Source organism: Thiomonas sp. OC7 (assembly GCF_900634595.1).
Taxonomy (GTDB): domain Bacteria; phylum Pseudomonadota; class Gammaproteobacteria; order Burkholderiales; family Burkholderiaceae_C; genus Thiomonas; species Thiomonas arsenitoxydans.
In genome coordinates, this window is record NZ_LR131953.1 from 166097 (window position 1) to 622148 (window position 456052).

The following is a 456052-nucleotide window of genomic DNA, read 5'->3' on the forward strand; positions in this document are numbered from 1 at the left end:
CTGCGAGGCTGAAACCGTCCGCATCGCCGACTTTTTGCTCCACACCCTGCGCGGCTTCAACAAGCGCGGCGTGGTGCTGGGCCTGTCCGGCGGCGTCGACAGCTCGGTGTGCGCGGCTCTGGCGGTGCGCGCCCTCGGGCCGCAGCGGGTGTTCGGCCTGCTCATGCCCGAGCGCGATTCGTCGGACAGCAGCGCCAGTCTGGGCGGGCAGGTCGCACAGCAGCTCGGCATCGAATCCACGGTGGAAAACATCGCCCCCGCGCTGGAGGCCATCGGCTGCTATCGCTGGCGCGACGAGGCCGTGCGCGCGGTGCTGCCTGGCTACGACGCGCAATGGAAGATCAAGCTCGCCATCTCCGGCGGGCTGGCTGGTGGCATCAACCATTTCAAGATCATCGCCCAGGCGCCTGACGGGCAAATGCATGAGGCACGGCTGCCGCTGCGCGAATATCTGCAGATCGTCGCCGCCACCAACCACAAGCAGCGACTGCGCAAAACCCTCGAATATTTCCACGCCGACCGTCTGAACTATGCGGTCATCGGCACGCCCAACCGGCTCGAATACGACCAGGGCTTTTTTGTGAAAAACGGCGATGGCTCCGCCGATCTCAAACCTATCGCCCACCTCTACAAAACTCAGGTCTATGCCTTGGCGCGGCATCTCGGCCTGCCGGATGCCGTGTGCAACGCCGCCCCGACCACCGACACCTACAGCCTGCCGCAAGGCCAGGACGAGTTTTATTTCGCCCTGCCCTGGCATCAAATGGACCTGGCCCTCTGGGCCCGCAATCACGGCTACAGCGCCGCGGAGCTGGCCAAGACACTGGCCATTCCAGAGGCACGCGCGGCTGCCGTGCTCAGCGACATCGACGCCAAACGGCGCACCACCCGCTACCTGCACGCCCGGCCCGCGCTGATCGAGCCCGTTTTTCATCCTTCTCAGGAGAGTGTTTCTTGAATCTCGACGCCGCATCACCGCCCGCACACACCGCCCCCGATCTGCAAGCCCTTGGGCCGGATGCGCAGGCCGTGTTCGAACAGCGCCTGGCTCGGCTCACTCAGGCCCTCGACATCCTGCCCGACAAGCCGGAAGAGACGCCCGCCTCCGCCCTGCGTGCCCTCTGGCTGCTGGCCGCCGGACGCCCGATGTCTCTGCACGCTGCGGCAGAAACGCCCTTGGTCGCGCTAAGCGCCGCGCAGCTCGAAGCGCTCGACGGGCTGATCGAGCGCCGCGTGGCTGGAGAGCCCATTGCCTATCTCACCGGATGGCAGCGCTTCATGGGGCTCGAATTGCGGGCCTCGCCCGAAGCACTCATTCCGCGCGCCGAAAGCGAACTGCTCGGCCAGATCGCAGCACAAAAACTGGGGTCGATGGCCGAGGCTACGGCAACGCCCCCTATCGTGATCGATGTGTGTTGCGGCTCGGGCAATCTCGCCTTGGCGCTTGCGCACGCCGTACCCCAGGCGCAGGTGCATGGCGCCGATATTTCCCAAACCGCCATCGACCTGGCCCGCGCCAACACCCAAAATCTCGATCTGGGCCAGCGCGTCAGTCTGCATACCGGCGATCTGCTCGCGCCGTTCGGCGCCGAGTTTCAGGGCAAGGTGGACCTGGTGGTCTCGTTGCCGCCCTACATTTCCACCGCCAAGATGGACACCATGCCGCACGAAATCGTCGGACATGAACCCCATCTCGCCTTCGACGGCGGGCCGTTCGGCGTGCGCATTCTCATGCGGCTGATCCGCGAAGCCCCCCCTCTGCTGCGCCCCGGCGGCTGGCTGGGCATGGAAGTCGGCCTCGGCCAAGGCCCGGCGATGATGCAACTGCTGGAAAAGCATCCGGCTTACGACCGGGTCGAAACCGTTTGCGATGCGCAGGGCGCGGTGCGCGCCGTGCTGGCGCGAGCGGCGGGCTCAACGGTAGATTGATCCATCGGCTGAAACATTTTGCGGTGTCGCGGCCATGCTCGACGCGCCGCTGCGCGGGCGCCCAATAGGTGCGCTACAAACAATAAGGGCAGCAGGCCGCCGGCCAGCAAGTGAGCCACCGCGCTCCAAGCAGCAAGGTTTTCACCTCCGGCGTAATACAGACCCAGCCCGCTAAGGCTAAGCAAGCCAAAGGCCGCCAACAGAAGCTGACCGCTGCGCACATTCTCCCGCCTGACCCATCCGGCCCGAATATGGACGGCCCACACCGCGCCAACGAGGCCGAGTATCGAAAGAAAACTCAGCGCATGGCCCGCAGCCACCCAGGTGCGCAAACCGCTGGGCAAAGACCAGGGCATGTCCCAATCCAGGCGCATTTGCAGCGCGCCGGGCGTCAGCAACAAGCCCGTCGTCAACAGTGCGAACAAGGTCAGATACAAGACCGATAGGAAATGGCGCGGATAAGTTTTCAAGCGGCTGCATCCTGTGTTGAGGCGCTTTCAGGCTGAAGAATGCGGCCTCCCAAGCGCGCGACCAATGCTTGCCGCCGCGCCGGAGCCGAGAGCGCCGCCACTTTGGTCAGCGCGTCGGCCCGCCAGCAAGTCTCGGCTTGCACCGTCCAGACCTGGGGCGCCGCCGGGTCCCAGTTGCCATCACTGGGGTGCAAGACACAGCCGGAAAAGTTCTGCTGCGCTGATGGCGCATGCCCCACCATCGAACTGGCCACAGCCATGTTGCGCAGCGATCCTGATCGGTACACGGCGCCGTTGGCCAGGCGTATCCCCAAAGGCACGGCGTGGGGGCCAAAAGCCCGCAAATCACCGCCGGCGTTCACCACGGCCTGCTCGATGCCTGCGCGCTGCAAACTCTGGATGGCGAGATCCACCGCATAGCCTTTGGCGATGCCATCGAGCGTCAACAGTACGGGGCGACGCAGCCCTACGCGCCGTCCGGGCCACATCACCAGCGCATCGCTGCCGATGGCTGCTTCAAGCGTGGCAAAGCCATGATCGGGCAGTACGCCACGCTCGACCAGGCGCGCGCCCAAGGTAATGTCGAAGTGGCCTTCGCTGGCCAGCCACAAGGCACGCGCCTTGCGCAGCACATCCCAGGTCCAGGCATCGACGGGCTGGGGCGTATGGTGCGCATGCAGATTGATGCGGCTCAGCACGCTGCCCGGCGCATGAAAACTCATGCGTTGCTGCACCCGGGCGATATGCAAAAAAGCGCTTTTCACGGCCCGCTCCACTCGAGCCGGTCGCCCAGTGGCCTGAATCTCCACCCAGGTTCTCAGCAAGGGCCGAAGCCTGCGCACGGTGATGGATTCGTCTTTCATGTGCCCGCCTGCAACGCAACTTGTTGCAACACCAGAAGGCGTTTGACTCCGTTCATCACATTGCGGCAAGACAGCGTGGCACCGCTGATATTGGGCACGTCCTTGTCGAGCTTGAACGGGTCGGCCAGCGTTTTGCCTTCCAGCGTCTTTCGCCAACTGGACTGGCGGATCTGATCGCCGTGGGTCTCGCGGTAGATCATGACCTCGATCCCGCGCACACGCCCCTGTGGCAAGAGCGCGGCCGCGTAGTGAATGAATTCATGCTTGCCCACCACATCATCGACGATGAACCAGCCGAGCAACTTGCCCGCTCGCTCTGCTCGCCAGACCTCCTGCTTGTCCCAGCGCTGCTTCAAGCCGGAGCGCGCCTCGATCGCGGATTTTTGCTCCGCACTCAACTGCACCGGCGCCGCGATGAATCGATCGGCCTCGGGGAACAGCGATTTCTGTGCCTGCTCAACTGTCAGATATTCGGTAGCGCCGACCGGCGCAGCGACCAACGCGGCCAAAGGCATCAATAAATAGGGGTGCCATCCTTGCATGCCTGTTCCTTTCAAAAAATGATTCAGGCCTCAGAAGTTGTAGCCAACCTTGAGCCGGATTTCACGCCGCTCATGATCGGCAAGATGCACACCCGTGGTGTTGTTGTCCGACTCGTTGGAGCCGCCGATCTGCTGGGCCCAGGTCAGCGTGGCCCACCAGGCCTTGCCGCCGTAATGAATGGACGGGCCAGCGAAAAAATCCCAGTGATCGAATTCCCAGGACTGATTCGCGGGTTTGAGAATCTCGGCATCGACCCAGCCTTCGGCGCCGATGAACCAGTTCGGTGCAAAGCGATACGACAGGCCCGTTCGCAGCCGCGGGGCCACCGCATACTCCGTGCCGCCACCAGCGCTGGGCCGCCACGACTCGGCTTCCAGCTCCAGATTGGTGATCCACTGCAACTGGCCGTCGAGATAGGGCCGCTGCAGAATGAGCTTGGTCTCCACCTCATAGCCCTGCCCCTTTTCGCCGGTAATCGGGTCAACACTGTCGTAGGTCACTTCGCCATACAGCGCAACGCCCAAATCATCCTTATAGGGAGAGAGCAGCATTTTTTTCAGTTCCAGCGAGAACCCGCTGAACTGCGTCCGGTGGAGACTGCCGGTGATTTCTCCGTCCGCTACCGGCCCGGCGCAGCCTATCGTGCCGCAGTTGTAGCTGTGACGATAGCCGTTGAGGTAGATCGCACCACTCAGGCTGTTGGTGATGCCATATTCGTATTCGGCGCGCAGATACTGTGCTGAATAGCTACCGCGCCGTTTGCCGCTGTGATCCGTGATCCAGAAATAGGCCTCTGAAGTTCCTGCAGGCAGCGTTTCCGCCCCCGCGGTGTAGCCCAGAAGATTTTCGTCGGCCGAAGCGGCGCCAGACGTTGCTGCGAACATCAATCCGACGATCACAGACCGATAGATGGGTTTGACTGCTTTCAAGACGCGCTCCGTTATTGATAACGGTTCGCATTCTTGTTTTTATTTCTTTGTGTGTCAAGCGTGTCGGCATTTTTCAGCATGGCGCTGACACGCTGCTGGACTATGCCAGCGAGGACCTGCGCCGACGCCTGATGGGACTGACCGAAGGCAAAGGCGCCGACGTGGTGCTGGATCCTGTGGGTGGCGTTTACGCCGAAGCCGTGCAGCGCAACCCCAGGCAGCATGCCGCCAACGTGCGGCAATTGCTGCAGTGGTTTGTGGCTGGGAGTGTGCGCCCGGAAATCACGGAACAGCTGGGTTTGGAGCACGCCACACAAGCCCTTCTGCGGCTCAGCCAGCGCGAGGCCAAGGGCAAGATCGTGGTGCGCATCGTGGCCGAATCCGGGTTCTGAATCAACAGCCGTTCGGTATCTGAGGTTAGGTGTCATTCGCCCCTCAGAGCCGCACCCCTTTTTGAGAATAATGCAGCCATAGGGGCGCAGCTCTCCAGTCGCAACGATCGCAAAGGCTACACGCGATCGCACTTAAAAAGCATGACGATCAAAGCCTGCCATTTAAATCGGAGCTGTTGGCGCCGATCGGCAGCTCGTCCCGTCGCGCAGCAATTTGCCGCCCCGAATCGGAGCCAAGACGATGCCACTCAATTCAAATGGTTTGACCATCGGCGCCGTCGCCAAGGCGGTCGGCGTCAACGTCGAAACCATCCGGTTCTACCAGCGCAAGGGCTTGCTGGGTGAACCCGAGCGAACCCAGGGAAGCTTCCGTCATTACGGGCCCGGTGACGTTGCCCGCCTGCGTTTCATCAAATCGGCCCAAGGTCTGGGCTTCAGCCTCGACGAGATTGCCGGTCTGCTGCAGCTCGATGACGGCATGCACTGCGACCAGGCGCGTGAGCTCGGTGAGCGCAAGCTCCGCGACGTGCGCACCAAGCTCGACAACCTCAGGCGCATCGAGTCGGCGCTGGCCGAGATGATTCGCGCCTGCGCCTGCAGCGATGGCTCTATGTCCTGCCCCCTGATCGACGCCCTCCACGGCGAGGTTCACGCTCCCTGACCAGCCAGGTTCCAGCGGCCATGCGCCGGCTGAACGGCAAAGGCCATGCCGCCTTGTCAACCAAAGCGCGATGCGGCTTGACTCCGTACTTTGGTACGGCTCTACAGTGCCGACATCGTCCACTCCATGGAGTTTCGGCATGTCGCAATCCAGACCACCACACGCGCCCGCCGGGCGCGGCGCGCTGTTTGCCGGCGGGCTCGCGGCCATCCTGGCCTCGACCTGTTGCCTGGGCCCGCTGATCCTGCTGTCGCTGGGCATCAGCGGCGCGTGGATCGGCAACCTCACCCTGCTCGAACCGTATCGACCGATTTTCATCGGCGCGGCTCTCATCGCCCTGTTCTTCGCCTGGCGCCGCCTGTTCAGAGCGCCTGCAGCCTGCAGACCGGGCGAGGTCTGCGCCATTCCCCAGGTCAACGCCACCTACCGGCTGCTGTTCTGGATCGTCGCCGCGCTGATCGTCGTGGCGCTGTCGTTTCCCTATGTCGCTCCCCTGTTTTATTGAATCGAAAGGAATCCTCATGAACAAGCTCCTGACTGCTATTGCCGCCGCCTGCGTTTTCAGTGCCCCTGCCTGGGCTGCAGAGCAGACCGTGACCCTCGCCGTGCCGGGCATGACCTGCGGGGTCTGCCCGATCACCGTGCACAAGGCGCTGACCGCCGTTCCCGGCGTGGAAAAAGTCAGCGTGGATGAGATGAAAAAAGACGCCGTGATCACCTTCGACAATGCCAAGACCAACGTCAAGACCCTGATCAAAGCCACCACCGATGCGGGCTATCCCTCGACGGTCGTGCAATAAGCCGTCTGTGATGAGCCGATCGCGCTTTGCTGCGGCCGCAGCGCACGCGACCGGCCGATCTGAACCGGCCCCCTCCAACCCGAAGAGAAGCCCATGGAAATCCTGAGCATCAGCGGCATGACCTGCAACGCCTGCGCCACCCACGTCAAACACGCCCTGGAAACGCTGCCGGGCGTGAAATCCGCGCAGGTGTCGTACCCGCTGGGGACGGCCGAAGTCGTGACCGATGACAGCATCTCGTTCGAGGCGATGGCTGCGGCCGTGGCCAAGGCGGGCTACGCGGCAAAGCAGGCGGATCGTGCGCCGACACCATCGTACGGTTCGACCGACTCGGCCCGTTCTACCCATCCTGCCCGCGGTGACGCCAGCGATCTGCGCATCGCCGTCATCGGCAGCGGCGGCGCGGCCATGGCGGCGGCGATCAAGGCGGCCGACAGCGGCGCGCGCGTCACGCTGATCGAACGCGGGGTGATCGGCGGCACTTGCGTCAACGTCGGCTGTGTGCCGTCCAAGATCATGATCCGCGCCGCGCACATCGCCCAGTTGCGCCGCCGCAGCCCGTTCGACGCGGGCATCCCACCCACCTCCCCCGCCATCCTGCGTGACAAACTGCTCGCGCAGCAGCAGGCGCGCGTCGATGAGCTGCGCCACGCCAAATATGAAAGCATCCTCGAGGGTCAGCCCGCCATCGCCACCCTGCACGGCACCGCCCGGTTCCAGGACGCCCGAACGCTGGCCGTGACCCTGCACGACGGCAGCACACGCCAGGTGAGCTTCGACCGCTGCCTCATCGCCACCGGCGCCAGCCCGTCCATTCCTCCGATTGCGGGACTGAAGGGCACGCCGTACTGGACGTCGACCGAGGCGCTGGAGGCCGATACGATTCCGCCGCGCCTGGCGGTCATCGGCTCTTCTGTCGTCGCGCTGGAGCTGGCCCAGGCCTACTCCCGCCTGGGCAGCCAGGTCACCCTGGTCGCGCGCAACACCCTGCTGTCGCGCGACGACCCGGCCATCGGCGAGGCGTTGACCGCCGCACTGCGCGAAGAGGGCCTCACCGTGCTGACTCACGCCCAGGTCGGTGCGGTGGCCTACGCCGACGGCTGCTTCGCGCTGACCACGAACCAGGGCGAGATCCGCGCCGAGCGCCTGCTGGTGGCCACGGGCCGCGCGCCCAACACCGCGGCGCTCGATCTGCACGCTGCCGGCGTGCAATGCGATGCGCACGGCGCCATCGTGGTCGATGACCATTTGCGCACCAATGTGCCGCACATTTACGCCGCGGGCGACTGCACCGATCAGCCGCAATTCGTCTATGTGGCCGCAGCCGGGGGCACGCGTGCGGCCGTCAACATGACCGGTGGCGAGGCGACGCTCGACCTCTCGGCCATGCCGTCCGTGGTGTTCACCGACCCGCAAGTGGCCACGGTGGGACTGAGCGAGGCGCAGGCGCAGCGACAAGGCATCCAGACCGACAGCCGCACGCTGAGCCTGGACAACGTCCCCCGCGCCCTGGCCAACTTCGACACGCGCGGCTTCATCAAGCTGGTCGCCGAGGCGCAAAGCGGGCGCCTGCTCGGCGTCCAGGCGGTGGCCGCCGAGGCAGGCGAACTCATCCAGACGGCCGCGCTCGCCATTCGCAACCGCATGACGGTGCAGCAACTGGCCGACCAACTCTTCCCCTACCTGACCATGGTCGAAGGCCTGAAGCTGGCCGCCCAGACCTTCACCAAGGATGTGACACAACTGTCATGCTGCGCGGGGTGAGCCGATCGAAGCAGAGACCTTGCCCCTGTTCGACATAGTCCAAAGCCACCTGGTTACGCGGCTTGTTTTGACTGGCCCGCGTGCCAGTTTGCTTCGAACTTCATCGGGCTGACCCACAGGCTCTCGGTCGGCACATGATCCCAGCCGTTGCCCTTGCGACTCATCGACCAGCTTCGCGCGCTCTTTGGACTTGAGTTTGCCGCGGAGCGCCGAACGCCACCCATTTGGCGTGGTCTGCGGAAGATCGCCGGAATCCGGGCGGTGTTCCAGGCCGCCCTCAATTCCTTGCAGGGATCGCCGCCTGTACTGAGATGTGGTCGAATCGCTGAGATGAACTGATGCGACCTTGCGGGTGACTGTGGCGGCATCGAGGTCGGCAATGCCTGCAAGCATCAAATCGAACGTCCGACGAATCTCCACCCTCCCCTTTTCGGCTCGATTCTTGATGTGCCCTCTCAGATAGATATCGCAAACATCGCGTACCGTTGGGCTCTGGCATTTACCCGGTGCTGGCGCCATGAGCTTTCCCGGAAAGAGCATGAGAGCAGCGCGCGCCAAACTCCATAATCGGCACAGAGGTCAGCGTAAGTTTTTCTGGAAGGCGAAATTTTTGGCGTAACTTTTTTATCAACGCCCAAAAAGCTACGCCTGAATCATTAGTGCAGAGATGTGGCGCAGGGCGATGTTCCGATTTCTCAGGCTCTCGCCACGCGCTCGATATGCTGAAAACACCTCTTATTAACAATAACTTAAAAAATTTTATCAAGGAAATCAATTGAGTAGCATTTCCGCGCACACACCGCTGATGCAGCAATACCTGCGCATGAAGGCGGAACATCCCGGCACGCTGCTGTTGTGTCGCATGGGCGATTTCTACGAACTGTTTTACGACGACGCCGAGAAGGCCGCGCGGCTGCTCGACATCACGCTGACCCGGCGCGGTCAGTCGGCGGGCGAGCCGGTCATCATGGCTGGGGTGCCGGCGCAGGCGCTCGATGGCTATCTGGCCAAGCTCGTCAAGCTCGGTGAGTCTGCGGCGATCTGTGAGCAGATCGGCGATCCGGCGCAGGCCAAGGGGCTGGTCGAACGCCGTGTGGTGCGGGTGGTCACACCGGGCACGCTCACCGAACAGACGCTGCTCGACGACAAGCGCGACGCCATTCTGCTGGCCATTGCGCCGCCGAAATCGGCGCGTGGCGAATGGGGGCTGGCGTGGATGGCGCTGACCGGCGGCGGCCTCACCCTGGCGCAGTGCGAAGCGGCCGCCCTGCCCGACTGGCTGGCCCGCATCGCGCCTGCCGAGGTGTTGTGGCCGCAACACCAAACCCTGCCGAACGAACCTCGTTGGCCCCATACGACCGAGCGACCGGAATGGCATTTCGACGCCGCGCTCGGCATGCGCAAGCTCTGCGCGCAGCTGCAGGTGGCGCATCTCGACGGGTTCGGCGCGCAAGCCCTGGGCGCGGCACACGCCGCCGCTGCCGCCTTGTTGACCTACGCCGAGCAGACCCAGGGTGGCACGCTGCCCCTGCTGGCCGATCTGCGCGTTGAGCGAGCCGAACACAGTCTGCGGCTGGACGCCGTGGCCCGCCGGAATCTGGAGATTCTGCAACCCTTGCGCGGCGAAGACAGCCCCACGCTGCTTTCCCATCTCGACAGTTGTCAGACTGCGGCGGGCAGCCGCCTGCTGCGCGACTGGCTGCAGGCGCCACCGCGTGACGCCAACGTCGCCCGCGCGCGCCACGCCGCTTTGCAGGCACTGATCGACGGCGATTTGGCGGCATTGCGTGGCAGCCTGCGCGGCATTGCCGATCTGGAGCGCATTGCCGCGCGCATCGCGCTGAAGCAGGCCAAGCCGCGCGAACTGTCGGCGTTGCGCGACGGCCTGCAGCGCCTGCCTGCACTGCGTCGCCAGGCGGCCGCGTTCGAACGCTGCGCCTTGCTGCAAACCATTGATGCGCAGCTTGATTTGCCGCCCGAACCCGCCGCCTTGCTGCAACGCGCCATCGCGGCCGAACCGGCGTTGAATCTGCGCGATGGCGGTGTGATCGCGGCCGATTTCGATGCCGAACTCGACGAACTCCGCGCCATCGACACCGACTGCGGCAGCTTTCTTGTGGAACTGGAGCAGCGCGAGCGCGCGCGCACCGGCATCGCCAATCTGCGGGTGCAATACAACAAGGTTCACGGGTTTTTTATCGAAGTCACCCACGGCCAGACCGACAAAGTGCCCGACGACTACCGTCGTCGCCAGACGCTCAAAGGCGCCGAGCGCTACATCACCCCGGAACTCAAGGCTTTCGAGGACAAGGCGCTTTCCGCGCAGGATCGCGCACTGGCGCGTGAGAAAGTCTTGTTCGAGGGCGTCATCGAAGCGCTGCAACCCGCGCTGGCCGATATCCGCCGCGCCGCGCAGGCCGTCGCCCTGCTCGACACCCTGGCCGCCCTGGCCGAGCGCGCGAGCACCTTCGGCTGGGTCTGCCCCGAGTTCGTCGAGGTGCCGGGCATCGACATCGTGGGTGGCCGCCATCCGGTCATCGAGAGCCGGGTCGACCGCTTCATTCCCAACGATTGCCAGCTCGACGAACAGCGCCGCCTGCTCATTCTCACCGGGCCGAACATGGGCGGCAAATCCACCTATATGCGGCAGACCGCGCTGATCGCCCTGCTCGCCTATCTCGGCAGCTATGTCCCGGCCCGCAGCGCTCGCATCGGCCCGCTGGACGCGATTTTCACCCGCATCGGCGCCTCCGACGATCTGGCCAGCGGGCAATCGACCTTCATGGTCGAAATGGCCGAAACCGCAGCGATTCTGCGGCAAGCCACACCGCACAGCCTGGTGTTGATGGACGAGGTCGGGCGCGGCACCTCCACTTTCGACGGCCTCGCGCTGGCCGCGGCCATTGCGGCGCAGTTGCACGACCGCAACCGCAGCCTCACCCTGTTCGCCACACATTACTTCGAGTTGACGGACTTGGTGCTGCGCCACCCGCAGGCCGTCAATATCCATGTGGGCGCAGCGGAAACGCCGCAGGGCATTGTGTTTCTGCACGAGGTGCGCGAAGGGCCGGCCAGCCGCAGCTATGGCGTGCAGGTCGCCCAGTTGGCGGGGGTGCCGCCTGCCGTCATCCGCGACGCCCGCAAGCGGCTCGACGCGCTGGAACGCCAGCATCAGCAACAGGAAGCGCAGCTCGATTTGTTTGCCGCGCCTGCTGAAATCGATGAAGCAGAGCCAGCGCCAGCCCCCACGCACGAAGCGGTGACCCAGGCGCTCGATGACATCGATCCCGACACCCTCACGCCGCGTCAGGCGCTTGAAACCCTCTACCGTCTCAAGGCCTTGCGAGAGGTCGAATGACGCCGCTCAAACCCGCTCGATCAGGGCGTAGGCCGAGTGATTGTGGATGGACTCGAAGTTCTCCGCCTCGGCCACGTAATGCCCGATACGCGGATCGGCATTGAGCCGGGCGGCAACATCACGCACCAGATCCTCGACGAATTTGGGATTTTCGTAGGCGTGCTCGGTGACATATTTTTCGTCCGGGCGCTTGAGCAGGCCCCAGATCTCGCACGACGCCTCTTCCTCGGCAATGCGGATGAGTTCTTCCAGCGCCACCGGCTGAAGCAACTCGGCCGTGATGGTGATGTGCGAGCGCTGGTTGTGCGCGCCGTAATCCGAGATCTCCTTCGAACACGGGCACAGCGATTTCACCGGCACCATGACCTTGGCGGTCAGCTTGAGTTGATCGCCGCGCGCTTCCGCGATCCACCCCGCTTCGTAGTCGAGCAGGCTTTGCACGCCCGAGACCGGTGCGGTTTTGCGCAGAAACAGGGTGAAGGCGAATTCCAGACGCCCCGCCGTGGCATTCAGCTTGGGCAGCATCTGCCGGGTGAGCGCGGCAAACGCCTGCGCGTCCATCGCCTCGGGCATGGCTTCGAGCAGTTCGACGAAGCGCGACATATGCGTGCCCTTTTTCTCGGCGGGCAGCGCCACATCGGCCGTTACCTGGGCGATGCTCGGGTGAATGCTGCCGTCGCGCAAACGCACATTGAGGGGATAGCGCAAACCCTTGACCCCGACCCGCTGGATCGCGATATGGCGCTCGTCCACAGTGCTCTGGATATCCGGAATGGCTTCAAAGGGTTTGTTCATGGAATGACGGGTGGGGCTGCGCCGATGGGATTCGGTATCGCCCGCCCGGGGCATAGTTGAGAAAAGTTCTCAGATTATCCCGGACAGCGCACATCCTTGCGCGGTCTGCGGAAATGGCGGCGCCAGAGGGTGTGAATGAATCCGGCGTGGCCGAGCAGCGCGCCCAAAGGGTTCCAATCAAGGCGCAAAGCACAGCCGTGCCCGTCGGCACGGCGCGCATTTGCAACACCGAGTGGGACGATTTGGGTGCGATGAGCGGGCATGGCGGATTTGTTCACACCCTCTCAGCCGCGCTGCGGCAACACCCGCAGCAGCAAAAACAGCAGCGCCGCCGCGACCACCATGGCGGGGCCCGAGGGCAGGTCGGAATGCAGTGAGGCCAGCAGCCCCAGCAGGACGGCGACTGCACCGATTGCGGCCGCGCCCAGCGCCATCTGCACCGGCGTGCGCGCCAGTCGCCGCGCCGCCGCCGCCGGAATGATGAGCATGGCAACGGTGAGCAAAATACCCACGAGCTTCATCGCCAGCGCGACGAAAACCGCCAGCACCAGCATGAACGCCAGTTGCAGCAATTTCACCCGCCGCCCCTCAACGGCGGCGAGTTCTTCATGCACGGTGAGCGCCAGCAAGCCCTGCCACAGCCAGGCCAGCAAAGACAGGCCCACGACGTCGATCAGAAGAATCCAGCCCAAATCCGCCGCCCTGAGCGCCAGGATGTCGCCGAACAGGTAAGAGAACAAATCGACGCGCACGTCCTCCATGAAGGCCAGCACCACCAAGCCCAGCGCCAGACTGGTGTGCGCCAGCAGACCGAGCAGCGTGTCTTCGGCAATGCCTTCCGCCGGTTGTCGTCGCGCCAGAACGAGGGCGATGACCACGCTCACCGCGAGCACGCCGATGACCGGATCGAGGTGCAGCAGCAGCCCCAGCGCCACTCCCAGAAAGGCCGAGTGCGCCAGCGTTTCGCCGAAGTAGGCCATGCGGCGCCACACCACAAAGCAACCCAGCGGCCCTGCCAGCAGCGCCACGCCCACGCCGCCGATCAAGGCGCGCCAGACGAAATCAGGCAGCAGGAATTCAGTCATGGGGCGTCCGTCCTTCGGCTGCATCGGGCACGATATTGCCGTGCAGGTCGTGATGATGATCGTGGTGATGACGATAGACCGCCAGCCCGGCCAGATCGCGTCCGAAAAGTCGCAGGTACTCCGGATGTACGCTGATGTCTTCGGGCCGCCCCACGCAGCACACATGGCGCTCCAGGCAAACCACCTCGTCGGTGGCGGCCATGACCAGATGCAGATCGTGCGAAACCAGCAGCACGCCACAACCAGATGCGTCACGCAGGCGGGCGATCAAGGCATAGAACTCCTGCTGACCCTGCACATCGAGCCCTTGCGCCGGTTCGTCGAGCACCAGCAAATCGGGCTCGCGCAGCATCGCCCGGGCGAGCAGAACCCGCTGCATTTCTCCGCCGGAAAGCGCCCGCAGCGGCCGCCGCAGCAGATCGCCGGCGCCGTTCTCTGCCAGCCGCTGCTCGCGCTGCGGCTCGGTACTCGGGCCCGCCAGACGCAGAAAACCGTCCACGTCCATCGGCAGGCTGGGCGGCGGGGTGAAACGCTGCGGCACATAGCCCACGCGCAGCCCGTTACGCCGCCGCACGGCGCCCCGATCCGCGGTCATCAAGCCGAGCAGCACGCGCACCAGCGTGGTCTTTCCCGCACCATTCGGGCCGACCAGCGTCACGATCTGGCGCGGCAGCACGCGCAGGCTCACGTCGGTGAGCAGCGCGTTACCGTGACGTTGCACATGGATGCCCTCGAGGGCGATAAGGGGTTCTGTGGGAGACAAGGGCGATATATTTCTGTTGCAAGTGTTATATTGTAACTAATTACTTTCTCCACGTCATCGTTCAAAATGATCTTCCTACGACGTCTCTTATCCCTTTCGGCTTTGCTCGCTGCTACCCTGACCCCGCTGGGGGCGCAGGCTGAAACCCCAAGGGTCGCGGTGAGCATCAAACCCGTGGCCGATCTGGTGGCGGCCGTCATGGCCGGGGTGGGCAAACCCACGGTGCTGATTCCGCCGGGAAATTCGCCCCACACCTATGCGTTCAAGCCCTCTGAGCGAGCCAGCGCCGAACAGGCGCAGCTTCTGTTCTGGATCGGGTCGGACGTCGAGCCTGCGCTGACCAAGATCACCAAGGCGCTGCCCAAATCGACCCAGGTGGTCACGCTTTCCACCCAGCCCGGCATGGACTTGCTGCCCGCGCGCACGGGCGGCGACTGGGAACGCAAGCGCCCTGCCCCGAAGCTGGCGGTGTCGCACGACCACGGCGACGAGCATGAACACAGCGACGAACATGACCCGATGCACACCGGCAGCTTCGATGGCCATCTCTGGCTGTCGCCCACCAATGCCAAGGTCATCGTGCGCAGCGCAGCCCGCGCGCTGGCGGCGAAAGACCCGCAACATGCGGCGCAATACCAAGCCAATGCAGAGCAGACGGTGCAGCGCATCGATGCCATGACGGCGGAACTCACCGCGCAACTCGCCCCGGTCAAAAACAAGCCCTTCATCGTGTTTCACGACGCTTATCAATACTTCGAACATGCCTTCGGACTGCGTGCGGTCGGCTCGATTCTGGTCAGCCCCGACGCCATGGCCAATGCGCGACGCGTGAGTCAGATGCGCGACAAGATCAAGTCGCTGGGCGTGGTCTGCGTGTTTGCCGAGCCGCAGTTCGAACCGCGTCTGGTGCAGACCTTGATCGAGGGAACCCAGGCGCGAGTCGGCACACTCGACCCGCTCGGCGCCAAGGGCCCGCTGGGCCTGGAAGGCTATACCCAGTTGATGCGCAATCTAGCGAATAACCTCGGCCAGTGCCTCGGCACACCGTGAGGTTTTATTCGTTGGCCGCGCGCTGACGGCCTGCGGGATGAAGCAAGGCGCCAAAGCGTTTGCGTACGCTCGCGGCAATGCCCGCGGCGTCCAGGCCGATGTCAGTGGTGATTTGCGCGGGGTCGCCATGTTCGAGCCAGGCGTCGGGCAAACCGAGGTTGAGCACCGGAATCTCAACGCCCGCCGCCTGCAAAGCCTCCAGACAGGCCGAGCCCGCCCCGCCACTGACCACTCCTTCTTCCGCGGTGACCAGAGCATCGTGACTACTTGCAGCGGCCAGCAGCGCCGCCGTATCGAGCGGTTTCACAAAGCGCATATTGATCACGCTGGCGTCGAATTCCTCCGCCGCTTGGAGCGCGGCGTAGAGCACCGGACCGAAAGCGAGTAGGGCGATGCGCTGTCCCGGCTTGGCGGCACTGGCGCGCCGCGGCTGCGATTTCCCCCAGGGCAATTCGGTGAGCGAGGTCTGCACCGCCACCCCAGCACCGCTGCCGCGCGGGTAGCGCACGGCCGCAGGGCCATCGTGGCGGTAGGCCGTGGTGAGCAATTGCCGGCATTCGTTTTCGTCCGCCGGGGTAAGCACGCTGAGATTGGGCACGCAGCGCAGGAAGGGGATGTCGAAGGCGCCGGTATGCGTCGCCCCGTCCGCCCCCACCACACCGGCCCGGTCCACCGCGAACATCACCGGCAGATTCTGAATGGCCACATCGTGAATCACCTGGTCGTAGCCGCGCTGCAGGAAGGTGGAGTAGATCGCCACCACCGGCTTCATGCCTTCGCAAGCCAGACCGGCAGCAAAGGTGACTGCGTGCTGCTCGGCAATGCCGACATCGAAATAGCGCCGCGGAAAGCGCTCGGCAAACTCAACCAGGCCGGAGCCCTCGCGCATGGCCGGCGTGATGCCCACCAGACGCGCGTCGGCCTGCGCCATGTCGCACAGCCACTGACCGAACACCTGAGTGAAGGTGGGCGCCTTGCCCGGTTTGCCGGGCGCCAGCCCCACGGCCGGATCGAACCGTCCCGGCCCGTGATAGGCCACCGGATCGGCCTCGGCCAGCTTGTAGCCCTGCCCCTTCTTGGTCACCACATGCAGCAGGATGGGGCCGTGCATGTCGCGCAGATTGTGCAGGGTGGGAATGAGCGCATCGAGGTCGTGCCCGTCGATCGGGCCGAAATACTTCACCCCGAGCTCTTCGAACAAAGGCGAAGGCGCCACCAGCCCCTTGGCATATTCCTCCAGGCGGCGCGCCAGACCGAGCAAAGGCGGCGCGGCGCTGAGCACCTGTTTGGCGGTGCTGCGCGCGGCGGTGAACAGTCCGCCCGACAGCAGGCCGGTGAGGTGGCGATTGAGCGCGCCCACCGGCGGAGAGATCGACATGTCGTTGTCGTTGAGCACGATGAGCAGATCGGCCTCGGGATGCACGCCGGCGTTGTTGAGCGCCTCGAAAGCCATACCTCCCGTGAGCGCTCCATCGCCGATCACGGCGACCACGCGCCGCGATTCGCCTTTGCGCTGAGCGGCCAGCGCCATACCCAGCGCAGCCGAAATCGAGGTGGACGAATGGGCGGTGCCGAAGGCATCGAACGGCGATTCGTCACGGCGCGGAAAACCGGATATGCCGCCCTTCTGCCGCAAGCCGCGCATGCCTTCGCGGCGTCCGGTGAGAATTTTGTGGGCGTAGGTCTGATGCCCGACATCCCACACCAGTCGGTCATGCGGGGTGTTGAACACCGCGTGCAAAGCAATGGTCAATTCCACGGTGCCGAGGTTCGACGACAGATGCCCGCCAGTGCGCGACACCGATTGCAGAATGAATTCACGCAGCTCAACCGCCAGTTGCCGCAGGTGCGCGCGGTCGAGCGCACGCAGATCTTCAGGCGAGGCGATGCGGTTCAGCAGAGAAAACGTAGCAGTCATGATGGCGAAGCGTGGAACCACGCGTGGAGCGGCGCCTGAGTCAGCGTGTTGGGGGAGAAGCGCGACGCCACATCGCGGCGAGCAGCAGGGCAGACGCCAGAACGAATCCGGCCGCAGACCAGAACGGCAGCGCCAAACCGAACACCGAAGGGGTATCGGCGCAAAGCCCATCTGCGCGAAACATCCACGGCGCCCACTGCGTAACCGGCCAGTGGTTGATCACCGCAGCAAGCGGGTCGAGGCCGCAGAGCTGCCCCGGGTGCAAAACCAGCCAGATATGCCGGGCGGCAAAACCCAGCCCGACAAGGCCGCTGAGCACCCCGAAGCCCAACACGACACGCGCGGCAAGCCGAGCATTCGAGCGGATCAGGCTGATGGCGGAAAGCGAAAAAATCAACACGCCCAGATAAGCCATGCGCTGCAGAATGCACAGCGGACAGGGGGCAAACCCCTTGCGCTGCAGCCAGAGCGCCCCGCCCAGCGTGCCCAGCGCAGTGGCTGCAGCGAGAGCCGGGAGCGCGCAACCTTGGCGTTGATTCATAGCGACTGTCTCTTGAGTAGATGGGGAAATCGAGGTGTGGCCAGGTCAATGCTCGCGCAACACGATCAGATCGGCCAGTTCGCGCAAGCGCTGGCTGGCCGCGCGTTGTGGCGGCGGCAGGGTGTCGAGTGCGGCCTGCGCCTTGTCACGCAGACCATGCGCCAGTTTGCGCGCGGCATCGAGACCCAGCGCCGAGACGTAGGTGGACTTGTTTTGCTGCGCGTCCTTGCCCGCGGTTTTTCCGAGGGTGTGTGAATCGGCGGTGACATCCAGAATGTCATCCACCACCTGAAAGGCCAGGCCAACGGCGTCGCCATAGGTTTCCAGAGCCGTATACGTTTGCGCCGGATGCTTCGTATCGAACCCGCCGCAGGCTGCGCCCATCAGCACGCTGGCCTTGAGCAAGGCGCCGGTCTTGCGGCTGTGCATATGCATCAGATCGTCACCGCTGACCGCGCCTCCGGTCGCAAGAATGTCGAGCGTTTGGCCACCGGCCATGCCGTCTGCGCCGGAAGCCCGCGCCAGCAGCGCACATAGCCGCGCCTGCAACGCCGGGGCGATGTCTGCCTCGGGCGTCAGCACTTCGTAGGCCAGGGCTTGCAAGGCATCTCCGGCCAGCAGCGCCAGGGCTTCACCGAATCGCACATGGGTTGTGGGTTGGCCGCGCCGCAGCACGTCGTCGTCCATGCAGGGCAGATCGTCGTGCACCAGCGAATAGGCATGCACCAATTCCACCGCGCAGGCGGCACGGTCGAGCGCCTGATCATCGGCCTGCACACACTCGCCCGCAGCCCACACCAGCAGGGGGCGAACGCGCTTGCCCCCCATGGCCGCGGCATAGTGCATGGCCTCGTGCAACTGCGGCACCAGCGGATGCTCCGGCGGCACGAAGCGCTCGATCAACTGCTGGGCCCGGGACTGGTGCTGGTGCAGCCAGTGATCAAAGGAGTGGTTGAGCGGCAGCACGCCCGGTTGGGTGGAACCCGGTGGCACGCTCTCCAACTGCAGCACCTCAGACACGGTCATCCTCCTCATCGGGTTCCGTGCGCAAGGGTTTGAGCTGCTCGCCATCGAGCACCTGAACCTGCTGCTCCACCGCCTGCAGTTTGCTGCGGCAGAACTGCAGCAGCAGATTGCCACGCTTGTAGGAAGACAGCGTGTCGTCGAGGCTGAGCTGCCCTCCTTCCATGGCCTGCACGATCTGCTCCAACTCGGCCAGCGCCTGTTCGTAGCTGGCTGGGGCCTGATCGGCATGGCGGGCAGTTTTGGCGGCGGGCATCTTGTGGCGAAAGGAAGAGAAGTGCCCATTTTAGGCGCGGCATCGCGGCTCGGCGTGAAGCATGGACTCTACAATCGGCCGCTGCATTAGGTAGGGGTTCTTTTCAACGAAGTGTGGAGGTGCATCGCCATCATGTCCGATCTGAGCATTCGTCTGTCGCAAGATCATTTGCAATTGCCGGTTTCAACCTATTTCGATGACGACTTGTTCAAGCTGGAGCAGGAACAGATATTCCGCTCCGGCCCGCGCTATCTCGGACATGAACTCACGGTACCCAAGATCGGCGACTACGCCGCGCTCGCCCAGGAAGGTGAAGGCCGCGCGCTGATTCACGGGCCTGAAGGCATTGAACTGCTGTCCAACATCTGCCGCCACCGACAGGCCGTGATGCTGCGCGGCATGGGCAGCACGGGCAAGAATATCGTCTGCCCGCTGCATCGCTGGACCTACGGTCTCGACGGTCAACTCGTCGGCGCCCCGCACTTCGAGCAAGACCCCTGCCTGCATCTGCAAACCTACCCGCTGCAGCGCTGGAACGGCATGCTGTTCGAGGACAACGGCTATCCCGTGGCCCAGACCATGGCGCAACTGGCCGTGCTTAAGGAGTTCGACTTCACCGGCTTCGTGCACGACCACACCGAAATGCACGTGTGCAACTACAACTGGAAGACCTTCATCGAGGTCTATCTGGAGGACTACCACGTCGTGCCCTTCCACCCCGGGCTGGGCAAGTTCGTCGATTGCAACGTGCTGCAATGGCAGTTCGCGCCGCAGTGGAGTGTGCAGACCGTGGGCGTTCATGAAGGTCTGCAGCACCCGGGCAGCGCGGTGTACAGCAAATGGCATCAGGCGGTACTCAACTTCCGCTCCGACAAAAAGCTGCCCGAACACGGCGCCATCTGGCTCACCCTCTACCCCAACATCATGCTGGAGTGGTATCCGCATGTGCTTGTGGTGTCCACGCTCTACCCGCTGGGCCCGCAGAAGACCCTGAACATGGTGGAGTTTTTCTACCCGGAAGAAATCGCAGCGTTCGAGCGCGAGTTCATCATGGCCGAGCGCGCGGCCTATATGGAAACCTGCGCAGAAGACGACGAAATCGCCGAGCGCATGGACGCCGGTCGCAAAGCGCTGTTCGAGCGCGGCGACGATCAGCACGGCCCCTACCAGTCGCCGATGGAAGACGGCATGCGCCACTTCCACGCCTGGTACCGCGACAAACTGCAGGTTCCAGCCTGAGCGGGCTGCAGACCCTTTTCAACCCGCATCGGAAGCCACCATGCGGGTTTTTGCTTTATGGTTTCGCATTCCCTGCTTCGGAACAGACGCTACGCACCATGTCCTCACATTACACCACCCTGATTACCGCCGCCGAACTGGCCTCACTGCGTGACGCTTTCATCGTCGACTGCAGCCATGACCTCGCCCAGCCCGACGCAGGCCAGCAGGCCTATGACCAAGCTCATATTCCTGGCGCGATCCTTCTTCACCTCGACCGCGATCTGTCCGCCCCAAAAAGCGGGCACAACGGTCGGCACCCTTTGCCTGATGCCGACGCCTTCGCAGCCCGACTCGCCCAACTCGGCCTGCGCCAAAACCAGCAGGTCGTCGCTTACGACCGAACCGGAGGCAGCTTCGCCGTGCGCCTGTGGTGGATGCTGCGCTGGCTCGGCCACGACGCGGTGGCCGTGCTCGACGGCGGCTGGCAGGCCTGGATCGCCGCTGGCGGCGCGAGCGAGGGCACGGCGCCAGCGGCTAGGGCCCCGGGTGACTTCAGCCGCCGCCCCGCGCTGGTGGGCGCCGTGCCTGCGCGCGGTGTGCTCGACAACCTGCACAGCGGCAAGCATCTCGTTCTGGACGCGCGCGCGCCGGAGCGATATGCGGGCGAAGTCGAGCCGATCGATCCGGTCGGCGGGCATATTCCCGGGGCGAAAAACCGCTTCTTCCAGACCAATCTCCAGCCCGACGGCACCTTCAAATCGCGCGAGCAACTGCGCGAAGAATTCACCGCGCTGCTCGAAGACTGGGACCCGCGCGATGTGATCCATCATTGCGGCTCCGGCGTCACGGGCTGCCACAATCTGCTGGCGATGACCTACGCCGGCATGGACGGCAGCCTTCTCTACCCCGGCTCCTGGAGCGAGTGGTGCGCCGATCCGGCACGCCCCGTGGCAACCGGGCGCGCCCCCGGCAAGGTTTGATCTGCAACAAGCCCGCCAATACATTCGAGGAGCAGCATATGGATAGTGATTGAGGCTTATATCCACCGCAATCCCGATCAGTTCACCTACAGCTCACCTACTCTAAACGGAGATCGATATGTATAAAAAAATACTCGTCCCCACCGACGGTTCCGACACCGGGGCCAAAGTGATTCCCCATGCAGTAGCTTTGGCCAAAAGCTGTGGCGCTGCGGTGGTGGGCCTCAACGTCACCGACCCGTATCCCTACTCCGGCCTGGCCGAAACCGTGCCCATCACGGCGGATCAGTACCGCGTGCACGTCACGCAAGAGGCTGAAGACGCCCTCAAGCCCCTGCAGGACGCCTGCAAGGCCGCTGATCTGGCCTTCGAGCCCATCATTGCCGAAGACATCCACCCCTGGAAAGCCATGCTCGACGTGGCCAAGGAGCGCGGTTGCGATCTGGTGGTGATCGCCTCCCACGGACGCCGCGGCATGCAAGCCCTGCTACTGGGCAGCGAAACCCAGAAGCTGCTGACCCATTCCACCATTCCGGTACTGGTCCTGCGCTGACCAGCCATTCAAAAGGAGCACTCCCATGTTCAACCATCTACTCTTGTCCACCGACGGCTCAGAGCTCGCGGACAAAGCGCTGCCCTACACCATCGAGCTAGCGAAAAAATTCGGCTCCAAAATCACCGTCTGCTCGGTCATCGATCTGTACCCCTACATCGGAGCGATCGAAGTCATGCCCGTCGGCATGGACCAGTGGCAGGACGAAGTTCGCAAACAGGCCAATGTGGCGCTGCAGCACATGAGCGAGCGCATCAATGCGGCCGGGCTGAGTTGCGACACCGTGGTGGAAGAAGACGCCCAAGCCTGGCGCGGCCTGCTCGCCGCCGCCGAAAAGCAGGGCTGCGACGCCATCGTCATTGCCTCGCACGGCCGCAGCGGCATGACCTCGGCCATGCTGGGCAGCCAGACCTCGCGGGTGCTGTCGCATTCCAAACTGCCGGTGCTGGTCGTTCGCTGAGGGCGTAGGCACCCCAAAAACCACCTCAGCCGCTGAGCAGTTTGTCCACCGGGAAAGTCTGCGGAAACCCTCGTTCCGTCTGACACATGCCGTCCTGCGGCGGCTCGTCGGCGGCGGCTACCACCTGATGCTGACGCAGCCAGGCCAGCGCGCGGTTCCAGCCGTCCTGGGCGTCCTTGGCGTTGTAGCTGGGCCGGTAGTCCGCGTGAAAACCGTGACCGGCATCGGGATACACCACGATTTCGGACGCCTTGGCCGCAGCGCTGCCGTCGGCAAGCGCCTTGCGCATCTGCTCGACTGATTCCTGCGTAATGCCCTGGTCTTTGCCGCCGTAAAGACCGAGCACGGGCGCCTTGAGTTCATTGGCGATATCCACCGGGTTCTTGGGCGCCAAATCAGAAGGCGTGCCGACCAGGCGGCCATACCAGGCCACGCCCGCCTGTACCGGCGCATGCGCGCAGTAAAGCCACACCATGCGCCCGCCCCAGCAGAACCCGGTGATGCCGACATGGTCCGCCTTGCCGCCATTGGCCAGCGCCCAGTTTCGGCAGGCGTCTAGATCCTGCATCACCTGGGCATCGGGCACTTTGGAGATGACCTTGCTCATCACCTCGGCGATGCTGCCATAGGCCATCGGGTCGCCTTGCCGCACGAACAGATCGGGCGCCAGCGCCAGATAACCCTGATGCGCGAAGCGCCTGGCGACATCGGCGATGTACTCGTGCACCCCGAAAATCTCCGACACCACCAGCACCACGGGCAGATCGGTTTTGCCCTTGGGCTGCGCCCGGTAGACCGGAATCTTCTGGCCGCCGGATTCGATCCGCAGCTCTCCAGCGAGCAGGCCGTCCGCCGAGGTTTGCACCACAGTCTGCGCGATCACCGGTCCTGCCGCTGCGGCGAAACCCACTCCCAGCGCGGTACGCACGAAATCACGCCTGGACAACTCGCCGTCGGGACGGCCCGGTGCGAGACTCTGGAATTGCGCCTTCAGATCTTCGTTCCACATCGCTGTCTCCTCACGTCGAAATGTGAACAAATGCTACAGCGAGCCAATCCAGTGATGCAGGTGGGGATAAATTGACCTACCCCGCCCCGCTCCGACACTGCGCCAGCAAGGCCGCGATGCCCTGCTTGCCGAGACGGCGCATCGTCGCCCGGTTGGCCTGGTAGATGGCGGCCGCTTCGGGAAAAGCGGCCACCGCGCGGTCGATGCTGGATTCACGGATGAGATGCAGCATGGGAAACGGCGAGCGATTGGTCGCGTTGGTCACGTCGTTCGGGCGAGCGCCGGCAAACCGATACTGCGGGTGAAAACTGGCGATCTGCAGGATGCCTCGCAGGCCAAGTTGTTCCACCCGCGCATCGGCCTCGTCGAGAAAGGCGTTGTACTGCGCGAAATGCGCGAGCGTGTGCGGGTGAATGAGCAAGGTGGTTTCCACCTCGTCGGGCGCGGTGCGCATCAGCAATTGCAGCTCATCGCCGAGGCGGCTCAGCAAGTCCTCGGGCATCGTGGCCTCGCAGTGCACATAGCGGATACGGCCTTTCACCTGCGGCGCCTTGGCAAAGGGGCACAGATTCAGCCCTATCACCATGCGGTCAACCCAGGCGCGGGTCTGCGCCACCACGGGATCGCTGAGCGATTGCGGGCGGTTCATGCCGTGCGTCATGCGGCTTGTCGCCACTGCGCATCGAGCTGCGCGATCCACAGCGCCTTGTCGCCATTGGCGGCGAAGCTCGCTTCGAGGCTGTTGCGCAGCAGCGCGTAGGCCTGCGGCGCACCCAAGGCGGGTTGCGCGGCGAACAACTCGGTCAGGTTGTCGTTGATATACCCGCCGAAATACGCTGGATCGTCGGAATTGACCGTGACTTTCAGCCCAGCGGCAAGCAGCTGCGACAGGTTGTGCTGTGCCAAGTCGGGCACCACGCACAGCCGCACATTCGACAGCGGGCAGACGGTGAGCGGCATCTGCTCACGGGCCAGACGCTGCATCAAGGCCGGGTCTTCGCTGGCGCGCACACCGTGGTCGATGCGCTCGACTTTCAGCACGTCGAGCGCGCCCAGCACATAGGCCGGCGGGCCTTCTTCACCCGCATGCGCCACGGCGTGCAGCCCCATTTCGCGGGCGCGGGCGAACACGCGGGCGAACTTCTCGGGGGGATTACCGCGCTCGGACGAATCGAGCCCGATGCCGATGAGATGGTCGAGCCAGGGCTGCGCGGCGTCGAGCATCTGCAAGGCGTCTTCTTCGGGCAGATGGCGCAGCACGCTCACAATCCAGCCGACGCTCAGACCGAGTTCGTCCTGCGCCCGCTGCGCCGCCTGGATGAAGGCCGGCATGAACACCTCGAATCCGACGCCGCGCACGGTATGGCTCTGCGGATCGAAAAACGGCTCCACGCGCACCACATGATCGCGCGCGGCGCGCTGAAAATAAGCCCAGGCCAGATCGAAAAAATCCTGCTCGGTGCGCAGCACATCGCACCCGGCGTAATACAGATCGAGGAAGGACTGGAGGTCGCTGAAGGCATAGGCCTTGCGCAGCGCCTGGACATCGGCATACGGCAGCGAAACGCCGTTGCGCTGCGCCAGCGCAAAGATCAACTCCGGCTCCAGCGTGCCCTCGATATGCACATGCAATTCAGCCTTCGGGCTGACGCGCAGCAAATGGTCAACGCGCTCAGCAGGCAAGGCGGCGATGTCTGGACGGGACGGGATGAGGTTGTCTGAAATCATTCGCACAGTTTAGGAGCAAGGCCTTGGAAATGCAGTTGCCTTCTCCCGAATTGCTGCCCTGCAAACCCCCTGCCCTTGCACTATGTTGTGCCTTACAAATCCAACTTACAACAGGAGCACGGCATGATCGAACGCAGACCGTTTGAACAACTCGGCGGCGACCGCCTCTACTGGCTGGACACGCGGCACCACTTTTCATTTGCCGGGTATCACGACCCTCAGCGCATGAACTGGGGGGCGCTGCGCGTCTGGAACGATGACACCATCGCGCCATCGACCGGGTTTGCACCCCACCCCCACGCCGACATGGAAATCATCACTTATGTCCGCGAGGGCGCCATCACGCATGAAGACAGCCTCGGCAATCGCGGGCGCACCGAAGCGGGTGACGTGCAGGTGATGAGTGCCGGTACAGGAATCCGGCATTCCGAATTCAACCGGGAAGCAGTCCCGACAACCCTATTTCAGATTTGGATTCTGCCCAACCGTCGCGGCGTACCGCCAGCCTGGGGCGCCAAGCCTTTTCCGAAAACCGACCGATCCGGCCGGTTCATCGCCCTGGCCAGTGGCATGAAAGACGATGCCGAAGCGCTGCCGATCCGTGCCGATGCCCGCGTGCTGGGCGCAACGCTCAAGGTAGGCGACTCGGTCGAGTACGCGCTAGGCGCAGGCCGCAGGGCCTATCTCGTTCCTGCACGGGGAAAGGTGGAGGTCAATGGCGTGAGTCTGCAAGCTCGCGACGGTGCAGCCATCCGCGACGAAACCCTGCTGCGTCTGACTGCCCTCGAAGAGGCGGAGGTCGTGCTGGTCGACGCCGCGGCCTGAATGAAAACAGGCCGGATCATGCAGTCTCCGGCCCGTTTTCAGCCAGCAAAACTCGGGTGACTCACCGCCCGGGAACCTGGCCTTCCACACCCTTCACGTAGAACGTGATGCCGTGGAGGAATTTGTCGTCAGCCACCTGGCCCGCCGCCACCATCGTCTTGCCAGACTGGTCGACGATGGGGCCCTTCCAGATACTGAAGCTGCCGTTCTTCAGACCGGCCTCGCGCTCGAGCACGGTCTTTTTCAGCGCCTCCGGCACGGCGGGACTGATGTCCTGCAGTTGAATGGTGTCGTGCCTCATGCCCCACCAGTATTGCGCGGGTTTCCAGTCGCCCTTGAGCACTTCGGCGGTGAGCATTTCATACAACGGCGCCCAGTTGATCGTGGCCGAGGCCAGATGCGATTTGCCACCAAACTTGCTCATATTGCTGTCCCAGCCAAAACCGTATTTGCCCATTTTGGCCGCGGTTTGCAGCACGGCGGGCGAGTCGGTGTTCTGGAACAGCACGTCGGCGCCCTGGTTGATGAGCGAGGTGGCGGCCTCGGTTTCCTTGGGCGGATCGAACCATTTGTTCACCCATACCACCTTGGTCGTGATCTTGGGGTTGACCGACTGCGCGCCCAGGGTGAAGGAGTCGATGTTGCGAATCACTTCGGGAATGGGCACTGAACCCACCACGCCTAGCACGTTGGTTTTGGTCATGCCGCCAGCGAGCACCCCGGCGAGGTAAGCGCCCTCATAGGTGCGGGCGTCGTAGGTGCCGACATTCTTGGCGGTCTTGTAGCCGGTGGCGTGCTCGAACTTGATGTTCGGAAAGTCTTTGGCCACGCGCAGCACCGATTCCATATAGCCAAAGCTGGTGGCGAAAATCAGGCCGTCGCCCTGCTGCGCCAGATCGCGGAACACGCGGGCCGAATCCGGGCCTTCGGGCACGCTCTCCACGAACTGCGTCTTGATCTTGTCGCCAAATTTGGCCTGCAGCGCCAGGCGAGCCTGGTTGTGCGCAAAGCTCCAGCCGGCATCGCCCACCGGGCCGACGTAGACGAAGCCGACCTTCAGCGGATCGGTGGCATGCGCTGGCGCCGTGCTCATCGCCAGCACACTGGCCACAGCCGCAAGCGCGACCAGCGGTTTTTTCAACAGGGTTTTCAACATGGAGTCCTCCATAAAAGTGATATCAAACTGCATACAAAAATTGGGCCCGCGTGCGCGAAAAGCTCAGCCTCCAGGAGTGAACGGCTTGCCGATGGACGAAGGCATGTTGATGCGGATCCACAGCGGGTTGCGCGACATCAGCGCCAGCACCACGATGGTGGCAATGTAGGGCAACATCGACAGGAATTGCGACGGAATCTGCACCCCGCTGCCCTGAAAAAAGAACTGCAGCATGGTCACCCCCCCGAACAGATACGCGCCGAGCAGCACGCGGGCCGGGCGCCAGGTGGCGAAGGTGGTCAGCGCGAGCGCGATCCAGCCCCGCCCCGCCGTCATGCCCTGCACCCACAAGGGCGTGTAGATCACGGAAAGATAAGCCCCCGCCACGCCCACCAGCGCGCCGCCGCACATCAGCGCCAGCAAACGGATGCGCCGCACCGGGTAGCCCAGGGCATGCGCCGATTCGGGGGACTCGCCCACCGCGCGCAGCACCAGGCCGGCACGGGTGCGGTCGAAGAACCAGATCAGACCAAGGGCCAGCAGCACCGTGAGATAGACCATCAGATGATGGCGGAACAGCGCCGGGCCGATGAAGGGCAGATTGCTCAGCCCCGGAATGTCCCACGGCTGAAAGTTGGGCAGGGTCTTGCCCACATAGTCAATGCCGATAAAGGCCGACAGCCCGGCACCAAACAGCGTGAGCGCCAGCCCGGTGGCGTATTGATTGGTGTTGAGCCAGATCACCAGCAGCCCCAAGGCGCCGGCCATCAACGCGCCGGCCGCGGCCCCCGCGCCGAAGGCGGCCCACTGATTGCCGGTATGCAGCGCCACGGCAAAGCCGATGACCGCGGCCATCAGCATCATGCCCTCGGCGCCGAGGTTCACCACCCCCGACTTTTCGTTGATCAGCAGGCCGAGCGAAGCCAGCGCCAGCGGCGTGCCCGCGCTCAGGGTGGTGGCGATGAGGGAAGCGGCCATATCCATGCGTGATGTCCTTCAGCGCTTGAAACGGATGCGGTTGTAGATCAAGGTATCGCAGGCGAGCAGCGAAAACAGCAGCAGGCCCTGGAACACGCCCGTCATCGCATTGGGCAGACCCAGTCGCGACTGCGCCAGTTCGCCGCCGATGTAGAACATCGCCATCAGCGCGCCCGACAGCACGATGCCCACCGGATTGAGTCGGCCGACGAATGCCACGATGATGGCCGCGAAACCATAGCCCTGCGAGACCTGTGGCGTGAGTTGCTGCAGCGGGCCGATGGCGTCGAGCGCCCCGGCCAGACCGGCGAACCCGCCCGACATCAGCAGCACCGTCCACAGCGCCTTGCGCGAGGAATACCCGGCGTAGCGCGCCGCGCCCGGCGCCAGCCCGCCCACCTGCAGGCGAAACCCGGCCACGCTGCGAAACAAAAACAGCCACACCAAACCCACTGAGACCAGCGCGATGGGGAATCCCCAGTTCAGCCGCGTGCCTTCAATCAAATGGCCCAGCAGCGTGGGATCGGCAAACATTTTGGTCTGCGGAAAGTTGTAGCCCTCCGGGTCTTTCCATGGGCCATACACCAGATAGTCGAGCAGGTATTGCGCGACATACACCAGCATCAGGCTGACCAGGATTTCGTTGGCGTTGAACCAATCGCGCAGCGCAGCCACCAGCGCCGCCCACACCATGCCGCCCAGAATGCCGGCCAGCAAAATGGGCAGGACGATGACATGCGAGGTGTGGTCGCCCGCCAGCAGCGCCACGCCGCCGCCGAAAATCGCACCGAGGATGTACTGCCCTTCAGCGCCGATATTCCACACATTGCTGCGATAACAGGCCGCCAGCCCCAGGCCGATGAGAATGAGCGGCGTGGCCTTGAGCGCCAGTTCCGACAGGTTGTAGGCGCTCTTGACCGGCTCCCAGAAAAACATGCTCAGGCCGTGGACCGGGTTCTTGCCCATGGCCAGAAAAATGCCCACGCCGAAAGCCACGGTAATGCCCAGAGCCAGCAGCGGCGACAGCCACACCATCCAATTTGAAGGCGCGCCCCGGGGCTCAAGCCGCAACATGGGCCACCTCCGTTGCGGTTTGCGCGCTAGTGGCCGGGCCTTGCGGCCACAGCCCACTCATCCACATGCCGATCTGCTCGACCGTGGCGTCGGCACGGGCGATGGAGGGCGACAGCTTGCCGCGCGCCATCACCTGCAGCCGGTCGGCAATTTCAAACAGTTCGTCGAGTTCTTCCGAGATGACCAGCACGGCGCAGCCCCCGTCGCGCAACGCCAGCAGCTCGGCGCGGATCTGCGCCGCCGCGCCCACGTCCACGCCCCAGGTCGGCTGCGCAACGATCAGCACGCGGGGCCGACCGAGTATTTCGCGGCCCACGATGTATTTCTGCAGATTGCCACCCGACAGGCTGCGCGCCGCGGCCTGCGGTCCGCTGGCTTTGACGCCAAAGCGCTGAATGACCGCCTGCGCCTGCTCTCGCAGGGTCTGGCGGCGGATCAGGCCCCGCGTCGTCGCCTCGGCGGGGCGCGCGGTCAGCAGCATGTTCTGCTCCAGCGACAGCACCGGCACTGTGGCTCTTCCCAAGCGTTCCTCCGGGATGAAGTGCAGCCCGCGCTTGCGGCGCTGCCCCGGCCCGAGCGCTCCCACCGGCTCGCCCGCCAGCAGCACGGCCGCGGGACGGGCGCGCCGGTCTTCACCCGACAGCGCGGCGAGCAATTCCTGCTGACCATTGCCCGACACCCCGGCGATGCCCAGAATCTCTCCGGCCCGCACCTGCAGCGAAAGATGGTCGATGGCCACGCTGAACTCGCCATCGCCCGGCAGGGCCAGATCGTCCACCTTCAGCAGCACCTCGCCCGCCTGCGACGGGCGGTGCTGCAGCTCGGGCGGATCGGCGCCGATCATCAGCCGCGACAGGCTGGCTTCGGTTTCCTGGGCCGGATCGACACGGCCGCTCACCCTGCCCGCACGCAGCACGGTGCAGTTATGGCACAGGCTGCGGATTTCGTCGAGCTTGTGGCTGATGTAGAGAATGCTGCAGCCGTCTGCCGCAAGCTGGCGCAGCACCACGAACAGTTTTTCGACCGCCTGCGGCGTGAGCACCGAAGTCGGCTCGTCGAGGATGAGCAGCTTGGGATCGGCCAGCAGGCAGCGAATGATCTCAACCCGCTGGCGCTCACCAACCGACAGGGTGTGCACGGGGCGGCGCGGCGCGCAGTCCAGCCCGTAACGCGCCGAGATGTCCGCAATGCGGGTTTCGATTTCCGCCAGACTGACACCGCGCCCCAGTCCCAGCCAGATGTTCTCGGCGGCGGTGAGGGTGTCGAACAGCGAGAAGTGCTGATACACCATGGCGATGCCCAGCTCGCGGGCCATGCCGGGATTTTTCATGCGAACGGGCGTGCCGTTCCACACAATGCTCCCGGCATCGGGCTGCACCGCGCCGTAGATGATTTTCATCAGCGTGGACTTGCCCGCACCGTTCTCGCCCAGCACCGCATGGATTTCCCCGGGCTGCACCGCCAGGCTGATGTCGTCGTTGGCCTTGACGCCGGGATAGGACTTGCTGATGTGTTCGAGCGCGAGCCGCATGGAGGAAATCGAATGAAGCGGAAAGACGGAATGCCGGATTGTCCTATACCTGACCCTGCGCAGATGCGGCCCGCAGCCCCAAACGATGCTGGCCTGAAGTTGTCTCTACCCCGGCCGGTATCGCAACTGCCCCAGCACATAGGTGGCCGCGACATTGCGTTCGTCGGCCAGTAGCATCCACGCGAACAAACGCTCATGCAAGCTGCGTGCCACGTCTTGCCGCCGCTGCTGCACGGCACCCTCGGCCCAGCGCCACACCACCACGTCTGCCGCGGTGCCGGGGGCGAAGTGGCCGATCTCGTGCTCCAACTCGAGGGCGCGCGCCGCGCCCCGAGTGGCGGCGTAAAGCCCCTGCCAGGCCGTCATGCGCTGGCCCTGCAGCGCCAGCACCTTGTAGCCATCGGCCAGGGTGCGCAACTGGCACAGGCTGGTGCCGCCGCCCACATCGCTGGCCGGGGCGACGCTCACGCCCGCGGCCTCGGCTTTGGCCCAGTCGAACAGGCCGCTGCCCAGAAACAGGTTGGACGAAGGCGAGAAGGCAATGCTGCTGCCGGCTTGAGCCATGCGTTCGCGATCGGCGTCGTCGAGCCAGATGCCGTGCGCCAGCACGCTGCGGCGGGTGAGCAGAGCGTGGCGGTCGTACACGTCGAGGTAGCTGCGGCTGTCGGGAAACAGCTCGGCGATCCAGCGCACTTCGTCGCGGTTCTCGGCCACATGCGTCTGCATATACAGCCCGCCAGCGCGCTGGGCGTAGCGCTGCAGCAAGCCGCCGGCCATGGCCAGTTGCGCATCGCTGCTGGTGGCGGCGAAGCGCGGGGTCACGGCGTAGGCCAGGCGGTCGACACCATGCCAGCGCTCGATCAGCTCGGTGCAATCCTGCTCGGCCTGCACGACGTCATCGCGCAGATCGGCCGGGCAGTTGCGGTCCATCAGCACCTTGCCGGTGATGAGTCGCATGCCCAGCCGTTGACCGACTGCGAACAGCGCCTCGCTGCTGGTCTTGTGCACCGTGGCGAACACCAGCGCCGACGTGGTGCCGTGCGCCAGCAGCGCGTGCAAAAATCGCTCCGCCCCGAGGCGGCTCTGCTCGGGGTCAGCGTAGCGCGCTTCGGCCGGGAAGGTGTAGCGCTCCAGCCAGTCGAGCAGCGCCGCACCGAAGGAGGCGATGACATCGAGCTGCGGCGCGTGCACATGGGTATCGATGAAGCCCGGCAGCACCAGATGGCCGCGCCAGTCCTGCCGCGCCCAGCTCGCGTCGGGGGGCTCGTCGGCGGGCCGCACCGCATGCACGCGGCCCTGCTCGATCAGCAGCCAGCCGTCGGGCTCGAAGCGCACGGCGCCGGTGGCGTCTTCGCTCCAGCCGGGGTCGCGCAGGAAGTAGAGAATGTCGCCGCGCAACGCCATGCGAGCTTGGCCGGGGGCGACGGTAGAGGCCAAAGTGTCCACAGCAGTCATCGATCGTCAGTCAGTCGGAGGGAAAGAGCGCGTAGCGCAGCAAAAACAGCGCCGCCACCACCCACAGGGCCGGATGCACTTCTCGTGCCCGCCCGGTCAGCAGCTTGAGCGCGGCGTACATGATGAAGCCAAACGCCAGGCCGTTGGCGATGGAATAGGTGAACGGCATGATCAGCGCCGCCAGCGCCGAGGGTACCGATTCGGTAATATCGCTCCAGTCGATCTCCAGCAACTCGCGCATCATCAACCCGGCAACGTAGAGCAAGGCCGGGGCCGTGGCGTAGGCGGGCACGACGGCGGCCAGCGGCGCGATGAACAGCGCGGCGAGGAACAGTACGCCCACGGTCAGCGCCGTGAGCCCGGTTCGGCCGCCCGCCTGCACCCCGGAAGCGCTTTCGATATAAGCCGTGGTGCTGCTGGTGCCCAGCAGCGAGCCGGAGAAAATGGCCAGGCTGTCGGCAAACAGCGCGCGGCCCAAACCGCTCTGCCCGTCCTTGGCACCGTCTTTCAGCAGCCCGGCCTTGCGGGCGATGCCGGTGAGCGTGCCGGTGGCGTCAAAAATTTCCACCAGCACGAACACCAGAATGATGTGAAAAAACCCGGCATGCAGCGCGCCCAGAATGTCGAGCTTGAACAAGGTCGGTGCAATGCTCGGCGGCATCGACACGATGCCGTGATATTGGGTCAGCCCCAGCGCCATGCTCGCCAACGTCACCGCCACAATGCCGATGAGAATGGCGCCGCGCACCCGCCAGTAGTCGAGCAGCGCAATCAGCAGAAAGCCGCCGGCTGCCAGCACCACCGGCAGCGAGGCCAGATTGCCCAGCCCCACCTTGGTGGCCGGATTCGCCACCACGACCCCCGCGTTCGATAGCGCGATAATCGCCAGGAACATGCCGATGCCCGCGGCAATGGCGCTGCGCAGCGACTTCGGAATGCCCGCCACCAGCCACGACCGCACGCCGGTGATGGTCAGCAGAATGAAGATGCAGCCGGAGATGAAAACCGCCCCGAGCGCCTGCTCCCAGGTGAAGCCCATCCCCTTGACCACAGTGAAGGCGAAGAAGGCGTTCAGCCCCATGCCCGGCGCCAGCCCGATGGGCCAGTTGGCGACGAAGGCCATGATGAAAGTGCCCAGGGCGGCCGCCAGACAGGTGGCGACGAACACGGCGCTGGCGTTCATGCCCGTGGTCGACAGAATCGACGGGTTGACGAAGATGATGTACGACATGGTGAGAAAGGTCGTCACTCCCGCCAGAATCTCGGTGCGCACATCGGTGCCGTGCGCATCGAGCTTGAACAAAGTTTGCAGATTCATGAACAGTCTCCTGGGTTTTAACGCCTCGCTCAGGGTGGCGAGGTCGATAGGCCCGTGCCGCATCGGCGCGGGGTTGAGAAGGAGTTGAGGAGGAGGTCAGCCCGGTCGGGGGTCGGCGGCCTCACGAATATGCGCACGCAGCCAGCGGTGCGCGGCGTCCAGATGCACGCGGGCGTGCCACAGCAAGTAATAGGTCAGCGGCGGAAACGGCACCGGGCAGGGCAGGATGTGTACCGGCAAACCGGCATCCACATAGCGTTGGCAGAAGCGGCGCCCGGTGGTCAGCACCAGCAGGCTGCGCGCCACCAGCCCCGGAATCAGGTTGAAAAAGGCGCAATGCACCGTGACATTGCGCTGCAGCCCCAGATGGTGCAGATGCTGGTCGATCACGCCTTCGCCCACTGCGCGCAGCGGCGACGGCGCAACATGCTCGGCCTGCAGGTACTGCTCCAGATCCAGACCGCGCCGCAGCGCGGGGTGATCGGCGGCGACCAGACAGACGATTTCATCTTCGATCAGCGGCGCAAGGTGCAGATCCTGCGGCGGCTCCAGCCAGTTGCCCAGCACGGCATCGACATCGCCAGCGGCCAGTGCGTGGCGGTAATCCAGCGTGGCCGACAACGGCAGTACGTCCACCCCGCACAGTGGCGCTTCGCGTTTGAGCGTGGCGATGAGCTGCGGCAGAAAGGCCGGGTCCATATAGTCGGCCGCCACCAGTCGAAACTGCCGCGTGCTGTGCATCGCATCGAACGGACTGGCGCCGCCGAGCAAGCGCTGCGCTTCCCGCAGGATGCAGGCGCTCGGTTCGATCAGGCTGGCGCCGAAGGCCGTGGGCACCATCGCATTGCCGCTGCGCACCAGCAGTTCATCGCCGGTGATGCCGCGCAGGCGACGCAGCGCGGCGCTCACGGCGGGCTGGGTCGAGCCCAGCCGCATGGCGGCGCGGGAAACGTTGGATTCGGTCAGCACGGTATGCAGTACCCGGATGAGATGCAGGTCAATGGAGTCCAGCGCATTGTTCATGGTGCAGCCCCTTGCGGCATCAGCCGCTTCGCATGTTTTGTATACAGTTCAGCATATGTCAATCGCGCCGGATCGTGGCCCAATACTTGCAGCATCGTGCTTCACTCTGTTTTCACATTTCCACCGCCTGATGGCCCGCAACCTGCCATGAACACCCAACCTATCCGCTTCGTCCATCGCGGCCAGATCACCGAAGTCAGCGATCTGCCCATCACGACCACCGTGCTGCAGTGGCTGCGCGAGCATGCGCACCAGTGCGGCACCAAGGAAGGCTGCGCCGAAGGCGATTGCGGCGCCTGCACCGTGGTCGTGGCGGAGCTGTCAGACGGCATCAACCAAGATTGCGCCGCGGTGACCGTGGGGGCTTTGCAGCTACGCCCGATCAACGCCTGCATCCGCTACTTGCCCACGCTGCACGGCAAGGCGCTGTTGACTGTCGAAGACCTTCAGCAACTCGCCCCGGGTCGTGCGCTGCACCCGGTGCAGCAGGCCCTGGTCGACTGCCACGGCTCGCAGTGCGGCTTCTGCACCCCCGGCTTCGCCATGTCGCTTTACGCAAGCTACGAGCGCCACCAGGGCTCGGGCACGCGGCCCACGCGGCAGCAACTCGCCGACGATTTGTCGGGCAATCTGTGCCGCTGCACCGGCTACCGCCCCATTCTCGATGCGGGTCAGGCGATGTTCGAGGCGCCAGCGGCGCGGCTCGACCCCGAGCCCCTTGCCGCGCTGCTGCGCCAGATCGCCGAACGCACGACCGAGCCTTTTGTGCACGCCGCGCTCAACCCCGCCTATCCCGATGCGCGCGGTCAACCCCGCATCGACCATTTCATCGCGCCACGCACCCTTGAAGCTTTTGCCGCCGTCCGGGCCGAACGGCCAGAGGCCAGACTGCTGGCCGGCGCCACCGACATCGGCCTGTGGACCAATAAGCAGTTCCGCGACGTGGGCGATCTGCTCTATCTGGGCTATGTGCGCGAGTTGCATGCGGTGGAACACGACGGCCCCCAGCTTCGCATCGGCGCGGCCGTGCCGCTGGAAGATGCCTGGGCCGCGCTGGTGCAGCACTGGCCCGAGCTGCGCGAGATGGCGCTGCGCTTCGCCGGTCCGCCCGTGCGTCACGCCGGCACCCTGGGCGGTAATGTGGCCAACGGCTCACCCATCGGCGACAGCGCGCCGGTGCTGCTCGCGCTCGACGCCGTGCTGCTGCTGCAGCGCGGGCCGACCCTGCGACGGCTGCCGCTTGCAGACTTCTATCTCGACTATATGAAAAACGCCCTGCAGCCCGGTGAGTTTTTGCGGGCCATCGAGTTGCCTATGCCCACCCCGAGCGAAACCCCGCAGCAGGTGCTGCGGCTGCGCGCCTACAAACTCTCCAAGCGCTACGACTGCGACATCTCGGCGGTGAGCTGCGGCCTGGCCCTGCGGCTGGATGCGCAAGGCCACGTCAGCCGCGCGCGCCTGGCCTTTGGCGGCATGGCGGCGGTGGTCAAGCGCGCGGCGCAGGCCGAAGCCGCGCTGCTGGGCCAGCCGTGGAGTGAAGCCAGCGTGCGCGCGGCCATGCAGGCGCTCGACGCCGACTTCCAGCCCTTGACCGATCTGCGCGCCAGCAGCGCCCATCGGCAGCGCGTGGCGCGCAATCTGCTCTGGCGATTCTGGCTGGAAACCCGTCTCGAAGCGCCCCTGCCTGCCAGCCAGACCAGCGTCTGGTCTGGCCTGATGCCCGCGCTGCACACGGTTTGAGGAGCGCACCATGAACAAACCCCACGACCTCTTAGCCCGATCTCCCGCCATTCCGAACTTTTCCCGCCAGGACAACACGCCGTGGAGCGAAGCCGAATGGCCCGCCCTGCGCGAGGGCGCCCGAGTCGGCGCCACCCCGCCGCCGGGCCGCCCCAAGGCGGGGTGCGCCCCCTTGGGGGGCAGCGACCGCGAAGCGGGAGCGTGGGGGCCGTCCACTCCGCCGCACGAATCGGCGCATCTACACGTCAGCGGTCAGGCCACCTACACTGACGACGCGCCCGAACTGCACGGCACACTGCACGCGGCGCTGGGGCTTTCTTCCCTGGCGCACGGCAAGCTGCTCGGCATCGACCTCGCCCGCCTACGCGCCCAGCCCGGCGTGGTGGCCGTGTTCACCGCAGCCGACATTCCGGCGACGAATGACTGCGGCCCCGTGGTGCACGACGACCCGATTCTGGCCGACGGCACGCTGCGCTTCGTCGGTCAACCGGTCTTCCTGGTTGTGGCCACCACGCAGACCCTCGCGCGCCGCGCGGCGGCCCTGGCACGCGAGGTGATCCAGGCCGAGGCCCTGCCGGCGGTGCTCACCGCTCGCGAAGCCCATGCCCAGGGCCAGTATGTGCTGCCCCCCATGCACCTGACGCGCGAGACGGCGCCCAGCGAACTCGAACGGGCGATCGCCTGCGCCCCGCATCGCCTGCAAGGCAGCTTGAGCGTGGGCGGGCAGGAGCAGTTCTACCTCGAAGGCCAGGTGGCCTATGCCATGCCCACCGAAAACTCGGGGCTGCGCGTGCTGTGCTCCACCCAGCACCCCAGCGAGATGCAGCATGTCGTCGCCCACATGCTGGGGTGGATGCAGCATCAGGTGCAGGTGGAATGCCGACGCATGGGCGGCGGTTTCGGCGGCAAGGAATCGCAGTCGGCGCAGTTCGCCTGTTGCGCGGCGCTAGCCGCCCACTTGCTGCAAAGGCCGGTGAAGCTGCGGCTCGACCGCGACGACGACTTCCTCATCACCGGCCGGCGCCACGGTTTCGAGTACGACTACGCCGTGGGCTTCGATGACGACGGTCGCATCCTCGCCTACGAGGTGACCTTGATCGCCAATGCCGGGCATTCCGCCGATCTCTCCGGCGCGGTGCTCACCCGGGCCATCTGTCATGTGGACAACGCTTACTGGCTGCCCAATGTCGCCATCCACGGTTTCGTCGCCAAGACCAACACCCAGAGCAACACAGCCTTCCGCGGTTTCGGCGGTCCGCAAGGCGCCCTCGTCACCGAATTCGTGCTCGATTCCATCGCCCGCAAATTGGGGCATGACGCGCTGCAGGTCCGCCGCGCCAACTTCTACGGCATCGGCCGGAACAACCACACGCCCTACGGCCAGGGTGTGATTGACAACGTCATCTCCCTGCTGGTGGACCAGCTTGTGCAGAGCGCCGACTACGCCGCGCGCCGCACCGCCATTACTCGCTTCAACGCCCACAGCCCGGTGCTCAAGAAGGGGCTGGCGCTCACCCCGGTCAAGTTCGGCATCTCGTTCAATGTCGTGCACCTGAACCAGGCGGGCGCACTCGTCCACATCTACACCGATGGCAGCGTGCTAGTGAACCACGGCGGCACCGAGATGGGGCAAGGGCTGAACACCAAGGTGGCGCAAGTCGTCGCCGAGGAACTGGGGCTGGATTTCGCCGCCGTGCGCTGCACCGCCACCGACACCCACAAGGTGGCCAACACTTCGGCCACCGCCGCCTCTACCGGGGCCGACCTCAATGGCATGGCCGCACTCGACGCCGCGCGCACCCTGCGCCAGCGCCTAGCGGCGTTCGCCGCCGAACGGCACGGCGGCCGCACCGAGTCGGTGCGCTTCAGCGGCGGCATGGTGCACGCGGGCAACACCACCCTGCCCTTTGCCGCCCTGGTGCAGCAGGCCTATCTGGCCCGGGTGCAGTTGTGGAGCGACGGCTTCTACACCACGCCCGACCTGCATTGGGATGCCAAGACGCTTACCGGCCACCCGTTCTACTACTTCGCTTACGGCGCCGCGGTCAGCGAAGTGCTGGTCGATACGCTCACTGGCGAATGGCGCTTGCTGCGCGCCGACCTGCTGCACGACGCCGGCAAGTCGCTCAACCCGGCCATCGATATCGGGCAGGTCGAAGGCGCGTTCATTCAGGGCATGGGCTGGCTCACGATGGAAGAACTGGTGTGGCATCCGAAAACCGGGCGGCTGCTCACCCACGCCCCCAGCACCTACAAAATTCCCACCGCCAACGACTGCCCGCCCTCGTTTCGCACCGCGCTGTTCGACAACCCCAACGCCCAGCCAACCCTCCATCGCTCCAAGGCCGTCGGCGAGCCACCGCTGCTGTTGCCCTTCTCGGTGTTGCTGGCCATACGCGATGCCATTTCCGCCGTCGGCGACCATCGCATCGACCCGCCGCTGCGCGCGCCAGCCACACCTGAAGCCATCCTCGACGCCATCGAGGCGGTGCGCATCCAGCAGAGTTCGACAGCGCCATGAAACGCGAACCCGCACCGCTCAACCTGCTTGACGGCGAACCCGCGCAGGCGCCCTGGGTCTGCGTCACCCTCAGCCGGGTGCGCGGCTCCGCGCCGCGCGAACAAGGCGCCTGCATGCTGGTGGGCACCACACAAACCCGCGGCAGCATCGGCGGCGGACATCTGGAATACAAGGCCATCGCCACCGCGCGGCAACTGCGGGCACGATGGGCCGCCGGGGCGCCAGCCGAACCCCACCTCGAAAGCCACGCCCTCGGCCCCGCGCTTGGGCAATGCTGCGGCGGCCACGTCGAGCTTCGCTACGAGCTCGCGACCAGCAGCGCGCTTCCCGTTCCCGCCCCGCTGTTCCATCTTCAGCTATTTGGCGCGGGCCATGTCGGTCGGGCGCTGGTGCGCGCCCTGCGGCCGCTGCCTTGTCACATCGACTGGATCGATGAGCGCGAGCAGGAGTTTCCGCTAGACGCCTTCGCGCCCGAAGTCGGCGGCGAGTGGCCCTCCACGCTGCGCGTGCTGGCGGTGGACGCCCCGGAAGCCGAAATCGCCACCGCGCCGCCCGGCGCGTTCTATCTGGTGATGACCCACAGCCACGACCTCGACTTCCAACTGGGCGAAACCATTTTGCGACGCGCCGATATCGGCTGGTTCGGCCTTATCGGCTCCGCCACCAAACGCGCCCGCTTTCTGCGGCGCTGGCGCGAACGCGGTGTTTCCGAGTCGGCGCTGGAGCGGCTGGTCTGCCCAGTGGGCATCCCCGGCATTCCGGGCAAGGCGCCAGAGGTGATCGCCGCCTCGGTGGCGGCGCAGTTGCTTCAGCTTGCCGGACAGGTCGGCAAACAAGCAGGCTGACGGACAAGCTGGGCAGGCGCCAGCCCGCCCCGCGTCAATCGTCCAGCAAATTAGCGTCGCGCACCGCGCCCTTGTCGGCGCTGGTCACCAGCTTGGCGTAGGCCTTGAGCGCCTGGCTCACCTTGCGGGCGCGCGGCGCTGCGGGCTTCCAGCCCCTGGCATCCTGCTCGGCGCGGCGGCGCGCCAGTTCGTCGTCGCTCACATCCACCCGCACCACGCGGTTGGGAATGTCGATGACGATGCGGTCGCCCGTGCGCACCAGGCCGATGGCGCCGCCCTCGGCTGCTTCGGGCGACACATGGCCGATGGACAGCCCCGCCGTTCCGCCCGAGAAGCGGCCGTCGGTGATGAGGGCACAGACCTTGCCCAGGCCCTTCGATTTGAGATAACTCGTCGGGTAGAGCATTTCCTGCATGCCAGGGCCGCCGCGCGGGCCTTCGTAGCGGATGACGACCACGTCGCCCGGTTTCACCTGCCCGCCCAGAATCGCCTCGACCGCTGCGTCCTGGCTTTCCAGCACCACGGCAGGGCCGGAGAAGCTGAGGATGCTCTTGTCCACCCCGGCGGTCTTGACGATGCAGCCGCGCTCGGCCAGATTGCCGAACAGCACGGCTAGCCCGCCGTCGGTGCTGTAGGCGTGCGCGACATCGCGGATGCAGCCATTGGTGCGGTCGGTGTCCAGCGTGTCGTAACGGCAGCTCTGCGAAAACGCTTTCGTGCTGCGCACCCCGGCCGGGCCTGCGCGGTAGAAGGTCTGCACGTCTTCGCTGGGCTGGCGCGCCACGTCCCAGGTATCGAGCGCGGCGGCCAGCGAGGGCGCATGCACCGTCGGCACACGGGTGTCGAGCAGCTTGGCCCGGTCGAGCTCACCCAGAATGGCCATCACGCCGCCGGCGCGGTGCACATCTTCGAGGTGGTAGTGGCTCGACGGCGCCACCTTGCACAGCGTGGGCACCTTGCGCGACAAACGGTCGATGTCGCCCATGCCGAAATCGACGCCACCTTCCTGCGCGGCCGCCAGCAGGTGCAGCACCGTGTTGGTCGAACCGCCCATGGCGATGTCCAGCGACATCGCATTCTCGAACGCTGCCTTGCAGGCGATGCGGCGCGGCAGCACGCTGTCGTCGTTGCCTTCGTAATAACGGCGGGCCAGATCGACGATGGTGCGCCCGGCGCGGCGGAACAGTTGCTCGCGGTCGGTGTGCGTGGCCACCAGCGAGCCGTTACCCGGCAGCGAAAGACCCAGCGCCTCGGTCAGACAGTTCATCGAGTTGGCGGTGAACATGCCCGAGCACGACCCGCAGGTCGGGCAGGCCGAGCGTTCGATGGCCTGCACGTCGTCGTCAGACACCTTGTCGTCGGCCGCGGCCACCATGGCGTCGATCAGGTCGAGCGAAATCACCTTGCCGGCCAGCCGCGTCTTGCCGGCCTCCATCGGCCCGCCCGACACGAAAACCACCGGAATGTTCAGCCGCAGCGCGGCCATCAGCATGCCCGGGGTGATCTTGTCGCAGTTGGAAATGCACACCAGCGCGTCGGCCGTATGCGCGTTGCACATGTATTCCACGCTGTCCGCAATGATGTCGCGCGAAGGCAGGCTGTAGAGCATGCCGTCATGGCCCATGGCGATGCCGTCATCCACCGCGATGGTGTTGAACTCCTTGCCCACCCCGCCCGCGCGCTCGATTTCCTCGATCACCAACTGGCCGAGATCTTTCAGATGCACATGGCCGGGCACGAACTGGGTGAACGAATTGGCCACCGCGATGATGGGTTTGCCGAAATCGCCGTCCTGCATGCCGGTGGCGCGCCACAGTGCGCGGGCGCCCGCCATATTGCGGCCGGAAGTGCTGGTACGGGAACGGTAGGCGGGCATGGGACGATTCTCCTGCGGGGAAATAATGGACAAAGAGGACAGATTGTCCCGCCCCTCCGCTATATTGAACAATACATTTTTTATGGCAGCGCTATATGCCAAACGAATCATGGAACTGCGGCAGCTCCGGTACTTTGTCACCATTGCAGAACAAGGCAGCTTCTCGCGCGCGGCCGAGCGGCTGCACATCTCGCAGCCGCCGCTGTCCACCCAGATCAAGGCGCTTGAAGACGAAATCGGCGCCCGATTGCTTGAGCGCAGCAACCGCGGCGTGGCACTCACCGCTGCGGGTGCCGCCTTCTTTGATGACATCCGCGCCGTCCTCGCCCAGTTCGAACACGCGGTCGAGCGCGCGCGCCAGACCGAGCGCGGCGACGCGGGTACGCTCTCCATCGGCTTCGTCTCCATCGCCGACTTCGGCATCTTGCCCCCCACCCTCAAGAGCTTTCGTGCGCGGTATCCGCAGGTGGACGTGCAGCTGCACGAACTCACCACCGACGCCCAGATCCGCGAGCTTCGCGCCGCCGAACTCGATCTGAGCATCGGCCTCGCCCCCGTGGACGAGCCCGGACTGACCTTCACCCCCTTGCTGCAAGAGCCGCTGATGCTAGCCGCCCCGACCGCCCACCCCGTACTGCAAGAAGGCAGCGGCGCCGTCGATCTCCGCGCGCTAGCCAAAGAGCCCTTCATCGTGCCGCCTCGCAATATCGGCCCCGGCCTGTACGACCTCACCCTCAGCCTGTGTCAGGCCGCGGGGTTCGCCCCCCGCATCACCCAGCACGCGCGGCAGATGCAAACCGTCATCGGCCTGGTCTCCTGCGGCATGGGCGTGGCTCTCGTGCCGGCCTCGCTACGCCAGCTCAAACGCCCCGGCGTGCAGTACTGCCCCCTGCTCGGCCAACCCGCCAACATCGAACTCGGCATTCTTCAACTGTCCCAGACGTCCAACCCCCTGCGGGAGAATTTCATCCGGGCGCTACAAGGGGCCGCGCAAGGTCTGGCGCAGACGTAGGCCACTGCGGTCATTGACTGAGACTGAATTCAGACCTAAATTCAGACTGAATTCATCCCGGAGGCCCTATGCAATCCGTCAGCAACATCAAATCCATTTCCTACCTCAAAAGCCACGCCGCCCAGATATCCGAAGATCTGGAATTGAATGGCACTCCCTATGTCATCACCCAAAATGGCGAAGCCAGTATGGTGATTGAGCATGTCAAACAATTTCAGGAAAAGGAAACGCTTATTTCCGTCCTCAAAATCATCGCGCTTGGCGAAAACGACCGGCAACAAGGCAAAGGATTTTCAGTCGAGGAATCGCGCGCCCAATTAAAGGCCGCCCGCCAGAGCCGAAAATAATGGCCATCATCATCCTTCCCGACGCGCAGGAAGATCTGCTTTCGCTGCAAGACTACATGCTCGACAAATGGGGAGAATCCGCCTGGATAATTGCAGAAGATGAAATTTTTGAAAAATTACACCTGATAGAAACAGGCATTTTAGACGGTTCACCAATTCCAGAACTGGCTGCTGTTGGAATAATGAATTACAAAAACGTCCTCACATCCCATCACAAGCTGGTGTACCAACACCTAGACAGAAACATCTACGTCTATCTCGCCGTAGGCCACCGCCAGGATTATCCAACCGCCCTTCTGAAACGATTGCTTCGCAGGTGATGAAGGCGAGCAAAGGAAAGTTGGGGGGCAGGTCTCGCTTGATTTGCTCAATGCAACAAAGATAGATCTGGCCCCATTTACAGTGTGATTCCAATTATTGCTTGACCAACGACTGCGCAATAACAAGGGATACATTGCTTACCTTCGCACTCGCGCCTAGATATAACAAATTTGGATTTGTCGAACTGTTAAATGATGCAAGTCCATTCCAGGTGGCACCGTTCATTGAAGAGTACGTACTTGAGCACCCAGAATTTTGCGCAGAAAAATAATAAATATTGTGAGTGGCATCAGATGCAGAAATCATCCCATTGAGCGAGCATCCTGTCGTGGAATCTGTACCTGAGACCGCTCCCGTTTGGCTAATTGATATCACAGACCCAGTAGACGTCTGGTAATTTCCAGCCAGTTCCGAAATAGATGGCGATATTGCATTCAAACTACTCCACTGACTTGTATCGGTGGAAGCGGGAATCGTTGTCCCCGCGCTGGTAACGCCGGTTGAGGTGATGGTAAGCGACTGGCCGGTGCTGACGGTACCCGTGAAATTGACAGTTCCCGACGTTGAGCCGTCGGGAAAGGAACAATTAACACTCACTCCAGGGATGTTCGTATAAGTTACTACAGCGCCAATCCCACTGCCTGAAATCGCAGAACCATTGACATTAGCCTGCCCGAATCCGACAGAGGCACAACCATTAGTTTGATTTTTAGCCGCTGTGTAATATTGTCCATTCGGCGCAACTAGCACCATTGACTGAATCGTGTCACCGGCGTTCGCACCCGAAGCGACCGTAGTCGACGCTTGCCAGACTCCGGCTGCAGACTGTTGTGTTGCAGTCGACCCCCCTCCACCTCCGCCACCGCAACCAGATAGCGCAACAGCACTAGACGCTATAAGAATGAGCGGGAATCGTTTCATGACCTCTCCTTTGTTGTAAAAAATGGCTACGACTAGAAGAATCTATCGTCCTCCTCGACTACAAGTTCAATCATTTTTGAAAAACTTGTATCTCGGCGTAAAAAAGCCCCGAATAACGGGGCTTTTTTACTGCGCCGATGCTTGAGAACGTCAGGCCGCAGCGTCCTCAGCCTCTTTTTTCTTCGGGCGCGGTTCGGGCGGGGTGATGTCGAGTTTGATCTTGTCTTTCTCGGCTGCCGCTTCGTCAATATCCACCGACACCCGCCCGCCATCGACCAGGCGGCCAAACAGCAGTTCGTCGGCCAGGGCGCGGCGCAGGGTGTCTTGAATGAGCCGCTGCATCGGGCGGGCGCCCATGAGGGGGTCGAAACCGGCCTTGGCCAGATGCTTGCGCAGGGCGTCGGAGAAGGTGATGTCGACCTTCTTTTCGGCCAGTTGGGCTTCGAGTTGGAGCAGGAATTTATCCACCACGCGCAGGATGATGTTTTCGTCCAGCGGCTTGAAGCTGATGGTCGCGTCGAGCCGGTTGCGGAACTCGGGGGTGAACAGGCGCTTGATGTCGGCCATCTCGTCGCCCTGCTCGCGCTTGTTGGTGAACCCGATGACGGATTTCTGCATGGCTTCCGCGCCGGCATTCGTGGTCATGATGAGAATGATGTTGCGGAAGTCGGCCTTGCGCCCGTTGTTGTCGGTGAGGGTACCGTTGTCCATGACCTGCAACAGCACGTTGAACACATCCGGATGGGCTTTCTCGATTTCGTCGAGCAGCAGCACGGCGTGCGGCTTCTTGGTCACGGCCTCGGTGAGCAGACCGCCTTGATCGAAGCCCACATAGCCGGGCGGCGCGCCGATGAGGCGCGAGACCGTGTGGCGCTCCATGTATTCCGACATATCGAAGCGAATGAGATCGACGCCCAAGGTGAAAGCCAGTTGCTTGGCCACCTCGGTTTTGCCAACGCCCGTGGGGCCGCTGAACAGGAAGGCGCCAATGGGTTTGTCGGGCTTGCCCAAGCCGGAGCGCGCCATTTTGATGGCGGCGGCCAGCGCGTCGATGGCAGCCTCTTGCCCGAACACGACGTTTTTCAGGTCGCGGTCGAGGCTCTTGAGCTTGGATCGATCGTCGGTGGTGACGCTGTGCACCGGCACGCGGGCGATCTTGGAGATGATCTCCTCGATCTCGATCTTGCCGATGGTCTTCTTCTGCTTGCTCTTGGGCAGAATGCGCTGCGCTGCGCCAGCTTCGTCGATGACGTCGATGGCTTTGTCGGGCAGGTGGCGGTCGTTGATGTACTTGGCCGAAAGCTCGGCCGCGGCCGACAGCGCGCCGGGCGAATACTTCACGCCGTGATGCTCTTCAAACCGCGACTTGAGGCCGCGCAGAATTTCGACGGTCTGCTGCACGCTGGGCTCGACCACGTCGATCTTCTGGAAACGGCGCGACAGCGCGGCGTCTTTCTCGAAAATGCCGCGGTACTCGGTGAAGGTGGTGGCGCCGATGCAGCGCAACTGCCCCGACGACAGCGCGGGCTTGAGCAGATTGCTGGCGTCTAGCGTGCCGCCCGAGGCCGAACCAGCGCCGATGAGGGTATGAATTTCGTCGATGAACAGCACCGCGTGCGGCTTGTCCTTGAGCTGCTTGAGCACGGCCTTGAGGCGCTGCTCGAAATCGCCGCGATATTTGGTGCCCGCCAGCAGCGCGCCCATGTCGAGCGAATAAACCACGGCGTCTTGGAGAATGGCCGGCACCTGCCCTTCGGTAATGCGCCAGGCCAGACCCTCGGCAATGGCGGTTTTGCCCACGCCGGCTTCACCCACCAGCAGCGGGTTGTTCTTGCGACGGCGGCAAAGAATCTGAATGACGCGCTCGACTTCATGCTCGCGGCCGATGAGCGGATCGATCTTGCCCTGCTGCGCTAGCGCGTTGAGGTTGAGAGTGAACTGATCGAGCGGCGATTCCTTGCCCTCTTTCTCGTCCCCGCCGTCTTCGCTCGGCGCCGAAGCCGACTTGGCCGGTTCGACCGGCTCGGACTTGCGGATGCCATGCGAGAGGAAATTCACCACGTCGAGCCGGGTGACGCCCTGCTGGTGCAGGTAATAGACGGCGTGTGAATCTTTCTCGCTGAAGATCGCCACCAGCACATTGGCGCCCGTCACCTCTTTCTTGCCGTTGGAGGTGGACTGCACGTGCATGATGGCGCGCTGAATGACGCGCTGGAATCCCAGCGTGGGCTGGGTGTCCACATCGTCCGAACCCGGCACGATGGGGGTGTTTTCCTTTATGAACGCGGTCAGGCTTTTGCGCAGATCGTCCAGATTGGCCGAGCAAGCGCGCAGCACCTCGGCGGCAGAAGGGTTGTCGAGCAGGGCCAGCAGCAGATGCTCGACGGTAATGAATTCGTGGCGCTGTTGGCGCGCCTCGACAAAAGCCATATGCAGGCTGACTTCCAGTTCTTGCGCAATCATCACGAGCCTCCTAAATGGCTTCCATCACACACTGCAAAGGGTGACCGGCCTGACGGGCCGCGCCGATCACCTGCTCCACCTTGGTGGCCGCGATGTCGCGGGTGTAAACCCCGCAAACGCCACGGCCGTCACGGTGCACTTTTAACATGATTTGCGTCGCCGTTTCGCGGTCTTTGTTGAAATAGTGCTGAATCACGACAACCACGAATTCCATCGGCGTGAAGTTGTCGTTGAGCAGGATGACCTGATACATCGCCGGCGGCTTGAGCCGCAGCGTCTGACGCTCGACAACGACGGCGCCGCCGTCTGCTGGAGGGGGGGAATGGGAAGCTGACATGCTCAAAATTGTAGGGAGGTCTGCCGTGGTTTGTTGTCGCCAAGGGTAATTCCGCAAGGTCGGCCGAATAACAAAAAACCGCATCCGAGCCATCCATCTGCGGCGGGGCCGACAGAAAACAAGAGCGGATGATCCCTCACTCGCAACCCGCATAAAAAAAGACCGCCGGAGCGGTCTTATGAGAAAACGCAGGGCCGCCCCAAGTTTTCTTGTCCACCTCGGGGGGCCTGACGCGAACGCGGCAGGTCTGGGGGCGCTTTCAGGCGTCAGCAACGAGGGTCACATATGGTCGATCATCACCTGACCGAATCCGGAGCAGCTCACCTGGGTGGCGTCGGGCAGCAGACGGGCGAAGTCGTAGGTCACCTGTTTGGACAGGATGGACTTTTCCATACTGGCGATGATGCGGTCAGCGGCTTCGACCCAACCCATGTGGCGCAGCATCATCTCGGCGGACAGAATTTCTGAGCCGGGGTTCACATAGTCTTTACCGGCATACTTCGGCGCGGTGCCGTGGGTGGCCTCGAACATGGCCACGCTGTCGGAGAGATTGGCACCCGGCGCAATGCCGATGCCGCCCACTTGGGCCGCGAGCGCGTCGGAAACATAGTCGCCATTGAGGTTGAGCGTGGCGATCACGTCATATTCGTCCGGGCGCAGCAGGATTTGCTGCAAGAAGGCGTCAGCGATCATGTCTTTCACCACGATGTCGCGGCCGGTCTTGGGATTTTTGAAGCGCATCCACGGCCCGCCGTCGAGCAACTGCGCGCCGAATTCCTTGCCGGCCAGGCCGTAGCCCCAGTCACGGAAGGCACCTTCGGTGAACTTCATGATGTTGCCCTTGTGCACCAGGGTGACCGACTTGCGGTCATTGTCGATGGCGTACTGCAGGGCCTTGCGCACCAGGCGCTCGGTACCCTCGCGCGACACCGGCTTGATGCCGATGCCCGAGGTGTCGGGGAAGCGGATTTTTTTCACCCCCATCTCGTTGATGAGGAAATTGACGAGTTTCTTCGCCCCGTCCGACTCGGCGGCCCACTCGATGCCGGCGTAGATGTCTTCGGAGTTCTCGCGGAAGATGACCATATCGGTCTTCTCCGGGTGCTTGACCGGCGAGGGCACGCCCTGGAAATAGCGCACCGGACGCAGGCAGACGTAGAGGTCGAGCTCCTGCCGCAGCGCGACGTTGAGCGAGCGGATGCCGCCGCCGACCGGGGTGGTCAGCGGGCCCTTGATCGAAACCACGTAATCGCGCAGGATCTGAAGGGTGATCTCGGGCAGCCACACGTCGGGGCCGTACACCCGCGTGGCCTTTTCGCCGGCGAAAATTTCCATCCAGGCGATCTTGCGCTTGCCGCCGTAGGCCTTCTCAACCGCCGCGTCCACCACCTTGATCATCACTGGGGTGATGTCGAAGCCCGTGCCGTCGCCTTCGATATAGGGAATGATGGGATGGTCGGGAACATTGAGCGAAAAGTCCGGGTTGACCGTGATTTTTTCGCCTGCAGGCACGCGGATGTGTTGATCCATGGGGAGTCTCCTTCGGTAGTAACCCGAGCATTCTATGCCTCGGCAAGGGTGGAATGAAACAGTCTTGTATATGACATAAGAGTGGGTTTTGCGCGGCTCAAGCCAAATCGGCGTGTGCCGCTCGATATTGCGCCTGATGCTGCGTCCAGGCGTCGCGCAGCGCCTTGGCGGTATGCCCCGGCGCATCGGCTTCGAGGAAGTCGGCCGTCGGCCCCTGCATCACCAGCCGCCCGCCGCCCTTGCCGCCTTCAGGGCCGAGATCGATCAGCCAGTCGGCATTGGCCATCATGTCGAGGTCATGCTCGATGACCACCACGGTATGACCGCTGTCGGTCAGGCGGTGCAGTACGCGAATGAGTTTTTCGGTGTCGGTCTTGTGCAGACCGACGGTCGGCTCGTCGAGCACGTACACCGTCGGCCGGGTTCCGGCGGTGGCGAGTTCGGTGACCAGCTTGATGCGCTGCGCCTCGCCGCCCGAAAGGAAGGGGCTGGGCTGGCCGAGTTGCAGATAACCCAGCCCCACGTCCTGCAGCAATTGCAGCGCGTGATGGATTTTGCGGTGCGCCGCGAAAAACTCGACGGCTTCGTCCACCTCCATCTGCAGCACCTCGCCGGCGTTGCGGCCGCGCAGCCGCACGGCGAGCGTTTCAGGGTTGAAGCGCAGACCGTTGCAATCGGTGCAGGGCACGGTCACGTCGGGCAGGAAGTTCATCGCCACCTTCACCGCGCCCTGCCCCTCGCAGGTCGGACAGCGGCCAGGGCCAGCGTTGAAGGAGAATCGGCTGGCGGAATAGCCGCGGATGCGCGCTTCCTCGGTGTCGGCGAACAACTGGCGAATGCCGTCCCACAGGCCCAGATAGGTGGCGGCGCAAGAACGGGGGGTCTTGCCGATGGGGGACTGATCGACTTCGAGCACGCGCTCCAGGCCCTCCCAGCCCGTCAGATCGCCCGCGCCGTCGATCTCGCCCGAATGCCCCGCAAGCCGCTGACGCAGCGCAGGTACCAGCACCTCGCGGGCCAGCGTGGATTTACCCGAACCCGACACCCCAGTGACCACGGTGAGCCGCCCTCGCGGAAACTGCGCGCTCAAGCCCTGCAGATTGTGCAGATGCGCACTGTGCAGATGCAGCGCGGGTTGGTCGGCCCGGGTGAGCGGGCGCGGCTGCAGCGGCCAGGGCATGGGATCGCGCAGGCTGCGCGCGGTGGCCGTGTCGGCATGGGCCATGACTTCTGCCAGCGCGCCGCTGGCCACGACCTGCCCACCGCGCCGCCCCGCCCCCGGGCCGATGTCGATGAGATGGTCGGCCCGGCGCATGGTGTCTTCATCGTGTTCCACGACCACCAGGGTGTTGCCCTTGGCTTTGAGCAGGGCCAGCGCGTCGAGCAGGATGCGGTTGTCCCGCGGATGCAGGCCGATGGTCGGCTCGTCGAGCACGTAGCACACGCCGCGCAGATTGCTGCCGAGTTGCGCCGCCAGCCGGATGCGCTGCGCCTCGCCGCCGGAGAGCGTGGGCGCGCCGCGGTCCAGCCCCAGATAGCCTAGGCCCACCTGCTGCATGAAGGCCAGGCGCGAACGGATTTCGCTCAGGGCGTCGCGCACGATCTCGGCTTCCCGCGGTGTAAGGGCCAGTGCGCCGAACCAGGCGGCCGCGGCATCGATGTCGCGTGCGGCCAGCTGGGCGATGGACTGATCGCGCAGCCGAACGGCCAGACTGTCGCGGTTCAGCCGCGCGCCGTGGCAGCTCGGGCAGCTGGACGGAGCGCCTGGTGCGGCCACCGGCGCGGCCTTGCGGCCCCGGCCCGGTTTGTCTCGCGGCGTCGCTTTCTCGCCGTCCGCCTCGACCCAGGCGGCCTCCTCGCCGGTCTGCTCGGCATCGAAACCGGCAATCAGTTCCCCGGTGCCGAAGCAAGTGGGGCACCAGCCGGTGGGCGAGTTGTAGGAAAACTGGCGTGGATCGAGTTCGCGGAAGCTGCGCCCGCAGCCCGGACAGGCGCGCTTGGTGGACAGCAGCAGGCTGCGCATCGGCGGCTCGGGCTGCCCGGCTTCCATCGCCTCCTTCAAACCATCGAGCGGCGCCAGTACCAGCACCACGCCCTTGCCCAGCGCCAAGGCACGCCGCAGCAGATCGCGCAATGCCTCCTCGTTCTCCGCCCGCACCACCACGTCGCCGACGGGGAGTTCGATGCTGTGCTCCTTGAAGCGGTCGAGCCGCGGCCAGGGATCGGTCGGCACGAATGCGCCGTCCACCCGCAGATGGGTGTAGCCCATGCTGCGCGCCCACACCGCCAGATCGGTGTAGTAACCCTTGCGCTGCACCACCAGCGGCGCCAGCAGCCCGATGTGCTGGCCGCGCCAGTCGCGCAGCAATTGCGCGGCAATGGCCTCGGGGCTTTGCGGCTCGATGGGGATGTTGCAGTCCGGACAGTATTGCGTGCCGCACTTGGCATAGATCAGTCGCAGAAAGTGGTAAGCCTCGGTGAGCGTGCCCACGGTGCTCTTGCGCCCGCCGCGGCTGGTGCGTTGCTCGATGGCCACCGTGGGCGGAATGCCGACGATGGCCTCCACATCGGGCCGCGCCGCGGGCTGCACGAACTGCCGGGCGTAGGCATTGATCGACTCCAGATAGCGCCGCTGACCTTCGGTGAACAGTACGTCGAAGGCCAGGGTCGATTTGCCGGAACCGGAAACGCCGGTGATCACCGTCATCTCGCCACGCGGAATGTCCACATCGACCCCGCGCAGATTGTGCTCACGCGCCTGGCGGATGGCGATGAATCCGGCCTTGCCGGCCCGCAGCGCGCTGGCAAGGTGCGGGCCGACGGGTTCGTCGGCGGCGGAGTAGGTCGCAGCGGGTTCGGCGGCTTGCAACAGAGACGAGGCGTTCGCTGCCCCCTCCCGACCTCCCCCACAAGTGGAGGAGGTGAGAACGGCGCTTCGCGCGTCCTTCGGATGCCCCTCCCGGCCTCCCCCACGAGTGGAGGAGGAGAACACCCCCTCCCCACTGGGTGGGGAGGGTTGGGGTGAAGATGCGTTTTGACCCGCGCCACGCTGCGCCGCGTCCCGCGCCAGCGCCTGGCCGGTGAACGATGTCGCGCAGGCGGCCAGCTCGTCGGGCGGCCCAGAGAACACCAGCCGCCCCCCGGCGTCGCCCCCTTCGGGGCCGAGGTCGATGACCCAGTCTGACGAGGCGATGACATCGAGGTTGTGCTCGATCACCAGCACGGTGTGCCCGGCGTCGAGCAGCTTGCGCAGGGCCCGCAGCAGTTTGGCCACGTCGTCGAAATGCAGGCCGGTGGTCGGCTCATCGAACAAGAACAGCGTGCCCTTGCGCGCCAGTCCGGCGCGGGTCTTGGCGGCCTCGGCGAGAAAGCCCGCGAGCTTGAGGCGCTGGGCCTCGCCGCCTGAGAGCGTTGGCGTGGGCTGACCCAAGCGCAGATAGTCCAGCCCCACGTCCACCAGGGCCTGCAGCGTCCGGGTGATGTCGGATTGCCCGCGAAAGCGTTGCAGCGCCTCGGCCACGGTGAGGTCGAGCACCTGCGCCATGTTCAGCGGGGCGAACCCCGCCTGCGCCGGCAGTTGCACTTCGAGCACTTCGGCGCGGTAGCGCTTGCCGTCGCAGTCGGGGCAACGCAGATAGACGTCCGACAGGAACTGCATCTCCACATGCTCGAAACCCGAACCGCCGCAGGTGGGGCAACGGCCGTCGCCGCTGTTGAAGCTGAAGGTGCCTGCGGTGTAGCCGCGTTCGCGCGCGGTGGGCAAGGCGGCGAACAGGGCGCGAATGCCGTCGAAAGCGCCGACGAAACTCACCGGATTGGAACGGGCCGTCTTGCCAATGGGCGACTGATCGACCAGCACCACGTCGCCCACCTGATCGGCGCCGAGCAGGCGGTCGAAAGCGCCGGGAATGGGCGCGGTCTTGCCCAGCGAGCGGGCCAGCGCCGGATACAGCACGTCGCCGATGAGGGTGGATTTGCCGCAGCCCGACACGCCAGTGAGCGCCGTCATGAAGCCCAGCGGAATCTCGACCGTCAGCGACTTGAGGTTGTGCTCGCGCGCGCCTTCCAGAATGAGGCGCGGCGCCAGCAGACCGCCCTGCGCATCGCGGCGCGGGGTGCGTCGGCGCGGTAAAGCGTCGCTCACCTTCAGTTCACCGCTGAGGTAACGGCCGGTCAGCGTGTTTGAGCGCTGCGCCTGATCGAGTGTGCCCTGGAATACCAGATGCCCGCCGCGCTCGCCCGGGCCGGGGCCGATTTCCAGCATCCAGTCGGCGGTGCGCATGAGCTGGGGATCGTGCTCGACGAGTAGCAGCGAATTGCCCGCCTCCTTGAGCCGATGCAGCACACCGCCCAGACGGTCGAGATCGCGTGGATGCAGGCCGATGGACGGCTCGTCGAGCACGAACAGGGTTTGCGTCAGCGCCGTACCTAGCGCGGTGGTGAGGTTGATGCGCTGCACCTCTCCGCCCGACAAGGTGCGCGACTGGCGGTCGAGGGTGAGATAGCCCAGGCCGACATCCCGCAGGTAGCGCAGACGCGAGCGGATGTTGTCGAGCAGCATGCTGCTGGCGGCTTGCGCCATGTCCGGCAGCGCCAGATCGGCGAACAGACGCTGCAGGCGCTCGATCGGCAACGAGTTGACGTCGTGCAGATTCAACCCCGGCAGGCTGGCCAGCACGGCGTCGCTCCACGACGCCCCCACAGGGCGAAATCGCGCGTAGCTGCCCTCTCCGCCGATCGCGGCTTCGGCCTGCTCCAACGAGCCGATGCGCCACAACAGCGCTTCGGTCTTGAGCCGCGCGCCCTGGCAGGTGGGGCAGGCGGTGTAACTGCGGTACTTGGACAGCAGCACGCGCACATGCATCTTGTAAGCGCGGCTCTCCAGCCAGTCGAAATAGCGCCGCACGCCGTAGAACTGCTTCTGCCAGTTGCCGCGCCAGTCGGGGTCGCCCTCGATGACCCAGGTGCGCTCGCGTTCGCTGAGCTCGGCCCAGGGCACATCGAGCCTGATCTCGGCCTGCGCGGCGTAGCGCTCCAGATCGGTCTGGCATTCGGCAAAGCTCTGCGTCTGCCAGGGTTTCACCGCCCCGGCCCGCAGGGTTTTACGCACATCGGGAATCACCAGATCGAGATCGACGCCGATCACCCGGCCGAAGCCGCGACAGGTTTCGCAAGCGCCGACGGGCGAATTGAAGCTGAACAGGCCGGGGCTGGGGTCGCGGTAATGGATGTCGCAATCCGGGCAGTGCAGATCCGAGGAATAACGCCACACCATCCCTTTGCTCTCGGCGGCCTCAACATCGCGCGGCAGCTCGTGCACTTCCATGCGTCCCTGGCCCAGCCGCAGCGCCGCCTCGACGGCCTCGCTGAGCCGCGCGGGCTCGTCGGTCGGCAGACGCAGCCGGTCCTGCACCACGTCGAGCACCCGTCCTTTGGGCGTGTCGCGCTCGCCGAGAATGCGGGTGTAACCCTGCGCGGCGAGCTGCTGGGTGATGTGCTCCACGCTCATGCCCTGCGGCATTGCCACCGCGAACACCACGGCGGCGCGCAGCCCCTGCGGCAGCAGGCGCGCGCGGCGCTGCACGTCCTCGACGATGCTCTGCGCCGTATCCCGCCGCACCTCCGCGCCGCAGCCGCGGCAGTACAGTCTGGCCGCGCGGGCGAACAGCAGCTTGAGATGATCGGCCAGCTCGGTCATGGTGCCCACGGTGGAACGCGAGGTGCGCACCGGGTTGGTCTGATCGATGGCGATCGCCGGCGGAATGCCTTCGATGCGATCGACCTGCGGGCGATCCATGCGGTCGAGAAACTGCCGCGCGTAAGGAGAGAACGTCTCGACGTAGCGCCGCTGACCTTCGGCGTACACCGTGTCGAACACCAGCGAGCTCTTGCCCGACCCCGAAACGCCGGTGACGACGACAATGCGCCCCAGCGGAATGTCCAAGTCGAGGTTCTTGAGATTGTTCTGCCGCGCACCGATGATGCGGATGGCGCTCTCCTCATCTGAGGAAGAGGCCGAAGAGCTGGGGAAATGTGCAGTCATTCGAGCACTATACCGGCAGCGATTGCACCGCGTCTCCAGCAGGACTTTGCGTTGGCGGCCCATCAAAAACTGACTCACAGCCGTCCTTCAGCCGCGCCCGACTGTGTCGTTTCAAGCTGTAACCATTCACCCGCGTTTGCGGGGGCTCGCCCCCTGCGCTGGGTAGAATTTGTCAACGATCCGCCCGCAGACTCTTCACTCATGCGATTGCCCAAGCGCCCTGCCCTGATCTCCGCCCTGTTCGGCAAGCCCGCCAACCCGCGTGCGGCGGCGCACTCGCGGCATCTGGAAATTCTCATCACCCGGCCGGGTCATGCCGCGCACAGTTTCCGTATCGACCTCGATGCCCTGCGTCGTGCGGCTTTCTGGGTGCTGGCGGCCGTGGCCCTGTGGCTCATGTTCACGTTTTTCATGGCCTGGCGCCAAGTCGCCAGCGGCAATCTTCAGCAGCGCGCGGATCAACTGGCCGCGCAAGCCGCCACCGCCCAGAGCGCCAACGCCCGGCTACAGGCCGAAAACGGCGCCATGGCCAGCCATCTTCTCGCGCTCAAACAACGCGTGGACAGCCTCGCCACCACCATGCGCGGATTTGTGCAGAAGCGGGCCGAGCAGTTTCCGGTGGAGGAGAAAAACGTCAACCAGGGCGGCATCGCGCAACCGCTCAACGCGGCCAATGCCCCAGCGCTGCTGCGCGATGAAGTCGATCTGATCGGTGCGCGCCTGAGTCTGTTGCTGCCGCAAGCCCATCACCTCGCTTCGCTGGAGGCGGCGCGGCCCATGGGCGACCCTGTCACTGGCGATGCACCCATCACATCGGATTACGGCCTGCGCCCCAACCCCATGGGCGGCGGCGTGGAGTTTCACAACGGCATCGACTTCGGCGTGAAACCGGGCACGGCCGTGCACGCCACCGCGAACGGCGTGGTCGAGAGTGCGGGATGGAAGTCGGGCTATGGCAACTGCGTGGTCATCGCCCATCCCTTCGGCTATCGCAGCCTGTTTGGCCATCTCAGCACCATCCGGGTCAAGGCGGGCGATACGGTCACGCGTGGTCAGGTCATCGCCCTGTCGGGCAATACCGGCCGCTCCACCGGCCCGCATTTGCACTACACCTTGCTCTACGGGGACAAGACGCTCGACCCCGCCACCTACCTGCTTGCCCAACGATAGGACTGCCTCATGTTCAAACCGAAAACGCCGAAGACCACCGACGTCTGGTCGAAAGAATCCGCTGCCGCCTCCGCCGCGACGACCGCCGTCACGCCCTCGGCGCTGACGTACATCGGCGCGGGCAGCGAGGTGCATGGCGACCTGCGCGCGGCGGGCAATCTGCGCGTTGACGGCACGATCTTCGGCACGGTGCAGGTCGATGGCGATCTCGAAGTCTCCACCACTGGCGCGATCGAAGGCAAACAGGTCAGCGCTCGCAGCGTGCTGGTGCACGGGCGCATCAAGGCCAAAGTGCACGCGACGGAACAACTGCGCATTCACGGCCAGGGCCAGGTCGAAGGCGACGTGACGGCACAATCACTCGACATCGAAGCCGGGGCGCATTTCACCGGCTACAGCCGCACCGGCATGACGCAAGAGCCGGAGGTGCTGCAACTCGATCACGAGGCTCAGGTGCCCGAGCCCAATCAGGCGCAAGGCGATCCCGACATTCGATCCGCCGTTTGACATTCGTCCTGCATGCTGAAAGCTGACATGCTGTAATGCCTGCATGTCCGCCGAATACGCCTCATCCCGCTCCCTCCCCCAAACCGACAAACGCCCCCGCAGCCGCTCGATGCGTAGCTTGAGCGGCTTGCTGCCGTTTCTGCGCCCGTATCGTGGACGCATTGCGGTGGCGCTGCTCTTCTTGTTGCTCGCCGCGGGCAGCACCCTGGCCTTCCCGATGGCGCTACGCTGGCTGATCGACGCCGGCATGCTGCATGCGCAAGCCAGCCGGGCGGCTTTAGGCTGGCATTTCGCCGGACTGTTCGGGCTGGCCGTGGCGCTGGGGGTGTTTTCCGCCGCGCGCTTTTATATGGTGAGTTGGCTGGGCGAGCGCATCACCGCCGATGTGCGCAGCGCCGTCTATGCCCACGTGCTGCGGCAGAGCCCGCAGTTTTTCGAGCACACGCAAACCGGCGAAGTGCTGTCTCGTCTCACCACCGACACCACGCTGGTGCAGACCGTTGTCGGCACCAGTTTTTCCATGGGACTGCGTAACGTGGTGGTGCTGATCGGCGGCATGACCATGCTCATCATCACCAATCCTGGTCTGATGCTGGGCGTGCTGGTGGTGATTGCCGTGGTGGTGGCCCCCGCCGTGTTCATCGGCCGCCGTGTGCGGCGCCTGTCGCGCGCCAGCCAGGACCGCATCGCCGACGCCAGCGCGCTGGCCTCCGAAGTGCTCGCCGCCATGCCGGTGGTGCAAAGCTACGCCCGCGAAGACGACGAAGCCCGGCGATTTTCCGGTTCGGCCGAAACCGCATTCCGCACCGCGGTCAGCCGCAACAAGGTGCGCTCGCTGCTCACCGCGTTCATCATCGTCGCCATGTTCGGCGCCCTGCTCTATGGCCTGTATCTGGGCACGGTGTCGGTCATGGAAGGCCGCATGAGCGCCGGTGTTCTGGGCCAGACGGTGCTCTACATCGGCCTGGTGGCCGGTTCGGCCGCCGCGCTCGCTGAAGTGTTTGGCGACTTGCTGCGCGCGGCCGGCGCCACCGAGCGCCTGATGGAACTGCTGGCCGAGCAATCGCCCGTGCGCAATCCGGCGCATCCGGTCGCGCTACCCGCGGTGCAGCGCGGCTCGGCGGTGGTGCTCGACCATGTGCGGTTTTTCTACCCTTCGCGGCCGGACAAACCGGCGCTCGACGACTTTTCGCTGCGCATCGAACCCGGGGAAACCGTGGCCCTAGTCGGCCCCAGTGGCGCCGGCAAGACCACTGTGCTGCAACTGCTGCTGCGCTTTTACGACGCGCAGCAAGGCAGCATCCGTATCGACGGCGTGGACGTGCAGCAGGCCGACTTCAAGGCGCTGCGCCAGCGCATCGGCCTGGTGCCGCAGGACGCGGTGATTTTTTCCGCCAGCGCAGCCGACAACATTCGCTACGGCCGCCCAGAAGCCACCGACGCCGAGGTGCAGGCCGCAGCCCGCGCCGCGCAGGCCGAAGACTTTCTGCGCGAACTGCCGCAGGGCGACGCCACTTATCTCGGCGAGCGCGGCGTGCGCTTGAGCGGCGGCCAGCGCCAGCGCATCAGCATCGCCCGCGCCATTCTGAAAAACGCCCCGCTGCTACTGCTCGACGAAGCCACCAGCGCGCTAGACGCCGCCAGCGAGCGCGACGTACAGACCGCGCTCGAACACGCCATGCGCGACCGCACCACCCTGGTCATCGCCCACCGCCTCGCCACCGTGCAGCGCGCCGACCGCATCGTAGTGATGGATCAGGGCCGCATCATCGACATCGGCACCCACGCCGAACTCATGGCCCGCGGCGGTCTCTACGCCAGCCTGGCGTCGCTGCAGTTCATGCAGTGAGTTCTAGAGCACAGGTGCAGCAAGCAGGTAAAAATGCTGAGAGCAGCGACCTGACGCCAGGCAGTCTGGGCACAGCAAAGCCGGTCGCTGTGTTGCGTCCCAGCCGTAAACGCACAGGTCGTGGGTAAGATTGCCCCGCGCGAGGCTCTTGCACCTCTCCCATGTTCTTTGCGCCAGCCAACGGCCTGCGTCCAACAAAGTTTGTTTCATGACCGCCATCCCCACCCCTTACGAAGACCTGATGCGTCACGTCTTCACCCACGGCCAGGACAAGACCGACCGCACCGGCACGGGCACGCGCAGCGTGTTCGGTCACCAGATGCGATTCGATCTGTCGGCCGGTTTTCCGCTCATCACCACCAAGCGGGTGCATTTCAAGAGCATCGCCTACGAGCTGTTGTGGTTTCTGCGCGGCGAGTCGAACGTGCGCTGGCTCCAAGAACATGGCGTGACGATCTGGGACGAATGGGCGCGCGAAGACGGCGAACTCGGGCCGGTCTACGGTGTGCAATGGCGCTCTTGGCCCGCGCCGACGGCCGACGACCCGCACCGTTCCATCGACCAGATCAGCGAAGTGCTGCGGCAACTGCGCACTCAGCCGGATTCGCGCCGCATCATCGTCAGCGCCTGGAACGTCGGCCAGATCGCGGAAATGGCCCTGCCGCCCTGCCATGCGTTTTTCCAGTTCTACGTCGCCCCGCCGCGCCAACCCGGAGAACCGGGACGCCTGAGCTGCCAGCTCTATCAGCGCAGCGCCGATATTTTTCTGGGCGTGCCCTTCAACATCGCCAGCTATGCGCTGCTCACCTTGATGATCGCGCAACAGACCGATCTTCTGCCCGGCGATTTCGTCTGGACCGGGGGCGACTGCCACCTCTACAGCAACCACTTCGCCCAGGTGCAGGAGCAACTCAGCCGCGCGCCCTACCCCTACCCCACACTGGAGTTCGCGCGCAAACCCGAGAGCCTGTTCGACTACACCTTCGACGATTTCGTCCTGAGCCACTATCAGCACCATCCGGCGATCAAGGCGCCTGTGGCGGTATGACCGAACTCGTCCTCATCGCCGCCGTGACGCGCAACGGCATGATTGGCAAAGACGGCGGCATGCCCTGGCATCTCCCGGCCGATCTGCAGCACTTCAAGCGCCTCACCCTGGGCCACCCCATCCTGATGGGGCGCCGTACCTGGGATTCATTGGGACGACCGCTTCCGGGACGCCGCAATATCGTGATCAGCCGTCAGCCCGGATGGCAGGCGGCGGGGGCGGAACCTGCCGAGTCACTTCCGGCGGCACTGCAACGGATCAGCAACGATGCACTGGCCTTCGTCATCGGCGGCGCCCAGCTCTATGCCCAAGCGCTGCCCCTGGCTGACCGGCTGGAACTCACCGAGATCGACCACGACTTCGACGGCGACACGCGCTTTCCCAATTGGGACCGCAGCCTCTTCACCGAAACCGCCCGTGAGTCGCATCTTGCGCCTGAAGGCTGGGCGTATCACTTCGTCACCTACACCGCCACAAGACTGCATCGATAGTCTGAGAGGGTGTGAACCGTGGCGGTGTGCGCAATGTTGTTCCAAGGTGTCGCCGTCTGGGCGGGGCTGCCCGCCTTTTTGTTCGCCCTCATGCTGCTGCTGGGGTTCCGCCTCAATACCCGTTTTACCTGGATTTTGTTGCTGCTCGGTCTCGCCGGGCTGGCCGCGCAGGGGCTCTCCATCGCCTGCGCCGGCTGGGCAAACGCCAGCGCCTGGCTGCCCGATTGTTGCGGTTTGGGCTCTGCCGCGCGCATGCTCTCTGCTGAAGGGCTTTGGCGGCTCAATCTGGCCTGGCTGCTGCTAGCGCTGACCGTCATCGCAGCCTGCGCAGCGGCGATCTGGCGGCTGGCTTTGCCAAAACGCAGCAAGCAAAAAGCTCCGTAACGCGGTTTGCATTCTGAAACATGCCGGATTCCTGCCTTCCGGTAGATTACTCGCAAACAAACACGAGGAGACTCCATGACAGCCGCGTCCATCGCCCCGGTCAACAAGACATCGCATATCGCCATCGCCAGCTTCATCGGCACGGCCATCGAGTTCTACGACTTCTACGTTTACGCCATTGCCGCGGCGCTGGTCATCGGGCCGGTGTTCTTTCCCAGCGCCTCGCCCACGGCGCAGACGCTCAACGCCTTTGCCACTTTCGGCATCGCGTTTCTGGCGCGGCCGGTCGGCTCCTTTTTGTTCGGACATTTCGGCGATCGATTCGGCCGCAAGTCCACCTTGGTCGCCACGCTGCTCACCATGGGGGTGTGCACCACGCTCATCGGCCTGCTGCCCGGATATGACCACATCGGCGAGCTGGCTCCGTGGTTGCTGGTCATCCTGCGTATCGGCCAGGGGCTGGGGCTCGGCGGCGAATGGGGCGGCGCGGCGCTGCTCGCCACAGAAAACGCGCCCAAACATCGCCGCGGCCTGTTCGGCATGTTTCCCCAGCTTGGGCCTTCCATCGGCTTTCTCGTGGCCAACGGTCTGTTCCTGCTGCTGGGCCTGCTGCTGAGCCACGAACAGTTCATGGCCTGGGGCTGGCGCATTCCCTTTCTGGTTAGCGCCGTGCTGGTGTTCATCGGCCTGTATGCGCGACTCAAACTCACTGAAACCCCCTTGTTCCAGGCAGTCGCCAAGCAACCCCGACGCGTTCCGCTGACCGAACTGCTCAGCGGCCACCTCAAGCCGCTGATACTCGGCTCGTTGTCCATCGTGGTCTGCTACGCCTTGTTCTATATCAGCGCGGTGTTCGTGCTGAGCTATGGCATCGGCACCTTGCATCTGCCCAAGCCGACGCTGCAGGCCTGGCTGATGTTGGCCATCGTCTGCATGGCCGTGGCCACCGTGTTGTCGGCCTGGGCCAGTGACGCCCTGGGGCGACGCGCCGTCTTGGTCGCGTCGGCCGGGGCCGCGGTGCTCTGGGGTTTCGCTCTGGCGCCGCTGCTGGGCTCAGCCACCACCACGGGCGTGGGAATATTTCTGTGCGGCGCCCTCTTTCTCATGGGTATGACCTATGCGCCGCTAGGTGCGATGCTGCCCGAGATTTTTCCCACCACGGTGCGCTACACCGGCTCGGGCGCGGCCTACAACCTCGGTGGCATTCTGGGGGCTTCGCTTGCCCCCTATGTCGCTCAGGTGTTGGTGGCGCACGGTGGGCTGAGCTGGGTAGGCGGCTACATTTCCGTGGCGGCTGTCATCAGCCTGCTCGCCGTTCTGGGGCTGGGTGAAACCCGGCACCGCGATCTCGGTCAAACCGAGTCTGTTTCCATTTCCTGATGATTTGCGGGCCCTGTGCCCTGGAGGTTTTTTGATGCGCTACGCCACCCTGGGTTTGATGATGGTTTTCGCCGGATTGAGCGCAACCGCGTACGCCAAAGATGCGCCCATGGAGCCCGGGCTCTGGAGCATGGAGATTCACGGCACGACTCGCGTCGATCCGAACCTGAGCGTGCCGATGCAGCGCGATGTCAAGATCTGCGTCAAACCGGGGCAAAAACCGGAGAGCGTAGTGGTGCCAATGGACGGCAAGCAGTGCACACGCGAACAAGCCACCTCGGCCGATGGCGAGACGCAATGGACCTTCCACTGCGATTTGCCGCAAGCCAAGGTCACGCAGACCGGCACCTTCCGCACCGGCCCAGCAACATTCGAGTCGAAATGGAGTATCACCAGCGTCGCCCCCTCCGGCGCAACCACCCAATCAGACATGCAGGTGAACGGCAAGCGCCTGGGCAGCGATTGCGGCGACGTGAAGTAAGAATCCACGCCTCAACATCGGGAATAAAAAAGCCGCCTCAAGAAATTTTGAGGCGGCTGCGTCTCCTCGGCGGGCCGAGGCCAACCCGGCCTGGCCCACTCTTCTCCAGATACATCAGGCCACTTTGCGGTCGAAGAACTGCTCGTCTTCGGTCGATCCCTTGAGCGCGGCGGTGGAAGCCTCGTTCTCGATCGTCGTGGTGACGGCGTCGAAATAGCCGGTGCCGACCTCGCGTTGATGCTTGACCGCGGTGAAGCCCTTGGGCGCTGCGGCAAACTCGGCCTCTTGCAACTCGACAAAGGCGCTCATCTGGTTGCGGGCATAGCCGTAGGCCAAGTTGAACATCGAATAGTTCAGCGCATGGAAACCGGCCAGGGTGATGAACTGGAACTTGTAGCCCATGGCGCCCAATTCCTTCTGGAACTTGGCGATGGTGGCATCGTCGAGGTTCTTCTTCCAGTTGAAGGACGGCGAGCAGTTGTAGGCCAGCATCTTGCCGGGGAACTTGGCATGAATGGCTTCTGCGAAGGCCTTGGCGTAGGCGAGGTCGGGCTTGCCGGTTTCGCACCACACCAGATCGGCATAGGGCGCGTAGGCCAGACCGCGGGAGATGGCCTGCTCCAGGCCGGGCTTGGTGCGGTAGAAGCCTTCGACCGTGCGCTCGCCGGTGCAGAAGGGCTTGTCGGTATCGTCAACGTCGGAGGTGATCAGGTCGGCCGCTTCGGCGTCGGTGCGCGCCACCAGCACCGTCGGCACGCCCATGACGTCGGCCGCCAGGCGCGCTGCCACGAGCTTGGCAACAGCCTCGCGAGTCGGCACCAGCACCTTGCCGCCCATGTGGCCGCATTTCTTCACCGAGGCCAACTGGTCTTCGAAGTGCACGCCGGCGGCGCCGGCCTCGATCATGGACTTCATCAGCTCGAAGGCGTTGAGCACGCCGCCGAAACCGGCTTCGGCATCGGCCACGATGGGGGCGAAATAGTCGATGAAGCCTTCGTCACCGGGCTGCTTGCCTTCCATCCACTGAATCTGATCGGCTCGGGTGAGGGTGTTGTTGATGCGCTTGACCACGCTGGGCACCGAGTTGGCCGGATACAGCGACTGGTCGGGATACATCTCGCCAGCCAGGTTGGCATCACCCGCCACTTGCCAGCCCGACAGGTAGATGGCCTGCAGGCCGGCCTTGACTTGCTGCATGGCCTGGTTGCCAGTCAGGGCGCCCAGGGCGTTGACGAACGGCATGTCGTGCATCTGCTTCCACAGACGATCTGCACCGCGACGGGCCAGCGTATGCTCAACCATCACCGAACCGCGCAGGCGCACCACTTCCTCTGCGCCGTAACCGCGCTTGATGCCCTTCCAGCGCGAGTTCTGCGCCCAATCCTGTTCCAACGCTGCCACTTGCTGTTTGCGATCTGCCATCTTGCTTCTCCGGGTGAATGAAAATTCGATGCCTGAGCGTAGTTGACTTTTGCGGCGCAGCATAGTCTTATGTCTTATATAAGAGATAATTTTATGTCCTTATAGATCAATGCTTTAAATTCTATTTTTTGCAATACGGAACATTTTTTTGCTGAGTGAAACCCATCTGACCTGCGTTGCAGCAGGCTGTTTTCACATCACGATCTCCAAATTTCGCATTGTGAGAAATGCACCCGTCCCGAAAGCCTTCGCTACCCTCGACACTCCCCTCTCAAGGAAACGCAGGGTCGCCCCAAGTTTCCTTGCCCCCCCCCACGGGGGGGCTGGGCGCAGTCCAGCCCTGGGGGCGCTCAGGGGGCAGGAAACTTTTGGGGCTGCCCACGTTTTTTTGATGTATCTATTCACTTGCTCATTCCATGACTTCCCTACCCTCTGCGGACAAACCGGGTCCGAGTCGCCCGACCGCCTTTCCCCATGAGTCGCCGCGTCACAAGGCCGAATTGTTCTGGGTGTTCAACCACCTCACCCTGCTGGGGGTCGGCGGGGTATTACCGTTTGCTCAGCGCATTTTGGTGGAAGACAAACGCTGGTTGAGCAATGGAGAGTTCGTCGAGATGCTCAGCCTGAGCCAGGTGCTGCCAGGGCCCAACCTGATCAATCTTGCCCTGATGGTCGGACAGCGTTTCTTCGGCTGGCGTGGGGCGGCCGTGGCCCTGGCGGGCATGCTCGTCGCGCCGCTGGTGCTGATCTTCCTCGTTGCCATCGCCTACGCCCAATACGCCAGCACGCCCGCAGTGACTCATGCATTGCAGGGAATGTCGGCCGTGGTGGCCGGACTGGTGATTGCCATGGCCATCAAGCTCTTTCCCGCCATTCGCCATTACCTGCCCAACTGGGGCTGGGCGGGGCTGGCGTTTGCCGGGGTGGGCCTGCTGCGTATCAACCTGCTCTGGGTCTTGGTCGTACTCGGTCCGATTGCCGTAGCACTGGCCTGGTGGCGCATTCGGAGGGCCTGATGCACACCCTCTCAGTCGCCCTGGCTTTTTTCGGCCATTTTCTACTGTGGTCTCTGCTTTCAGTGGGCGGCGCCATCGGCCTGCTGCCCGACATGCACCGCTATCTGGTGGTGGAGCAACATTGGCTCAGCGATTCGGCGTTTACCTCGGCCCTGGCGCTGGGGCAGGCTTCGCCCGGCCCCAACATGATTCTGTTTTCCGCCCTGCTCGGCTGGCAGATTCTCGGACTGCCCGGTGCCCTGCTAGCGGCCATCGGGCTGATTCTGCCGTCATCGCTCATTACCGTGGCCTATTTCCGCTACAGCCGGATTCACAAGGATCGCCACTGGGTACGCGCCATGCACGATGGCATGGCGCCCATCACCGTCGGCCTGCTGCTTTCCTCCGGCTGCCTGCTGGCGCGGCAGGAAGCCACCAGTTGGCAGCGCATCGCGCTCATTGCGCTCACCGTCGTGCTGGTCGTCCGCACACGGCTCAACCCTTTGTGGCTGCTACTCGCCGGAGCATTGTTGGGTCTGCTCGGCTTCATTTGAGGGAGAAATTACGCACATGCTCAAACGCATCAGCCCCCTGCAATCCGAGCCGGTGTATCGCGTCGATGCGCTGCGCCAGATCGAATCCGAGGCCGCGCGCACATTACCCCCGCACAGCCTCATGCAGCGCGCGGGCAGTGCCGTGGCCCGGTTGGCGCAGGCTTGCTATCCGCACGCAAGACGCGTCGTCGTGCTCGCGGGCGCGGGAAACAACGGCGGCGACGGCCTTGTGGCGGCCACGCAGTTGCACCAGGCTGGACGCGACGTGCTCGTCCTCGCCTGCGGCGCCGAGACGCTGAACGAATGGCGCTCTCGCCTGCCCGCCGACGCTGCGTGGGCCTGGGCGCAAGCGCAGACGGCTGAGGTTCGGTGCGCCCTGGACGATCACAGCACCTTGCCCGAGGCCGATCTCTACATCGACGCGCTGCTGGGCCTTGGCCTGCGGGGCCCCATGCGAGCGCAGATGGCCGAGATCATTCAAAGGCTCAACGCGCAGCGCGGCGCCCCGGTGCTCAGCGTCGATCTGCCCTCGGGGCTGGATGCCGACACCGGCGCCGCAACCGACGTCTGCGTGCGCGCCACCTTGACTCTCAGCCTGCTCGGGCTCAAACCCGGTTTGCGCACTGGGCCTGCATCAAGCTTATGCGGCACGCTGTGGCAGGACGATTTCGGCGTCGATGCGGCAACGCATCATCCGCAGGTAGCGATTGATGCCACCTGGCTCGGCGCCGATCTGATTCGCCCTCTGCTGCCGGACCTGTCACAGTCCGCCCACAAGGGGCAGCGGGGCGACGTCGCGGTGATCGGAGGTGCCGCAGGCATGACAGGCGCTGCCCTGCTCGCCGCCCGCGCGGCAGCCCAGCTCGGCGCCGGCAGAGTGTTCGTCGGCCTGCTCGATGACCAAGCCCCCGCCGTAGATCTGCTGGCGCCAGAACTGATGCTGCGCTCCCCAGCCGCGCTACTCGACGCCCAAGGTGGCCGAACCTGTCTGCTCGTCGGCCCCGGCGCCGGTTGCGACGACGCCGCCCGCACCTACTTGGCGCAGGCTCTGGCCCAACCCGTCCCCCTGGTGCTCGACGCCGACGCGCTCAATCTCCTGGCCGCGACTGATTCGCTGCAAACCCTGCTACGGCAACGCAAGCCCATCACAACCCTATTGACGCCCCACCCCCTTGAGGCGGCCCGACTGATGGGCGTCTCGGTACAGGCGATTGAGTCGGACCGTCTCACCGCTGCGCGCACCCTGGCTCAGCGCTTCGCCTGCTGGATTGTGCTCAAGGGTCACGGCACCCTCATCGTCTCGCCGCAACAAACAGCGTGGATCAATGCCACCGGCAATGGCCTATTGGCCACGGCAGGCAGCGGCGATGTGCTGGCCGGCAGCGCGGCCGCCCTGCTCGCAGCAACAGGGAAGGCTTCATCAGTGCTCGCCGCCGTCTGGCTGCACGGCCAAGCGGCTATCCACTACGCCCGCAAACACGGCCCCGGCGGACTCACCGCCGCCACACTGCCGTTGTGGATGGCGGCAAGCTGGGCCGATTTACCCTATCGTCGTCCCCGCCCTGGCATTGACGAAAATGCAGACTTTTGCTAACTTGCTCTCATGTCTATGTCTCGCATTCCTTTCGTCTCAAAGTTATCGATCAACGCTGAAGTTGCGCGTGATGTTAGTGTTCGGTCTTTCGGAGGCGGCGAGGGCGCTTGCGACGCTTTGCTACTGGGCGGTCTACTACTGGCTTTGCCATCGAATGCCGCGCGCGACTGATTGACGTTTTCATCTCGTTTTTCTAAATCCCAAGCGCCCGCGGCTTAAGCCACCGGGCGCTTTTCTTTTATATGCGCTTGCCATGACGATTTTCTGCACCGATCTGAGACGACTACCCACCGGCGGTCGGGTCCTGCACCCGCGACAGCCCGACCGCCCCATCGTCGCACCCTCTATGCCCTGCGCAACCCCATTCGCTTTCTGGAGATGACCTCATGTTGAAGCAACCGAACACCAAATACCGCGCCTTTCCTCAGATCGATCTGAAAAACCGCACCTGGCCCGATCGGGTCATCACCCAGCCGCCGATCTGGATGAGCACTGATCTGCGCGACGGCAATCAGGCGCTGTTCGAACCCATGGATGCACAGCGCAAGATGCGCATGTTCAAAATGCTGTGCGCCGTTGGCGTCAAGCAGATCGAAGTGGCCTTTCCGTCTGCCTCGCAAACCGATTTCGATTTTGTGCGCGAACTCATCGAGGGCGGTCACATTCCCGACGATGTCACCATCGAAGTGCTGACCCAAGCGCGCGAAGATCTCATCCGCCGCACCTTCGACTCACTGCGGGGCGCCAAGCGGGCGATCGTGCATGTTTACAACGCCACGGCCCCAAATTTCCGACGCATCGTGTTCAACGTCGACGAAGCGGGCTGCACGCAGATCGCGGTGAATGCGGCCAAACTCATCAAGCAGATCGCTGCCGAGCACCCGGAAACCCAATGGACCTTCCAGTACAGCCCCGAGGTGTTCAGCGGCACCGAGCTTCCCTTTGCCGTCTCGGTGTGTAACGCCGTGACCGAAGTCTGGCAGCCCACGCCGGAAAACAAGATCATTTTCAACTTGCCGGCCACGGTCGAGATGAGCACCCCCAACATCTATGCCGACCAGATCGAATGGATGCACCGCCATCTCAATAAGCGTGACAGCATCATCCTGTCGCTGCATCCGCACAATGATCGGGGCTGCGCCGTCGCCGCTGCAGAGCTCGGCGTGATGGCTGGCGCCGACCGCGTGGAAGGCTGCCTGTTCGGCAATGGCGAACGCACCGGCAATGTCGATCTGGTCACCCTTGCGCTCAATCTCTATTCACAAGGCGTGAACCCGGGGCTGGATTTTTCGAACATCAACGCCGTGGCGCGCACCGTGGAGGAATGCACACAGTTGCCCGTGCATCCCCGCCACCCCTATGCAGGTGATCTGGTGTTTACCGCTTTCTCCGGCTCACATCAGGACGCCATCAAAAAAGGTCTGGCCGCACAACGTCACGATGCCCTGTGGGAAGTGCCCTATCTCCCCGTCGATCCGGCCGATCTCGGCCGCGCCTACGATTCGGTCATCCGCGTCAACAGCCAGTCCGGCAAGGGCGGCATCGCCTATCTGCTCGAAGCTACCTACGGTCTGGTCATGCCCCGCCGTTTGCAGGTCGAGTTCAGCGGCGTGGTGCAAAAACACACCGACGCCACTGGCGCTGAAGTCACCGCACAACAACTCTGGCAGATGTTCAATGAAGAGTATGTGCAGATTGGGCAGCCGCTGCATCTGCACAGCTACCACCTCAGCGACCACGGCGAGCGCCAGGGCGTTCGCCTCGAAATCGAAGTGGATGGCAAACGTCTGAGTCTCACAGGCGAAGGCAACGGCCCCATCGACGCGGCCATCCATGCCCTGCGCCTGCCACTGGCCGTGCACAGCTATGAAGAGCGCGCACTCGGCCTTGGCGCGGATGCCAAAGCCTCGGCCGTCGTCGAAATGGCCATCGCAGGAACGGCCACCAGCACCTACGGAGTGGGCATGGACGCCAACATCGTCACCGCCTCCGTGCGCGCGTTGATCTCCGGCGCCAACCGCCTGCTGCAGCGCCTGCCAGAAGCCGAGGCGCGGCAGCATCTGGAATCCCTGCAAGCCCCATTGCGTGCTGTAGCTTGAACCCTTACTAGGGAATGCGCACCAAAAGAAAAAGCCCGCTAAGGCGGGCTTTTTTATTGCTTTTCCGTCAATGATCAGATCTGACGACTGGTCATTTACTTAGTAATTTTGGTCGGGGCGAGAGGATTCGAACCTCCGACCCCCTGCACCCCATGCAGGTGCGCTACCAGGCTGCGCTACGCCCCGACGACCAAAGCAGGCAATCATACACTATTCCTCAGGGTTCGATCAAACTTCTGCGGATCGAGAGGAGTTCGGCGCGCAATTCGTTGATGTGCTGAATGGCAGGTAGCGGCACCGGAGGTGCCTGCTCTCCGGCATCCGGCGTGCCCGCTGCTTCTCGCATTGCGTGCTCGTCGCCAGGAATTCCGCCCAAACGCGCTCGGGCGCCGCTGATGGTGAAACCTTGCTCATACAGCAGTTCCCGAATACGGCGAATCAACAGAACCTCATGGTGCTGGTAATAGCGCCGGTTGCCCCTTCTTTTCATCGGACGCAATTGCGCGAATTCTTGCTCCCAATACCGCAGTACGTGCGATTTCACGCCGCACAACTCGCTGACTTCTCCAATGGTGAAGTAGCGCTTGGCAGGTATGGGCGGCAATGCAGGGACGGCACTCATGGTGGAGACGTGACAAATCCTAGAAACGTGAGCGGTTATGTCAAAACGGAATTCGCCCAAAGGGGCTGGTTAGTGGATTTTGCCGCATCTCAGGCGGATAACGGCAATGTCCAGCCGGATTCACCGTGGGTTCGCGGCATTCTTCACATACCTTACCAACAAATTTCGGCGTTCTTCGACGATTTGCAGACCCGGCGAAGGTCACTGCACCTCTTCGGCCAGATCAGCAAGGGCGGGGCTTTGGAGTTGATGCTTGAACTTGTGGCTGGCGTGGAAAATCACCACCCGGCGCGCGGCGATGGGAATGATTTCGCCGGTGCGGGGATTGCGGCCTGGCCGCTGCGCCTTCTCGCGCAACTGGAAATGGCCGAACCCGGAAAGTTTGACATCTTCGCCGCGGCCCAAGGCATCTCGAACGCGGTCGAAAAAGGCATCGACCATGTCTTTCGATTCACGTTTGTTGAGACCGATACGCTCATAGAGCTGTTCGGCGAGTTCTGCCTTGGTCAGCGTCGGTGTCTGCACCGATTCAATCTGAATGCGTGCCATCTGTCCTCCTGTGTGCTGCTTTTGTTGTTGTTTCGACCGACTTCAACCCCTGAGTTGTGCCCCGTTTGCAGACGCCAACTCGGCAACCAACGCCTGACAGGCGGCATCCACCCGCTCGTCAGTCAAGGTTTGCTGGTCTTGCAACTGCAGACGGAAGGCCATGCTTTTCGAGGTCGTGTCTCCGGGCGGGGTAAACAGGTCGAAGAGTCGCACCTCCCGGATGATGCCGCAAACCGGAATGTTCTGGATGGCGGTTTGTACTGCCTGCTGCATCTGCGCGTAGCTGACGCCCGAGGGAACCTGAAACGCCAGGTCGCGCTGCACGGCGGGTACGCGGTTGATGGGGGCAAACACGGGCAGTTTCTGGGCCTGCAGCAGCCCAGCATCCAGCTCGAAGATCACGGGTGCAAACTGCAGGTGATAGCGCTGCACCCATTGCGGATGCAATTCTCCCACCACACCCAGGCGCTCACCGCCCAGCCGAACTTCCGCGCTGCGCCCCGGATGCAACGCGGGATGTTGAACCGGCATCCATTGCAACTCGCCCGTGCCCTCGCCTGAGCCCTCAAACAAGGCCTCGACATCTGCCTTCACATCGTAGAAATCGACCCGCCGTTCCGGCTCGGCCCACTGCACGGGAACCACCGAGCCGTAGGCCAGACCCGCCAGGCGCATCGGCTGGCGAATACCCGCAACCTGCATCGGCCCGTTCTCGGCCTGCGCATCGCGCGCAAACACGCGACCGAGTTCAAACAGACGCACCCGTTTAGCACGATGGTTGAGGTTGTCTGCCAGCACCTTGACCAGTGAGCCGATGAGCGTGGAGCGCATCACCGACATCTGTGACGCGATGGGATTGAGCAGGCGGATGGGGTCAGCCTGACCTGCGAAATCCTGCTCCGATTGCGCATCCACAAAAGAGAAATTGAGGGTCTCTTGATAGCCCAGGGCCGCGGTTTTGAGACGTAGGCTGTGCAAAGTGCGCTGGCCCTCGGGCACCGGCAGCGGATGCAGGCGCGCCACCGGCGCCTGGGTTGGAATGTGCTGATAGCCGTGAATGCGTGCGACTTCTTCGATCAGATCTTCTTCAATCTCCAGATCGAAACGTTCAGCGCCTGGCGTCACGATCCAGGCGGGTTCAGTGCTGTTGCGGTCGAGTTCAGCCTGAAGCCCGAGCCGCGAAAAAATCTCGCCCATGCGGTCTGAGCCGATAGGAATGCCGATGACTTTCTCGCATCGCGCCACCCGCATCCGCACCGGCTTGCGTTGCGGCAGTTGGGTGATCTGATCGTCGGCCGGGCCTGCTTGTCCGCCGCAGATGTCCAGAATCAGCGCGGTGATGGCATCGAGGTGTTCGACGGTGGTCGCGTAGTCGACCCCGCGCTCGAAGCGGGCGGCCGCATCGGTAGAAAAGTTCAGACGGCGGGCGCGGCCACGAATGGCGTCCGGCCACCAGAATGCGGCCTCGAGGTAGATGTCCGTAGTGTCCATGGTGACGGCGGTGGACTCGCCCCCCATGATGCCGGCAAGAGATTCCACGCCGTTTTCGGCGGCAATCACTCCCATGTCGGCGCTCAGGGAGATGGTCTGCCCGTTGAGCAATTCGAGCTGCTCGCCTTCGCGCGCCCAGCGCACGGTCAATCCGCCGCGAATCTTGGCCAGATCAAACACATGGCTCGGGCGGCCCAGCTCCAGCATCACATAGTTGGAAATGTCGACCAGAGCCGAAATGCTTCGCTGTCCGCTGCGTTCCAGCCGCGTTTTCATCCATTGCGGTGTTTCGGCCCGAGCATTCACCCCGCGGATGATGCGGCCGGAAAACCGCCCGCAGAGATCGGGCGCTTCAATGCTCACCCGCAATCGGTCCGCCAGAGTGGGCGCCACGGGCCTAAACGTCGGTCTGTGGAACACCGCACCCGTGACTGCAGACACCTCACGGGCGACACCGATGATGCTCAGGCAATGCCCCAGATTCGGCGTGAGCTTGATGGTGAACACGGCTTCGTCGAGCGAGAGCCATTCACGCAGATCCGCCCCGGCCTGCGGCGCTCCTTGAAGCGCCAGCAAGCCGGCATGATCGGCCGACAGGCCCAGTTCGCGTGCGGAGCACAGCATGCCCTGCGATTCCACACCGCGCATCTTGGCCGGCCCGATCCGGAACGCGCCCTGCCCCTCTTGCTGCGGCGGCAACTCGGCCCCCACCAGCGCACAGGGCGCGGCCATGCCGACGGCCACATTGGGCGCACCGCAGACGATTTGCAGCCATTGAGCCGCGCCGACATCCACCTGGCAAACACGAAGTTTGTCGGCATTGGGATGAGGCTGCACATCACGCACCAGCCCCACCACAACCCCCGAAAAAGCGGGCGCCGCGGCTTGCACTTCCTCCACTTCCAGACCCGCCATGGTCAGGGTATCGGCCAGCGCTTCGGTCGAGAGGTCGGGATTGCAAAACTGGCGCAACCAGGATTCGGGAAACTGCATGATCAGCTCTTTGAAAAGTTCAGCTCAGCGGTCAGGCCGCAAAATAAAAGCGAGGGGTGGCGACTGGGTTAGGCGAACTGCTGGATAAAGCGCAGATCGTTTTCGTAGAACAGCCGCAGATCCGAGATGCCGTAGCGCAGCATGGTGATGCGATCCAGACCGCTGCCAAAGGCGAAGCCGATGAACCGCTCGGGGTCGAGCCCGAAATTACGCACAACCGTGGGGTGCACCTGCCCGGAACCTGCAAGCTCCAGCCAGCGGCCTTTGAGCGGCCCGCTCTCGAACATCATGTCGATCTCGGCGGACGGCTCCGTGAAGGGAAAGTACGAGGGGCGAAAGCGCACCAGAATATCGTCGCGCTCGAAGAAGGCCTTGAGAAAACTGGTGAAGGTGCCCTTGAGATCGGCCATTGAGACATTCTGGTCGATCCATAGTCCTTCAAACTGATGAAACATGGGGGAATGCGTCGCGTCGCTGTCCACACGATAAGTGCGTCCCGGCGCAATCACCTTGATCGGCGGCATTTCGGCGGCCCCTGCATACCGCTGCACGTGGGCTCGGGCATGGCGAACCTGCATCGGAGAGGTATGCGTTCGCAGCAGCAAAGGTTGGCCGTGCACATCCTTGGCGTCGACGTAGAAGGTGTCTTGCATCGAGCGCGCGGGGTGATTCTGCGGCGAATTCAGCGCGGTGAAATTGGTCCAGTCATCTTCGATTTCCGGGCCGTCGGCCACGTCGAAACCCATGGAGCGGAAAATCTGCTCCATCCGCATCCAGCTACGCGTCAGCGGGTGCAAGCCGCCTTGATTTCCAGCGCGCCCCGGCAAGGTCACGTCAATCGCTTGCGCCTGCAGTTGAGCCTGAAGCGCCGCCTGCTCGATCGCCTCGCGCCGCAGTTGCAAGGCCTGCTCAATCGCCTGCTTTGCCAGATTGATCTCAGCACCCCGCGACCGCTTTTCCTCAGCCGGGAGTGCCGCCAGGGCTTTCATCTCGATGGTGATCAAGCCGGTCTTTCCCAGATAGCGCGCCTTGGCGTTTTCCAGAGAGGCGGAATCCGTCGCTTGCGAAAACTCGGCACTGGCTTGATCGATCAGGGTTTGCAAAGGATTCATAGACTAGGTACACCGAAAAAGTGTGAACAGGCATCCCAAGAGACGGCAACCGACCCTCGTGCCCAAGCGCAACACCGCCTACAAAGAACAAAGGCCTGCGGAAACAGGCCTTTGCACAGCAAGACATCGCAACAGAGCAACAAAGCTCTGGGCCCTACGATCAGGCCATTGCTGCCTTGACCTGAGCGACGATTTTGGCGAACGCTGCTGCGTCGTGCACCGCCATGTCGGCGAGCACCTTGCGGTCAATTTCGATCTGCGCTTTTTTCATGCCATTCATGAACACGCTGTAGGTCATGCCGGACTGGCGCACCGCGGCGTTGATCCGGGTGATCCACAGCGAACGGAATTCACGCTTCTTGGCACGACGGTCACGGTAGGCATATTGCCCTGCCTTCATTACCGCTTCTTTGGCGATGCGATAGACGTTTTTGCGGCGGCCGCGGAAACCCTTGGCGAGGTCGAGAACTTTTTTGTGACGTGCACGTGCAGTCACACCACGTTTGACGCGAGGCATTTAAGACTCCTTATCCTGATTGATTGTTCGAACTGAGGCGACTGGCGCTTCAGGCGAAAGGCATCATGGCGGCGATCTGCTTCAGATCGCTGTCATGCACCGCCGTGGCTCCACGCAAGTGACGCTTGTTCTTGGTGGTTTTTTTGGTCAGGATATGGCGCTTGAACGCTTGACCACGTTTGACAGTGCCGCCCGGACGCACGCGGAATCGCTTTGCGGCACTCTTTTTGGTTTTCATCTTGGGCATGATTGCTCCGTTAAATATGACATATCCGCAGGCGGTCTGACGATGAACCAGACACTTTCAAGCCCACGCACACGAGTTTTGCGGCATTCGCCCCTCTGAGCCAAACACACGCGACTGCAGCTTGCGCTACAGGTTTGTTCACCGCCAAAAAGCAGGAACGCACTTCTCGCCTTCGCTGCACCAGATCCATTTGAACCAGCGCAGCAAAGGCTGTTTATTTTTTCTTCTTCGGCGAGATGACCATGATCATCTGGCGCCCTTCCAGCTTGGGCATCTGCTCAACCTGGCCGACATCTTCGACATCGGCCTTAACGCGCTCCAGCACCCGCATCCCGATGTCCTGGTGGGTAATTTCACGCCCACGGAAACGCAGACTGACCTTGCCTTTATCACCTTCTTCCAGGAAACGGCGGAGGTTACGCAGCTTGATCTGGTAGTCGCCGTCGTCTGTTGCCGGACGGAATTTGACTTCCTTGATCTGGATTTGCTTTTGCTTGGACCGGGCTTCGTGGTTCTTTTTTTGTTCTTCGTATTTGAACTTGCCGTAATCCATCAAACGACAGACCGGAGGTGATGCGGTCGGCGCAATTTCCACCAGGTCCACATCATGCTGCTCGGCGAGTCTGAGCGCCTCAGTAAGAGAAACCACCCCGAGCGCCTCGCCGTCAGGTCCGACTAGGCGGAGTTCGGGAAGCGTGATTTCGCGATTCAGACGATGCGCGCGTTTTTCCGGTGTATTACGGCTCTGGAACGTAGCGATGGCTCAAACCTTTCAATTCATTTAGACAAATATGCTGCCCCAGCTGAGTTCTTACTGCTGGGCTGATCCGCGCGACTGCACTTCCTGGGAGAGTTTTTGCGTCAGCGCCTCCAGGGACAGCACCCCGAGGTTGACATTGCCGCGTGCCCGTACCGCGATGGTTCCCGCGTCTCGCTCTTGGTCACCGACCACAAGCAAGTAAGGCACCTTGCTCAATGCATTTTCACGTATTTTATAGTTGATTTTTTCGTTGCGCAAATCCAACTCGACCCTAAAGCCTTGTTTTGTCAGCGCTTGTGCAACAGATCGTGCGTAATCGGCCTGCGCGTCGGTGATGTTCATCACGACGGTCTGAACCGGCGCAAGCCACAGCGGCATCGCGCCGGCGTAGTGTTCGATCAGTACACCGATGAAACGCTCCATCGAGCCGACTATCGCCCGGTGCAGCATGACCGGCCGCACCCGCTGCGAATGCTCATCGACATACTCGGCATCCAGCCGCTCGGGCATCATGAAGTCGACCTGCATGGTGCCCACCTGCCAGGCACGACCGATCGAGTCTTTCATGTGGTATTCGATTTTCGGGCCGTAGAACGCGCCCTCTCCCGGCAACTCCTGCCACGCCACACCGCAGGCCTGCAGCGCCGCGCGCAATGCGGCCTCGGCTTTGTCCCAAACGGCTTCTTCGCCGATGCGTTTTTCTGGGCGCAAGGCAATCTTCAGGGCAATATCGGTAAAGCCAAAGTCTGTGTAGACCTGCATGGCCTGCTGGTGAAAGGCTGTTACCTCGGCCTCGATCTGATCTTCGGTGCAAAAAATATGACCGTCATCCTGCGTGAAACCGCGCACGCGCAGCAGACCGTGCAGCGCACCGGAGGGCTCGTTGCGATGGCACGCGCCAAACTCGCCGTAGCGAATGGGCAAATCGCGATAGCTGCGCAGACCTGAATTGAAAATCTGGATATGACCGGGGCAGTTCATCGGCTTGACCGCGAACTGGCGCTTTTCAGACTCGGTGAAGAACATGTTCTCCGAATAGTTGTCCCAGTGACCCGAGCGCTTCCACAAGCTCACATCGAGAATCTGCGGCCCCTTGACTTCTTGGTAGCCGCTATCGCGATAGACCTGCCGCATGTACTGTTCGACAGCCTGCCACAGCGACCAACCTTTGGGATGCCAGAAGGCCAGACCCGGCGCCTCTTCCTGGAAATGGAACAGGTCGAGTTCCTTGCCCAGCTTGCGGTGATCGCGCTTTTCCGCCTCGGCCAAGGCGTGCAGGTAGGCGTCCAGATCTTCTTTCTTGGCCCAGGCGGTGCCGTAAATCCGCTGCAATTGCGCGTTGCGATGGTCGCCGCGCCAATAGGCGCCGGCCACCTTCATCAGCTTGAACACCTTTAGCCGCCCGGTCGATGGCACGTGCGGGCCGCGGCAAAGATCGGTGAAAGCCCCTTCGGAATACAGCGACACATCCTCACCCGCAGGAATGCTGGCGATGATTTCGGCTTTGTAATGCTCACCAAGCGACTTGAAATAGTCGACCGCTTCATCACGCGGCAGCACCTTGCGGCGCACTGGCTCATCCTTGCGGGCAAGTTCGGCCATGCGCGCCTCGATCTTTTCGAGATCTTCAGGCGTGAAGGGCCGCTTGTAGGCGAAGTCGTAGTAAAAGCCATTTTCGATCACCGGGCCGATGGTCACTTGTGCGTCGGGATACAGGTCTTTGACGGCGTAGGCCAGAAGGTGAGCGGTCGAATGCCGAATCACTTCCACCCCCTCGGCATCCTTGTCCGTGATGATTGCCACCTCGGCATCTTGCGAAAGGCGGTAGCTGGTATCGACCAGCTTGCCGTCAACTTTTCCGGCCAAAGCCGCCTTGAACAGCCCGGCGCCTATCGACTGCGCCAGTTCGGCGACCGTCAGCGGGGCTTCGAAAGCACGTTTGGAACCGTCTGGCAGGGTGATTTGAAACATGATGCGTCTCGCTCAAATAAAAAAGGTGCGGATGGACCGCACCTTGTCATCGCTATGCACGGGCGTGCGGACCTCTAAAACTCAGGGGGTCTGCAAGCTAGTTCGAAAAGGATGCATGGCGTTGTATGAGGAGCTTGGAAAGAATTTGGTAGGCGGTATTGGAATCGAACCAACGACCTCTTGCATGTCAAGCAAGCGCTCTAACCATCTGAGCTAACCGCCTACGAAGCCCGCAATCATAGCACGGCTCTTGTGCACCCAATAACCGAGTTATTTTCTCGAAGCTTTCAGCACACCGGGCACGTCGGCAATCAGCTTGAGGGCGCGCTTGAGTTTGGCGCTATTAGCCAACTGCACGGTGAACCGCATCTGCGCCAGGTCGCCGACCGAGCGGGTACTCACTGCGATGACGTTGATGCGCTCTTGCGTCAGCACGTCGGAAATATCGCGCAGCAAGCCTTGGCGGTCGTTCGCGCTGACCTCCAGGTCGATCGGATAGAGCGCGCTGGCATCATCTTGGCCCGCCCAGGTCACGGCAATCACGCGCTCGGGATGCTGGCGCGCGATATTGCGAAAATTCTGGCAATTGGCGCGGTGAACCGTCACACCTTTCTCGCGAGTGACAAAGCCGCCGATGGCGTCGGGCGGAGCCGGTTTGCAGCATGCCGCAAGCTGCGTGAGCAGCGAGCCCATGCCCACGACCAGCACCTGCCCGCCCTGCTTTTTAGGGGCAACGCCACCGCTGGGGAAAACCAGCGACTCGTCCGCAGCCGAAGTCGCGGGATCGGCGCGCAGGTAGGCCTCGATCTGCCGCTGCGAAAACTCATCTTTGCCGACGCGCTCGAATAGCTCATCGGCAGTGCGAAACCCCAATCCGTCAGCCAGACTCTGCAAATTGAAACTGGTCTTGCCCTCGCGTTGCAGCAGGCGCTCGACCTGCGCTCGGCCCTTGGCAATCGTCTGCTGCTGGGCGAGTTGATTGAACCAGGCGCGCACCTTGGCACGCGCCCGAGGGCTGCGCAAATAGCCCAGATCGGCATTGAGCCAGTCTCGCGATGGACCGCCCTCTTTCGCTGCGACGATCTCCACCGTCTGCCCGCTGCGCAGCGGCGTGGTCAGCGGGATGAGTGCGCCATCGACGCGCGCGCCTCGGCAGCGGTGCCCCAGATCGGTATGCAGCGCATAAGCGAAATCCACTGGCGTGGCGCCTCTTGCCAGCTCGACAATGCGGGCCTGCGGAGTCAGCACGAAGACGCGGTCTTCCGCGTCGGCCTCCACGGCGGGGTCGGCGGAGGCGCCCGTCGATGCTGGCGCACTTGCAGCTGACGAACTTGCACCGGCGAGTTCCTGCTGCAGTGCCAGCAGCTGGCGCGCCAGGGCGATGCGCGATTGGTAGTCGCCCGCCTGCGTTTGCCCTAGATAACCCTTGGCGCCCGCCTCTTTGTAGGCCCAGTGCGCCGCGCTGCCCTGCTCGGCGTGCGCATGCATGGCGGCGGTACGAATCTGGATTTCAAAAATCTGACCCGAGTCGGTTCGCACCACGGTGTGCAGCGACTGATAGCCGTTGGGCTTGGGCTTGGCGATGTAGTCATCGAACTCGCCCGGCAGCGAAGCCCACATGGCGTGCACCACGCTCAAGGCGGCATAGCAGGCGCTGACGTCGCCGACGATGATGCGCAAGGCTCGCAAGTCCATCACTTGCTCGAACTGCAGATGCTTGCCTTGCATCTTGCGCCAGATGCTGTAGATGTGTTTGGGTCGGCCAACCACCTCGGCGGCGATGTGTTGCCGCTGCAATTCCTTCTGCAGCAGGGAGATGGCCGTGCTGATGCCCTGTTCGCGCTCGACGCGCCGCTCGTCCAGTTTGCGGGCGATGTCTTTGTAAACCTCGGGCTGCATCAAGCGGAAAGACAGGTCTTCCATCTCCCACTTGACCTGCCAGATGCCCAGACGATTCGCCAGCGGGGCATAGACCTCCATGCTTTCAGCCAGAAATGCCGCGGGCGCGGCTTGCTTGGTGCGGGTGAAATATCGCAGGGACTGCAGCCTTGACGCCAGGCGCAGCAGGGCGACACGCAGATCGCGTGAAAATCCAAGCAGCAGGCGCCGCACCAATTCGGTGTGCCGACGCCGCAGTTCCGCCTCGTCCGGCCCGCCCCGCGCCATGCGGGAAACTTCGACCAGCTTGCGTGTTTCCACCGACAAGGCCGCCAGCGCTTCGCCAAAGTGTTTGCTCAGCTGATCTTGCGGATGCGCCAGTTGGGGCACCACCAGATTGAGGTAGGCCGCGGCCTGGGCGTCGGCATCGGCACCGATTTCGCGCAGGATGGCGCTCACGCCGTCCGCATGCTCCACGGCGGGCTCGCCGGTTTCGAGCACCACGGTATCGATCAGCGCCAGGGCGTAGGCCCGCGCCTGGTCGATCCGTTGGTCTGCGGGCGCCGCCTGGGCGGCGCTACGCACCGCGACGGACTGATTCGGGCTCACGACAGCAAAAAGTCGCGCACGATGCCCACCTGGTCGGGCTGCACCAGCGTCGGCGCGTGCCCCACGCCAGCAAGCTCGACCAGACGCGCCCTGGGGCCGCGCTGCGTCATCGCCAGCGCTGTCTGCACATTGAGAATGTCGGAATCCGCCCCTCTCACGACCAGAGTCGGCACTGCGATCTGATCGTAGGCCTGCCAAAGGGCGATTTCACCTGCCGCTATGGCCTGCGCCGTCGCCGCGCTGAACGGCTGAGAAAGCGCGGGGTCGTAGTGCAAGCGCCAGCCGACACCGTCCGGGCGCAACATGGGGCGGGTCAGCGCCATCCATTGCTCCGGGGTGTGGGGACCAAAGCCCAGCGAAATTTCGCGCAGCGAATCGGCCGCCTGTTCGGCAGTGTCGAAGCGCATTTGCCGTCCGACATAGCTGGCGATGCGCATCAACCCTCGCGGATCGAGCGATGGGCCGACATCGTTGAGCACCAGCCGATCTATCGGGCTGTGCTCCATGCCGGCCAGAGCAATACCGATGAGCCCGCCCAGCGAGGTGCCCACCCAAGACACCCGACGAGCTTTCAGACGCGCCAGCAAGGTGACAAGATCGGCAAGGTATTGCGGCACCTGATACAGCGCAGGATTGATCAACCAATCCGACTCGCCCCGGCCGGGCAGGTCGGGGCACACCACGCGGCGGCCCGGTTGCAGCGCCTGCGCCAGCACGTCGAAATCGCGGCCCTGCCGGGTCAGACCATGAACGCAGACGACGACATCATCTTGGTCCGCAGCGCCCCATTCCCAATAGGCCAGGCGATGCAAACCTCCGGGATGCAGGCATTGCACAGAGCAGAGACGAGGCTGATTTTCCACGGCGATCAACTGAGTTTCAGAAGGATCGGCTCATCATACCGATCACCGACCGACTCGGAGAGATCAGTGATGCGATTTGTGCGTGGCGGAGGGCGCTCGCGCATTCATGCCCTGCGTCACGCCTTGAATCTGCTGCCGCAGAATTTCCCGGTCATGCAAGGTCAACACATGCGGCTTGACGGGCGTGGAGGCAGCTGGGCTGAGAAACTGCGAAGTAGCCAGACGGCCATCCGCCACCTTGCCGCCCGCTCCTTCGGCCAGGTTGGCCTCCACCGGCCCGGCAATCTGACGCAGCCGCTGCGGCATCAACGCCGCAGACGCCCCCGCCTGGGCCACCGTGCCGACAAGGCAGGCGCCGATCAGGGAAATCAGGCGTAATCGAAGCCAGGATGGACGCAAGATCACAGGCAAGGGCGTATCCAAAGTTTGCAAATGAAATTATCGAATCGAATCGACCCGAATCACCTTGCTCTCGCAGTAAACTCTGTAACAAGCCTTAAGCTGACACATCGCTGCAAGGAAGGTCGGCAGCCTAGTTTGCCTTGTTTTTGCCTTGTTTTCATTCAGGAATGACGCCTCTATGGACCACGAAAAACCGAAGAAGCTGATGGTCGTCGATGACGACGCGCGCATCCGCGACCTGCTGCGTCGCTATCTTTCCCAAGAAGGTTATGAGGTGTTCGTAGCCGAAGATTCCAAGGCGATGTCGCGCATCATGGTGAAGGAGCGCTTCGACCTGATCGTGCTCGACCTGATGCTCCCCGGTGAAGACGGCCTGTCCATCTGCAAGCGTCTGCGCGCCTCCAAAGACCAGACCCCGATCATCATGCTGACGGCCAAGGGCGAAGACGTGGATCGCATCATCGGCCTGGAAGTTGGCGCTGACGATTACCTGCCCAAGCCCTTCAACCCCCGCGAACTCCTCGCCCGCATCAGCGCAGTGCTGCGCCGCCAGCCTTCGCCGGAACTGCCCGGCGCGCCCTCGCGCGAAGACGAAACCGTGGTGTTCGGCCCCTTCAGCCTCGATCTGGCCCGGCGCGAACTCAGCAAAAACGGCGAAGTCATCAGCCTGACCACCGGCGAATTCGCCATGCTCAAGGCGCTGGTGCGCCATCCCCGCCAGCCGCTATCGCGCGACCGGCTGGCCGAGTTGGCCCGCGGCCGCGACTACGAAGCCTTCGACCGCAGCCTTGACGTCGCCATTTCACGCCTGCGCAAGATCATCGAAACCGACGCAGCGCACCCGCGCTACATCCAGACCGTATGGGGCGTGGGCTATGTCTTCGTCCCCGACAACGCCGAAGGCTGATCCGGACAAAGGCCCTGCCCGCCCGCCCAGACAGCTGGGCATGGCGCGGGCTCAGTCGGCGCCTCTGTGGCTTCCTCTTTCAGTCCATTTTCCCGTATGACGCGCTGGATCAGCGCGCTGTTCGGCCGCCTGTACTGGCGCACCTTTCTGCTCATCGTCTTGCTGGTCAGCGCCAGCCTGGCGACGTGGTTCCAGAGCTTTCGGCTGCTCGAACTCGGCCCCCAGGTCGAGCAGACCTCGCGGCAAATCACCAGCCTGATCGATCTCACGCGCCTGGCGCTGATTCACTCCGACCCGCAATACCGGGTTTCGCTGCTCGACGATCTGGCGAAAAAAGAAGGCATCTACATCTACCCGCGCAGTCCGGGCGATCAGTGGACGCCCATGAATCATTCCGAATTCACCCGGCGGCTTGAAGTCGCGGTGGACACACGGCTGAACGAACAGCTCGATTTTGCCGACGTCGTGAATGATCGCCCCGGCTTGTGGATCGGCTTCGAGATCGAAGGCGACCCCTACTGGCTGCTGCTCGACCGCTCCCGAATCGATCCCTCGCTGAGTGAAACCTGGGCAAGTTGGGGCGTCATCGCCACCCTTTTGGCGCTCATTGGTGCGGCGGTCATCGCCAGCTTTGTCAACAAGCCGCTGCGCGATCTGCGCCTGGCCACGGCCCGCGTAGGCGCCGGCAATTACTCGCAGATGCTCGACGAGCTGTCGGGCATGCGCGAAATTCGCGAAGTCAACCGGGGTTTCAACCGCATGGCGCGCAGCCTTCAGGAAGTCGAAGAGGAGCGCGCGCTGATGCTCGCCGGCATTTCGCACGACATCCGCACGCCGCTGGCCCGGTTACGGCTGGAAGCCGAGATGAGCGTGCCCGACGAGCAGGCGCGCGAATACATCATCGAAGACATCGAGCAGGCCGACCGCATCATCAGCAAATTTCTTGAATATGCGCGCAGCACCACGCCGAAGATCGAGACGGTGGATCTCAATGCCTTGATCGACTTTGTGCGCGATCGTTATCAGAAAGACGAGACCGTGGTGCTGCACCTGCAGACACCGCCGGTTCCGCCTGTCCGCGCCAACACCCTGGAGCTGCAACGCGTTGTGGTCAATCTGGTGGAAAACGCAAAGCGCTACGCCTTGACACCGGGTGAAGTGCACACCGATCTCGACATCAGCCTGCAGCCAGGCATCGACCATGTGCAACTCACCGTGCGCGACCACGGCCCGGGCGTCCCGGCCGATCACCTCGCCCAGCTCACCCGCCCGTTCTTTCGCGGCGACGCGGCGAGAACCTCGGCCAAGGGCACGGGCCTGGGTCTTTCCATCGTGGAAAAAACCATCACCGCCATGGGCGGGCGGCTTGAGCTCAGCAATGCTCAGCCTGGCGGTTTGCAGGTTCAGATCTGGTTGCCGCAAGCCAGCGCCCATACCAGCTGAGACATCACGATAGACACCACGGGGTATCCCGGGTTGTGCGGCGGTTTGTCGCAGCTTAGCCTCTGAGTTGGATGGGCTGCCCTAGATAGCGTCGTCACGAGTTGTGGCATGATGGCGCTGTTCATACCAACCGCGCTATTGAGATGCCCGAGACGCTTCATCGACACGATCTATCAGATCGGCACTGGGAATTGCTCGAACCCCACTTGCCTGGACGAGCGGGAGTTTGGGGCGGGGTTGCGCGGGACAACCGCCAATTCATCAACGCCGTGTTCTGGATTCTTCGCACCGGTGCGCCGTGGCGAGACCTGCCCGTCTCGTACGGTGGGTGGAAAAACACCCATCGGCGTTTTTGTCGCTGGCGCGACAAGGGCATTTGGGAGTCGCTCCTGGAGCAGTGCATTGATGAGCCCGATTTCGAGTGGATCATGATCGATGCCAGTCACTGCAAGGTTCATCCGCACGCAGCGGGTGCGCGGGGTGGCAATCAGGCGATGAGCCGCACAAAAGGGGGCTCAACACCAAGATACATCTGGCCGTGGATGCGCATGGTCTGCCGCTCCGAGCGGTTATTACAGAAGGTACCCGAGCGGATTGTGCAGAGGCTGAGCGGTTGATGGACGGGTTCAAGATGGACTACCTGCTTGCCGACAAAGGCTACGACAGTGACGCCATCGTGGCGCATGCCCAAGCGCAAGGCGCGCAAGCCGTGATTCCGCCACGCAAGAACCGCAAGCAACCCCGCACGTATGACAAAGCACTCTACAAACTACGTCACCTGGTCGAGAACGCCTTCCTGCATCTCAAGCGGTGGCGGGGCATCGCCACGCGCTACGCGAAAAACGTCGCCTCATTCGTTGCCGCCGTGCAAATTCGCTGCCTTGCCCTCTGGCTGCAAATCTTGTGACGACACTATCTAAGTCGGCTGCCCCCAACATGGAGGAGAACAGGGATATGACGCCAGAAGAAGCGCAGCATCACCCGCTAGCCGCGGAAACCCGCACCCGTGTGAGCGTGTGCAGTCTGCAATGGAATACGCCTTTTCGCTGGCTGGCCGCCGGTTGGCGCGACTTTGCCCGCTGCCCGGTTGTCGGTCTGAGCTACGGGCTCATTTTCACCGCGCTGGGCTGGCTGCTGGCCTGGACGCTGGCCTGGACGCTGGCGAGTTCGCCCGAATACACCCTGATGCTGGCTGCTGGCCTGCTGCTGATCGGCCCCGCCCTGGCCATGGGTTTGATGGAAGCCAGCCGCCGCTGCGAGATCAATCTGAAGGCGCGGCTGAACTTCTGCATCCGCTGTTGGTGGCCTCACCGCGGCAGCGTGGCCATTTTCGCCGGGCTGCTGCTGGTCATCGAGTTGCTTTGGGGGCGCACCGCGCTGGTGGTGTTCGCCCTGTTTTTCGATGCGGGCATGCCCGAAACCGGCGGCGTGTTGCGGCTCTTGCTCGACCCTGCCAACGTCACATTCGTCCTGGTTTATCTGGGAGTCGCCCTGCTGTTTGGCGGGCTGGTGTTCGCCATCAGCGTGGTGTCTATCCCCATGATGCTCGATCGGCCCGTGGACGCCATCACCGCGGCGCTGACGAGCCTGCGCGTCTGCCTGGAGCATCCGGTGGCGATGTTCTGCTGGGCAGCGTTGATCGGCAGCATCAGCCTGCTGGCCATGCTGCCCTTTGGCCTGGGTTGGATTATTGTGCTGCCCGTCATTGGCCATGCCAGCTGGCACGCCTACCGGGGCGTCGTCTGCCCCAGTCTGCAACAACCCGCAGCGACCTGACCGTCAAGTCTGCAGCGAGGTCTTGAACACCTGGCCGGCATGCTCACGCAGGGTATGGAACTGGATTTTGGGCGCCAGCTCCTGCATCACCCGCAATTCGCTGGCGTGCGTGAGCAAGACCGCCGGCGCATCGACCACGTCGTAGGCGATGCGGTGGGCATTGGTTTCGATGAACCGCTTGAGCGCCTGCGGATCGTCGCAAGTGAACCAGCGCGCCATACGGTACTTGCTGCTTTCCATGCGCGCCTCCACGCCATACTCCGACTTGAGCCGGTGCTGCACCACTTCGAACTGCAGTGTTCCCACGGCCCCCAGCAGTAGGCTGCCGCCGGTGGACGGGCGAAAGACCTGAATCGCGCCCTCCTCGCCCAGTTGCTGCAGCCCGGTGCGCAGTTGTTTGCTGCGCATCGGGTCGGCAATTTCGACCGCACGAAACATCTCGGGCGCGAAGAACGGCAGCCCGGTGAACTGCAGTTCTTCGCCCTCGCTCAGACTATCACCCAGATGCAGCGTGCCGTGATTGGGAATGCCGACGATATCGCCGGCAAACGCTTCGTCCAGCAACTCGCGCCGCTGCGACATGAAGGTGACGACGCTGCCCGGCCGAATGTCTTTGCCCGTGCGCCCCACCCGAATTTTCATGCCGCGTTCGAAATGACCCGAGACAATGCGAACGAACGCAATGCGGTCACGGTGAGCCGGGTCCATATTGGCTTGGATCTTGAACACCACGCCGGTAAACGCGCTTTCGTCCGGCTGCACCACCCGCGTGGTCGCCGCGCGCGGCAATGGAGACGGCGCGAGTTCCACCAGCGCATCGAGCACCTCCTGCACGCCGAAGTTGTTGATCGCCGAGCCGAAAAACAGCGGCGACTGACGCCCTGCGAGAAACTCCGCCGCATCAAAAGCAGGCGCTGCTTCGCGCAGCAAACCGATTTCGCCCTGCGCCTGTTCGTAGGGCTGGCCAAAGCGGCGCGCCGACTCGGGATTGTCGAGCCCGGTCAGCATCTGGTCGTCGTCGCGCACTCGCTCCTCGCCGGGCCGGAATACCCGCATGCGGTCCAGGCGCAGGTCATAAACGCCGTGAAATTCGCGCCCCATCCCCACGGGCCAGGTAAACGGCACCACGGCCATGCCCAGATTGCGCTCGATCTCGTCCATCAAGTCGAGCGGCTGGCGCACCTCGCGGTCCATCTTGTTCACAAAGGTGAGAATCGGCGTGTTGCGCGCCCGGCAGACTTCGAGCAGACGCAGCGTCTGCTCTTCGACGCCGTTGGCCGCATCGATCACCATCAAGGCCGCGTCCACTGCGGTCAGCACGCGGTAGGTATCTTCAGAAAAGTCTTGGTGACCCGGCGTATCCAGCAGATTGATCACGCAATCGCGCCACTCCATCTGCATGACCGACGAGGCCACCGAAATGCCCCGCTGCTTCTCGATCTCCATCCAGTCCGAAGTGGCGTGGCGACTGGCCTTGCGCGCCTTCACGCTGCCCGCAATCTGAATCGCGCCGGAGAACAACAGCAGCTTTTCGGTCAGCGTGGTCTTGCCCGCGTCGGGGTGAGAGATGATGGCGAAAGTGCGTCGCCTGCGGATCTGCTCGTGGTTCAGTTCGGATTCGTTCGTGCTCATGGTCTGGCCGGGTCGCACCTCGCGACGGCTTGCATCTGGGGTAGGCTTTGGGCTGCGTAGCGGGAAAAGAATTCGAATTTCATAGACCTGAGGCCTTGCAGCCCGCCGCTACGCGCAAAGTGGCCGCCAAATAAAAAGCGGCGCAGCAAACCCGCTATTTTGCCTGAGACCCACCCCGCATGACACGCCAAATCGTCCTCGACACCGAGACCACCGGCCTCAATCCCGCCAGCGGCGACCGCATCATCGAAGTTGCCGGAGTCGAACTGTTCAACCGCAGGCTTACGGGAAAGCACTACCACGCCTACCTCAACCCGGACCGCGCCAGCCACCCCGACGCCCTCAAAGTCCACGGACTCACCGAAGAATTTCTCTCCGACAAACCGCGCTTCGAGCAGATCGCCGACGACCTGCTCGAGTTTGTGCGCGATGCCGAAATCATCATTCACAACGCCCCCTTCGATTGCGCCTTCCTCGACGCCGAACTCGAGCGACTCAACCGTCCCGCCTTCAAGCAACACGTCCCGCTGGTCACCGATACGCTGGCGATGGCCAAGCTGCAGTTCCCCGGAAAGTTCAACAACCTCGACGCGCTGTGCAAGCGTTTCGGCATCGACAACGCACACCGCACCCTGCACGGCGCGCTGCTAGACGCCGAATTGCTCGCCGAGGTCTATCTCAGTCTCACACGAGGCCAAGAAAGCCTGGTGATCGATCTGGAGACGCCTCAACAACAGATGAGCGTGGCTTCGCACCGACTCGATCATTTTTCCCTGCCCGTTCGCGCCCCCAGCAGCGACGAGCAAGCCGCGCATGAAGCGTTTCTGCAATTGCTCGACAAAAAAAGCCAAGGCAAGAGCATCTGGCGTCCGGGCGCGGCGGCGAGCTAAAACAGTTGAACCAAAAAAAGTGTGCAATAATTGCGGACTTTGCTGATCGTCCTTCCTGGAACGGAAGGGTGATTTGGGCGGTTAACTCAGCGGTAGAGTGCCACCTTCACACGGTGGAAGCCACTGGTTCGATCCCAGTACCGCCCACCAGTTTATTATTCGGCATAGTTCAAAGAGAGCCGTAAAGCATACAGAAATCAATGCTTTACGGCTTTTTTTATTCCGTAGCTGTTCGGTGTCGTTCTTTGACATCCGCGAGTTGATAGGGGTACAAAGCAGGGGTACATCAGAAAGGCATGGGGTACATGCCTAGATGGAGGGAACCCATGCCGCTGACTGATACCGTCGCCCGCAACGCAAAGGCCACCGACCGCGCCCAAAAGCTCACGGATGAAAAGGGGCTCTATCTGCTGGTTCACCCGAATGGGTCGAAATACTGGCGCTTCAAGTATCACTACTTGAAGCTTGAGAAAACTCTGGCTTTGGGCGTTTACCCTGAGGTGAGCCTCAAGGCCGCCCGCGAAAAACGCGACGATGCACGGCGCATGCTGGCCGATGGCATCGACCCCAGCGAGGCCCGCAAGGCCGCCAAGGCCCGCGCGCTGCAGATGGCTGAAGACTCATTCGAGGCCATCGCAATGGAATGGGCCAAGCGCCACCTGGCCGCGCGGTCGGAAAGCCACCGAACCCGCGTGATCCGCAGGCTTGAACGTGAGGTCTTCCCCTTCCTGGGCAAGAAACCGATTGCGTCCATTACCGCGCCCGACATCCTGGCCGTGCTGCGCAAGATCGAGACACGCGGCGTGCTCGACACTGCCCACCGCACCCAGCAGACCATCGGCACCGTGATTCGCTACGCCGTGGCCACCGGCCGCGCCGAGACAGACCCGACCGCTGCCCTACGGGGCGCGCTGCCCGCCTACAAATCGGTGCACATGGCCGCCCACGCCCGCAAGATCTTCATTACGCCAGGCGCCGGGCTCGCACCGTTCCAGCCGATGTTTCGGTAGCCTGAAAGGCAAGCCGAACTCGACAGCGCCGTGCTGTAATTTGGATGAAGGACCGTCGCGCAGGACATCACTGCCCGCTTGCATCCAATGCCCGGGATGGTCGTGCGGTGCCTCAGTCGCGAAGAGCCCCGACCGCAGGCTCCACTGATCGGTGGCCGCAAGCCCCGAGTTGCGCCCCCATAGAATCGCGAAACGCCTTACTTACGGCCTTACTTACGCCTACGCCGATGCAAAACCGACAGTCCAGCACCCAGCTTGCGCCACGCTCCAAGGAGGGGTGGCGGGCGTACTGGTACCGGGTGATGTATTACCACGACGAGCGCGACGAAAAGCTATTCGATCTGGTGCTGATCGGCTTCATTCTGCTCAGCGTGCTGATCACCGTGCTCGATTCGGTGCAGGCCGTGCATGTTCGTGCGCATGGGGTGTTTTATGTTTTAGAGTGGACTTTCACCATCGCCTTCACGCTGGAGTATGTGCTTCGGCTGTCCGTGGTGCAGAACCCGTGGCGGTATGCGCGCAGCTTTTTCGGCATCATCGATCTACTGTCTTTCCTGCCGGCGTATCTGGAGTTGTTGTTTCTCGGGTCGGGCCATCTGACGGTTATCCGGACTCTCCGGGTGCTGCGTATTTTCCGAATTCTCAAGCTGATGGAATACACCAGCGCGTCGAATCAGATGCTCGATGCGCTGTCTCGCAGCAAGAACAAGATTTTTGTGTTCGTGCTCAGCGTGCTGACGCTGACCACTATTTTCGGCTCCATCATGTATCTGGTCGAGGGGCCGCAAAACGGCTTCACCAGCATTCCGCGTGGCATCTACTGGGCCATCGTCACCATGGCCACGGTGGGTTTTGGCGACATCACGCCGAAGACGGCGCTGGGGCAGATCATCACCTCGGGCATCATCATCGTGGGCTACGGCATCATCGCCGTGCCGACGGGCATCTATTCGGCGGAGCTGATCAACTCGTATCGCAACCAGCGCCGCGTCGAAGAACAGCGCCAGGCGCAAGAGGAGGACGCCACGGCGTGCTCGCGTTGCGGGCTGGTCGGGCACGCTGCAGATGCCCGCTATTGCCGCCGCTGCGGCGAAGCGCTGCCGGGTATCAGCCGGGCCACATCTTTCCCGGATTCATCAGATTCTGCGGATCGAGCGCCTGCTTGAGGGCACGCATCTGGGCCAGCGCAACCGGGTTGCCGTAACGCGCCAGATCGTCCCGCTTGAGCTGGCCGACTCCGTGTTCTGCCGAAAAAGTTCCGCCGCAAGCCACCGCGGCATCGTGCACGATGCGGTTGCAAACGGTTTGATGCTCGGCCAGAAAACGTGCCGCATCCGCGCCCACCGGGGCCTGCACGTTGTAATGCAAATTGCCGTCGCCCAGATGGCCGAAAACCACCAGGCGTGCACCGGGCAGCGCCTGCGTGACCAACTCGGCGGTGGACTCGACAAAGGCGACCATGCGCGAGAGCGGCACGCCGATATCGTGCTTGATGTTCAGTCCCTCCTGTGCCTGCGCCAGCGGAATCGATTCACGCAAATGCCAGAGCGCCTGGCTTTGCGACAGGCTCTGCGCCACGGCTGCATTGACGATCAAGCCATCGTTCAGCGCCATCTCCAGCAAAGACTCCAGACGCGCCCTGCCCTGCGGCTCGCCCTCGGTTTCGCTCGACTCGAGCAGCACGCACCAGGCGCTGGGCAACTCAAAAGGCAAAGCGAGTTGCGGAAAATGTTGCTGCACCAGTTGCAGACTGTGCGCGCTCATCAGCTCGAAGCCGGTCAGGCTGCACCCCAGCCGGACTTGCGCCAGACCGAGCAGGTCAATGGCGGCGGCCACATCCTGCACCGCGACCAGCGCGGTGATTTGCGCCGCCGGTTGCGCAAAGAGCTTGAGCGCCGCCGCGGTGATGATGCCCAGCGTACCCTCGGCGCCGACGTATAGATCGCGCAGGCTGTAGCCGGTATTGTTCTTACGCAGCAGGTTGAGTGCGTCGAGCACCTCGCCCTGCGCGGTGACGACTTCCAGTCCGAGACACAACTCGCGGGCATTGCCGTAGCGCAAGACCGCCGTGCCGCCAGCGTTGGTCGAAAGATTGCCGCCTATGGTGCAACTGCCCTCGGCAGCCAGAGACAGCGGGAACAGCAGACCGTGCGCGGCCGCGGCTTGCTGCACGGTGGCCAGCACACACCCGGCTTCCGCGACGAGCGCGCCGCCCGCGGGGTCGATGGAGCGAATGCGGTTGAGTCGCCGGGTACTCAGCACGATCTGCTCGCCGCTGGCGTCTGGCGTGGCCCCGCCGACCAGGCCGGTATTGCCGCCCTGCGGCACCACCCCCACGCCATGCAGCGCGCAAAGCTGCACCACCCCGGCCACCTGCGCGGCGTCGCCCGGCAGCACCACGGCCAGCGCGCGTCCCTGATAGCGTTTGCGCCAATCGGTCAGATAGGGTGCACAGTCTTCCGCCAGGTGCAGCACATGCGACGTGCCCAGCAAGGCGCGCAAGGCGTCCAGAAAGCGATGCTGTTCAGCGGGCAGCATGGCGCTGCGCTCCGGTGCGCAAAAAACCGGCCACGCTGAGGAACAACAGCAGCGAGAGCAGCAGTTCAATCCACCCCAGCCCGCGCGAGGCGGCGCTGGGGTCGGTCAGCGCGCGGGTGATGCCTTCAGCCGCGTAAAACCACAACAGCAGACTCAGCCAGCGAAACGTCTGCGCCTTGCCCCTCAGCACGCCGAGCACGGCGGGCAAAAGGGGCAGCACCTTGAGCACCAGCAGTGATCCTCCGGGATGCAGCGGTGCCGCCCAAAGCTCCCAGAGCACACACAGCAGGATGAGCGCCAGCAGGCTGGCCACCGCGCCCCGGTGCCAGACATGCTGCCAGGAGGCGGTCGATAACGGTTGAGAAGAATCCGACATCATGCGCTCGGTTCAATCTGCCGCGAGCTTGAGCGCCACTCGCGCCAGCCGTTGCCCCAGCGCGAAGGCGAGGCGCTTTTCCTCTTCGCTCACCGGCAGGCTGGCATCGGGCGCGGCGTGATGGCTGGCGCCGTAGGGCGTGCCGCCGCCGCGGGTGGTCATCAGCCCCGTCTCGGTGTAGGGTAGGCCGACGATCAGCATGCCGTGGTGCAGCAGCGGCAGCATCATCGACAGCAGCGTGCTTTCCTGGCCGCCATGCAGCATGCCGGTAGAGGTGAACACCGCCGCCGGCTTGCCCGCCAGAGCGCCCGAAAGCCATAGCGCCGAGGTCTGGTCGAGAAAGTATTTGAGCGGTGCGGCCATATTGCCAAACCGAGTGGGCGAGCCCAGCGCCAGAGCGGCGCACTCCTGCAGATCGCTCAGTTCCACATAAGGCGGCCCGTCGTCGGGAATGGACGGTGCGGTCTGTTCCGCCACGGTGCTGACCCGCGGCACGGTACGCACCCGCGGCAGCGCCCCCGGCACCTGCGCCACGCCTTGCGCCATACTTTCGGCCAGCGTGCGGGTGCCGCCGTGTACGCTGTAATACAGAATCAGGATGTCTTTCATGCCGCTATCGTATTGCCATGCCCCGCCTTCGCCCCTCCGACACCCTGCTCGCAAGCCTGCGCACCCTGGCCCGACGCTTTGCTCAGGACAATCTGGCGCAAACCGCGGGTAGTCTCACCTTCACCACCCTCATCTCCCTGGTGCCCCTGCTCACCGTGGTGCTGGCGGTGTTCACCGCGTTTCCGGCGTTCGACAGAATGCAGGGGCAGATCCAGGCGCATCTGGCGCAAACCATGCTGCCCGATGGCATCTCGGACAAGGTGTATCACTACCTCAGCGATTTCGCCGCCAAGGCCAAGAGCCTCGGAGTGGTCAGCGTGGTTTTTCTCATCGTCACCGCCACTTCGATGATGCTGACCGTCGACCGTGCGCTCAACGCCATCTGGCGCACCCCGCGGCCCCGTTCGCTGGCGCAGCGCGTGCTGCTCTACTGGGCCGGTTTCACCCTCGGCCCACTGGTGCTGGGCGCGAGCATCGGTCTGATGAGCTTTGTCGCTGGCGCACACCGCGGCTTGCTGCATCACCTGCCCGGCGGGGCCAGCGCTTTGCTGAGCTTTGCTTCGTGGGCCGTCATGGCTGTGGCGCTGGCGGCGCTGTTCCGCTTCATTCCCAACACCGAAGTGCGTTGGCGCGACGCGCTCATTGGCGGATTCGTCGCCGCGCTGGCCTTCAGTCTGGGCGGGCGGGCGCTGGCCTGGTATTTCTCCACCGTCACCACCTACACCGCGGTCTACGGCACCTTCGCGGCCCTGCCCTTGCTGCTGTTATGGATCTACTTCAGCTGGATCGCCGTGCTGGTCGGCGCCATGATTGCGGCTTATCTGCCTTCGCTGCGTGTGCGCGCGATCCGGCTGGACGGCTATGCGGGCGCCGAGTTTCTCAACGCGGTGCAAGTGCTCAAGCTGCTCCACGGCGCGCGCCTCGCACCCGATTGCGGCCTGCCCGCCGATCAACTCTCCAAGCGCCTGCGCATCGATCCCCTGCAATTGCAAGACCTGCTCACCGTGCTGGAACGTCTGGGCTGGATCGGCAAGATTGCCGCCAAGCCCCGCAGCCCCTCGCGCTGGGCGCTGCTCTGCAACCCCGAGTCCACACCCCTTGGGCCATTGATCGACGTGCTGTTGCTCGATAAAAAGCGCGCCACTCACACCTCGGCCCTGCTTGGTCACATGCTCAGCGATGAAGAGCGCGACTGGAGTCTGGCCCAACTGCTATCAGAACCGCCCCTCACAGCCGATGCGTCAGCATCTGCCACCACATCACCCAGTCGCCCATCAAGCTGAACAGCGGGCGCTTGAACGTCGCCGGACGGTTGTGTTCGACAAAAAAGTGGGCCGCCCAGGCAAAAGCGTAGCCGCAGATGACGGCCGCGAGCAGCCACCATGGGTTGGCGGTGAAAATGAGAAAAAACAGGCAGATCAGCGCCAGGGTCGAGCCGACGAAATGCAGTCTGCGGGTGAGCGGCAGCCGGTGCTCGGCCAGATACAGCGGATAAAACTCGGCAAACGTGCGCGCTCCGGCGAGTTGCGCGGCGTTGGGGGGTGACGGCGCCTCAGGCTGAGCCTGCGGGCGATGATGATGTGCACGCATGGGGTGTCTCCAGATTCGTGCTTCGGACTACGCCACTATAGGCGAGCTGTCGGAGCTTCAGCGCACGCAGAGCCTCTTTTTCGCGGCTTCGTATTCCCGCTGCAGTTGCGCCACCAAGTCTGCGGCGGGCTGCACCCGGCCCACGGCCCCTATGCCTTGGCCGCAGCCCCAGATGTCTTTCCAGGCTTTGGCCCCGCCAATGGCGGCGGCGAAATCCATCTTGCTCGGATCGCCCTCGGGCAGATGGTCGGGATCGAGCCCGGCGGCGGCAATCGAGCCGCGCAGGTAGTTGCCGTGCACGCCGGTGAACAGGCTGGAGTACACGATGTCTTGCGCGCTGCTGTCCACGATCATCTGCTTGTAGCCCTCGCCGGCGCGCGCCTCGTCGGTGGCGATGAAGGCGCTGCCGATATAGGCCAGATCGGCCCCCATGGCCTGCGCGGCAAGCACCGAGTCGCCACGGGCAATGGCGCCAGAAAGCACAACCGGCCCGTCGAACCAGCGCCGGGTTTCCTGCACCAGCGCAAAAGGCGATTGCGTGCCCGCGTGTCCGCCGGCGCCTGCCGCCACCAGAATGAGACCGTCTGCGCCCTTCTCCACCGCTTTGTGCGCAAAGGTTTGGTTGATCACATCGTGCAGCACCATGCCGCCCCAGCCATGCACGCCCTGATTCACTTCGGGGCGTGCGCCCAGCGAGGTGATGACGATGGGCACTCGGTACTTGGCGCAAAGCATCATGTCCTGCTCCAAGCGCTCGTTGCTGCGGTGAACGATCTGGTTGACCGCGAACGGCGCAGCGGGCTGGTCGGGATGGGCCGCGTTCCACGCGGCAAGTGCCTCCGTGATTTCGGCCAGCCATTCGTCGAGCTGCGACGCCGGGCGGGCATTCAGCGCGGGAAAACTGCCGACGATGCCCGCGGTGCATTGCGCAATCACCAACTTGGGATTGGAGATGATGAACAACGGCGAGCCGATGACAGGCAGCCGCAGCTTGGAAAGAATGGCGGGCAGACTCATCTCAGAACGCCTCCACCGGCAGGGCCATCACGCTGTCGGCGCCACTCAAGACTGCGTCGCGCAAACCGCCGCAGCGCGGCAGGATGTGGGCGCAGTAAAACGCAGCGGTGGCCCGTTTGGCTTGGGCGAAGGCGGCTTCATCCGCCGGAAGGTCGCGCGTGGCCAGCCAGCTTTGCGCCATCTGCCAACCGGCCATCAGGTTGCCCGCCAGCATCAGATACGGCACGCTGCCTGCGAACACCGCATTGGGGTCGGACTTGCCGTGCGCCGCGACAAACGCCACCACCTGCGCATACGCCTCGCGGGCTTGCCGCAGCTGGCCGGCCATGGCCACGGCCTGCGCATCGCCCGTGGCCGTGAGCGCCTCTTCGACCTTGCTCACCCGCGCGGCGAAGTGCAGCGCCAGGGCGCCGCCATCGCGCACTGTCTTGCGCCCCACCAGATCATTGGCCTGGATGGCCGTGGTGCCTTCGTAGATGGTGAGTATGCGGGCGTCGCGGTAATACTGGGCCGCCCCCGTTTCTTCGATAAAGCCCATGCCGCCGTGCACCTGCACGCCCAGGCTCGCCACCTCGATGCTCATCTCTGTCGAGTAGCCCTTGACCAGCGGCACCAGAAACTCGTAGGCCGCCTCGTGCGCAGCGCGCTGTCCGGCATCGGGATGGGCGCGGCCCACGTCGTGCAGACTGGCAGCCACCAGCGCGAGTGCGCGGCAACCTTCGGTGAGCGCGCGCATGGTCATGAGCATGCGGCGCACATCGGGGTGATGCACGATGCTCACCGACTGCGCCGCGCTGCCGTCCACCGGGCGCGACTGCACCCGATCCTTGGCATAGGCCGCCGCCTTTTGGTAAGCCCGCTCGGCTACGGCAATGCCCTGCAGGCCCACGGCGTAGCGGGCCGCGTTCATCATGATGAACATGTATTCCAGCCCGCGATTGGCCTCGCCCACCAGCTCGCCAATCGCGCCGGTTCCCACCTCGCCCTTGCCGTCGCCGTAAATCAGCACCGCCGTCGGGCTGGCCTTGATACCCAGCTTGTGTTCGATAGAGGCGCACCAAACGTCGTTGCGCCGCCCGTCTTCCAGCACCTTGGGCACGATGAACAGCGAAATGCCCTTGACCCCCGCCGGCGCATCCGGCAGGCGGGCCAGCACCAGATGGACGATGTTGTCCGCCATGTCGTGCTCGCCATAGGTGATGTAAATCTTCTGGCCGAACAGCCGGTAAGTTCCGTCGCCCTGCGGCTCGGCGCGGCTGCGCACCAGCGCCAGATCAGAGCCCGCCTGCGGCTCGGTGAGGTTCATGGTGCCCGTCCACTCGCCAGAGATCAGCTTGGGGATGTAGCGCTGCTTCTGCGCATCGGTACCCGCGGTGAGCAAGGCTTCGATGGCGCCGTCTGACAGGAGCGGGCACAGCGCGAAACTGAGGTTGGCGCTGTTGAGCATTTCGGTGCAGGCCGCCGAGATGCTTTTGGGCAAACCCTGTCCGCCAAATTCAGCCGAATGTTGCAGCCCTTGCCAGCCGCCATCGACGAATTGCCGGAACGCCTGCTTGAACCCCGGGGTGGTGGTCACCTTGCCGTCTGCCCAGGCACTGGGATGGAGGTCGCCCTCGCGGTTCAGCGGGGCGATCACATCGCGGTTGAATTTGCCGCATTCCTCCAGCACTGCGGCCGCCGTGTCGGGGGTGGCGTCCTCGAAGCCTGGCAGTTTGGAAATGGACTCCAGGCCTGCGAGATGTTCGAGGTCGAACATCATGTCGCGGATGGGGGCGGTATAGGTCATGCGAGTCTCCGTCTGGGGATGTTTGTGGAGCAGCCGTCTGCGCGGCTGTCGGCGGGTGTCAACACGTTGTGAACGAGCGGGGTTTAAGCCTCAAATCTGCTTGACCATTTCCGGCACGGCGGTGAACAGGTCGGCCACCAAACCGTAATCGGCCACACCGAAGATCGGCGCTTCTTCGTCTTTGTTGATGGCGACGATGACCTTGCTGTCTTTCATGCCGGCCAGATGCTGGATGGCGCCGGATATGCCCACGGCCACATAGAGTTGCGGCGCGACGATCTTGCCGGTTTGCCCCACCTGCCAGTCGTTGGGGGCATAGCCCGCATCGACCGCCGCGCGGCTGGCGCCCATGGCAGCGCCGAGTTTGTCGGCCAGCGGGGTCATCACGGCCTCGAAGTTTTCCTTGCTGCCCAGGCCGCGCCCGCCGGAGACGATGATCTTCGCCGCGGTGAGTTCCGGCCGCTCGCTCTTGGTGGTTTCGCGCCCGGCCAGGCTGGACAGCCCGGCATCGGCCACGGCTTCAACGCCGCTCACCTCGGCCGTGCCGCCGGTCGCGGCCACCGGGTCGAAGCCCGTGGTGCGCACGGTGATGACCTTGATCTTGTCGCTGCTTTGCACCGTGGCAATGGCGTTGCCAGCGTAGATGGGGCGATCGAAAGTATCGGGGCTGTGCACATGAATGATGTCGGAAACCTGCGCCACATCGAGCAGGGCCGCCACGCGCGGGGCGATGTTTTTGCCGAAGGCCGTGGCCGGCGCCAGGATGTGGCTGTAGGACGGCGCCAAAGCCAGCACTTGCGCAGCGCTGGCTTCCGCCAGACCCGCGGCGAGTTGCGGCGCGTCGGCGCACAACACCTTGCCCACGCCGACAGCCTGCGCGGCAGCCTGGGCAACCGCTGCGCAGTTTTGTCCGGCAACGAGCACATGCACTTGGGGATCGCACAGCAGCGCGGCGGCAATGGTGTTGAGGGTGGAGGGTTTGAGAACCTGGTTGTCGTGTTCGGCAATGACGAGTGCGGTCATGGAAAAATCCTCGAATGGGTTGCTTGCGAAAAGCCGCTCAGGGAAGGCAGGTCAGATGACCTTGGCCTCGGTCTTCAGACGGTCGACCAGCGTGCCGACATCGGGCACCTTCACACCCGCGCCGCGCTTGGGCGGTTCGGCAACCTTCAGCGTTTTGAGTCGCGGGCTCACATCCACGCCCAGCTCTTCCGGCTTGAGGGTATCAATCGGCTTTTTCTTCGCCTTCATGATGTTGGGCAGAGTGACGTAGCGCGGCTCGTTGAGCCGCAGGTCCGTGGTGATGACGGCGGGCAGCTTGACCGCGATCGTCTCCAGACCGCCATCCACCTCGCGGGTGACTTTCGCCTGCGCGCCGTCGAGTTCGACTTTCGAGGCAAAGGTAGCCTGCGACCAGCCCAGCAGAGCAGCCAGCATTTGCCCGGTCTGGTTGGAATCGTCATCGATGGCCTGCTTGCCCAGAATGACCAACTGCGCACCCTCTTTCTCGACCACAGCCTTGAGCAGCTTGGCCACGGCCAGGGGCTGCAACTCGGCCTCGCTCTCCACCAGCACACCGCGGTCGGCGCCGATCGCCATGGCGGTGCGCAGGGTCTCGCCGCAGGCGGCTACACCACAACTTACCGCGACGATCTCGGTTGCCGCGCCCTTTTCCTTGAGCCGCACCGCTTCTTCCACGGCGATTTCGTCAAACGGGTTCATACTCATCTTCACACCGGCGGTATCGATGCCGCTGCCATCCGACTTGACCCGCACCTTGACGTTGTAATCCACCACGCGCTTGACCGCGACCAGCACTTTCATGCAATTGCTCCAGTAGGGTTTGTTGTGTGGGGTCAGTATAGGCAGCGCCCTGACCTGAACGGACTGACCGACCCATAATAGAACGACCGTTCGTTTTTGTCAGTGTAACGACGGACGCGGCCGCAAATCAAGCCCCGCGCAAAGGGCCCATTACCTTTGGCGGAATCAGGAAGGGCCGCTTTCAAAGCGGATTCCTACAGATCAATCGCCTCGCGGGAATGCGCCTGCGCGCGCAAGGCGTATTTCTGAATCTTGCCGGTGGACGTTTTGGGCACCTCGCCAAACACCACTTTGCGCGGCGTTTTGAAGCCTGCGAGGTGAGCTTTGCAGAACGCGATGATTTCTTCTTCGGTCACCGTTCGGCCTTGCTTGAGTTCGACAAACGCGCAGGGACTCTCGCCCCATTTCGGATCGGGCATGGCCACCACGGCGGCCACCAGCACAGCGGGATGACGGTAAAGCACGTCTTCGACTTCGATGCTGGAGATGTTTTCCCCGCCCGAAATAATGACGTCCTTGCTGCGATCCTTGATCTTGATGTAGCCGTCGGGATCGACCACCGCGAGGTCGCCGCTGTGAAACCAGCCGCCATGAAAAGCCTGCTCGGTCGCCTCGGGGTTGCCCAGATAGCCCTTCATCATGATGTTGCCGCGAAACATGATTTCGCCCAGGGTTTGCCCATCGTGCGGCACTTCTTCCAGGGTGTCTGAGTTCCGCACGGTCGCGGCATTCTGCAGGTGATAGCGCACGCCCTGACGCGCATTCAAACGCGCGCGCTCGGGCAGCGGCAGTTCAGTCCAAGACTCCTGTTTGGCGCAAACCGTCGCCGGGCCATACACCTCGGTGAGGCCGTAAGTGTGAGTCAGATCGAAACCCATGGCTTCGAGCCCCTCAATCAGCGCCGCGGGTGGCGCGGCTCCGGCCACCATGGCCCGCACCGCGTGGTGAATGCCGGCTTTCATCTCGGCGGGCGCATTGACCAGCAGATTGTGGACGATCGGGGCGCCGCAGTAATGCGTTACACCCGCGCTTCGGATGCGGTCGAAAATGGCCTGCGCCTCGACCTTGCGCAGACAGACGTTGACCCCGGCCCGCGCGGCCACCGTCCACGGAAAGCACCAGCCGTTGCAATGAAACATGGGCAGAGTCCACAGATAGACCGGGTGCTTGGGCATGTCCCATTCGAGAATATTGGACACCGCATTCACATACGCGCCGCGATGGGAGTACACCACGCCCTTGGGTTTGCCGGTCGTGCCGGAGGTGTAATTCAAGGAGATCGAATCCCACTCGTCGGCCACATCGGGCAACGCCTCGCTCGCCAGACCTTCTGCGAGCAGCGCCTCATAATTCAGCGCGCCGATGCCTTGGCCGCCGGGCACGAACTCCGGATCGGGCACGTCGATCACCAGCGGCGGCGCCAGACCCTGCTCCACCGCGAGCGCCACGGCCCGCTGCATCACGACCGCCAGTTCAGGATCGACCAGCACGGCCTTGGCGCCGCCGTGCAGCAGCATGTACGCCAGCGCTTCGGCGTCGAGCCGCGTGTTGAGGGTGTTGAGCACCAGCCCGGCCATGGGCACGCCGAAATGCGCTTCCACCATGGTCGGCACATTAGGCAGCATGACCGCCACCACATCCCCGCGTTGCAGACCCCGTCGCACCAGGGCCGATGCCAGCCGTCGACAGCGCTCGCGCGTCTGCGCCCAGTTGCGCTGCAGGCTGCCGTGAAGGACGGCCAAGCGCTGCGGATAAAGGTCGGCGGCATGATCCAGAAAGATCAGCGGCGTGAGCGGCGCGTGGTTGGCGCGATTGGGGGTGAGGTCAGCGTCTTGCATATCGGTCTCCTTGTCTCGACAACATGCTGCAGCAGACGCCTTTCGCAGACCTTGCGTGGGAGCCTGCGCTCGCTATTGGCGCTCTGCAGCCTGCGCGGCTGGCTCCTTGCCTGGCGCCCACTGCAAAACCCGCTGCGGAAACGGAATCTCGATCCCGTTTTGTTTGAGCGCATGCCAGATGGCGAGATTGACCTGGCCGCGCACGCCCAGTGTGCCGTGTTCCGGGTCGGCAATCCAGTAACCCACGGTGATGTTGATGGCGCTTTCGCCAAACGCATCGAGCACCGCGCTCGGGCCGGGGCTTTGCAAGACGCGAGGCACGGACTGCGCCGCCTCTTTGATCAGCACCAGCGCCTTTTCAACGTCGGTGTCGTACGACACGCCGACCGTGGTCGAGAGCCAGACGTTGGGGTCGTTATACGAGAGGTTTTCGATGCGGTTGGCGATCAGCATTTCGTTGGGCACGATGGAGTCCGTACCCCCGGCGCTGCGCACCAGGGTGTAACGGGTCTTGATGTCGATGATCTGACCCTGAAAAGTCTCCACCCGCACGTTGTCGCCCACACGCAGACTGCGCTCGAGCAGAATGACAAAGCCCGAGACGTAGTTGGCTGCGATTTTCTGCAAACCCAGACCGAGGCCGACGCCCAAAGCGCCGCCGAACACGCTGAGCACGGTGAGATCGATGCCCACCATCTGCAAGGCGGTGAGGATGGCCACCAACAGCACGACCGACCGCAGCAGCCGGGTGAACACCAGACGCAGGCTGGCGTCCAGCGGCGAGCGCATCAGCCGCGCTTCCAGCAGCGACGAGACCCACAGCGCCAGCAGTAGCGTGACGGCGATGGACGCCGCGCCCTTGAGCAAGGTCCAGCCGGAAAGTCTCTGACTGCCCAGGGAGATCGACAGCGCATCGAGCGCTTCGTGAATTTCAGGCAGCACACCTGCCAGATGCAGGGCCAGCGTCACCCACAGGCCGATACTGACCACCCGCACCAGATAGTGCACGCCGCCATCCTTGGAAAACCGTTGCCTTGCGACGGAGCCGGCCAGACGTACCAGCAGCAGCACCACCAGCACCGGCAGCGCCAGTTTGAGCAGCGGCAGTTTGAGCAGCAGATGCGAGCCATGCCGCACCAGAACCAGCGCCAGCAAGGCCACCGCAGGAAATCCCAGGCCGTAGCGCCAGGTCGCGCGAAACGCCGTCTTCCAGTTGGGCAGCTTGCGCACCTGCTTTTCAAGCGCCGTACCCAGCAGCACACCCAGCGCCACAACGCCCAGCAGAATGCCGATCTGCAGCCGCAGTTGCTCTGGGGATTGATGGGTAAACGCCGCGATAAGAGGAGATTCAATCAACATGCGCAAAAGCCCGAATGGCCCGAACGAACAGGCGGGCATGGTAGCCCGCCGCACCCGCGTGCTCTTCTATGGTGCGCTGGGGGGCGGCACCGGCAACGGCGCTGCCGACGGCTTGGCGGCATTCTGTCGCGCCTGCTCGGCCTGCTTCTCGGCGTAGGCCTTTTGCTTGGCGGCGAAGTCGGCCTCCGCCTGCTTGATCTCTGCAGCGCGCTGCGCCGGGCTCATCTGGCTTTGCGGCGCAGGGGCCGGAAACAGGCGCCCCGCAGGCGTGGGCACGGGCGCAGCGGCGGTGGCAGGCGTCTTCGGCGGCGCTGCAGCGGCTTGTTCGGCGCGTTGGGCGGCCTGCTGCTGTCGCTGTGCAAGGTCGGCTTCGCGCGCCGCGCTCTGCTGCTCGGCTTGTGCGCGGTCGGGCTGTCCGCGCTGTGAGGTGGCCCTATTCGCCTGCACCCGGCGGAGTTCGTCTTCGGCAGCGCGCAGGCGGCCGCGCAGAGCGATGGCCTGCAGATCGGTGTCGATGGGGGCCAGTGCGGCGCGCTCCTTCTCGCGTGCCGCGTCGAGGCAGTCGTTGACAAAAAAGCGCTGCAGACAGGCGCCGCGCTGCGCCGCGTACTCCGCCTGCACCTGCGCGCGCTGCTGCTGCAAGACCACTTGTTGCGCAGCGTCTTGAGCCGAGGTGGGCTGCGCCGCCGCCAGAGCTGCGCTCGAACCCAGGCAAGCCATCAGCACCCACCCGACTGGGAAAACCTTTTGGAAGACGTTCATACCAGCGTGGCCTCGCCCTGGCGCCGCCCCTCGCGCAAATATTCGGCGCTCTGCATTTCGTTCAGGCGGGAAACGGTGCGGGTGAATTCATAGTCGAGCGGCCCGCGCACATAAAGCTGCTCGGGCGGCACGGCGGCAGACAGAATCAGTTTGATGCGGCGGTCGTACAGCACGTCCACCAGCAGGGTGAAGCGGCGCGCGGCGCTGGCCATATCTTCGGTCATCAGCGGCACGTCGGACAGCAGCACGGTGTGAAAGCGGCTGGCGAGTTCGAGGTAGTCGTTTTGCGAACGCGCGGTTTCGCATAGCTCGTGAAAGCTGAACCACACCACGCCGCCTGCGCGTTGCATCGCCTGCACTTCGCGGCCTTCGATGGTCAGCACCGGGTCTTCTTCAGTGCTCGAAGCCATGCGCTCGAAGGCCTGTTCCATGCGGGCTTGCGCCTCGTCTCCCAGCGGGGTGATGTAGAGGTTGAGTTCGCGCAGGGCTTTGTGGCGATAGTCCACGCCGGCATCGATTTTGACCACGTCCATTTTCTGTTTGATGAGTTCGATGGCGGGCAGAATGCGGTCGCGGTGCAGACCGTCAGGGTAAAGATCGTCAGGATGAAAGTTGGAGGTGGCAACCATTTGCACGCCGTGATCGAACAACCCGTCGAGCAGGCGGTGCAGGATCATGGCGTCGGTCACATCGCTGATGTGAAACTCGTCGAAGCAGATCAGCCTGAAGCGCCGCGCAATGCGTTTGGAAAGCTCGGTCAGCGGATCGACAGTGCCCTGCAAGGCGGCCATTTCGCGCTGCACCTCGTGCATGAACTCATGGAAGTGCAGCCGCGTTTTGCGCAGCAGCGGCACGGTGACAAAAAACGCATCCATCAGCATCGACTTGCCCCGCCCCACGCCGCCGTAGAGGTAAACCCCGCGCGGCAGTTCGGGATGCACCAGGGCTCGGCGAATGGCGCTCGACCGGCGCGACTTGTACTCGACCCATTCGTCGTAACACTGCTGCAGACGGGCCACGCCCGCGAGCTGCTCAGCGTCTGCGGTAAAGCCCCTCTCGCTCAGGGATTGCTCAAAATACTCGGTGACGTTCATGCGCCGCCGATCAGAAGTTCAGCGTGCGGCCGGCAACGCCCAGCGCCGCTTCCTTCAGGCTCTCCGACAGCGTGGGGTGCGCGTGGCAGATTCGGGCGATGTCTTCACTGGCGGCCTTGAATTCCATCGCCACGGCAGCCTCGGCGATCAGCTCCGAGGCCATCGGGCCGATGATGTGCACGCCGAGAATTTCATCGGTCTGCACATCGGCCAGCATTTTGACGAATCCGGTGGTGTCACCCAGGGCACGGGCACGGCCATTGGCCATGAAGGGAAAACTTCCCGCCTTGTAAGCGCGGCCTGCGGCCTTGAGCTGCTGCTCGGTTTGTCCGACCCAGGCGATTTCGGGCGCGGTGTAAATCACCCAGGGCACGGTGTTGAAATCGACGTGCGGTTTCTGCCCGGCGATGCGCTCGGCCACGGCTACGCCCTCTTCCTCGGCCTTGTGCGCCAGCATGGGGCCACGCACCACATCACCCACCGCCCAGATGCCCGGCAGGTTGGTGCGGCAGTCGGCATCCACCTGAATGAAGCCGCGCTCGTCGAGTTGCAGGCCGATAGTTTGTGCACCGAGCGAGTCGGTATTCGGCTTGCGGCCGACGGAGACGATGAGCCGCTCGACCTTGAGCGTCTGCGCTTCGCCTTTGGCGTTGGTCCAATCGACGGTCACCCCGTTTTTCAGCACCTTGGTCGCCGTGATCTTCGCGCCCAGATGAATCGCCAGCCCCTGTTTGGTGAACTGCTTGAGCGCCTCTTTGGCGACCTGCGCATCGGCGGCGGCGAGAAAGTCGGGCATGGCTTCGAGCAGGGTGACTTGCGCACCGAGGCGGCGCCACACGCTGCCCATCTCCAGCCCGATCACCCCCGCGCCGATCACGCCCAGCGTCTTGGGCACGGCGTCGATGGCCAACGCGCCGTCGTTGGACAGCACGCGCTGCTCATCGAAGTCCAGACCGGGCAGGCTGCGCGGCACCGAGCCGGTCGCCACGATGATCTGCTTGGCCGACAGCACCTGCTCGGCGTCCTTGCCCGTCACGGCGACCTGCCATCCGGTGTCGGCGTTGCCGCCTTTGAGCGCGGCTGTGCCGTGGAAAAACGTGACCTTGTTCTTCTTGAACAGATAGAGAATGCCCTCGTTGTTCTGCTTGACCACTTGGGCCTTGCGCTGCTGCATGACGGGTACATCGATGGACAGGCCGCTCACGCCAATGCCATGCGCGGCGAAATCGTGCCCCGCCTGCTCGAAATGCTCGCTCGACTGCAACAGCGCCTTGGAGGGAATGCAGCCGACATTGGTGCAGGTGCCGCCAGGCGCCGGGCCGCCCTGGGCATTGCGCCAGGCGTCGATGCAGGCCACGTTCAGGCCCAGTTGAGCGGCGCGGATGGCAGCGATATAGCCGCCAGGGCCAGCGCCGATGACGATGAGATCAAATTCCGAAGACATGATGGTTTCCTGGTTGCGCGCACGCGGCGCGTCGACGCGAAAAAGCGGATGAAGCCTTGGCTTGGCGCCCGGCTCAAAGATCGAGCAGCAGACGCGCCGGGTCTTCGAGCGCCTCTTTCATCGCCACCAGGCCGAGCACCGCTTCGCGGCCGTCGATCAGGCGATGGTCGTAGCTCATTGCCAGGTAGTTCATCGGGCGAATCACGATCTGACCATCTTCGACCACGGGCCGGTCTTTGGTGGCGTGGATGCCCAGAATGGCCGACTGCGGCGGGTTGATGATGGGCGTGGACAGCATCGAGCCGAACACCCCGCCGTTGCTGATGGAGAAGGTGCCGCCGGTGAGCTCCTCGATGGTCAGCTTGCCATCGCGCGCCTTGGCGCCAAAATCGGCGATGGCTTTTTCGATGTCGGCAAAACTCATCTGATCGGCATTGCGCAGAATGGGCACCACCAGCCCGCGCGGACTGCCCACGGCGATGCCGATGTCGAAGTAGCCGTGATAGACGATGTCATTGCCGTCGATCGAGGCGTTGAGCAGCGGGAACTTGCGCAGCGCATGCACCGCGGCGCGCACAAAAAAGCTCATGAAACCCAGCTTCACGCCGTGCTGCTTCTCGAACTTGTCTTTGTACAGATTGCGCATGTCGATCACCGGCTTCATGTTCACTTCGTTGAAGGTGGTGAGGATGGCGTTGGTGGCCTGCGACTGCAGCAGCCGTTCGGCGATGCGCGCGCGCAGGCGGCTCATCGGCACGCGCTGTTCGGGCCGGTCGGTGTAGGCGGCGAGATCGAGATCGGCCTCCACCGGCTGCAACGCGGGGATGGTGAGCGAGGGCATTGCGGCCGCAGCGGTCGCCGGTTTCGGCGCGGGCGTTGCGGCTGGAACGGTCGGCGGTTTGGGCGCAGCCGCAGCCTGCAAGGCATCACCCTTGGTAATGCGGCCGCCGCGCCCGGTGCCCGCCACGTCTGATGGATTCACGCCCTGCTCGGCCATGATCTTCGCCGCAGCCGGCATAGCCACCGCCGCGCCTGCGGAGGGCGCCGCAGGCGCAACTGCAGACGCAACCGCAGCCGGCGCCGAAGCAGCCGGTTCAGCCGCCTTGACCGGCGCCACGGGCAACGGGCTGGTCTGCGGCTTGGCTTCAGTGTCGATCTTGGCGATGACTTCGTCGCTGGTCACCGATTCGCCGTCGTTCTTGACGATCCGCGCCATCACCCCGGCTTCGGGAGCGGGCACTTCGAGCACCACTTTGTCGGTCTCGATTTCAATCAGGATTTCATCCTGCGCCACGGGTTCGCCGGGCTTTTTCTTCCAGGTCAGCAGAGTGGCTTCAGCCACGGATTCGGAGAGTTGGGGAACTTTGATGTCGATCAGCGCCATGATGGAGTCCGGTATTTTTAAGGTGGCCGCGAGAGAGGAAGGAAACTGCGGGAACTGCGCGGCCAGTGAACGGTGTCAGAAGATTTTTTGTGGGTTTCGGGGCGGCCGGTACGCGCGCCGCCCGTCATCAATCAGCGCGTCAGCACATAGCCTTTGAGCTTGCCGAAGGCCGCGCTCAGAAGCTCTTTTTGCTGCTCGGCATGTTTGGCGTAATAGCCCACCGCGGTCGATGCGGAGGCAGGCCGCCCGGCGTAACCGAGCTTCTGCCCTTCGAGCATGTTTTCGTGGATGTGATGCTGTACGAAGAACCATGCGCCCTGATTCTGCGGCTCGTCCTGGCACCACACGATGTCGCGCGCATTGGGGTAGCGTTTGACTTCAGCCGCAAAGGCCTTGTGCGGGAAGGGATAGAGCTGCTCAAGACGAATGATGGCCACATCGTCGATCTTGCGCTCGGCGCGCGCCGCCAGCAGGTCGTAATACACCCGCCCGGAGCAGGCCACGATGCGCTTGACTTTATCGGCCTGCAGTTCTTCCACCTCAGGCAAGACCACCTCGAAACGGCTGTTCGCCAGATCGGATAGCGGCGACTTGGCATGCGGGTGCCGCAGCAGCGACTTGGGCGTCATGATGATCAGCGGCTTGCGGAAAGGCCGCAGCATCTGCCGCCGCAGTAGATGAAAAATCTGCGACGGGTTGGTCGGCTGGCAGACCTGCATATTGGTTTCGGCGCAAAGCTGCAGATAGCGCTCCAGACGCGCCGATGAGTGCTCCGGCCCCTGCCCTTCGTAGCCGTGCGGCAGCAACAGCGTCAGGCCGCAGGCGCGGCCCCACTTCACTTCGCCAGCCGAGATGAACTGGTCGATCAGCACTTGCGCGCCATTGGCGAAATCGCCGAACTGAGCCTCCCAGATCACCAGGGTGCGGGGGTCGGCGGTGGAGTAGCCGTACTCGAAGCCGAGCACAGCCTCTTCCGACAGAATGGAGTCGATCACGGTGAACGGCGCCTGTCCTTCGGCGACGTTCTGCAGCGGGATGTAGGTGCCGACGTCCCACTTTTCGCGGCTTTGGTCGTGCAGCACCGAGTGGCGATGGCTGAAAGTGCCGCGACCGCTGTCTTCGCCCGACAGTCGCACAGGAAACCCGTTGGCCACCAGCGAGGCGAAGGCCATGTGCTCGCCCATGCCCCAGTCCAGCGGCATTTCGCCGCGGCCCATCTTGGCGCGATCGGCAATCACCTTTTCCACCAGCGGATGCAGCTTGAAATTCTCCGGCACGGTGGTAATGCGCTCGGCCAGCCGCTTGAGCTCGGTCATCGGCAGGGCCGTGTCGGCGCTGTCGGTCCAGCGGCGGTTGAGGTAGGGCGACCAGTCGACCGCGTACTTGCTCTTGTAGTTGGTGAGCACCGGCTCCAGGCTGATGCCCGACTCCATTTCGGCGCGGAATTCGTGCACCAACTGATCGGCATCGGCCGCGGCAATCACCCCTTGGCTCACCAAACGGTCTGCATAGACCTTACGCGCGCCCGGATGCGCCGCGATTTTCTTGTACATCAGCGGCTGGGTGACGGCGGGGGTGTCCTGCTCGTTGTGGCCCAGTTTGCGGAAACAAACAATGTCCACCACCACGTCGTGATGGAACTGCTTGCGATAGTCGAGCGCCAGACTGGTCGCAAAGGCCACGCTCTCAGGATCGTCGCCATTCACATGCAGGATGGGCGCCTCGATCATTTTCGCCACGTCGGTGCAATACAGCGTGGAACGCGCATCGCGCGGATCGGAGGTAGTGAAGCCGATCTGATTGTTGATGACAATGTGCACCGTGCCGCCCGTGGTGTAGCCGCGAGTCTGCGCCAGCGCCAGGGTTTCCATCACCACGCCCTGCCCGGCAAACGAGGCGTCGCCATGCACCAGCACCGGCAACACCGTTTCACCGAGCGCGTCGCCGCGCCGATCCAGCCGCGCCCGGGTGGAGCCTTCGATCACCGGATTGACGATTTCCAGATGCGACGGGTTGAACGCCAGGCTCAGATGCACCGGGCCGCCGGGCGTGGACACATCGCTGGAAAAGCCCTGGTGATACTTCACGTCACCGGACGGCAGGTCATCTGCATGTTTGCCCTCGAACTCGTCGAACAAGTCCTGCGGCCGTTTGCCCAGGGTGTTGACCAGCACGTTGAGGCGGCCGCGGTGCGCCATGCCGATGACCACTTCCTGAATGCCCAGCGCGCCCGCGCGCTGAACCAGGGTATCCATGGCGACGATAAAACTCTCGCCGCCTTCGAGCGAAAAGCGCTTCTGGCCGACATATTTGGTCGCCAGATAGCGCTCCAGACCTTCGGCAGCGGTCAGTCGTTCGAGCAGATGTTTTTTCGCCTCGGCATCGACATCCGGGCGCGTGCGGGTGGATTCCAGCCGCTGTTGCCACCAGCGTTTCTGGTCCTGATCGCTGAGGTACATGAACTCGGCGCCCAGTGAGCCGCAGTAGGTTTCGTGCAGGTTGTTGAGCAGTTCGCGCAGTGACAGATTTTCGCGATCGAAAAAGGTGTTGCTGACGTTGAACACAGTTTCCAGATCGGCATCGGTAAAGCCATAGAACGACGGCTCCAGATCCGGAATATTCGGTCGCTCTGTGCGTTTGAGCGGGTCGAGATCGGCCCAACGCACTCCCACATTGCGGTAGGCGGCGATCAGTTGCTGCGCGGCAACCCGTTTACGCGCCAGTTCACCATCGGCCACTGCCTGCAAGGTGCGGATCGGGCCGGATTTGGCGCGCTCGGCAAAGGCCGACACCACCGGGGCATGCGGGACGTCGCGCGCATTGCTGCCGTCGAGCGCGGGCACATGTTGCAGCGCATCGAAGTATTCGCGCCAATGGTCGGGAACCGAACCGGGATTAGAGAGATAGCTCTCGTACATCTCTTCGACATACGGGGCATTGCCGCCGAAGAGATAGGAATTGGCTTTGAATTTCTGCATCAACATATGCGCTCACAGTCTGCCGGGCACCCCGGCGCTCAGTGGGAAAACATCCTTCCGCGGCTCGGGCTGCCCGATTGGCGGATTGCGGCTTTAGAAGGGCCTGGACTCAAACGAGTCTGGCAACACTCTAGCACGCAGTTTTGATGCAACGCAAAGCAGGGATGTAAGTGAGCGTTTCTGCAGAGCGTCGCTGCTTGGCGTGGCTGGCGGCATCCCGGGTGAATTTCCCCGGAATCGCTCGGGCTTGCAAATCCATTCAGTTGGGTCTTTGGAAACCGCCCTCAGTCGTCAGCGATATCCTGCCCGGGAAACAACTCGTCGGTAAAGCCGAACCGGCTGAAATCGCGGATGCGCATGGGGTAGAGCTTGCCGATCAGATGATCGCACTCATGCTGCACGACGCGAGCATGGAAGCCTTCGGCCTCGCGGTCGATGGGGTTGCCATAGGCATCCATGCCGCGGTAGCGAATCCGGCGAAAGCGCGGCACCCAGCCGCGCAGGCCGGGCACCGATAAACAGCCTTCCCAGCCCTCTTCCTCGGCATCGTCGAGCACTGAAATTTCCGGGTTGATGAGGACGGTCTGCGGCACAGCAGGCGCCTCCGGGTAACGGGCGCTTTGGCTGAAACCGAAGATCACCACCGCCAGGTCAACCCCGATCTGCGGCGCGGCAAGGCCAACACCACCGGCCGCCTGCATGGTCTCGAACAGATCGGCGATCAGGGTGTGAAGTTCGGGCGTATCCGCCTTGACCACCGGTTTGGCGACGCGCAACAGCCGGGGGTCGCCCATGCGCAAAATGGTGTGTAGCGTCATCGGCTAGCTCTCCAGTTGGCAGTCAGCGCAGGCCCGCGCGTTGTGACAGCAATTGCAGGGCCTCGTGCATCTGCAGATAGGCGATGATGAATTCAAACATCATGCGCCACATGAGTTCCATGCAGAAAAAACACAGTAGAAACAACAAAACGGAGATCAGACGCCAACTCTTGGGAACGACCCGGCGAACCGCAGACGCTGACACGCCGCGCATCGACCGCCAAAGCGCGAAACGATCGAGCCACAGCCAGAACGCCCATGCCAGCATCGGCATGCCGATGGCGCCCAGCGCGTAAACCACGCGCAGCACATCCAGGCTGACAAAGGTGCGGAAGGCGAAAAAATCGACGATCGTCTGCATCACAGAATGACCGGCTCGGGCTCGAGGCGAAGGCCGAATTTCTGCTCGACGCTGTCTTGCACCGCGCGCGCCAGTTCCAGCACGTTGGCGCCGGTAGCCCCGCCGCGATTGACCAGAACGAGGGGCTGCTGCTCATGCACCCCCGCGTTGCCCAGCGTTTTTCCTTTCCAGCCGCAGGCGGCGATCATCCACGCTGCGGCGAGTTTGTAGGTGCCGTCGTCCAGCGGGTAGCTGACGATGTCGGGATGTTCTTCCAGGATTTCATTGCGGATGGTGCGGTTGACCACCGGATTTTTGAAAAAGCTTCCGGCGTTGCCCAACTGGGCCGGATCGGGCAATTTGCTGGTTCGAATCGCGCACACGGCCTTGAACACGTCGTGGGGCGATGGGTCGGAGATGCGCTCGCGCTGCAACCACCGCGCCACATCCGCATACCCCGCCACAGGCGTCCAGGGCTTGGGCAGACGCAGACGAACGGCGGTGATGACCGACTTGCCCGCGAGTTCGCGTTTGAAAATGCTGTCGCGGTAACCCAGCCGACAATGTGCCGCAGGCAAGGTGGCGCTGCGGCCGGTGACCAAGTCGACCACATCGACCGACTCCAGCCGGTCGGATAGCTCCAGACCGTACGCGCCGATGTTCTGCACCGGTGCCGCCCCCGCCGTGCCGGGAATGAGGGCGAGATTCTCCAGCCCGGCAAAGCCCTGCTCCAGCGCCCAGATCACCACGTCATGCCAGGGCTCGCCTGCGCCCGCTTCGATCAGGGTGGAACGGGCGTCGTCTTCAAGCACGCGCAGGCCGCGAATTTCCGTCTTCACCACCACCGCATCGTCGATGTCGCGAGTGAACAGCACGTTGCTTCCGCCGCCCAGAATGAATTTGGGCGAACGCCCCCATTCGGGATGATCGACCACCAGACGAACATCACGCGCACTGCGCACCCGCACCAGACGCCGCGCCGTGGCTTCGATGCCAAAGGTGTTGAATGCGCGCAGGGGCACATCGGTTTCGAGTTCCAGGCTCATAGAATCCCACAGATCAAACGTCCATTATCTTCAAGGTTCACTTATGCCCTCTTTCGATGCCGTTCTCGAACCCGATCTTGTCGAAGTGCGCAACGCCTGCGATCAAGCGACGAAGGAAATCGCCACCCGCTTTGATTTCAAGGGCAGTTCCGCCCAGGTCGAGCAGAACGACAAGGCGCTCACACTGACCGCTGACAGCGACTTTCAGCTCGGGCAGGTGCGCGATGTGCTCATGGCCAAGGCCGCAAAGCGCAAAATCGATCCGCGCTTTTTCGATCTCGGGAAAATCGAAAAAATTTCCGGAGACAAGGTCAAACAGGTCATCACCGTGAAGGCCGGCATTCCGCAGGAGCTGGCGAAAAAGATCACTGCAGCGATCAAGGGCTCCAAGCTCAAACTGACCTCCGCGATTCAGGGCGACATCGTGCGCATCACTGGGGCCAAGCGCGATGACCTGCAGGCGGCCATGGCGGTGCTGCGCAAAGACATCGAGGAAGCGCCGCTGTCATTCAACAATTTTCGGGACTGAGCTGGCGTGAGCAAATCCGCCAGGCTGCTGCGCCCTTGGTCTGCTGCGCGCGCTGCCCGCTGGGTCTTAGCCTGCACGGTCTTTGCGCTGGGCGGCAACCCGGCCTTTGCTGCGGCGGCAAGCGTGGGTCTGGCCGGAAAATTTGGCGATCAGGCGCTGCTGGTGATCGACGGTGGCGCGCCGCGCACACTGCGCATCGGTCAAACGGTGCAAGGCGTGAAACTGTTGGCCCTCTCGGGCCAACAGGCCACGGTCGAAGTCAGCGGGCAGAAAATGCAACTGGGCCTGGGCGCCGCGCCGCTGAGCGTGGGGGCGACGGCCGCGCAGCGCACCGTTCTGTTTGCAAGGTCGAACGGACAGTTCGTGACAGAGTGCCGCATCAACGGCGAACTGTTGCGCATGATGGTGGACACGGGAGCCACCCGCATCACCCTCAGCCGAGAACAAGCCCAGCGGCTGGGCCTCAATCTGCAGAATGGAAGAGCCTCGGCCGTCAACACCGCCAATGGCACCATCCCTGCAACCTTGATTGATCTCGACAAAGTGCGCGTGGGCCATATCGAGCTGCACAACGTACCCGCCGTGGTGATCAACACCCCAATGCCCTATGCCCTGCTCGGCATGAGCTTTCTGCAACGGGTCAATATGCAACACGACGGCGACCGCATGACCCTGAGCCCTCGATATTGAGGGGCGCGCGGTTTTTATTTCTTCCGCCCGATGCGGCTTTCTTCGCCGCGCATCAGCTTGCCGATATTGCTTTTGTGTCGCCAGATCAGCAGCGCGCTGATGATCATCAGGGCAAGCAGCAGCGCGGGGTCGACGTTCCAGGCCAGCCCGCCGCCAAACCAGTAGTAAAACGGCGCGAATACCGCAGCCACCAACGCCGCTAAAGAGGAGTAGCGAAAAAATCCGGCCACGATCAGCCAGGTCGCCAGCGTAGCCAGCCCCAGCCAGGGCTGGACGGCCAGCAACACGCCCGCAGCAGTCGCCACGCCTTTGCCGCCCTTGAAATGGAAAAACACAGGGTAGAGATGCCCCAGAAACACGGCCACAGCCACCAGGGCCACACCCGGCGCGCTAAGCCCGAAGCCAGGACCGATCACCAGGCCCAGCCAGACCGCCAGCCAGCCTTTGAAGGCGTCGAGCAGCAAGGTCAGGATGGCGGCGAGCTTGTTGCCGCTGCGCAGCACATTGGTGGCGCCCGGGTTGCCCGAACCGTAGGTGCGCGGATCGGCCATGCCCATGACGCGGCTGACCAAGACGGCGAACGACAGCGATCCCAACAGATAGGCCAGCCCGGCGAAGATCAGGGCCACAACGTTCGATGTATTCATGCTTTGTGATTCTATTGAACGCAGTTCACCCAGCGCACCTGCAAAACCGCGTCGAGCACGTCGGGGGAGAGCCCCAGCAAATAGCCGCGCCGCCCGCCATTGATGTAAATGCGCTCCAGCGTCCGCACCGATTGCTCGCCATAAATCGGCATGGCCTTGCGCAGACCGAAGGGCGACGTTCCGCCAACCAGATACCCGCTATGCCGCTGCGCCACCTCTGGCTTGCAGGGCTCAACCTGCCGCGCACCGATTGCCCGAGCCAACTGCTTGGTCGAGACCTCCCGGTCGCCATGCATGAGCACGACCAGCGGTTGCGATGCATCGTCTTGCATCACCAGGGTTTTGATCACCGCGTGCACGGGCAGCCCCAAGGTCTGCGCGCCCCAGGCGGCTCCGCCATGATCGACGTAGTCATACACATGCTCGGTGTAGGCCACGCCTTGCGCGCGCAGCCATTGCGTGGCCGGGGTCAGGCTGATATGTCGAGAAGATTTGCCCATCCGGCGCAGTTTAGACGTCCTCCCTACAATGCGGCATCATGTCTGCTTCTTTTGCGCGTAACCCCGATCTGCACTGTCATTCCACGGTTTCAGACGGCACATTGACGCCTGCCGCCCTGGCGCAGCGGGCCCATGCGAATGGGGTTGATCTCTGGGCGCTCACCGATCACGATGAACTCGGCGGCTTGACAGAAGCGCGGCAAAGCGCCGAGTCGCTGGGTCTGCGTTTTGTAACTGGGGTGGAAATTTCGGTATCTTTTGCCGCGCAGACCGTGCACATCGTGGCGCTGAATTTCGACGATTCTCATCCGGTCTTGCAAGGCGGCCTGCAACAGATTCGCTCCGGTCGCGACCAACGCGCAAGAGATATGGCGGCCGATCTTGAAAAGCATCTGGGTCTGTCCGACGTATACGCCGGCGCGCTGCGCTATGCGGGCAATCCGGCGCTGATGTCGCGCACGCACTTTGCCCGCTTGCTGGTGGAACTCGGCGTGTGCCGCCAGACCCACGAGGTGTTCAGCCGCTATCTCACACCGGGCAAGCCTGGCTATGTCGAACACGAATGGGCCCGCCTCGACGAGGCCCTGAGCTGGGTTCGCGCCGCCGGGGGAATCACCGTGATTGCACATCCGGGGCGTTACCGCTTCACCGAAACCGAAGAGTGGGCCCTGCTGGAACGCTTCAAGTCGCTGGGCGGTCAGGGCATCGAGGTGGTGACCGGCAGCCATACCGCAGCGCAGGCCCGCAAATACGCCAAGCTCGCGCTGGAATTCGGCTTCTACGCCTCGCGCGGCTCCGATTTTCACAGCCCAGGAGAAAGCATTTGCGACCTCGGGCGTCTCGCCCCCCTGCCTGCCGACCTCGCTCCCGTCTGGGATCTGCTGCATTGAACCCCTCCACCATGGCGCAATACTTCAACCTGCACCCCGACAACCCGCAGCTTCGGCTGATCAAGCAAGCCGCCGCCGTGCTGCACAGTGGTGGCGTGGCGGCGATTCCGACCGACTCGTCTTATGCCCTGGTCTGCCATCTCGACGACAAAGCCGCCGTGCAACGCCTGCGGCAAATCCGCCAGGTGGATGAGCGGCATCACCTCACCCTGCTGTGCAGCGACCTGTCTGAGCTAGGAAACTATGCCCGCGTGGACAACCGGCAATACCGTCTCATCCGCGCCTGCACGCCCGGGCCCTACACCTTCATTCTCGAAGCCACCAAGGAAGTGCCACGCCGGGTGTCGCACCCCTCGCGCAAGACGATCGGCGTGCGGGTGCCGCAAAACGCCGTGGCCCACACCCTGCTGGTGGAAATGGCCCAACCCCTGCTCGCCACCACCTTGATTCTGCCCGGAGACGGACACGCGCTGAACGACGCCGCCGACATTCGCGACCAGCTCGAGCATCATGTCGATCTGGTGCTCGACGCCGGGCCCTGCCCCAGCGAGCCCACCACCGTGGTCGATCTGTGCGGCGCCGAGCCCGTGGTCATTCGCATCGGCCGCGGCCCGCTCGATGCGCTCGGCCTCCCGGCCCTGCAGTAAACCCCCGCAATCAAGCTCTTCATCCTTGGTGCAGGGCGGGTCAAGCCGCCCCTGGCCCGCCCTGACACAACGCCCTTCCTACAATTCCCGCATGGATCAACTCATACAGGCTGTCACCGTCTACGCCCTGCCGGTGCTCTTTGCCATCACCCTGCACGAAGCGGCGCACGGCTATGCGGCGCGCTACTTCGGCGACAACACCGCCTACATGTTGGGCCGCGTATCGCTCAATCCGGTGCGGCACATCGATCCGATCGGCACCATCCTCGTGCCTCTCATTCTCTATTTCGCCACCTCCGGGGCATTTCTCTTTGGCTATGCCAAGCCGGTCCCAGTGAATTTCGGGCGACTGCGCAACCCCAAGAGCGACATGATCTGGGTCGCGCTCGCCGGCCCGGCTTCCAACTTTTTTCAGGCCTTTCTCTGGGGCCTGCTGCTTGTCGGCCTGCACGCCTTCGCCGTCAACGAGGTCTATTTTTACGATGTCGCCCAGGCCGGTATTCTGGTGAATCTGGTGATGTTCGTGTTCAACCTGTTTCCGCTGCCGCCACTCGATGGCGGCCGCATTCTGGTGGGGCTGCTGCCCGTGCGACAAGCCATCGCCGTCTCAAGGGTCGAACCCTACGGCTTTTTCATCGTGATGGCGCTGGTGCTCACCGGCATCGTCACCAACTTCTGGCTCAGCCCGCTCATGGCGCTGTCCATGCAAGTTCTCAAGGTTCTGCTCAGCCCCTTTCAGATGCTCCTCTGAGCCCCCTTTTTTTCCTCCGACTCTTTCCCTATGACTCTCCCTGCACAGGCCGATGGCGCAACGAGCGCCGATGATCGCGTTTTGTCCGGCATGCGCCCCACGGGTGCGCTGCACCTGGGGCATTACCACGGCGCCTTGAAAAACTGGGCACAGCTGCAAAACGCGCACGACTGCTACTTTTTCGTCGCCGACTGGCACGCGCTGACCACCCATTACGAAACACCGGAAACCATCCACGCGCACACCACCGAGATGGTGATCGACTGGCTGGCCGCTGGCGTCGATCCGAACAAGGCCACCTTATTCGTGCAAAGCCGGGTGCTGGAGCACGCCGAGCTGTTTCTGCTGCTGGGTATGGGCACCCCTTTGTCCTGGCTGGAGCGTGTGCCCACATACAAAGATCAGATCGCCAATCTGAAGGACAAAGACCTGACCACCTACGGCTTTCTCGGCTACCCGCTGCTGCAGGCCGCAGACATCCTCATTTATCTCGCGCGTTATGTGCCCGTCGGGGCCGATCAGGTGCCGCACATCGAGATGAGCCGTGAAATCGCGCGCCGTTTCAACAATCTCTATGGCAAAGACCCTGCGGTTGAGGCGCAGGCGCGAGCCGCGGCGGCCAAATTGCCCGAGGACGTTCGCGCACAACTCGCTGCCCTGCGTCGTGCCGCCGATCAGGAGGGGCTGACCGAAAAACGCGAACAGGCTCGCGAACTGATCGCCGCCAGCAAACTGTCGCGTGCAGAAAAAGACGCCCTGCGAGCGCAACTAAGCGGTGGTCGCAGGCAAATCCTTCGCGAACCCGAAGCGCTGCTGACCCCTGAGTCCAAGCTGCCAGGGTTGGATGGCCGCAAGATGTCCAAGAGCTACGGCAATTCCATCGCCATCCGGGAGGAGCGCGCGAGCGTCGAGCACAAAATCAAACGCATGCCCACCGATCCCGCTCGCGTCAAGCGCACCGATCCCGGCACGCCCGAACGCTGCCCCGTCTGGCAATTCCACCTGGCCTACACCGACGACGCCACCCGCGACTGGGTGCAACGCGGCTGTACCACGGCAGGCATCGGCTGCCTGGAGTGCAAGCAGCCCGTCATCGATGCCATCCTGCGTGAACAGCAACCCATGTTCGAGCGGGCGCAGCCCTACCTCGACAACCCCGCGCTGGTGCACGACATCCTGGCGCACGGCAGCGACAAGGCGCGCGCCACGGCACAACAAACTATGCACGCCGTCCGAGACGCGATGGGCCTAAAGATTTGAAGATGCGCGTTGTCGGCGTTTCCACAGACGCCAGACGATCAACACGACGACGATGGCGATAGCCAGCAGGATTTCTTCGGCCCATTGCAAACGAGACGTCAACTGCGCCACACCTGCGCCGAAAAACCATCCCAGCCCCGTGACCAGCGGCGCCCACAAGGCGGCGCCTATGGTGTTGTAAAGCACAAACCGCCAGGGTGCTACGCCCGCCATGCCGATCAGCACGGGCCCGGCGATGCGCAAGCCATAGAGAAAGCGCACGCTGACAATCGCCCAGGGCGCCCCGCGATGCAGCAAGCGCTGAACGCGGGGCAGGTTTTTTTCCAAACCGGAGAAACGCTGGACCAACTGCGGCCCAAACCAACGCCCCAGAAAGAAAAAAAACTGATCCCCCAGAGTAGCTGCCAGTGCAGCCACCAAAACAACCCAAGGCCACTCCAGCCAGCCACGGTGGGCCCCATACCCCGCAAGCAGCAGTACGGTCTCTCCCTCGGCAAGGGCGCCTAAAGCTACTGCGGCATAGCCGTAATGTCGAACGAAATCCTCGACCATGAGTTACGAGTCTATCGAGATAGTTGGCGCACAAAAAAACCGGCCAGTGGCCGGTTGATTTTGCAACGCCCTGACTTTTGATCAGGAAGCAGCCGCCCTACCTAAATTAGATGGGGCGAATGGCAGAAGCCTGGGGACCTTTCGGGCCAGCCTTCACCGTGAATTCGACGCGCTGGTTTTCCTGCAGAGTGCGGAAACCTTTGGCCTGAATTTCAGAAAAATGCGCGAACAGATCTTCGCCGCCTTCATCAGGCTTGATGAAGCCGAAGCCCTTGGACTCGTTAAACCATTTCACAGTACCGGTAGCCATGAATCAACCTTTAAAGAAAATATAGATAAGTGCAAATCTTCAACAAGCCCGGCAAATCACTACTGTGAAACCGACACAAGCCAACTCTCAAGCAAATGAGAACCTTGGCTCTTGTTTCGACTGCGCACTAACTATACACGCAAAAAACCAGCGCGCGCGACAATTCAGCGCAGGGCAAACCCTCTGTGCACGACAGCAAACGGCGCGGTGTTGGATAAGGCGGACAATAAACGTTTTTCATACGGGCAGGATCGTAGCGATTCGCCGATGTGCGCATCAGATTGGAGCGCACCCTTAAAATTTTTTGATTGCTGCAGCAGCTCAAAAAATCTCTCAAAATAACACTCTAACAAATTGTTTTTATGCATGTTTTTAGAGGAATTCATCACAAATCGTTGGCCTCGCAAACGGCACTGACCATCGGCAATTTCGATGGGGTGCACCGGGGGCATCTCGCCATGTTGCACCAGTTGGTGCAAGTCGCCCGGTCGCGTGGGCTGGTGCCGACGGTGCTGACTTTCGAGCCGCACCCGCGTGATTTTTTTGCAACACTCCAGGGGCACCCTGACTCCGCACCCAGCCATATTTCGACCTTGCGAGACAAGTTGTGCGCCTTGCGTGAAGCCGGAGTGCAGCATGTTGTCGTGCTGCGCTTCGATCCCCGCATCGCCGCGTTGTCTCCAGAGGAGTTTGTGGCGCAGATCGTGTGGCAGGGCCTCAAGGCGCAATTCGTCTTGGTCGGCGATGATTTCCGCTTTGGCGCCAGGCGCGCGGGAAATTTCGCCCAGCTCGATACCTTGATGCGCAACCTGGGCGGCGAAGCACGTCAGATGCCTGTGGTCACGGAAACCGCGTTGCGAATCTCGAGTTCGGCAGTGCGGCAGGCGCTGCAGGCGGGTGACATGGAAACCGCGCAGGTTTTGCTGGGTCGCCCCTATGCCATTTCGGGGCATGTGTTGCACGGGGCCAAACTTGGCCGCAAGCTGGGATTTCCTACGTTGAATCTGCGTTTTGATCGCGCACGCCCCGCGCTTGGCGGTGTTTTCGTCGCCCGGGTGCACGGGCTGGAGTTGGCGCCCCTGCCCGCCGTGGCAAGCCTGGGAACACGACCGGCCGTCGAGACCGACGGGCGGGTGTTGCTGGAAACGCATGTGTTAGATTGGCAGGCAGAGGCCTACGGTAAACTCATCCGGGTGGAACTCATGCACAAACTGCGCGACGAAGCGCATTACCCCGACCTGACTCAACTGATCGCGGCGATTCAGAACGATAGCGATCAGGCGCGCGCCTGGTTTGCTCAGCTCGCCCGACAAACCACCCGCGATCGAATTTGACGGCGCTCGCTCTCAGGCACCCGACTCGCCCAGCTTTGACGATCGGTCGCTTCGGGTGATATCGCCGTTCACTTTTCCTCGCTCACTCCTTCTCATTGGACCCTTTGCTCGGGCTCCAGCACAGCACTGCCATTCCATGGATCACGCCGACTCTTCCGCAGCCGAAAAACCCGATTACCGGGCCACGCTGAATCTGCCAGACACCCCCTTCCCCATGCGCGGTGACCTGCCCAAGCGCGAACCGCAATGGATCAAGGACTGGAACGAAAACGGTCTCTACCAGAGGCTGCGCCTGGCGCGCTCCGGGGCGCCGAAATTCGTGCTGCACGACGGCCCGCCGTATGCCAACGGCCAGATTCACATGGGGCATGCGGTCAACAAGATTCTGAAGGACATGATCGTCAAGGCACGTCAGCTGAGCGGCTTTGATGCGGCTTACATTCCCGGTTGGGACTGTCACGGTCTGCCGATCGAAAACGCCATCGAAAAGCAGTTTGGCCGCTGCCTGCCGCGCGACGAGATGCAGGCCAAGAGCCGCGCCTATGCCACGGCGCAGATCGACCAGCAAAGGACGGATTTCAAGCGACTGGGCGTGCTGGGCGACTGGGATCATCCCTATCGCACCATGGATTTCGTCAACGAGGCGGCGGAGATTCGCGCTTTCAAACGGGTGATCGAGCGCGGCTTTGTGTACCGTGGCCTCAAGCCGGTGTACTGGTGTTTTGACTGCGGTTCATCGCTGGCTGAATTCGAGATCGAATATGCCGACAAAAAATCGCAGACGCTCGATGTCGCCTTTGAGTCGAATGATCGCGTGGCACTCGCTGCGGCTTTTGGCCTGCCCGCGCTACCCGATGCCGCCAAGCCCGCCTTCGCCGTCATCTGGACGACGACCGCCTGGACGATTCCCGCCAATCAGGCGCTCAATCTCAACCCGGAAATCGAATACGCCCTGGTCGATACGCCGCGCGGCTACCTGGTGCTGGCCGCTAGCCTGGTCGACCCCTGCCTGAAGCGTTATGAGATTGAGGGCGCGATCGTGGCCACCGCGCCCGGCAAGGCGCTGGGCGGGCTGGAGTTCCGCCACCCGCTCTACGAGGTGGATGCGGGTTACCGCCGACTGTCGCCGGTCTATCTGGCCGACTACGCCACCGCCGACGACGGTACCGGCATCGTGCATTCCTCGCCGGCCTACGGCGTCGACGACTTCAACTCCTGCGTTGCGCATGGTATGGCCTATGAGGACATCCTCAACCCGGTGCAGGGCGACGGCAGCTACGCGCCCGACTTTCCGCTGTTCGGCGGGCAGAACATCTGGAAGGCGGTGCCTCACATCATCGATACCCTGCGTCAGGCTGATCGGCTGATGGCCACCTACAGCATCACCCACAGCTACCCGCACTGCTGGCGCCACAAGGTGCCGGTGATCTATCGCGCGGCGGCGCAGTGGTTCATCCGCATGGACGAAGGCGAAGGCGTGTTCACCAAGGACAAGGCGCCGAAAACGCTGCGGCAGATGGCGCTCGAGGCCATTGAGCACACCAGCTTTTACCCCGAGAACGGCAAGGCGCGCCTGCACGACATGATCGCCAACCGGCCGGATTGGTGCATCAGCCGCCAGCGGAGCTGGGGCGTGCCGATCCCGTTTTTTCTGCACAAGGACAGCGGCGAACTGCACCCACGCACCATGGACATCCTCGATGTCGCCGCCGAGATGGTGGAGCACGGCGGCATCGAGGCCTGGAGCAAGGCCAGCGCCGCCGACATCCTCGCCCGCGTGGGTTGCGCAGACGACGCGGCGCATTACAGCAAAAGCGCTGACATCCTCGAAGTCTGGTTCGACTCGGGCACCACGCACACCACCGTGCTCATGGGCAGTCATGCAGGCGCGGGCCATGCCGAAGGCCCGCAGGCCGATCTCTATCTGGAAGGCCATGACCAACACCGCGGCTGGTTTCATTCCTCGCTGCTCACCTCGTGCGCCATGTACGGCCGCGCTCCCTACAAAGGGCTGTTGACCCACGGCTTCACCGTGGACAGCCAGGGCCGCAAGATGAGCAAGTCGCTGGGCAATGGCATCGATCCGCTGCAGACCTGCAGCAAGCTGGGCGCGGAGATCATCCGCCTGTGGGTAGCCGCCTCCGACTATTCCGGCGACATTGCGGGCGACGACAAAATCCTCGCCCGCGTGGTCGATGGTTATCGCCGCGTCCGCAACACACTGCGGTTTCTGCTGGCCAATACCAGCGACTTCGATCCCGCCCGGCATGCCGTACCGCTGAGCCAGATGTTCGAACTCGACCGCTGGGCGCTGGCCCACGCGCAGAGTCTGCAATCGGTCATCCTGGCGCATTACGAGCAATACGAGTTCCACCCGGTAGTGGCCAAGCTGCAGGTCTACTGCTCCGAAGACCTGGGCGCGTTCTATCTCGACGCCCTGAAAGACCGCCTCTACACCACCGCGCCCGACAGCCTTGCCCGACGCAGCGCCCAGACCGCCCTGTGGCAAATCACCCAAGGCATGCTGCGCTGGATGGCGCCCTTCCTCAGCTTCACCGCTGAAGAGGCTTGGGCGCTGATCGGCAAGAGCGAGAGCATTTTTGTCGAGACCTATTGGCAGTGGCCCGAGCAGACCGACAGCGTCTTGCTACTCGATCAGTGGGCGCGTATTCGCGCCCTACGAGAGGCGACCAACAAGGAAATCGAGGCCTTGCGCGAGCAAGGCAAAATCGGCGCCTCGCTGCAGGCCGAAGTCGATATTTACGCCCCGCAGACCGAGCACGCCCTGCTCGAACGCTTAGGAGACGACCTGCGCTTTGTGCTCATCACCTCGCGCGCCAGCCTGCATCCGAGCGATGGAGAACTGCGCATCGTGGTCACGCCCACAAAGCAACCCAAATGCGAACGCTGCTGGCACTGGCGCGAAGATGTCGATGCCGATCCGGCGCATCCCGGTCTGTGCGGACGCTGCGTGAGCAACCTTTTCGGCGCGGGCGAACCGCGCCATCTCGCCTGAGACTCCCCCGCCCATGCCCTCTGCACTGTCTGACAGCTCCTTCACCGCCCGGCGCGGCCGGGTCTGGCCCTGGCTGCTGGTCTCGCTGGCGATCATTGCCGCCGACCAGTTCACCAAATGGTGGGTACGGCAAGACCTGCCGCTCGACAGCAGCCATCCGGTGACCGGTTTTTTCAATCTGGTCTACATCCACAACCCCGGAGCGGCGTTCTCGTTTCTCGCCAGTGCGCCGGGCTGGCAGCGCTGGTTTTTCACCGCGCTAAGCCTCGCCGCTTCGCTGTTCATCCTCTGGCTGATGTTCCGCAACCGGGGAAAGCCTTTGTTCAACCTGGCGCTGGCGTGCATTCTCGGCGGGGCCTTGGGCAATGTGATCGACCGCGTGCTGTGGGGCAAGGTGACCGACTTCCTCGACTTTTACATCACCCTCAACGGCCAGCAGTGGCACTGGCCCGCGTTCAATCTGGCCGACTCGGCGATTTTCATCGGCGCCATGCTGCTGATCGTGGACGAACTCCGACGCGCTCGCCAGCACCGGTCTTGACGTTTGTTATTGGTTTATTGAGTGCGGGTTCAATAGTGAAAGTGCCACACCCAATGGCTATTGAATTGAGGATAAAGCCTCATGGGTATTGGCTAGGCGTCCAAGTGCAGACTTACCGCTGCCGACAGCAAGGTCACCTTTTGCCTCAGCCCCCCGCAGGTGGGAGGGCATCCAAAGCATCTCAGTTATCGGTCGGCGACAACAAGCAGCCCACCGGGCTGTTTTTTATTTGCGGCCGCGCCCACTGCCCACCGACCGTAGCCGACCTCAGGCGTAGTCGATAGTTAGTGGAGCATGATCTGAAAACCGCTGCTCCGTGTAAATCCAGGCGCTATCCGATTTAGCCTGCGCCGCGATGCCGGGAGTGGCCAGGTGGTAGTCGATGCGCCATCCCACGTTTTTCGCTCGGGCCTGCCCGCGATTGCTCCACCATGTGTAGCGATCTGGCGCGGGGTCGAGTTGGCGAAACACGTCCACATAGCCCGCCTCGTCAATCAGTCGGGTCATCCAGGCGCGCTCTTCCGGCAGGAAGCCGCTGTTCTTGAGGTTGCCTTTCCAATTCTTCAAGTCGATCTCTTTGTGGGCGATGTTGACATCGCCACACAGCAGCACCTCGCCTGCGGCCTTCAGGGCCAGAAGGTGTTCGTGGAAATCGGCCAGGAACCGAAATTTCGCCTGCTGGCGCTCCTCGGAGCTGGAGCCCGAGGGGAAATAGGCGGACACGATGGATAGACGCCCGCCGCCCGGGCGCTTGTAAATGGCTTCGACATAGCGCCCTTCCGCGTCGAACTCGGCATGGCCAAAACCGATGCGCACTTCATCGGGTTCGTGCTTCCAATAGAGGCCGACGCCGCTGTAGCCGGGCTTCTCGGCGTGCTGAAATGCGGCCCCGGGCAATCCACCCAAGGTACGCAGGCCGGGCGTCATATCGGCTTCCAGCGCTTTGAGTTCCTGCACGCAGAGCACATCTGGGCGTGCCTGCGAGCGCAGCCAGTCATCGACCCCCTTGTTCGCGGCGGAACGTACGCCATTGAGATTGAGAGTGGTCACGCGCAAGGGGAAAGGCAACATATCCAGGCATCCGGTTGGGTCAGGCAATGAACAGGCAGGCACTCGGGCATCTGCTCTGCAACACAGGCCGCGCCTGCAACGCCGCAAAGCAAGGCACAATAAGACGGCTCGTCAACGCGACGGCCCACTTCGACATTGTTGCAGCAACACTCTCACCCGCAGTTCATGAAATTGACCGTGCGCCAACTTCGCCCCCTCCTCCTCGGCTTGCTGTTGTGCACCGCTCCGTGGGCGCACGCTGACATCTACCTCTGTCGCGACGCGAACGGCACGCTGGTTTCCAGTGATCGCTTGACGCAGGATTGCCTGACCTATGGCGGCAAAGTGATCGGCTCAGACGGCACCGTGCGCAGGCGCATTCTGACCATGAAGGAACAGGCCGAGCAGGCCCAGACAAAAGAGGCCGCGCAGAATCTGGCCAGACAGCAGCGCGATCAGCAACGTGAGGATCGTGCCCTGTTGCTGCGCTACCCAAACGAAGCCGCGCTGGAGGCCGCCCGCGTCAGCGATTTGAATCGGCCGCAGTCGATGATTGAGGACGCCGAAAAACAACTCGCTACTCTGCAGCGTCAGTTCAAGCGTCTGCAGATCGATGCGCAGTTTTATCCGCAAGGCCCACTGCCCCTCGAACTGCGAACCAAGCTCGATGAGAACAAAGTGCTGACCAAGCAGCAAACCGCACTCATCCAAGGCCAAAAAGCCGAAATCGTTCGCATCAACCACGAATACGATGCGCTGCGCACTCGGATGAAACCCCTGTGGGCCAGGGCATCGGCAAGGCAATAGTCGCCGCCCAGCTGTCAGCTAAAGGCGGCCTTGGGAAATGCGTCAGGGCGCCAGCCCGTTCGGATCGAAATCCATAGGCATCAATGCGGGCAAGTAGGCCACGCCTTCATTGCCCCACGATTGCCGCGCACTGCGCACCACCGCTTGCAGGCCATGCGCGACATGGGCGTTTTCAGCTGAGGCTTGAGGGAAGAAATGGCGCACCATGTCTTGCGCTTGCACGCGCTGCGGGCCGGCCCAGGTGATGGCGAATAGCGATCCATCGGCCCCGATGTATTCCTGCACCGGGATGCCCTGAGGCCCCGTTGCGGCGCGGATCTGCAGATTGTCAGGCAACGAGCGTGACACAATCTGTGCGGTCGCGGCCGGAACCATCCGCCGCTTCGACGCGTCGGGTTGTGATGAGTGTGTTTGGACCAGACTGGCCCAGGCAATAGGCGCGGACAAAGCAACGGCCGCGCCGAGAACGATCCAGCGATTTTTCATGATGTGAACAGGCTCTGGGTGCGAGTGCCCGGTCTGACCGATAAGCCAGCCGCGCCTGATGGCAGCATCCGGCCGGAAGAGCTTCGGGCCGGACGCAGCACTCTTGCCAGAATGCTGCAGCGCAAAACTGACGCCGTGCTGAATCAGTTCATGTTGATTCAGTCGTTTTGATGCTGCGCTGCAGCGTCGGTTGTATCAAGCATGGGCCTGCCACATCCCCTCAACAGATCGTCAAACCGGCAATACCACGCGCCCCCAAGCCTCGTTGATGACTTCGGCCCCTGCGAGATAAAACGCCAGTGCCGCCGTAATCAGTCCCAGATAGCCCCCGAATACGGTCAAGCCACTGTTGCCGGTCAATGCGCCCGCAGCCAGCAAATAGAAGGTGGGAACCAGCGCCGTGAAAACCAGCATCAGGGCGCGACCTTTTTTCCAGGTGGCAATCCACAGATAAGTGGTGAAAACACCCCAGAGCAGCAGATACCAGCCGACGAACGGGCCGCCAACGCCCTTGGCGAAAAAGTCGACGAACAGGGCGAAGCTCCACCAGAACGCGCCGTATCCGCAGAACGCCACAAAGCCAAAGCCGTTGCCAACGAATCCCTCCGCCACACCCGCAACAAACTGCGCCGTTCCACCGAATGCAAAGGCGGCGGCCAGCACCATCGGCACATCCGCGCCGGGGAACCAGCCGGCATTCACCATGCTCAGCAACCACGTGGTCAAGGCAAATCCGGATAGGCCTAATGGCGCCGGGTTGATCGCTTTTTTCTCAGCCATTTCAATCTCCTCGTTGTTTTCAGGGAACACAGCGATGATTTCGCCGTGGTGGCTGGCGCATTGCCAGTCCGCGCGAAGCTTCGACAATCTGCCTGACGGGTCGCCTACATGTCACAAACTTCGTGCAGGCTTTACACCTCGTCACCCGGGTCACTTCCGAAAGACGTAAATCATCGCCTCGCCACAAATCAGCACAAATCCTCACAGAACTCATAAGACTGTTCTTATATGCTGTCGCCATCATGCTCGCAGACCTGACCCTGACCCAACACATCCTGTCCGTCGTTTCTGGCGTGGCAGTCGGTTTTACGCTCGGCCTGATCGGCGGAGGCGGCTCCATCCTCGCGGTGCCGCTCTTGCTCTATCTGGTGGGTTATCCCAATCCCCACGTCGTGATTGGCACGACGGCGTTGGCGGTATCGATCAACGCCTATTTAAATCTGATTCCGCACGCACGCGCGGGCAATGTGCGTTGGAAAGAAGCGGTGATCTTTGCCATTGTCGGCGCCATTGCGGCGTATATCGGTTCTACTCTGGGCAAGGCGGTCGACGGCAAAAAGCTGCTATTCCTTTTCGCCATTCTGATGCTGGTCATCGCCGCCTTGATGATTCGCCCGAAGAAGGTCAAACCCGGCGAAATGGAAGGAAATCCCGGCCAGTTTTCGATGTGGAAATTGGTGGTATCCGCGGCCATCGTCGGCACGCTCTCGGGTTTCTTCGGTATTGGCGGCGGTTTTCTCATCGTGCCGGGCCTGGTGTTCGCAACCGGCATGCCCATGCTGGCAGCGGTGGGTTCCTCGCTGTTCTCGGTAGGCACATTCGGCCTGACCACGGCGGTGAACTATGCGAGTTCCGGCCTGCTCGACTGGACGGTCGCGGGGCTATATATCGCCGGGGGCATTGCGGGCGGTGTGTTCGGCGCACGACTGGCCACCCACTTGGGCAAGAGCAGCAAAGGCACGCTCAACCTTATTTTTGCGGCGCTGGTGGCCGTGGTGGCGGCTTACATGATCTACAAGAACATGTCGGCCTTCGGCATCCATCTCTAAATTCAGTTCGGATGGTCGGCATCAGGCCATCAGGTTTTGACCAGCCGCAATCGGGCAGGTCGAGGATCTCGATCGGGGTGGAACCTCCGGCCTTCGATCTGTTCTGATGTTGCATTCGTTTACAGGAGATCGAATGCAACGCCGTACCTTTCTATCCGCCGCGCTAGTCGCCGCCGTATTGGGCTCCAGCGCCTCGCCCGCGCTGGCCTTGGCTTCACCGCTAGGCGTGGGAGGCACCCTGCCCCAGACGCAATTCGAGAATCAGCACGGAAAGATGGAAGACTTTCCGGGTGCTGATACCCGGGTCGTGTTGTTCGCGGTGGAAAAGGCCCCCTCCGACGTGGTCAACGACTACCTGACGGCCTTGGGCGTCGAAGCGATGCACAAACAGGGCATCGTGTTCCTGGCGGATATCAGCGGCATGCCGGGGTTTGTCACCCAGACCTTCGCTCTGCCCAAAATGCGCAAACGCCCTTACTCCATCCTGCTGGCCAGCAAGGCAGAACAGGCTGCCTTCATGCCGCACGAAAAAGAGGCGGTGACGGTCATGCAGGTTCGCCAGGGCAAGATTACACACATCGGTTTTGCGCGCGATGTGGCCGCGCTCAAGGCCGCCATCGGCTCGCAGTAAAAAGGGGCAGTGCGCCACTCAACCCCGGAGTGGCTCAGACCAATTCACCCACCAGGTCGTGACCGTCGGTGCGCACGATGCGGGCGCGCACGAACTGGCCGCCGCTTTGTGCTAGGCGCATTTTGGTCGAGGGTTTATCGGGCGGCAGCAAATGCACTTTACCGTCGATTTCGGGCGCATCGGCGAAGGTTCTGCCCACTCCGCCCTCGCGGCTCGCCTGATCGACCAATACCCGCATCACCTGCCCCACCCGCTTGTGCAGTTTGCGGGTGGATACCTCTTCGGCCGCGGCCATGAAGCGGGCGCGGCGCTCTTCTCGCAGCGCTTCGGGCACCGGATCGGCTAGCGCGTTGGCGGCTGCCCCTTCCACCGGCGAATAGGCGAAGCAGCCCACGCGGTCGAGTTCGGCCTCGCGGATGAAATCGAGCAGAGTCTGGAATTCCGCTTCCGTCTCGCCCGGAAAACCCGCGATGAAGGTAGAGCGCACCACCAGTTCGGGACAGATCTCGCGCCAGCGGGCGATGCGTTCGAGGTTGCGTTCGCCACTGGCCGGGCGCTTCATGCGTCTGAGCACGTCAGGGTGGGCGTGCTGCAAAGGCACGTCCAGATAGGGCAGGATGCGCCCCTGCGCCATTAGCGGCAGCACTTCATCCACATGCGGATAGGGATAGACGTAGTGCAGACGCACCCAGGCGTCGTGCTCGGCAGCCAAGCTGCCCAGCGCATCGACCAGTTCGGTCATGCGAGTGCGAATCGGTCGACCGTCCCAGAAGCCCGTGCGGTACTTCACATCGACCCCATAGGCCGAAGTGTCCTGACTGACCACTAGCAGTTCTTTTACGCCCGACGCGAACAGCGCACGCGCCTCGCTCAAGACCTCTCCGATCGGGCGCGACACCAGATCCCCCCGCATCGCCGGAATGATGCAGAAGGTACAGCGATGATTGCAGCCCTCGCTGATTTTCAGATAGGCGTAATGCTTGGGCGTCAGTTTGATACCCGCTGGCGGCACAAGATCAACAAAGGGATCATGCGGCTTGGGCAAGACAGCGTGCACATGCTGCAGCACCTCGTCGGTCGCGTGCGGCCCCGTGACGGCGAGCACCTTGGGGTGCACTTCGCGCACCAGGTTGTTGCCCGTGGCTGCATCGTTGCGCGTACCCAGGCAGCCGGTCACGATCACTTTGCCGTTTTCGGCCAAGGCCTCGCCGATGGCATCGAGACTTTCTTGTACTGCGGCGTCGATGAAGCCGCAAGTGTTGACGATGACCAGATCCGCCCCCGCATAACTCTTGGAGGTGTCATAGCCTTGTGCGCGCAGTTCGGTCAGGATGCGCTCGGAATCCACCAGCGCCTTGGGGCAGCCGAGCGAGACAAAACCGATTTTTGGCGCCGCGGCTGCGGCAGGCGATGTTGGCGTGAGGGATGTTTCCATCCCGACATTGTCGCTGAAGCCAGCCGGATTTATTCACACCCTCTCAGCTCACCAGGGGCTTCATTTCTTGGGCGCAGGCGGCTGAAAGGCGCCCAGCATCTGCTTGGCCTGCTCCTGCATCTGTTCTTGCATCTGCATGTAGAGGTTCTTGCTCTGCTCGAGGTAATTGCCCATCATGTTTTGCAACATGGGGCTTTGCACGTTGAGAAACTGGGTCCACGCCTCGGGGTTGACGGCTGCGTTGTCATACACGCCGCGCGACTGCTCGGCGAGCTTGTTCTGGATGTCGATGAACGCCTGCACATTCTTTTCCAGATAGCTGCCCATCATGCCCTGCATGGCGTGGCCGTAGAAACGGATGATCTGCTCAAGCATGACCGAGCTGAACATGGGCACGCCGCCGCTCTCTTCTTCCAGAATGATCTGCAGCAAGATGCTGCGGGTCAGGTCTTCGCCAGTCTTGGCGTCCTGCACCACAAAGCGCACCCCGTCCATCACCAGTTGCTTGACATCGCTCAGGGTGATGTAGGCGCTCGCCTCGCTGTCGTAAAGACGGCGGTTGGGGTACTTTTTGATGATGCGCAGAGGAATATCGGACTTGGGCATGGCGGTGGAATGCAGTCGGCAAAAGCGGTCGGAAAAAGCGAAGGTGCACAGGCAAAAGATTTGCGGATTGAACCATACTCCCCGACGAGCGCCACCGAGGCTTTCCCGCACCGCAGCATCGCGCTTCAGCTCATGTGCAGCCCGCCGTTGCAGCTGAATTCGGCGCCCGTGGTGAACCCGGCGTCCTCACTGGCCAGCCAAACCACGATGGAGGCGATTTCTTCAGGCGTACCCAGACGCTTGACCGGAATGGAAGACACGATCTTGTCGAGCACGTCCTGCCGGATGGCCTTGACCATATCGGTCAGGATGTAGCCCGGCGACACCGTGTTGACCGTCACCCCTTTGGAGGCCACTTCCAGCGCCAGCGACATGGCGAAACCATGCATGCCCGCTTTGGCCGCGGCGTAATTGGTCTGGCCGAACTGGCCTTTTTCGCCATTCACCGACGCGATGTTGATGATGCGGCCCCAGCCCCGCTCGACCATGCCGTCGATCACCTGCTTGGTCACATTGAACATGGAGTAGAGATTGGTTCGCAGCACCAGATCCCAATCTTCATACGTCATTTTGCGCAGCACCGCATCGCGGGTGATGCCGGCGTTGTTCACAAGAATATCCACCTTTCCGTGCTCGGCGAATACTTTCTGAAAGGCCGCCTGAGTCGAGTCCCAGTCGGCCACATTGCCCTCGGAGGCGTAGACATCGAAGCCTTGCGAACGCATGGTTTCCAGCCAACTCTCCTTGCGGCTGGAATTGGGGCCGCAGCCCGCGATGACCTTGTGCCCTGCCTCGCACAGCCGTTTGCAGATGCCGGTGCCGATACCGCCCATACCACCCGTGACATAAGCTACTTTTTTGCTCATTTTGTTCTCCTCGTTTTGGTTTCAGTTTGATCAATCTGCGGTGGTTCAACGCTCCAGCGCCATGGCCACGCCCATGCCGCCGCCGATGCACAGCGAGGCCAGGCCCTTTTTCGCATCGCGCTTGTTCATCTCGTGCAGCAAAGTCACCAGAATGCGGCAACCACTGGCGCCGATGGGGTGGCCGATGGCAATGGCCCCGCCGTTGACGTTGACCTTGGCGGTATCCCAGCCCATCTGTTGGTTCACGGCGATGGCCTGCGCCGCAAACGCCTCGTTGATCTCCATGAGATCGAGTTCCTGCGGCGTCCACCCTGCGCGCGACAGACAGCGGGTGGAAGACGGCACCGGCCCCATGCCCATATAGGCCGGATCGAGACCGGCGTTGGCATAGGCCCGGATGGTCGCCAGCGGCTTGAGGCCGAGCTCAGCGGCGCGCCGGGCCGACATCACCACCACCGCCGCAGCACCGTCGTTGAGGCCCGAGGCATTGCCCGCGGTGACCGTGCCGCCCTTGTCGAACGCCGGACGCAGCGCGCCGAGACTCTCTGCCGTCACGCCATGCCGCACGAACTCGTCGGTGGCAAACGCGATGGGGTCGCCTTTTCTCTGCGGCAGCATCACCGGCACGATTTCATCGGTGAAGCGCCCGGCTTTCTGCGCCGCCTCGGCCTTGTTCTGGCTGGCTGCGGCGAAAGCATCCTGCATTTCGCGGGTGATGCCGTATTTCTTTGCCACGTTCTCGGCCGTGGTGCCCATGTGGTACTGATTGAACGCATCCCACAGGCCATCGACGATCATGGTGTCGATCATCTTCCAGTCGCCCATGCGCTGACCGTCGCGCGAGCCCGGCAGCACATGCGGCGAGGCGCTCATATTCTCTTGCCCGCCCGCCACCACAATGTCGGCATCGCCATCGCGAATCGCCTGGGCGGCCAGCATTACCGCCTTCAGGCCGGAGCCGCAGACTTTGTTGATGGTCATCGCGGGCACCATGTCCGGCAACCCTGCCTTGATACTGGACTGACGCGCTGGATTCTGTCCACAGCCCGCTTGCAGTACTTGCCCGAAGATGACCTCGGACACTTGCCCTGGCTCCAGCTTGGCGCGCACGACCGCCTCCTTGATGACCAGAGCGCCCAGATCGACCGCCGACACTTTCGCCAGCGCACCGCCGAACTTCCCCACCGCCGTGCGCACGGCGGACACGATGACGATATCAGTCATGATCGAATTTCCTTTTGAGTGAGATGACGAATACAAAAATAAAAGACCGCTGGCAGAGCATTAGGCCCGTACCTTGACGTAGCGCCCGGGCGCGGGCTCGATCGGCTTGTAGCGAGCGTTGCCGGGTTTTTTCGGCGCGGCGACTTCCGGCCCAGCCTGTTTTGCGAGCCACTGCGCCCAGTCGGTCCACCAGCTTCCCGGATGTTCTGTTGCGGCGTCGAACCAGGCTTGCGCTTGCGCAGGCAGTTTGCGCTGGCTGGCGGGCGAAGTCCAGTGGCTGCGCTTGTTGCGCTTGGCCGGGTTGATGACCCCGGCGATATGCCCCGAAGCGCCCAGCACGAAGCGCATCGGTCCGCCGAGGATGCGCGTGGTTTCATACGCGGTTTTCCACGGCACGATGTGATCTTCGCGCGAGGCGTACACATAGGTCGGCAGCTTCACCGCCTGCAGGTTCAGCGGCACCCCGGCCACGGTGAGCGCACCGGGCTGGCGCATCTTGTTTTCGAGATAGGTGTTGCGCAGATACCAGGCAAACAGCGGCCCCGGCAGATTGGTCGAATCGGAATTCCAGTACAGCAGATCGAACGGCGGCGGCGTTTCGCCCTTGAGGTAATTGCCGACGACGTAATTCCACACCAGATCGTTCGGTCGCAAGCTGGAAAAAGCCGAGGCCAGTTCACGCCCGGTCATCAGCCCGCCCTTGCCCAGCGTGGCTTCGCGCAGGGCCACCGAGGCTTCATCGACGTAAACGCTCAGAATGCCTGTATCGGTGAAATCGACCATCGTGGTCAGCAGGGTCGCGCTATGGGCGAACTGTTCGCCCCGCGCCTGCAGCACCGCCAGCGCGTTGGCCAGCAGGGTGCCGCCTACGCAGAACCCCAGGGTGTTGATGGTGCCATCGCTGCCCTGCGCCGCGATGTCGCGCACCACCTCCATGGCGCGAATCACGCCGCCCTGCACATAGTCGTCCCAGGTCAGATGGCCCATGCTGGCGTCCGGGTTGCGCCACGACACGACGAAAGTCCGGTGCCCCTGCTCGACCGCAAACCGCACCAGCGAGTTGTCGGGCTGCAGATCGAGGATGTAGTACTTGTTGATCGAAGGCGGCACGAACAGCAGCGGCCGCGCATGCACGCGCTCAGTCAGCGGGGTGTACTCGATGAGCTGGAACAAATCGTTTTCAAACACCACATGACCCGCCGTGGTCGCCACGTTGCGGCCCACCTCGAAAACCGATTCATCGGTCTGCGTCATTCGACCCTGTTTCAGATCCTTGAGCCAATTTTCGACCCCGGCGCGCAGGCTTTCCCCCTGCGTCTGCACCGCTTTCTCAAGGGCCTCGGGATTGAGCGCCAGAAAGTTGGACGGCGCCGCCGCATCGACCCACTGCTGCACCGCGAAGCGCAGCTTCTGCCGCGTCGTCTCGTCGGTCTGCACGTTTTCGGCCAAATCGAACAGGGCCCGCGCGCCCAGCAGATAGAGCGCCGCGGTGTAGCGGGAAATGCGGCTCTCTGCCCAGGAATTGTGGGAGAAACGCCGATCATTTTCCGGCGGGGCCGATGGACTGGCCGCGTCCGCCTCCAGCAGACCGCTCCACAACTGGCGAAACTCGTCAACGTAGCGTTGTTGCAGCGCCTGCAGCTGCGAGGGCTCAAACAGGACGGGTTGCCCCTTTGCCGCGCCTGAAAGCAGCGAAGTCCACACCGGCTGCATGTCGGCCCATGCAGCCCAAGGTTCGGTCTGTCCCGAAAAAAAAGGCGGCGCGGCGGAGCCGGTCGAAGTGTTTTGGGCCATGGGGTTGGGTGCGACGGGAAAGGGAGCGAGCCCATCCGCAAAGGCGGCAGGCCACGGCATTCTTGAACAGGCCGCAGGCCGTGTCAACGGCGCTTCCACGATGCGGAAACCACCCTACTCCACCCAGATGCAGACGGCCTGCCGCCCGGTAACCGGTTGGCGGCGGTAGGAGTAAAACCGCTGGGCAAGGCCAAAGGTGCAAAGACCACCGCCCGCAATATGCCCGGCCGACAGGCCCGCCGCCTGCAGGCGGATGCGCGCAAGCTGCCAGAGGTCGGCCCACCATTTTCCCGGCCGGCCCGGCAAAAACGCGGCGGCTGTCTGCGGATGACGACTGACAAAAGCCGCTCTCACCTCATCACCCACCTCGAACGCCTCGGGCCCGATCGCCGGGCCCAGCACGGCCTGCACTTCGGCCGCAGGGCAACCGGCGCGGTCGCAGACGGCCTGAAGGCTGGCTTCGAGCACGCCACCCGCCAGGCCGCGCCACCCGGCATGCGCGGCGGCCACCGCCCTGCCCTCAGGTGCGGCAAACAACACCGGCAGACAATCGGCGACCAGCACCGTGGCCGCAACGCCGCGCTGCGAAGTGCAGGCCGCGTCCGCCACGGGTTCCGGGTCATCGTGATGGAACTGATCGAGATCGGCCACCGCGATGCCGTGCACCTGCTGCAAATAACGCGGCTGTGCGCCGCCCAGCGCGTCGCTGAGCAGCCTGCGGTTCTTTGAGACGGCGGCCGGGTCGTCGCCGACATGGTTGCCCAAATTCATTCCACCGCCCAAGGTGCTTTGCGCGCAGCCATAGGCCGCGACACTCACGCCCCCGGCGCAGCTGGTGAACACCGCGCGCACCTGCGGGTTTCCTGGCCAAGCGACTTGCAGCCAAGGCGCTTGCGCCGTAGGTGCAGCGAGATTGTCGGGGCTGAAGTCCGTCAGAACAGGCGTGTGGAGCATGGCGTGTGAGGCAGGCGGCAAGCCGGGCCCGGAAAAAGGGTAAGGGATGTATCAATCTGCTGCGGTCGGCAGAGTCCGCAGCCTGTGGGCTGGGTGCGCAATTTATAGTGAAAGCGTACAACCCGTTTCAGTCCCGATCCTTCTACCCTGCGATGCGCCTTTCCGTCATCATTCCCGCCCATCGGTCGCACGCCTTCATCGGCGATGCGCTGGATTCGCTGGCGGCGCAGCAGCAGCCAGACGGGCTCGCCCTCGAAGTCATCGTGGTTGCGGATGACGGCACCGACTATGCCCACCACTTCACCGCTGCCCGCCGACAAACTCTGGAGTGCCTTTCCGCCACGACAGGACGCATCGCGGCCGGGCCGTCGGCAGCGCGCAATATCGGACTGAATCGCGCCAGCGGCGATTTCATCTCGTTTCTGGATGCGGACGATCTCTGGCTGCCCGGCCGCACCGCCGCCTTGCTCCCTCTGGCCGCAGCCCACGGCGCCGCAGTGTGCCGCATGGCGATCACCGCCCTCGACGCGGCAGGCGCGCCGAAGCTGACCCCGGTATTGCCCAAGCACGGACACCTCTCGCCGCAGGACAGCCTGCTGATCGACGGCGGATTCTGCCCGGTGTACCGCCGCGATTGCATCACCCACACCTGGGATGAAGAGCTCGATTTCGCCGAAGACCTGTTGTTCAACCACGTTGCCGTGGTCAACGCCGGTGGTCTGTTCGTGCATCCGCAACCCTTGATGCACTACCGCATCCGTCCGGATTCGGCCACGCATCACATGCCCTCTGCCAGCCACCGGGCCGAGCGGGCCTACGCGCAGATGTTGTCGCGCCTGTCACCGGCCTCGGGCGAAACCGCGACGTTGGCAGCGTGTCTGCATCGCAAACGGCGGCTCAACGCGGCCTATCTGCAGGCTTGGCAGCAAGAGCCGGGGCTGCATTTCGAGCAGTTCGTTCGGGCTTCATCCCCCTGACGCGTGCAAAGATAGGGCAGCGCTCACCAGCCCTGCGGATCGATCTCTTCCGGCTCACCGCCGCAGGCGTCCCAGAAACTCGCCATATCGTCCGGAATGGGGGCGATGAAATCCATCGGCCTGTCGTTCAGGGGATGGGCAAACGCCAGCCGCGCGGCATGCAGCGCCTGACGCTGCAGCGGCAGATCGGGCCGCAAGCGCCCGCCATAAACCGAATCGGCCACCATCTCCAGCTTGGCAAACTGCAGATGCACCCGAATCTGATGCGTGCGCCCGCTGTGCAGCTTGCAGCGCAGCGCCGTCAGCGGCCCCCAGCGGGTGTCGAGTTCGGCCAGCGGGGTGAAATCGGTACGGGCAGGTTTGCCGCCATGCACCACCGCCATGCGCAGACGGTCGCGCGGGTGACGGCCAATGGGCGCCTCCACATTGAACGCGCGGCTCACCGAGCCCCAGGCCAGCGCGAGATATTGGCGGTGGATGGTGCGCGCCTGTAACCGGCGCACCAGCTCGGTCTGCGCCTCCAGCGTGCGCGCCGTCACCATCAGCCCGCTGGTGTCTTTGTCGAGACGGTGAACGATGCCCGCTCGCGGCAGCCCTGCCGTCTCTGGGTAGCGGGCGAGCAAGCCGTTGAGCAGGGTGCCGCTCCAGTTGCCCGCGGCCGGATGCACCACCAGCCCCGCCGGTTTGTTGAGCACGGCCAGATCGGCATCTTCGAACACCACGTTGAGTGGCAAGTCTTCGGGCGCGAAAGCGGTGTCTTCAGGCAATGCGGGCACGGCGATGCGCAGGGTTTCGCCCGCTCGGGCCTTGTCGCGCACGCCAGCCACCTGAGCGCCCATGCGCACCAGCCCCGCTTCGCACCACTGCTGCAGGCGGCTGCGGGAATATTGCGAAAACTGCGCGGCAAGTACTTTGTCGAGCCGCTGCCCGGCGTCGGCCTCGGGGACGACGGCTTCGAGCACCGTCGAATCGTCAGCGGCGCTGTCTTCGTCGAGATCGGCGAAATCGCCGTCGGCCGCATGGGGGGAAATGTGTGGAGAGAGATCGGTCATGAGGGGGAAGCGAGGCTCCCTATAATCTGCGAGCTTTACACCACCCTGGGCGATTGATATGCGTGTTGCGTTGTACCGTCTCTGGACGTTGCGGTTGTTGGGCGCTGCGGCGGCAGTCGTGCTGCTGGGCCTTGCAGGCTGTGCCTCCACGCCGTCGAAAGACGAAACCCTGGGCTGGTCGTCGGCCAAATTGTATGCAGAGGCCAAGGACGAGATGAACAGCGGCAACACCGACAAGGGTGTGAAGCTGTACGAGAAGCTCGAGTCGCGCTATCCCTACGGGCTGCTGGCGCAGCAAGCGCTGATCGAGATCGCCTACGGCAACTACAAGCAGGGCGAGCGGGCGCAGGCTCTGGCCGCCGCCGACCGCTTTCTCAAGCTCTACCCCAACAACCCCTACACCGACTATGTGCTCTACCTCAAGGGCCTGATCAACTTCAACACCGATCAGGGCTGGTTCTCCTTCCTGTCCGACCAGAAGTTGTACGAGCGCGACCAAGCGGCGGCCAAGCAATCGTTCGAGAGCTTCAAGGAACTCGTCACCCGTTTTCCTGAGAGCAAGTACGCGCCTGACGCCCGCCAGCGCATGCGCTACATCGTGAACTCGCTGGCCGAGTACGAAACGCATGTCGCGCTGTTCTATTACCGACGTGGGGCCTATGTCGCTGCGGCCGACCGCGCGCAACGTGCCATCGAGCACTACCAGGACGCACCGGCCAATCAACTCGCCCTGGCGATACTGGTCGATGCCTACGGCAAACTGGGCATGACCCAACTGCGCGACGACGCCGAGCGCGTGCTCAAGCTGAACTACCCGCAGAGCACCTATCTCACCGAAGGTCTGCCCAAGCGCGACGATCCGTTCTGGAAGCTCTGGTAAGCCCGATTCACTTCGTTCCCTGCAAAAACGCCTGAGCCTCTGCCGTTTGGCTCACGCGCGTGAAGGGCGGCAGGCTCGCCAGAAGTTGTCGCCCCCAGCCGGTCGCCGTCAGGCGCCGGTCGCACACCACCAGCACTCCCCTATCGCTTTCGGTGCGGATCAAGCGGCCCGCCCCTTGCTGCAGCGAGAGCGCGGCCTGGGGCATGCTGTAGTCGGCAAAGCCGCTGCGCCCTTCGGCCTCGATCTGCTTGAGCCGTGCGGCGGTGAGCGGATCGTCGGGCGGGGCGAACGGTAATTTGTCGATGATCACCAGGGTCAGTCGGTCACCGGGCAGATCGACGCCCTCCCAAAAACTCTGACTGCCCACCAGCACCGCCTGCGGCGTGCTGGCGAAGCGGGCCAGCAAGGCGGCTTTCGATTCGTCGAACTGTTCCAGCACGGCCCTGCCCGGCAGCAGCGCACGCAGGGTTTGCGCGATGATCTTCGCCGCCCGCAGCGTGGTGGTGAGCACGAACGTGCCGCCGGTATTGCCCGTGGCGAGTTGGGCGGCGAGCGCCCCCACCGATTCCGAATGGCCCGGCTGGTTGGGCAGCGGCAAGTCTTGCGGCACCAGCAAGCGCCCTTGCTCGGCATAGTCGAACGGGCTGGCCACGCGCAATTCGCGGCAACGCGGCGCCACCCCGCCTTCCACCGGCGCACAGCCGCCCTGCTCCGGCGTCAGCCCCAGCGCGGCGCGGGCGTGGCGAAAGCTGCCGCCCACGCTCAAGGTCGCCGAGGTGAAAATCCAGGCCTGACTGCGCTGTGCCACCAGGGCGGCAAACGCCGGTGCGATGGACAAGGGCGCGGCTTGCAGCCGCAGATGCGCGCTGCCCACATCGGCCCAGCGCACCTGTGGCGGCGCGTCGGTCTGATCGGGGTCAGGCGCGGCCTGCCAACTTGAAAAGGCCTGGTGCAAGGCGGTGCAGCGATCCATCAGCCGCTCGAACTCAGCCGCCGACTCGACATGGGCCGACAGCACCTCCGCGGTATGCGCCAGTTGCGCCTGGAGGTCGTGCAAGGCCACATCCCACCCGGGCAGATCGAGCACCTGGGGCTGACTCAGACGCCCGGGGTTTTGCGGTGCGGCCAGGCGCAAATCGCGCGCTGCGCGCTCCAGCGCGCCGCTCAAGGTCTGCCAGTCGGCCAGGCCTTTGGCGTGTTGCAGGCCGCCGGCCAGCACGTCGCGGCTGAGATCGACCACCTGCGCCGTGCCGCAGCGCGCCCCGAGGAATTGCACCCCGATTTCGGCAAGCTGATGCGCTTCGTCGAGAATCAGCGTGTCTGCGGTCGGCAGCAATTCGGCCACGCCTTCGCCGCGCAACGCCAGATCGGCGAAAAACAGATGGTGATTGATGATCACCACGTCGGAAGCCAAGGCCTCGCGGCGCGCCTTCATCACAAAACAGGCTTTGTAGTCAGGGCAGTCGGCCCCGAGGCAGTTGTCGGTGGTGGAGGTGACGAGAAAGTTAAGCGCAGAGTTTTCTTCCAGCCCCGACAGCGCCGACAGATCGCCACGCGCATCGCTTTTGGCGAACTGCGTGATGCGGCGCAATTGCGCATGAGCATGGCGGCCGTGCACCCATTCCGCCGCGCGCTGCAGGCGGTAGAGGCAGACGTAATTCGAGCGGCCCTTGAGCACGCAGGTACTCACCGCCGCGCCCAGCGCACGGCGTGCGGCGGGCAGATCCTTGTTGTAGAGCTGATCCTGCAGATTGCGGGTCGCGGTGGAAATGATCACCCGCCCGCCATGCAGCAGCGCGGGCACGAGATAAGCCAGCGTTTTGCCCGTGCCCGTACCGGCTTCCGCCATGAGGATGGCCCGGTCGGCGATGGCCCCGGCCACCGCCATCGCCAGCTCTCGCTGCCCCTCGCGCACCGACCACTGTGGTAATTCCTCCTGCAGCGGACTGCCGGGAGAAAACAGCGCGTCGCAATGCTCGGCCAAAGCCGTGGAGGTTTCTGACGCCTGAGGCGTCGAAGACGGGGAATCAGCGCGCATGCCGATGGCGGGCACATTCCAGTGCCGCGCAGCATGGCGAAGGCGGACATGCGCGCCCCCTAGAATCAATGTGTTCCATCAGTTTGTTCATCCGCTCACTCATAGCCGCCTTCTGCACCGAATCGCCGCCGATTCTATGGATCCCACCGATCACTACCCGCCGTCCCGGTTGCCGCCCCTGCCCACGCCGGTGCAGCACCGCGCGGGTACCCGCTGGCGGCTGAGCGCGGCAAGTGGCCTGCACAAAGGCGACCGGCCGTATCAGCAAGATCAACTGCGGGTCATTGCCCACCCCCGCGTGCAGGGCTGCGTGCTGGCGGTGATTGCCGACGGCATGGGCGGAAAAAGCGGCGGACGCAAAGCGGCCGATCAGGTCATGCTCACCGCGCAGCAACTGTTCGAGCGCTACCACCCGGACAGCGACGACCCGCATGCGCTGCTGCAGCAGATCGTGCAGGAAAGCCACAGCATGATCCGGCTCACCGCCCTGTCCACCGAGCAGGAGCCGCATTCCACCATCGTCTGCGCCCTGTTTCACGCCGACGAAGGCCGCTGCTACTGGTCGCATGTGGGCGACAGCCGCCTCTATATCTTCCGCAACGGTCGGCTGCTGCTGCGCACCACCGATGACTCGTATGTGCAAACCCTGGTCGACAAGGGCGAGATCACCGAAGCCAAGGCCCGCAACCATCCGATGAGCAATGTGCTGACCTGCAGTCTGGGCATGTCGGAGCTGCCGCCCAAGCCGGTGGAAGAAAGCCCGCTGATGCCAGGTGATGTGCTCATGCTGTGCAGCGACGGCGTGTGGCACTACTTCACCGATCAGGATCTGGAAATCGCCACCTCCAAACTGCAGCCGCGCGAGTGCTGTCAGTACCTGATCGACAAGGCCCGCACCCGCGCCGGCGGCCGCGGCGACAACCTGTCCCTCATCGTCATCGAGCTGGCGCGGCTGCCCGCGCCGGGTGAGACATCAAGTACGTCATCAGGCGCCTGAGGCCACGCGCCAACTCGGTTCGCGTTTTTCGATGAAGGCCTGCACGCCTTCTAGCGCGCAGTCGTCGAGCATATTGCAGGTCATGGTTTGCGCCGCGAGTTGATAGGCCGCATCGATGCCGGTCTCGACTTGGCGATAGAACAGCGCCTTGCCCATGCGCACCGCGGCGGCGGGTTTGTTCAGAATGCTGGCGACGAGGCGCTCCACTTCCGCTTCCAGCGCATCGGCCGGGGCGACGCGATTGATGAGGGCGCGCTGTTGAGCCGTGGCGGCGTCGATGAACTCGCCGGTGAGCAGCATTTCCATCGCCTGCTTGCGCGGCAGATTGCGCGCCAGCGCCACGCCGGGCGTGGAACAGAACAGCCCGTAGTTCACGCCCGAGACGGCAAAGCGCGCGTCGGCGCTGGCCACCGCCAGATCGCAACTGGCGACCAACTGGCAGCCGGCCGCCGTGGCGATGCCATGCACCTGCGCGATGACGGGCTGGGGCAGCCGCATCAATCCGGTCATGACCTTGCCGCAACGAGCGAAAAGCGACTGGTAATAGGCCTGCGAGGGCTGGGCACGCATTTCCTTGAGATCGTGCCCGGCGCAAAAAGCTCGGCCTGCGCCGCGCAGGATGACCACGCGGGCGGCGTCGTCTTCCATCAAGGCGTCGATCTGCGCCTGCAGTGCATCGAGCAAAGCCTCCGACAAGGCGTTGAACGCCTGCGGGCGGTTGAGCGTGAGGGTAACCACGCCGCGCGCATCGCGTTCATGCAGCAGGACGTCGGTCGGGTTCGTGGGGTTGGGCATGGCGGTCTCCTTGGGTTTTTAGTAGATGATGCAAGCACATGCTGAACCTTATCTGACGCGGGTCATTTGGGCGGGCAGGTGGCGCCGGAACAGTGCAAAAAGCCGTCGAGCTGGGCGATTCGGCTGCGGATCATGCCCGACAGACAGTCATCCTGTCGCGTGCTCCAGGCGGCATTTTGCCAATCGGGCGGGCCGTTGCGAAACTCACATTCCGCATTCGCCCAGCGCCGCCACAGATTCTGCGCATGATCAAGCCGCCGCTCGGTGTAGGTGCCCATCACCTTCTGCAATTCCAGGCGATAGAGATGGGTCATGCGCTCATTGAGCGCGCGCCGGGTCTGCGCGGCGCAATCTGCGCTACGCGGTTGCGACAGGCAGATGGGCGGGGTCTTCACCTCAATCGCGGCCTGCGCCTGCCCGAAACACGTCAACACCAACAACCCGCCGCACAAAAAGCCGATTCCACGCATGTTCATCCTCTTTCAAAAGAAGGATGGAGCCGCGCCGCGAGCGGGCGTTCCCGCTGGTTTCAATCGGTCACAGCGCGGCCTGGTAATAGCGGTTTTGCGGATGACGGACCTGGGCGAAAAAATCCCAGCGCTCGGCCAGCATGCCCAGCAGATTGCTCGCCAGCGCCAGCGGCCAGCCGACCCAGCGCAGCGGCTGCGGCGTGAGAAGCAGCAGCAAAACCGGCAGCACGAAGCCAAACACCACGAAGCCCCAGCGCGTACCCGCCACCCACAGCGCGCTTCGTCCATGAAAGAACTCGCGGGTGTTGAATGCCCCGGCGGTGAAGCCCTTGGAGGTCTGGCGGATCACCGCACTGCCCACCCCGATGGCCGACTGCATCGACCCCGCAGGTGTCAGACCCCGCACACGCAGCAGCGCCGCCAGACGCCCCACTAGGGCAACGCCCAGCAATGCGGCGGCGCCGCGGGCATAGATCGCCGCCTGCGGCGTCAGCCGCCACAGCGCCAGCACGGAAGCCAGCAGACAGCCGCTGGCCAGACCCATCAGCACGAAGTTCAGCACGGTGAGCGGGGTGGCCCATTCGCGCAGAAACCGCACCCCCGCGTAGATCATGGCGGTGCAGACCCAGAGCGCGAGCGCGCCGACGATCAAGACCGCGGCCAGCAGACCAGGCCAGTCGTGCAGGGTTTGAATGCCCAGCAGGCTCAAGGCGGTCAATCCCAGGAAGGTCGGCAGGGCGATGACCTCGCGCGATAGCCAGGAGGTGCGCCACATGGCGGCGGCGCGCCAGGCGCGCTCCTGCCGCCCCAAATGGCCGAACGAGGCGGCCAGCCCGATAACGCCCAGCCCCAAGATGATCCACAGACTCAAGCTGCAAAACGCCAGCCAACAGGCGCTCTGCGCCGCGCCGAACAGCGCTGGCAGCGCCACCACAACCCCCAGCCCCTGCGCGCAACCGACCAGGGTGGTGAGCAATAAAACGGAAAATGCGGGACGCATGACTTTAGCGAGCCTCCAGTTGAGTAGCCTCGGCGGTCTTGTGGCCCGCGTGCGTTTGCGAGGGCTTGGAGAACGCGCCGAACAGCTTGGCGAACAACCCGCGCGCTTCGACTTCCAGCGCCGCTTCACTCGGCGCCGGGCGCACCGCAGCGGCTTGTGGGCGCGCCGTGGTCTGGTGCGGCGACGCGGCCTCCGCGTTCGTCGGTGCAGCGCCTTGCAGCAGTTGACGAGGCAGATAGTGATTGGCCGGACGGGTGCCGAGTTCGGGCATCAGGGCATAGCCGCCGCGTTCGCGGATGGCGCGAGACACCTCGGACTCGGGGTCGTGCACATCGCCGAACAGGCGCGCGTTGGTCGGGCAGGCGTTGACGCAGGCCGGGCGGCGCTGCGCCTGCGGAATGCTCTCGTCGTAGATGCGATCGACGCACAGGGTGCACTTGGTCATCACCCCGCGGTCTTCGTCGTATTCGCGTGCACCGTAGGGGCAGGCCCAGGAGCAGTATTTGCAGCCGATGCACTTGTCGCTATCGACCAGCACGATGCCGTCTTCCTGGCGTTTGTACGACGCGCCGGTCGGGCAAACGGGCACGCAGGGCGGCTCTTCGCAGTGCAGGCAGCTCTTGGGAAAGTGCACGGTCTGCGTCTGCGGAAACTGCCCCACCTCGTAGGTCTGCACCCGGTTGAAAAACACCCCCAGCGGATTCTCGCCGTAGGGTTCGTGGTCGCTCAGATGCCCGGCCGTCCCGGAGGTGTTCCACTGTTTGCAGGAAGTGACGCAGGCGTGGCAGCCCACGCAGACATTGAGGTCGATGACCAGGGCGAGTTGGGTCATGGCTGTTTTCCTTGGCGGGACGAACGCCCGGCGAAATAGCGCAGCACACTGAGGTGCGGTGCGTGCGGTGCAGGCTGGGGCAGCGCGGCGGGAGGTGCAAATTGCGGCCAGCTCTGCTCGGCGAAAGCAGGCAGTGGCTCGTCGGTTTCAGGCGGGGCTTCGGCGTGGTCGACGCGCACCCGCACGTCATACCAGCCGGCCTGGCCGGTGACTGGGTCGCTGTTGGAGATCAGTCCCTGCCCGGCGCCCAGCGCGTTGGCCGGCAGCTCTTCGCGGATGAGATGGTTGAGCAAAAAGCCGGTCTGCGCCTCTTCGGCATGCGGATGCAGTCCCCAGAAGCCACTGGCCTTGCCGATGGCATTCCAGGTCCACACCGTGCCGGGCTCGACCGCCTCGCTGTATTGGCAGCGGGCCCGCACCCGGCCCCAGGGCGAGGTGATCCACAGCCAGTCGCCATCGGCGATGCCTTGCTGAGCGGCTACTGCGGGATTGACGTAAAGCCGGTTGTGGCCGTGAATCTGCCGCAGCCAGGCGTTCTGCGAGTCCCAGGCGTGATACATCGCCATCGGGCGCTGGGTCACGGCGGCCAGTGGAAAGCGCGCCAGATCGGTGGCCGCATGTTCCAGCGGCGGCTCCCAGAAGGGCAGCGGATCGAAGTGATGCGCCACCCGCGCCCGCAGCGCTTCGGGCGGTTGCCGACCGGGGCGCTGGCCGCGCGCCGCCAGCCGGAACTGCTGCAGCACGTCGGAGTAGAGCGCGATGATGATGGGCGTGTTGCGCGCGCGCCAGCCCTGCTCCTGCGCAAAGTCGAGGTAGTCGCGGTTCCAGTTGCGCATATAGCGCAACGACTCGGGCAGGTGGTGAAAGTGCACGCAGTCGTTTTTCGCATACATGTCCCATTGCTTTGGGTTGGGCTCGCCCTTGAGCGACTGCGTGCCGTCCTTGCCGCGCCAGCCCGACAGAAAGCCAATGCCTGAGCCGGGCGCGGTTTCGTAGTTGACGATGAAGTCGGGGTAGTCCTTGTACTTGCGGCTGCCGTCGGCGTTCACGAAAGCCGGCAGGCCGAGGCGACCTGCCAGCTCCACCAGCACTTCCTGGAATGGCCGCGTTTGCGCCAGAGGCGGCAGCACGGGCACGCGTACCGAATCCACCGGGCCGTCGAACTCGGAGATGGGCCGGTCGAGCAAGGACATGGCGTCATGGCGCTCCAGATAGCTGGTGTCGGGCAGGAGCAGATCGGCGAAGGCGGTCATCTCGCTCTGAAAGGCATCGCACACCACGAGGAAGGGAATGCGGTAGCTGCCGTCTTCGCGCTTGTCGCGCAACATCTGCCGCACGTCCACGGTGTTCATGGCCGAATTCCACGCCATGTTGGACATGAAGATCAGCAGGGTGTCGATGGGATAGGGATCGCCGCGCCAGGCGTTGGTGATGACGTTGTGCATCAGGCCATGCACCGCCAGCGGATGCTCCCAGGAAAACGCCTTGTCGATGCGCAGCGGGCTGCCGTCGTCCATCAGTGCGAGATCGTCGGGCGAAGTCGGCCAGCCCAGCGGCGCGCCGTTCAGCGGCGTGTCGGGCCGCACGTCTTGCGGGCCGCGCGGGTTGCGCACCTCGGGCGGAACGTCCTTCGGGTACGGCGCCTTGTGGCGAAAGCCGCCAGGCGCATCGATCGTGCCCAGCAGACTCATCAGAATCGATAGCGCGCGGATGGTCTGAAAACCGTTGGAATGCGCCGCGAGACCCCGCATGGCGTGAAACGCCAGCGGTTTGCTGCGCACCGTGGCGTGCTCGCGACCGAGCCAGTCGGTCCAGGCGATGGGCAGGTCTTCGCCCTGATCGAGCGCGGCCTGCGCCATCTCTTGCGCCAGTTGGCGAATGCGCTCGGCGCCCACCCCGGTGATGCCCGCGGCCCATTCGGGCGTGCTGTCGGCCAGTTGTTCGCGCAGCAGTTGCAGCGCGGGCGCCACCGGCGTGCCATCGGACAGACGGTAGTGGCCGGAAAGCGCGGGCTGCGCGCCCTCGCTCCAGGCGGGCACGGGGCGCTGGGTCACGGCGTCCCACCACATCCGGCCTTGCGATTGCGCCGTGCCAGAGGCATCGGGGATGAACAAGCCGTCTTGCGCGTGGCCCGGTTGCACCCGCAGCAGTTGCGCGCCGTTGGTGTAGTGCGCGGTGAAGTCGGCATCGAAGCGGCCGGTGCGCAGCAGTTCGTGCACCAATGCCTGCAGCAAAGCGCCATCGGTGCCGGGGCGAATCGGGATCCACTCGTCGGCAATGGCAGAGTAGCCGGTGCGCACCGGGTTGATGGAGATGAAGCGCCCGCCCGCCCGCTTGAATTTGGACAGCGCGATTTTCATCGGGTTGCTGTGGTGATCTTCGGCGGTGCCGATCATCACGAACAGCTTGGCGCGCTCCAGATCGGGCCCGCCGAATTCCCAGAAACTGCCACCGAAGGTGTAGATCATGCCGGCGGCCATGTTCACCGAGCAGAAGCCGCCGTGCGCGGCATAGTTGGGCGTGCCGTACTGCCGGGCGAACAGCCCGGTGAGCGCCTGCATCTGGTCGCGCCCGGTGAACAGCGCGAATTGCTTGGGGTCGGTGGCGCGCAGGTGACGCAGCCGGTCTTCCAGCGTCTGCAGCGCTTCGTCCCACGAGATCGGCTCGAACTCACCCGCGCCGCGCTCGCTGCCGGGTTTGCGGCGCAAGGGCTGCGTCAGGCGCGCGGGCGACACCTGTTTCATGATGCCGGCCGACCCCTTGGCGCAAATCACGCCCTGGTTGAGCGGATGGTTGGGGTTGCCCTCGATGAAACGCACCTCGCCATCGCGCAGATGCACTTTGATGCCGCAGCGGCAGGCGCACATATAGCAGGTAGTCGTCTTCACCTCGGTATCGCCGGGCGGCGGGGTGAGCGGGTCGTGCAGCGGCTGTCCGTTGGAGAACAGGCGATCAAGCGGTTTGAACAGGGCGGACATGGCGGAGGCTGTCTCTTTTTAATGAGATGGATAGACCTTAGCCGCCGACCATTGATTCAACAAACGAATTGTTCTGATTTTTTATATCTGATTTTGTGATGATTTGAGCGGCTTGTTCACCTGTAGTGACCTGATCGCCGCTTACACTGGATTGCAACCACACGCCACGCCGAACAACACTCCATGACGCTCCTGCACACGCACTCCAGCTACCAACGCCCCGTTCACATGTTCGGCCTGAGCCTGCTCATGGGCGTGATTGGCGGGCTGGGCGCGGTGCTGTTTCTGCGCATGCTCGATCTGGCGCAGGTCTGGATGCTGGGCGCAATCGCCCATGTGGAGCCGACCACGGTGACGCAAGCCATGTCGCTGCACGCCATACCACAGGCGGGCGCGTTGAACTGGTGGATTCCGGTTTCGACCACGCTGGGCGGGCTGATCTCCGGCATGCTCGTCTATACCTTTGCGCCCGAAGCCGAAGGGCACGGCACCGACGGCGCGGTCAAGGCCTATCACCAACTGGGCGGTTACATCCGCGCGCGAGTCATCGTGGTCAAGAGCATCGCATCGGCCGTGACCATCGGCTCGGGCGGCGTCGCCGGGCGCGAAGGCCCCACGGCGCAGATCGCCGCCGGGGTGGGCTCGCTGATCGGGCGGCTGCTGAATTTAAGCGAAGACGAAAAGCGCCTGATGGTGCTCACCGGCATGGCCGCCGGGCTTTCGGCCATTTTCAAAAGCCCTCTGGGTACGGCCATTTTCGCCGTCGAGGTGCTCTATTCCAGCATGGCTTTCGACGGCCGCGCCCTGCCCTACACCCTTACCAGCGCGGCGCTTGGTTTTGCCACCGTCTGCCTGTTCACCGGCTAGGGCACCTTGTTCACCGTGCCTTCGAGCGTGAATTTCGACGCGCCGGTTGAGCTGCTCTGGTACGCCCTGTTGGGGGTTCTCAGCGGCGTAATGGCGGCGATTCTGCCCACGGTGTTCTACCGCCTGCGCGACGAGTTTCGCGCTCTGCCCACCGGAGTTCGACAGTTACGGTCGTAAGTACGCGATATCGTTAGGGTGAGCGTTGAAACGTGCCCCTACAGGAGTGCGAGTTGGTCGTCGATGGCGGGTTTCGGAAGCTTGAGTCCTTGGAGGATGGCGTGGTCGGCGTCGCTGAGCGAGGACGTGCCGTCGCGGCGCTCGCCGCCGAGGTGGACCTGGTGGTATTGGATGCGTCGCAGTTGCTCGAGTGCACGTTCGGGCGACAGCTTGGAGCCGGCGTCCTTGAGGCGCATGCGCATGACGCGGTACAGCACCAGAGCGATGAAGCAGATCAGCGCATGGGCACGGATGCGGTCGGGCAAGCGGTGGAACACCGGGGCGATCTCGATCTCGGATTTGAGAATCTTGAAGCCGCGCTCGATGTCGGCCAGGCTCTTGTAGCGTCGCAGAACCTCAAGCGCCGACAACTCTGGCACATTGGTCACCAACAACAGCTTGCCGTCGCCCAGTTCTGCACGCGCCAGCGCCTTGTCGTCGATGACGTAGGTGAACAGATCCGATTGCAGGTCGACCTTGATGATCGAGCCCAGATGCGCCTCGGAGACCGCGCGATACAGCCAGGCCTTAGCACCGGAGTCGCTCAGGCGCCGGCCTCTGAAGGCGGTGCCGCCTTCTTGCGCATCAAGCTTGCCAGCACGCTGCTGGGCTTCCTGCGTGAGTTCTCCGATATGCTGGCGGCGCGCTGCGGTTTGTTCCAGGGCGCGGCGCGGATCGTGGGCCCAGACCAGGCGCAGGTCCTGCCAGCGGGTCTCGCCGAGGACCTCGCGGGTGGCCGCCGCGCAGCGCAGCGCGTGAATCGGCTCCAGGATCTCGGCGAACTCGGCGTAGCGCCGCCCCGGCACGGCCAGGATGAACTCCACGGGCTGCTCGGTGCCGCCCACGCGTTGCCCGCGCAGCCACTCCAGATTGTCCAGGCTGAGCAGACCGCGATCGGCCACCAGCACCACGCGCTTGACCGGGTACAGCGCCAGAACCTCTTGAACCACGGTGCTGAGCGTCGGTGCCTCGGCCGTGTTCCCTTCCCAGACCCGATGCGTCAGCGGCAGTCCCTCGGCCGTCTGCACCACGCCGAGCATGAACTGGCGACGCATCCCCCCGTCCTTGGACAGGCCGAACTGGCGCAGGTCGCCGGCCAACTCGGTCTGGCCCTCCACGCCGATGGTGGTCATGTCGTAGAACACCACCGACAGATCCTGGTCGATCAGCGGGCGCAGCAGCCCGGCCAACGCCGCCTGGACGCAGTCCTGGTGTTCGACCAGCGCATCCATCGCCCGCAGCAGGTGCTGATGCGTCACCTCCTTGGGCGCAAAGCGCGGCAGCGCCACCGTCTGCAACCAGCGCAGCACGCCGAGCTTGGACGTCGGGTCGCACAGGCGGTTGAGCACCATCAGGCGCACCAGCGCCTCGACGTCGATGCGGCTGCGCGTGCGACCAAAAACCCGGCGCAGCTCGCCAAATCCCAATTCGTCCCACAGCTCGGTCAGCGCCCATACGTCGCCCAGGGCGCGGCTGGACTCGAACCGCACGTCGGCCACGGTCGCCACCGCGCCGGCCTCCGGCGGCATGTCGCCGCGAAGTCGCTGCAGGCCGCGGATCACGCTCTCAAGCTGGCTGCCAGCTTGGTCGGCGCGCCCCAGGGTGGCCACCGTGCGTTTCTTCACCCGCCCGCTCTCATCCCGGTAGGACTCCACGAGCTGGACGTAGCGGCGACCGCCGGAGGTGGTGATCTTGATGAACATGCCGCCACAATACACCAACCCATCTTCAAATGGCAACAGCCTCACAATGTGGAAAAACGTGCCACCACACGTACTTTTCCAAAAACGAGGCTAACCCTTTGTTCCGTCAAGGCCGGGTCGGCGTTTTCAGCCAATTTTTGACTCAAACTGTCGAACTCCGGTGCCCATTCCCAACCACGTCAAGCCGGCCATCGGCGGTCTGATCGTGGGCATCGTCGGCATGTTCGCTCCGCAGATTCTGGCCGGCGGGTATGGCGTGATGCAGTTGGCGGTGCAAGGGACGGTGGGAGCAGGAGTGTTGTTCCTGTTGGTGCTTTCGCTGCTCAAGGTGCTGACGCTGTCGATGACCATCGGCTCCGGCGGATCGGGCGGCGTGTTCGCTCCCAGTCTTTTTGTCGGCGCGCTGCTGGGTGCAGCCCTGGGCACGCTGATGCATCACTTGGGCATCACCGATGCGCCCATTGCGGGTTTGGCGCTGGTGGGCATGGCGGCCGTGTTCGGCGGCGCCGCGCGCGTGCCCATCGCCACCATGGTGATGGTGGCCGAGATGACCGGCGGCTACAAGCTCATGGCGCCCACCATGCTCGCGGTGGTCATCAGCTTTCTGCTTCAGGTCTGGCTGACGCGCAAAGCGCGCTATCCGTCGCTCTACGAGGCCCAGCTTCCCGGCCCCGAGCAAAGCCCGATCTACAAAAGCGCTCCAGGCGCGCGCTGAGCCGGGATGCTCGGTCTGTTTTTCAGCACTCGTGCAGGCCTTGCGAAAGCCCCCTACGATATTGATGCACTGCAACAGCAAAAGGAATGACATGACTGCACCTACCCTGTTCACCCCTCTGCAACTCGGCGCCCTGCAACTGCCCAACCGCATGGTGATGGCGCCGCTGACGCGCTCCCGCGCGCTACAGCCGGGCGACATTCCGGGCGAAATGAATGCACGCTATTACGCCCAGCGCGCCTCCGCCGGACTGATCGTGAGCGAGGCCACGCAAATCTCCCGGCAAGGCCAGGGTTACGCCTTCACCCCAGGCATTTATACCGACGCGCAAGTCGCCGGTTGGAAAATAGTCACCGATGCGGTGCACGCCGCCGGCGGCCATATGGCCATGCAGCTCTGGCATGTGGGGCGCATCTCCCATCACCTGCTTCAACAAGACGGTCAGGCCCCGGTCGCGCCCAGCGCCCTGCGCAGCGACACGGGCGAATCCTTCGTCGTGCTGCCTGATGAAGGCCCCAAGCGCGTGCCCTGCGATATGCCGCGCGCGCTCGAAACCGCCGAAATTCCGGGCATCATCGCCGACTACCGACGAGCAGCCGAGCGCGCGCTGCAAGCGGGCTTCGACCTGCTGGAGTTGCACAGCGCCAACGGCTATCTGCTGCAACAGTTTTTGGCGACCAACGCCAACCAACGCACCGATCAATACGGCGGCAGCTTGGAAAACCGCGCCCGCATCGTGCTCGAAGCCATCGATGCACTGATTGCGGTGGCCGGTGCCAACCGGGTGGGGGTGCGAATCTCGCCGCATTTCAATCGTCACGACATTCAGGACGCGCAGACCGAAGAGATTCACCTCTACCTGGCGCAGGAATTCAATCGCCGCGGCATTGCCTACATCCACATCGCCGAACCCGACTGGGCGGGCGGCCCGGCGCTGACCGACGAGTTCCGCAAAAAGCTGCGTGCCGCCTATGCGGGCCGCATCATCGTCTGCGGCAACTACACCCGAGAATCCGCCGAGGCCCGCCTGGCTTCAGGACTGGCCGACGCGGTAGCCTTTGGCCGCCCCTTCATCGCCAACCCGGATCTGGTGGCGCGTTTTCAGCAAGGCGCGGCACTGAACAAACCCAATCCTTCCACCTTCTACGGTGGCGGCGAGGCAGGCTATACCGACTACCCTTCACTCGACGCCACCCCGGCGACGGTCTGAACGGGTCAATTCAACGCCCGGATTGACGCCCTGTCTTGCTCTCTCAGCGACCTGCCTATCCGGCAGCTTGCTGAGAGAAAGATCAACGATCAAACCTTGACCTTTACGGCTTGGCAACGTACCAAGGCATGGCGATTTTCAAGCCGGCGCGCACGCTGAAATCGGGGCTGTAGCCCAACAGGCGTTTGGCCTTGCTGATGTCGGCAAGGGAATGACGTACATCACCCTTGCGAAAGTCGCGGTAGACCGGCGGGGTGAATTTCACGCTAGTGTCGAGCGCCATGATTTCCTCGCTCAACAACTGGTGAAGGGTGTTCAGGCTGGTCTGCTCGCCAAACGCCACGTTGTAGACCTGATTCGCCGATTCAGGATGGGTACTCAACCCCGCCAGCACATTGGCCTGCACCACGTTGTCGACATAGCAGAAGTCGCGTGTGGTTTCGCCGTCGCCATTGATGAAACAAGGCTGATTGCCGCGGATGGCTTTGGCCCAATTGGGAATGACCGCCGCATAAGGGCCATTGGGATCCTGGCGGGTGCCGAACACGTTGAAATAGCGCAGCCCGATGCTCTGCAAGCCATAGACCCGGCCGAATACGTCGGCATAAAGTTCGTTGAGATATTTGGTCACCGCATAGGGCGACAGCGGCTTGCCGATGAGGTCCTCGACCTTGGGCAAGCCCGGATGATCGCCATAGGTGGAGCTGGAAGCAGCATAAACGAAGCGGCTCACGCCCGCGTCGCGCGCGGCGACCAGCATGTTCAGAAAACCCGTGGCGTTGACCGCATGCGTTGCCAGCGGGTTTTCAATCGAGCGCGGCACAGATCCCAAAGCCGCCTCATGCAACACAATGTTGACGCCCTGACAAGCCCGCTGGCAGGTCTGCGGATCGACAATGTCACCCTCGATGAAGGTGTGCCGCTTCCAGGCCTCTTCGCCAACGAGGCGCCGCACTTCATCCAGATTGGATTGATGGCCGGTTGAAAAATTGTCCAGACTGACCACGTCCTGGCCATGGGTCAGAAGCGTTTGGATCAGGTGAGAGCCGATGAATCCGGCGCTCCCCGTCACCAGCCAGCGCTGGGGCTTCGAAGACAGCAGTTGTTCGATCGACATGGCGGCTCAAAGTCTCCAGACCTGGGCGCCGTGCGACCGAAGCGCGGCAGCGTCGTATTGGCACTTGATGTCCATGAAAATGCCAGACGGCAGCAGCTTTTCGAGAGTTTCGGCGACCGACATGTCCTTGTAGGCTTGGTGCGCCACGGCCGCCACGATGGCCTGAGCGCGAGGCAATTCGGCCCAAGGCGTGAGCGTGACGCCATATTCATGCACAGCCTCGGCCGCATCGGCAATGGGGTCGTGCACGATCACGTTGACCCCATATGACGCCAGTTCGCGAATCACGTCGATCACCTTGGAATTGCGCAGATCGGGGCAGTTTTCCTTGAAGGTCAGACCGAGAACGATCACGTCGCTCCCCTTGATCGGCAGGCCCGCCTGACTCATTTGCTTGATCGTCTGTTCAGCGATGTATTTGCCCATGCCGTCATTGATGCGACGCCCCGCCAGAATCACTTGCGGGTGATAGCCGAGCATGTCGGCCTTGTGCGTGAGGTAATAAGGATCGACACCGATGCAATGCCCACCCACCAGGCCCGGACGAAATGGCAGGAAATTCCACTTGGTACCCGCCGCCTTGAGCACGTCCAGCGTATCAATGCCAATGCGGTGGAAAATGAGCGACAACTCATTCATCAGCGCAATATTCAGGTCGCGCTGCGTGTTTTCAATCACTTTCGCCGCCTCGGCCACTTTGATGCTTTCGGCTCGGTGAACCCCGGCCGTAATCACTGAGGCATAAACATTTGCGACGGTTTCAAGCGTTTCCGGGGTATCTCCCGAAACCACCTTGACAATTCGGGTCAGGGTGTGCTCTTTGTCGCCTGGATTGATACGCTCGGGTGAATAGCCGACGAAGAAATCTTTTTTCCACTTCAGCCCCGACTGTTTTTCAAGAATCGGCACACAGATTTCTTCGGTAGCCCCAGGATAAACGGTCGATTCATAGACCACGATGGCGCCGGGTTTGAGATATTTACCAACGGAGGTACTCGCGCCCACGAGGGGGCTGAAATCCGGGTTGTGGGCATCGTCAACTGGCGTCGGCACGGCGACGATCACAAAGTCGGCCTCCTTCAGTTTCGAGGCATCGGTTGTCGGCTCGAGCAAGCTCGCCTGCTTGAGGCTCTCCTGACTGACTTCCCCAGTCGGATCGATATGCTTGCAATAAGCCGCTATTTTTTCGACCGAGAGGTCGAATCCGATCGTGCGATATTTTTTACCAAACTCGACGGCCAAAGGAAGACCGACATACCCCAATCCCACCACAGCAACTACTGTCATCGTTCTCTTTCTAAAAGTTAAAAATTATCTTGCGCCTTCACCGAAAATCACGACGCGCACCGTCTCGAACAAAATGAAAAAATCGAGAAAAACGCTGTTATTTTTTACGTAGTAAAGATCGAACTGCAGCTTTCTCTTCGCGTCTTCCACCGAGGCGCCATAGGCGTAGCGCACCTGCGCCCAACCTGTGACCCCCGGTTTGACGCTGTGACGAATCGCATAGAAGGGAATATCCTTTTCGAGCATGTCCACAAAAGTCGGGCGCTCCGGGCGCGGCCCGACCATACTCATTTCTCCGCGCAAGACATTGATCAGCTGAGGCAGTTCGTCAATACGTGTTTTGCGGATGAAAGCGCCGACACGGGTGATCCGGTTGTCATTGGTGCTGGCCCATCGTGCAACGCCATCTTTTTCTGCATCCGTGCGCATACTGCGGAATTTGAGGCAGTAAAAAGACTTTCCAAACAAGCCGACACGCTCTTGCTGAAAAAATACAGGCCCCCGATCTTCTAATTTGATGAACAGAGCAGCCAATAACATGATGGGCCAGAGGGCGAGCAGAAGAACGCTGGCGCTAATGATGTCGAATAAACGCTTGGCCCAGGCACGGATATGGCCTTGTGTAAAACCGCCCCCATAAATCAGCCAACTCGCCTTCATGCTTTCCAGCGGAACCTCGCCTTTCAAGCGCTCGTAGAAAGTCGGCAAATTGTGAACCGGGGTGCCGAGAATCCGGGCCTCGAGCAGTTGGCGGATCGGGAGTACGCCGCCCCGATGTTCGCGCACGGCAACAATGATTTCATCCACCCGCATATCGAGCACAACTTGTTCGAGAGGCGTATTTTCGTCAAACACCTTACCAGCAAGTTGAACCGGCGGCTGATCATTTTGCTGAGTGGGATAGAAGCCGACGATGCTGTAGGAAGTACCGTGATTTTCCATGATCTGGCGCGATAGCGCTTGCGCCTCGCGCCCATTTCCGACGATCAAAATGCGTTGCGTCATGCCAGACAACGCTGTTTGTCGCAGGAAAATATAACGGATCAGCACGAGAAGTGCCATTTGAAACAGATAGGCAAACGCCAGCACCCGAAACGAACTGCCGGCTTCGGTGAACATCAGGGTGAACCAGTAAACCGGAAAGAAGACGAAGGCGAATGCAACCGAGGTGCGCCCTAAAAAGCTGCGCAAGCTGTTTTCCGCATCAATACGGTAAACACCCAATGCGGTGTATAGCAAAATAGTCAACGCCGTATACAGAATCAGCGGATAGAACCCCTGCTGAATCCAATACGAAAAATCTTGCTTACCCACAGTCATCACATAAACAGACCAGGTTGCAAGCGCAAAAGACAGAATGGAAATCGCCAGATCAACCAGCAATTCCAGCGTCATTTTTGCGGGAATGTATAGATTAAAGATCTTGAACATTTTTCACTCTGGGTATTGGATTATTGCGTCAGGAGAACGAGGACAATCCGGCGCGGTTGCGACACCACCTCGTTGCCAGAATTTTGCGCTGCGAGGCGGTCAGATCGATGTGAAATTTTTGGCAGTTCTGAAGACAAATCTGGGTTTCTTGTTGGGTTCGTGGGATTGTTGTCAATCGGGAATGACAGGTCTATCCCCGGCACAGGCGGCACCCCCCCAATTCAAAGGGTGCGATTGCAAAACCAATCGCAAAACCAATCGCAAAACAACGAACAGCACGACTTGGGGTCAGTTATCGGCGAGTAGCCATGCGCTGGCGCGCTCGGCAATCATGAGTGTCGGAGCGTTGGTATTGCCCGTGGGGACCTCGGGCATGATGGCCGCATCCACGACATGCAGGCCCTCGATGCCCCGGACGCGAAGCTGCGGATCGACCACACTGGCTTCGTCAGCCCCCATGCGACAGGTTCCGACCGGGTGATAGACCGTTTCGGCTTTGCTGCGGATGAATTCGGTAAAGTCGCCGTCCGGCGAGGCGAGCGTTCCAGGAAAGATCTCGGCGCCTCGCCATTTGTCGAATGCGGGTTGCGCCAATATTTCGCGCGACACGCGCGCGGCTTCGCACATGCGCAGTAGGTCGAAGCCATCGGCGTCGCTCAGGTAGTTGGGCTGAATCAGTGGATGCGCGGCGGGATCGGCACTACGCAGCCGGATACGCCCACGGCTGCGCGGATGCAATACGCAGGCGTGCAGGGTGTAGCCGTAGCCTGGCAGACGTCCCCTGCCATGGTCGTCGAGCAGCGCGGGAACGAAGTGAAATTGCAGGTCGCAGCGCGCATCGGTGGCGTAACGCGAGCGCATGAAGCCGCCGCCCTCGGCGGCATTGGAGGTTCCAACGCCCTGACGGGTGAGCCAGAACTGCAAACCGGCCAGGACGACATTGACGTGGTCGTAGGTCACGGGCTGGGTGGCGGCGTTCAAGGTGCAGATGTCGAGGTGATCCTGCAGGTTCTCGCCCACGGCCGGTAGATCGCGCACGACCGGAATGCCGATGTCGCGAAGATGATCGGCTGGCCCGATGCCCGAGAGCAGCAGAAGTTGGGGCGAATTGATCGTCCCGCCGCTGAGCACCACGCGCCCGGCTTCGATGCGCGTCGGAGAAGCGCCGCGCGTGCGCACTTGCACGCCAACTGCCCGGTTACGTTCGATCAACACGCGCTCCGTCAGGGTCTGCGTCAGCACGGTGAGGTTGTTTCGCCCGCGTACCGGAGCAAGAAAGGCGGCAGCACTGGAATGCCGCAATCCGTTTTTCTGCGTGACCTGGTAGAGCCCAACGCCTTCCTGAGTGGGGCCGTTGAAATCGGCGTTGCGGTTCAACCCGAACGACTCTCCAGCGGCCATGAACGCATCGGTCAGCACATTGTGATGCCGCAGATCGCTGACCCCCAATTCGCCTTGATCACCATGCCAAGCGTCGGCGCCGCGCGTGTTGCATTCCATGGCGCGAAACAGCGGCAGCGCGGCGTCCCACGACCACGCCGGTTCTCCGGTCAGCTCGGCCCAGCGGTCATAGTCCTGCGGCACACCCCGCACATAGCACATGGCGTTGATCGCACTCGAACCCCCGAGCACCCTGCCCCGCGGCCACCACAAACGGCGATAGTGCAACTGCGGCTCGGGCTCCGTGGTGAAGCCCCAGTTGAAGCGCTTGTGGCCCGCCAACTTGGCGATGCCCGCAGGCATGCGGATGTAGGGATGCCAGTCCGAGCCACCGGCCTCTATCAACAGCACCCGATGCGCAGGGTCAGCACTGAGCCGATTGGCCAGCACGCAGCCCGCCGAACCCGCGCCGACAATCACCGTATCGAATTCCATCGCGTCTCCTGTTTTCTGTCTCTAAATCTACACGACAGTCCGGGAGCGATGGGGCCTCAGTTCTTGCTTTGGTTCAACGCCTGAATGATCTGGATCTGTGCCGGATAACTGGTGCTCAGCTTGGCCCACGGATCGTTGCCGCTGCCCTGATCGGTCAGATAAACATAACCGACGCCCTGCTGGTACAGACTGGAAAGCGTCTCCGCCTGAGTCTGCGTCAGATTGCTGATACCCAGCGCCAGATAGGCGAATTTCGCCGACGGGTAAGAAGCGAGGCTCGCCGGCACGGCGGGTAGATTCAGGTCTGCGCTTTCGTGCATCACCGTGATGTCGGCCGTTTGGGCGATGGACAGGTCGGGATAGGTGCCGGGATTGATGGCGACCAGCGCGGCCTGACCACTACCCGGCTGAATGTCCTGACGCACCGTGGCAGCGGCGGCCGCGTAATAACTCGCCAGGCTGCCCTTATTGGAAACCTCGTCAAAAAAAACGCCGTCCACGCCATAACACTGGGCGTAGGTCTGCACATCCTGCTGCACCAGCGAGAGCGCGCGCGAGCCGTAACTGGTGTGAACGTAGCCCAGTACTTTCACCCCGGCGGCGTGAAGCTGACCGATGCCCTGCGTGAAAGCGCTGAGCGTGGCCGAAGGCGGAGTGGTGCATGCGACCGGCCCGTTTTGCGGGTTGATGATGGCGACCGTGGGCACCGCGGCCGCATTAGCGGCCACCTCCGTCCAGGCGGGATTCTCGGCCGTCGTGTAAGTCGCGCCGCTGCCGCTGGACACCAGCGGATAGCCGTAGAGTGGCACGAGCACGCCCATCGGCGTGGTGCGCTTCAAGGCAACAGGTGTGGCGCCCGTGGTCACACTGTCGGTAGAGGCGCTGGTGCCGCCCCCGCCGCCGCAGCCTGACAACAACAAAGCCGTCAGGCCGATCCCCAGGCCTGCATGGCGCAAATTTTTAAGCATAAATTTGCTCTCCCCGTTTGATCTGCCGCCATCCCAGCAATTCGTTACCCACGAGTGCGAACATGATCAGTCCACCACCCATCAAAGTTCCGAAGCTGGGTTGTTCACCTGCGCCGATCCACGCCCAGAGAATGCCGAACACAATCTCCAGCAGACCGAGCAAACCGACCTCTGCCGGGGCCAGACGCTGAGCCGACCAGACAGCGAGCAAACCCGGCACAGCGAGCTGAAACACGCCCAAGAACGCCAGCCAGAGTAGATCGTGCAGGTCCACGCTCACCGGCCAGGCCGGAAACGCCACGGCAAGCACCGAGAACAGCGCACCCAACATCACGGTAGCCTGCATCGGCACAGCGGCCCCGGCCCGTCGCAGACTGACCCAGTTGGCCGCCGCGCTGAACGGCACGGCCAGCGCGACGAGCATACCGAGCAACTGTGTCGATCCGTTGAGGTGATGCAGGTTTTGCCAAACGATCCATCCCATGCCCGTCAGGGCAAGCGCGATGGCCAGCCAGGTCCGCGCGGGCAAGGCGTGGCGCAGCACCAGCCAACCCAGCAAGGCGGCGATGAGGGGACTGAGACTTTCGGCGATCAGGGTTTGCGCCACCGTGGTCAGGGTGAGCGCCACCATGAACGCGGTAAACATAACCCCCCAGAATCCGGCTGACAGCCACAACAGCGGCGAAGCATGCCGCACGTCGCGCGCCAGACCGCGTGGCCCTTGGCGCCAGAGCAGCCAGGCCAACACACCCAGCGCCGCGAAGCTGCTGCGCCAGAAGACCAGATCGAGCCCGTTCTGGTGATGCAGATGCCGGGTGATCACCCCCGCCACGCTCCACATCAGCGTGGCGCCCACCATGGCGAGCACGGCGCGGACGTGAGGTTTGGCCACCATCTGCCGCGCGGGGTGTAGAGCGGGATTCGGGGCGGGATTCAGAGCAGACTCAGGCCGAGCGACCGGCGCGCTTGCGCTCTTGTTCGGTCAGATAGCGTTTGCGCAGGCGCACGCTCTTGGGGGTGATTTCGACCAGTTCGTCGTCTTCGATGAACTCGACGCCATATTCCAGATTCAGGTCGATAGGCGGCGTGACCTTGATCGCATCTTCCTTGCCGGACACGCGGAAGTTGGTCAGCTGTTTGGTCCGGGTGGCGTTGACCACCAGATCGTTGTCGCGGCTGTGTATGCCCACGATCATGCCTTCGTAAACCGGATCACCTGCCTTGACGAACATGCGGCCGCGGTCATCGAGCTTGCCCAGCGCGTAGGTGAAGATTTCACCATCGTCCATGGAGATGAGCACGCCGTTCTTGCGTCCCGCGATCTCGCCCTTGTGCGGCTCGTAGCCGTCGAAAATATTGGAGATCAGGCCCGAGCCGCGGGTCAGGTTGAGGAATTCATTGGTGAAACCGATCAGGCCGCGCGCCGGAATGCGATATTCGAGGCGCACGCGGCCGCGGCCGTCCGGCTCCATATTGACCAGCTCACCCTTGCGCTCGCCCAGCGCCTGCATCACACCGCCCTGGTGCTGCTCTTCGATGTCAGCGGTCACCAACTCGATCGGCTCATGGCGCACGCCGTCCACGTCCTTGAACACCACACGCGGCTTGGACACCGCCAGTTCATAACCTTCGCGGCGCATGTTTTCCAGCAAAATCGTCAAGTGCAGTTCGCCGCGGCCCGAGACTTCGAAAATGCCGTCTTCGTCAGTCTCCTTCACCCGCAGCGCCACATTGCTCTGCAATTCTTTCTGCAGCCGATCCCAGATCTGGCGGCTGGTGACGTACTTGCCTTCTCGGCCGGCCAGAGGGCTGGTGTTGACGCAGAAGTTCATGGTCAGCGTCGGTTCGTCCACCTTGAGCATGGGTAGCGGCGCCGGGTTGAGCGGATCCGTGACGGTCACGCCAATGCCGATGTCGGCAATGCCGTTGATCAGCACGATGTCGCCCGGGCCCGCCTCGGTCACCTGCACGCGGTCGAGTCCCTGGAAGGTCAGCACCTGATTGACGCGGCCCTTGAACGAGTTGCCGTCCACCCCTTCCATTACCAGCACGTCCATGCCAGGTTTGATCGTGCCGGCATTGATGCGGCCCACGCCGATGCGGCCGACGAAGCTGTTGTAGTCCAGTGCCGAAATCTGCAGTTGAAGCGGCGCTGCCGCGTCGCCGCTATGCGGCGGCACATGCTTGAGAATGGTGTTGAACAGGGCGGACATGTCCGGGCCCCATTGCTGGCCCGGCTCGCCCTCTTCCAGCGAAGTCCAGCCGTTGATGCCCGAGGCATAGACCACGGGAAAGTCGAGCTGCTCGTCGGTGGCGCCCAGTTTGTCGAACAGGTCGAAGGCAGCGTTGACCACGGCGTCCGGCTTGGCACCCGGCTTGTCCACCTTGTTGACCACCACAATAGGCCTGAGCCCCAGGGCCAGCGCTTTTTTGGTGACGAAGCGCGTCTGCGGCATCGGGCCTTCCTGGGCGTCGATCAGCAGCACCACGCCATCGACCATGCTCAGCGCGCGCTCGACTTCACCGCCGAAGTCGGCGTGGCCCGGGGTGTCGACGATGTTGATGTGCGTACCTTCCCAGCTCACCGCGCAGTTCTTCGCCAGAATGGTGATGCCGCGCTCGCGTTCGATGGCGTTGTTGTCCATCACCGTATCCACGACTTTTTCGTGTTCGGCGAAGGTGCCCGACTGACGCAGCAGTTGGTCGACCATGGTGGTCTTGCCATGGTCGACGTGGGCGATGATGGCGATATTGCGGATGGATTTGCTCATGGTCTTGCTTCCTGATGGAGAGATTCGGGGAGAGATTCGGTTCGGGGTTGTGAAATGGGAGGCGGTATCGCAAAAGTTCTGGCAGGGGCGAGTTCGTCGGAGCAAAGCAGGCGGCGCGGCGATAACACAACCGACTCCGCGCCTTGCTCCCAGGCGCCGATGCCCAGCAGCACGGCGTCCTGGCCCGCCGCTAGCGGTCCGTAAACCCGTACGTCTTCGCCCGGCACTACAGGTTCATCCGGCGCCAAACCACTCAGACGAGCACCGTGCAAAAACCGCTGGGCCAAGGCAAGGTCGAGATTCTGACGCGGCGAAGATTGCAGCAGCACGTCGGTCGGCAGCAGCCTGCTGCGCAGATCGGCAGAGGCCAGCGCTTCGGCCTCGTCGAGCGTCAAAGCCTGTTCCAGCGAAAAACCGCCGCTTGCCGTGCGCGTCAGTGCCGCCAGATGCGCGCCACAGCCTAGCGCCTCACCGATGTCACGCGCCAGCGCGCGAATGTATGTGCCCTTGCCGCAATGCACGGCCAGCGCCAGTTGGTCGTTTTGCAGCGACAACACGTCCATCGAGTGAATTTGCACCGTGCGGGCCGCCACCTCGACGGTCTCGCCCGCCCGGGCATAGGCGTAAAGCGGCTTTCCGTCGCGCTTGAGCGCGCTATACACCGGCGGCGTCTGGCTGATGGCGCCGATGAACCGCGGTAGAACGGCATCGACCAGCGAGCGGCTCACCTGTACGGCACGGCGTTCGACGATTTCGCCTTCGGCGTCATCGGTCGTCGTGCGCTCGCCCAGTTGCAGTACAGCCACATAGCGTTTGTCGGCTTCGAGGTGACGCTGGGCGAACTTGGTCGCGGCGCCGAAGCAAAGCATCAACAGACCGTCGGCCAGAGGATCGAGCGTGCCGCCATGCCCGGCCTTCGCGGCGCGCAGCCTGCGGCGCACGCGAAACAAAGCCTGCTGCGAGGTCAACCCGCGGGGCTTGTTCAGTAGGAGCACGCCGTTGACCGCCTCCCAAGGCGTTTTCTGGACATTCATGGTGGTCAAAACCCGGGCGCGGCAAGCCGAGTCAATCGTCTTTGGCCTGTTGCGCCAAGGCCTGGCGGATCAGCCCGTCCATCTCCGCCGCCTTCTCGGTGGTCGGATCGAACAGAAAGTGCAGCGTAGGCACGGTGTGGATCTGCAGGCGCTTGAACAGCAGGCTATGCAGATACCCGGCCTTGTCGCTCAAGATCTGGCGCGCAGTGTCCGGCTCGGCGCCGATCACGCTGAAATACACCTTGGCATGGGCGTAGTCGGGCGTGAGCTGCACATCGGTGAGCGTCACCAGCCCGAGCTGCGGGTTGCGCAGCTCGCGCTGGATCAGTTCGGCCAGATCGCGCTGGATCTGGTCGGCGATACGCTGGGTGCGGTTGGGCGTTGCGCGCTTCATCTCAGTCTGGCTGCTAGCCCATTACAGGGTGCGCGCCACGTCCTTGATCTCGAAGACTTCGAGCTGATCACCCTCTTCGATGTCCTGGTAGTTCTTCAACGACAGGCCGCACTCGAAGCCTTCCTTGACTTCGCGCGCATCGTCCTTGAAGCGCTTGAGCGAATCGAGCTCGCCGGTGTGAATGACCACGTTGTTGCGCAACACGCGCACCTGCGCGGAGCGGCGCACCAGACCCGACAACACCATACAGCCGGCCACCGCGCCCACCTTCGGGATGCGGAACACCTGGCGAATTTCGACCAGACCCAGGGTCTCTTCCTTCTTGTCCGGCGTGAGCATGCCCGACATGGCCGCCTTGATCTCGTCGACCGCCTCGTAAATGATGTTGTAGTAGCGGATGTCGATGCCGTTGTTCTCGGCCAGTTTGCGCGCACCAGCATCGGCGCGGGTGTTGAAGCCGATGATCACCGCATTCGAGGCGATAGCCAGATTGACGTCGCTCTCGGAAATGCCGCCGACCGCCGCATGCACCACTTGCACCTTGATTTCGGAGGTGGAGAGCTTGGTGAGCGCATGGATGAGCGCTTCTTGCGAACCCTGCACGTCGGCCTTGATGATGAGCGGCAGGTTTTGCGCGCCTTCGTTCAATTGCTCGAACATGTTTTCGAGCTTGGCGGCCTGCTGGCGGGCCAGCTTGACATCGCGGTACTTGCCCTGGCGGAACAGCGCAATTTCGCGCGCCTTGCGCTCATCGAGCAGCACCATGATTTCTTCACCGGCGCTGGGCACTTCGGTCAAGCCTTGAATTTCCACCGGGATGGACGGCCCAGCCTCGGTCACCGGCTTGCCCAACTCGTCGAGCATGGCGCGCACGCGGCCGAATGCGGCCCCGGCGAGCACCACGTCACCGCGCTTGAGCGTGCCCGACTGCACCAGGATGGTGGCCACAGGACCACGGCCTTTGTCGAGGCGCGATTCGATCACCAGCCCTTTGGCTGGGGCGTCAATCGGGGCCTTGAGCTCCAGCACTTCGGCCTGCAGCAGAATCTGTTCAAGCAGGCTATCTATGCCTTCGCCGGTCTTGGCAGACACGGGCACGAAGGGCGAGTCGCCGCCGTATTCCTCGGGCACCACGCTCTCGGCAATCAGTTCCTGGCGGACGCGATCCGGGTTGGCCCCCGGCTTGTCGATTTTGTTGAGCGCCACCACCAAGGGCACGCCTGCCGCCTTGGCGTGGGCGATCGCTTCCTTGGTCTGCGGCATCACGCCGTCGTCTGCGGCCACCACAAGAATGACGATATCGGTCGCTTTCGCACCACGCGCCCGCATGGCCGTGAAGGCTTCGTGACCCGGGGTGTCGAGGAAGGTGATGATGCCGCGCGGCGTTTGGACGTGATAGGCGCCGATGTGCTGCGTAATGCCGCCAGCCTCGCCTGCCGCCACTTTGGCGCGGCGGATGTAGTCGAGCAGCGAAGTCTTGCCGTGGTCGACGTGACCCATGACCGTGACCACCGGCGCTCGCGGAAATTGTTCCGCGTCGGCCATCGCGCCTTCGCCGTCTTCCGTCAGGAAGTTTTCGGGATCGTCGAGCTTGGCGGCAACGGCGGTATGACCGAGTTCCTCGACCACGATCATCGCAGTTTCCTGATCGAGCACCTGGTTGATGGTCACCATCTGTCCCAGCTTCATCAGGCTCTTGATGACCTCGGCGGCCTTCACCGACATCTTGTGCGCCAATTCGGCCACGGTAATGGTCTCGGGCACATGCACCTCGCGCACGATCATCTCGGCAGGCGCTGCCTGCACATGCTGCTCACCGCCCCGATCATTACGTCCGCCGCGACGCCCACCCGTCGTTTTCGGGCCGCGCCAGCCACCCGGCGCTCCGGTGGGATTGCCGCGGGGTTTGATCGACGCACCGCGCTTTTTCGCCGCGTCGTCCGCCCAGGAGGACGACAGCTTTTCCGACTTGACCTGCTTGTCGTCTTTCTTCGCCGCAGTACCCGGCGCGGCCGTGGCACTGGCCCCGGCCGTCTTGGCTGCACCCGCCGCCGGTTTGTGGATCGTGCCCTTGATGGTGCCGCTGACGGGAGCTGCCTCGGCCGTCTTGACCGCAGGTTTCTCGGCGCGCATCACCGTGCGCGGGCGGGCCATCATGTCGCGAATGGCGGCGGCTTCCGCCTCGGCGGCCTTGCGGCGCTTTTCGATCTGCGCCAGTTTGGCGGTTTCTTCGGCGTCCTGCTTCTTCTGCGCCGCGGCGCGCTCGGCAGCAGCGGCCTGCGAACTCGCCAAAGCCGAGGCAGCCGCCTCGCTCGCTTGCGACGGTTCCTTGTCTTGCTTGTCTTGTATTTGCGCGGTCGGCTCGGCCGTCACGGTCGCGGGCTGTTGCGACTTGGCTGCAGCCTCGCGGGCCGCCTGAGCCTCGCGCTCGGCCTGCTCGCGGGCTTGCTGCTCCTGGCGCTCCTGGGCAGCCCGACGTTCCTGCTCGGCTGCGCGCTGCGCAGCCAGTTCTTCGGCCTGGCGCGCGAGCAAATCGGCCTGTCGCTGCGCCTCGGCCTCGCGGCGTTGGAGTTCGGCATCATCCACCACCGGCTCGTTCGACTCGGGTGCAGCCGACGCCTCGGCAACCGGTGCGGATTCGTCGCGCTTGACGAACACGCGCTTTTTGCGCACTTCCACGTGAATGGTGCGCGCCTTGCCCGTGGCGTCCGCCTGCTTGATCTCGCTAGTCTGTTTGCGGGTCAGGGTGATTTTTTTGCGCTCGCCGCCAGCAGCACCGCCATGCGCCGCGCGCAAGTGCTCGAGCAGGCGGGCCTTGTCGGCCTCACTGATGACGTCGTCTGCCGCGCGCGCTCCGACTCCCGCCTGTTGCAGTTGTTCCTGCAAGAGGTTCAAGGGTTTGCCGAGTTCTGCAGCGAGTTGTGAGACGGTATGACTGGCCATTGATGGTGTGTCCTAGTACGGCTTGAAACGTGTGAAGTGCGGGCGACAGGTTCGGAGGGGTTCAGGCGTCGAACCAGTGCGCACGCGCCTTCAGAATGAGGTCGGCGGCCCGGGCCTCGTCGGTGCGGAGAATGCCGGTGAGCTCGTCGGTCGCCAGATCGCCCAGATCGTCAAGGGTGAGCACACCGGCTTCGGCCAGCAGGGCCAGCTCGTCTGCGCTCAGGCCCTCGAGCGCCTTGAGCGCCGGATCGACTTCATCGAGCTTCTGCTCGCGCGCGATTTCCTGCGTGAGCAAGGCATTGCGGGCGCGTTCGCGCAGTTCATTGACCGTGTCTTCATCGAAGGCCTCGATCTCCAGCATTTCGTTGATCGGCACGTAGGCCAGTTCTTCGAGGCTGGTGAACCCCTCGGCAATGAGAATGTCAGCCACTTCCTGATCGACGTCGAGCTTTTCGACGAACAGGCTACGCATTTTCTGCGTTTCCTGGGTGTTGCGGGCGTCGGACTCTTCGGCGCTGAGAATATTGATCTTCCACCCCGTCAACTCGGAGGCCAGCCGCACGTTCTGCCCGGTGCGGCCGATGGCCAGCGCCAGATTTTCCTCGTCCACAGCCACATCCATGGCGTGCTTTTCTTCGTCCACCACGATGGACGAAACATTCGCCGGCGCCAGCGCGCCGATGACGAACTGAGCCGGATCTTCCGACCAGAGCACGATATCGACCCGTTCGCCGCCGAGTTCATTGGTCACCGCGGTGACGCGCGAGCCGCGAATGCCCACGCAGGTGCCGATGGGATCGACACGGCGGTCGTGCGACACCACCGCAATCTTGGCGCGCACACCCGGCTCACGGGCGCACGACTTGATTTCCATCAGGCCCTGCTCGATCTCGGGCACTTCCAGGCGGAACAACTCGATCATGAATTCCGGCGCGGTGCGCGAGATTTCGATCTGCGGGCCGCGGGCGGTGCGGTCGATCTTGGTAATCACCGCGCGCACCCGGTCACCCACCCGCAGGTTTTCCTTCGGGATCAGATCGCTTCGGCGCAGTCGCGCATCGACCTTGCCCGATTCGATGATGAGGTCGCCCTTGTCGAGACGCTTGACCGAGCCGTTGAAAATCTTGTCGTTGCGGGCCAGGAAATCATTGAGGATCTGCTCGCGCTCGGCGTCACGGATTTTCTGCAGAATGACCTGTTTGGCCGCCTGCGCGCCGATTCGGCCGAAGGCGATGCTCTCGATCGGTTCCTCGATGTAGTCGCCCACTTCGATATCGGGAATCTGTTCCCGCGCTTCGAACAGCAGAATTTCGCTGTCGGGCAACTGCAGCCCGGCTTCGTCCGGCACCACATGCCAGCGGCGGAAGCTTTCGTATTCGCCGGTATTGCGGTCGATCTGCACGCGCACATCCGCCTCGCCTTCGTACAGACGCTTGGTTGCGGAGGCTAGCGCGGCCTCGACGGCGCCGAAGACGACATCGCGATCGACATTCTTTTCACGCGCCAGGGCGTCCACCAACATCAAAATCTCGCGACTCATTTTCGACCACTCCCAAAATCGACAACAGGCACCAGGCGCACATCGCGCACCTCGGCCAGACTGAAATTCATGACGGACAACACGTCCTGCTCTTCTGCCTTGGAAGCGACAGGCGCTCCGACAGCTTTCGGCTTTTTGTTCGCGGCGCCGGGTTTGCCTTTGCCTTTGCCTTTGCCTTTGCTTTTGCTTTTGCCTTTTTCACCCACCTCAGGCGGCGACAAGGCGACGGAAAAACGCCCCGGCTCGTCGTCTTGCGAGCGCTCGAGCAAAACGCCGCGGTACTTCTTGCGACCCTGAAACGGCACGCGAAGAACGACGTCGATCTCCAACCCGGCAAATCGCACAAAATCTTCTGCCTTGCGCAGAGGACGGTCCAAGCCGGGAGACGACACCTCCAGACGACCGTAGTCCACGTTTTCCACTTCAAACACATACTGCAACTGACGGGTCACCCGCTCGCAGTCTTCCACCGTCACCGGGGCGCCGTCGGCATGATCGATGGTCACGCGCAGCAAGCCGCGCGGAAGGTGTTCCACCTCCACGAGTTCCAGTCCAAGACTGGTGACTGCCGTATCGATTGCCTGTGCTGCACTCATGCGTTTGCCAATATTCCGTTCATCACCTGACCGCAAATCTCGTCAATCGCCCGCCGCGCAAGCAAAAAAAAAGGGCGATGACGTCGCCCAGTTTTTGCTCACTGCTGTGGTCGGGCCCGCACACTGCGCTCTCCCGGTGTTCTGCCACTGCCAAGCGACTGCTCTTTGACTACTTTTTCTTTGAAAACTGCGCTCTGAACTGCGCCCTCTATGCCCCATCAGATAAAGTCTGGTAAAGCCTGAGTCTGAAATTCTCGGAAATTTTCTTGCGGTCAACAAAAAAGTGGATTATAGAGAGGAAGGAACTTTTTGGCAATAACGCGGCTCGGCTGCTCACACTTTGCGCCATCCATCAGCGCACTTCTTCCCCCAGATCGGATGCTGCGAGCAAGGCCTGGGTGTAGGGCTGGCGTGGCGCACGCAGCACGGCGTCTGTCGGCCCTTGTTCGACCACCTTTCCCTGGTGCAGCACTAGCACACGGTGCGACAGCGCGCCAATGACCGACAGATCGTGGCTGATGAGCACATAGGCCAGTCCGTGCCTTTGCTGCAATGCAGCGAGAAGATCAAGTACCTGCTGCTGCACAGAGACGTCGAGTGCGCTGGTCGGCTCGTCGAGGATGAGCACCTTGGGCTCCAGAATCAAGGCCCGCGCGATCGCGATGCGCTGGCGTTGCCCACCTGAAAATGCGTGCGGATAGCGTTGCATTTCGGCCGGAGAAAGCGGCAAGCCGACTTCTGCCAGAATCTGCTGGGCGCGCTCGCGACGTTGCACGGCATTCCACTCGGGGCGATGAATTTCCAGACCCTCTTCGACGATCTGCGCCACAGTGCGCCGTGGCGACAGACTGGAAAACGGGTCCTGGAACACGATTTGCGCCTGCGCGCGCAAGGGGCGCAGCGCGGCAGCGGACAACCGGGCCGGATCGCGTCCCAGCAGACTCACCTCCCCGCCCTGTCGGCGCAGCAGACCGAGCAGTGCGAGCGCGAGGGTCGATTTGCCGCTGCCCGATTCGCCCACCACGCCCAAGGTCTGCCCTGCGGGCAATTCCAGCGAAACGTCCTGCAGCACGGTGTGCCAGTGTTTGCGCCAGAAACCGCTGTTTTGGGCGAAGCGCACACTCAGCGCGCGCGCCTGAAGCACGGTGGGCGGCGGCGCCGCATTATTTTCGGGTTCCTGCACAAGGCGGCGCGGGCGGCTGCGCAGCAGCATTTGCGTATAGGGGTGCTGCGGCGCGGCGAATACTGCGGTAACCGTTCCGGCTTCCACCACCCTGCCCTGCTGCATCACGGCCACGCGGTGCGCGTAGCGCCGCACCAAATGAAGGTCGTGGGTGATGAACAGCAAGGCCAGGCCGTACTCGGCCTGCAAGCCGTCGAGCAGATCGAGAATCTGGCGGCGCACGGTTACGTCGAGCGCGGTGGTGGGCTCGTCGGCCAGCAGCAGGCGGGGGCGGCAAGCCAGCGCCATGGCAATCACTACCCGCTGCCTCTGGCCGCCGGAGAGCTGATGCGGATAGTCCGCCGCACGCCGCGCGGGCTGGTCGATGCCCATCTGCCCCAGCAACTCCACGGCCCGCGCCCAAGCCGCGCGACGCGACAGCGCCTCGTGCAGCTCCAGCACCTCGGCAATCTGCCGCCCGACCGGATGTAGCGGGTTGAGCGCGGTCATCGGCTCCTGAAAGATCATGGCGATGTCTTTGCCGCGCAGACCGCGCATCTGGCGCTCGCTCAGCGTGGAGAGTTCGCGCCCGTCGAACATCACACTGCCGGTTTGTTGCGCCCCGTCCAGCAGCCGCAGCAAGGCCAGCGCCGAAACGGTCTTGCCCGAGCCGGATTCGCCGACGAGCGCGACTTTTTCGCCCGCGGCGATGTCGAGATCGACGCCATGCACCACGGTTTGGGCGCCAAAACGCACCTGCAGATCGCGTACTTTGAGCAAAGGGGTGGAAGGCATGTCGCTCATCCCCGGCCCGCGCCGGTGTGCCGGGGGTCCAGGGCGTCGCGCAGCGCCTCACCGATGAAGGTCAGCAGCAAAAGAATGCTCACCAGCGCGCCGAAAGCTGCCGCTGAAATCCACCACGCATCCAGGTTGGCCTTGCCCTGCGCCAGCAGTTCGCCCAGACTGGGCGTGGGCGGCGGAACGCCCAGACCGAGAAAGTCCAGACTGGTGAGCGCCAGCAGAGCCCCACTCATGCGAAACGGCAGAAAGGTGACCACCGGCGTCAGGCTGTTGGGCAGGATGTGCCGCCACATGATGCGCGCGTGCGACAGCCCCAGCGCCTGCGCGGCGCGCACGTAGTCCATCTGCCGGTTGCGCAAAAACTCGGCGCGCACATAGTCGGCCAGCCCCATCCAGCCGAACAGAGAGAGCAGCACCAGCAGCAAGGCCAGGCCGGGCGCGAACACCGCCGAAAAAATGATCAGCAGATACAGCTCAGGCATCGATCCCCAGACCTCCATCAGCCGCTGTACCGACAGATCGATGCGCCCGCCGAAATAGCCCTGCACGGCGCCGATGAGCAGGCCCAGCAGCGTGCCCGTGACGGTGAGCGCCAGCGCGAACAGCACCGACAGCCGGAAGCCGTAGATCAGCCGCGCCAACACGTCACGCCCGCGATCGTCGGTGCCCAGCCAATGTCGCGCCGAGGGCGAAGAGGGAAAAGGCCGCTGCGCGAAGTAGTCGATGGTGGTGGCGCTGTAGGGAATGGGGGGATAGAGCGCGAAATTTCCGGGGACCGACAGCTTGGCGCGAATGTAGGGGTCGAGATAGTCGGTCGGCGTGTGAAAGTCGCCGCCAAACGTGGTTTCGGGATAGCTGTGCAGCAGCGGCAGATAAAACCGTCCGTCATAGCGCACCAGCAGCGGTTTGTCGTTGCTGATCACGGGCGCGAGCAGACTCAGGCCGAACAGCAGCAGAAACAGCCACAGGCTCCAGCGCCCCAGGCGATGCGCCTTGAACCGCGCCCATCCCTGCGTGAGAAAGGGATGGCGCGCGGGCTGCGCCTGCGCCAGCGCGGCGGCGCTCACCGCAGCGCTCCGAACTGGATGCGCGGATCGACCCAGACATAGCTCAGGTCGGCAATCAGTTTGGTGAACAGTCCGATCAGGGTAAAGAGATAGAGCGAGCCCATCACCACCGGATAGTCGCGCCGCATCACGGCTTCATAAGACAGCAGTCCCAGCCCCGGCAGCGAGAACAGGGTCTCGATAAGCAGCGAGCTGGCGAAGAACGCACCGATGAACGCCGCGGGGAAGCCCGTCACCAACGGCACCAGCGCATTGCGCAGCACATGCCGCCACAGCACGGTGCGCTCGCTCAGCCCTTTGGCGCGCGCGGTCAGCACATATTGCTTGCGGATTTCCTCCAGAAACGCGTTCTTGGTCAGCATGGTGATGATGGCAAAGCTGCCCGCGGTAGCGGCCAACACCGGCAAGGTGATGTGCCACAGATAGTCGGTGATCTTGTGCCACAGGCTGAATTGCGACCAGCCGTCGGACACCAGCCCGCGCAGCGGAAACCATTGCAGCCAGGTGCCGCCCGCAAACAGCACCAGCAGCAGCACACCCAGCACGAAGCCCGGAATGGCGTAGCCCACCAGCACCGCAATGCTGGAGGACACATCGAAGCGGCTGCCATGCCGCACCGCCTTGGCGATGCCCAGCGGAATGGAAATCAGATAGGTGAGCAAAAAATTCCACAAGCCCAGCGAGATGGAGACTGGCAGCCGCTCTTTGATCAGCGTCCACACCGCTTCGTGGTGGTAATAACTGCGGCCGAGGTCGAAATGCGCAAACTGCCACAGCATGTCGAGGTAGCGCTGCAGCGGCGGCTTGTCGAAACCGTAGAGCTGGCGCAGCTCGGCGAGTTGCTTGGGCGAGATGCCCTGCGCACCACGGTAAATACCTTGCGCCGTGGCGGCTTCACCTGCCGCACCGCCTTCCTTGCCGCGCAGTTGCGACACCATCTGCTCCACCGGCCCGCCGGGGACGAACTGCACCACGATGAAGGTGAGGGTGAGCACGCCCAGCAGAGTGGGAATCATCAGTAGTACGCGCTTGAAAATATAGGCCCAGAGATTCATGCCGACGCTCCGGAAGCGGGTTTGGCATCAGCCCACCAGCACTGCACCGCCCAGCCTTCTGGCTGGTAGTACAGCGGCAAGGTCTTCGGCCAGGAAAATTTGTGTGCGGCAATCGCCACCCGGAAAGTGTCGCTGTACCACTGCGGCACCGAATACCAGCCGCAGACCAGCACGCGGTCGAGCGCGCGGCAGGCCGTTTGCAGCGCCTGCATGGAGGTGGCCGCCACCACGCGCTCGATCAACGCATCGACGGCCGGATCGCGCAAGCCCCAGACATTGTCCGAGCCCTGCACCGAAGCAGCGCGCGAGCCGAAGCGGTCGAACAGCTCGTTGCCCGGGCTGGTACTGCCGCCGTAGCGGATGGTGGTCATGTCGAAGTCGAAAGTGTCCATGCGCTGCTGGTACAGCGCGAAATCCACCAGGCGATAGTTGAGCGTGATGCCCAGCCGTTGCAGCGCCTGCGAATAAACCGAGATGATGCGCGACATCGAACCCTGGCTGTCGAGGTAATCGATCACCAATGCCTGCCCCTTGGCGTTGCGCAGAGCACCATCGCGCCAGTGCCAACCGGCCTGCTCCAGCAGCGCGCGCGCCTTGAGCAGATTGCCGCGCAGGCTGTTCGGCGGGGCCGTCGATGGCATGCTCGGCAAGGCGCCGAAGGCCTGCGGCGGCAACTTGGCGCGCAGCGGCTCCAGCAAGGCCAGTTCATCCGGCCCCGGCGCGCCATGCGCGTCGAACGGCGAATTGGCGAAATAGCCTTCGATGCGCTTGTAGGCGCCATAGAACAGCATGCGGTTGAGCCACTGGAAGTCGAGCGCCAGCGCCAGCGCCTGACGCACCCGAACGTCCTGAAACTGCGGACGGCGCAGGTTGACCACGAAGCCCTGGAACCCGGCCGGATTGTGATTGGGCAGCTCCAGTTTTTTCAGCGCGCCGCTGTCGAACTTCGGGCCGCGATACTGCCGCGCCCAGTTGCGGGCGATGAACTCCTGCAGCAGGTCGTACTCCCCCGCCTTGAAGGCTTCGAGCCGCGCTGTGCCGTCGAGATAAAGCTTGTAGCTCACCTCGGAAAAATTGAACTGCCCGCGACGGGTGGGCAAGTGCCAGCCCCAGTAATTGGCGCGGCGGGCGTAGGTGATGTCGCGCTGCTGCGAGGTGCGGGCGATGCGGTAGGGGCCACTGGCGATGGGCGTGTCGATCACTTCGTTGAACGCGCGCTGGCCCGCCCACTTGGGCGAAAACACCGGCAGGCCCGCAAGCAAAATGGGCAGCTCGTGATTGCGCCGCTTGAAGGTAAAGCGCACCTGACGCTCATCCAGCGCGGCCACGCCGGCCACGTCGGCGTAGATACTGGCGAACTGCGGCGCGGCGGCGCTGCTGACAAGGGTGTTGTAGCTGTAGGCCACGTCGTGCGCGGTCACGGAGTCGCCGTTGGAAAACCGCGCCAGCGGGTTGAGGTGAAACAGCACGGAAAGTCCGTCTGCCGCCACGGAAATATCGTCGGCCAGCAGACCGTAGACAGTGTTGGGTTCGTCCCAACTGGCGGTCATCAGGGTCTCGAACACCAGGGTGTTCAAGCCCGGCGCGGCGTTGCCTTTGAGGGTGAAGGGGTTGAGCTTGTCGAAGCTGCCGCCCACGGTGGGCGGCGTGAGCACCAGGCTGCCGCCGGCCGGCGCTTGCGGATTGACGTAGTCGAAATAGGCGAATCCGGGCGGATACTTCGGCTGGTCGTACAGCGCGTAGGCCGGTTGTTCCGGCTGTTGTTCCCGCTGACTCGCCCACGCCGCCCCAAACGGAAACAAGCCCAGCGGCAGGCTTTGCAACAAGCGGCGGCGGGCGGGAGATAGCGGACGGGACAGGGCGTGTGCCATGCGAGAATTCTGCATGACTTGCCACGGCTGCGTGGCAAACCCCCGCAAGACTGCATCACAACTGAAAGCGCCCCATCATGGCATTCCTTCAAGGCAAACGCATTCTCATCACCGGTCTGCTGTCCAACCGCTCCATCGCCTACGGCATCGCCCAGGCCTGCCACCGCGAGGGCGCCGAGTTGGCGTTCACCTATGTGGGCGAACGCTTCAAGCAACGCATCACCGAATTCGCCGCCGAGTTCGGCAGCACCCTGGTGTTCGACTGCGACGTGGGCGACGACGCCCAGATCGAGGCCACCTTCAGCGGCTTGGCGGCGCATTGGCCGCAACTCGACGGCCTGGTGCATTCCATCGGTTTCGCGCCGCGCGAGGCGATTGCCGGCGACTTCATGGACGGCCTTTCTCGTGAAGGATTCCGCATCGCCCACGACATCTCGGCCTATTCCTTCCCCGCGCTGGCCAAGGCCGCGTTGCCGCTGCTGAGCAAATCGGTGGAGGCGGGCCAGATGCCCTCGCTCATCACCATGACCTACCTGGGCGCAGAGCGCGTGGTGCCCAACTACAACACCATGGGCGTGGCCAAGGCCGCACTCGAAGCCACGGTGCGCTTCATGGCCGAGTCGCTGGGCCCGCGCGGCATGCGGGTGAACGGCGTGAGCGCCGGGCCGATCAAAACCCTGGCCGCCTCGGGTATTGCCGACTTCGGCAAGATGCTCAAGTTCAACGAGGCCAACGCCCCGCTGCGCCGCAATGTGGACACCCAGCAGGTCGGCAACGCTTCGGCCTTTTTACTGTCCGATCTGGCGGCCGGCATCACCGCGGAGATTCTGCACGTCGATGCCGGCATGCACGCCGTGGTCGGCGGCATGGCCGCTCTGGGCGAGTAAGTCACACGCCCGGCGTGGAAGTCGGGTGAGCCATGCGGACACGAATCGTTCCCGTGATGTGCTTTGCCGCCATCTCTGCGGCACCCCTTCTCACCGCTTGCGGCAAACGGACTGAATCCCAGTCCATCGCCGGGGCAAGCGGCGTGCCTGACTATCTCGCGGGCGCAACCGCCTAATTCGGCTGGTCGAAGTGACGCGCTAAAGAGGTCAGTCGTCTCGCCGACGAAACAGCAGCCACGCCAGCAGGCCGGAGGCCGTCAGCACCACGGCCACCATGGTCCAGAACCCGGCCTTGTCTTCCGCGAAGGGAATGCCGCCCACGTTCATACCGAACAGGCCGGCGATCACATTCATCGGCAGCGCCACCACCGTCACCGCGGTGAGCACGAACAGGGTGCGCCCGGTGCGTTCTTCAATGCTGGCGGCGATTTCTTCCTGCAGCAGCTTGATACGCTCCTGCTGCGCCACGAGATCGCGCAGCACCACCGAGAACTCCTCGGTGGAATGCCGCAGTTCCTCCCAGTCCTGCGGCCCGAGGCTTTGCGGCGGACGACTGAGCAGGCGGAACATGGCCGCGGGTTCAGGCGCCAGCAGGCGTTGCAGCCGCAACAGATTGCGGCGCAGCGCACCGAGTTGCACCCGGCGTCGGCCCAGACGGCCGGCCAGCAGCTGATCTTCGATGGCATCAACCTTGCTGGCGGCGCCGCGCAGAATGGCGATGAGTTCGTCGGCCTGATCGCGCAATAGATGATCGACCAGCGACAGCGGCGAGGGAAACGTCTCGCCCGCCTTGACCGCGATTCGCAGGCGGTCGATGGCCCGCAGCGGCTGCATGCGCACGCTGATGACCCGGCGCCGCTCCACACTCATCCACAGGGTGGAGACCTGCAGCGATTCGCGCTGTGCGAAGTCGTACACCACATCGTTCACCACGGCCACCAGCGCCTGATCCACCACTTCCAGCCGGGTGGAACGCACCCCCTCGCGCAGGGTCTCGAAGCAATGCGCGGCATGCGGCAGGTTCGCCAGCAACCACTTTTCAGCGGTGACATTGGCCGCGTTGAAATGCAGCCAGACGAAAGACTCCCCCTCCGTCGGCGCCGCATCACCGAACCAACGCTCGGCTTGGTACAGATCCAGCGCTTGGCCGCGCCCCTGTGCATCGAACAGATAGCCGCAGATCAAGCCGGATTGGCCAGGTGCAAAAACAGAAACGGGTACGGTCATGGGCGGGATGGCGAGAGTGGCAAGCCCAATGATCGCAAACTCCAGTGAATACCCTGTCATGCACCTCTCAGCCCGGCAATGCAACAATTGGTAAACATCACAAAACAGGAGACTGCCATGCTGGGCTTGATGCAAAACCATCCGCTGATGATTTCTGGCCTGCTCGATTTCGCTGCGCGCTATCACGGCGACACCGAAATCGTCTCTCGCCGGGTAGAGGGCGATGTTCACCGCACCACTTATGCCCAAGTGCAGCAGCGCGCCGCGCAGTGCGCCAACGCGCTCGACGCGCTGGGGCTGGCGGCGCAAGACCGCGTGGGCACGCTCGCCTGGAACGGCTACCGCCACTTCGAGCTGTATTACGGGGTGTCGGGCAGCGAGCGCATTCTGCATACCCTCAACCCCCGGCTGCATCCCGAGCAGATTGCCTGGATCATCAACCACGCGGATGACCGCGTGGTGTGCTTCGATCTCACCTTCGCCCCCATTGCCAAGGCCGTCGCCGCGCATTGCCCCGGCGTGAAGCACTGGGTGGCGCTGTGCGAAGCTGGCGCCCTACCCGCCGATCTGGCCGAGGCCATTCCAGGGGTGCTGAGCTATGACGAATTGCTCGCAGCCCAACCCACCCGCTACGCCTGGCCCGTGTTCGACGAAAACACCGCCTCCTCGCTGTGCTACACCAGCGGCACCACCGGCAACCCGAAGGGCGTGCTCTACAGCCACCGCTCCACCGTGCTGCACGCCTACGCCGCCGCCCTGCCCGATGTGATGAACCTGTCGGCGCGCGATAGCGTGTTGCCCGTGGTGCCCATGTTCCACGTCAACGCCTGGGGCATTCCCTACGCGGCGGCGCTGACCGGCGCCAAGCTGGTGTTCCCCGGCCCGGCGCTCGACGGCAAATCGCTGTTCGAACTGATGCGCGACGAGGGCGTGACCCTGGCCGCCGGCGTGCCCACCGTCTGGCTCGGACTGCTCAATTTCATGCGCGACAACAAGGTCAGAATTCCCAGCTTGCAGCGCACGGTGATCGGCGGCGCCGCGGCCGCCCCGGCCATGATCCGCGCCTTCGAAGAGGAACTCGGCATCCACGTTCTGCACGCCTGGGGCATGACCGAAATGAGCCCGCTGGGCACCTTGTGCAGCCTGAAAAACAAACACCTGGCACTGGATAAAGCATCGCAATTTTCCATTCAGGTCAAGCAGGGGCGGCCGATTTTCGGAGTGGATGTGCGGGTGGTGGACGGCAACGGCGACGACCTGCCGTGGGACGGAAAATCCACCGGCAACTTGCTGGTGCGCGGGCCGTGGATTGCGAGCGACTACTACCGCAGCGAGACGCCCAGCCCATTGCAGGACGGCTGGTTTCCCACGGGCGACGTGGTCACCATCGACGCCGACGGCTACATCCAGATCACCGACCGCACCAAGGACGTGATCAAGTCCGGCGGCGAATGGATCAGCTCCATCGAACTGGAAAACATCGCCATGGCCCACCCTGCCGTGGCCATGGCCGCCTGCATCGCCCGCCCCGACCCGAAGTGGGACGAACGGCCGCTGCTGGTCGTGGTCAAGCGCGAAGGCTGCGCGCTGGAGCGCAACGAGCTGCTGGCGTTCTACGAAGGCAAGGTGGCCAAATGGATGATCCCGGACGATGTGGTCTTCGTCCCGGCCATTCCCTTGGGCGCCACCGGCAAGATTCTGAAAAACCGCCTGCGCGCTGAATTGACCGCGTCCCCGCAAGCCTGAGGTAAGACTCGGGCTTCAATGCCCCGCAGCTCCCTTGCTGTCAGGGTCGTTGTTGTTCAGCGCCCCCGCCATGCGGGCCAGGGTTTGGATGCCGTGCTGCACTTCCTTGTCGCGCAGCATGTGCATCAGGCCGCCGAAGCCGCCGAGGTGTTTTTCGTCGGAGGCTTGACTGGCCTGATCGATCACTGCGCTGATTCTGTCGGGCAGCTTGAGCATCTGCGTCATGGTGGCGTTGAGGTCGGTGTCGCGCAGCCCCTCTGCCGCGAGGATGGCGTTATCGCGCAATTGCCGCAAAGCGCCCACTTCGTAGAGGGTGACGAGGGTGGCGAGCAGCTCGCGCACGGCTGGCAGCAGCTTGGGGTCTTGCACCAGTTCAGTGAGCGTGAGCACCGCTTCGGTCATTTCGCCGCCGAGGTTTTTCACCGCAAAACTGCCCAGTTCTTCGGCCTGTGCATAGCGGTCGGCCATACGGCCTAGCGCGGCCCATTGCGTCGGGTTGAGTGCAGGGGCGGCCGCGGTCGCCTTCGAGGTATCGATCATGTCCATGGTGGTCTCCCGTTGCGCTGGCTCAAGCCGTCATTTTTTCGGCCATGATGCGGGCGGCGTCCAGGCCCCACGGCGGCATCTTGCCTTTGGAACGGAAGAACAGATTCTTGTACTGCATCTTCAGCAGATAGGGAATGTGACCGAGCTTGAGCACCTGGGTGTCGCCGCCGAACCAGGAGTTGGAGCGGATGTAGAAGGCCTGGTTGTTGCCAATGTCGCCAATGCAATACACCACAGGCTGGAGCTTGCCATCGGCCTGCTCGGCCGTGAGCCGCTTCATGTCCTTGGCAATTTGCTTGCCGACGATTTCAGCCTGCTGGTGGCCAATGGCGCCGAGCTTGGGCAGCGTGGCGGCGGCGCAATCTCCCGCAGCAAAGACCGTGGGATATTTTGGGTTGCGCATCAGCAAGTCGGTGATGATGAAGCCTTCGCTGTCGCTGATCGGCAAGCCTTTGAGAAAGGCGTGCGGCGTCCAGTCGGGGAAAATGATTTTCAACTCGGCCTCGACCGACTGACCGTTGGCGAATTCCACGCCCTCCTTGGTCAGCCGCTTGATGTCCTTCGTCTTGTTCATGTAGTGAAAACCCATGCCGCTGGCGATGTCGAGCAACTGGCCGACCACTTTCTCGCCAGCGTCTTCGGCGATCAACGCGGCCGGGGTGAACACGGTGATCTTGTCCGGCCCGCCCTTGCCGTTTTGTCCTAACCAGGTGGCGCAGGCCAGCATGGTTTCGACCGGCGGGCCTTCGCACGCGGCCTCGGCTGCAGGAATGCTGCCGCCGGGATACGGCTCCAGCCCCTTGGCGCCATCGCCCTGGTTGAAGCGCGCCGAGCCTATGGCGATCGGCCCGCCTTTGTAGTCGTGCATCAAATACTGGCGCAGCGCCTCGCCGTAGGTGTTGTCGGTGACGGTGTGGCCGAACTGCGCGAAGCCCTCGATCTTGTCGAACGCCAGCCGGTTGCCCAAGGCCACCACCAGATAGTCGTAGGTCGTGGAGGTGGGCGCTGCGCCGGGGCGCTCGCTGGGCACGTAGTCCACGCGTTTGGCATCCACATCGAGCGCGGTGACTTCGCCCTGAATGAAGCGCGCGCCAATGTCGTGCAGCGGCTCCAGGATGTCCATGGTCATGGTGAGCTGCGGGTTGCGGTTCTCGAACACCTCTGCCGGAATATTGGGGACGTACAACAGGTAGGGTTTGCGGTCGATGACCGTGATGTCCACACTGTCGCCCGCGTACTTGCGAATTTCCTGCGCACTGCCCAGGCCCGCGAAATTGCCGCCCAGAATCAAGACCCGTGGTTTTGCTGCACTCATGGCGTTCTCCTCAAGTGAGTTGTGGATCCGGGGAAAGAGAGCCCAACCCCGGTGGCCGAATTCACCACACCACGACACCTGTGCGACAACCGACCTGCACAAACCATAGTCCAGCGAGTATGTCAATTCAAACCAAACATCTCGTTTATTGCATCCATTTACGTCCGCGACGATATTTCACAGAACGGTGGTAACCAAACGCCGAATTTCAGCAAGACTTCATTTTTGCAGCGTCAACTGTTCAAACTTTGCGCTTCAAACCATCGCCTGCGCCACGGCTTCGTCAGCGCAGGCCGGCCAGATGTGCAGGGCCTCGCGCACGGCCAGGCGCGGGTTGACCGCCTGCGTCACCGCGCTGACCACCGCCGCGCCGGATACCCCGGTGGCCCGCACCGCCGACATTTGCCCCAGGCTGATGCCGCCGATCGCCACCACCGGGTAGCGCGGGGACAACCACTGCCGCCACTGAGTCAGGCGCTCCAGGCCCAGCGGGCGATAGGGCATGGCCTTGAGCGTGGTGGGAAAGACCGGGCCGAGCGCAATATAGGAAGGCCGAAGCGCATGCGCACGGGCGATCTCGGCCGGGGTATGAGTGCTCAGACCCAGACGCAGCCCGGCCGTGTGGATGGCGGGCAGGTCGGCGGTATGCACATCGTCCTGCCCGAGGTGCACGCCATAAGCGCCCGCCTCGATGGCTTCGCGCCAGTGGTCGTTGATGAACAACTGCGTGCCCGGCACCTCTCGCGCCGCCTGCACGGCTTCGCGAATCTGCATGCGCAAGGCCGCGCCCTCGATTTCCTTGATACGCAGCTGAATGGTGCACACGCCCCACTCCAGCAGACGCAACACCCAATCCGTATCGGGCACGACGGGATAAAACCCGATCTGCCCGGAGAGCCGCGCGAAATCGGGCGGCGCCTCTTCAGACTGCCCCGGCAACGGCAGCCAGGGCAGATCGTCGCTGTCAGCCCGCGCGTCGGTTCGGGTGTTCGGCCGCCCCGGTCCGGCCGCAATGGCCTGATCGATGCCGGCATGCGCTCGCAACTGCGCCTCGGCAGCGGCGTCGAGCACGCTCCAGCCCTCAGCCAGTCGCGCGGCGCACACGCTGGCATGAACGCTGCCTGAACCATGCGCACTGCGCGGCAGGCGGCGGCTGACGAGCGGCAGCACCGTGCTGCTGGTGATGTACCAATCTGTGCTGTGCGCCCCCCAGGCATTGCCGCCCTTCACCACCACGGCGCGATGCGGCGCGCCCGCTTCCAGCCAGCGGCTGCGAATCGCGTTAACCCATGTGGCCGGCGGAGGCCCCATCTCCCAGGCAGGCAGATCGAGCAAGGCGCTGGCCTCCGCGCGGTTAGCGGTGATGAGATCGGCCCGCTGCGCCAGACGTATGGCCAGACCGCCACCGTGCGCCTGGGCCCAGGGCTCAGAGCCGTCCGCCGAAGCCAGTTGCGGGTCCCACACCACCGGGCACTGCCGCGCTTGGGCAAACTGCGCCACCTCCTCGGCCACCGCGGCATGGCTGATCATGCCGATTTTCACTGCGGCGGGCTCGCCATCGGCCAGCAAGGTGCGCAGGCTGTTGCGCAGCAAGGCCACGTCCGCAGCCTGCACGCCTTGCACGCCGTAGGAGTTCTGCGCGGTCAGCGCCGTCGTGATGCTCGACCCGCGCCAGCCCAGCGCAGCCCAGGTGGCGAGATCGGCCGTCTGGCCCGAGCCCCCCGTGGGATCGTGGGCGTCAATGGTGAGAAGATAGGCAGTCGTCGTCATGTTGGAGTTTTCTCGGTTGGTTACCGCAGTGTAGGCAAGCTGCGCTACGGCTCAAGTCTTGTAAGCTGACCACCCCTATTTCAGTTCGATGGCAAGACCCACTTGTCAACTTTCCCTGATCGTCTCCGTTGGTATCCCATGAAACCAAATCTCGCATTCCCCGCCCTCCTCCTGAGCGCCTGCGTCTGGGCTTTGCCTGCGCACGCTGATGGCCCCCCGGTGAGCATTCAGTTCAGCATTGGCACGCCGCCTCCGCAACCGGTCTATGTGGCGCCGCAGCCGGTGTATGCGCCGCCGCCCGTAGTCGTCGCGGCGCCGCCCACCATGATTTGGCTCCCCGAATTCGGCGGCTATGTCGCGCTGGGGGTATCGCAGCCTTTGTTCTACCTTGGCGGCATCTACTACTACAACAGCGGTGGACGTTGGTACACCGGCCCGCACTACGGCGGGCCCTGGCATCGCGCCGCACGCATTCCGCCCGGCCTGCGCCAATTCCATGATCGCGACTGGCAGCGGGCCCAAGACCGCGCTTATCGCCACGACCGCGATCCGCAATGGAAGCGTTTCCGCGCCGAGTCGCCCCGCCCCGGTTATCGCCCCGAGGGCGGCCCCCCGGGACAACGCCCAGACCACGGACGCGGCCCGGATCGGCATGATCGGGAACAGCAAGGATACGGGCCTGACCATGGGCCAGGCAACGGTCACGGACGCGACAATCACTGAAAGCCGCGAGAGACAAGGCGACCATCGCGGCCCTCTGATCAGCGCCCCTGCGCTGTTTTCAGGCGGGCCAGTCCAGCATCATTCGGGTTCCGTGCTTCGGAATGCTCTCGACGCTGACCTCGCCGCCATGCAGGCGCACGATGTTGCGCACCAGGGCCAGGCCCAGGCCCAACCCGCCGCGGCTTCGGCTGCGTGCGGCATCGGCGCGGTAAAAGCGGTCGAACAGATACGGCAGATGCTCGGCGGCGATGCCGCATCCGGTGTCGGCCACTTCAATACGTATTGCGCCGCTGTGTGGATGCGCTGAGAGCGTCACCGCGCCGCCGCGCGGGGTGTGCGCCAAGGCGTTACCGATCAGATTGCCCATGGCCCGCTGGAGCAGCATGCGGTCGGCTTGAAAGGCCAATTGCGGTGTCACCCGCACATAAAGGCGCACCTCGGCCTCGGCTGCGGTTGCTTCGAAGAAGTCGGCCAGGGTGCGGAGTTCCTGCGCGACATCCAGCCGTTCCAGCCGCAGCGCGGCATCTGGATGCTCGGTCTGCGCCAAAAATAGCAGGGTCTGGATCATTTGCGACAGACGCTCGCACTCCTCCACCGCCGATTCGAGCGCCTCACGGTATTCGCCCGGTTCACGCGGCCTGCCCAGCGCCACCTCCAGCCCGCCCCAAAGATTGGTGATGGGTGTGCGCAATTCATGCGCCATGTCGGCGGAAAACTGGGAGATGCGGCCGAACGATTCCTCCAGCCGTTGCAGGGTGGCATTGAAGGCCAGGGCGAGCGTCTGCAGTTCTGCGGGCAGGCGTTGGGTATCGAGCCTTTTGTGCAGGTCTTGCGCACCGATACCGCGCGCGGAATCGGCCATATGCCGCAAGGGACGCAGACCGCGCCAGGCGATGCCATAACCCGCCGCGGCCGCAGCGAGAATGGCCGCGAGCAGCACCGCCGAAAGGCGGAGCCGGTAATCGGCCAAAATACGCGACTCCGCCGTACGGTTCAGCGCCACTTCCAGGCGCATGGGTGTGAGCGCTGCCCCGGCCGCAACCCGCGCCGTCAGCGGCAGCAGGGCGGTGAGGTAATGCTGATCGTGAGGCAGATGCACTTCATGCAATCGCGGCGCTCCCTCAACGCCCGGCGTGAGAAAAGCGGCCTCATTCAGCGCACGGCTGAAGCCCGGTGTTTGCAGCAGCACGGCCCCACGAGCGTCCAGCAGGCGCAGGTAGAGGTCGCGCGGCGCATCCGGCGGCAGCTTGAGATAAGCCTCCTGCCCCACCTCATCACTTTGCACGGGGTGGGTCTGCAGCAGCGCGGCAACGGTATCGAGTTTGCGCAGCACCGACTCGCGGTCTTCCTGCATCATGCGCGCGCTCAGGCCCCAGTACACCCAGCAGCTTGCCGCCAGCAGGATGAGCGCCAATGTCAGCGAAAACGCTCCCGCCATCCAGGCCGCCAGCGAGCGCGGCGGCAGCCCGTACTGGCGCAGACGGCGCAGCGCAAAGTCGGTCCAGCCCAGCAGGCCCATGCCTTGCCTCTTTCGGCCCTCGCCTGCCTGGGTTCGCGGGGAAGGCCGGGAAGCGACCACGGCCTCGGTCGAATCACTTTGCATCGCGCACTTCCAATACATAACCCACCCCGCGAACGGTGTGCAACAGCGGTGCGGGGAAGGGCTCGTCGAGCTTGCTGCGCAAGCGACGAATGTGTACGTCCACCACATTGGTGTCGCTGTCGAAGTTCATATCCCAGACCTGTTCGGCAATCAGGGTGCGCGACAGCACCTCGCCAGCGCGTCGTGACAACAGCGCCAGCAGCGCGAACTCCTTGGGGGTGAGCGCCAGCCGCTGCCCGCTGCGCTCAGCGCGCTGGCGATGCATGTCAACCCGCAGATCGGCCACTTCCATCACGTCGGGCAGGCGCGTGACACCGCGCCGCAGCACGCTGCGCACCCGCGCCAGCAGCTCAGAAAACGCGAAAGGCTTGACCAGATAGTCGTCGGCGCCCAGCTCCAGCCCGCGTACCCGATCGGCCACGCCGTCGCGCGCGGTGAGCATGAGCACCGGGGTGGTCTGCCGCGCCCGCAGTTCGCTCAGCACGCTCCAGCCGTCGCGGCCGGGCAGCATGGCATCGAGCACGATCAAGTCGTACGGCTGAGTCAGCGCCAGATGCAGACCATCCGTGCCATCGACGGCGACATCTGCGATGAAGCCGTTCTCCCCGAGCCCGCGCTTGAGATAGGCCGCCGTTTTGGCCTCGTCTTCGACAATGAGAATTCGCATCCCCGCATTGTCGGCCCGCCGCTGGCAGAGCGACGTATCGGTCTGCAACATGACGGAATCGTCATGCGGACTTCATGTCGGCGTCAAGCCCCGCAGTGCAGCATGCGGGGATGACAGCACGCTCATCAAACCGCTCTTACGCGGGTCGATTGCTACTTGCAGCTCTGCTCGCAGCGCTGCTGGGCGGTTGCGCGAGCGCACCGGCTTTGCCCCCCGAAGTCACTCCGCAAGCCAGCGCCCATGCACTGCAACACCGCAGCCTGCTCGATCCGCGATTGCAGCGTTTCATCGCCCTGCAGACGGGGACGCCGCACCCAATCGCCCAGCCCTGGACGCTGCAAGATCTGAGTCTGGCCGCCCTCTACTTTCACCCCAGCCTGAAGGTGAGCCGCGCCAACGCGCAACTGGCCCAGGCCGACTTGCAGATCGCCCGCCAGTATCCCAACCCCAGTCTGCAGCTCGGTCTGAAATACGGCGCCGCAGCCGGGCTGCTGGCGCCGAGCCCGTGGACTGTGGGCATGGCCATCGGCCTGCTGCTGCAATCGCAAGCTCAACGCACCGCACAGACCTCGCGTGCCGAGGCGGGCGTGCACGCTGCGCAGTTGCTGCTGAGCGGCGCGCGCTGGACGGTACGCGACCAAGTGCAACAGGCTTATGTCTCGCTTTGGGCGGCGCAGCAAAGGGCGCATCTTCAGCAACGAGTGCTGGAAACCGATCTAGCCTTGCAAGGCCGCACCGCCGCACGGGCGCAAGCGGGTGTGGACTCGCCACTGGCCGCCGCGTTGGCCCAGCAGGCCGCACAAAACGCCGCCCTGCAAAAGAGCCTCGACATCGGCGCGGAAGGCGCCGCCCGCGTCGCTCTGGCCGGTGCGATGGGTCTGCCGGTTGCCGCGCTGCAGGGAGTGAAAATCGACTTTTCTGCGCTTCGCAGCCTTCCAACCCTTCCAGATGCAACCCAGCTAACGCAGTTGCGGCGCAAGGCGCTGGAACAGCGCGACGATGTTCGCGCCGCCTGGCAAGAGGTGCTCTCGGCGCAGGCGGCTCTGCGACTGGCGCAGGCCCAGAGAGACGGCGGGCCGCCGTCGATCGCCCCCGGTGCCGAGCGCGATCAGGGTGTCAACCGTTTGCTGCTCGGCGCTCGCATCCCTCTGCCCCTGTTCAACCAGCATCAGGGCCAGATCGCTGCCGCCCGCGCGCGTTTGAGTTTGCGAGAGGCCCTGCTCAAGCAAACGCAGGCGCGAGTGCTCGTGCGCATCGAACGGGCGGAAACCGCCCTGCAAGCCGCACAAGACCGGGTGCGTCAGGCCGAGCAATTGATCGCCGCCAATCGGGCATTGCTCAACGCCGACCTTGCCGCCCAGCACCGCGGACTGCTTGGACCGGAACCTGCCCTGCGTGCGCAACTGCGACTTCTGTCCACCGAGCAGGCAGCACTGCAAGCGCGCACCGATCAATGGCAGGCGCTCGGCGCATTGCAGGGCGCGCTCGAGCAACCCATTCTTTCGGCAGTCCGGTCGCGGCCTGCCAACTCGGCGCCGCCCGCTGTCATGCCGTCCACTGTTGCGCCGCACCTGTCTCAAGTGATCTGGCGCAAGGAGTAAACCCTGATGCAGAGCAAAAAACCTTTTATCCTCCGCCTCAGCCTTGCGACCTGTTGCGCAGCCGCATGCTGGCTGGGGGCCACTTCGGCGCAGGCCGCCTTGCCGCACCCCGTGCTGTGGAGCTCTGCGCAGATGACGTCGGCCGACTTGCGGGTCGAGCACCTCACGCCCGCGAGCTACCGCACGCGGTTCACCGCCAGCGCCACCGTCCAGAGCCCCGCGAGTTTGCTGCGCAGCCTGAGTGCACTGGACGCGGCAAGGTCGCGGCTCAAGGTCGCGCAAAGCGGCCTGCAACTCGCCGCCATGCAGGCGCAGCGCGATCAGGGGCTATTCGAGGCCGGACAAAATGTCGCGCTGGCCGAGGTGCAGCAAGCGCAGGCGGCGGCCGAGCAAGCGCGGGCCGAGGTCGACAGCGCCCGTGCGGCAGTGGACGTGGCTCGAGCACAGCTCACCGCCCAGCTCGGCACGGCGCTGGCTTCGCAACTGAGCAGGCAAACCGCGCTGCGCCAGACCATTCTGAATGGAAGCGAACTCATCGTCGATCTCACCCTGCCGCCGGGCCGAGCCCTGCCCCAGACAGCGCAAGTCGAACTGCATATTCCAGGCAGCCAACGCACAGTGCACGCCCGCGTCATCGGCCCGGCGGCGGCGGCCTCCAGCCAGTTGCAGGGATGGCGCGAGGTGCTGATCGCCCCCGCCGCGCCCGGTCTGATGCCGGGGCTGGAATTGGTGGCCGAAGTGCAGTCCGCACGAGCGCAATCTGGCGTCAGGCTGCCGTCCAGCAGTGTGGTGTGGACTGACGCCGAGGCGGTCGTGTTTGTCGCCACCTCATCCGAAGGCAAGGCCCGCCATTTCACCGCGCGCAAGGTGTCCACCGCCTGGCCGCTGCACGGCGGGTATGTGCAACCGGGCTGGGGCGCGGTGGATGTGGTGACGCGCGGCGCCGGACTGGTGCTGACGCCGCCACCGAAACCACACGCCCTACCCGCGCTTGGCGGAGACGACGACTGATGGCTCGCTCCTCGGGTTTGCAAGCCGCGCTCATCGCCTTGAGCATTCGTCGCCGTGGCGTGGTGCTGGCGCTGGCGGTCTTGCTCGCCGCGCTGGCGGTGAACGTCGCGCGCACCGCGAGTACCGATGTGTTCCCCGAATTCGCCGCCAAGATGGTGAAGGTGCAGACCGAGGCCACCGGCCTGTCGCCCGAGCAGGTGGAACTGCTGGTCACCAACCCGCTGGAGGCGGCGTCCAGCGGGCTGCTGGGGGTGAAGCAGGTGGCGTCGAAAAGCCTGCCGGGTATCTCCATCCTGAAGCTGTATTTCGAGGCCGACACCCAGCTGCAGGAGGACCGCTGGCGCGTGGCGCAACACCTCGCCAGCGTGCATCTGCCTGCGGGCGTCGGGCCGCCGCGGCTGATTCCATTGACCTCCAGTACGGGCACGGTATTGATGGCCGGGCTGACTTCGCACCGCAAGAGCCTGATGGATCTGCAGTCCATCGCGCAATGGGATATTCGCCCGCAGCTCATGGCCGTGCCCGGCGTGGCCAATGTGCTGGTGTTCAGCCAGCAGGTGCGGGCGCTGCAGGTGCGGGTCGATCCGCAGGCGCTGCAGCGTTTTCATCTCGATCTGCAGCAAGTGCAGGCGGCCACCCAGCACGCCACGGGGCTGCTGGGCGCGGGCTTCATGTCTACGCCGCAGCAACGCGTGCTGCTGGTCAGCCACGGCGCGGCCGACACCCCACAGGCGCTGGCCGACACCGTGCTGCGCGCCACGCCGGACGGCGCCATCACTCTGGGCGATGTGGCGCAAGTGGGCTATGCCTCGCTGCCCGCCATCGGCGGCGCCAGTATCAGCGGCCAGCCCGCAGTCATCCTCAAAATCCAGGAGTCTTACGGCGCCAACACTCTGCAGGTGACGCGCGGGGTGCAGGCGGTGTTGCAGCGCCACCGGGCCGCGCTCGCGGCGCAGGGCATCGCGCTGCATGCCAAGCTGTTCCGCCCGGCGGACTTCATCACCATCGCCATGCGCAATGTGCGCGATTCGCTCGTGCTGGGCGCGCTGCTGGTGGTGCTGGTCATTGCGCTGACGCTGCTGGACTGGCGCGCGGCGCTGATCTCCTCGCTGGCCATTCCGCTGTCGCTGCTGGCCGCGGTCACCGTGCTGGTGTGGATGGGTGTGACGCTCAATGTGATGACCCTGGGCGGCTTGGCGATCGCTATCGGCGTGGTGGTGGACGATGCGGTGATCGACGTCGAGAACATCCTGCGTCGGCTGCGCGACAACGCTGCGGCCGCGCAACCGCAACCGCAACCGCAGCCGCCGTTGCGCGTTGTGCTTGCTGCCTGCCTGGAAGTGCGCGGCGCAGTGGTTTACGCCACGGCCGCGGTGCTGCTGGTCATCGTTCCGATCTTGTTGCTACCGGGGCTGTCGGGCCGCTTGTTCGCGCCGCTGGCGCAGGCTTATGCGCTGTCGGTGCTGGCCTCGCTTGCGGTTGCGCTCACGGTCACGCCAGCGCTGGCCGCGCTACTGCTGGCCGGGCGCGATCACCGGCTTCATACGCCTGCCCCGGTACGCGTCGCCCAACGTGGCTATGGCGCCCTGCTCCAACGTCTGCTGCCGCACTGGCTGCCCGCGGCACTCATCACCCTTCTGCTCGTTGGCGGTGCGGCGCTGCTGGCGCGAGGCATGGGCGGCAGCTTTCTGCCGCCGCTGCAGGAAGGGCAATACATCGTGCACATGCGGCTGGCGCCGGGCGCCTCCATCCAGGCTTCGCTGGACGAAGGTGCGCGCGTGACCCAGGCGCTCGAACGCTTGCCCCAAGTCCGTTTGGTGGCGCAGCACACCGGCCGCGCCACGCTTTCGCCCGACGCCTCCGGCACGCAAAGCAGTTCGCTCGACGTGAATCTCAAACCAGGGGCAGATTCGGCTCAGGCGCTGGCCGCCATCGAGCGCGTGCTCGGCGGTTTTTCCGGGGCCAGCTTTCGCGTCAACAGCTTTCTCACCGAGCGCATGGACAACACCGTGGCCAGCGGCGCGGGTGCGCCGCTGGTGGTGCACGTGCTGGGCAATCATCTGCACACCCTCGATGCCGTGGCCGCCCGAGTGGCCACCGTGCTGAGCCGCCTGCCCACGGCCACCGGCGTGCAGTTGCAGGCGCCGCCCGGAGTGCCGCAACTCGACATCAGCCTGGATGCGCAGGCGCTGCGTCGCTGGGGGCTGCAGCCGCTGCCAGTGCTGCAGACCATCCAAACCGCGTTTGCTGGCCGCATCGCCGGCACGGTGTTCCACGGCGCGGTTCCGGTGCCGGTGCGCGTGGTGCTGGACCGCTGCGCCCGTAGCAATCCGCAGGCACTGGGCGATCTGCTGATTCACACGCCGACGCTGGGCTTCGTGCCGCTGTCGCAACTGGCGCGCATCAGCGCCGCCAGCGGCCCGTCGGACATCCGCCATCTGGGCGGGCAGCGAGAGCAGACCGTGCTGGCCTCCACCACATCGACCAATCTCACCGGCTTTGTGCAGCGAGCCCACGCGGCCATTGCCCGGCAGGTGCAACTGCCGCCAGGAGTCACCCTGCAATTCGAGGGCGAGGCGGCGCAGCGCAGCGCCACGCTGCAGCGGCTGGGTGTGGACGTGCTCGGGGTGCTGGCCGGCTTGATCCTGCTGCTGTCGATCGCCTTGGGACGCAGACCTCATGCGCGGGAGGGGCATGCGGCCACGCCGCTGCAGGCCGCTTCCACCACGACGCGGCAGGTCCTGCTGGTGCTGCTCTCGGTTCCCACCGCTTGGGCGGGCGGCGTGTTCGCCGCCTGGCTAGTGGGCGGCGTGCTCTCGCTGGGCGCGGTGATCGCCCTGCTCGCGCTAATGGGCATCAGCCTGCGCAATGCCATTCTCATCTTTGCCCATGCCGCGCAATTGCAGCGCGAGCAGGGCCTGGACTGGAACACCGATACCCTGCAGCGCGCCGTGGCCGACCGCTTGGCCGCCATCGTGATGACCAGCCTGGTCACGGCACTGGGTGTGCTGCCGCTGGCGCTAGGCCTGCATGCGCCGGGGCGCGAAATCGAAGGGCCGATGGCGGTGGCGCTGCTCGGCGGACTGCTCACCAGCTTGCTCTACAACCTGTTCGTGCTGCCCTCGCTGGCGCTGCGCTTTGGCGTGGCCCATCCCCGGAACCGGGCGCCCGAATGAAGACTCTTACCGCTCACACTCATCCCTCGTTTGCAAGCGGAACGAAGCGGTGGTCGCCGCCGGTTGTTGCACAACCCGCCATCGCCAAGGAGATCAACTTGCACACGTCCAACCCCCTGCGCGCTCGGGCGCGCAATGCCGCGGCAAGCGCGCTGCTGTCAGCCGGCGCTCTGCTACTGGCGCCCGGTAGCTTCGCCGCCACGGCCGCAACGCCCCAGGCAACGCCGGTCTATGTACACATGAACGGCGCGAACATGTTTCTGGAAAACGTGGTGGTGGTGCGCCCCGGGCAAAAGGTGGTGTTCGTCGATCAGGACACGGGCGCGCACACCATCATCGGCTACAACCCGCTGACGGGCAAAACCAGCACCCGCTTCGATGGCGCCGTGCAAGGCACGCCCGGCCCAGGACACCCGGTGAGCACCTACGCGATTGCGTTCAAGCATCCGGGGTTGCAGTTCTATTACTGCTCGGTGCACGCCGAACTGATGAAGGAGCCGGGTGGCCGCACCGTGCCGAAAAAACGCCCCACCGTGCACGGTTTCGGCGACCCGATGGCCGGGCTGATCATCGTCACCACCGACAAACGCCTGCTGGCCGATAACCCGCCGACGACGCACGAGAAAATTCTGCCGGGTTACTTTGGCGGCTGAGATCAGGTCACGGTGAACTGGCCCATCATGCCGTTGTCTTCATGCTCCAGAATGTGGCAATGGAACATGAAGGGATGGGCATCACCCGCCGGTTGATTGAAGTGGGCGATGAGCCGCACGGTTTCGCCCCGCCGCACCAGCACAGTGTCTTTCCACCCGGCTTCGTGCGCGGGCGGCGGGCTGCCGTTGCGGCTCAAAATCTGGAACGAGGTGCTGTGATAGTGGAAGGGATGCGCCATATGGCCCTGATTGGCGACTTCCCAAATCTCGGTGGAACCCAGGCGCAGCCGCTGGTCGATGCGGGCTATGTCCATGTGGCGGTGGTTGATGGAAAACAGCTTCTGCCCTCCCACCCCCAGGCTCATGCCGCCAGGACCGACTTCGCTCGCATCCATCGCCTGCGAGCCGCTGCGCATGCTCCCCATACCCTCCATACCGCCCATTCCGCCCATCATGTTGCCCGACATGCCCTGCAAGGTGAAACTGCGCACTGGCGCGTCGGCACGCAACACGGGCAGATCCACCATGCGGGCAGGAAGCCGTGCTGGGGTTCCCGCAGGCGGGCCGACTCTGAACTCCAACAGCTCGAAGCCTTGGTGATCGAAGGAATCGGCATCCATCGGCATGGCGCTCAGATCCGGCACCACGGCGCCGGAATCGCTGCGCAATACCAAGCGCTTGCCCTGATCGCCGCGTAGGTCCACCAGGATTTCCGCGCGCTCGCTCGGCGCCAGCAACAAGCTGTGCACCGGCACCGGGCGCGGCAACAAACCGGCATCGGTGGCGACGACATGAAACACGCGGCCATCGGCAAACGCCAGATTGAACACCCGGGCATTGGCCGCATTGAGCAGGCGCAGCCGCACCCACTGCGCCGGCGCGTTCCAGTACGGCTGCTCGCGACCGTTGACCAGAAAGCGATCGCCCTTCATGCCCATGCGATCCATCATGCGGGTCATGTAAAGCAGTCGGCCATCGGCAGCGAGACGGCGGTCCTGCAAGATGAGGGGAATATCGTCCACGCCGTATTGCTGCGGCAAACCTAGGTGTTGGTCGGCAGGATCATCCACCAGAAACAGGCCGCCCAGGCCCGCATAGACATGCGGCCCGGTACGGGTGTCAGGATGGGGGTGATACCAGAGCGAGCCCGCGGGCTGCTGCAGGGTGAAGTGCACGCGGCGTTGCCCGCCGGGCGCGATGAGACTTTGCGGCCCGCCATCCATCTCGCCCGGCACATGCGCGCCATGCCAATGGAGGGTGGTGGACTGATCCAGCGCGTTGTTCAGATCGATTTGCACGGCTTTGCCGCGCGGCACGCGCAGCGTGGGGCCGAGCACCGCACCGTTGTAGCCCCAGGTGGCAGTCTGCAGACCATCCACCAGCATGCTGCGCCCCGGCGCCATACGCAGGGCGTAATGCAGCACGCCGTCGCGCGGCTGGCCATGAAGCTCCGGAGGAATGAGCAAGGCGCGTCTGAACACGCCGACTCCTGGCGCAGCAGCCGTCGGCCGTGACTGCCCCATGTCCATGCCCGCCATGCCTCCCATGCCCGGCATCCCCGCCATGCCGCCCATTCCAGCGCCGCGCGCCTGCCCGGCAACCGCAAAGCCCAGCGCCCCCAGCGCCAACAACGCCTTGCGACGGGGCAGATTCAACGGCGCATCCTCTGCGCTGGCAACAGTCTGGCGTTCAGCGGGTGATTTCATGGCGCGCCTCTCTTTAATCGTTGGGTCAACATACCGGGCACTGTATGCGGATGCCGTCTGCCGAGTTGTGTGCAGATGTCATCAAACCGTGACGTTTTGCTAAGCGTGCGCTCATTCCTGAAGACGACACTCCTTCCATCGCAAACGGTTTGCGATCGCCGCATCCAGCGGTGTTTCGCTCGCAAGAGTTCATAAGGAGTTTGATCATGCAACAACGCAACAAAACCGCATTTCTGTTCGCCAGCGCGCTGGCTCTTGGCCTAGCCGGCGCCGCTGGCTCCGCCTATGCCATGGACGGTTCGCAATACACCAAGGAAGCCAAGGTGACGCTGGATGAAGCGCGCGCCATCGCTCTCAAAGCCCTCCCTGGCGCCACCATCACCGACCAGGAACTCGAAAAGGAAAAGGGCGGCAGCGGCCTGCGCTATTCCTTCGACCTCAAAGTGGGGCAGACCGAGCATGAAGTGGGCGTGGACGCCCAGACCGGCGCCGTGCTTGAAAACAGTGTCGAAGGCGCCAACGCCGACTGATCGACCCCGCCCGAGCAGGCAGCACAAAGCCCTCGCTTCATTTCAACCCGGTGCCGCCGGGTTTTTTTGGGCCCATTTTCTCAGTCGTCGAGACTGATCTCCTGAGCCAGATTCAGGCTACCGGATTGGATGAAGTTCACATCAACTTTCGCCCCATTGACCAGTTTTCCATTCTTGGGCATGACGCCGTTGATCTGGATGGTCAGGGCGTTGATCTCAAAGCTGCTTGCCGTGAGGTTGTAGAGCGTGCCTTTGGTCTCCAGCACCGGCGAGGACGTCCCATCGCTGGAGCCAGAGGAGGCCTGCACTTTCTGAAACGACACGCTGTAGGCCAGCAGCCCGCTCGCCGTATTGGTGGCTTCGATCTCCACGTTGGCCCCATCGATCAATTGCACGACCGTCCCATGGCTGAACACCACATTCGGGGCGAGCGTGACCGGGAAAGTCTGGGTCTTTCCGTCGTCCTGCACGCTTAGGCTGAACACGCCGCTGGCCAGATTCACCGCGCTGACCGTGCCCTGATAGTCCACCGTGCCGCCATCGGGCGCCTGGCTGAGCACGGCCACGCTGCTGGCCGTCACCAGATTGCCGCTGCTGCCCGCCACTTGGCCGACCACGTCCACAAACACCCCGTTTCTCAGCGAGGCCGCGGTGCCGCCGGTGAACACCACGTTCGCCGCAGACGCATCCACCGGTACGCCGCGCACCAGAAAATTGCTGGCGCTCACAAAGCCGGTGATGGTGCCGCGCAATTCCACCTGCGCGGGGCTGTTCGCGTAGGTGCGCAAAGATGTGGCGGTGAGCACCCCGGTGGAGGCATCGGACTGTCCCTGCACCACTACATACGCGCCATTGCTCAGGCTCTGCACTGCGCTGGCGAGATTCGCCGCACTGGCATCGACCGGGATGCCCGCGACCTGGAAGCGGCTGCCCGCCAACTGCGCCACCAGCCCGCCCACCTGCGCCGGGCCGGAAACGCCGCGCAGGGTGCGCACGTTGACCGCGCCTGCTTGAATCGCGCCATTGGCCGCAGGTGCCGTGTTGCTCCAGACATTCACCAGTTGTCCATTCGCCAGCGCCATGCCCGACGGCGTGATCAGGGTTGAAGCCTGAGTCTGCACCAGGGTGGCGCCAATCTGGAAGCTGCCGCTCGCCGCATTGAGATGGCTGACCACGCCGGTCAGCCGCGTCACCGGATTGCTGGCGGGCAACTGCTCGATGCGGGTGGCCTGGATATAGCCCTGCCCGCTGGCACTTTGGCCATAGGCGCCGTGTACCTCCACCTGCATGCCGCCCTGCAGACTGGAAAAATCGTTCAACCCGGTGTAGTAGGTCACCGGCCCGGCGTCTGCATTGCTGTTCACCCGAACCGCCACGCCATTGACTGTGAAGCCGCCTGCACCCAGGTTGGCGACCGGCCCCATCAGCTCAGGATCGATGACCACTTTGCTCGGATGCCCCTGGGCGTCGAGGCGAATCTGCAACTGGTCGCCCAGATTCACCGCAGTGGAGGAAGTCTGCGCCTCTTCGTCCTGATCGGTGCCCGCGTAGTAAACCGGGCTGGCGCTGCTGTAGGCGGTGCCATCGAGCACCACACTGCCGAAGCCGGTGACGGTGCCAGTGGAAATGCCCGTGCCGCCCGTGCCGACGCCGCCCGTCGTGGCGACCGTGCCACCGCCCCCACAGGAAGCCAACAAGGCGGCCAGCAGAACCAGCGCCACCGCGCCCAGTTTGCGCAAATGATTTTTATGCATCGTCACGGTCGTCTCCCGTTGCCGTGGGGTCGGGCTGCGGCGTCTGCTGCGAGACATCCTCCGCCCAGTAATAGGCGCCAAAACGCAGGCGGCAAGTGGCATCGGCGCGGCCTTGGTCGGCCGCATAACGCCGGGTGGCCTCTGCAATCATTTCGGCGCGTGCCTGCGCCCACAGCTTGCGCGCCAGCTCGCCCAGTTCTCTGGACGATTCGGGCGTCACGCCCTCGGCGAACACGCTTTGCTCAAGCTGGGGCGGCTGCCCCAGCAAATTGCCGACGGCCACCGCCGCATGGTCCGACAGATTGGCGCCGAACAGATCGAGCAGATCACGCGATCCCGGCGGCGGCACAAAGCCCTCGCGATGCGGCACGATCCATTCCTGCTCCTTCACGGTCTTGACTGTCACCAGCCCGAGGCGCAGCAGATCGGTCAGTGCGGTAAAGGGATGGATGTCCTGCGTGACGCTGCGCGCCAGGCTGTCGAAAGACGGCGCCGGCCCCAGACGCAGCAAAGGCTTGGGGCGTTTGCGCCGGTCGCGATAAAGAGGGTCTTGCACCCAGCGGGCGAACACCTGCGAACTGATCGACATCTCCTGCGCGATGCGGCCGCTCAACCCATTCGTGCGCCATTCGCGCACATCTTTGCGGTGCACGCCGCTGAGCAGGCTGATGGCCGAATCGGTGTCTTTCTGCCCCGAGCGCAGCAGCTCCAGCCTGGCCTGCTCGATAAACAGGGGCTTGAGTTCCGCGGCGAGACGGGTGTAGTCCAGGCCACTGGCCAGCAGCAGGCGCGCCAGCGGTGCTATGACTTGCGCCAGCGCCCGCAACACATCCTCCGACGCAGGCATTGGATGCTCTGGCGGAGGAGGGCAAGGCAGACGGCGCGGGGGGCGTCCCATGAGGTTTGATCGAGGTGCTTGAAGACGTTTGAAGGCGTTGATCGAAGTTTAATGCAAGATTTTTATTGCATGTTATTTTTTCCCATCTATTATTCCGGCACGCATCGTCATGCGGCGCGCCACCGACCCATTCTTGGAGATCCTCATGCAGCCCTCGCAACCCCGCTTACGTTCCGCCCGAAAACTCTTGCCCATCGCAGCCGCCCTGGCGCTCAGCCTGAGCGCCTGCGGAGGGGGCGGCGGCGGCACGGCCCAGATCAATCCGGTCGCAGCCAACACCACGCTCAAAGGCGCCGTGATCGATGCGCCCATCGCCAACGCGGCAGTGACGTTCACTACGGTTGCCCCCATGGGCCAGCCAGACTCGGTGGTGGTGGGCACCGCCACGGCAGACGCCAGCGGCAACTACACCGTGCAGACAACTTTGCCCAACACCTCCGTACCGCTGTTTGCCAATGCCACCTCGCCGGACGGCCAGGTGGTACTCACCGCCTATCTGGGCACGAGCAGCGCCGTGCTCGCCGCGGGCTCGCTCACATCGGCCAACTTGCCCAATCTGGTCATCAGCCAGGTGACCACCGCCGCGCTGGCGGTCTATATCGCCTCGGGCGGCAGCTATGCCAACCTCACGCCTGCTCTTTATGCCGCGCTGCTGTCCCAGCATCACGATGACATCCTCGCACTATCCGCCGCGATCAAGGCCGTGGCCGACGGCTACTGCGCTCGCCCGGCGCAGTATCACGACACCGAAGACATGGCGCATGACATCGCCAAGCAGGGGCTGTCCAACAACGCGGCCAGTGCGCTGAACTCGGCGTCGACCACGCTCGGTTCGAGTTGCGACGGCAACCTCAAGTCGCTGATGCAGTACATCTCGTCAGATGAACGCTGGGCGCCTGAGCTTGACCTCGGCGACGTGCTGGAGCAAGGCGCACCTGCCGTGGCCCCCGGCACTTACAGCCTGCAGGGCGTGTTGGCGCAATCGGGCATGAGCGCCCTGCCCATGCTGCCGACCCCGCCGGCTTCCGCCGCATCCGCTGCATCCATTCCCACACAGAGCACAACGCTGCCACCTGGCATTCTCAACACCCTGGTCAGCGTGGACGCCAACGGCAACCTCAGCTCGGCGGACGGCAGCGGCACTGTGACCGGCGTGATCGTCGGCAATCTGATGACCCTGACGGTGAATGACGGCCAAGGCAACACCTATGTGCTGGCCGGCAAGGCCGGGCTGCTGCCGAGCGGCTTTGTCGTCGGCGGCACGGCGCCTGCGCCCAGCCCCAGTGTGCCTGCGAGCAGCGCTTCATCGACCGCCAGCGTCCCAAGCGCCAGCGTCGGCTATGGCCTGCGCATGGGCGGCCGCACCCAGTCGGGCGGCGTACTTACCCGCTTCGATGCGGTGCTGGTGCCGCAGAACAGTGAGCCGGGTTGGGCGCAAATCGCGCAATACAGTTCTCAGCGCAGCGACGGAGTGAATTGTGGAAGCAACAGCGGCATGTTTGGCGTGCGCCTCATGGGGACGGGCGCCACAGTAGGAGGACTGGTGCTCGGCGCATGCGTCATGCCGCAGACCGCAGGGCTTGATCTCAGTCAGGCTCTACCCAGCGGGAATGGACACAACTACAGCGACGACGATTTCAATCCCGGCGCCAGCGTGGGCTTCAGCAATTTTTCCCTCAACAACACCAGCACTGCGCCCTACATCCTGAAGGCTCCCAGCGTCACCATCACCCAGTCCAATCCCTCCGGAAAAAGCAGCACCTTCACCGGCCAGATGTTCTATGTCATGGGTGCCAAGGACATGATCTACAGCACCGCGACGCCAGCCTCCAACGGCCTGTTCGTGATGAACGAAAACCCGCTGGATACGCTGCAGGAAAATTCCGCCCATCAGGACCATTGATCATGGGTGCGCCAGAGTTCATCGCACCGTCGGCCTTGTCTACTGCAGACTCCCTCCTTCAGGCCCAGTGGGTGCGGGAGCGGCTGGACGCCGCCAGCAGCAGCGACGCCTTTCCGCGCGCCCAACTGCGGCTGGCCTTGCAGGAACAGCGGCTGCGCGTGGCCTATCAGCCCATCCTGCGTCTGGACGATCTGCAGACGATGGGCCAGGAGGCGCTGGCGCGTCTGCTGACCCCGCAAGGGCGGGTGGTGACGGCGGAGGCGTTCATCGGCACGGCCGCTAAATTAGGCATCGAGCCGCGCATCGACGCTGTCATCACCGCGCAAGCCATGGCCGCCTGTCAGCCCGTACCGTTCGCGGCAGCCCCGGGGAAATTGTTCCTCAACTGCTCCAGCGCGTTCCTGGCAGAGCCGTCCTGCATGGACAAGCTCGCGCAGCAGCACCGGCACTGGCGGCAGAAGCAGAGCGGCGCCGATACAAGCCAGACACCCTGGGTGCTGGAAATCACCGAGCGCAATCTCGACACCGATCCGGCCCGTCTTCTTGCGAACCTCGAGCCCTTGCTCGATCTGGGCTTTGAACTGGCGCTCGACGATTTCGGCAGCAATCACAGTGCCTTCCCCTATCTGCTGGCCCTGCCCATCCGCTATCTCAAACTGGACCGAAGCCTGGTGCAGACGGGCCTGCGCACGGCCAAGGGCGAGCAGGTGATGCGCCACCTGCTCCAGCTTGCGCAAGACCTGAACCTCATCACCATCGCCGAAGGCGTGGAAAGCCAGACGGCGCTGCAGTGGCTGCGCGACCTCGGCGTGCATTGGGGACAGGGGTTTTTCTGGGGGCAGCCAACCGCCGTGCGGTCGACGCTATGACGCCCGACATGTCCTCCACCGCGCCTTCACGCGAAATATCCATCTGCCCGTCAACCCGTTTCCAACCCGAACCGTTCATCCCATCATGCAAACCACCAACTCCCACCCCCGCTTGCCTCATTTGTTCGCAAAAACCCTGGCGGCAATCGCGCTGAGCACTGTCGTCGCGCTTCCCGCCGCGCATGCGGATGACTCCCCACTCTGGTCACTGGCCATCGGCGTGCCGGGGCTGATCGCCAACGTCGGCAACGCCTACCCGGTGGCGCCGCAGCCGGTCTATGTGGCGCCACCGGTGCAATATGTCCCGGCTCCGGTCTATTACGCCGCACCGCCGCCCTATTACGCCCCCGGACCCCAATACCGCGGAGAAAGGCGCGATCACAGGCATTGGGATCGTCGCCATGGAGAAGACGACCGCGGCGGCGACTGAGACGAGCGCGCACCCGGGCAGCGCCTGCCATCGCTCTGTGGGCGTTCACAGCTCGCTGCCTCCGGGGGGGCAATGCGGATGACGAAATCGTCATCCGCTGTTCATTTTCACGAGCGCATGTGTTCACGAAAATGTGGCGCTTACACGCCCGACAGGCTCCTGGCGGTCATAGGCCAATTTGCCAAACTCTTTGCCAAACTCCATTCGCAATTCGCTTTTCATGCGTCACAGCACCTCCCTGCATTGCTCGACCCCACAAGCCGCAGCCTCGCCCGCAGCGACTGCTCACAAGCCAGGGCGGATCGCGGCGCACGCCGATGCGCGGTGGCGAACCAGTCTTCTGGTTGATGGCCTTGTGCTGCTGATTGCAGCGGCGAGCCTGTTCTGGCGTCTGGGTGCCGCCCCCATCCGCGACACCAACGAGGCGCTCTATGCCAGCATTGCCCTGACGATGGCGCATGGCGGATCGTGGATCATCCCCCATCTCGACGGCGTTCCCTACATCGAAAAGCCGCCGCTGCTTTATTGGTTGATGGCGCTGAGCTTCAAGGCCTTCGGCGCCGGGGCCTGGCAGGCGCGGCTGCCCGACGCCGTGGCCGCGTGGCTGACGGTGCTCGGGTGCATCGTGTTGGGCCGGGCGGTGTCCGCGCCGCTTGCGGGCCGGTTCGCCGCGCTGGTCACCGGCACGGCATTGGGCTATGTGCTGGTCGCCCGCTACATCCTGTTCGATCCGCTGATGGTGTTTTTCTGGCTGGCCGCCCTGGCTCTGCTGGTGCTCGCGGTGGAGCGCCGGCAGCGGGTCTGGCTGCGTGCCGCCGCTGTTGCGGTGGCGCTCGCCACGCTGACCAAAGGCCCGGAGGCGCTGCTGTTGCTGGGCCTGGTCGCCCTGGTGCAACTGCTGGCGGCCCCCGTCGCATGGAAGCGCAGCGAACTGCTGAAGTTCTATCTCGATCCTTGGGCCATCGCCCTTTTCGTACTGGTTGCCGCCCCCTGGCATCTGGCTGCGCTGCGCATCCTGCCGGGTTTTGGCTGGTTTTTCTTTGTCAACGAAACCATCGGCCGGTTTCTGGGCACCCGCATTCCGGATGATTTTCATCATGGGCCTTGGTGGTACTACGGCCCCAAGCTGCTGATCGGCTTTTTTCAGTGGACGCCGCTGCTCGCCGTGCTCGCCGCGTTTGCGCCCCGCTTGCGCGGCGACGATACGGCCACCGCGTCAGCGCGCTGGGCGCGCAACACCGCAATCATCCTCACCGTTTTCTTTAGCTCTGCGAGCGACAAGGGAGCGTATTACCTCCTGCCCGTGGTGCCCTTGGTCGCCTGGTGGCTGGGTGTGCGGCTGCAGGCGGCCCTACGGGCCGGTGACGACGGCGCCGCCGCCTTGCCCCGTCGCCTTGGGCTGGGGGCGCTGCTGTTCGGCATGGCCGCGCTGGGCCTCTGGGCGTTGACATTCACGCCGCCGCTGCAGGCCGAATTGCTGCGCTCTGGCCTGCCCGCAGCGCAATTCGGCTGGCTGCCCGCGCTGGTCATCGGAGTTGCGCTGGCGGCGTTCATCGGCGGCGCGCTGCTGTGGTCGCGCAGGCTGGCCCTCGGTCTGGCGGTCTTCAGCCTGAGCGCGGTGATCATGGTGGATTTCTCCGCACAGCTCGCTTTCGCTAAAACGGCCGAGATCTCGCAAAAGCAGGTCGCCGAGGTCATGCATCGACTCTTGCCCGCAGACACGGTGTGGTTCTCCTGGCAAACCTTCGAGGATCACGACGCATCGCTTTTGTTCTACGGCGTCCCTCATTTGTTCGTGATCGACAGCACCAGCGAAGACCTTTGGTTCGGCTGCCGGGACGACAGGCGGCAGAACACTTGCGTGGACGAAAACGTGCTGCTGAGAGCCCGGGCCGAAGGCAAGACCGTGGCCATCTGGGTGTCGCGCCAGCGGCTGCAAAGCTGGCAGGCCAGCGGGCTCGCCCAAGGGTTGCACAGCACGGCTTTCAAGGACAGCGTGGTGTTTTACAGCCGCGGCGCCAAACGCTAAACCTTAGCGCAGCGTTTTTTCAATCCGCCGGTCAGGAACCAGCCAGAGCAGCGCCACCCCTACATAAAACGCAAGCGCCGCCCCGGCCTGCCAAAAACTGACCACGATGCCTGCAAGGTAGAGCACTGGCGAGAGCTTGCCCTTCCAGTCCTGGCCCAAGGCGCGCCGCAGCACCGATCGCTCGCCTTCCGCGGCGATCAGCGTGTTTTGCAGAATCCAATAGGCCATCGCAGCCATCAGCAGCACGATGCCGTACACCGCAGCAGGCAGCGCGGCAAAGTGGTTTTCCCCCAGCCAGCCGGTGACGAAAGGGAATAGCGAGAGCCAGAACAGCAGGTGCAGGTTGGCCCACAAGACCGCGCCCGAAACCCGGTCGCACGCCTGGAACAGATGATGGTGGTTGTTCCAGTAAATGCCCACATAGACAAAGCTGAGCACATAGCTGAGAAAGACCGGCCACAGCGGCAGCAGAGCGTCAAGATGCTCGCCGTGCGGCACTTTCAATTCCAGCACCATGATGGTGATGATGATGGCGAACACGCCATCGCTGAAGGCTTCCAGACGTCCTTTTTTCACGCGCTCAACTCCCCTGATGCCAAAACGGCACGCCCACCATGGGCGTGGAGGCTTGCGCCACTTCGCGCGTGCGCATGGGCAGCGCGCGGTGGGCCAAGCGGCCGGCCTGCACGCTCAGTGTAAAAGCGCGGGCCATCGCCACCGGGTCGCCGGCCTCGGCCACTGCGGTGTTCACCAGCACAGCGTCATAGCCCAGTTCCATCACCTGCGCCGCATGGTGGGGTGCGCCGATGCCGGCATCGACCACCAGCACGCTGTCGGGCAGGCGCTCGCGCAGGGTGCGCAGCGCGGGCAGGTTGCGCGGCCCGGCGCCGGTGCCGATGGGCGCGGCCCAGGGCATGATGGCGGCGACCCCGACGTCACGCAGCTTGAGTGCAGTGACTAGATCGTCGGTGGTGTAGGCGAACACGGCGAAGCCTTCACGCACCAGAGTTTGCGCGGCGGCCACGGTGCCCCAGGGATCGGGCTGCAGGGTGTAGTCGTCGCCGATGACTTCGAGCTTGATCCAGTGGGTGCCGAAAATTTCGCGCGCCATCTGCGCCAGGGTGATGGCTTCTTCCGCAGAGTGACAACCGGCGGTGTTGGGCAGCAGATGCCGCCCCATCTCACGGATGCGCTGCCACCACGCCTGCCCGGACTGACTTTCTGGAGCGAGGCGGCGCAACGACACGGTGAGCACCTCCACCTGCGCGGCCTGCACGGCCCCGGCGAGCACGCTGGGCGCCGGATAACGCGCGGTGCCCAGAAACAGGCGGCTGTTCAGGCTGACGCCGCCAACCTGCAAAGGGTCGGGCTGGCTCAGCACGGCGCAGTGGGGTAGCGCGGGAGAAGCCGTCTGATTCATGTTGGCGAGATCCATTTCATCCTCCCACCACGGGGCTGACCACTTCGATGGCGTCGCCCGGCTGCAGGATCTGTTGCGCCCAAAGGGTGCGCGGCACGAAATGCCGATTCACCGCGCAAGCCAAAGCCTGTGTGGCGTCGTAGCCGCGCTCGGTGAGCAGGTCGGCCAGCGTGGCGCTGGAAGTTTGCACGGGCTCGCCGTTGATTTGCAACGACAGGCCCGAAGAGATTTGAAGATTGGTGGGGGTGTTCATCCAAGAGACTCCACGGTCTGCGAGCGCAGCTGAGCCAACAGATCGCGCTCGGCCCGCTGCACCATCGCCGGAGCCACGAGATAGCCGTGGCGATAGAAGCCGTTCAATTGCCAGACTCCCTCGCGCTGCGCCCACACGGGTTGATGGTCGTCGGTTGCGGGGCGCAGGCTGGTGGCCACGCGGGTGATGCGCGCTTCGCCAAACGCCGGATGCACGCTGTAGAGCGCGCTGGCGAGTTCGAGCATGGAGCGCACGGTGATCGGCCCGGTGTCCTGCGACTCCAGTTCGGTCGCGCCGATGATGAAGCGCCCTTCGCTGCGCGGCACGATGTAGAGCATGTAGCGCGGATGGATCAGCCGCACCGGACGGCGCAGGCTCACCGCCGGGCAAGTCACAGTGAGCACTTCGCCGCGCACGCCGCGCACGCCCGGCCAAGCCGCGTTCACGCCGCGGCAGTCCACCACCGCATCGGCCTCGATCAGCGTGCCGTCGGTGGTGTGTACCGATCGGGCCTGCACGCTTTGCACAGTGGTGCGATCGAGCCACTGCCCGCCCACGCGCGCCATGGCCTGCTCGATGGCGGCTTGCAGGGCTTGCAGCAATTGCCCGTTGTCGAGTTGGCCTTCGAGCGGCAGCCAAAGACCGCGGCTGAAACGTCCGGCAAATTCGGGCTCCAGTTCGGCGATGCCCGGTCCGTCCAGGCTTTGCACCGCGTCGCGTTTGTCGGCAGGCAGGCGGTAGCGGATGAGGTCGGCATAGTGCGCCAGACCGGGGTAGTCGGGCGCGTGCGCGACCACCAGCGAGCCCTCGTGGTGAAAGTCCACCGCCTGCCCGGTCTGCGCCTGCAGCGTGGCCAGCCATTGCGGCCAGATCGCCAAAGACTGCTCGCCGAGCGCGAACAGATCGGCATCGCCCACCACCAGCTCGGCATAGGGCGCCAGCATGGCGGCAGCCACCCCGGCCGCATGGTCGCGATCATCGCGGCCGCGTGCATCGACCAGGGTGACCGGCACGCCTGCACTGAGCAGACGCCACGCCAGCAGGCGACCAGCAAGCCCGGCCCCCGCGATCACCACTTCAGCAGTCCGCGTCATGTCTTCAGTTCTCCTGCTGTTGCGGCGCAGGAGCCCGCGAACCCGGCAACGGAGTCAACGCCCCCCCTGCTGCGGCTCCGCCTTCGCCGCCCCCCGAGGGGGCACGCCCCGCCTTGGGGCGGCCCGGCAGCGGGGCGTGCACATAGACCTCGCTGCCTCCCGCGCGGAATTCGGCTGACATTTCCGCCATGCCCACCTCGACGGCCTGCTCTGCATCCACGCCCTGTTTGGCGGCGTACTCGCGCACTTCCTGCGTGATCTTCATGGAGCAGAACTTCGGCCCGCACATGGAGCAGAAATGCGCCGTCTTGAAGGCGTCTTTCGGCAGGGTTTCATCGTGAAACTCCTTGGCCTTTTCCGGATCGAGGCCGAGGTTGAACTGGTCGTCCCAGCGGAACTCGAAGCGCGCCTTGGAGAGCGCGTTGTCGCGCGCCTGCGCGCCGGGATGGCCCTTGGCCAGATCGGCCGCGTGCGCGGCGATCTTGTAGGTGACGATGCCGTCGCGCACGTCCTGCTTGTCGGGCAGGCCTAGGTGCTCCTTGGGCGTGACGTAGCAGAGCATCGCGGTGCCGTACCAGCCGATCATCGCCGCGCCGATGGCGCTGGTAATGTGGTCGTAGCCGGGCGCGATGTCGGTGGTCAGCGGGCCGAGCGTGTAGAAAGGCGCCTCGCCGCACTTCTCCAACTGCCTGTCCATGTTTTCCTTGATGAGCTGCATGGGCACATGGCCAGGGCCTTCGATCATGGTCTGCACGTCGTGCTTCCAGGCGATCTGCGTGAGTTCGCCCAGGGTGTCGAGCTCGGCGAACTGCGCTTCGTCGTTGGCATCGGCAATACTGCCAGGACGCAGGCCGTCACCCAGCGAGAACGCCACGTCGTAGGCCTTCATGATGTCGCAGATATCCTCGAAGTGTTCGTACAGAAAGCTCTCCTTGTGATGCGCCAGGCACCACTTGGCCATGATCGAGCCGCCGCGCGAAACGATGCCGGTGACACGTTTGGCGCTCAGCGGAATGAAGGGCAGACGCACCCCGGCGTGGATGGTGAAGTAGTCCACGCCCTGCTCGGCCTGCTCGATGAGGGTGTCGCGGAACAGCTCCCAGGTGAGGTCTTCGGCCACGCCGCCGACTTTCTCCAGCGCCTGGTAGATCGGCACGGTGCCGATGGGCACGGGCGAGTTGCGCAGAATCCACTCACGGGTCTCGTGAATGTGTTTGCCCGTGCTCAGATCCATCACCGTGTCGGCGCCCCAGCGGATGGACCAGACCATTTTTTCCACCTCTTCGGCAATGCTCGACGTGGTAGCCGAGTTGCCGATATTGGCGTTGATTTTCACCAGGAAGTTGCGGCCGATGATCATCGGTTCGCTCTCCGGGTGGTTGATGTTGTTGGGGATGATGGCACGGCCGCGCGCCACTTCATCGCGCACGAATTCCGGTGTGATGCGCGATTGAATGTTCGCGCCAAAATGCTGGCCGGGGTGCTGCTTCAGCCGTCCGGCATCGAGCATTTCTTCCTGCCGCTGATTCTCCCGAATGGCGATGAACTCCATCTCGGGCGTGATGATGCCCTTGCGCGCGTAGTGCATCTGGCTGACGTTGGCGCCGGCCTTGGCGCGGCGCGGCAGCGGCAACTGCGGAAAGCGCACCGCATCCAGACCCGCGTCGGCGTTGTGGCGGCGCGTGGTGTCGGAGCTGAAGGCGGGCAGTCGCTCGGTGTCACCGCGCTCGGCAATCCACGGCGAGCGCAGCGCGGGCAGGCCGCGCGCCAGGTCGATGCTCACCTGCGGATCGGTGTAGGGCCCTGAGGTGTCATAGACCGCGAAGGGCGGATTTTTTTCCACGCCAAATACCGCTGGGGTATCGGCCAGCTTGATCTCGCGCATGGGCACGCGAAGGTCGGCACGGCTGCCCTGCACATAAATCTTGCTGGACGCGGCGAAGGGGGTACGGGTGATGCGCTCGGTCAGCTCAGGGGCATCGACCTTGTAGCGGGATTCGGGCAGTGCAGACATGGTTCCTCCGGGGATGGATGAATGCCTGCCGTCGCACCGGCGCCTTGTTCCCTCCGCAGGTTGGAAGCGCACTCGCGGCGCACTTCCTAGCCCGATCAGGTTCAGCGGATTCTGCGTTACGCAGTCTCAGCCGGGAATTTCGCCCGGCGCTCCGACAAGCTCAGGCACAGTATAGGCGTAGCCCCGCCAACTCGATCGCTTACGCCGCAATCTGGCCGAAACGGCCGCTGTTGAAGTCTTGCATCGCCTGATGAATCTCGGCTTGCGTGTTCATCACAAACGGACCGTAGCCGACGATGGGCTCGTCGATCGGCTCGCCGCTGAGCAACAGCAGCGTGGCGTCGTCCTCGGCCTCGACCAGCATGCCGTCGCCTTCACGGCTGAGCAAGCCGAACTGTGCCGAGCGCACCACCGCATCGCCGTTCACCTTCACCGCGCCGTGCAGCACCACCAGCGCCAGCGTGCGCCCCGCGGCGATGTCGAAGCGGGTCTGTGCGCCCGCGTTGAGCCGCGCGTCCCACACGTCCATCGGCGTGAACGTGCGTGCGGGGCCGCGGTGGTCGGCATACGTCCCGGCGATCACACGCACCCGCCCTACTGCGTCGGGCAAGGCCACGTCGGGAATGTCGGCGTTCAACAAGGTCTGATAGCCGGGCGGCGACATCTTGTCCTTGGCGGGCAGGTTGACCCAGAGCTGCACCATCTCCAGCGTGCCGCCTCGCTCGGTGAACGCCTGGGAATGGAACTCGTCATGCAGGATGCCGCCTGCGGCCGTCATCCACTGCACGTCGCCCGGGCCGATATGCCCGCCGGCCCCGGTCGAGTCGCGATGGTCTACCTCGCCCTGATAGACGATGGTCACGGTCTCGAAACCCCGATGCGGGTGTTCGCCCACGCCGCGCGGCTGCGTGCCGGGCGCGAACTGCGTCGGCCCGGCGTAGTCGAGCAGCAGGAAGGGGCTGAGCTGCACGCCGTGGCTGCTGTAGCTGAACAGTGAACGCACCGGAAAGCCGTCGCCAACCCAATGCTGGCGCGGGTTGCTGTAAATGCCTTGAAGGGTTTTCACGCTGTTTCTCCTGTAAGCCGGGGCCCAGCCCCGCGATGGCTAAAGAATATGGGTGGAACGATACGTTCGGTAGTCGCAAATTTTGCCTTCATCGTTCTACAAATGGAACAATAAACCGATGCGCGACTTGAATGATCTGTATTACTTTGTCCAAGTGGTGGAACACGGGGGTTTCGCACCCGCCGGACGTGCGCTCGGCCTGCCGAAATCGAAACTGAGCCGTCGCTTGGCGCGACTGGAGACGCAACTGGGCGCAAGGCTGATCCAGCGCTCGACCCGCAGCTTCGTGGTCACCGAACTCGGACAGACTTACTACACCCATTGCAAGGCCATGCTGGTCGAAGCCGATGCGGCCGAAGAAGCCATAGCCCGCACCCACGCCGAGCCCTGCGGTGCAGTGCGCCTGACCTGCCCCGTCGCCCTGCTCGATGCGCAAGTCGGGGGCATGGTCGCGGCCTTCCTGGTGCGCTATCCGCAGGTGCAGTTGCAGCTTGACGCCACCAACCGGCGCGTGGACGTAGTGGCTGAAGGCATCGACGTGGCCCTGCGCGTTCGCCCCCCGCCGCTCGACGACAGCGATCTGGTGCTGCGAACACTTGCCGAGCGGGTGCAGGTACTGGTGGCCAGCCCCGCCCTGCTCGCCCGCACGCATATGCCGCAGACCCCGGCCAGCCTGTCCGGGCTGCCCAGCCTGGCTCTGAGCAGCCAGCTCGGCATCACACAGACCTGGGATCTGCACGGCCCTGAAGGCGCGCAGGCCGCAGTTCGGCATCAACCGCGCCTGGTGTCGTCGAGCATGCCCGCGCTGCGCGAGGCCGCGGTGGCGGGCGCGGGCATCGTGCAGCTGCCGTTGATGATGGTGCAGGCGCAGCTTGCCAGCGGCCAACTCACCCATGTGCTGCCCAGCTGGGCTCCACGGCCCGAGATCATTCACGCCGTGTTCGCATCGCGCCGCGGGCTGCTGCCCGCAGTGCGGGCGCTGCTCGACTTTCTGGCCGAGCAATTCAGCGTAGCGCCGGGAGATCAGGGCGTGTGAACGCGGTTTCGCGGCAACGCCTGCTCAGCGCCCCCAGGGTCGGCTCGCCGACCCCCGTGGGGGATGAGGCCCGCGGCTCCAAGCTGCCCTGCGGCAGCTTGGACGGAGCCGAATCCGAGCAGCTTGCAAGCTGCGAGGTGGACAAGAAAACTTGGGGCGGCCCGGCGTTTCCTTGAGCGCAATCGGGCCACGCAACTGGCGCAGCAGCGCACGCACATAGGGCTGGGCAAACTGCCGGTCTTGCGCACTCGCCGCCGCGGGCAATTTGCTCCAGGGCAGCGCCGGGTGGCGGTGATGGGTGGCGTGATAGTTGAAGTGCAGAATCAGCGCCGAGGCCCAGCGCGGCAGATCGAGCTGGCGCGCCTGTCGCACATCATCGCCGGGGGCGTGCAGCGGGGTCGCATAGTGATAGGCGTTGTCGGTGAGCGAAATCAGCAGCCCCCGGCCCAGCAGCGCCAGCAGCAGCATCCAGGCGTGCGTGCCGTAGAGCCAGACGCTGCACGTCATCAGCGCCATTGACATCAGGCTGTCCAGACGCATGGCGCGCAGGGTGTCGGGCTTGAGCAGTTGCCGCTCCAGACTCTGCGCCAGCGACGGCAGACCGGGCTCGGCCGGCAGACGCTGTGCCAGCCGCAGCAGCCAGGCCGGCGGCAACCACACCAGCAGCAGCGCGGCCACTTCGCTGGCATACAGGCCGATGAGCAGTTGCGGGTAATAACGCCAGGCGGCCGCGCTGCGCGTGGTCAAGGCCGGATCGAACACTTCGCTGCGGTCGATGGCGGTGCGGTTGAACTGGTGGTGCTTGAGATGCCCGAACCGCAGCACCGCAAACGGCGCCGGAAAGCCGATGGCCAGCAGGCGCGAAAGCGCGTCGTTCAGGCGCCGGTCGGGAAGCAGCACGGCGTGGATGCCTTCGTGCAGCAAAGACCAGTAAAAAGTGGTCGCCAGCACCACGATCAGCAGGCTCCAGCCCAAAGCAGGCAGCGCGGGCAGCAGCAGCGGCAGAGCGATCCACAGCCAGCCCGACATCGTCAGCGCCAAGACCGCGAGCAACAGATTGAGCCGCGCCGGAATGCTGCGAGGGTCGGTTGCCGCGCTGCTCATGTTCACCTCAAGGCGGGCGGCACTTGCACTCCGACCTGCGGGCCGTACTGCCGCCGGTCGATAAACACCCGGTCGTAGGCCTGCGCCTTGGCCACTTTTTTCAGCTCGACCAGAAGGGCCGAGGCTTCGCGGTGCGATTCCACCTGCCCCGAAGCCAAAGTCAGCACGCCGAAGGACACGGTGGGAAATCCGAACCACTGCGCTTCGCCTCGGCGGTTGACGGCCTCGTATCCGCCGCGCTCACGTTGATCCGCATTGAAGAAGCGCGGCATCTCGGCGGCGAATTCCTGCGGAATGGTCTGCAGACGCTCGACGGCATCGGGCTCGGCGCTCACCACGATGAAATCATCCCCGCCGATGTGGCCGACAAAATCGCCCGGCCGCCCAAAGCGCGCCCGCAGCAGATCGGCCAGCAGCACAATGACCTCGTCGCCGAGCCGGTAGCCAAACACATCGTTGAACGGCTTGAAGTGGTCGATATCGCCATACGCCGCCACGAAAGACTGCCCCGAGGCCAGCAGGCGATCGATCTGTTCGTTGATGGGCACATTGCCCGGCAGCAGCGTCAGCGGGTTGGCATAGCGCGCAGTCTGGATCTGGAACTCGTTGACCAGCCGCAGCAGATCGCCCACCAGCAACAGGCCGCGATAGTCGCCCTGCTCGGTGACCAGCACGCCCTCGGTGGCGTGGCGAAAGCTGGCATCGGCGATCAACTGGCTGGCCTGGTGCAGACTGCTGCTCACATCGAGCTTGAGCACGTCGGCGCTCATCACCTGGGCGCAGGGTTTGTTGCCCAGCAGGTCGCGTACATGCGGGCGCCAGAGCCGGTCGGCCAGCACATAGCGGTTGAGAATGCCCAGGGCGCGCCCGTTCGCATCGACCACGGGAATCGACATCAGATCGGGCTGGGCGTCGAAGCGGCGCAGCACCTCTTCCAGCCGTACTTGCGGCTGCACCGGAGCGATCGGGCGCGCCAGGCCGAGCGCCGACTGTTCCACGCTGCCGCGCGAAGCCAGCGGGTACAACTCGGGTTGAGCCGCCTCGATCAAGCCCCGTTGCGCCGGGCGCATTTCACGCGACGGCGCGGCAGACGGCCGCTCCAACACAAAGCCCTGCGCCAACTGCACGCCGATTTCGCGCAGCACGCGCAGATCGCGGGCCGACTCCACGCCCTCGGCCACGACCCAGGAGCGGCTGGCCTCGGCCATGAGCAACATCGAGCGCACGAACGCGGCCTTGATCGCATCATCGGCCAGCCCGGCGCAGAACGCCCGGTCGATCTTGAGATAGCGCGGATGCAGGCGCTGCCAAGCTTCAAAGCGGCCGAAACCCCGCCCCATGTCGTCCAGCGCCAGCGCAAAGCCGAGGCGGTGCAGATGTTCGGCCTGCTCCATGCCCACGCCGTCTTTCAGCAGATCATCGCTTTCCAGCAACTCGAACACGATGCGCGACGGCGGCAAGCCCAGTCTTTGCAACAAATCGAGCGCGGCCGAGCTGCCCAGCCAGCCCGAATCGAGCAAGGTCTGCGTGACGTTGATGAACAACTGCCCCGGCAAATTCAAGCGGGCGAACGTCTCTAAACTCGTGCGCACGCACAGGGCATCAAGCTCGTACAAGCGCCCGTTCTCCCGCGCGGTCTGAAACAGCGCATCCGGTCGCTCCAGCGGCGAGCCCTGCGGTCCGCGCGCCAGCGCCTCAAAGGCGTGGATCGACTGACCCCGCAGATCGAACACCGGCTGAAACTCCACGCGCAGCTCGCCATGCGAAAGCAGCCGGTCGAGCAGGATGGCGAGATAGCCGATCTGGGGTTGTACGAGAGAAAGCATGGGGCGAAGTGCGGGAAAGATGCCCGGTTTTATCCCACCCACATCACAGTTTGATGACAGTCATGGCGATTTCATGTCGGCATGCCGCAACACAAAGCCCTGTCCTGCAAAAACGAGACAACTCAACCACAATAGGACTCACAGCGCCACTTTGGCCTGCTCCCTGATTCATCTGAAAGTCATCTAAAAGGACATCGAAAATGGCAAAGATTCTTGTTTTGTATTACAGCACCTGGGGTCATGTGGAAACCATGGCGCATGCCGTGGCCGAAGGCGCGCGCAGCGTGCCGGGCTGCAGCGTGGACATCAAGCGCGTACCCGAAACCATGCCGGCGGAAACCGCGGCTGCCATCCATGCCAAGACCGATCAGGCCGCGCCCATTGCCCAGCCCGCCGACCTGGCGGACTACGACGCGGTGATCTTCGGCACGCCCACGCGATTCGGCAATATGTGCGGCCAGATGCGCAACTTTCTTGATCAGACCGGCGCACTGTGGCAGCAAGGCAAGCTGGTAGGCAAGGTGGGCAGCGTGTTTGCCAGCACCGCCACCCAGCACGGCGGGCAGGAAACCACCATCACGTCCTTCCACACCACCCTGTTCCATCACGGGATGGTGGTCGTTGGCGTGCCCTACGCCTGCGCCGGACTGACCCAGATGGAAGAAGTCACCGGCGGCACGCCTTACGGCGCCACCACCCTGAGCAAAGGCGACGGCAGCCGCCAGCCCAGCGCCAACGAGCTCGACATTGCCCGCTACCAGGGCAAGCATGTCGCGGAAATCACCAAGAAGTTGTTTGGTTGATGCCACCAGCCGCGGAGCCCGGCCACGCCTGCCGCCCCGGCTGCGCGGCATGCTGCATCGCGCCGTCGATCAGCAGCCCGATTCCCGGAATGCCGCAGGGCAAACCAGCGAGCACGCCCTGCGTGCAACTCACCGCTGATCTGCGCTGCGCCATTTTCGGCAGGCCCGAGCGTCCATCCTGCTGCGGCGGACTGCAGCCCAGCGCCGAGATGTGCGGCGACAGCCGCGAACAGGCGCTGCACTGGTTAGCTGCACTGGAGCGTGCAACGGCACCCTGAAACCTGCGGGGCGCTTTGCGTCGTTAGGGCCTGTCAACGCTATTTATGCACCCACGCCGGTGGTCTGGGCGGAGGCAATGCGAGGCGCAGGCCGCGCCGTGGTGTGTTGCACCACAAGCGGACTGCAACGTGGCAGTGCGCCGCCCAGACTCCCGGCCCGAAGGGTTGCCCCCAGACGGGGCGTCTGCGGCGTTGTCGGTGCGAGGCAAGGCGACCAGCCTTGCCTCGCACCTCCGCCTTGCATCCATCCCCATCTGGGGGCAACGCGGGGGCATCAATAGCGTTGACAGGCCCTAACCGATCAGACCGCCAGCGGCGCGGAAATGGCGTCCATTTGCGCCAGCACTTCTGGCGTGAGCTTGGGCAGCACGCTTAGTGCGCCCAGGTTCTCCTGCAGTTGCGACAACTTCGAAGCCCCCAGAATGACTGAGCTCACCCGCGGGTTGTGCGCCACCCAGGCCAGCGCCAGTTGCGCCACGCTGCAGTCGAGCTGCTGGGCGATGGCTTCGAGCTCGCCCACCGCGGCATTATTTCGCGCGTCGAGCAGGCCGTCGCGCAAAAAACTCACGTTCTGCATCGCGCCCCGGCTGCCTGCGGGGATGCCCTGGCGATATTTGCCCGTCAGCAGGCCAGACGCCAGCGGGCTCCAGGTCGTGAGTCCCAGGCCGATATCGTCGTAGAGCCGGACGTACTCCTGCTGCACCCGCTTGCGGTGGAACAGGTGATATTGCGGCTGTTCCATCACCGGCTTGTGCAGATGGTGCCGCTCGGCCACCTCGTAGGCGGCGCGAATCTCGTCGGCGCTCCACTCGCTGGTGCCCCAGTACAGCGCCTTGCCCTGCTCGATGACGTTGTGCAGCGCCCAGACGGTTTCTTCGATGGGGGTGTGCGGATCGGGGCGATGGCAGAAGATTAGGTCGATGAAATCCAGCCCCAAGCGCTTGAGGCTGCCATCGACCGCCTGCAACAGATACTTGCGGTTCAGGGTGTTGCGGCCATTGATGCGCGGTTTCTCGGCCGTGCCCGCGTCGAGCCCCCAGAAAAACTTGCTCGACACCACATAGTCGAGCCGGTGCCACTTGAGCTGGGCCAGCGCCTCACCCATCAGTCGCTCGCTTTCGCCATTGGCATAGACCTCGGCATTGTCAAAAAAATTGATTCCCGCATCGCGCGCGGCGGCCATCATCTCGCGCACGCCCGAAGCATCGACCTGATTGTGAAACGTCACCCAGGAGCCGAGCGAGAACAGGCTGACCTGCAGGCCGCTGCGGCCAAGACGGCGATAAAGCATAGGGTTGTGCATGGCGTTCTTCTCCGTGAGGTAAAGAACGCTAGCTTAGGCCGCCCGGCAAAACCCCGTGCGTGCAAAACCGCCCAAGTTCAGGCAGAACGCAGCATCAACACCGGGGCTTTTGCCGGGGATGCAGCGGCGGCCTGCAGACCGCGCCACTGGTAGAGCGCTGCCGCGGTTTTGCGGGTGCCGCATTGGCCACAACTCCCGCAGGAGCCGCTGCCACAGGCGCTGCCCTGCGCATCGATCCGCTCGACCAGCCCGCGCTGCACCCAGTGCGCCAGCATGTCTTCGGCAACTGACGCAGAAACCTGCACGCAGGCCGCAATCTCGGCGGCGCTGGCAAGCTGCTTGTCGCGCAGGCAATCGCGCACGGCGAACAGCGGGTTCATACCAGGCTCTCCAGCCCCTGCGTTGCCACGCGGCGCTCGGTGCGGTCGCCGTATTGGCGCAGGCCCAGCACCAGCAGCACAAAGGCGGCAACGCAAGCGGCCACCCAAAGGGCGGACGATGGGGGATGCTGCGCAAACGTGCCGATCTGATAGATCACCGTGGCCGCGGCCCAGGCGATACCAATGCCGTAAAGCACGGAAAACACCATCCAGCCCCAGCCCACCTCACGACGCAGCGCCCCCATGGTGCTGGCGCAGGGCACGTACAGCAAGACGAACACCAGATAGGCGAAGGCCGACAGCGGGGTGAAGGCAGCCGCCAGCCCGGCGAGGGTTTCGTTGCTGGCGCCGCTGGCCTGCTCGGTCGCGTTGGTGGACTGCAGATCGTGCAAGCCCAGCGGATCGAGGAAGCTGCCGAAAAAGGCCACGGCGTTTTCGGGAATGGTCTTGGCAGCCTCCCACAACTTGGCGCCCACATCAGGCTGGCGGTAAGCCGCCATCAAGTCGGAGGCCTGCTGCCGCTGATAAATGCCGTTGAGCGTGCCGATCACGATCTCTTTGGCGGCTGCGCCCGCCAGCAGGCCCGACACCGCGGGCCAGTTCTCCCGGGTAATGCCCATGGGCTCGAACACCGGCGCAATGGCCCGGCTGCCCTGAGCGAGCAAGGAGTGATCGATGTCGGTCGCCTGCAAGCCCTTGGCCGTCCAGCCGATGCCGGGCAGCACGAACAGCACCACCCCGATGACCACGATCACCTTGCCGACGCGGAAAATGAACACCTTCAACCGCTGCCAGGCCTGCAGCCCAACGCTGCGCAGGCTGGGCAGACGATAGGGCGGCAGCTCCATGACAAAGGGCATGGGCTCACCCCGAATGGCCGTCTTGCCCAGCATCCACGCGGTGAGCAGCGCCACCACGATGCCCAGCACATACAGCAGAAACACCACCTGCCCGCCGGTGCTGCGGAAAAACACCACGGCGAACGCCATATAGATGGTCAGCCGCGCCGAGCACGACATGAAGGGCTGCATCAGCACCGTAAGCAGGCGGCCGCGCGGGTCTTCGATGATGCGCGAGCCCATGATGGCCGGCACATTGCAACCAAAGCCGATGACCATGGGCACCAGCGAGTTGCCGGGCAGGCCCATGCGGCGCATGAAGCGATCCATCGCATAGGCGGCGCGCGCCATATAGCCCGAGTCGTCGAGAAACGCGAGGAACAGAAAGGTGAGGCCGATGGGCGGGATGAACGAGATGACCAGGTTGAGCCCTCCGCCCACGCCGCCAGCGATCATCGACACCATCCAGTCGGGCAGCCCGGCCTGCAGCATCACATGCCCCACCCCGCCGATGAGCAGCGCCGACGAGGCCTGATCGAAAAAGTCGAGAAAAATATTGCCGCCGCTAAAGCTCACCACGAACACCAGATACAGCACCAGCAAAAACACCGGCACGCCCAGCCATTCATTGAGCACCAAGCGGTCGAGCACATCGGTCACGCGGTGACGCACCCCCATCTTGCCGGTGCGCTGCATGGCAATGGCCGCAAGCTGGTGCGCCCAGCCAAAACGGGCGGCCGCAACCAGATCGGCCACTTCTTCGCCAGCTTGGGCGAGCACCTGCGCCTGCGCCGCCGCCACGCCGGCCTGTACCTCGACCGAGGGCGACACCACCAGCCCTTCGAGCAGCCGCAGCGCATCGAAGCGACGCCGTGGCGACGAGGGCACGGCAAGTTGGGCGCCGACTTGGTCGATCGCCTGTTCGACCTCGGGCGGGTAGGTCGGCATCAAGGCGCTGGGCTTTTGTTGCAGGGCGCCCCGTATGGTGTCGAGCAGTTCTGCGCGGCCACGGCCTTTTCGCGCCACCAGCGGCACCACGGGCACGCCGAGTTGCTTTGAGAGCGCATGCACTTGCGGCTCCAGCCCCAGCGCCTGCGCCTCGTCCACCATATTGAGCGCGAGGATCAGCGGCTTGCCGGTTTCGAGCAGTTCGAAGGTCAGCGCCAGATGGCGTTCGAGGTTGGAGGCATCGACGATGTTGACAATGAGATCCACCCGTTCATCGAGCAAAAAGTTGCGCGCCACGCCCTGATCGGCGCCGCCCCCGCCCAGCAGGCTGTACACGCCCGGAAGATCGATCACCGAAAGCTTCAGCCCCGCCGCGGAGGCCGTTCCCCGGCGCTGCTCCACCGTGACGCCGGGCCAGTTGCCCACATGCTGATGCGCCCCGGTGAGCAGGTTGAAAATGGTGGTCTTGCCGCAATTGGGGTTGCCCGCCAGAGCGATCACCGGCAGGCCGGCGTCTGCTTCGGGGGAAACGGCGCAATCTGGATCGTGACACGCGCTCATGCCGCAGCCTTTTGATGCACCGCAGACGCCGCGGCCGCCGAAGCCACGATAGGCATCACGCGGATTTTGTCGGTCACGCCCCGCCCCAGCGCAATGCGCGCACCGCCCACCTGCACCACCGTGCCCCGCGGCCCGGGGCCGTGCACCACGCACAGCGGCACGCCACGGCGGATACCGAGCATGACCATGCGCTGCACCATGGCGCGTCCGCCATCGAAATCGACCACCTGGGCGCATTGCCCATAGGGAAGCTGTGCGAGGGAAACCACTACGGAGTCGGTGTGCATGATCTGACCTGAAAAAAGCTGCTTTGTGATGATGCGCAAATGATAATGTTTATCGTTTCATATATCGTATGCGCAGCGGCTGATGAAGATCAAGACCTGCCCCACGCGGGATGGCTCGATCTGTAACAGGGCGTGAATCAGCGTGGGATCTGCGCCACAAATCCGCGCCACATTTCGCCTCGAGTGACCTGTTCTCTGCCTACACTCGATCAACAAACCAAGACCGAACCCGTCATGCTCACCGCCTTTCCACCCCACTCCCCCGCCCTTCTGCCCATCGTGGGCAGCGATCTCGCCTTTCCCGTTCGCCGCGTGTATTGCGTCGGGCGCAACTACGCGGCCCATGCGCGCGAAATGGGCTCAGACCCGAACCGTGAGCCGCCGTTTTTCTTCAGCAAGCCCGGCGATGCCGATGCGGTGATTGCGGTTGCCGCAGGGCAGACCGGCGACATCGCCTACCCGTCCGTCACGCAAGATCTGCATCACGAAATCGAGTTGGTCGTCGCCATCGGCGCCGCGGGCCGCGACATCCCCGTGAGGCAGGCCGCCGCGCACATCTACGGCTACGCCGTCGGCCTCGACCTGACGCGCCGCGATCTGCAAGGGCAGATGAAGGCGCAGGGTCGGCCGTGGGAAATCGGCAAGGCCTTCGACCAGTCCGCCCCCATCGGCCCGATCACGCCGCGCCAACCCGGCGCCGAGCTGAACACCGGCGCCATTGCGCTAACGGTCGATGGCGCCCTGCGTCAGCAAGGGCGGCTGGAGCAGATGATCTGGTCGGTGGACGAAACCATCGCCCGGCTCTCCACCCTGTTCACCTTGAAACCCGGCGACCTGATTTTCACCGGCACGCCCGATGGCGTCGGCGCTGTCACCCGCGGCCAGGTACTGCACGGCACGATAGACGGCCTGACGCCGCTGCAGGCTCGCATCGTCTGACCGCCCCAGACCTGCCGCGCTCAGTTGCCGCGCTTCAGTGGCCACGCTCAGTGCGCCAGCTCCCAGTTGGCGCCCAGGCCCATTTCGGCCAGCAGCGGGACGTCGAGTTGAGCGACGCCCGCCATCAGGTGGGGAATGTGTTCGCGCACCCAGTGCGTTTCTTCCTCGGGCACTTCGAGCACCAGCTCGTCATGCACCTGCATCACCACCCGGCTGCGCAGTTTTTCGCGCACGAGTGCGGCATCGACGGCGATCATCGCCATTTTGATGAGGTCGGCCGCGGTGCCCTGCATCGGCGCGTTGATGGCTGCGCGCTCGGCTGCGGCCCGGCGCGGCCCGCTGGCGTGAATGTCGGGCAGCCACAGTCGTCGCCCGAACACGGTTTCGACATAGCCCTGCTCCGCCGCCAGCTTGCGGGTGCGCTCCATATACGCCGCGACACCCGGATAACGGGCGAAGTAACGGTCGATGTAGAGCTGCGCCGCGCTGCGCTCCAGGCCGAGGTTGCGTGCCAGGCCGAAGGCGCTCATGCCGTAGATCAGCCCGAAGTTGATGACCTTGGCCATGCGGCGCTGATCGCTGCTGACTTCCAGCGGCGTGACGCCGAAAATCTCGGCCGCGGTGGCGCGGTGAATATCCTCGCCTGCGGCGAACGCAGCGAGCAGACCGGCGTCTTGCGAGAGGTGCGCCATGATGCGCAGCTCGATCTGCGAGTAGTCGCTCGACGCGATCAGCCAGCCCTTGGGCGCGATAAACGCCTCGCGAATGCGCCGCCCCTCGGCCGTGCGTACCGGAATGTTCTGCAGATTGGGATCGTTGGAGGCCAGCCGCCCGGTCACGGCCACGGCCTGAGCGTAGTTGGTATGCACCCGGCCGGTGTCCGGGTTGATCATTTGCGGCAGCTTCTCGGTATAGGTGCTCTTGAGTTTGGACAAACTGCGGTGGTCGAGAATGACGCGCGGCAGCGGGTAATCTTCGGCCAGCTTTTCCAGCACTTCCTCGTCGGTGGACGGAGCGCCGGAGGCGGTCTTTTTCTGCACCGGCAGTTGCAAGCGGTCGAACAGGATTTCGCCGATCTGTTTGGGGCTGCCCAGATTGAAAGCGCCGCCGGCCAGCTCGAATGCCTGCGCTTCCAGGGTTTGCATTTTGGCGCCCAGCTCGCCGCTTTGCGCCCGCAGCAGATCGCCGTCCACCAGCACGCCGGTACGCTCGATGCGCTGCAGCACTTCGCTGACCTGCATTTCCAGCGCGTAAATGCGCGTCAGCCCGGCATCGGCTTGGACTTGCGGCCACAGCCGCTTGTGTACCTGCAGGGTGAGATCGGCGTCTTCGCCGGAATAGCGCGTCGCCACATCGAGCGCCACCTGATCGAAGGTGATGGCCTTGGCACCCTTGCCGCAGACCTGTTCGTAGCTCAGGGTGTCGTCCCGGCCCAGGTGGCGGCTCACCAGACTGTCGAGGCTGTGCGGCTTGTGCGCCTCGATCACATAGCTCTCAAGCAAGGTGTCGTGCACATAGCCGCGAATCGTCACGCCCGCGTTGGCGAACACATGGCGGTCGTACTTGGCGTTCTGCCCGAGCTTGGGTTTGTCGGCGTTTTCCAGCCAGGGCCGCAGACGTTCGAGCACCTCGGCCATGGGCAACTGCTCGGGCGCGCCGGGGTAGGCGTGGGCCAGCGGCAGATAGGCGGCCTCGCCGGGCGCCACGCTGAGCGAAATGCCGACCAGCCGTGCGCGCATCGGGTCGAGCGAGTCGGTTTCGGTGTCGATGGCGGTGAGCTCGGCCGCGTCGATGCGGGTCAGCCAGGCGTCGAACCGGTCCCAGTCGAGAACGGTCTCGTAGGTGCCGGGGGCGGTCTTTTCGGCGGCCGGCGCGTCATCCAGCAGCGACACCTGGCGGGCGGCCTGCTCGCTCACCGTCAGCGCCTTCATCTCGGCGCTGAAGCGGCGCATGCCGTTGCGGGTGAAGAAGGGCAGCAGCGCCTGCGCATCTTCCGGCGCTGGGCGCAGATCGGGGTCGAAGGCTTGAGCGTAGCCGTCCAGATCGCAGTCGGTGTGGATGGTCACCAGCTTGCGCGCCGTGGGCAGCCAGTCGAGCGCGGCACGCAGGTTTTTACCCGCAGCGCCGCTCACGGTTTCGGCCTGCTCGATCAGCGCATCGAGCGAGCCGTACTCCGTCAGCCACTTGACCGCCGTCTTGGGGCCGACCTTGTCCACGCCGGGCACGTTGTCCACCGCGTCGCCTACCAGGGTGAGGTAATCGACGATGCGATCTGGGGGAACGCCGAACTTTTGCTGCACTCCGGCGGGGTCGAGCACCTCGTTGCTCATGGTGTTGACCAGCGTGATGTGGTCGTTGACCAGCTGAGCCATATCCTTGTCACCCGTGGAGACCAGGGTGCGGATGCCCTGTGCGTGCGCCCGCACGGCCAGGGTGCCGATTACGTCGTCGGCCTCCACTCCCGGCACCTCCAGCAGCGGCCAGCCCATCAGCCGCACGGCTTGGTGAATCGGCTCGATCTGCGCTGCCAAGTCGGGCGGCATCGGCGGACGCTGCGCCTTGTATTGGTCGTACATGGCGTTGCGGAATGTCGGCCCCTTGGCGTCGAACACGCAGGCCGCGTAGCGATAGCCCTTGGCCACCGGATATTGCTCGCGCAGGCGCCGCAGCATGGCCACCATGCCGTAGAGCGCCCCGGTGGGCTGGCCTTCGGGCCCGCGCAGGTCGGGCATGGCGTGGAAGGCGCGGTAGAGATAGCTGGAACCATCCACCAGCAGCAGGGTGGGAGCGGAGTCGGAATGCACGTCGGAATTCATCCGCGCATTATCAATGCCGCCGTAAAATCGGCGCATGAACATGTTTCGCCACGCCCTTACCGTCTCCGCCCTTGGCCTGTTCACGCTGCTCGTCGGCGTGTATCCGGGACCAAGCGCCCTTGCGCAGTCCAAGCCTGCGGCGCCGCTGACAGATACCCAGCCCAAGCCCAAATTCCCTGAACCTCGGGTGCGCGAAAACGTCACTCAGGATCGTGCGGTGCGCATTCAGGAGCAGCAGGTGCGCGGCGCCACCACTTCGATTCAGGTGCAGCCTTTGCACGGCGGCGCGGCCTACAACGTGGTGCCGCCCTCAATCTCGTCCAGCACCGACCCGGCCCATATGGAAGGGCAGGCGCAGTGGAAGGTGTTCACCTTCAAATAAACCGACGGGCTGACCGTTCAACCTGCTCGCTCAACCTGCTTTTCCAGCCTGCCTTTTCTTTCCCCATCCCGTTCATGGCCGTTTTCACACCGCTCGACGCAGCAGAGGTCGACTCCTGGCTAGCCCGCTTCGATCTGGGCACACGCACCGACCTGCAAGGCATCGCCAGCGGGATCGAAAACACCAACTACTTCCTGAGCACCACGCGGGGCCGATTTGTGCTCACCCTGTTCGAGCGCCTGCAGGCCGAGCAGTTGCCGTTCTACCTCGGGCTGATGCACCATCTGGCCGCGCATGGCATTCCCGTGCCCGACCCCATGCCCGACCGGCAGGGTCAGACCTTGCACACCCTCAAAGGCAAACCCGCCGCGCTGGTCACGCGCCTGCAAGGCCGCAGCCAGCTGCAGCCCGAGCCGGCGCACTGCGCGCAAGTGGGGCACTGGCTGGCACGCATGCATCTGGCCGCACGCGACTATGCGGGCACGCAACCCAATCTGCGCGGGCTCGCCTGGCAGGCCCGCACCATCCCCGACATCCTGCCCTATCTCACCGCCGATCAACGCACCCTCATCAGCACTGAGCTTGCGCACCAGACTGAGGTCGCCGCATCGCCCGCCTATGCCGCGCTGCCGCGCAGCGCGGTTCACGCCGATCTGTTTCGCGACAACGTGCTGTTCGAGGGGGATACGCTCTCCGGCGTGTTCGACTTTTACTTCGCCGGGGTCGATACCTGGTTGTTCGATCTGGCCGTGGCGCTCAACGACTGGTGCATTCACCTGCAGACAGGCGAGTTTGACGCGGTCCGCTTTGACGCCTTGCTGAACGCCTACCTCGCCGTACGCTCCATGAGCGATGCCGAACACCGCTTGCTGCCCGACGCCCTGCGCGCGGCCGCGCTGCGTTTTTGGACCTCGCGTCTGGCCGACTATCACCTGCCGCGCGACGCCCACTTGCTCACCCCGCACGACCCCATCCACTTCGAGCGCGTGCTGCGTCAGCGCATCGCGTCAGCCTGAGCCCGGGCCTGCCGATACCATGTCGGCTCCCTTCTTGGGCTCTCTTCTTCGGCTCTTTACCTTTCATCGTCTTTCGCCATGCAACTGCGTACCGTCTCTGCCCGCGAGGGCCTGCTCTGGGTGCAAAGCGGCTTTCGCCGTCTGGCGCTGCAGCCCTGGGCGGCGCTGTTGATGATCGTGGCCTATATCGTCGTCACCGGATTCGTCTCGGCGCTGCCCATCGTCGGCCTGGTGTTTCCGCTGTTCGTGGTGCAGTTCGGCACCCTGGGCTTCATGCAAGCCAGCCGCCAGATCGCACAAAAGCAGCCGCTTTGGCCCACGGTGCTGCTCACCGGTTTTCGCAGCGGCCCGCAGGCGCTGCGCAGCATGGTGATGCTGGGCGTGCTCTACACCCTCGCCGTCATTCTGGTGCTCGGAGTCGGCAGCCTGTTCGACGGCGGCGCCATGCTGCGTCTGCTTCTGCTCGGTGACAAACCGCCGACCAGCGCCATCGCCGACGGCAGCCTGCGCCTGGGCGCCATAGCCGCCACTCTGGCGTATATCCCCGTCTCGCTGGCTTTCTGGCTCGCTCCGCCGCTGGTGGCCTGGCACGCCATGCCGCCGGTCAAGGCGCTGTTTTTCAGCTTCGTGCTGTGCGTGCGCAACATCAAGGCGTTTGCGCTCTATGCGGTGCAATGGTTGCTGCTCTTTATCAGCCTGCCCACGCTCATCATGCTCGTCGCCAGCCTGCTCGGCGCCAGTGAAACCCTGGCCGCCATGCTCAGCATGCCCGTGACCATCGCCATTTTCCTAGCCTACATTTTGTCGTTCTATGCCAGCTATGAATCGCTGGTCGGCGAAACCCAGGCCAGCACTCTTGCGCAGTAATGTCGGTGACAACCGCACACCTGACTACAGAGCGTTTTGCACAATTTTGTCTCTCATGCGCTCACGCACGAAGGCGCCCGCTATAGGTATCCAAACCCGGTGCGGCGCAACCTTACCTTGGTCGATCAACCCTGAGTTCTCTGCAAAGCGGCTGAATCGAATAGGGTGAGGAATCGCCCCCCGCTCTTTCGCCCCACCGGCCCAAGCTTTCTGCCCCCGGTGGGGATCAATTGGCCCCGCCGAGAGAACATTTTGGGTTCAACGCTCTGCTTGGTTCTGAGCGGCCAGTTCCAGCAGCAGCCGCACCCGCAGCTTCACCGCATTGAGGCCGTCATCGGCGCCGCCGCGTACCGGGCCGACGCGCGACGCCACCCTCACCCGCACGCCCTGCTGTTCGGCCCAGCGCAGCGCGGCTTCGAGTTCGCGGTGCACCGTGCCGCCCCCGGTGCCGGCCACGACCAGTCCGCCCAATCGGGGCTGAAGCGCCGTGCTCGAAATCAGACAGCACACCAGCGCACTATCGCTGCCCGCTGCATTGGTAAGCAACTCCACCCGCGGCCAGCCCCCCGCAGCAGGTGGGGGAAACGGCGCCCCTGCCTCCGGCACGGGTTGTCGCCAAAGCCGCAAGGTCTCACCATCCACCTCACCCAGCGGGCCGCGCTCGCCGGATGAAAACGCTTCCACCGCGTGCGTATTTGCCTTGGTCACGTCGCGAGCAGCGTGGACCACGCCGTGCAGCACACAGACCACGCCCAGCACCCGCGCTGCCGGATGCACGGCCACCCGCACGGCGTCGAGCAGGTTCTGCGGGCCGTCAGCGTTCAGTGCGGTGGCCGGACGCATGGCAGCAGTCAGGATCACCGGCTTGTCGGTATCCAGCACCAAACGCAGAAAGTAGGCGGTTTCTTCCAGCGTGTCGGTGCCGTGGGTGATGACGCAGGCCTGAATTTGCGGCTGCGCCAGCCAGTAGGCCACGCGTTCGGCCAACTGCGTCCAGACCGCGAAGGTCATGTCCTTGCTGTCGAGATTGGCCACCTGCTCGGTGTGGATTTGCGCCAGGCGGCCGAGCGCCGGCACGCTTTGTAGCAGCGCGTCGACCCCCAAAACCCCGGCGGTATAACCCGGCAGACTGGGGTCGCCCGTCGCGGCGCCCGCGATCGTGCCCCCTGTTCCCAACACCACAATCTGCGGCAAGGCCGCGAGAGAAAAAGAATCGGTCATGTGTGAATCTCTTTGCAGAAAGACTGTTTTGATTTACAGTGCTGTGAAAATCATCAAGCTGGAAGCCTGATCAGGGTGGCTTCATGGCCAAAAGATGACATAGATCGCATGGCGAACTCGTCCAACAGCCTTGCCCATCGGTCTCGCCCATCAAACTGACTTATTGTGCAACTGCCGGAGCCCACGCATGCGCCGTCTCATCTCGAAACTCACCCCTCGTCAGCAGGAAATTCTCGACCTCATCACCGCCTCCGTGCGCGAACTGGGCTACCCGCCCACCCGGGCCGAAATCGCCGCAAAGCTGGGATTCCGCTCGGCCAATGCGGCAGAAGATCATTTGCAGGCGCTCGCGCGCAAGGGCGTGATCGAGCTGACGCCCGGAGCGTCGCGCGGCATTCGCATCACCGAATCGCAGCGCGCCTCGCCGTCGATGACAACGTCGGGGAAAACCTCCGGCGCCTTGGGGGGGCGTGCGAGTGGGTTGCGCGCGGATCTCTCTCATGGGCTGCAGCTCGCGCTGCCTGGCGCCGAGCAGCTCTGCCTGCCGCTGGTCGGTCGCGTCGCTGCGGGCCATCCCATCCTCGCGCAAGAGCATATCGAGCAGACGCTCAACGTCGATCCCGGCGCCTTCTCGGTGCGTCCTGACTATCTGCTCAAGGTTCGCGGCATGAGCATGCGCGATGCCGGCATTCTCGACGGCGACATGCTGGCCGTCAAAAGCAGCCAGACCGCGCAGAGCGGACAGATCGTGGTGGCACGCATCGGCGATGAGGTCACGGTCAAGCGCCTGCGCTTGCAGGCCGATCACATCGAGCTTCTACCGGCCAACCCCGAGTTCGCCCCCATCCGCGTCGATGCCAGCCAGCCCTTCGCCATTGAAGGACTCGCTGTCGGCCTGCTGCGCGGCTCGCTGCAATGAAGTTCACAGCGCGCGCAACCAGCAGGTAGGCGTTTGCGTCAGACCGCCGCTTCAGACCGCCGATACCTGCCGACGTGATTTCCACCAACCCCACACCGCAGGTAGCAGCGACAGCACGATGATGGCAATGGTCATGACACCCAAATTGTGTTTGATCCACGGAATGTTGCCGAACAGATAACCCGCCATGACCAGCAGCCCCGTCCAGAGTGTGGCGCCAAGCATGTTGTAGGCCAGAAACTTGCCATACGACATCTCGGCCACGCCCGCCACAAACGGGGCGAAGGTCCGAATGAAGGGCATGAACCGCGCGGCCACGATGGTGATGCCGCCATATTTTTCGTAAAAGGCGTGCGCCTTTTCAAAGGCGCGGCGGTTGAACCAGCGTGAGTCCGGCCACGAAAAAACCTTATGGCCGATGGCCTTGCCGATCTGGTAATTCAGGCTATCGCCCAGCACGGCGCCAAGCCAGAGCACGGCGATCACCCCCGGCAGGCTGAGCGCGCCGGTGGCCGCAAACGCGCCCACCACGAACAACATCGAGTCGCCTGGCAGAAACGGCATGATCACCAGCCCGGTTTCGACGAACACGATGCCGAAGAGCAGCCCGTACACCCAGGGGCCGTACGCCGCGATGAACTGCGCCAGATGCACGTCGAAGTGCAGAATGAGGTCGATGAGAGCGTGGGGATCCATGCGGTTTGGGCTGAAAGCCGGAAGAGAGCCTTTGAAAGGCCGAAGACGCAGATGCTGCGCCAGAAAACTGAGCCGGGGCTGAGCGCCACCGAGCGCTATGGGCCTACGCACAGCCTGAAAAGTATACTGAGCAAACTTGTCGTTTCTTCTCTCGTTGACCCCGTCTCCAAGCCCCTCAACGAGGGGACGGCCGCCGCCACGCTGCGGCCTCGCCACCCTTTCCGTATCCCTGCCTTGCTGCAACCCCAACGCCCGATTCGTCCGCTGCCGGACGTGCTCATCAGCCAGATTGCCGCCGGCGAAGTTATCGAACGCCCGGCTTCGGCCCTGCGCGAACTGCTCGACAACGCCATCGATTCGGGCGCCAGCGCCCTCACCGTGCGCCTCGAACAGGGCGGGCTGGGCAGCGTGCAGGTCGAAGATGATGGTTGCGGCATTCCGGCCGAAGAGTTGCCCCTGGCACTGCTGCGCCACGCTACCAGCAAGATCGCCGATCTCGACGAATTGCACCACGCCGCACATCTCGGCTTCCGCGGCGAGGCGCTCGCGGCCATGGCTGCCGTGGCCGAAATCGAGATCATCAGCCGCCGCGCCGGGGCCGATGGGGCGCGCATTCACGCCAGCGCAGGTCAGGTCTCCGCGGTGCAACCCACAGCGGCGCAACAGGGCACGCGAGTGACCTTGCGGCAGTTGTTTTTCAACCTGCCGGCGCGCCGCAAATTTCTCAAGTCGCCGCAGACGGAATATGCTTGGTGCGCCGACGTGTTCAAGCGCACCGCCATCGCCCATCCCCAGATCGCCCTGCGGCTTTGGCATGACGGGCAACTCAAGCTGCAATTCGAGCGCGACCCTTCGCCGCACGGGCTCGACCGTCTCGCCGCCGTGCTGGGAGAGGCCTTCAGCGCGCACGCCCTGCCCGTCTCCACCCAGATCGGCCCGCTCGCCGTACGCGGGCTGATCTGCAAGCCCACGGCGGCGCGCGCCCGTGCCGATGTGCAGCACATCATTGTCAACAACCGCTGGGTGCGCGACCGCACCGTGGCCCACGGCGTGCGCGCCGCATACGCCGACGTGCTGCACGGCGCCTTGCAGCCGCAGTACGCCCTGCTGCTCGATCTGCCGTCTGAGCTGGTCGATGTGAATGTGCACCCGGCCAAGTCGGAAGTCCGGTTCCGCGACAGCTCCGCCGTGCATCAGGCCGTGCGCCATGCCGTCGAGCAGGTGCTGGCCCGGGCGGGCGGTGAGGCGTCTGCTTCGCATCCCTCCGCACCGCCCGCCGCGTGGGAACAGCCGCCTTCCGCTCTGCCCACGACTGCCGCGTTTGCCTTCGGCGTGGCGAGGCCGAGCCCTAGCCCGATTCCCTGGGATGCGCTCTCGCGCGCTTATGCCCCCTTGGCAACGGCGGACGCACCGCCCTTGCAGGCACAGGACAGCGCCGCGCCGCGCCCCTATGCGCAAGCCACCGACCTGGCCGCCGCGCAGCCTGACGACTTTCCCCTCGGCTTCGCCCTAGCGCAGCTTCTGGGCATTTACATCCTGGCGCAGAACCGCCACGGACTGGTGATCGTGGACATGCACGCCGCGCACGAGCGCATCGTGTACGAACGGCTAAAAGCTGCGGAACAGGCCGATGCGCCGGTGGCGGTGCAACCCTTGCTGATCCCGGCCGCATTCGCCGCGAGCGATGCCGAAATGGGCGCGGCGGAAGATCATGCCGATGCCCTACGGTCACTCGGCGTCGAGCTCGACCGGGCCGGCCCCAGCAGCCTGGTGGTGCGCGCCACGCCCACGCTGCTGGCGCATGCCGATCCCATTCGTCTGGCTCGCGGTTTGCTGGCCGATCTCATTTCGCAAGGCACCAGCAGCCGCCTTCAGGAGCGGCGCAACGCCCTGCTCTCCAGCTTGGCCTGCCACGGCGCGGTGCGCGCCAACCGACAGCTCACGCTCGCAGAAATGAACGGCCTGCTGCGCGATATGGAGCGCACCGAACGCGCCGACCAGTGCAACCACGGCCGCCCCACCTGGCGGCAGATCGGCCTGGCCGACCTCGACGCCCTGTTCCTGCGCGGGCGCTGAAGCCGTGACTCAACAAACCCCACAGCCTGTTCTCTGCCTCGTGGGCCCGACCGCCAGCGGCAAGACCGCCGCGGCCCTGCAACTCGTCCAGCAAGCCCGGCAGCGCGGCGAAACCGTAGAACTCATCAGCATGGACTCGGCGCTGGTCTATCGCGGCATGGATATCGGCACCGCCAAGCCCGGTCTTGAGGAGCGCGTCCAGGCCGTGCACCACTTGCTCGACATCCTCGACCCGTCGCAAAGCTACAGCGCGGCGCAATTCGCTGCGGACGCGCGCCGGCTTATCCAGGAAATCCGCCAGCGCGGTGCCCAGCCCCTGATCGTCGGCGGCACCCTGCTCTACCTCAAGGCGCTGCAATCCGGCCTGTCCGAACTGCCGCAGGCCGACCCTGCCGTGCGCGCCGAACTCGACGCCGAGGCCGCCCGGCTCGGCTGGCCCGCGCTGCACGCCCGGCTAGCCGCAGTCGATCCGCTCACCGCCGCCCGCCTTGCTCCGGGCGACGCCCAGCGCATCCAGCGCGCGCTGGAAGTGTGGCAACTCAGCGGTCGGCCTCTATCGGCGCATCTGGCTGCCGGGCGCGCGGATGACGGCCACCTGCCCCTGCGCATCCTCTCGCTGGAACCTTCTGATCGCAGCGTGCTGCACGCGCGCATCGCCCAACGCTTCGAGCAGATGCTGGCCGCCGGGTTTCTTGACGAAGTGCGCGCACTGCGCCAGCGCGGCGACCTCAGCCCCGCGCTGCCCTCGATCCGCGCCGTGGGCTACCGCCAGGCCTGGCATTATCTGGACGGCGACATCAGCGCCGAGCAGTTCCGCGAGCAGGCCATCGCCGCCACCCGCCAGCTCGCCAAACGCCAGCTCACCTGGCTGCGCTCCATGCCCCAGCGGCAGATTTACGACTGTCTCGATCCGCTGAGAATTCAAGTTTTCTGAGGGCGCGCCGTTAAGTGGAATGTAAATTCCACTCCTGGCTGCCCTCCGTGCCCCCGTTCCAAAGCCCTCCTCCACCCGTTCAAGATCTGTCTTCGGACGATACGCCCTGGGCCGCGCATCCGCTCTCTGGCTTCGGTCTGGTGTTCCAGCTCAGCCAGCGCGCCGGGCAGTTGCAGTTCACCCAGGCCAGTGAATCGGCGCAAATGGTCTGCGGCCTGAACGCGCAGGCGCTGCTGCGTTCGAGCACGGCCTTTGTCGGGCGAATTCATGCCGCCGATCAGGCCGATTTCCACGCCTCGCTGCAAGCCAGCGCGCTGCACGGCGAACCGTGGAACTGGGAGGGCCGCATCCTCACCGAGGGCGAGATCAAGTGGATCAACATCCGCGCCGCAGTGAAGCGGCTCGATGCCACCCAAGTGCAGTGGAACGGCATCATGATCAACATCAGCCATGCCCGCCGCCGCGAGTCCGATTTGCGCGACATGGCCGCGCACATGGAGCGCGCACGCGAGCAGGAACGTGCCCGCCTCGCCCGCGACATGCACGACGAACTCGGCCAGTTGCTCACCGCGCTGAAAATGGACATCAGCCTGCTGCGCCGGCGCCTCGGGCCCGACGACGCGCAGCTCAACAGCATGACCCAGCTGGTGGATGCCGCCACCGCCGCCGGCCGTCGCGTGGCAGCCCAGCTCCGGCCCGCCGTGCTCGATCTCGGGCTGAGCGACGGGCTGCTCTGGCTGGCCGAGGAGTTCAGCCAGCGCTACGGCATTCCCGTTTCGCACCAGATCGAGGGCGCCGGTGAGCTGGACGACCTCACCGCCATCCAGATCTTCCGCATCGCGCAGGAAGCCTTCACCAATATCGCCCGTCACGCGCAGGTCAAATCCGTTCGCCTCGCCCTGGCCCGCACACCCGGGCTGATCGCGCTCGACATCGTCGATGACGGGCTGGGTTTCACCCCGGCCACGCAGACCAGCGAAAAATCCTTTGGTTTGCGCGGCATGCGCGAGCGCGCCCATCTGCTCGGCGGCACGCTCGATTGCGCCAGCGTGCCCAACCACGGCACCACCCTGCGCGTGCGCGTGCCCTGCATCGAACGCGGCACACCTGCCGACGCGCCGACTTCCGGCAAACCGATCTCCGCCTGAAGCGAGGCCGCAAATGGACGCCGCCCGCGTGCTCATCGTTGACGACCACGCCCTTGTGGGCGCCGGGCTCGTTCGCATGCTCGAAGCCGAGGGGCTGCAGCCGCACTGGTGCGGCGACACCGCCGCAGCGCTCGACGCCCTGCGCGATGCCGCCTGGCAGGTGGTGCTGCTAGACGTGTCTCTGCCCGGCGGCGACGGCCTCGATCTGCTCAAACGCATCAAGGCCACGCACCCCCGCCTGCCCGTGCTCATGCTCAGCATGCATGCCGAGCATTTGTTCGCCCTGCGCGCCCTGCGCGGCGGCGCGGCCGGCTATCTCACCAAAGACAGCGCGCCCGATGTGCTGCTCGACGCCATCCGCGCGGCCACCCAGGGCAAGCGCTACCTCACCGCCACCGTCGCCGAGCAGTTGGCGCATCACTTTCAAGAGGGCGCCGCCGCCGACGCCCCCGCGCATCAAACCCTGAGCGACCGCGAACTGCAGGTGCTGCTGCGCATCGGTGCCGGGCGCACCGTGGGCGAAGTGGCGCGGGAACTGCACTTGAGCGTCAAAACCGTCAGCACTCACAAAACCCGCCTGATGCAAAAGATGCACCTCGAGCGCGACGCCGATCTGGTGCGCTACGTCCTCGACCATGAATTGGCATGAACAGATCCACGCGGGTCAGAAATTTCCTACAAATCAACGCGCCCTTGTCTCAGTCTTCAAACCGCTGGCGGCCGATGTTCGCCGCGCGACCGCAGGCCAACAATGTCCCCATACATCCTGAATTCTCTGAAAGCTGAGTCATGCAACTGATGGTGGTCGACGATTCTGCAATGGTGCGCGAGCGCCTGGCCGGCCTGCTCTGCGGCATTGATGGGGTGCAAGCCGTGCTGCAGGCCGATTGCGGGCAGCAGGCGATGGAGCTGTTGGAGCAAGACACCGCAGGCGCGGTGCGCTTCATCGTGCTCGATATCGAAATGCCGGGTGAGAGCGGGCTGCAAGTCTTGCAGCGCATCAAGTCCAGCCGGGGCGATATCTGCGTGGCGATGTTCACCCAGCACGCCAACTCGCAGCACCGCGCCCGCAGCCTCGATGGAGGCGCCGATTATTTCTTCGACAAGAGTTCCGACATCGATCGGCTCGAAACCCTGGTGCGCCTACTGGCCGCGCAGCCCCATTGAACTTCCCTGCAACCCAACCTCCCGGCAACACTACCTCCCATAACCCGCGTTGACTCCGCCATGACCCAAGACGCCACGACCTCCCCTCCCGCCCTGCAGCACAGCGATGCCGCGCAGCAGATCGACGCCCTCTGCGCACAGGCCTTACCCGTGCTCGGCCAACAGATCGACGCCGGACGCGCACAGATGGAGACCGCCATTCTGGCCTTGAGCCAGCGCTTCTCCAGCCTGCACAACCGCCTGGAAAACGCTGTGAAGGCGTCGCAGCATGCCGCCGCGGGCATGGATGGCGGCGAAGGCGTGGTGGCGGTATTCCGCCGCAGCGAAGGCGAACTCGGCGCCGTGCTCGAGCAGTTGCGCACCGCGCTGGACAAGCGCGCCGCCATGGTCAGCGAAGTGTTGGGCATGTCGCGCTACACCGAGGCGCTGGAGAAGATGGCGACTGAAGTGGCGGCGCTGGCGGCCAAGACCAATCTGCTCGCGCTCAATGCGGCCATCGAAGCCGCGCGGGCTGGCGAAAACGGCCGCGGCTTCGCGGTGGTGGCCGACGAAGTGCGCAAGCTCTCGGCGCAATCGCGCGATACCGGGCGCAAGATGGGCGAGCAGGTGAAGATCATCACCGGCGCCATCCAGACGCTCACCCGCTCGGCCGGGCAGTCGCAAATCGAGGAGCAGCAGTTCCTCACCCAATCCGAATCGTCCATCGATCAGGTGCTCGCCCGCCTGCGCGATGTGGCCACGGGGCTGTCCGATTCGTCCGACCTGCTGCAACGCGAAAGCAGCGGTATCCGCGAAGAGATCGGCGACGTGCTGGTGTCATTGCAGTTCCAGGACCGGGTCAGCCAGATTCTCACCCACAGCCGCGACAGTCTCGACGCCCTGGTGGTCGAACTGCAGAGCTATCAGTCGCGCCGCGCCAGCAACCCTGAAGCCGCGCTCGACGCCTCCGCCTTCATGCAGCGCATCGCGGGCGGCTACACCACGCAGGAGCAGCGCCTCAACCACGACGGACAGTCCACGGTGGACGCGCAAGACGGCGGCGACATCACCTTTTTCTGACTCCAGCAAACCCTTGTTTCGATCCCCTCTTTCAAAAGTACATTGCCATGGCCAAAACCATTCTCATCGTCGACGACTCCGCCTCACTGCGTCAGGTGGTCAACATCGCCCTTGCCAGCGCGGGCTACGAAGTCATTGAAGCCGTTGACGGCGTGGACGCGCTGACCAAGCTCGATGGCCGCAAGATCCACCTCATCATTAGCGACGTGAACATGCCCAATATGGACGGCATCACCCTGGTGAAAGAGATCAAGCAGAAGGCCGACTACAAGTTCACGCCCATCATCATGCTCACCACCGAAAGCCAGGACGACATGAAGGCGCAAGGCCAGGCCGCAGGCGCCCGTGCCTGGGTGGTCAAGCCCTTCCAGCCGGCGCAGATGCTGGCTGCGGTCTCCAAACTCATCGCACCCTGAACCCCGCCAGAGGAGACGCTGTGGACATCATCCCCCATCAAGCCGGCCCGGCTTGCAGCGTGACGCTGCAAGGCGCGCTCGACATCTATGCCGCCGCCGAGGTGCGCATCCAGCTGGCCGAACTGATCGCCCAGCATCCCCTGGTCGAACTGCAATTGGCCGCGGTCGACGAGATCGACGCCTCTGGCGTGCAGATTCTGCTGGCCGCCAAGCAGCAGGCCAGCAATCTGGAGCACAGCCTCAAGCTCAGCGGGCACAGCCCCGCCGTCATCGACGCCCTCGAACTCTGCGGCCTGCTCGCCTACTTCGGCGACCCGGTGGTCGAGTTCGGCCACACCACAGCCCCCAAGGAGCACGCATGAGCTTCGAACAACAAATGCAGCAGGCCATGCGCTCCTTCATCGTCGAAGCGCAAGAGCTGCTCGAAGGCATGGAACGCGGGCTGATGGAGCTCGAACCCCAAGGCGGCGCGGATGACGTCAATGATGAGGCCTTGGATGGCGAGCACATCAACGCCCTTTTTCGCGCGGCCCACACCATCAAAGGCTCGGCCGGGCTGTTCGGCCTCGACGGCATCGTGCGTTTCACCCACCATCTGGAGAGCGTGCTCGACCAGATGCGCGCAGGCAAACTCGCCGTCAGCAGCGAACTCGTCGCGCTGTTGCTGCAAGGGCGCGATCACCTCGCGCAACTGATCGACCAGATCGACAGCCAAGGTGCCTGCATCGCCGACACCCCGGAAGAACAGGCGCTGGTCACCCGGCTGCAGGCCGCTCAGCAGCCCGCAGGCGGTGCGCTGGTCGTGGCCAAGCAAAGCCCCATCGCACGAGGCCCCGCCTCGGAAGAAGCCGCTCCCGTCACCGTGGTCGCGCACGGATCGGCGCTGACGCCATCGTGGCACCTATCGCTGCGCTTCGGCGCCGACAGTCTGCGCAACGGCATGGACCCGTTGGCCTTCATCCGCTATCTGCGCGGGCTGGGCGAAATCGTCGGTCTCGTCACCCTGACCGACGCCCTACCCCCGCTCGACGCGATGGACGCCGAGACCAGCTATCTCGGTTTCGAGATCAACTTCAAGAGCGAGGCCAGCAAGGAAGAAATCGCCGCCGTGTTCGAGTTCGTGCAGGAAGACAGCACCATCCGCATCCTGCCCGCGCACAGCCGCATTGCCGACTATGTGCAGCTCATTCGCAGCCTGCCCGAAGACGACCTGCGGCTGGGCGACATTCTGGTACAGATCGGCACGCTGACACAGAAAGAATTGAGCGACGCGCTCAACGCGCAACACGACGCGCAGGCCACCGGCGCACCGGCCGCCCCCTTGGGCGAAATTCTGGTGCGCGAAGGCGCCACGCACCAGCCCATCGTGCAAGCCGCGCTCGACAAACAGAAGCAGATCAAAGATAAACGCAGCCGCGACAACCAGATGCTGCGCGTGGCCGCCGACAAGCTCGACGCCCTCATCAACCTCGTGGGCGAACTGGTGATTGCCAGCGCCGGCAATGCGCTGCACGCGCAGAACGCCAGCCAGATCGAAGCCGCCGCGCAGATCACCCGGCTGGTCGAAGACATCCGCGAGCGGGCGCTCAAGCTGCGCATGGTCGAGATCGGCGAAACCTTCGCGCGCTTTCAGCGCGTGGTGCGCGACGTATCGCGTGAGCTGGGCAAAGACATCGCCCTGGTCATCGAAGGCGCCGACACCGAGATGGATAAAACCCTGGTCGAGCGCATCGCCGATCCGCTGATGCACCTGGTGCGCAACTCGATCGATCACGGCATCGAGTCGCCCGAAGTGCGCAGCGCCCGCGGCAAACCCGCCCAAGGCACCCTCAAACTCGCCGCCCGTCACGACTCGGGCAGCATTCTCATCACGGTTTCAGACGACGGCGGCGGGCTGAACCGCGAGCGCATTCTTGCCAAAGCCGTCGAGCGCGGGCTGATTTCGACTGAGGCCGCCGCCGCCCTGCCCGACGCCGAGGTGTGGGCGCTGATTTTCGAGCCCGGCTTCTCCACCGCCGACGCCGTCACCGACCTGTCCGGCCGTGGCGTGGGCATGGACGTGGTCAAACGCAATATCGAAGCCATTCGCGGCAGCATCGACATCCAGAGCAGCGCCGGTGTGGGCACACAGATGCACCTGCGCCTGCCCTTGACGCTCGCCATCATCGACGGCTTTCTGGTGCAAGCCGCCGGGCGCACCTTCGTGCTGCCGCTCGACGCGGTGATCGAGTGCATGGAGTTTGCGCCCACCCAGTCGCAGCAGGGCTATATCAACCTGCGCGGCGAAGTGTTGCCCCTATTGCATCTGCGCGAACAGCTCGGCCTGACCGACTCCGCCGCTGACTCGCCGAACACCCGCAGCAATGTGGTGGTCGCGCAAATCGGCGGGCAGCGCGCGGGCATCGTCGTCGATGCCCTGCTTGGCGAATATCAGACCGTCATCAAACCGCTGGGCGCGCTGTTCGCCCACCTGCAAGGCATCAGCGGCTCGACCATTCTGGGCAACGGCGAAGTGGCGCTCATTCTCGACGCCGCCCCCCTGATCAGCCGCGCCAGCCGCAGCGCGCAGGGCCGCCAGGCCCCGGTACTGAGCAACTGAACCCCTTCAACGTCCGCACACTGAGCCTTCCATGTTCAACAACCTTCGCATCGGTACACGCCTCAGCCTCGCCTTCGGCCTGCTCATCGTTCTTCTGCTCGCCAACGCGGCGTTCGGGCTGTACGAAGCCTCTCGCATTCAGAGCCATCTGCAGCTCGTGGTGCAAAACCGTCTCGCCAAGGAGCGAGCCGTCACCATCATTGCCAACAGCAGCCAGAACACCACACGCATCATGCTGCGCAGCCTGCTGTCGCAGCAGTTCAGTGATGCCGATCGTGCCCTTATCGCTGAACAACGTGTGAATACGGACGCCGCTTTCAAGACTTTGGAGTCTCTTCAACCCACCCCGCAGCTGCAAACCCGGCTCGACAACCTGCGCGCCATCATCGCCAAAGGACGTTCGGCGCAACAGACCGCGATTCCTGAAATGCAGCGAAGCAACTTCGGCACCGCTGCGGCCGATTACCTCAAATCCGGCTTGATCGTGTCACGCGAGGTTCGCCAGGAAACCGCGGCGATCGAGACGATGTTGCGGGGTCAGACCGATGCGCTTTACGCCCAGAGCGAGGCCGATTTCGTCGCTGCCCGCAATGCCAGCATCGGCCTGGCGGTGCTTGCTCTGCTGCTGGCCATCGCCGCTGCCTGGCTCATCACCCGCTCCATCACCCGCCCCCTGGCCGAAGCCGTTTCTGTGACGCAGCGTGTCGCCGAAGGCGATCTGTCGGTGCGGGTGGCTTCCACCTCGAAGGATGAAACCGGGCAGTTGCTCACGGCTTTGGGGGAGATGGTCGGGCGGCTGACTTCGGTCATCGGCTCGGTGCGGTCTTCGGCCGAGCAACTGCTCTCAGCGCCCACGCAGGTGCCGGCCACTTCGCAAAGTCTGTCGCAGTCGTCTTCGGAGCAGGCGGCTTCGGTGGAGGAAACCTCGGCCACGCTGGAGCAGGCGACCGCTTCGATTCGCCAGAATGCGGATAACGCCCGTCTGACGGATTCGATGGCGCAGCAGGCGGCAGGCCAAGCGCGTGAAGGGGGTGCGGCGGTGCAGGGCACGGTCTCGGCGATGCAAGCCATAGCGGAGCGCATCTCGATCATCGATGACATTGCGTATCAGACCAATATGCTGGCTTTGAATGCGGCGATTGAAGCGGCCCGGGCTGGAGAACATGGCAAGGGATTTGCGGTGGTGGCCGCGGAGGTGCGCAAGCTGGCGGAGCGCTCTCAGGTGGCGGCCAAGGAGATTGGCGATCTGGCGACTTCGACGGTGAAGCAGGCGGATGCGGCGGGTAGCTTGATTGCGCAGATGGCACCCAATATCTCGAAGACTTCGGATCTCGTGCAGGAGATCACGGCGGCTTCGGAAGAACAGTCGACCGGCATGCAGCAGATCAATCAGGCCGTGGCGCAGCTCTCGGCCGTCACTCAGCAGAACGCCTCGGCTTCGGAACAACTCGCGGCCACTGCCGAAGAGATGAATGCGCAGGCGCAGGCGCTGCAGGAAAGCATGGCGGGTTTCCGGCTTAGCCAGGAAGCGTGGGTCACGGCGGCTAAACCGGCCACACGGCCTGCCGCAAGCAAGGCCCGGGCGGCTAACGAAGACAGTCTGCCGGTGCTCACGCAATCACAGCCGGAGTTCGTGCGGTTTTGAACCTCAACATCCCCCTTCACACACTCACCTTCCGTTCACAAGGAACTCTCATGCGATCCAGACAGGGCTTCAAGCTCGACATTCGCCGCAGCCTGTTGCTGCTTTCCGCGCTGTTCATTCTCGGAATGATCGGCATCACCCTGCTCAATGTGAGCCGCTTGCAGTCGTCCATTCTGACCGAGCGCGAGTTCATGCTGCGCAACGCCACGCAAACCGCTGAGGGCGTGATTCAGTATTACTACCAGCAGGCGCAGGCCGGCAAGCTGACCACGCAGCAGGCCCAAACCCAGGCGATGGCCGCCGTCAAGGACATGCGCTACGGCGCGAAGAAAGACGGCTACTTCTGGATCACCACCGACACCACCCCGGTGCCAACCATGCTGATGCACCCCACGGTGCCCGCGCTCATCGGCAAGGTGCTCGATCTGCCCAAGTTCGACAACGCCACCGGCTACCGCCCCGGGCTGGAGGCCAAGCCGGTTGATACCGACGGCAAGATGAACCTCTACACCGCGCAGAACCTCGCGGCAAAAAATCCCGATGGCGGCATTTTCGAATACCGCTTTCCCAAGCCCGTTGCGGGCGGCGGCGCCACCCAAGAGGCCTTCCCGAAAGTGGCCTACGCGATCAATTTCGCGCCTTGGCACTGGGTGATCGGCACCGGGGTGTATGTCGATGACGTGAGCGCGGCCGCGTGGGCTTACAGCACGCAGGGCCTCATCATCTCGGTCATCGGCATTGCCCTGCTAGTGGCGCTGGCGCTGTTCATCACCCGCCGCACCAACGCTTCGATGCGCAACGCCTTCGCTGTGTTTGCACGGCTTGAGCAGGGTGACTTGACGGTTCGCATGGACCGCCGCAGCAACGACGAAATCGGTCAGGTCATGGCCTCCGCACAAAAGATGATCGACCGTTTTACCCAGACCATCGGCTCGGTGCGTTCGTCGGCCGAGCAACTGCTCTCGGCATCCACGCAGGTGTCGGCCACTTCGCAAAGCCTGTCGCAGTCGTCTTCGGAACAGGCCGCTTCGGTGGAAGAAACCTCGGCGACCGTCGAGCAGGCCGCTGCCTCGATACGCCAGAACGCGGACAACGCCTCTGCGGCCGATGCGCTCGCCCAACAGGTACTGCAACATGCCGACAGCAGTAAAACCGCCGTTGGGCAGGCTTCCACCGCCATGCAAACCATCGCGGATCGCATTTCGCTGATCGATGACATTGCGTACCAGACCAATATGCTGGCTTTGAATGCGGCGATTGAAGCGGCCCGCGCCGGAGAACATGGCAAGGGCTTTGCCGTGGTGGCCGCGGAGGTGCGCAAGCTGGCCGAGAAAAGTCAATCCGCAGCCAAGGAAATCGGCGATCTGGCCTCCACAACGGTCAAGCACGCCGATCACGCCACTCACCTGATTTCTGAATTGGTCACTCTGAAGACGAAGAACTACGGTCTCGTCCAGGAGATCGCTGCGGCGTCCACGGAGCAGGCCACGGGCATGCAGCAGATCAATCAGGCCGTCGCCCAGCTCTCCGCCGTCACCCAGCAGAACGCCACGGCTTCGGAACAACTTGCGGCCACGGCCGAAGAGATGAATGCGCAGGCCAGCGGTCTGCAAGACCTCATCAGCCAGTTCAAAACCGACGCCCAAGCGACGCCAGCCGTAGCCCAGTCGCGCACAGCAACGGCCCCCGCGCGCCGACCCGCTGCCACGCCGCGCCCCACCCTGGCTGCAGCCGGTGCGGGCGACTTCGTCAAATTCTGATCAGCCTATTTTCCAAGGAGCCCCATATGACGACCGCCATCGCGCATCCGTCTTCCACCCCTGCCCTGCAACTGGCGGGCAACGCCCAGCCCACCAGCGGCCAGTACCTGACCTTCACCTTGCAGAACGAGATCTATGGTCTGGACATTCTGCGGGTACGGGAAATTCTGGAATACACCCGCCCGACCACAGTGCCGATGATGCCGGCCTTTGTGCACGGCGTGATCAACCTGCGGGGCAACGTGGTGCCGGTAATCGATCTGGCGCAGCGCTTCGGCCGCGCGCCTACCGCCTTGCAGGCCCGCACCTGCATCGTCATCGTTGAAATCGAGGGCGAAGACGGGCCGCTGGCCATCGGCGTGCTGGTCGATGCAGTCAACGCCGTACTCGATATGGAAGCCGGCCAGATCGAACCGGCGCCGAGCTTCGGCACCGGCCTGCGGCAAGAGTTCATCCGCGGCATGGCCCGCACCGAAGCCGGTTTCATCATCCTGCTCGATGTGGGCCGTGTGCTGTCGGTCGAAGACATGGCGGGTCTGGCCAGCGCCTCGCATATGGCCGCCTGATTTCTTTTTTAACCGATTTTTCTCCCCTCTTTTCATCGACCAGAGCACGCCATGACCCTCGCTTTGCATCAACGTCTTCAGTTCCGCATCCTTGCGCCGATCGCCTTGCTGGTGATCGTCGTGGTCGCCACCGGCTCGTTCCTGATGGTGCGCAGCGCGCAACACAACGTCGGCGTGGAGATTCAACGTGAATCGCAGCAGCAGATGGGCGAAATCGTGCGCACGCTCGACATCACCAAGAATCTGCTCAACGAGCAGGTGCATGGCTCCATGCGCCTGCTGACCGAGCGTGGCGCGCGGCTCGGCGCGCCTTCGCTGGGCGCGCCAGTGGAGCTGGGCGGAAAAATGCTGCCCGATCTGCAGTTTGGCAAGACCAGCGAGGTCAACCAGTTCGGCCTGGTGGACGGCGTAACCAAGCTGTTTGGCGGCACCGCCACCCTGTTCGTGCGCAGCGGTGACGACTTTGTGCGCGTAAGCACCAATGTCAAAAAGCCGGACGGCACCCGCGCCATCGGCACCCTGCTCGATCCCAAAGGCAAGGTGATTGCCGACATCCGCGATGGCAAAGCGTTTTATGGCGTAGTGCAGATTCTGGGCAATCCCTACATCACCGGCTATGAGCCCATGCGCGACGCGGGCGGCAAAATCATCGGCATCTGGTACGTGGGCTACAAGGCGCAGATCGACGCCATCAAAAACGAAGTCGGCAAGCTGCAACTGCTGTATGGCGGCAATCTGGACGTGACCGACAAGTCCGGCAAAGTGATTTTCGCCACGTCCAATATGCCAGCCCAGATCAACCCGGACGACTGGATCACGTCATCGAAAGCCATACCCGGTTGGGGCTTCACCGTCACCACCCGTTACGCGAAATCCGTCGTTGCCAGCCACACCTGGGAGCGGGTTCTGCCCATTCTGATGGGTGGGTCGATCATGGTTCTGCTGATACTCGGCGTCACCGCCTTTCTTCTTCGCCGCCTGGTGATTCGCCCTCTGGCCGAAGCCGTTTCCGTCGCCCAGCGTGTGGCCGAAGGCGATCTGTCGGTGCGGGTGGCCTCCACCTCGAAGGATGAAACCGGGCAGTTGCTCACGGCTTTGGGCGAGATGGTCGGGCGGCTGACTTCGGTCATCGGCTCGGTGCGCTCGTCTGCCGAGCAACTGCTCTCAGCGTCCACGCAGGTGTCAGCCACTTCACAGAGTCTGTCGCAGTCGTCTTCGGAGCAGGCGGCGTCGGTGGAGGAAACCTCGGCCACGCTGGAGCAGGCGACCGCTTCCATTCGCCAGAACGCGGATAACGCGCGTCTGACGGATTCGATGGCGCAGCAGGCGGCAGGCCAAGCGCGTGAAGGGGGTGCGGCGGTGCAGGGCACGGTCTCGGCGATGCAAGCCATAGCGGAGCGCATCTCGATCATCGATGACATTGCGTATCAGACCAATATGCTGGCTTTGAATGCGGCGATCGAAGCGGCCCGGGCTGGAGAGCATGGCAAGGGCTTTGCGGTGGTGGCCGCGGAGGTGCGCAAGCTGGCCGAGCGCTCTCAGGTGGCGGCCAAGGAGATTGGCGATCTGGCGACTTCGACGGTGAAGCAGGCGGATGCGGCGGGTAGCTTGATTGCGCAGATGGCACCCAATATCTCGAAGACTTCGGATCTCGTGCAGGAGATCACGGCGGCTTCGGAAGAACAGTCGACCGGCATGCAGCAGATCAATCAGGCCGTCGCCCAGCTCTCAGCCGTCACCCAGCAGAACGCCTCGGCTTCGGAACAACTCGCGGCCACCGCAGAAGAGATGAATGCGCAGGCGCAGGCGCTGCAGGAAAGCATGGCGGGCTTCCGGCTTAGCCAGGAAGCGCAGGTCACGGCGGCTAAACCAACCGCGCGTCCTGCCGCAAGCAAGGCCCGGGCGGCTACCGAGGACAGTCTGCCGGTGCTCACGCAACCGCAGCCAGAATTCGTGCGGTTCTGAAGGGACTGACTTCGCCCTTGACCGGTTGTCCATCATGGAAGAGCGTCCCATTGTGGGCAACCTGACTAACTCCTCAACACGCTGATGCACCTGATCACCCCACTGCTCATCGATCTCGGCATCGTCGCCCTTGCGATGGCCGGCGTGCTGATGCTCGCCTGGAAGCTGCTCCAGCAGCTGTGGGGAACCGGGACAAGCAGCGCCTACCAGCCTGCGGCGCTGCTGTTTTCCGCTGGCGTCGCCACGGCCGTGCGCAATCGCTTTCCCTGGATGCGCGCGGCGTACCGGCAGCGGCCAGACCGCAAACTCATGCTGACGGCGGCGGTGATTCTGTTGCTAGCTAGCTCGCTCACCGCGCTATTCACCGCTCTGGTAATGGCCGACCACGAACGGAATCGGCTGACGCTCAGCATGGAGAACGACCGCGACGCACTCAGCCGCGGTCTGCTTATGGCGATGGAGGTTCGCGGCAAGGAGCTGGAGCGGTTTTCCCACAACCCATTGCTCTTACGCACCCTGCGAACACTTCAAACCGGCAAAGAAGGCAGTCCCGCGCATCCATCTGCCGAACTGCAAAGCCAACTCGCCGACTTGCGCACCATGATGGCGCTGTTGGCCCCTCACGAATACAGCATCACCAATCTCTGGGGCGAAACCGTGCTGTCGAGCGCAGCCTCCACAGCGCACCACCCGGGGCTGCCCAGCCTGGCGCCGGCCATGCCACCAGCCAGCCAGTTCATGCTGCAGCGCGATCCGGTAACGCTCAATTTTTTTCTGCACGCGCAGCTCCCGATTCGCAAGGGCGAGCAGACCATCGGCCACTTCAGCGCCTCGCTGCCCCTGCCCGCCTCCAGCCGCATCGCGCATGAGCTGACGCGTCGCGCGAAACACACCGTCATCAAGATCTGCAGCCTCTCCAATGACCTCTGGACCTGTCTGCCCAGCCAGGCCGGTGAAAGCGAACAGACGACGCGGCTCACATCCAAGCGTCTGCCCGCAGAGGTGCGCTGGGCACAGGGCAAAGCGGCTACGACGATTCAGGAAATCGACGGCCAGCGATGGCTGATCAGCTCCACGCCGCTCGGCACAACCGGGCTGGCCCTGGCGGTGGAGGTGCCCACGGCCGAACTCTATGCCCCGGTCGTCGATACGCTCGAAACCGGGCTGCTGTTCGTGCCGGGTCTGGTGCTGCTGGGGCTGCTCGTGCTGGGCTGGCAACTGCGCCCACTGACCCAGAGGCTGCATCAGGCGAACGCGCGGGTACAGAACGCTTTTGACTATTCTGGTATCGGCATTTTGATGGTGAACGGGCAAGGCGAGATTCTCGACTTCAATCCGGCCTTCAGCGAGATGCTGGGCTACACGCCGGCAGAGCTGCGCCAGCCCCATGTCGTCGACGATTTTCTGCATCCGGACGACCGGGGCGCCGTAGCCGCCCAGCTCGGCGGCATGGCAGATACGGAGGTGGGCGCCTATTGCGCGCACCGGCGCTATCGTCACAAGAATGGCCGCTACCGCATGCTGCAGTGGCATGTCTCCCCGGTGAAGAACGAGGACGGCGCTGTGACCTCCATCGTGTGTTACGCCCTCGACGTGACTGACGAACTCGCCCGCAGGGACGCTGCGATCCGGCAGACCGCGTTTCTGAATGCGGTGCTCGACAATATGCGCGACGTGGTCTACGCCTGCGACGAAAACGGCTTGCTGAGCTATGTGAACGCGGCAGCCATTCGGGCGGGTTTGCCGACAAAAATGGGGGTGTCGTTGCGTGAATTGGAGTTGGTCACGCCTGTTCACACCACTGACCACAAGCCGGTTCCACTGGAGCAACTGCCGCTGGAATCGGCCTTGCGCGGTGAACCCAAGGAGGCAGAGAACTTTCTGATAGAAAGCCTGGAAGGCCAGTGGCGGCACTATGAAATCACGGCGCGTCGACTGCTGGATTCCACCGGCACGCCTCTCGGCGCCGCAGCGGTCGCGCACGACGTCACGGAAATCCGTGCCGTAGACCGGCGCCTCAAGTGGCTGATCGATCACGACGAGCTGACCGAACTGCCCAATCAGACCCTGGTCATCGAATCGCTAGAGCGCTTGCTCGAAGCCGAGACCAGCCGGGACGAGAGCCGCCAACTGGCCGTTTACTTGCTCGACATCGACCGCTTCCGCCAGATCAACGACAGCTTTGGTCACGCCCTGGGCGATGACCTGTTGATCGAAACCGCGGCGCGGCTGAAGGTCGCGCTTGCTCCAGACGATTTTCTGGCACGCTGGGGCGGCAATGCCTTCGCGGTGCTGCATCCTTGCACCGCCGACCAGCAGGCTCTGCTCGATCACGCCGAGCAACTGCTCAACAGCCTGACCGAACCTTTCGTACTCGACGGTCAGACCATTTTCATCACCGCCAGCCTGGGCATTGCGCGTGCGCCGCGCGATGGGCGGTCGGCCACGCAACTATTCAGCCGTGCCGATGTGGCCATGTACCGCTGCAAGGCCAACACCCCCGGCCGGGCGCTGCTCTACACCGCCGACATGAGCCAGCGCGGGCGCGAGCTCATCGAGATGGAGACCGATCTGCGCCACGCTCTCGCCATGGAGCAGTTTTTTGTGCTTTACCAACCCAAGGTCTGCTTGCAAACCCGTCAGGTGATTGGGGCGGAGGCCTTGCTGCGCTGGCAGCACCCGCAACATGGCCTGGTTTCTCCGGCCACGTTCATTCCGCTGCTCGAAGAAACCGGCCTGATCGTGCCCGTGGGGCAATGGGTGCTGAACGCCGTGTGCAAGCAGCTTCAAGAATGGGAGCAGCAGGGCAAGACCCCGTTGCCCATCGCCGTGAACTGCTCGATGCGGCAGTTGCAGGGCGATCTGATTTTGCGCCAGGTCTCTTCGGCCCTGGAGCACTCGGGCATCGCGCCCGGCCTGCTGGAGCTGGAAATCACCGAAAGCATGATGCTGCGCGATCCCGAGCATGTCAGCGGGCTGATCGTGCAATTGCGCGAACTTGGCGTGAACACCTCCATCGACGATTTCGGCACGGGCTACTCCTCGCTGGCCTCGCTCAAGCGCCTGCCCGTCACCACAATCAAACTCGACCGCGCTTTTGTCAAAGACCTGCCCAACGATGCCGACGACGCGGCCATTACGCGTGCGGTGATTTCGATGGCTAAGGCCCTGCACCTGATCGTCATCGCCGAAGGCGTCGAAACGCAGGAGCAAGCCGATTTTCTGCAGCAACTCGGGTGCGAGGCCTACCAGGGCTGGCTGTTCAGCCAGGCGGTCGCGCCCAAGCGCTTTGCTCAATATCTGGCCGATGCCAAGACCCACACACCTGGCTGAAAAAACCATGCAAACGCTCACCGATACCGAACTCAGCGGCTTTTCCCGCCTCATGTTCGAAGCCGCTGGCATCACCCTGGCACCGTCGAAAAAAGCGCTGGTCGAAGGGCGTCTTTCAAAGCGGCTGCACGCGCTCGGGCTGGCGACTTTCACCGATTACCTGCACCATCTGCGGCAAGACGCCGCCGAGCGCCAGCAGGCCATCGACCTGCTCACCACCAACGAAACCTATTTCTTTCGCGAGCCGCGGCACTTCGCCTATCTGTCGGAGCAAATCATTCCGCATGCGGATACCTCGCGCCCATTCCGGGTGTGGAGCGCGGCCTGCTCCAGCGGCGAAGAGCCCTACAGCATCGCCATGGTGCTGGCCGAGCGCATGGGACAACGGCCGTGGGAGATCGTGGCCTCCGACATTTCCACCCGGGTGATCGAGCAGGCGCGTCGCGCCATCTACCCGATGGAGCGCGCCGAAAAAATTCCCCAGCCCTACCTCAAGGCCTTTTGTCTGAAGGGAACGGGGGCACATGAGGGTAGTTTTGCGCTGCAGCCCAGCATCCGCGAGCGGGTGCGCTTTCAGGTCATCAATCTCAACACCGCCCTGCCCGACATCGGCCAGTTCGACCTGGTGGTGCTGCGCAATGTGATGATCTATTTCGACGCCGAGACCAAGCGCGCGGTTTGTCGTCGGCTGCTGGATGTGCTGCGGCCCGGCGGGCATCTGTTCATCGGTCATTCCGAAAGCCTGAACGGTCTGGATCTGCCGCTGCGCAGCCTTCAGCCCGCCGTCTATCTCAAGCCGCAATGAAAACTGCGCCGTTCCCCGCACCTGCCGAGGCCGCGCAGGAAGAGCCGCTGGAAATTTTTCTGCAGCCCGGCGAGCTGTATTTCGGCGAAGGGCGCACCCGCGTGCGCACCCTGCTGGGCTCGTGCGTGGCCATTGCGGTGTGGCACCCGCGGCTGAAGATCGGCGGGCTATGCCATTACATGCTGCCCGGCCGCGGCGCGCATCATGGTGCTCACCGTGCGCTCGACGGCCGCTATGCCGACGAGGCCATGCTGCTATTCCTGCGCGATATGCGGGCGGCGGGCACCCGCCCCGATGAATACGAGGCCAAGCTGTTCGGCGGCGGGCGCATGTTCACGCAGGAAAAGCCCCTGCATGTGCAACACGGCTGCCTGGACGTGCCGTGCAAAAACGTACTGCGCGGACGCGAACTCGTGCGTCAACATGGCCTGCGCCTGAAGGCCGAACATCTGGGTGGCGAAGGCCACCGCAATGTGCTGTTCGAGATTTGGAGCGGCGACGCCTATCTGAAATTCTGGGGCCAGAACGCGCAGCAAAGCATGGGTTGAGTCCCATCAAAACCCTTCCTACTGGAGACGCTTTCATGATTCGGACCGACAAGGTCAAGGTGTTCATCGTCGACGATTCCGCCGTGGTGCGGCAGGTGCTGCAGGCCGTGCTGCTGCGCGATCCGGGCATCGAGGTCATCGGTGTCGCACCCGACCCGCTGTTTGCCCTGCAGCGCATGCAGCTAGGCCAGTGGCCCGACGTGCTGGTGCTCGACGTGGAGATGCCCCGCATGGACGGCATCACCTTCCTCAAGAAGCTCATGGTCGAGCATCCGCTGCCGGTGGTCATCTGTTCCACACTCACCGAAAAAGGCGCGCAGATCACGCTCGATGCTCTGGCGGCCGGGGCCGTCAGCGTGGTGACCAAGCCGCGCGTGGGCCTGAAGGACTTTCTGGTGGAGCAAACCACCGAGCTGACGCAGACCATCAAGGCCGCAGCCCGCGCCAACACCGGTAGTCTGCGCGCCTTGTCGCGGCCCGTGGTCAGCGTGGCCAAGGCCCCCGCGCCGCCCACGTTCACCCCCAGCGCGCATGTGCTGACCGACACCACCGAGAAGATCATCGCCATGGGCATGTCCACCGGCGGCACCGTGGCGCTCGAGCGCGTGCTCACCACCCTGCCCCGCACCCTGCCGGGCATCGCCGTGGTGCAGCACATGCCGGAGAAGTTCACCGCGACTTTTGCCGAGCGCCTGAATTCCGTCTGCGCCCTCGAAGTGCGCGAGGCGCGTGACGGCGACCGGCTGATTCCCGGGCTGGTGCTCATCGCGCCGGGCGGCCGCCACATGCAGGTGCGGCGCAGCGGCGCGCAGTACCACGTCGAAGTACGCGATGGCCCGCCGGTCAACCGCCACCGGCCTTCGGTCGATGTGCTGTTCCGCTCAGTGGCGCAATGCGCCGGGCGCAACGCGTTGGGCATCATCCTCACCGGCATGGGCGACGACGGCGCGCGCGGCCTCAAGGAAATGCACGACGCCGGCGCCCGCACCGTGGCGCAAGATGAGGCCACCAGCGTGGTCTACGGCATGCCCAAGGAGGCGGTGAAACTTGGCGCCGCCGACCGCAGCCTGGCCCTGGGCGACATCGGCGCGGCGATGGTGGAATACGGCCGCGGTTGACCCGAAAGTCGCGCTTCACACGGGGTCTTCCCCTATGCAGCGGCACTGGCCTCGTGTCGTTACATAAGCATCAAGTTAAACCTCTCTCTACCCTGATGAACAACCTTCGTATTCGCACCCGCATGACCTTGGGCCTGCTCGGAATGCTGGCCGTCATCGTGCTCAATGCCGCGTTGGCGCAGCAGCAATTGGCGCAATCCAACGCCCGGCTCGACTCCATCGTGCATGTGCAAAGCCAGCGTATCGCCCTGCTCAACACTTTTTTCACCAACTTCCAGGGCACCACGGCAGCGCTGTATCAAACCCTGCTGAACCCGGCACACGCGCAGGCGCAGCAGGCCCTCAAAAAGCAGCTCGCCGAAAACCGTGAAAGCACGGCCCAGGTGTTCAAAGAGTTGCAAGCCTTGCCGCCGGATGCCGAGGTCAACGCGCAACTCGCTGAAATTCACAGCCTGATGGCAAAGAACCGGGGCGTGCAGCAGCAGGTCATCGGTCTGATGCAGCAAGGGCTCTATCCGCAGGCCAGCACCATCTACACCCAACTGGCTTCGCCCATCGTGCTCGCCATGCACCAGCACATCAGTGCGTTGATCGCCCATCAGAAAGCGCAGATGCAGGCGGCGTATGCGCAAAGCCAGGCTGCCTATGCAAGTGCGGTTCGCCAGGCGCTGTGGATCACCATCGGCTTCATCCTCGCAGCAATGGTGGGCGGCTTCTGGATCACCCGCTCCATCACCCTCCCCTTGAGCGAGGCAGTGCATGTCGCGCAGCGCGTGGCCGAAGGCGATCTATCGGTGCGGGTGGCTTCCACGTCGAAGGATGAAACCGGGCAGTTGCTCGCTGCTTTGGGAGACATGGTCGGGCGGCTGACTTCGGTCATCGGCTCGGTGCGCTCGTCGGCCGAGCAACTGCTCTCAGCGTCCACGCAGGTGTCGGCCACTTCACAGAGTCTGTCGCAGTCGTCTTCGGAGCAGGCGGCTTCGGTGGAGGAAACCTCGGCCACGCTGGAGCAGGCGACCGCTTCGATTCGCCAGAATGCGGATAACGCCCGTCTGACGGATTCGATGGCGCAGCAGGCGGCAGGCCAAGCGCGTGAAGGGGGTGCGGCGGTGCAGGGCACGGTCTCGGCGATGCAAGCCATAGCGGAGCGCATCTCGATCATCGATGACATTGCGTATCAGACCAATATGCTGGCTTTGAATGCGGCGATTGAAGCGGCCCGGGCTGGAGAACATGGCAAGGGATTTGCGGTGGTGGCCGCGGAGGTGCGCAAGCTGGCGGAGCGCTCTCAGGTGGCGGCCAAGGAGATTGGCGATCTGGCGACTTCGACGGTGAAGCAGGCGGATGCGGCGGGTAGCTTGATTGCGCAGATGGCACCCAATATCTCGAAGACTTCGGATCTCGTGCAGGAGATCACGGCGGCTTCGGAAGAACAGTCGACCGGCATGCAGCAGATCAATCAGGCCGTCGCCCAGCTCTCAGCCGTCACCCAGCAGAACGCCTCGGCTTCGGAACAACTCGCGGCCACCGCAGAAGAGATGAATGCGCAGGCGCAGGCTTTGCAGGAAAGCATGCTGCAGTTCAAATTGGCTTGAGCCGTCGGCTTTTCTAGCACCTCAAGCCAGACGCCGGGCGCGCTCGGTCGGGCTGACGATGTCGGTCAGGCGAATGCCGAACTTGTCATTCACCAGCACGACTTCGCCGCGCGCGATGAGAAAGCCGTTGACCAGCACATCCATCGGTTCGCCTGCGAGCCGGTCGAGATCGACCACTGAACCTTGCGCCAGTTGCAGCAGTTCGCGAATCTGGATTTTGGTGCGGCCCAGTTCCACCGACAGCGTGACGGGGATGTCCATCACCAGATCGAGCTGGTTGTTGGGCGCGCCGCCGCCCTGGTCGGCACGAAGTTCGGCGAAGGGGGCGGGTTGCACCTTGGGCGGCTCTGCCGCAGCGGCTGCAGGCTCGGCGGATACGCCCTGCTCCGCCATGGCTTCGCCCCAGTCCGCCAGATCGTCGGCGGCTGCGGTGTCGGTGGGGGTGTTTTCTGCCATGGAATGTCCTGCGGAATAAGGGATCGGAATCAGTGCGCGCCGTGCGCCAGGAGTTGCGCCTTCTCGGGCACCTCCGGGAAAAGCTGCTGGCGAATCTTGAGCGCCATCTTGTCTTCGTGCCGGCCATACTCGCCCAGCAGCACGGGAATGCCGTCCACGCGGGCAATCACGGTTTCGGGCATGTCCACCGGCAGGACATCGCCGACCCGCAGATTCAGCAATTCGCGCACCAGAATTTGCCGTTGCAGCAGTTCGACGCGCATTTCCACTTCGGCCTCGCGCATTTCAGTCTGCAAGGCCTTGACCCAGCGGTGATCGACCTCGCTGCGGTCGGTGGTCATGCCGGTGGTGAGCTGGTCGCGGATGGGTTCGACCATGCTGCACGGGATGCACACGTGCAGGCTACCGCCGCCGCCCTCGATCTCGACATCGAAGGTGGAGACGATGACCACCTCGGTCGGGGTGGCGATGTTGACGAACTGCGGGTTGACTTCGGAGCGCGTGAGCTCGGGCTCCAGAGGCAGCACGGGCGCCCAGGCGGTTTTGTATTCCTTGAACACCATGTCGAGCATGCGCTTGATGATGCGCTGCTCCAGCGGGGTGAAGTCGCGGCCCTCGATGCGGGCGTGAAAGCGGCCATCTCCCCCGAAAAAGTTGTCGATCACGCTGAAAATCAGCCGCGGGTCGAAGATGAACAGCGCGGTTCCGCGCAAAGGTTTCATCTGCACCAGATTGAGATTGCTGGGCACGACCAAGCCGCGAATGAACTCGTTGTACTTGGTCAGCTTCACCGACGACACCGAGATTTCAGAGGCGCGCCGCAGAAAGTTGAACAGACTCACCCGCCACAGCCGGGCGAAGCGCTCGTTGATGACCTCCAGCGTGGGCATGCGCCCGCGCACGATGCGGTCCTGGCTGGCCAGGTCGTAAGGACGCACGCCCCCTTCATCCGCCGCCTGCGGTTCGGCCGCTGGCTCTTCGCCTGAAATGCCGCCGAACAGTGCGTCGACTTCGTCTTGGGAGAGGACGTCTTGAACCATGTCAGTTCCGCACAGACGTTATAAGGCAGAGGGCACTGCCCTCGCGGGGCAGCGAGCAAATCGAGCGTCGGAGCTGTTTCATTTCACTGCACCACGAAAGCGGTAAAAAACACGCCGTCGATCGGCGCCCCGTCATGCCCATGCGCAGCGGCAGCCGCGCCGCCCCCGCCGCCATGTTCCCCACCTGCAGCGGCCACCGCAGGCGCGCCTTCGAGCACCTTGTTCACCGAATGCAGGATGTCTTCGCGCAGGTGATCGCGCCCTTCCACCGAATCGACCTTGTCGATCGACTGGGCCGCGAGGATGCGCAGAATGTTGTTGCGGAGTTCGGGCGTCATGAGCTTGACCTTGCCTTCAACCGAAGGATCGTAAGTCTTGAGATCGATCTTGACCTGCAGGTAATGCACTGTGCCGTCGGTACTCTGCAGATTGGTGACAAACGGCTCCATGCTGATGAAACGCATGTTCTTCGCCTTCTCGGCCGCAGCCTCCGCAGCCAGCTCGGCCGCGGTGGGCGCCGCCTTGGGCTTCATCAGAAAAAATGCCGCCGCGCCGCCCCCGGCCATGAGCACGATCACCGCCACCAGAATGATGATGATCAACTTGGTCTTGCCGCCGCCCTTTTCCTTGGCCTTGGCCTCTTGTTCCGCCATACCCCACTCCCAATGTGCTGATTGGGGCGCGCACGCTGCGCACCCTTTGCGCGTGAAGGACGATCAATGCGTTTTCACTGCAGGGTTTAACGACACAAGGGCGGGGTTTTTGAAGGGGCGCCGCTGCGTGCAGCACACCGACCGCAGCATGAAAGACTCCCAGGTTCTCACACATAGGTGTTCACCAGTCCCTGCTGCCAGCGCAAGACCTGCGCGGCAGAAGCGCCCGGTGCGCCGCCTGCGGCGATGTCGGCAATCGCGTTCGATCCCGACGCGCCGCGTTGCGAGCGTGCCTGCTGGCGATCGCCCTGCCCGCCTTGGGTGCCGACGGAAGTCTGGCCGAGCGACAGCCCGGCCCCGGCAAACACATCGCGCAGTTGCGGCAGCGCCGCCTCGACCGCCTGCCGCACCACGGCATGCGCGGAGACAAACTGCGCCTGAATCTGGCCATCGTGCATCTGCAGATGGACTTCGAGCGGCCCGAGTTGCGGCGGATTGAGATGCAGCGTGGCGAATTGCTGCTGCCCCTGTGCCGCCAGCAAGACCTGCTGATTCATCGCCTGCCCCCAGTCGGGCGAACCCATATGGGCGGGCACCGTCGCCGCCCAGACCGCCTGCGAGGCCGGGTTGGCCTGCGGCATACCCAGAGTCAAAGCCTGCCCGATCTGGTTTGGCGACACAACAGACGGGGTTGAGTCGGCATGGTTCGACGGTGAGGCCTGCAGGGCCGAAAAGTCTAAAGCCGTGGTGAGGGACTGATGCAGGGCCGCGAATCGGCTGGGCTGTGCGGCGTCTGCAGCGCTGCCCGCCAGGTTCTGCATCCACGCGGGCAGGCTCTCGGCGGCTTTGGTCGTGCCGCCCGTCGTGACGCCTGCTGGCACTCCCGCGCGCCCGAAGTTCGCCTGCCGGTCTGTCAGCGGGTCATTCTGCGGTCCGGCCAGCAGTGCAGAGGTCGGCAGAGTTTTGACGTCTTGGGCCTCAGCCGTCGGGGTGGCAATGGGCGCGGCAACCGAGGTGACAACCGGCGCCTGCAGCATGGCGGCGAGCACGGGGCCAGGTACTGCTGCCGGGTTGGCATCCTTCGGCGCAGTCTTGCGGTCGTCCAGCGGCAAGGTTTTGCCGCTTTGCGCTGCCGCCATTGCCGCTTCGAGCGCCCCGCTGGTCTGCGGGGCCAGCGCCGATGCGCTCGCATTCGCCGCTGCAGAATCTTGTGATGGCGCGGATGACTGCATCTGCGGCGAATCGGCCTTGCCCCGCGCCTGCGCTGTCGCTTTTGCGTCTGAAGATGAAGCCTCGCTCGGTTTCTGCGCTTTTGCCGAATCTGCGGACGCCGACGACGAGGGCGCCGCCTTGCCCGCACGCGAAAGCGCGTCGGAAAAGCTTGGCCCGGTCTCGTTCTGAGACGTTGCAGCCCCGGCCGACGACGATTCGGCAGGTGGCGCAGCAGGAGTGGACACGACAGGAACGATCAGCGGCATGATGGCGGCTCAAACGAGTAGAGACCCGTTCTAAGCAAAACCTGCGCCAGCCTGACTGACTGACTGCAGCCTGACTGATCTTGCGACTTCAGAAATCAGACCGCTGCTGCGAGCTGGGCAGGAATTGCGACGCTCGCCGTACCGCCCATTCCTGCAGGTTTTTCAGCGCGCTGGCCTTTTGTCCCTGGCGTTTTTGCGCCTGATGCTGGTCGATCAGCACCTCGAACGCCTTTTCGCGCTGGCGCGCTGCCGTCCATTGCCCCATGAGTTCGGTCAGGATGAGCTGCTGGCGGTTGAGTTCGACTTTCTGCGCGGTGATGGCCGATTCGATGCGATCGACAAAACCGCGCAGGTCGCGCACCTGACTCCAGGCGGTGCCGGCAGTGCCCAGAGTCTGGATCTGTTCACGATATTGCGCGGCATAACTTTCAAGCTGTGCAAGCTTCGCCTGCGCGGTTCGAAGAATGTCCTGCTGTTTACCCACGAGTTGACCCGCATTCTGACTGGCCTCTACGGCTTGCGCATGCAAAGCCTGAAGGGTCTCCAGCCGTTGCGGGCTGAGGGTATTGTTGTAGGTCATGCGTTGGGGGCCGAATTTGATTCAGGCAAAGTGTAAACCTTGCACCCGGCAGGCCCAAACTTCCCTGTCGAAATCGTCAAAAACCCGACATTTCAAACAAGGTAGGGTGTCATCAGATCGGCCAGTTCCTGTCGGCTCTGTGTCAGACCGACAGCGGCGTGCATGTCCTGAATCAAAAACTCGCGGATGCCGGCGTGCGCCTGCACCGCCTGGTCGAGTTGCAGGTCGGCACCCGGGGTGTAGGCGCCCACCGCGATGAGGTCTTGCTGGCTGGCGTAGCGCGATTGCATTTCCTTGAGCTTCTGCATGCGCCGAAGTTCCAGCGGGGTCGCGATGGCCGGCATCACGCGGCTGATCGACGCCTGCAGGTCGATGGCCGGAAAGTGCCCCTGCTCGGCCAGACGGCGACTGAGCACGATATGGCCGTCGAGAATGGCGCGCACGTTGTCGGCCACCGGGTCTTGCTGGTCGTCGCCTTCCATCAGCACAGTGTAGAACGCGGTGATGCTGCCGCCGCCCTCCGGCCCGTTGCCCGCACGCTCCACCAGCGCCGGCAGCTTGGCGAACACCGAGGGCGGAAAACCGCGCGCCGCCGGGGGCTCGCCTGCGGCCAGCGCCACTTCGCGCAGCGCCAGGGCGTAGCGGGTGACCGAATCCATCAGCAGCAGCACGTTCAGCCCCTGGTCGCGGTAATACTCGGCCATCGCGGTGGCCAGACGCGCGCCGCGAATGCGGGTCAGCGCCGGAGCGTCGGCCGGGGCGGCCACCACGACGGCCCTGCTACGCCCTTCCACGCCCAGAATGTCTTCGATGAACTCTTTGACCTCGCGGCCCCGCTCGCCGATGAGCCCCACCACGATGACGTCGGCATTGGTGTTGCGCGCCATCATGCCCAGCAGCACGCTCTTGCCCACGCCGCTGCCCGCGAACAACCCCATACGCGCACCACGGCCCACGGTGAACAGCGCATTGATCGCGCGCACGCCCACGTCGAGCGGCTGGCGCACCAGCGCCCGGCCCAGCGGGTTGATCTGCTGGGTGGACAAGGTGGTGTAGTGTGAGGCCAGCAGCGCGCCGTCGCCGTCGAGCGGACGCCCGTTGCCGTCGAGCACGCGCCCGAGCAGTTCGGGCCCGACGGGAATGCGAATATCGCCCGGCACGGGATGCACCCGCGCCCCCGACGTGAGGCCCTGCACTTCGCCCAGCGCCATGAGCTGCACATGATCGCCGTTGAAACCCACCACTTCGGCGTCGATGACACGGTTCTGCTCGGTGCTGATGCGACAACGCTCGCCCAGACTCGCCTCCAGCCCCTGCGCTTCAAGAATAAGCCCGCGCACCCGCACCAGGCTGCCGCTATAGACCAGGGGCAAAGGCCCGCCCGATTGCAGGCGAAGTTGCAAAGTCTGCAGATGGCGCGATACCCGGGCCAGACTCATTGCAGCCCTTCCTCGAACAGCCGAGCCATGATCTGCCGCCAGCGCTCTTCCACGCGCAGATCGAGCTCACTCACCGCCTCCCGCGAGCGCGTGCGCCAGCGGCGGTCGGGCGTGGCGGTCTGCCCCGGCGCGGCAGCAGCCACGATCAGATCGCCGCGCTGCAAAGTGTCGTCCGCCAGCAGGGTCACGCCGCTGCTTTCGAGATCGGGCGCGGCGTTGCGCAACACGTCCAGATCGAGGGGATGAAGCCGCACCGAAGGCGCCCCGGCCTGCGCCGGAAAAGCCGCCAGCGCCTTGCGCACAATGGGCAGCAGCGCTTCGGGCTGAGTGCGCAGCTCTTGCAGGATGACCTGCCGCGCCAGTTCCAGCGCCAGCGCCACCAGCGCCGTCTCGGCCTCGGCGTCGAGCGCGGCCACAGGTTGGGTGACGCGGGAGAGCAGCGCCTGCAGCGTCTCACGTTCCTGCTGCGCCTGCGCCCGCCCGGCGGCCAGGCCCTCGGCGTGTCCAGCGGCAAAGCCTTCGCGATGGCCTTGTTCCAGGCCCGCCTGTCGGCCGTCTTCGCGGCCCTGCGCCTCGGCCTGCGCGTACACCGCCTCGAACTGCTGCGCGGTGGGCGGGCCGCCAGCGGTCTGAAGCGGGGTCTGCACGGCGGTGCGCGCCGCAGAGTCCATTTCCGGCGGCTGCCAGCGCCGCGCGGCCTGCGCGTCTTCCTTGGGAATGATGCCGCTCATGGCTTCGGTGAGAACCGGTTACGGGTCGCCAGGTATCAGCCGACGAGTTGTTCGCCGCCGCCGCTGCCCAGCTGAATCTGGCCCGCCGCTTCCAGGCGCGAGGCGATCTGCAGAATTTCCTTCTGCGCCCCCTCCACTTCGGAGAGCTTGACCGGCCCCTTGGCCTCCATGTCGTCGCGCAGCATTTCAGAGGCGCGCTTGGACATATTGCTGAGAAATTTCTCTTTGAGCGCGTTGTTCGTGCCCTTGAGCGCCAGAATCAGCGTTTCCGACGAAATTTCGCGCATCATGGTTTGCAGACTGCGGTCGTCCACATTGATCAGATCGTCGAACACGAACATCTGGTCCTGCACCTTGGTCGCCAGTTCTTCATCCTGCGAGCGCAAGTGCTCCATGATGCTCGACGACAGCGCGGTTTCCACCCGGTTGAGAATCTCGGCGGTGACTTTCGGCCCGCCCACGGAACTGACCTGCACGCTCTGCGAATCGCCCGAGAGCTGTTCTTCGAGCACTTCGTTGAGCTCGCGCAGCGCGCTGGGCTGCAGGCCGTCGAGCGCGGCCAGCCGCAGCATGGCTTCGCCGGCCTGGCGCTCGGTGAGAAAGTGCAAGACCTCGCCGGCCTGCTCGGGCTCGATATTGGCCAGCACCAGCGCCACCACTTGCGGATGCTCCAGCTTGATCAACTCGGCAATGGCGCGCGGCTCGAGCCACTTGAGGTTCTCCAGCCCGTTCGATTCGCCGCCGTGCAGAATGCGCTCGATCAGCGAATTGGCGCGCTCGCCGCCCAGCGCCTTGGTCAGCGCACCGCGCAGAAATTCGTTGGAGCCCAGGCCGAGTGCCGTCTGCTGCTCAATTTTTTCGCGGAATTCGCGCATGACCCCATGCGCCTGGTCGGCGCTCACCCGGTTGAGTTTGGACATGGCCACGCCCAAACGCTGCACTTCGCGCGGCCCGAGATGGCGCATGATCTCCGCGGCCTGGTCTTCTCCCAGACTCAGCAGCAGCACGGCCGCGCGGTCGAGTCCGCTGAAATCGGCTTGTTCACTGGCCATCGGACAGCCACTCCTTCACCACCTGCGCCGCCCGCCGCGGGTCTTGCTTGACCAGTTCGCGCGAGATCGCCGCATCCGTCTCCAGGGTATTGCTCAATTGCACCGTGTCTGGCGCCAGCGCACCGGGCATACCGCCCGCCGCCATTTCGGCGCCCGCACCCGGGCCGGATGACTTTTGCATGCCGTCACTCGGCGTCTCTTCACGCGCGGCCTCGTCGAGCTCGGCGGCTTCCTTGCCTTTGCGACGTTTGGCCTTGACATCGCCGCTCGTCGCCTTGCGCATGGCGCGGTAAGCCATCAAACCGAGAATCAGGGCGATGACGTAGGGCACGGCCTGCCGCACGCCGTCCCAGACCCAAGCCTGGCGCCACAAGGGCAACTGCTTCTCGGCCTCTTTCTGCGCGGCAGTGAAGGGCATGTTGACAATGCTCACCGTGTCGCCGCGCTTGGCATCGAAACCGATGGCGTTTTCCACCAGCTGCTTCATTTGCCCCAACTGCGCCGCGTTCAGCGGCACGGGCTTACCGCCCTTGGCCTGATCGTTCACCAGTACGGAAACCGACAACCGCTTGACCGAGCCGACCGGCTGCTGGGTATGGCTGACCGTTTTGTCGAGGTCGTAATTGCTCGTGGCCGACGAGCTGGCCGCCGTGGGTGCCAGCGTCTTGAGGCTGGGGGTGATCTGGGTGAGTTGCTGGGGCGTGAGCGGCGCGGAAGCCGTGCCCATGACAAAAGGAGCGGTGACCCCACCCGGCGGCTGGTTGCTCAGTGCGCCGGGCACGCCGGCGGGCAGCGTGCCGCCGCCGCTGGAATTGGTGCTTTGCTGCTGCTGGCTGAGCAAATGGCCCTGGCCGTAAACCACCGAGCTGGATTCAGTCTTGGCGAAATCGATGTCGGCCGACACCGCCACGCGCACCCCCTCGTTGCCCACCAGGGGCGCGAGCAGCGCTTCGATCTGCTTGCGATATTGCTGCTCGATGGTGTTGCGATACATCAGCTGGTCGGGCTGTATGCCGCTGTCGGCCCGCTGCCCGGAGGTGAGCAGATTGCCGTCCTGATCGACCACGCTGACGTTTTTATCCCCCAGCCCCGCCACGGCGGACGACACCAGATGCACGATGCCCGCCACCTGCGCGCCGCTGAGCACCCGGCCCGGATAGAGCTTGAGCAGCACCGAGGCTGAGGGCTTCTCGGCCTCGCTCAGGAACACGGAGGGTTTGGGAATGGCCAGATGCACCGTGGCCGATTGCACCGCCGAAAGCGATTCGATGGTGCGCCCCAGAGAACCCTCCAGCGCCCGCTGGTAGTTCACGCGCTCGACAAACTGGCTGGTGCCCATCGGCTCGTGGTCGAGCACCTCGAAGCCCACGCCCGCACCTTTGGGCAGACCGTTGGCCGCGAGTTTCATGCGGGTGGCGTACACCTGCGCCGAGGGCACTTCGATCACCGCGCCGCCGCCAGTGATGCGATAGGGAATGTTGAGCTTTTGCAGTTCGCCAATGACCGCGCCGCCATCGCGCTCGGAAAGATTGGTGTAGAGCACCTGATAGTCGAGCCGGCTCGTCCACATCAGGGTGACGATAACCAGCGCGATCAGCGCCGCCAGACCCGCCAGCCAGGTGAAGCGCTGGTTCATATTCATCTGGCGGAAGGCGCCCAAGGGGTCTTGCAGCGCGGCGGCGGTGGTCGTGGCCATGAGGGGGCGTCAGGAGAGGAGCGTCAAAAAAATGTCATTTAGGGAAACGGCGTGGTGCGATAGGGCGATCAGGCCTGAATGTTCATGATGTCCTGATAGGCGGACACGAGTTTGTTGCGCACCTGCAGCACCGCCTGAAACGACAGGCTGGCCTTTTGCGAAGCGAGCATCACATCGCTCAGACTCACATCGCCCGTTCCCGAAACGAACTCCTGCTGCAGGGCGTTGGCGTGCTGCAACTCGCCGCTCACCCCGTCGATGGCGCTCTTGAGCGTGGTGGCGAAGTCGGATTGTTGCGAGGCCGCGGTGGCGCCCAGCGCCGCTGCCGCATTGCCGCCCACCGCGTCGGCGGGCCGCGCCTGCGCCTGCGCGGTGAGGCTGCGCATCTGGGCAAGCACGCTTTGCATGGGATCAATCTGCATGAGGCCTCCGGCAATTTTTCGTCGATTCAACCGGGATTAAACCGGTGTTTTGCCCCTTTGAAGCAAAACACGTTCCAGCTATGGCTGGCTCAGGGCGCATCAAGGTGCATCAGGCAGTTCCGGCAGTTCCAGCCCGGCTTCGCGCAGTTTTTGCAGTTTGTGGCGCAGGGTTCGCGGGCTGATGCCCAAACGCTCTGCGGCCCGCTGCTTCGAGCCCTGGCTGTGCTGCAGCGCGTCGGCGATGAGCTGGCGTTCATTCAACGCCAACTCGCTGCCTAGATCGCCCGCAAAGGGCTGCGGCGTAAATGGCTGCGGCGCGAGCTGCGGCTGCGCGAGTGCCGGGGCACGTTGAGCGCTCTCGGCGGCGGGCGGCGGAAACAGCAGATCGGCCGCTGAAATCACCCCGCTCTGGCTCAGAATGGTCGCGCGCTGCATCACGTTGTCGAGCTCGCGCACATTGCCCGGCCAGCGGTGGGCCAGCAAGGCCTGCTGCGCTGAAGGATCGAGCTGGGGCGATGGCGTCATGCCAAACGGCGCCGCATGGCGTACCAGCATGGCCTTGGCCAACGGCAAAATGTCGTCGCGGCGCTCGCGCAGCGGCGGAATTTGCACCGGAAACACGTTCAGCCGGTAATACACGTCTTCGCGCAGCACGCCTTGCTGCACCGCCTGCTGCAGATCGCGGTTGCTGGTGGCCACCAGTCGCACGTCGAGCGCGATGCGTTTGCGCCCACCCAGGCGTTCGATTTCGCGCTCCTGCAGCACGCGCAGCAGCTTGGCTTGTAGCGCCGGGGCCATTTCCGTCACTTCGTCGAGCAGCAGCGTGCCGCCCTGCGCCTGCTCGAATTTGCCCGGCGCCGACTGCCCTGCCCCGGTAAAAGCGCCCTTCTCGAAGCCGAACAGCGTGGCTTCGAGCAGGGTTTCAGGAATGGCGGCGCAGTTGATCGCGATGAACGGCCCCGCCGAGCGCGGCGATTGCGCGTGCACATAGCGCGCCATGACTTCCTTGCCCACGCCGCTTTCGCCCAGCAGCATGACGGTGACATCGGTCTGCGCGGCGCGACGAACGATGGTCAGAATCTGCTGCATTGCGGCAGACTCGGCGATCAGGCCGCTGGCGGGTCCGGGCGCCGATGTTGTCTTTGTCGAGGCCGCGGTCGGCGCCGGGCTTGCGACCGGGTTTGATGCCACGGCGACCTTGGTTTTTGGCGGGGTCAGCGACGTCGCCGAAGGCACGAACTGACGAATCTTGGACAGCGCCTGCGAGAGATCGAGGGGGGCGTTCAGATAGTCCGCCGCGCCGCTTTGCAGCGCCTGCACGGCCGCCTGCACCGAGGCATGCCGCGCCACCATCAGCACCGGCAGCGCAGGATGCAGGCCGTGCAGCCGCGCCAGCACCCGTGCCGCGTCGATGCCCACCCCTTCGCCATCGCAAAACACCAGATCGGGCGACCAGCCCTGCTCGACCGCTTGCAGGGCGGTGTCTTCCGCCGTATGCAGCGCGGCCACGCAACCCGCGCCCTGCAATTCGTCGCAAAGCCGCTGGCCACGCGCGGCGTCGTGGTCGATCAGCAAAATTCGCGGGGAAGTCATCGGGAAGGGTCGAAATCAGGCGAAGAGAAAACAAGAGGGCATACAGCCCGGCAGCAAGTTAGCAAAACCAAGGCCTGAGACGTGACGATTTTCCGTCACCCGCACTCGCAACAGCGGCAAGCTTCGAATTTACTCGCGCGCCTCGGCGCCCAGGCCGTATTTGCGGATTTTCTCCACCAGCGTGGTGCGGCGCAGGCCGAGGTGCTGCGCGGCATGCGCGATCACATGGCGGCTGCGCTGCAGCGCCTGTTCGATCAGGCTGCGTTCGATCTGCTCAAGGTAGGCGCGCAGGTCCATGCCTTCTTCGGGCAGAACAGGCTGCAGGACGGGCTCGGTCATGGCCTGCATCAACGCTTGCAGCCCCTCTTGCTCGTCGTCTTCGGCGGCGGTGTTCGTAGCCAGTTCAGGCAAAGCCGCCTCGGTCACGCTTAAATCTCGTCCCGGATCGCGCGCCAGATCGCCGCCGGCGCGCAGCTTGGGCGGCAGGTCGGCCAGACGCACGATGGAACCGGCATGCAGGATGAGCAGCCGCTCCATCAGGTTCTGCAATTCGCGCACATTGCCGGGCCAGCGGTAACTCAGCAGGGCCTGCTGCACGCCGTCGCCAAAACGCACCCGCCCCAGACCCTGCGCCTCGAGGCGTTGCAAGGCGTGTTCGGCCAGCAGCAAAATGTCTTCGCCGCGCTGGCGCAGCGGCGGCACCTGCACCGGAAACACGTTGAGGCGGTAGTAAAGATCTTCGCGAAACCGGCCCAACCCGATCTGCTGCTCCAGATCGCGGTGCGTTGCCGCCACGATGCGCGACTGCGCGCTCAGCACTTCGCTGCCCCCCACGCGCTCGAAGCATTTTTCCTGCAGCACCCGCAGAATCTTGACCTGCAGCGGTGGGCTCATCTCGGCGATTTCGTCGAGAAACAAGGTGCCGCGCCCGGCCAGTTCAAACCGGCCCTTGCGCGCATTGAGCGCCCCGGTGAACGCGCCCCGTTCATGGCCGAACAGCTCGCTCTCCATGAGTTCACCAGGAATCGCGCCGCAATTCACCGCCACGAAAGGCCGGGCCGCGCGCGGCGACTGCAAATGCACGGTGCGCGCCACCAACTCTTTGCCCGTGCCCGATTCGCCGAGCACCAGCACCGTGCTGTCGGTCTGCGCCACACGGCGAACCTGCTCGCGCAAAGTGCGCATCGGCGGGCTCTCGCCCAGCAGCAGATCGGGGCTGTCGGCAGTCAGGAGATGGGGTGCGCGGTCGTCAAGCATGGCGACATTCTCGCAGCCCCGCGAATGAGGGGTGCATCAACCTAGATAGAGTCGTCACGAGTTGTGGCATGATGGCGCTGTTCATACCAACCGCGCTATTGAGATGCCCGAGACGCTTCATCGACACGATCTATCAGATCGGCACTGGGAATTGCTCGAACCCCACTTGCCTGGACGAGCGGGAGTTTGGGGCGGGGTTGCGCGGGACAACCGCCAATTCATCAACGCCGTGTTCTGGATTCTTCGCACCGGTGCGCCGTGGCGAGACCTGCCCGCCTCATATGGCGGCTGGAAAAACACCCATCGGCGTTTTTGCCGCTGGCGCGACAAGGGCATTTGGGAGTCGCTCCTGGAGCAGTGCATTGATGAGCCCGATTTCGAGTGGATCATGATCGATGCCAGTCACTGCAAGGTTCATCCGCACGCAGCGGGTGCGCGGGGTGGCAATCAGGCGATGAGCCGCACAAAAGGGGGCTCAACACCAAGATACATCTGGCCGTGGATGCGCATGGTCTGCCGCTCCGAGCGGTTATTACAGAAGGTACCCGAGCGGATTGTGCAGAGGCTGAGCGGTTGATGGACGGGTTCAAGATGGACTACCTGCTTGCCGACAAAGGCTACGACAGTGACGCCATCGTGGCGCATGCCCAAGCGCAAGGCGCGCAAGCCGTGATTCCGCCACGCAAGAACCGCAAGCAACCCCGCACGTATGACAAAGCACTCTACAAACTACGTCACCTGGTCGAGAACGCCTTCCTGCATCTCAAGCGGTGGCGGGGCATCGCCACGCGCTACGCGAAAAACGTCGCCTCATTCGTTGCCGCCGTGCAAATTCGCTGCCTTGCCCTCTGGCTGCAAATCTTGTGACGACACTATCTAGCTTGCGCAAAATGCCTTCCACCCCGGTGAGCTTGTGCAACGGGGCTTTTGCATCACGCGCCGATGCTGCATTTCTATAGGGGCCGACGTAGAACAGATGCAGCCCGCGCACTTGCTGTGCGGCCACGCAAACCTGGGTGTAGCCCGCGCGGTGCAGCTTGCTGGCCAGACGGTCAATGCTCTGCTGCTTGCCAAAAGCGCCCACCTGTACATACCAGCCCGCAGTGCGGCAAACCCCCACCGCCCCGACGCGCTTCGGCTTCGCTGGGGTCGCAGCAGCACGCGCGGGCTCGGTACGGGCTTGAACCGCGGGCTTGTGTTGCGCGGGCTTGTGCTTCACAACGGGCTTGCTCGGGGCTGCGGCGGTGACCGCTGAACTCGCAGTCTCGACAACAGCGGTTGGCGCCGGGGTCGGTGCCGAAGCGGTTTGGGTTGGCGTTGCAGCGGATGCCACCCTTGCGGCCTGAGACGCCGTCTCCGCAGCCGTCTTTGGCGCGCTGGCCGCAGACAGCGCGTCCATCGCGGCGGCCGCGGCCCGTTCCTGCTGCGCCGTGCTCATCGCGGGCTTGGGCGCGGATGCCGCCACCGCGGAAGCCGCCCGCGCCGCCCTATTGGAAGCGCTGGACGCGGGATGAATGACCGTGCTCTCGGTGCCCGGCGTGGGCTTGCGCAGGCCGACCACTGCCCAGACGATGAGGCCCAGCAAGATGAGAACGCCGAGTACCAGAATGCTGCGATTGAGCCAGCGCAGACGGTTTTTCAGGGGTTGGAGATCGTCGTTCAAGAGTGCGTTCCAGGGCTGGGCGGCGTGACGGACGGCGTGGCGGACGGCATAACGGGCGACGCAACAGGCGACGCAACATCGGGCGTCGCGGCGCGCGTTTCGGCAGGGTTGAGGGGCGTATCGGTCACGGTCGCATTGCTGAGGGGAGACACGATCACCACGCTCACACGGCGGTTGGCCGCGCGACCTTTGGCGGTGTCGTTGGATTCGACCGGATGATATTGACCATACCCCGCAGCGACAAGCTGTTCGGGTTTCACCCCCTGCTCGATGAACATTTCCACCACCGACACCGCCCGCGCCGCAGACAGCGCCCAGTTCGACGGGAATTGCGCGGTATGGATCGGCGTGGTGTCGGTAAAACCGTTGACCTGAATCGGGTAGGCCACCCCCTGCAGCACCCCGGCGATCTGGTTGAGCAGGTCTTGCGCCTGCGGGGTGAGCGCCGCCTGACCCGAAGCGAACAACACGGTGTCATGGATGTCGATCACCACACCCAGCGGGGTCATGCGCACCCGCACATCGCCCTTGCGAATGGCGCTGGCCAGCAGCGTTTGAATCTTCTCGGCTACGCCCTGCAACGTCTTTTGCACTTCCTTGGCCCCCGGCCCGCCTCGGCCTGGCTCGATGATCTCGGGCTTTTGCTGTTTGGGAATGGGCGGCAGATCGATGGCCGAGGGCATACTGTTGAACGGCTGGCCTACCTGCACCGGGTTGGGCGTGGTGGGCTGGCCGGTGAAGGCGGCGATCATGGTCTGCGACAAGACCTTGTACTTGCCTTCGTTGAGCGAGGAGATCGAATACATCACCACGAAAAACGCAAACAGCAGGGTGATGAAGTCGGCATACGACACCAGCCAGCGCTCGTGGTTTTCGTGTTCTTCGTGGGCTTTTTTACGGGCCATGACTCAATTCGTTCGAGGTCTCTACGCCAGCAAAGCGGCTCAAGCGCCCTGCCGCTTCCGCGCCACCTGGCGGCGATGGTGACGGAAGATCAGCCGGTCGAGGTCGTTTTGCACCTGCTGATCGAGCGGATCGAGCTCCAGGGTGTGCCAGAACTGGCCGCGATCGGGACGTTGTTCGGTCATCAGGCCGGAAAGCACCAGCGGCAAGGCAATGCGATGACGCAGGTAGATGCGCGCCCACAGACGCCGCCCGACTTCGAGCGGCTGCTCGCTGGCCCAGCGCAGTTTGCGCGAAGACAGCGCGCAGGGCCGCTCCGGCGGCAGATTGCCCAGCCCGCGCAGCGCCGCGCTGGCCATCAGCAGCAAAAGATCGACGCGACGCTCCAGATTTTGGATGGGATCGGCGCGGCCATGTTCGCCGTCGTGCGACACGGTGGGTTCGTCGAGCATGAGCAGAGCGCGCAGCAGGGTGTTGTTGTCCGCCATGACTTCTGCGCGGGCCTGTGGCGGATTGAGTTCATCTACCCAGTCCAGCGGAAACACGCCATCGAGCTGCACCGCTGCCACAGCGCCGTGCAGCGCGTCGGGGTGGCTGGCGAAAAACCGGGAATCCGGGAAATCAGCGGGCTCGTTGGACTGGGACATGACGTTCTCCTTGCCGTGCATTGTCCCATTGCAGCAATAGTCGGGCCAATCCGTGTCGCCACGGAAGGCGGCTCAGGCCGCGGCCTGCTCCATGCCCTGATGCCAGGAGTCGCGCAGCGCCGTGACCACGGTGCGGCAGTCTTCGATGGCCTGCAGGTCGTCGAAAATATTGGCCTGTGCCAGACGGGCCAGCAGGTAGGTATAAATGCGCTCCAGGCGTTCGGCCACCGGCTGTTCGGCAAGCTGCGGGCCCTCTTGCGTACCATCAGGTAGCACGGCCAGCAGGTGCTCAACCAGTTGGTAAGCGCGCCCGAGCGATTGCCCCTTGAGCGGCAAATCCTTGCCGTCCGGTTTGCGCAGCGCGGCCTCTGCCCGCCGCAGGTATTCGAGAATGCCGTCCAGCCCGAGGGCGTAGAGCTTGTCTCCAGCGATGCCCTGATTTTCTACCTGGCGATAGGCGCGCATGGCAAAAGCGGCTGCACTCATGAAACTCTCCTGATGGGGCGACGATCAGCCGCCGGTCGAACTGGAACTGGAGCTGGAACTGCTGCCAGGCGGATTGAAGAACGCGGTGAGGTACTGCCCCACCGATTGCAACTGCGCGACTTGCGTCTGCATGGCGTTGAACTGCTGCTGCAGCAATGCGGTCTGTGAGGCCGCGCTGTTCTGCAACTGGGTGATCTGCTGATTGATGCCCTTGATGGTGTTGTTCAGCCCGCTGGTCGCGGCCGAAACAAACCCGCTTTGGGTATTGAGCGCCTGGGTCAGAATGGCATTCATCTGCTGATAAATGCCCTGGCTGACCGTGACCGAACCCAGGCTGCCCGTGGCCTGACCGCTGATGTTGACCTGCAGGCCCAATGCCGCACCCGGTCCGGTGACGGTGAGCTGCTGCCCGGCCCCGGTTCCGGTCTGGCCGTTGATCGACCCGACCACATCCGTGCCCTTGGCCATCAGCAGCGTGGTGCCGATGCCCGTGCTCCCGGCGGAAGCCGGCTGCGTGGACACCACGGAAAAATTCTGCGCACTGCCGTAATCGGCCGACTGGAACTCCAGCGTGCCGTTGTTGTTGATCGCCGAGATGCCGCTCAAACCCTGCTGGCTCAGCGTGGCGTTGATGGTGGCGACGATGGTGTCGATGGTGGAACCCGAGGCGAGCTGCACCGACACGCTGGTTGCGCCCGAACCGATGACCAGCGTTTCCGCGCTGGTGATGCCGCCGCTGGCGATGGGGTTGGACGCCGTCTCGCTGGCCTGCGTGGCGCCGGAGGTGACATTGACCGCATAGGTGCCCGGCTGGGTGTTGTTGCCCGCGCCGACATACTGCACATTGGCATTGGTGGCCGTGCCGACCTGGCCGAACAAACCGGCCACGGCGTTGTAGTTGCTCTGCAGCGCCGAGCTGAGTTTGCCGCTGTCGAGCGCCAGGGTGCCGTCTTGCGCGAGGCTGATGCCCACCGCGCCGAGCGAGGTGTAGGCGCTGCCCGGCGTGGTGCCGATGCCCTGTCCGCTGATGAGGTTGAGCAGTTGGGTGCGCAGGGTTTGAATTCCGGCGTTGCCGATGAGCGGGCCGCTCTGGCCGGACGCGCCGTTCGACCCGGGGGTGTAGGCGGTGAGCTGGTTGAGCGTGCCCATCGAGGTGTTGAAAGCCGTGACGAAACTCTGCACCGAGGTCACGAAGGCGCTGGTATCGTTCGCCACGGTGAGGGTGGTCGAGCCGCTGGTTTCGAGCAGGTTCAGGCTCACCCCCGGAATCGCCCCGCTGACCGCATTGGTCGCGCTGGTCACCGCCAGCCCGTTGATGCTCACCGAGGCGTTGCGGGCCGTCTGGCTCTCCGTCATGCCGCCCGAGGCGCTGGCGCTGTAGCTCAAACTGCCCAACGAACCCGTGGCGCCGCTGGTGCTCACGGTGAAGGCGTTGGCCGCGCCGGTGTTATTGCCCGTCATCGTCAGCCGGTAGCCGGTGCCGTCGTAAATGACCGCCGCATTCACCCCGCTGCCCGACTGGTTGATCGCCGCGGCAATGCCGTTGAGCGAATTGTTGGTGCCGTCGATATTGATATTGGTGACCGAGCCGCTGCCCACCTGAATCTGCAGCGTGCCCGTACCGACCGCCGTGTTGGTCGCCGTGGCGAAATCGCCGGAGTAGATGCTCTGCGTCTGCGCCAGCACGATATTGCTCAACGAATACGTGCCCAGCGGCGCGTTCGAACTGGCCGTGCCCGACACCGCGCTGGAGTTGCTCAGGCTGACCGAGCGATTGTTCAGACTGGTGACGTTCTGCAGCCCCGCCACGGTCGATTGCAGGCTGGACAGGCTGCTCTGCACCGAACCCCAGGCGCTCAGTGTGGACTGGTACGACTGTTCCTGGTTCTGCAGCAGCGTAATGGGCTGCTGATACGCCGCCGACAGCGAGGTGATCAACGACTGCACGTTGATTCCGCTGACCAGACCTGAAATGGATACCGACGACATACTGCGCTCCGATTGCGTTACCGCTTGACCAATTTAACGACACACCCCAGCCGAACTGTAGGGCCGAAGAATCGATCCGCGTCAGGCTTTTTCCTGCAGCAGACTGCCGGGCGACATCGGCTGGTCCGGGCTCTGCGCCGCGGCCTTCACCACCTGCTGCGAGGGCACGTAGTAGCGCACGAATACCTGCTGGGTCTGTTTGTCTTTAAGCTCCACCAGCAACTGACCGGGGTGACCGCCATTCGGGTCGAGCCCGGCCGTGAGCGCTACGGAGGGCGCTTGCTGGCTGACCTGTTTTTGCAAAGTGTCAGCCGCCTGCGCCAAAGTGGCGGGCGGCAAACTGTTGGGTGCTGCACCTGGCAAAACCCCTGCGGCCGCAGTGCTTGCAGTCGGTCCGGCTGGCACAAAGCTTGGCGCCGAACCCGGGGCTGGCGCAGACGCTGTTGGTGCTGTCGGTAGGATCGGCACGCCAGTCTGTAACTTGCCGGGCAAAGAAAAATTCACGGCATTTTGAACGTCCATGATGCCTCCATTCAGGCCAATGAAACCAAGACAAAAAGCATGAAGCAGATGGCAAAACCCCCGGGACGCCTCGCAGCGGCCCGGGGAAACCCCCTGGAGAAACGATCAAGCTCGATTACGGCAGGAGCTTGAGGTAGCTCTGTTGCAGCGAGTTCGCCTGCGCCAGGGTCGAGATGCCCGCTTGCTGCAGGATCTGGTACTTGGACAACTGCGTGGTCGCCTGGGCGATGTTGGCATCCTGCACCACAGACTGGGCCGCCTGCAGATTGGTCGCGGTGGTCTGCGAGTTCTGCACCGAAGCCTGAATCCGGTTCTGGATCGCACCCAGCGCGCCGCCTTGCTGGTTCAGTGCGTTGATGGCGCTGTCAATGATGGAGATGGCCTGGTTGGAACCTTCCACCGTGGACACATTGACCGTCGACGCAGCTTGCAGCTTGCTGATGCTGTCCAAACCAATGTTCGAGCCGTTAGCCAGAGAGTAGCCCTGGGTGGACTGCAGTTGTACAAAACCCTGAACCAAGGCGGTTCCGGCTCCGCTGGTGATGGCTGGCGCCGTCCCTGCGGTGAGAGAACCGCTGCCGCCGAAGCCCGATACCAGGATGTTCTCGCCCTGGTTCTGGCTCAGCACCAGTTGGTTGCTGGAGTTGACGCTGGCGGTCACGCCGGTCTGCGCCGTGCTGTTGTTGACAGCGGCTACCAGACCGCTCAGACCCGTGGGATCGGTGCTGGTGACGTTGGCGGAAATGTTGACCGTGTTGGTCGGGCTACCCGAGGTGCCGTTGCTCAGCGAGAAGGTGTACGACCCCGTAGTGACGGTAAACGCCACGCTGGTGTTGGCCGTTGCCGTGACGCCGGTCTGCTGGGTGATGGCGTTGAACGACGCGGCAATATTGGCGGCCGATTCGTCCGTTGTTACCGCCACGCCGCTGGCGCCGGCAGAGCCAGAAATCGACACCGTGCCCGCAGTGAAGTTGCCCGCTCCGGTGCTGATGGTGTAGGCCGAGCCGTAGCCATTATTGGTTACCGAGCCGTTGGCGCCGGAATAGACCGTGCCGCTGGTGCCGACCGTATTGACCCCAACCGCATTGGCCTGCGAGTTGGCGATGGACACGTTGATGACCTGATTGGCATTGGCACCCACCTGGAACTGCTGGCCGCTGAAGGAGCCGTCGAGGATGTTCTGGCCGTTGAACTGGGTTTGCGTGGAGATGGTCTGCACCTGCGCCAGCAACTGCGACACCACGCCTTGCAGCGAAGCGCGGTCGGAGGAGGTGTTGGAGCCGTTGGCCGACTGAACCGCGATGGTGCGGATCTGTTGCAGCAGGTTGGTTTCGTTTTGCAGCGCGCCGGTGGCGGTCTGCACCAGCGAAACGGCCTGGTTGCCGTTGGACACGGCCTGGTTCAGCCCGTTGATCTGGGTTTGAAAGCGCTGCGAAATGGCGTAGCCCGCCGGGTTGTCCGCAGGCCCGTTGATCTGCTTGCCGGTGGACAGTTGCTGAATGTAGGTGCTGAGGCTGCTGGAGGTGCTGCCGAGTGCGTTCAGGGTGTTCAGCGCGTTGACGTTGGTGTTGATGATGCCGGAAATGGCCATGATGGAGCTCCTTTGCTATGGGGAAATCCGGCATCCGTGCCGAATACGGACAACCCTGTCCGCACTCCTCTTAACGGCACGCTCCAACTGCGCTTTAGGATTTTTTTTGCGCGGCCTGCGCCGCCCGCTCCGCAACGGCACGCAGGCGCTCCAGCAGAGGGGCCAGGGCGTCGGCTGGCGACGGGTCTTGCTCCGCTGTTGGCGCGGGCCGCTCGGCTGACTCTGCCGCCGGGCCGGGTTCCGCCCTGGGCTGAACGACGGCGCCGAGCAAGGCGTCGAGATCGGCTTCGGTTTGTTCGAGCAATTCGGCAGCGGCCGGGCTGGCGGCCAGATGCGAGAGTTGCAGCCGCAGGTTCAGCCCCAGCAGGGCCAGCGCCTCGGCCGTTTGCGCGAGTTGTTTGGCGCTGTGCTTGTGCTCAGCCTCGGCTTGCGCCAGTTTTTCGGCGCGGGCGGCGGCGTGCGTCTGGGCGGTCGCCTCGCGCTGGGCGGCCGCGCCGATCTGCGCCTCGACCTCGGCGGCGAGGCTGCTGGCCAGCGAACTCAGTTCCGCCCAGGCGGCTTGCTGCTGTTCGCGCTGTACCCGCGCGATGCTCTCCATCGCCACACGCGGGGCGGGCAAAGCCGCTGCAATGGCCTCGGCTTTGGCTGCCGCTACTGCACGGGCCGCGTCCTGCGCCTGCTGTCTGGTCTGAGCCAATTCGGCCTGCGCCTGAGCCGCCTGCCGCTGCCAGGCGCTGCTTTGCGCCCGCTCGGCTTCGAGCGCCGACTGCAGAGCGGCGAGCTGGGCGGCAGTTTGCGCGGCGATTTTGACCTTCTCTCGGGCGGCGTCTTCCACGGGCTGACGCGCCGCAGAGGCCGCGTCGATCAACGGCTGCCAGAAGGCGGCCAGGGACGATTTGAGCGGCGCCTGCGCATCGGGCGCGGCGACCGCTTCGCGCAAGACTTGCTGCACCTGCAACAAATCCAGACGAATAGACAGACCGAGATAGAACGCCAGCAGCACGAGCAGAGCCGCCCCTGCGCCCCAGACGGTGAGCAGCAGCGCGGGTTCGGCGTCAAGACCTGCGGCAACCCCCAGCGCCGCGCCCCAGATCAGCGCGAACAGGCCCAGCAGCAGCAGGCTGCGTTGCGGCGTGCGCTTCATGGTTGTGCTCCCCCGGCGTTCCAGCAGGCTTGCCACAGCGCGGCGACATCGAACACCGCGATGGGTTCGACCCAGGGCGCCTGCGGACCGGAAGGCTCGGCGAGTGACGGCGCTCCCGCGTGCAACAGCCCCCGGATGGCGTTCCACGGCGGCCGCAGCCCCGGCTGCACCGGCGCCCAGTGCCGGGTGAGCGTGGTGGCGGACAGCCGCAGCAGCCCGCCGACGTCATCCACCGCGAGCACACCGGCCTGCTGCGCCTGGCTCCAGACCAGAAACCGTGCATCGCCCCGAGACAAACTCGGGCGGCGCAGCAGACAGGCGCCCAGATCGAGCACCAGCAGCGGCCGTCCCTGCCAGGCCATCAGGCCCGCGCAATGCGGGTGGCGCTGCGCCAGCGGCAGCGCCAGCAGTTTCGGCGAGCGCAGAATCTGGCGCACCGGGGCCGCCTCCAGCGCATGAAGTTGATCGCCCACGCGGAACTGCAGCCAGGAGATCGTGCCGGTCATCGGTCGCTCCCCACGCGCAGGCGCGCTTCGAGCCAGGGCAGATCGAGCAGCAGCACGGGCTGCCCGGTGTCTGGCTGCCAGGGCGCGCCTTCCCACGCCGCCGCGCGCACGCCGCAAGCCGACTGCACGGACGCGGGCACGGGCCAGAACAGCAGGTCTTGCTGGCGGCCAAGGGCCTGCACCCGCAGGGCAAAAGGCGGCTCGCCCGAATCGGGCTGAAGTAACAGTGCTGCGCCGCTGACCTCGTGCTGCGGCTTGGGCACCTGCCAACAAGCGGGCAGATCGAGCGCGGGCAGTGCCACATCGTCTTGCAATAGCAGAAGCTGCCCGTCCGGGCCGGTCCACTGCGGCGTGCCGGGCTCCAGAACCCAGGGCGCCAACGCGAGAGGAATTGCGACGACCCACGGGCCGACCACGGCGGTTTGCACGGTGAGCGTCTGTGCTTCGTCCAGCGGGGTTTGCGGGGTCGGCTCTGCGGACGCGATCGGCGCCGGGGCGGGATCAAACACCTGCGGCGGTGCAAAGCGCATCGGCGCGACGGGCTCCGGCTCTGGCTCTGGCTCTGGCTCTGGCTCTGGCTCTGGCTCTGGCTCTGGCTCTGGCTCTGGCTCTGGCTCTGGCTCTGGCTCTGGCTCTGGCTCTGGCTCTGGCTCGGGTTGCGTCTCGCTGCGGGGCTTTGCTTCGGCTGGTTGCTGCAGCGGGGGCGGCTCGGAAGCCGCAGGCGCCGCTGTCGGCTCGGCCTGCTCCGGCGGCAAGTGCTGGCGCAAGCCGTCGATCACCGCCTGCAAGGTTTCCCATTGCAGCGCGGCGCCGGATGCGACCGATGGCAGTTGTTGCAGCAGATCCTGTTCGCCCTGGCGGCACAGCGCGCTGACGGCTTGAAGCTGCAGAAAGTCGGCGCCGATGCGAATGCCGCGCAAGGCTTCGGCGGCGTTGCCCAGCGACTGCAGCGTGTCCTCGCGCGTAGGCTGCGTTTGCAAGCCGGCGATGAACAGTCGCAAAAATTCCTCCGCATCCACGCGAAAAGCCGCCAGCAGTTCCTGCGCGCTGGCTTGGCGCAGGCCGCTGGGCGGACGGGGACGGGGAGGAGACGCGGACATGGTGACGCTCAATGCGGGGCCCATCTCCATGAAAGCACGGCGCACCCGGTTGCGACCGGCGATCTGAACGACGATCTCATGCGCAATGGCCGCGTTCGAGGCGCACCTGATCGCGCCCTTCGGCCTTGGCGTGGTACAGCGCCCCATCGGCGCAGCGCAGCGTTTGCGCAATCGCGCGCTCGTTCAGCGCGGCCACGCCAGCGGAGAAGCTGATGTGCAGGCCGCCGGCCTGGGTCTGCACCAGCGGGCGCTGCACGATGGTCTGCCGCATGCGGTCGATGATCTGCACCGCCTGCGCCGCGGTGGCGCCGGGCAGCACGAGCACGAACTCCTCTCCGCCGTAGCGATAGACGCCGTCGTAGGGACGCAGCGCGCCGCGCAGCAGGCGGGCGAATGCGGCGAGCACGCGGTCGCCCGTCTGATGGCCGTGTTGATCGTTGACGCTCTTGAAGTGGTCGATGTCGAGCATCACGACCGAGCACATGCGGCCCTGACGCAGCACCAGCGACTGTTCGCCCTGCAGGCGCTGCTGCAGCGCGGCGCGACCCGGCAGGCCGGTCAGCGGGTCTTGCGCCGCACGCCGGGCGGCGAACACCACCTCCAGATCGGCAAAGCCCTGCAGGGTGTCGAGGCCGAGGTCGATCAGCCGATCCCAGGTTTGCACGGTCCGGGCATGCTGCTTGTCGGAGGCCGCCAGCACGCTGATCAGCGTGCCAAGCTCAGCCAGACGCTGCTGCTGCGCATCGTGCAGCGGCAGCAACTCGGCGGCATCTGGCCCGCTGCGGTCGATGGCCCGGTCAAGCTGGTGTTCGATGGCGGCACGCGGCAACGCGGCCACAGCACCGGGGTTTTTGCGATAGCCGCCCTGGCGCAGGCAGCGCTGAAACCAGGCGGCGTAGATCTGCCGCGCCAATCGCAGAGCCGAAGTTTCTGCCGCCGGTCCAGCTTCGGGCTCTACGGAGCCCGCTTCGATCAGACCGCCTTCGAGCACACTCAACGTCGGCGTGGACGGCTGTTTGGGTTCGGCGCTGGGCAATAAAGCAAGGGCACGCATGGGAATCTCCATCAGAGGGTGATTCCTGATTAGCAAACCCGGTGCCAGTCGATTCCTTGCTTTTTAAGGGGGTAGATGACCTATTTTTGGCGTCACTCAGCACTTCCGGGGCTGCAATCAACCCTTTCTGCTCAGCGCATCCACCGAAAGACGGTTTTTTGACGTCCGCAAAAGTCGGCTATTGCAGTGGTACGACAACTTGCCCTAGCGCATCCACAATGCCGCTGACCACCCGGCCCGACTGCACATTGCGCACCAGCACCGATTGCCCCACGCGGCCGTCCGCCATCGCCTGCCCCAGCGCCACCAGACGCACACCCATGCCCTGCGCGATCAGGCTGACCGACTGGCCGTAGTGAACAAGCTGAGGGCCGGTGAGCATGCTCTGCACCAGCGGTTGACCCGCCGCCACGCTGTAGCGCAGCACCTGCCCGACCAGCGCCTGCGCGTCGGTCTCCGCACCGGGGGGCAGCCGGGCGGCGTCGCGCTCGACCGTGGTGAGATCGGCCGCAGTGAGCACATGCCCGGCCTGCAGCGCGCGCGCCACGACCACCACCCCCTGCGGCCGGTCCACCCGCACCGGCAGGTAGAGCGACCAGACCGAGGGCGCGGTGCAGCGCACCTCCACGGTTTGCGCGCCGTAGGGGTTGGCGTTGCCAAAATACGCCGTGCGCAGATCGGCGCACTGCGGAAAGCGCAGCCCCGGCGCTGGCCCCTGAACATCGATCTTCACCTTTTCCCCGCCCGGGGGCAGCCCCGCGCGCACGAACGCCTCCACCGCCGCGCGGATAGTGGCCGGGCTTTCGGCTGCGGGCACGGCCCAGGCAAATGTCGCTACGCCTAGGCTGACATTGACGACCCACGCGAGCGCGAGCAGACGCAGGCCAGAGAACAAATAAAGACGGATGGGCATGGAGCAGGATGTCGCCGGGTAGCAGGTTTGCCTTTCTCCTGACGCAAAGTCTGTACCAGCCGGAACCCTCAGTAAGACGCCCATCGCTTGCCGTCCCAAGCTGTAGAGCGGCAAGGTCTTGCCGCTTTCTCCGTGCCGATTGCCGCTTGCGACGCCTCGCCCCCGCAGATCCCGGCGAGTCGCGCCTGGCATGGAATCTGCAGTTAAAGCGCCACTCACCACCCAATCCACGACCATGACTTCCGCCCTCGACCGTGAATTCGCCCCGCTGCAAACCGCGCTGAACCTACGGGCGCAGCGGCAGCAACTGCTCTCGGCCAATATCGCCAATGCGAACACGCCCGGCTACAAGGCGGTGGATGTCGATTTTTCCGCCGCGTTCAAAGCCGCTTTATCCGGGCAGCAAACCGGCGGCCTGCCGCTCAAGACCGAGAACGCCAGGCAACTCGCTGGCAACGTCGCCCCGGCCGGATCGAATTTCATCGCCTACCAGGCCGGCAATAACGTGAGCCTGAACGGCAACTCGGTGGACATGAACCGCGAGCAGGCCGCCTTCCAGAAAAACAGCATTCAGTACGAAGCCGATCTCACCTTCCTCACCGGCAAGATCAAAACCCTGACCTCCGCCATCACCGGCAACTAAGCGGCGCATTCACCATGTCCCTGTTCTCCGCTCTCGATGTGGCCAATTCCGGCCTGACGGCTGAAAGCTACCGCCTCAACGTGGTGGCCAGCAATCTGGCCAATGCCAACTCCGCCGTCAGCTCCAACGGCCAGCCATACCGCGCCCGCGAAGTGGTGTTTGCCGCGCAGCCGCTGTCCGGCCCCGGCGTGCCCGCAGGCGTCAACGGCGTGCAGGTGGCCGGTGTGGTGGAAAAACCCGGCCCGCTCAAGCTCGTCTATGAACCCGGCAACCCGCTGGCCAACAAAGACGGCTATGTGAGCTACCCCAACGTCAATCCGGTCGATGAAATGGTCAACATGATTTCCGCCTCGCGCGCCTATCAGGCCGACGTGAATGTGATGACCACCACCAAAAACCTGCTGTTGAAAACCCTCACGCTGGGCCAGTGAATTGTCCAGAACGCCCCGCCACTGACTGAAAGACCCCTGCCATGAGCACCTCTCCCATCAGCTCCAATTCCTTCCTGTCCTCGCTGCAGACGAGCAGCAGCAGCGGCACCTCGGGCAGCGCCGCCAGCGGCCTGAGCGGACTGAACAACGTCAACACTTTCTACACCCTGCTGGTGACTCAGCTCACCAACCAGGACCCGATGAACCCGATGAGCAACACCGATCTGTCGGCGCAGCTCGCGCAGTTCAGCACGGCCAGCGGCATTCAAAGCATGCAGCAGTCGATGGCCACTCTCACCGCCCAGCTCGCGCAGACGCAAGGGCTGCAGGCCGCCAATCTGGTGGGGCAGACCGTCGTGTTCGACAACAACAGCATCAGCCTGCCCAGCAGCGGCGGCACGGCCGGGGGCTTCACCCTGGCCTCGGCCGCGCAGAACGTGCAGGTGCAGGTGCTCAACAGCGCAGGTCAGACCATCGACACGCTGCAACTCGGCGCCCTGCCCACCGGCGTGCAAACCTTCAACTGGGATGGATCGACCAGCGGCGGGCAGCAAGCCCCTGCGGGCAACTACACCTTCAACGTCAGCGCCACGGACGGCACCGGCCAGCCGGTTGCGGCCGTGCCTTTCGGGACGGGCAAGGTGCAGTCGGTCTATCTCAACGGCAGCAATGGCCCCGCACTCCAGATGGAGGGGCAGAGCAGCACCGTGCCGCTGTCGAGCATCGTGGGCGTGATGTAGTCAGCCGAGTTTTCCCGCAGCGTTTGCCCGAAGCACCCAACACCACACCGCCTTCAGACCACACCATTTTTCGGGGGATTCCATGAGCACCTTCCAAACCGCCCTGTCCGGCCTCCAAGCCGCCTCCACCGACCTGCAGGTGATGGGCAACAACATCGCCAACGCCAGCACGGTGGGCTTCAAAAGCTCGAACGCCCAGTTCGCCGACACCTACGCCGCAGCCATCGCGGGTACCTCGCCGCAGTATGGCCAGGTGGGCATCGGCACCTCGGTAGCCACGGTGGCGCAACAGTTCTCGCAGGGCAATATCGAGTCCACGAGCAACCCGCTCGATGTGGCCATCAACGGCAGCGGCTTTTTCCAGTTCAACTACAACGGCGCCACGGTGTATGGCCGCAACGGCCAGTTCCAGCTCGACCAGAACGGCTACATCGTCGATGCTGCGGGCGGCCAGCTCATCGGCACACCCGCGGTCAGCGGGGTGCTCACCGGCGGCTCCGGCCCTCTGCAGATCACCACCACCACCCTGGCGCCCAAGGCCACGACCAGCGGCACGCTGGGGTTGAACCTCAATGCCAGCTCGACGCCGATCAGCAGCGGCACGACGTTCAATATCAACGATCCGACCAGCTACAACTATTCCACCACCGCCACGGTCTATGACAGCCTGGGCACCTCGCATCTGCTCACAACCTATTACGCGCTGACATCAGGATCGACAGACGGGCAGAAATGGAATGTGTACTACAGCGTCGACGGCACGACCAGCAGCGGCAGCGGCATCACCAGCGGCGGGCCGTTGACGATCCAGTTCACTTCGACCGGTGCGATCAGCGGCACGGCAAGCGGCACGATCGGACCGTTGTCATGGGCAGACGGCGCCTCGGGTTCAACCATCGCGCTCAACTTCGCCGGCTCGACCAATTACAACGCCACCTCGGTGGTGAACTCGCTCACCACCGATGGTTCGTCGGTCGGTCAGCTCAGCAATCTGTCGATCGATCCCAGCGGCGTGGTGTTCGGCCGCTACACCAACGGTCAATCGGCCAAGCTCGGGCTCATCACCCTCACCAACTTCAAGGCGCCGCAGGGCCTGCAGCGTCTGGGCAACAATTACTTCGTGCCCACCTATGCCTCGGGCCAGCCGCTCACCGGGCAGCCGGGCGGCGGCGGGCTGGGCGTGCTGCAGTCCAGCGCGGTGGAGCAGTCCAACGTCGATTTGTCGTCGCAACTGGTCAATCTGATCGTCGCGCAGCAGGCTTATCAGGCCAATGCGCAGACCATCAAGACGCAGAACCAGGTGGTACAGACTTTGCTTAGCCTGTAATAAAACAGCTCGCCTCCATCATGGATACCTTGTGGATTGCCGCCACCGGCGCCCGCGCCGTTCTGCGCCAGCAGGCGGTGACGACCAACAATCTCGCCAACGTGAACACCACCGGCTACCGCGGCGAGCAGGCGCAGTTCCGCGCCTTGCCGGTCTACGGCAACGCCCTGCCCACCAGCGCCTACACCACGGTGCAAGGCAACAGCGCGAACCTGCAGGAAGGGCCGATCAACCACACCGGGCGCAATCTCGACGTGGCCATTCGCGGCTCGGGCTGGATTGCGGTGCAGGCCCTCAATGGCGACACCGCCTATACCCGCAACGGCGATCTGCAAGTGAACGCCAGCGGCATTCTGTCCACCAGCGATGGTCGGCCTGTGCTCGGGCAGAGCGGCGCGCCGATTTCCGTGCCGCCGCTGGAGTCAGTGCAGATCGGCGCCGACGGCACCATCTCCGGCGTGCCGGTGGGCAGCCAGCCCAACGCGCTGGTCGTGATCAACCGCATTCAGCTCGTCAACCCGCCGCCCGCACAGATGCAGCGCGGCGCCGACGGCCTGTTCCGCGACACCCAGGGCCCGGCGCCGGCCGACGGCAATGTGCAGCTAGCCGTGGGCGCGTTAGAGGGCAGCAATGTCAACCCGGTGCAGGCCATGATCCAGATTCTCGACAACACCCGCGCGTTTGAAATGCAGACCAAGCTGATGCAGACCGTCGATCAGAACCATCAGGCCGCCACGCAATTGCTCAACGTGAGCTGACCCGCCACGCCACGCCCGCCCCCACAACGCCATTAGAGAAACCGCCATGATCCGCTCGCTCTACGTTGCAAAAACCGGCCTCGAAGCCGAACAGACCCGCATGGACGTGATCGCCAACAATTTGGCGAACGTCAACACCAGCGGCTTCAAAGGCTCGCGCGCCGTGTTTCAAGACCTGCTCTATCAAAACCTCACCCAGCCGGGCGCGCAGTCGTCGCAGAGCACGCAATATCCCAGCGGCCTGCAACTGGGCACCGGCGTGCGCCCGGTATCCACCGAGCGGCTGATGACGCAGGGCAACCTCACGCAAACCGGCAACTCGCTCGATGTCGCCATCAACGGCCAGGGCTTTTTTCAGGTGCTCGAACCCAACGGCACCATCGCCTACACCCGCGACGGCACCTTTCAGCTCAACAACCAGGGGCAGCTCGTCACTGCCAACGGCTATCTGGTGCAGCCCACCGTCACCATTCCGGCCAGCGCACAAAGCGTGACCATCGGCAACGACGGCACCGTGTCCGTCACCCTGCCGGGACAGGCCGCGCCGCAGCAGGTGGGCGCGCTGCAACTGGCCAGCTTCGTTAACCCCACCGGGCTGCAGAGCATTGGCGACAACCTCTATCTGCAAACCGGCTCCAGCGGCGCGCCCAACACCGGCCAGCCCACGCTCAACGGTCTAGGCTCGGTGCGGCAGGGCTATCTGGAGTCGTCCAACGTCAACGTGGTGGCTGAACTGGTCGACATGATCTCCACCCAGCGTGCTTACGAAGTCAACAGCAAGGCGGTGACGGCTTCCGACCAGATGCTGCAATACGTCAACAACAATCTGTGATGACCGCGATGTCTTTCCTGCGCTCTGACTCTCACCGTCTGCGCCTGTTGCTGGCCGCGACGTTCGCCCTGCTGCTGGGCGCCTGCGCCACGGCGCCGCAGCATCTCAGCAGCGGTGCGCTCAAGCCCCTGCCCATTCCGGCTGAGCCGGAGTCGATGAATGCGCACACGCCCAACGGCGCCATCTGGCAGCCGGGCACCAATGTCTCGCTGTTCGAGGACAGCCGGGCGCACCGCGTGGGCGACCTGATCACTGTGCTCATCCAGGAAAACGCCAACGCCACCAAATCGACCAACACCACGGTGAACAAGTCCGACGACGTGAGCGCGGGGCTGTCGAGCTTTTTCGGCAAGCCCTTCACCGTGGGCGGCTACTCGCCGTCGATGGGGCTGACCTCATCCACCAAGTTCGGCGGCAACGGCGCTACCTCGCAGAGCAACACCTTCACCACCACCCTGCAAGCCACCGTGCTGCAGGTGATGAGCAACGGCAATATGCAGATCTCCGGGCAGAAGGAAGTCATGCTCAATGGCGGGCATGAATACATCCGCGTGGCCGGCGTGGTGCGCGCGGCCGATGTCAGCCCGCAAAACACCGTGCTGAGTACGCAGATTGCCAACGCCCGCGTGGAATACAGCGGCACCGGCGATGTGTACGCCGCCGCCAAGGTGCCCTGGCTGGCGAGCTTCTTCCTCTCGCTGTGGCCGTTCTGAAACTGGGTGACGACATGCCGACCGAATCACTGCGCACCCCCCTCCCCCTCCCAACCTCCCCCACGGCGTGGGGGAGGAGTGATGGCTTCCTCCCCGCTCGCGGAAAGAGCCGGGGTGGGGAGCATGCCATTTATCGCCACTTGCTCGCCTGGCTGGCGGCGCTCTGCCTGCTCTGCGCCGCGGCGTTGCCCGCGCAGGCCGCCGCCATTCGCGATCTCACCAGCGTGCAGGGGGTGCGGGTGAACCAGCTCGTCGGCTACGGCCTGGTGGTCGGCCTCGGCGGCACCGGCGACCAGGCCACGCAGGTGCCCTACACCACCCAATCGCTGCTCTCCATGTTTCAGCGCCTGGGCATCAATCTGCCACCCGGCGTAGCTTCCAACCTGCAACCGAAAGACGTGGCCGCGGTGATGATCACCGCCAACCTGCCGCCGTTTTCTCAGCCTGGCCAGCAGATCAACGTGACCGTCTCGGCGGTGGGCAACGCTTCCAGCTTGGCCGGTGGCACCCTGCTGATGACCCCGCTCAAAGGCGCTGACGGCCAGACCTACGCCGTGGCCCAGGGCAGTGTGGTCGTCAGCGGCTTTGGCGCCGCTTCGGGGGGCAACAGCACCCAGGTCAACTTTCTCACCGCCGGCATGATCGCCAACGGCGCCACGGTCGAACGCGCCGTGGCGAACAACTTCGATAAGGCGGGCCCGATCACCCTTGCGCTCAACTCCCCCAGCTTCGGCACCGCCAGCCGTGTGGCCGATTCCATCAACCAGCGTTTCGGCGCGGGCACGGCCACGGCGCTCAACGCCGGGGTCATTCAGGTGAATGCGCCGCTGACCGCGGGCGACCGCACCGCCTTTCTCGGCCAGGTCGAAGCGCTGGACGTCTCTCCCGAATCGCCGCCGGCCAAAGTGGTGATCGACGCCCGCAGCGGCACCGTGGTGTTGGGGCAGAACGTCACCCTGGGCGCCTGCGCGGTGGCGCACGGCAATCTGTCGGTCACCATCAACACGCAGTACGAAGTCAGCCAGCCCAACCCGCTCGGCGCGGGGCAGACCGCCGTCGTCCCCAAAACCGATGTGAAAGCCAAGGCGGACAAGGCCAATCTGCTCATGTTCAAGCCCGGCGTCACGCTCGAAGCGGTGGTGCGCGCACTCAACGCCGTGGGCGCGGCGCCCAACGACCTCATCGCCATTCTGCAGGCCATGAAGGCGGCGGGTGCGCTGCACGCCCAGCTCGAAGTGATTTGAGCGAGTCGAGAGCCCATCCGCCATGACCACGCCACCCAGCCCGCCCCTGTCCCCGCTGCCGCCCAGCGGCGCGGCGGCGTCCAACAGTCTGTCGTTCCAGGGGCTGAACCAGCTCAAGGCTGCCGCCAATGCCGACCCGCGCAGCCCGCAGGCGATCAAGGCCGTGGCGCAGCAATTCGAAGCGCTGCTGATGCAGCAAATGCTCAGCGCCATGAACGCCACCAGCCTGGGGCCGGATCTGCTAGGCGACACCGCGGGGCCAATGTTCAAGTCGATGTTCACCCAGCAACTCGCCACCACCCTCAGCCAGGGGCAAGGCATGGGGCTGGCCACTTATATCGCTCGCGAGTTGTCTACCCGGTATGGGCTCAACCCCGGACTCAACCCCGCCGGATCACAGCAACCTTCGGGCACCCCCGCCGCCTTACCCGCTGACGGCGGATCGATCGCCGCAAATGCGGTGAACACACAGGCCAGTGCGCTTCCGCTGGCCAGCGCGGCAGCGGCCTTGCCGACACAGTCGCTCGCCACCTACCGTCAGAACGCCCTACCGGTGCAGCCGCTCAACCCGACGCCCGGCACCTCGCCCACCGCGCCCAGCTCGTCCGCCAAAAACGCCACCCCGCCGCTCGAACAGGCCAAGTCGTTCATCGCCAGCATTCTGCCCAGCGTGCAGACCGCAGCCAAACAGCTGGGCGTCACGCCCGTAGCCATTCTGGCGCAGGCCGCGCTCGAAACCGGCTGGGGGCAGCACGCACCGGGCAACAATGTGTTTGGCGTCAAGGCGGGCAGCGGCTGGACCGGCGGTACCGTGCAGACACTCACCCGCGAATTTCAGAATGGCGTGGCGTCCATGGGCACGGCCGCCTTCCGCGCTTACCAGAACGTAGCCGACAGTGTGGACAACTACGCCGCCCTGCTCTCCCGTCCGCGTTACCAGTCGGCCCGTGGTCAGGGCAACGATATTTCGGCGTTCGCCAACGCGCTGCAGCGCAGCGGCTACGCCACCGATCCCGACTACGCCGCCAAGCTGGTGGCCATCGCCCGCAGCCCGCGCATGCAGCTGGCGCTGCAGCAACTTGGGGTAGATTCAGGGCCGGATTCAAGTTCTGCAGCGCAGTGACGTTATCTCTCATACTCCCTGCGCCCTTACTCCCTGCGCCCGCATCCGCCGCCATGTCCCAGCTCCAGCCCCCTCAAGACGAACGCCAGCTCGTCGCTGCGCTCACCGAAGTGCTGCGCCAGCAGCGTCAGGCGCTGGTGAATACCGGCAGCGAAGGCGCCGCTCCCGTGACCCCCATCTGGCAACCGCTGCTCCAGGCGCTCGAAGGCTTTGCGCAGCGCCGCCGCTCGGGCGACCCCGTGCTCGACCACAGCCCCGAGATCACCGCCGAAGTCACCGCCCTGCGCGACGAAACCCTGGCGCTGCAGCACACCCTCACCGTCTGGAGCGCCGCGCTGCAGCAGGCCATCACCCAATCGCAGCGGCAAGCCGCCGAACCCACTTACGGGCCGGCAAGCGGCGTGGCCAAGGGGTATGGCCAGACGCAAGGCCAATCTTTAGGGAGGGGATGAGATGTCGGGCATCAGCGGGCTTCTCAACAATGCCCTCACCGGCTTGCAGGCGGCGCAGTCTGCGCTGCAGGTCACGGGCAACAATATCGCCAACGTCAACACGCCCGGCTACAGCCGCGAAACGGCGGTGCAGAGCACCCTCACGCCCAGCCTGTACGGCGGGCAATATCTGGGCAACGGCACGCAGATCGACGCCGTCACCCGCAGCTACAACAGCTATCTGCAGTCGCAGGTTTGGAGCACGGCGGCCACCGCCAGCGGCGCAAACACCCTCAACACCCAGATCCAGCCCATCGCCAATCTGATCGCCGGCGCCGACTCGGGTCTGAGCACCTCGATCAACCAGTTTTTCGCCAGCGGCGTGGCGCAGGTCGCGGCCAACCCGGCCGATATCCCGTCTCGGCAAAGCCTCATCAGCCAGTCGCAGTCGCTGGCCCAGACCATTCAGACTTCGGCGCAGCAACTGCAAAGCGCTGCCAATGGCGTCAACCAGCAACTCGGCCAAAGCGTGACCGCCATCAACAGCCTCACGCAGCAGATCGCCCAGCTCAACGTTCAGATCAATACCCTCTCGGGCACCGGCAGCACGCCCAACTCGCTGCTCGACCAGCGCGATCAGCTCATCACCCAGTTATCGGGCCAGGTGGGCGTGACCGTGCTGCCGCAAGACGGCAATCAGGTCAACGTGTTCACCGGCAACGGCCAGGTGCTGGTGGCCGGTGCGCAATCGTTCGACCTGAAAACCACGCCCAGTGCCTTCGACCCGTCGCAGCTTGAAGTGGCCTACGCCTCCAATGGCGCGGTGCTGTCGCAGGGCCTGCAAGGCGGCACGCTGGGTGGGCTGCTGCAGTTCCGCAGCCAGGTGCTGCAGCCCGCGCAGAATGCGCTCGGTCGCATCGCCGACGGTCTGGCTTCGGCCATGAACAGCCAGCAGGCACAGGGGCTCGATCTCAACGGCCAGTTCGGGGCGGCCCTATTTCAGGCCGGGCCGGTGCAGGTGCTCGCCAGCTCGGCCAATACCGGCAATGCCGTCATCAGCGGCAGCGTGGTCGATGCCAATGCGCTCACCACCGCCGACTACCGGTTGAACTACGACGGCAGCAACTGGTCGGTCACCAACCTTGCTACGGGGCAGCCCGTCAGCGGGGCGACAGTGGGCGCCTCGGGCAGCGCCACCGTGCTGAGCTTCGACGGCGTGCAGGTCAACGTCAGCGGGGCGCAGGCGGGCAACAGCTTTGAGGTGCAGCCCACGCGCTACGGGGCGCTCAACTTTCAGTCCATCCTCACCAACCCCACGCAAATCGCCGCGGCCTCGCCCTATGTTTCCAGCGCGGGGCAGATGCAGTCGGGCAGCCTGGTCAACACCAATCTGGGCAACCTCACCCTGTCGGCCGGGCAATACAGCGCCACCAGCGGCGCCGGCGCTTTGATCATTTCGGGGGCGAGCGTGCCGACCCCCCTGCAGGTCACGCTCACCAGTGGCGGCACCAGCGGCGCCGTGGGCTTTCAGGTCACGCAACCCGGCTCGGCCACCGTGCTGGCCAGCGGCAGCCTGAGCCTGGGCGGCAGCGGGCAGGTGCTGTCCATCCCTTACGCCAACAACCCGCCAGGCGGCTACTGGAACGTCACCCTCGCCGGCAGCACCGCCGTCTCGGGCGACGCCTTTACCCTAAGCCCGGCCAGCGGTGGCAATGGCGGCAATGCGCAGGCCATGGCCGCGCTGCAAACCGCCAAAACGCTCGAAGGCGGCAGCACCTCGCTCGAAGGCGCTTATTCGCAGCTCGTCAGCCAGGTCGCCACGCAGGGCAACCTGGCGCAGAGCGCACTGAGCGCGGCCAGCGCCGTCGCCGCCCAGGCGTCTGCCGCGCAGCAGTCGGTCTCGGGTGTGAATCTCGACGAAGAAGCGACCAACCTCATTCAGTATCAGCAGGCGTATCAGGCCGCGGCCAAGGCCATTCAGGTGGGCAACAGCCTGTTCACCTCGCTGTTGCAGGCCGTGCAGTAAAAAGGAAGGGCATCGCCATGCGCATCAGCACCTCACAGTTCTACGCCGCCAGTCTCACCGGCATCCTCAATCAGCAGAACACGCTGGGCACCCTGAGCCAGCAGCTCTCCACCGGCAGCACCCTGGTCAACCCCTCAGACCAGCCGGTCGCCGCGGCGCAGAACGTCGCCCTCACCGGGCAGATCAACCGCCTGGCCGGCTACGCGCAAAACGGACAGAACGCGCAAAACTCGCTGCAACTCGAAAGCGCTACGTTGCAAAGCGTCACCACTCTGGTCAGCCAGGCGCGGCAACTCGCGGTGCAGATGAATAACGGCACCGTCAGCTCGCAAGACCTGCAAAACGCCGCGGCCACCATGCAAGGCTATGTGCAGCAACTCGCGCAATACGCCAACACCCAAGACGGCCAGGGCAACTATCTTTTCGCCGGCAGCAAGAGCGGCGCCCAGCCCTTCGTCATTCAGGCGGATGGCAGCGTGCAATACCAGGGCGATGGTGGGCAGAACCAGCTCGCGCTCGGCCCCAATCTGAACACCGCCATCGGCGACCCCGGCAACGCGCTGTTCATGAATGCACGCGCGGGCAACGGCACCTTCAGCGTGAACGCCGCTAGCAGCAACACCGGCGGCGCCACCGCCGGGCCCGGCACCGTCAACAACACCGCCCTTGCCCAGCAAACCCTGCAGGTCGACGGCACGCAGTACCAGATCAGTTTCAGCGGCAGCGGTGGGTCGATGACCTACTCGGTGGCCAGCGGCACCGGCGGCGCGTTCTCCGCCAGCCCGGTCGCCAGCGGCAGCTTCACTCCCGGCATGAGTATCAGCCTGCCCCCCGGCAACACCCCGGCCATCACCGTGCCCATCGTCGGCACCCCGGCGTCGGGCGACAGTTTCACTATCGGCGCTGCCGCGCCGCAAAGCCTGTTCCAGACTTTTCAGTCGCTGGCGCAGGCCTTCTCGGCTTCGGCGCAAACCTCCGGCTCGAACGCCTTGCGCGCACAGTCCATCAGCAACGCCCTGGCCAGCCTCGACCAAAGCCAGACCAACCTGCTCAGCGCCCAAGCCAGCATAGGCAGCCGCCTGCAGCAAGTGCAGGCTGTGCAGACCCAGAATTCCAGCCTCACCCTGCAACTACAAACCCAGCAAACCCAGCTCACCAGCATCAATTACCCACAGGTCATCACCGAGTACCAGTCCAGCCTCACCGCCCTGCAGGCCGCGCAAAAGGCGTTTACGCAGGTACAGGGGTTGAGCTTGTTCCAATACCTCTGACACCATGACCTCACCTTCCCCTCTTCTTTGGGAGTCACTCGACTCGGCGGACACTGCAGAGGTCGGCGCCTATCACAGCAACCCGCGGGCCGATCTTCTCAGCCTGCTGCGCCAGCCGCCGCGCCGCGTGCTGGATGTGGGCTGCGCTTCCGGCGCCATGGGCGCCGGGCTGAAGCTGAAATTTCCCGCCGTCGAGTTGTGGGGCATCGAGGCAAATGTGCAGGTCGCTCATCTCGCGCAAGCGCATTACCACCGGGTGATACCCGGTTTGCTGCAGGACATCGACTTGGCCGCGCACGGTCTGAAAAGCGCCAGCATTGACACCCTGGTGCTGGCCGATGTGCTCGAACACATGCCCAATCCCTGGCGCGCGCTCGACACCCTGCGTCCCTGGCTGACTGACGATGCGCAGGTGCTCGTGAGCCTGCCGAACGCGCGCAATCTGTGGCTGATCAACGAACTCGCCGAGGGCCGGTGGACGTATGAACAGTCCGGCATTCTCGATATCACCCATCTGCGTTTTTTCACCCGCGACGAAGGCCAGCGCATGCTGGAGCAAACCGGCTACAGCGTCGAGGCGATGGCATACGGCCCGGACAGCCGCTTTTTCCAGACGACGCGGCCTACCGTCTTCCCGGCCAATCTCGAAACTGAACACCTTGTGGTCAAAAACGTCACCGCAGACGAATATCAGCAACTCACCAGTCTGCAAGTGTTCTATCGCGCGCGGCCGAACCCGGCGCAGAACCGGATATTCATTCCCACCCGCGCGGCTTCCGCTGCGCAACCCGTTCAAGTTCCATCTCCCGTGCTGCACGCGGGTCGACCGCACGGAAACGGGACTGCAGTGCTGCTGCACCTGTACTACCCCGATCTGTGGCCGGAATTCCTTGCTCACCTGAAAACACTGCCCGCGCCCTGCGATGTGTATGTCTCCTTGAGCGAAGGCCGCGAGGAACTACTGACCGATATCGTGCGCGATCTGCCTGACGCCGTGGTGATGCGCCATCCCAACAAGGGCCGTGACATCGCCCCTCGCCTTGCCTTGCTACGCCTGGCTCGGGCGCACAACTACGACCAACTGTTGTTTCTCCACGGCAAAAAATCCCCGCACCTCAAAGAACTCGAAAACATCCACATCCCGTTTTTGCAGCACAAGGACGGCGACCGCTGGCGGCGCGAACTCCTGGCCGCACTGCTCGACGCCTCCGAACAGACGATTGCCGCATTCGCGCAGCAGCCCAAGCTAGGGCTCATCGGCCCCCACGGCTTCTGGCTGGGTCTGCGTGGCGATGCCAACTTTCCCCGACTGTCCGCGCAGGCGCAGCGTATGGGCATCACCCCAGACCCGGCACGGCACGGCTATTTCGCCGGATCGATGTTCTGGTGCCGACCCCAGGCGCTCGACCCGCTGCTGGCACTCGATCTGAAAGACGCGGATTTCGAGGACGAAACCGGTCAGACCGACGGCACCCTGGCCCACGTGGTCGAACGCCTGTTTGCCCTCAGCGCCGAGAAAGCCGGGTTCCAGATCGCAGACACTGCCGGAAACTTCCTGGCGTCCCCGCCGAAGCCGATCGTTCCCTGGCTGCCCGAAGGTCGCTGGCTTCCGCAGGAACGGGACTGGGCGCTCCAGACCGTGCTCGACTGGAGCCGAAGCGGGGCAACCGCCCCGCGCATCACGCTAGCGTTGCTGCCGCACCCCGGCCACCCTGCGCAAGGCACGCTGCAGAGCATCGCAGGCCAGTGGTTCGCAGTTCATAACCTGGCCGAACTGCCGTCATCCCTGCTGCCGTCTTCTCCTGCGCAAGATCTGCTGGCAGCGGCCAACCACGCTCTGACGAACAACAACGCCGACTGGCTCGGTCTGATCGACGTCGGCGACCAGCTCGCGCCTGATGCGCTGTTCCGCATCGCGCATGCCGTGCGCGAGCATCCGCAGTGGCAGATCGTCTACACCGACGAAGATCAGATCACCGCCGATGGTCAGCACACCAACCCGCATTGCAAGCCCGACTTCAATCTCGACTATCTGCGCAGCCTGCCCTATGTCGGCGGGCTGCTGTTGATCCGGCGCGATCTGTTCGAGGCGCTTGGCGGCTTCGACCCGCAGGCTGAAGGCGCCGAAGACTACGACCTGATGCTGCGGGCGTGGGAGCATCTGCAGCGCACGGGGGCAGGAGAAGCCGCCATCGGCCATGTGCCCGAGGTGCTCTATCACCGCCTTCAGGGTTCGGGGCATACGCAAAAATCGGTGCCCGAGATTCTGCAAGCCGGGCACTCGGCGCTGCAGCGCCATTTCGAGCGTCTGGGCATTGCGGCGCAGGTGCAGCCGGGGCCATTTCCGCCCTCGTTCCGCGTGCGCTGGCCGCTGCCCGAAGCGCGGCCGCTGGTGTCCATCCTCGTTCCCACGCGCGATCAGTTGCCGCTGCTGCAGCGCTGCGTGGAGTCGGTGATCGAAAAGACCAAGTATCCGGCTTACGAAATTCTCATCATCGACAACGACAGCCAGACGATCGATGCGCGCAACTATCTGGCCGCCATCGAAGCCAAGGAGGCCGAACTCGGCGGTCGCCTGCGCGTGGTGCGCCAGCCCGGCCCTTTCAACTTCTCGGCGATGAACAACGCGGCTGCCCGCGCCGCGCGCGGCGAGTATCTGCTGCTGCTCAACAACGACACCGCTGCGCTGCACGACGACTGGCTCGACGAAATGATGGGCCACGCCGTTCGGCCCGATGTGGGTATCGTCGGCGCCAAGCTGCTCTACCCCGATGGCAAGATTCAGCATGCCGGGGTCATTCTCGGTCTGCGCGGCCCGGCGGAGCATCCCTTCATCGGCCGCCCGCCCGAAGACCGCGGCTACTTCGGCCGTGCCCAGCTCACGCAAGATCTCTCGGCCGTCACCGGCGCCTGCCTGCTGGTGCGCAAAAGCGTTTACGAGCAGGTAGGCGGTCTGGACGAACAGGCTTTCAAGGTGTCTTACAACGACATCGATCTGTGTTTGAAAGTGCGCGAGGCGGGTCTGCGCATCGTGTTCACACCCTACGCGCTGCTGATGCACGAAGGCTCGGCCAGCCAGAAGAGCGGCACCGAGACCCAGCCTGACAACGCCAAGCTCAAACGCTTCGCCGCCGAAAAAGACGCCATGTATGCCAAGTGGCTACCGCAGCTCGCCTTCGACCCCGCCTACAACCGCCACCTTAGCCTTGCGAGCACCGACTTTCTGCTCGACGATCAGCCCTGCCTGAGCTGGGACCCAGATTGGCGGCCCCGTCCGCGGGTGCTGGTGCATTCGGCCGACCGCGAAGGCTGCGGCGAGTACCGCATCATCGCGCCCATGCGCGCGCTCAACCGCGCCGGGCTGACCCAGGGCTGGGAGACCATGCGCCTGTTCGAGCCCGCCGAAATGGAGCGCATGCAGCCCGACAGCTTGGTTGTACAGCGGCAGATGGAGTGGCCGCAGATCGAGGCGCTCGAGCGCCACGCCCGCACCATCAAGGCGTTTCGCGTGTTCGAGATCGACGACCTCATCACCAATCTGCCGCACAAAAGCGTGCACAAAAGCACCATCCACAAAGACATCGCCAAGCGCTTTCGCAAGGCCGCCGGGCTGTGCAACCGGCTGGTGGTGGCCACCGAGCCGCTGGCCAAGGCTTATGCGCATTTCACCGACGAAGTCGTGGTGCAGCCTAATTACCTCGAAGCCGCGCGCTGGGGTCATTTGCAACCGGCGCGGGCCGAGCGCAGCAAGCCCCGCGTGGGCTGGGCTGGCGGCGTGGGCCATACCGGCGATCTCGAACTGATTGCCGATCTGGTGCGCGATACGGCCAGTGAAGTCGACTGGGTGTTTTTCGGCCTGTGCCCTGAAGCGCTCAAACCGCTGGTCAAGGAGTTTCACCCCGGCGTGCCGCTCGATCAATATGCCGCCAAGCTGGCCGTGCTCGATCTCGACCTGGCCGTCGCCCCGCTGGAAGACAACGCCTTCAACGAAGCCAAGAGCCATCTGCGCCTGCTGGAATACGGCATCCTCGGCTACCCGGTCATCTGCTCCGATCTCACGCCGTATCAGGGCGATTTTCCCGTCACCCGCGTGGCCAACCGCTACCGCGATTGGACGCGCGCGCTGCGCGAAGCCATCTCCGACCGCGCCGCGCTGCGCGCCCAGGGCGACGCGCTACGCGCCAAGGTGCTGGCCGACTGGATGATGGAAGACCATCTCGACACCTGGCTGAAAGCCTGGCTGCGCTGATGTCACGCTGAGTGCGCAACGAAGCGAGGCTGTTTTTACGCAACACGGCGGGCCAGCGCTAGGTCAACGCCTTTGGGCCGCTGCTAGTATCAACGCAACGATCGAGACTCCATTTTCCGTTCTCATGAACAGCCCCCTCACCTCGCCAGACACCGACACGCCCGAAGCACAGGGCGCGGTCATGCAAGCGCACATCGCGCGCCAACCCATCGTCGACCGCAAACAGCAGATCGTCGGCTACGAGTTGTTCGCGCGCGAAAGCGGCACGGCCGAACACGCGCCCACCGAGCACAGTGCCGAGAGCGATAGCGTGCTGCTGTTCAACGCCCTGTCCAACATCGGCGCCGAGAGGCTGTTTGGCGAAAAACTCGCCTTCATCAACTGCGTGGTCGAAGACCTCAAGGCCGAACATCTCGACATCGTTTTTCCAGATCGCATCGTGCTCGAAGTGCCGCGCATCTATGGCGACGACCCCACGGGCATCGCCGAAGTCGCCGCTCAGCTCAAGCCGCTGTGCGAACGCGGGTTTCATCTTGCGGCCGGCCCCTTCGCCGCCGCCTCGCTGTATGCCGCCTGGCTGCCGCTTCTCAGCTACATCAAGGCGGATGTTCAGAGCCTTTCGGCCAACGTGGCCGTGGCCCTGCAGCGCAAGGCCGAAAGCCAGCGCAATGTGCGTCTGGTGGCCGAACGCGTGGAAACGCCCGAGCAGTTCAAGACCTATTTCGACGCCGGTTTTCACTTCTTTCAGGGCTATTACTTCGCCCGGCCGCAGACCATCAGCGCCAAGGTCATCAACCCGGCGCACGCCAATGTGCTGCAACTGATGAATCTGGTTATGCGGCAAGCCGAACTGAGTGAGATCGAGCAGGTGCTCAAGCGCGACCCGGCGCTGTCCTTCAAGCTGCTGCGCTACATCAACTCCTCGGGTTTCGGGCTGATGTCCGAAGTCACCTCGTTCCGCCATGCCGCCGCCATTCTGGGCTACAAGAAGCTGTTCCGCTGGCTCGCATTGCTGCTCGCCACCGTGCCCGGCAATGCCGCTTCTCCGGCCATTGCGCGCACCGCCATCACCCGCGGCCGCATGATGGAGCTGTTGGCCAAGGGCACGCTTTCCGACGAAGATGCCGATAACGCCTTCGTGGTGGGCATCTTCTCCATGCTCGACGTCATGCTCGGCGTGCCGATGGAAAAGGCGCTGTCCGAAATCACTCTGTCCGAGCCCGTCGTCATGGCCTTGAAAGACAACACCGGCATTTTCGGCAGCTATCTGCAGCTCACCCGCGCCGTCGAGCAACGCGATTTCGACAACATCGACTTCCTCGCCATGGCGCTGGGCATTCAGAGCTGGCGCGTCAGTTCCGTTCATCTGGCCGCGCTCGCCTGGGTGGAAGAGCTGGGCATCTGACAAGGCTCTCCATGAAAGAGGTCACCGCCAAGCTGTTCCGCGAGGAATATCAGGTCAACTCCGAGCAGAAAGCCGATCATGTGCTGCACAAAATCATCGAGCGCCACGAGCCGCTGGCCGTGCTGCCGCATGATCGGGCCGAAGAGTTCAGCTCGGCGCTGCTGGTGGTCAACCGTCCCAAGCACTGGTTGATCATCGATGAACTCACCCCCGACGGCGGCAACCGCCGACTGGAAAATGGCGCGCCGTTTTTCACCATCGGGCGGTACGAAGGCGTGTTCGTCGGCTTTCAGTCCAAGCTGATCGAGCGCATCGATTACGAGGGTTATGGCGCGCTGCGCATCGCCTACCCCGATCTCATCTATTACCTGCAGCGACGCAATTTTTTCCGTGTCACCGTCGCACCGGGCGATCTGAGCACGGTGGACCTTCAGCGCCGCGGCGCCAAACCGCTCTACGGCCAATGCCACGACCTGAGCGTCAACGGCATGCGTCTGCTGGTGCCCTCGGCACTCGACTACGCCTTGACCACTGGCGAATACATCCCCATGGTGCGCTTCAGTCTGGAAGATGTGGAACTGGCGGTGGAGGCAGAGGTGCGTTTTGTCGGGGCGTTGCGAGACACCAAAACCCGGCAGCCCATGCGCCCGCTCGGCATTCAGTTTCTGAACATGGCCCCGGCCTTCGAGCAGCGCCTGCAACAGTACGTGCAGCGGCGCGACCGCGAACTGCTGAGAGACGCTCGGCGCTGAACCGGGCGGCTGCCCGGTGCCGCCCTTGCTGCTAACCCGGCTACTGAGGATTCAGCGCCAGCAGGCGCGACATCAGCCCTGGCGGCACGAGCACTTCGGCCAGAGGCGCGAAAACACCATCGCCCTCCACCTCGGAAGCCTCGACGATGTGCTGCTCTAACTGCCCCAACTGCGCGTCAAACACCAAGGGCGCCTGTCCGTGTGCGCGCAGCTGCTGCCCACTCTGCGTGGGCAGCAGCACCATCACCATAGGCAGGGATTGCGCGTCGATCCGCGCATAGCGCAAACCAAAATGCGCTGCCGGCGCGAGCAAAAAGCTCACCCCCGAATCGTCGATCGACTGCAGCCACAAGAAGGGCCGCTCGGTTTGCACGCCGATGAGCACAAAGCGCTGCAGGGTCTCGAATCCCGGCAGCGGCGACGACACCGTCCAGATTTGGTGTTGCACAACGGGTAGCAAGCCGAAGCGCGTGGCCACTTCCATGGCGTTGCTCGGCGCTGCACCAACTTGCGCAAGCGCGCTCGTCGTAACGGATTCTGGCTGGGCTAGGCTCAACTCGACTCTCCATGAGGGGGCAGGTCAACCGGGGCGTCAACCGACCCAGAAACCCAATGCGCCAGTGACAGCCCTTGCGGCGCCACCGCAGCCTGGTTGCCCTGGCTGATCTGGGCATAGAGTTCTTCGCGCAGAATGCGCAGATCGAGCGGGCCCTCAATACCGAGGCGCACCTTGCCGGGCGCGGACTGCAGCACGACCAGGCGGATGTTGTCCCCGATGCGGATGGCTTCGCCGGGGCGGCGCGTCAGTATGAGCATGCATCGAGCCCGGCGGGTCGGTTGTCAGGCGCTGACTTGCAGGCGAACCGGGCCGCTGCCGGGTTGGCCCTGGCCGTGAGCGCCATAGAGATCGACGCCTTCAGCGTTGCCGCGCAAAATCTGCAAGGCCCCTTCGGTGCTGCGCACCAGCGCCGAGATCATGGCACCGTTGCGCTGATTGGCCTCGGCGATGCTCCGCGCCAGGGTTTGAACCGCGCTCCACAAGGGGGGAGCGGATGTAGCGCCTGCTTCGGTCTGCGCGCCAAACTGCACGATGCGTTCGCGCTCCAGCGCGTCGATCTCGGCCAGCAGGCTGTTTTTACGCTCGGTCAGCGCGGGCAGCTGATCTGTGGCGGCGCGCAGCAGGCAGGCGTGCTCTTCAATCAGCAAGCGGTCGAAAGCCTGCAACTTGTCGAGTTGCAGGCGAAGCAGAGAATCGACCGACTGCGACATGGCGGGTTCAGATCAGTTGGAAGCAGGCTTGGTCGCGCCGATCAGGGCCTGGCTGTCCTGCAATAGACCACTGGCGATGCGCTGCGGATTGACCACGTATTGACCGCTGCGAATGGCGTTTTGCAGTTCGCTGATGCGCGTGTCGCTGGCCGGAGGCGTTGCGCCCTGCGTGCTGGCAAGGTTGAGCATTTGCCCGGCCCCCGAGATGGAGACCTGTTCGGTGGCCGCCGCGCCCGCCGGATTAACCGCCGGATTGGCAACCGAGCCCGCGCGCCGCGAAGCCGCAACCGAGCCGCTGGCGGCAGTCGAGGCGCTGGATAGGGGGGAATTCTGGATGGGAATCATGGTGGCATTCTCTCCTGTTGGAGTGCTCAACGTCACGCTTTTGCCGGACTTTAGGGCAAGTGTGACTTTTTTGGCAATTCCCGCCGAATGCCCCCCTTATCGCCCCTTCATTGCCCCAGTTCGGCGCGCACCAGCAGGTCGAGCTGCCGACGCATGTCTTGCTGCGCGCGGGCGAATGCCGGCGTCTCCAGCCCCTCGCTCAGGGCGCTGATGAGGCGCTGGTAGGCCAGGTGCAGCGGCCCGCCCTCCAGCCCCTCCACCTCGATGTAATGATGCAAGGCGGTGGCGGCGCGGGCCGCGAGCGGCAGCGCGTCGGGCCAGGGCGTCATATAGGCCAGCCGCTGCTCCCACAACAGATGAGCCGCGTAGATGCCCAGGGCCGTGCGGGGATGATCGCGGTTGATCGTCAAATGAAATCCGTGCACCCAGTCCACCACCGCGTCGGCGGGCATGGGGCGAGCCAGCCCGTAGCCCTGCCCGGTGTCGGCCTGCAGAATGATGGCCGCCTCCACCAGCCCGGCCGACTCCAGCCCTTCGACCACGACGGTGCTGCCCAGATCGTGTGCCAGCCGGGTGAGATGCTGGATGAAATCGAGCGCCCGGCGCGGCACCTTGCCCAGCCCGCCCAGCAGGCCCTGGTCGATCTTCACCTCGTCGAACGGAAAGCTGTCGAGCCGCAGCAGCGAGCTGTAGCCTGAGCCGAGATCGTCTTCGGCCAGACGCACGCCGGTGGCGCGAAACCGCCCCAGCAGCGCGTCGCGCCGCTCCGAAATGTCGAGATCGCTGCTTTCCAGCAATTCCAGGGTGAGGCGGCGCGGATCGAGCGCATGGCTGCGCAGCAGTTGCTCCACCCGCTCCACATAACGCGGATCGCTCAGCGCCACGGGCGGCATGTTCACCGACACATCGAGGTCGATACCCTGCTGCGCCCAGCGCTGCCGGGCATGCAAGGCCTGCTCCAGGCCCAGACTGAACAAGCGCCACATATCGTGCGCGCCCAGCACGGGCAGAAACTCACCCGGCGCGATCAGCTCGCCGCCATCGCGCCGCTGCAGCCGCGCGAGCGCCTCGAATTTCTCGGGCCGACCCGTCTTGAGGTTGACCACGGGCTGATACCGCATCTGCAGGCCCGAATGATCGAGCAGATCGACATAGAACTGCCGTCGCGCGTAAGGCACCACGCCCGAAGGACTATGCGCATAACGGGCAAACGCCAAGCCCAGCACCTTTTGCAGATGCTCGACGAACACCCGGCGCGTCGAACTGGTGAAAAAGCCGGGATAGCTGCTGTAAAGATCCATCAACGCAATGGGCTGGCCTGAGGCGTCGAGAATGGGAATGGACACGGCGCTGCGCACGCCCAGCTCGTCCGCCACATCTTTCCAGGGCAGGATCGCCGGATCGCAGGCATACGACGCGGTGTACTGCACCTCGCGGCTGCGCCAGGCGCGGCCCGAGACGCCCAAGCCTTCCGCCGCATCGCCGCGCACCGTGGTGAACGCGGCTTCGCCCGAGTCGATGCGGTCGAGGTAGAGCGACTTGAAGCGGCTGCCGAAGGCGTGTTCGAACTGCACCACGCCTGCCGCATCAGGCCGCCCAATCGTGCCCGCCAGCACACCCTCGATGTTTTCCAGCGCGCCGAGCACGGCGCGCAACAGATCGCTGAGGGTGTGCGCCGTGAGAATGGCCGCGTCGATGCGAACCAGCGCCGCGTCGAACTGCCGGACGATGTCTTCGTGCCCCTCGATCTGCCACTGCAACTCATCCTGCAGTCGGGTGATGAAGTAGCGCAGCAAAGCCGCCCGCTCCGACGGCTCGACCCACGCCGCAAAGTGCCCGATCAGCAAGCGGGTGTACAGCCCGTAAGCCTCGACCAGCCACGACGCATCGAGCCCGATGAGCGCGTGCACTCGCCCCACATGCCGCGCCACCCGCACCGAAGCTTCGCTGCTGCCGACAAACAGACTGCGCAGATGGCGCTCCTGGTTGTTGCGCAGGCGCGAAAACTCGGCCACCGACAACAACTTGAGCACGCGCGAAAACCGGGTCTGCTTGAGCAGCTCGTCGTAGAACTGCCGGATGAAAGCCTCGACCACCCTATTGAGATCGGGCTGCACTGCCGCCAGCAGCGCACGCAAGGCCGCCTGCTGCTCGGCGGGCGCTGGCGGCTCGGCTGAGATATTCAATTTTTCAAACATGGGGCGCCATGCTATTGATCGATGCCAAGGGCAGGCAAGCGAAACATTCGATCCTGTTGACCTGAAACAAGTCCGCCTCGATTTCCATTGCCGCGCCGCCAAAGCGATTCAAGTTCCCGCCCCGCGTGCCGTTACTTCAAACGCAAGACAAAACCATTACGAGGCCCACCTTGAAATTCCTGGTTGTTGACGACTTTCCCACCATGCGCCGCATCGTGCGCGGCCTGCTGATGCAGACCGGCTATGTGACCGGCAATATCGACGAGGCGGAAAACGGCGAAGAAGCCTGGCGTCGGCTGCAGGCCGGCGGTATCGAGTTCGTCGTCACCGACTGGAATATGCCGGTGATGCAGGGCATCGACCTGCTCAAACACATCCGCGCCAGCGACAACCCCGCCATCCGCAGCCTGCCGGTGCTCATGGTCACGGCCGAAGCCAAGAAAGAAAACATCATCGCCGCCGCGCAGGCGGGGGTGAACGGCTACATCGTCAAGCCCTTCACCGCACAGACGCTCAAAGAAAAGCTCGACGCCATCATGGCGCGCCTCAACGCGGCAGCGGGAGCGGCCCAATGAGTCTCGACCGCGCCACCACCACGCAAACGCCGCAGCCCGCGGCCGCCTCCACCGCGCTGCACAAGCTCACCGAGGCCGACGCCCTGTTGCACGAAGGCGTGCGCCGCATCATGGCCGCCTCCAGCGATCTGCCCGAGGCCAGCCATCCGCTCGAAGAAGCGCTGCGCCTGACCGAAACCCAGGCCATGTCCACGCTCGAAGCGGTGGAAAACGGCTTCACCGAAATCGCCGCCATCCGCGCCACGCACGGCGGTTTCATCGACGAGCGCCTCGACCGCCTGGAACAACAGTTCCACACCATTCTCGCCAGCCAGCAGGGGCAGGATCTCGCCGGGCAGCGGTTGAAAAAAACCATCCATCTGCTGCAGGCGGTGGAGCAGCGCATCCGTGCCGCCGTCGAGCAACTCGGCCCGCACCTTCAACCCGCGGCCACTCCCGAGGCTTCGGCCCCGGCGGCCGACAGCGCCGCGCCGCTCAACGGAGTTCCCACCTACGCCGGACCCTCCTTTGCCCAGGATGACGTGGACGCCCTGCTGCGCGACCTCGGCATCTGAAACCTTCCGCCCCACCATCATGGACAACGACATCCTGCTGGAATTTCTCGCCGAATCGCGCGAGCTGCTGAGCCAGGCCCAAGACCAGTTGCTGCGGCTGGAATCTCAGCCCGACGACAGCGAAGCGCTCAGCGCCATCTTCCGCGCCTTCCACACCCTCAAGGGCGGCGCCGGTTTTCTCGAAGCGCAGAACATGGTGGACTGGTGCCACCACCTCGAAGACCTGTTCGACAAAATGCGCAGCGGCAAACTGCGTGCGACCGCGCCGATGATCGACGCCATCCTGCGCGCCACCGACGTCATCACCGCCATGCTCGACGACATGGCGCGCGGCGAAAATCCCCCCCCCGGCCCGGCCGCGCTAGGCGCAGACATCCAGGCTTTCGCCCGCGGCGAAACGCCCGCGCTGCCTGAAGTGGCCAAGGAAGCAACGAATAAAGCGGCCAAGTCGCCCCCCCCCCGCCGAGGTCGTGCGGGAAGGCCTCTGGGTCACGCAGACCGAACGCGACAGCGGCAGCACCGGGCTGTTTGCCGAACGCCGCACCGCCGACGCCGAGCCCACTTCCCCCGCCTCCGCAAACGGCGACTCCATCACCCAAGACGAATTCGAGCGCGTGCTCGACGACCTCTACGGCACAGGCCAGGCGCCGGGCGCGGCACCTGCTGGCGCCGTTGTGGCGTCGGCCAGCCGTACCGCTGACGAGATCACCCAGGACGAATTCGAGCGCGTGCTCGACCAGATTCACGGCGCTGGCCACGCGCCGGGTCAGACCAGCGCGCCAGCGCCCGAAGTTGCGCAAAAATCCGAGCAAAAAGCCGCGCAAAAAGCCGAGCCCGCGGCACCGTCGGCACGCTCGGCCAACGGCAGCGCCGCCGAAGAAACCTCCATCCGCGTCGATTCCACCCGGCTCGACCAGGCGATGAACCAGGTCGGCGAACTCGTGCTGCTGCGCAACCGACTCAGCGCCGCCGTGGCCCGCATGGCGCAGGAAGACGAAGCCCTGGCCCGGCTGGCGCGCGAAACCGATCTCGCCGTCAACGACCTGCAAAACACCGTCATGCGCCTGCGCATGCAGCCGTGCAAACGCCTATTCCAAAGCCTGCCCCGGGTGGTGCGCGACGCCTCGCGCAGCCTGGGTAAAAAAGTGCGGCTGGACATCGAAGGCGAAGACGTGGAGATCGACAAGACCGTGGTCGATGCGCTCTCCGGCCCGCTCATTCACCTGGTGCGCAACGCGCTCGACCACGGCATCGAAGAGCCTGAGGTACGCCGTCAGGCCGGCAAGCCCGAGGAGGCCGTGCTGCGCGTGCTCGCCCGCCATCTGGGCGACAAGGTGCAGATTCAGGTGGGCGACGATGGTCGCGGCATGAACGCGCAAAAAATCATGCAGCACGCCATTTCCAAAGGCGTCATCACCGCGCAGGAAGCCGCGCGGCTGTCTGAGCGCGAGATGCTCGAACTCATCTTTTTGCCCGGCTTCTCCACCAAAGAGCAGGTCAGCGAACTCTCCGGCCGCGGCGTCGGCATGGATGTGGTGCGCTCCACCGTCGCCTCGCTGCGCGGCCGCATCGACATCGACACCACGCTGGGCAAGGGCAGCACCCACACGCTGGAGTTGCCGCTCACCATGGCCGTGCTGCCGGTGCTGTATTTCCGCCTGCGGCGCGAAACCTACGCCCTGCCGGTGGCGGCCATCGAAAACCTGCTCGCCATCGACCCCGAGCAGGTGCACTCCATCTCCGGGCGGCTGATGGTGCAGGTCGATGGCAACCGCGTGGTGCCTTACATCGATCTCGGCCAACTGCTGCAAGACCGCCCGATCGAGCTGCTCAAAGACCAGAGCGAAGGCATTCTCATCGAGCAGGGGCTGCTGGTGGTTTCCGAGGCCATGGGCACCGAAGACTCGGTGGTCAAGCCACTGGACATCTCCACCAACGACACCCTCTACCAAGGCGCCACCATCTCGGGCAACGGCGAGGTGGTGCTCATTCTCGACGGCGCCGCGCTGGCCCGGGTGCAACGCAAGAGCTGACCCACTGACCCATCATGGACGACCAATCTCTCGACACCCTGCGCCGCGACTTCATCGCCGTGGCCGACGCCACCTACGCCTTTCAGGGCGCTCTGAAAAAACGCCTGCGCGAAATCGACCGCAAAGCGCTCAACGCCCAGGTGCTGGTCAAGCGCCACGGCAAGGAACTCGCCGGCTACGGCGTGGTGGCGCAGGCTTTCCGCGAAGGCGCGCAGGCCATGCAGGCTGCCGCCGAACAGGTGCAAAAGCTCATCAACCCGTTGATGCTGCACTTCATGGAAACCCTGCGCGATGCGCAGCAGATGGAAAGCCTGCGCAACATTCACAACGCCGCCACCGCGCATTGCCCCTCGCTGGCCGAGCGCATGCGCCAGCACGCAGACATGCAGGATCGCCACGCTGCGGGCAGCCGCCGCGCCGGTCTGGCGCTCAACTCGGCGCTCGACCGCTTTCAGTCCGTCATTGCCGAGCTCGACTATGTCGTGGTCAATGGCCGCATCGAAGCGGCGCTGAAAGGCACGGTCAGCGCGCCGCTGGCGCAGGTTTCGCTGGAAATGGATCGGTCTGTGAGCGGCGTGCAGGAATTGCTGCGCACCTATCGCGAACAAATTGAAAGGATCATCGAATGAAATCGCTGCAATTTTTCAGCCAGGGTAACCACCACTGGAACATCATCTACGACCAGGACGAGCGCCGCGTCATCGACTCCAACGTCTACGCCTTGAGCGTGGACGACCAAACCCTCATCCTGGATCCGGGCGGATTCGAGATCTTCCCGCAGGTTTTCAGCGCCCTGGTCGAAGTGGCCCCACCCGGCTCGCTCAAAGCCGCTTTCGTCAGCCATCAAGACCCCGACATCGCCTCCAGCCTGCCGCTGTGGAACGCCTGCAGCCCGACCATCGCCTGGCATGTGCCCAAGCTGTGGAGCGGCTTCATCCGCCATTACGGCGCGCTCGACGCCGATCTGCGCGACATTCCCGATGAAGGCGGCGAAATGACTCTGGGCTCCGCCCGGCTGCAGTTCGTCCCCGCGCATTATCTGCACTCTTCGGCGAACTTCCACGTCTATGACGCCTTCGCCAAAGTGCTGTTCTGTGGCGATGTGGGCGCGGCGCTGCTGCCCGCCGGTCACGCGCCCTTCGTCGATCGCCGCAACATCGAATCACCCGCCGCGTTCGACGAGCACATCAAGTCTGCCGAGTATTTCCACAAACGCTGGATGCCGTCGATGGCCGCCAAGCGCAATTGGTGCGAGCGTGTCTCGAAGATGGACATCGACTTTCTCGCCCCGCAGCACGGCGCCATTTATACCGGCCAGAACGTCAAGCGCTTCATTGACTGGTTCGACGCACTCAAGGTCGGCTCGGCCATCGAGTAAGCCCCCCCATCTCACCCTAATTTCTCTCGTCACCATCATGGACGCCACCGCCCTCCACTATCTGCAACAAGCTCTGGAACCGCTCGACAGCCTGGAAATGCTGGCCGAGGCCGACGCCGCCATGGAAAACCCCGTGTTCTACATGAACCGCGCCGCGCGCGAAACCATGGAGCGGTTTCACACCACCCTCAACTCGGCGCTGCGCGGCGCCGACGTGCGCAACGCCCTGCACCACTCCATCCACCAGTTCCACAAAGACCCGGAACGCATCCGCGCCATCCTGCGGCGTCTGGCCGACGGTAGCCTGGACAAGCATGTGCAGGAGATGGCCGTGGGCAAGGTGATCTTCGCGCTTGTTTTCGTTGCGGTGCGCGATCCGCAAGGCCAGGTCATCGCCTTTCACGCCAGTTGGCGCGATGTGTCGCACCTCAAAGACATCAGCGCCGTGAGCGATCGGCTCAAAGAGGTCGTCAGCACCCTCAACAGCGCGGCTGGCGATATCGGCCAGTCCATGACCTCGGTGGATACCGCCATTGGCAATGTGGGCCGCGCCATCAACGGCAACGGCGCCGCAGTCTCGCACCTGCAAGAACAGGTCAACGCCATCAGCGCCATCGTGCGCAATATCCGCGAAATCTCTTACCAGACCAATCTGCTCGCGCTCAACGCCGCCATCGAGGCCGCCAGAGCCGGCGAGCATGGCCGCGGCTTTGCCGTGGTCGCCGACGAAGTGCGCAATCTGGCGCGCCGGGTACAGGTCGCCACCGCCGAGGTGGAGGAAAACACCACCGCCATCGGGCAGCAGGCCCACGACATCGCCACCACCAGCGCCAATTCGGGCAAGGAGCTCGATCTGGTGCAGTCGGTCGTGGTTCGCATGAACAACCAGGTCAGCAATATGCAGACCAACGCCACGCGCATGATGCTGCAGTCGGCGCAGGAAGATCACAAAGACTTTGTCAATCACATCCTGGCCGAAGTCTCGAAGGACAAACAGGCCAAGCTCCCCACGGAAGTCACCGACCACCACAACTGCCGCCTGGGCAAGTGGTATGACAGCCAGGGCGTGGCGACTTTTGGCGGCCTCTCCGCCTTCCGCGCGCTCGAAGCGCCGCATGCGCAGATTCACGCCACCGCGAAGCAACTGCTCGAAGCGGTGCACGGCGGTCAGCGCGATCAGGTGGCGCGTCTTTCCAGCTCACTCAGCGATCAAGAAGATCTGATCGTCGACCGACTGCAGGCGCTCAGCGATGCCATCGAGAGCCAGAGCAAGGTCGGCTGAAGCCCTGCCCGACCCGACAACCGGAGACAGTCAGTGGAACCCGACAGCCCCGACATGGCAACCCTCGTGGATGCGGACGCATCCTCCCCCTCCCAACCTCCCCCACTGCGTGGAGGAGGAGACAACCAGACTCCCTCTCCACAGGCTGGGGAGGGTTGGGGTGGAGAGGGCGGCCGTGAGAAAAAACAAACCTCAGTCAACACCGGAGCTCAAGTCCCCCCCGGCGGGCTGCTTGAGCGCGTACGCGAAGACCGCGAGCGCGTGCTGCAAGCCGTGCTCGATTTGATCAGCGGCAAGGGCGAAGCCGCGCTGCGCGATATCGACCTGATCGACGCCGACGATTGGGCGCGCAAGCTCGGCGGCGTGCGGCAGATGTTGCTGCACGGCGTGGACGCGCTGCGCACCACCACCCAGTCGCTCGCGTTCGCCGAAAGCCGCACCGCCGGTTTCGATCACGACATCCACGGCCTGTCGCAGCGGGTGGGCGATATGGCGGCGCGGCTGCAAGGCGCAGCCCTGCAAACCCACACCGCGCAAACCCAGCTCGACGATTTGCGCAGCGGCGTACAAGCCACGCAAACATCAATCGAGCACAGTGAAAAAGCCATCGCCACCACGCTTGAAGAAGTGGCCGATGTGTCGCGTTTCATTTCCAACACCGAAGCCAAGCTCACCGGCTTTGTCGATGCCGTGCGCTCAGTCGAGACGCTCACTGCGGGCATCAGCGAAATCGCCTCGCAGACCAATCTGCTGGCGCTCAACGCCGCCATCGAGGCCGCTAGAGCCGGCGAGCATGGCCGCGGCTTTGCCGTGGTCGCCGACGAGGTGCGCAATCTGGCGCGCAAAACCGCCCGCATCACCCATGAAATCGAAGACCTCACCCACAATCTGCGCGACCAGTCGTCCGACGTCGGGGTGGATATGGCTCGCTCGGTGCAACGAGTGCAGCGTGTCGGCGCCTTGGTCACCAACACCGGCGAAACGCTGGTCGAGGTCAAGAGCATGCTCGGCAAGGTACGCACAGTCACGACCGAGCAGACCGCTCTGATGCGCCAACTGGTCAGCGACGCCGACCGCCAGCGCCTGGATGCCGAACAGGCCGCCGCGCTGATGCAGGTGCTGGTGCAACGCTTCGAGGCCATGATGACCCTCATCCGCACCTCACGCGAGCAGCTCAAGACCGGCGTCACCGCGGTGTCGAAGTGGCTTGACCCCGCCGTCACCCTGCGGGTCTCGCTGGCCATGCACTACCAGTGGATCGGCCAGTTGCTCACCGCGGCGCAGAAGCAAGAGAAGATCGACATGGATGTGTCGAACTTCCACGGCTGCTTCTTCGGCAAGTGGTACTTCGGTGCGGGCGCGGGCTACTTTGGCAGCGATGCCGGCTTTGTCGGCGTCGATTCCGTTCACCAGGACGTGCACCGCACCGGCCAGGCACTGGTCGAAGCCATCCGCACCGACAACACTGCCCGCACCACCGAGCTGGCCACCCGGCTGGAAGCCTTGAGCGACACCATCACCGACCGTCTGGAAGCGCTGATGCGCCAGATTCCCTGATTCATTCATTGCAGCCCACAGGACCCCACCATGAATTCCAACGTCTTGCAAGAAGTCGACGAGCGTTCCAACCTCGCTGGCACCAATAAATTCGAACTGCTGCTGTTTCGCCTTGGCGAAGAGCCGCAATCGTCGCGGCGCGAGCTGTTCGGCATCAATGTATTCAAGGTGCGCGAGGCGCTGGTGATGCCGCAGGTCACCGTCATGCCCGGTGCGCCCAAACATGTGCTGGGCGTGGCCAATATCCGCGGCCAGATCATCCCCGTCATCGACCTGCCGGCCGTGGTCGGCTGCGTGCCCAAGACCGGGCTGAACATTCTGGTCGTCACCGAGTACGAGCGCTCGGTGCAGGGCTTCGCGGTGGAAGAGGTTGAAGAAATCGTGCGGCTGGAATGGAGCAAGGTGCTGTCGGCCGAGGCCAACGCCGTAGGCGGCATGGTCACCAGCATCGCCCGCCTGGAAGACGATCAGACCACCCGGCTGGCGCTGGTGCTCGATGTGGAAAAGGTGCTGCGCGATGTGCTGCCCTCACGCGTGCATGAGGTGAAAGACACCCACAATATGGGCCCGGCGCTGGGGCTGAAGCCCGGCGCGGTCATTCTCACGGCCGACGACTCCTATGTGGCCCGTGCGCAGATCGAGAAGGCCTTGCAGGCACTGCACGCGCCCTTCGTCAGCACCAAAACCGGCAAGGAAGCCTGGGAGCGCCTGCAAACCCTGGCGAACGAGGCGCGCGCCGAGGGCAAGCGCATCGAAGACAAGGTGCAGCTGGTGCTCACCGACCTGGAAATGCCTGAGATGGACGGCTTCACCCTCACCCGCCACATCAAGCAGGACGAGCGCTTCAAGAACATTCCGGTGGTCATCCACTCCTCGCTGTCGGGCTCGGCCAATGAGGACCATGCCCGCAGCGTGGGCGCCGATGCCTATGTGGCGAAGTTCGTCGCCGACGAATTGGCGCAGACCATTCGCAAGGCGATTGCCGCGCACGCCTGAACGCTCCCGTTTTTTCATTCAAGCGGTTTAACAAAGCGAATCGACCGATGCATACCACGCCCTCAGCACCCCCAGCAGAAGCCAGTAGCAACACCCCGGCGGAATTTCTGCAGCACTTGCTCACCCAGCGCCCGGTCGACCTGCGGCAAACGGCGCCCCAAGGGTGCGGCGCGGGCCTGGATGAATTCCTCGCCTTGGTCACGCATCTGGTCGATACCACCACGCACAACGCCACCGGGGTGGCCTACGGCATTGCGCGCATCAGCTTCGAGGCGCGCACCGCCACGCAGGACGCGCAAAGGCATGCGAAGGAGCAGACCGAGCGCATCGGCGCCATGGGCGAAAGCCTGGAAACCTTCATCCGCGGCATCGTCGGGGTGCAGGGCCAAACCGAGGCGCTGCGGGCCGATTCGCAAAGCATCACTCTGCTCAGCACGCGCGGCGCGCGCGAGGCGCATGAGGCCAATGCGGTGTTCGAGCAACTGGCGCAGACCACGAGCCAGAACCAGACCGAAATTCAGGCGCTCGGCAAAGGCTTTGCGCAAGTCACCGCGGTCACGCAAGTCATCAAGGACATCGCGCAGAAAACCAGCCTGCTGGCGCTCAACGCCAATATCGAAGCCGCCCGCGTGGGCGAGGCTGGACGCGGCTTTGCCGTGGTGGCCGAAGAAATCCGCAAGCTGGCGATGAACACGCAGCAATCGGTGCAGAGCATCGCCACCTTCGCCGCCGAAGTCAGCCGCAGCCTGCAAGTGGTCACGCAATCGACCCAGCAGTTCGCCGCGCAGATGGACAACGGCAAAGCGCTGGCCACAGCCATGTCGGCCAATTTCCAGGACATCGCCCGCAACATCGAGGCGATGAATTCCGGCGTGAACAAGGTTTACACCCAACTCGGTCACGAGGTGGACGCCGTGCGCACCATTAGCGGCCAGTTCGCCGCACTGTCCAGCACGGTACAGGCCAGCGCCAACCAGACCATCGCCACCAGTGAGCGCATTGCCGACGAAGTGCAGCAGTCGCTCAACGCCAGCCAGACCTTGTTCGAGGCGGCCACGCAATTCGTCACCGCCTCGAAAACCAGCCAGGTGATGCGCGATCTCGACGCCGTTTGCAAAGAGATCGAGGCCGCACTCGCTCAGGCGCTGGCCAGCGGCGCGCTCACCGAGCAGGCGCTGTGGGACGAACAGTACGAGCCGGTGCCCGGAACCAAGCCGCAGAAATTCCGCACCCGCTTCACCGAGTTCATCAAAAGCCGCATCCAGCCCATCGAGGACGCATGGCTGGGCAAGAGCGAGCAATACCGCTTTGCGCTGCTGGTGGACCGCAACGGCTACGCTGCGGCGCACAACAGCGTGTTCGATCGCCCGCTGACCGGCGACTACGCCACCGATCTGGCGGGCAACCGCTCCATGCGACTGTTCAACGATCCGGTAGGTCTGGCCGCCGCGCAAAACACCAACCCCTTTCTGCTGCAGGTCTATGCCCGCGATACCGGCGAGATCATGCAGGAGCTATCGCGCCCGGTGAGCGTGGGCGGCCGTCATTGGGGCGCCGTGCGGCTGGCGTTTATTTGAAGTCGGTCATCTGACCCCTCCTGCGCTGTGTCATTTTTTACACCGTTGCCGATCATTCCGCAGACAGTCTGGATGATGCCTGCCCGCGAGGTGTTGTAATGCCGGGCTGTATTTTTCGATTCATGGCATGCCTCACAACACCCGTTTCCAGACCGACCGCCGCCGCATCCTGATTGCGGTGCTCATTGCCAATTTATTGCTGGCTGCGGCCGTTGGCGGGGTGCTCTGGGTCAGCTGGGATCGCAACCGCAACGGCATCGAGCAGATTCTGCAAAGCGAGGCCGCGTTCTGGGCCGACGCGATAAACCAGCGTTACGACCAGCTTCAGGCCACTTGTACCGTGGCGCAGCGGCAGCTTCACGACAACCCCGATCTGCTGCAGCAGCCAGGGCCGTGGCTGAGCGAAATGAATGCGCTGATGCCCTTCATCGACGGCGTTTCCCTGGTCGCGCCGACCGGCGATGTGCTGGCGCTTGCACCGAGTCGCGCAATCCCGCCGCAGGCGCATGCGGCCATCTCCGCGTCGCCGGGGTTTGCTCAGACCTTGTCCACGCCGGGGCGGATTCGCATCGGGCTGCCGCAGCCCGATCCGCTGGCGCCAGAGCAGCACATCACCCCGGCCCGCTGCGCGCTGACCTTGCACAAAGGCGCGCCTCGTCCCGAGGTCATGTTGATTTTCGACGTGGGCCTGCAGCGAGCGCTGCAAAATCTGCAGCACACTTTGTCGAGTTTCAACAGCAAGGGCCGCTGGGTGCCGGCGGTGGGCCTGTTGCGCAGTGACGGCTATTTGCTCGCGCGGCTGCCTGCGCCGCTGCCGCAAATCCAGCCCTCGCTCAAGAATGCACCCGCGCGCGGGGTGCTCGCACGCGAAATTGCCGCGCATCCCGAGCAAACGCATGGGGTTTTCCTCGGGCCGGTGCAGGCGGCGGGCGGCGCTGAGCTCCTGGGCGCTTGGCAACGCCTGGGCGCGCATTCGGTCGTTGCCTTCACCAGCCTGCCGGCCAGCGCGCTCACCGCGCTGTGGTGGCGTCAGACCTGGCCGATGCTGACAGGCTGGGCGATTTTGCTGCTGATGCAACTGCTCGGCGGCTTGCTGATCAACCGCAGTCTGGAGCGCCAGCACCGGCTGGCGCAGATCAATGCCGCATTGGCGCAGGCCAGCCAGGTCGTGGCCGAAGCCCCGGATGAAGCCACGCTGTTCCAGCGCATTTGCGACATCAGCGCCGACGCCGGAGGCATGCAACTGGCTTGGATCGGTCAGCCCGATGTCGGCGGGCAGGCCAAGGTGCTCGCTGCCGCTGGAAAGACCGCCTATCTCGACGGAATGCCGCTGTCCATCCATGCCGATCAGATCAGCGGCCAGGGGCCGTTTGGCAAGGTTTGGCGCGACGCTGCGCCCCTTTATGTGCAAGGCAAAGACTCCGCCCAACTGTTGCTGCCCTGGGCGGGGCGCATGAAGCAGTTCGGTCTGCGCACCATGGCCGCCTTGCCGGTGATGCGGCAAAACCGGCTCTACGCGGTGTTCAGCATTTACCGCGACAGCCGCGCGCGCATCACCCGAGACCAACGCAATCTGCTCGAAGAACTCGCGCGCAGCCTGGGCCGCGGACTCGATCGTCTGCAACTGGCCGAGGCCGAACGCAAAGAGCGCGAAAGTCGCCAGCGCCAGCAGGAACTGGTGCGCGGAGTGATGGCGCAGATCGACATTCTGATCAGCGCGCGCAACGACGCCGAAGTGCTGGAGAGCGCCTGCACCCGCCTGCTCGAAACCGGCTTGTTCGCCGCCGTATGGGTCGCCCAGCCCGATGTGCACGAGCGCGTGCACCCGCTCGCTGCCGGAGGGAATGCGCTGGACACGCTGTCCGCCCAATCGCCGCCGCTCTTGGTCAGCTCCACCCAAACCCACGCCCTGGCCCGCGCCTGGCACACCTCGGAAGAAGCGCAAGAGACCGACCCGCACTCGCCCCTGCTGCAACCCTGGGCCGAGTACGCCCTGCCGGGCTGGCAACCGCTTGCCCTGGCCTTGCCGCTGCGCCGCAACGGCGGGCGCTGGGCGGCGCTGGTGCTGGTGCTGTTCAACGTCGACGATCTGGACGAAGGCCTGCACGGCCTGTTGCGCCGGGTGGGCAAACTGATCGAGCAGGCGCTGGGCGAAATCGACCTCAAGGCCGATCTGGAAGCCGAGCAGGCGCAGCAACGCCACCTCGCCCGCCACGACGCCCTGACCGGCCTGCCCAACCGCCTTGCCCTCGAACACCACCTGCCGCTGGCCATGGCCCGGGCCCGCCGCCACAAAAATTTGCTGGTCGTGGGCGTGATGGATCTCGATGATTTCAAGCCGGTAAACGACACCCACGGCCACGCCGCGGGCGACCAGCTTCTGCGTCAACTGGGCGAGCGCCTCAGGGCCGCCGTGCGCGAGATCGATCTGGTCGCGCGACTGGGTGGCGACGAGTTCGTGCTGGTGCTCGAAGGCGTGGCGCAGGCCAGCGATCTGCCCATCGTGCTCGACCGCATTCACAGCGCCGTCGAAACCCCGTTCGACCTCGGCGACGGCGTGCTGGCCAAGGTGGGCATGAGCCTGGGCGTGACGCTTTACCCGGCCGACGAGGCGCAGGCCGAGGTGCTGCTGCGCCACGCCGATGCCGCGCTTTACGCCAGCAAGGCGCACAAGGCCGATCGCACCCGTTGGTGGCAGGTCTGGGGCGATGGCCTGGAGCAGGCCGCCGACAAACCCGCCGACTTGCCCATTCATGTCGACCCCTACGGCGAAACCGCCCACCGCCTGCTCGGCCTGATTGGCGACCTGCTGGAGCGCAACGCCGAGACCTTCGTCGAGCGCTTCTATTCCACCCTGGGCCAAGACCCGGAGTCGGCCGCGCTGCTCGCCGCCCTCTCCGCGGAGGAGGCCGCCCATTTGCGCAGCCGGCAGCATGCCCGCTTGCTGCAAATCCTTCACCCCGACCTGTCGGCCGAAACCCATCAGGAACAAGCGCGGCACACCGGCGCGATTCACGCGCTGGTGGGAGTCAGCACCGGGGCGCTGGTCAACAGTTTCGGCTGGTATCTGCAAAGCCTGCACGACTTGCTGGGCGAAGCCCCGGTGCGCAGCGCTGATCGAGCCGTGCTGGCTCAGGTCACCACCGCGCGCCTGCAGCGCGAGCTGCAATGGCAAAGCGATGGGGCGCAGACGCAGCGCGAGCAATATCAACAGATGCTGTTCGGGCTGGAGCAGATGCAGCCCGAACTGACCCAATGGGCCGATCTGGCCCGCACCGTGCTCGAATCAGTCACCGCCCTGCCGGGCATGGCAGCCACGGTGATCTACAAGCCCGACGCGCAGGGGCACTTCATCCCCGAGTTCACAGCGGGGGCGTTTGACGAATACTGGCAGGCGCTCGATGCGGTGGCCATGGCCAATCTCGACATCGACCCGCATAGCCCCTTCGGCCTCACCCCGCACCCGCGCTGCTGGCGCAGCGAGCAGATCGAAACCAACGCCAGCTACGTCACCGATCCGCGCATGGCGCCCTGGCGTGCGGTGGCGCACAGCGTCGGCGTGCGCAGTTCGGCCGCGGTGCCGGTGAAAGACAGCCGCGGCCGCATGCTCGCCGTCATGGGGCTGTACGGACGTTACCCCGGCCAGTTCGAAACGCAGAGCATGCACAGCTTCCTGCGCGGTATCGAACAACTCTTCGAACGCGGGCTTTACGGCCTGATGACCCGGCGCGAATCCGCCCCCATGCCCCTGCAGGACCGCCGCGCCTGGCGCCACCGCCTGTTCAGCGGCGGTCTGGAAATGCACTATCAGCCCCTGGTCGATCTTCACACGGGTGAGCCCACCGCCATGGAAGCGCTGGCCCGGTTGCGGCTCGAAGACGGGCGGCTGATCGGCCCGGGGCAGTTCCTGCCGTCGTTTGGCGCCTCCGAGCTCACCCGCCTGTTCACCCTCGGGCTGGAGCAGGCGCTGAACCAGCTGGCCCAATGGGACGGCGCGGGTCAGCGCCTCGATCTGTCCATCAACCTGCCGCTCGAAGTTTTGCTCATGCCCGAATGCGCCCGCTGGGTGGCCGACGCGCTGCACACCCGGCACATCGCGCCTGATCGGCTACGGCTGGAAATTCTGGAAGACGCCGACTTCCAGAACGACGCCGAGCGCGACCGCGCGGTGCGCAGCCTGGCCGCCACCGGCGCGCGGCTGGTGATGGACGATCTGGGCAGCGGCTACAGCAGTCTGCTGCGGCTGCGCACCCTACCCTTCCACACGGTGAAAATCGACCAGGGCCTGGTGCGGCAGATTCCCTCCGAAGCGCAAACCGAGGCAGACGGCATGATCGGCTTCATCGGCGCCCTGGTCCACATGACCCAGGCGCTCGGCCTGAAAGTGGTGGTCGAAGGTCTGGAAACCCCGGCGCTAGTGGAGGTGGCTGCGGTATTGGGCGCTGATTATGGTCAGGGTTACGCCCTGGCGCGGCCGATGGCAGCAGCCGACGTGCCCGCCTGGCTGCAAACCTTCCGCTGGCTCACCCAGGCCTCGTCACCCCAAACCCGCCTGGGCCAGCGCGCGCAGCAATGGGTGCGGGAAAATGCGGAACGCAACCGGGCCGACTGAAGTCGGCCCGGTTGCGCCAGAATGGCCGCTTGAAAAAAATCGCCCAAAGCCGTCGAAAATCCGCCTTAACTTGTACGGCAAATTGCCGTATTATTGAGTTGGAGGACAAATTCATGCCCGCTGCAATTTCTACTGCCCGTCTCGAAGCCCGAATCAGCACCGATCTGCATGCGATGCTCAAGCGCGCCGCCGAGCTTCAGGGGCGCACTATGACCGATTTCGTGGTGTCCGCCGTGCAGGACGCCGCGCAGCGCGCCATCGAACAAGCCGAAGTCATCCGTCTGTCTCTGGCCGATCAGGAATGTTTTGCGCAAGCGCTGCTGTCGCCACCCAAACCAGCCCCCGCCTTGGAGCGCGCTTTTAGCCGCCGCAGCAAGCTCTTGCGCGCTGAATGAGCGGCGCCCCGTTCCAGCTTGCGCAGCTCGATGCCGGGCATGATCGCGTCGCCTTCAATAGTGATTCGGAGCCGCTGAACCGCTACCTGCGCGAACAAGTCACCCAGGACATTCGTCGCCGCATCGCTGCCTGTTTCGTGGCGCTGGCTGACGGGCAGCGCATCGCGGGCTACTACACCTTGGCCTCGGCAAGCCTGCTGCTGGCCGATCTTCCGGCGGGCACCGGCAAGAAGCTGCCGCGCTATCCCACCGTGCCTGCCGTTCGTATGGGCCGCTTGGCAGTCGATCAGGCATCCAAGGGACAAGGTCTTGGTGGTGCGCTGTTGGCTGATGCGCTCGACCGCGCCGCCCGTTCGGAGATTGCCGCCTTTGCCCTGATGGTAGACGCCAAGGACGAGGCGGCAGCGGCTTTCTACCGGCATCACGGCTTCATGGCTTTGCCAGACTCGCCGCTGACCCTGTTTTTACCGCTGGCGACCGCCCAGCGCTTTTGAAACACGCCCCGACGTACTTTGCATTGCATTTTGTGAGGCGACGCCAGCGAGGCCAAAAAACTTACCCCCGCAGCGCGAAGAATCGCAGCGCGCTCTTGGGCAGGCTGCCACCGGCCTTGGCACCATCGCAGGGCACGGCGAATTCCACCCGTTTGCGCCCCGCCTGCTTGGCCTGCAGCAGTGCGGCGTCCACGCGCTGATAGATCGCGGGGAAGTCTTCGCCGGGGCACAGTTCGGCCACTCCGGCGCTGAAACTCAGGGGAATGCGCCGCCCCGCGCTGTCCTGCACCAGGGTCTGATCGCTGAACGCAACCAGCAGCCGCTGCACCACGACGAGCGACTGCTGCACCGGCGTGTCGGGCAGGAGGAGCATGAACTCCTCGCCCCCCATGCGCGCCACGCGGTCGCTCGGCCGGATCAGCCGTTTGGCCTGCGCCACCAGCGCCTTGAGCACGGCGTCGCCGGTATCGTGGCCGTGGGTGTCGTTCACCGCCTTGAAGTGATCGAGGTCGAGCAGCGCCAGGGTGAGAGGCTGGCCCTGACGCACCGCGCGCGACTGCATACGGGTGAACTCGGCGTCCAGCCCGCGACGGTTGAGCGCGCCGGTGAGCGGGTCTTCCTGCAATTGCTGGCTGACCTGTTCCAGTTCGCCTTCGAGCGAGCGGATGCGCTCTTGCGCCGCCTGCGCCTGGCGCTGCGCCTCGGCCAGATGCACGCCGAGTTCGCCGCTGCGCTGCTGCATATTGCGGCTGTCGTCGAGCACATCCTGCACCAGATCGCGGATTTCGTCCCACTCGCGGCTGCTCTGCAATTGCTCCAGCCGGGCTTCCATGCGCTGGTTGTATTCGCCGCCCTCAGCGGCGTAGTCGCCCAGCTTGCGCACCAACAGATCGATCAGCGCCTTGGCGGTGTGGTGCGCGTCGTCTTCGCTCTTGCGCAGCACGCTGTGGCGCACCAGTAGATCGCGCACGGCATTCTGCGCCGATTCGATGCGCTCGGGGACCAGCGGCGTCTGCAATTGCTCGCGAATCGCCGTGGCCTGCACGCCTACCCAGGCCTGCGGCACCAGATCGCCGAGATGATCGAGCAACAGCCGCGCGAGTTCAATCAAGCCGTTGCGCACCGCCTCTTCGGTGGATTGCTCGCGGTCGATGGCCAGCCAGACTTCGCGCGCCTGCGTGCCCAGGTCGGCCGCCTGTTTGGAGGTTTCCGCCGCCGCCATCAGCTCGCGCAGCAGGCGCTGCGCGGTGTCGTGCGCGCAAAAGGGGCGCACGCCAAATTTGAGGGTTTGCAGCCAAAGCTCGCGCCATTCGCTGCCTGCACGGTTCGCAGCGTCGTCGCGGGTTTCAATGGGGGTGGACGCGCTCTGACTGCCACTGCGCGCGGGCAGCGCACTCCAGCGCTCTAGCAGTTGCTCCAACTCGCGCCACTGGGCCTGTGGCGTAGGCAAGGCGACGAGGCGGTCGAGTTGCTGGCGTTTTTGCAACTGGGTCAGCCCGCTTTGCGAGCGCTCCCATTGCTCCAGCAGCCGGGGCAGCGCACGGCCCCAATCGGGGCATTCCGGCGATGGCTCTGCGGTGGAAACCGCTGCGCCATTCTGCAGACCTTCAAAAACGCGGCGGTAGTTGTCCGGGGTGGGCTGCAGCTTGAGTTCGAGCAAGCGCTTGAGGGTGGCGCGCGCCTGGTCGGAAATGGTGGGCATGTGAATCCGGGTGAATGTGGTTTGGTTTGAATTGAACCCAGATTGTCCATTAGGCGGGGCTGCGCCCCTACACGGGCGCTGGCGGTCGGTTTGGGGCGTCTTTGCCCCCGCGCTTCGCGCCCATAGCTTCGGCTATGGGCTTGTCGCGCAGGGCCGAATCCATCCCCAACCCGCCTCGCCATCATCCCGTGTCCTAATGAACAATCTGGGTTGAATCGTATTGCAGCCGACTCAAGGCAAATGTAAATCCGGTGACTCTTTGGGCTCGCCGCCCGCTTCCAGCCGCCAGAGCCAGGCGAGCAACTCCGCCACGGCGGTGTAGAGCGCCGGGGGAATTTGAGTGTCGAGATCGACCGCCATGAGCAGTTGCACCAACTGTGGCGACTCGTGCACATACACCCCCGCCTCCTTCGCGCGATTGATGATGGCTTCGGCCACCAGACCCTGCCCCTTGGCGACGACTTCCGGCGCGCCCGCGGCATCGGCGTCATAACGCAGGGCGACGGCCTGCCGCAGTTCAGCGCGCTGCGGCGGCTTGGTTGGCTGCTTGGCACTCATTCGGTAGCTCCATCAGCAAACGAGCCAAGCTGCACGCCACCGATCTCCAGCCCGGCTGACTGCAACGCCGCGCGCAATTGGGGCAGCGCCGCGTCGATGCGTTCCTGCGCTTGCGGGCTGCGCCGCAGCAGCAGATCGACGCGGTTGCCGTTGAGCTGCAGACGCGCCTGCACCTGACCCAGCTGCGGCAGTTCAAGTTCGACCTGGGTGCTCCATGAGCGCTCGGGCGCTCCCTGACGACGGCTGCTGTCTTCGGGGTCGGGCCGCAGGCTCCAGCGCGCGGTCTGGCCGGGCCATAACAGCCCTTCCCAGGCGATCTGCCCTTGCATCAGCGTCTGCAACTGCTGCTGCACCACGCCGTGCAATTCGGCGGGCAGGCGTGCGGCCAATGCGGCCGGATCGCTCGCCGTCTGCGGCCCCGCCTGAACGGTCTGGTAAGCCGCCAGGGCCGCATGGCGCGGGGCCGGTGCAGTCTGTGTGAAGGGTATCGCCGCCGACGCTGGACTGGGCTGGGCGCTGGCCTCATGCCCCGCCTGGGCGGTGGATGCAGAAGAAGACGAAGGCGTTGCCGTGGCGGTTTGCAGCAAGGGCGAAAGCTTGCCCTGCGGCTGCGTTAGCAAGGTCGACAGGGGCTGCTGCCCCTGCGCCCAGGCGCCCAGATGGCTTTCGTAAAACAGGCCGCTGTTGCTCAGTGCGCTGGCCAGCAGTTGCGCGGCCTGCTGGGGCGGCTGGGCGGGGTTGGACCAGACCGGCGCGGCTGCAGCCGTCGCGGCGCGGGCGTCCGCGCCAAGGACGCTGGCATTCGCGCTGGCGCCCGCGGCGGCATTCGCAGCAGAAGCGCTGGCAGACGCCTGCATTTGTTGCAGCAGACCGAGCAACTGCCCCGGGCCGGACAACTGCGACTGGGCAGCTGCCTGCGCCGCCTGCTGCGGCGCGAGCAGAAATTGCGGCTGGCCGCCCTGCGATCCCAGGTAAATCAGCGGCAGGCGCGCGCCAACCTGGGGGGCGGCTCCGGGCAGAGTGGCGTTCACCAGGGCGTTGCCCAGCCGCAGCAAAACCTGCGTTTGCGCCCGCCCATCCGCCGCCGCTGCCGCCAGGTTGGCCGCAGCGGGCGTGGCGCTCTGCACCTGAACCACCTCGGCCTCGAACGCGGTGCCCGGAGCGGCGGCGAAGGCCGTTGGTTCGGTCCGGGCAGCGCCCGTCGCCCCGGCGGGCGTGACCGACGGAACGCCGCCGAGGATTTGCGCCGGGCTCATTTAGTGTCAGACCGGCTCTTGGCGCAGGTGAATGATGAGCTCCGCCTCGGCCTCGCTCAGCCCGCAACGCTCGGCAATCTCGCGCACGGGCATGCCCTGGCGGGCTAGGGCGCGCACCTGCGCGCCCACGGCGTCGGTAGAAGTTGCGGCGGCGGGTTCGTGGAGCACGGGCAGGTCGATGGGTTCGGCGGGGCTGGGTGCCGGGGGAGGTTCGGGAGGCGGCGATGGAGTGGGCGGAGGAACGGCCGCTTCTGGGCGCGGCGTCAGCGTGAACAGCGCCGAAGGCGGCAGGGTGGCGGCGTCTCGTTCCTGCTCCAGGGTCTGCACGCGAAGCTGCAGGCCATGAACCTCATCGCGCGTTGCCGCCAGCAGGTCGAGCATGCGCTTGAGGGTGAAGGTCAGTGCAATCTGCAGCGCCACGATCAGCGCGGCGAAAACGAGGAGGATGAGGGTCATGGCGTCGCGGGGGATCGGAGAAAAGTCAGAGGGAGGTCACATCCTCTTAAGCACGGTCGTCGATATGCCGCCCCCTAGTGGCGTCGGGATCGGGCGCTTCGGTCGGGGCGGCGTCTGGCGCGGCAGGAGGCGCCGAGCCCGAGGGGGAACGGCTGGCGGACGGCTGGCGATCAGGGGAATCGCGCCGCCCCCGCCCACCGCCATCAGGCAGGCGCGAGACCGGGTCGTAGGGGCTCACCGGGTTGATCGTCGCATCGTCCATCTTCACCTCCTGCCAGACTGTGCCGGATGCAGATCAAGTCTGCAGACTTCAGTGTGCAAAGTAACTCTGCAGCCGACCTTCGATGATGCGGGGATTTTCGCCCTCGGCGATGGCCACCAGGCCGTCCACCTGCATCTCCTGCAATTTGGAGCGATTGTGCACGATGCTCTTGAGCTTGTTGGCCACCGGCAGGAAAAACAGGTTGGCCGCGCCCACGCCATACACCGTGGCGACGAAGGCCACGGCAATGCCGCCGCCGAGCTTGCTGGGGTCGGCCAGGTTTTCCATGACGTGAATCAGGCCGAGCACCGCGCCCAGAATGCCGACGGTGGGGGAATAGCCGCCCGAGGATTCATACACCTTGGCGGCCTGTGTGTCGTGATGCTCGACGGCGCCGATTTCCTGCTCAAGCGTTGAGCGGATTTTTTCGGGATCGGTGCCATCCACCAACATCTGCAGCCCTTTTTTCACAAACGGATCGGGCACCGACTCGACCACGGCTTCGAGCGCGAGCAGACCGTTTTTGCGCGCGGTGTCGCTCCATTCCAGAATCTGCTTGATCGTCTCCTGCGGATCACCTTTGGGCGGCAGCACGATCCACGGCAGCATCTTGAGCGAACGAATGAACACCTTGAGCGGAAACTGCAGCATGACGGCGCCCGTGGTGCCGCCCATCACGATGAGAAAGGCCGTTCCCTGGATGATGGAGCTGATGTGCCCACCTTCGAGCATCTGCCCCAGCAAGATGGAACCGAGCGCGACCACGACGCCGACAATGGTCAAAATATCCATGAAAGATTCCCCGTCCCTGTGTTGTTATGGCGCGGCGCGGCGGCCCGCACCGCTGGCTGATTGCTGATGCGCCTGCAGCCGCGCGCGCAGTCGCATGACCGCCTGCTTCATGAGCTGGCTGACCCGCGATTCGCTCACTTCGAGCACCCGGCCAATGTCTTTGAGCTGCAGGTCTTCCTGGTAATACAGCGACAGCACCAGTTTCTCGCGCTCGGGCAGATCGGCAATGGCAGCCTGCAGATCACGTTCGAGCTCGGCGTCCTGCAGCAGCTCTTCGGGCAGCAGGCTGGCTTCGTCGGCCTTGCGGTCGGCGTAATCACCGCCGTCGTCGTGCGTGAGGTCTTCGAGGTAGACCAGTTGCATGCTGGTCTCGGCCAGCGCGTCGTAATACTCGGCTAGCTCCCAGCCCAGATGTGCGGCGAGTTCGCCGTCTTCCGGATGGCGGCCCAGTCGCTGCGTGAGCAGTTGCTCGGCGCGCTCGATCTGGCGCTCTTTGGCACGGCTGCGGCGCGGCAGCCAGTCGAGCTTGCGCAGCTCGTCGTAAATCGCGCCGCGGATGCGAATGGCGGCGTAGGTCGCGAACTGCGCCGGCGACTGCATTTCGCCGCGGTCAAGCGCGTCCCACAGGCCGATCATGCCGGCCTGCTCCAGATCGGAAAAATCGACCGAGGCCGGCAGTTGCGCCGCCATCTGGCCCGCAATGCGCCGCACCATGGGCAAATGCTTGCTCAGGCGCTCCTCGCGGGTTTCTGGGGCGGGATAGAGGCCGGGTTTCATCCGATCGGGAGCCGTGTCTACGGAGCAGCCCGCCCTCAGGCGGCCTGCTCTGCCCGCAGCCACTGCTGCATGAAAAATTCGATGCGACCGCTAGGCCCCTGTGGCAGCGGCCAGTTTTTCACCCGGGCTGCCAAAGCGGCAAAGGCGACGGCGGACGCGCTCTGCGGTGCGGACTCGACCACGGCGCGCTGGCTACGCACCGCCGCACGCAGCGAAGCGTCCAGCGGAATGCTGCCCACCAGATCGAGCGACACGTCGAGGTAGCGATCAGCCACACCGGTGATCTTGGCGAACAGCGCCTGCCCCTCGCGCGCATCGCGCACCATGTTCGGCAGCAGGTGAAAGCGTTTGAGGCCGTATTGTTTGCTCAACACCTTGATGAGCGCGTAGGCGTCGGCCACCGAGGCGGGCTCGTTGTTCAGCACCACGATGAGGTCTTGCGCGGCGCGACTGAAAGTGAGCACGTCGCCCGCGATGCCCGCGGCGCAATCGACCAGCAGATAGTCGAGCGGAATGTCGAGCGTGCTCACCGCATCGATCAGCCGCGACTGCGTGGCGACGTCTAGCGACGCCATACCGGCCACACCGCTGGAAGCGGGCAACACCAGAATGTCCTGCGGGCCGCGCACCAGCACGTCGCTGAGCTGCTTCTCGCCCGACAGCACATGGCTGATGTTGTAGCGCGGCGTGAGGCCGAGCAGGATGTCAATATTGCCCAGCCCCAGGTCGGCGTCGAACACCATCACCCGCTGGCCGCTGCGCGCCAGGGTGATGGCCAGATTGGCGACCACATTGGTTTTGCCCACCCCGCCCTTACCGCTGGCGACGGTGATGACCTTGGTCGGGGGGCGCTGCAGGCGGCGTAGTCCTTCGGCTTGATCCATGATGGCGTCTTTCTGTCGGGTCAAGCGGTGCGGGCGGTTATCGCACCAACAGCGGCGGCGGCTAGCGGAGCAGGGGCGGAGTCGAAACGGGTCACGGGGTCGTGTTCCAGCAAAGCCGTGATCTTAGCCAGCGACGGCACATGCAGGTCTTCCGGCACGCGCTGGCCGTCGGTGTAGAACCACAGCGGCACGCTGCCCTCCACCAGCCATTGCAGCGCGGCGCCGAAGCTCGGGCTCTCGTCGAGCTTGGTGAGAATGGCCGCCGCCACGGGCAGACGGCGGTACAGCGACCACAGTTCGGCATAGGCCGAAGGCGCCAGCCCGGCGCCGACCACCAACAGACGGGTGACGCCCTCGCCCAGCGCCTGCAGCCATTGCATCTGCTCGGCCATCCGCGCGTCGCGCGGGCTCAGGCCGATGCTGTCGATCAGCACATAGCGGCGGTCGGCGAAGTCGCGCAGGTGTTGCTGCAGTTCCTCGCCGTCGCGCGCCACCGCTACCGGCACACCCAGAATGCGGCCGTAGATTTTGAGTTGTTCCACCCCGCCGATGCGGTAGGTGTCGGTGGTGATCAGCGCCACGGCCGCCGTGCCGTGGTGCAACACCAGACGGGCGGCGAGCTTGGCGATGGTGGTGGTTTTGCCGGCGCCCGTCGGCCCGACCAACGCATAAATGCCGGCCGCGGAAACCGGATCGGCCGCTACCTGCAGGCCCTTGCCGAGATAGGCGGCCAGCGCGCCGCGTAGGTTGAGCGCCTGGCTGCCCAGTTGCCGCGCCCGCGCGGTGGAGAAGCCCAGCGCCTGCAACTGCTCGCCCACGGGGGTGAGCGGCCCGGCGTCGGCCAGGCCCGACATCTGCGACTGCATCCACTGCCGCAAGTCCTGCAGTTCGTGCCGCATGGCGCCGAGTTCGTCTTTCGGCGCCATCGCTGCGGCAGGGTCGCGCATGCTGCGGTGGGCCGGGATCGCGGGGTCGGCCGCAGCGCCCGTGTGCGCTGTGGCGAGCGACGCGGCATCCTTCTGTTCCAGCGTGATCGGCGCCGCCTGCGCTGCGGCGCGCGGCGCGGCGGGGGGCACGGTCGGCGCGTCTACGCGGGCAACGGCGGGCAAGGGTAGGTCGTCAGCGGGCTTTCGAGGGGCGCTGCCCTCCCCCTCCCAGCCTCCCCCACGGGTGGGGGAGGAGAGTTCGGTGCGTGGTGGCGACGCCTTGGCGATTTCAACGGCCTTGTTCTCTGAAGCCACCCGCAGCGTGCCCCCTCCCCACTCGTGGGGAGGGTTGGGGTGGGGAGGGGTTTGCACCGCAGCCTTAGCACCCGCCCCCCCTTCGCCCGGCTCGTCCGACGGAAACCGGCTGGCGTCGAAGTCCACCGCCGCCATTAATTCGACGCCGCCGACGATTTCCCGATTCGACAGGATCACCGCATCGGCGCCGAGATCGTTGCGGATGCGGGTCAGCACCTCGCGGGTGTTCGTTCCGGTATAGCGTTTGATTTTCACGATTCAGACTCCAGCATTTACGCCCCCAGCGTGGCGGTGACCTTGACCTGTTTCTGGTCGGGAATTTCAGCATAGGACAGCACGCGCAGCCGCGGCGCGCTGCGCGCCAGCAGCCGGGCGAGAAACTGCCGCAGCGGTGCGCTCACCAGCAGCACGCCAGTCGCGCCCTGCGCTTCCATACGCTGCATCAGATCGCGCGCCTTGTCCATCAGGCGCTGCGCCAGCCCGGGTTCGACCGCGGCTTGTTGCGGGTCGGCGCGCAGGCTTGAAAGCAGAATCTGTTCCAGCTGCCCGTCGAGCACCGCGGCGGAGAGTTCCTGCCCATTGGGCGACAAACTTTGCACGATGTAGGCGCCCAACGCCAGCCGCACGCGGGCGGTGAGCTCGTCGGTATCGCTCACCTGGCCCGCGTGTTCGGCCAGCACTTCGGCGATGGTGCGCATGTCGCGAATGGGCACGCCTTCGGTCAGCAGGTTCTGCAGCACCTTGCGCAGCCGGTCGGCGGAAATCAGCTTGGGCACCAGATCTTCCACCAGCTTGGGCGAGCGTTTGGACAGATGCGCCAGCAGCCCTTCGACTTCTTCGCGCCCGAGCAACTCGGCGGCATGGGTTTGCAGCAGGTGGTGCAGATGGGTGGCCAGCACCGTGCTGGGATCGACCACGGTATAGCCCAGCGCCTGCGCGCGGTCGCGCTGCTCTTTGTTGATCCACACCGCGGGCAGACCGAAGGCCGGGTCTTTGGTCGGCGTGCCCTGCAGATCGCCCATCACCTGCCCAGGGTTGATGGCCATGAGCAGATCGGGGAAGATTTCGCCGCTGCCCACATCCACCCCCTTGAGCGCGATGCGATAGCCGCCGGGCCGCAGTTCGAGGTTGTCGCGGATGTGCACCGAGGCGACGAGAAAGCCCATCTCCTGCGCGAATTTTTTTCGCACCCCGCGAATGCGCCCGAGCAACTCGCCGCCCTGGTTGCGGTCGACCAACGGAATGAGGCGGTAGCCCACGTCGAGCGAAAGCGTGTCGACCGGCTCGATCTGCTCCCAGCTCACTTCTTCCGGCTCGGCCGGCGCTGCGGCCGCAGGCGCGGCCTGCGCCTGTGCGGCGGCCTGCTTCTGCTTTTTGAGCTGCCACCACAACACGCCGCCCAGCACCGCCGCCGCACCGAGAAACGCCAGATGCGGCATGCCCGGCACCAGGCCCACCAACCCCAGAATGCCCGCGGTGATGGCGAGCACGCGCGGCTGGTTGAACAATTGGCTGACCAGCTGCCGCCCCACGTCCTGCCCGGTGGACACATTGCTGATGACAATACCCGCAGCCATGGAGATAACCAGCGCCGGAATCTGCGACACCAGCGCGTCGCCGATGGACAGCAGGGTGTAGTTCTGCGCCGCCTCGCCCAGACCCAGGCCGTGCATGAACACGCCGATGATCAGGCCGCCGATCAGGTTGATGAACAAAATGAGAATGGCCGCCACCGCATCGCCGCGGACGAACTTGCTCGCGCCGTCCATCGCGCCGTAGAAGTCGGCTTCCTGCGCCACGTCGGCGCGGCGCTTGCGCGCTTCTTCCTGATCGATCAGGCCAGCGTTGAGGTCGGCATCGATGGCCATTTGCTTGCCCGGCATGGCGTCGAGGGTGAAGCGCGCGCTCACTTCGGCGATGCGCCCGGCACCTTTGGTGATCACCACGAAGTTGATCACCACCAGAATGGCGAACACGATGATGCCCACCGCGTAGTTGCCGCCCACCACGAACTTGCCGAACGATTCGATCACCGCCCCGGCGGCGCCCTCGCCGTTTTGCCCGTGCAGCAGAATGACCCGCGACGCCGCGACGTTGAGCGAAAGCCGCAGCAGCGTGGTGAACAGCAGCGCGGTGGGAAACGCGGCGAAGTCCAGCGGCCGGGTGAGATAGAGCGTGACCAGCATGATGATCAGCGACAACACGATGTTGAAGGTGAACAGCATGTCGAGGACGAAGGTGGGCAGCGGCACCACCAGCATCATCAGGATGAGCACCACCAGAATCGGCGCGGCGAGCATGCGCCAGTCCATGCGCTTGAGCAGTGCGCGCCAGGCCGGCATGACGGTCGGGGAGGAAGAAGGGGAAGTGGCCATGGGGCTTACTCGTTTACGACAAATTCAGCGGGAATTTCCCAGTCGTCGGGCTCTACCGCCCTCTGCGGGGCGGCGCGCAACTGAAACACATAGGCCAGCAGCAGCGCCACGGCGTTGTACAGCGCCACCGGAATCTCCTGCTCCAGTTCGGCGTGGTGGTAGAGCGCGCGCGCCAGCGGCGGCGCTTCGATCACCGGCACGTTGTGCTCGGCGGCAATTTCGCGAATGCGCGCAGCCACTCGATCGGCCCCGAGAGCCAACACCACCGGGGCGCGGTTCTTGCCCTCTTTGTAGGCCAGCGCCACGGCATAGTGCGTCGGGTTGGTCACCACCACATCGGCCTTGGGCACGGCGGCCATCATGCGCTTGCGGGCGCGCTCGCGCTGCAACTCGCGCATCTTCTGTTTGATCTGCGGATTGCCCTCGCTTTCGCGCATTTCGTCCTGCAGGTCCTGGCGGCTCATCTTGAGTTTTTTGTTCATCTGGAACAACTGCCACGGCACATCGACGGCCGCCACCAGCAGCGTGCCCGAAGCCATCCACAGAAAAGCACGGGCGGTGATCTGGCCGAGCTGCATCTGCGCCAGTTGAGGCTCCACCTGCAGCAGGCCGAGCAGCTCGCCGCGCTCGTTCCAGATCACGATGCCAGCGATCACCGCAATCACAGTGGCCTTGAGCAGCGCCTTGCCCAACTCGCCCAGCCCGGTGATGGAAAACATGCGCCCGATACCCTTGACCGGGTCGAGACGGCTGAAGTCCGGCGCCAGCGCCTCGGTGCTGAACACCCAGCCCCCCATGGCCACTCCGCCTGCCGCACTGGCCACAAAGGTCAGTGCCAGCACCGGCGCCAGCACCATGAGCCCGAGCACCAGCACTCGGCCCGCGGCCTGCAACATGGCGGCGGGGTCTTGCGAAGCGCTGGCAGAAACCGTCAGCCCGGTCTGCAGCAGCTCGCGCCCCATGTCGTAGAACCATCCCCCTGCGATGTACACCACGGCTGCCATGCCGAGCAGCAGCAGACTGGAGGTGAGATCGCGCGAACGCGCCACCTGCCCTTTTTCGCGCGCCTGCTGCTTGCGCTTTTGCGAGGCGGGTAATTCCTTTTCCTGGGCGCTGTCTTCAGCCATGTCTTGCTCCCGCTGCGCTGCAGCAGGCCCCACCCTGTTGCAACACCTGTCCAGACAGGCTCAGACCCATATCCACCAGATGCTGCACCACGTTCTGCATCACCGGCATCACCAGATACAGCGCCAGAAAACCCATGATGAAAAACATCGGGAAGCCCACGGCGAACAGATTGAGCTGCGGCGCGAGTTTGGTCAGCACGCCCAGCCCGAGATTGGCGATGAGCAGCACCCCGATCACCGGCGCAGCCAGCGCCAGCCCCAGGCTGAAAATGGCGCTGCCGCCCTGCTGCGCCAGGGTGAACCAGGTCTGCGCGGCCAGCCCCAGATTGGGCGCGACCGGCAGCAGGGTGAAGCTGCGCGCAATCACCGCCAGCAAAATGAGGTGGCCGTTGACCGCCAGAAACAGCAGCATCGTGACCATATTGAGAAAGCTCGCCAGACTGGTGACCTGCACGCCCTGCACCGGGTCGAACAGGGTGGCAAATCCCATGCCCATCTGCAAGCCGATCACGCTACCGGCGAACATCACCGCACTGAGAATCAGGGTCATCGAGAGGCCGATGGCCCCGCCGACCAGCAATTGCTGCAACAACAACATCCACGCCGTAGCCGTGCCGAACTGCACCGGCGGCATGGCAGGCAAGGCCGGGGCGATTGCCACGGCGATGAGCACCGCCAGACCGACGCGCACCATCGTGGGCAGGCTGCCCATACTGAAGACCGGCGCCAGCGACAGCATGGCCAGCACCCGCACGAACGGCCAGAAAAACGCGCCGATCCACGTCTCGATCTGGGTGCTGGTGAAATGAATCATGGCGTGCGCGGCAACATCAACCGCCACTGATGAGATGCGGAATGCTCTGGAACAGGCGGATGGTGAAGTCCATCATCACATGCAACATCCACGGCCCGGCAATCACCCCGGCCAGCCCCATCGCCAGCACCTTGGGCACGAAGCTCAGGGTCATTTCGTTGAGCTGGGTGGCCGCCTGAATCAGGCTCACCACCAGGCCGACGACCAGCGCCACCCCCAGCAGCGGCAGCGCCACGAGAAAAGTCACCCACAGCGCCTGCTGAGCGATGGTGGTGATGGTTTCTGGAGTCATGTCGTCCTCGAAGTCAGTGAACGAAGCTCTGCATCAGCGAGCCGATCACCAGTTCCCACCCGCCCACCAGCACGAACAGCATGAGCTTGAGCGGAAACGACACGGTGACGGGTGAGAGCATCATCATGCCCATCGACATCAGCACCGCGGCCACCACCATGTCGATGATCAGAAAGGGGATGAAGATCACGAAGCCGATCTGGAAAGCGGTCTTCAGCTCGGAAGTCACGAAGGCCGGAACCAGCAGGCTCATGGGCGTGTCTGCGGGCTTGTCCAGCGCCTTGTGCCCCGAGAGCTTGACGAACAGCGCCAGGTCTTCCTGCCGGGTCTGCCCCAGCATGAAGGTGCGCAGCGGCGCGGCGCCCGTTTGCAGCGCCTGCTGCATGGTGATCTGGTTGTCCATCAGCGGCTTGATCGCCACATCGTTCACCTGATTGAGCACCGGGCTCATGACGAAGAAGGTGAGAAACAGCGACAGCCCGACGATGACCTGGCTGGGCGGCACCGTGGTCGTACCCAGCGCCTGCTTGAGCAGGGACAGCACGATGATGATGCGGGTGAACGCGGTCATCATCAGCAGCATGGCCGGCAGGAACACCAGCGCGGTCATGAACAGCAGGGTCTGCACGCTCAAGCTGTATTCGGTGCCGCCGCCCGCTGCCGGGCTGGAGGTGAACGCAGGCAACACCTGCGCACTCGCCCACAGCGGCACGAGCAGCAAGGCGGCCGCCAGACCGCGTGGCAGCCAGCGCGAGGGCCGCAGCAAGTGCGCGCGCATCATGGCTTGGCCTTTCCGCTCTGCTCAACCGCGCGCCGCAGCCAGTCGGGAAAGGTCGGCGGCAGTGCGGCACCCAAGCCCTGCCCCGCCGCTGGCGGCTGCAACTCAATGGGCGTGCTCAGCACATGCAGACAGGCCAGACCCTGAGCGCTCGAACCCAGCAGCAGTTGCTGCTCACCGACCTGAACCAGCAGCAGACGCTCGCGCGGCGCCAGGCTCAGGGTGGCCAGGACCCGCATCGGCCCGCTGGGCGTGCGCAGGCCAGTCTGAAAGCGTTTGAGCAACCAAAGCGCGGCAACCAACACCACGATGACGACGACCAGACCGCCGAACACGCGCAGCAGTTCGGTCCAACTCAGCGGATCGGGCAAGGCAGAGGGCGACATGGCAGCGACGATTTCCTGACGTTTGCACGTCCTGCCGTCGGTCGATTGACGCCAGAGCGGGAAAAACCCCGTCTGCTTCACCTCGACCCGTCATGCGGCAGGACTTCTGCCCCTGTCATTGCAATCCGCGGGCCAAGCCGCATGTCACGCAAAATGCCCCTGTTTCGTCAACCAAGGACTTTCATGCGACTGATCGGCAACATTCTCTGGTTCGTCCTCGGCGGCTTTGTCATGGGCCTGGCCTGGTGGTTCACCGCGCTGATCTGCGCCATCACCATCATCGGCATTCCCTGGGCGATTGCCGCGTTTCGCATCGGCGCTTTCAGCTTCTGGCCCTTCGGCCGCAAAGTGGCGGACAAACCGGCGGGCACGCTGGGCAGCGGCATCGGCGCCCTGGGCAATCTAATCTGGGCGATTCTGTTCGGCTGGTGGCTAGCGCTGGGGCACCTGGTTTCGGCCGTGCTGTGCGCCATCACCATCATCGGCATCCCCTTCGCCCTGCAGCACATCAAGCTGGCCGGGCTGGCGTTCTTCCCCTACGGCAAGGAGATCGTGCTGATTAACTGACAGGACTCGGGCCAAGGAGTCTGTCGGGCTTGAGGCGTATAGAGAGGAAAAAAGGATGAGCGAATAGCTTGTGGCGGTGGTCAACGCTTGAAGTAACCGCGCAAAGAGCGCGCAGCAGGTTTTTCCCCGGTGAACTGAATGGTTAGAGCGCTTTCTTGCCGTGAAGCAATTCGTGACAAAAAGAGCATACGGACATGAGATCTGATGGCAACTCTTGGCCAATCCGCTCATATGTAATGTGGTGGGCTTGGGTGGCTGGATAGTGCTCGCAACACTCACAGATACCGTTAGCTTTTCGTATTGCCGCATTGCGCTTCACGTACCAAAGTTTTGAGGACAGATACGCTTGATACTCAGCCTCCAAGGCGAGCTTGATGGCATAAAAAGTAGCGACGTAAGAAGCCTGCTTGCGTGCATACCACCTTGGCTCAAGCTCGTTGTCGAAGGATGGCGCCTCAAAGCCGTTTAGCTCGGTTATAGCCTCGCCCCTGGCTATTGCCTTCCCAGCGTTTCCGCAGCGTGTGCACTGACGATAAAAGGTTGGCCGACCGTCCTTAATAATGCGTAACCGGAGCTCACGTGCGGAATGCACACATGAATACTCCGTCTCGATCGCGGTATACGCCTCTCGCTTGATAGTGAATGCTGGCAACTAAACGCCTCCTACGCTCTTACGAATGGAGTTAAGCGGCGTCGAAGCCTTCTGCTTGTCACTCCACAAGTCCGTGCACTGGGGAAGATAAAACCCGTCCAACCCATTTCGGCAATTCCAAAGGCCCAAAATTCAGCCGCGTCCGATGCCGTAGTAACGCAGGCCCGTGCTGCGCACGAACTCCGGGTCCCAGATATTGCGGCCGTCGAACACCACGCGGTCGCGCAGGGTGGCGGCCAGAGAGGTGAAATCGGGCGAGCGGAAGGCATGCCATTCGGTGATGACCACTAGCGCATCCGCGCCGCTCAGCGTAGCGCGGGCGTCGGCGGCGAACTCTAGCGCGGGATGCTCGGGCAGCAGGCGCCGCGCCATTTCTACCGCCACCGGGTCCCAGGTCTGCACTCGCGCACCGGCCTTCAGCAGCGCGGTAATGAGGTCCAGACTGGGCGCGTCGCGCATATCGTCGGTGTTCGGCTTGAAGGCCAAGCCCCACAGGGCGATGGTCTTGCCAGCCAGCTTGCCCTGATAGTGGTCGCTGATTTTCTCGAACACCCGCAGCTTCTGCCGCTGGTTGACCGCCTCCACCGCCTCCACCAGTTCGGCGTGCAGCCCGAGTTCGCGCGCGGTGTGCGCCAGGGCCTTCACGTCTTTGGGAAAGCACGAGCCGCCATAGCCCGCGCCGGCGTAGAGAAAATGGCTGCCGATGCGGTGATCGACGCCGATGCCTTTGCGAATCTGCTCGATGTCCGCCCCCACCGCTTCGGCGATGCGGGCGAGTTCGTTCATGAACGAGATGCGCGTGGCCAGCATGGCGTTGGCGGCGTATTTGGTGAGTTCGGCGCTGGCGGCGTCCATCACCATGATTTTTTCGTGATTGCGGTTGAACGGCCGGTACAGCTCGCGCATGGTGGCGATGGCCTGCGGGTCGTCGCTGCCCAGCACGATGCGGTCGCCGCGGGTGAAGTCTTCAATGGCGGAACCTTCCTTGAGAAATTCCGGGTTGCTCACCACGCCCAGGCGATGGCTCACCCCGCGCGCCGCCAGACCAGCTTCGACCAGCGCGCGCACCTTGGGAATTGTGCCCACCGGCGCGGTGGACTTCTGCACCACCACCAGCGGTCCGGTCATGGCGCGGCCGATTTCCGTGGCGGCGCCTTCCACCTGAGACAGATCGGCCTGACCATTGGGCAGCGACGGCGTGCCCACCGCAATGAAGCACACCTGCGAACCCGGCAGCCCTTCGGCAATGCTCGGGCTCAAGGTCAGACGGCCCTGCTCGATGTTGCGCCGCACCAGATCGCTCAGACCCGGTTCGTAGAACGGCACTTCGGCCCGGTCGCGCAGCGCAGATAGGCGCTCGGCATCGCGCTCGATGCAGGTGACCTGATTGCCCACATCGGCAAAACACGCGGCGGTCACCAGACCCACATAACCCGCTCCTATGACTGTGACGCGCATAACCGGCTTTCTCGTAATTTCATGATGGAGTGCTATTTTGCAGGAAGTGTTTCGCCAGCGGCGTGACAGAACGGCGTGGCGCATTGCATCTGCATACCCGGCCAACTTGATGCGGATCAAGTGCCATGCTGCACTGCGACATTCAAATGGAATGATCTATCAAGGAGAAGCGATATGAGCCCACCCCGAAAACCAGCGCTTCGCTCGGCTCTCCCCTCAAAGGGCCAGGAACTATTAGGGCGGCCCGGCGAGTTTCCTGAGAGCCAGATCCCAGCTCCAAGCCGCAAACCGCGCAAATTGCGCACTACCGCCCCGGCAACTGCCCAAGCAGTCTTGCCAGCGAAACAAGCCGTGAACAAGGCCGCCGAATCGCCGCCCGTGGCCCCCGCTAATGCTGTAGCCGACGTTCCGGCTGGCGCGCTGGGCGCAGTCGCCGCGCCCAGCATCCCTCTGCCTCCCGCCGACGCGCAAGCGCTCACCCAGCCCGACCACGAGCAAGCCATGCGCGAACTGATCGACCGGGCGCTGCACGCTCTCACGGCCAAGGCCACGCTCGGTCTGTCGCCCGCCGCGCTCGGCCTGGCCTTTGCCGACTGGGCCATGCACATGGCAGCCTCGCCCGGCAAGCAGGCCAGTCTCGCCGCACAGGCGCTGGAGATGCAGGGGCGATGGCTGCGCTACGCCGCAGAATTGGGCACGCACGCCCTGCGCGCCGACCGCACCCCCTGCTCCGACTGCGTCGCCCCCACCCCCAACGACCGGCGCTTCAGTGCGGCGCAGTGGCAGCAGTTTCCGTTCAACCTGCTGGCCCAGCGCTTTTTGCTGCGCGAACAACTCGTCGATGCCACCGCCCACGGCGTGCGTGGCGTGTCGCCGCATCACGAGCAGGTGGTGGCCTTCATGGCACGGCAGTGGATGGACATGCTCTCGCCCAGCAACTTTTTCTGGACCAACCCCGAAGTGCTGGAGCGCACCCTGAGCAGCGGCGGCGCCAATTTGGCGCAAGGCCTGCGCAACTGGCTCGACGATGCCCAGCGCCTACTCGACAAACGCCCGCCCGCCGGGGTGGAGCAGTTTCGCCCCGGCCACGAGCTGGCGGCGACCCCGGGCAAAGTAGTGCTGCGCAACCGCCTGATGGAACTCATCCAGTACAGCCCGACCACGCCCACGGTGCAGGCCGAGCCGGTGCTCATCGTGCCGGCGTGGATCATGAAGTACTACATCCTCGACCTCTCGCCGCACAACTCGCTGGTGAAGTTTCTGGTCGATCAGGGCCACACGGTGTTCATGCTGTCGTGGAAAAACCCGGGCGCGGACGAACGCGATCTGGGTATGGATGACTATTTGCACCTCGGCCCCTTTGCCGCGCTCGATGCGGTGACTTCCATCCTGCCCGGCCGCAAGGTGCATGCCGCAGGCTACTGCCTGGGCGGCACCCTGCTGTCCATCGCAGCCGCAGCGCTGGCGCGGCGCGGTGATGAACGTCTGGCCAGTGTCAGCCTGTTCGCGGCGCAGACCGACTTCACCGAAGCCGGCGAACTCACCCTGTTTACCGATGAGAGCCAGATCAGCTTTCTCGAAGACCTGATGTGGTCGCAGGGCTATCTCGACACCACCCAGATGGCCGGCACCTTCCAGATGCTGCGCTCATCCGACCTGATCTGGTCGCGCCTGATGCGCGATTACCTCATGGGCGAGCGCACGCCGATGAACGACCTCATGGCCTGGAATGCCGACGCCACCCGCATGCCCTATCGCATGCACAGCGAATACCTGCGCAAGCTCTACTTGCGCAACGCCCTGGCCGAAGGGCACTACGCCGTCGATGGCCGCCCGGTCGCGGTGGAAAACGTGACCGCGCCCTGGTTCGTCGTCGGCACCGAGACCGACCATGTCGCACCGTGGAAATCGGTCTACAAGATTCATCTGCTGGCCGACTCCGAAGTGACCTTTGTGCTCACCAGCGGCGGGCACAACGCGGGCATCGTGAGCGAGCCCGGCCATCCACGCCGCCACTATCGCTGGGCGCTGCACCCCGGCGGTCGCCCTTACATCGACCCGGCGCATTGGGTGCAAATAGCGCAGGCCGAAGAAGGCTCCTGGTGGCCGCGCTGGGAGCAATGGCTGGTGGCGAAAGGCAGCGCGCAGCAAATCGCGCCGCCCGCCTGCGGCAGTGTGGACTATCCCCCGCTGGCCGAAGCGCCCGGCGAGTATGTGCTGCAGCGCTGAACTCACTCTACGAGACTCTTCTCATGACCGACACGATCTGCAACCGCACCTTCGACGAAATCTCCCTGGGCGACTCCGCCACCCTGCAGCGCACCCTCACCCGGGCCGACATTTCCACCTTTGCCGTGATGTCGGGCGATGCCAACCCCTCGCATGTCGACGAGGAGTTTGCCCGCAGCACGCCGTTTCACCAGGTGGTGGCGCACGGCATGTGGAGCGGCATGCTGCTGTCCAACCTGCTCGGCACCGAACTGCCGGGGCCGGGCACGGTGTACGTCGATCAATCGCTGTCGTTCGACCACCCGGTGATGCTGGGCGACACCGTGACCGCCTCGGTGACCGCACGCGAAAAATTGACCGAGCGCCACCAGATCCGCTTCGACTGCAAAGTGGTCAACCAGCGCGGCGAAACCATCGCCTCCGGGAAGGCGCTGGTGCAGGCACCTACACAAAAAATCTGCCGCCCGCGTACCCATCTGCCGCAACTGCATCTGGTCGATCCGGGCCAGCGCCTGCTCGCGCTGGTGAGCAAAGCACGCGAGGGCTGCAAGGGCCTCAAACCCATGCGCGTGGCCGTGGTGCATCCGGTGAACGCAGTCTCCATCCAGGGCGCGATCGACGCCGCCCAGGCCGGGTTGATCGAACCCGTGTGGATCGGCCCGGAAGCCCGCATCCGCGCTGCGGCAGAGGCCGCGGGCATCGACCTCTCGCCCTGGCAACTCATGTCCACCGAGCACAGCCACGCCGCCGCCGCGCTGGCGGTCGAACTGGCACGCAACGGCAAGGTCGGCGCACTGATGAAAGGCGCGCTGCACACCGACGAATTGATGCACGCAGCCTTCGACGCCCAGACCGGCCTGCGCACCGGCCGCCGCGCCAGCCATGTGTTCGTCATCGACGCCCCGGCGGCCGACCGGCTGCTGTTCATCACCGACGCAGCGATCAACATCGCCCCGGATCTCGACACCAAGCGCGACATCGCGCAAAACGCCATCGAACTGGCGCAGGCGCTGGGCGTCGAAACGCCACGCATGGCCATTCTCGCCGCGGTGGAGACCGTCAATGCCAATATGGCCGCCACGCTGCACGCCGCCGCGCTGTGCAAAATGGCCGACCGCGGGCAGATCACCGGCGCCATTCTCGACGGGCCGCTGGCCTTCGACAACGCGCTGTCGCTGGCCGCCGCCAAGACCAAAGGCATCAACTCGCCGGTAGCAGGTCTGGCCGACATTCTGCTCACGCCCGATCTGGAGTCGGGCAATATGCTGGCCAAGCAGCTCGAATACCTCGGCGGCGCGACCATCGCCGGGCTGGTCATCGGCACCCGCGTGCCCATCATCCTCACCAGCCGGGCCGATGGCGTGGAAGCCCGGCTCGCCTCCTGCGCCTTGGCCGTGCTGCAACGCCAGGCCCTGCTCAGGGCCGCGGGCCAGATGGGCACGACCGACGCCGCGACCCACGCGTAAAGAGAACCCGTCATGCCCTCGCCCACCCTGCTCTGCCTCAACACCGGCTCAGCCAGCTTGAAATTCGCTCTGTTCAAACTCGACGACTGCCACGGGCCGCACCTGCCAGCAGCCGCCCAACTCAGCGGCGAGATCGATAGCCACGACGGCCAGGCCACCCTGCGCTGGACCGACGCGCAAGGCCAGACCCACCGCGCCGCTTCAAGCGATCCGCGCGGCGACATTGCCGCCGAGGTGGACACCCTGCTCGACACCCTCATCACTCCGGCGCTTTGTGGCCCCGGCAGCGACTCCAGCTGTGGCCCCATCGCTGCCGTGGCCCACCGCATCGTGCACGGCGGCACCACCTTCACATCGGCCCAGCGCATCACACCATCCGTGCGCGCCGCCCTCGACGACCTGCGCAGCCTCGCCCCGCTGCATCAAGGGCCGGGGCTCGCCGGGGTGGACGCCGCCACCGCCCGCCTGCCCGATGTGCCGCAGATCGCCTGCTTCGACACCGCGTTTCACGCCACCCAGACCGATCTCGCCCGCCGTTACGCCATCCCGCGCGACTGGCACGACAAAGGCTTCAAGCGCTACGGATTTCATGGCCTGTCTTACGACGCCATCGCCCACCAACTGCCGCCGCTGCTGGGCGAGCGCGCGCAAGGCGCCGTCATCGTGGCGCATCTGGGAGGCGGCTCCAGCCTGTGCGGTCTGCGGGGTCTGCGCAGCGTGAGCACGACCATGGGGTTCACCGCACTCGACGGCCTGGTCATGTCCACCCGTTGCGGCACCATCGACCCCGGCCTGGTGCTGCACTGGATCACCGAAGAGCACCTCGACCCGCAGAGAATCACCGCCATGCTCTACCACGACAGCGGACTCAAAGGCGTTTCCGGCCTGAGCGGCGACATGCGCACCCTCGAAGCCAGCCCCGATGCGCGCGCGCAAGAAGCCATCGCCCTGTTCACCGCCAGCGTGGCCCATCACATCGGCGCACTCGCCGCAGACATCGGCGGCCTCGACGCCCTGGTTTTCACGGGCGGCATCGGTACCCACAGCGCCCGAGTGCGGCAAGAAGTGTGCAACGCCCTGTCCTGGCTGGGCCTGCGCCTCGACCCTTTGTCCAACGCGGCAGGTCAGATCTGCATCACCCACGGCGACAGCCCCATCCCTGCCTTCGCCCTGCCCACCGACGAAGAAGGCGTCATGGCCCTGCAAACCGCAGCACTGCTGGCGTAAGCCAAAAAGCACAAAGCCCAACCGAAGGGGTTGGGCTTTGTATTTGATGCTGTGGGGTGGCTGATGGGACTCGAACCCACGACGACAGGAATCACAATCCTGCAAATATGCCATTCCGCAACATTCCCGCGTGTTGCCGTTTCCAGTATAAACAAGCACTTAGGCGACGCACGGAGCATAAGTGCGTTTCCCTTTATTCCCGAATATGCCTAGAATTCCCCTACATGGCCCCTACACGGGCCGCCTTGAAGGGCCAGGACATGAGCAAGCGCGAGAATTTCACAGCGGGACGGGTGGCAGAGTTCACATGCCAGGCGGCCAAACAACAAGCCATCTTCTGGGACGCCAAGCAACCCGGCTTAGGGCTTCGCGTGACAGCGAAAAACGCCCGCGCCTACGTTTTCGAGGCGTGGTGCCAGGGCCGCACGGTGCGGGTGACGATAGGCAACCCGGCGGCATGGACGCTCGACGCAGCGCGCAAAGAGGCTGCAAGGCTCAAGGTGCTGGTGGACAGCGGCATCAACCCTGCCGAACAGCGCCGGGAGCAGGACGCCGCCAAAGCCGCAGCGCGTGTGCAGGCCGAGACTGTGCAGCAGCGCCAAGCCCTGACGGTGGGCGAAGTGTGGAGCGACTACCTGGAGGAACGCCGCCCGCACTGGAGCGCCCTGCACTACCGCGACAACATCGACAAAGCCCGCCTGGGTGGCGAGTTATCGCAGGCCAGAGGCCAGAAGGGCCGCAAAACGCAGCCCGGCCCGCTGGCCGAGTTCATGCCCCTGCCGCTGGCGCAGCTTGACGCCGCCACAATCGAGGCATGGGCAGCCCGTGAAGGCCAGAAGCGCCCGGCATCGGCCCGGCTGGCGTGGCGACTGTTGAGCGTGTTTCTGACGTGGTGCGCTGAACAGCCGCGTTATGCAGGAATCGTGCAGACGCCGAACCCGGCCAAGACGCGCCGCACCCGCGAAGCCCTGGGCAAGCCCGGCACGAAATCAGACGTACTCACGCGCGAGCAATTGCCCGCCTGGTTCGCCCATGTGCGCCAGATTCAAAACCCGGCCATCGCCGCCGCGCTGCAAATCATGCTGCTGACGGGTGCGAGGCCTGGTGAAGTGTTGACGCTGCAATGGGAGGACATCAATGCGCAGTGGCGCAGCATCACTATTCGGGACAAGGTGGAGGGTGAGCGCATGATTCCGCTCACGCCCTATGTGGCGCAGTTACTCGCTGGCCTGCCGCGCCGCAATGAATGGGTGTTTTCCAGCGCCAGCAGCGCCAGCGGGCAACTATCCAAGCCGAACACGCCGCACGCCCGCGCCTGCAAAGCCGCAGGCTTGGACGATTTGACGCTGCACGGCCTGCGCCGCAGTTTCTCGACGCTCACGGAATGGCTGGAGATTCCCGCCGGTGTGGTGGCGCAAATCATGGGACACAAGCCCAGCGCCACAGCCGAGCGCCATTACAAGGTGCGCCCGCTGGATTTGCTGCGCGTTCACCATGAACGCATCGAGGCGTGGATTCTGGAGCAAGCCGGTATCGAGTTTCAGGCCGCGCAAACCCTGCCGACGCTGCGCCGGGTGCAGTGATTCCCTTTTATTGATAGCTGACACGCTACACGCTACAATCCGCCCATGATTCGCACGTTTCGCCATGCCGGGCTTGAAGCCTTTTTCCAAACTGGAAGCAAGGCGGGCATTCAGCCGCACCACGAAAAGAAGTTGCGCATCTTGCTGACGGCGCTGGACAACGCCAAAAGCCCGCGCGACATGAACGCGCCAGCATGGCGACTGCACCCGCTCACGGGAGATATGGCCGAGCATTGGTCAGTGTGGGTGAATGGCAATTGGCGCATCACGTTTCGATTCAACGGCGAAGATGCGGAGCTTGTGGACTATCAGGATTATCACTAGGAGAACGATATGAGCATGATGCACAACCCAGCGCACCCCGGCGAGGTGCTGCGCGAATGGTTGCCCGAAGGCATGACGGTAACGCAGGCCGCCGACGAACTGCACATTGCCCGCGTGACGCTTTCCAAGGTGCTCAACGGGCAAGCGGGCATTTCCGCCGTCATGGCCCGCCGCCTTGCCGCATGGCTTGGCACTTCGCCCGATATGTGGGTGAACATGCAGGCTGCCTATGACTTGTGGCAAGCCCGCAAGGTGCGCCTACCGAACATCAAGCCCATGCAGCGGGCCGCGTGAGAGTTTCGCGCCAGGCTACCCCGACGGGGGAAAAAGCGGGAACCTTCACCCGCCTGCCTGGTGCCCATGAATGAAGGCCAGCGCGTGAAGGAGCGCAGACATGACGAAGCAAAACAAACCCGACGAACAAGGCGACGCACTGACCGCCGCTGATGAACTGGCCGAGATTGCGGGCCAGGGAAATTGCGGCATGCCGCCTGCAATGTGGGCCTATTACTTCGGCATGGAGCATGTGGAGCGCAACACAGGGCCGGACTATCCAGTGCTCACGCCATCCCAGCAAAGCACATTGCGCACGGTTGCGGAGGGGCAAATCATGCGCACATTCGATGCGCAAGCCGATACTTTGCCGCTGAGCGAAGCGCCCCTCGGGCTGCGATGGCCGAAGGGCCAGCCCTTACCGCCGAAGTGGCGCGAAGGGCTATACATGACGAAGGTCGAGCTTCGCGCCTGGGCCAAGGAACACGCGCAGGAATTGCTGGGCAGCGCCTTATTGGCCGAGCCTGCGCCGGAATCAGCGCCAGCGGTAGAGGCTGCAACGATTGCAGAGCAGGGAACCGACAAAACAATGCCAGATTGGAGGGACGAAGCGCGCCGCATCGTTACTGAGATTCACAATCGACATTTGAAGATTGGCATGGAGGGCACTTTGTCGAAGTATGCCGAAACGGTAGCTAACGCACTGCGGAATGAGGGCATTCGCGGCCCGAATGGTTGGCTATCTGCTGGCACCGTAAAGCGCGAGGCACTGACGGGGAAACAGTGGTGGCAAATCAGGCCGAGAAGTCTGCCGCCAGAGGACACGGGAAGCGTGGGGAACGTGGGGAACGTGGGAAGCATCGACGCGGGATAGTCCCCACGATTGCCGCGAGTGCCCGCAAAGCCAGAAAGCATGCGGGTTAGCGGGGTTTTTCGTTGATTTGTGGATGGGGCTTGATGGGGAATTTCCCCACGTCTGAAGTGGAGGCTATCGCAACCACTTTGGAACAGCCAAAAATGCACAGCCCCGCATACATCCCAAACCTTGAAAACATGCCGCCTAGCGCGGTGCTTATGACCCGCGACGCCGCCGCCGCGTTAGGGAAATCCGGCCAGACATTGCGCAAGCTGTATTGCCAGCAGGGGCACGCCTATGGAATCAAGCCGCTGAAAATCGGGGGGCGCCTTGCGTGGCGTGCTGCCGACCTGTTGAAGCTGCTGCGAGGGGGAATGTGAATGGAACGCACCCCCAAAAATGAGAAACCCGCCGGGCAGGGCGGGCAGTCCGAGGCAGCACAGCAAGAGCTTTTCGAACAGCCGCCATTCTCGCCCGTTTGGCCGAACAACGCAACGAAGGCAGGCCAGCTACTCGCCGCGTTACTCGAAGGCGCGACCCTGAACCATCCCGAGTTTGGAAGCATCGCCCGGACATGGCGACTCGCCGCCTATGCGCACACGCTCAAGCGCAAGGGCTGGCATGTCCGCACGCTGACAGAGGACGGCCAGCCGTGGACTGGCAAAGCCTGCGGCATTGCCCGGTACAGCCTGGACTCTGCGGACATCGCCGCCGTGAAGGGAGCGCGCACATGATGAACGGACACGATACCGAACGCGCCCGCGCCGCCCTTCAAGCCATCCCGCCGGATTTGCCCCGCGAAGAATGGACGCGGGCAGGCATGGCCGCCAAAGCCGCAGGGCTGGCGCTGGAGGACTTCACCGACTGGAGCGCGAACGGTGGCAACTATGCCGGGCCGAAGGACTGCGCCAGCGTGTGGCAGAGCTTCAAGGGTGACGGCATCGGGCCGGGCACGCTGTTTCACCTTGCCTTTTCGCATGGGTGGAAAGACACACGCAAACAGCGCCAGCCCAGCCAAGTGACGCAGCGCAAACCCAGCCAAAACTGCCCACAGCGGGCACAGCCTGACGCCGCAGCCATCTGGGAGCAATGCGACACCGCAAGCCCGCAGCATGACTACATCACGGCCAAGCGCGGCAACGCCGAAGGATTGCGCCAGGTGCCCGCCGGTTCATCCCTGCGCATCGCCGGGCATGACGTTTCGGGCTGGCTTGTGGTGCCGTGCCGCACGCTGGCCGGTGAACTGCAAACCCTGCAATTCATCCCGCCGCCTGGTGCTGGCAAAAAGCTGAACCTTGCCGGTGCGAGCTTTGGCGACGGCCTGCACATCGTGGGCGAGCTTGCCGACGCTGCATGCTGCTATGTGGTGGAGGGCATCGGCCAAGCCTGGGCATGTTGGCAAGCAACCGGGCAACCCGCCGCCGTGTGCTTTGGTGCGGGCCGCATGGGTGCCGTGGTGAAAGCCATCAAGGCGCAAGCCGTGCCGCTGGTGCTGGTGCCCGATGTGGGCAAGGAGGCGCAGGCCGAGGCCATCGCCCGCGAACACGGGTGCCAGGTGGTGCGCATGCCTGCCGACAAGCCCGCGAACTATGACGCGAACGACTATGCCGCAGAGTTTGGAGCCGATGCGCTGGAGGTGCTGCTATCGACGCCAGCCGAACCCGAACGCAGGTACAAGCTGCGCACTGCTGCCGAACTGGCCGCACTGCCGCCGCTGGTCTGGCTGGTGCGTGGTGTGTTGCCTGCCGAGGGACTGGCCGCGCTGTTTGGCGCATCGGGCAGCGGCAAGACGTTTCTTGCCTTGGACGCCGCCGCCGCGATTGCCGAGGGCCGCCGCTGGTTTACCTATCGCGTGAGGCCCGCGCCCGTGGTGTATGTGGGCCTGGAAGGTGAGGCCGGGCTATCGCAGCGCGTTCAGGCATGGGAGAAACACCACGGCAGGCCAGCGCCCGAAGGCTTGCGCTTTGTGGTGTCGCAGCCGTTCGATTTGCTCCAGCCGGATGATGTGGCAGAGCTTGCCGAGGCGTGCCGTGGTGCTGGTCTGGTGGTGCTCGACACGCTGAACCGCGCTGCGCCGGGTGTGGACGAAAACAGCAGCCAGGACATGGGCCGCATCATCGAGGCCGCCGCCGATTTGCAGCGCCGCATAGGTGGCCTGGTGCTGCTGATTCACCATGCTGGCAAAGACTCCACCAAAGGCATGCGGGGGCATTCCAGCCTACACGCCGCCCTTGATGCTGCCATCGAGGTGCGCCGGGATGGTGACGCCAGGGAGTGGCGCATTGCCAAGAGCAAAGACGGTGCCGACGCTGAGAGCATCCCGTTTCGGCTGGAGGTGGTGACGCTGGGCATTGAACCGGACGGCACGCCGGTTTCATCGTGCGCCGTGGTGGCAGACACCACACGGGCCGAGGTGCGCAAGGCACTGCCGCCGAAGTCCGGGAATCAACGCATCGTGTGGGACGCCTTGCCGGATGTGCTGAAAAAGGCCAGCCGCGAAGGCATGCCCGAATGTGTGCCAGCGGGAACGCCCTGCATCGGTGTGGAGGCCGCCATTGATGCGCTGCGGGGCCGCCTGCCGTGCGAAGCGAAGCGCCAGACAGAACGCGCACAGCAGGCCCTTACCGGACTCGCCGGACGGGGTTTGCTCCACATCGAAGGGGGGTGGTTATGGCTTGCCTGAACTTTCCCGCGATTCCCGAAATATCCCGAAAACGGGAACACCGGAACCCCGCGAGCTTTTCCCGCGATTCCCGCAGCAGCTATATAGCTGCGGGAAAACGGGAAGCGGGAACCGGGCCGGGTGTGTGGTTGCAAAACCTTTCCCTGGAGCAAAGCCAAAACCTGGAGCCAAAGCCATGAACGCCGCCCGAACCTTCGCCCTGCTGGTGCTCTGCCTGCTGGCGCTGCCGCCTGCAACGATTGCAGCCCTTGCCCTGTATGTCCTGACCCGTGCCACTGGAGGCCGACCATGATTGACGCATTGATAGGTGGCACGCTACACGCCGCCGCCGAACAGAAAACCGGCCAAGCTGGAAAGCCGTTTGTGGTGTGCAAGGTGCGCACCCCGATGCAGAGCGGTGAAGCCTTGTTTGTGAACGTGATTTGCTTCGACGCCACGGCATGCGCTGCGCTGCTGGCGCTGAACGCAGGGGAGCCGGTACACCTTGCCGGAATGCTCACGCCGAAAGTGTGGACGCCGCCACAAGGCGAGCCGCGCCCGGTGCTCGATATGCAGGCCCATGCGGTGCTGACGACCTACGCCGTGCAGCGCAAGCGCAAAGCCAGCGAAGCCCCTGCAAAGGCCCATACCGTGGGTCTAGACGATGGCATCGTCGATTGGCGGAATCCGCCAATCGCCCTCCCTGCAAAGGCCCATACCGTGGGTCTAGACGATGGGGAGCCGTGGCATGCCTGAATTGCTGACCGTGAAACAGATTGCCCAGCGCACGGGAATTTCACCGCGCATGCTGCACTACGCCGCACGGGTTCAGCGGTTTGGAGTTCCCGCGCTGAATGCCGCAGTGGAGGCCGGGACATTCCCGCTGCATCGCGCTGCAACGATTGCAGCCTTGCCGCATGACGCGCAACCCGGTGCGCTGGCCGCCGCCTTGCGTGGTGAGCGCCAGCCCAAACGCCCCACAAAGGCCGAGCGACTGGCCGCCGAGGTGAAGCTATGGCAAACCCGCTGCGGGCTGCTGGCGCTCGATTTGGAGCGACTGACAGGGCGTGACGCTGTGGCGATTATGGACGGTGCCATTGCCCGTTATCCGGGAGGTGACGCATGAGCGCATCACAGCGAAACAAAGGCGCATCAGGCGAGCGCGAGCTGTTCGCCGCCTTGTCTGAACTGCTGGGCTACACGGTGCGCCGGAACATCGGCCAAGCCCGCGCCGGTGGTGCTGACGGCCTGGACGTGCCCGGCTGGGCCATCGAGTGCAAGCGGTGCGAGGCGCTGGCGATTGCGGCATGGTGGCAGCAGGCATGCAGACAGGCCGAGGCGATGAACCGCAAGCCGGTGCTGTTCTATCGCCAGAGCCGCCGCCCGTGGCTTGCCGTGGTGGACGCCGCCGACCTTGCCCCGGCCATCTTCGCGCCAGGCCGTGAACTGGCAACCCTTCGACTTGAGGCCGCCGCGCAGTTGATGCGGGCCAGCATTGAACCATCCCCCCACTGAAAGGAAGCATCATGCAAGACATCAAGCCATCCCCCGCAGAACTCGCCAAAGCCGTGCAGGCGCGACACCTTGAGCGCGTGCGAGGCATCGCCGCGCAATTCAGTGCCCCGAATCTGACGGAATCGCAGATTGCCGCCCGCGATGCAGCACTGCGCGCCAGCACAGACCAAGCGGCACGCGAACTGCGGTTTTTGCGCTGACGCCATGAGCAAGAACTCACATCAGAGCGGCATGGGAAGCGGTGCGCATCGTTACCCGCCGCAACGCGCCAGCCCTGGGACTGCGCACCTGCAATACGAGATTTGGAAGCGCGAAAACGATGCGTGGTGGGCGCGCTGGTGGGCAGAACGCCGCGAAGCCGAGCGCATCGAGGCATTGCATCAGCAAATCCGCGACGCTGGCCTAGAGCCTGAAAGCGCGGAGGGGGTGCGCCTGCAACGCAAGATTGAGCGCAGCGGTTTGAATCTTTGCCTTGCACGGAACCGACACGGCGGGTTATGCCGGTGCCTGGGAGACGGCAACGGCGGGCGGTGCAAGTTCCACGGGGGACGCAGCACGGGCGCGAAAACACCCGAAGGCCGGGCGCGGTCGCTGGCGAACCTGAAGCGCGGGCGTTGAATATCGCAACAAGTACGCAGGCGCGGGGTGGACTGCGAGAGACACCCCCCATAAAACTAGAGATTCCCGGCCTATGGGGTTCGGGTGGCGTGCTATCAAAAGCGAACATTCCCGGCCTATGGGCTTCGGTGGACTGATTACGAAAACATGCGATTCCCGCACCTTTCGCAGGGCTGGCCGATGCGATGGACGCGGGCGACGTGTCTACGGCCCGCACGTCAACCGAGCGCAAGGCATGGGCGACGCCGTTTCAAAACCAACCCCATAAGCGGATTCTCAAAACAAACCCCATAAGCGGGCTTGTCCATGCGCCGGGCTTGTCGTTTCTGGAGCAGGCAACATGCCCGGCCATTCCCGCCAAAACCCTACACAGCCCCTACATGAACGCCGGGCAACAAAAAGCCCAGCGGGTGAGTCTGGGCTAAGTGCTTGATTTATTTGGGGTGGCTGATGGGACTCGAACCCACGACGACAGGAATCACAATCCTGGACTCTACCAACTGAGCTACAGCCACCACAGAAAAACGAACATTCTATACGAAAGTCTTGGTCTTTTCGAAGACCTGCAGTCACGGCAATCAGCCGGCGGCTGCGGGTTCAGCCTTGGGTTTGTAGAGAATTTCCACCCCGAAACGCTTCTTTAAGGCTTCGATGTAAGCGTTCATCACGCCCTGGGTGAGCGCCTGTTGCTCGGCGTTGGCGGCTGCGCTGATCAGTTGTGCGGGCGCCTGGCCCTCGATCACCTTGTCGAGCTGCAGCACGGCATAGCCTTGCGCGCCGAGATCAACACCGGCGGTGGCGGGCAACTTGCTGGCGCTCAGCCCGAATGCCTTTGAAACGATGAGCGGCGAAACACCAGGGGTTGGTTGGGTCAGGTTGATCGTCTGGGGCGCGCCAAAAGTGAGGGTGGCGGGCGACTTCAGCGCCTGCTCGCCCGCTTTGCGAGCGAGTTCGGCCGCTTTCTGATCGACCAACATCTGCCGCGCCTGGGTCTGCACTTGCGCCAAAGGCAGGGTCTGCGCCGGGCTGAACGACAGCACGCGAGCAGAAGCCCAGACGTTGGGAGCAATCTGGATGGCCTGCAGATTGTGTTTGTTGCGCAAGCTGGATTCGGCAAACAACGCGTCGAGGAACGCTTTGCTCGACAGCGGACTGACCGCATCTGGCGCTGCGGGCTGCGGCGTGCGGGTAACGTTGCTGGCGGATTGCACCTTCAGATGCAGCTTGTCTTCGACGGCCTGAAAGCTGTCCGGATGCTCGAACACCGCATTGGTGAAGGCTTCCACGTCGGCCGACATCTGTTTCTGCGCGGCCTCTTGCTGCAACTGTTTTTCAATACTGGCCTTGACGGCATCGAAGGGCTGCTGTGCGCCCGGCTTGATGCCGGTGAGCTCGATAATGTGATAGCCGAACTGGGTCTTGATCGGCCCGACGATTTCGCCGATTTTCTGCATGCCAAATACCGCATCGGCAAAAGGTTTGACCATCGCATCAGCGGTGAAATAGCCCAGATCACCACCCTTCTCGGCAGAGCCCGGGTCTTGCGAATCCTTGCGCGCCAGCGCGGCAAATTCAGCGGGGTTGGCCTTCACCTGCTTGGCGATAGCCTCGGCGCGCGCCTTGGCTTGTTCTTGTTGCGCCGCTGTGGCATCGGTAGGAACTGCGATCAGAATGTGGCTGGCGCGGCGCTCGGCCGGTGTCGAAAATTTGGACAGATTGGCGTCGTAAAAAGCCTTGGCCTGCTCGGCGGTGACTTTGATGCCCGCGGCCACTTCAGCGGCGCTCAGAACCACATACTGAATGTCGGCTGACTCGGGTTTCTGGAAACGGGCGGTGTTGTTCTTGTAGAAGGTCTCGACCTCTTGCGGGGTCACTTGCACCTGTGCCGTGTAGTCTGCCGGCTTGAACAGGGCCAGACGCACTTCGCGCTGTTGCGCAGCCGCTTTGGCGGCGGCTGTGGCCAGAGCCTGGCTGTCGATCACCGATCCGGCCAAGCCACCGAGCACCTGTTGCAGGATGAGCTGCTCGCGCACCTGCGCTTCGAATTGCGAGGTATTCATACCCTGTGCGGCGATCAGGCTGCGATAGGCCTGCACATCGAAACTGCCATCGGGCTTGCGCAACGCGGCGATCTGCGGAATCTGCAGAATGGCCTGTTGCACCTGGGCGTCGGTCACTTCGAGATGTTCGCGCCGGGCTTCGAGTTGCAGCAAGGTCTGGCGAATCATGCCATCGAGCGTGCGCAGCTTCTGCTCGGGCGTGTCGAGCTGCTTGCTGTCCACCGCACTGCCGAGCATGCTTTGCAGGCGTGCGATCTCGTCGCGGTTGGCAGCGTCGAGCTGCTGCATGCTGATGGTCTGACCGCCCACCTTCGCCGCCGCATCAGCGCTCCCCTCAAAGCTGGAGTAGCCCTGAATTCCAAACAGCACGAAAGACGGAAAGATCAACACGAACAGCACGATTTGCATCAGCTTGCTGTGTTTGCGTATGGATTCGAGCATGGTGGCGCGGGCTTGGAGAGGGGTGCAATGCGGGAACCTGCCCACATTGTTTGCGGTCGTTCAAGGCCGCCGGAAAGTGCGACGAGACAACCGCGAGAATCAGAATGAAGTCGGACGATGCAACAACCGATGGTGGGTGCTGAGGGGTTCGAACCCCCGACCTACGCCTTGTAAGGGCGCCGCTCTACCAACTGAGCTAAGCACCCGGTTATCGCCTGGAGTGGCAGCAGCAGCGTTGAGATCGCGCCGCGCTGCTGCCGGAACAAATTACTTGATGGCGTCTTTGAGACCCTTGCCCGGACGGAACTTCGGAATCTTGGCGGCCTTGATCTTGATGGCGGCGCCGGTACGCGGATTGCGGCCGGTGCGCGCAGCGCGCTTGGTCACGGCGAAGGTGCCGAAGCCGATCAGCGACACGCTGTCGCCCTTTTTCAAGGTGCGGCGCACGGCATCGATCAGCGCGTCAAGCGCACGGCCTGCTTGAGCCTTGTTGAGATCGGCGTTGTTGGCCATGTGTTCAATCAGTTCTGCCTTGTTCACTTGTGTCCCTCTTCAGTCTGGATCGGTCTGGATAAAACGCAAAGCCCGCGCCCTGCACGGGCGCGGCGGTGATCGGGCGATTAGAGCCGGGGGCATTCGCTCGTGTCAATGCGGCGTGTCATCGGTCGTGTTGCCTGCGCAAGACCGCGTATTCTAGCCATGAGTTAAATGCATTCGGCCACCGCCCGGCCCAGATCGGCCGTGGTCGCGGTTCCGCCGAGATCGGGGGTGCGCGGTGCGCCGCTCTCAGGCGCGAGCACGGTTTCTATGGCCCGCAATATGGCGTCGTGCGCATCGCGGTGGCCCAGGAAGTCAAGCATCAGCGCTGCGCTCCAGATTTGGGCGATGGGATTGGCAATGCCTTTTCCTGCGATGTCTGGGGCGGAACCATGCACCGGCTCGAACAAGGAGGGGAAGCGCCGCTCCGGGTTGAGATTGGCCGAAGGCGCAATGCCGATGGTGCCGCAGCACGCGGGGCCGAGATCGGAGAGGATGTCGCCGAACAGATTGCTCGCCACCACCACATCAAACGTGTGAGGGCGTTGCACGAAATGCGCGGTAAGAATGTCGATGTGAAACTGATCGCGCATCACATCGGGATAGTCGGCTGACATCGCCTGCACCCGCTCGTCCCAGTAGGGCATGGTGATGGAAATGCCGTTGGATTTGGTGGCCGAGGTGAGGTGTTTGCGCGGTCGGCTGCGTGCCAGCTCGAAGGCGTAGCGCAGCACGCGGTCCACGCCGATGCGGCTCATCACCGTTTCCTGGATGACCACTTCGCGCTCGGTGCCGGCGAACATGTGCCCGCCGATGCTGGAGTATTCGCCCTCGGTGTTTTCGCGCACGATCAGCATGTCGATCTCGCCCGGCGCGTACGCGCTGCCGTCTCGCTTGATCAGCGGCGCATGCACTCCGGGCATCAACTTTGCCGGACGCAGATTGACATACTGATCGAACTCACGCCGGAATTGCAGCAACGATCCCCACAGTGAGACGTGATCGGGCACGGTCTGCGGCCAGCCGACGGCGCCAAACAAAATCGCGTCATGGTCGCCGATCTGCTCCTTCCAGTTCGCGGGCAGCATCGCGCCATGTCGCTGGTAATAGTCGCATGAGGCGAAGTCGAAATGATCGAGTTGCAGGGCGATGCCAAAACGGCGGGCCGCCGCGTCGAGCACCCGCAGGCCTTCGGGCACAACCTCTTGCCCGATGCCGTCACCAGCCAGAACGGCGATGCGCAGAGGCGAGGCCGATGGGCTTGCATTCATGGGATCTCCTGAAAATTTGTTCAACGCTGGATCAACACCGTCGCCGGCCTACGGGTCACGGCGATGACGCCGGCGGCCACCAGCGCCATGCCCACCCAGGTCGTCGGGCCGAGCGTTTCGTGGAACAAGGCCCAGCCCATCAAGGCGGTGACGGGCGGCACCCAGTAGATCAGACTGGTCACCTGCACCGCCGCGCCGCGCTGAATGAGCAGATAGAGCAAGGCCCCTGCCCCGACCGTCAGCGCCAGCACCGACCAAGCCAGGGCCCCGATGAGCTGCCCGTTCCACACCACGGGCTCCGTCTCCAGCAGCGCAAACGGCGCAGTGATGATCATGGCCGCCAGAAGTTGAATGCTCAATGCACCCCAGACCGAGGTCGGACGAACAAAGCGCTTTTGCCACAGCGTTCCGGCGGTGATGCTGAACAGTGCGAGCAGTGACAGCAGCAGGTTGTGGGCGCTCAGTTGTCCACCGTCGAACTTATGCAGGACCACCAGCGCCAAGCCGCCAAAGCCCAGCAGCAGGCCCAGCCATTGGCGAGCATGAATGCGCTGGCCTCCGGCCGAGACCAGCACCGCCGTGAGCAAGGGCTGCAGGCCCACGATCAACGCCACCGTTCCGGCCGGAATGCCCTGCTTGACCGCCGCCCACACCCCGCCCAGATAGCCCGCCTGCAACAAGGCGCCCACCACGGCGAGATGCAGCCATTGTTTGCCGCCGCGCGGCCATGACGTGCGCAGCCATGCGGCCAGCGGCAACAGCACCAAAAGCGAAAAGGCATAGCGCAGGCTGAGAAATTTCAGCGGCGGGGCGTAGGGCATGCCATAGCGGGCGACGATGAAGCCGGTGCTCCAGATCAGCACAAACACCCAGGGCATGACACGACGCAGCACGGCAGGCGTGCCAACCTGTGCAGCGCTCACGTCAATTTCATCCCCGCCAGAGCAATGCGGAAGTAATACTGCATGGACCAAAGCGTGAGCACTGCCGCCGCCCAGATCAGCCACTGGCCGATCAGCACCGTATTCACCATGCCGAACAGGGTTCCGCCGAACAGCAAAAAGGGGATGGCCACCATTTGCACAGCCGTCTTGACCTTGCCGACATAGCTCACCGCCACCCGACGCGACTGACCAATCTGCGCCATCCATTCGCGCAGCGCGGAGATGGCGATTTCACGGCCGATGATGATGAGCGTCACCAGGGCATCGACGCGCCCGAGCTGCAGCAGGATGAGCAGGGCCGCAGAGACCATCAGCTTGTCGGCCACCGGGTCGAGAAAGGCGCCGAATGCGGAGGTCTGGTTCCATTTACGCGCCAGATAGCCGTCGAGCCAGTCGGTGATGGCGCTGAGAATGAACAAAATGGTCGCGGCGAGGTTGCGCTCGGGCAGGGTCATCCAGTCGGTTGGCAGGAAATACACCCCGACGACCAGCGGAATGGCCGCCACGCGCGCCCAGGTGAGCAGCGTCGGCAGATTGAGCGCACGCAAAGACATGGGAGTGGAGAATGCGAAGTTCGGAAAATGGCTGCGTCGATGAGCGGCATGATAGGGTGAATGCCCTGGCTCATCCTTGCCGCGACAGGAAACTGACTTCATGAACTCCAACTGGTTCGCCGCCCATGTCGATCTTCTGCTCTACATCTACGGCGGTATTGCCATCGCGCTAGTCATCTGGACGCTGTGGCGGGTTCGGCGCCGCAAACGCACCGCCAAGCCCCCTTCAGACTGAATGAATGGGCGACACCGGCACCTCCACCCAGGCGATCAGCCCCCCGCCGTCACGCTGCTGCAGTCCAACCGCCCAGCCGTGCTGCTGCGCCAATTGCCTGGCGATCGCCAGACCCAAGCCGGAGCCGTGCCCCGGCGTGCGGGCAGAATCGAGCCGGGTGAAGGGCGCAAATACCGCGTCGAGCTGATCGGCGGGAATGCCAGGGCCGCGGTCAAGCACGGCAATACGCACCCGGCCGGGTGAGCTGCCCGGTCCCGCCTGCAAGGTGATGGGGCCTGCGGCGTAGTGCACCGCGTTGGTCAAAAAATTGTCCGCAACGCGCTGCAAGGCGGCGGCATCCACCCACGCGTGCAGATCGTCCGGGCATTGCACGCCGAGGGTTGCACCGCGTGATGTCGCCCATTCATCGTGCATCTGCAATCGTTCTTGCAACCAGGGCTTCAAGACGAGGTCTTCTGCGGCGTGCGCTCGCAGGCCGCGAGCGAGGGCAAGCACCTCGCCGATCAGCCGGTCCATCGCCAGAACATCGCGCTCGATCTGGTCGAGCCGTTCGGGAGTGGGCGCCATGCGTTGCAGTTCCAGCGCCAGACGGATGCGCGCCAGGGGCGAGCGCAGATCGTGCGATACGCCGACAAGCAGCGTCGTGCGCGCCTGCAGCAAGGCGTCGATACGTTCGGCCATTTGGTTGAAATGCGCCGCAAGGTTGGCGATTTCACGCGGCCCCGACTGCGACAAACGCTGCGGGGTATCGCCGCGCGCCAGCCCGGCTGCGGCCTGCTCCATGGACACCAGCGGCCGCGAAATGCGCCGCGCCCACCACAAGGCCAGCAGAAACGACAGCGGCAAGGTCAGGGCGAGACCGATCAACAGGGCTCGGATGGGTTGCGTCTGGATGCGGCTGGTATCGAACCCCACGCCGATGTCGCGCCCGCCTGCGGGAATGCTGGTCCAGAGCCAGATGTGTCCCTGCGCGTCGGTCTGCCGACGGAAATACACCGCATGCCCGGTGCGTTGCTGCAGCGACTGTTCAACAAAGCCGATGTAAAGCCCGTGCGTCATGCCGTTGTCGGCAGGCGGCTGCATATCGGGCAACAGGCTGAGACGATAGCGGTTGTGCAGCTCTTGCTGAAACGCCGGGCGGGTTTGCGGAGGCAGTTCTGCCCAGGTTTGCGCGGACAGCACCATGAGACCCGCGAGATCGTCTGCCGAGCGCTGCGCCATGGGCTTGAGCACGAACAGCAGCGCGACCCCGGCAAATGCCAGCTCCAGGAGCAACACCAGTACCAGCATCGCCCGCAACGTCTGCTGCCGCAGCGTGCGCTTGTGCGGTCCGGTTTCGCTCAGGCCTGCAGTGGGCTGCATGAAGCGAGGTCAGGCGCCTACGCCTGACGGATTGAACAGGTAACCCTGCCCCCGGATGGTGCGAACGTAAACGGGATGGGCCGGATCATCTTCGATCTTGCGACGCAGGCGAGCAACGCGCACGTCGATGCTGCGATCGAAGGCATCGCGCTCATAGCCTTTGAGCCAGTCGATGAGTTGATCGCGGCTGAGCACGCGGTTGGGATGCGCGGCCATGGCCTGCAACAAGGTGAACTCGGCCACGCTCAATCCCACATCCTGCCCGTCACGCAGCAAGCGAAACGCTGCGGCATCAAGCAAGAAGGGGCCGAACCGCACCGCCTGTTCTGCCGGTTTGGACGCGGGCGGCAAATCCCCCGCAGAGGTCGGCTGCGCCCGGCGCAACAAGGCGCGCAGACGGGCCAGCAGCTCGCGGGGGCTGAAAGGTTTGGGCAGATAGTCATCGGCACCGACCTCCAGCCCGATCACCCGGTCAATCTCTTCGCCGCGTGCCGAAAGCATAAGAATGGGCAGATCACCGCTGCGCCGCAGTTCACGCGCCAGCGCCAGCCCGTCCTCGCCGGGCAGCATCAAGTCGAGGATGACGGCGTGCGGCATTTGCTGCGCCAGACAGGCGCGCATGGCGTCGCCATGAGCAGCCAGATCGACCGCAAAGCCATTACCGGTGAGGTAATCACGCAGCATGGCGCGCAATTCCGGGTCGTCATCGACCACCAGAATGCGCTGACTGGGAGCAGGTGAATTCATGGCCCGAAGTCTAGGACTTCCAAGGGGCTGGCGGCGTTTGCCGACATGGAGTGAAACAAAGTGATACGCAGGGGAATACAACGCCTCGTGCAAGACATCCAGGCGCAACCTCGCCATCGAAACATGTCCCCCATCGATCACAACCACTGCCTTGTCCGTACCGCCATGCACGCTTTCGCTCAATCTTGCCTCCGCCTGACCGTCGGTCTCGGTCTGAGCCTCGCAGGTTTGGCGACGGCTCAGGCGCAGCAGAAGCCTCTGAGCGCGGGAGCCTTGTTCGATGCCACACGACAAGTCGCCGCTGATCAGGCGCGGCAGGCCGAAGCCGGTGCGGCGGCCCAGGCGGGCAAATCGCTGCACAGCCCGGTTGCCGGAGCGGCTACGGGTTTGTCGGCCCTGCAAGCACCGCATGGGAAGGAGGCCCCTTTCGGCACGGGCTATGAGCGCCGCATGGAGCGTGCGGCAGCCATGGCCGGGCTGGCCGTCGGCTCTCCCGCAAGACCTGCGGCGGCTGGCGCTGCTGCGGGTGGCGGCGCCGGAGCCGGTGGCGGGGCTCATGCGGGCGGACAAGGCAGTGGGCGTGGTCGACGCTGATTCACGTTTTTCAACTTCAAGGAGTTCATCATGAAACAACGCACTTCTCTTCGTCTTCTGGCCGCAGCCGTGGCCATGGGGGCTGCAGGTTCCGTTTTTGCCGCCGGTATGGGGGGTGGCGGTATGAGCGGTGGCATGGGTGCCGGAGCCGCAGCGGGCGCCGGAACCGGCCAGATGCAGCAACACCAGTACCAGCATCGCAACATGAATCAGAACAGTGGCACGGCACAGGGCGCTGGTCAGGGCCAGAAGCTGCAGCAGCGTGACCAGCAGCGCATCCAGGATCCGTCCTTGCAACCGACCCCTGCCGCCCCTGTCACCACGACGAACTAACCCTCGGAGAACCCAAACATGCAACGCCGAACTTTTCTCAACGCCACCCTCGGCGCTGCGGTGCTGGCTCTCACCGGCTGCGGCGGTGGCGATTCCACCGTCGCCGCAACACCAGCAAGCACCGACGCGACCTCCGCTACCGCCACCGCCGCGCTCAGCACGCAGCTCGACGCCCTCCCCCCCTCCGATCTTTCGGCCACCGAAGCCAGCGCACTGGTGTTCATGCGCGAAGAAGAAAAACTCGCGCGGGACGTCTATCAACTGCTCTACACGCAGTGGGGACAGAAGGTGTTCAGCAATATTGCGGCCAGCGAGCAGCAGCACATGGACGCCGTGGCGCTACTGCTGACGCGCTACAACCTGCCCGATCCTGCAGCCGCAACCGCACCCGGCGTGTTCCAAGATCCGCACGTGCAGGAGTTGTTCAACGCCCTGATGGCGCAAGGCCAGACTTCACTGATCGCCGCGCTCACCGTAGGGGCGACGATCGAAGACCTGGATATTCAGGACCTGCAGACGCGCATCGCCGCCACCGACAACGCCGACATCGCCCTGGTGTTCAACGAATTGATGAAGGGCTCGCGCAACCACATGCGCGCCTTCATCTCGCAACTGACCAAGCAAGGCGTGACCTACACGCCGCAGTACATCACACAGGCCGAGTTTGACGCCATCATCAACAGCCCGACCGAAACCGGCGCGATTTGATTCCTTCCATCACAGACTTCGAACCGATGAAAACCCCCACCTACTTTTCCAAAGCCATTCTCGCCCTGGGCGGCGCGCTGATGGTCACCGCGGCTTTTGCTGGCAATGGCCGCAGCGGCGGCGACAGCACCCGCACCCTCGACAACACTGAAGCCGCCAGCATCGTGTTCATGCGTGAAGAAGAAAAACTCGCCCGCGATGTCTATCAACTGCTCTACACCCAGTGGGGACGGCCCATTTTCAACAACATCGCGGCCAGCGAGCAGCAGCACATGGACGCCGTGGGCACTCTGATCACCCGCTATAAATTGCCCGACCCCGCCTCGCATACCGGCACGGGGGTGTTCGTCGATCCCGAGCTGCAGACCCTATTCAACGCCCTGATGAGCCATGGGCAGACCTCGCTGAATGCAGCGCTGCAGGTTGGCGCCGCCATCGAGGATCTGGACATCAAAGACCTCAACGAGCGTATCGCGCAGACCGACAACCCAGACGTCAAGCTGGTTTACATGAATCTACTGAAGGGATCGCGCAATCATCTGCGCTCCTTCGTCTCGCAGTTGACCGCGGCAGGCGTCAGCTACACACCGCAGTACATCACACAGGCCGAGTTTGACGCCATCATCAACAGCCCCAAGGAGACCGGCCGGGTCTGACTCGAGTCGCCCTCCCCGACAAAGCACACCGGGTGTCATCAGCATCGACCTGGGTGTGCTTTTCTGCGATGTGCGATGTTAGTATTCACTTACTTACTTTAATTCTGCGCTCAAATTGAATACTCGTCCCCCGCATCTGCCTGCCGAAGAACGCCGCGAGGCCACGGTCGAATCCGTCATCGAACTGGCCGCGCAACGTAATCCGAGCGACATCACGACCAGCGCCATCGCCCAGCACATGGGGCTGACGCAGGGCGCGCTGTTCCGTCACTTCCCCACCAAAGACGCCATCTGGGAAGCGGTGATGCAATGGGTCGCCACGCGGCTGATGGCCCGGGTCGATCGCGCCATCGCCAGCCACGACAGCGCGCTCGATGCGCTGGAGGCAGTATTTCTCACGCATGCCGCCTTCGTGGCCGAGCACCCGGGCGTGCCGCGCATGTTGTTCGGTGAACTCCAGCGCGCCGAAGACACGGCGGCAAAACGCGCGGCCCGCACGCTGCTGGCCGCCTATGGCAAGCGCGTGCGCCAACTCATCGTCAAAGGACAACAGCGCGGCGAACTGAGCCAGGACATCGAGCCCGACGCGGCCGCCGCCATGTTCGTTGGTGCCATACAAGGCTTGGTGATGCAGACCCTGCTGTCTGGCGAACCACAACACATCCGCAGCGCGGCGCCCGGTGCGTTCGCGCTGTATCGCCGCTGTATCGGGAGCACAAAATGAATTTTTCCGCCCTCAATCGCCGCACCCTGCTGTTGCTGACGGTGCTGATTCCTCTCGTCTTGCTGCTGGGCTATGTGGCGCTGCGCACCGGCCCGCTGGCAGCGGTGCCCGTTACCGTGACCACGGTTGAGAGCCATACGATCAACCCGGCGCTGTTCGGCATCGGCACGGTGCAGGCGCGCTACACCACCCTGGTCGGTCCGACCGTGGCCGGACGGGTCAAAAGTCTTGACGTCCATGTCGGCGACCGGGTGCGTGCCGGCCAGGTGCTCGGCGAAATGGACCCGGTGGATCTGGACGAGCGCATCCGCTCGCAACGCGCGGCCTTGCTAAGCACCCAGGCGCAGTTGCGCCAGGCGCAGACCCAGCGCGATTTCGCCCGGACGCAGGCGACACGCTATGCCCAGTTGCTTGCCGCGCACGGCACCACCGAAGAACTGCTCGCCACCCGCCAGCAGGAACTGCAGTCGGCCGAAGCCGCGCTGCAGGCGGCGCAGGATGCGGTCGAGCGCGCCCGCGCCGACCTCGCCGCGCTGCAGGCCCAGCGCAGCAACCTCAAGCTGGTTGCGCCCACTGCCGGCTTGGTCACCGCGCGCGACGCCGACCCCGGATCGACGGTCGTCGCCGGCGCCCCGGTGGTCGAACTGATCGCGCCCGATAGCCTGTGGATCGACACCCGCTTCGACCAGCTCACGGCCACCGGCCTGGCCGCCGGTCTGCCGGCGCGCATCGTGCTGCGTTCGCGCTCGAACCAGACTCTGGCCGGGCGGGTGCTGCGGGTCGATCCCGTGGCCGACGCGGTGACCGAGGAGACCCTGGCCAAGATTGTGTTCACCCCCTTGCCGCAGCCGCTGCCGCCGATCGGCGAGCTGGCCGATATCACTGTCGCCCTGCCCGCATTACCGGCGCGTCCGACCGTGCCCAACGCCAGTCTGCAGCGCGTGGACGACCAGCTCGGCGTGTGGCGCGTCGAAGGCGACAAGCTGCAATTCGCCCGCGTCAAGGTGCTGGGCCGCGATCTCGATGGCCGCGTTCAGATCGAGGGCCTGAAGACCGGCGAGCGCGTGGTGGTCTACAGCCAGCGCACACTCAGCGCGCGCAGCCACATCAGCATCGTCGACCACATTCCCGGAGTGTCGCCATGATCAGCCTGGCCGGACGCGACATTCTGCATGCCTGGGGCAAGTTCGTGTTCACCGGCATCGGCCTGGGGCTGCTGATCGGCGTCACCCTGGTCATGGCCGGGGTGTACCGCGGCATGATCGACGATGCCATGGTGCTGCTCGACAACAGCGGCGCCGATCTGTGGGTGGTGCAGAAAGACACGCAGGGGCCTTACGCCGAATCGTCCAGTCTGTATGACGACACCTGGCGCGGCATCGCCGCCATGCCCGGCGTGGCCAGCGCCAACAACATCACCTACCTCACCATGCAGGTGCGCGCTGCGAATCACGGCCAGCCGCGCGATGTGCGCGCCATGGTGGTGGGCATCGCCCCCGACGGCCCCGGCAGCGCGGGCTGGCCGCCGTATCTGGTGGCCGGACGGCAGATCACCCGCAGCCATTACGAGGCGGTGGCCGACATCGCCAGCGGCTTCAAACTGGGCGACACCCTGCAGATCCGCCGCAACCGCTACACCGTGGTCGGGCTGACGCGGCGCATGGTCTCTTCCAACGGCGATCCGATGGTGTTCATACCGCTCAAGGACGCGCAGCAGGCGCAGTTCCTGAAGGACAACGAGGCCATCCTGCAGCAGCGCCGCCGTACCGCCGAGAACCCGGCGTTCAACCGCCCCGGTGTGCCCGGGCTGCTTGACGCCATCATCGCCTCGCAAAGCACCAATAACTATGTCAATGCCGTGCTGGTGCGCATCAAGCCCGGCTACACCGCCGACGAAGTGGCCGCGCCCATCCGGCGCTGGAAACGCCTGACCGTGTTCACCCGCGCGCAGATGCAAGACATTCTGGTCAACAAGCTCATCGCCACGGCGGCCAAGCAGATCGGCATGTTCATGGTCATCCTGGCCATCGTCAGCGCCGCCATCGTCGCCTTCATCATCTACACCCTGACCATGGACAAGATCCGCGAGATCGCGGTGCTCAAGCTCATCGGCACGCGCAACCGCACCATCGCCGCGATGATCATGCAGCAGGCGCTGGCGCTGGGCCTGATCGGCTTTGCCGTGGGCAAGATCACCGCCACCTTCGCCGCGCCGCTGTTTCCCAAGTTCGTGCTGCTCATGCCGGGCGACTCCATCGCCGGGTTCTTCGCGGTAATGGTGATTTGCGCCCTGGCCAGCGTGGTGGCCATCCGCATGGCGCTCAAGGTCGACCCAGCCGAAGCGATCGGAGGTTGACCATGACAGGCAGAGGCATCCGCATCGAAGGCCTGAAAAAGCGCTACGGCAGCGGCGACACCGCGGTGGACGCGCTCAAGGGTGTAACCATGCAGGTGGCGCCGGGCGAGGTGGTCGGGCTGGTCGGCCCCTCGGGCTCGGGCAAGAGCACCCTGCTGAAGTGTCTGGGCGCGGTGATCGAGCCGACCGCCGGACGCATGACTCTGGGCAACGAGGTGATCTACGACGATGGCTGGAAGATTCGCGACCTGCGCGCCCTGCGCCGCGACAAGATCGGCTTCGTGTTCCAAGCGCCGTATCTCATTCCCTTCCTCGACGTCACCGACAACGTCGCGCTGCTGCCCATGCTCGCTGGCGAACCCAACGGCGAAGCGCGCCAGCGTGCGCTGGAACTGCTCACCGCGCTCGACGTGCAGCACCGCGCCAAGGCCATGCCCTCGCAGCTCTCCGGCGGCGAGCAGCAGCGCGTGGCCATCGCCCGCGGCCTGGTCAACCGTCCGCCGGTGATCCTCGCCGATGAGCCCACTGCGCCGCTCGACAGCGTGCGCGCGCTGGCGGTGATCCGCATCCTGGGCGACATGGCCAAGCGCTACCAGACCGCCATCATCGTCGTCACCCACGATGAAAAGATCATCCCCACCTTCAAGCGCATCTATCACATCCGCGACGGCGTGACCCACGAGGAAGCCGGCGAAGGACGGGGCTTCGACTGAACCGCACTGGAAGGAGTCCTCATGTTGAAAAGCCTGCCCGCAGATGTGCGCCCCTACCGCCGCACGCCCGAGTTCACCGAATCCAAGATACCCAAGGGCCTGCTCAAGGAACACACCACCAAACCTGGCGTCTGGGGCGTGATCCACGTCACCCAGGGCTTGCTGGAATACCGCATTCTCGCAACCGTGCCCGAACGACATCTGCTCACGCCCGACAAACCCGGCATCGTCGAGCCGACCGTACCGCATGAAGTGGCCCCCATCGGCCCGGTGCGCTTTTATGTCGAGTTTCATGCCGTCTCGCCCGAGGCGGGCGATCCCCACCCGTAAACCTGGAGAAATTGTCATGACAATCAACATTGGAAGTGTCGATCGCATCATCCGTGTGGCCATCGGCCTGGTGCTGTTGAGCTTGCCGCTGTGGCTGGACTCGCCCTGGCGCTGGCTGGGCCTGATCGGCATCATGCCCCTGTTCGCCGGGCTGGCAGGCCGCTGTCCGGGCTATCGTCTGCTGGGGCTGAGCACCTGTCCGATGCGCAAGCAGAAGTGATGCCGCGATGAACCTCGCTTTTCTCGGCGCCGCACGCGAAGTCACCGGCTCTTGCTTTCTGATCGAGACCGCGGACACCCGATTCCTGGTGGATTGCGGCATGGTGCAGGGCGGACGCGACGCGCTTGCGCGCAACCACAATCCGTTTGACTTCGACCCGAAATCAATCGACTTCGTGCTGCTGACGCATGCGCACATCGACCACAGCGGCCTGCTGCCCAAGCTCACCCGCGCGGGCTTCGAGGGGCCGATCTACATGACCTCCGCAACCGCCGATCTGCTCCAGGTGATGCTGCCCGACAGCGCGCACATCCAGGAAAGCGACGTCGAGCGGGCTCGACGTTACGCTAGGTCGGCACAAGACAAGATCGCGCTGCTGCCCCCTCTGTACACGATGGAAGATGCCCAGGACTGCCTGCGCCAGGTGCGGCCCGTCGCCTATGACCAAGAACTGACGCCGCATGCCGGGGTGCGCTGCCGCTTCCGCGACGCGGGGCACATCCTCGGATCGGCCATCATCGAGGTCTGGGTCAGCGAAACCACGCAGACGACCAAGATCGTGTTCAGCGGCGACCTTGGCCAGCCGGGACGCCCGATTCTGCGCGATCCGACACCCATCGATGACGCGGACATCCTGATCATCGAATCCACCTATGGCGACCGCGCGCACAAGGACATGGCAGCAAGCGAGAGCGAACTGATCGAGATCGTCGAGCGCACCCTGCAACGAGGCAATGTGATCGTGCCGGCGTTCGCGGTCGGCCGTACCCAGGAAATCCTGTACCACCTTTACCGCCTCAGCCGCGAAGGCCGCCTGCACGATCTGAGGGTTTTCGTCGATTCGCCCATGGCCGCCGAAGCCACTCGCATTACCCGGCAATACATGGAACTGTTTGACGATGAAGCGCAAGACCTCGCAGGCTGGCACGCCCGTAGCAAGGCCCCGCTCGATCTCCATTTCACCGCAAGCGTGGACGAATCCATGGCCTTGAACCAGATCCGCTCAGGCGCCATCATCATTTCCGCCAGCGGCATGTGCAATGCCGGGCGCATCAAGCATCACCTGCGTCACAATCTACCCCGGCGCGAATGCAGCGTGGTGATCACCGGATTCCAGGCCCAGGGCACCCTCGGCCGGCGCCTGGTCGATGGCGCAAAACAGGTGCGCATCTTCGGCGAAGACATTCCGGTGCGCGCGGCGATCCACACTGTCGGCGGTCTGTCGGCACATGCCGACCAGCCCGCATTGCTGGGTTGGTCGGCCCACTTTCACAAGCCGCCCGCCCGAACCTTCGTGGTGCATGGCGAAGAGGCCGCAGCGCTGGCATTCGCCGAGCGGCTCCGCGACCAACGGGGTTGGGAAGTGACGGTGCCTAAGCCCGACATGCGCGTGCAATGGGATGGCCGGACCGGAGACGGCTGACATGACAGTCCCTGACCAAACCGACGCTGACCCACGCGAGGCGCTGCGTGAAGCAATCATGCGCGGGCCGACGTACCGGCTGGCGCACGAGGATGTCGCATTTCTTGCCGAGGATGACCTACGCCCGCTGCGTCTGCAACTGGAATTGCTCAAGCCCGAACGTGAACTGCGCAGGCAGCGCATTACCTCCACCATCGTCGTTTTCGGCAGCGCGCGCGTAGTTTCGCGCGACCAAGCGCAAGCGGAGCTGGCGGATCTGGAGCAGCACGCGGCGCCCCGTCCGCCCCATTCGCAGCAGGCGTCAGAACTGGCCTCGGCGCGACGCCAATTGGCGCACGCGCGCTACTACGAAGAAGCGCGACGTTTTGCGCATTTGGTGTCAACCCGCTTCCAGCAGGAAGGGCGCCGTGACTTCGTCGTCGTCACTGGCGGGGGGCCGGGCATCATGGAAGCGGCAAACCGGGGGGCGTTCGAGGCGGGCGCGCACTCGATTGGTCTGAACATCACTCTGCCGCACGAACAGCAACCCAACCCCTACATCAGCCCAGAGCTTGCCTTCCGCTTCCGCTATTTCGCCCTGCGCAAGATGCACTTTCTGCTGCGTGCGCGGGCGCTGGTCGCCTTCCCAGGCGGCTACGGCACGCTCGACGAATTGTTCGAGGTGCTCACCCTGGTGCAGACCGGCAAGATGGCGCGTATCCCCATCGTGCTGGTCGGCGGCGAGTTCTGGAGCCGCGCGGTCGACTTCGACTATCTCGTGGAGGAGGGCTTCATCAGTGCAGAGGACCGGGGATTGTTCACGCGCGTGGATTCTGCGGAAGACATCATCACCGTCCTGGAAACCTTCTATCACGGCATGCCGCCGGGCCCCGAGGAGGCGCAGGGATGAGCAGGTACACGCCCCGTTCGCCCTGTGCGCGCGCACTCGCCCGACATCGTCTGGGACGAACTCTACTGGTGCTGGCGGCAAGTGTTCTCCTCCCCGCGCCGACCCTGGCGCAAACCGTCAATGAAGGCGCTGCTGATGCCGGAGAATGCACGGCTGAACAGAGATTCAGACTTCGTGGAGGCACGGCCAGGCTGGAAAATGATCTGTTTGTCGGCACCGACCAGAACTACACGAATGGCGTGGCATTCACTCTGGTTTCGCACGACATCCCCGGCCGACTACGGCCCGAGTGCCTGCCGGCGCCCATCCGGCTGCAGGCGCAGCTCATCCGCTTCATGAACCCCGCATTCTGGGCCGATGCGGATGGTTCTGCACAGACACACAACGTGGTGGTCAGATTCGGCCAGTCCATGTTCACGCCGGAGGACCTCACCCGGACGGACTTGATCGCCAATGACCGGCCCTATGCCGGATTGCTCTACCTGGGCCTGGCGTGGAACCAGCGAAAACACGAACCCGAGTCGAATCGCGAAATCCTCGATACGCGCGAGATCACACTCGGTGTGATCGGCCCGTGGTCGCTGGCGGAACAATCGCAGAACCTGGACCATGACGCGATCGGCTCGCCCAGGTTCCAGGGCTGGGACAACCAGTTGAAAAACGAGCCGGCGCTTCAGCTCGCCATGGATCGCAAGTACAAGACCTATCGTGGCGCGGGCGCCATCATTCCCGGTCTTTCCGCTGATGTCATTCGTTCCATGGGTTTGCGCCTGGGCAATATCGAAACCTCGGCCACATTGGGCGTCGAAGGCCGCATCGGCTGGAACTTGCCGAACGATTTCGGCAGCTATCCCATCCGCTCCGGCGCCGAGAACCGCCCGCCATCGGCCTCCTCCCTTCATGGCGAGCCCAACAGCGTCATGGCAGTCGCCAGTCGGCCGCGTCCCGGCGTGCATTTCTTCGGCATGGTGGAGACCAAGGCCGTTGCCTATGACTTTTCCCTTGACGGCAATCTCCTTCGCTCCAGCCACAGCGTGACGCGCCGTCCCTGGGTGGCCCAGGCAGCGGTCGGCATCAGCAGCCAATGGCTGCTCGCCGGGCACGGCATCCGGCTGGCGCTGATGCGCGTCTGGCGCACGCGCGAGTTCGCGGAACAAGCCGGTCGCCATGCCTTCGGCTCGGTCGCGCTGAGCATGGAGTTTTGAATGATCCTGACGATGTCCGCCTTGGATTTGGCTCAATGAAACAAAAAAGGACTACGCAATGAACAATCCCAAACGCTTCCGCGCCATCACTTTGGCCGCGGCCGTGCTCGCCTTCGGCGCCACTTTTCATGCGCAAGCCGCCGAGCCCGCGAAACCTATGGCTTTACAGAACGTGATGGAAAAACTCGAACGCGACATGCAAGCCGTCACGGGAGCGATTTCCCGAGAAGACTGGGCCCTGGTGGCACGCCTCGCGCCCATCATCGCCCATCACCCCGAGCCACCGGTGGCGGAAAGACTGCGCATCATGGCCTGGCTCGGCAAGGATGCCGGAAAGTTCCGAGGCCTCGACGAACAGGTTCATGAAGCGGCCGCAGCCATGGGCGAGGCCGCAACGCGGGGCGACGGCCCAGCGGTCATCACCCAATTTGCCTCGGTCCAGCAAAGCTGTCTGGCTTGTCATCAGACCTTTCGCAAATCGTTCCAGGAGCACTTTTATGGCCAACGCTAAAACAACGCATGATGCCTTCGTCCATGCCGTGGGATCAGGTCATGCGCCGACGCGGAAACTCTCTATCCTTGCCCTGGCCTTAGGGCTCGTCGGTTGCGCCGCTGGGCCGGATTTCAAAACGCCGCCCGCTCCACAGGCCATGTCGTACACCACCGGTAAGCCGCCCGCCCGCACGGCTTCGACGCCCGGCGAGCTGGGTGGCGCGCAGCAGTTCATCGCGGGTCAAACCGTGGCCGCAACGTGGTGGAAGGCATTTGCTTCACCCAAGCTCGACGCCCTGGTCGTGCAGTCTCTGCAGCACAGCCCGACCATCGCCGCGGCGCAGTCCACGCTACGACAGGCGCGCGAAACCTATGCCGCGCAAAGCGGCTCCACCCTTTATCCGCAGGTCAGCGCCACGCTCGGGGCGCAGACCTTGCAAAACAACAGCGCGGCCATGGGCCTACCCGGCGGGGATCGGCGCTACGACTTGTACAACGCGGGGGTTGGCGTGAGCTACGCCTTTGATCTTTCCGGCAGCAACCGTCGCGCGCTCGAAGCACTGGCGGCACAGACCGAATGGCGGCGTTACCAGCTCGATTCTGCGCAACTCAGTCTGGCTGGAGCCGTGGTCGCCACGGCCGTGAAGCAGGCACTGCTGGCCGCTCAGATCGACGCACTGCAGAAAATGCTGGCAGCGCAGCAGGAGCAGCTTGAAATCACCCGCGCGCGCGAACGTCTCGGCGTGGCCACGGCCTCGGACATCGCCACGCTGCAAACCCAGATGGAACAAACCCGCGCCAGCATCGCCCCGCTGCGCAACAGCGCTGACCAGGCGGTCCATTTGCTGGCCGTGCTCAGCGGGCAAGAACCCGGCACGGCGAAGAATCCGCGTTTCACCTTGGACGACTTCACCCTACCCGCCGATTTACCGCTGAGTTTGCCGTCTGAGCTGGTGCGTCAGCGGCCCGACATCCTCGCGGCCGAAGCCTTGCTGCACGCCGCCAGCGCGCAGATCGGCGTGACGGTGTCCAAACAATACCCGCAGCTCACTCTGAGTGCGAACCTGGGCAGCCAGGCGCTGACCGCGGCCAGTCTGTTCGGCAGTGGTTCATTGATCTGGGGAGTGGCCGGGCAGTTGGCCCAGCCTTTGTTCAAACCCGGGCTGAAGGCCGAGGCACGCGCTGCAGAAGCCGGCTTTGATGCTGCAGCCGCCAACTACCGCGAAACCGTGCTGCAAGGCTTGCGGCAGGTGGCTGATGTGCTGCGCTCGCTGGAACACGACGCCCAGGCCTTGCAGGCACAGAGCGCAGCCGTTGCCTCGGCGCAAACTTCGCTGCAACTGGTGGAGCAGCAATACGCGCTGGGCACAGCCAGCGCGCTGCAACTACTCACCGCGCAGCAGCAGCGACAACAGACCCGCATCGGTCTGATCGCCGCGCAGGCTGCGCGCCTGAACGACACCGCCCTGCTCTATCAGGCGCTGGGCGGCGGGCTGCAGCTACAGACGCAGGCGCTGGTGCAAACGCAGACCCATGCGCCTGCGCCTGCCGCATCGTCTGCTGGGCTTACTTCTTCCCCAGTTTGATGTCGGCGAAGTACATCGCCACTTCGTCGATATCGTTGTTGCTCAAGGGCTTGGCCATCGGCCCCATGACATCATTGGGACGCTTGCCGTCGCGGAACTCCCTGAGGGTCTGAACCAGATAGTCTTTGTTCTGGCCCGCCAGGTTGGGATAGGTCGGCAGGATGGCATGACCATCAACGCCGTGGCAGGCAAAGCACACGCCGAATTTGGCGCTGATCGCGGCCGACGGTGCGGCCTGGGCCATGCCGACGGTGAACAAGACGCCCGCGACGGTCAGGGAGAGAGATTTCAAAAGAGTCATGATGGAGAGTTCCAAACTTCAAAGGATGTTGCGCACATAGGCCCACACGCCAATGGCGAAGAATGAGGCCATCCAGGTCCAGTTGATCCAGACCGCCACATCGCCCAGACGGGATACGGTGCGATCTGCGGTGTAAAGCCCTTTGACCTTGCCGGCTTTCCACAGCATGGTGGTGTAGAACGCCACGAGAGAGCCGCCCACCCCGACAAAAGTGGCGAAGAACCAGACCACCGCGCCCCACTCGTAGTGCGGTTTCGAGGCGAGGTCGTAGTGGAATGGAGCCAGATACGCCACGCGCAGCGCCTCGCGGTCCACCGAGACAACCAGGGCCATCAAGGCGTAAAACGCCATGGCTGAATACGCCTGCAGCGCGGATCCCCCCACGGGCACTTGCCGCGCGTAAAGCACCACGCCGACGATCAGCAGCAGGGTGAGCCAGAACAGCGGCTGGGTGAACACCTGCATATAGGCAGGCAGCCCCCAGGCCCAGAGCAGGCCGGTGATGAGTTGCAGCGCCACACCCCAGTAAGCGGTCTTCACGCCAATACGGTGCGCCAAGTCCAGATAGTCACTGGGAAAGTCGTCTCGGGCGCGGAAATAGCGTGCGTAGCCCAGCAGAAACACCCCGGTCATGGTCAGCGACATGACGATGAAGAACGCGAAGCGCGGCAACTCGAAGGCGTGAATGCCCATGCCGTTCATCACCGGCACGCCTTGCGGGGCGTACCACTGCATCCACTTCTGCGGAAACAGACCCTGATACGACAGCACATGCATGATGAAGCCGTCGAAAATCAGCAGGGAGAGCGCGCCGGTGGCCCACCACACGGTGGTGTCCGGGGCTTGGGCGGCATGCGACACGTCGTGGTTCTTGAAATAGAACACGAACCACATGGTGTAGCCAATCCCCAGGGTGAAGATGAAAAAGATCACCCAGAATGCCGACAGCACATTGCTGGTGTACCAGGACGGGTCATAAATCGTCTGGGTGAACAGCAGCGGCGCCACACCCAGCACGATGGCCATCGACACGGCGATCTTGGCCACCCCGGTCATCGCCACCGACAGCCGCGCCCAGGCGGGCTGCTGGCGGCGCATGAAAGCGATGATGGCCAGCAGTCCCGAGCCGAGAGACAGATTGACGAAGGCGATGTGAAACGACCAGGTCAGCACATTGAGGTACTGGAAAATCCACGCAGGCGCTGGCAGACCAGCCGGGTCCTGCAAGGCGTGCAGCATGGCGGAAACGGAAGCGTTATCCATGATGTCAGTCCTTTGCTTGGGTAGGTTGCTGATCAGCGGCTTGCGCCACCGCGGTGCGCAGCGGCGCCGCAACGGGCGCACGAGCGATCAGACGACCCTCGGCGTCCACCGTGCCGGCATTGACGGCAGCCAGGAAGGTGGCGAGGGCCTTTTGCTCGTCGCCGGGCAGATCGATCTTGGGCATGTAAGGCACGGTGCCATGAGCGAGCGGCCCGGCAAGGAAGCCCTGGATCATCGCCACGTCCGTCGTGCCGTGCAGCAGTTTGGGCAACGGGCGCAGCGGTCCGTCCTTGTTGATCGAATGGCAGTTGGCGCAGGACATCACCGCCAGCAATCGCCCGGCCTCCATCTGGTTCTGCGGTGTGATCACCCGCAGATCAGCCGGCACGAAGGCCGCCGCCTTGAGCAGACCCTCTTTGGCGATGATGGGCACTTCGTCCTTGATGCCTAGGCCCGGCACATCGCGCCCGATGGTCTGGTTGGAGTACATGTACTGCCCCACCACCCAGGGTTTGCGCAGGGTTTCGCGGGTGCGTTCTTCCGGCCAGATTCCCGCGACCAGCAGGATGACCACCATGGCTGCAGCCAAGGGCACGCGCACCGCTTGCGGCTTGAGATAGATCCAGAGCAGATAGGCGCCAATGAGCAGCGAAGTGACCATCAGCGGCACGAAGGTGGTGACGCGGAAGTCGATGTAGCCGAACCAATGCGGCATCCGGTCCTTGAGGATGACCAGCGCATTGGGCGGCAGCGTGGCGACGTACCACATGAATGACAGCGCCCCGCCGATCAGACCGGTGAGACCGAGTCTGGCTACGGTCTGCCCCACGTCTCGCCGCAGCGGATCCCCTTTGGGGATGGCGGCGACGATGATGCTACCCACCACTGCGGCCGAGGTGAGCATCAGGAAGCCCCGATCGGCAAGCTGCGCGGCAAAGTTCAGGTTGTAGAACGCATCGAACACCGAGCCGGTGAGATACCAGCGGTCGCTGCCCGGCCACATCATGAACGACAGGATGCCGATGATCAGCACCAGCGTGGCCACAGAACTCACCACGAATGTCCAGGTGATTTTCAGGTGCGTTTTCGGATCGATCTTGCCGATGGTGTAGACCAGCGCGTAAACCCCGATCACCTCCACGGTGAAAAACACCCACTCGGTGGCCCAGGCCCAGACGAAATTGTGGATCAGCGCGGAAATGCCGCGCGGGCTGGCAACCGTGGTGGAATACCAGATGCCCGGACCGGTGACCGAGCCCCAGATGTACGAGAACACCAGCAGAAACATGCCGTACTTCTTGATGTACTGCATGATTTCCGGCTTGTTCTCGCGCACCGACCGGCTCTCCAGCAGGGCAAACAACACAGCGGCGCCAACCGAGGTGTTGGACGCCAGCACATGAATCGTGCCGATGATGCCCATCACCCAGGCCGTGCCAATTTGGGGCACGTACCACGTCGGGTAAATGCCAAGCAACTCAGACATACAAACTCCTTCAAGCAATGTGTCGACGGTGGATCACGGTCTTGACGCCGCTGGCCGTCAGGTCTCTATCCGTACATCAGTATTCGCTGATATAGATCAGGGAACAAGATGACAAAACGCCGCTGGGAAAACCCTGAATGCCCGGCCGAAATGACCCCGTTTGGCGCCGCCGCTAATCCACACGCGACGGTTCACCACACTGGAGTTCAGGCTTCAGCAACGCACCCTCCTGATGCAGGCAGGGCGAAGCCTAGACGGGTTGCGTGCCGTAGCGGCGGCGGCACAAAACGGGCACTTGATCTATATCAATTCGGAATTCGGGGTGGGGGGAATTTCAACCGCAACGGATATCCCCAAGGCGCTTTTGCCGCACCGATGAACAAACCTGCGGCCCTTTGCCGCACAACTCCGGTTTTTGTGTGAGATCAACAGACAATCTGATACATCTGATTACATTCATGTTTACGTGCTGCCTTTTGCAGCAACAGACCCATAGGAGATTGCCATGCTGACTTCCACCCAACAACGCTTCAAGCGCAGCGCCGCCGCGTTCTTTCTCTGTTCCTTACTCGGTTTCGTCGCCCCGATGCAGTCCGCCCGAGCCGAGCGCCCCGCCTATGATCTGGGCGAGCCGGTCATCGCGCTGGTTCCCATCATCAAACAGCACGAAAAAGCGCTCAAACTTGATGCCGCCCAGCAAGAACAGTTTGCCCAATGGCTCAAGACCGCACCCGCCAAACGCCTGGCCGCTGAAGACAAGCTGGCCAACACCCGCCTGCAACTGCGCGCTGCGCTGTTGGATGGCATGGGCGACACCCCCGAGCGTCAAGCCCTGATCGAAGAGATCGGCAAGCAGGAAGCCGCGCTGGTCGCCATGCGCGCGGGCTGCGTGGACAGGATGCGCACTCTGCTGAACCCCGAGCAGTTCAAGGAAGTCGTCGCGTTGTACAAGGCCTCGCTGCACAAAACGCACGCGACCAAGTCAGCAGCCCGATAAGTCACGATGCGCTCACTTTTTTAGTGCAGCGCCTTGTAAAGCAGGCGGGCGAGTTCGCGAGAGATGCCGTCCACCGTCATCAGGTCGTCTTCGCTGGCGGCCTCGACGCCGCGAATGCCGCCAAACCGCGCCAGCAGCTTGGCGCGGCGCTTGGGGCCGATGCCGGGAATATCTTCGAGCCGCGAACCGCCCGTGCGTACCTTGGCGCGCGCCGCTCGCATGCCGGTGATGGCAAAGCGGTGCGCCTCGTCGCGGATTTGCGCCACCAGCATGAGGGCGGCGCTATCGGCGGGCAGGGTGAGCTTGGCACGCCCGTCGGCAAACACCAGTTCCTCCAGACCGACCTTGCGGCCCTCGCCTTTTTCCACGCCAACGATCACGCTGAGATCCAGACCGAGCTCGGTGAACACCTCGCGCGCCATGGTCACCTGCCCGCGACCGCCATCGACCAGCACCAGATCGGGCAGGCGTGCATCGCTAGGCGTTTCGCCGTCGGCAGCAAGCGCCCCTTGGGCCTGCGCCTCGGCAACGCGCTTATAGCGCCGGGTGAGCACTTGACGCATCGCGGCGTAGTCGTCGCCCGGCGTGATGTCGTTGATGCGAAACCGCCGGTATTGCGACGGCTGCATGGCGTGTTCGGCGTACACCACGCAAGACGCCTGCGTGGCCTCGCCCGCGGTATGGCTGATGTCGAAGCATTCCGCGCGCAAGCCTTCGGCCTGTTCGGCGTCCAGGCCAAGCGCCTGCGCCAAGGCAAAGGTGCGCTCGCGCTGCGAGCCTTCTTCTGCGAGCAAGCGTGTCAGCGCGATCTGCGCGCCTTTTTGTGCCATCTCCAGCCAGTCGCGCCGCTGACCGCGCGGCTGCGTGACCTGCTGCATGCGATGCCCAGCGTGATCGCCCAGGGCATCGAGCAATTCCGGCTCAACGGGCAAGTCGCACACCAGAACCGGCGGCGGCGCCATCTGCAGGTAATGCTGCGCGACAAAAGCCTGCAGCACCCGCTGCGCGGCCTGGCCGGGAGCTCCCAGTTCGGGGGCGACGCCATCCGCCAGGTCGTCGCCCAACTCCAACGCCGCCTGAACCTGGCTGGGAAAGTAGGCCCGGTCGCCCAGATGCCGACCGCCGCGCACCATGGCGAGGTTGACGCAGGCCCGACCTCCCTTGAGCGCCACGGCCAGAATGTCCACATCTTCGGCGCTGCCCACTTCCATGCTTTGCTGCTGCAGTACGCCTGAAAGCGCGGCGATCTGGTCGCGCAGCACAGCGGCCTCCTCGAAACGCAGCGCGTCGGAGAGCGACTGCATCTGCAACTGCAGATCGCCCATCACCATCCCGTGATCGCCGCGCAAAAAGCGCACTGCATGCTGCACGTCGCGCGCATAGTCCGCTGCGCTGATCTTGCCCACGCAGGGCGCTGTGCAGCGGTGGATCTGGTGCAGCAGGCAGGGCCGACTGCGGTTGGAAAACACCGTGTCCTCGCAAGTGCGCAACTGAAACACCTTTTGCAGCACCGCGATGCTTTCCTTCACCGACCAGGCGTTTGGATAGGGGCCGAAATACTGCTGCTTGCGGTCGGTCGCACCGCGGTAATACGCCACGCGCGGGTACTCGTGCGCCGTGGTGATCTGCAAATACGGGTAAGACTTGTCGTCGCGGAACAGTATGTTGTAGCGCGGATGCTGCGTCTTGATCAGGTTGTTTTCGAGCAGCAGCGCCTCGGCCTCGGTGCGGGTGACCGTGGTGTCGAGCCGATGGATGCGCGACACCATCAGCCCGATGCGCGTGCCGCCATGATCTTTCTGGAAGTAGCTCGACACGCGCTTGCGCAGATCGCGCGCCTTGCCCACGTAGAGCAAACTGCCATCGGCCGCGAAGTAGCGATAAACGCCGGGCAGATGCGGCAACGCCGCGACCTGCGCCAGCAGCGCCGCGCTGTGCTCCGGTTGGGGAGGATCGGATGCCATGAGTCTCAGTTCACAAGGTGCAAGGCCTGCTCGAACACCGCGCGAAACATCGGGGCGGTCAAGCGGCCGGTGTTCTGGTTGTAGCGGCTGCAGTGGTAGCTGTCGATCAGCATGTAGTCGCCCAAACGATGCTCTGCGGTATGGGCGAAGCGGGCCGATGACGCTTTGCGCCCCAGCGCCATGAGCACCGCGTCGTGCGCCACCTTGCCCAGAGCGACGATCACCCGCAGATTCGTCATGGCCGTGATCTCTGCGGCGATGAATCGATTGCAGGTGCGAATCTCCGCGGGCAAGGGCTTGTTTTCAGGCGGCAGACATCTCACCGCGTTGCTGATGCGACAGCCGTGCAGTTGCAGGCCGTCGTCGGCCCGCAGCGTCGAGGGGTGATCGCCGATCCGCACGGGTACGGGCCGCGAGGCCAGACCCAGTTCGGTGAGCGTGCCGAACAGCAGCGGCCCGGCGCCATCTCCCGTGAACGGGCGCCCCGAAGCATTGGCCCCCTTCAGGCCTGGCGCCAGGCCCGCGATGAGCAGCGGCGCATCCAGCGGGCCCATGGGCGGCACCGGCAGGCAGGCAAAATCGGGATGATCTTGTTTGACTTGGTGTAAAAAGGCCGCTAGTCGTGGGCACAGACGACAATGCGGATCATAAAAAAGTGAGCTCGAAAGCGGTGCGTCGTCACCTTGCATATTCATGAAAGTCCAACATCGGTGGGATTTGTTTTGCCATGTCGTCGATAACCTCGGCGATATCGGCGTGACTTGGCGACTTGCTCGGCAACTCGCCGCGGAGCACCAGCAACAGGTGCGATTATTCCTGGACGACTTCAAGGCGTTCGCCCATATTGCGCCGCAGGTTCAGCTCCGTGCTGCGGAGCAGACCCTGGCCGGGGTGCAGATTGTGCCTTGGGCCCGGCAGGCCCAGGCCACGCCGGGCGATGTGGTCGTCGAAATGTTCGGCTGTCACCTCAGCGACGCCTTCATTGCGCAGATCGGCAAGGCCTCGCCCCAGCCCGTCTGGCTGAACCTCGAACACCTCAGCGCAGAAAAGTGGGTCGACCTGCATCACCTCAAGCCTTCGCCGCAAAGCGGTGGGCTGATGAAGTATTTCTACTACCCCGGCTTTACCGACAAATCCGGCGGTCTGCTGCGCGAATCCAACCTGATCTCGCAGCGCGACAACTGGCAGATGCAGCCCTCGGCCAAACGCATCGCCCTGCGCGCCCTCGGCCTGCCGCCCCCGCCCGACCATGCGCTCACCGTGCTGCTGTTCAGCTATGCCCGCCAGCGGCTCGATGGCTGGCTGCACACCATGGCCGCTTCCGAGCGTCCGGTGGCGCTCTGGGTCTGTCCCGGCCCGGTGATGACGGCCATCAACACCTGGCTGGACATGACGCTGCAAACCGGCCAGATCACCTCGCGCGGCAGCCTGAGCATCTACGCCCTGCCCTACATCCCGCAGCAACGCTTCGACGAACTGCTCTGGGCGGCCGACGTCTGCATCGTGCGGGGAGAAGATTCCTTCGTCCGCGCGCAATGGGCAGCCAAACCCTTCGTCTGGCACATCTACCCACAGGAAGACAGCGCCCACGACCGCAAGCTGGATGCCTTCCTCGATCTCTACCTCAATGAAGCCGACAGCGAACTGCGCGACACCGTGGTGCATTTCTGGACCGCCTGGAACCGGGGCCTCGACCTGGCGCCCGCCTGGATGGAGTTTGTGAGCAGCCTGCCCGCCTTGCAGCGCCATGCGCTCAAGTGGTCGCGCAGCCTGCAAACCCAAGCCGATTTGGCCAGTCAACTGGTCGATGAAGTGCAGCAACTCGCCAGCAATCGGCCCTCCCTTGCACCCGCCCGGTAGAATGTAGGTTTATTTGAAACCCCACAGACTGTTCAATGAAGATCGCACAAGAAATCCGCGCCGGTAATGTCATCATGGTTGGCGACAACCCGATGGTGGTGCAAAAGACCGAATACAGCCGCGGTGGCCGCAATGCCGCCACGGTGAAAATGAAACTGAAGAATCTGCTCACCAGCGGCGGCACCGAAGTGGTTTATAAGGCCGACGACAAGATCGACTCGGTCACGCTGGAGCGCAAAGAGTGCACTTACTCTTACTTCGCCGACCCGATGTACGTCTTCATGGACGCCGACTACAACCAATACGAAGTCGAAAAAGACAATATGGGCGACAGCCTGAACTACCTCGAAGACGGCATGTCTGTCGAAGTGGTGTTCTACGACGGCAAGGCCATCTCGGTTGAAATGCCCACGACCGTGGTGCGCGAGATCATCTACACCGAACCCGCCATCAAGGGCGACACTTCCGGCAAGGTGCTCAAGCCCGCCAAACTCGCCACCGGCTATGAAGTGCCCGTCCCCATTTTTGTGGCCACCGGCGACAAGATCGAGATCGACACCCGCACCGGCGAATACCGCAGCCGCGTCTGACGCCAGATCGAGCCGATCGGCTCACATTGACAAAGCCGCCCGAGGGCGGCTTTGTTGTTTCAATTCAGACCTGATTTACGAAGAGAACCGCTGGCACCAGCCGTTCGGATAGATGGTTCCCGCAACCAGTCGGCAAGACCCGCTGGCCGTAGCCGATGAGCCCGGAATGAAGTAGGCGCAGTTGCTGCACTGCTGGCCGCTGTGCGGCATGTCCTGATACTGCACAGCCGCTTTGCTCAGCATGCCGTCGTCGGCTTGTGCCGGCACGATGGCCGCAGCACCGACCACCGCGAGCAGCAGGCCGCCTCGGCGCAACAGACTGCGCCGCTGGGGGTTGGTCAGGGGAAGTGACGATTTCGGGTTATGCATGAGTGATCTCCTTTGACACGATACTGAAGCGGAGGCCCGCGGGCCTCCGCAAAACCAGATGCCAATGCGCCTTATTGGTGGACGACGTGAGGCTCCATCGGCGCCAGAATCGCCAACAACTGGTTCTGCAGCCCCAGGGGCACGTGATTGCTGTCCATGGACTTCTGCAGATCTTCGACCAGGGCATTGAAATCGGCCGTGCTCAGATTCATGCCTTTGTGCGCCTGCCGCATATTCAGCCCGGTGTACTTGCACGGGCCGCCGGTGCCTTCGCACACCTGATTGACCAGTTCCATCTGCAGATGCGGAATATTGGTCTTGGCGAAGAAATGGTTGATGCGATTGTCGGCGGCAACGTTGACGATCATGTCGTGCACGACCTTGGTGATGGCCGGTTTGCCGCCGAGCTGTTCATATAGCGTCTGACCTGAGGTCATCTGAGCATGCGCCAGCGTCGGAAATGCCAGCGCGCAGGTCAGGGCGACGCCGCCGAGATGGCGCGCCAGCGGGAGGGATTGCAGTTTCATGGATGTTTCTCCTGAAAGGGTTAGAAATCAGAACGTGCCGTTGAGCGAGAGGTAGAAGCCCTTGTTGCTGGCCTGGAACGGCAAGGGGCCGAGATCGGCATAAGCCGCAGTCAACGACAGGCTCTTGTTCGGGAAGTAGGCGATGAACACGTCTTTCATCGTGCCGGGCGAACCGATGGCCGTGGCGCTGGAATTGATCGGGTACTTCATGTTGTCGGGTTGCTGCCGGAACTCGCCACCCACGGCCACATCCGGGCGCAAGAACACCGCCGCCGAGCCCTCGAGTTCGGCGTGGTAGCTGTCGTTGCTCTTGGTTCCCAGCGCCCCGGCGATGCCGTTGTTGGCATTGGTGCCGAAGCCCAGCAGACCCATGGCGTTGGCCTTGGTGCCGCGCAAGGTCAGGTTGACCAGCGTGACGCGATGGAAGATGCCGTTGAGGAATACCTTGGTCGCGGCGACGTAGAAGTCGGTCCCCGAGTCGCTGGCTGCGCCAAAGAATTTCGGAATGCCGATCGGGCCCAGCCCGGAAAAGTTGCTGTTGAAATCGTTGTTTTTCTTGTATTTGATGCCCACGGACACCTGCGGGTACGGGGTGTAGAGAAGGTCACCGAACAAGCGGGCTTTCAGGCCCAGCACATCCATGCTGATGGTCTGGTTGCCCAGGTTGATGCTTGGCGCTACGCCGCCGCTTTTGATCAGACCCAACCCACCGGGCTGATTACCCAGCACGCCCAGACTGGACAAGCTACCCAGATTGACGTTGAGATTCTCGTGGGCCACCGAGATCTCGAAGCGGTTGTGAATGCCCACAGCCGCGCCCAGGGTGGTCAGCCCATAGTTCGGCACGGTGACGTAAGTGCCGGTGACCGAGCCGCCGACCTCGTCGCCTGTGTCATACCCGGCAATCACCGCCCAGGGGGTGATACCGCCCCCCGTGGAGCCGCCCACCTCGGTAACCCCACTGGTCGCCAGCAGACGACTGCCCTGCGCATGTGCTGCGCTCATTCCCCAGACCCCCAGCCCTGCCACGGCTGTGGCCGCGAGGGTTCTCTTCCAACGATGTGTACTCATGGTCTCGCTCCTTATGGTCAGATGTTCCATCCCACGCGCGTGAAATGACCGCAGCCTCAAGCCGACCCCAGCCGGTTTTCGTCTGCGATATGAGCGATACGCCGCGACGAAGGCGGCGGATTCAGAAAAATCGAATAAATCACCAAGAAATATGTAACTATTTGCGTCTAACCCGCGCTGCACGACTTTTGGAGTGCGTTTAGCATCCGGCTATGAACACTTCGCCCATCCCACCCGAATCCGATCTATTGCATTGGGAAGACTTTCCCGCAGGGGCCGTGCGCGACTGCGGCAGCACCCTGGTCAGCCGTGAAGCCGTGCTCGACTTCGCCCGCCAGTTCGACCCGCAACCTTTCCACGTTGACGATGAAGCGGCCAAAATCTCGCTTTTCGGCGGGCTCGCCGCCAGCGGCTGGCATACCTGCAGCATGGCGATGCGGCTGATGTGCGACGCCTACCTGCTGCGTTCGACCAGCCTGGGCTCGCCCGGCATCGACGAATTGCGCTGGTTGAAGCCCGTCCACCCGGGCGATCGGCTGCGCCTGCGCATGACGGTGCTGGCCGCGCGCCCGATGCGCAGCAAGCCCGATGTCGGGCTGGTGCAGTCGCAATGGGAGCTTTTCAATCAACACGATGATTGCGTGCTGAGCATGAAGGGCTGGGGCATGTTCAAGCGGCGCGCACCGGGCGCCGAGGGCCCAGAGGCTGGCGCGCAACCCTGATCGTTAGGCGAGCGCGCTGGAGTAGGCCGCAGCGTCACCGCGCTGCGTGGCAGCCAGATGGCCGGAAAATTGCTTGCTGATTCGGCCCCGGCAAGTTGCTGACATACGAGCGACCTACCATTCGAGCCGTGCTTGGCGCACACGGTTTCAATGATGTGTGTCAATTTTTCGTGGCCAGGAGGGTTTTTCAGCCCTATGTCGGCCGCGCTTCTCCCTACACTGAATCTGGATTTTTCTCATGGCCACTCCGACACCGACAGAACACACTATGGGCGCTACTCCCTCTTTCGACATGGTGTTGTTCGGTGGCACCGGCGATCTGGCCATGCGCAAGCTGCTGCCCGCGCTGTATCAGGCGCACCAATCCGGCACCTTGCATCCGGCCGGGCGCATCGTCGCCCTCGGCCGGGGCGCGCTGACGCTGGATGACTATCTGGCGCAGGTGCGCACCCAATCGGGCCCGCACCTCAAGGCGGATTTCAGCTCCCCGGTCTGGACGGCCTTCGCCGCCCGCATCACCTACCTCAAGCTCGACGCCGCTCACCCGGCCGATTTCGACGCCTTGGCCGAACTGCTGGGCAAAGGCAGTGAGCGGGTCACGGTCTGCTACCTCGCTACCGCGCCGTCCCTGTTTGCCGACATCTGCGCGCAACTCGCCCGCGTCGGGCTCAATCATCCCGACGTGCGCGTGGTGCTGGAGAAACCCCTGGGCCACGACCTGGACTCTTCCGACGCCATCAACGCGGCGGTGGCTCAGTCCTTTGCCGAGAGCCAGCTCTACCGCATCGACCACTATCTGGGCAAGGAGTCGGTGCAAAACCTCATGGCCATGCGCTTTGGCAACGTGCTGTTCGAGCCGCTGTGGCGCCGCGAGTGGGTGGACAACGTGCAGATCACCATCGCCGAAGACCTGGGCGTGGAGGGGCGCGGCGAGTTTTACGACAAAACCGGCGCGCTGCGCGACATGGTGCAGAACCACTTGCTGCAACTGCTGTGCATGGTGGCCATGGAGCCACCGGCCAGTTTGCAGGCCGATGCCATCCGCGACGAGAAGCTCAAGGTGCTGCAGGCGCTCAAGCCCTTCACCGAATCCGACGTGGCCACCCGGACGGTACGCGGACAATACCGCGCCGGCGCCATCGACGGCAAACCCGTGGCGGGCTATCTGCAAGAGCCCGACATCGATCCGGCCAGCCGCACCGAAACCTTCGTGGCGATCAAGGCCGAGGTCGTCAACTGGCGCTGGGCCGGGGTGCCCTTCTTTCTGCGCACCGGCAAGCGGCTGCAGGAACGGTTGGCGGAAATTGTCATCAACTTCCGCGCGGTGCCGCTGTCGCTGTTTGGCGGCCCGGTCGGGCTGCAGGGAGCCAATCGCCTGGTCATCCGGCTGCAGCCCGATGAGAGCATCAGCCTGCATTTTCTCGCCAAGGAACCCGGCGACGGCATGCGGCTGCACCCCACCCAGCTCGATCTGGACTTCGAGTCCACCGCGCAAAAACGCCGCGCCGATGCCTATGAGCGGCTGCTGCTCGACGTGATCCGCGGCCAGCTGGGGCTGTTCATGCGCCGCGACGAACTCACCGCCGCCTGGCGCTGGGTGGAGCCCATTCTGGACTGCTGGGAGCGTAATGGCGAGGCGCCCAAGACCTACACCGCGGGCACCTGGGGGCCGGCCGCCTCCAGCGCCCTGCTCTCGCGCGATGGCGCTTCATGGCACGAGGAACTGTGAGTGATGCTGCACCTCTGCACCACCCCGCAGGAGCAAATCGACCGACTGGTGCGCGTTCTAATCGACGCGCTGGCGCAGGACATCGCCCAGCGAGGACGGGCCGTGCTGGCGGTCTCTGGCGGGCGCTCGCCAATTCCCTTGTTTCAGGCGCTGGCGCGGGCGCCGATCGACTGGCCGCGCGTCACCCTCACTCTGGTCGATGAGCGGCTGGTGCCGCCCGACCACGCCGACAGCAACGCCGCCCTGGTGCGCGCCCATTTGCTGACGGGCGCCGCCGCGCAGGCCCGGTTCCTGCCCCTGGTCGATGATGCGTCCGATCTGGCCGGATGCGTGGACCGTGCCAACGCCCAATTCCGCGCTCTCGCGCAACCCCTCACCGCTGCGCTGCTGGGCATGGGCGATGACGGCCACACCGCCTCGTTGTTTCCCCGCGCTGCCGAACTGCCCATCGGGCTTAGCCCAGACTATGCCCTGCCCTACCTGGCCGTGACGCCACCGCACGCCGCGCACATGCGAATCAGCCTGAGCCTGGCCGCGCTGCTCGGCGCGGGTCGGCTGCTGCTGTCGATTTCGGGCGAGACCAAACGCGCCGTCTATGCACGCGCCAGCGAACCGCCGCCCAGTCCGCATCTGCCGATTGGCTACCTCATCCAGCAGTCCAAAACACCGTTCGACGCCTATTGGTCTGCCTGATGGGCGCCCTGATTCCGTCTGCCTTAATTCTGTCCCCCTGACTCATGACGCCCACCCCCCGGTTTCCCCGCTCCAGCGGCGTGCTGCTGCACCTCACCAGTCTGCCCAGCCCGCACGGCAGCGGCGATCTCGGGCCCGCGGCCTACCACTTCATCGACTGGCTGCATGCCGCCGGACAGTCGGTCTGGCAATTCCTGCCGCTGGGCAGCATCGGTCTGGGCGGCTCGCCCTATATGAGCAGTTCGGCCTTCGCCGGCAATGTGCTGCTGATCGACCTCACCGAGTTGCACCGGCGCGGTTGGCTGGAAGCCGACGATCTCGTCGCGCAAGACGGGCTGTCGGACGAGCGCGTGCAGTTCGATCGCGTCATCCCGTATCGCATGGAACGTCTGCGCCGGGCCGCAGCACGGTTCGAGACGACCGCCACGCCGCAGGAGCGCGCCGATCTGGCCGCCTTCCAGGCCGCGCACGCCGTCTGGCTCGACGACTATACGTTGTTTATGGCGCTGTCCGAGCACTACGGCGAGCGCTTGTGGAACACCTGGGACGTCGCGCTGGCGCAACGTCAGCCCGCGGCGCTGCAGCAAGCACGGGCGCAGCACGCCGAGCGCGTCGCCTTCTGGACCTTCGCCCAATGGTGCTTTTTCCGCCAATGGGCCGCGCTGCGCGCCTACGCCCACGACAAAGGCGTGCGGCTGATGGGCGACATGCCGATTTTCATTTCGCTCAACAGCGCCGATGTGTGGGCGCGGCCCGACCTGTTCCAGCTCGACGCCCGCGGCAACCCCACCGTCGTCGCCGGGGTGCCGCCCGACTATTTTTCCGCCACCGGACAGCGCTGGGGCAACCCGCATTACCGCTGGGCGGCGCACGAGGCCGAAGGGTTTGCCTGGTGGATCGCGCGGCTGCGCGCCACCTTCGAACTGGTGGACTGGGTGCGCGTCGATCATTTCCGCGGTTTCGAGAGCTGCTGGGAAATCCCCGCCGACGAGCCCACGGCCATCGGCGGCCGCTGGGTGCAGACGCCGGGCGTGGCGCTGTTCGAGGCGGTGTCCAAAGCGCTCGGGCCCCTGCCCATCATTGCCGAAGATCTGGGCGTCATCACCCCCGAAGTCACCGCCCTGCGCCAGCGCTTCGGCTTTCCCGGCATGCGCATCCTGCACTTCGCCTGGGGGCAGAACGATGGCGGCGACAACGCCTACCTGCCGCACAACTACACCCACGACACCGTGGTCTATCCCGGCACCCACGACAACGACACCACGGTGGGCTGGTGGGCGACAGCGCCCGAGGCCGTGCGCCACCATCTGCGCGAATACCTCGCCTGCGACGGCGGCGACATCGCCTGGACGCTGATCCGCGCCGCCAGCGCCAGCGTGGCCGACGTCGCCCTGTTCGCCCTGCAGGACGTGCTGCGTCTGGATGGCACGCAGCGCATGAACACACCGGGCACGGCGCAAGGCAACTGGACCTGGCGCTTCACCTGGGATCAGGTACAACCGGGGCATGCGGCTGGCCTGCTGCGTTTCGGCCAGCTCTACAACCGCCTTCCCGCCTGAACTGGAACCTCGCCATGCTGACCGAACACGACATCGCCGACCTCGCCGCAGGCCACCACGCCGACCCTTTTGGCGTGCTCGGCATGCATCTGCGCGGCGCCACGATGTGGGTGAATGCCGTACTGCCCGGTGCGCTGGGTGTGGAAGTCATCGAGCGCGCCAGCGGCGAGTCGGTCGCCGCGCTGGAGCGGCAGGACGACACCGCGGTATTCAGCGCCCGCATGGGCCACCGCCGCAAGCCCTTCGACTATGTGCTGCGGGTGACCTGGCCGCCCCTGCAGCCGGGCGACCCGAACTGGGTGACCGACCTCGAAGACCCCTACCGCTTTCCGCAAGTGCTGGGCGAGACCGACGCCTGGCTGCTGGCCGAAGGCACGCATCTGCGTCCCTACGAATGTCTGGGCGCGCATCCGGGCGAGATGCTCGGCGTGGCTGGCACGCGCTTTGCCGTGTGGGCGCCCAACGCGCGGCGCGTTTCGGTGATCGGCGATTTCAACGGCTGGGACGGCCGCCGCCACCCCATGCGGCTGCGGCGCGAATGCGGCGTGTGGGAAATCTTCCTCCCCGGCGTGAGCCAGGGCGCGCTATACAAATTCGAGATCCTCACCCAGCACGGCGAACTGCTGCAAAAGGCCGATCCGCTGGCCTTCCGCGCCGAACTGCGACCCAACACCGCCAGCATCGTGCAGGGCCTGCCGCCGCTGCATTCGCCGCGCCCCGGCATGGCGCAGGCCAATGGCTTCGAGGCGCCCATCAGCATTTACGAGGTGCATCTGGGCTCGTGGCGCAAGGTGGAGGGCTGGCGCTGGCTGAGCTACCGCGAACTGGCCGAAACCCTGGTGCCCTACGCCCGCGACCTGGGATTCACCCATCTGGAGCTGCTGCCGGTCAGCGAACATCCCTTCGACGGCTCCTGGGGCTATCAGCCCATCAGCCTGTATGCGCCCACCGCGCGCTTCGGCACGCCCGAAGACTTTCAGTTTTTCGTCGATGCCGCGCACGAAGCCGGACTGGGCGTGATTCTCGACTGGGTGCCGGCACACTTTCCATCCGACCCGCATGGCCTGGCCAACTTCGACGGCACACATCTGTACGAATACGCCGACCCGAAAGAGGGCTTCCACCACGACTGGAACACCCTGATCTACAACTTCGGCCGCACCGAAGTGCGCAACTATCTGGTGGCCAACGCCCTGTACTGGCTGGAGCGCTTCAACATCGACGGCCTGCGCGTGGACGCCGTGGCCTCCATGCTGTACCGCGACTACAGCCGCCCGGCCGGTCAGTGGGTGCCCAACAAGTTCGGCGGACGCGAGAACCTCGAAGCCATCGACTTCCTGCGCCGCATGAATCACACCGTTGGCGTGCAGCGGCCGGGCGCCATCACCCTCGCCGAAGAATCCACCGCCTTTCCCGGCGTCAGCCGCCCGCCGAGCGACGACCTGCAAAGCGGCGGCCTGGGCTTTCACTACAAGTGGAATATGGGCTGGATGCACGACAGCCTGAGCTACATCCGCCGCGATCCGGTACACCGCAAGTATCACCACAACGAACTGACCTTCAGCATGATGTACGCCTATGACGAGAACTTCGTGCTGCCGCTCTCGCACGACGAAGTGGTGCATGGCAAAGGCTCGCTGCTCGCCAAGATGCCCGGCGACCGCTGGCAACAGTTCGCCAACCTGCGCGCCTATCTCGGCTATATGTTCAGTCATCCTGGCAAGAAGCTGCTGTTCATGGGCGACGAATTCGCGCAGGCTTCGGAATGGCAGTCTGATTACAGCCTCGACTGGGACGCGCTGCTGCACGCGCCCAACCAGGGCGTGCAACGTCTGGTGCGCGACCTCAACCTCACCTACCGCGCCCACCCGGCGCTGCATCAGCTCGACCATCACCCGGGCGGCTTCGCCTGGATCACCTATGACGACGCTTCCCAATCGGTGCTGGCCTACGAGCGCGGCGCCAGCGAGGGCAGCCGCTTCGTCGTGCTGTGCAACTTCACCCCCACCCCGCGCCACGACTACCGCATCGGCGTGCCGCAAGGCGGGCGCTGGGAGGCGCTGATCAATACCGACGATGCGGTGTACGACGGCTCCGGCCTGTCGCTGGCCCTGCGCGAAGCCGAGGCCCAGCCCTCGCATGGCCGCCCGTTCTCGCTGCAACTCACCCTGCCGCCGCTGGCTTGCGTCATTCTGCGGCCCGCCGCCTGATGCCATGAGCGCGCAACGCCGCCGGGCAAAACACCCCGTCAAATCCGCCCCCCTCGGGCTGCAAGCCGCACGGGTTGCGACCCTGGGCGCGCAACTGCAGTCCGACGGCGTGCACTTCGCCCTGGCAGCGCCGCACGCGCAGGCGGTGGAGCTTTGCCTGTTCGCCCCGGACGGGCAGACCGAAGTCGCCCGCCTGCCCATGCCCACTTTGCGTGATGGCATCTGGCAAGGCGTGCTGGCCGCAGAATCCGGCGGCGCCGAAGGGCTGATCTACGGCTGGCGGGTGCACGGCCCCTGGTCGCCCAAAGAAGGCCACCGCTTCAACCCGGCCAAGCTGCTGCTCGACCCTTGCGCGCGCGAAGTCGTCGGCCGCTACGACGGCAGCGACGTGCACCTCGGCCACGATCCCGCTCACCCCGACCGTCCCGACCCGCGAGACAACGCCGCCACCGCACTCAAGGCCCGCGTGGTCGCCGACCTGCCCCCTTTGGCGCAGCCCCGCCCCGCCATCGACCCAGCGCAGCGGGTGATTTACGAATTGCACGTCAAGGGTTTCACCGCGCAGCACCCCGACGTGCCCCCCGCCCTGCGCGGCAGCTATGCCGGGCTGGCGCATCCGGCCAGCATCGATTACCTCAAGGCACTGGGCGTCACCACGGTCAGCCTGCTGCCCATCGCCTTTCGCGCCGACGAAGCCCGGCTGCTGCAGATGGGCCTGAGCAATTACTGGGGCTACACCCCCATTGCCTGGGCCGCGCCCGAAACCCGGCTGTGGAGCGGCGCCGAGGGCAGCACGCCGCGCAGCGAACTGCGCGCCCTTGTCGAGGCCCTGCACGGCGCCGGGCTGGAGGTGATTCTCGACGTGGTCTACAACCACACCGCCGAGCTCGACCCGCACACCGGCCCCACCCTGTCGATGCGCGGCATCGACAACGCGCTCTACTACCACCGCAACCCGCAAGAGCCCGAGCGCACGCTCGACTGGACGGGCTGCGGCAACAGCGTCAACCTCAACGAGCCTCTGGTGCTGCGCGTGGCCCTGGACAGCCTGCGCCGCTGGGTGAGCGAGTTTGGCGTGGACGGCTTTCGCTTCGATCTGGCCAGCACCCTGGCGCGCGGCACGGCGCGGGTGCAATACGACTTCCAGCCCGACGGCGCTTTTCTCAGCGCGGTGGCGCAAGACCCGCTGCTGTGCAACTGTCTGCTCGTCGCCGAGCCCTGGGATCTGGGGCTGGGCGGTTACCGCCTGGGCGGCTTTCCGCCCGGCTGGCTGGAGTGGAACGACCGCTTCCGCGACACCCAGCGCGGCTTCTGGCTGCGGCATCAAAACGCGCCGGGCGAGTTCGCCACCCGGCTGGCGGGGTCGAGCGATGTGTTCAACCCCGCACTGCGCGGAGCGCACAGCAGCGTGAACTTCATCACCGCGCACGACGGCTTCACCCTGCGCGACCTGGTCAGCTACGCCCACCGCCACAACCAGGCCAACGGCGAAGACAACCGCGACGGCCACGGCCACAACCTCAGCATCAACAACGGCGTCGAAGGGCCCACGCAATCGGCCGACATCCTCGCTGCCCGTGCCCGGCAAAGCCGCGCCCTGCTGGCGGTGCTGCTACTCGCACTCGGCACCCCCATGCTCCTGGCGGGCGACGAACTCGGCCACACCCAGCGCGGCAACAACAACGCCTACTGTCAGGACAACCCGATCTCCTGGATCGACTGGGCGCAGGCCGATGCGTCTTTGCGCGACTTCGTGCGCGGCGTGCTGGCCTTGCGGCGCAGCCTCCCGCTGCTGCAAAGCCACGCCTGGTGGGCGCCGGTGGCCACCGCATCCCAGCCCGGCGCGGTGTGGTACCGGCCCGACGGCCACCCGATGGAACAGGCCGACTGGACGCTCGACGACCACGGCGCGCTGATGGTGCTGTTGTGTGCTGCAAAGACACCTTTGCAGGGCGTGGTCCCGCAGCAGGTTCTGATTCTGATCAATGCCGAGGGACAAGAAGCCTCTTTCACCCTCAGGCCGGGGGCGTGGCTGCTTAGACTGTCCACAGACAATGGTTTTGTCGCTTTGCCCGGCGACAATCAGGCTCAGGACAAAGCCCAGCGGCTGCAAGCTCGGCAAACGCTGCCGCCCACCAGCCTGTGGATCGCCACGCTGGAGGGCGCCGCGCCGCACACCCCAGGAGACCTTTGAGCATGAAACTCGTCACCCGCCCCGCCACACCGTTCGAAGGCCAGCGTCCCGGCACTTCCGGGCTGCGCAAAAAAGTCAGCGTGTTCCAGCAACCCGGCTATCTCGAAAATTTTGTGCAGGCCTTGTTCAACGTGCTGGGTGACGCCACCGGCAAAACCCTGGTGGTGGGCGGCGACGGGCGTTACTACAACCGCGTCGCCATCCAGACCATTCTGCGCATGGCCGCGGCGCAGGGCTACGCGCGGGTGCTGGTGGGGCAAGGAGGATTGCTGTCCACCCCGGCGATGAGCGCGGTCATTCGCCGCCGGGCGGCCAGCGGCGGCATCGTGCTGTCGGCCAGCCACAACCCCGGCGGGCCGCAAGGCGACTTCGGCATCAAATACAACATCGCCAACGGCGGCCCCGCGCCCGAGTCGGTCACAGAAGCCATCTACCTGCGTTCGCGCGAGGTGTATGAAATCCGCACGGTGGACAGCCCCGACCTGCCGCTGGACGCTCTCGGCACCCACACCCTGCTGGGCACGCAAATCGAGATCATCGACCCGGTGGCCGACTATTGCGCGGTGCAGCGCGAGCTGTTCGATTTCGACGCCATTCGCGCCCTGTTCGCCCGCGGCTTCCGCCTGCGGCTGGACACCATGTGGGCGGTGGGCGGCCCCTATGCCAAAGCCCTGCTCGAAGGCGAGCTCGGCGCACCCAAGGGCACGGTGGTCAACGCCGAACCGCGCGAAGACTTCGGCGATCTGCACCCCGACCCCAACCCGGTCAACGCCACCGACCTGATCAATCACATGGCCGCGGCCGACGCCCCCGATATGGGCGCCGCCACCGACGGCGACGCCGACCGCAACATGATCGTCGGCCGCAACTTCGTGGTCTCTCCGTCCGACAGCCTCGCCGTGCTGGCGGCGCACGCCAAGCGCATTCCGGGCTATGCCAGCGGGCTGGCCGGTGTGGCGCGCTCCATGCCCACCTCGACCGCGGTCGATCGCGTCGCCGCAGCCCTGGGCATCGCCTGCTACGAGACCCCCACCGGCTGGAAGTTTTTCGGCAACCTGCTCGATGCCGGCAAAGTCACCCTCTGCGGGGAAGAGAGCTATGGCACCGGCTCGAATCACATCCGCGAAAAGGACGGCCTGTGGGCCGTGCTGTTCTGGCTCAATCTCGTCGCGGTTACCGGCAAGTCGGTGGAACAACTGGTGCGCGAACTATGGGCCGAGCATGGCCGCTGCGTGTATTCGCGCCACGATTACGAAGGCATCCCCACCGAACAGGCCGACGCGCTGATGCGCGACTTGCGCGCCGCCCTGCCCGGCCTTCCTGGCCAGGTTCTCGCGGGCGAGCCCGTGGCCCTGGCCGACGACTTCGCCTACACCGACCCCACCGACGGCAGCGTCAGCAGCAAACAAGGCGTGCGCATCATTCTGCAAAGCGGCTCGCGCGTGGTGTTCCGCCTCTCGGGCACGGGCACCGAAGGCGCCACGTTGCGCATCTACCTCGAGCACCACGAGCCCGACCCCGCGCGCCACGACTTGCCCGCGCAACAGGCGCTCGCGCAGCTCATCGCCCTGGCCGAGCAAGTGGCCCGGGTGCGCCACTGGACGGGCATGGACACCCCCAGCGTGATGACCTGACACTCAGTTTGCCTTCGAGCTTCACCCCTAAAACACACAGGAGACCTGCCATGAATCAGAACAGCCCCTTGAGCCCGATGAACATGCAAGATCGCCAGATGCAGCCGCACATGCTGGTGCGCCGCTCCATCGCCTTGGTGCTGGCCGGCGGGCGCGGCTCGCGGCTCAAGCAACTCACCGACAAGCGCGCCAAGCCCGCGGTGTATTTCGGCGGCAAGTTCCGCATCATCGACTTCGCGCTGTCCAACTGCGTCAATTCGGGCATCCGCCGCATCGGCGTGATCACCCAATACAAATCGCACTCGCTGCTGCGCCACCTGCAGCGCGGCTGGAGCTTTTTGCGCGCCGAGCTCAACGAAATGGTCGATCTGCTCCCCGCGCAGCAACGGGTGGACGAAGAACACTGGTACCGCGGCACGGGAGATGCGGTCTATCAGAACATCGACATCATCCAGTCGAGCAAGCCCGAATATGTGGTGATTCTGGCCGGCGATCATGTTTACAAGATGGACTACTCCATCATGCTGCAAGACCACGCCACCAGCGGCGCGCAGGTCACCGTGGGCTGCATCGAAGTGCCGCGCAGCGAGGCCAGCGCCTTCGGCGTCATGTCCATCGACGCCAGCCGCAAAATCGTCGAGTTCATCGAAAAACCCGCCGATCCTCCCGCCATGCCCGGCAACGAGCAGATGTCGCTGGCCAGCATGGGCATCTACATCTTCAACGCCAGCGCGCTCTACCGCATGCTGGACGAAGACATGGCCGACCCCGCCTCCTCGCACGACTTCGGCAAGGACATCATCCCTAAAGCGGTGCGCGCAGGCTTGGCGCACGCGCATCCCTTTTCCATGTCGTGCGTTCAGGGCGGGCAGCAAAGCCAGCCCTACTGGCGCGACGTCGGCACGCTCGACGCCTTCTGGGCCGCCAACCTCGATTTGGCCTCGGTCACCCCCGAGCTCAACCTCTACGACACCGAATGGCCGATCTGGACTAGCCAGCGCCAGCTCCCTCCGGCCAAGTTCGTGCAAGACCACAACGGCAGCCACGGCAAGACCATCAACATGATGGTCTCGGGCGGGTGCATTCTCTCGGGCTCCTCGGTCAGCAACTCGGTGTTGTTCTCCAATGTGCGGGTGCACTCGTTCTGCACCATCAACGAGTGCGTGCTGTTGCCCGATGTGCTCATCAACCGCTCCTGCCGCCTGAACAAAGTGATACTCGACCGCGGCTGCGTGCTGCCCGAGGGCATGGTGATCGGCGAAGACCCGGAGCTCGACGCCAAACGCTTCGAGCGCACGAGCAACGGCGTGGTGCTGGTGACCAAAAAAATGCTGCGGGCGCTGGGCGAGACCGAGCTGAACGAGGAAGACGATGACTGAACCTAGCCCCCAAGCTGCGGCTTCGCCTGCGCTGCCCCCCGAGGGGGCGCACCCCGCCTTGGGGCGGCCCGGCGGCGGGGTGGCCCTGCGCGTGCTGCAAGTCAGCGCCGAAATCTTCCCCCTGCTCAAGACCGGCGGCCTGGCCGACATCGCCGGCGCCCTGCCCGCGGCGCTGGCCACGGCCGGTTGCGACACGCGCGTGCTGCTGCCCGGATTTCCCGCCATCCGCTCCGGTCTGGCGAGCGGCGAAACGATCGGCCAGTTCACCCTGCCCTGGGGCGAGACCGTCGGCGTGCTGCTCGGCACGCTTCCCGCCGTGCCAGGCGCCGAGGGCCGCCCGGTACACGCCTATGTGCTCGACGCGCCCAGCCTGTACGACCGCCCGGGCAATCCCTACGAAGACGCGCAGCGCCGTCCGTATGCCGACAATCATCGTCGTTTTGCCGCGCTGGGCTGGGCGGCAGCGCGACTGGCGCGCGGTCTCGATGCCGCCTGGGCGCCGCACCTCGTGCACGGCCACGACTGGCATGCCGGCCTTGCGGCAGCCTGCCTGAAATTCAGCGCGGGCAAGCCGGTGCCGTGTATCTATACCGTGCACAACCTGGCCTACCAGGGCATTTTCCCGGCGGACGTGATGGGCGATCTCGGCCTGCCTGCCAGCGCGTTTCAAGTCGATGGTCTGGAATTTCATGGCCAGGTCTCGTTCATGAAGGCCGGTCTGTTCTATGCCGACAAGATCACCACGGTCAGCCCCAGCTATGCGCGTGAAATCCAGACACCCGAACAGGGCTTCGGCCTCGATGGGCTGCTGCGCACCCGGCGCAACGACCTCAGCGGCATTCTCAACGCGGTCGATGCGGCCGTGTGGAATCCCGCGACCGACGCCCACATTCCGCGACACTACAGCGCCGAAAGTCTCGCGGGCAAGTCGCGCTGCAAATCCGCCTTGCAAGAAGAAGCCGGTCTGACTCTCAGCAAAGACACGCCCCTGTTCACCGTGGTTAGCCGCCTGACCGAGCAGAAGGGCCTCAACCTCGTACTCGCCGCCATCGACACCCTGGTTGAAGGCGGCGGGCAGTTGCTGGTCTTGGGCAGCGGCGACCACGAACTGGAAACGGCCTTCGGCCATGCGGCGCAGCGTCATGCGGGCACCGTGGCCCTGCGCGTCGGCTACGACGAAGCCTTTGCCCACCGCATTTTTGCCGGCAGCGACATCACCCTCGTGCCGTCCCGCTTCGAGCCCTGCGGCCTCACCCAGATGTACGGCCTGCTCTACGGCAGCCTGCCGCTGGTGCGCGCCGTGGGCGGTCTGGCCGACACCGTGGTCGACGCCGATCTCGCCACCCTCGACGACGGCACGGCCACGGGCATTGTTTTTGCCAACTTTTCCGAAGCGGATTACCGCCACGCGGTGCGGCGTGCGCTGGCCCTCTATCGCCAGCCGCGCGCCTGGTCGCGGGTGCGGCAAACCGGCATGCATCAAGACTTCAGCTGGACGCAGGCGGCCCGACAATACCGTGCGGTCTACCAGGCTGCCCTTCCGAATTTTTCCCACGCTCTCCCATGACCCCCGAACCTAAACCGCCCATTCCCGAAGCCGCGAACGTTCCCTTCGTCCACGACACCCCGCCGCACGACGTGGCGGCGCTCAAGCGCGCCATCTCCAACAAGCTGATGTTCCAAATCGGCAAAGACCCGCGTTCGGCGCAGCCGGTCGACTGGCTGCACGCCGCGTCTTACGCCGTGCGCGACCTGATGGTGGAGCGCTGGTTCGACACCACCCACGCCCGCAACGAACAAGACGCCAAGCAGGTCTATTACATGTCGATGGAATTTCTCATCGGCCGCGCCTTCACCAATGCCCTGCTCGCCATGGAAATCACCGAGCCGCTGCGCCAGGCGCTGCGCGAACTGGGTGTGGACATGAACGCCATCGCCGATCTGGAGCCCGACGCTGCTTTAGGCAACGGCGGTCTGGGCCGCCTGGCCGCCTGCTTTCTCGACAGCATGGCCACGCTGGGCATTCCCGGCTACGGCTACGGCATTCGCTACGACTACGGCATGTTCCGCCAGACCATCGTCGATGGCCGCCAGGTGGAGACGCCCGACTACTGGCTGACCGACGGCAATCCCTGGGAGTTCCCCCGCCCCGAAGTGGTGTACCGCGTGCAGTTCGGCGGTCACGTGATCAAGGAGGGCGACCGCGCCCGCTGGGTGGACACCCACGATGTCGAGGCCATGGCCTACGACACCATCATTCCCGGCTACGACACCACCACGACCAACACCCTTCGTCTGTGGTCGGCCAAGGCCACCAAAGAGATCGATCTGGGCGCCTTCAACCGCGGCGACTACTTCGGCGCCGTCGAGCAGAAAAACCATTCCGAAAACGTCTCGCGCGTGCTCTACCCCGACGACTCGACCGACGCCGGACGCGAGCTGCGGCTGCATCAGGAATACTTTTTCTGCAGCGCCAGCGTGCAAGATTTGATGCGCCGCTACCTGCAGACGCACACCGGCTTCGACCAGTTCGCCGACAAGGTGTCCATCCACCTCAACGACACCCACCCGGTGCTCGCCATTCCCGAGTTGATGCGCCTGTTTCTCGACGTCCATCACCTGCCCTTCAACGATGCCTGGCGCATCTGTCAGGGCGTGTTCTCCTACACCAACCACACCCTGATGTCGGAGGCGCTCGAAACCTGGCCGATCGACATGCTGGGCCGCGTATTGCCCCGCCACCTGCAGATCATTCTCGACATCAACGCCTACTTCCTCACCCGGCTGACGCAGAAGCACGGGCACGATGTGAACCTCATGCGGCACGTCTCTCTGGTCAACGAATCGGGCACGCGTTCAGTGCGCATGGCTTATCTTGCCGTGCTCGCCAGCCATTCGGTCAATGGCGTCTCCAAGCTGCACTCCGAACTGATGCAGCAGTCCATCTTTGCCGACTTCGCCAAGCTCTGGCCCGCCCGCTTCAACAACAAGACCAACGGCATCACCCAACGTCGCTGGCTGGCGCTGGCCAATCCGCCGCTGGCCGCGCTGCTCGACAAAACCATCGGCGCCCACTGGCGGCGCGACCTGTCCGAACTGGCCAAGCTGCGCCCGCTGCTGGGCAGCTCAGACCTCGTCAAAGAGTTCCAGAGCGCCAAACGCAGCAACAAAGCGCGATTCGCCGCGTGGCTGAAAACCCATCACGGCGTGACCATCCCGGTCGATGCGCTGTACGACGTGCAAGTCAAGCGCATCCATGAATACAAGCGCCAGCTGCTCAACGTGCTGCACGTCATCACCCGCTACCTGCGCATCCTCGAACAGCCGGGCAGCGTCACCGTGCCGCGTGTCGTCATTTTTTCGGGCAAGGCGGCCTCGGCCTATCACATGGCCAAGCTCATCATCCAGCTCATCAACGATGTCGCCAAAACCATCAACAACGATGACCGAGTAGGCGATCTGCTCAAAGTCGTGTTCGTGCCCAATTACAGCGTGAGTGCGGCCGAAGTCATCATTCCAGCGGCCGACCTATCCGAGCAAATTTCCACCGCGGGCACCGAGGCTTCGGGCACCGGCAATATGAAACTGGCGCTCAACGGCGCGCTGACCATCGGCACGCTCGACGGTGCCAATGTCGAAATCCAGGAAAACGTCGGCGCCGACAACATTTTCATCTTCGGCCTGACCGCAGGCGAAGTGACCGATCTGCGCATGACCGGCTACCAGCCCAACGCCATCGTCGGCGCCAACCCCGAGCTGGCGCGCGTGCTCGAAACCCTGCGCGACGGCCGCTTCAGTCCGGAAGAACCGCATCGCTATCAGAGCATCTACGACCTGCTGGTCAACTGGGGCGACCACTACATGCTGCTGGCCGACTACGCCAGCTATATCGCCACGCAGAGCAAGGTCGATGCGCTCTACTGCAATCCCGATGAATGGGCGAAAAAAGCGCTGACCAATGTGGCCGGCATGGGCCCGTTCTCCTCCGACCGCACCATTGCCGAATACGCCGAGCAGATCTGGCACGCCAAGCCCTTGCTAAGCTAAGCCCCGTCAGCTCACCCCTGCGTCCATCGATCGCTTTTTGTCCGACTCAATCCGCCCGCCGAACCTCATGCCCACACCCAAGACCATCGACACCGCCGGCCTGCGGCTGGAGTTCACCCGCCACGGCGAGCAGGCGCTCGCCACCGCGCTCAAAACCCTCGCCGCCCTGCCCAACAAGGCGCAAGACCTGGTGAGCAAGACGGTACTCAACGGCAGCGAAAACCGTCCCGCTTGGCATGTGCTGTCCCGGCTGGGCGCCAAGGGGCTCGACGCGCCCTCGCAGGCCGCCGCCGACTTTCTGCAAGCCGAGTTCACCCGCATGGCCGACTGGGTAGACCAACGGGTGGAAGAAGCCGGAGCGGAAGGGCTCGACATCATTCATCTCGGGGCTGGCGGCTCTGAAACCCCCATGCTCGCGCTGCACACCGCCCTCTCGGTGCTGCAGACGCCGCGTTGCCGGGTGCACTGGGTCGCCAACCTCGACGGCGCCACCATCGACGCCGCGTTGGCGGCGGCCAAGCCCGAGCGCAGCTGGATCATCATCAACAGCAAGTCATTCCGCACCCAGGAAGTCATGCGCAACGCCGACATCGCCCTGCGCTGGCTGGGCGACGGCATCGGCACTGACAAGGCCCGCCAACGCCTGGTCGCGCTCACCGCCAACGCTGAGCTGGCGCTGCAGCGCTTCGGCTTGCCTGCGAATCAGATCTTCCGCTCGTTGCCCGAGATCGGCGGACGCTTCTCGCTGTGGAGTGCCCACGGCATGGTGTTGCTGCTCGCCTTCGGCCGTGAAACCGTGACCCAGCTTCACGCCGGCGCGCACGATATGGACCAGCACTTCCTCAGCACCCCGTTGGAAAGCAGCGCCCCGGGGCTGATGGCTGGCTTGTCGCACGCCTATCGCGTGCGCTTTGGCCTGCCCCTGCTCTCCATCGGGCTGTATGGCGATGCGTTCTCGCGCATGCCGCTGTACCTGCAACAACTGCTGATGGAATCGCTGGGTAAATCCACCAGCGCCGACGGCATGCAGCCCGTCCACGTCAGCGGCCCTGCAGTCATCAGCGGCGTGGGCACCCCGGTGCAGCACACCTATTTTCAACTGCTGCACCAGGCCGCCGTTCCCGTCTTCCACGAAATCGTCGCCGTAGCCCATCCCTGGCACCGCCACCTGCGCGAACACATGGCGCTGCTGGCCAACGCGCTGGGCCAGGCCGATGCGCTGTGGAACGGCAAAGACGCCTCAAGCTGGCAAACCGAACTCATGGCCCAAGGCATGTCGCCCGAAGCCGCCGCCCGCGCCGCGCATCACCGCGCCTGCCCCGGTGGCCGCCCGTCCACCTTCATCTGGATGGAGCGCTTGAGCGCCTACCACCTTGGCGCCCTGCTGGCCCTGTATGAACATCGCACCGTCGTGGAGGGCTGGCTCTACGGCATTAACCCTTTCGACCAATGGGGCGTGGAACTCGGCAAGACCCTGGCCACCAAGATCGAAAACGCCCTGCTGTCACAAAACGCCCAAGGCCTCAGCCCCGAAACCGCCGCCTCGCTCGACTACCTGCGCACGCACAGCAACTGATCGCCACCACGTGCGCTGCGCCCGAGCAAGTTGAGTATCCGGTCTGAAAAGTGGCCTGCCCGACTGGATTCGAACCAGTGGCCTACGGCTTAGAAGGCCGTTGCTCTATCCAGCTGAGCTACGGGCAGATGGATCAGGATCGGCACTGATGTCTTGGGTCGAAACTCCTGAAATAGCTTCGCCAAAATCCCGGCGGGTGACCTCTGTCGGGTGGTCGGGGCGAGAGGATTCGAACCTCCGACCCTCTGCTCCCAAAGCAAAAGTTCATTATAGCTGCAACCCACATGAACAAAGGCTCCGCTAGAATTTATATGCCCATTTGGGGGAGCACAGGGGGAATGCGCCATGGCGCACATCGAGCAGAGACCGACCGGCTGGCGGGCGCAAATCCGTCGCAAAGGGGCGCCGTCGATCAGCCGGACGTTCGACCTCAAGGCCGACGCGGAAGCCTGGGCACGGGAGATCGAGCGCGAGTACCAGCGCGGCAACATCGCGGCGCTGCGCAACGATGCCGGGCGGGTAACCATCGCAGAGATGGCCAAGCTCTACATCGAGAAGGTCGTCCCCCAGAAAAAGGATCACTCGGCCGGCACCTACGCCGCCAAGGCCCGCGACAAGTTCGGCGCGTTCTTCCTCGCCAACGTGCGCAGCATCGATGTGGCGGCCTGGCGCGATGACCTACTGGGTGAAGGCTACTCACCGCAGACCGTCATCCACCATCTGAATGCGCTCTCGGCACTGTTCGGCTACGCCGAGCGGGAAATGAGCATCGCCCTGCCCTCCGGCAATCCGGTCAAGGCCATCGCCAAGCCCAGGCAGCCCAATGCGCGCGACCGGCGATTGCGGGACGGGGAACTGGACTACCTGTTGCGCGCGACCGACGGTGCCCGCACCGTCGGCGTGCGGGAGATCATCGTTTTGGCGGTCGAGACTTCGATGCGCCTGGGCGAATTGCTGTCGCTGGAATGGTCACGCATCGACATCGAGAAACCCAAAGTCGGTGCTGCCTACGGCACCGCACACCTTCCCGACACGAAGAACGAGACCAGCCGGACCGTGGCCCTGTCATCCGTCGCAGTAGCGGCGCTGCAGTCGCTGCCAAGAAGGATCGATGGCAAGGTGTTCCATTGGAAACCAAACCATGAGAACGGCAGCTTCGAGAAGGTCTGGCAACGTAATCTGGCGCGAGCAAAAGCCTTGTACCAGAGCGATTGCGCAAACGCCGCCAAGCGGCCGGATTCGGCCTTCCTGGCCGATCTGCGCTTCCATGACCTGCGCCACGAAGCCACGTCGCGCCTGTTCGAGAAGGGTCTGGGCATCATGGACGTGGCCAGCATGACGGGGCACAAGACCCTGGAAATGCTCAAGCGCTACACGCACATCGAGGCGAAGAAGCTGGCGAAGAAGCTGGGATAATGAAAAGCAAGGAAGCGCATGTGCGTGCATGATGATGAGCCATAAACTCACCATCCAATGCAGCGCAAACCCCTGCGCCCACCGAGACACCACCATGACGACCCTGGAAATCAAATTCGATCTGCCCGACAGGCTGGCCCGCGAAGCCAAGGAAGCTGGCCTGCTCACGCCTGGCGCATTGAGTGATCTGGTCAGAGAGGCCATGCGTCGCCGTGCGGCACAAACACTTTTGGCGGGTTCGGCGCGTGCCAGCCAGTCCGGCAGTGGCGCAATCTCACTCGCGGACATTCAGGCAGAAGTGCGTGCCGTTCGCCGCGAGAGAACAGCCACCAAATCGCAGACTGCATGAGAAGGCCACCCCGCTGGGTCGTCGATACGAATGTTCTGATCTCGGCCCTGCTGTGGCAGGGAACTCCCGGCAAGGTCTTCGAGCTTGCCGGTGAGGGGGACATTCAGCTCGTGACCAGCCGCGGCCTGCTCGACGAACTTGCGGCCACACTGGCCAAACCCAAGCTGGCCCGCTTCGTTGAAGCGACTGGCCTGAGTGCTGCGGACATGCTGCGCAACTACCGCCGCCTCGCATCCACCGTCACCGTCAAACCTCTCGCGCGGCCTGTCGCCCGTGATCGCGATGACGATGCCGTCTTGGCCTGCGCCCTGGCCGCGCATGCGGCACTCATCGTCACAGGCGACGACGATCTGCTGAACCTTGGCGCCTTCATGGAAATCCCGATCTTGACGGTCGCGCAAGCGCTTGGGACGGTGATGAGGCCAGAAACTTGATGTCGTGATTTTTGTCGTCGGCATAGAGTCGGGGCATCTTGGCCAAGGTGACCCGGGCCAAGGCAGCCCTGGCAGCAACCGCCCGATAAGCGCGTGCGTTCGCGCCATAGCTTACCGGCGATCGTCGGATCGCTGCTCTGAAGATGCCTCATGCGCCGCTGCGCCGTTTAGCCGCAGACACTACGCAAGCGAGCGAATGAAACCCGCCGCGAGCACGCAGTAGAACAGCCCGCAGAACAGGCCGAACGGCTTGCGCGTGCGCGTGAAAAACGGCCCGGCCGAGTGCGCCGAGAACGCAATCGCATACGTCGTAAACACGATGAAGCCGAGCACCGCGCAACCGGCGACGAGCACGAAGCTCGTCCACGCAGACGAGTTCGCCGATAACCCGAGCGTCGTCACGGTCAGCCACGTGAGAATCGCCTTCGGGTTGGTGAGGTGGATGCCGAGCCCCTGCAGGTAGAACACCGCCCTACTGCCGCGCCGCGCCTGCACGCCCGCCTTCAGTGGATCGCGCGACGAATACGCAGTGCGTACCGCCTTGTACGCGAGCCACAGCAGGTAGAGTGCGCCGAGGATCTTGAGCCACGTGAGCAGCGGCCGGTACGACAGCAACATCGCGGACACGCCGGCTGCCGCCGTCACGCCCCAACAGAGCGAGCCGGAGATCACGCCGGCCGCCATCGCGAGGCCGGGCGTGCGCCCGTAGTTGAGCGACGTGTTCGCGATCGATAGGTTGCCCGGACCGGGCATCGCTGTGCCGATCAGGTAGACGGCGAATGCGGCGCCGAAGTTGGAGAAGTGCGCAATATTCATCTAGGTATCCTGTGCCGGTTAGGGCGCGCGGCCCTCTCGCCACGCGCCGCTATGCTTATCTGAAACAACGGTGATCGGGTTCTTCCTGCCGAATCTTGTCCATCCATTCCTGCAGCTCGCCCTGCCGGTACAGGCGCTCGTCCCAGCGCTCGGTTGACTGCGGCAGTGCCCGGCCGGGCAGGATGTAGTCCGTGACGAGCTCGATGAACTGCTGCAAGCAATATGCACCGACATGCAGCCTGAGCGACGACGCGGTCTCTGTCGGCGCGATGTTGAAGCGCGCGACGTTGATGATCTGTCCGCTGTCCACCGACGGCGCGAGGTGGTGGCAGGTCGAGCCGTAGGTCTCGTCGCCGTAGTAGATCGCGTAGTGCTGGCTGCCGAGCCCCCGATACTTCGGCGGTGCCGGATGGAAGTTGATCGCGCCCTTGCGGGCCCGCGAGTAGATCTCGTTCGGGAAGATGAAGTCGCCGCGGTACGAGATGATCCAGTCGCCTTCCCAGTCATGCAGGTGGTGCGGATGCGGATCACCGGGATCCCAGCAGAACACCTCGATGTTCGAGAACACGGTCTTCGCAAATTCGACGCCCAGGTCGCACCAGTTCATCGTGCATACCGACAGCAGGACCTTGTCCCGGCATGGTTCGGTCGACATCGGACAGCCCTCCATCAAACGGTAGAAAAAGCGATCAGCGCGCAAAGCGGATCGCGAATTCGCCGGCTGGTCCGCCTCGTGGAATGCGAACACGAGACGCGGCGATGCTGCGAGCCGATCGCCGGTGTGACGACCACGCGAGCGCCTGTCGCGTCGGCAGCCTGCATCGCGCATGCGTATTCGCGTATTCGAGTAGACGGCCCGTCGATACTGCGGATCGACGGGCCGTCTCGGGGCCGACCAAACGGTCGACAAGTGTCGCGAACAGCACGACGCGGCCGCCGGCACGACCGCAACAATCTTGCCTGGCGCTGCATGTGCGTGGGGCTATCGAACACAAGCGCGTTTGCGAGCTCCCACGCGTTATCCTCGCGTGACGCGGGCGCGGCGATCGGCGACGCACGGCCCGACGTAACGATCAGCGGTTCGACATGCATCATGCATCTTCCGTTGCAGCGAGCGCCGGCACGTCGCGCATCCGCCCTGCGCCGTGCGCCGGATAGCACATGTTGCAGCGGCGGTCCGAGTAGAGCAGGTAGCCGTGCGACGGCAGCCGCTCGAAACCCGCACGGTCCAACACCCATCCGTCCAGTTCATCCACTTGCACTTTCATCGTGTCGTCTACCGTTCGGCGCGAGAATCGTCCGTGCAGACCGCGCGTCATGCCGGCTGCGCGGTCGCGCATGCGTGCACGACGGTCGCGAAGCGCTCGACCATCTCGTCGATGTCCCGCTCGGTTGCGATGAACGGCGGTGCGAACAGCACGTGATTGCCGCGCACGCCGTCAGCCGTACCGGACCCCGGATAGATCAGCAGCCCGCGCTCGAGCGCCTCTCGCTTCAGCCGCGCCGCAAACGCACCGCCGCCGCTGAATGGCGCCTTCGTCGTGCGGTCGTCAACGAACTCCACACCGACGAAGAGCCCCCTGCCGCGTACGTCGCCGACACTGTCGGCGTCAGCGAGCCGCTCGCGCAGCCGTGCCCGCAGCTGCTCGCCGCGCAAGCGCACCGCACCGAGCAGCCGCTCCTCGTCGATCGTGCGTTGCACTTCGAGCGCAACCGCGCACGCGAACGGATGGTTCACATGCGTCTGGCCGTTGCCGAGCACGCCGGTTCCCTGCGCGATAGCGTCGTGGACCGCCGCGCTCGTTAGGACCGCCGCGATCGGTTGGTAGCCGGCTGCTAACCCTTTGCCGACCGCGACGAGGTCCGGCACGATGCCATCGTCGAGATACGCGAAGAGCGGCCCTGTGCGGCCCATGCCTGCCATCACCTCGTCGAGCAGCAGCAGCACGTCGTGCCGGTCGCAGACCTCGCGGATCTTCTTCAGATACCCCGGCACCGCCGGTACCGCACCGTTCGTGGAGCCGACCACCGTTTCCGCGACGAACGCGCAGACGTTGTCAGCGCCGAGTGCGCTGATCCTGTCGTCCAGCTCCTGTGCGAGGCGCGTCGCGTACGCGTCGTCACTCTCGCCCGCGCGCTGATAGCGGTAGGCGTAGCACGGCGACACGAACTCGGCCGACGGCAACAGCGGCTCGAACACCGAGCGCCGCTGCGGATTGCCCGACACGGCAAGAGCGCCGAGCGTGCTGCCGTGATACCCTTGGCGGCGCGCAATGAAGGTCTGCTTCGACGCCTTGCCGCGTTCGCACTGGTACTGGTACGCCATTTTCATCGCGAGCTCCATCACCTCCGAGCCGCCGGACAGGAACTGCGCCTTCGCGAGCCCGTTGGACGCGGCGACGAGCCGCTCGGCCAGTTCCTCAGCGGCAGGCGTCGTAAAACTGCCCGCGTGCGCCCACGCGATCTTCCGCGCCTCGCGCTCCATCGCCGCGACGATGCGCGGATGCGCGTGTCCGAGGCTCGACACCGCGACGCCGCCGCAGGTGTCGAGATAGCGATTGCCCGCGGCGTCGTCGATCCAGACGCCCGCGCCGCCGGTCGCTACGATCGGCGCGGCATTCAAGTTCTTGTAGATGACTGCTGACATGTGCGTTCTTCCGTGACGTGCGTGATCAAGTGCGGTCCCACGACGTGAGGGCGCGATAGAAACCCGGGCTGAAGCGCGAGTGGTTGCGGATCCGGCGCAGCCACCCGATCGGCACGAGCACAAGCAGATACAGCAGGAAGGACAAGGTCTTGAGCAGCATGGTGATCTCCTTGGGTCGGCGTTAGTCGAGCGGAATCGCCTCGCGCCAGTCGGTTTTTTCCTCGAACGCGGGCTGGTCCGCACGCACGAGCACATGAGAGCCAAGCACAAGCACGTCCATCTCGGTGCGCATGAAGCACGCGTATGCCTCTTCCGGCCGGCACACGATCGGCTCGCCGCGCACATTGAACGACGTATTGACGAGCACCGGACAGCCGGTGCGGCGCTTGAACGCGCGCAACAGCCGCGCGAATGCGGGACTGCTTTCGTCGGTCACCGTCTGCACGCGTGCCGACAGGTCCACGTGCGTGATCGCGGGCAGCGTCGAGCGCACGTCGTTGATGCTGCCGAGCCCGCGACTCTGGCCGCCGGGGCGGCGCGACTGCTCGGTCTTGATCGTGTCTGCAACCTCGGACACGATCAGCATGTACGGGCTCTCCTCGCGGATGTCGAAGTAGCGCGTCGCATCCTCGAGCAGCACAGCAGGCGCGAATGGCCGAAACGATTCGCGATACTTGATCTTGAGATTCATCTTGCGCTGCATGGTCGCGTCGCGCGGGTCGCCGATGATCGATCGGGCGCCGAGCGCGCGCGGCCCGAACTCCATGCGGTCCTGGAACCAGCCGACCACCGCGCCATCCGAGAGATGACGCGCGACCTCATCGAACAGCGCATCCCCTTCGAGACGCGTGTAACGATAGCCCTGGCCGTCGAGGAATGCAGCGATCTTGTCGTCGTCGAAGTGCGGGCCGAGTAGCGCGCCGCTCATCGCGTCGGTGCGCGCGGTGCCGATGTGCGGTCGGCCGTCGAGCTTCGCGGCGATGTCCATCGCCGCGCCGAGCGCGCAGCCGGCGTCACCGGCAGCCGGCTGGATCCACAGTGCATCGAATTCGCCCGAGCGGCTCAGCACACCGTTCGCGACGCAGTTAAGCGCGACGCCGCCCGCCAAGCACAGGTTACGCTCGCCGGTCTGCTTGACCGCGGCGCGCGCGAGCCCGAGCACCACCTCCTCAGTCACCTTTTGCACCGATGCCGCGAGATCGCAGTCTCGCTGGGAAATCGGGCTCTCGGGCCGGCGGATCGGCGCGCCGAACAGCTTCTCGAACGCGTCGCCGACCATCCGCTCGCCCTTCAGGTAGTCGAAGTAGCGCATATTCAGCGTGAACGAACCGTCTGGGCGGATGTTTATCAGCTCGTTGCGGATAGTGTCTGCGTAGATCGGGTCGCCGTACGGCGCGAGGCCCATCAGCTTGTATTCGCCGGAATCGACCTTGAAGCCACAGTAGTACGTGAACGCCGAATAGAAGAGTCCGACCGAGTGCGGGTACGAGATCGAATTCAGCAGGCGCAGCGACGTGCCGTCGCCACGCCACACGGTCGTCGAGTGCCATTCGCCGATGCCGTCGATGCATAGCACGGCTGCACTCTCGAACGGGGACGGGAAGAATGCGGCTGCCGCATGCGAACGGTGATGCTGCGAGGCGATCACCTTCGGCGCATGCCCAAGACCGAGCTGCGCGATCTCGCGGTCAATGTGCTTGATCACTCTGCGCTTCCAGCGCAGCCACTCAGGTATCGTGCGCACGAACGCATGTGCGCCGCCTATACCGGCGCTCGCGAACGACGACATGACGCGCGAGAACTTCTCCTTGGGATCCTCGTAGTAGACGATCGCCGTTAGGTCGCCGAGATGGATACCCGCTTCGTCGAGGCAGTAGCGGATCGCGTTCCCTGGAAATCCCGGATCGTGACGCACCCTCGTGAAACGCTCCTCCTGGGCGGCGGCGATAGGCACGCCGTCGCGGATTAGCGCGGCCGCGCTGTCGTGATAAAAGGCCGATATACCTAGTATATGGTTGGTCATGTCGTCGTGACTGTAGACTGATAGATTGCTTGAGTTGGAGACGCGAGCGAGGCTGGCACCACTACGATAGCCGACCGTGGGCCGCTGCGTCCTGCCCTACGACGGGCCGAGACGCCCTACGACGGGCCGAGACGATGCATGCGCAGCTGAGTCGCCGCGTCCCTTTGCGACGAGTCCGAGCAGCGCAGGCACCAGCGAGACAACGAGCACCACGCTCATCGCGACGTTGAACGCGCGCAGCGCACGCGGCCTCGCGAGATAGCGCCGTAGGAACGTCCCGAAGAACACCCAGACCAATGAGCAAGGCGAGCCGAACACGCAGAACAGCAGCGCGATCACAAACACGTCGAGTGCATACGAACCCGACACCGATGCATACGTCAACACAGCGCCGACGGCCATCACCCATGCCTTCGGGTTCACCCACTGGAACAACGCAGCGGACATCACGCCGAGCGGCGCCGCCGTTTTGGCATTGAAGTCGACGGTCGACGCAGTCGCGATGCGGTACGCTAGATACAGCATGTAGACGGCCCCGACGACCTGCAGCACGTCGTGCAGCGACGGATAGCGATGGAACGCCACGCCCGCACCGAGCCCTACCGCGATCAGCATCAGCGGAAAGCCGATGTTGATCCCAATGACGTGGCGCATCGTGCGCGCGGCGCCGAAGTTCACGCCCGACGACATCAGCATCACGTTGTTCGGACCGGGCGTCACGCAAGTCGAGATCACGAATAGAATAATCGACAGATAATCCATCGCGATTCGCCTCCGTTCAGCGATAGTCTTCAAGACTGCCGCGCCTACGGATGTCCACTGACACGCAGTGAAACCCGCCACTCAGGCTGCGCGCATGACGCATGCTCAGCGCCGCGACGTCAACGCGATGCTTCTCGAGAGCGCGGATCAGCGGCAGCTGCCGATCGTTCACGACCGCGAGCGAAGGGTTGACCATGATGAAATTCATCCCCTGCCAGATTGACGCGCGCGGATACGACCAGCAGTACCCAGTATCGACCATCTCGGGACACCAGATCACTTCCCAATTGCGGAAGATCGTCGGCACCTGTTCGCGCGTGATCCGCTCGGGATTCAGCACGACGAGGCCGGGCCGCACGAGCGTGATCGTCGTGTCAATGTGGGTACCGTCGTACAGCCCTTCGATCGCGTGCACGCGGTAGCCGTCGCCAAGCGTGCGCCGCAGCCATTCGAGGCCGAGGCGATTGCCGCTCCTCGACACGAGGTACAGGATGTCGCGGCCCATTCGGATCACGTTCGCTGCGTCAAACACCGGCTCCAGGTTCGCGAGGATCGAGCCGTCGGGCGGGTTCGCACGGTACGTCGCGTCGCGCAGCTGCGGACGCGGTGCCGCGATCCACCGCGCGCCACTCGCGAAATAGTCGAGCAAATGAGAGCGGTACGCGTGCGACTCGAAATAGCGGCTGCGCAATGCCATCGGCGTCTCTATGATTGTGTCGCCGACCGGCAGCAGCACGTCGCGCGGACAGTAGTTATACTCGCCGTCCGTGCACCAATCAGGCGTGCCGAACGTCGACGTGTGATCGGTCGGCTCCGGGCGGCGCACCGTCACGCCTTGCCCACGCAAGAATTCGGCGAACGCGTCGAGGTCTTCCGCTGCCTCAGCGAGCACCTGTTCCGGATACGGACCCGATGGAATCCCTTCGGCGCGCGCGTGATGCTCGGCATAGTCAAGTGCATAGAGACCCGGGTCGGGGCACGGCACCTGTGCGCCATCCGTGATCCCGACGATCATCTCCTCCAGTGGATCCCATTCGTTGTGTACGTTGACAAGTGACATTGCATGGCCTCGTGGGTTGTCGGTCGGCGATCCGCTCAGGCAGTGCGCGCAACCGGGGCATGGTGAAACAAGTCCGAGGCGGGCGACACTGCGTCAGCGGTCGATTCCAGGGACATCAAGCGCCGCACGCCAAGCTTGCCGAGCCAGCGCTCGCGGCGGCTCGGCAACGGCGCGAGCGACTCGTAGCCGACTCGGATCCGCTCCCAGCTATCGACCGCTGCGCCATGCGCCGCCGTCTGGCGCATGTACGCGTCAATCGCATCGACCGCCCACGCGGAATGGCCGGTCGATACGTTGTCGATCGTGTTGTGAAGATCGACGAACTCGGTTCTAAAGCCGTAGTGACGCAGGAAGCGCCGCGCGCTTCGGTAGCTGCCACCGACTCCCGACAGCTCCATCGCGAGGTTCATCCCGAGGATCTCCGGCATGAACGTGCGCGGCAACTTACCGAGGCACAGCCAGTAGACCGGCAGACGAAACGACTCATTGCGAAAGCGCGGATCGTGCGCGAATGCGCGGCTGCCGGTCGGCGGCAGTTCGATGCCGATGTCGCGCAGCCCGTCGCGATAGATCTTCGGATGGTTCAGTGCGAGAAGGCCGTTGCCGAGCTCGTCCCAGTAGGTCTGGAAAAGCGCGAAGCCTACCTGCGACGCGGCGAGCCGCCAGTCGCTGAACCCCTGTAGCCACGAGCCGTCGATCAGCGTCAGCGGCGCGAGCTGCAGCGTCGAATCGATGACTTCCTCGCGCGTCGGCAGGTTAGCCGGATCGCTGCGCTCGAATTCGAGCGCGTGCCGATCATGCTGGTCGAGCAGCCATGCGCGCAAAGCGCCCACGCACCACGTTGCTGGCAGCCCGTGGTCGGCACGATGCAGCGAGCGCGCGGCGAGCGCCAGCCAATCGCGTACATAGCGTTCCGCGAGCTGCCGCGTGCGCGGCGCGAGCGCCCTGCCCTGTAGCACGAAATACAGTTCGCGCAAGCTCGACGGCGCACTGCCAAGCGCCGAGTCGGCGACGGCCAGCGACAGCCCAGGTTCCGGCTCCAGTTCCGGTTCGGCAGCCGCCGCGCTGGGTGCTACGGCGATCGCATCCGACGCGTCGGCCAGCGAATCGATCCAGCGGCGGATGATCGCGACATCGTCGTCGCTGAACACGCGGAACATCCGTCCGCCCGGGCCGATCAGCGTCGTCACGAGCGGACTGCGCTTCTCGTGGCCGGGCACGACGAGGCGGCTTTCCGCGAGCGCGTCGATGAGCGGTTCCGGATCGCGCAGCGCGTCCTTGAACCAGTCGGACAGCGCGCGCCCGCCGAGCTTGTACTCGTGGTGATAGACCATCGCTTCGCGGGCGCGCTGCTGCATCAGCCGCACCATCGCAAGCCGCGGCGACGCCGCGTGTGCGGCCGCGCGTTCGATGAATGTGTCCCACACGCGCAGCGCGCCGAACGTCCACCCGAGCATGCGCGCGATGCGCTCGCGGGCGACCGTGTCGTGCGCCGCATACTGCTCAACCGCCCAGCGCGACTGTGCACTCGCGTCGAGCCCCTCCACGCGGCCGACAGACGTGCGCAAGTCGAGCGCCCGCACGTCGAATGCGTGCCCCGGCGCGGTGCCGAGCGCTGCCCAGCACGGCAACAGGCCGATCGAGCGAAACGCAAGATCGACTGCTGCGAGTTCGGGGCCGAACGCGTCCGCACGGCGGCTCATCGCGAGCAGCAACGCGGGCAAGCGGAACGCTTCATCGTCGATCGACGCGAGCGTCGACAGCTCGAACGGCTCGAGTGCGACATCCGCGAGCGCGGCGGCGCGCAACAGCGCCTTGAAGCAGTCGTAGCGCGATGCCTCGGGCCGGCCGACGCCGACTTCGCCCGCATGCAGCGCCATGATGCGCAAATGCACGTCATCCTCGAACACGCCTGGCGCGCTCATGCCCTGTAGCCATGCGCCGAGCACCGACGCGAGCGGCGCCGATTGCACGAGGATCGCGCTGGCGAGCGCCGCGCCGCCGCCGGTGCGGTGCGCGTCGTTCGCGAGTTGCCGCCAGCCGTCGCGTCGCACTTCGCGCCACGCGGCAATCTCGCCGATCTGCGCGGAAAATTCCTGCGCATGCCGACCTGGCTCGACGGTACAAGGTCCCGCGAGCCGCGCGCGAATGCGCCGGTCGTCGATAAAGGCTTCCGGATCGGTCGCCAGTCGATATATCTCACGCCACATTTCGGGCCTCTGAAGGTTGCAGCAATCCGGACGGCTGCCCGTGCAGCCGCCTGCTCGTCACGCGATGCGCGTGCCGGGATCAGAACATCGGGTAGATCGACGAATCGGCCTTCTTCTTTTTCTTGCCGAACAGTTGGCCGATTCGGGAGAAGAGTCGTTTGAACAGATTCATGGCCTGCCTTTCAGATGACGTCGAGAATGAGCTTCGAAACGAAGTCATGCCCCTGGTCGGTGAAATGGATGCGGTCGACGAACAACCACTGCTCGGGTTTCAGCGCCTCTGCGATGAACGGGGTGATGTTGACGAACTTCACGCCGAGTTGCGACGCGCCGTCGCTCAATTTCGCTGCATACAAGCTGCACACGTCGCGTGTGAGGATGTCGCCGTACACGTCGCTGAAGCGGCCAGCACGGTCGAGCTCCGCAAACAGCGCCTCCTCCTGTGCGCTGCCCTTCGGGCGGATCCATCCTGCAAGCGGCTGCAGGATGAAGGTGAGCTTCGCGCCCTGGTCCGCCGCAAGTGCGCGCCACACGTCCATATGACGCAGCGTGAGATCTGCCGCGTAATCGATCTGCGCATCGATAGAAGGCGGCAGCTCGACCGGCTCTCCCACGTCACTGCGGCCGAACAGCGACAAGCCCTTGCGACGACCGGCCGGTTCGCGGCGGAACGCGTCGAAGAACTGGTTGCAGTTGAAGAATGCGCCGTGCTCGAGCCGGTTCTGGCTCGGCTGCCGCGCGAGCCCCAGGTTGTTGAAGCCGGAGAACAGCACGATCTCCTCGATCTTAGGCAACAGATGGCGGTACAGCGTGAACAGGATCAGCTCCTGGGTGGAGTTGAAGCTGCGCCCGCCAAAGTTCAGCCACGGCGCGCCGCGCCGGTCGTTCTCCGATAGCCGCGACGACAGCGTCCAACAATCGGCACTCGCGCCGATGCCGAACACCGTCGAACTGCCGGCGAGCAAGCGTGCGGACGGAATGCCGGCGTGATCCGCGACCGAGTAGCGGACGCCGCCGCGCTCCGAGTAGCGGAATCCGCTCGAGTCGGTGTTGATGGCCGACGAGCGATGTTCTGCAGGATGGAAGTACATCAGATACGGCAACCAACGGACTTCTCCACCGTCCGTGAATTTCTTCTCATAATCCGCCATTTGCGGCGTCAATTCCTCGCGAGCACTCACTGGCATCCCTCTAGATTACTATTTCTTATCTATCAAGTGACGACTCAGGATCCATTAAACTCAAATCAAATGCAAATAGACCCTGCGCGAATCGAATTCAATCAATTAAAGGCAATGAAATTCACTGCGAATATATAAAACGCGAGCCCGGCAGCAATCGCCAATAGCGCATTCCTGGATTTCCAGTAAATCAGCACCGACAGTGCCAGCGCCACCAAATCGGGAAGACCGTACGGATAACGTGTCACATCCTTGTCTTTCAGCGTATACAGTACAAGCAGGATCATGACACCTGGCGGCATGCGTTCTCCGATATATCGGAGGTACCCGTTTTTTCCAAGATGCTTCATCAACAAAATCGGCGTATAACGCAGGCCGATTGTGACAACAGAAATCGTGATTATTACGGAAAATGCACGCAAATCACTCGTCACCGTCTTTTTCTCCGGAAATATAAAACAAAGTCAGTATCGCGAGATAAACCACCAGACCGACGAACAGGAACGATTCGCGGTAGAGCCACTTTTCGCTCGCGAATGCCCCGGCGCTCGCGAGCGCCGCGGCACCGATCAGCCGCACTGTGCCCTTTGTGCGTACTGCGTCGACCGCGAGGATCACGAACATCGCCGTCAGCGCAAAGCCGAAGCCCTTGATGCTGCTCGGAATCGCGAGCCCCGTCAGCGCGCCGAGCAGCGCGCCGCCAACCCACCACACGTGGCTGATAATCTGTAGCGCCGTGATCTGGAAACCGTTCAGCTTCGCCCCTTCGCCTGCCGAAGTGATCGCGTACGTCTCATCGGTCAGTGCGAAGATGCCGTACACCCGCTGCGCGGCTGTGCGCAGCCTCGTGTACGGAAACGACAGTCCGTAAAACACATGACGGAAATTGACGATCAACGCGGTCAACGCCACCAGCGGCAGCGCCATCCCCGAGACCATCATGCTCACTGCCAGAAACTCGATCGAGCCTGCAAAGATCATCAGCGCCGATAGCGGCGCCCAGTACCACGGCACCTTGCTCGTCACGAGAAACACGCCAAACGCGATCCCGAGTGGCACGTACGCCATCGCCACTGGGATCGACAGTCGGAAGGATTGGTAGAACTGCTCCGACTTCGGCAGCACCATCACGAATGACTTCGATTCGACACTCACGCTTTCTGGCTCTCCATCGCTCGACAGCGCCCGCTTCGCGCATGCGCCCCCCCAATAGCATGCGCACCCGCGATCGCGCCGCCGCCGATTCCTCCCTCCCAGATCGCCGCATGCGGCGCGAAGTCAAGTCTGTCGATCTCGCGCAGCCATAAGTCCCGAGCACTCCTGGCACCATCACCCACACCATGCCGCGGCGCACGACAAACGTCTGCCGCGTATCGGCGTTCCAGCGCGTGCGCACCGTCCTTTTCCAGTTGGAACATCCAGACTTCCCGCATTTGGTCCTCCTTGCTGCTCGGCTCGTTCGTCACTTTTCCGAAAGCCTGTGGTGCCAATTATTCGGCTAGCATGCGTACAGTGGAATGAACAGCACCGAACAATCATTCACAAAGTGTTCGGTCGTTTCACTGAACACTTCGTCCGCCCTCACTCACGGTGGTGATGAATGAAACTTGCACTTGATACGATGGCTGGCGTCCCGCTGAATGAGCAACTGGCTCACCAACTCGAACAGATGATCCGCTCGCGGCATTTGCGCAGCGGCGTGAAACTGCCGTCGATCCGCAAGATGGCGGCCGACCAGGAGATCAGCCGCTTCCCCGTCGTCGAAGCGTACGGCGTGCTCGCCGCCCGCGGACTGATCCGGCCCCGTCACGGATCCGGCTTCTATGTGACCGACCGGTTCGACAGCAGCGCACACGCCGGCGGCACGGATCTGCGGGTCGCCGAGGAAGAATCGAGTCACATCCTCTCTCAGTTCGCTTCGACCGACGATCGCGTCAAACTGTCGAGTGGCTTCCTGCCGGCGGCTTGGCGCGACGTTGACGGGATCGCACAGGCCGTGCGCCACGTCGTGCGCAGCGACGCGGCGAACCTGGTCGACTATGCGCAGCCGCAGGGCGATCCGCTGCTGCGACAGCATCTGAGCAGGCACCTCGCGCCGCTCGGCATCAACGCGCAGCCGCAGCAGATTCTCGTCACGCACAGCGCGAGCCAGGCGCTCGATCTCGTCGTGCGCCTGCTGCTGAAGCCGGGCGACACGGTGTTCGTCGAGGATCCGGGCTACTTCAACCTATTCGGTCTGCTGAAGCTGCACGGTGTGAACCTCGTGGGCGTGCCGCGCCGCGCGATGGGGCCGGACGTCGAGATGACCGAGGCGCTGCTGCGCGAACATCGTCCGAAGCTGTTCTTCGTCAATACTGTGTTCCACAACCCGACCGCGACGAACATTGCACCGCAGGTCATGTTCCGGCTGCTGCAGCTCGCTCACCAGCACGGTTTCACATTCGTCGAGGACGACGTCTACGCGGACTTCGAAGCGACACCCTCGCAGCGGCTCGCGACGCTGGACCAGCTCGAACGCGTGGTCTACCTCGGCGGATTCTCGAAGGCGTTGTCGTCGTCGCTGCGGGTAGGCTACCTGGTCGCACGCCCCGATCTGATCAAGCCGTTCATCGAGCTGAAGGCGCTCACCAGCATGGGTGGCGCGCGGATCGCAGAGAGCATCGTCGCGTTGCTGCTCGAGCGCGGCACGCACCGCAAGCATCTGGAGCGGCTGCGCAGGCGTCTCGCACAGGCGTCGGCCAATGCAGTTACGCGGTTACGTCAGTCAGGCTGGGAAGTGTACGAGCAGCCGAGCGGCGGCATGTTCCTGTGGGCGTGCGTACCAGGTGTGGAGGATTCCGCAGTGCTGTGCGATGCCGCACGCACGTTCGGGCTCGACCTCGCGCCGGGACGCGAATTTCGGCCGAATGGGGAGGCGACGCCGTGGGTGCGGCTCAACGTGGCGGCGGCAAGCAACCCGCTGGCCGAGCCGTTCATCAACGCAGCGGGCAGGCTTGCGCGGGGGGCGTGATGGGCGCGCTTGCAGGAGTTCGCGGAAACCGCGTGCTGTCTGACCAATATAGGAGCAAGGGTGTTGTTTGCACATTCAGGGTGTCGGGCGCAGCCTGACCAAGAGCCGGGGAGAGGCTGGAGCGCACGCGGCAGGTGACACCCCGGCCTACCTTGCCCCCACCCTTCTGCTGTTCTATGTTGTCGCGAGCCGACACAGCATGGGTTAAAACACTACCCGTAGTTGATTGCACTGGGTCAGTACCCTACATTTAGCGCATGCACGCCGTCATCGCCACTGCAATTGCTACAGCCCGTGTCGCTACTGAGCGCCCTATTCAGCGACATCGTCCTGGGTTAGGGGCAGTGCTGGGCATTGGCCTCGGCTTGGTTTTGTTTTCGGGAGGCGCCGCGACTCTGGCGGGTACGGCCTGGGCGATCATCACACTGGTCACGGTCATCATCGGGAGCAAAGAGACCTTCGCCACCGTCCCGCGACTGTGGGTAAGCCAACAGCTTGAGTTGGTGCGTGCCAATGTCGCCCTGATGGTCGCGTCTTTGCTGGCCGCGCCAATCTTTTCGGTTAGCGTGTCCAGCATGCTGTTGTCTTTATGGCTGCGCCCGCAAGCCTTGACAAGCAGGGCGACTCCACGCCAGACGGTACGTTGCGGCCATCGCCGCATTGCTCATATCGCCCTCACCGCGCGCGTCGTCCCGGCGCCCATCGCCCGCGCCTAGACGCGGGCTGCATTCCCCCATCCTCATCACTGCACTCTGCAGCCCGCGTCAGCCGATCCGATTGTTTTCTGCTCGGAGGTTGACGACAGGTGCACGCTCTGCCGTGGGCCATGCCGTCGCCGACTTCCCGAATGTGTTTCGTTCGAGGGTTGACGCGATGTTTGATACAAGAACGATGTTCGAGGCCATGCTCATGCAAGGCGCCTCTTTGGTCATGTGGCTGGACGATGACTATCTCAAAAAGAACCTTGGATATGACACCGTCAAGGCTGCCCAACGGCGCCGTGAACGCGGCGACTTCCCGGCCACAACGACCATCGGCGGTCGTGTGGCCGTGTTGCTGCCTGACCTAGCCGAGTGGCTATGTCGGAAAAGTGTTCTGGGCTCAGCTCCTGAGCACACCCCGCCCGCATCCCCGCAGGACGCCACCATACCCTCAGCAAGGCGCCGGGGCCGACCGCGCCTGCATGCAGGCTCCGCCTGCCCAGGATCGCGCGATGGAGGCCAAGCATGAGGCCGCGCGCAGTTCTGCACCGCAGCGCAACGCCCCTGGCCCGTGAACGCCTGCCCGACGCGCAGGACTACTTCAACCGCGAGCTGGACACGCTGCACGGGCGCGGCCCGTGGCGTAGTGCACTGTGCCCCTTCCATACGGAGCGCACCCCATCCTTGCGCGTGCATGTCGAGACCGGCGCGTTTCGCTGCATGGCCTGTGGCGCGCATGGCGGCGACCTGATCGCCTTTCACATGCAACGCCGCAACGTGGATTTCAAGACCGCGTGCATCGCACTCGGTTGCTGGACAGGAGGACGTCGTCATGCTTGACGCAGATGTCATTCAAGAAACACCCCAGCACGCTGCACGCCGCCTGGTCGCTGGGATGATGGCACCAGGCGCGCAGCTCGAAGCCTTGCATGCCTACACCGATCCGCAGGGACACCCGATTTACTGGCGCATTCGGGGTAGGCAGGTCAATGGTGAAAAGCTGATCAGGCCGATGCACGCCTTACCCGATGGTGGCTTCGAGCTGGGCGAGCCCCCCGCCCCAGTATCCGGGAAGTGGCTGTATCGTCTGCACGACCTGGCGCGCAACCCAGAGGCGCAGGTGATCGTTTGCGAAGGCGAGAGGGCTGCGGACGCGCTGGCGCAGCTTGGGCTGATCGCCACCACCAGCGGGAGCGCATCGAGCGCTGCAGCCGCCGATTGGACACCGCTGCAGGGCCGCGATGTGCTGATCTGGCCTGACCATGACAAATCCGGCGCGCAGTATGGCCGCGATGTTGCCCACAGGCTGCAGGCGATGGAGTGCAACGTGCGCATCGTTGACGTCGTCGTGCTGAACTTGCCGCCGAAGGGCGATGCAGTTGAATGGCTGGCCGCGCATCCCGACGCCACCGCCGCCGATGTGCTTGGGTTGCCGGTTTTGTCTGCGCCCATCCCTGCGACCGTTGCGACATCTGCGACACCGCAACTGCCGCCGCTGCCCGTTCCGCAGGCCCAGGGGCGCGCCCGCGACCTGTTGATGCCGCAAGCCGAAGGCAGCGACACGCCCTATCCCATCGAGGCCCTGGGGCCGCTGGCCGATGCTGCGCGCGCATTAGCCGGAGGCGCGCAAGTTTCTCCCGCCATGGCCGGGCAATCGCTGCTGGCCGCCGCCGCGTTGCTGGCGCAAGGCGTGGCGAATGTGCGCACACTCGCGGGAGCCGTTGCACCGCTGAGTCTGTACTGCTTGACGATTGCGGCCAGTGGCGACGGGAAAGACTCGGCAGACCGCCCCGCGATGAGCCCGATCCATGACGCGCAGCGAGAGCAAGGCAAGCGCTACACCGAAAGCATGGCCGCATTCGAGGATGCCCGGGCCGCCCGCAAGAAAGGCGACCCGCCGCCTGAGCCTCCCGGTCCCGCCCCGTATCGCATCGCCGCTGATCTGACCATCGAAGGCATGCGCCGTAGTTTTGCCGAAGGCGTCTCCACACAAGGACTCTTCAGCACAGAGGCCGGTGCCGTGCTGGCCGGGCATGCTATGACACCCGAGCAGCGCACCAAGACTGCCGCGAACCTGTGCGGCCTGTGGGACCGTGGACATCTGTCTGTCGTTCGCGCTGGAGGGGGCCGCACCGAGCGCTACGGGGTTCGCCTGTCTGCACACCTGCTGATTCAGCCAGCCGCCCTGGGGGATGTGCTCACCGACGAAACCCTGTCGGGCATGGGTTTCTGGCCGCGCTTTCTACTGGCCTGGCCTGCGCCGCTGGCCCCGCGTGTGTTCAGACCCTGGCGACCCGACGCCAGCCCGGCAATTCTGCGCTACTGGGCAGACTGCAAGCGCCTGCTGTCCCTGCCTCTGCCTGACGATTGCGACAGCCTGCCGGTGATCGAACTGAATGCGCAAGCCACCGAGCGCATGGCCACGTTTTTTGAGGGCATGGAACGCGAGGGGCGGCAAGGCGGGCTGCGCGACGTGCAGCCCTTCGCGTTGCGCGCCACGGAGCAGGCTTGCCGCATCGCTGGGGTACTGGCCTGCTACGCCGGTCAGGATGTGATTGACGACCCGACCGCCGCCTATGGCGCCGCTCTGGCCGCGCACAGCCTGGACAACTGGCAAGCTGCGCTGTCCGGCAAGGCTGACCCAGGGCCAGAACGGGCGTTGACGCTTTACCGCTGGCTCGTGGAGCGTGTGGGCTGGGTCGGACTGCGGGACATCTCCCGTCTCGGCCCCAACAGTGTGCGTGCCGCCGACCGGCGCGACACAGCACTCGACCGGTTGGAAGCGCTGGGGCTGGTGGAGGTCGACGGCGCCGCCGTCAAAGCTGCAGGAGTTGACCATGCGCGCCACTGATCTGGTCAAACGCATCTGGGGTGCCCCACCCCTTGCGACCGTTGCGACAACTGCGACAAGGGGCGTTGTGTCGCAACTGTCGCAGTTGTCGCAAGACGCTGCGGATCGAACATCGCACCACGTTGTCGCATCTGTCGCAACGGTCGCAGGCACACCGACTCCACAAAACCACTCTGCCCTGCCCGATCTGCTGGCGCGGCATGGCGATGCCAGCGCGCATGGTGTGCGATGGGACACACTGGAGTTGACCGACGCCACTGCATCGACCCTGTGGGTCGTCCTCGCCCCACGCGGTCTGACGGTGCTGGCAACGACAATGCCGATCCGCACGCCCTTGAGCTATGCCGCCGCCTGGCCTGCCCGCTCTCTCACACCGGAGCCTATGGCCGATGCTGCACCAGTGAGCGCAGAGCAATCTGCCGTCGACACCATCGCTCGCGCCATGCAGAGCTGCTGGGCCTGCCGTCACCTGGCCACGCTGGCGCGATTGAATGACCGCACACCAGCCTGCGCCCAAGGACATGCGTTGGTGTGGCGCGTCATCCATCCAGGACGACGCACCACGCCCAGCCGAGCGCGCGACCCGACCGGAGCGTGCCCAGATCGCGCGCCCCCTGCAAATCGGAGCAGTCCACCAAAGGACTGAACCCGGACGCTCTGGCAACCGTGTTCAGCTGGGGGCAAGGTAAGCCTAGGTTTCACCTGGCGCTCGCGCTTCAGGCGAAACCGGCGCTTGGTCAGGCTGCGCCCGACACCCAGTTTGCGCCGCGTTCGGCACTGCGTTTCTCACACGTTTTTGGAGTACGAACATGAACCAACCATCCACCCTCTTTGACCGCCTCGACCAAGCGGCGAAACTCTCCCGTCAGCTCACGGGCAAAGCCGCAGCGCGCACCGTCTGCGATGCGTTCGTGACCGAGCGTATCGCTGACATCAAGGAGCTGCACCAAAGCGGCGTGTCGCTGGCGCGTTATGCGCGACTCGTCGCCCCCGTACTTGGCGTGCGTCCGTCTGCGCTGCGGGACGCACTGCGCCGGGCGGGTTTTGCCGCTACAGCATTGGCAAGCGTGTCCGGAGCGGCCGCCACACCTGCCGCGCCCGCAGTCGAGCGGCGGCGTGCGGCAAGACCTGCAGCGTCATCCGTCCCCGCAAGTGCTGGCGTGCCCGGTCTGGAGTTGCCCGACTGGGCGGACGGGTCGGACCGGATGGCTGACGAATCCGAGGCGGACTACATCCTGCGCAAGCACATCGAGGGGCCGCCAGCCGCCGGATTCAAGGCCATTGGCGAATCACCCGCGGAACGCGCCGATGCGCTGCTCAAAGCCCTGGACTTTGGGGCTGCGGGTGTGACCGAGAGCGACCGCAAGATCGTCATCGCGCTCATCGAGCGCTGCGGCGCTGATGCCGTGGAGCGGCGCATCGACAGCGAGCGCAAGGCCTTGCCGCCGGGAGGCAAGCTCTACCCAAGCACGCTGCGCTCACGCATGACGGGCGACGGCCATGCGTGAGCGCACCACCCACCTGACTTTGCGCGCCACGCCAGCCGAGGCTGCGCTGATCCGCCATCTGGCCAATGCGGCTCTGCTGACGACCAGCGCTTACTTGCGCACCATGGCGCTGCGCGGCGATGCGCGGGTGGCCCGGCTGCAAACCCTGCACGCCGAGTTGCGGCGACAAGGCGGGCTGCTCAAGCATCTGGCCGCGCAAGGCCAGCTCGGCCGCAGCGCCCCGGAACAGGCACTGGCCGACTGGCGGGCCGCGGTGCGGCGCGTCTGCGAGGAGATGGACCATGCTCGCCAAGGTCATCGTCCGTAACTCCACGGCGCGGGGCTTTGGCGAAGCCGTGTGCTACATCGCCCGCGACAACCCCGACCAGGTCGCAGAACCCAGGCCCGGGATGGGTGCGCTCAACCTCGACTGTCCGCTGGACAGTCCAGAAGATCGCCAAAGCGCCATCGACATCCTCGACGCCACGGCTGCGGCGGCGCGCCACAAGACGGTACGCTCCCCCGTCTACCACGTCACCCTGGCCTGGCAGGAGGCCGAGCATCCCGAGCGCCAGCAGATCGACGCAGCGTGCGCGCACGTCCTGAAAACGCTGGGCTTCGAGGGGCACGATGCACTGTGGGCGCTGCACCGCGACACCGGCCACGATCATGTGCATCTGATCGTCAACCGGGTGCATGCCGACGGCCATACCGCCAAGGTGCCCAGGTTGGACTGGCTGCTCCTGGACAAAGCCATGCGCGAGATCGAGCTTGCGCAGGGCTGGCGACACAGCCCCGGCCCATATGTCACCGTGGATACGACTGCGGGGCCGGACGTGGTGCGCCTGAGCCGGCCCGAGCGGGCGCGGCGGGGCATGGGCCAGGACGGGCCGCAGCCCTCGCCAGCGGCGGCACAAACGTCGCACCGCGAGGGCGGCGCGGCCTCGTTCCAGGAATGGGTCGCAGGCGGTCCGGCGAAGGCGATCAAGGCCGTCATCGACACACCGGGGGCGAGCTGGGAGCGCGTGCATCAGCAGGCGGCGCGCTATGGGCTGCGCATCGAGCCGAAGGGTTCGGGCATGGTGGTGACGACGACGATGGACGATGGGCGCGTGCTGGCGGCCAAGGCGTCGCAACTGGGACGCTGGGCGAGCAAGGCGGCGCTGGAGAAGCGCCTGGGGCCGTACCAGCCGCCACAGGGAGCGCTGCCTGCGCCGGCAGCGACGTATCAGAAGGCGCTCGATGCGGACAAGGTGTATGGCAACGGCCAGGGGGCGCGGCGCGGGGTGGAGGCGGATGACCTGCGCTTTGCGCGTCGGGCCGAACGGGCGGCGGCACGCAAAGCGCTGGCCGCGCGATTCAAGGCGGAGCAGGATGCGGCCAGACGGGTGCGGCCTGCGCAGCGGGCGGCGCTGGTGCAGCAGCATCGCGCCGAGCGGGCGGGGCTTGCTGCGGGGCTGCGCGAGGAACGCAAGGCCCTGCCGGAGCAGGCGCGGCAGCGGGGCCAGCCGCTGCTCGTGGTGCAGTCGCTGTGGGCCATGCACGCGGCGCAGCAGCGCGAAGCCTTGCAAAAGCGCCAGGCCGCAGAACGCCGGGCGCTGTCGGCCAGGCAGCCGAAGGCCGAAGTCTGGCGCAAGTGGCTGGAGCGCGAAGCGGGACAGGGCGATGAAGCGGCACAGGCGGCGCTGCGCGGCATCCGCTACCGCGAGCAGCGCAACAGGAACAAGTCTCAGGATGGCATCGAGGGCGAGGAACTCGACCCGCTGCGCAAGCTCACCCTGGCTGGCCTTGCGGCGCAGATCGACCCCAAGCGCCAGCTCGTGCTGTACCGTGGCGCGGATGGACGGGAGAAGTTCACCGACACCGGCCCGCGCATCGTCCTGCACGACAAGGCCGATGACAGTCTGGAAGCCGCCCTGCGCATGGCAGGGCAGAAGTACGGTGGCAAGGTGGACATCACGGGCAGCGCGAAATTCAGGGAGCGTGCCGCCCGGCAGGCGGTGCGGCTAGGCATCGAGGTGGTGGACGCCGATCTGCAAGCCGTGGTGCAGGATGAACAGCGGCGTATGCGGGCGCAAATGACGCGCCATGTTCCGCGACTGGCAGGAGCAGATCACACCGTGCCGGTCATCCTAAACGCGCTGCACGCCGAGGCGGGCATACGGGCCGATCTGGACAAACTGTATGAGGCGATGCGCAGGCAATGGACTGCCATCGAGCGCGGCGGCGGTATCGAGTGGCTGCACAAATCACGCAACATCTACCACGCCAAGTGCGGCGAGTGGGCCGGGCTGGTCGAGCGCTATGTGACTGCCGGGGGCGACGCGGGGGCGCTACCCAAGTTGCCGCACGAACGAAGCAAGCGTCAGCACAGCATGGGAAGGTGAGTGTGACGGCTGATACGCCAAGGCGCGAGCGGAAATGCCAACGGGGGGACACCAGGGGTGCCCATCAAGGGGACGTTCCGGGGAAGTTTGGGATAATTTTGGGGGAACTTAGGGGGAATGCACCCCAAAAAATGCCCGTTTTGGACGAAAAAAACCCACAGCATTAGTGTGGGCTTGTTCTGCAACTTATTCATTTACTAGGTGTTTTTTGGTCGGGGCGAGAGGATTCGAACCTCCGACCCTCTGCTCCCAAAGCAGATGCGCTACCAGACTGCGCTACGCCCCGACGAAGCTCGCCATTCTACCGGGTGATTTCCCTCGGGTCGGTTTCAGCCTGGGCCAAAGCCCAGCGGACATGCTCTTGCAGCAGCGCTCTGGCATGCGGGAGTGCGCTCTGCAGTGCTTGGATAGCTGCTTGGCGCCAGGCCGTCTCGTGATTGCCTCGAAGGCCGTTGCCCAAGGCAACGGCGAGGTTGCGCTGCCAGCGCTCGAAGCCGATGCGGCGAATCGGGCTGCCCTCGGTGCGCTGCTCGAACTGCGCTTCGCTCCAATTCCACAGGTCGAGCAGCTGGGCCTGGTCAAAACCGTGGCGGGGATCGAAATCGGGCAAGGAGCTGCGCTGGGCATAACGATTCCAGGGGCAGATCAGCTGGCAGTCGTCGCATCCGTAGATGCGGTTGCCGATCAGCGGACGCAGTTCCAGGGGAATCGGCCCTGCGTGTTCGATGGTCAGGTAGGAAATGCAGCGCCGCGCGTCGAGTTGTTCCGGGCCAAGAATGGCCTGCGTCGGGCAGATGTCGATGCATTTGCGGCAGGTGCCGCAGTGGGCACTTGCGGGGGCATCTACCGGGAGGGGCAGACCGATGAATATTTCTCCCAGAAAAAACATCGATCCGCTATCGCGCTGCAGCAGCAGGGTGTGTTTGCCGCGCCAGCCGAGCCCGGCGCGTGCCGCCAGCTCCACTTCCAGCACGGGGGCGGAGTCGGTGAACACGCGCACCACGCCCGGGGCGATCTGGGCGGCGATGTAATCGGCCAGTTGTTGCAGCTTGCGCCTGAGCACCTTGTGATAGTCGCGTCCTCGGGCATAGACGGAGATCGTGGCCGCTTCGGGTTGCGCCAACCTTTGCCATTCCGCATCGCGCCAGTCGGCCGGGCTTGCGCTCGGGAGATAGTCCAGGCGGGCAGTGATGACGCGTAGCGTGCCGGGCACCAGTTCCGCTGGGCGGGCGCGCTTGAGGCCGTGTCGCTGCATGTAGTCCATGCTGCCGTGGTGTCCTGCGGCCAGCCAGTCGAGCAGGGGCGCCTCGGCCGAGCGCAGATCGACCCCGGTGATGCCGATTTGCGAAAATCCCAGCGCACGCCCCTGCTGTTTGATGTCTTGCGCCAGCGCGCGCAGGCGCTCGGGCGATGTGCTGAGTTGCTCCATCCGCGCCATTCTAGAAATCTATCCATGCCCCCTGCCGCCCTGCCCCTGCTGCTTGCCAATGAACACGACACCGAAGCGCTGGCGCAAGCCGTGGCTTTGGCGTGGGCGCAACACCCGACGCCCCGCCTGCTGATCACCCTCGACGGCGATCTCGGCGCAGGGAAAACCACCTTTGCACGCGCTTTTTTGCGTGCATTGGGCGTGCAAGGGCGCATCAAAAGTCCCAGTTTCAGCCTGCTGGAAGAGTACACCCTCGACATTCCGGACCTACAATTCAAGGGAACTCTTCGGACCTCGGCCTATCACATTGATCTTTATCGCTTTTCAGACCCGCAAGAGTGGGACGATTCTGGACTGCGCGATGTCGTGGGCGGGCCGGGGGTCAGTCTGGTCGAGTGGCCGCAGCGCGCGCAGGATTTGTTGCCCGCTGCCGACTTGAGCGTGCACCTCGAACCGCTGGGAGAGCAGCGCCAGTGCACGTTGCAAGCCGAGACTGAACTGGGACAGCGTTTGTTTCGCGCCTTGCCGGAGGGTTTGAAGTCCGGTTGATGCCGTGGGTGGGCTGCTGCTCCCCCGGTTTTTGAGCAGGAGCCTGAACATGATGACCCCACCGCGTCGGCGTTTTCTCGTGCAATCGTCCAGCCTCGTGCTGCTGCTGACGGCCCCCATGATTGCGCGGGGCGCCACCTTGATGTCCATCCGCGTCTGGCCGGCGCCCGAATACACCCGGCTGACGCTGGAGTCGGACGGCCCCCTGAGCGCAACCCATCAGGTCTTGAGCGATCCGCCGCGACTCGTGGTGGACATTCAGGGCCTGCAGCTCGACAACCAGTTGCGCGATCTGGCGGGCAAAGTGAAGGCGGACGATCCCTTCATCAAAGACGTGCGCGTGGGCCAGTTCAAGCCCGACGTGGTGCGCTTGGTCATCGATTTGAAGCAGGCGGTCAAACCGCAGGTCTTCAGCCTGCTGCCGGTTGCGGCCTATCAAAACCGGCTGGTCTTCGATCTTTATCCCGCCCATTCAAGTGACCGGCTGATGGCGTTCATGCAGCAGCAAGAAGCGCTCGACCGCGAACGCCAGCTTGGCGCCGGTTCCAATACGCCGCCGCAAACCCTCGCTCAGGCCCAGCCGCAACAGTCCGATTCGCTTGGCGACTGGATCCGCCAGCACCGCAGTGAACTCGACAGCCCGCAAGCCGGGCAACCGCAGCAGTTCGCCCGCGCCGATACGCCGCCCCCGCCACAGCGCCCCGACCCCGTGCGCCGCGACCGCCGCAACTTTCGCAGCGTGCTGCTGGCGATCGACCCCGGTCATGGCGGCGAAGACCCTGGCGCCACGGGCCCCAGCGGGGTGCACGAGAAGGATGTGGTGCTGCTCATCGCCCGCCACCTGCGCGACCTGGCCATGAACACGCCGCACATGCAAGTGATGATGACGCGCGACAGCGACTACTTCGTGCCGCTGTGGACGCGGGTGGAGAAGGCGCAATCGGCCAATGCCGACCTGTTCACCTCCATCCATGCCGACGGCTGGTTCACGCCCGAGGCGCGCGGCGCTTCGGTGTATTGCCTGTCCGATGGCGGCGCGTCCAGCGTGGAGGCGCGGCTGATGGCGCAACGCGAGAACGCGGCCGACGCCATTGGCGGCATCGACATCAACTCGCGCAGCTATCAAGTGGCCAAGGTGCTGCTCGACATGTCCACTACCGCCAAGATCAACGCCAGCCTGAAAATGGCCCGACCCACGCTGGGCAAAATGGGAGAGCTGGTGCATCTGCATTCCAAGCAAGTGCAGCAGGCAGGGTTCGCCGTGCTGAAGTCGCCCACCATTCCCTCGATGCTGGTGGAAACCGCCTTCATCAGCAACCCGGAAGAAGAGGCGCGGCTACAGACCCCGGCCTATCGCAAGCAAATCGCGCGCGCTATTTTTGAAGGCCTGCGCGCCTACCTCGACACCAATCCGCCCCTGGCCCGCCGTCGCATTCTGACCTGAAGCTGCTCCACGGCGCCCGTGATTTCAGAGCGCCAGCCCGAGCTGCTCGCGGCTGATGATCACGCCGTCTTCATCGGCGTAAAGCCATTCGCCGGGGCGCACGATCACGTCCTGAATCGTCACCGCGACATCGACCCTGCCTTTACCGTGTTTCTCCGGTGGAGCGGGCATGGGCGCCAGTGCCAGCACGCCGATAGGTACCTGCAGAATTTCATGCACATCGCGCACGCAACCATTGACCAGCACCCCGGCCCAGCCGTTCTGGCTGGCCAGCGCAGCGAGGTTGCCGCCCAGCAGCGCGCGCTTCATCGAAGCGGCGCCATCCACCACCAGCACCCGGGCCATGCCGGCCGACTCCAGGGTGGCGCGCACCAGGGCGTTGTCGTCGTGACACTGCACCGTGGCGATCTTGCCGCGAAAACGGCTGATCTTGCCGAAGGAGCGGAAAACCGGCGGCAGCACCCGCAGCGCATCGGTGTGCAGGGCGTCGCGGTGCGCATCGCACAGATCACAGGTTGAAAACAAGGCGTGCATGTCCATTCCTCCAGATGCATTCTCATTGTCTGCAAGCATTGAAGCAGACCCGCTTTGCGCGAAGGCTGTGTCAGGTCAAGTCCTCTACGATGTGGCTCTCAAAGGCCCGCCCTGTTTCTGTCTGATTCCATGCCCATTCTTGCGCTCAAAATCGATGTCGATACCCTGCGGGGCACGCTCGAAGGCGTACCTGCCCTGCTGCGCCTACTCGACAAACATCAACTCCGCGCCACCTTTTTATTCAGCCTCGGGCCAGATCACACCGGGCGCGCGCTCAAGCGGGTGTTTCGCCCCGGCTTCCTCGCCAAGGTTCAGCGCACATCGGTGACCAGCCACTATGGCCTGAAAACCTTGCTGTACGGCACACTGCTGCCCGGCCCGGACATCGGCCGACGCGCCGCAGATCCCATGCGAGACGCCGACCGCGCCGGCCATGAAACCGGCGTGCACACCTGGGATCACATCCTCTGGCAAGACTACGTGGTGCGCAAAAATGCCGACTGGACCCGCCGTCAGCTGCAGCTCGCTGCCAACCGCTATGGCGACATCTTCGGCCGCCCCCCGCAAGTGCACGGCGCCGCCGGCTGGCAGATGAACGACGCGGCCTATTTGCTGGAGCAGGAACTCGGCTTCACCCTGGCTTCGGACGGTCGGGGCACCCGTCCCTTTCTGCCGGTGGTGCAGGGGCGCACACTTTCCGTTCCCCAGTTGCCAACCACCCTGCCGACGCTTGACGAGCTGATCGGCGTGGACGGCTTGAATGAACACAATGTGGCCGATCACCTTCTGCGCCTGAGCACCGACGGGCGCGACCATGTCTACACCCTGCACGCCGAGCTGGAAGGCGGCCGTCTTGCTCCCGTGTTCGACCGTCTGCTGCAAGGCTGGAAGGCGGCTGGCTTGCATTGCACCTCGATGCGCGGTTATGCCGACTCGCTGAACCTGGCCTCATTGCCACACCATGCGGTCCGCCTGGGCAGCATTGCCGGGCGCAGCGGCACCCTCGCCTTGCAAGGTGCCGCCGTATGACGCGCACTTCGGTCGCTTCAGAGGGTCAACCCGACGATACGAGCGAGCCCGACACCCCCTGCGTCGGCGTGTGCTCCACCGGGTTCGACGATGTTTGCCGCGGCTGTCTGCGCACCGCGGCGGAGGTCGGTCGCTGGGTGGAGATGAGCCCGGCAGAAAAGCGCGCGGTCTGGGCGCGCATTCTGGCCGAGGGCTATGTCCCGCGACGGCGTGATTGAGTTCTCCCGCCAGATGGAGTCCAACACCGCATTCCCGGTGGATGACTGCGCCGCAGCATCAATCATTCCCTTGTTAGTATCGATCTCATTTTCGACCCCACCGTCATACTCTCCATGCCCCCGACCATCACCAAAGCCGTCTTCCCCGTTGCCGGTCTCGGCACGCGTTTTCTGCCCGCGACCAAAGCCACTCCGAAAGAGATGATGCCCGTGGTCGACAAGCCGCTCATTCAATATGCGGTCGAAGAGGCCTATGCGGCGGGCATCACCGAAATGATTTTTGTCACCGGCCGCCACAAGCGCGCCATCGAGGATCATTTCGACACCGCCTACGAACTGGAGCATCAACTTGAAGAAGCGGGCAAACAGGCCATGCTCGACGTGGTGCGCAGCGTCAAACCCGACAACGTGCAATGCGTGTTCGTGCGCCAGCCCGTGGCCAACGGCCTGGGCGCGGCGGTGCTGTGCGCCGAGCGTCTGGTGGGCGACGAGCCGTTTGCCGTCATCCTCGCCGATGACTTGCTCGTCGGCGAGCCGCCCGTCATGGCGCAAATGGTCGAGATTCACAGCCGCCATGGCCGCAGCGTCCTCGCCACCGAAGAAGTGCCGCGCGAGCACACCAAACGCTACGGCATCGTCAGCGGGCAGGAAATCACACCCGGGCTGACCTCGCTGTCGGGCATCGTCGAAAAACCCGCTCCAGACGTCGCGCCCAGCACCCAGGCGGTCGTGGGTCGCTACATCCTCAGCCCCCGCGTGTTTCATCATCTGCGCAACGGCAAGCCCGGCGCCGGAGGCGAAATTCAGCTCACCGACGGCATCTCCGCGCTGCTGCACGAAGAAGCGGTGTACGCCTATCGCTACAGCGGCCGCCGTTTCGACTGCGGCAGCAAGCTCGGCTATCTCGAAGCCACGGTGCAACTGGGCATGTCTCACCCCGAGACCGGACCGGAATTCAGCGCCTATATCAACAATTTGTGCGCAGGCCACGCAGCAAGCTAAAGCTTGCCTAGGAGTCGGGCTCGGGGCTTGGGTAAAAATGGCGCTGCCGCACCCTGGCCGGTGGGCGGACCAAGGCCCTTCGATGCCCTATCGAATACGGGAAGCGCCCTTCGTGGGTGTGTGCGGCACCTTCAGCGCCGCCGCAGCAGGTGGTGGTATTCGCCGCCCTCGGTCTTCTGATCGACTAGGGCGTTGCCGGTCTGACGAGCGAAGGCCTGAAAGTCTTTCACCGAACCGACGTCGGTGGAGACGATGCGCAGCACCTGGCCGCTTTGCATCTGGGCGAGTGCTTTCTTGGCCTTGAGGATGGGCAGCGGGCAGTTCAGTCCGCGCGTATCCAGGTCGACATCAATCACAGGTTGCTCCACACGAATCTCCAGGTTTTGGCGCGATGAGTGCATTTTAGGGGCGCATTGCACGGCCGCACGCGCCTGCCGACAATGGGGGCAATCGCACTGTTTTTAATGCCCCAAAAATGAACCTGAGCTCGCTGTTCTCCATGCCCGGCAACACCGCCACGCTGGACTTCTCCAGCTTGAACGAGCAGCAGTTGCTCGCCCTGGCCATTTCGCTCGAAGAGGACGACGCGCGCATCTACAGCCAATACGCGCAGGCGTTGAACGCCGATTATCCCGACACGGCCGCGCTGTTCCGCGGCATGGCGGCCGAAGAAAACACACACCGGCATCGTCTGCTCGATCTCTACCGCAAACGGTTTGGCGATCGCATTCCGCTCATTCGCCGCCAGGACGTGCGCGGCTTTATCGAGCGCAAGCCGCTGTGGCTGGTGCAGCCGATCGATCTGGACAAGTTTCGCGCCCAGGCCGAGTTGATGGAAGCCGAGTCGCGCATGTTCTACGCCAAGGCCGCGCGGCACGCGACCGATACCGGCATTCGCCAGTTGCTCGGCGATCTCGCCGCCGCTGAAGCTGCGCACGAGCAGAAAGCCGAAGCGCTCGGCAACCAGTTCATCACGCCGCAAGCCATACGCTCCGAGCGCGAAACCCAGCGCCGCGCCTTTGTGCTGCGCTTCGTTCAACCTGGCCTGGCGGGGTTGATGGACGGTTCCGTCTCTACCCTAGCGCCGCTGTTCGCCGCAGCCTTCGCCACGCATGACACCTGGGCCACCTTTCTGGTCGGCCTCGCAGCCGCGCTGGGCGCTGGCATCAGCATGGCGTTCGCCGAAGCCATGTCAGACGATGGTTCGCTCACCGGGCGTGGCAGCCCTTGGCTACGCGGCGGCATCACCGGTCTGATGACCGCTTTGGGCGGCCTGGGCCACACCCTGCCCTACCTGATCCCGAACTTCCACCTCGCCACCACGCTGGCCTTCCTCGTGGTCGGCGTGGAGTTGATCGTGATTGCCTGGATTCGCAAGCGCTATATGGATTCGCCCTTCGGCTTGGCGGTGCTACAGGTGGTTGTCGGCGGTTTGCTGGTTTTTGCCACGGGCATCCTGATCGGCAGCGCGTAATCACAGCCGGCGTTTAGGACCTGGTAACGCCATTGGTCTTGATCCACGCGCCGATTTGCGGCCACGCCTCGTCGAGCGTGCGCTTGCCCATGAACAGGCCTACATGCCCGCCAGGCACGATGCGCTTCTCGATCTGGCTGGCGGGTGTACCGCAGAGGCTTTCAGCGGCGAAGACCTGCTCGTGCGGCGTAATGTCGTCGCTCTCGCCCGCAAGCAGATACAGCGGGCAGGTGATGTCTTTGAGGTGCAGCGCACGGCCCTGGCCGATGAACTGGCCTTTGGCCAGCAGATTGCGTCGGAACAGCTGGTCGATGACTTGTAGATACCAGCGACCGGGCAGGTTCAGCGGGTTTTCATACCAGCGCTCGAAGGCTTCGGTCTTGCTCAGCCAGACCGGATCGTCGATGTGCTCGTACAGGTCGATGTGCTCCTGCACATAGTGCTGCTCGGGGTGCATGTTCTTCCAGCCGGCCAGCATGTATTTGCCCAACATCAGCCCGCCGCCGCTTTCCACCAGTTCTTCATAGAAGCTCATCGGCGTTTGCTTGACCATTTTCAGCAAGGGGCCGTGACCGGCGTGGGTGTCGATGGGAGAGCCCGCCAGCACCAGGCTGGCGACCTTGTCGGGAAAGCGCGCGGCCAGCATCGCCGCCATCCAGCCGCCCTGGCACAAGCCGACGAGGTTGACGCGGCCGCCAAGGTCGTCGATACAGGCGAGAAAGTCGCCGAGGTATTGATCGACTTCGAGGTCTTTCATGTCCGGCGTGGCGCTGTGCCAATCGGTGAGGAATAGCGGGCCGACTCCGCTGTTTGTCAACGTCTGCATCAGGCTCTGGCCCTCGTGATAGTCGGCGATCATCGAGGTGTGCCCGGCATAGGGCGCATTGACCAGGGTGGGAATGCCTTTGGCACCGGGCGCGGAGTAGTCGCACAGATCGAGGGTGCGCAGCTTCAGCCGCACCGTGTGCTCGGTGGCGAGCTTGGGTTTGATGCCCCCGTGCAGAAGCAACTCCTCGTCGAGAAACTTCACATTACGCGCCGCCAGCTCCATACCCTGCTCGGCCATATCGGTCGCGAGTTGCAGCGGCCAGAAAAAAGGCACGTTGAGATTGGGTTTGGCGGGCTTGGGCTTGGGGTCAGACATGGAAAACCTCCTTCAGGCAATGGCAAAGCGGCGGAACAGGGCTCGCTTGATCAACAAATCCAGCAATAGGGTGAAAACGACCGTCGCCAGTAAAACCATGCCCACGACGAATCCGGGCAAAGCGGCCATCAACACGCCGAAAGCCGCCAGCAGACAAACGATGATCACGTCGCCGATACTGGCCGCCGCCATCCAGCGCGACGGAGCGAGCGACCATAGCGGGCCGTTGCTGCGCAGCAGATAGATGCCAGCCTGATTGCCGAACACCAGAATCAGGAACACCACGGTCTGCAACTGCGCCAGGCTCAGCCCCTGCGCCTGCGCCCAGACATACACGCCCCAGGCGAACAGCAGGCTCAAGACCGCGAGCACGATAGACGCGCCCATGAGTCGGCGCACCTGCCAGTGCTGCGGCTGGGCCGAGGGGTGGACGCGGTCGGTGGCGATACTCATGGTGGCGAAATCGTTGGCGAACAGCATCAGCACGATGAGCAGCGGCGAGATGACGAAATGCCCGGTCAGCAGCAGGCCGAAAGTGAGGAACACCACGATTTCCAGCGTGCGCAGCACCTTGTTGAGGGTGTAGGTGAGCATGCGCCGGTGCACCTGCCGCCCGGCGCGCACCACGGTGAGCACCCCGCCCAGCCCCGGGTCGGTGAGCACCACTCCGGCGGCCGCCTTGGCCACATCGGTGGCGCTGGCCACGGCGATACCCATCTCGGCCTGGCGCAGCGCGGGGGCGTCGTTGACGCCATCGCCGGTCATGCCGGTGACATGCCCGGCCTTTTGCAGCGCGGCGACGATGTGGTGCTTGTCCTCGGGCAGCACGCGCGCGTAGAGGTCGCATTGCGAGGAGTCGAGCGCCACGTCTTTCTGGATGTGGCACACGCGCGTACCCAGGCCCAGCTCGCCGCCGACGGCGCGCGCGGTTTCTTCGGCATCTCCGGTGGCCATGCACACGCGCACGCCGAGCTGCTTGATCTGGGCGATGAGGTTGGCGGCGTCTGGCCGGGGTGGATCGGACAAGCCCACCACGCCCAGCAACTGCAACGCATCATTCGCGCCCGCCGCCACCGCGAGCACGCGCGCGCCGCTGGCGGCGAGCTGTTTCTCCGCCGCGTCCAGCGCAGCCTGCTGCGCGGCGTCGAGATGACACAGCGGACCAATGACCGTGGCGGCGCCCTTCATCGCGCGCCAGGGCTGACCGTCCACGGTGTAGAGCCCTTCGCTGCGCCGCGTCGCGGGATCGAAGGGGTGAAAGGCACTGCGTACAGGCGCATCGGCCAGCAGCCTGCGTTCGCGCGCGGGGGCAAGGAGGGCCAGATCGAGCGGGTCTTGCGTGGCATCGTCGCTGGCCAGCGCGGCGGCGCGCAGCACGGCGTCTTCATCCGTACCCTGCACGAGCGCCGTGGCGCCCGCATAGCGCAAGCTGTTCTGCGTGAGCGTACCGGTCTTGTCGGACACCAGCGTGTCCATCGCCGCAGCCTCCTCCACTGCGGGCAGCCGCGTGACCAGCACGCCCTGATGCGCCAGCAACTGGCTGCTCACGGCTGTCGCCAGGGTGTAGGTGGCAGGCAGCGCCACCGGCACCGAGGCCACCAGCAGCATGAGCGCGAATACTGCCGTGTCGAGCAAGGGCAGGTGATGCCACAGCGCGAAGCCGATGACGATGGCCACGAGCACGAGGTCGAACACCACCAGCCGTTTGACGATGGCGAAGATGGTGCTTTGCATGTGGCTGGGCGCGTTGGAGGTACGCACCAGTTCGGCGGTGTGGCCGAAGAAGGTGCGTGCGCCGGTCGCGGTGACGACGCCCGTGGCCTCGCCCTGTCGCACGATGGCGCCGGTGTAGGCCGGTTTGCCCGCACCCGCGTCCACCGGCAGCGATTCGCCGGTGAGCGCCGACTCATCGAGCGACACGGCGCCATCGAGCAGCCGCAGATCGGCCGGCACGATATCGCCAGCGCGGATGTGCACCACATCGCCCGGCACCACCTGCTCGGCGGCAATCTGCTGCCACTGCGCGTCGCGCCGCACGCGCGCGTTGACGTGCAACTGCTTGCGCAGCAGCGCCAGCGCATCCTTGGCGCGCTGTTCCTGCACGAACGCCACCACCGCGTTGAACACCAGCAGCACGGCGATGACCAGCGATTCCAGCCCGCGCCCGAGCAGCACCTGCAGCACGATGACGGCTTCGAGCATCCAAGGCACCGGCGCCCAGAACTTCGCCAGCAGTTGCCGCCACGCCGGGACGGTCTGTTCGGCAATGGCATTGGGCCCGACACGGGCCAGCCGTGCGGCGGCCTCGCTCGCGCTCAGCCCCTTGCTTGGATCTGTCTCTGGCCAGTCGCCCGACTGCACGGGCTCGGCTTCAGCTTGGGCAGGGGTCTTTGCGGCCATCGTGGGTTCCTATAACTTGAAGGCGCGTGCGGCCTTGTTGATGCCTTCGCTGAGCATGGGATGCGGAAACACCGTATCGGCCAGGGCCTTGGCGCCGAGCCCTTGTTCGAGTGCCAGCGCCAGCGGGGCGATCAGCTGCGCGGCGTCCATGCCGGCGATCTGCGCCCCCAGCAAGCGGGCGTCATGGCGATTGAACACCAGTTTGATGAACCCTTGCGTTTCGGCATAGATCTGCGCCCGCGAATCTTCGGCATAGTCGTAGCGCATCACGGCCACGGCGTCGGCGCCCAGCGCCGCTTCGGCCTGCGCTGCGGTCTGTCCTGCATGAGCCAGTTCGGGCTCGGTGAACACCGTCATGGGCACGGCGTGGAACGGCATGCGATCCACCGCCTGCTCGCCCGCAGCGATGCAGTGCGCGGCCACTAGGCTTTGCCGCACGGCGGAATGGAACAACATGCTGCGTCCATTGATATCTCCCGGCGCCCATACCTGCGGGTTGGACGTGCGCAGGGTGTCGTCCACTTTGACATGCCCGCGCTCCATCGCCAGACCGAGGTGCTCCACACCTTCAGGCAGCACGGCCACGCGGCCGGTGGCCATGAGCACGGCGTCGCCCTGCAGGCTGCGCTCGCCGCCGCCCTGCTTGTAGCGCACGTGATAGCCATCGCCATCGCGCGCGATGCTCAGCACCTGCGCGGAGCATTCGATGCGCACGCGCTGCGACAGACTGGCATGCAGAAAAGACGCCAGTTCGGCATCGAACCCTGGCAGCACCTGAGGCGCATATTCGAGAATGCTGCACTGGGCGCCGAGGGCCTGCAGCATCGACGCCGTCTCCACCCCGATGTAGCCGCCGCCGATGATGACGAGGTGTTGCGGCAGCGGCAGATCGGCGCCGAGGCGGAACAGATCGTGCGAAGTCAGCGCCAGATCAGCCCCGAGTATGGGCAGGCGCGCGGGCGTCGAGCCGGTGCCGAGGATCAATTGGCGAAAGCGGACTTCGCGCGAACCGCTGCCATCGCCAGCATCGATGCGCGCGCGACCCGGCGCGACGATCACGCCGCGCCCCTGCACGAAGGCGACGCCGCCCGCGGCGATCTCGCGCGCATGTTGCTCGTAGCGGGTGTTCTGCACGCGATCCTTGTGCGCCAGCACCGCGCCCCAGTCCACCGCGGGCTTGCCGCCGCGCAGACCGAAGCCGTCGAATTTGTCTGCCAGACTGCGCACCAGCGCCGCCTCGCGCACCGCCTTCGAAGGCACGCAACCTTCGGCCAGACAGTCGCCGCCGAGATTGCCGATCGGATCGACCATCAGCACCGACCGCCCGGCCTGGGCGAGAAAAAAGGCCCCTGGATACCCTGCGCCACCGGCGCCGAGCACGAGCACATCCACGTCGTCGCTCAGGGCGGTCAGCGGGGTTGAAAATTCGAGTGCCATTCCATCCTCCAGACTCTATGCAGAATGCAAAGCATTGGATTGCGGCGGCGCAACATGGCGTTTGACTTGCATCAAGCTCGCCAGACCTGCGAATGTCAGACACGCTCCAAAATGCAACGCGAGCACCGATAGCGTGAGCAGGCCCTAATCGTTGCCCGGCGGCATGTTTTCAGGTTGTTCCAAACCCAATGCAGCGCGTCGGCGCAACGCCAGCCAAGCCAGCACGCAGCCAACGATCCACGCCACGGCGCGCGCGGCCAGCAGCATGCCCGGCGAAAACCCGGTCAGCGAGTCGCCCCCGAATTCCTGAACCCAGCGTGGATCGACCGCGCCCGAGGTCAGCGCGCTGATCAGTGCAATCAGCAGCAGGCTGATGCCCCACACGGCCCAGGTTCGGGCGATAAAGGCATACAGCAGGCGAAACGCCACCGCGCCCAATAGGGCAAACAACAGGCACTCGATGATCAGCACGCGCAACATGATGAGGTCTCCTTGGGAATCACCCCATCAGTCCATGCGGTGACGGAACAGCCAGGCGGCAAACGCCATGCTGACGACGCCGATCAGCGCCAGCGGCCAGTATTGCGACATCAGGTCGCTCACCCCATAGCCTTCGAGATAGACCCCGCGGGTGATGATGAGGAAATACCGCATGGGGTTGATGTAGGTGAGCAACTGCACCGCCTCGGGCATATTGGCAATGGGCGTGGCAAAGCCGGACAGAATGATGGACGGCACCAGGAACATGAACACGCCCAGCAAACCCTGCTGCTGGGTCACGGCGATGGACGAGATCATCAGCCCGATGCCGGTGGCGGCGAGCAGGAAAAAAAACAGCCCGACTCCCAGCGCCAGCACGCTGCCCACAAACGGCACGCCGAACCAGAGTATGGTGACGATGGCGATAAAAGCGGCCTCCAGCCCACCGATGATGAAACCTGGCAACGCCTTGCCCAGCAGAATTTCCACCGGACGCAGGGGCGTGACCAACAACTGATCGAAGGTGCCCATCTCGCGTTCGCGCGCCACCGACAGCCCGGTGACCAGCAAGGTGACCACGAGAGTGAGCAGAGCCACGATGCCCGGAAGAATGAACCAGCGCGACAGCAGATTGGGGTTGAACCAGGAGCGAATTTCCAGCCTCGCCGGCGGGCCGCGCCAGCCGTGTTGCGCAGCCCATTGCTCATTGAAAGCGAACAGCACACTATTGGCATCGTTCAGCGCCAGCGATGCGGTGTTGGAGTCTCGGCCATCGACCAGCAGTTGCACCGTGGCCGGTTGATGCCGCAGCAAATCGCGGGTGAAGTGCGGGCCGATGTGCAGCACCAGCAGCGCATCCTTGTTGTCGATCAGCGGGGCGATCTGCGCATCGTGGGTGATGTTGGCCACTTGGCGAAAGGTGTCCGTGCCGGAAAAGCGCGCGATCAGTTCGCGCGAGGCGTAGCCCGGGTCTTCGTTGTAAACCGCATAAGGAATGTGGTTGAGGTCGAAGCTGGCGGCATAGCCGAACACCAGCAGCTGAATGAGCGGCGGGCCGATCAGCACCGTGCGGCTGGCCGTGTCGCGCAGCAGCATGAGCAGTTCCTTGATGACGAGTGCAACGACGCGGCCCCACATGGTTCAGTCCAGTCTCTTGTGCGATTTGCGCCAGGCAATGCCCATGAATATCGCCCACATCACCATGAGCGCGGCGCTGTTGCCCAGAATCACCGGCCAGACATTACCCGCCAAAAACACGGTCTGCAAAATGGCGACGTAATAGCGCGCGGCGACCAGATGCGTGAGAAACTGCACCACCGTCGGCATGGAGTCGATGTCGAAAATGAACCCCGACAGAATGAAGGCCGGCAGGAAGGTGACGATGACCGCCACCAGCGCGGCGACGAACTGGCTGTTGGCCAGGGTGGAAATCAGCAGCCCCATCGCCAGCGCCACCAGCAGGAACAGCGCCGAGCACAGCACCAGCAGCCACAGACTGCCGACCAGCGGCACGGCGAACAGCCACACCGCCATGGCCACCGACAGCGCCATGCCCCCCATGCCGAGCACGAAATAAGGAATCAGTTTGCCCAGCAGAATTTCCGCCATGGTCACCGGGCTGGCCATGAGCGCTTCCATGGTGCCGCGCTCGCGTTCTCGCGCGATGACCAGCGCAGTGAGCAAGGCGCCGATCAAGGTCATGATGACCGCAATCAGCCCCGGCACCAGAAAGTCGCGGCTGCGCACCGCCGGGTTGAACCAGATGCGCGCCTGCACGCTGACGGGCAGGAGCAAGGGCTTGCCCTGCCGCTCGGCTTCGAGCTGCAGCCAGTTTTGCCAGACGCCTTGCAGATAGCCCTCCATGATGCGGGCGTTGTTGGCGTCCACGCCGTTCATCCACACTGCCACGGGAGCCGAGCGGCCGGTGAGCGCCAGCCGGGTGAAGTCGCCCCGCAGCCAGACGATGCCGTCCACCTGGCGGGACATCAGCGCATGACGAGCAGCGGCGATGTCGGGGTAGGTCGTCGGTGCGAAGTACGCCGATTGCTCTAGCCCGCCGACAAAACTGCTGGTCTGCGCACTGGGCTGATCGACCACCACCGCCAACGGAACGCCACGGGCGTTGAGCGACACGCCGTAGCCGAACAGCAGCAGCAGCAGCACCGGCAAGACAAAAGCGATGGCGATGGCGGAGGGGTCGCGGATGATCTGCAAAAACTCCTTGCGCACCAGTCCGCGCAGACGTTGCCGGTTCATCGGGCCTGTCTCCTCATGCCGCGCGGCGAATCTGCGCCTCGTGCGACTGAATCAGGGCGATGAAGGCGTCTTCCATCGTCGGATCGGGCAGCGCGTCGGTGCGAATGCGCCCGCGAATCTCACGGGGCGTGCCAAAGGCCAGAATCTCGCCCAGCGACATCAGCACCAGATGATCGCAATACTCGGCCTCGTCCATGAAATGGGTGGTGATCATGACGGTCACCCCCGATTCGGCCAGATGGTTGATGCGTTGCCAGAACTCGCGCCGCGCCAGCGGATCGACGCCGGAGGTCGGCTCATCGAGAAACAGAATGGACGGCTCATGCATCAACGCACAAGCCAGCGCGAGCCGCTGCTTGTAGCCCAGCGGCAGTTCCATGGCCTCGGCATCGGCATACTCGCTCAGGTCGAACTCATCAAAGGCCCAGGCCAGCCGCTGTTTGCGCCGTGCGCCGCGCAGGCCATAGGCCGAGGCGAAAAAATTCAGGTTCTGCCGTGCAGTGAGATTGCCGTAGAGCGCAAATTTCTGCGACACATAGCCGATGCGCTCGCGCGCGTCTGCGCTGGCCGTGCGCAGATCGGCGCCCGCAACGCGCAGCGTGCCGGAAGACGCTGGCAGCAGGCCGCAGAGCATGCGAAAAGTCGTGCTCTTGCCCGCGCCATTGGCACCGAGCAAACCGAAGATCTCGCCCTTCCCCACGTTGAAGCTGATGCCCTTGACCGCCTGGAACGCCCCGAAAAAGCGGCGCAACTCTTTCACTTCGATCACGGTGGACGCCGCATCATCGGGCTTGGCCGCGATGGCGACAGTAGCAACGGCCGCCTCAACCTTGGGCGCAGCCTGCGTCTGCGGGGCAGGCAGACCCGTGTGCAACAAACTGACAAAGGCATCCTCGAAACGCGGCTCGACGGCCTGCCAGTCTTCTCCGGCTTGCTGCAGGGGCTGGGTGTCCTGCAACACCACCCGCACCCCTTCGGCCTGCACCAGCGCATCGACCACTCCGGCGCGCGCATGCAGCGATTCCTGCAACGTGCGGCGATGCCATTGCGCATGCCACACCAGAAACACATGACCTTTCAGTGGTGCCCGAAAAGCCAGGGGCGGCTGATGCGCCAGCACATTGCCCTCATGCAGCAGCACGATGTCGTCGCACTGCTCGGCCTCGTCGAGATAGGCGGTGCTCACCAGCACGGCGACATTCTGGCTGCGCAAGAGTTTGATGATGCTCCAGAGCTCACGCCGTGAAATGGGATCGACCCCGACAGTCGGCTCATCGAGCAGCAGCAGCCGCGGCGCGCGCAGCAGGGTGCAGGCCAGCCCCAGCTTTTGCTTCATGCCGCCGGAAAGCGCCCCCGCCCGTCGATGCGAAAACGGGCCGAGCGCGGTGAGCTTGAGCAAATCGTCGAAGCGCGATTGCCGCTCGGTGGCTTTCAAGCCCTGCAGATCGGCATAGAGGTCGAGGTTTTCCTGAACGGTGAGATCTTCATAAAGACCGAAGCGCTGCGGCATATAGCCGATCATCTGTTGAATGGCCGAGGCCGATTGCCGCACGTCCAAGCCCAGCACCCGAACCTCTCCAGAACTGGGCAGGAGCAAGGCGGCGGCAAGGCGGATCAGCGTGGTCTTGCCCGCGCCGTCCGGCCCGAGCAAGCCGGTGATGCGGCCCTGCTGAATGCGCACATCGACGCCCTTGAGCGCATCAATCACACTGTTGCCCTGCCTGAACTGCTTGTGCACCGCCGCGAATTCAAGCGCCGCGTCGGACGGCACTGCGACCTGCTCAGACCGGGCCGAAGTCTCAGTGTTGGCAGACATGCTCGGGTACCGATTGCGGCGCGTTGTTCAACAAAGGCACCTGCACGGTAACCGGCATGCCCAGGCGCAGTTTCTGATCGGGATTGCAGGCATACACCCGCACCCGATACACCAGTTGCGCACGCAACTCGGTGGTCTGCACCGACTTGGGCGTGAACTCCGCCGTGGGGGAGATATTGCCGACCCAGCCCTTAAACGGCTGGCCAGGAAAGCTGTCGGTCAGAATGTCGGCGCGCATGCCCGGAGCGATTTTGCCCAGCTCGGTTTCCGGCACATAGGCGCGCACCCAGACCGGGTTGTTCACCGCGATGGTCATCACCGGGGTTTGCGGTGCGGCCATGTCGCCCACCTCCAGAATGCGGTTTTCCACCACGCCATTCTCGGGCGAATACAACACCGCATCGGTCAGTTGGCGCTGGGCCAGTGCGAGCGCAGATTCATCGGCCTTGACCATCGCCTCAGCCGCAGCGATGTCTTCCTTGCGCGGGCCTTGCACCGCCAGGCTCAGCGCCTGGCGCGCGCGCTGCACACCGGCGGCTGCCGTATCGAGCTGCTGGGTGACGTTGTCCAGACTTTGCCGGGGCAGGAAGCCCGATTCCACCAGCGTCTTTTGCCGAGCATAAGTAGCCTTGGCGTTGGCCTGCGCCGCCAGCGCCGCGTCCACCCCGGCTCGCGCCTCGGCAATTTCCTGCGGACGGCTGCCCGCCTTGAGCTTGGCCAGCACATTCTGCTGCGCGAGCAATGCCGCCTGCGCCCGGTTGACCGCGTCTTGGTAGCGCACCGCGTCGATGCGGGCCACCACTTGCCCCTTGCGCACGGCATCACCTTCCTGCACCAGAAGTTCAGACACCCGCCCGGCATCGTTGAACGCGAGCTGCACCTGCCGAATGTCGATGTTGCCGTAGAGGGTGAGCGTGTTCGAGACCGGTTTCGCCCGCTGGGTCCACCAGTAAGCGCCACCGGCGACGAGCACGACGAGGAGCAATACCACAATGATCAAGGGCCGCTTTTTGTTTTTCATGGGAGTGCGAATGACTGGGTAGAGACGACGAGCGAGCGGTCAGATGTTTCATTGTCGCGCCAGCTTGCCGCCCGGGCATGACTTACATCAATCATGCCTGTGCTGTGGGGCGTAGCATCAACCGCAACACTCCACACCTCAATATTCCCGATGGCAACGTCAGTTTCCTCTGCCCGCCGCTGCGCGCGTGGCCTGCGTCACGTTTGGCTCCTGCGCGCCGTCTGTTTTATCGGCGGCGTGGTCGGCGGCGGCTTGGCCTTTGCGGGAACGTCCAGCGCAGAAACTCTGGCGCAGGTCTTCACGCTGGCGCAACAGCACAACCCGGCGCTGCGCAGCGCGCAGGCGAACTATCAGGCCGCCTTGTCCGGCGTGCCGCTGGCGCGGTCGAAGCTGCTGCCGCAACTGGTGGCGGGCGCCAATTTGAGCGCCAATGCGCAGGACAACAGCGACAACCCGCTGCTGCAGAAATTCGGCATGCCCACTCAGTGGAACTACACCTCCCGCGATGTCAATCTGGTGGCCACGCAGGCGCTCTATCAACCCGCCGATCATCTCGGCGTCGAACAGGCGGATGTCGCCGCACGCATCGCCTACCTGAAATTCGTGCAGCAAGACCAGGATCTGATGCTGCAAGTCGCTGCGCGCTACTTCGACGTACTGGCCGCGCAAGACAGCCTGCATTCGCTCGAAGAACAGCAAAAAGCGGTGACGCAACAGGTCAAATCGGCACAGGCCAATTTCGACGCGGGCAACGGCACCATTGTCGATGTGCGCGATGCTCAGGCGCGCGTCGATCTCACCGCCGCACAAGTGCTGGCGGCTGAGAATCAGCTTGAACTCACGCGCAACAGCCTGCAACAGTTAGTGGGCACCACCACGCAAACGCTGGCGCCGCTGCCCAGCAGCACGGCACTGCAGGCGCCGCTCGGCGACATGCACGCGTGGAGCCGCAAGGCCGAAGAGCACAACCTCGGCGTCGATGAGGCGCTATTGGGCGTGAAACTGGCGCAACTCAGCGCGAAAAAGGCCGACACGGGTTATCGGCCCACCGTCTCCGCCTATGCCCGCCTCGACCACAACGCGACGACGGGCGGCAGCCCGCTGTTTCCCTTCAGCAACCGCGCCAATGTCGCCAGCGTGGGCGTGCAGATGCGCTGGCCGTTGTTCACCGGCTATGCGGTGCAAAGCGATGTCGAACAGACCGCGCATCTGCTCGAAAAATCGCAATCCGATCTGGATTCGGCCCGCCTCGCTGCCGCGCAGCAAGCGCGCGCTGCTTACCTCAGCGTGCAATCCGGGCTGGCGCAGGTGAAGGCGCTCGACGCGGCCATTGCCTCCAGCCGCAGTTCGCTGCAGGCGAATGAAACCGGGTTCAAAGTGGGGATGCGGGTCAACATCGACGTGCTCAACGCGCTGTCTCAGCTCTACGAAACCCAGCGTCAGGCCGACAAGGCACGTTATGACGTACTGGTCAACACCCTGCGCCTGAAAAACGCGGCAGGTGAGCTCGACCGCCGGGACATCGACACCCTGAGCGCCCTGCTCGAACCAGCGAGCGAATAAAACAGGGGTTGATCGAAATCAAGCCAACTTGAGCGCAGCACGTTTGGCTGCGGGCTTGTGGCAAGACGATGCGGGCAGAGTCACTGCCCCGTCGAGCCAGGCGCGCAATGGGTCTTCACTCAGAATCTCGATCAATCGCTTGTCCACCCGCACCACACCCAGCTCTTGCAAGTGCGAAAGAAGGCGGCTGATGGTTTCCATGCTCAGGCCAAGGTAGCTGCCGAGTTCTTCTCGGGTCATCAGCAACTCGAACTGATCGCACTTTTCTCCGGCTTGACGCAATTGCTCCTGCCTGTGCAGCAGAAAGCTGGCGATTTTTTGCGTGGCACTCATGCTGCCGAGCCTGAACTGGTCATGCTCGGCCCGCGCGAGGCTCTCGGACGCATAGGCCAGCAGATGATTGAGCAAGCTGCGGTCAGCGCCAACGATGGACTCCACCGCAGCCATCGAAAACTCACAGATCAACGAGGGCGCCAGCGCGATCAGGTCGGTCGTGTAGCGTTGCTGTGCAAACCCGCTCAAACCCATCAGTTCGCGTGCGTAGTGAAAGCTGACGATCTGCGACTGGCCGTTTTCGCCAATCTCTACCGCCTTGAAACCCCCGCTCACCACCAGGTAGAGATGTTTGAAGGGCATGCCGCTGTGCACCAGGGTTTCACCCCTGCTCAATTCCAGCGTCGCCTCGGCGGCTTCGGTCACGCGCTGCCGCAAGACCGCATTCAGGTCTGCAGGCAGATTGCCGTCACAGGGATGCGGATGATGCGAGCGGAACTGAGCGGGAATGGGATGCCGTTTCATGTGCGAATCCAGAGAATTCGCGCATCCTAACAAGCCCTTTCCAGAACAATGTGACCAAAGGTGCGCCGCGCGCTGGCAAATCAAACCTTGGGTTCGCCCGCATGCACGATCAATACCGGAACCGTGCTGCGCTGCGACACGCCCTCGGCCACGCTGCCCAGAATCATGCGGCGCACGCCGCTGCGACCATGGCTGCCGATGACGATCAGATCGGCGCCCCAACGATGCCCTTCCGCCAGGATGGCGTCGGCCACGCGCGGCAAGGCCTGCGTGGTTTCCACCACGGCGGAGCTAACGTCCATACCCGGAGCGCGGGCTTCATTCACCCAGCGGTCGAGCAATAGCCGGGCATCGTTGCCCAGCACATTGAGAAATTCCGGGGAGGAACTCAGCAGTCCGTTCGCCTCCACCACCACCACGAAGCGAATGGCGGCCTGCTGGTCGCGCGCCAGCGCAGAGGCCTGGGCGGCGGCCGATTGCGCGGTCTGGCTGGCGTCTATGGGAACCAGGATTTTTTTGTAGGTGGACATAATGCCTCGTCGGGTGAATAGAACAGGAACACAAAAAGAGGGGAAACCCCATCAAATGCCGAGCATCTGGTCTTTGGCTTTGAAGTAATGCCGGGCGTGAGCGACGAGCTGAGCGTCGGTGGGATGATCGGCCGACTCCAGACCCAGCACATGCTCGGCCACAGCGGGGTCATGGTGCTGCAGATGCTTGAACAAAGCCAGCTTGGCCTGCCCAGGGCCGGTGATGAGCACCTCGGGAACGCCGACCAGGGCTTGCGCCACCTTGTGATAGAAGTGCTGGTCTTCCGGCGCCTTGCCGCTGCCGATCGTGCCGCTCATGACGTGCAGATGCGGATGCTCCTTGGGCATGATGATGGATTTTTCGATATCCGCCGGGTCGATGAACAGCACGCGGGCCTGAGCATGATCGACCCAAACAACTGCATGACGATGTGCCATGATGAAACTCCCTTTGAAAGTGAATACACAAGAACAACATTAGCAGCGCTCACCCGCCATTTCATTGACCTGGCTTGAATGTGCGCTGTTTGAGCAGATGCAAAAAACTAAGGTGCCGCGGCGTGTTGCGATCGAAGTGGCGATAGACCGCCAGCTTGGCCTGATCTTCGACGAAAGCCCAGAACACGCAATAGACCCAGATCAACCCGACCGCCGACCAGCTGATGGGCGCAATCAGCCCCAGGGGAAACACCACGAACAGCGTCGCCAGCGCCTTGGTGAGAATGGCCGACCACAGCAAAGCGGGTGACGGCCAGGGCTTTTTCCAGAAAGCTTTTCTGCTGCGCGCGACAAACAGGGTGAGGTGCCCGGAGACCGCCAGTTTGAGGAAGATGAAGGTCTGAATGCTGCCCATGTCGAGCTTCATCACATCATGCGCGAACCACAGCAGCAGCAGGGTTTCGCCCACGCCGATCAGCCCCAGCACCGTGGACACGGTGATGACGCGCCGCATGTCCCAGCGCACCGGTTGCGGATCGACCGCAGTGCGGTCGTAGGCGATGGTCATGATGGGCACATCGTTGAAGAAGGCCAACAAAATGATCATCACCGCGGTGATAGGGTAGAAGTTGTAGGCCAGCATGGCCGCCACCACGAACACCATGATGCGAATGGTTTCGGTGATGCGGTAGATGGCGTAGCTGTTCATGCGCTCGAAAATGCGCCGCGCCTCTTCCACCGCCTTGACGATGGTGGACAGCCCCGGCGCGGTGAGGATGAGCGCGGCGGCCGCGCGCGCCGCGTCGGTGGCGCCGGATACGGCGATGCCCACATCGGCCTGTTTCAGCGCGGGGGCATCGTTGACGCCGTCGCCGGTCATGGCCACGCGGTGCCCCGCGTCCTGCAGCGCCTTGACGATGCCGTATTTGTGTTCGGGGAAGACCTGGGCGAAGCCGTCGGCGGCATCGATCTGGTCGGCCAGGCTCACGCCCGGCTGCTGCTTGTCGGCATCGAACACATCGCCCGCGGCCACGATGTGCGTGCCGATACCGAGCTGCCCGCCGATTTCGCGGGCAATCGCCACGTTGTCGCCGGTGACCATCTTCACCGCCAGACCGTGGCTGCGGGCGTCGGCGATGGTTTGTCTGGAGTCGCTGCGCGGCGGGTCGAACAGCGAGAGCAGGCCATCGAGTTGCCACGCGCCGTCACCAGTCTTGCTCGCCACGCCGAGGGTGCGCAGCCCTTTGGCGGCCTGCGCGTCGATCCAGGCGTCGGCCTTGCTGCGGGTGGCGTCATCCAACTTGCACAGATCGAGAATGACCTGCGGCGCGCCCTTGGTAGCGGCCAGCGGCGCGCCCTGCGCGTCGGTCCAGCGGCCTTCGCTGCGCTTACCCACCGGATCGAAGGGGGTGAAACCCGCGGCGGTGAAACCGGCGGGCGTGGCGGTTTGCACGGGCTGCGCGGCGTACACCGCCTGATCGATGGCGTCGCCGTTGTCAGGCTGGCTGGCGAGCGCCGCGTGCAGGTTCAGCGTGGCGGCATCGGGTGCGGCCAGCAGCAGCGGCTCGCCCAGGGTGAGCTTGTTCTGCGTCAGGGTGCCGGTTTTGTCGGAGCACAGCACATCCACAGCGGCCAGTTCCTCGATGGATTCCAGCCGCGAGACGATGGCCTTTTCTTTCGACAGCGCCAGCGCGCCCAGCGCCATGGTCACCGACAGCACCGCAGGCATGGCCACCGGAATCGAGGCCACGGTGAGGATGAGGGCGAATTGCAGCAGATCGATCCAAGGCAAACCGCGCTGCAGCTCGACCAGCACCAGAATCGCCACCAGCCCAAGGCTGACGTAGATGAGGTAGTCGCCGATATTGAGCACGGCCTTCTGGAAGTGCGACACCGCTCCGGCCTTCTGCACCAGTTGCGCGGTCTTGCCCAGATAGGTATTGACCCCGGCGGCATAGACCACGCCGACCATCTCGCCCTGCTTGGCAATGGAGCCGGAATACACCACCTCGCCCAGCTTGCGGCTGACCGGCAACGACTCGCCGGTGAGTGCCGACTGATCGACGCTGAGGTAATCGCCCTCGATCAGCTTGAGGTCGGCCGGAAGAATGTCGCCCAGACGCACGCGCACCACATCGCCGGGCACGAGCTGCGCGGTGTCGATCTGCGTCCACTGGCCGTCGCGCTTGACGCGGCACTTGAGCGCGAGCTGCTTTTTCAGCGCATCGAGCGCGCTGCTGGCCTTGAACTCCTGCCAGAAACCGATGCCCGCGTTGAACAGCAGCAACAGCACGATGATGATGAAATCCGGCCAGTGCCGCACCAGCGCCGAGAGCAGCGCGGCGACCTCGATCATCCACGGAATCGGCCCCCAGAAATAGCGCAGCAGACGCATGAGCAGGCTGACATGCTGCTCCGGCAGGCTGTTGGGGCCGCCCTGCGCCAGACGCTGCGCAGCTTCGGCCTGGGTGAGGCCGTCCGCCGTGCTGTGCAGAGATTGCAGCAGCGCATCGGCAGGCGTCGCGGCAACGGCCTTGGCATCGAGCGTTGGGTTGGCCGGATTCATGTTCTCCCCCCCGTTGGGGATGCGAGCAGTGCAGCCTTGGGGCGGCGCCTCGGCAGGGTTTGCGTTTGATGTTGTTCGAGCGTGAGGCCGTGGCCGTACATGCTGAACGCCCAGGTGCTGAGCAGCCCGAGCAGGCTCACTCCCGCCATCATCGCCAGCACCGTCGGCACGCCCAGAGAAGACTTGATCAGCGGCAAGGCAAACACCCCGAGCGTGGCGCCCACCTTGGCGACCGAAGCAGCAAAGCCCGCGCCCGTGGCACGCAACTGTGTGGGGTACAGCTCGGTGGGCAGGATGTAGGTGGTGCTGTTCGGCCCCATATTCATGAACAGGTTGAACACCACGAAGCCGAAGAACACCAGCCCCGCATGCGCCGCATCGCCGCCCGCGAGCACCGTGCTCAACCACAACGCCGCCATGCCGAACACCATGCCGCCAAAGCCGATGAGCTGCATGCGAATGCGCCCGAACTTCGCCACCGCCCACAGGCCGATGACAAAGCCGAGCAGCAAGAACACATCGATCAGCCCCGTACCGCGCGCCAACGCCGCCACATGCGGCACCAGAGAAAGCCCCTCGCCCGCCACATGCATCTGCGCCAGCAGCACAGCGGTGAACAGCCCCACGCCGTAAGTCGCAATATCCATCAAAAACCACGGCACGGTGCTCAGCAGCGTGCTGCGCAGATAAGCCGGGTGAAACAGCAGGCTGTAGCCCTGCGGCTTGGCCGACTGCGGCACACGGGCAACGAAGTGCACCGTATCGCCCAGGCGCGAGGCCATGCGTTCGAGCTGGCGACGGTCCGAGGGCACGAAGCGTTCGAGCATGTGCACCGCTTCCCGGTTGCGGCCCTGCCCGATCAGCCAGCGCGGGCTTTCCGGCAGATTCAACCGCCCCAGCAAAAACAGCAGCGCAAACAGCATTTCCGTGGCAAAGAACCAGCGCCACACGCTGGGCTCGGGCACAAGATGCAACAGCGCCAGGGACAGCAGCGCCGCCACAATGAGCCCGACGGACTGGCAGGCGATGGTGGCCACCATCATGCGGCTGCGCTTCTCGTGCGGCATGCATTCAGCGACATAGCTGCCGCTCACCGGAAAATCCATGCCGATGCCCACCCCCACCACGAATTGCGCGGTAATCAGCCCCCAGGCATTCCAGGTCAGCGCGCTAAAGCCCGCAGCGACGGCCAGAATGACCATGTCGATCAGAAACACCGATTTGCGGCCATAGCGGTCGGCTAGCCGCCCGCCCCACGCCGCACCGCCGATGGCCCCGGCCACCAGCGCTGCGCCAAGCAGCCCGGTTTGCAGCGCCGAAAGACCCAAGCCCACCGCCAGCAGCGGAATGGCCATGCCCAGCATGAACACCGAGAGACCGTCGATCAGCGTGCCCCCGCTGGCCAGCGCCCAGGCCAGATAGTGCGGCAAGCGCATGGGCGCCGCATCGAGCAAGGCGATGATCTGCGCATGATCGGGGTGAACGGCAGCGCCCTGCGACGCGGCCTGGACGGCGGTTGCCATGCGCCCGGCCTTCAGGCCGCCACGCGGCCTTGCTCCACCGCGTCGTGGGTGTAGTTGAACACCGCGTCGGGATCGGGGCAGAGCAAGGCGTGATCCTTGTCCTTGTAATCCAGCCGGGTGAGCAGATCCATGATGAGGTTGAGCCGCGCCTGTTTTTTGTCGTTGGCGCGCACGATGGTCCAGGGCGCAGTGGGCGTGTGCGTGCGAGCGAACATGGCGTTGCGCGCGGTGCTGTAGTCTTTCCAGTGCTTTTGCGCGGCGGCGTCGATCGGACTCATCTTCCACTGCTTGAGCGGATTGGTGAGCCGATCCTTGAGGCGCTGTTTCTGTTCGGCCTTGTCGATGTCGAGGTAGTACTTGAACAGTTGAATACCCGAGCGCACCAGCATCTGCTCGAACGTCGGCACCGTCTCCATGAATTCCTCGTACTGCGCCTCGGTGCAAAAACCCATCACCCACTCCACCCCGGCGCGGTTGTACCAACTGCGGTTGAACAGCACGAATTCGGCGGCCGCCGGCAGATAAGGCACATAGCGCTGGAAGTACCACTCCGACTCGTCGCGGGTGGAGGGTTTGTTCAGCGCCACCACGCGGGTATCGCGGGGCGAGAGGTGCTCGATGACGCGCTTGATGGTGCCGTCCTTGCCCGCGCTGTCGCGCCCTTCGAGCAGGATGAGAATGCGGTCGCCCTTTGCGATGAGGTGTTTCTGGAACTTCACCAACTCGATCTGCAGGGCTTCGAGGGTTTTGCCATAACCGTGATCGGGGTGGGATGCGGATTGTTTTCGCGTGCTGTTTTTTGCCATTTCAGTCTCCTAAACCCAGGTCGGATTGCAGCGGCGGATCGGCAGGCAAATGTTCCGGCAGCGCATCGCTGCCGACGGGGGTGAGGTAATCGGCCATCTCCTCCCAAGGTTTGCCTTCGGCCAATTCTTCATAGTAGGCCCGCGCGATCTGGCCGAGTTCGCTCTTGGGGTCGAGCAGATCGCGCGATTGGGTGCCATCCAGCCGTCCCATGGCACGCCAGATGAACTCTTCAAACGCCCGCATCTTCTCGGGCGACAACGGCGCTTGTTTCATGCACTACACCTGAACCGCAGCAGGCAGACCGAATTCATCGAGCGCATTGAGCAATGGCGTCATGTACATCATCGCCGGGCCGCCGTGCATGAGCACCGCCAGGAACCCGGCCTCGATCAGTTCGTCGCGTTTCGCCCCGGCATGCGCTGCCTGCTTGACGTGAAACGCGATGCACCACTCGCACTGCGCCGCGACCGACAGCGCCACATTGACCAGTTCTTTCTGCTTGCCCGACAGCGCAGGGCCGGATTCGGCCTTGCCCATGAAGTTCATGAAGGCCTGCACTTCGTTGGGATGGCTTTTGCCGAGCGTGGACAGCAAGGACTCGACTTCATGCAGACGCTCGCGCATCGGGGATTCCGTCATGGTTCTTCCTTCGTTTCAATGGTTTCAATGGAGTGACACTCACTTGCGGCGCGCAGCCGATGAAGCCGACGTCCGGCTGGCTGCGGCGGCCGGCTTGGGTGTTTGGGCGCTCATCAGCCTGACCGCCTGCTGCTGCGTGTCTTGCAGGGTGTTGAGCGCCTGGGTGGTCCAGTTCATGGTGCTCTGCAGCAAGGCCTGCATCGGCTCAACCCCGGCGGGCGCTGCTGCGCTCGCGTTCTGCCCAAGGCTGTCGTGCAGGCTGTTTTGCAGGCGCTCAAGCCTGGACTGCAGGATCTCGGTCATTTCGGCCTGGGTCGCAGAGGCGATCTGCCCGAATTTCTCGACGTAGCTCATGACGTTTTCGCCCCCTGCGCGCGCGGCATCCGCCCAGTCAGCGCCGGGCGCAGACTGCGCCTCGCCCTTGCCGACTGCCGATTGCAGCGTCTGCGCCGCCTGCTGCGCCATCAGACGCATGGTTTGCATCTGCAACTGGGTCAGTTGCTCATAGCCGCGAAAAAGCACTTGATTCAACGCGACGGCGGCTTCCAGCTCGGCCTTCTGCAAGTCTTTCAGCGATTCGGTCGGATTCATGGCAACTCCCCAATGTGAATGTGAGTTTGCAGTGTGCTACAGCACAGCAGCGGGAGCTTGACTTGCATCATGTTGGTGCGACCCGATTTGCCATACCTGTAAGCAGATTTTGCTGCAGCGCACACTGCACAGAGACAGCAGCCCGCCAAACTGGCATGACCCCAAAAAGCACTTGCCTTAATTTCCATGCTTCCATAAACTTTGAAATATGGAAACAAAAGCCGCGCTGCTTGTTCTCGCCGCCCTGTCGCAAGACTCGCGTCTGCGCGTGTTTCGCGTCTTGGTGCAGGCGGGCCCCGAAGGGCTGGCTGCGGGCAAAATTGCCGAGCTCACCGCCATTGCGCCCTCCTCGCTCTCGTTTCATCTGAAAGAGCTCGCCCACGCCGACCTGGTCGAGTCTCGCCAGTCAGGGCGCTTTGTGATCTACACCGCGCGCTTTTCCACCATGAATGAACTGATCGGCTACCTCACCGACAACTGCTGCGGCGGCAATCCCTGCGGCCCGGTCGAGGCGAACTGCCCCCCACCCGTACGCTCAACTGTTGAGGAGACTCACCCATGAAACGCTTCCATGTTCACGTCAGCGTGCCCGCGCTGGACGACGCCATTCGCTTCTACTCCAGCCTGTTCGCCGCCGAGCCCACGGTGCGCAAGGCCGACTACGCCAAGTGGATGCTCGACGACCCGCGGGTGAACTTCGCCATTTCGCAGCGCGGCGCCGCGCCCGGTTTGAACCATCTGGGCATTCAGGTGGAAAGCGATGCGGAGCTCGCGGAAATGCAGCAACGGCTCGAATCCACCGAGGCTGGCTTCATCGAAGAAACCGGCGCCGCCTGCTGCTATGCCCGCTCCGACAAATACTGGGCCAACGACCCGGTCGGCATCGCCTGGGAGACCTATCACACCCTGGACACGATTCCCATGTTCAATGAGTCGCCCGATGACAGCGCTTGCTGCGTGCCTGCTGCGGCGGTTGCCGTGCCGTCACCGGCGCCACGCCCGGCGACGGCATGCTGCGGCGGCGCCTCCGCTTCCAAATCATCCTGCTGCTGATCTTTTACCCACTTGGAGATGTTCATGGACAAGGTTTACAACGTATTGGTGCTGTGCACCGGCAATTCCGCCCGCTCGATCATGGGCGAGGGACTGATCAACACCCTGGGCAAGGGCCGCTTCAAGGCCTATAGCGCGGGCAGCCATCCGGGCGGGGTGGTCAACCCCTACGCCATCGAGCAGCTCAAAAGCATCGGCTACCCGACGGACACCTTGCGCAGCAAAAGCTGGGATGAGTTCGCCACGCCCGATGCGCCGCAGATGGACTTTGTTTTCACCGTCTGCGACAAGGCCGCGGGCGAGACCTGCCCCATCTGGCCCGGACACCCGATGACTGCGCACTGGGGCTTTGAAGACCCAGCCGCCGTGGAGGGCAGCGACGAAGAGAAGCGCCGCGCCTTCCAGACCATCTTCCGCCAGATCATGTGCCGGGTGCGCGCCTTCGTCAGCCTGCCGCTGGATCGGCTGGACGCAGCCGCGATCAAGCGGGAAATCGTGGACATCGGCAAGACCCAGGTCATGCCTTTGCCGGAGTCCTGCGCCAAAGACGATCTCGACCCGGTCGTTCAATAATCGCTCTCCCCGCGCCCAACGGCAGGCAGAACGGCCTGCCGTTTGCGTTTCGATTGCGTCCTCGATTGCGTCCGTTTCCCAACAAAAATTCCACGCCCATGATTGCCGCCCTGCTCATTTTCATCCTCACCCTGGTGTTCGTCATCTGGCAGCCGCGCGGTCTGGGCATCGGCTACAGCGCCCTGGGCGGCGCGGCGATCGCGCTGATATTCGGCGTGATCAACTGGGGCGACATTCCTGTGGTGTGGCACATCGTCTGGGATGCCACCTTCACCTTCGTCGGGCTGATCATCATCTCTCTCATCCTCGACGACGCCGGGGTGTTTCACTGGGCCGCGCTGCATGTGGCGCGCTGGGGCGGCGGACGCGGACGGCGGCTGTTTCCGCTCATCGTGGTGCTGGGTGCGGTGATTTCGGCGTTCTTCGCCAACGATGGTGCGGCGCTCATCCTCACGCCCATCGTGCTGGCCATGCTGCTGGCGCTGGGCTTCGGTCCGGCAGCGGCGCTGGCGTTCGTCATGGCCTGTGGTTTCGTCGCAGACACGACCTCGATGCCGCTGGTGATTTCCAATCTGGTCAACATCGTCACCGCGGGCTATTTCAACATTCCCTTCGACCGCTACGCCGCGGTGATGGTGCCGGTCGATCTAGCCGCGCTGGCCGCGACGCTGGTCGTGCTGATGCTGTTTTTCCGCCGCGACATTCCCGCAGGCTATGACCTCGCCCGGCTCGACGCGCCATCCAGCGCCATCAAGGACGCGCTGGTCTTCCGCTGGACCTGGCCGGTGATGGCCGTGCTGCTGGTGGCGTATTTCGTCACCGCCGCGTGGCAGGTGCCTGTGTCGCTAGTCACCGGCATCGCCGCGCTGCTGCTGCTGGCTCTGGCCGGGCGCTGGTGGCGCGGCGGCCGCGGCGCGGTCATCGATCTGCGCCACGTCATCAAGGGCGCGCCGTGGCAGATCGTGCTGTTCTCGCTGGGCATGTACCTCGTGGTCTATGGCTTGCGCAATGCCGGGCTGACCGACTACCTGGCGCTGGCGCTCGAAGCGCTGGCCCGCCACGGCACCGTGGTCGCGGTGGTGGGCACGGGCTTCATCAGCGCGGTGCTGTCCTCGGTGATGAACAACATGCCCATGACCCTGGTGGGCGCCCTGGGCATCCACCACGCGCAGGGCATAGCCCCGGCGGTGCGCGAAGCCATGATCTACGCCCACGTCATCGGCTGCGATCTCGGCCCCAAGTTCACGCCCATCGGCAGCCTGGCCACGCTGCTGTGGCTGCACGTGCTCGACCGCAAGGGCGTGCACATCGGCTGGGGTTATTACATGCGCATCGGGCTGGCGCTGACCACACCGGTGTTGCTGATCACCTTGCTGGCGCTGGCCTGGCGTTTGGGCTGACCATGACCGACACCCAAGCCGCCCCCTGCATGCTGCAAGCCTGGCAGTTCGCCGAGGCCGAAGTGCGTGGTTTTGTGTGCCAACAGCTGCACGATGGTCGAGAGCTGGATCAGCGCCTGAGCCTTTTTCAACCTTTCTCTTTTCACAGACCCACAATCCCATGAACAAGACCCTCATTGCTTTGACTCTGGCCGCGGCCAGCACGCTTGCCGCCAACGCCCAGGCCGAATCGGCCACCTGGACGCAGAAGATCCTCACCCCGGAAACTGCGCTCAAGGCCGCCGAAGCCGCCAAGGCCGAATGCGTCAAGCGCGGCTGGCAGGTGGCGGTGGCCGTGACCGACCCGTCGGGGCTGCCGTTGGTGATGCTGCGCGACCGCTTCGCCGGCTGGCACACCGTGGCAGCGGCGGAAGGCAAGGCGCGCACGGCGGCGAGCTGGCGGGAGTCCACCAGCTCGGTGGCGGAGCGGGTGAACAAACCCGGCTCTGCCGAGCAAGCCATCAAGAACCTGCCCGGCGTGGTGATGATCGGCGGCGGCATGCCGATCGATGCGGCCGGACAGATGGTGGGCGCCATCGGGGTATCGGGCGCGCCGGGCGGCGCCAACGATGACCTCTGCGCCAAAGCCGGGCTGAGTGCCATCGAGGGCGATCTGGCGTTTTGAGCCGTTTCGACTGATCCTGAGTGCCGGGCTTGCCCCAGGGTTTGCCTTTGGCGCCGCGCAAACATTTTGGTCAAAATTGAAAAACCACCATGACTTCCTCACCCGCATTCCCTGCCGCCCATGAGTTCCACATGAGCCTGCGTGTGGCCGATCTGGCGCGCAGCACAGCGTTCTACACCGCGTTTTTCGGCCTGCCGCCCAAAGACCGCACCGCCCGCTACAGCACCTTCATCGTGCCGCAGCTGCGCCTCAACCTGGTGCTGCTGGTCAACGACCGCGGTGAGGCACTCGACACCTACAGCCTCTACCACCTCGGACTGGGTGTGGCGGGCAAGGCCGAAGTCATCGCCGCCTACCGTGCCGCCGTGGCTGCGGGGGCCGAGATCGTCAAGCCCCCGCGCACCACCTGGCGCGGCACGCCGCTGCACGAACTGTGGCTGCGCGACCCCAGCGGCTATCTGCTGGAGGTCTATGCCCGGCTTACCGATGCTGAACTGGCGCAGATGCCCGCAGACATGGAGCCGTTGTTTCTGCTCGACTCCCCGCAAGCTTGAACCACGAGACGCGCCAACATCAGCCGCGCAGATCGGAGGTGTCGGCCAGCGCCGTAGCTCGGGGGCTGCGGACTGGTGCGGCAGCGAGGCGCAATTCCGCCCGCGCAAGACGCATCACCTAGGCCCCCCGCTGATTGCGCGCGCGGCCCCGACCGCAGCGACGGCCAAGTCCGGCCAGCGCGTGGCGGGAACGAACACGTCAAAAGGCAGTTCGTGGTCGATGTCATACTGGGCCTGCAAACGGGCCATCGGCGATTTGCCGACCCCGCCTTTTCTCCGTCTATCCCCCGCCTATCCAATGAATTGTGCTGATCAATTTCTCCGGAATGCCTGCCCCGCGGGGGATTGAAAGCCGAATCTGAGTCTACGGAGAGCCCGCAGAGGCGGCTCGGCGTTTCCTTAAGAGACTGCTGCGACAGACCGAAGAACAGCGCAGCCTATTACGAGTCTCCTTCGCCGCTTGCAAGCAAAATGCGCGCCTTCATCCTGCGCCCTCCCCCTGATTTTTCTATGCACGCCTACCTCTCCGGTTTCGCCCTCGGTCTGTCGCTCATTGTCGCCATCGGCGCGCAGAACGCCTTCGTCCTCAAGCAGGGGCTGAAGGGGGAACACATTTTCTGGGTGGTGCTGGTGTGCGCGCTGTCCGATGCGCTGCTCATCGGCGTCGGCGTGTCCGGGTTTCATGTGCTGGTGGCGCGGGCGCCCTGGCTGACCACGCTCAGCCGTTACGCGGGAGCCGCGTTCCTGCTCTGGTATGGGGCGCGCAGCTTCCGGGCGGCCCTGCGCTCGGCGGCGGTGCTGGCGCCGGCCGGTGGTGGCGCCAGCCCGCTCGGCAAGACGCTGGCCACCGTGCTGGCGTTCACTTTTCTGAACCCGCATGTCTATCTCGACACCGTGGTCTTGCTCGGCTCGGTGTCCACCCAGTTTCCCGGGCGTACGGCGGCGTTCGGCGCGGGTGCGGCGTCGGCCTCATTCGTATTCTTTTTCGCCCTGGGCTATGGCGCGCGACTGTTGCGGCCGGTGTTTGCGCGCCCTTTCACCTGGAAAGTGCTCGACGTGCTGATCGGATTGACGATGGGCGCGCTGACCCTCAAGCTGTTGCTGGGCGAGTGATCGCCGTCCGCGAAGGGATCAGTCGATCATCGAGGCCGAAGGCGCTGGGGCGGCGAGCAGATCGCCGGCGCGGCAGGTGCGATTGCGACCGCTTTCCTTGGCCCGATACAGCGCCAGATCGGCCTGGTCGAGCAGCTTGTGCAACAGCGGCTGATCCTGCGGATAGCTCGCCAGCCCGATGCTGACGGTCACGCCGGGTACGCCGAGATCCCCTTCCCAGTCTTTGGCCTCGAAGGCCGCGTGAATATCGGCAGCGATCGCGTCAGCGGTCTCGCGCCCGGCTGCGGGCAAGACCAGCACGAACTCTTCGCCACCGGAGCGGTACACCAAATCACCTGGGCGCAAGGTCTGGCGCAACAGCCTGGCCACCTGATGGAGCACTTCATCTCCCACGGCATGGCCGAAGCGGTCGTTGACCGATTTGAAGGCGTCGATATCGAGCACGCCGACGCTCAGCGCGCCACCGCTGCGCTCGCTCAAGGCGATCTGCTGGGCCAGCGCTGCCATGCCCGCGCGGCGATTGGGAATCTGAGTGAGATCGTCGATGCTGGCCATTTTTTCCAGCCGCAACTCCAGGAGCTTGCGGTCGGTGATGTTCTGCACCATGCCGACCATACGGGTCGGACGGCCCTGGGCGTCGCGCTCGCAGACCTGCCCGCGATCATGCACCCAAATGTCATGACCGTTGCGGTTGCGCAAACGGTATTCCGCCTCGAAGCGCATCAGCCGTCCGCGCAAATGCTGATCGATCAAGGACATGACCTGATCGCGGTCGTCGGGATGGACGTTATGTTTCCAGGTCTCGACATGCGGCGTCATTTCATCCGGGCCGTATCCCAGCATGCGCTTGAGCTGCGGGCTGAAATAGACCGCGTCGGTGAGCAGGTTCCAGTCCCACAGCCCGTCCATGGCCTGTTCGAGAGCAAAACGCAGGCGCTCGTCGCGCGTGCTGCTTGCCTCATCCAGGCTCAGCCGCTTGCTGATATTGCGGGCGACGGACAGAAAGTAGTCGCGCCCCTGTTGGTTAAAGTGCGTGGTGTTGACCTCGACCGGAATTTCGCCCCCGTCCTGGTGACGATGGCGCCCGACGAAGGTGTAGCAGTCGGCCGTGCGGATGACTTGGGCGATGTCGGCCCACTGCGGCAAGCCCTGCACGTCCTTCTGCAGGCTGAGCACCGAGTGATGCAGCACTTCGCTGGCTTGCAGCCCGAGATCGGCATAGGCCGCGCGGTTGCACCAGAGGATGTTGGACGTCACCGGGTCGAGCAGATACACCGCATCGGCCATGTGCCCAAACAAAACCTCCAGCGACGGCAGGCCGCCTTGCTCCGCAAACGCCATGATGTATCGCCCAGCCAAGACATCCCGGACAGTTGCATTGCGCAGGCCCGGGATGACCTGACGCGCGCTTTGCCGTGCGCTTTGCCGAGCGACCTCGCTGCGCAGCAAAAGTGGCTGAGTTTAGCGATTTATCAAAGCACGAAGCAATCGCGCCGCAGGCGCATCACCCGTGACGATGTCGATGGTGCGCGTCGGGAAAGTGCGCGTGCGTATGCCGCAGCGGCGCATGGTCGTGCGGGTGGATGTGCTGCGTGCCCACCGGCACCGGCGGCTCATGCACATGATCGTGATGGCCGTCGTCTTTCGGGCCGCCGTGGACATGGCGGTGACTATGGTGCATCGCCTCGTGGTCGTGCGCATGCGCATGGCGTTCGCTGACGTGCAGCCAGACGCCCAGCGCCATCAGTCCACCCGCCAGCACCAGCCCCAGGGTGAGGGTTTCGCCGAGCAAAAGCACAGCCAGCGCGGCGCCGAAAAACGGCGCCACGGCGAAATACGCGCTTGTGCGCGCCGTACCCAGATGCCGCAGCGCCAGCACGAACAGCACCAGGCTGACGCCGTAGCTGGCAAAGCCGAGCGCGCCTGCCGCCAGCACGATGGGCCAAGTCGGCCATTGCGCGCCGACCAGCATCGCCAGCAGCAGGTTGGCCGCCCCGGCGATGAGCCCCTTGCTCATGGCGACAAAACTGGCATCGGCCAAGGCGACTTTGCGCGTGAAGTTGTTGTCGAGCGCCCAGCCCAGGCAGGCGCCGATCACCGCCAGCCCCGGCCACAGACTGCTCCAGTCCAGCCTCACTCCCTGGCCGGGCCAGTTCAGCACCACACTGCCCAGAACAATGGCCCCCATGCCCAAGGCGATGCGGCGATCGAAGTTTTCGCGGAACACAAACCAGGCCAACAAGGCCGTCAACACGCTCTCCAGATTGAGCAGCAGCGAAGCCCCCGCGGCCGGCATGCGCGAGAGGCCGAACATCAGCAGCACCGGTGCCGCCACACCGCCGCTGCATATCGCGGCGGCCAGCCAGGGCCACTCACCGGCTTGCAAATGAGATGTAGCCGCTTCGCCGCTGCGCACGGCACGCAGCGCCCGCCAGGCGGCCAGGCCGATCCCCGAGCCCAGATACAACAAGGCCGCCAGCAACCACGGGCTGGTGTCGGCCAGCAGCAACTTGGCCAGCGGCGCGCTCGCGCCAAACAACAGGGCGGCGACGAGCGCCAGGGTGATGCCCTGATGGAGCGAAGCGTTCTGCGAAGGGGGTGTGAGAGAAGATGGCATAAGAGGGCGTGAGAGGCTTACGAAAGGTACGCCGCCCTGTCAGGACGTATGGCTTGTGACGTTTGGTGAACCCGGCTTGCCTGCGGCGATTGGCTGGCTAATGTTCAAAACAAAATCAGTCTGTGCGAATGTCCGCATGGACCCGCCAGACCTCTCTTCTTTCTGACGCATCATGGGAACCAAAATCTATCTGACCGGACTTGGAATTCTGCTCATTGTCTGCTTGTCCGTCGGCTTTTACATGGGCTACAGCCATGTCTTCGCACCCGGGGCCAACAGCGTGCCCGATCAGGGCATCGCACAGGTTCCCCCAAGCCCGATCAGCGCGGCGAGCCACGCCGCACCTCAAAGCTGATCGTCAAACCGGAAACACCCCGGTGCTCAGATAGCGGTCGCCGCGATCACAGACGATGAACACGATGGTGGCGTTTTCCACTTCGCGGGCGATGCGAAGCGCCACTTCGCAAGCGCCAGCCGCGCTGATGCCACAGAAAAGCCCCTCCTCGCGGGCCAGCTTGCGCGCCATGTTCTCCGCCGCGGCCTGGCTGACATATTCCAGCCGGTCCACCCGCTGCGGTTCGTAGATTTTGGGCAGGTATTCCTGCGGCCATTTGCGGATGCCGGGAATGCGCGAACCTTCCTCCGGCTGCGCGCCGATGATCTGCACCGCCGGGTTCTGCTCCTTGAGAAAGTGCGACACCCCGGTGATCGTGCCAGTCGTGCCCATGGCGCTGACGAAGTGGGTGATGCGCCCTTCTGTGTCGCGCCAGATCTCGGGGCCGGTGGTCTCGAAGTGCGCCCGCGGATTGTCGGCATTGGCGAACTGATCGAGCATCAGACCCTTGCCATCGCGCTGCATCTGCTCGGCCAGATCGCGGGCGTATTCCATGCCGCCGCTCTTGGGGGTGAGCAGCAGCTCGGCGCCGAAGGCTTTCATGGTCTGGGCGCGCTCGATGCTGAGGTCTTCGGGCATGATGAGCACCATGCGATAACCCAGAATGGCGGCGGCCATCGCCAGGGCGATGCCGGTATTGCCCGAGGTAGCCTCGATCAACGTGTCGCCGGGTTTGATGGCGCCGCGCTCCTGCGCATGGCGAATCATGGAAATCGCCGCCCGGTCTTTCACCGATCCGGCCGGGTTGTTGCCTTCGAGCTTGCCCAGGATCACGTTGCCGCGCCGCGCATTGTCGGCGCCGGGGATGCGCTGCAACTGCACCAGCGGGGTGTTGCCGATCACCTGGTCGATGGTGAGGTAGGACATGGAAGTCTCCTGAAAGTGTCAGCGGAAATCAGCGGCGGGCAGGCGGTTTGCTGGCAGCTTGGACCGCCTCAGTTCAGGCCGGCCTTGCCGGGCAGATCGAGGGCGGAGAGGTCCATCGCCGCCTCGCGCCAATGGCGCTGTGCCTGGTCTTCGCGCTCGATGCCTTCGAGCAGTTGCGCCAGCGCGGCATGAATCTGCCCGCGCAAACGCCTTTCGTCATCACTGCAAGACTGGATGGCCTTTTGCAGATGCTGCTGCGCCTTGCCCCAGAGCTGCATTTCGGCACAGGCCGCGCCCGCGGTGAAATACGCCTGCGCCTCTTGCGGCCAGCGGCCCAGCCACTGCTCGGTCTGGGCGACAAAACCAGCGTCAATGCCCGTCAGCATGGCGCGCAGGCTGGGCATGAACAGGCCCGGCTCGGCCTGCGCGCGGTTGAGCGCGTCGATCAGCAGTTGCCGCGCTTCGCCGACTTCACCGGCTGCGGCGAAGCCTCGGGCGGCCGCAATCACGAGGGTGGGGTCGGTGCGCTCCTGCGCGGTCAGCCGGTGCCAGGTCGTGCGCAGGGCCTGCGGGTCGTCGCCTGCCTGTCGCAACAGCCCGGTGGCTGCGGTATGCAGCATGGCCTGCGCGGCTGCGGGATGCAGGGCGCCATGTTTGAGCAGGGTGCGCGCCAGCCGCAGCACGGCAGCGTGATCGCCCACTTTGCGCGCGGCCTGCAGCTCGATGCGCAGCGCGTGGGTGCGCCGCTGCACCCCGGCGGGCAGCGAGCGCAGTTGGGCCAGCGCTTCGCGCGGCTGCTTGGCGTCGAGCTGCCACTGCGCCTTCAGCAACGCACCGGCATCGCGGGCGGGTTGCGGCAGTTGCTCCAGGTAGGCGTCGCGCCGGTCGTAGGCCTGGAGTTGCTGCGCCGACTGCGCCGCGGTCATCAGCGCGGCGGGAGCGAAATCGGTGAACTCGGCCGCGCGCTGCGCCGCGCGCTCGGCCCTGCGAAAGCGGCCGCCGAAATAGTCGAACATGCCGTTGTGCAAGGCCTGCGCGGCCAGCCGCATCCGCCGCCGCGCCCGGAACTCTGCCGCCGCCTGCGGCATGCCCAGCAGCAGCGACAGACCGCGCAGCACCAGGTAGAACACCACGAAAGCCAGCAGCAGCAACAAGACCGCGAAGTTGAGCGACACATCCACCCGCCAGGGGGGCAGCAGCACGGCGACGTTGCCGGTATTGAGGGTCGTGCCCAGGGCCAGCAGCACAGCGGCCGCGGCCAGAATCAGCACCCAGATGAGCCAGCGCATCAGGGGGCTCCGCTATCCAGCGTGGAGAGCACGGCCAGCGACTCCAGATTGGCTGCGGGATTGGCCGAGAGGTCGAGCTGGGCGGCCTGACGGGCGAGCGACAGCGCCTGCACCATGCGCGGCTGGCGCTTGTCGAAATAGGTTTTCAGCGCTTCATCGATGCCTCGCATATCGCTGCGATACGCCACTGCGTTGCGCGAAAGCAGATCGAGACGGGCATTGAGGATGCGCAGTTTGAGGTTCTCGCGCAGGAATTCGCCCTGCTGCGGCGAAGCCAGCAAAGCGTCGCGCGAGCCCACGCGGGTGATGCCGAACAACTGCACCAGCGAGGCGCGAAAGCGCTCGAACCAGTCGCCCAGCCACGGCGCCCAGCGCGGGCCTGCGGCCGACGCCGAGGCCACAGGCGGCGTGCCCGGTGCGCTGGCGCCGTGGGCCGGTCCCGCCGCCGAAACCAGCCGCAAACTATCCACCAGCGCGGCCAGATCGTTGAGTTTGTGCGCGGCTGCGGCGATGTCGGGCGTGACGGCGCTGCGCAGCCGCGTCAGGTCGGACTGCACCGCGCGGCGCAGGATTTGCGCCTTGGGATTGGGCGAGCGCGCCAGTCGCGCATCGGCGCTTTGCAGGGTGGCGATGAGCGGCTGCACATTGCCGAGCAGCTGGGCCTGCTGCTGCGCCAGGGCGATGAGCTGACCGGTTTCGGACAGGCGGGCCTGATCGCGGGTCTTGGCAAAGTCTGCATACAACGTCTCCAGCGCCTGACGCTGCGCCGCGAAGTCTTGCTGGCGCGATTCGAGCACGGCGAGCCGTGTCGTGAGATCGCGCACCGAATCGCTGGCCTGCTTGGTCAGGGTCTTGGCCTCGATGGCATCGGTCGTTGCGGTTTGCAGGCGGTGCGCAATTTCCGCCTGGGTGGCATACAGGCGGTTGTTCAGCCACCAAGCCATCGCCACCAGAGCGACGACGAGGGCAACGAGAACCGGCCAGACCCAGCGGGCGCCCGGCAGGCCGACAGGCGCTGGTTGGGACAGTTCCGCCGATGGTGGCAGGGCCGCAGGCTCAGGAGAAGCAGCAACCTGCGCAGCCGCAGGCGCTTGCGCCGGAGAAGGCTCTGCCTCGGGAAGGGTGCTGGGCTCAGTCATGCGGGCATTCTAGGAGTCTGTCAGGCTCGGGGCTGCGGCCAGACGATGCAAAGTGGACAGCACCTCTTCAAGCGGCGCGCGGGTCAGTTCCACCCGCCCGAAGCCTGCTTCGCTCAAGGCGCTGGCGATACGCGGGTGGATGGCCAGCGCTCGCTGCGGGTGCAGCACGGCGGCGTCCAGCCCGGCGGGTTCGAGCAAGCGCTGCAGGTTATGCACGGCCTCAGTCGAGGAAAACAGCCACCAGCCGCCACTACCCAGCGCAGACTGCAGCAACGCCGCGGTCTGCGCGTTGTATTCGGGCGCCAGCCGACTGTAGGCCTCGATGACTTTGACCTTGGCGCCCGCCGCTTCGAGCATGCGTTGCAGCAGGTCGCGGCCCGGCCCGCCCCGGAAGATCAGCGCATGGCGCCCGGCCCACGGAAAAGACGCCACTGGCCCCGGGGCGAAAGCGAGTTGAAGCGCGTTCCACAAGGCCTCGGAGTCGCCCTCGCCGCCCGGCTCATCGCCTCTCAAGGAAACGCAGGGCCGCCCCCAAGTTTCCTTGACCCCCTCGGGGGGCGGGCTGGGCGAAGCCCGGCCCTGGGGCGCTCTCAAGAAAACGCCGGGCCGCCCCAAATTTTCTTGACCCCCTCGGGGGGCGGGCTGGGCGAAGCCCGGCCCTGGGGGCGCCGCGCCCGGCGCGATGAGCCGCGGCCATGGCGCGTCGTCAGGCTGCGCGGTCAAAGCCCGGCGCACCGCGCGCAAGCTGCCCTCGCCGACGACGCCGATGGCGCAACGTGCGGGCCAGGGCTGGCGCAGCGCCGCGAACACCGCAGCCACCGCCGTAGGGCTGACGGGAATGGCCAGATCGGTCTGTGGCAAAGCGGCCAAGGCAGCGTGAAAACGGGGCAGATCGCCCGGCGGGCCGATGTGTTGCAGCGGAAAGTCGAGCATCTGCACACCAGCTGCGGCCAAAAGCTCGTGCGCCCCTCCAGACTGCGAGGACGCCCGGGTAGAGATCAGCGTGGTGTTGAGCATCGTTACCCCGCTTTGCCTGGAGCCATCAACCGGGAAAACTCAATGCGAACCGAGTTGCGCCAGCAGCGCGTCGGCGCCCTGTTCGCGCAACTGCCGCGCCACCTGCTGCCCCAGCGCCTCAGCCTGCGCCAGATCGGTGACGCGCCCACGCTGCTGCGCGTGCAGCGCCTGGCTGCCATCGGGCAGCCCCAACACGGCGCGCAGATGCATTGCCTCGCCCTCCAATGTGGCATAGGCGCCCATCGGCGTGGTGCAACTACCGCCCAGCCCCCGCGATACCGCGCGCTCCGCATGGGTGCACAAGGCCGTGGGCGGATGGTTGAGCGCAGCCAGCGCCTGCGCCAGATCGGGCCGGTCGGCGCGGATTTCGATGCCCAGCGCCGCCTGCCCGACGGCCGGGAGCATGTCTTCCGGTTCGATGACAGCGCGCACGCGCTCGCCCAAGCCCAGCCGCTTGAGACCCGCTGCCGCCAGCAGGATGCCGGCATACTGCCCTTCGTCGAGCTTGCGCAGCCGGGTGTCTAGGTTGCCGCGCAGCGCCTGCACTTTCAGATGCGGATAGCGTGCGCGCAGTTGCGATTCGCGCCGCAAACTGGAGGTGCCGACCACCGCGCCCGCGGGCAGATCGGCCAGATTGGCGTAATGCGGGCTGACCCAGGCGTCTCGCGGGTCTTCACGCTCCATCACCGCGGTGAGCGCAAATCCGGTCGGCAGCACCATGGGCACGTCCTTGAGCGAATGCACCGCGAGGTCGGCATGGCCCTGCTCCATGGCCACTTCGAGTTCCTTGACGAACAGCCCCTTGCCGCCGATCTTGGCCAGCGATTTGTCGAGAATCTGGTCGCCCTGCGTGGTCATGCCGAAAATCCGCACATCGCATTGCGGATACAGCCCCTTGAGCAGATCGCGCACATGCTCGGCCTGCCAAAGCGCCAGACGGCTTTCGCGGGTGGCAATGACGAGGGACGGTGGGGGAGTGAAAGTGGAAGTCATCGAATGATTCTAAAGAGCCGGTTCGGGCCGTGGCTGAATTCGCTGCCGGAAGGCCACAGATCGGGGCATTGCGGTTCGATCGGCCTGCGGCAGCGCAATTCCGGAGTCGGTGCGGGCGCGCATCTTGCTTCGTTTTGTCTGGGCGCTGATAGCATCACTGCGCCCCAATTTCGTGCCCATTCAACCCCTCTTCGCCATGTCGACACGCCCATCAGCCGCACGCAACGCCTCCGATCCCGACGCACCTCTGTTCGACGACATCCGCCTGCTCGGGCGTCTGCTGGGCGACCTGATCCGTGAGCAGGAGGGGCAGGAGATGTTCGACATCGTCGAAACCGTGCGCCAGCTCTCGGTAAAGTTTCACCGCGACGGCGACGCCAAAGACCGCCGCGCCCTCGACAAGCTGCTCAGCAGCCTCAGCCGCGACCAGGCGGTCAGCGTGATACGCGCCTTCAGCTACTTTTCCATTCTGGCCAATATCGCCGAAGATCACCATGTGCTGCGCCGCGCCGAGCAGGATGCCGAGCGTGGCGCCCCGCCGCAGCGCGACAGCGTGCGCGCCGCCCTGGAGACGCTCAAGGACTCCGGCGTGGATCGGCAACAACTCCTGCAGTTTTTCGACCAGGCGCTCATTTCCCCGGTGCTCACCGCCCACCCCACCGAGGTGCAGCGCAAGAGCGTGCTCGACGCCGAACGGGCGCTGGCGCGACTGCTGGTCGAACGCGACGCGACCCGTCTGCCGCAAAAGCGCGCCGACATCGAGGACGCCATGCGCGCCCGCGTGGTGCAGCTCTGGCAGACGCGGCTGCTGCGCTACGTCAAGCTGAAAGTGTCGGACGAAATCAAGAACGCGCTGTCGTTTTATGGCGCCACGTTTTTTTCGCAATTCCCGCGCCTGTATCGCAACCTGGAGCGCGACATCGAGGCGCTCTTTCCCGCAGGCGGGCAAGACCTTGCCAAGACCGATCTGCCGGCCTTTTTCCGCATGGGCCACTGGATCGGCGGCGACCGCGACGGCAACCCCTTCGTCACCGCCGACACCCTGAGCTACGCCTTGCGCATGCAGTCGCGCACCGCCATCGAGTTCTACATGGCCGAAGTGCACGCCATCGGCGGCGAGCTGTCGATCTCGGCGCTGCTGGCCAGCGCCAGCCCGGAACTGATGGCCCTGGCCGAACAGTCGCCCGATCTGTCGGAACACCGCAGCGACGAGCCCTACCGGCGTGCGCTCATCGGCATGTACGCGCGCCTAGCCGCCAACCTGCGCAAGCTCGCCGGGGTGCAGGCCCTGCTGCCCGAAGTGGGCAGCGCCGAGCCTTATGCCAATGCCGACGAGTTCATCGCCGATCTGCGCATCATCCACGACTCGCTGCACCGGCATCATGCCGGGCCGCTGGCGCAGACTCGGCTCGACCCGCTGATCCGCGCCGCCGGGGTGTTCGGCTTTCGCCTGGCCACCATCGACCTGCGGCAAAGCTCCGATCAGCACGAAGCCGTGCTGCGCGAACTGCTCGCCGCCGCTGGCCTGTGCCCCGATTACAGTCATCTGGACGAAGCCGCCAAGCAGGCGCTGCTCATCCGCTGCCTCAACGACCCGCGTCCGCTGCGTCTGCCGCACCACGTCTACTCCGACTGGGCGCGCAGCGAGCTGGCCGTGTTCGACCGCGCCTACAGCGCCCGGCGAGACTTCGGCCCGCGCGCCATCCGACAGTACATCATCTCGCACTCCGAGACCGTCAGCGACTTGCTTGAACTGCTGTTGCTGCAAAAGGAAGCCGGGCTGTTCCACGGCACACTGGGCAGCCACGACAGCTACGCCGAGCTGCTGGTGGCGCCGCTGTTCGAGACCATCGAAGACCTGCGCAACGCCCCGGCCATCATGCGCGACTTCTATGCCCTGCCCGGCATCGCGGGGCTGGTGCAGCGCTCCGGCGGCGAGCAGGAGATCATGCTGGGCTATTCCGACAGCAACAAGGACGGCGGCTTCTTCACCTCCAACTGGGAGCTGTACTGCGCCGAGGTCGCGCTGGCCGAGCAGTTCGAGCAGCTCAAGGCCGAGCATGGCATCACCCTGCGGCTGTTCCACGGCCGTGGCGGCACGGTGGGACGTGGCGGCGGGCCGAGCTTCGACGCCATCCTCGCCCAGCCGCCGGGCACGGTGAATGGCCAGATCCGCCTGACCGAACAGGGCGAGGTCATCACCAGCAAATACGGCAATCCCGAAATCGGGCTGCGCAACCTCGAAACCCTGGTGGCCGCCACGCTGCAGGCCACGCTGCTGCCGCAAACCAAGACCGCGAGCAAACCCCCGGCGCGCTTCCTCGACGCGGCTGCCGCCCTGTCCGAAGCCTCCATGGCGGCCTACCGCAAGCTGGTGTACGAAACCCCGGAATTCACCGATTACTTCTATAGCGCCACCCCCATTTCCGAGATCGCCGAGCTCAATATCGGCAGCCGTCCGTCCTCGCGCAAGGCCACCCGCGCCATTGCCGACCTGCGCGCCATTCCCTGGGGCTTTTCGTGGGGCCAGTGCCGCGTGGCGCTGCCCGGCTGGTATGGCTTCGGCAGCGGGGTGCAGGCCTTCCTCGACGCCAATCCCGACGGCCTCAAGCTGCTGCAGCGCATGGCCAAGCAGTGGCCCTTCTTCGCCACCCTGCTGTCGAACATCGACATGGTGCTGGCCAAGACCGATCTGCGCGTGGCGCAGCGTTATGCCGAACTGGTGGCCGACCCCAAGACGCGCCAGAAAGTGCTCAAGGCGCTGCAGCGCGAATGGCAGCTCACCACCGATATGCTCACCGCGATCACCGGCAACACCGAGCGCCTGGCCGACAACCCCACGCTCAAGCGTTCGATCCGCGCCCGCTTTCCGTATATCGACCCGCTGAACCACCTGCAGATCGAACTCCTCCACCGCTTCCGCGAAGGGCAGACCGACGAGCGCACCAAGCGCGGCATTCACCTGAGCATCAACGGCATCGCCGCGGGGCTGCGCAATACCGGCTGAGGGCAGTTACGGGTTCCAGTCGCGCAGCGCCTGCATCGCCGCGTCGTAGCCGATTTCGATCGATTCTTCGGCGCGGCCGAATTCGAGAAAGCGGATGTCGCCCAGCGGCGGCCGAATGAGCAAGTCGGGCGGCTCGATGCGCAGACGGCTTTCGGTGATGTGCATTTCCATCACATTCACCGAAGCCAGCAGCACCTCGAACACATTGGGCAGCGGCTCCTCGCGGTCGGCCCAGCGCTCGAACTGATCCTTGGCCGGGGCGCTCGGGGCTTGCAGGCGCTGCTTGAGATCGGCCATCACCCGCCGATAGTCGGCCACCCAGCGGCCTGCCGGTTCTTCCACCGAAGTTTCGCTGCGCCGGGGTTTGGGCCGCAGCCGTCGCTTGAGCCGACCGTCCACCACGCCATGATTGAGATCGACCGCAATCACCTGGTCCGCCCCCATTGCACGCACCACGCTGACCGGCACCGGGTTGCTCAAGCCCCCGTCCACCAACACCCGGCCATTCACTCGCACCGGGGTGAACACTCCCGGCACCGCAATGCTGGCGCGCACCGCCTCGATCACATCGCCTGAGCGCAGCACCACCTCGGCGCCGCTGTGCAGATCGGTGGCAATCGCGGCAAACGGGATCGACAGCGCCTCGATCTGCGTCGCCGGCAAATGCTCGCGCACCAGTTCGGTGACCTTGGCGCCGTCGATCAGCCCCGAACGAGGAAACACCACGTCGAAAAACGACAGGGTCTTGCGCCAGTCGAAGGTCTTGAACGTGGCCTCCAGCCCGTCGGTGCGCCCCGCTGCGGCAATGGCGCCAACCAGCGCGCCGATGCTGCACCCGGCGATGAAATCGATGCGCAGTCCGGCATCGGCCAAGGCCCGCAGCACACCCAGGTGTGCCATGCCGCGCGCGGCGCCGCCGCCCAGCGCCAAGCCGAGCCGGGGTCTTGGCGCTGAGGTCGAAGGCATGGAGACAGGCGCTGTTTGCATGGCGAAAGCATAAGTCCAGCGCTATGGATGCGCTAAGACTCGCTCCCTAGAGTTCTTTTCACGCCAAGTCGGCGTTTGTTCAACTTCTTCAGGGAGCTTCATCATGAAAATTCGCCAATCCATCCTCATCGCCGCGCTCGCACTCGCTTCGGCCGCAGCCGGGGTCAGCGCTTTTGCCTCGAATGACGCGGGCAACGACGCCCGCATCATCCCCAACGCCAAGATCAGCCTGAGCCAGGCCGTCACCGCAGCCGAGCAGCATGTGGGTGGCACGGCCTCCAAGGCCGAAGTCGAGCAGCACGCGGGCAAGGCGGTGTATGACGTGGAAGTGGTCAAAGGCGCGCAGGTGTTCGACGTGAAAATCAGCCCGGATCAAGGCACGGTGATCGCCTCGACCCAAGACCGCAACGATCACGACGACCACGATCAGCAGGACTGATCGCTGCAACCGCCTCCTTTCATCCGGAAGCCCTCCGGGTGTCGTGGAGGCGGTGTAGTTTTGTCAACTCACAAAAACACCGCCACGCCATGCTGCATTTTCCTGCTTTCTGGAACGCCCTCAATCTGGGGCTCTACACCCATTGGGCCGCTCACGGCACGGCGTCACAAGCCAGCATCGACGTGGCGCTGTTCTTCGCCGAATACGCCATCTACGCCGCGCCCCTGCTGTTGATCTGGGGCTGGCTGCGCCACCCGGACGCGCTGCGCCCCCCGCTGCTGCAAGCCGCGGTGGCGGCCCTCGTGGCGCTGGGCATCAATCAACTCATCGGGCTGGTGGTGTTCGAGCCGCGCCCCTTCGCCCTCGGCCTCGGCCCTGCGCTGCTGGAGCATGCGCCGGACAGCGGCTTTCCCAGCGATCACCTC

At 64.2% G+C, this 456052-nt stretch carries 421 protein-coding genes, 7 tRNA genes, 3 pseudogenes and 1 riboswitch (2 of these 432 cut by a window edge); of the genes and pseudogenes, 204 read left to right on the forward strand and 227 right to left on the reverse strand.

Features of this window, described 5'->3' with window-relative positions:
- Positions 1–958: the 3' portion of an NAD(+) synthase gene (nadE, locus tag BIO17B3_RS00850; protein WP_156052622.1), read on the forward strand. The gene continues 41 nt to the left of window position 1, outside the view; only the last 958 of its 999 coding nucleotides appear in the window; the start codon falls outside the window, past its left edge; the stop codon is at positions 956–958.
- Positions 955–1929 (forward strand): peptide chain release factor N(5)-glutamine methyltransferase, encoded by a 975-nt coding sequence (prmC, locus tag BIO17B3_RS00855; RefSeq protein WP_156052623.1) that lies wholly within the window; start codon positions 955–957, stop codon positions 1927–1929. Before nadE ends, prmC begins: the two co-directional genes overlap by 4 nt.
- Before the next feature lie 466 nt (positions 1930–2395).
- Here the strand turns inward: prmC and BIO17B3_RS00860 are convergent, their stop codons facing one another.
- From BIO17B3_RS00860 to BIO17B3_RS00870, 3 genes are read right to left on the reverse strand one after another with little or no spacing between them, the layout of a single operon-like run.
- Entirely contained in the window at positions 2396–3262 is an 867-nt protein-coding gene (locus tag BIO17B3_RS00860; protein ID WP_156052624.1) for an FAD:protein FMN transferase, read from the reverse strand.
- The gene (locus BIO17B3_RS00865) at positions 3259–3804 is read right to left on the reverse strand and encodes an FMN-binding protein (protein ID WP_156052625.1); all 546 of its coding nucleotides are present in this window, start codon (positions 3802–3804) and stop codon (positions 3259–3261) included. Before BIO17B3_RS00865 ends, BIO17B3_RS00860 begins: the two co-directional genes overlap by 4 nt.
- A 30-nt stretch (positions 3805–3834) precedes the next feature.
- Positions 3835–4734, reverse strand: a complete 900-nt coding sequence (locus tag BIO17B3_RS00870; protein ID WP_156052626.1) for a DUF6662 family protein — start codon at positions 4732–4734, stop codon at positions 3835–3837.
- A 47-nt stretch (positions 4735–4781) separates the two neighbouring features.
- Between BIO17B3_RS00870 and BIO17B3_RS00875 the strand changes: the two genes are divergently transcribed.
- On the forward strand, positions 4782–5126 hold the full coding sequence (locus BIO17B3_RS00875) for a zinc-binding dehydrogenase (RefSeq protein ID WP_232054142.1): 345 nt from the start codon (positions 4782–4784) through the stop codon (positions 5124–5126).
- A 60-nt stretch (positions 5127–5186) separates the two neighbouring features.
- Here the strand turns inward: BIO17B3_RS00875 and BIO17B3_RS19430 are convergent.
- A pseudogene (locus BIO17B3_RS19430) lies at positions 5187–5258 on the reverse strand (RbsD/FucU domain-containing protein); the annotation flags it as partial.
- A 109-nt stretch (positions 5259–5367) separates the two neighbouring features.
- On the opposite strand from BIO17B3_RS19430, the gene merR reads away from it, so the two are divergent.
- From merR to merA, 4 genes are all read left to right on the forward strand, one after another.
- The gene (merR, locus tag BIO17B3_RS00885) at positions 5368–5787 is read left to right on the forward strand and encodes an Hg(II)-responsive transcriptional regulator (protein WP_156052627.1); all 420 of its coding nucleotides are present in this window, start codon (positions 5368–5370) and stop codon (positions 5785–5787) included.
- A 139-nt stretch (positions 5788–5926) separates the two neighbouring features.
- Complete coding sequence (gene merT / locus BIO17B3_RS00890) at positions 5927–6292, forward strand: mercuric ion transporter MerT (protein ID WP_156052628.1); 366 nt, start codon at positions 5927–5929, stop codon at positions 6290–6292.
- A 16-nt stretch (positions 6293–6308) separates the two neighbouring features.
- Entirely contained in the window at positions 6309–6587 is a 279-nt protein-coding gene (gene merP / locus BIO17B3_RS00895) for a mercury resistance system periplasmic binding protein MerP (protein WP_156052629.1), read from the forward strand.
- Positions 6588–6680: 93 nt separating this feature from the next.
- On the forward strand, positions 6681–8351 hold the full coding sequence (gene merA / locus BIO17B3_RS00900) for a mercury(II) reductase (protein WP_156052630.1): 1671 nt from the start codon (positions 6681–6683) through the stop codon (positions 8349–8351).
- Here merA and BIO17B3_RS00905 read toward each other — a convergent pair.
- A complete protein-coding gene (locus BIO17B3_RS00905) occupies positions 8334–8870 on the reverse strand; it encodes a hypothetical protein (RefSeq protein ID WP_172978984.1) in 537 nt (178 codons plus the stop codon). The genes merA and BIO17B3_RS00905 overlap by 18 nt on opposite strands.
- A gap of 286 nt (positions 8871–9156) precedes the next feature.
- Here BIO17B3_RS00905 and mutS point away from each other — a divergent pair, with 286 nt between their 5' ends.
- Positions 9157–11709 (forward strand): DNA mismatch repair protein MutS, encoded by a 2553-nt coding sequence (gene mutS, locus BIO17B3_RS00910; protein WP_232054343.1) that lies wholly within the window; start codon positions 9157–9159, stop codon positions 11707–11709.
- A 6-nt stretch (positions 11710–11715) separates the two neighbouring features.
- On the opposite strand, the gene folE2 is transcribed toward mutS, so the two are convergent.
- From folE2 to BIO17B3_RS00925, 3 genes are all read right to left on the reverse strand, one after another.
- Complete coding sequence (gene folE2, locus BIO17B3_RS00915; protein ID WP_013123239.1) at positions 11716–12504, reverse strand: GTP cyclohydrolase FolE2; 789 nt, start codon at positions 12502–12504, stop codon at positions 11716–11718.
- A 284-nt stretch (positions 12505–12788) separates the two neighbouring features.
- Positions 12789–13589, reverse strand: a complete 801-nt coding sequence (locus BIO17B3_RS00920; protein ID WP_156052632.1) for a metal ABC transporter permease — start codon at positions 13587–13589, stop codon at positions 12789–12791.
- Positions 13582–14352, reverse strand: a complete 771-nt coding sequence (locus BIO17B3_RS00925; protein WP_197737893.1) for an ATP-binding cassette domain-containing protein — start codon at positions 14350–14352, stop codon at positions 13582–13584. The genes BIO17B3_RS00920 and BIO17B3_RS00925 overlap by 8 nt, the downstream gene beginning before the upstream one ends.
- A 159-nt stretch (positions 14353–14511) precedes the next feature.
- On the opposite strand from BIO17B3_RS00925, the gene BIO17B3_RS00930 reads away from it, so the two are divergent.
- The gene (locus BIO17B3_RS00930) at positions 14512–15402 is read left to right on the forward strand and encodes a zinc ABC transporter substrate-binding protein (RefSeq protein ID WP_232054143.1); all 891 of its coding nucleotides are present in this window, start codon (positions 14512–14514) and stop codon (positions 15400–15402) included.
- A gap of 4 nt (positions 15403–15406) precedes the next feature.
- Here the strand turns inward: BIO17B3_RS00930 and dxs are convergent, their stop codons facing one another.
- Genes dxs through BIO17B3_RS00950 form a run of 4 tightly spaced genes read right to left on the reverse strand, consistent with a single transcriptional unit; the run spans position 15407 to position 19140 of the window.
- The gene (gene dxs / locus BIO17B3_RS00935; protein WP_156052634.1) at positions 15407–17320 is read right to left on the reverse strand and encodes a 1-deoxy-D-xylulose-5-phosphate synthase; all 1914 of its coding nucleotides are present in this window, start codon (positions 17318–17320) and stop codon (positions 15407–15409) included.
- 40 nt (positions 17321–17360) lie between these two features.
- A complete protein-coding gene (locus BIO17B3_RS00940) occupies positions 17361–17861 on the reverse strand; it encodes a disulfide bond formation protein B (RefSeq protein ID WP_156052635.1) in 501 nt (166 codons plus the stop codon).
- A 45-nt stretch (positions 17862–17906) separates the two neighbouring features.
- Complete coding sequence (locus tag BIO17B3_RS00945) at positions 17907–18887, reverse strand: polyprenyl synthetase family protein (RefSeq protein ID WP_156052636.1); 981 nt, start codon at positions 18885–18887, stop codon at positions 17907–17909.
- Positions 18874–19140 carry an exodeoxyribonuclease VII small subunit gene (locus BIO17B3_RS00950; RefSeq protein WP_156052637.1) on the reverse strand — a complete coding sequence of 89 codons (267 nt, stop codon included), beginning with the start codon at positions 19138–19140 and terminating at the stop codon, positions 18874–18876. The genes BIO17B3_RS00945 and BIO17B3_RS00950 overlap by 14 nt, the downstream gene beginning before the upstream one ends.
- Positions 19141–19272: 132 nt before the next feature.
- Between BIO17B3_RS00950 and BIO17B3_RS00955 the strand changes: the two genes are divergently transcribed.
- The 4 genes from BIO17B3_RS00955 (at position 19273) to BIO17B3_RS00970 (ending at position 22354) form a co-directional block, all read left to right on the forward strand.
- Complete coding sequence (locus tag BIO17B3_RS00955) at positions 19273–20379, forward strand: aromatic ring-hydroxylating dioxygenase subunit alpha (protein ID WP_013105781.1); 1107 nt, start codon at positions 19273–19275, stop codon at positions 20377–20379.
- A 98-nt stretch (positions 20380–20477) separates the two neighbouring features.
- Positions 20478–21341 (forward strand): sulfurtransferase, encoded by an 864-nt coding sequence (locus BIO17B3_RS00960; RefSeq protein WP_156052638.1) that lies wholly within the window; start codon positions 20478–20480, stop codon positions 21339–21341.
- A 118-nt stretch (positions 21342–21459) separates the two neighbouring features.
- The gene (locus BIO17B3_RS00965) at positions 21460–21894 is read left to right on the forward strand and encodes a universal stress protein (protein WP_013105778.1); all 435 of its coding nucleotides are present in this window, start codon (positions 21460–21462) and stop codon (positions 21892–21894) included.
- Between the two features lie 25 nt (positions 21895–21919).
- Positions 21920–22354, forward strand: coding sequence for a universal stress protein (locus BIO17B3_RS00970; protein ID WP_013105777.1), 435 nt, complete (start codon positions 21920–21922; stop codon positions 22352–22354).
- A 25-nt stretch (positions 22355–22379) separates the two neighbouring features.
- On the opposite strand, the gene BIO17B3_RS00975 is transcribed toward BIO17B3_RS00970, so the two are convergent.
- The 3 genes from BIO17B3_RS00975 to BIO17B3_RS00985 all read right to left on the reverse strand — a co-directional run bounded on the left by BIO17B3_RS00975 (position 22380) and on the right by BIO17B3_RS00985 (position 25091).
- On the reverse strand, positions 22380–23363 hold the full coding sequence (locus tag BIO17B3_RS00975; RefSeq protein WP_156052639.1) for a dienelactone hydrolase family protein: 984 nt from the start codon (positions 23361–23363) through the stop codon (positions 22380–22382).
- A 76-nt stretch (positions 23364–23439) separates the two neighbouring features.
- Positions 23440–24012 carry a DUF1415 domain-containing protein gene (locus BIO17B3_RS00980; RefSeq protein WP_156052640.1) on the reverse strand — a complete coding sequence of 191 codons (573 nt, stop codon included), beginning with the start codon at positions 24010–24012 and terminating at the stop codon, positions 23440–23442.
- A gap of 8 nt (positions 24013–24020) precedes the next feature.
- On the reverse strand, positions 24021–25091 hold the full coding sequence (locus BIO17B3_RS00985) for an adenosine deaminase (protein ID WP_156052641.1): 1071 nt from the start codon (positions 25089–25091) through the stop codon (positions 24021–24023).
- Between the two features lie 123 nt (positions 25092–25214).
- On the opposite strand from BIO17B3_RS00985, the gene BIO17B3_RS00990 reads away from it, so the two are divergent.
- Positions 25215–25916 carry a pirin family protein gene (locus BIO17B3_RS00990; RefSeq protein WP_156052642.1) on the forward strand — a complete coding sequence of 234 codons (702 nt, stop codon included), beginning with the start codon at positions 25215–25217 and terminating at the stop codon, positions 25914–25916.
- Positions 25917–25977: 61 nt separating this feature from the next.
- Here BIO17B3_RS00990 and BIO17B3_RS00995 read toward each other — a convergent pair whose 3' ends face one another.
- The 7 genes from BIO17B3_RS00995 to BIO17B3_RS01025 all read right to left on the reverse strand — a co-directional run bounded on the left by BIO17B3_RS00995 (position 25978) and on the right by BIO17B3_RS01025 (position 34451).
- Positions 25978–27072, reverse strand: coding sequence for a BMP family ABC transporter substrate-binding protein (locus BIO17B3_RS00995; protein ID WP_156052643.1), 1095 nt, complete (start codon positions 27070–27072; stop codon positions 25978–25980).
- A gap of 63 nt (positions 27073–27135) precedes the next feature.
- Positions 27136–28056 (reverse strand): ABC transporter permease, encoded by a 921-nt coding sequence (locus BIO17B3_RS01000; protein ID WP_156052644.1) that lies wholly within the window; start codon positions 28054–28056, stop codon positions 27136–27138.
- A gap of 12 nt (positions 28057–28068) precedes the next feature.
- The gene (locus BIO17B3_RS01005; RefSeq protein WP_156052645.1) at positions 28069–29124 is read right to left on the reverse strand and encodes an ABC transporter permease; all 1056 of its coding nucleotides are present in this window, start codon (positions 29122–29124) and stop codon (positions 28069–28071) included.
- Positions 29111–30655 (reverse strand): ABC transporter ATP-binding protein, encoded by a 1545-nt coding sequence (locus BIO17B3_RS01010; protein ID WP_156052646.1) that lies wholly within the window; start codon positions 30653–30655, stop codon positions 29111–29113. Before BIO17B3_RS01010 ends, BIO17B3_RS01005 begins: the two co-directional genes overlap by 14 nt.
- 105 nt (positions 30656–30760) lie before the next feature.
- Entirely contained in the window at positions 30761–32110 is a 1350-nt protein-coding gene (guaD, locus tag BIO17B3_RS01015) for a guanine deaminase (RefSeq protein ID WP_156052647.1), read from the reverse strand.
- 10 nt (positions 32111–32120) lie between these two features.
- Positions 32121–33428, reverse strand: a complete 1308-nt coding sequence (locus BIO17B3_RS01020) for an NCS2 family permease (RefSeq protein WP_156052648.1) — start codon at positions 33426–33428, stop codon at positions 32121–32123.
- A 96-nt stretch (positions 33429–33524) separates the two neighbouring features.
- Positions 33525–34451 carry a LysR family transcriptional regulator gene (locus BIO17B3_RS01025; RefSeq protein ID WP_156052649.1) on the reverse strand — a complete coding sequence of 309 codons (927 nt, stop codon included), beginning with the start codon at positions 34449–34451 and terminating at the stop codon, positions 33525–33527.
- A gap of 147 nt (positions 34452–34598) precedes the next feature.
- Between BIO17B3_RS01025 and xdhA the strand changes: the two genes are divergently transcribed.
- From xdhA to xdhC, 3 genes are read left to right on the forward strand one after another with little or no spacing between them, the layout of a single operon-like run.
- Positions 34599–36191 carry a xanthine dehydrogenase small subunit gene (xdhA, locus tag BIO17B3_RS01030; RefSeq protein ID WP_156052650.1) on the forward strand — a complete coding sequence of 531 codons (1593 nt, stop codon included), beginning with the start codon at positions 34599–34601 and terminating at the stop codon, positions 36189–36191.
- A 10-nt stretch (positions 36192–36201) separates the two neighbouring features.
- Positions 36202–38712 (forward strand): xanthine dehydrogenase molybdopterin binding subunit, encoded by a 2511-nt coding sequence (gene xdhB / locus BIO17B3_RS01035; protein WP_156052651.1) that lies wholly within the window; start codon positions 36202–36204, stop codon positions 38710–38712.
- Positions 38709–39557, forward strand: a complete 849-nt coding sequence (gene xdhC, locus BIO17B3_RS01040; protein ID WP_156052652.1) for a xanthine dehydrogenase accessory protein XdhC — start codon at positions 38709–38711, stop codon at positions 39555–39557. The genes xdhB and xdhC overlap by 4 nt, the downstream gene beginning before the upstream one ends.
- A 34-nt stretch (positions 39558–39591) precedes the next feature.
- Here xdhC and ilvD read toward each other — a convergent pair whose 3' ends face one another.
- Complete coding sequence (gene ilvD, locus BIO17B3_RS01045) at positions 39592–41433, reverse strand: dihydroxy-acid dehydratase (protein WP_156052653.1); 1842 nt, start codon at positions 41431–41433, stop codon at positions 39592–39594.
- Between the two features lie 82 nt (positions 41434–41515).
- Between ilvD and BIO17B3_RS01050 the strand changes: the two genes are divergently transcribed.
- The 3 genes from BIO17B3_RS01050 to BIO17B3_RS01060 all read left to right on the forward strand — a co-directional run bounded on the left by BIO17B3_RS01050 (position 41516) and on the right by BIO17B3_RS01060 (position 43112).
- Complete coding sequence (locus BIO17B3_RS01050; protein WP_232054144.1) at positions 41516–42445, forward strand: LysR family transcriptional regulator; 930 nt, start codon at positions 41516–41518, stop codon at positions 42443–42445.
- A 68-nt stretch (positions 42446–42513) separates the two neighbouring features.
- Entirely contained in the window at positions 42514–42792 is a 279-nt protein-coding gene (locus BIO17B3_RS01055) for a type II toxin-antitoxin system Phd/YefM family antitoxin (protein WP_156052654.1), read from the forward strand.
- Positions 42792–43112: a type II toxin-antitoxin system RelE/ParE family toxin gene (locus tag BIO17B3_RS01060; protein ID WP_156052655.1), complete on the forward strand. Its 321-nt coding sequence runs from the start codon at positions 42792–42794 to the stop codon at positions 43110–43112. The genes BIO17B3_RS01055 and BIO17B3_RS01060 overlap by 1 nt, the downstream gene beginning before the upstream one ends.
- 94 nt (positions 43113–43206) lie before the next feature.
- On the opposite strand, the gene BIO17B3_RS01065 is transcribed toward BIO17B3_RS01060, so the two are convergent.
- The 5 genes from BIO17B3_RS01065 to uvrA form a co-directional block, all read right to left on the reverse strand.
- Entirely contained in the window at positions 43207–44034 is an 828-nt protein-coding gene (locus BIO17B3_RS01065; protein WP_156052656.1) for a hypothetical protein, read from the reverse strand.
- A gap of 150 nt (positions 44035–44184) precedes the next feature.
- Positions 44185–46497, reverse strand: a complete 2313-nt coding sequence (gene clpA / locus BIO17B3_RS01070) for an ATP-dependent Clp protease ATP-binding subunit ClpA (protein WP_156052657.1) — start codon at positions 46495–46497, stop codon at positions 44185–44187.
- Between the two features lie 10 nt (positions 46498–46507).
- Entirely contained in the window at positions 46508–46834 is a 327-nt protein-coding gene (gene clpS, locus BIO17B3_RS01075; RefSeq protein WP_013105755.1) for an ATP-dependent Clp protease adapter ClpS, read from the reverse strand.
- 279 nt (positions 46835–47113) lie between these two features.
- The gene (gene icd / locus BIO17B3_RS01080) at positions 47114–48364 is read right to left on the reverse strand and encodes an NADP-dependent isocitrate dehydrogenase (protein ID WP_156052658.1); all 1251 of its coding nucleotides are present in this window, start codon (positions 48362–48364) and stop codon (positions 47114–47116) included.
- A 97-nt stretch (positions 48365–48461) separates the two neighbouring features.
- A complete protein-coding gene (gene uvrA, locus BIO17B3_RS01085) occupies positions 48462–54407 on the reverse strand; it encodes an excinuclease ABC subunit UvrA (protein WP_156052659.1) in 5946 nt (1981 codons plus the stop codon).
- A gap of 201 nt (positions 54408–54608) precedes the next feature.
- Here uvrA and BIO17B3_RS01090 point away from each other — a divergent pair, with 201 nt between their 5' ends.
- The 8 genes from BIO17B3_RS01090 (at position 54609) to BIO17B3_RS01125 (ending at position 61717) form a co-directional block, all read left to right on the forward strand.
- Complete coding sequence (locus tag BIO17B3_RS01090; RefSeq protein WP_156052660.1) at positions 54609–55577, forward strand: M23 family metallopeptidase; 969 nt, start codon at positions 54609–54611, stop codon at positions 55575–55577.
- Positions 55578–55586: 9 nt separating this feature from the next.
- Positions 55587–56084, forward strand: coding sequence for a polymer-forming cytoskeletal protein (locus BIO17B3_RS01095; RefSeq protein WP_013105751.1), 498 nt, complete (start codon positions 55587–55589; stop codon positions 56082–56084).
- A gap of 109 nt (positions 56085–56193) precedes the next feature.
- Positions 56194–57933: an ABC transporter transmembrane domain-containing protein gene (locus tag BIO17B3_RS01100; RefSeq protein ID WP_232054145.1), complete on the forward strand. Its 1740-nt coding sequence runs from the start codon at positions 56194–56196 to the stop codon at positions 57931–57933.
- Positions 57934–58141: 208 nt separating this feature from the next.
- The gene (locus BIO17B3_RS01105; protein ID WP_156052662.1) at positions 58142–58981 is read left to right on the forward strand and encodes a thymidylate synthase; all 840 of its coding nucleotides are present in this window, start codon (positions 58142–58144) and stop codon (positions 58979–58981) included.
- Positions 58978–59472 carry a dihydrofolate reductase gene (locus tag BIO17B3_RS01110; protein ID WP_156052663.1) on the forward strand — a complete coding sequence of 165 codons (495 nt, stop codon included), beginning with the start codon at positions 58978–58980 and terminating at the stop codon, positions 59470–59472. Before BIO17B3_RS01105 ends, BIO17B3_RS01110 begins: the two co-directional genes overlap by 4 nt.
- A gap of 33 nt (positions 59473–59505) precedes the next feature.
- Entirely contained in the window at positions 59506–59856 is a 351-nt protein-coding gene (locus BIO17B3_RS01115; protein WP_156052664.1) for a hypothetical protein, read from the forward strand.
- A gap of 75 nt (positions 59857–59931) precedes the next feature.
- A complete protein-coding gene (locus BIO17B3_RS01120) occupies positions 59932–61236 on the forward strand; it encodes an MFS transporter (protein WP_156052665.1) in 1305 nt (434 codons plus the stop codon).
- Positions 61237–61270: 34 nt separating this feature from the next.
- Positions 61271–61717, forward strand: a complete 447-nt coding sequence (locus BIO17B3_RS01125; protein ID WP_156052666.1) for a DUF3617 family protein — start codon at positions 61271–61273, stop codon at positions 61715–61717.
- A gap of 114 nt (positions 61718–61831) precedes the next feature.
- On the opposite strand, the gene aceA is transcribed toward BIO17B3_RS01125, so the two are convergent.
- On the reverse strand, positions 61832–63139 hold the full coding sequence (gene aceA, locus BIO17B3_RS01130) for an isocitrate lyase (protein WP_013105743.1): 1308 nt from the start codon (positions 63137–63139) through the stop codon (positions 61832–61834).
- A 416-nt stretch (positions 63140–63555) separates the two neighbouring features.
- Between aceA and BIO17B3_RS01135 the strand changes: the two genes are divergently transcribed.
- From BIO17B3_RS01135 to leuA, 4 genes are all read left to right on the forward strand, one after another.
- Entirely contained in the window at positions 63556–64155 is a 600-nt protein-coding gene (locus BIO17B3_RS01135) for a chromate transporter (protein WP_156052667.1), read from the forward strand.
- Complete coding sequence (locus tag BIO17B3_RS01140; protein WP_156052668.1) at positions 64155–64688, forward strand: chromate transporter; 534 nt, start codon at positions 64155–64157, stop codon at positions 64686–64688. Before BIO17B3_RS01135 ends, BIO17B3_RS01140 begins: the two co-directional genes overlap by 1 nt.
- 16 nt (positions 64689–64704) lie before the next feature.
- A complete protein-coding gene (locus tag BIO17B3_RS01145) occupies positions 64705–66282 on the forward strand; it encodes an NAD(P)H-hydrate dehydratase (RefSeq protein ID WP_156052669.1) in 1578 nt (525 codons plus the stop codon).
- 386 nt (positions 66283–66668) lie between these two features.
- The gene (leuA, locus tag BIO17B3_RS01150) at positions 66669–68381 is read left to right on the forward strand and encodes a 2-isopropylmalate synthase (protein WP_156052670.1); all 1713 of its coding nucleotides are present in this window, start codon (positions 66669–66671) and stop codon (positions 68379–68381) included.
- Between the two features lie 109 nt (positions 68382–68490).
- Here the strand turns inward: leuA and BIO17B3_RS01155 are convergent.
- From BIO17B3_RS01155 to BIO17B3_RS01215, 13 genes and pseudogenes are all read right to left on the reverse strand, one after another.
- Positions 68491–68567, reverse strand: a tRNA-Pro gene (locus tag BIO17B3_RS01155).
- A 31-nt stretch (positions 68568–68598) separates the two neighbouring features.
- Complete coding sequence (locus BIO17B3_RS01160) at positions 68599–69003, reverse strand: MerR family transcriptional regulator (protein ID WP_156052671.1); 405 nt, start codon at positions 69001–69003, stop codon at positions 68599–68601.
- A 201-nt stretch (positions 69004–69204) separates the two neighbouring features.
- Positions 69205–69561 (reverse strand): annotated as a pseudogene (locus BIO17B3_RS01165) (integration host factor subunit alpha); the annotation flags it as partial.
- A gap of 33 nt (positions 69562–69594) precedes the next feature.
- Positions 69595–72036, reverse strand: a complete 2442-nt coding sequence (pheT, locus tag BIO17B3_RS01170) for a phenylalanine--tRNA ligase subunit beta (protein WP_156052673.1) — start codon at positions 72034–72036, stop codon at positions 69595–69597.
- Positions 72037–72104: 68 nt separating this feature from the next.
- A complete protein-coding gene (gene pheS / locus BIO17B3_RS01175) occupies positions 72105–73148 on the reverse strand; it encodes a phenylalanine--tRNA ligase subunit alpha (RefSeq protein ID WP_156052674.1) in 1044 nt (347 codons plus the stop codon).
- A 160-nt stretch (positions 73149–73308) separates the two neighbouring features.
- Complete coding sequence (gene rplT, locus BIO17B3_RS01180) at positions 73309–73665, reverse strand: 50S ribosomal protein L20 (RefSeq protein WP_013105707.1); 357 nt, start codon at positions 73663–73665, stop codon at positions 73309–73311.
- Positions 73666–73714: 49 nt separating this feature from the next.
- On the reverse strand, positions 73715–73912 hold the full coding sequence (gene rpmI, locus BIO17B3_RS01185) for a 50S ribosomal protein L35 (protein ID WP_013123033.1): 198 nt from the start codon (positions 73910–73912) through the stop codon (positions 73715–73717).
- A gap of 214 nt (positions 73913–74126) precedes the next feature.
- Positions 74127–74672, reverse strand: coding sequence for a translation initiation factor IF-3 (infC, locus tag BIO17B3_RS01190; RefSeq protein WP_156052675.1), 546 nt, complete (start codon positions 74670–74672; stop codon positions 74127–74129).
- A gap of 51 nt (positions 74673–74723) precedes the next feature.
- Positions 74724–76643, reverse strand: coding sequence for a threonine--tRNA ligase (gene thrS / locus BIO17B3_RS01195; protein ID WP_156052676.1), 1920 nt, complete (start codon positions 76641–76643; stop codon positions 74724–74726).
- Positions 76644–76789: 146 nt separating this feature from the next.
- A tRNA-Val gene (locus tag BIO17B3_RS01200) sits at positions 76790–76866 on the reverse strand.
- Positions 76867–76913: 47 nt separating this feature from the next.
- Positions 76914–79130 (reverse strand): bifunctional (p)ppGpp synthetase/guanosine-3',5'-bis(diphosphate) 3'-pyrophosphohydrolase, encoded by a 2217-nt coding sequence (locus tag BIO17B3_RS01205; protein WP_156052677.1) that lies wholly within the window; start codon positions 79128–79130, stop codon positions 76914–76916.
- Positions 79127–79966, reverse strand: coding sequence for an alpha/beta fold hydrolase (locus BIO17B3_RS01210; RefSeq protein ID WP_232054146.1), 840 nt, complete (start codon positions 79964–79966; stop codon positions 79127–79129). The genes BIO17B3_RS01205 and BIO17B3_RS01210 overlap by 4 nt, the downstream gene beginning before the upstream one ends.
- A gap of 90 nt (positions 79967–80056) precedes the next feature.
- Entirely contained in the window at positions 80057–80398 is a 342-nt protein-coding gene (locus BIO17B3_RS01215; RefSeq protein ID WP_232054344.1) for a transglutaminase, read from the reverse strand.
- A 175-nt stretch (positions 80399–80573) separates the two neighbouring features.
- On the opposite strand from BIO17B3_RS01215, the gene ompR reads away from it, so the two are divergent.
- The 4 genes from ompR (at position 80574) to BIO17B3_RS01235 (ending at position 84521) form a co-directional block, all read left to right on the forward strand.
- On the forward strand, positions 80574–81302 hold the full coding sequence (gene ompR, locus BIO17B3_RS01220; RefSeq protein WP_013105699.1) for a two-component system response regulator OmpR: 729 nt from the start codon (positions 80574–80576) through the stop codon (positions 81300–81302).
- Between the two features lie 96 nt (positions 81303–81398).
- Positions 81399–82745, forward strand: a complete 1347-nt coding sequence (locus tag BIO17B3_RS01225) for a sensor histidine kinase (RefSeq protein ID WP_156052679.1) — start codon at positions 81399–81401, stop codon at positions 82743–82745.
- Between the two features lie 143 nt (positions 82746–82888).
- A protein-coding gene (locus tag BIO17B3_RS01230; protein ID WP_156052680.1) for an IS5 family transposase occupies positions 82889–83652 on the forward strand; the annotation gives its coding sequence in 2 pieces (ribosomal slippage) (positions 82889–83261 and positions 83261–83652; 765 coding nt in all).
- A gap of 47 nt (positions 83653–83699) precedes the next feature.
- Positions 83700–84521 carry a DUF2189 domain-containing protein gene (locus BIO17B3_RS01235; RefSeq protein WP_156052681.1) on the forward strand — a complete coding sequence of 274 codons (822 nt, stop codon included), beginning with the start codon at positions 83700–83702 and terminating at the stop codon, positions 84519–84521.
- 3 nt (positions 84522–84524) lie between these two features.
- Here BIO17B3_RS01235 and BIO17B3_RS01240 read toward each other — a convergent pair whose 3' ends face one another.
- Positions 84525–86153 (reverse strand): peptide chain release factor 3, encoded by a 1629-nt coding sequence (locus BIO17B3_RS01240; protein ID WP_156052682.1) that lies wholly within the window; start codon positions 86151–86153, stop codon positions 84525–84527.
- Positions 86154–86332: 179 nt separating this feature from the next.
- Here BIO17B3_RS01240 and dnaQ point away from each other — a divergent pair, with 179 nt between their 5' ends.
- From dnaQ to BIO17B3_RS01260, 4 genes are all read left to right on the forward strand, one after another.
- Complete coding sequence (gene dnaQ / locus BIO17B3_RS01245) at positions 86333–87043, forward strand: DNA polymerase III subunit epsilon (RefSeq protein WP_156052683.1); 711 nt, start codon at positions 86333–86335, stop codon at positions 87041–87043.
- Between the two features lie 75 nt (positions 87044–87118).
- Positions 87119–87193, forward strand: a tRNA-Val gene (locus BIO17B3_RS01250).
- Positions 87194–87369: 176 nt separating this feature from the next.
- Complete coding sequence (locus BIO17B3_RS01255) at positions 87370–88053, forward strand: integrase arm-type DNA-binding domain-containing protein (RefSeq protein WP_050985925.1); 684 nt, start codon at positions 87370–87372, stop codon at positions 88051–88053.
- 227 nt (positions 88054–88280) lie between these two features.
- Positions 88281–89219, forward strand: a complete 939-nt coding sequence (locus tag BIO17B3_RS01260) for an ion transporter (protein ID WP_156052684.1) — start codon at positions 88281–88283, stop codon at positions 89217–89219.
- On the opposite strand, the gene BIO17B3_RS01265 is transcribed toward BIO17B3_RS01260, so the two are convergent.
- From BIO17B3_RS01265 to wrbA (BIO17B3_RS01275), 3 genes are read right to left on the reverse strand one after another with little or no spacing between them, the layout of a single operon-like run.
- Entirely contained in the window at positions 89161–90591 is a 1431-nt protein-coding gene (locus tag BIO17B3_RS01265) for an FAD-binding oxidoreductase (protein WP_156052685.1), read from the reverse strand. The genes BIO17B3_RS01260 and BIO17B3_RS01265 overlap by 59 nt on opposite strands.
- A complete protein-coding gene (locus tag BIO17B3_RS01270; protein ID WP_172979066.1) occupies positions 90578–90967 on the reverse strand; it encodes a DUF2069 domain-containing protein in 390 nt (129 codons plus the stop codon). The genes BIO17B3_RS01265 and BIO17B3_RS01270 overlap by 14 nt, the downstream gene beginning before the upstream one ends.
- A gap of 12 nt (positions 90968–90979) precedes the next feature.
- Positions 90980–91576 carry an NAD(P)H:quinone oxidoreductase gene (gene wrbA, locus BIO17B3_RS01275; RefSeq protein ID WP_156052687.1) on the reverse strand — a complete coding sequence of 199 codons (597 nt, stop codon included), beginning with the start codon at positions 91574–91576 and terminating at the stop codon, positions 90980–90982.
- Positions 91577–91593: 17 nt separating this feature from the next.
- Here wrbA (BIO17B3_RS01275) and BIO17B3_RS01280 point away from each other — a divergent pair, with 17 nt between their 5' ends.
- A complete protein-coding gene (locus BIO17B3_RS01280) occupies positions 91594–92859 on the forward strand; it encodes a YihY family inner membrane protein (RefSeq protein WP_156052688.1) in 1266 nt (421 codons plus the stop codon).
- Here the strand turns inward: BIO17B3_RS01280 and BIO17B3_RS01285 are convergent.
- The 15 genes from BIO17B3_RS01285 to murB form a co-directional block, all read right to left on the reverse strand.
- Positions 92804–93166 carry a DUF962 domain-containing protein gene (locus tag BIO17B3_RS01285; RefSeq protein ID WP_156052689.1) on the reverse strand — a complete coding sequence of 121 codons (363 nt, stop codon included), beginning with the start codon at positions 93164–93166 and terminating at the stop codon, positions 92804–92806. The genes BIO17B3_RS01280 and BIO17B3_RS01285 overlap by 56 nt on opposite strands.
- A 57-nt stretch (positions 93167–93223) precedes the next feature.
- Complete coding sequence (locus tag BIO17B3_RS01290; protein WP_156052690.1) at positions 93224–94183, reverse strand: nitronate monooxygenase family protein; 960 nt, start codon at positions 94181–94183, stop codon at positions 93224–93226.
- Position 94184: 1 nt separating this feature from the next.
- Positions 94185–95969, reverse strand: coding sequence for an acyl-CoA dehydrogenase (locus tag BIO17B3_RS01295; protein ID WP_156052691.1), 1785 nt, complete (start codon positions 95967–95969; stop codon positions 94185–94187).
- Between the two features lie 90 nt (positions 95970–96059).
- Positions 96060–96992 (reverse strand): electron transfer flavoprotein subunit alpha/FixB family protein, encoded by a 933-nt coding sequence (locus BIO17B3_RS01300; RefSeq protein ID WP_156052692.1) that lies wholly within the window; start codon positions 96990–96992, stop codon positions 96060–96062.
- Between the two features lie 51 nt (positions 96993–97043).
- A complete protein-coding gene (locus tag BIO17B3_RS01305; RefSeq protein WP_156052693.1) occupies positions 97044–97793 on the reverse strand; it encodes an electron transfer flavoprotein subunit beta/FixA family protein in 750 nt (249 codons plus the stop codon).
- A gap of 194 nt (positions 97794–97987) precedes the next feature.
- Positions 97988–99631: an acyl-CoA synthetase gene (locus BIO17B3_RS01310; RefSeq protein ID WP_156052694.1), complete on the reverse strand. Its 1644-nt coding sequence runs from the start codon at positions 99629–99631 to the stop codon at positions 97988–97990.
- Positions 99632–99703: 72 nt separating this feature from the next.
- Positions 99704–100990, reverse strand: coding sequence for a mechanosensitive ion channel family protein (locus BIO17B3_RS01315; protein WP_232054147.1), 1287 nt, complete (start codon positions 100988–100990; stop codon positions 99704–99706).
- Positions 100991–101056: 66 nt separating this feature from the next.
- Positions 101057–101752, reverse strand: a complete 696-nt coding sequence (locus BIO17B3_RS01320; protein ID WP_156052696.1) for a hypothetical protein — start codon at positions 101750–101752, stop codon at positions 101057–101059.
- Positions 101749–102846: a cell division protein ZapE gene (zapE, locus tag BIO17B3_RS01325; protein ID WP_156052697.1), complete on the reverse strand. Its 1098-nt coding sequence runs from the start codon at positions 102844–102846 to the stop codon at positions 101749–101751. The genes BIO17B3_RS01320 and zapE overlap by 4 nt, the downstream gene beginning before the upstream one ends.
- A gap of 10 nt (positions 102847–102856) precedes the next feature.
- Complete coding sequence (gene lpdA, locus BIO17B3_RS01330) at positions 102857–104290, reverse strand: dihydrolipoyl dehydrogenase (RefSeq protein ID WP_156052698.1); 1434 nt, start codon at positions 104288–104290, stop codon at positions 102857–102859.
- 73 nt (positions 104291–104363) lie between these two features.
- Complete coding sequence (odhB, locus tag BIO17B3_RS01335) at positions 104364–105674, reverse strand: 2-oxoglutarate dehydrogenase complex dihydrolipoyllysine-residue succinyltransferase (protein ID WP_156052699.1); 1311 nt, start codon at positions 105672–105674, stop codon at positions 104364–104366.
- A 131-nt stretch (positions 105675–105805) separates the two neighbouring features.
- The gene (locus tag BIO17B3_RS01340) at positions 105806–108658 is read right to left on the reverse strand and encodes a 2-oxoglutarate dehydrogenase E1 component (protein WP_156052700.1); all 2853 of its coding nucleotides are present in this window, start codon (positions 108656–108658) and stop codon (positions 105806–105808) included.
- A gap of 278 nt (positions 108659–108936) precedes the next feature.
- Complete coding sequence (gene def, locus BIO17B3_RS01345; protein ID WP_156052701.1) at positions 108937–109470, reverse strand: peptide deformylase; 534 nt, start codon at positions 109468–109470, stop codon at positions 108937–108939.
- 22 nt (positions 109471–109492) lie between these two features.
- Complete coding sequence (locus BIO17B3_RS01350) at positions 109493–109831, reverse strand: DUF4282 domain-containing protein (RefSeq protein WP_156052702.1); 339 nt, start codon at positions 109829–109831, stop codon at positions 109493–109495.
- A complete protein-coding gene (gene murB, locus BIO17B3_RS01355) occupies positions 109831–110856 on the reverse strand; it encodes a UDP-N-acetylmuramate dehydrogenase (RefSeq protein WP_156052703.1) in 1026 nt (341 codons plus the stop codon). Before murB ends, BIO17B3_RS01350 begins: the two co-directional genes overlap by 1 nt.
- Positions 110857–110899: 43 nt before the next feature.
- Here murB and BIO17B3_RS01360 point away from each other — a divergent pair, with 43 nt between their 5' ends.
- Positions 110900–111385: a YajQ family cyclic di-GMP-binding protein gene (locus BIO17B3_RS01360; RefSeq protein ID WP_156052704.1), complete on the forward strand. Its 486-nt coding sequence runs from the start codon at positions 110900–110902 to the stop codon at positions 111383–111385.
- A 6-nt stretch (positions 111386–111391) separates the two neighbouring features.
- Positions 111392–112075 carry a TIGR02281 family clan AA aspartic protease gene (locus tag BIO17B3_RS01365; RefSeq protein WP_156052705.1) on the forward strand — a complete coding sequence of 228 codons (684 nt, stop codon included), beginning with the start codon at positions 111392–111394 and terminating at the stop codon, positions 112073–112075.
- A 14-nt stretch (positions 112076–112089) separates the two neighbouring features.
- On the opposite strand, the gene plsY is transcribed toward BIO17B3_RS01365, so the two are convergent.
- Positions 112090–112722 carry a glycerol-3-phosphate 1-O-acyltransferase PlsY gene (gene plsY / locus BIO17B3_RS01370; RefSeq protein ID WP_013105671.1) on the reverse strand — a complete coding sequence of 211 codons (633 nt, stop codon included), beginning with the start codon at positions 112720–112722 and terminating at the stop codon, positions 112090–112092.
- A gap of 11 nt (positions 112723–112733) precedes the next feature.
- Positions 112734–113222 (reverse strand): aminoacyl-tRNA deacylase, encoded by a 489-nt coding sequence (locus tag BIO17B3_RS01375; protein WP_156052706.1) that lies wholly within the window; start codon positions 113220–113222, stop codon positions 112734–112736.
- Positions 113223–113260: 38 nt separating this feature from the next.
- Here BIO17B3_RS01375 and BIO17B3_RS01380 point away from each other — a divergent pair, with 38 nt between their 5' ends.
- From BIO17B3_RS01380 to BIO17B3_RS01395, 4 genes are all read left to right on the forward strand, one after another.
- On the forward strand, positions 113261–114112 hold the full coding sequence (locus tag BIO17B3_RS01380; RefSeq protein ID WP_013105669.1) for a 3',5'-nucleoside bisphosphate phosphatase: 852 nt from the start codon (positions 113261–113263) through the stop codon (positions 114110–114112).
- Between the two features lie 11 nt (positions 114113–114123).
- Entirely contained in the window at positions 114124–114759 is a 636-nt protein-coding gene (locus tag BIO17B3_RS01385) for an L-threonylcarbamoyladenylate synthase (protein ID WP_156052707.1), read from the forward strand.
- Between the two features lie 91 nt (positions 114760–114850).
- A complete protein-coding gene (locus BIO17B3_RS01390) occupies positions 114851–115510 on the forward strand; it encodes a site-2 protease family protein (RefSeq protein ID WP_156052708.1) in 660 nt (219 codons plus the stop codon).
- 30 nt (positions 115511–115540) lie between these two features.
- The gene (locus BIO17B3_RS01395) at positions 115541–116770 is read left to right on the forward strand and encodes a tryptophan--tRNA ligase (protein ID WP_156052709.1); all 1230 of its coding nucleotides are present in this window, start codon (positions 115541–115543) and stop codon (positions 116768–116770) included.
- Here BIO17B3_RS01395 and BIO17B3_RS01400 read toward each other — a convergent pair.
- From BIO17B3_RS01400 to BIO17B3_RS01410, 3 genes are all read right to left on the reverse strand, one after another.
- Positions 116759–117322: a DedA family protein gene (locus BIO17B3_RS01400; RefSeq protein WP_156052710.1), complete on the reverse strand. Its 564-nt coding sequence runs from the start codon at positions 117320–117322 to the stop codon at positions 116759–116761. The genes BIO17B3_RS01395 and BIO17B3_RS01400 overlap by 12 nt on opposite strands.
- 106 nt (positions 117323–117428) lie before the next feature.
- Positions 117429–117632, reverse strand: coding sequence for a cold-shock protein (locus BIO17B3_RS01405; protein WP_013105664.1), 204 nt, complete (start codon positions 117630–117632; stop codon positions 117429–117431).
- Between the two features lie 164 nt (positions 117633–117796).
- Entirely contained in the window at positions 117797–118084 is a 288-nt protein-coding gene (locus BIO17B3_RS01410; RefSeq protein WP_172978983.1) for a hypothetical protein, read from the reverse strand.
- Between BIO17B3_RS01410 and BIO17B3_RS01415 the strand changes: the two genes are divergently transcribed.
- From BIO17B3_RS01415 to lspA, 3 genes are all read left to right on the forward strand, one after another.
- Positions 117995–118966 carry a bifunctional riboflavin kinase/FAD synthetase gene (locus tag BIO17B3_RS01415; protein ID WP_156052712.1) on the forward strand — a complete coding sequence of 324 codons (972 nt, stop codon included), beginning with the start codon at positions 117995–117997 and terminating at the stop codon, positions 118964–118966. The two genes, BIO17B3_RS01410 and BIO17B3_RS01415, sit on opposite strands and share 90 nt — an antisense overlap.
- Positions 118967–119102: 136 nt before the next feature.
- A complete protein-coding gene (gene ileS / locus BIO17B3_RS01420; RefSeq protein WP_156052713.1) occupies positions 119103–121982 on the forward strand; it encodes an isoleucine--tRNA ligase in 2880 nt (959 codons plus the stop codon).
- 13 nt (positions 121983–121995) lie between these two features.
- On the forward strand, positions 121996–122523 hold the full coding sequence (lspA, locus tag BIO17B3_RS01425; RefSeq protein WP_013122992.1) for a signal peptidase II: 528 nt from the start codon (positions 121996–121998) through the stop codon (positions 122521–122523).
- Between the two features lie 267 nt (positions 122524–122790).
- Here lspA and BIO17B3_RS01430 read toward each other — a convergent pair whose 3' ends face one another.
- Positions 122791–123594 (reverse strand): exodeoxyribonuclease III, encoded by an 804-nt coding sequence (locus tag BIO17B3_RS01430; protein WP_156052714.1) that lies wholly within the window; start codon positions 123592–123594, stop codon positions 122791–122793.
- Between the two features lie 165 nt (positions 123595–123759).
- Between BIO17B3_RS01430 and BIO17B3_RS01435 the strand changes: the two genes are divergently transcribed.
- Positions 123760–124380: a DUF4124 domain-containing protein gene (locus BIO17B3_RS01435; RefSeq protein ID WP_156052715.1), complete on the forward strand. Its 621-nt coding sequence runs from the start codon at positions 123760–123762 to the stop codon at positions 124378–124380.
- A 42-nt stretch (positions 124381–124422) separates the two neighbouring features.
- On the opposite strand, the gene BIO17B3_RS01440 is transcribed toward BIO17B3_RS01435, so the two are convergent.
- Positions 124423–124755, reverse strand: coding sequence for a DUF2844 domain-containing protein (locus BIO17B3_RS01440; RefSeq protein ID WP_232054148.1), 333 nt, complete (start codon positions 124753–124755; stop codon positions 124423–124425).
- A 36-nt stretch (positions 124756–124791) separates the two neighbouring features.
- On the opposite strand from BIO17B3_RS01440, the gene BIO17B3_RS01445 reads away from it, so the two are divergent.
- A complete protein-coding gene (locus tag BIO17B3_RS01445; RefSeq protein WP_172978982.1) occupies positions 124792–125037 on the forward strand; it encodes a hypothetical protein in 246 nt (81 codons plus the stop codon).
- 60 nt (positions 125038–125097) lie between these two features.
- On the opposite strand, the gene BIO17B3_RS01450 is transcribed toward BIO17B3_RS01445, so the two are convergent.
- Positions 125098–125646 carry an acetate uptake transporter family protein gene (locus BIO17B3_RS01450; protein WP_013105655.1) on the reverse strand — a complete coding sequence of 183 codons (549 nt, stop codon included), beginning with the start codon at positions 125644–125646 and terminating at the stop codon, positions 125098–125100.
- Positions 125647–125888: 242 nt separating this feature from the next.
- Here BIO17B3_RS01450 and BIO17B3_RS01455 point away from each other — a divergent pair, with 242 nt between their 5' ends.
- Both BIO17B3_RS01455 and BIO17B3_RS01460 read left to right on the forward strand, forming a co-directional pair.
- Positions 125889–126695, forward strand: a complete 807-nt coding sequence (locus BIO17B3_RS01455) for a sulfite exporter TauE/SafE family protein (RefSeq protein ID WP_156052717.1) — start codon at positions 125889–125891, stop codon at positions 126693–126695.
- Between the two features lie 133 nt (positions 126696–126828).
- Positions 126829–127326, forward strand: a complete 498-nt coding sequence (locus BIO17B3_RS01460) for a hypothetical protein (RefSeq protein ID WP_156052718.1) — start codon at positions 126829–126831, stop codon at positions 127324–127326.
- A 34-nt stretch (positions 127327–127360) separates the two neighbouring features.
- Here BIO17B3_RS01460 and rimO read toward each other — a convergent pair whose 3' ends face one another.
- The 6 genes from rimO to pgeF all read right to left on the reverse strand — a co-directional run bounded on the left by rimO (position 127361) and on the right by pgeF (position 134205).
- Positions 127361–128761, reverse strand: a complete 1401-nt coding sequence (gene rimO / locus BIO17B3_RS01465) for a 30S ribosomal protein S12 methylthiotransferase RimO (protein WP_156052719.1) — start codon at positions 128759–128761, stop codon at positions 127361–127363.
- 60 nt (positions 128762–128821) lie between these two features.
- Complete coding sequence (gene phaR, locus BIO17B3_RS01470) at positions 128822–129367, reverse strand: polyhydroxyalkanoate synthesis repressor PhaR (RefSeq protein ID WP_013105651.1); 546 nt, start codon at positions 129365–129367, stop codon at positions 128822–128824.
- A 125-nt stretch (positions 129368–129492) separates the two neighbouring features.
- Positions 129493–130233, reverse strand: coding sequence for an acetoacetyl-CoA reductase (phbB, locus tag BIO17B3_RS01475; RefSeq protein WP_013122985.1), 741 nt, complete (start codon positions 130231–130233; stop codon positions 129493–129495).
- A 45-nt stretch (positions 130234–130278) separates the two neighbouring features.
- A complete protein-coding gene (locus BIO17B3_RS01480; RefSeq protein ID WP_156052720.1) occupies positions 130279–131457 on the reverse strand; it encodes an acetyl-CoA C-acetyltransferase in 1179 nt (392 codons plus the stop codon).
- 60 nt (positions 131458–131517) lie between these two features.
- Positions 131518–133251: a class I poly(R)-hydroxyalkanoic acid synthase gene (phaC, locus tag BIO17B3_RS01485; RefSeq protein ID WP_156052721.1), complete on the reverse strand. Its 1734-nt coding sequence runs from the start codon at positions 133249–133251 to the stop codon at positions 131518–131520.
- 114 nt (positions 133252–133365) lie between these two features.
- Positions 133366–134205 (reverse strand): peptidoglycan editing factor PgeF, encoded by an 840-nt coding sequence (gene pgeF, locus BIO17B3_RS01490; protein WP_156052722.1) that lies wholly within the window; start codon positions 134203–134205, stop codon positions 133366–133368.
- A gap of 152 nt (positions 134206–134357) precedes the next feature.
- On the opposite strand from pgeF, the gene BIO17B3_RS01495 reads away from it, so the two are divergent.
- Positions 134358–135182 (forward strand): glycosyltransferase family 2 protein, encoded by an 825-nt coding sequence (locus tag BIO17B3_RS01495; RefSeq protein ID WP_156052723.1) that lies wholly within the window; start codon positions 134358–134360, stop codon positions 135180–135182.
- Positions 135183–135205: 23 nt separating this feature from the next.
- Here BIO17B3_RS01495 and BIO17B3_RS01500 read toward each other — a convergent pair whose 3' ends face one another.
- Positions 135206–136234, reverse strand: coding sequence for an RluA family pseudouridine synthase (locus BIO17B3_RS01500; RefSeq protein ID WP_156052724.1), 1029 nt, complete (start codon positions 136232–136234; stop codon positions 135206–135208).
- A gap of 58 nt (positions 136235–136292) precedes the next feature.
- On the opposite strand from BIO17B3_RS01500, the gene BIO17B3_RS01505 reads away from it, so the two are divergent.
- Positions 136293–137114: an outer membrane protein assembly factor BamD gene (locus BIO17B3_RS01505; protein ID WP_156052725.1), complete on the forward strand. Its 822-nt coding sequence runs from the start codon at positions 136293–136295 to the stop codon at positions 137112–137114.
- A 7-nt stretch (positions 137115–137121) separates the two neighbouring features.
- On the opposite strand, the gene BIO17B3_RS01510 is transcribed toward BIO17B3_RS01505, so the two are convergent.
- Complete coding sequence (locus tag BIO17B3_RS01510; protein ID WP_232054149.1) at positions 137122–139152, reverse strand: ATP-dependent DNA helicase; 2031 nt, start codon at positions 139150–139152, stop codon at positions 137122–137124.
- A gap of 136 nt (positions 139153–139288) precedes the next feature.
- Here BIO17B3_RS01510 and BIO17B3_RS01515 point away from each other — a divergent pair, with 136 nt between their 5' ends.
- A complete protein-coding gene (locus tag BIO17B3_RS01515; protein ID WP_156052727.1) occupies positions 139289–140149 on the forward strand; it encodes a PP2C family serine/threonine-protein phosphatase in 861 nt (286 codons plus the stop codon).
- Here BIO17B3_RS01515 and BIO17B3_RS01520 read toward each other — a convergent pair.
- From BIO17B3_RS01520 to BIO17B3_RS01540, 5 genes are all read right to left on the reverse strand, one after another.
- On the reverse strand, positions 140138–140944 hold the full coding sequence (locus BIO17B3_RS01520) for an enoyl-CoA hydratase (RefSeq protein WP_156052728.1): 807 nt from the start codon (positions 140942–140944) through the stop codon (positions 140138–140140). The genes BIO17B3_RS01515 and BIO17B3_RS01520 overlap by 12 nt on opposite strands.
- 62 nt (positions 140945–141006) lie before the next feature.
- Positions 141007–141414, reverse strand: coding sequence for a lysozyme inhibitor LprI family protein (locus BIO17B3_RS01525; protein WP_156052729.1), 408 nt, complete (start codon positions 141412–141414; stop codon positions 141007–141009).
- 67 nt (positions 141415–141481) lie between these two features.
- Positions 141482–142414 (reverse strand): DmsC/YnfH family molybdoenzyme membrane anchor subunit, encoded by a 933-nt coding sequence (locus BIO17B3_RS01530; protein ID WP_156052730.1) that lies wholly within the window; start codon positions 142412–142414, stop codon positions 141482–141484.
- 4 nt (positions 142415–142418) lie between these two features.
- A complete protein-coding gene (locus tag BIO17B3_RS01535) occupies positions 142419–143246 on the reverse strand; it encodes a 4Fe-4S dicluster domain-containing protein (protein WP_156052731.1) in 828 nt (275 codons plus the stop codon).
- Entirely contained in the window at positions 143243–146224 is a 2982-nt protein-coding gene (locus BIO17B3_RS01540) for a molybdopterin oxidoreductase family protein (protein ID WP_156052732.1), read from the reverse strand. Before BIO17B3_RS01540 ends, BIO17B3_RS01535 begins: the two co-directional genes overlap by 4 nt.
- Before the next feature lie 183 nt (positions 146225–146407).
- Between BIO17B3_RS01540 and BIO17B3_RS01545 the strand changes: the two genes are divergently transcribed.
- Together BIO17B3_RS01545 and BIO17B3_RS01550 are read left to right on the forward strand one after the other, a co-directional pair.
- Positions 146408–147091 carry a chloride channel protein gene (locus tag BIO17B3_RS01545; protein ID WP_156052733.1) on the forward strand — a complete coding sequence of 228 codons (684 nt, stop codon included), beginning with the start codon at positions 146408–146410 and terminating at the stop codon, positions 147089–147091.
- A gap of 6 nt (positions 147092–147097) precedes the next feature.
- Entirely contained in the window at positions 147098–147268 is a 171-nt protein-coding gene (locus tag BIO17B3_RS01550; RefSeq protein WP_156052734.1) for a hypothetical protein, read from the forward strand.
- A gap of 38 nt (positions 147269–147306) precedes the next feature.
- On the opposite strand, the gene BIO17B3_RS01555 is transcribed toward BIO17B3_RS01550, so the two are convergent.
- Complete coding sequence (locus BIO17B3_RS01555; protein WP_156052735.1) at positions 147307–149010, reverse strand: IS1634-like element ISThsp8 family transposase; 1704 nt, start codon at positions 149008–149010, stop codon at positions 147307–147309.
- A gap of 160 nt (positions 149011–149170) precedes the next feature.
- Here BIO17B3_RS01555 and BIO17B3_RS01560 point away from each other — a divergent pair, with 160 nt between their 5' ends.
- Complete coding sequence (locus BIO17B3_RS01560; RefSeq protein ID WP_197737894.1) at positions 149171–149725, forward strand: chloride channel protein; 555 nt, start codon at positions 149171–149173, stop codon at positions 149723–149725.
- A gap of 91 nt (positions 149726–149816) precedes the next feature.
- Positions 149817–150935, forward strand: a complete 1119-nt coding sequence (locus tag BIO17B3_RS01565) for an alkene reductase (RefSeq protein ID WP_156052737.1) — start codon at positions 149817–149819, stop codon at positions 150933–150935.
- A 103-nt stretch (positions 150936–151038) separates the two neighbouring features.
- On the opposite strand, the gene BIO17B3_RS01570 is transcribed toward BIO17B3_RS01565, so the two are convergent.
- The 16 genes from BIO17B3_RS01570 to BIO17B3_RS01645 form a co-directional block, all read right to left on the reverse strand.
- Positions 151039–152052 carry an SDR family oxidoreductase gene (locus BIO17B3_RS01570; protein WP_156052738.1) on the reverse strand — a complete coding sequence of 338 codons (1014 nt, stop codon included), beginning with the start codon at positions 152050–152052 and terminating at the stop codon, positions 151039–151041.
- Positions 152053–152058: 6 nt separating this feature from the next.
- Positions 152059–153339 (reverse strand): nucleotide sugar dehydrogenase, encoded by a 1281-nt coding sequence (locus BIO17B3_RS01575; protein ID WP_156052739.1) that lies wholly within the window; start codon positions 153337–153339, stop codon positions 152059–152061.
- 24 nt (positions 153340–153363) lie between these two features.
- Positions 153364–154770: a TIGR03013 family XrtA/PEP-CTERM system glycosyltransferase gene (locus BIO17B3_RS01580; protein ID WP_156052740.1), complete on the reverse strand. Its 1407-nt coding sequence runs from the start codon at positions 154768–154770 to the stop codon at positions 153364–153366.
- Between the two features lie 288 nt (positions 154771–155058).
- Positions 155059–156645 carry a GMC family oxidoreductase gene (locus BIO17B3_RS01585; protein WP_156052741.1) on the reverse strand — a complete coding sequence of 529 codons (1587 nt, stop codon included), beginning with the start codon at positions 156643–156645 and terminating at the stop codon, positions 155059–155061.
- A 56-nt stretch (positions 156646–156701) separates the two neighbouring features.
- The gene (locus BIO17B3_RS01590) at positions 156702–157613 is read right to left on the reverse strand and encodes a spherulation-specific family 4 protein (RefSeq protein WP_156052742.1); all 912 of its coding nucleotides are present in this window, start codon (positions 157611–157613) and stop codon (positions 156702–156704) included.
- On the reverse strand, positions 157606–158508 hold the full coding sequence (locus BIO17B3_RS01595) for a DMT family transporter (protein WP_156052743.1): 903 nt from the start codon (positions 158506–158508) through the stop codon (positions 157606–157608). Before BIO17B3_RS01595 ends, BIO17B3_RS01590 begins: the two co-directional genes overlap by 8 nt.
- A gap of 49 nt (positions 158509–158557) precedes the next feature.
- Positions 158558–160384 (reverse strand): translational GTPase TypA, encoded by a 1827-nt coding sequence (gene typA, locus BIO17B3_RS01600; protein ID WP_156052744.1) that lies wholly within the window; start codon positions 160382–160384, stop codon positions 158558–158560.
- Positions 160381–161418, reverse strand: a complete 1038-nt coding sequence (gene truB, locus BIO17B3_RS01605) for a tRNA pseudouridine(55) synthase TruB (RefSeq protein WP_156052745.1) — start codon at positions 161416–161418, stop codon at positions 160381–160383. The genes typA and truB overlap by 4 nt, the downstream gene beginning before the upstream one ends.
- A gap of 31 nt (positions 161419–161449) precedes the next feature.
- Positions 161450–161812 (reverse strand): 30S ribosome-binding factor RbfA, encoded by a 363-nt coding sequence (gene rbfA, locus BIO17B3_RS01610; protein ID WP_013105626.1) that lies wholly within the window; start codon positions 161810–161812, stop codon positions 161450–161452.
- A gap of 21 nt (positions 161813–161833) precedes the next feature.
- On the reverse strand, positions 161834–164755 hold the full coding sequence (gene infB / locus BIO17B3_RS01615) for a translation initiation factor IF-2 (RefSeq protein ID WP_156052746.1): 2922 nt from the start codon (positions 164753–164755) through the stop codon (positions 161834–161836).
- A 61-nt stretch (positions 164756–164816) separates the two neighbouring features.
- Positions 164817–166295, reverse strand: a complete 1479-nt coding sequence (nusA, locus tag BIO17B3_RS01620; RefSeq protein WP_156052747.1) for a transcription termination factor NusA — start codon at positions 166293–166295, stop codon at positions 164817–164819.
- A complete protein-coding gene (rimP, locus tag BIO17B3_RS01625; protein ID WP_156052748.1) occupies positions 166292–166891 on the reverse strand; it encodes a ribosome maturation factor RimP in 600 nt (199 codons plus the stop codon). Before rimP ends, nusA begins: the two co-directional genes overlap by 4 nt.
- Before the next feature lie 352 nt (positions 166892–167243).
- Positions 167244–168857: an ABC transporter ATP-binding protein gene (locus BIO17B3_RS01630; protein WP_156052749.1), complete on the reverse strand. Its 1614-nt coding sequence runs from the start codon at positions 168855–168857 to the stop codon at positions 167244–167246.
- The gene (locus BIO17B3_RS01635; protein WP_156052750.1) at positions 168854–169921 is read right to left on the reverse strand and encodes an ABC transporter permease; all 1068 of its coding nucleotides are present in this window, start codon (positions 169919–169921) and stop codon (positions 168854–168856) included. Before BIO17B3_RS01635 ends, BIO17B3_RS01630 begins: the two co-directional genes overlap by 4 nt.
- Entirely contained in the window at positions 169918–170976 is a 1059-nt protein-coding gene (locus BIO17B3_RS01640; RefSeq protein WP_156052751.1) for a microcin C ABC transporter permease YejB, read from the reverse strand. Before BIO17B3_RS01640 ends, BIO17B3_RS01635 begins: the two co-directional genes overlap by 4 nt.
- Complete coding sequence (locus tag BIO17B3_RS01645; RefSeq protein ID WP_232054150.1) at positions 170973–172847, reverse strand: extracellular solute-binding protein; 1875 nt, start codon at positions 172845–172847, stop codon at positions 170973–170975. Before BIO17B3_RS01645 ends, BIO17B3_RS01640 begins: the two co-directional genes overlap by 4 nt.
- Before the next feature lie 77 nt (positions 172848–172924).
- Between BIO17B3_RS01645 and fabI the strand changes: the two genes are divergently transcribed.
- On the forward strand, positions 172925–173734 hold the full coding sequence (fabI, locus tag BIO17B3_RS01650; RefSeq protein ID WP_013122955.1) for an enoyl-ACP reductase FabI: 810 nt from the start codon (positions 172925–172927) through the stop codon (positions 173732–173734).
- Between the two features lie 207 nt (positions 173735–173941).
- On the opposite strand, the gene BIO17B3_RS01655 is transcribed toward fabI, so the two are convergent.
- Complete coding sequence (locus BIO17B3_RS01655) at positions 173942–174961, reverse strand: transporter (RefSeq protein WP_156052753.1); 1020 nt, start codon at positions 174959–174961, stop codon at positions 173942–173944.
- A gap of 117 nt (positions 174962–175078) precedes the next feature.
- Here BIO17B3_RS01655 and BIO17B3_RS01660 point away from each other — a divergent pair, with 117 nt between their 5' ends.
- Positions 175079–176707, forward strand: coding sequence for a 3-(methylthio)propionyl-CoA ligase (locus BIO17B3_RS01660; protein ID WP_156052754.1), 1629 nt, complete (start codon positions 175079–175081; stop codon positions 176705–176707).
- Between the two features lie 15 nt (positions 176708–176722).
- Here the strand turns inward: BIO17B3_RS01660 and BIO17B3_RS01665 are convergent, their stop codons facing one another.
- From BIO17B3_RS01665 to BIO17B3_RS01675, 3 genes are all read right to left on the reverse strand, one after another.
- Complete coding sequence (locus BIO17B3_RS01665; protein WP_156052755.1) at positions 176723–177253, reverse strand: hypothetical protein; 531 nt, start codon at positions 177251–177253, stop codon at positions 176723–176725.
- A gap of 22 nt (positions 177254–177275) precedes the next feature.
- Positions 177276–178568, reverse strand: a complete 1293-nt coding sequence (locus BIO17B3_RS01670) for an NAD(P)/FAD-dependent oxidoreductase (RefSeq protein ID WP_156052756.1) — start codon at positions 178566–178568, stop codon at positions 177276–177278.
- 255 nt (positions 178569–178823) lie between these two features.
- Positions 178824–180338, reverse strand: a complete 1515-nt coding sequence (locus BIO17B3_RS01675; protein WP_156052757.1) for a thiamine phosphate synthase — start codon at positions 180336–180338, stop codon at positions 178824–178826.
- A 138-nt stretch (positions 180339–180476) separates the two neighbouring features.
- On the opposite strand from BIO17B3_RS01675, the gene BIO17B3_RS01680 reads away from it, so the two are divergent.
- Positions 180477–181061: a hypothetical protein gene (locus BIO17B3_RS01680; RefSeq protein WP_156052758.1), complete on the forward strand. Its 585-nt coding sequence runs from the start codon at positions 180477–180479 to the stop codon at positions 181059–181061.
- Between the two features lie 58 nt (positions 181062–181119).
- Here the strand turns inward: BIO17B3_RS01680 and BIO17B3_RS01685 are convergent, their stop codons facing one another.
- Positions 181120–182664 (reverse strand): heavy metal sensor histidine kinase, encoded by a 1545-nt coding sequence (locus tag BIO17B3_RS01685; protein WP_232054151.1) that lies wholly within the window; start codon positions 182662–182664, stop codon positions 181120–181122.
- The gene (locus BIO17B3_RS01690; protein WP_172979101.1) at positions 182654–183331 is read right to left on the reverse strand and encodes a heavy metal response regulator transcription factor; all 678 of its coding nucleotides are present in this window, start codon (positions 183329–183331) and stop codon (positions 182654–182656) included. The genes BIO17B3_RS01685 and BIO17B3_RS01690 overlap by 11 nt, the downstream gene beginning before the upstream one ends.
- Before the next feature lie 149 nt (positions 183332–183480).
- Between BIO17B3_RS01690 and BIO17B3_RS01695 the strand changes: the two genes are divergently transcribed.
- From BIO17B3_RS01695 to BIO17B3_RS01710, 4 genes are all read left to right on the forward strand, one after another.
- Positions 183481–184932, forward strand: a complete 1452-nt coding sequence (locus BIO17B3_RS01695; RefSeq protein WP_156052760.1) for a TolC family protein — start codon at positions 183481–183483, stop codon at positions 184930–184932.
- Positions 184933–184938: 6 nt separating this feature from the next.
- Positions 184939–185943 (forward strand): efflux RND transporter periplasmic adaptor subunit, encoded by a 1005-nt coding sequence (locus BIO17B3_RS01700; protein WP_156052761.1) that lies wholly within the window; start codon positions 184939–184941, stop codon positions 185941–185943.
- Positions 185943–189119: an efflux RND transporter permease subunit gene (locus BIO17B3_RS01705; protein ID WP_156052762.1), complete on the forward strand. Its 3177-nt coding sequence runs from the start codon at positions 185943–185945 to the stop codon at positions 189117–189119. The genes BIO17B3_RS01700 and BIO17B3_RS01705 overlap by 1 nt, the downstream gene beginning before the upstream one ends.
- A 98-nt stretch (positions 189120–189217) precedes the next feature.
- A complete protein-coding gene (locus tag BIO17B3_RS01710; protein WP_064135042.1) occupies positions 189218–189772 on the forward strand; it encodes a hypothetical protein in 555 nt (184 codons plus the stop codon).
- Positions 189773–189774: 2 nt separating this feature from the next.
- On the opposite strand, the gene BIO17B3_RS01715 is transcribed toward BIO17B3_RS01710, so the two are convergent.
- On the reverse strand, positions 189775–191478 hold the full coding sequence (locus BIO17B3_RS01715; protein ID WP_156052763.1) for a multicopper oxidase family protein: 1704 nt from the start codon (positions 191476–191478) through the stop codon (positions 189775–189777).
- Between the two features lie 206 nt (positions 191479–191684).
- Here BIO17B3_RS01715 and BIO17B3_RS01720 point away from each other — a divergent pair, with 206 nt between their 5' ends.
- The gene (locus tag BIO17B3_RS01720) at positions 191685–192008 is read left to right on the forward strand and encodes a PepSY domain-containing protein (RefSeq protein ID WP_156052764.1); all 324 of its coding nucleotides are present in this window, start codon (positions 191685–191687) and stop codon (positions 192006–192008) included.
- Between the two features lie 80 nt (positions 192009–192088).
- Here the strand turns inward: BIO17B3_RS01720 and BIO17B3_RS01725 are convergent, their stop codons facing one another.
- Both BIO17B3_RS01725 and BIO17B3_RS01730 read right to left on the reverse strand, forming a co-directional pair.
- Positions 192089–193762: a DUF5666 domain-containing protein gene (locus BIO17B3_RS01725; protein ID WP_156055202.1), complete on the reverse strand. Its 1674-nt coding sequence runs from the start codon at positions 193760–193762 to the stop codon at positions 192089–192091.
- Complete coding sequence (locus tag BIO17B3_RS01730; RefSeq protein ID WP_232054152.1) at positions 193755–194609, reverse strand: DUF6502 family protein; 855 nt, start codon at positions 194607–194609, stop codon at positions 193755–193757. Before BIO17B3_RS01730 ends, BIO17B3_RS01725 begins: the two co-directional genes overlap by 8 nt.
- 196 nt (positions 194610–194805) lie before the next feature.
- Here BIO17B3_RS01730 and BIO17B3_RS01735 point away from each other — a divergent pair, with 196 nt between their 5' ends.
- The 4 genes from BIO17B3_RS01735 (at position 194806) to BIO17B3_RS01750 (ending at position 199891) form a co-directional block, all read left to right on the forward strand.
- Positions 194806–196563: a hypothetical protein gene (locus BIO17B3_RS01735; RefSeq protein WP_232054153.1), complete on the forward strand. Its 1758-nt coding sequence runs from the start codon at positions 194806–194808 to the stop codon at positions 196561–196563.
- A gap of 2 nt (positions 196564–196565) precedes the next feature.
- Entirely contained in the window at positions 196566–197432 is an 867-nt protein-coding gene (locus BIO17B3_RS01740) for an EAL domain-containing protein (protein WP_156052767.1), read from the forward strand.
- An 85-nt stretch (positions 197433–197517) separates the two neighbouring features.
- Positions 197518–197862, forward strand: coding sequence for a hypothetical protein (locus BIO17B3_RS01745; RefSeq protein ID WP_156052768.1), 345 nt, complete (start codon positions 197518–197520; stop codon positions 197860–197862).
- Between the two features lie 220 nt (positions 197863–198082).
- Complete coding sequence (locus BIO17B3_RS01750; RefSeq protein ID WP_156052769.1) at positions 198083–199891, forward strand: glycosyltransferase family 39 protein; 1809 nt, start codon at positions 198083–198085, stop codon at positions 199889–199891.
- Between the two features lie 3 nt (positions 199892–199894).
- Here the strand turns inward: BIO17B3_RS01750 and BIO17B3_RS01755 are convergent, their stop codons facing one another.
- The 6 genes from BIO17B3_RS01755 to BIO17B3_RS01780 form a co-directional block, all read right to left on the reverse strand.
- The gene (locus BIO17B3_RS01755) at positions 199895–200467 is read right to left on the reverse strand and encodes a TMEM175 family protein (protein WP_013122934.1); all 573 of its coding nucleotides are present in this window, start codon (positions 200465–200467) and stop codon (positions 199895–199897) included.
- A gap of 4 nt (positions 200468–200471) precedes the next feature.
- On the reverse strand, positions 200472–201326 hold the full coding sequence (locus tag BIO17B3_RS01760) for a thiazole synthase (RefSeq protein WP_156052770.1): 855 nt from the start codon (positions 201324–201326) through the stop codon (positions 200472–200474).
- 1 nt (position 201327) lies between these two features.
- Positions 201328–201564, reverse strand: coding sequence for a sulfur carrier protein ThiS (gene thiS, locus BIO17B3_RS01765; RefSeq protein WP_156052771.1), 237 nt, complete (start codon positions 201562–201564; stop codon positions 201328–201330).
- Positions 201561–202658 (reverse strand): glycine oxidase ThiO, encoded by a 1098-nt coding sequence (gene thiO, locus BIO17B3_RS01770; protein ID WP_156052772.1) that lies wholly within the window; start codon positions 202656–202658, stop codon positions 201561–201563. Before thiO ends, thiS begins: the two co-directional genes overlap by 4 nt.
- A gap of 4 nt (positions 202659–202662) precedes the next feature.
- Positions 202663–204672 carry a phosphomethylpyrimidine synthase ThiC gene (thiC, locus tag BIO17B3_RS01775; protein ID WP_156052773.1) on the reverse strand — a complete coding sequence of 670 codons (2010 nt, stop codon included), beginning with the start codon at positions 204670–204672 and terminating at the stop codon, positions 202663–202665.
- A gap of 31 nt (positions 204673–204703) precedes the next feature.
- A riboswitch (TPP riboswitch) is annotated at positions 204704–204836 on the reverse strand.
- Positions 204837–204871: 35 nt separating this feature from the next.
- Complete coding sequence (locus BIO17B3_RS01780; protein WP_156052774.1) at positions 204872–205738, reverse strand: pirin family protein; 867 nt, start codon at positions 205736–205738, stop codon at positions 204872–204874.
- 118 nt (positions 205739–205856) lie between these two features.
- Between BIO17B3_RS01780 and BIO17B3_RS01785 the strand changes: the two genes are divergently transcribed.
- On the forward strand, positions 205857–206774 hold the full coding sequence (locus BIO17B3_RS01785; protein ID WP_156052775.1) for a LysR family transcriptional regulator: 918 nt from the start codon (positions 205857–205859) through the stop codon (positions 206772–206774).
- A 24-nt stretch (positions 206775–206798) separates the two neighbouring features.
- Here BIO17B3_RS01785 and BIO17B3_RS01790 read toward each other — a convergent pair whose 3' ends face one another.
- On the reverse strand, positions 206799–207878 hold the full coding sequence (locus tag BIO17B3_RS01790; protein ID WP_232054154.1) for a fatty acid desaturase: 1080 nt from the start codon (positions 207876–207878) through the stop codon (positions 206799–206801).
- Positions 207879–207880: 2 nt separating this feature from the next.
- Positions 207881–209704: a bifunctional diguanylate cyclase/phosphodiesterase gene (locus BIO17B3_RS01795; protein ID WP_156052776.1), complete on the reverse strand. Its 1824-nt coding sequence runs from the start codon at positions 209702–209704 to the stop codon at positions 207881–207883.
- 200 nt (positions 209705–209904) lie between these two features.
- Here BIO17B3_RS01795 and wrbA (BIO17B3_RS01800) point away from each other — a divergent pair, with 200 nt between their 5' ends.
- Both wrbA (BIO17B3_RS01800) and BIO17B3_RS01805 read left to right on the forward strand, forming a co-directional pair.
- Positions 209905–210507, forward strand: coding sequence for an NAD(P)H:quinone oxidoreductase (gene wrbA / locus BIO17B3_RS01800; RefSeq protein WP_013122925.1), 603 nt, complete (start codon positions 209905–209907; stop codon positions 210505–210507).
- Positions 210507–210785, forward strand: coding sequence for a YkgJ family cysteine cluster protein (locus BIO17B3_RS01805; RefSeq protein ID WP_156052777.1), 279 nt, complete (start codon positions 210507–210509; stop codon positions 210783–210785). Before wrbA (BIO17B3_RS01800) ends, BIO17B3_RS01805 begins: the two co-directional genes overlap by 1 nt.
- 301 nt (positions 210786–211086) lie before the next feature.
- Here the strand turns inward: BIO17B3_RS01805 and BIO17B3_RS01810 are convergent, their stop codons facing one another.
- The 4 genes from BIO17B3_RS01810 to BIO17B3_RS01825 form a co-directional block, all read right to left on the reverse strand.
- A complete protein-coding gene (locus BIO17B3_RS01810) occupies positions 211087–212076 on the reverse strand; it encodes an aldo/keto reductase (RefSeq protein WP_156055203.1) in 990 nt (329 codons plus the stop codon).
- 89 nt (positions 212077–212165) lie between these two features.
- Complete coding sequence (locus BIO17B3_RS01815) at positions 212166–212468, reverse strand: FeoC-like transcriptional regulator (protein WP_156052778.1); 303 nt, start codon at positions 212466–212468, stop codon at positions 212166–212168.
- A complete protein-coding gene (gene feoB / locus BIO17B3_RS01820; protein WP_172979065.1) occupies positions 212465–214816 on the reverse strand; it encodes a Fe(2+) transporter permease subunit FeoB in 2352 nt (783 codons plus the stop codon). Before feoB ends, BIO17B3_RS01815 begins: the two co-directional genes overlap by 4 nt.
- Positions 214813–215103, reverse strand: a complete 291-nt coding sequence (locus BIO17B3_RS01825) for a FeoA domain-containing protein (RefSeq protein WP_156052779.1) — start codon at positions 215101–215103, stop codon at positions 214813–214815. Before BIO17B3_RS01825 ends, feoB begins: the two co-directional genes overlap by 4 nt.
- Positions 215104–215337: 234 nt before the next feature.
- Here BIO17B3_RS01825 and BIO17B3_RS01830 point away from each other — a divergent pair, with 234 nt between their 5' ends.
- On the forward strand, positions 215338–216042 hold the full coding sequence (locus BIO17B3_RS01830; protein WP_156055205.1) for a fumarylacetoacetate hydrolase family protein: 705 nt from the start codon (positions 215338–215340) through the stop codon (positions 216040–216042).
- A 47-nt stretch (positions 216043–216089) separates the two neighbouring features.
- Here the strand turns inward: BIO17B3_RS01830 and polA are convergent, their stop codons facing one another.
- Entirely contained in the window at positions 216090–218858 is a 2769-nt protein-coding gene (gene polA, locus BIO17B3_RS01835; protein ID WP_156052780.1) for a DNA polymerase I, read from the reverse strand.
- Positions 218859–218892: 34 nt separating this feature from the next.
- On the opposite strand from polA, the gene BIO17B3_RS01840 reads away from it, so the two are divergent.
- The 3 genes from BIO17B3_RS01840 to BIO17B3_RS01850 all read left to right on the forward strand — a co-directional run bounded on the left by BIO17B3_RS01840 (position 218893) and on the right by BIO17B3_RS01850 (position 221123).
- Positions 218893–219240 (forward strand): hypothetical protein, encoded by a 348-nt coding sequence (locus BIO17B3_RS01840; RefSeq protein WP_156052781.1) that lies wholly within the window; start codon positions 218893–218895, stop codon positions 219238–219240.
- 74 nt (positions 219241–219314) lie between these two features.
- Positions 219315–220256, forward strand: coding sequence for a homoserine kinase (locus BIO17B3_RS01845; RefSeq protein ID WP_156052782.1), 942 nt, complete (start codon positions 219315–219317; stop codon positions 220254–220256).
- 78 nt (positions 220257–220334) lie between these two features.
- A complete protein-coding gene (locus BIO17B3_RS01850; RefSeq protein WP_156052783.1) occupies positions 220335–221123 on the forward strand; it encodes a BPSS1780 family membrane protein in 789 nt (262 codons plus the stop codon).
- 258 nt (positions 221124–221381) lie between these two features.
- Here the strand turns inward: BIO17B3_RS01850 and BIO17B3_RS01855 are convergent, their stop codons facing one another.
- Entirely contained in the window at positions 221382–222344 is a 963-nt protein-coding gene (locus BIO17B3_RS01855; RefSeq protein WP_156052784.1) for an asparaginase, read from the reverse strand.
- Between the two features lie 199 nt (positions 222345–222543).
- Here BIO17B3_RS01855 and lexA point away from each other — a divergent pair, with 199 nt between their 5' ends.
- The gene (gene lexA / locus BIO17B3_RS01860; RefSeq protein ID WP_172979100.1) at positions 222544–223263 is read left to right on the forward strand and encodes a transcriptional repressor LexA; all 720 of its coding nucleotides are present in this window, start codon (positions 222544–222546) and stop codon (positions 223261–223263) included.
- Positions 223264–223314: 51 nt separating this feature from the next.
- On the opposite strand, the gene BIO17B3_RS01865 is transcribed toward lexA, so the two are convergent.
- Positions 223315–223959, reverse strand: a complete 645-nt coding sequence (locus tag BIO17B3_RS01865) for a DedA family protein (protein ID WP_013105575.1) — start codon at positions 223957–223959, stop codon at positions 223315–223317.
- A gap of 234 nt (positions 223960–224193) precedes the next feature.
- On the opposite strand from BIO17B3_RS01865, the gene mutL reads away from it, so the two are divergent.
- The 18 genes from mutL (at position 224194) to BIO17B3_RS01955 (ending at position 246693) form a co-directional block, all read left to right on the forward strand.
- Positions 224194–226035 carry a DNA mismatch repair endonuclease MutL gene (mutL, locus tag BIO17B3_RS01870; protein ID WP_156055206.1) on the forward strand — a complete coding sequence of 614 codons (1842 nt, stop codon included), beginning with the start codon at positions 224194–224196 and terminating at the stop codon, positions 226033–226035.
- 4 nt (positions 226036–226039) lie between these two features.
- Positions 226040–226969: a tRNA (adenosine(37)-N6)-dimethylallyltransferase MiaA gene (gene miaA, locus BIO17B3_RS01875; RefSeq protein ID WP_156052786.1), complete on the forward strand. Its 930-nt coding sequence runs from the start codon at positions 226040–226042 to the stop codon at positions 226967–226969.
- Positions 226970–227016: 47 nt separating this feature from the next.
- A complete protein-coding gene (locus BIO17B3_RS01880; protein ID WP_232054155.1) occupies positions 227017–228117 on the forward strand; it encodes a histidine kinase in 1101 nt (366 codons plus the stop codon).
- Positions 228118–228130: 13 nt separating this feature from the next.
- Entirely contained in the window at positions 228131–228766 is a 636-nt protein-coding gene (locus BIO17B3_RS01885; RefSeq protein WP_013122909.1) for a response regulator transcription factor, read from the forward strand.
- A gap of 140 nt (positions 228767–228906) precedes the next feature.
- On the forward strand, positions 228907–229284 hold the full coding sequence (locus tag BIO17B3_RS01890) for a response regulator transcription factor (protein WP_156052788.1): 378 nt from the start codon (positions 228907–228909) through the stop codon (positions 229282–229284).
- A gap of 384 nt (positions 229285–229668) precedes the next feature.
- A complete protein-coding gene (locus BIO17B3_RS01895; RefSeq protein WP_370512642.1) occupies positions 229669–230343 on the forward strand; it encodes a methyl-accepting chemotaxis protein in 675 nt (224 codons plus the stop codon).
- A gap of 47 nt (positions 230344–230390) precedes the next feature.
- Positions 230391–230759, forward strand: coding sequence for a response regulator (locus tag BIO17B3_RS01900; protein WP_013105568.1), 369 nt, complete (start codon positions 230391–230393; stop codon positions 230757–230759).
- A gap of 20 nt (positions 230760–230779) precedes the next feature.
- Complete coding sequence (locus BIO17B3_RS01905) at positions 230780–231121, forward strand: STAS domain-containing protein (RefSeq protein ID WP_156052790.1); 342 nt, start codon at positions 230780–230782, stop codon at positions 231119–231121.
- The gene (locus BIO17B3_RS01910; RefSeq protein WP_156052791.1) at positions 231118–233358 is read left to right on the forward strand and encodes a chemotaxis protein CheA; all 2241 of its coding nucleotides are present in this window, start codon (positions 231118–231120) and stop codon (positions 233356–233358) included. The genes BIO17B3_RS01905 and BIO17B3_RS01910 overlap by 4 nt, the downstream gene beginning before the upstream one ends.
- A gap of 31 nt (positions 233359–233389) precedes the next feature.
- On the forward strand, positions 233390–235003 hold the full coding sequence (locus BIO17B3_RS01915; protein WP_156052792.1) for a methyl-accepting chemotaxis protein: 1614 nt from the start codon (positions 233390–233392) through the stop codon (positions 235001–235003).
- Between the two features lie 50 nt (positions 235004–235053).
- A complete protein-coding gene (locus BIO17B3_RS01920) occupies positions 235054–236763 on the forward strand; it encodes a methyl-accepting chemotaxis protein (RefSeq protein ID WP_156052793.1) in 1710 nt (569 codons plus the stop codon).
- A 26-nt stretch (positions 236764–236789) separates the two neighbouring features.
- A complete protein-coding gene (locus tag BIO17B3_RS01925; RefSeq protein ID WP_156052794.1) occupies positions 236790–237329 on the forward strand; it encodes a chemotaxis protein CheW in 540 nt (179 codons plus the stop codon).
- A gap of 51 nt (positions 237330–237380) precedes the next feature.
- Positions 237381–239294 carry a Cache 3/Cache 2 fusion domain-containing protein gene (locus BIO17B3_RS01930; protein ID WP_156052795.1) on the forward strand — a complete coding sequence of 638 codons (1914 nt, stop codon included), beginning with the start codon at positions 237381–237383 and terminating at the stop codon, positions 239292–239294.
- A gap of 84 nt (positions 239295–239378) precedes the next feature.
- Positions 239379–242627, forward strand: coding sequence for an EAL domain-containing protein (locus BIO17B3_RS01935; protein WP_156052796.1), 3249 nt, complete (start codon positions 239379–239381; stop codon positions 242625–242627).
- A 7-nt stretch (positions 242628–242634) separates the two neighbouring features.
- Positions 242635–243432 (forward strand): protein-glutamate O-methyltransferase CheR, encoded by a 798-nt coding sequence (locus tag BIO17B3_RS01940; RefSeq protein ID WP_156052797.1) that lies wholly within the window; start codon positions 242635–242637, stop codon positions 243430–243432.
- Positions 243429–243980, forward strand: a complete 552-nt coding sequence (locus BIO17B3_RS01945) for a chemotaxis protein CheD (RefSeq protein ID WP_156052798.1) — start codon at positions 243429–243431, stop codon at positions 243978–243980. Before BIO17B3_RS01940 ends, BIO17B3_RS01945 begins: the two co-directional genes overlap by 4 nt.
- A gap of 35 nt (positions 243981–244015) precedes the next feature.
- Positions 244016–245098, forward strand: coding sequence for a chemotaxis response regulator protein-glutamate methylesterase (locus BIO17B3_RS01950; RefSeq protein WP_156052799.1), 1083 nt, complete (start codon positions 244016–244018; stop codon positions 245096–245098).
- A gap of 95 nt (positions 245099–245193) precedes the next feature.
- Positions 245194–246693 carry a methyl-accepting chemotaxis protein gene (locus BIO17B3_RS01955; RefSeq protein ID WP_156052800.1) on the forward strand — a complete coding sequence of 500 codons (1500 nt, stop codon included), beginning with the start codon at positions 245194–245196 and terminating at the stop codon, positions 246691–246693.
- A gap of 21 nt (positions 246694–246714) precedes the next feature.
- Here the strand turns inward: BIO17B3_RS01955 and fliN are convergent, their stop codons facing one another.
- The 12 genes from fliN to BIO17B3_RS02015 all read right to left on the reverse strand — a co-directional run bounded on the left by fliN (position 246715) and on the right by BIO17B3_RS02015 (position 259090).
- Complete coding sequence (gene fliN / locus BIO17B3_RS01960; protein WP_156052801.1) at positions 246715–247149, reverse strand: flagellar motor switch protein FliN; 435 nt, start codon at positions 247147–247149, stop codon at positions 246715–246717.
- A gap of 29 nt (positions 247150–247178) precedes the next feature.
- Positions 247179–248189, reverse strand: a complete 1011-nt coding sequence (gene fliM, locus BIO17B3_RS01965) for a flagellar motor switch protein FliM (RefSeq protein ID WP_156052802.1) — start codon at positions 248187–248189, stop codon at positions 247179–247181.
- An 83-nt stretch (positions 248190–248272) separates the two neighbouring features.
- Positions 248273–248842: a flagellar basal body-associated protein FliL gene (gene fliL, locus BIO17B3_RS01970; protein ID WP_156052803.1), complete on the reverse strand. Its 570-nt coding sequence runs from the start codon at positions 248840–248842 to the stop codon at positions 248273–248275.
- Positions 248843–249009: 167 nt separating this feature from the next.
- The gene (locus tag BIO17B3_RS01975) at positions 249010–250320 is read right to left on the reverse strand and encodes a flagellar hook-length control protein FliK (RefSeq protein ID WP_156052804.1); all 1311 of its coding nucleotides are present in this window, start codon (positions 250318–250320) and stop codon (positions 249010–249012) included.
- Between the two features lie 88 nt (positions 250321–250408).
- Positions 250409–250900: a flagellar export protein FliJ gene (locus BIO17B3_RS01980; RefSeq protein WP_013105560.1), complete on the reverse strand. Its 492-nt coding sequence runs from the start codon at positions 250898–250900 to the stop codon at positions 250409–250411.
- Positions 250901–250992: 92 nt separating this feature from the next.
- The gene (locus BIO17B3_RS01985; protein ID WP_156052805.1) at positions 250993–252339 is read right to left on the reverse strand and encodes a FliI/YscN family ATPase; all 1347 of its coding nucleotides are present in this window, start codon (positions 252337–252339) and stop codon (positions 250993–250995) included.
- A complete protein-coding gene (locus BIO17B3_RS01990) occupies positions 252336–253070 on the reverse strand; it encodes a FliH/SctL family protein (protein WP_156052806.1) in 735 nt (244 codons plus the stop codon). The genes BIO17B3_RS01985 and BIO17B3_RS01990 overlap by 4 nt, the downstream gene beginning before the upstream one ends.
- Before the next feature lie 35 nt (positions 253071–253105).
- Positions 253106–254122: a flagellar motor switch protein FliG gene (gene fliG / locus BIO17B3_RS01995; protein WP_156052807.1), complete on the reverse strand. Its 1017-nt coding sequence runs from the start codon at positions 254120–254122 to the stop codon at positions 253106–253108.
- Positions 254112–255818: a flagellar basal-body MS-ring/collar protein FliF gene (fliF, locus tag BIO17B3_RS02000; RefSeq protein ID WP_156052808.1), complete on the reverse strand. Its 1707-nt coding sequence runs from the start codon at positions 255816–255818 to the stop codon at positions 254112–254114. Before fliF ends, fliG begins: the two co-directional genes overlap by 11 nt.
- 68 nt (positions 255819–255886) lie before the next feature.
- Positions 255887–256240, reverse strand: a complete 354-nt coding sequence (gene fliE, locus BIO17B3_RS02005) for a flagellar hook-basal body complex protein FliE (RefSeq protein WP_156052809.1) — start codon at positions 256238–256240, stop codon at positions 255887–255889.
- Between the two features lie 99 nt (positions 256241–256339).
- Positions 256340–257833, reverse strand: a complete 1494-nt coding sequence (locus tag BIO17B3_RS02010) for a sigma-54 dependent transcriptional regulator (protein WP_156052810.1) — start codon at positions 257831–257833, stop codon at positions 256340–256342.
- A gap of 129 nt (positions 257834–257962) precedes the next feature.
- Positions 257963–259090 (reverse strand): sigma-54-dependent Fis family transcriptional regulator, encoded by a 1128-nt coding sequence (locus BIO17B3_RS02015; RefSeq protein WP_156052811.1) that lies wholly within the window; start codon positions 259088–259090, stop codon positions 257963–257965.
- Positions 259091–259193: 103 nt separating this feature from the next.
- Between BIO17B3_RS02015 and BIO17B3_RS02020 the strand changes: the two genes are divergently transcribed.
- A protein-coding gene (locus BIO17B3_RS02020) for an IS5 family transposase (protein WP_156052812.1) occupies positions 259194–259957 on the forward strand; the annotation gives its coding sequence in 2 pieces (ribosomal slippage) (positions 259194–259566 and positions 259566–259957; 765 coding nt in all).
- Here the strand turns inward: BIO17B3_RS02020 and BIO17B3_RS02025 are convergent.
- The 12 genes from BIO17B3_RS02025 to flgA all read right to left on the reverse strand — a co-directional run bounded on the left by BIO17B3_RS02025 (position 259854) and on the right by flgA (position 271608).
- Positions 259854–260753: an SPOR domain-containing protein gene (locus BIO17B3_RS02025; RefSeq protein ID WP_232054156.1), complete on the reverse strand. Its 900-nt coding sequence runs from the start codon at positions 260751–260753 to the stop codon at positions 259854–259856. The two genes, BIO17B3_RS02020 and BIO17B3_RS02025, sit on opposite strands and share 104 nt — an antisense overlap.
- Positions 260750–261658: a flagellar motor protein MotD gene (gene motD / locus BIO17B3_RS02030; protein ID WP_156052813.1), complete on the reverse strand. Its 909-nt coding sequence runs from the start codon at positions 261656–261658 to the stop codon at positions 260750–260752. Before motD ends, BIO17B3_RS02025 begins: the two co-directional genes overlap by 4 nt.
- A gap of 39 nt (positions 261659–261697) precedes the next feature.
- Positions 261698–262303, reverse strand: coding sequence for a PilZ domain-containing protein (locus BIO17B3_RS02035; RefSeq protein WP_156052814.1), 606 nt, complete (start codon positions 262301–262303; stop codon positions 261698–261700).
- Positions 262304–262375: 72 nt separating this feature from the next.
- Complete coding sequence (gene fliS / locus BIO17B3_RS02040; protein WP_156052815.1) at positions 262376–262789, reverse strand: flagellar export chaperone FliS; 414 nt, start codon at positions 262787–262789, stop codon at positions 262376–262378.
- 24 nt (positions 262790–262813) lie between these two features.
- Positions 262814–264778 (reverse strand): flagellar filament capping protein FliD, encoded by a 1965-nt coding sequence (gene fliD, locus BIO17B3_RS02045; protein WP_156052816.1) that lies wholly within the window; start codon positions 264776–264778, stop codon positions 262814–262816.
- Between the two features lie 81 nt (positions 264779–264859).
- A complete protein-coding gene (locus tag BIO17B3_RS19110) occupies positions 264860–265117 on the reverse strand; it encodes a hypothetical protein (protein ID WP_232054157.1) in 258 nt (85 codons plus the stop codon).
- A gap of 298 nt (positions 265118–265415) precedes the next feature.
- On the reverse strand, positions 265416–266891 hold the full coding sequence (locus BIO17B3_RS02055; RefSeq protein WP_156052818.1) for a flagellin: 1476 nt from the start codon (positions 266889–266891) through the stop codon (positions 265416–265418).
- A gap of 94 nt (positions 266892–266985) precedes the next feature.
- A complete protein-coding gene (locus BIO17B3_RS02060; protein ID WP_156052819.1) occupies positions 266986–268035 on the reverse strand; it encodes a chemotaxis protein in 1050 nt (349 codons plus the stop codon).
- The gene (locus BIO17B3_RS02065) at positions 268032–268541 is read right to left on the reverse strand and encodes a chemotaxis protein CheW (protein WP_156052820.1); all 510 of its coding nucleotides are present in this window, start codon (positions 268539–268541) and stop codon (positions 268032–268034) included. The genes BIO17B3_RS02060 and BIO17B3_RS02065 overlap by 4 nt, the downstream gene beginning before the upstream one ends.
- Positions 268538–269641, reverse strand: a complete 1104-nt coding sequence (locus BIO17B3_RS02070) for a histidine kinase (RefSeq protein WP_232054158.1) — start codon at positions 269639–269641, stop codon at positions 268538–268540. The genes BIO17B3_RS02065 and BIO17B3_RS02070 overlap by 4 nt, the downstream gene beginning before the upstream one ends.
- 76 nt (positions 269642–269717) lie before the next feature.
- Complete coding sequence (locus tag BIO17B3_RS02075) at positions 269718–270695, reverse strand: GGDEF domain-containing protein (RefSeq protein ID WP_156052822.1); 978 nt, start codon at positions 270693–270695, stop codon at positions 269718–269720.
- Positions 270696–270873: 178 nt separating this feature from the next.
- Positions 270874–271608: a flagellar basal body P-ring formation chaperone FlgA gene (flgA, locus tag BIO17B3_RS02080; RefSeq protein WP_156052823.1), complete on the reverse strand. Its 735-nt coding sequence runs from the start codon at positions 271606–271608 to the stop codon at positions 270874–270876.
- A 235-nt stretch (positions 271609–271843) separates the two neighbouring features.
- On the opposite strand from flgA, the gene flgB reads away from it, so the two are divergent.
- The 15 genes from flgB to BIO17B3_RS02155 all read left to right on the forward strand — a co-directional run bounded on the left by flgB (position 271844) and on the right by BIO17B3_RS02155 (position 289553).
- Positions 271844–272251 (forward strand): flagellar basal body rod protein FlgB, encoded by a 408-nt coding sequence (gene flgB, locus BIO17B3_RS02085; protein WP_013105540.1) that lies wholly within the window; start codon positions 271844–271846, stop codon positions 272249–272251.
- Between the two features lie 14 nt (positions 272252–272265).
- Positions 272266–272682, forward strand: a complete 417-nt coding sequence (gene flgC / locus BIO17B3_RS02090; protein ID WP_013105539.1) for a flagellar basal body rod protein FlgC — start codon at positions 272266–272268, stop codon at positions 272680–272682.
- 41 nt (positions 272683–272723) lie between these two features.
- On the forward strand, positions 272724–273422 hold the full coding sequence (locus BIO17B3_RS02095) for a flagellar hook assembly protein FlgD (RefSeq protein WP_156052824.1): 699 nt from the start codon (positions 272724–272726) through the stop codon (positions 273420–273422).
- Between the two features lie 82 nt (positions 273423–273504).
- Positions 273505–274749, forward strand: a complete 1245-nt coding sequence (gene flgE / locus BIO17B3_RS02100; RefSeq protein ID WP_156052825.1) for a flagellar hook protein FlgE — start codon at positions 273505–273507, stop codon at positions 274747–274749.
- A 20-nt stretch (positions 274750–274769) separates the two neighbouring features.
- Positions 274770–275507 carry a flagellar basal-body rod protein FlgF gene (gene flgF, locus BIO17B3_RS02105; RefSeq protein WP_156052826.1) on the forward strand — a complete coding sequence of 246 codons (738 nt, stop codon included), beginning with the start codon at positions 274770–274772 and terminating at the stop codon, positions 275505–275507.
- A gap of 46 nt (positions 275508–275553) precedes the next feature.
- Positions 275554–276339: a flagellar basal-body rod protein FlgG gene (flgG, locus tag BIO17B3_RS02110; protein ID WP_013105535.1), complete on the forward strand. Its 786-nt coding sequence runs from the start codon at positions 275554–275556 to the stop codon at positions 276337–276339.
- On the forward strand, positions 276339–277052 hold the full coding sequence (locus tag BIO17B3_RS02115) for a flagellar basal body L-ring protein FlgH (RefSeq protein ID WP_156052827.1): 714 nt from the start codon (positions 276339–276341) through the stop codon (positions 277050–277052). The genes flgG and BIO17B3_RS02115 overlap by 1 nt, the downstream gene beginning before the upstream one ends.
- A gap of 14 nt (positions 277053–277066) precedes the next feature.
- A complete protein-coding gene (locus BIO17B3_RS02120; protein ID WP_156052828.1) occupies positions 277067–278296 on the forward strand; it encodes a flagellar basal body P-ring protein FlgI in 1230 nt (409 codons plus the stop codon).
- A 22-nt stretch (positions 278297–278318) separates the two neighbouring features.
- A complete protein-coding gene (flgJ, locus tag BIO17B3_RS02125) occupies positions 278319–279419 on the forward strand; it encodes a flagellar assembly peptidoglycan hydrolase FlgJ (RefSeq protein WP_156052829.1) in 1101 nt (366 codons plus the stop codon).
- 53 nt (positions 279420–279472) lie between these two features.
- Complete coding sequence (locus BIO17B3_RS02130) at positions 279473–279871, forward strand: hypothetical protein (protein WP_156052830.1); 399 nt, start codon at positions 279473–279475, stop codon at positions 279869–279871.
- Position 279872: 1 nt separating this feature from the next.
- On the forward strand, positions 279873–281876 hold the full coding sequence (gene flgK, locus BIO17B3_RS02135; RefSeq protein ID WP_156052831.1) for a flagellar hook-associated protein FlgK: 2004 nt from the start codon (positions 279873–279875) through the stop codon (positions 281874–281876).
- A gap of 17 nt (positions 281877–281893) precedes the next feature.
- The gene (gene flgL / locus BIO17B3_RS02140; RefSeq protein ID WP_156052832.1) at positions 281894–283147 is read left to right on the forward strand and encodes a flagellar hook-associated protein FlgL; all 1254 of its coding nucleotides are present in this window, start codon (positions 281894–281896) and stop codon (positions 283145–283147) included.
- A gap of 4 nt (positions 283148–283151) precedes the next feature.
- Complete coding sequence (locus tag BIO17B3_RS02145) at positions 283152–287396, forward strand: rhamnan synthesis F family protein (protein WP_156052833.1); 4245 nt, start codon at positions 283152–283154, stop codon at positions 287394–287396.
- Between the two features lie 124 nt (positions 287397–287520).
- Positions 287521–288801 carry an EAL and HDOD domain-containing protein gene (locus BIO17B3_RS02150; RefSeq protein WP_156052834.1) on the forward strand — a complete coding sequence of 427 codons (1281 nt, stop codon included), beginning with the start codon at positions 287521–287523 and terminating at the stop codon, positions 288799–288801.
- Positions 288802–288812: 11 nt separating this feature from the next.
- Positions 288813–289553 carry a flagellar brake protein gene (locus BIO17B3_RS02155; protein WP_156052835.1) on the forward strand — a complete coding sequence of 247 codons (741 nt, stop codon included), beginning with the start codon at positions 288813–288815 and terminating at the stop codon, positions 289551–289553.
- Between the two features lie 40 nt (positions 289554–289593).
- On the opposite strand, the gene fliW is transcribed toward BIO17B3_RS02155, so the two are convergent.
- The 5 genes from fliW to BIO17B3_RS02180 form a co-directional block, all read right to left on the reverse strand.
- Positions 289594–290037, reverse strand: coding sequence for a flagellar assembly protein FliW (gene fliW, locus BIO17B3_RS02160; protein ID WP_232054159.1), 444 nt, complete (start codon positions 290035–290037; stop codon positions 289594–289596).
- 68 nt (positions 290038–290105) lie between these two features.
- Complete coding sequence (locus BIO17B3_RS02165; RefSeq protein WP_156052837.1) at positions 290106–290369, reverse strand: carbon storage regulator; 264 nt, start codon at positions 290367–290369, stop codon at positions 290106–290108.
- Positions 290370–290393: 24 nt separating this feature from the next.
- Positions 290394–290822, reverse strand: coding sequence for a flagella synthesis protein FlgN (locus tag BIO17B3_RS02170; RefSeq protein ID WP_156052838.1), 429 nt, complete (start codon positions 290820–290822; stop codon positions 290394–290396).
- Between the two features lie 12 nt (positions 290823–290834).
- Entirely contained in the window at positions 290835–291167 is a 333-nt protein-coding gene (gene flgM / locus BIO17B3_RS02175) for a flagellar biosynthesis anti-sigma factor FlgM (protein WP_156052839.1), read from the reverse strand.
- Positions 291168–291274: 107 nt separating this feature from the next.
- Complete coding sequence (locus BIO17B3_RS02180) at positions 291275–293365, reverse strand: EAL domain-containing protein (protein ID WP_156052840.1); 2091 nt, start codon at positions 293363–293365, stop codon at positions 291275–291277.
- A gap of 155 nt (positions 293366–293520) precedes the next feature.
- Here BIO17B3_RS02180 and BIO17B3_RS02185 point away from each other — a divergent pair, with 155 nt between their 5' ends.
- The 14 genes and pseudogenes from BIO17B3_RS02185 to BIO17B3_RS02240 all read left to right on the forward strand — a co-directional run bounded on the left by BIO17B3_RS02185 (position 293521) and on the right by BIO17B3_RS02240 (position 308818).
- Positions 293521–293940: a chemotaxis response regulator CheY gene (locus BIO17B3_RS02185; RefSeq protein ID WP_041608586.1), complete on the forward strand. Its 420-nt coding sequence runs from the start codon at positions 293521–293523 to the stop codon at positions 293938–293940.
- Positions 293937–294494, forward strand: a complete 558-nt coding sequence (locus BIO17B3_RS02190; RefSeq protein ID WP_156052841.1) for a protein phosphatase CheZ — start codon at positions 293937–293939, stop codon at positions 294492–294494. The genes BIO17B3_RS02185 and BIO17B3_RS02190 overlap by 4 nt, the downstream gene beginning before the upstream one ends.
- Positions 294495–294513: 19 nt before the next feature.
- Entirely contained in the window at positions 294514–295194 is a 681-nt protein-coding gene (locus BIO17B3_RS19115; RefSeq protein ID WP_232054160.1) for an Hpt domain-containing protein, read from the forward strand.
- 220 nt (positions 295195–295414) lie between these two features.
- Entirely contained in the window at positions 295415–296527 is a 1113-nt protein-coding gene (locus BIO17B3_RS19120) for a chemotaxis protein CheA (RefSeq protein ID WP_232054346.1), read from the forward strand.
- 14 nt (positions 296528–296541) lie between these two features.
- Complete coding sequence (locus tag BIO17B3_RS02200) at positions 296542–297156, forward strand: chemotaxis protein (protein ID WP_156052842.1); 615 nt, start codon at positions 296542–296544, stop codon at positions 297154–297156.
- Positions 297153–297905 (forward strand): MBL fold metallo-hydrolase, encoded by a 753-nt coding sequence (locus BIO17B3_RS02205; RefSeq protein ID WP_013105515.1) that lies wholly within the window; start codon positions 297153–297155, stop codon positions 297903–297905. Before BIO17B3_RS02200 ends, BIO17B3_RS02205 begins: the two co-directional genes overlap by 4 nt.
- Before the next feature lie 511 nt (positions 297906–298416).
- Positions 298417–298761 (forward strand): annotated as a pseudogene (locus BIO17B3_RS19435) (methyl-accepting chemotaxis protein); the annotation flags it as partial.
- 66 nt (positions 298762–298827) lie between these two features.
- Complete coding sequence (locus BIO17B3_RS19440; protein ID WP_232054347.1) at positions 298828–299187, forward strand: CZB domain-containing protein; 360 nt, start codon at positions 298828–298830, stop codon at positions 299185–299187.
- A gap of 54 nt (positions 299188–299241) precedes the next feature.
- Positions 299242–300744, forward strand: coding sequence for a methyl-accepting chemotaxis protein (locus BIO17B3_RS02215; RefSeq protein ID WP_304940267.1), 1503 nt, complete (start codon positions 299242–299244; stop codon positions 300742–300744).
- A 30-nt stretch (positions 300745–300774) separates the two neighbouring features.
- A complete protein-coding gene (locus BIO17B3_RS02220) occupies positions 300775–301740 on the forward strand; it encodes a chemotaxis protein (protein ID WP_013105512.1) in 966 nt (321 codons plus the stop codon).
- A gap of 47 nt (positions 301741–301787) precedes the next feature.
- Positions 301788–303317 (forward strand): methyl-accepting chemotaxis protein, encoded by a 1530-nt coding sequence (locus BIO17B3_RS02225; protein ID WP_156052845.1) that lies wholly within the window; start codon positions 301788–301790, stop codon positions 303315–303317.
- A 127-nt stretch (positions 303318–303444) separates the two neighbouring features.
- A complete protein-coding gene (locus BIO17B3_RS02230) occupies positions 303445–307929 on the forward strand; it encodes an EAL domain-containing protein (protein ID WP_156052846.1) in 4485 nt (1494 codons plus the stop codon).
- 113 nt (positions 307930–308042) lie between these two features.
- Positions 308043–308324: a DUF1778 domain-containing protein gene (locus tag BIO17B3_RS02235; protein ID WP_013105509.1), complete on the forward strand. Its 282-nt coding sequence runs from the start codon at positions 308043–308045 to the stop codon at positions 308322–308324.
- Positions 308321–308818 (forward strand): GNAT family N-acetyltransferase, encoded by a 498-nt coding sequence (locus tag BIO17B3_RS02240; protein ID WP_156052847.1) that lies wholly within the window; start codon positions 308321–308323, stop codon positions 308816–308818. Before BIO17B3_RS02235 ends, BIO17B3_RS02240 begins: the two co-directional genes overlap by 4 nt.
- A gap of 61 nt (positions 308819–308879) precedes the next feature.
- Here the strand turns inward: BIO17B3_RS02240 and BIO17B3_RS02245 are convergent, their stop codons facing one another.
- The 15 genes from BIO17B3_RS02245 to fliO form a co-directional block, all read right to left on the reverse strand.
- Positions 308880–310520: a diguanylate cyclase gene (locus BIO17B3_RS02245; protein ID WP_156052848.1), complete on the reverse strand. Its 1641-nt coding sequence runs from the start codon at positions 310518–310520 to the stop codon at positions 308880–308882.
- A gap of 231 nt (positions 310521–310751) precedes the next feature.
- Entirely contained in the window at positions 310752–311078 is a 327-nt protein-coding gene (locus tag BIO17B3_RS02250; protein WP_156052849.1) for an EscU/YscU/HrcU family type III secretion system export apparatus switch protein, read from the reverse strand.
- On the reverse strand, positions 311075–312334 hold the full coding sequence (locus tag BIO17B3_RS02255) for a flagellar hook-length control protein FliK (protein ID WP_156052850.1): 1260 nt from the start codon (positions 312332–312334) through the stop codon (positions 311075–311077). The genes BIO17B3_RS02250 and BIO17B3_RS02255 overlap by 4 nt, the downstream gene beginning before the upstream one ends.
- Before the next feature lie 6 nt (positions 312335–312340).
- Entirely contained in the window at positions 312341–312790 is a 450-nt protein-coding gene (locus tag BIO17B3_RS19325) for a DUF2802 domain-containing protein (protein ID WP_156052851.1), read from the reverse strand.
- 46 nt (positions 312791–312836) lie between these two features.
- Entirely contained in the window at positions 312837–313052 is a 216-nt protein-coding gene (locus BIO17B3_RS02265) for a hypothetical protein (protein WP_013122843.1), read from the reverse strand.
- Between the two features lie 48 nt (positions 313053–313100).
- The gene (locus tag BIO17B3_RS02270) at positions 313101–313844 is read right to left on the reverse strand and encodes a flagellar motor protein (protein ID WP_156052852.1); all 744 of its coding nucleotides are present in this window, start codon (positions 313842–313844) and stop codon (positions 313101–313103) included.
- A 24-nt stretch (positions 313845–313868) separates the two neighbouring features.
- Entirely contained in the window at positions 313869–314621 is a 753-nt protein-coding gene (locus BIO17B3_RS02275) for a FliA/WhiG family RNA polymerase sigma factor (protein WP_156052853.1), read from the reverse strand.
- A gap of 35 nt (positions 314622–314656) precedes the next feature.
- The gene (locus BIO17B3_RS02280) at positions 314657–315505 is read right to left on the reverse strand and encodes a MinD/ParA family protein (RefSeq protein WP_013122840.1); all 849 of its coding nucleotides are present in this window, start codon (positions 315503–315505) and stop codon (positions 314657–314659) included.
- Between the two features lie 20 nt (positions 315506–315525).
- Positions 315526–317001, reverse strand: coding sequence for a flagellar biosynthesis protein FlhF (gene flhF / locus BIO17B3_RS02285; protein WP_156052854.1), 1476 nt, complete (start codon positions 316999–317001; stop codon positions 315526–315528).
- A gap of 17 nt (positions 317002–317018) precedes the next feature.
- Complete coding sequence (gene flhA, locus BIO17B3_RS02290) at positions 317019–319121, reverse strand: flagellar biosynthesis protein FlhA (protein WP_197737895.1); 2103 nt, start codon at positions 319119–319121, stop codon at positions 317019–317021.
- Positions 319122–319126: 5 nt separating this feature from the next.
- The gene (gene flhB, locus BIO17B3_RS02295) at positions 319127–320248 is read right to left on the reverse strand and encodes a flagellar biosynthesis protein FlhB (RefSeq protein ID WP_156052855.1); all 1122 of its coding nucleotides are present in this window, start codon (positions 320246–320248) and stop codon (positions 319127–319129) included.
- Entirely contained in the window at positions 320241–321062 is an 822-nt protein-coding gene (gene fliR, locus BIO17B3_RS02300; RefSeq protein ID WP_156052856.1) for a flagellar biosynthetic protein FliR, read from the reverse strand. Before fliR ends, flhB begins: the two co-directional genes overlap by 8 nt.
- A gap of 16 nt (positions 321063–321078) precedes the next feature.
- Entirely contained in the window at positions 321079–321354 is a 276-nt protein-coding gene (gene fliQ / locus BIO17B3_RS02305; protein ID WP_156052857.1) for a flagellar biosynthesis protein FliQ, read from the reverse strand.
- Positions 321355–321367: 13 nt separating this feature from the next.
- Positions 321368–322135 carry a flagellar type III secretion system pore protein FliP gene (gene fliP, locus BIO17B3_RS02310; protein ID WP_232054161.1) on the reverse strand — a complete coding sequence of 256 codons (768 nt, stop codon included), beginning with the start codon at positions 322133–322135 and terminating at the stop codon, positions 321368–321370.
- The gene (gene fliO, locus BIO17B3_RS02315; protein WP_156052858.1) at positions 322132–322518 is read right to left on the reverse strand and encodes a flagellar biosynthetic protein FliO; all 387 of its coding nucleotides are present in this window, start codon (positions 322516–322518) and stop codon (positions 322132–322134) included. Before fliO ends, fliP begins: the two co-directional genes overlap by 4 nt.
- Before the next feature lie 183 nt (positions 322519–322701).
- Here fliO and BIO17B3_RS02320 point away from each other — a divergent pair, with 183 nt between their 5' ends.
- Complete coding sequence (locus BIO17B3_RS02320; protein WP_156052859.1) at positions 322702–323085, forward strand: YccF domain-containing protein; 384 nt, start codon at positions 322702–322704, stop codon at positions 323083–323085.
- Positions 323086–323869: 784 nt separating this feature from the next.
- Here the strand turns inward: BIO17B3_RS02320 and BIO17B3_RS02325 are convergent.
- On the reverse strand, positions 323870–325195 hold the full coding sequence (locus tag BIO17B3_RS02325) for a UDP-glucose/GDP-mannose dehydrogenase family protein (protein WP_156052860.1): 1326 nt from the start codon (positions 325193–325195) through the stop codon (positions 323870–323872).
- A 501-nt stretch (positions 325196–325696) separates the two neighbouring features.
- Here BIO17B3_RS02325 and BIO17B3_RS02330 point away from each other — a divergent pair.
- The 15 genes from BIO17B3_RS02330 to BIO17B3_RS02400 all read left to right on the forward strand — a co-directional run bounded on the left by BIO17B3_RS02330 (position 325697) and on the right by BIO17B3_RS02400 (position 337948).
- Positions 325697–327424, forward strand: coding sequence for an alpha/beta hydrolase (locus tag BIO17B3_RS02330; RefSeq protein WP_156055210.1), 1728 nt, complete (start codon positions 325697–325699; stop codon positions 327422–327424).
- Positions 327425–327447: 23 nt separating this feature from the next.
- Positions 327448–328890, forward strand: a complete 1443-nt coding sequence (locus BIO17B3_RS02335) for a bifunctional enoyl-CoA hydratase/phosphate acetyltransferase (RefSeq protein ID WP_156052861.1) — start codon at positions 327448–327450, stop codon at positions 328888–328890.
- 12 nt (positions 328891–328902) lie between these two features.
- Positions 328903–330117: an acetate/propionate family kinase gene (locus BIO17B3_RS02340; protein ID WP_156052862.1), complete on the forward strand. Its 1215-nt coding sequence runs from the start codon at positions 328903–328905 to the stop codon at positions 330115–330117.
- Between the two features lie 224 nt (positions 330118–330341).
- Positions 330342–331700, forward strand: coding sequence for a tyrosine-type recombinase/integrase (locus BIO17B3_RS02345; RefSeq protein ID WP_370512631.1), 1359 nt, complete (start codon positions 330342–330344; stop codon positions 331698–331700).
- A gap of 45 nt (positions 331701–331745) precedes the next feature.
- Entirely contained in the window at positions 331746–332024 is a 279-nt protein-coding gene (locus tag BIO17B3_RS02350) for a type II toxin-antitoxin system RelE/ParE family toxin (protein WP_156052863.1), read from the forward strand.
- A 9-nt stretch (positions 332025–332033) separates the two neighbouring features.
- Positions 332034–332318 carry a HigA family addiction module antitoxin gene (locus tag BIO17B3_RS02355; RefSeq protein WP_156052864.1) on the forward strand — a complete coding sequence of 95 codons (285 nt, stop codon included), beginning with the start codon at positions 332034–332036 and terminating at the stop codon, positions 332316–332318.
- 100 nt (positions 332319–332418) lie between these two features.
- Positions 332419–333171: a hypothetical protein gene (locus tag BIO17B3_RS02360; RefSeq protein ID WP_156052865.1), complete on the forward strand. Its 753-nt coding sequence runs from the start codon at positions 332419–332421 to the stop codon at positions 333169–333171.
- 200 nt (positions 333172–333371) lie between these two features.
- Positions 333372–333533: a helix-turn-helix domain-containing protein gene (locus BIO17B3_RS02365; protein ID WP_232054162.1), complete on the forward strand. Its 162-nt coding sequence runs from the start codon at positions 333372–333374 to the stop codon at positions 333531–333533.
- The gene (locus tag BIO17B3_RS02370; protein ID WP_156052866.1) at positions 333534–333887 is read left to right on the forward strand and encodes a hypothetical protein; all 354 of its coding nucleotides are present in this window, start codon (positions 333534–333536) and stop codon (positions 333885–333887) included.
- Positions 333884–335836, forward strand: coding sequence for an AAA family ATPase (locus tag BIO17B3_RS02375; RefSeq protein ID WP_156052867.1), 1953 nt, complete (start codon positions 333884–333886; stop codon positions 335834–335836). The genes BIO17B3_RS02370 and BIO17B3_RS02375 overlap by 4 nt, the downstream gene beginning before the upstream one ends.
- Before the next feature lie 288 nt (positions 335837–336124).
- Positions 336125–336571: a single-stranded DNA-binding protein gene (locus BIO17B3_RS02380; RefSeq protein ID WP_232054163.1), complete on the forward strand. Its 447-nt coding sequence runs from the start codon at positions 336125–336127 to the stop codon at positions 336569–336571.
- Positions 336564–336941 carry a hypothetical protein gene (locus tag BIO17B3_RS02385; RefSeq protein WP_156052868.1) on the forward strand — a complete coding sequence of 126 codons (378 nt, stop codon included), beginning with the start codon at positions 336564–336566 and terminating at the stop codon, positions 336939–336941. The genes BIO17B3_RS02380 and BIO17B3_RS02385 overlap by 8 nt, the downstream gene beginning before the upstream one ends.
- Entirely contained in the window at positions 336938–337330 is a 393-nt protein-coding gene (locus BIO17B3_RS02390; RefSeq protein ID WP_156052869.1) for a hypothetical protein, read from the forward strand. The genes BIO17B3_RS02385 and BIO17B3_RS02390 overlap by 4 nt, the downstream gene beginning before the upstream one ends.
- A gap of 11 nt (positions 337331–337341) precedes the next feature.
- Positions 337342–337530, forward strand: coding sequence for a hypothetical protein (locus BIO17B3_RS02395; RefSeq protein ID WP_156052870.1), 189 nt, complete (start codon positions 337342–337344; stop codon positions 337528–337530).
- A 4-nt stretch (positions 337531–337534) separates the two neighbouring features.
- Positions 337535–337948, forward strand: coding sequence for an HGGxSTG domain-containing protein (locus BIO17B3_RS02400; RefSeq protein ID WP_156052871.1), 414 nt, complete (start codon positions 337535–337537; stop codon positions 337946–337948).
- 439 nt (positions 337949–338387) lie between these two features.
- Here BIO17B3_RS02400 and BIO17B3_RS02405 read toward each other — a convergent pair.
- The 7 genes from BIO17B3_RS02405 to pgsA form a co-directional block, all read right to left on the reverse strand.
- Positions 338388–338463: transfer RNA gene (locus tag BIO17B3_RS02405), tRNA-His, on the reverse strand.
- Positions 338464–338526: 63 nt separating this feature from the next.
- A complete protein-coding gene (locus BIO17B3_RS02410; RefSeq protein ID WP_156052873.1) occupies positions 338527–340449 on the reverse strand; it encodes a SurA N-terminal domain-containing protein in 1923 nt (640 codons plus the stop codon).
- Between the two features lie 130 nt (positions 340450–340579).
- Positions 340580–340655 (reverse strand) — tRNA-Val (locus BIO17B3_RS02415).
- A gap of 61 nt (positions 340656–340716) precedes the next feature.
- On the reverse strand, positions 340717–340989 hold the full coding sequence (locus BIO17B3_RS02420; protein WP_013105445.1) for an HU family DNA-binding protein: 273 nt from the start codon (positions 340987–340989) through the stop codon (positions 340717–340719).
- Between the two features lie 164 nt (positions 340990–341153).
- On the reverse strand, positions 341154–342257 hold the full coding sequence (locus tag BIO17B3_RS02425; protein ID WP_156052874.1) for a tartrate dehydrogenase: 1104 nt from the start codon (positions 342255–342257) through the stop codon (positions 341154–341156).
- Between the two features lie 20 nt (positions 342258–342277).
- Positions 342278–343180 carry a DMT family transporter gene (locus BIO17B3_RS02430; RefSeq protein ID WP_156052875.1) on the reverse strand — a complete coding sequence of 301 codons (903 nt, stop codon included), beginning with the start codon at positions 343178–343180 and terminating at the stop codon, positions 342278–342280.
- Positions 343177–343755, reverse strand: coding sequence for a CDP-diacylglycerol--glycerol-3-phosphate 3-phosphatidyltransferase (pgsA, locus tag BIO17B3_RS02435; RefSeq protein ID WP_013122812.1), 579 nt, complete (start codon positions 343753–343755; stop codon positions 343177–343179). Before pgsA ends, BIO17B3_RS02430 begins: the two co-directional genes overlap by 4 nt.
- A 100-nt stretch (positions 343756–343855) precedes the next feature.
- On the opposite strand from pgsA, the gene BIO17B3_RS19330 reads away from it, so the two are divergent.
- Positions 343856–343990, forward strand: a complete 135-nt coding sequence (locus BIO17B3_RS19330; protein ID WP_013122811.1) for a hypothetical protein — start codon at positions 343856–343858, stop codon at positions 343988–343990.
- On the opposite strand, the gene BIO17B3_RS02440 is transcribed toward BIO17B3_RS19330, so the two are convergent.
- Positions 343982–345352 (reverse strand): ATP-binding protein, encoded by a 1371-nt coding sequence (locus tag BIO17B3_RS02440; RefSeq protein WP_156052876.1) that lies wholly within the window; start codon positions 345350–345352, stop codon positions 343982–343984. The two genes, BIO17B3_RS19330 and BIO17B3_RS02440, sit on opposite strands and share 9 nt — an antisense overlap.
- A 9-nt stretch (positions 345353–345361) precedes the next feature.
- Complete coding sequence (locus BIO17B3_RS02445; RefSeq protein WP_156052877.1) at positions 345362–346099, reverse strand: response regulator; 738 nt, start codon at positions 346097–346099, stop codon at positions 345362–345364.
- A gap of 123 nt (positions 346100–346222) precedes the next feature.
- Here BIO17B3_RS02445 and BIO17B3_RS02450 point away from each other — a divergent pair, with 123 nt between their 5' ends.
- From BIO17B3_RS02450 to BIO17B3_RS02520, 15 genes are all read left to right on the forward strand, one after another.
- Entirely contained in the window at positions 346223–346693 is a 471-nt protein-coding gene (locus BIO17B3_RS02450) for a hypothetical protein (RefSeq protein ID WP_156052878.1), read from the forward strand.
- A gap of 30 nt (positions 346694–346723) precedes the next feature.
- Positions 346724–347026, forward strand: a complete 303-nt coding sequence (locus BIO17B3_RS02455; RefSeq protein ID WP_156052879.1) for a hypothetical protein — start codon at positions 346724–346726, stop codon at positions 347024–347026.
- An 18-nt stretch (positions 347027–347044) separates the two neighbouring features.
- The gene (locus BIO17B3_RS02460; protein ID WP_156052880.1) at positions 347045–347734 is read left to right on the forward strand and encodes a DUF2202 domain-containing protein; all 690 of its coding nucleotides are present in this window, start codon (positions 347045–347047) and stop codon (positions 347732–347734) included.
- Between the two features lie 26 nt (positions 347735–347760).
- A complete protein-coding gene (locus BIO17B3_RS02465; RefSeq protein ID WP_156052881.1) occupies positions 347761–348390 on the forward strand; it encodes a DUF2202 domain-containing protein in 630 nt (209 codons plus the stop codon).
- A gap of 115 nt (positions 348391–348505) precedes the next feature.
- Positions 348506–349114, forward strand: a complete 609-nt coding sequence (locus BIO17B3_RS02470) for a TetR/AcrR family transcriptional regulator (RefSeq protein WP_156052882.1) — start codon at positions 348506–348508, stop codon at positions 349112–349114.
- Positions 349111–350259, forward strand: coding sequence for an efflux RND transporter periplasmic adaptor subunit (locus BIO17B3_RS02475; protein WP_156052883.1), 1149 nt, complete (start codon positions 349111–349113; stop codon positions 350257–350259). Before BIO17B3_RS02470 ends, BIO17B3_RS02475 begins: the two co-directional genes overlap by 4 nt.
- A complete protein-coding gene (locus BIO17B3_RS02480) occupies positions 350256–351470 on the forward strand; it encodes an ABC transporter permease (RefSeq protein WP_156052884.1) in 1215 nt (404 codons plus the stop codon). Before BIO17B3_RS02475 ends, BIO17B3_RS02480 begins: the two co-directional genes overlap by 4 nt.
- Positions 351471–351472: 2 nt before the next feature.
- Entirely contained in the window at positions 351473–352183 is a 711-nt protein-coding gene (locus BIO17B3_RS02485) for an ABC transporter ATP-binding protein (RefSeq protein WP_156052885.1), read from the forward strand.
- Positions 352184–352204: 21 nt separating this feature from the next.
- On the forward strand, positions 352205–352513 hold the full coding sequence (locus BIO17B3_RS02490) for a DUF1971 domain-containing protein (RefSeq protein WP_156052886.1): 309 nt from the start codon (positions 352205–352207) through the stop codon (positions 352511–352513).
- A gap of 16 nt (positions 352514–352529) precedes the next feature.
- Positions 352530–352733, forward strand: a complete 204-nt coding sequence (locus BIO17B3_RS02495; protein ID WP_156052887.1) for a DUF2892 domain-containing protein — start codon at positions 352530–352532, stop codon at positions 352731–352733.
- Positions 352734–352740: 7 nt separating this feature from the next.
- Complete coding sequence (locus BIO17B3_RS02500) at positions 352741–354156, forward strand: MBL fold metallo-hydrolase RNA specificity domain-containing protein (RefSeq protein WP_156052888.1); 1416 nt, start codon at positions 352741–352743, stop codon at positions 354154–354156.
- A 1-nt stretch (position 354157) separates the two neighbouring features.
- Complete coding sequence (locus tag BIO17B3_RS02505; RefSeq protein ID WP_370512632.1) at positions 354158–355045, forward strand: TIGR00730 family Rossman fold protein; 888 nt, start codon at positions 354158–354160, stop codon at positions 355043–355045.
- Positions 355042–356250, forward strand: coding sequence for a lipid A deacylase LpxR family protein (locus tag BIO17B3_RS02510; protein WP_156052889.1), 1209 nt, complete (start codon positions 355042–355044; stop codon positions 356248–356250). Before BIO17B3_RS02505 ends, BIO17B3_RS02510 begins: the two co-directional genes overlap by 4 nt.
- Before the next feature lie 58 nt (positions 356251–356308).
- On the forward strand, positions 356309–356761 hold the full coding sequence (locus BIO17B3_RS02515) for a cytochrome c (protein WP_013122797.1): 453 nt from the start codon (positions 356309–356311) through the stop codon (positions 356759–356761).
- Complete coding sequence (locus BIO17B3_RS02520; RefSeq protein WP_156052890.1) at positions 356748–358328, forward strand: efflux transporter outer membrane subunit; 1581 nt, start codon at positions 356748–356750, stop codon at positions 358326–358328. Before BIO17B3_RS02515 ends, BIO17B3_RS02520 begins: the two co-directional genes overlap by 14 nt.
- Here BIO17B3_RS02520 and BIO17B3_RS02525 read toward each other — a convergent pair.
- From BIO17B3_RS02525 to BIO17B3_RS02535, 3 genes are read right to left on the reverse strand one after another with little or no spacing between them, the layout of a single operon-like run.
- Positions 358309–358629, reverse strand: coding sequence for a cytochrome c (locus tag BIO17B3_RS02525; protein WP_156052891.1), 321 nt, complete (start codon positions 358627–358629; stop codon positions 358309–358311). The genes BIO17B3_RS02520 and BIO17B3_RS02525 overlap by 20 nt on opposite strands.
- Positions 358630–358647: 18 nt before the next feature.
- Complete coding sequence (locus BIO17B3_RS02530; RefSeq protein WP_156052892.1) at positions 358648–359892, reverse strand: hypothetical protein; 1245 nt, start codon at positions 359890–359892, stop codon at positions 358648–358650.
- Positions 359893–359896: 4 nt separating this feature from the next.
- Positions 359897–361378, reverse strand: coding sequence for a cytochrome ubiquinol oxidase subunit I (locus BIO17B3_RS02535; protein WP_156052893.1), 1482 nt, complete (start codon positions 361376–361378; stop codon positions 359897–359899).
- A 505-nt stretch (positions 361379–361883) separates the two neighbouring features.
- Between BIO17B3_RS02535 and BIO17B3_RS02540 the strand changes: the two genes are divergently transcribed.
- Positions 361884–362375 (forward strand): hypothetical protein, encoded by a 492-nt coding sequence (locus tag BIO17B3_RS02540; RefSeq protein WP_156052894.1) that lies wholly within the window; start codon positions 361884–361886, stop codon positions 362373–362375.
- Between the two features lie 20 nt (positions 362376–362395).
- On the opposite strand, the gene uvrC is transcribed toward BIO17B3_RS02540, so the two are convergent.
- Together uvrC and BIO17B3_RS02550 are read right to left on the reverse strand one after the other, a co-directional pair.
- Positions 362396–364339, reverse strand: coding sequence for an excinuclease ABC subunit UvrC (uvrC, locus tag BIO17B3_RS02545; protein ID WP_156052895.1), 1944 nt, complete (start codon positions 364337–364339; stop codon positions 362396–362398).
- A gap of 5 nt (positions 364340–364344) precedes the next feature.
- Positions 364345–364893, reverse strand: coding sequence for a uracil-DNA glycosylase (locus BIO17B3_RS02550; protein WP_232054164.1), 549 nt, complete (start codon positions 364891–364893; stop codon positions 364345–364347).
- A gap of 139 nt (positions 364894–365032) precedes the next feature.
- Here BIO17B3_RS02550 and earP point away from each other — a divergent pair, with 139 nt between their 5' ends.
- Both earP and efp read left to right on the forward strand, forming a co-directional pair.
- On the forward strand, positions 365033–366199 hold the full coding sequence (gene earP / locus BIO17B3_RS02555) for an elongation factor P maturation arginine rhamnosyltransferase EarP (RefSeq protein ID WP_156052896.1): 1167 nt from the start codon (positions 365033–365035) through the stop codon (positions 366197–366199).
- 35 nt (positions 366200–366234) lie between these two features.
- Positions 366235–366789 carry an elongation factor P gene (gene efp, locus BIO17B3_RS02560; protein ID WP_013105420.1) on the forward strand — a complete coding sequence of 185 codons (555 nt, stop codon included), beginning with the start codon at positions 366235–366237 and terminating at the stop codon, positions 366787–366789.
- Between the two features lie 75 nt (positions 366790–366864).
- On the opposite strand, the gene BIO17B3_RS02565 is transcribed toward efp, so the two are convergent.
- The 3 genes from BIO17B3_RS02565 to BIO17B3_RS02575 form a co-directional block, all read right to left on the reverse strand.
- Positions 366865–367158, reverse strand: a complete 294-nt coding sequence (locus BIO17B3_RS02565) for a high-potential iron-sulfur protein (protein ID WP_156052897.1) — start codon at positions 367156–367158, stop codon at positions 366865–366867.
- Positions 367159–367229: 71 nt separating this feature from the next.
- Positions 367230–367685, reverse strand: coding sequence for a group 1 truncated hemoglobin (locus BIO17B3_RS02570; protein ID WP_156052898.1), 456 nt, complete (start codon positions 367683–367685; stop codon positions 367230–367232).
- Positions 367686–367712: 27 nt separating this feature from the next.
- Positions 367713–368756 (reverse strand): DUF3034 family protein, encoded by a 1044-nt coding sequence (locus tag BIO17B3_RS02575; protein WP_156052899.1) that lies wholly within the window; start codon positions 368754–368756, stop codon positions 367713–367715.
- Between the two features lie 212 nt (positions 368757–368968).
- Between BIO17B3_RS02575 and BIO17B3_RS02580 the strand changes: the two genes are divergently transcribed.
- The 11 genes from BIO17B3_RS02580 (at position 368969) to BIO17B3_RS02630 (ending at position 386499) form a co-directional block, all read left to right on the forward strand.
- Positions 368969–369478: a MaoC family dehydratase gene (locus BIO17B3_RS02580; protein WP_156052900.1), complete on the forward strand. Its 510-nt coding sequence runs from the start codon at positions 368969–368971 to the stop codon at positions 369476–369478.
- Positions 369479–369746: 268 nt separating this feature from the next.
- Positions 369747–371207, forward strand: a complete 1461-nt coding sequence (gene zwf / locus BIO17B3_RS02585; protein ID WP_156052901.1) for a glucose-6-phosphate dehydrogenase — start codon at positions 369747–369749, stop codon at positions 371205–371207.
- Positions 371208–371210: 3 nt separating this feature from the next.
- Entirely contained in the window at positions 371211–371900 is a 690-nt protein-coding gene (pgl, locus tag BIO17B3_RS02590) for a 6-phosphogluconolactonase (protein ID WP_156052902.1), read from the forward strand.
- A 44-nt stretch (positions 371901–371944) separates the two neighbouring features.
- A complete protein-coding gene (gene malQ, locus BIO17B3_RS02595; RefSeq protein WP_156052903.1) occupies positions 371945–373459 on the forward strand; it encodes a 4-alpha-glucanotransferase in 1515 nt (504 codons plus the stop codon).
- Positions 373460–373473: 14 nt separating this feature from the next.
- Entirely contained in the window at positions 373474–375669 is a 2196-nt protein-coding gene (glgB, locus tag BIO17B3_RS02600) for a 1,4-alpha-glucan branching protein GlgB (protein WP_156052904.1), read from the forward strand.
- A gap of 4 nt (positions 375670–375673) precedes the next feature.
- Positions 375674–377863: a glycogen debranching protein GlgX gene (gene glgX / locus BIO17B3_RS02605; RefSeq protein WP_156052905.1), complete on the forward strand. Its 2190-nt coding sequence runs from the start codon at positions 375674–375676 to the stop codon at positions 377861–377863.
- A 2-nt stretch (positions 377864–377865) separates the two neighbouring features.
- A complete protein-coding gene (locus BIO17B3_RS02610) occupies positions 377866–379497 on the forward strand; it encodes an alpha-D-glucose phosphate-specific phosphoglucomutase (protein WP_156052906.1) in 1632 nt (543 codons plus the stop codon).
- A 50-nt stretch (positions 379498–379547) separates the two neighbouring features.
- A complete protein-coding gene (gene glgC / locus BIO17B3_RS02615) occupies positions 379548–380876 on the forward strand; it encodes a glucose-1-phosphate adenylyltransferase (protein ID WP_156052907.1) in 1329 nt (442 codons plus the stop codon).
- A gap of 85 nt (positions 380877–380961) precedes the next feature.
- Positions 380962–382443 (forward strand): glycogen synthase GlgA, encoded by a 1482-nt coding sequence (gene glgA / locus BIO17B3_RS02620; RefSeq protein WP_172979095.1) that lies wholly within the window; start codon positions 380962–380964, stop codon positions 382441–382443.
- Positions 382440–384923 carry a glycogen/starch/alpha-glucan phosphorylase gene (locus tag BIO17B3_RS02625; protein WP_156052909.1) on the forward strand — a complete coding sequence of 828 codons (2484 nt, stop codon included), beginning with the start codon at positions 382440–382442 and terminating at the stop codon, positions 384921–384923. Before glgA ends, BIO17B3_RS02625 begins: the two co-directional genes overlap by 4 nt.
- Before the next feature lie 67 nt (positions 384924–384990).
- On the forward strand, positions 384991–386499 hold the full coding sequence (locus tag BIO17B3_RS02630; RefSeq protein WP_013122775.1) for a phosphoglucose isomerase: 1509 nt from the start codon (positions 384991–384993) through the stop codon (positions 386497–386499).
- A 51-nt stretch (positions 386500–386550) separates the two neighbouring features.
- Here BIO17B3_RS02630 and BIO17B3_RS02635 read toward each other — a convergent pair.
- Positions 386551–386627: transfer RNA gene (locus BIO17B3_RS02635), tRNA-Arg, on the reverse strand.
- Positions 386628–386844: 217 nt separating this feature from the next.
- Here BIO17B3_RS02635 and BIO17B3_RS02640 point away from each other — a divergent pair.
- From BIO17B3_RS02640 to BIO17B3_RS02650, 3 genes are all read left to right on the forward strand, one after another.
- Entirely contained in the window at positions 386845–387915 is a 1071-nt protein-coding gene (locus tag BIO17B3_RS02640; protein ID WP_156052910.1) for a site-specific integrase, read from the forward strand.
- Between the two features lie 94 nt (positions 387916–388009).
- The gene (locus BIO17B3_RS02645; RefSeq protein WP_156052911.1) at positions 388010–388264 is read left to right on the forward strand and encodes a hypothetical protein; all 255 of its coding nucleotides are present in this window, start codon (positions 388010–388012) and stop codon (positions 388262–388264) included.
- On the forward strand, positions 388261–388698 hold the full coding sequence (locus BIO17B3_RS02650; protein WP_156052912.1) for a putative toxin-antitoxin system toxin component, PIN family: 438 nt from the start codon (positions 388261–388263) through the stop codon (positions 388696–388698). The genes BIO17B3_RS02645 and BIO17B3_RS02650 overlap by 4 nt, the downstream gene beginning before the upstream one ends.
- A 180-nt stretch (positions 388699–388878) precedes the next feature.
- On the opposite strand, the gene BIO17B3_RS02655 is transcribed toward BIO17B3_RS02650, so the two are convergent.
- The 12 genes from BIO17B3_RS02655 to BIO17B3_RS02705 all read right to left on the reverse strand — a co-directional run bounded on the left by BIO17B3_RS02655 (position 388879) and on the right by BIO17B3_RS02705 (position 400552).
- On the reverse strand, positions 388879–389514 hold the full coding sequence (locus BIO17B3_RS02655; RefSeq protein ID WP_156052913.1) for a LysE family translocator: 636 nt from the start codon (positions 389512–389514) through the stop codon (positions 388879–388881).
- Between the two features lie 55 nt (positions 389515–389569).
- A complete protein-coding gene (locus BIO17B3_RS02660) occupies positions 389570–390343 on the reverse strand; it encodes a formyltransferase family protein (protein ID WP_172979064.1) in 774 nt (257 codons plus the stop codon).
- A 262-nt stretch (positions 390344–390605) separates the two neighbouring features.
- A complete protein-coding gene (locus tag BIO17B3_RS02665; protein WP_156052914.1) occupies positions 390606–390833 on the reverse strand; it encodes a hypothetical protein in 228 nt (75 codons plus the stop codon).
- Positions 390830–392161, reverse strand: a complete 1332-nt coding sequence (locus BIO17B3_RS02670) for an aspartate aminotransferase family protein (protein ID WP_156052915.1) — start codon at positions 392159–392161, stop codon at positions 390830–390832. The genes BIO17B3_RS02665 and BIO17B3_RS02670 overlap by 4 nt, the downstream gene beginning before the upstream one ends.
- Before the next feature lie 25 nt (positions 392162–392186).
- On the reverse strand, positions 392187–392321 hold the full coding sequence (locus BIO17B3_RS19335; RefSeq protein WP_255421395.1) for a hypothetical protein: 135 nt from the start codon (positions 392319–392321) through the stop codon (positions 392187–392189).
- A 21-nt stretch (positions 392322–392342) separates the two neighbouring features.
- The gene (locus BIO17B3_RS02675; protein WP_156052916.1) at positions 392343–394184 is read right to left on the reverse strand and encodes a carbamoyltransferase; all 1842 of its coding nucleotides are present in this window, start codon (positions 394182–394184) and stop codon (positions 392343–392345) included.
- A gap of 96 nt (positions 394185–394280) precedes the next feature.
- A complete protein-coding gene (locus BIO17B3_RS02680; protein ID WP_156052917.1) occupies positions 394281–394946 on the reverse strand; it encodes a LysE family translocator in 666 nt (221 codons plus the stop codon).
- A 16-nt stretch (positions 394947–394962) separates the two neighbouring features.
- Positions 394963–396006, reverse strand: coding sequence for an inosamine-phosphate amidinotransferase 1 (locus BIO17B3_RS02685; protein ID WP_156052918.1), 1044 nt, complete (start codon positions 396004–396006; stop codon positions 394963–394965).
- Between the two features lie 35 nt (positions 396007–396041).
- Entirely contained in the window at positions 396042–398216 is a 2175-nt protein-coding gene (locus BIO17B3_RS02690; RefSeq protein WP_156052919.1) for an iron-containing redox enzyme family protein, read from the reverse strand.
- Positions 398217–398398: 182 nt separating this feature from the next.
- Positions 398399–399397 (reverse strand): SGNH/GDSL hydrolase family protein, encoded by a 999-nt coding sequence (locus BIO17B3_RS02695; RefSeq protein WP_156052920.1) that lies wholly within the window; start codon positions 399395–399397, stop codon positions 398399–398401.
- A 101-nt stretch (positions 399398–399498) separates the two neighbouring features.
- A complete protein-coding gene (locus BIO17B3_RS02700) occupies positions 399499–399831 on the reverse strand; it encodes a branched-chain amino acid transporter permease (protein WP_156052921.1) in 333 nt (110 codons plus the stop codon).
- On the reverse strand, positions 399821–400552 hold the full coding sequence (locus tag BIO17B3_RS02705; protein ID WP_197737896.1) for an AzlC family ABC transporter permease: 732 nt from the start codon (positions 400550–400552) through the stop codon (positions 399821–399823). The genes BIO17B3_RS02700 and BIO17B3_RS02705 overlap by 11 nt, the downstream gene beginning before the upstream one ends.
- 445 nt (positions 400553–400997) lie before the next feature.
- On the opposite strand from BIO17B3_RS02705, the gene BIO17B3_RS02710 reads away from it, so the two are divergent.
- From BIO17B3_RS02710 to traI, 7 genes are all read left to right on the forward strand, one after another.
- Positions 400998–402407 carry a PLP-dependent aminotransferase family protein gene (locus BIO17B3_RS02710; RefSeq protein ID WP_156052922.1) on the forward strand — a complete coding sequence of 470 codons (1410 nt, stop codon included), beginning with the start codon at positions 400998–401000 and terminating at the stop codon, positions 402405–402407.
- A 257-nt stretch (positions 402408–402664) separates the two neighbouring features.
- Positions 402665–403123 (forward strand): hypothetical protein, encoded by a 459-nt coding sequence (locus tag BIO17B3_RS02715; protein ID WP_156052923.1) that lies wholly within the window; start codon positions 402665–402667, stop codon positions 403121–403123.
- A 510-nt stretch (positions 403124–403633) separates the two neighbouring features.
- Positions 403634–403948 (forward strand): CHC2 zinc finger domain-containing protein, encoded by a 315-nt coding sequence (locus BIO17B3_RS02720; RefSeq protein ID WP_156052924.1) that lies wholly within the window; start codon positions 403634–403636, stop codon positions 403946–403948.
- Complete coding sequence (locus tag BIO17B3_RS02725) at positions 403941–405959, forward strand: DUF3987 domain-containing protein (RefSeq protein WP_156052925.1); 2019 nt, start codon at positions 403941–403943, stop codon at positions 405957–405959. The genes BIO17B3_RS02720 and BIO17B3_RS02725 overlap by 8 nt, the downstream gene beginning before the upstream one ends.
- An 809-nt stretch (positions 405960–406768) precedes the next feature.
- Entirely contained in the window at positions 406769–407467 is a 699-nt protein-coding gene (locus BIO17B3_RS02730; protein WP_156052926.1) for a hypothetical protein, read from the forward strand.
- Positions 407460–407774 (forward strand): mobilization protein, encoded by a 315-nt coding sequence (locus BIO17B3_RS02735; protein ID WP_156052927.1) that lies wholly within the window; start codon positions 407460–407462, stop codon positions 407772–407774. The genes BIO17B3_RS02730 and BIO17B3_RS02735 overlap by 8 nt, the downstream gene beginning before the upstream one ends.
- Positions 407749–409833, forward strand: coding sequence for a TraI/MobA(P) family conjugative relaxase (traI, locus tag BIO17B3_RS19410; RefSeq protein ID WP_156052928.1), 2085 nt, complete (start codon positions 407749–407751; stop codon positions 409831–409833). Before BIO17B3_RS02735 ends, traI begins: the two co-directional genes overlap by 26 nt.
- 209 nt (positions 409834–410042) lie before the next feature.
- On the opposite strand, the gene BIO17B3_RS02745 is transcribed toward traI, so the two are convergent.
- Both BIO17B3_RS02745 and queG read right to left on the reverse strand, forming a co-directional pair.
- A tRNA-Pro gene (locus BIO17B3_RS02745) sits at positions 410043–410119 on the reverse strand.
- Between the two features lie 15 nt (positions 410120–410134).
- A complete protein-coding gene (gene queG, locus BIO17B3_RS02750; RefSeq protein ID WP_156052929.1) occupies positions 410135–411262 on the reverse strand; it encodes a tRNA epoxyqueuosine(34) reductase QueG in 1128 nt (375 codons plus the stop codon).
- Positions 411263–411286: 24 nt separating this feature from the next.
- On the opposite strand from queG, the gene tsaE reads away from it, so the two are divergent.
- Complete coding sequence (gene tsaE / locus BIO17B3_RS02755) at positions 411287–411811, forward strand: tRNA (adenosine(37)-N6)-threonylcarbamoyltransferase complex ATPase subunit type 1 TsaE (RefSeq protein WP_156052930.1); 525 nt, start codon at positions 411287–411289, stop codon at positions 411809–411811.
- A gap of 49 nt (positions 411812–411860) precedes the next feature.
- Positions 411861–413255, forward strand: a complete 1395-nt coding sequence (locus BIO17B3_RS02760; protein ID WP_156052931.1) for an N-acetylmuramoyl-L-alanine amidase — start codon at positions 411861–411863, stop codon at positions 413253–413255.
- 24 nt (positions 413256–413279) lie between these two features.
- Here BIO17B3_RS02760 and rraA read toward each other — a convergent pair whose 3' ends face one another.
- On the reverse strand, positions 413280–413789 hold the full coding sequence (gene rraA, locus BIO17B3_RS02765; protein ID WP_156052932.1) for a ribonuclease E activity regulator RraA: 510 nt from the start codon (positions 413787–413789) through the stop codon (positions 413280–413282).
- A 129-nt stretch (positions 413790–413918) separates the two neighbouring features.
- Here rraA and BIO17B3_RS02770 point away from each other — a divergent pair, with 129 nt between their 5' ends.
- The 3 genes from BIO17B3_RS02770 (at position 413919) to galU (ending at position 416038) form a co-directional block, all read left to right on the forward strand.
- On the forward strand, positions 413919–414818 hold the full coding sequence (locus BIO17B3_RS02770) for a polysaccharide deacetylase family protein (protein ID WP_156052933.1): 900 nt from the start codon (positions 413919–413921) through the stop codon (positions 414816–414818).
- Entirely contained in the window at positions 414815–415036 is a 222-nt protein-coding gene (locus BIO17B3_RS02775; protein ID WP_156052934.1) for a DUF1289 domain-containing protein, read from the forward strand. The genes BIO17B3_RS02770 and BIO17B3_RS02775 overlap by 4 nt, the downstream gene beginning before the upstream one ends.
- Before the next feature lie 114 nt (positions 415037–415150).
- Positions 415151–416038, forward strand: coding sequence for a UTP--glucose-1-phosphate uridylyltransferase GalU (galU, locus tag BIO17B3_RS02780; RefSeq protein WP_013106180.1), 888 nt, complete (start codon positions 415151–415153; stop codon positions 416036–416038).
- 131 nt (positions 416039–416169) lie between these two features.
- Here the strand turns inward: galU and BIO17B3_RS02785 are convergent, their stop codons facing one another.
- Complete coding sequence (locus BIO17B3_RS02785) at positions 416170–416406, reverse strand: sulfurtransferase TusA family protein (protein WP_232054165.1); 237 nt, start codon at positions 416404–416406, stop codon at positions 416170–416172.
- Positions 416407–416513: 107 nt separating this feature from the next.
- On the opposite strand from BIO17B3_RS02785, the gene mbfA reads away from it, so the two are divergent.
- On the forward strand, positions 416514–417512 hold the full coding sequence (gene mbfA, locus BIO17B3_RS02790; protein WP_156052936.1) for an iron exporter MbfA: 999 nt from the start codon (positions 416514–416516) through the stop codon (positions 417510–417512).
- A 13-nt stretch (positions 417513–417525) separates the two neighbouring features.
- On the opposite strand, the gene BIO17B3_RS02795 is transcribed toward mbfA, so the two are convergent.
- From BIO17B3_RS02795 to BIO17B3_RS02830, 8 genes are all read right to left on the reverse strand, one after another.
- Positions 417526–418656 (reverse strand): alpha/beta fold hydrolase, encoded by a 1131-nt coding sequence (locus tag BIO17B3_RS02795; protein ID WP_156052937.1) that lies wholly within the window; start codon positions 418654–418656, stop codon positions 417526–417528.
- 12 nt (positions 418657–418668) lie between these two features.
- Positions 418669–421056: a plasma-membrane proton-efflux P-type ATPase gene (locus tag BIO17B3_RS02800; protein WP_156052938.1), complete on the reverse strand. Its 2388-nt coding sequence runs from the start codon at positions 421054–421056 to the stop codon at positions 418669–418671.
- A gap of 9 nt (positions 421057–421065) precedes the next feature.
- Positions 421066–422493, reverse strand: a complete 1428-nt coding sequence (locus BIO17B3_RS02805; protein ID WP_156052939.1) for a dihydrolipoyl dehydrogenase — start codon at positions 422491–422493, stop codon at positions 421066–421068.
- 144 nt (positions 422494–422637) lie between these two features.
- Complete coding sequence (locus BIO17B3_RS02810; protein ID WP_013123412.1) at positions 422638–422973, reverse strand: hypothetical protein; 336 nt, start codon at positions 422971–422973, stop codon at positions 422638–422640.
- 27 nt (positions 422974–423000) lie between these two features.
- On the reverse strand, positions 423001–424110 hold the full coding sequence (locus BIO17B3_RS02815) for an ABC transporter permease (protein WP_156052940.1): 1110 nt from the start codon (positions 424108–424110) through the stop codon (positions 423001–423003).
- A gap of 3 nt (positions 424111–424113) precedes the next feature.
- Entirely contained in the window at positions 424114–425229 is a 1116-nt protein-coding gene (locus tag BIO17B3_RS02820) for an ABC transporter permease (protein ID WP_156052941.1), read from the reverse strand.
- A gap of 13 nt (positions 425230–425242) precedes the next feature.
- A complete protein-coding gene (locus tag BIO17B3_RS02825) occupies positions 425243–427045 on the reverse strand; it encodes an ATP-binding cassette domain-containing protein (RefSeq protein WP_197737897.1) in 1803 nt (600 codons plus the stop codon).
- On the reverse strand, positions 427029–428066 hold the full coding sequence (locus BIO17B3_RS02830) for an efflux RND transporter periplasmic adaptor subunit (RefSeq protein ID WP_013123416.1): 1038 nt from the start codon (positions 428064–428066) through the stop codon (positions 427029–427031). The genes BIO17B3_RS02825 and BIO17B3_RS02830 overlap by 17 nt, the downstream gene beginning before the upstream one ends.
- Positions 428067–428216: 150 nt before the next feature.
- Here BIO17B3_RS02830 and BIO17B3_RS02835 point away from each other — a divergent pair, with 150 nt between their 5' ends.
- Complete coding sequence (locus BIO17B3_RS02835) at positions 428217–429629, forward strand: TolC family outer membrane protein (protein ID WP_156052942.1); 1413 nt, start codon at positions 428217–428219, stop codon at positions 429627–429629.
- An 18-nt stretch (positions 429630–429647) separates the two neighbouring features.
- Here BIO17B3_RS02835 and BIO17B3_RS02840 read toward each other — a convergent pair whose 3' ends face one another.
- From BIO17B3_RS02840 to BIO17B3_RS02880, 9 genes are all read right to left on the reverse strand, one after another.
- Positions 429648–430427: a Crp/Fnr family transcriptional regulator gene (locus tag BIO17B3_RS02840; protein ID WP_156052943.1), complete on the reverse strand. Its 780-nt coding sequence runs from the start codon at positions 430425–430427 to the stop codon at positions 429648–429650.
- Positions 430428–430507: 80 nt separating this feature from the next.
- A complete protein-coding gene (locus tag BIO17B3_RS02845) occupies positions 430508–430957 on the reverse strand; it encodes a universal stress protein (protein ID WP_156052944.1) in 450 nt (149 codons plus the stop codon).
- Between the two features lie 51 nt (positions 430958–431008).
- The gene (locus BIO17B3_RS02850; RefSeq protein WP_013123420.1) at positions 431009–431395 is read right to left on the reverse strand and encodes a hypothetical protein; all 387 of its coding nucleotides are present in this window, start codon (positions 431393–431395) and stop codon (positions 431009–431011) included.
- Between the two features lie 61 nt (positions 431396–431456).
- On the reverse strand, positions 431457–433961 hold the full coding sequence (locus tag BIO17B3_RS02855; protein ID WP_156052945.1) for a plasma-membrane proton-efflux P-type ATPase: 2505 nt from the start codon (positions 433959–433961) through the stop codon (positions 431457–431459).
- Complete coding sequence (locus BIO17B3_RS02860; protein WP_156052946.1) at positions 433958–435484, reverse strand: MFS transporter; 1527 nt, start codon at positions 435482–435484, stop codon at positions 433958–433960. Before BIO17B3_RS02860 ends, BIO17B3_RS02855 begins: the two co-directional genes overlap by 4 nt.
- Positions 435485–435495: 11 nt before the next feature.
- Positions 435496–436290 (reverse strand): polyphosphate kinase 2, encoded by a 795-nt coding sequence (gene ppk2, locus BIO17B3_RS02865; RefSeq protein WP_156052947.1) that lies wholly within the window; start codon positions 436288–436290, stop codon positions 435496–435498.
- Between the two features lies 1 nt (position 436291).
- The gene (locus BIO17B3_RS02870; RefSeq protein ID WP_156052948.1) at positions 436292–436564 is read right to left on the reverse strand and encodes a hypothetical protein; all 273 of its coding nucleotides are present in this window, start codon (positions 436562–436564) and stop codon (positions 436292–436294) included.
- 3 nt (positions 436565–436567) lie between these two features.
- Positions 436568–436930, reverse strand: coding sequence for a carboxymuconolactone decarboxylase family protein (locus BIO17B3_RS02875; protein WP_156052949.1), 363 nt, complete (start codon positions 436928–436930; stop codon positions 436568–436570).
- A 39-nt stretch (positions 436931–436969) separates the two neighbouring features.
- The gene (locus tag BIO17B3_RS02880) at positions 436970–437521 is read right to left on the reverse strand and encodes a phasin family protein (RefSeq protein WP_156052950.1); all 552 of its coding nucleotides are present in this window, start codon (positions 437519–437521) and stop codon (positions 436970–436972) included.
- Between the two features lie 208 nt (positions 437522–437729).
- On the opposite strand from BIO17B3_RS02880, the gene BIO17B3_RS02885 reads away from it, so the two are divergent.
- From BIO17B3_RS02885 to BIO17B3_RS02920, 8 genes are all read left to right on the forward strand, one after another.
- Positions 437730–438083 carry a helix-turn-helix transcriptional regulator gene (locus BIO17B3_RS02885; RefSeq protein WP_013123427.1) on the forward strand — a complete coding sequence of 118 codons (354 nt, stop codon included), beginning with the start codon at positions 437730–437732 and terminating at the stop codon, positions 438081–438083.
- Complete coding sequence (locus BIO17B3_RS02890) at positions 438080–438574, forward strand: ArsI/CadI family heavy metal resistance metalloenzyme (protein ID WP_156052951.1); 495 nt, start codon at positions 438080–438082, stop codon at positions 438572–438574. Before BIO17B3_RS02885 ends, BIO17B3_RS02890 begins: the two co-directional genes overlap by 4 nt.
- Before the next feature lie 24 nt (positions 438575–438598).
- A complete protein-coding gene (locus tag BIO17B3_RS02895; protein ID WP_013123429.1) occupies positions 438599–439147 on the forward strand; it encodes an arsenate reductase ArsC in 549 nt (182 codons plus the stop codon).
- A 98-nt stretch (positions 439148–439245) separates the two neighbouring features.
- Entirely contained in the window at positions 439246–440547 is a 1302-nt protein-coding gene (locus BIO17B3_RS02900) for an arsenic transporter (RefSeq protein ID WP_156052952.1), read from the forward strand.
- A gap of 2 nt (positions 440548–440549) precedes the next feature.
- Positions 440550–440711, forward strand: coding sequence for a hypothetical protein (locus BIO17B3_RS02905; protein ID WP_197737898.1), 162 nt, complete (start codon positions 440550–440552; stop codon positions 440709–440711).
- Entirely contained in the window at positions 440708–441211 is a 504-nt protein-coding gene (locus BIO17B3_RS02910; protein WP_156052953.1) for a heme-binding protein, read from the forward strand. Before BIO17B3_RS02905 ends, BIO17B3_RS02910 begins: the two co-directional genes overlap by 4 nt.
- A gap of 89 nt (positions 441212–441300) precedes the next feature.
- Positions 441301–441765 (forward strand): VOC family protein, encoded by a 465-nt coding sequence (locus BIO17B3_RS02915; RefSeq protein ID WP_156052954.1) that lies wholly within the window; start codon positions 441301–441303, stop codon positions 441763–441765.
- Positions 441766–442275: 510 nt separating this feature from the next.
- Positions 442276–442878, forward strand: coding sequence for a LysE/ArgO family amino acid transporter (locus tag BIO17B3_RS02920; RefSeq protein WP_156052955.1), 603 nt, complete (start codon positions 442276–442278; stop codon positions 442876–442878).
- A gap of 18 nt (positions 442879–442896) precedes the next feature.
- On the opposite strand, the gene BIO17B3_RS02925 is transcribed toward BIO17B3_RS02920, so the two are convergent.
- Positions 442897–444219, reverse strand: a complete 1323-nt coding sequence (locus BIO17B3_RS02925; protein WP_156052956.1) for a diguanylate cyclase — start codon at positions 444217–444219, stop codon at positions 442897–442899.
- A 163-nt stretch (positions 444220–444382) separates the two neighbouring features.
- On the reverse strand, positions 444383–445495 hold the full coding sequence (locus BIO17B3_RS02930) for a DMT family transporter (protein ID WP_156052957.1): 1113 nt from the start codon (positions 445493–445495) through the stop codon (positions 444383–444385).
- Positions 445496–445667: 172 nt separating this feature from the next.
- On the opposite strand from BIO17B3_RS02930, the gene BIO17B3_RS02935 reads away from it, so the two are divergent.
- Positions 445668–445850 (forward strand): hypothetical protein, encoded by a 183-nt coding sequence (locus BIO17B3_RS02935; protein ID WP_156052958.1) that lies wholly within the window; start codon positions 445668–445670, stop codon positions 445848–445850.
- Positions 445851–445853: 3 nt separating this feature from the next.
- Here the strand turns inward: BIO17B3_RS02935 and cysM are convergent, their stop codons facing one another.
- The 5 genes from cysM to hemC all read right to left on the reverse strand — a co-directional run bounded on the left by cysM (position 445854) and on the right by hemC (position 451194).
- Positions 445854–446756: a cysteine synthase CysM gene (gene cysM / locus BIO17B3_RS02940; RefSeq protein WP_156052959.1), complete on the reverse strand. Its 903-nt coding sequence runs from the start codon at positions 446754–446756 to the stop codon at positions 445854–445856.
- 68 nt (positions 446757–446824) lie between these two features.
- Positions 446825–448045 (reverse strand): heme biosynthesis protein HemY, encoded by a 1221-nt coding sequence (locus BIO17B3_RS02945; protein ID WP_156052960.1) that lies wholly within the window; start codon positions 448043–448045, stop codon positions 446825–446827.
- A complete protein-coding gene (locus BIO17B3_RS02950) occupies positions 448045–449184 on the reverse strand; it encodes a uroporphyrinogen-III C-methyltransferase (RefSeq protein WP_156052961.1) in 1140 nt (379 codons plus the stop codon). The genes BIO17B3_RS02945 and BIO17B3_RS02950 overlap by 1 nt, the downstream gene beginning before the upstream one ends.
- Positions 449185–449193: 9 nt before the next feature.
- The gene (locus BIO17B3_RS02955) at positions 449194–450201 is read right to left on the reverse strand and encodes a uroporphyrinogen-III synthase (RefSeq protein WP_156052962.1); all 1008 of its coding nucleotides are present in this window, start codon (positions 450199–450201) and stop codon (positions 449194–449196) included.
- A gap of 39 nt (positions 450202–450240) precedes the next feature.
- The gene (gene hemC, locus BIO17B3_RS02960) at positions 450241–451194 is read right to left on the reverse strand and encodes a hydroxymethylbilane synthase (protein ID WP_013106215.1); all 954 of its coding nucleotides are present in this window, start codon (positions 451192–451194) and stop codon (positions 450241–450243) included.
- Positions 451195–451390: 196 nt separating this feature from the next.
- On the opposite strand from hemC, the gene ppc reads away from it, so the two are divergent.
- Positions 451391–454201: a phosphoenolpyruvate carboxylase gene (ppc, locus tag BIO17B3_RS02965; protein ID WP_156052963.1), complete on the forward strand. Its 2811-nt coding sequence runs from the start codon at positions 451391–451393 to the stop codon at positions 454199–454201.
- A 6-nt stretch (positions 454202–454207) separates the two neighbouring features.
- Here the strand turns inward: ppc and BIO17B3_RS02970 are convergent, their stop codons facing one another.
- Positions 454208–455167, reverse strand: a complete 960-nt coding sequence (locus BIO17B3_RS02970) for a patatin-like phospholipase family protein (RefSeq protein WP_232054166.1) — start codon at positions 455165–455167, stop codon at positions 454208–454210.
- Between the two features lie 124 nt (positions 455168–455291).
- Between BIO17B3_RS02970 and BIO17B3_RS02975 the strand changes: the two genes are divergently transcribed.
- Entirely contained in the window at positions 455292–455627 is a 336-nt protein-coding gene (locus BIO17B3_RS02975) for a PepSY domain-containing protein (protein ID WP_156052965.1), read from the forward strand.
- 89 nt (positions 455628–455716) lie between these two features.
- On the forward strand, positions 455717–456052 hold the 5' portion of the coding sequence (locus tag BIO17B3_RS02980) for a phosphatase PAP2 family protein (protein ID WP_156052966.1). Its footprint extends 282 nt past the window's final position; the window shows 336 of its 618 coding nt (coding positions 1–336); its start codon is at positions 455717–455719; the stop codon falls past the right edge of the window.

Coding starts and splice junctions, on each gene's coding strand:
- BIO17B3_RS00860 (WP_156052624.1), bottom strand. CDS start 3,262: ATGAAAGACGAATCCATCACCGTGCGCAGGCTTCGGCCCTTGCTGAGA.
- BIO17B3_RS00865 (WP_156052625.1), bottom strand. CDS start 3,804: ATGCAAGGATGGCACCCCTATTTATTGATGCCTTTGGCCGCGTTGGTC.
- merR (WP_156052627.1), top strand. CDS start 5,368: ATGCCACTCAATTCAAATGGTTTGACCATCGGCGCCGTCGCCAAGGCG.
- merT (WP_156052628.1), top strand. CDS start 5,927: ATGTCGCAATCCAGACCACCACACGCGCCCGCCGGGCGCGGCGCGCTG.
- merP (WP_156052629.1), top strand. CDS start 6,309: ATGAACAAGCTCCTGACTGCTATTGCCGCCGCCTGCGTTTTCAGTGCC.
- merA (WP_156052630.1), top strand. CDS start 6,681: ATGGAAATCCTGAGCATCAGCGGCATGACCTGCAACGCCTGCGCCACC.
- BIO17B3_RS00905 (WP_172978984.1), bottom strand. CDS start 8,870: ATGGCGCCAGCACCGGGTAAATGCCAGAGCCCAACGGTACGCGATGTT.
- mutS (WP_232054343.1), top strand. CDS start 9,157: ATGCAGCAATACCTGCGCATGAAGGCGGAACATCCCGGCACGCTGCTG.
- folE2 (WP_013123239.1), bottom strand. CDS start 12,504: ATGAACAAACCCTTTGAAGCCATTCCGGATATCCAGAGCACTGTGGAC.
- BIO17B3_RS00920 (WP_156052632.1), bottom strand. CDS start 13,589: ATGACTGAATTCCTGCTGCCTGATTTCGTCTGGCGCGCCTTGATCGGC.
- dxs (WP_156052634.1), bottom strand. CDS start 17,320: ATGACTGCTACGTTTTCTCTGCTGAACCGCATCGCCTCGCCTGAAGAT.
- BIO17B3_RS00940 (WP_156052635.1), bottom strand. CDS start 17,861: ATGAATCAACGCCAAGGTTGCGCGCTCCCGGCTCTCGCTGCAGCCACT.
- BIO17B3_RS00945 (WP_156052636.1), bottom strand. CDS start 18,887: ATGACCGTGTCTGAGGTGCTGCAGTTGGAGAGCGTGCCACCGGGTTCC.
- BIO17B3_RS00950 (WP_156052637.1), bottom strand. CDS start 19,140: ATGCCCGCCGCCAAAACTGCCCGCCATGCCGATCAGGCCCCAGCCAGC.
- BIO17B3_RS00955 (WP_013105781.1), top strand. CDS start 19,273: ATGTCCGATCTGAGCATTCGTCTGTCGCAAGATCATTTGCAATTGCCG.
- BIO17B3_RS00960 (WP_156052638.1), top strand. CDS start 20,478: ATGTCCTCACATTACACCACCCTGATTACCGCCGCCGAACTGGCCTCA.
- BIO17B3_RS00965 (WP_013105778.1), top strand. CDS start 21,460: ATGTATAAAAAAATACTCGTCCCCACCGACGGTTCCGACACCGGGGCC.
- BIO17B3_RS00970 (WP_013105777.1), top strand. CDS start 21,920: ATGTTCAACCATCTACTCTTGTCCACCGACGGCTCAGAGCTCGCGGAC.
- BIO17B3_RS00975 (WP_156052639.1), bottom strand. CDS start 23,363: ATGTGGAACGAAGATCTGAAGGCGCAATTCCAGAGTCTCGCACCGGGC.
- BIO17B3_RS00980 (WP_156052640.1), bottom strand. CDS start 24,012: ATGAACCGCCCGCAATCGCTCAGCGATCCCGTGGTGGCGCAGACCCGC.
- BIO17B3_RS00985 (WP_156052641.1), bottom strand. CDS start 25,091: ATGATTTCAGACAACCTCATCCCGTCCCGTCCAGACATCGCCGCCTTG.
- BIO17B3_RS00990 (WP_156052642.1), top strand. CDS start 25,215: ATGATCGAACGCAGACCGTTTGAACAACTCGGCGGCGACCGCCTCTAC.
- BIO17B3_RS00995 (WP_156052643.1), bottom strand. CDS start 27,072: ATGTTGAAAACCCTGTTGAAAAAACCGCTGGTCGCGCTTGCGGCTGTG.
- BIO17B3_RS01000 (WP_156052644.1), bottom strand. CDS start 28,056: ATGGATATGGCCGCTTCCCTCATCGCCACCACCCTGAGCGCGGGCACG.
- BIO17B3_RS01005 (WP_156052645.1), bottom strand. CDS start 29,124: ATGTTGCGGCTTGAGCCCCGGGGCGCGCCTTCAAATTGGATGGTGTGG.
- BIO17B3_RS01010 (WP_156052646.1), bottom strand. CDS start 30,655: ATGCGGCTCGCGCTCGAACACATCAGCAAGTCCTATCCCGGCGTCAAG.
- guaD (WP_156052647.1), bottom strand. CDS start 32,110: ATGACTGCTGTGGACACTTTGGCCTCTACCGTCGCCCCCGGCCAAGCT.
- BIO17B3_RS01020 (WP_156052648.1), bottom strand. CDS start 33,428: ATGAATCTGCAAACTTTGTTCAAGCTCGATGCGCACGGCACCGATGTG.
- BIO17B3_RS01025 (WP_156052649.1), bottom strand. CDS start 34,451: ATGAACAATGCGCTGGACTCCATTGACCTGCATCTCATCCGGGTACTG.
- xdhA (WP_156052650.1), top strand. CDS start 34,599: ATGAACACCCAACCTATCCGCTTCGTCCATCGCGGCCAGATCACCGAA.
- xdhB (WP_156052651.1), top strand. CDS start 36,202: ATGAACAAACCCCACGACCTCTTAGCCCGATCTCCCGCCATTCCGAAC.
- xdhC (WP_156052652.1), top strand. CDS start 38,709: ATGAAACGCGAACCCGCACCGCTCAACCTGCTTGACGGCGAACCCGCG.
- ilvD (WP_156052653.1), bottom strand. CDS start 41,433: ATGCCCGCCTACCGTTCCCGTACCAGCACTTCCGGCCGCAATATGGCG.
- BIO17B3_RS01050 (WP_232054144.1), top strand. CDS start 41,516: ATGGCAGCGCTATATGCCAAACGAATCATGGAACTGCGGCAGCTCCGG.
- BIO17B3_RS01055 (WP_156052654.1), top strand. CDS start 42,514: ATGCAATCCGTCAGCAACATCAAATCCATTTCCTACCTCAAAAGCCAC.
- BIO17B3_RS01060 (WP_156052655.1), top strand. CDS start 42,792: ATGGCCATCATCATCCTTCCCGACGCGCAGGAAGATCTGCTTTCGCTG.
- BIO17B3_RS01065 (WP_156052656.1), bottom strand. CDS start 44,034: ATGAAACGATTCCCGCTCATTCTTATAGCGTCTAGTGCTGTTGCGCTA.
- clpA (WP_156052657.1), bottom strand. CDS start 46,497: ATGATTGCGCAAGAACTGGAAGTCAGCCTGCATATGGCTTTTGTCGAG.
- clpS (WP_013105755.1), bottom strand. CDS start 46,834: ATGTCAGCTTCCCATTCCCCCCCTCCAGCAGACGGCGGCGCCGTCGTT.
- icd (WP_156052658.1), bottom strand. CDS start 48,364: ATGGATCAACACATCCGCGTGCCTGCAGGCGAAAAAATCACGGTCAAC.
- uvrA (WP_156052659.1), bottom strand. CDS start 54,407: ATGACTGCACATTTCCCCAGCTCTTCGGCCTCTTCCTCAGATGAGGAG.
- BIO17B3_RS01090 (WP_156052660.1), top strand. CDS start 54,609: ATGCGATTGCCCAAGCGCCCTGCCCTGATCTCCGCCCTGTTCGGCAAG.
- BIO17B3_RS01095 (WP_013105751.1), top strand. CDS start 55,587: ATGTTCAAACCGAAAACGCCGAAGACCACCGACGTCTGGTCGAAAGAA.
- BIO17B3_RS01100 (WP_232054145.1), top strand. CDS start 56,194: ATGCGTAGCTTGAGCGGCTTGCTGCCGTTTCTGCGCCCGTATCGTGGA.
- BIO17B3_RS01105 (WP_156052662.1), top strand. CDS start 58,142: ATGACCGCCATCCCCACCCCTTACGAAGACCTGATGCGTCACGTCTTC.
- BIO17B3_RS01110 (WP_156052663.1), top strand. CDS start 58,978: ATGACCGAACTCGTCCTCATCGCCGCCGTGACGCGCAACGGCATGATT.
- BIO17B3_RS01115 (WP_156052664.1), top strand. CDS start 59,506: ATGTTGTTCCAAGGTGTCGCCGTCTGGGCGGGGCTGCCCGCCTTTTTG.
- BIO17B3_RS01120 (WP_156052665.1), top strand. CDS start 59,932: ATGACAGCCGCGTCCATCGCCCCGGTCAACAAGACATCGCATATCGCC.
- BIO17B3_RS01125 (WP_156052666.1), top strand. CDS start 61,271: ATGCGCTACGCCACCCTGGGTTTGATGATGGTTTTCGCCGGATTGAGC.
- aceA (WP_013105743.1), bottom strand. CDS start 63,139: ATGGCAGATCGCAAACAGCAAGTGGCAGCGTTGGAACAGGATTGGGCG.
- BIO17B3_RS01135 (WP_156052667.1), top strand. CDS start 63,556: ATGACTTCCCTACCCTCTGCGGACAAACCGGGTCCGAGTCGCCCGACC.
- BIO17B3_RS01140 (WP_156052668.1), top strand. CDS start 64,155: ATGCACACCCTCTCAGTCGCCCTGGCTTTTTTCGGCCATTTTCTACTG.
- BIO17B3_RS01145 (WP_156052669.1), top strand. CDS start 64,705: ATGCTCAAACGCATCAGCCCCCTGCAATCCGAGCCGGTGTATCGCGTC.
- leuA (WP_156052670.1), top strand. CDS start 66,669: ATGTTGAAGCAACCGAACACCAAATACCGCGCCTTTCCTCAGATCGAT.
- BIO17B3_RS01160 (WP_156052671.1), bottom strand. CDS start 69,003: ATGAGTGCCGTCCCTGCATTGCCGCCCATACCTGCCAAGCGCTACTTC.
- pheT (WP_156052673.1), bottom strand. CDS start 72,036: ATGCAGTTTCCCGAATCCTGGTTGCGCCAGTTTTGCAATCCCGACCTC.
- pheS (WP_156052674.1), bottom strand. CDS start 73,148: ATGAATCCTTTGCAAACCCTGATCGATCAAGCCAGTGCCGAGTTTTCG.
- rplT (WP_013105707.1), bottom strand. CDS start 73,665: ATGCCTCGCGTCAAACGTGGTGTGACTGCACGTGCACGTCACAAAAAA.
- rpmI (WP_013123033.1), bottom strand. CDS start 73,912: ATGCCCAAGATGAAAACCAAAAAGAGTGCCGCAAAGCGATTCCGCGTG.
- thrS (WP_156052676.1), bottom strand. CDS start 76,643: ATGTTTCAAATCACCCTGCCAGACGGTTCCAAACGTGCTTTCGAAGCC.
- ompR (WP_013105699.1), top strand. CDS start 80,574: ATGGACCACGAAAAACCGAAGAAGCTGATGGTCGTCGATGACGACGCG.
- BIO17B3_RS01225 (WP_156052679.1), top strand. CDS start 81,399: ATGACGCGCTGGATCAGCGCGCTGTTCGGCCGCCTGTACTGGCGCACC.
- BIO17B3_RS01235 (WP_156052681.1), top strand. CDS start 83,700: ATGACGCCAGAAGAAGCGCAGCATCACCCGCTAGCCGCGGAAACCCGC.
- BIO17B3_RS01240 (WP_156052682.1), bottom strand. CDS start 86,153: ATGAGCACGAACGAATCCGAACTGAACCACGAGCAGATCCGCAGGCGA.
- dnaQ (WP_156052683.1), top strand. CDS start 86,333: ATGACACGCCAAATCGTCCTCGACACCGAGACCACCGGCCTCAATCCC.
- BIO17B3_RS01255 (WP_050985925.1), top strand. CDS start 87,370: ATGCCGCTGACTGATACCGTCGCCCGCAACGCAAAGGCCACCGACCGC.
- BIO17B3_RS01260 (WP_156052684.1), top strand. CDS start 88,281: ATGCAAAACCGACAGTCCAGCACCCAGCTTGCGCCACGCTCCAAGGAG.
- BIO17B3_RS01265 (WP_156052685.1), bottom strand. CDS start 90,591: ATGCTGCCCGCTGAACAGCATCGCTTTCTGGACGCCTTGCGCGCCTTG.
- BIO17B3_RS01270 (WP_172979066.1), bottom strand. CDS start 90,967: ATGTCGGATTCTTCTCAACCGTTATCGACCGCCTCCTGGCAGCATGTC.
- wrbA (WP_156052687.1), bottom strand. CDS start 91,576: ATGAAAGACATCCTGATTCTGTATTACAGCGTACACGGCGGCACCCGC.
- BIO17B3_RS01280 (WP_156052688.1), top strand. CDS start 91,594: ATGCCCCGCCTTCGCCCCTCCGACACCCTGCTCGCAAGCCTGCGCACC.
- BIO17B3_RS01285 (WP_156052689.1), bottom strand. CDS start 93,166: ATGCGTGCACATCATCATCGCCCGCAGGCTCAGCCTGAGGCGCCGTCA.
- BIO17B3_RS01290 (WP_156052690.1), bottom strand. CDS start 94,183: ATGAGTCTGCCCGCCATTCTTTCCAAGCTGCGGCTGCCTGTCATCGGC.
- BIO17B3_RS01295 (WP_156052691.1), bottom strand. CDS start 95,969: ATGACCTATACCGCCCCCATCCGCGACATGATGTTCGACCTCGAACAT.
- BIO17B3_RS01300 (WP_156052692.1), bottom strand. CDS start 96,992: ATGACCGCACTCGTCATTGCCGAACACGACAACCAGGTTCTCAAACCC.
- BIO17B3_RS01305 (WP_156052693.1), bottom strand. CDS start 97,793: ATGAAAGTGCTGGTCGCGGTCAAGCGCGTGGTGGATTACAACGTCAAG.
- BIO17B3_RS01310 (WP_156052694.1), bottom strand. CDS start 99,631: ATGCAAGACGCTGACCTCACCCCCAATCGCGCCAACCACGCGCCGCTC.
- BIO17B3_RS01315 (WP_232054147.1), bottom strand. CDS start 100,990: ATGTTGATTGAATCTCCTCTTATCGCGGCGTTTACCCATCAATCCCCA.
- BIO17B3_RS01320 (WP_156052696.1), bottom strand. CDS start 101,752: ATGAACGTCTTCCAAAAGGTTTTCCCAGTCGGGTGGGTGCTGATGGCT.
- zapE (WP_156052697.1), bottom strand. CDS start 102,846: ATGAACGTCACCGAGTATTTTGAGCAATCCCTGAGCGAGAGGGGCTTT.
- lpdA (WP_156052698.1), bottom strand. CDS start 104,290: ATGTCTTCGGAATTTGATCTCATCGTCATCGGCGCTGGCCCTGGCGGC.
- odhB (WP_156052699.1), bottom strand. CDS start 105,674: ATGGCGCTGATCGACATCAAAGTTCCCCAACTCTCCGAATCCGTGGCT.
- BIO17B3_RS01340 (WP_156052700.1), bottom strand. CDS start 108,658: ATGTTGATGCAGAAATTCAAAGCCAATTCCTATCTCTTCGGCGGCAAT.
- def (WP_156052701.1), bottom strand. CDS start 109,470: ATGACGCTACACACCATTTTGCGCATGGGCGACCCCCGGCTGTTGCGC.
- BIO17B3_RS01350 (WP_156052702.1), bottom strand. CDS start 109,831: ATGCAGACGATCGTCGATTTTTTCGCCTTCCGCACCTTTGTCAGCCTG.
- murB (WP_156052703.1), bottom strand. CDS start 110,856: ATGAGCCTGGAACTCGAAACCGATGTGCCCCTGCGCGCATTCAACACC.
- BIO17B3_RS01360 (WP_156052704.1), top strand. CDS start 110,900: ATGCCCTCTTTCGATGCCGTTCTCGAACCCGATCTTGTCGAAGTGCGC.
- plsY (WP_013105671.1), bottom strand. CDS start 112,722: ATGAATACATCGAACGTTGTGGCCCTGATCTTCGCCGGGCTGGCCTAT.
- BIO17B3_RS01375 (WP_156052706.1), bottom strand. CDS start 113,222: ATGGGCAAATCTTCTCGACATATCAGCCTGACCCCGGCCACGCAATGG.
- BIO17B3_RS01380 (WP_013105669.1), top strand. CDS start 113,261: ATGTCTGCTTCTTTTGCGCGTAACCCCGATCTGCACTGTCATTCCACG.
- BIO17B3_RS01385 (WP_156052707.1), top strand. CDS start 114,124: ATGGCGCAATACTTCAACCTGCACCCCGACAACCCGCAGCTTCGGCTG.
- BIO17B3_RS01390 (WP_156052708.1), top strand. CDS start 114,851: ATGGATCAACTCATACAGGCTGTCACCGTCTACGCCCTGCCGGTGCTC.
- BIO17B3_RS01395 (WP_156052709.1), top strand. CDS start 115,541: ATGACTCTCCCTGCACAGGCCGATGGCGCAACGAGCGCCGATGATCGC.
- BIO17B3_RS01400 (WP_156052710.1), bottom strand. CDS start 117,322: ATGGTCGAGGATTTCGTTCGACATTACGGCTATGCCGCAGTAGCTTTA.
- BIO17B3_RS01405 (WP_013105664.1), bottom strand. CDS start 117,632: ATGGCTACCGGTACTGTGAAATGGTTTAACGAGTCCAAGGGCTTCGGC.
- BIO17B3_RS01415 (WP_156052712.1), top strand. CDS start 117,995: ATGCATGTTTTTAGAGGAATTCATCACAAATCGTTGGCCTCGCAAACG.
- BIO17B3_RS01410 (WP_172978983.1), bottom strand. CDS start 118,084: ATGCCCCCGGTGCACCCCATCGAAATTGCCGATGGTCAGTGCCGTTTG.
- ileS (WP_156052713.1), top strand. CDS start 119,103: ATGGATCACGCCGACTCTTCCGCAGCCGAAAAACCCGATTACCGGGCC.
- lspA (WP_013122992.1), top strand. CDS start 121,996: ATGCCCTCTGCACTGTCTGACAGCTCCTTCACCGCCCGGCGCGGCCGG.
- BIO17B3_RS01430 (WP_156052714.1), bottom strand. CDS start 123,594: ATGTTGCCTTTCCCCTTGCGCGTGACCACTCTCAATCTCAATGGCGTA.
- BIO17B3_RS01435 (WP_156052715.1), top strand. CDS start 123,760: ATGAAATTGACCGTGCGCCAACTTCGCCCCCTCCTCCTCGGCTTGCTG.
- BIO17B3_RS01440 (WP_232054148.1), bottom strand. CDS start 124,755: ATGGTTCCGGCCGCGACCGCACAGATTGTGTCACGCTCGTTGCCTGAC.
- BIO17B3_RS01450 (WP_013105655.1), bottom strand. CDS start 125,646: ATGGCTGAGAAAAAAGCGATCAACCCGGCGCCATTAGGCCTATCCGGA.
- BIO17B3_RS01455 (WP_156052717.1), top strand. CDS start 125,889: ATGCTCGCAGACCTGACCCTGACCCAACACATCCTGTCCGTCGTTTCT.
- BIO17B3_RS01460 (WP_156052718.1), top strand. CDS start 126,829: ATGCAACGCCGTACCTTTCTATCCGCCGCGCTAGTCGCCGCCGTATTG.
- rimO (WP_156052719.1), bottom strand. CDS start 128,761: ATGGAAACATCCCTCACGCCAACATCGCCTGCCGCAGCCGCGGCGCCA.
- phaR (WP_013105651.1), bottom strand. CDS start 129,367: ATGCCCAAGTCCGATATTCCTCTGCGCATCATCAAAAAGTACCCCAAC.
- phbB (WP_013122985.1), bottom strand. CDS start 130,233: ATGAGCAAAAAAGTAGCTTATGTCACGGGTGGTATGGGCGGTATCGGC.
- BIO17B3_RS01480 (WP_156052720.1), bottom strand. CDS start 131,457: ATGACTGATATCGTCATCGTGTCCGCCGTGCGCACGGCGGTGGGGAAG.
- phaC (WP_156052721.1), bottom strand. CDS start 133,251: ATGGCCCAAAACACTTCGACCGGCTCCGCCGCGCCGCCTTTTTTTTCG.
- pgeF (WP_156052722.1), bottom strand. CDS start 134,205: ATGCTCCACACGCCTGTTCTGACGGACTTCAGCCCCGACAATCTCGCT.
- BIO17B3_RS01495 (WP_156052723.1), top strand. CDS start 134,358: ATGCGCCTTTCCGTCATCATTCCCGCCCATCGGTCGCACGCCTTCATC.
- BIO17B3_RS01500 (WP_156052724.1), bottom strand. CDS start 136,234: ATGACCGATCTCTCTCCACACATTTCCCCCCATGCGGCCGACGGCGAT.
- BIO17B3_RS01505 (WP_156052725.1), top strand. CDS start 136,293: ATGCGTGTTGCGTTGTACCGTCTCTGGACGTTGCGGTTGTTGGGCGCT.
- BIO17B3_RS01510 (WP_232054149.1), bottom strand. CDS start 139,152: ATGCGCGCTGATTCCCCGTCTTCGACGCCTCAGGCGTCAGAAACCTCC.
- BIO17B3_RS01515 (WP_156052727.1), top strand. CDS start 139,289: ATGGATCCCACCGATCACTACCCGCCGTCCCGGTTGCCGCCCCTGCCC.
- BIO17B3_RS01520 (WP_156052728.1), bottom strand. CDS start 140,944: ATGCCCAACCCCACGAACCCGACCGACGTCCTGCTGCATGAACGCGAT.
- BIO17B3_RS01525 (WP_156052729.1), bottom strand. CDS start 141,414: ATGCGTGGAATCGGCTTTTTGTGCGGCGGGTTGTTGGTGTTGACGTGT.
- BIO17B3_RS01530 (WP_156052730.1), bottom strand. CDS start 142,414: ATGCGTCCCGCATTTTCCGTTTTATTGCTCACCACCCTGGTCGGTTGC.
- BIO17B3_RS01535 (WP_156052731.1), bottom strand. CDS start 143,246: ATGACCCAACTCGCCCTGGTCATCGACCTCAATGTCTGCGTGGGCTGC.
- BIO17B3_RS01540 (WP_156052732.1), bottom strand. CDS start 146,224: ATGTCCGCCCTGTTCAAACCGCTTGATCGCCTGTTCTCCAACGGACAG.
- BIO17B3_RS01545 (WP_156052733.1), top strand. CDS start 146,408: ATGACGCTCCTGCACACGCACTCCAGCTACCAACGCCCCGTTCACATG.
- BIO17B3_RS01555 (WP_156052735.1), bottom strand. CDS start 149,010: ATGTTCATCAAGATCACCACCTCCGGCGGTCGCCGCTACGTCCAGCTC.
- BIO17B3_RS01565 (WP_156052737.1), top strand. CDS start 149,817: ATGACTGCACCTACCCTGTTCACCCCTCTGCAACTCGGCGCCCTGCAA.
- BIO17B3_RS01570 (WP_156052738.1), bottom strand. CDS start 152,052: ATGTCGATCGAACAACTGCTGTCTTCGAAGCCCCAGCGCTGGCTGGTG.
- BIO17B3_RS01575 (WP_156052739.1), bottom strand. CDS start 153,339: ATGACAGTAGTTGCTGTGGTGGGATTGGGGTATGTCGGTCTTCCTTTG.
- BIO17B3_RS01580 (WP_156052740.1), bottom strand. CDS start 154,770: ATGTTCAAGATCTTTAATCTATACATTCCCGCAAAAATGACGCTGGAA.
- BIO17B3_RS01585 (WP_156052741.1), bottom strand. CDS start 156,645: ATGGAATTCGATACGGTGATTGTCGGCGCGGGTTCGGCGGGCTGCGTG.
- BIO17B3_RS01590 (WP_156052742.1), bottom strand. CDS start 157,613: ATGCTTAAAAATTTGCGCCATGCAGGCCTGGGGATCGGCCTGACGGCT.
- BIO17B3_RS01595 (WP_156052743.1), bottom strand. CDS start 158,508: ATGGTGGCCAAACCTCACGTCCGCGCCGTGCTCGCCATGGTGGGCGCC.
- typA (WP_156052744.1), bottom strand. CDS start 160,384: ATGAGCAAATCCATCCGCAATATCGCCATCATCGCCCACGTCGACCAT.
- truB (WP_156052745.1), bottom strand. CDS start 161,418: ATGAATGTCCAGAAAACGCCTTGGGAGGCGGTCAACGGCGTGCTCCTA.
- rbfA (WP_013105626.1), bottom strand. CDS start 161,812: ATGAAGCGCGCAACGCCCAACCGCACCCAGCGTATCGCCGACCAGATC.
- infB (WP_156052746.1), bottom strand. CDS start 164,755: ATGGCCAGTCATACCGTCTCACAACTCGCTGCAGAACTCGGCAAACCC.
- nusA (WP_156052747.1), bottom strand. CDS start 166,295: ATGAGTCGCGAGATTTTGATGTTGGTGGACGCCCTGGCGCGTGAAAAG.
- rimP (WP_156052748.1), bottom strand. CDS start 166,891: ATGAGTGCAGCACAGGCAATCGATACGGCAGTCACCAGTCTTGGACTG.
- BIO17B3_RS01630 (WP_156052749.1), bottom strand. CDS start 168,857: ATGAGCGACATGCCTTCCACCCCTTTGCTCAAAGTACGCGATCTGCAG.
- BIO17B3_RS01640 (WP_156052751.1), bottom strand. CDS start 170,976: ATGAATCTCTGGGCCTATATTTTCAAGCGCGTACTACTGATGATTCCC.
- BIO17B3_RS01645 (WP_232054150.1), bottom strand. CDS start 172,847: ATGGCACACGCCCTGTCCCGTCCGCTATCTCCCGCCCGCCGCCGCTTG.
- fabI (WP_013122955.1), top strand. CDS start 172,925: ATGGCATTCCTTCAAGGCAAACGCATTCTCATCACCGGTCTGCTGTCC.
- BIO17B3_RS01655 (WP_156052753.1), bottom strand. CDS start 174,961: ATGACCGTACCCGTTTCTGTTTTTGCACCTGGCCAATCCGGCTTGATC.
- BIO17B3_RS01660 (WP_156052754.1), top strand. CDS start 175,079: ATGCTGGGCTTGATGCAAAACCATCCGCTGATGATTTCTGGCCTGCTC.
- BIO17B3_RS01665 (WP_156052755.1), bottom strand. CDS start 177,253: ATGGACATGATCGATACCTCGAAGGCGACCGCGGCCGCCCCTGCACTC.
- BIO17B3_RS01670 (WP_156052756.1), bottom strand. CDS start 178,568: ATGAGTGCAGCAAAACCACGGGTCTTGATTCTGGGCGGCAATTTCGCG.
- BIO17B3_RS01675 (WP_156052757.1), bottom strand. CDS start 180,338: ATGACGACGACTGCCTATCTTCTCACCATTGACGCCCACGATCCCACG.
- BIO17B3_RS01680 (WP_156052758.1), top strand. CDS start 180,477: ATGAAACCAAATCTCGCATTCCCCGCCCTCCTCCTGAGCGCCTGCGTC.
- BIO17B3_RS01685 (WP_232054151.1), bottom strand. CDS start 182,664: ATGCAAAGTGATTCGACCGAGGCCGTGGTCGCTTCCCGGCCTTCCCCG.
- BIO17B3_RS01690 (WP_172979101.1), bottom strand. CDS start 183,331: ATGCGAATTCTCATTGTCGAAGACGAGGCCAAAACGGCGGCCTATCTC.
- BIO17B3_RS01700 (WP_156052761.1), top strand. CDS start 184,939: ATGCAGAGCAAAAAACCTTTTATCCTCCGCCTCAGCCTTGCGACCTGT.
- BIO17B3_RS01705 (WP_156052762.1), top strand. CDS start 185,943: ATGGCTCGCTCCTCGGGTTTGCAAGCCGCGCTCATCGCCTTGAGCATT.
- BIO17B3_RS01715 (WP_156052763.1), bottom strand. CDS start 191,478: ATGAAATCACCCGCTGAACGCCAGACTGTTGCCAGCGCAGAGGATGCG.
- BIO17B3_RS01720 (WP_156052764.1), top strand. CDS start 191,685: ATGCAACAACGCAACAAAACCGCATTTCTGTTCGCCAGCGCGCTGGCT.
- BIO17B3_RS01725 (WP_156055202.1), bottom strand. CDS start 193,762: ATGCATAAAAATCATTTGCGCAAACTGGGCGCGGTGGCGCTGGTTCTG.
- BIO17B3_RS01730 (WP_232054152.1), bottom strand. CDS start 194,609: ATGCCTGCGTCGGAGGATGTGTTGCGGGCGCTGGCGCAAGTCATAGCA.
- BIO17B3_RS01735 (WP_232054153.1), top strand. CDS start 194,806: ATGCAGCCCTCGCAACCCCGCTTACGTTCCGCCCGAAAACTCTTGCCC.
- BIO17B3_RS01740 (WP_156052767.1), top strand. CDS start 196,566: ATGGGTGCGCCAGAGTTCATCGCACCGTCGGCCTTGTCTACTGCAGAC.
- BIO17B3_RS01745 (WP_156052768.1), top strand. CDS start 197,518: ATGCAAACCACCAACTCCCACCCCCGCTTGCCTCATTTGTTCGCAAAA.
- BIO17B3_RS01750 (WP_156052769.1), top strand. CDS start 198,083: ATGCGTCACAGCACCTCCCTGCATTGCTCGACCCCACAAGCCGCAGCC.
- BIO17B3_RS01760 (WP_156052770.1), bottom strand. CDS start 201,326: ATGGATCTCGCCAACATGAATCAGACGGCTTCTCCCGCGCTACCCCAC.
- thiS (WP_156052771.1), bottom strand. CDS start 201,564: ATGAACACCCCCACCAATCTTCAAATCTCTTCGGGCCTGTCGTTGCAA.
- thiO (WP_156052772.1), bottom strand. CDS start 202,658: ATGACGCGGACTGCTGAAGTGGTGATCGCGGGGGCCGGGCTTGCTGGT.
- thiC (WP_156052773.1), bottom strand. CDS start 204,672: ATGTCTGCACTGCCCGAATCCCGCTACAAGGTCGATGCCCCTGAGCTG.
- BIO17B3_RS01785 (WP_156052775.1), top strand. CDS start 205,857: ATGCGCGACTTGAATGATCTGTATTACTTTGTCCAAGTGGTGGAACAC.
- BIO17B3_RS01790 (WP_232054154.1), bottom strand. CDS start 207,878: ATGAGCAGCGCGGCAACCGACCCTCGCAGCATTCCGGCGCGGCTCAAT.
- BIO17B3_RS01795 (WP_156052776.1), bottom strand. CDS start 209,704: ATGCTTTCTCTCGTACAACCCCAGATCGGCTATCTCGCCATCCTGCTC.
- wrbA (WP_013122925.1), top strand. CDS start 209,905: ATGGCAAAGATTCTTGTTTTGTATTACAGCACCTGGGGTCATGTGGAA.
- BIO17B3_RS01805 (WP_156052777.1), top strand. CDS start 210,507: ATGCCACCAGCCGCGGAGCCCGGCCACGCCTGCCGCCCCGGCTGCGCG.
- BIO17B3_RS01810 (WP_156055203.1), bottom strand. CDS start 212,076: ATGCTTTATCGCCGTCTTGGCCGCAGCGGCCTGCAGGTCAGCCTGTTC.
- BIO17B3_RS01815 (WP_156052778.1), bottom strand. CDS start 212,468: ATGAACCCGCTGTTCGCCGTGCGCGATTGCCTGCGCGACAAGCAGCTT.
- feoB (WP_172979065.1), bottom strand. CDS start 214,816: ATGAGCGCGTGTCACGATCCAGATTGCGCCGTTTCCCCCGAAGCAGAC.
- BIO17B3_RS01825 (WP_156052779.1), bottom strand. CDS start 215,103: ATGCACACCGACTCCGTAGTGGTTTCCCTCGCACAGCTTCCCTATGGG.
- BIO17B3_RS01830 (WP_156055205.1), top strand. CDS start 215,338: ATGCTCACCGCCTTTCCACCCCACTCCCCCGCCCTTCTGCCCATCGTG.
- polA (WP_156052780.1), bottom strand. CDS start 218,858: ATGAATTCCGACGTGCATTCCGACTCCGCTCCCACCCTGCTGCTGGTG.
- BIO17B3_RS01840 (WP_156052781.1), top strand. CDS start 218,893: ATGAACATGTTTCGCCACGCCCTTACCGTCTCCGCCCTTGGCCTGTTC.
- BIO17B3_RS01845 (WP_156052782.1), top strand. CDS start 219,315: ATGGCCGTTTTCACACCGCTCGACGCAGCAGAGGTCGACTCCTGGCTA.
- BIO17B3_RS01850 (WP_156052783.1), top strand. CDS start 220,335: ATGCAACTGCGTACCGTCTCTGCCCGCGAGGGCCTGCTCTGGGTGCAA.
- BIO17B3_RS01855 (WP_156052784.1), bottom strand. CDS start 222,344: ATGACCGATTCTTTTTCTCTCGCGGCCTTGCCGCAGATTGTGGTGTTG.
- BIO17B3_RS01865 (WP_013105575.1), bottom strand. CDS start 223,959: ATGGATCCCCACGCTCTCATCGACCTCATTCTGCACTTCGACGTGCAT.
- BIO17B3_RS01885 (WP_013122909.1), top strand. CDS start 228,131: ATGGACGCCGCCCGCGTGCTCATCGTTGACGACCACGCCCTTGTGGGC.
- BIO17B3_RS01890 (WP_156052788.1), top strand. CDS start 228,907: ATGCAACTGATGGTGGTCGACGATTCTGCAATGGTGCGCGAGCGCCTG.
- BIO17B3_RS01895 (WP_370512642.1), top strand. CDS start 229,669: ATGGTCAGCGAAGTGTTGGGCATGTCGCGCTACACCGAGGCGCTGGAG.
- BIO17B3_RS01900 (WP_013105568.1), top strand. CDS start 230,391: ATGGCCAAAACCATTCTCATCGTCGACGACTCCGCCTCACTGCGTCAG.
- BIO17B3_RS01910 (WP_156052791.1), top strand. CDS start 231,118: ATGAGCTTCGAACAACAAATGCAGCAGGCCATGCGCTCCTTCATCGTC.
- BIO17B3_RS01915 (WP_156052792.1), top strand. CDS start 233,390: ATGTTCAACAACCTTCGCATCGGTACACGCCTCAGCCTCGCCTTCGGC.
- BIO17B3_RS01920 (WP_156052793.1), top strand. CDS start 235,054: ATGCGATCCAGACAGGGCTTCAAGCTCGACATTCGCCGCAGCCTGTTG.
- BIO17B3_RS01925 (WP_156052794.1), top strand. CDS start 236,790: ATGACGACCGCCATCGCGCATCCGTCTTCCACCCCTGCCCTGCAACTG.
- BIO17B3_RS01930 (WP_156052795.1), top strand. CDS start 237,381: ATGACCCTCGCTTTGCATCAACGTCTTCAGTTCCGCATCCTTGCGCCG.
- BIO17B3_RS01935 (WP_156052796.1), top strand. CDS start 239,379: ATGCACCTGATCACCCCACTGCTCATCGATCTCGGCATCGTCGCCCTT.
- BIO17B3_RS01940 (WP_156052797.1), top strand. CDS start 242,635: ATGCAAACGCTCACCGATACCGAACTCAGCGGCTTTTCCCGCCTCATG.
- BIO17B3_RS01945 (WP_156052798.1), top strand. CDS start 243,429: ATGAAAACTGCGCCGTTCCCCGCACCTGCCGAGGCCGCGCAGGAAGAG.
- BIO17B3_RS01950 (WP_156052799.1), top strand. CDS start 244,016: ATGATTCGGACCGACAAGGTCAAGGTGTTCATCGTCGACGATTCCGCC.
- BIO17B3_RS01955 (WP_156052800.1), top strand. CDS start 245,194: ATGAACAACCTTCGTATTCGCACCCGCATGACCTTGGGCCTGCTCGGA.
- fliN (WP_156052801.1), bottom strand. CDS start 247,149: ATGGCAGAAAACACCCCCACCGACACCGCAGCCGCCGACGATCTGGCG.
- fliM (WP_156052802.1), bottom strand. CDS start 248,189: ATGGTTCAAGACGTCCTCTCCCAAGACGAAGTCGACGCACTGTTCGGC.
- fliL (WP_156052803.1), bottom strand. CDS start 248,842: ATGGCGGAACAAGAGGCCAAGGCCAAGGAAAAGGGCGGCGGCAAGACC.
- BIO17B3_RS01975 (WP_156052804.1), bottom strand. CDS start 250,320: ATGCCGCTGATCGTTCCTGTCGTGTCCACTCCTGCTGCGCCACCTGCC.
- BIO17B3_RS01980 (WP_013105560.1), bottom strand. CDS start 250,900: ATGACCTACAACAATACCCTCAGCCCGCAACGGCTGGAGACCCTTCAG.
- BIO17B3_RS01985 (WP_156052805.1), bottom strand. CDS start 252,339: ATGAGTCTGGCCCGGGTATCGCGCCATCTGCAGACTTTGCAACTTCGC.
- BIO17B3_RS01990 (WP_156052806.1), bottom strand. CDS start 253,070: ATGAGCGGCATCATTCCCAAGGAAGACGCGCAGGCCGCGCGGCGCTGG.
- fliG (WP_156052807.1), bottom strand. CDS start 254,122: ATGGCCAGTGAACAAGCCGATTTCAGCGGACTCGACCGCGCGGCCGTG.
- fliF (WP_156052808.1), bottom strand. CDS start 255,818: ATGGCCACGACCACCGCCGCCGCGCTGCAAGACCCCTTGGGCGCCTTC.
- fliE (WP_156052809.1), bottom strand. CDS start 256,240: ATGCAGATTGATCCCATGCAAAGCGTGCTTGCCCAGATGCGCAGCCTC.
- BIO17B3_RS02010 (WP_156052810.1), bottom strand. CDS start 257,833: ATGACTTCCCCGCGAATTTTGCTGATCGACCACGACGCCGCGCGTGGC.
- BIO17B3_RS02015 (WP_156052811.1), bottom strand. CDS start 259,090: ATGCTTGACGACCGCGCACCCCATCTCCTGACTGCCGACAGCCCCGAT.
- motD (WP_156052813.1), bottom strand. CDS start 261,658: ATGGCCCGTAAAAAAGCCCACGAAGAACACGAAAACCACGAGCGCTGG.
- BIO17B3_RS02035 (WP_156052814.1), bottom strand. CDS start 262,303: ATGTCCCAGTCCAACGAGCCCGCTGATTTCCCGGATTCCCGGTTTTTC.
- fliS (WP_156052815.1), bottom strand. CDS start 262,789: ATGAGTGCAGCCGCTTTTGCCATGCGCGCCTATCGCCAGGTAGAAAAT.
- fliD (WP_156052816.1), bottom strand. CDS start 264,778: ATGTCGTCGGTATCCATTTCAGGTCTGGTCAGCGGAATCAACGTGCAG.
- BIO17B3_RS02055 (WP_156052818.1), bottom strand. CDS start 266,891: ATGGCCATTTCCGGCATCATCAACACCAACGTCAACGCGCTGAACACC.
- BIO17B3_RS02060 (WP_156052819.1), bottom strand. CDS start 268,035: ATGAAGCGCACGCCGCAACGCAGCCTGCTGCTGCTGGGCCTGTTCGCG.
- BIO17B3_RS02065 (WP_156052820.1), bottom strand. CDS start 268,541: ATGACCGGCACGATCTCCTGGCTGCAGTTCCGCGTGGGCGATCAACTT.
- BIO17B3_RS02070 (WP_232054158.1), bottom strand. CDS start 269,641: ATGTCCGCGTCTCCTCCCCGTCCCCGTCCGCCCAGCGGCCTGCGCCAA.
- BIO17B3_RS02075 (WP_156052822.1), bottom strand. CDS start 270,695: ATGCGTGCCCTTGCTTTATTGCCCAGCGCCGAACCCAAACAGCCGTCC.
- flgA (WP_156052823.1), bottom strand. CDS start 271,608: ATGCCCATCCGTCTTTATTTGTTCTCTGGCCTGCGTCTGCTCGCGCTC.
- flgB (WP_013105540.1), top strand. CDS start 271,844: ATGACTTCCGCCCTCGACCGTGAATTCGCCCCGCTGCAAACCGCGCTG.
- flgC (WP_013105539.1), top strand. CDS start 272,266: ATGTCCCTGTTCTCCGCTCTCGATGTGGCCAATTCCGGCCTGACGGCT.
- BIO17B3_RS02095 (WP_156052824.1), top strand. CDS start 272,724: ATGAGCACCTCTCCCATCAGCTCCAATTCCTTCCTGTCCTCGCTGCAG.
- flgE (WP_156052825.1), top strand. CDS start 273,505: ATGAGCACCTTCCAAACCGCCCTGTCCGGCCTCCAAGCCGCCTCCACC.
- flgF (WP_156052826.1), top strand. CDS start 274,770: ATGGATACCTTGTGGATTGCCGCCACCGGCGCCCGCGCCGTTCTGCGC.
- flgG (WP_013105535.1), top strand. CDS start 275,554: ATGATCCGCTCGCTCTACGTTGCAAAAACCGGCCTCGAAGCCGAACAG.
- BIO17B3_RS02115 (WP_156052827.1), top strand. CDS start 276,339: ATGACCGCGATGTCTTTCCTGCGCTCTGACTCTCACCGTCTGCGCCTG.
- BIO17B3_RS02120 (WP_156052828.1), top strand. CDS start 277,067: ATGCCGACCGAATCACTGCGCACCCCCCTCCCCCTCCCAACCTCCCCC.
- flgJ (WP_156052829.1), top strand. CDS start 278,319: ATGACCACGCCACCCAGCCCGCCCCTGTCCCCGCTGCCGCCCAGCGGC.
- BIO17B3_RS02130 (WP_156052830.1), top strand. CDS start 279,473: ATGTCCCAGCTCCAGCCCCCTCAAGACGAACGCCAGCTCGTCGCTGCG.
- flgK (WP_156052831.1), top strand. CDS start 279,873: ATGTCGGGCATCAGCGGGCTTCTCAACAATGCCCTCACCGGCTTGCAG.
- flgL (WP_156052832.1), top strand. CDS start 281,894: ATGCGCATCAGCACCTCACAGTTCTACGCCGCCAGTCTCACCGGCATC.
- BIO17B3_RS02145 (WP_156052833.1), top strand. CDS start 283,152: ATGACCTCACCTTCCCCTCTTCTTTGGGAGTCACTCGACTCGGCGGAC.
- BIO17B3_RS02150 (WP_156052834.1), top strand. CDS start 287,521: ATGAACAGCCCCCTCACCTCGCCAGACACCGACACGCCCGAAGCACAG.
- BIO17B3_RS02155 (WP_156052835.1), top strand. CDS start 288,813: ATGAAAGAGGTCACCGCCAAGCTGTTCCGCGAGGAATATCAGGTCAAC.
- fliW (WP_232054159.1), bottom strand. CDS start 290,037: ATGGAAGTGGCCACGCGCTTCGGCTTGCTACCCGTTGTGCAACACCAA.
- BIO17B3_RS02165 (WP_156052837.1), bottom strand. CDS start 290,369: ATGCTCATACTGACGCGCCGCCCCGGCGAAGCCATCCGCATCGGGGAC.
- BIO17B3_RS02170 (WP_156052838.1), bottom strand. CDS start 290,822: ATGTCGCAGTCGGTCGATTCTCTGCTTCGCCTGCAACTCGACAAGTTG.
- flgM (WP_156052839.1), bottom strand. CDS start 291,167: ATGATTCCCATCCAGAATTCCCCCCTATCCAGCGCCTCGACTGCCGCC.
- BIO17B3_RS02180 (WP_156052840.1), bottom strand. CDS start 293,365: ATGTTTGAAAAATTGAATATCTCAGCCGAGCCGCCAGCGCCCGCCGAG.
- BIO17B3_RS02190 (WP_156052841.1), top strand. CDS start 293,937: ATGAGTCTCGACCGCGCCACCACCACGCAAACGCCGCAGCCCGCGGCC.
- BIO17B3_RS19115 (WP_232054160.1), top strand. CDS start 294,514: ATGGACAACGACATCCTGCTGGAATTTCTCGCCGAATCGCGCGAGCTG.
- BIO17B3_RS19120 (WP_232054346.1), top strand. CDS start 295,415: ATGAACCAGGTCGGCGAACTCGTGCTGCTGCGCAACCGACTCAGCGCC.
- BIO17B3_RS02200 (WP_156052842.1), top strand. CDS start 296,542: ATGGACGACCAATCTCTCGACACCCTGCGCCGCGACTTCATCGCCGTG.
- BIO17B3_RS02205 (WP_013105515.1), top strand. CDS start 297,153: ATGAAATCGCTGCAATTTTTCAGCCAGGGTAACCACCACTGGAACATC.
- BIO17B3_RS19440 (WP_232054347.1), top strand. CDS start 298,828: ATGCTGCAGTCGGCGCAGGAAGATCACAAAGACTTTGTCAATCACATC.
- BIO17B3_RS02215 (WP_304940267.1), top strand. CDS start 299,242: ATGGCAACCCTCGTGGATGCGGACGCATCCTCCCCCTCCCAACCTCCC.
- BIO17B3_RS02220 (WP_013105512.1), top strand. CDS start 300,775: ATGAATTCCAACGTCTTGCAAGAAGTCGACGAGCGTTCCAACCTCGCT.
- BIO17B3_RS02225 (WP_156052845.1), top strand. CDS start 301,788: ATGCATACCACGCCCTCAGCACCCCCAGCAGAAGCCAGTAGCAACACC.
- BIO17B3_RS02230 (WP_156052846.1), top strand. CDS start 303,445: ATGCCTCACAACACCCGTTTCCAGACCGACCGCCGCCGCATCCTGATT.
- BIO17B3_RS02235 (WP_013105509.1), top strand. CDS start 308,043: ATGCCCGCTGCAATTTCTACTGCCCGTCTCGAAGCCCGAATCAGCACC.
- BIO17B3_RS02240 (WP_156052847.1), top strand. CDS start 308,321: ATGAGCGGCGCCCCGTTCCAGCTTGCGCAGCTCGATGCCGGGCATGAT.
- BIO17B3_RS02245 (WP_156052848.1), bottom strand. CDS start 310,520: ATGCCCACCATTTCCGACCAGGCGCGCGCCACCCTCAAGCGCTTGCTC.
- BIO17B3_RS02250 (WP_156052849.1), bottom strand. CDS start 311,078: ATGAGTGCCAAGCAGCCAACCAAGCCGCCGCAGCGCGCTGAACTGCGG.
- BIO17B3_RS02255 (WP_156052850.1), bottom strand. CDS start 312,334: ATGAGCCCGGCGCAAATCCTCGGCGGCGTTCCGTCGGTCACGCCCGCC.
- BIO17B3_RS19325 (WP_156052851.1), bottom strand. CDS start 312,790: ATGACCCTCATCCTCCTCGTTTTCGCCGCGCTGATCGTGGCGCTGCAG.
- BIO17B3_RS02265 (WP_013122843.1), bottom strand. CDS start 313,052: ATGGACGATGCGACGATCAACCCGGTGAGCCCCTACGACCCGGTCTCG.
- BIO17B3_RS02270 (WP_156052852.1), bottom strand. CDS start 313,844: ATGGATATTTTGACCATTGTCGGCGTCGTGGTCGCGCTCGGTTCCATC.
- BIO17B3_RS02275 (WP_156052853.1), bottom strand. CDS start 314,621: ATGAAACCCGGCCTCTATCCCGCCCCAGAAACCCGCGAGGAGCGCCTG.
- BIO17B3_RS02280 (WP_013122840.1), bottom strand. CDS start 315,505: ATGGATCAAGCCGAAGGACTACGCCGCCTGCAGCGCCCCCCGACCAAG.
- flhA (WP_197737895.1), bottom strand. CDS start 319,121: ATGGCCACTTCCCCTTCTTCCTCCCCGACCGTCATGCCGGCCTGGCGC.
- flhB (WP_156052855.1), bottom strand. CDS start 320,248: ATGGCTGAAGACAGCGCCCAGGAAAAGGAATTACCCGCCTCGCAAAAG.
- fliR (WP_156052856.1), bottom strand. CDS start 321,062: ATGATTCATTTCACCAGCACCCAGATCGAGACGTGGATCGGCGCGTTT.
- fliQ (WP_156052857.1), bottom strand. CDS start 321,354: ATGACTCCAGAAACCATCACCACCATCGCTCAGCAGGCGCTGTGGGTG.
- fliP (WP_232054161.1), bottom strand. CDS start 322,135: ATGATGCGCGCGCACTTGCTGCGGCCCTCGCGCTGGCTGCCACGCGGT.
- fliO (WP_156052858.1), bottom strand. CDS start 322,518: ATGTCGCCCTCTGCCTTGCCCGATCCGCTGAGTTGGACCGAACTGCTG.
- BIO17B3_RS02320 (WP_156052859.1), top strand. CDS start 322,702: ATGCGACTGATCGGCAACATTCTCTGGTTCGTCCTCGGCGGCTTTGTC.
- BIO17B3_RS02325 (WP_156052860.1), bottom strand. CDS start 325,195: ATGCGCGTCACAGTCATAGGAGCGGGTTATGTGGGTCTGGTGACCGCC.
- BIO17B3_RS02330 (WP_156055210.1), top strand. CDS start 325,697: ATGCGCGAACTGATCGACCGGGCGCTGCACGCTCTCACGGCCAAGGCC.
- BIO17B3_RS02335 (WP_156052861.1), top strand. CDS start 327,448: ATGACCGACACGATCTGCAACCGCACCTTCGACGAAATCTCCCTGGGC.
- BIO17B3_RS02340 (WP_156052862.1), top strand. CDS start 328,903: ATGCCCTCGCCCACCCTGCTCTGCCTCAACACCGGCTCAGCCAGCTTG.
- BIO17B3_RS02345 (WP_370512631.1), top strand. CDS start 330,342: ATGGCCCCTACACGGGCCGCCTTGAAGGGCCAGGACATGAGCAAGCGC.
- BIO17B3_RS02350 (WP_156052863.1), top strand. CDS start 331,746: ATGATTCGCACGTTTCGCCATGCCGGGCTTGAAGCCTTTTTCCAAACT.
- BIO17B3_RS02355 (WP_156052864.1), top strand. CDS start 332,034: ATGAGCATGATGCACAACCCAGCGCACCCCGGCGAGGTGCTGCGCGAA.
- BIO17B3_RS02360 (WP_156052865.1), top strand. CDS start 332,419: ATGACGAAGCAAAACAAACCCGACGAACAAGGCGACGCACTGACCGCC.
- BIO17B3_RS02365 (WP_232054162.1), top strand. CDS start 333,372: ATGACCCGCGACGCCGCCGCCGCGTTAGGGAAATCCGGCCAGACATTG.
- BIO17B3_RS02370 (WP_156052866.1), top strand. CDS start 333,534: ATGGAACGCACCCCCAAAAATGAGAAACCCGCCGGGCAGGGCGGGCAG.
- BIO17B3_RS02375 (WP_156052867.1), top strand. CDS start 333,884: ATGATGAACGGACACGATACCGAACGCGCCCGCGCCGCCCTTCAAGCC.
- BIO17B3_RS02380 (WP_232054163.1), top strand. CDS start 336,125: ATGATTGACGCATTGATAGGTGGCACGCTACACGCCGCCGCCGAACAG.
- BIO17B3_RS02385 (WP_156052868.1), top strand. CDS start 336,564: ATGCCTGAATTGCTGACCGTGAAACAGATTGCCCAGCGCACGGGAATT.
- BIO17B3_RS02390 (WP_156052869.1), top strand. CDS start 336,938: ATGAGCGCATCACAGCGAAACAAAGGCGCATCAGGCGAGCGCGAGCTG.
- BIO17B3_RS02395 (WP_156052870.1), top strand. CDS start 337,342: ATGCAAGACATCAAGCCATCCCCCGCAGAACTCGCCAAAGCCGTGCAG.
- BIO17B3_RS02400 (WP_156052871.1), top strand. CDS start 337,535: ATGAGCAAGAACTCACATCAGAGCGGCATGGGAAGCGGTGCGCATCGT.
- BIO17B3_RS02410 (WP_156052873.1), bottom strand. CDS start 340,449: ATGCTCGAATCCATACGCAAACACAGCAAGCTGATGCAAATCGTGCTG.
- BIO17B3_RS02425 (WP_156052874.1), bottom strand. CDS start 342,257: ATGAATGCAAGCCCATCGGCCTCGCCTCTGCGCATCGCCGTTCTGGCT.
- pgsA (WP_013122812.1), bottom strand. CDS start 343,755: ATGTCTTTGCGTGCGCTCAATCTGCCGACGCTGCTCACCTGGGCGCGC.
- BIO17B3_RS19330 (WP_013122811.1), top strand. CDS start 343,856: ATGAACTCCAACTGGTTCGCCGCCCATGTCGATCTTCTGCTCTACATC.
- BIO17B3_RS02440 (WP_156052876.1), bottom strand. CDS start 345,352: ATGCAGCCCACTGCAGGCCTGAGCGAAACCGGACCGCACAAGCGCACG.
- BIO17B3_RS02445 (WP_156052877.1), bottom strand. CDS start 346,099: ATGAATTCACCTGCTCCCAGTCAGCGCATTCTGGTGGTCGATGACGAC.
- BIO17B3_RS02450 (WP_156052878.1), top strand. CDS start 346,223: ATGTCCCCCATCGATCACAACCACTGCCTTGTCCGTACCGCCATGCAC.
- BIO17B3_RS02455 (WP_156052879.1), top strand. CDS start 346,724: ATGAAACAACGCACTTCTCTTCGTCTTCTGGCCGCAGCCGTGGCCATG.
- BIO17B3_RS02460 (WP_156052880.1), top strand. CDS start 347,045: ATGCAACGCCGAACTTTTCTCAACGCCACCCTCGGCGCTGCGGTGCTG.
- BIO17B3_RS02465 (WP_156052881.1), top strand. CDS start 347,761: ATGAAAACCCCCACCTACTTTTCCAAAGCCATTCTCGCCCTGGGCGGC.
- BIO17B3_RS02475 (WP_156052883.1), top strand. CDS start 349,111: ATGAATTTTTCCGCCCTCAATCGCCGCACCCTGCTGTTGCTGACGGTG.
- BIO17B3_RS02480 (WP_156052884.1), top strand. CDS start 350,256: ATGATCAGCCTGGCCGGACGCGACATTCTGCATGCCTGGGGCAAGTTC.
- BIO17B3_RS02485 (WP_156052885.1), top strand. CDS start 351,473: ATGACAGGCAGAGGCATCCGCATCGAAGGCCTGAAAAAGCGCTACGGC.
- BIO17B3_RS02490 (WP_156052886.1), top strand. CDS start 352,205: ATGTTGAAAAGCCTGCCCGCAGATGTGCGCCCCTACCGCCGCACGCCC.
- BIO17B3_RS02495 (WP_156052887.1), top strand. CDS start 352,530: ATGACAATCAACATTGGAAGTGTCGATCGCATCATCCGTGTGGCCATC.
- BIO17B3_RS02500 (WP_156052888.1), top strand. CDS start 352,741: ATGAACCTCGCTTTTCTCGGCGCCGCACGCGAAGTCACCGGCTCTTGC.
- BIO17B3_RS02505 (WP_370512632.1), top strand. CDS start 354,158: ATGACAGTCCCTGACCAAACCGACGCTGACCCACGCGAGGCGCTGCGT.
- BIO17B3_RS02510 (WP_156052889.1), top strand. CDS start 355,042: ATGAGCAGGTACACGCCCCGTTCGCCCTGTGCGCGCGCACTCGCCCGA.
- BIO17B3_RS02515 (WP_013122797.1), top strand. CDS start 356,309: ATGAACAATCCCAAACGCTTCCGCGCCATCACTTTGGCCGCGGCCGTG.
- BIO17B3_RS02520 (WP_156052890.1), top strand. CDS start 356,748: ATGGCCAACGCTAAAACAACGCATGATGCCTTCGTCCATGCCGTGGGA.
- BIO17B3_RS02525 (WP_156052891.1), bottom strand. CDS start 358,629: ATGACTCTTTTGAAATCTCTCTCCCTGACCGTCGCGGGCGTCTTGTTC.
- BIO17B3_RS02530 (WP_156052892.1), bottom strand. CDS start 359,892: ATGGATAACGCTTCCGTTTCCGCCATGCTGCACGCCTTGCAGGACCCG.
- BIO17B3_RS02535 (WP_156052893.1), bottom strand. CDS start 361,378: ATGTCTGAGTTGCTTGGCATTTACCCGACGTGGTACGTGCCCCAAATT.
- BIO17B3_RS02540 (WP_156052894.1), top strand. CDS start 361,884: ATGCTGACTTCCACCCAACAACGCTTCAAGCGCAGCGCCGCCGCGTTC.
- uvrC (WP_156052895.1), bottom strand. CDS start 364,339: ATGGCATCCGATCCTCCCCAACCGGAGCACAGCGCGGCGCTGCTGGCG.
- BIO17B3_RS02550 (WP_232054164.1), bottom strand. CDS start 364,893: ATGGGCCCGCTGGATGCGCCGCTGCTCATCGCGGGCCTGGCGCCAGGC.
- earP (WP_156052896.1), top strand. CDS start 365,033: ATGAAAGTCCAACATCGGTGGGATTTGTTTTGCCATGTCGTCGATAAC.
- efp (WP_013105420.1), top strand. CDS start 366,235: ATGAAGATCGCACAAGAAATCCGCGCCGGTAATGTCATCATGGTTGGC.
- BIO17B3_RS02565 (WP_156052897.1), bottom strand. CDS start 367,158: ATGCATAACCCGAAATCGTCACTTCCCCTGACCAACCCCCAGCGGCGC.
- BIO17B3_RS02570 (WP_156052898.1), bottom strand. CDS start 367,685: ATGAAACTGCAATCCCTCCCGCTGGCGCGCCATCTCGGCGGCGTCGCC.
- BIO17B3_RS02575 (WP_156052899.1), bottom strand. CDS start 368,756: ATGAGTACACATCGTTGGAAGAGAACCCTCGCGGCCACAGCCGTGGCA.
- BIO17B3_RS02580 (WP_156052900.1), top strand. CDS start 368,969: ATGAACACTTCGCCCATCCCACCCGAATCCGATCTATTGCATTGGGAA.
- zwf (WP_156052901.1), top strand. CDS start 369,747: ATGGGCGCTACTCCCTCTTTCGACATGGTGTTGTTCGGTGGCACCGGC.
- pgl (WP_156052902.1), top strand. CDS start 371,211: ATGCTGCACCTCTGCACCACCCCGCAGGAGCAAATCGACCGACTGGTG.
- malQ (WP_156052903.1), top strand. CDS start 371,945: ATGACGCCCACCCCCCGGTTTCCCCGCTCCAGCGGCGTGCTGCTGCAC.
- glgB (WP_156052904.1), top strand. CDS start 373,474: ATGCTGACCGAACACGACATCGCCGACCTCGCCGCAGGCCACCACGCC.
- glgX (WP_156052905.1), top strand. CDS start 375,674: ATGAGCGCGCAACGCCGCCGGGCAAAACACCCCGTCAAATCCGCCCCC.
- BIO17B3_RS02610 (WP_156052906.1), top strand. CDS start 377,866: ATGAAACTCGTCACCCGCCCCGCCACACCGTTCGAAGGCCAGCGTCCC.
- glgC (WP_156052907.1), top strand. CDS start 379,548: ATGAATCAGAACAGCCCCTTGAGCCCGATGAACATGCAAGATCGCCAG.
- BIO17B3_RS02625 (WP_156052909.1), top strand. CDS start 382,440: ATGACCCCCGAACCTAAACCGCCCATTCCCGAAGCCGCGAACGTTCCC.
- BIO17B3_RS02630 (WP_013122775.1), top strand. CDS start 384,991: ATGCCCACACCCAAGACCATCGACACCGCCGGCCTGCGGCTGGAGTTC.
- BIO17B3_RS02640 (WP_156052910.1), top strand. CDS start 386,845: ATGGCGCACATCGAGCAGAGACCGACCGGCTGGCGGGCGCAAATCCGT.
- BIO17B3_RS02645 (WP_156052911.1), top strand. CDS start 388,010: ATGACGACCCTGGAAATCAAATTCGATCTGCCCGACAGGCTGGCCCGC.
- BIO17B3_RS02650 (WP_156052912.1), top strand. CDS start 388,261: ATGAGAAGGCCACCCCGCTGGGTCGTCGATACGAATGTTCTGATCTCG.
- BIO17B3_RS02655 (WP_156052913.1), bottom strand. CDS start 389,514: ATGAATATTGCGCACTTCTCCAACTTCGGCGCCGCATTCGCCGTCTAC.
- BIO17B3_RS02660 (WP_172979064.1), bottom strand. CDS start 390,343: ATGCGCGATGCAGGCTGCCGACGCGACAGGCGCTCGCGTGGTCGTCAC.
- BIO17B3_RS02665 (WP_156052914.1), bottom strand. CDS start 390,833: ATGACGCGCGGTCTGCACGGACGATTCTCGCGCCGAACGGTAGACGAC.
- BIO17B3_RS02670 (WP_156052915.1), bottom strand. CDS start 392,161: ATGTCAGCAGTCATCTACAAGAACTTGAATGCCGCGCCGATCGTAGCG.
- BIO17B3_RS19335 (WP_255421395.1), bottom strand. CDS start 392,321: ATGCTGCTCAAGACCTTGTCCTTCCTGCTGTATCTGCTTGTGCTCGTG.
- BIO17B3_RS02675 (WP_156052916.1), bottom strand. CDS start 394,184: ATGACCAACCATATACTAGGTATATCGGCCTTTTATCACGACAGCGCG.
- BIO17B3_RS02680 (WP_156052917.1), bottom strand. CDS start 394,946: ATGGATTATCTGTCGATTATTCTATTCGTGATCTCGACTTGCGTGACG.
- BIO17B3_RS02685 (WP_156052918.1), bottom strand. CDS start 396,006: ATGTCACTTGTCAACGTACACAACGAATGGGATCCACTGGAGGAGATG.
- BIO17B3_RS02690 (WP_156052919.1), bottom strand. CDS start 398,216: ATGTGGCGTGAGATATATCGACTGGCGACCGATCCGGAAGCCTTTATC.
- BIO17B3_RS02710 (WP_156052922.1), top strand. CDS start 400,998: ATGAAACTTGCACTTGATACGATGGCTGGCGTCCCGCTGAATGAGCAA.
- BIO17B3_RS02715 (WP_156052923.1), top strand. CDS start 402,665: ATGCACGCCGTCATCGCCACTGCAATTGCTACAGCCCGTGTCGCTACT.
- BIO17B3_RS02720 (WP_156052924.1), top strand. CDS start 403,634: ATGAGGCCGCGCGCAGTTCTGCACCGCAGCGCAACGCCCCTGGCCCGT.
- BIO17B3_RS02725 (WP_156052925.1), top strand. CDS start 403,941: ATGCTTGACGCAGATGTCATTCAAGAAACACCCCAGCACGCTGCACGC.
- BIO17B3_RS02730 (WP_156052926.1), top strand. CDS start 406,769: ATGAACCAACCATCCACCCTCTTTGACCGCCTCGACCAAGCGGCGAAA.
- BIO17B3_RS02735 (WP_156052927.1), top strand. CDS start 407,460: ATGCGTGAGCGCACCACCCACCTGACTTTGCGCGCCACGCCAGCCGAG.
- traI (WP_156052928.1), top strand. CDS start 407,749: ATGCTCGCCAAGGTCATCGTCCGTAACTCCACGGCGCGGGGCTTTGGC.
- queG (WP_156052929.1), bottom strand. CDS start 411,262: ATGGAGCAACTCAGCACATCGCCCGAGCGCCTGCGCGCGCTGGCGCAA.
- tsaE (WP_156052930.1), top strand. CDS start 411,287: ATGCCCCCTGCCGCCCTGCCCCTGCTGCTTGCCAATGAACACGACACC.
- BIO17B3_RS02760 (WP_156052931.1), top strand. CDS start 411,861: ATGATGACCCCACCGCGTCGGCGTTTTCTCGTGCAATCGTCCAGCCTC.
- rraA (WP_156052932.1), bottom strand. CDS start 413,789: ATGCACGCCTTGTTTTCAACCTGTGATCTGTGCGATGCGCACCGCGAC.
- BIO17B3_RS02770 (WP_156052933.1), top strand. CDS start 413,919: ATGCCCATTCTTGCGCTCAAAATCGATGTCGATACCCTGCGGGGCACG.
- BIO17B3_RS02775 (WP_156052934.1), top strand. CDS start 414,815: ATGACGCGCACTTCGGTCGCTTCAGAGGGTCAACCCGACGATACGAGC.
- galU (WP_013106180.1), top strand. CDS start 415,151: ATGCCCCCGACCATCACCAAAGCCGTCTTCCCCGTTGCCGGTCTCGGC.
- mbfA (WP_156052936.1), top strand. CDS start 416,514: ATGAACCTGAGCTCGCTGTTCTCCATGCCCGGCAACACCGCCACGCTG.
- BIO17B3_RS02795 (WP_156052937.1), bottom strand. CDS start 418,656: ATGTCTGACCCCAAGCCCAAGCCCGCCAAACCCAATCTCAACGTGCCT.
- BIO17B3_RS02800 (WP_156052938.1), bottom strand. CDS start 421,056: ATGGCCGCAAAGACCCCTGCCCAAGCTGAAGCCGAGCCCGTGCAGTCG.
- BIO17B3_RS02805 (WP_156052939.1), bottom strand. CDS start 422,493: ATGGCACTCGAATTTTCAACCCCGCTGACCGCCCTGAGCGACGACGTG.
- BIO17B3_RS02810 (WP_013123412.1), bottom strand. CDS start 422,973: ATGTTGCGCGTGCTGATCATCGAGTGCCTGTTGTTTGCCCTATTGGGC.
- BIO17B3_RS02815 (WP_156052940.1), bottom strand. CDS start 424,110: ATGTGGGGCCGCGTCGTTGCACTCGTCATCAAGGAACTGCTCATGCTG.
- BIO17B3_RS02820 (WP_156052941.1), bottom strand. CDS start 425,229: ATGAACCGGCAACGTCTGCGCGGACTGGTGCGCAAGGAGTTTTTGCAG.
- BIO17B3_RS02825 (WP_197737897.1), bottom strand. CDS start 427,045: ATGTCTGCCAACACTGAGACTTCGGCCCGGTCTGAGCAGGTCGCAGTG.
- BIO17B3_RS02830 (WP_013123416.1), bottom strand. CDS start 428,066: ATGAAAAACAAAAAGCGGCCCTTGATCATTGTGGTATTGCTCCTCGTC.
- BIO17B3_RS02835 (WP_156052942.1), top strand. CDS start 428,217: ATGGCAACGTCAGTTTCCTCTGCCCGCCGCTGCGCGCGTGGCCTGCGT.
- BIO17B3_RS02840 (WP_156052943.1), bottom strand. CDS start 430,427: ATGAAACGGCATCCCATTCCCGCTCAGTTCCGCTCGCATCATCCGCAT.
- BIO17B3_RS02845 (WP_156052944.1), bottom strand. CDS start 430,957: ATGTCCACCTACAAAAAAATCCTGGTTCCCATAGACGCCAGCCAGACC.
- BIO17B3_RS02850 (WP_013123420.1), bottom strand. CDS start 431,395: ATGGCACATCGTCATGCAGTTGTTTGGGTCGATCATGCTCAGGCCCGC.
- BIO17B3_RS02855 (WP_156052945.1), bottom strand. CDS start 433,961: ATGAATCCGGCCAACCCAACGCTCGATGCCAAGGCCGTTGCCGCGACG.
- BIO17B3_RS02860 (WP_156052946.1), bottom strand. CDS start 435,484: ATGGCAACCGCCGTCCAGGCCGCGTCGCAGGGCGCTGCCGTTCACCCC.
- ppk2 (WP_156052947.1), bottom strand. CDS start 436,290: ATGGCAAAAAACAGCACGCGAAAACAATCCGCATCCCACCCCGATCAC.
- BIO17B3_RS02870 (WP_156052948.1), bottom strand. CDS start 436,564: ATGAAACAAGCGCCGTTGTCGCCCGAGAAGATGCGGGCGTTTGAAGAG.
- BIO17B3_RS02875 (WP_156052949.1), bottom strand. CDS start 436,930: ATGACGGAATCCCCGATGCGCGAGCGTCTGCATGAAGTCGAGTCCTTG.
- BIO17B3_RS02880 (WP_156052950.1), bottom strand. CDS start 437,521: ATGAATCCGACCGAATCGCTGAAAGACTTGCAGAAGGCCGAGCTGGAA.
- BIO17B3_RS02885 (WP_013123427.1), top strand. CDS start 437,730: ATGGAAACAAAAGCCGCGCTGCTTGTTCTCGCCGCCCTGTCGCAAGAC.
- BIO17B3_RS02890 (WP_156052951.1), top strand. CDS start 438,080: ATGAAACGCTTCCATGTTCACGTCAGCGTGCCCGCGCTGGACGACGCC.
- BIO17B3_RS02895 (WP_013123429.1), top strand. CDS start 438,599: ATGGACAAGGTTTACAACGTATTGGTGCTGTGCACCGGCAATTCCGCC.
- BIO17B3_RS02900 (WP_156052952.1), top strand. CDS start 439,246: ATGATTGCCGCCCTGCTCATTTTCATCCTCACCCTGGTGTTCGTCATC.
- BIO17B3_RS02905 (WP_197737898.1), top strand. CDS start 440,550: ATGACCGACACCCAAGCCGCCCCCTGCATGCTGCAAGCCTGGCAGTTC.
- BIO17B3_RS02910 (WP_156052953.1), top strand. CDS start 440,708: ATGAACAAGACCCTCATTGCTTTGACTCTGGCCGCGGCCAGCACGCTT.
- BIO17B3_RS02915 (WP_156052954.1), top strand. CDS start 441,301: ATGACTTCCTCACCCGCATTCCCTGCCGCCCATGAGTTCCACATGAGC.
- BIO17B3_RS02920 (WP_156052955.1), top strand. CDS start 442,276: ATGCACGCCTACCTCTCCGGTTTCGCCCTCGGTCTGTCGCTCATTGTC.
- BIO17B3_RS02925 (WP_156052956.1), bottom strand. CDS start 444,219: ATGGCGTTTGCGGAGCAAGGCGGCCTGCCGTCGCTGGAGGTTTTGTTT.
- BIO17B3_RS02930 (WP_156052957.1), bottom strand. CDS start 445,495: ATGCCATCTTCTCTCACACCCCCTTCGCAGAACGCTTCGCTCCATCAG.
- BIO17B3_RS02935 (WP_156052958.1), top strand. CDS start 445,668: ATGGGAACCAAAATCTATCTGACCGGACTTGGAATTCTGCTCATTGTC.
- cysM (WP_156052959.1), bottom strand. CDS start 446,756: ATGTCCTACCTCACCATCGACCAGGTGATCGGCAACACCCCGCTGGTG.
- BIO17B3_RS02945 (WP_156052960.1), bottom strand. CDS start 448,045: ATGCGCTGGCTCATCTGGGTGCTGATTCTGGCCGCGGCCGCTGTGCTG.
- BIO17B3_RS02950 (WP_156052961.1), bottom strand. CDS start 449,184: ATGACTGAGCCCAGCACCCTTCCCGAGGCAGAGCCTTCTCCGGCGCAA.
- BIO17B3_RS02955 (WP_156052962.1), bottom strand. CDS start 450,201: ATGCTCAACACCACGCTGATCTCTACCCGGGCGTCCTCGCAGTCTGGA.
- hemC (WP_013106215.1), bottom strand. CDS start 451,194: ATGACTTCCACTTTCACTCCCCCACCGTCCCTCGTCATTGCCACCCGC.
- ppc (WP_156052963.1), top strand. CDS start 451,391: ATGTCGACACGCCCATCAGCCGCACGCAACGCCTCCGATCCCGACGCA.
- BIO17B3_RS02970 (WP_232054166.1), bottom strand. CDS start 455,167: ATGCCTTCGACCTCAGCGCCAAGACCCCGGCTCGGCTTGGCGCTGGGC.
- BIO17B3_RS02975 (WP_156052965.1), top strand. CDS start 455,292: ATGAAAATTCGCCAATCCATCCTCATCGCCGCGCTCGCACTCGCTTCG.